The sequence below is a fragment of the Halovivax ruber XH-70 genome (genome assembly GCF_000328525.1).
Taxonomy (GTDB): domain Archaea; phylum Halobacteriota; class Halobacteria; order Halobacteriales; family Natrialbaceae; genus Halovivax; species Halovivax ruber.
The window spans coordinates 1,475,073-1,927,239 of record NC_019964.1; the positions used below are offsets into that span (position 1 = coordinate 1,475,073).

Here is a 452,167-nt window from a genome sequence, read left to right on the forward strand (position 1 = left end):
GGGCTTGCGGGACCGCTCTCGTCGGAATACGGTGCTCCCAGACCAGGATTGCGCCGATACCGAAGCTACAGAAGATGGCGATCGCCGTCCAGAAGTGCAAGTTGAGTATCGGGATCTCGTAGAGGATGACCGTCCCGGCCCCGAGTGCCACCTGCAGGGGGGTCAGGACCAGTCCGATCGTCAGCGCGATCGCGACGGACCGATCGGTGTCGGTTCGCCAGGCGACGATCGCCGACCCGAGGATGAACAGGCCGGCGATACCGGCGACGACCCGGTGGATCCACTCGAAGAAACTCGGGAACGTCGCCGGAAACAGGTTCAGGACGCCGCCGTCACAGAGCGGCCAGTTCGCGTCACAGGCCAGTCCGGCACCCGCGGCTTTCGTCGCAATCCCAAGGAGAATCGTCGCACTCACGAGTGCGAGGGTCGTCACCACCAGCTCCGGCACCCCGAATCGGCCAAATCGATCGGTTCCTCCGGTTGCGCCGGTGCGTGTATTCGAGACCACGGTCGTTCGCACGTCGATTGGTGCGACGGCTATTTCAATCGTCCGAGTCGGTCCCAGCGGACAGGAATGGACCGAACGGCCGCCAGCCGAGTCCCACGATGAGTGGAAGCCATACGCCGATTCGAACACGGACTGGAACCGCTCGAACGGATCCCGACTCTCTGCGTCGAACGGTGGCGAGTTCGGAGAGCGTGTTTCGTGTCGCGAGATCGCTCGGATGACGTCTTACGCTGTCTTGCTCGGTACGCAGCGGTCGGTCAATATGCAGCGAAGGGGGTAACCAGCTCAGATGCCGCTCAGGTCGTTTTCGTCGAGCATCAACGAGGCACACAGGGCGTCGACGCCCTCGTCTGCGAGGATATGTCGCTGCCGTTCGGCGCCACTATCGGTTTCGTAGACACGGCGGAGGCCGCCGACGTCGAGGCGCTCGCACTCCCGGTCGACGAGTTCGCCGAGGCCGATTTCGCCGCTCATGTCCCGCGTCATGAGCGTCGCGTCGTGACCGTGTCGAATAGCTCGCCACTTGTTCTCGTCTAGCAGTTCGCGTCGCTGGAGGTGTGCGTATCCACGCTCGCCATCTTCGTACGCGTCCGCGAGCTCGCAGACGAGTGCGTGACAGTACTCGACGAACGCGCTGATGACGGTTGGGTCGACCTGGCCGTCAGGAGTCCTGATCTCGACGGTGCCGTGGCCAGTGTGTGGGCGCACGTCGTACCAGAGTTCACCGCGGTCGTCGATCGCACCTCGTTCGACCATCCGCCGCTCGAACCGATCGAACGCCTCGTAGTCCTCGAAGAACGTCGGCATGCCGGTGTTCGGGAGCCCCTCGAAAATTTTCGCCCGGGCCGACGCGAGGCCGGTGTCGAACCCGTTCCAGATCGGCGAGTTCGCCGACAGCGCGAGGATGATCGGGACGTACCAGCGTAACTCGTTCGCGATCCAGATCGCCTTGTCCGGATCGTCGACGCCGACGTGAACGTGGACGCCGGCCGTTGTGTTGCGGTGCTGGGGATACTGGATCCGATCGAGTTGGGCCTGATATCGTGGTTTCTCGGCATGTTCGAGTTCACGCCACTTCGCGAGCGGATGCAATCCCGCCGCGGCGATGGCGAACCCGTGGTCGTTCGCGTGTTCACACAGTGCCGATCGAATCGATTCGAGCACGTCGGCCGTCCGGTCGGGGTCGTCGAAGGTCGGCGTCTGCGTTTCGATGACACACTTGAACAGTTCGTGATCGAGTCGCCCCTCTAGTACGGCTGGCGGGTCGGATTCGTACACGAGTTCGTCCGTCCCACTCGTCGGGCGTCCCTGCGCGTCGACGACGTAACACTCCTCCTCGACGCCGAGCGTACCCATCGTGTCGAACGTCGAAGGCGACCCGCGGTCCATCGGGCACATCTTACCGATGAGACGGTAAATAGGGTTTGGAACCAGCAGAAGAGTCAGCGCAGCGTGAACCTGGTCAACGGTCACTCGGGTGCTCGGGATTCGGTGATCGACCGTCGCTCAGTTCGGTGCGTGACTGGGAGGCGACGTTATCGAGGGCGTGCAATAATTCCGAGGTGGTCTGTGTGGAACTCGTCCAGCCGACGACTCTCCAGAATCTCGTACGTCTCGCTCAGCTCGTCACGGACGCGGTCGAAGACGTCCGTCGGCGCTGCGGTGACGTCTTCACTTCGTGCCTTCACGGCGAGTACGAGTCGCCCGTCGTCGGCGAGGAACGGGCGGTTCTCGATCGCGACGCGTGCCTGTCCGCGGGTCGCGACGTCCTGGACGATCACGTCCACGTCTGCTTCGACGACGTGGGCGTACTGTTCTGGCAGTCGCGCGTCGGCGAGGAGGGGAAAGAGTCTGGTTCGGTCCTCGGCGACCGACACGAGGTCGCGGGCCGGTCGCGGCGCGAACTCGACGGCGTACGTCGGACCCGCGAAGTCGGCGACGTGGCCGACGGTCGTCCCGCTCGCCGCCCCGAGGTAGAGTACGCGTTCGTCCGGCCCGCCGTCGAATCCGGTTTCGAACCCGAGTTCGAACATCGCGCCGAGTTTGGACCGATTGGGGTCCCAGGCGCGCCACGTCCCGTCGGTCGGTTCGCCGTAGACGGGTTCACCCTCCGTCGCGAGTCGTTCACGTCCGTCGAACTCGCGGCGTTCGACGCCACTCGGGAGGTCAGTCATCGGTGCCCGCCTCCGTGGACTCAGTTGCACCGTCGCGAGCCTGTATCGTCTCGATCCGCTCGGCCAGTTCGCGTTCGAGGTCGGGACGTCTGTCTCCAGCGTAGTGATCTACCCTGGCGGCGATCGCCAGCTTTCCGGCGACGGCCCGTGCCGCGGAGCCCCGGTTCGCCGGCGCCGTACCGCGGACGGCCTCGTGCGTGTAGATGACGCCGTGCTTTGGCGACGGCGCGTGGCCGCGAAGGTGTGCGAAGAGGGCGTCCTCCGCGCCGAGGACCTGGATTGTCCCACTCGGCTGTTTCGCGAGCGCCTCCAGGCTGCCGGCGAGTGAAATCAGTCGCGCGGCGAGGACCGGATCGGCGAGGGCGACGAGGTTCGGTGCGACAGTCGGAGCCACTCTGTCGAGGCGGTCTTCGAGCGCGAGTGCTTCGTCCTCGAGATCGACGACGCGTTCGGCCAGCGACGTGATCGTCTCGTCCTCGATCGCCGTTTCGCCGGCCACGATGCGACGGGCGTACGCGACACCTGTCCCCGGTTCGTCGTCGACAGTCCCGCCCCACTCGGCGAGTCGTTCGGCGAGTTCGTTCGCCGTTCGGCGACAGTCGTCCATCGCACGGACGGCGTGAACGAGTTGCCGATCGTCGGCTCGTTCGAGTTCCTGGGCGGCGTCTGCCGTGGCTGCCACGGTCGCGTCGTGGAGCCAGTCGTAGTAGTCGTCCTCGTCCGTCGCTGCCCCCGATTCGACGGCCAGTTCCGGCCAGGGGGCCGGTTCTGCGCGCGACCCCGATCGAATCGCGGTCGCACTCGCTGCCGTCTCGTGGCGCGTGACGTCCTCGAACCAGGCCCCTGTGCGGTCGCTCATACCGCTACGTGGTCGGCCCGTTCCTAAAGACGTTCGCGATTGGACACTCGATGCTCCCGGATGGAGGCGTTCGATCACGTAGCGAGTTACGTCACGTAGTCACGCACCGGTCCGATCGGAACCGCAAGAAGCGTACAAATCGACCGCTCCGATTTCGGTACCGCTCAGACGCCGAACGTGGCCCTGAGCATGTCTCGGGTCCCTGGACCGAGGCCGACGGCGACGACGGTCAGCATGAGCATGATCGTAAAGCGCGGACTCTCCTCGAAGACCTCCTCGTTGAACACCCAGATGATGAAGACGGCGGCGGCCACTTTCAGGAGGAGGAACGGCCAGACGTCGCCGATAACCGACGTGATGGATTCGGGGAGGAGCTGTCCCGTGTATCGCTGTATCGCGGCGTTGACGGGGTGCTTCGGGACGAGATTCGACGGGAGGCCGAATGCGGTCGCCCAGTCGAGGCCGATCACGTTCGCGGTTCCGTCGACGGCGTGCGCCCAGATGATCGGGATTCCCATGTACCCGGTCCCCTCGTTGAGTTGTGGTGCGAACTGAACGATCGTCCACCAGACGGCCCCGGTGATCACCGTCGAAACGACGAGAACGGTTACCGCGAGCCCCGGGAAAAAGCCGTATCCGCCAGTACTCGCCCACGAAGCGAGGATAGCGAGCGAGAGGACGAGTAACCCGGTTCCGATTCCCGCGAGCGGGTACTCGTAGCCGGAGACGTACTCGTTCCGTTCGAGCCAGACGGCGATCACGAGCGAGACGAGCGCGATGAGCGCCACGACGACGTAGATGAAGGGGCTGATGATGAGCGCTTGCCAGGGCAGGGATAGCGCAGCGTCGCCGGTCGCTTCGTGGACGGCGACGTTCGCGTCTTCGACGGTTCGAAGCGCCCCGCCGAAGAGCATGAACGGAAAGAGGCCCCAGAAGCCGGCCCGGTAGCGCTCGATATCGAGTCGCTCGATAGCGAAGATGAATCCCGTCAACAACAGAAGCAACGTCGGGATGTAGCCTGCGTAGGAGGTAAAGGTGTATCCCGGACTGGCAGTCGGGCCGGCGTCCGGTCCGGCGACGTCACACGATTGCACCTCGCCGCCGGCCCAGGCGACACAGTTCCAGTTGTTCGCGTCTGCGACCACTGGCCCCCAGAAGTACTCCCAGATGAACTCGACGTACACCTGCTGTGGGAACAGTGCCGCGAGGAGGGCGAGTCCGCCGAACACGACGACGACCGTCGCCGCCCAGATCCGCTCGGCCCCGTAGCGGTCGATGTACTGCTGCATACTCGGAGGCCTATCGTGCGGTCGGTTATCGGTTCCGGTTCGGGTCGTGGCGAGGCCCCTCCTGAATATCGGTGTCCTGTCCAGTCACGCGGGCTCGGCGACGTCGTCGACAGCGTTTGCTGCCTCGAGTAGTTCGCTGTGAATCTCCCCGTTCGACGCGACGAGTCCGTCGCTGTCGTGTCGCCACTGGTTCCCGTCCAGATCGGTCACCGTCCCACCGGCCGCTCTGACGAGCGAGACGCCGGCGACGGTGTCCCACGGGTGAGCGGATACGTTGGCGAACGTGCCATCCTGGGCGCCGCTTGCGACCATCGCGAGCTCGGCCTGCGCACACCGCACCCGGCGCAAGTCGGCAAAGCGATGCACGATTTCAGAACAGGCGCTGGCGTACTCGTCCCGACGATCTCGGCCCCACCACAGCGTCGGGCTCACGGTGCACACGTGCGGGTCCGCCCGATCGCTGACCGCGAGTTCGTCGTCGTTTAGCCACGCGTCGGTTCCATCGAACACGTACTGGTCCCCGGTAACGGGAAAATCGAGTGCCGCGGCGATCGCCTCCCCGTCGTCGACGGCTGCGACCGCCGTGCAGAACGTCGGGATCCCGGCGACGAAGTTCGCGGTCCCATCGATCGGATCGACGATCCAGGCGCGGCCGTCGTCCGGGATCGCACCCGACTGCTCGTCTTCCTCGCCGACGATCCGCTCGTTTGGGTACGCAGTTTCGATTCGTTCGATCACCGCGCGCTGGGCGTCGCGGTCGGCCTGTGTCACGACGTCCGTCTTCGATGATTTCGTCTCGACGGCGAGATCAGACCGGAACGCGTTCTGGGCGACAGCCGCGCCAGCCGACGCAGCATCGACGGCGACGTCGACCCGCGCGTCTGGATTCCCACTGGCGTTCAAGGTCGTCCCTCACTGGCTATCATGGTCGTACTCGGTTCCCGTATCGCCAAAGTGACTGCGGTCGAGCTGTCCGAGAGTCGGATACGTGGCTCACCCACCTGTTGTCCCGGTCACGTTCGACGATCTCGATGTGGACGAACCCGATCGATCGCACAATGCCCCATTCGCTATTAGTAATATCTTGTGAGTATTTTATTTTCGTGAGAGGGTGGGGTATGTGTTTACGATTGTCTCACACTGATGGGTGTGTGGTGGGAACCACACCGAAAACCATGGGCAACACTAATCACGCGGCTGGCGAGTCGAATTCGGTGTCCGAATCGGATCGATATACGCACAAAGAAGCGGCCGCCCTCGACGAAGGGACGTTCGACGGGTCGCCGATCGATCGACGCACGTTCATGCACGTCGCCGCAGCGACAGGGGCCGCACTGGCCCTGCCAGGTGCCGTCTCGGCGACGGTCGAGGACGACGCGCTCACGGAGCTGGCTTCCTTCGCCGTCAATGCAACCCCCGATGATCACCTAACGACGCTCGTCATCGAATTCGAGAACGTCGATGCGCTCGACGCGTTTTACGACCTGTACGGCGAACCCGACTGGGACATCGGCGAGGACGACCTTCCGCCGAAGGTGGCGACGCGAACGGAGCCAACCCCGGCCGCCCACGCGTCCCTCACTGCCGACGAGCTTTCGACGGCCCTCGCGGAGATCGACGGAATCACGTCTGTCGACTTCTCTCCAGGTGCGAATCCGTTCTGGAAGCTCGGCGACGCGTACGACGACCGGGTCTTTCCGCAGGTCGAAAACGCGCGTGATTACGTCTCTCACGGAGAACTCGCACAGGGTCTCGAATATCTGGAGTCGAATCATCCAGATCGGCTCCGCGTTCACGCGATCGGGAAGAGTCCGGGGTGGGAGAACCTGTTCACCGGTGACGAGCGTGACCCGACGGACGTCTACGTCGCCGAAGTGACGAAGAACGTCCGGGACGACGCGTCGTTCCAGGCCAAGGAGAAGGCCGTCTTCTCCCTCGCCATCCACGGCGACGAACCGGCCGGCCGGGTTGCAGGGACGCGGCTCATCGAGGAGATCACGAAGGGCGAAGCGGACGACTTCGAAAAACTGATCGAGGATATCGCGATCGTCTTCATCTTCACCAATCCGGATGGCTGGGTCGCTCGCAAGCCACAGTACGAATTCGAGTCGTGGAGCGGGACCGAGCGGGTCCGGTATCACCGCGGCAACGCGGCCATCGGCGACACGAACCGCCAGTACCCGACGATGGGATGGATCAATCCGAGCTACTGGCCCGCCGAACCGGAGGACGCGCCCGACGTCCGACCCGACGACCCAGCGGGTCGCGGGTACGAAGACGTGGTCCCGGACGCGCTTTCGGTCGTCGAGCAGCTGCGGGGGTACGACAACGTCGAGTACCTGTGCGATTACCACATGATGGATCTCTCGGCATCGATGGTGCTGAACCTGGAGTCCAACGCGCCGTACGATCACGCCGGCACGCACGACCTGGACGAGGTCAACCGCCGGATCGACGGGGCGATGACCGATCACTGGGGAAGCCCGGACGCAATCGCCGACGAGACGAGTCGGGCCGCCGACGCGATCTGGGGATACCCAGGATACGTCCCCGATCGATTGCTGGATTATGGGACCATCTACGACACGCTTTCCTACCAGGTTACCGGCGCACTGCTCGGCTGGGCTGGCCAACCCGAGGAGTTCGGGGGGCTCGGCGCCGTCACCGTGGCTCCCGAACTAATTTTGCGGGACGCCTACGACTTCAAACCCTTCATCGAACGCCACCTCGCGACGGCCTACCGGCTCTCGATGCGCGAGTACGCTGAGCTGACAGCCGTGTCCACTGACGCGACGGTAGCCACCGGCGGGAAGGACGTTGCATACGTCAGTTCCGATTCACTCACCCGTCGATCGGCGGACCTCCCGTTCACGGACGGCCATCCCGGCAAGGGGAAGGGATCAGACGGACGGCCCAGCACCAGCGTCCATCGGCGCCACGATTCTGTCCAGCCCGGGCCGGCGGGTCGGTCGACCGTTACCGCCAGCGGGTCGACGCGTTCGCTCGCCGTCCAGTTCGATGCCCCGGATCTCGACACGGGAACCGTTCGACTGGTCGATCCCGAGGGGAAGACGGTTCGGAAGGCAGACGTCGCGGATATCGAGGGTCGAGACGACGGGGCGTTCTACGTTCCACAGCCCGGCACCGGCGAGTGGTCGATCGAACACGACGGCGACGATGCCCTCGCAGTGGAGTTCGTCCAGCTTGACAGCGATACCGAGTATCCAGATCCAGAGGCGGTGCTAGGATACAGCCAGCGCGAGTACGTCGTCAATCCGATGCAGTACTTCACGGATCTCGAACCCTACCTCGAGGACGGCTCCATCGACGAACTTCGCGTCCACGACGTCAGAAATGGCCGGCTGATGCGGGGCAACTCGGGGAAATTCTGGTACGACACCGTCGTCATCTCGACGGACGACGGCATCGACAATCCGTGGTATCTGGCCGTCCTCGAGTTGTTCGTGGCAAACGGCGGTTCCCTCGTTCTCACCGACGCGGGTGTCGCCCTCCTCGGTGAGATCGACCTGGGTGACGCGGGCGCTATCGGCCCGGACCATCTCTCCAACGAGACGGTCCGCTTCCCCAATCTCGCTGACCGTGACTTTGACCATCCACTCTTGATGGATGTCCGACCCATCCAGCAGGAGATCTGGAAGATCTCACAGCTGGGATATACGACCGGGGAGGACTCGCCCGTCTGGACTGTCGATGCGGATGCCTTCGCCAACGCGGGTGGGTCCATCGCCGGCTCGCTCGGTAGTTCGGGAGACGTCGGTGCTGGGACGCTGTCCGTCGGAGACGGTCGAATAACCGTCCTCGGTTCGGTGCTCCCACCGGCCAACCAGCACGAGCTTCACCCCTTCGGACTGGCCGACTATACCCTCTCGTTCATGGGTCACACGCTGCTGTGTAACGCCCTCGGGTTCCAGCAGCGACGCTACGTCGACGGCGAACTCGTCGGGACGTGGGGTGAGATTCGGTAAGTGGGACTCTCGAACCGAGTGGATCCAGAGAAGTGTTGCGAGGGAAGATCGCTCCGTGTCGATCTTCCGCATCGCGTCTCGCCGCAGCAGTGCGGCGCGCTGCGATGCGAGGGGAGGGGATCGAACCCACGAACGTCTACACGAGCGGATCTTGAGTCCGCCGCCGTTGGCCGCTTGGCTACCCTCGCACGCACCTGTCGCTTCGACGGGGTCGTTTGAATACGCTACGGTTCTGCTGCCACGATTCGCGACGCCGCGTTCGTCCGCTGAGGGTGGCGCCGCTTTCGTCGTCACCGAACACGGTACCGATCACTCGTCCGTCGTCGCTCCTCGTTCCCGCAGTTGTAACAGCGATACCCGCCCGTCTGTTGCGTGTACATGCGCTCCCCACAGCGGTCACACCGGCCGCGTGGATACTCCATCGTGGTTGTTACGGATGCCGTACGGGTAAATCAGGGGGCACGTACTCGCAGGGTGTGGGCCGTCAGGACGCCGACTGTTGGTGATGATGGTGGGTGCGGTGGTGGCGGTGAAGCCTTTCCCGCGGGGGAGTAAACGAAACCATATGGACGAACACACGCAGGATCCGAGCGTCGGGCCACCAGATGGCAATCCGACGGGGTGGGATGCCCAGCTCGAACGTTGGGAACATCCCACTCTCAGGCGTGCCTGCGTCGATGGTTTACAGGCGTTCAACGCTGGCGACTACCACACTGCCCACGACGAGTTCGAGGATGAGTGGTACAACTACGCCAGCGGGTCCACGGAAAGCGCGTTTCTCCACGGGATGGTCCAGATCGCCGCCGGCGTCTACAAGCGAGTCGATTTCGAGAACGACGACGGATTACGCAACCTCTTCGAAACTGCGTGTCAGTACCTCCAGGACGTGCCGTCAGATTACTACGGGGTGGACGTCCACTCGGTCAGGACGGTCGCGACGCGTGCGCTAAACGATCCCTCGGTCGTCGACGACTGGAACCTCCAGCTCGATGGCAATCCTTTCCCGTCCGAGTGACGGTAACCCTGCACTCGACGCGGAGTGTCTCCTGCCTCGGTCCGAATCGCATAAGTTTCGCTGGGCCCCAATCAGAGATACATGCGTGTCGAGCAGCTCGGAACCGGGACGCCGTCTATCGCGATCGTGGGCGGCATTCACGGCGACGAACCCTGCGGTGTTCACGCCATCGAGCGGCTTATCTCGGAGCGGCCGTCCGTCTCGGAACCGGTCAAACTCGTCGTGGCTAACGAACGGGCGATCGAATCGGGACGTCGGTACGTCGACGAGGATCTGAACCGGGCGTTTCCCGGAGACGAAACGGCGGCGTCCCACGAAGGTCGTCTTGCGGCCAGACTAATGGACGAACTCGCGGGCACGCTCGTCATGTCGCTACACTCGACGCGGAGCCACGCTGATCCGTTCGCAGTCGTCGATCACGTGACCGAGACGAGTCGCCGTGTCGTTTCCCAGCTGTCGATCGGCGCACTCGTCGAAACCGGTGCGTTCGCCGATGGACGACTGCGGACTGGGGCAGAGACAATCGAAGTGGAGTGTGGCCTCCAGGGGACACAGCGGGCCGCAGAGAACGCCGTCCGCCTCGTCCGGGAGTTTTTGACCGCGGCTGGAGCCCTGCCGGGCGACACACTCACCCACCAACTGCCGCACTTCCGCCTCACCGACACGATTTCGAAAGATTCGGCCGACCGATACGAAGTCTTCGTCGACAATTTCGAGCGCGTCGAACCCGGCGACCAGTTCGCCGCTGCGGATGGTGAACCCCACGTCGCGTCGGATGCGTTCTACCCGGTCTTGCTCTCCGCGAACGGATACGAGGACGTCTTCGGCTACACCGCGACGAAACTCCCCGATATCGTTCCTGTCGGGTCGACGTAATCACGGGTCGGTACGGCCGTCTCCGCCGTGCCCGCCATAGACGCCATCGTGAACAGCGCGTGTTTCACCCTTCCGACCCTGTCTCAACTGCGACCCACCCCGAACAGAACACTTAATTACGTGTGCGGAGATACTCAGCCGAACGACTGATGGGGCCTCACACGTCGCCGTCCGACCAGGACCGGTCCACCGATTCGACGGTGGACTCGGGTTCGAATTCGGCCCACGAGACCGATCCGACTGACCACTGTCGGACGGACGGTGGCGTCTCCGATCGCACGGCGTCGTCGGTCTTCGCGGATCTCGCCGCTGACGACGAGCCGGTCGATACCGACGCGATTCTCGGAGACACCTCGCCAACTGACCTGATCGACGGGTCGGTAACGCCCGATCCGGCAATTCAGGCACCGGCGGATCTGTTCGACGAGGCAGCCTTCGACGATCTCCTGTTACCCGACCGACGGGAAGGCGACGAGTTTCTCTGGATCGAAACGCCGGATTCGACGTCCACGACCGAGCCGTCGTGGGGTCAGTCACCTGACGAGGGGACCGACCGATCGGCTGGATCGGACGCCGACGACGTTGCACGGACAGCTACTGGCTCCGACGAACCAGACTCGGTACCGGACCAACCCGGGAGTGCATTCGACGACAGTGATACCGGCTACGAAGAGATCGACCTGGGATCGATCTTCGCCGGTGCTGCGGAAGTAGGTGATGGCGGTGGTGGACGAGTACCGCCTCGAACCGATTCGCCGACGGAAAAACTGGACGACTCCAGCTCGAACGAACCAACTCCGGACGAACCGTCGGCCGAAGCGTCTCGGCTCGATTCCGAAGCATCTCAGGTCGAATCCGACGATTCGTCGTCGAACCCGACAGGCACCGAGGGGTCGTCGAACGAGTCCTCGTCACGAATACAGTCGATCCTCGCCAGCCTGCGATCGCTCGTCCCGGGTCTGTAACGCGGTGTGAAAAGACGGTTGTCTGGCCCAGCGCCGATCGAGTAAATCGAGGAGAACAGTGTAACGATTTGTGTGTGAGAGCCGCTAGTCCGTCCACTCGAGGCGGGCCCGCTCTAGAGGATCGACTCGACCGAATCGGCAACCTCTTCGGGCGTGTCGCCGACCGGGACGCCGGCGTCGTTGAGGGCGTCGATCTTGCTCTCTGCGGTGCCGGTGCCCGACCCGGAGACGATCGCGCCGGCGTGGCCCATTCGCTTGCCCGGCGGGGCCGTGCGGCCGGCGATGAAGCCGACGACGGGTGTGTCGACGTGATCGGCGATGTACTGGGCGGCTTCCTCTTCGTCCTCGCCGCCGATCTCGCCGCACATGACGATCGCTTCGGTGTCCGGATCGTCTTCGAACGCCGCGAGGGCGTCGACGAAGTCCGTCCCGATGATCGGGTCGCCACCGATCCCGATGGCCGTCGTCTGGCCGATACCACGGTTCGTGAGGCTGTCGACGACTTGGTAGGTGAGCGTGCCCGAGCGCGAGACGAGCCCGACGTCACCCGGCGCGAAGATGTTGCCGGGGAGGATACCGAGTTTCGACTCGCCGGGCGTGATGATGCCCGGACAGTTGGGACCGAGCAGTCGCGTGTCGGTTTCGGTGAGTCGCTTGTTCACGCGAGCCATGTCCTGCGTCGGGATTCCCTCCGTGATCGCGACGGCGAGGTCGAGGTCCGTGTCCAGCGCCTCGAAGATCGCGTCACCGGCGAACGCCGGCGGGACGAAGATGACCGAAGCATCTGCGTCCTCTTCGCGCACGGCCTGGTCGACCGTATCGTAGACGGGGACGCCGTCGACCTCCTGGCCGCCCTTGCCGGGGACGGCGCCGGCGACGACGTTCGTCCCGTATCCCATCATCTGACCGGCGTGGAACTTGCCTTCCCCGCCGGTAATGCCCTGTACGACGACGCGCGTGTCTTCGTCGACGAGTACACTCATGCTTCTCCCTCCTCGGCGTATTCGACCGAGCGTTGAACCGCGTCCTCGAGCGTCTGTTCGACGGTCACGAGGTCCTCGTTCAGAATCTCCATGCCTTCCTCCCAGTTCGTTCCCGCGAGTCGGACGACGACCGGTTTGGGAATCTCGTCGAACGCCTCGAGTGCTTCGTTGATCCCCTTGGCGACCTCGTCACCACGGGTGATGCCGCCGAAGATGTTGAAGACGACGCTGTCGACGTTGTCGTCGGAGAAGACCATATCGAGCGCGTTGGTGATCCGTTCGGCCTTCGCGCCGCCACCGACGTCGAGGAAGTTCGCGGGTGACCCGCCGTAGTAATCCACCAGGTCGAGCGTGGTCATCACGAGTCCTGCGCCGTTTCCGATGATGCCGACAGAGCCGTCGAGACGGACGTAGTCGAAGCCGTACTCGTCGGCTTTCTGCTCCAGTTCGTCGCCGCCTGCGGCCTCCTCACCCATCTCGGCGATCTCGGGTTGGCGGAACAGGGCGTCCTCGTCGATGTTCATGACGGCGTCGGCCGCGACGACCTCGTCGTCGGCCGTGACCATCAGCGGATTGATCTCGGCGTCGGAGCCGTCCTTGCTCGTCCAGAGATCGTACAGCGTCGACAGGACGCCCGCGACGTCGGTCGCGACGGCGCGGTCGACACCGGCGTCGAAGACGACTTTCCGAGCCTGGTACGGCTGCATGCCGAAGGACGGATCGATGTGTTCGCGAGCGATCGCGTCGGGGTCCTCCTCGGCGACCTCCTCGATGTTGACGCCGCCTTTCGTCGAGACCATCGCGACGGGCTTGCCCTCGCCGCGGTCCATGGTCACACCGACGTACAGTTCGTTCGTGAAGTCGACAGCTTCCTCGACGAGCACGCGCTCGACGCGGATTCCCTTGAGGTCCATCCCGATGATGCGTTCGGCTGCCTCGCGGGCCTCCTCGTCGGATTCGACGAGTTCGATCCCGCCGGCCTTGCCGCGGCCGCCTACCTGTACCTGCGCCTTGATCGCCACCGGGTAGCCGATGTCGGCGGCGGCCTCGAGGACGCCGTCGACGTCCGATGCCAGCGCCGAATCCGGCGTCGGAATCCCCGCATCGGCGAACACCTGCTTCGCCTGATACTCGTGCAGCTTCATTGTAAACTCGTCAGAAACTTCGGCCATCCCCGAGTTAGACCTGTCGAAAGCTCACGACTCGTCCAGACCGGTAATCGGTGGCCGTATCTGCGGATGGAGGCCCCTGCCAGTGGCGCTCGCCCGACCGCTCAGTTCCGAGCGTTCAAACGGATCGACCGTGTACGAGTCACTGGCAGATGAGCGATTCCGTGATGGACGCGTCACACGGACGATCCGACGTGGTCGATGGTATGCTCACCCTCGTCCACAGTAACGTCTTCATCGCTCTCGCGGCGACGAGCTGGGTCGTGACTACCGCCGTCCTCGCGGGACTCCCACTCGACCCGCTTCCACCGTTCATCGTCTTTGCCGTGACACTGTTCGTCTACAGCCTCAACCGATTCACCGACATCGACGAGGACGAGTACAACGTCCCGGGTCGAGCGGCGTTTACGAAACGGTACGGGCGCTTTCTCCTGATCATCGGCACACTCGCCTATCTTGGCGCTGTCGGGTTCGCACTCGCGTTCGACCTCCCCCGCGCCGAACTGTTACTCGCACCGATCGCCGTCATCACGCTCTACTCCGTGCTGGGCCTGAAGCGAATCTTCCTCGTGAAGAACCTGCTCGTCGGCATCGCCTGGGGTGGGATTCCCCTCGGCGTCGGCGTCTACTACGGCGTCCCGATGGACACCGAAATCCTCCTTCTGACCGCGTACGTGGTGGCAATGCTGACGATCGCCGCGGTTATCTTCGACCTCAAGGACATCGTCGGCGATCGTCACGAAGGGATCGTAACCGTCCCCCGCGTCATCGGCACGCGTCGCACGCGCCTGTACTCTGCAGGGGCGACGGTCGTCGTCACCTTCGGCGTCGTCGCCGCCATCTGGGCATCGCTCGTCCCCCCACGGTACCTCGTCCTCCTCGCGTTTAGCGCGTACGTGTTTTCGTACTGCCTGTCCGCCGACCCGGACGCGAGCCCGCTCTTCTACGGGCTGGTCGTCGACGGCGAGCACCTCTTTTTCGCCCTCCTCGTCGCCATCCTCGCTGCAATCGGTGTGCTGTGAGGGCTGGGAAGGCTATAGCTCGTGGCCTGGTATGCAGCAAAATGCTCCGTCTGGGATTTGAACGACGCCCAGACGTGCTCGCTTCGCTGCGCGCGACTGGTCTAATTCAAATCCAGGATCGCATTTACTGCTCACGAATAGTTCGCAGCAAAATGCTCCGTCTGGGATTTGAACCCAGGTCATCGGCTCGAAAGGCCGAAATGATTGGCCGGACTACACCAACGGAGCGCGCGTCGGGTGTGACGCGACAGTCATGGCTTGCCCGGGGCTAATAAAAAGCGTTCCGTTCCAGCGGGGCTGTGGGGAGAGTTGGCACGACGGTGAGTTACAACGTTTTTAGCCGTCGGTTGAGTGAGTGTTCGTATGAAATACGCACGATTCCGCGACCCGGCCGGGGCTGTTCGTCGTGGCACCGTCGACGGCGACACGATCTCGTTCGGGAGGAACGAGTACGATATGGACGCGGTGCAGCTTCTCCCCCCGTGTGAGCCCTCGAAGATCGTCTGTATCGGGCGCAACTACGCCGCCCACGCCGAAGAACTGGGGAACGAGGTCCCGGATCGGCCGCTGCTCTTCCTGAAGCCGCCGAATACGCTTGCTGCACAGGGGGATACGATCACGGCGCCAGCGGGAACGGAACGTCTCGAGGTCGAAGCAGAGCTTGGTGTCGTGATTGGCGAACAGTGTCGGGACGTCCCCGCCGAACGCGCGATGGACGTCGTCGCCGGATATACGTGCGTCGACGACGTCTCCAATCGAGACGATCAACGCCAGGAGCAAAACTGGGTTCGCGGGAAAGCGTTCGACGGTGCGGCCCCGATCGGTCCCGTCCTCGCCACGCCGGACGAAGTGCCCGACGACGCCGGTGTTCGGTCGTATATTAACGGCGAACAGGCCCAATCGGGTTCACTCTCGCAGCTTATCTTCGACGTTCCGACGCTCATCGCCGAAATCACGTCCTACCTGACGCTGGAGCCGGGCGACGTGATCGCAACCGGGACTCCTGAAGGCGTCACACCGCTGGCCGACGGCGACGAAGTCGCTATCGAGATCGACGGCGTTGGGCGACTGACTCACTCGGTTCGCTGGCCCTGACGATGACGGTCTCGCACGGCCCACTCGACATCGACTGGCTCGGGTACGCGACGATTCGCATCGCCGGCCGGACGGGGACGAGCGTCTACGTCGACCCCGGTCGGTACGACGTCCTCGCAGACCATCGCCCGCGTGACGGCGATCTCGTGCTGGTCAGTCACGCCCACCACTACGATCCAGACGGGATCGAGCGGGTGGCCCACGAGGATGCACTGGTCGTCTGTCACGACTCGATCGATGCGACCGAAATCGATCGCGTCTCTCGCCAACCTGAGTCACTCCCGTTCGACGTCGAACGCGTCCGCGCCGACGAATCGTTCGCGCTCGGCCCGCTCGATCTGTTCACCACGCCGGCGTACAACGAACCCGGCGGGGCGCACACCCGCGCGGACGGCACTCCCTTCCACCCGGAGGGGTCCGGTTGCGGGTTCGGGCTCACGATGGATGGCGTCACTGTCTTCTGGCCAGGTGATACGGACGTTCTCTCACTCCACGAAACACTGGCCGTCGACGTTTTCTGCCCCCCGATCGGCGGTCGGTTCACGATGAACCGCGACGAAGCGGCCGAGTTGGCGACGCAGATACGGCCGGACCTCGTCGTACCTGTCCACTACGATACGTTCGACGACATCGAAACTGACCAACGCGCGTTCGTCATCGACGTAGCGACGGCCGGTGTGCCGGTCGCCCTCGACGAATAAGCAGCGAGCTACGTTGAATCCGCTTCGAGCGTTTCGAAACTGAGCAGTTCCGCCGAGTCGCCATCGGTCCACCGGATAGCGAGTTCGTCGCCCGTCGAGACGCCGTCGAGTCTCACGGTATCTCCCTCGGAAACCTGGTCGGCTTCACCCTGTGATTGGGCCTTCCAGGTTCCGCGCCCGTCTCCGTTCAGCTCGAAGGTAATCGTACTCGCATTGACCGTCGGGCCACCGGCGTGGCGTACGACGACCGATTCGTTTTCGAGCGTCGTCTCGAACTCGATGTCGGGTGCCTCCGTGGTTCCGCCATCTCCGCCCCCGACGAAGACGCTCCCGACGAGATTCACCCCCATCGCGAGGATGAAGAAGACCACGACGAGAAGTACCGTGATTCCAAGGACGACCCCGATGGCCGTGAGGGCCGCTCGCATCTTCGCCGCTCGTGATGCCATACTGGGTATATGCCAACTTCCGTCAAAAGTGACCCGAACCAGACGCGCTCGGCGCTTCCTCTCGACGCCAGCTTAGAGAACGTTCATCTCTTCGAGCCGCGTTGGAAGGTACGTGTCGGTGACGAAGTCGAGCCCGCGGGCCGCCAGTGACTGCTGCTCTGACTTCTTCTCGATCTCGAGTTGTAGTTCGATCTGTTCCTCCCAGAATTCGGTCTGGAACCGGGGGTCCTCGAGTTCGCTTTCGAGCGCGTTGACGTCCGAATCCGACAGCGGATCGGTTGGCAGGTCGTACTCGACGATGTCTTCCGGCCGAATGCCGATGTACTGGGCGTCTGGCGTCGCGAGGTATTCCGAAAGGTGAGCCGATTTGATCGACCCGTAGGCGACGGAGCCGTAGATCCGGTAGGACCACGGGTCACCGTCGGCGAAGACGACCACGGGGAGGTCGAGCTCGTTTCGCATGCGCTTGATCAATCGGCGGGTCGCCCTCGCCGGCTGGCCGCCGAGGTGGACGACGATGCTGTTGTACTCGTCGTCGAATCCGTTCTCGACGAGTCGATCGCGCATACCACCGGTCTCGACGGCAAGGACGAAATCGGCATCGTTATCGAGGAACTCGATCGTATCCGGGTTGTTCGGGATCTGATAGCCGCCCTGTCCAACGTCTTTCTGACAGTGAATCTCGCGGTCACCGCGGCGGGTCTGCTCTCTGAGAAGGAGCGGCCCCATGACCTTCGCGCCCGACTCTTCCGGACGCATGTGGAAGTCTTCGCGTTTCACTTCGGAGACGATCTCTAAGTCCTCGATCAGATTGTTCGACTCGTCCTGCGTGTTGAACTGCGCCTCGTCTAGATCCCACGACTCGGAGAGGTAGTACAACTCACGCAGGGTCGACGAGCGATCTTCTTCGAGCTGGTTGGCGAGAAAGTCGATCGTGTACGTCGCCTTCAGCAGTTTCTGCGCGCCGGAGACGGTCTTCGCACTGCGGGTGCTGCTACGATCCCCGTAGACCCAGACGTCCTTCTCCTCGTCGTACTCGATGTTCGACTTCGTCCGTGTCGGAATCTGCATCCGCGGGACGTCTCCCTCGGCAAACTGGTCGTAGAACTCGGCGGCCAGTTCGAGTAACTGTTCGCGTGCTTCCTGCTCGTTTAGCGATGTGCTCGTGCTCATTGTTATGCGTTTACCGTCAGGAGTTCGTCTTCGATCCCCTCGACGGAGAGATCGAAGTCGGCATCGCCGTCGACGCTGTACTCGAGAGATGCTTCGTCTCCCGATCCCACGGACTCGGACCACTTGACGAACCACTCGCCGTCCATTTCGATCACCTGCGCCCCGTTGGTCTCCTGTGGTTCCACGGAGACGATGTCCGTCAGATCGACGTCGGCGATGGTGTCAGCGTTGTTCTCGACGGTGATCGTGACCGTCCCGTCCTCGACCGTCCGCTCGACGAGGACGTTGTTCATGATCCGGGCGATCGAATCGTCGATGACGAGCGGTTCACGGCCGGTGACGGCGGATAGTTTCTTGGCCATCTCCGGCAGGATGGTCCCCAGTTTGTTCCGTTTCTCCCGACGCTGTTGCATCGACCGGCGCTTGTTCAGATACCGTTTGAGTTCGCGTGACGCCTCGCGGATCGCCAGTTCGATCTCGTCTTCGATTTCGGGGACGTTCGCGACGGCGTCTTTCGACTCACTGGTGAACGGCACGTTGGTCGAGGCGACGTGGACCATGATGACGGCAGGTCCGTTCGGCAGTCCCGACCCGCCAGGCTGGTCCAGGCCGTAGTTGCGCCAGCCGATCGACTTCACGACGTCGGTCGTCGCACAGGCGCCTCGCTGGTAGACGAGCGGGACGCGATTGGCGAATCGCAGGACGTCAGCCGACCCCTCGGCCTCGAGTTCGCCGCCGTAGGCGATGCCGGCTTCGACGACGAACGGATCGCCACCGGAGACCTCCGCGTCGCGCGTCGCCGCCGCGTAGAAGTCGGCGTCGAACTCCTTCTTGAGTCCGGCTTCGATCAACTCGTCCGTGATCGGCGCGAGACATCGTGTCGGCGGGGCCATGATGTCGGTCGAGCGCATCGCTTCGACCAGATCACTCGCACCGTCACGGTCGTCTGCGAGTTCGCGCACGAGCGGCGGATCCGTCGGGACGGTCGCCATGAGTCCCCAGAGTTCCTCGGTGACGTTCTCACGTGCTGTATCACCGAAACTCGTGTCGTCTCGATCTTCGGTTAGCTCGGCGGCCCGGTCGACGTGTGAGCGAAGTGTCGCCCGCGTGAGTCGGTGGCGGTGGTCGTCCTCGTCTGCGAACTTGCCGGCCAATCGTGTGGCGAAGGCGTCCAGCACGGCGTCGTCCTTCCGAGAACTGGTCGCGTCGTTCACTCGCCGGTAGAGGTCGGCGGCCGTTCGCGTCTCGTCGATCGACAGGTCGTCGTCCGACGTGACGGGCGCTAGCTCCAGCCACGCCGCTTCGACGGCGTTCTCCCTGACGGTCGTCCCGAACGTCGTGCCGTGTGCCTCCTCGGCCGCTGTCGCCGCATCGTCGACGATTTCCTCGACATCGTGGTAGGCGACGCGTCCGGCGTCGTCGATTTCGGCGGCGATGGTCGTCGCGAATTCTTCGGTCGCGCTGGCACCCTTGTTCGCCGTTGCTTCTGTCACTGCAGCGACGACGTCGACGTCCTCACCGGAAACGGGTGCCGGCCATGTCATCCCGCGGCCGAAGTGTCGGTCGCGGAACGCTTCGATGACAGATTCTGCCGTCTTCTTGCCGACCCGGGTAAACTCGTTCTGGAGGAAACCGGAGATGGAGTGTGAGTCGGTCGCCTCGAGCATCTTCAGGACAGTTCCCAGCTCTACACCGTGTGGATGCGGTCGGATCTCCTCGGTCTCGTCGGGTAACTGGTCGGTCACGCGCTCGAATTTGAAGTGCTCGGACGGCTCCTTCAACTCGATCCGCGCGTGGGGATTGACGACAGCCGTGTGTTTGATGTAGTCGTGAAGCTGCTGGCGGGCGCGCATGTTGGCTTCCATCTCGATTTCGATGCGCGTCCCGTGAGGCCGATCCCACGTCGTCTGCTTGTCGACGCTGATCTCCGGTTCGTTCTCGTCGGTGTCGACGATGAGCTCGTAGTACTGTGCGTCTGCCGAACCCTGCGTGCGGCTCGTGATCTTGGCTGGCTTTCCGCTGGTCAACTGCGAGTAGAGGACGGCGGCAGAGATACCAATCCCCTGCTGGCCGCGACTCTGTTCTCTGGCGTGAAAGCGAGAGCCGTAGAGCAATTTCCCGAATACTTTCGGAAGGGAGTCCTTGGTGATCCCGGGACCGTTGTCCTCGACGATCAGTCGGTAGTACTGCCCGTTTTCCTGGATCTCGACGTAGATATCCGGGAGAATAGCGGCCTCTTCGGCGGCGTCCAGCGCGTTGTCGACGGCTTCTTTCACAGCCGTGACGAGGCCCCGGGCACCGCTGTCGAAGCCGAGCATGTGCTTGTTCTTCTCGAAGAACTCGGCGATCGAAATCGCCCGTTGACTCTCCGCGAGCTCCTGGGCGATTTCTGATTCGTCACCGAGTGACGACTGAAGCGACGTCATTACGGAATCGATTGCAGTGGTACCCTTAAAACGTTCCCGCTACCCTGGTGAAAGTGAAATCTCGCTGGGATCCAATGAGTCGGTGTGGTCTGACGACTGCTTAATCAGCTAGCGATACAGACCGGTCTGAGGGGCTGTCCGATGCATCTCGGGAGCGGTTCGAGAGGCAATTCCAGTTGTCTCTACGTTCGCGTCCTCCTAAAACTGCTCTGTGCGAGCAGGACACTCCGGAATGCGTCGGGCCCACTCCGGAATGCGTCGGGCGGCTGATTCGCGCTCGCGCGCGTACGTGAGTTTTATTACTACTCAGCCGCTACCCGAAGACAGGTTTTCCATGTCACAGGAACGCGAGTACGGCGCTGGCCAAATTCAGGTCCTCGAAGGACTTGAGGCCGTACGAAAACGGCCGGCGATGTACATCGGCTCTACTGACTCACGCGGACTCCATCATCTGGTCTACGAGGTCGTCGACAACTCTATCGACGAAGCACTCGCAGGCCACTGTGAAGATATCACCGTCACGATCCACGAAGACGGCTCCGTTAGCGTGGTCGACGACGGCCGCGGGATCCCCGTGGACACACACGAGGAGTACGACCGTCCCGCCCTGGAGGTTATCTTGACGGTGCTTCACGCCGGCGGGAAGTTCGACAGCAAATCCTACCAGGTCTCCGGCGGCCTCCACGGCGTCGGTGTCTCCGTCGTCAACGCACTCTCCGAACGGCTCGAGGTCACCGTCACGCGTGACGGTGGTATCTACGAACACGGCTTCGATCGCGGCGAACCCGACGGTGAGATGGAGCAAGTCGGTGAGCCCGACGCCTCGAACGAAACCGGAACGTCGATCCGGTTCTGGCCGGACGACCAGATCTTCGAGACGCTCGAGTTCTCGTACGCGACGCTTTCGAACCGTCTCCGCGAACTCGCGTTTCTCAATTCCGGCGTCGCGATCACGCTCAGAGACGAGCGCGAGGTCGACGACGAGGGCGTGATCGTCCAGGAGACGTTCGAGTACGACGGCGGCATTCGCGAGTTCGTCGAGTACATCAACGAAACCCGCTCGCCCCTGCACCGTGACGTCGTCTACTTCACGGACGAGGACCAGAGTATTCAGGTCGAGGTCGCCATGCAGGCCACCGAGGAGCTGCAGGGTTCGATCCACGCCTTCGCCAACAACATCAACACACGCGAAGGCGGGACCCACCTCACCGGGTTCAAGACTGCGCTCACGCGCGTCGTCAACGATTACGCAAACGAGAACGACCTCCTCTCCGATCTCGACGAGAACCTGAAGGGAGAGGATATCCGCGAGGGGCTCACCGCCGTCATCTCGGTCAAACATCCCGATCCGCAGTTCGAGGGCCAGACGAAGACCAAACTGGGCAACAGCGAGGTCCGCGGGATCGTCGAGGGAGCCATGCACGACGGCCTCGCGACGTACTTCGAAGAGAACCCCGACACGGCCCAGGCCATCGTTCTGAAAGCCGTCGAGGCGGCGAAAGCTCGCAAAGCCGCGAAACAGGCGGAAGAACTCACCCGCCGTAAATCTGCACTGGACTCGACCGCACTCCCTGGCAAACTCGCAGACTGTCAGACCCGAGATCCGGACGAAGCCGAACTCTTCATCGCGGAGGGTGACTCCGCAGGTGGCAGCGCGAAACAGGCTCGGAACCCGGATTACCAGGCGATCCTCCCCATCAAAGGGAAGATTCTAAACGTCGAGAAACACCGGCTCGATCGCATCCTCGAAAACGACGAGATTCGAAACCTGATCACCGCGATCGGCGCCGGGATCGGCGACGAGTTCGATCTCGACGAAGTCCGGTACAAGAAGATCATCATGGCCACGGACGCCGACGTCGACGGGGCCCACATCCGGACCCTGCTGTTGACGTTTTTCTACCGCCACATGCGGCCACTGATCGAACACGGGTACGTCTACGCAACCCAGCCGCCGCTGTACCGCATTCGCTACCGCGGTGAGACCTACGACGCGATGACCGACGCAGAACGTGACGAGATCGTTGCGGAGAAGTGCGACGGCAATCCCTCCCAGGTCCAGCGCTTCAAGGGCCTCGGGGAGATGAACCCCGAACAGCTCTGGGACACGACGATGAACCCGGAGAACCGCATCCTCAAACAGGTGTCCATCGAGGACGCAGCGGCCGCAGACCGGATGTTCTCGGTCCTGATGGGCGACGCCGTCGAACCTCGCAAACAGTTCATCAAAGAGAACGCCCCCGAGGCGGAGTGGGTGGATATCTAAAATGACCGACCTTTTGCGCTGCGGTCAATCGCGCTGGCGGCTTCGCCGCACAGCGCGATGTCCCTCGGCAAAATGTCGATCAAAAGCACTCCTCCCCCACCTCCGGTGGGGTCGTCGGCCCGCTCGCGCGTCCCCAAGAGGGACGCGCTCACGGTGGAACGCATTTGCGACTACCGCAGACGCTAGGCCAATCGCTACTGTAACCCTGGTAACTGAGACATGAGTTCTGAAGCCCCCGATCCGAGTGACGTCGAGGCGCGGACCGTCGAGACGGTTCGGATCGAAGACGAGATGGAGCAAAGTTACATCGACTACGCGATGAGCGTCATCGCGGGACGCGCCCTGCCGGACGTCCGTGACGGGTTGAAGCCCGTCCACCGGCGCATCCTCTATGCGATGCACGAGATGGGCGTCACCAGCGGGTCGAGTCACCGCAAGTCCTCGTCCGTCGTGGGCGAGACGATGGGTGACTACCACCCCCACGGCGACAGCCCGATCTACGACGCGCTGGTGCGGATGGCTCAGGATTTCTCGATGCGCTACCCGCTGGTCGACGGCCAGGGGAACTTCGGGTCGATGGACGGCGATCCGGCTGCAGCGGCCCGGTACACTGAGGCCCGGATGGCGCCCCTCGCGGAGGAGTTGCTGACCGACATCGAGAAGGACACCATCGACTTTCAGCCCAACTACGACGATCGCCTGCAGGAACCGACGGTCCTTCCGTCGGCGTTTCCCAATCTGCTCGTCAACGGGTCGTCCGGGATCGCGGTCGGCATGTCGACGAACATCCCGCCGCACAACCTGGGCGAGGTGATCGACGCGACGGTCGAACTCATCGAGAACCCCGAGGCCACCGTCGAGGACCTGATGGAGCACGTCAAGGGCCCCGACTTCCCGACGGGTGCCAACATCGTCGGTCGCGACGCCATCTACTCGGCGTACAAGACCGGCCGCGGACGCATTCGCGTCCGGGCCGAGTTCGAGGTCGAAGAGTGGAAGCCAGACCGTGATCGCATCGTCATCACCGAGATTCCCTACCAGCAGAACAAGGCGAAGCTAGTCGAGCGTATCGCCGAGGACGTCAACGAGGGCGAAATCGAGGGGATCTCCGACCTGCGAGACGAGTCCGACCGCAACGGCGTCCGCATCGTCGTCGAACTCAAACGCGGCGCGAACACCGAGATCGTCAAGAACCGTCTGCTCGAGAACCACCTGGAGCGGACCTTCGGCGTCATCAACCTCGCACTGGTCGACGGCCAGCCACAGGTGCTGACGCTGAAGGAGACGCTGGAGGAGTACATCTCCCACCGACGCGAAGTCGTCCGCCGCCGCTCCGAACACGACCTCGCCGAGGCCGAAGACCGTGCCCACATCCTCGAGGGACGGTTGAAGGCGCTCGACATCATCGACGACGTCGTCGACCTCATCCGTAACTCCGAGGATCGGGACGAGGCCCGTACCGGCCTCGAGAACGAGTTCGGCTTCTCCGAGGCGCAGGCAGCCCACATCGTCCGGATGCAACTCGGGAGCCTCACCAACATGGAGGCGGCCGAACTCGAAGCCGAGTACGAGGATGTACAGGACGAAATCGAGTATCTGACTTCCATTCTCGAAAACGAGTCGAAACTCCTCGGCGTCATCAAAGACGAACTCCGGGCGATCAAAGACGAGTACGACGACGACCGACGCACGTCGATCATCGAAGACGTCGGTACCGTCACACACGAGGACCTCATTCCGGAAGAAGAGGTTCTCATCGTCATGACCGAAGACGATTACGTCAAGCGCATGCCCGTCTCGAACTTCGACCCGCAGGGCCGTGGAGGCAAAGGTATCATCGGCTGTGACGTCAAGGAAGACGATCGGGTGACGACCGTCTTCCAGGCGAACACGCACGACTACCTGCTCTGTTTCACCAATCAGGGCCAGGTCTACCAGCTCAAAGCCTACGAGATCCCGGAGATGGGGCGGACGGCACGCGGTAAATCCGCCGTCAACATCCTCGATCTCGATCCCGGGGAGGAACTCACCGCCATCGTCGACACCGACGCGTTCGGCGACGACGAGTTCGTCACCATGGTCACTCGCCACGGCTACGTCAAGCGGACCCGTGGTGACGAGTTCGACAACATCCTCACTACCGGCATCATCGCCGCCTCGCTAGAAGATGGCGACGAACTGGTCGACGTCGAGGTCACCGACGGCACGAACGACCTCGTCATCGGCACGGAGCAGGGAATGACGATCCGCTTCGACGAGACCGAGGCCCGTGCGATGGGGCGCAACGCCCGTGGGGTCAACGGGATCAAACTCGAAGGAGACGACGCGGTGGCTGGGCTGGTCGCCACGACCGAAGCCGACGAGCGGGCCCTGCTCACCGTCACGGAGAACGGCTACGGCAAGCGGACGCTACTCTCCGAGTACCGCACTCAGTCACGGTACGGCAAGGGACTCATCGACATCAAGACCGAGGAGCGAAACGGGCCAGCCACCGCGCTGAAGGCGGTGGCACCCGACGACCAGCTCGTCATCATGAGCGAGCGTGGACAGATCATGCGGACGCGAGCCAGTGAAATCTCGACGGTCAGCCGAAACACGATGGGTGTGACGGTCATGGACGTCGAGGCCGGCGACGCGGTCGCGAGCGTCGACGTCCTGTCCGTCGACGTCGACACCGAGGAGTCTGACTGAGGCGTCCGTCGGATCCGTTTTGCTGCGATCGCTAATCGAAAACGAGGGTTCGAATCCTCTCATCCTCCGTAGCATCACTTCAGGGGGTGTGTCCGCTTCAAGATCGACGGGAAGCGGTGTACCGCAGACAGTGTCGAAAACCGTGTCCGTGAGCGTCGATAGTCGGACTGTTCAGTGAGCTGGTTCTTCCGCTGGGGCGATCATCTCCTCGATCTGGAGAATCAGTACGTTGTTGGTATCGTCTTTTCCGTCGAGCGTTCCCTCGACGACGAGTTTCGAGAGCGGTGTCGGCCCGACGCGTATCCGGTCCTCGTCACTGACGTCGAGTGAGCCCTGAATGTGGACTTCGGCCCGACACAGGTCGGGATGGTGAACGCTCGAGAGGTCGATCTCTTCGACGACGATGTCCTCGACTGGCTCACCGTCGACGGCGAGTGGCACCGGGGCTGGTTCGTCGAGTTGTTGTACGCCGAGGGCCTCGAAGGCTTTCGCCGTCGGTTTGTACCCGCCCTTGGGACCGGGCACACCTTCGACGAGCTGGAGGGCTTTCAGGCTCTGCATCTGATTCCGGATCGTCCCCGGGTTCCGGTCGACCTGTTCGGCGATGTCCTCGCCTTTGATCGCGTCCTCGGCTCCAGCGTGGAGGTTCGTCAGCGCCCGCAAGATCATTTTCTGGCTGGAGGTGAGCTCGATGGACGACATACCAGACGTTCGCAGCAGTTTTTCTTAAATCCGCGGGTCTCGGTATCGTCACGGGAGCCCGGTTGGGCGGCGAACTACTTTCGATCTCGACACTACAATCTCCCTCGCTCGGAGAAATAAACCGGCGAAGGTGATCGCAGACCGCGATTGGCGCGGCCCGCTGTCACTCTGACAGTTTCGTCTCGTTTCGTGATCGGGTTCGGCCGCACTGTCTGTCTGACTCAGTGTTCCGCGTCGACGGGACGTCGGACGCGCACGTGTGCGGCGACATCTTCTGGCAGCGAAATAGTTCGATCCGCGCCGGCAGCCTGGGCCGTGATCATCCCGAACGGGGCGCGTTCGATAATCTCGAGTTCGACGCCTGGTTCGACCCCACGGTCGGCCAGATAGGACAGGACGTCGGGGTCCTCGTCGGCGACTTCTTCGACGACGACGGTGTCATCCGGTTCGAACGCGCTCACCGACTCCCCTGGGCCTACGCGGGGAGCGTCGAGATCAGCGTTCGGGATCGGTGAGCCGTGTGGGTCCACGTCGGGATCGTCGAGGGCGGCGGCGAGGCGCGCCTCGAAGTTCTCGCTGATGTGGTGTTCGAGTCGGTCCGCTTCGTCGTGGACTTCCGCCCAGTCGTAATCTAGGTGTTCCGCCAGATAGGCTTCCAGCAGTCGGTGGTGCCTGATCACCTCGATCGCGACGGTCTCGCCCTCCTCGGTGAGCGTGACGCCGTTGTACTTCTCGCGATCGAGCAGGCCGCGATCGGCGAGGGTCTCTAACATACTCGTCACGGTCGGCGACGTCACGTCCAGCTCGTCAGCGATCTCGGAGGTCCGGATTCGATCGTCGCGACCCCGTTCTAGCTGGTAGATCACCTTGAGGTAATCTTCCATGACGTCGCTCAGCATCATTCGGGTGAACCGTCGAGCCATCGGACCCTAAACCTGTCGTCGCCCGGTCCATCGGCCATCGATCGTCGCCGGCCGTTCGAACGGCCAGCCATTCAGCAGCAATTTAAGGTCACGCCACGGAGACGAATGCATGAGTCGAACCGTACGCATTATCGGTGCCCCAGTCGATTACGGGGCGAATCGGCGCGGTGTGGATATGGGGCCGTCGGCGATCAGGTACGCGGGACTGGCTGAGACGCTGGCGGCTGCAGGGATCGAAGCGCGAGACGACGGCGACCTCTTCGTCCCCCGCGCGGAAGAACGGGATCCGGATGCTGGAACGCTGGATCACGAGAACGCAAAATTCATCGACGAGGTCCAACGTGCCTGCGAGCACCTCGGCGATCGCATCGAGGAAACACTTGCAGAAGGGGAGTTTCCGCTCGTTCTCGGCGGCGATCACTCGATTTCGATCGGGACGATGCACGGCGCGTCGCGGGACGCCGACCTGGGCGTGGTCTGGTTCGACGCCCACGCCGACCTGAATACACCGTCGACCTCGCCAAGTGGAAACGTCCACGGGATGCCGCTCGCAGCCGCCCTCGGCTACGACGAGTTCGCCGACTGGGACTGGGCGAACGCACCAAACGTCCGGGAAGAGTCGGTCGCGTACGTCGGCCTTCGGAGCGTCGACGAGAAAGAACGCGAGGCGATTCGCGACAGCGAGATGACGGCTTTCACTATGGCGGACATCGACGAACGAGGAATCACGGCGGTCGTCGAAGACGCGCTTGCCGCCGCGACCGAAGGGACCGACGGCCTGCACGTCAGCCTCGACCTCGACTGGCTCGACCCGTCGGCCGCACCTGGGGTCGGGACACCGGTCCGTGGCGGCGTCACGTACCGCGAGGCCCACTCGGCGCTCGAGGTTGTCGCCGAACACGCCGAGGCACACGACTCGTTGCGATCGATGGACGTCGTCGAAGTGAACCCGATCTTAGACGAGTCGAACGAGACCGCCTCGGTTGCGACGGAGATCGTCGCCAGTGCCTTCGGAAAGCGGACTATCTAACGCGTCGTTTGGGATATTTGGGCGCAGAAGCTACCCACTCGGTAGTCCTGGGGTACGTGAGTGATCCGCACACACGGAGCTGTGGCTTTCAACAGCTTTGTATTGGAGCTATCCCGAGTTCACAGTATGAGTACCGACGTCGTCGTACTCGGGTCCGGATACGCCGGAGCCGGTGCGGTCAAGTCACTGCAATCGTCACTCGGCTCGGACGCCGACCTGACCTGGATTTCCGACACAGACTATCACCTCGTGCTCCACGAGGTTCACCGCGTGATTCGTGATCCGGCAGTGCAGGCTGACATCACGATTCCGACCCGCGACATCGCCGACCGGTCCACGACGTTCGTCACCGACACCGTGGTCGCCGTCGATACGGACGATCAGACCGTCGAACTCGAGGACGCCGAGTCGGTCTCCTACGATTATCTCGTCGTCGCACTGGGAAGCCAGACGGCTTACTACGGCATTCCCGGCCTCGACGAGCACTCGCTCACGCTGAAGAGTCTCGACGACGCGCTCTCGATCCACGAGGCCGTCGACGCGGCTAGTGAGGAGGCCACCCGGAGCGAACCCGCCCAGATCGTCGTCGGCGGTGCCGGGTTGTCGGGCATTCAGACCGCGGGCGAACTCGCCGAGTTCAGAGACGATCGTCGGGCTCCGATCGAGATCCACCTCGTCGAAGCGATGGAGGAGATCTTCCCGGGTCACGATCCGTCGATCCAGGGTGCGCTTCGTGAGCGACTCGAGGACGCGGGCGTGACGATCCACACCGACGACCCGATTACCGAAGCGACCGAGGATGCAATCAGCTTCGACGAGGGCGACCCGCTCGAGTACGACGTGTTGATCTGGACCGGTGGCATCACCGGCCAGGACGCACTCGACGAGACGGCCCTCGACAACCAGCACAACCGGGTCGAGGTCGAGTCGAACTTCCAGACCTCGGACGAGAACGTCTTCGCGATCGGCGACTCGGCTATCGTCGACCAGGGAGATCAGCCCGCGCCGCCGACCGCCCAGGCGGCCTGGCAAGCGGCAGAAGTCGTCGGCCGAAACGTCGCCCGAGCGATCGAGGGCCGGCCGCTCGAAACGTGGGAGCACGAAGACAAGGGGACCGTCGTTTCGATCGGTGACCACGCCGTCGCTCACGAGGTCAAACCCGCGTTCGGCGTCGGACTGCCGGTCTCCACCTTCGGCGGCTTCCCGGCACGCAATCTGAAGAAACTGATCGCCGCCCGCTGGATCGCCGACCTCATCGGCTGGAACGCGGCCCGAAAGCGCTGGTCGTCGCTGTAGAACCGGTCATTTCTTTTCTCACCCGGATCGCTTGCCGGGTGGTACCGTGCTGTCCGATCAGTCGTCCGAATTCGCTGTGTCGTCCCCGTCGTCACGAACGTGCTCGGTGTCCTGTGTGGTCTCGCCGCCGTGGACGTCCCCGCTCGACATCGGGCGGGCGGGCACACCGGCGACGACGGCTCCTGCCGGAACGTCTCTGGTGACGAGCGAGTTCGCCGCGACGCTCGCCCCGGGACCGATTTCCACGCCCGGCAGGATGATCGCCCCTGCCCCGATCATCGCCTGTTCACCGACGACGACCTCTCCGGTCCGATACTCGTCCTGGAGAAACTCGTGACAGAGGATCGTGGCGTCGTACCCGACGAGTGCGTCGTCTTCGAGGGTGATGAGTTCCGGCCAGAAGACGTCTGGCGTCGCCTCCAGTCCCCAGGAGACGCGCTCCCCGACGGTTACGCCGAGTCGACGGAGGAGCCAGCGTTTCAGTTTCAGACTCGGTGAAAGCCGGACGAGCCAGACGACGGCGTAGGAGATGGCGACACGGAGTGGGTTGCGTTCGCCGGGCCAGCCGGACAGGGAGTTTCCGGGGCCCGGTGTCGGGTGTCGATCGATCCGGTCGTGACGTGAGGGATCGTCGGAAGGCACTGTCCCCGTGTTAGATTCGCGGGTACAAGAACGTATTCGACGGTGACCGCTTCAGCGTTTCACCACTGTCGAAAACCGGCGAGGTCGATCTGCGTTGGTCTCGCGTGACGAGCTTGATTCGCGCTGGCCTAGCGTGTCGAGTTTGATCCGCGTTGGTCTCGCGCGTCGGCTTACTCGTCGCGGAGTTCGGTCATGTGGTCGATCCGCCGCTGCACCAGCTCCTCGGTCCCGATGTCGTGGCGGATATGCAGCCCGTCCTCGCCGGCGACGGTAAGGGCGTCCTCGGCGATGGTCTCGGCGTGGGCGATCGAGTCGGCACGGCCGACGACGGCGAACGATCTGGAGGTCGTCGTGTAGATGCCGTCGTCGCGCTCGTCGACGCTTGCGTAGTATAGCAGGGCGTCGCCGGCACTCTCTCGCGGCTGCTCGCCGCTCGAGTTTTCCGTGGCGCGGGTCGCCCGCGCCACGCTCTCTTCGTCGAGTTTTACGCGCGCACCGGCTTCGGGGTCGGTGGGGTAGCCTTCTGGCACGGCGTACTTACAGACCGTCGCTCGCTCGTCGAAGGTAAGCTCGGGGAGGGAATCGCCGTTTCTGGCAGCGGTCAGTACGTCGAGGAAGTCGGTTTCGAGGACGGGAAGCGTGTTCATCGCCTCCGGGTCGCCGAAGCGAGCGTTGAACTCGACGACCTTCGGTCCGTCGGCGGTGAGCATGAACTGGCCGTAGAGGATGCCCTTGTAGTCGTCGAGGGCCTCGACCGTCGCCTCGACGATCTCGACGGCGCGGTCGTAGTCGCCCTCGCGCATGAACGGGAGAGCCACGCCGGGCGCCGAGTAGCTGCCCATACCGCCGGTGTTTGGTCCCTCGTCGCCCTCGTAGGCGCGCTTGTGATCTTGCACGGCGGGTGCCGTTCGCACGGAACCGTTGGCGACGAACGCCTGCACCGTAAACTCCTCGCCGACGAGGCGCTCTTCGAGGACAATCCGGTCGTAGTCGGACTCGCGGATGTAGTCCTTTCCCTCCTCGGCGGTGACCTGATCGCCGATGACCTTTACGCCCTTGCCACCCGTGAGCCCGGCCGGCTTGATCGCGAGGTCGCCGTCGTACTCGTCGATGTACTCGCAGGCGGCTTCCGAGTCGTCGAACGTCTCGAAGTCGGGGCAGCCGGGGATGTCGTGTTCGGCCATGAACCGACGCTGGAAGGCCTTGTCCGTCTCGATCCGGGCGTCGGCTTCGCGGGGGCCGAACGCGTAGACGCCAGCTGCCTCCAGCTCGTCGACGATTCCCTCGGCGAGCGGGCCCTCGGGCCCGACGACGGCGATCGTCGCCTCGATCTCCTCCGCATAGGCGACGACGGCGTCGGTGTCGCTGGTATCGAGCGTCACGAAGTCCGTCGCCAGGGCGGCGATTCCCGGATTACGATTTCCCGCACAGGCGTACAGGTCGACCTCGCTGTCGGCCAGACTGCGGGCGATGGCGTGTTCACGGCCACCACCGCCGATGAGGAGTACGATGTCGCGCATATTTGACCACGGGAGCGGCCGCCGTGTAAACGTTACCGTTTCGATCACTGAAATTTCGATCGTCGGCGGATGCCCGCGGCGTCGATTGCCGAGGCGGAATCCCTCAAGAGTAAAACAGGGTTGGCCGCCGCCCGCGTTCGTCTGCGACGTCGTCGGCCGACCCCACTGTCGTCGATTCCTGGTCGAGCAGTGCGTCGAGGACGTCGATCGCTGCCTCCCCGTGGAGCGGTCGGTTGTCGTTGCCACATTGGTCGTCCATGATGCATGCCGGACAGCCGTCGATCCGGCCGCAGTCACAGCCGGCGATCAGCGCCCGTGCTCGTTCGGCGATCGCCTCGAACTCGTCGTATATCGCCCGCGAAAACCCGAGCCCGCCCTCGACGCCGTCGTAGATGAACCAGCCGCTTGCTGGCGGGCGATCGAGGTCGTCGGCGCGTGAGCGAATCGTCGCCTCGGCCGCCGCGATCGACTCCGGCGCCCGGGTCGTCTCTCCGACGGCGTCGTCTGATTCCGCAGGATCGGCCGTCGACGCCGCCTGATGCGCGTCGAGCGAGAGCGTCGCGAGCCCGCCGAGATCTCGTTTGTCGACCATCAGTTCGAGCGGTGCGACGCCGATGGTGGCGTGTTCGGCGGCGTGCAGTCCCCCGGCGTAGCCGACGTGGACGCCCTCGCCGAATTCGCCGTCGAGTTCGGGCACCGCGAAGTCGCTGTAGCGGTCGACCAGTCGGGCTTCGACATCGGCTGGGACCTCGAGCCAGCACAGTTGTGTTTCCATCGGGAGCGCCGGGAGCCCGGTCGGGACGTTCTGGCGACGCTTCTGGCCGCCCTCGATTCGCACCTGGTCGAAGGAGCCGTAGTACGAGAGGACGGTTCCGGTGCCGTGGTGCAGGACGAAGTCGCCGATCTCCCGCGACCGTTCGGATTCGGCGTCGAGGACGGTCACCTCGCGGTTCGTCCGCGTGTAGTAGTCTACGTCGACCGGCTGGATCACGACGTGGGGCTTCGGTCCCTCGTGGACGACGTCCGTGACCTCGTACTGGTGGCCCTCGTGGAGACGGACGGCCCCTTCGTGGAAATCACGGAAGACACGTTCGCGAGCGAGCGGCTCCATCTCTGGGTCGTGGCGGGCGTCGACGCCGTCTGCGAGACGAACCTCGTACTCCTGACCCGCGGTGGCGTACATCGACACCGAGGATTGCGGTCGTGGCGGGCCGGTGTAGGAGACGCCGGTCTCCAGTTGCCCGGAGAGGTGACCCGCTCGCCGCCAGAGTTCCACGGCGGATTCGAGTCGCTCGCGGTCGGCGAAGTTCTCGGCGTCGGTCTCGTCGAGCGCGAGTTCGTCCGCCGCACAGCGAACGTGCGTCGCGAAGACCGCGTCGTTCTCCGTATCGACGACGGCGTCCTCCACGTCGGACTCGGTGAGGTAGGATGGATTGGAGACGACGTACTGGTCCAGGGTCCGGTGGTCGGCGACGAGCACCGAGAGTGCGCGCTCGGTCCCACGGCCCGCTCGGCCGATCTGCTGCCAGAATGCCTGGCGTTGACCGGGGTAGCCCAGCTGGACGGTCGCGTCCATCGCGCCGATGTTGAGCCCGAGTTCCAGCGCGTTCGTCGAGGCGACGCCGTCGAGCGATCCCCTCTTCAAGCCCTGTTCCGTCGCGTGTCGAGAGTTGCGCGCGTGCCCGGCGTGATAGGAACGGAGATCGCTGGCACGTTCTGGTTCCGCGTAGTAACCCGACCATCGCTCTCGGCCGCGCTCGGCGCGCTCGATCGAGAGCTCGGCGAGCTTTCGCGAGGGGGTAAACAGGAGCGTCTGGGCCCCGTGGTAGGTGAGGTGGCTGAAGAGCCGCGGTGCCTCGACGGAGGCCGGGAGGCGATCGGCGCGTGCTCCATCGGGGTCATCGGTTTCGTCCGGGTCGGGATGGAATGCATCACCATCCTCCTCGTCGGCTGTCGACGCGCGCGGCGGGTTCCAGAGAACCAGTTCGCGCGGGCCTCGGGGTGAACCGTCCTCGTCGACGACGGTGACGGGTTCGTCGATCAGGGCCTCGGAGTGGGCAGCCGGATTGCCGATCGTCGCGCTCGTCAGGACGAATCCCGGGTCGACGCCGTAGTAGGTGAGCACTCGTTTGAGGCGGCGAATCGTCCAGGCGACATGCATGCCGTGGACGCCGGTGTACGTGTGGGACTCGTCGATCACCACGAGATCGCACGCGCCGTAGAAACTGGCCCAGCGATCGTGGTCGTGGAGGTAGGTGTTCACGCCCGCGAAGTTGGTGACGATCACGTCGGCCGTCTCGCGAATCTCGCGGCGAGTCTCTCCGTGCTCGGTGTCGCCGTCGTAGACCCGGACGGTGACGTCGAGCCCGAGCGCCTCGTAGAGGTCGTTCAGCTCCCGTTCCTGGTCACGGGAGAGGGCCTTCGTCGGGTAGACGACGAGTGCGGTCGACCCTCGCTGACTGTGTTTCTCCCTGCTCGCGTCAGGTCCCGAGTCGCCAGCCTGGTAGTGTCTGGCGATCTGCAGGCCGTATACCAGTGTCTTCCCCGAGGCGGTACTCGTGGTGACGCAGACGTTCTCGTCGCGGGCGAGTGCCTCGAGTGCGTCGGCCTGGTGAGCATAGAGGTCGTGATCGAGCGGGCCGGCGAGCGCCGGTTGTAAAACGTCGCCCGCACGGATCGTCGTCGCTTCGCGTGCAGGTACGTCGACGACGGTCGCGTCGCCTGGCGTACCGGGATACGTCTCGATGACGCCCTCGCCCGTGATCGGGATGCCGTCGCAGTCGGTCGATTCGTCCGTCTCGGACGTCCACTCGTTTCGGGTCATCAGGCAAAATCACCCAGGCCGGTCTGGCCGGCTGGTGTTCGATCGCAATCGTGTGCTGCCATAGGGGCGTCCATCAGTGCGTCGTAGATTGCCCACAGCGCGCGGCAGTCGTCCTCGCAGTAGCGTTCGTGGCGATCCCAGTCGAGGGGTTCGCCCGTGCGGACGAACCGCGAGTAGGCGGCTGCCGTCGTCGCCCCGTCGAGGCCGGTCCCTGCGCGCTCGTACCCCAGAGCCTCGGCGACGGCCGTCAGTTTGTTCGTTCGCCCGGGAAGCACGGCGTTTCCGTCGGTGACCGCCCAGCGGTACAGATCACGTTTCCCGATCGATTCCCAGGGATCCCGATACGCCGGGACGTATCGCTCGACGAAGGCCCCGAGGTGTTTGTAATCGAACCGCCACCCGTTCCACGTGAGCAGGGTTCGATCCGACTGCGACCCAACCAGCCACTCGACGAACGTTTCCACGACGGCTCCCGGGTCCGAGGGATCGCGTCGTTCGACGAACGCGCGATAATTATCTGTTGCAGGATCGTAGACGCCGATCTGCCAGATGATCGACGGCGAGAGGCCGTCCGTCTCGATGTCGAGACACAGCGGCGGGTCAGCGTCTCCGCTTCCCGGGAGCGCTTCTTCCGTCACACGACGGGGTTCACCGGTTTCTATGACGCGGGCGTGCTGTCGCATGCGATCGGCAGCACTGGCGCCGATTCCCGGGAGGGCTGCCAGTTCGGAGACCGGAGTCTCGAGGAGGTCGGCCCTGCTTCGAACGTCGCGGTCGGCCAGCCCCTGCGCCGTCTTCGGACCGACGCCGTCGACCGCACGGATACCGAACGCGTCGCTTCCGATCGAGTCGACGGAACGGATCGGCCAGTGGTCGGCGACCCCGGTTCCGTCGGTTGCGTCATCGTCAGCATATTCTTGGGAGGCATCGTGCCCGAGACGCATCGTAACGACGGTCCCGCTATCGCCGTAGTCGTCGATCGACCCGACACCGCGGAGACGCAGCGAGACGGTCGCCGCCCCCTCGCGTTCCGACCGCTCGTCCAGTCGGTTCGCAGCCGGTTCGCGAACGTCGCGGACCGTGGCGTCTTCGCGGTCGAGGACCCAGCATCGATCGTATTCGGCGGGCAAGCGACCGGTCAGGATCGTCACGCGGGACCGACCGGCGGGAACGACGTCCGCGAGCGCGTCGGCGTGATCGAGCGATGCCTCGAGCGTCGTTTGATCGACCGAGACACCGACGTCGTCGCAGACGAGAATCACGGGTCTGTTGGGCGCATCGGCGTGGACCTCGGCCACCGTCGAGGCAGCTTTCGACAGTGCGGTGGCCCTCTGGACCGGGACGATCGAGGTTTCGCCGACGGCATGGTTCTGTACGGCGCCGTCCACGCGGCCAAGTGGCGGGTGGATGACCGGTCCCTCGAACACCTGTCGTGCGCGAGCGACGGCCTGTGGGCGTCGGTCGGGGCCGGGGAGCAAGACGAGGTCGGGCTCGACGTGCGCTCGAACGTCGGTCAGGGCGGTTGACTCGCGCGTCGCGGCCATCTCTGCGGGAATGGCGAGCACGGTCGACTCGACGGCGGCATCCATCGCACGGGGGAAGGTGGGCCCGTCTCAAGAGGGTTCCGAGACCGGGGCGAAAGTGAACAATGGGAGCGCCCAGTTTGCCGTGTAGTTGGAACGATGGCACGTTCCTCCCGGGCGTGGCCAGCTAACCTTCGATATTCTCGCCGAGCCAAAATAGTGCTTGATAGGTTCTCCCTGCTCTTTTCCAGGGTTACAGGGCCCGAAAGGACGTATCATCGGACTTTATGCTCTCCCACGCAGAGTACCGCACAATGCAACAGTATCTGGATCTGGTCGACGACGTCCTCGCCTCTGGGACGTACAAGCCCAACCGGACGGGCGTCGACACGATCTCACGCTTCAGTCGCCACTACGAGGTCGACTTACAGGAGGGGTATCCACTCCTGACGACCAAGCAGATGGATGGCTACCGCTGGAACTCGATGATCCACGAGGTCTGCTGGTACCTCTCCGGCGAGGAGCACATCCGGACGCTCCGTGAGGAGACCAGGATCTGGGACGCCTGGGCCGACGACGAGGGGCGGCTGGACACCGCGTACGGTCGCTTCTGGCGGCGCTTTCCGGTTCCGGAAGAGTCGGCGCAACTAGACGGCGAGTCCTGGCCCGACGACGCACAGCGCTGGGTGACCGAGGAGGCCGACGGGCGGACCACGTTCGACCAGTTGCAGTACGTGATCGACACGCTCTCGGACAGCCCGAACTCGCGTCGACTCGTCGTCAACGCCTGGCATCCGGCGAACGCGGCCGTCTCGACGCTTCCGCCGTGTCACTACACGTTCGTCTTCAACGTACAGGGCGACCGACTCAACTGCCACCTGACCCAGCGCTCGGGCGACGTCGCGCTCGGCGTTCCGTTCAACGTCGCCGCCTACTCCCTGCTCACGAAAGTGATCGCCAACCAGACCGGCTTCGAACCCGGCACGTTTGGTCACACCATCGTCGACGCACACGTCTACTGCGGGACGGGCGAGCGCGGCGAGTGGTACGCGGACAACCTGGACGCCTTGCAGGATCGACTGGCCGACGTCGACGATCGAGCGGCGTACCGAGACGTTCGTGACTGGATCGAGGCGACCGCACCGCCAGAAGCTGCCGGTGCGGAGAACATGGATCACGTTCCCGGATTGCTCGAACAGTGTGCCCGGGAACCACTCTCGCGACCGACGCTCTCGGTGGCCGACGTGTCGATCGACGACATCACCGCGGACGATGTCGAACTCCGCGACTACGAGAGCCACGACGGACTGACCTTCGGCGTGGCGGAGTGAGCATGCCTGGAACCGACGCTGGCGAGGTCGACAACGGGTTCGGGGACGCCGATAGATCCGATCCCGCCGAAACGGCGATCGAGACGGCCCTCGAACTCGTCGCGATCGTCGCCGTCGCCGAAAACGGCGTCATCGGTGTCGACGGGGAGATGCCCTGGCACATCCCCGAGGATCTGGCGCACTTCAAACGAGAGACGACCGGGCACCCGGTTATCATGGGTCGAGTCACCTACGAGAGCATCGTCGCGGGACTCGGCGAGCCGTTGCCCGATCGCACCTCGATCGTCCTCACCTCACGCGCGTTCGAGACGCCCGAGAACGTGCTGGTGGTCGACGGGATCGACGCAGCCGTTCGCGCGGCCGAACGGGCCGATCGCGAACGCCACGACGGATCGGGTCGCACCTACGTCGCCGGCGGTGCGTCCGTCTACGAGCAGTTGCTCCCGGCCGTCGACCGGCTCGTCGTCACCGAGGTCGGTCGGGCGCCGGAGGGCGACGCCTTCTTCCCGGAAATCGACCCTTCCGTCTGGCGCGAGGTCGCGAGAGACGAACGCGAATCGGTCACGTTTCTCGAGTACGAACGTATCGGCTCGAAAGCGTAGTATTGCGGGCTATCACGGCGTCGTCGCGGTCGTTCCAGTCCGTGTGAGGAACGTTTTTCAGCCCGCGAGTGTTCACTTAGGCTATGGACCCGTTCGAGGGCGAGATCTCGCCCGGTTCGATCGAGTACGAACCGGTCAGCGTGAAGGACGTCCTCGTCGAGATGAAGGATACCGCGGAACTGTTGATCGACCTCTCGTTTTCCGCCATCCTCCACCAGCACCACGATCTCGCCCGGGAGGTCCTACGCTTAGAAGAGCGGATGGACCTCCTCGAACTGCGCGCCCGGATGAGCCTCCTGATGGCCGCTCGAAACCCGGACGACGCCGAACGGCTCGCCCCGGTGCTCGGGATCGTCGCTGCGACCGACCAGATCAGCGACGCGGCCGGTGACATCGCGAAGATCCTCGTCGAAGACGCCGGGTTACCGGACGCGATGCGAACGACGCTCCCGGAGGCGATCGAATCGCTCGAACGCACCGACGTGACAGAGACGTCGACATACGCGGGGCGAACACTGGTCGACATCGATCTCGAATCGGAGACGGGCGTCCGTGTCATCACGCTTCGGCGAGGCGACGAGTGGATCCTGGACCCCGGTCCGGAGACGGTCATCGAGGCCGGCGACGTGGCGTTCCTTCGCGGGACAGAGACGGATCTCGGGCCGGTCGTCGAGACGCTCACCGGTGAGGCCTACGAACTCCCGGAGCCAGAACCACCTGCCATCGCCGACCTCGAACGAGCGATCGACACGATCGTGCTCATGAAGGATTTGAGCGAACTGGCCGTCGACCTGGCCTACAGCAGCGTCCTCTTCGACAGTCAGGATCTGGCAGAAGAGGTCCGTAATCTCGAGATCGAAGTCGACGCGTTACAGTCGCGCTTTTCGGCGTGGGCCCTGAAGGCCGCGAGCGAGGCTGACGACCCGGTTCGGATTCGGGGGTTGATGATCCTCGCGAGCGCCACCGAAGAGATCAGCGACGCGGCGATCGACATCAGCGAAGGGATCTTCCGGCAACTCGACGTCCATCCCGTCGTCCAGCTGGCCGTCCAGGAGTCCGACGAGATCATCACTCGTATCACGGTCGACCCCGACAGCGACCTGGTCGGTGTGGAGATTGTCGATGGTCGCCTGGCGACAGACGCCGGAATGAGTGCCATCGCGATCCGCCGCCCGGACGACGGCTGGCTGCTGATCGCTGACGACGACGCGCAATTGCGCGCCGGCGACGTCCTCATCGCGAAAGGGACGCGTAACGCGGAGGAGTCGGTCCAGTCCCTCTCGCAGGCCTAGTCGCCCGTTTGATGTCGACCGTTCCGTCCAGAATTCACTCTCACAGCCCAACGACGAGCGACGCCACCGCGAGGAAGATGACGACGCCGAAGACGTCGATCAGACTCGTGATGATCGGGATCGTCGTGTCGTCGGGATCGACGCCGAGTCGATACGAGCCGTAGGTCGCCGCGAAGCTGAACACGACGACGAGTATCGCGATGGCGGTGCCGCTGCCGATCGAGATGGCGAGTAATACCGGGAGCGAGAGTGTCGACCCGATCACGAGTCCGACGAGGAACGCCCCCACGCCGAGGAGAGTGAAGATGGTGAGCGCCAGCGCGACGATCGCGACGACGTTCGCCCAGAGGTCTGGATCGCGCACGTCGAGGTCGGTCATACCCAGGTGAAACCGGGTCGTGAGCCGCGAGCTCAAGATGGCGCCGAGATTGCCGCCAGTCCCGATGATCGTCGGGACCATCACGGCGAGCAGGCCGTACTCTGCGAGGAGTTCCTCGGCCTCTTCGAGGGTAAGACCGGCCCAGAGGACGATCGCCGAGAGGACGACGAGCAGCGGGAACATCGTGCGGACGATCGATCGCGTCGACCAGGTATCGAGCCCGCCGTCCGAACCCATCACGGGACGAGCACCTCCACGGCGACCACTGCGAAGAGGAGAAAGAGCATGCCGAAGATGTCGCCGAGAGTCGTCACGACCGGCCCGACGAGATTGTCGGGATCGTAACCGCGTTCGAAGCCGACGAAGATGACTCCCAGCAGCCCGGCGACGAGGACGACGGCGGTCAGCACACCCGAGATCAGCATGATCGCGACGAGTTCGAAGAGTGTGGCGACCTCTCGGCCCAGCCCGTGGAGGACGAGCCACGTGAGGACCGCGATGACGATCGAGACGCCGATCGCGTTGACGAGCGAGGCCACGACCGCGTTGACGAGTCGATCGTCACGGACGAACCGCGGCTCGATCACCCCCTGGTGGAGGCCGCTCGAGATTCGCCCGCCGAGGGCGCCGTAGACGTTCCCGCGCGTGGCGAGGAACACGGGGATCATCACGAGCAATCCCGGAAAGTCAGCGACTTTCGGCACCATCTCCTCTAAAACCAGTCCGGCGAAGAGGCCGCCGAGCAGCGAGACGAGCAGGATCGGGAGTGCCTGACGGTAGATCGTCCAGGCCTCCGACCGAACGGACATAGCGCATTCTCTCTCAGTCGGCTGTTAAACGTACCGGAGTCCAATGTCCGTGTGCCCGTGAACGTGACCGGCGAAACGGTTTCACACGATCGTCGTCCGGTGGTGCTGGCCGCGAGGCCACTCCTTTTGAACGCGCTGCGTGTAGGGAGGATATGAGCGATCCGCTAGCGCGTAATCGACTCGGCGAGGAGGCGAGTCCGTATCTCCGCCAACACGCCGACAACCCGGTCAACTGGCAGCCGTGGGACGAGCGAGCGCGTTCGGCGGCCCAGGAGCGCGATCGCCCCATCTTCCTCTCGATCGGGTATTCGGCGTGTCACTGGTGTCACGTGATGGAAGCAGAGAGTTTCGCCGACGAGACCGTCGCCGCGGTGCTGAACGAGGGATTCGTCCCGATCAAGGTCGATCGCGAGGAACGGCCCGACGTCGACAGCATCTACATGACTGTCTGCCAGGCGGTCACCGGTCGCGGTGGGTGGCCCCTCTCTGCCTGGCTCACGCCGGACGGTCGCCCGTTCTACGTCGGGACGTACTTTCCACGCGAGGCTCAGCGCGGCACACCGGGATTCGTAGAGCTCTGCAGGCAGATCCGTGTTTCGTGGAGCGAGAACCGTGACGAGATCGAGGCTCGCGCCAACGAGTGGGCGGCGATGGCGACAGACCGCCTCGATTCGGCGGACGGTGGCGGCGAATCGGCGTCGACTCCGGAACCGATCTCGGCCGATACAGACAGCCCGATCGATGTTGGACTCGACGCCGATGGGCCCGACGGACTGGAGCGAGTCGGCGAGGCAGCACTTCGGGCCAGCGACGACGAGCACGGTGGGTTCGGTCGTGGCGGACCCAAGTTCCCACAGCCACGTCGCGTCGAGGCGCTCTTCCGTCTCGACGCAACCCACGATCGGCCCACCGCCCACGAAACGGCGACGCGGGCACTCGACGCGATGTGTACCGGCGGCCTGTACGATCACGTCGGCGGCGGCTTCCATCGCTACTGCGTCGACGAAGACTGGACGGTGCCACACTTCGAGAAGATGCTGTACGACAACGCCGCGATCCCGCGCGTGCTTCTCGCCGGCTATCAGGTCACCGGCGACGACCGCTACGCGCGGACGGTTCGCGAGACTGTCGACTTCCTCGAACGGGAACTGCGCCATCCCGAGGGCGGCTTCTACAGCACGCTCGACGCCCAGAGCGAGACGGAGTCGGGTGAACGAGAAGAAGGCGCGTTCTACGTCTGGACACCAGCCGAAATCGAGTCGGCGGTAGCCGAGGCTGGACTGTCGGACGAAAGCGGGGCGCTGTTCTGTGATCGGTTCGGCGTCACTGACTCGGGAAACTTCGAGGGGTCGACGGTGTTGACCGTCGAGGCGTCCATCGAGGACCTGGCAACCGACTACGGGTTGGCGCCGTCGACGGTCGAGGACCGACTCGACGCCGCCCGGACGGCCGTTTTCGAGGCCAGAGCGACGCGACCGCGCCCACCGCGTGACGAGAAGATACTCGCCGGCTGGAACGGGCTGGCGATCGACATGCTCGCGGAGGCCTCGATCGTCCTCGGGACCAGCGGACGCGAAGCAGCTATCGACGCGGCGTCGGATGTCGCTTCATCGGACGAACCGTCGGGTGACGACCGATACGCGCAACTCGCGACCGATGCGCTGGCGTTCGTCCGCACGCACCTCTGGGACGACGACACCGGCCGGCTCGCCAGGCGCGTCCGGGATGGGGACGTGGGAATCGATGGCTATCTCGAAGACTACGCGTTCCTCGCTCGCGGTGCGTTGACGTGCTACGAGGCGACGGGCGAGGTCGAATTCCTCGCGTTCGCTCTCGATCTCGCCCGCGCGATTCGTCGGGACTTCTGGGACGAATCAGCCGAGACGCTGTATTTCACGCCGGAACGCGGCGAATCGTTGCTCGTCAGACCGCAGGAACTGGGCGACCAGTCGACGCCGTCACCGACCGGCGTCGCAGTCGAAATACTGGCGTTGCTCGATCCGTTCACAGCCGAACCTTTCGGCGAGATGGCCCACCGAGTCGTCTCGACCCACGCGACCGAGATCGAAGAATCTCCGTTCGAATACGTCTCGCTGTCGCTGGCACAGTCTCTCGTCACACACGGGCCACTCGAAGTGACGACCGTCGCGGACGGACGACCGATGGAATGGGAACGCACTCTCGGGCGGACGTACCTCCCTCGACGGCTACTCGCCCACCGACCGGCGTCGTCGGCGATGCTCGACGACTGGCTGGACGTGATCGGGGTCGACACGGTCCCACCGATCTGGGCCGACAGGGAACAGCGTGCGGACGAACCAACGGTCTACGTCTGTGCGGATCGGGTCTGTTCGCCGCCGGAGCACGATCTTTCGACCGCACTCACGTGGCACGACGGAGAGGAGTCCACGTCCGACGGGGCACCGTTCTAACTTCCACGTGCGACGAGGCACCGTCCTAACTTTCCCGTCCGACGGGGCACCGTTCTAACTTTCCCGTGCGACGGTACTCCGTTTTGAGCCAGTATCAGACTGTTTCGGCCCACTCCTCGATCGCGTCGGCGAGGTACGTCGCTGGGGGAACGGGTTCTGACTCGACGAAGCGGCCCACCTCGGTTCCGTCGTCCGTCTCGACGACGATCGTTGGAATGTACTCGATCCCGTACGCGTCGACCCCTTCCCCGGCTTTGTCCTGGTCGACGGGTCGTACGTCGATGCGGTCGTCGGGGATAGACGCGGCCTCGAGGGCTGCGCCGAAGTCGGGCAGGGTGGATCGGCAATCGCCGCACCAGTCGGCGCCCCAGATGCGGTAGGTCAGGTCGCCTCGGTGGGCTTCGATCGTCTCGACGACGTCCTCGTAGGAGGCGTCGTCCCACGCCGGATTCGGGCGAAGCGTTTCGAGTTGCACGCCAGGGACTACTGGACAGGCAGAGTTAACGCCCGCGGTTAGCGGAACTCGTTGCCGCGCATTGTGAGGTCGTCCACGGTGGACGCTCCGTGAAAACGTACGATCGTTCGTTCTGGTGTCGTCACCGGCGATATTCCCGTCCTCCAGCAGTGGTTTACGTCTCCCGTCCGTATTTCCGCCGATGAGAAACGGTATCCTGGACACCATCGGATCGCCGCTGGTGGCACTCGATAGCCCGCCGGGAGCGACGGTCGCGGCGAAACTCGAGTCGGCGAATCCGGGAGGGTCGGCCAAGGATCGGGCGGCGATGGGGATGATCCACGCGGCCGAACAGGCTGGCGAGATCGAGCCAGGGGATCGACTCGTCGAACCGACGAGCGGGAACACGGGGATCGGACTCGCACTCGTCTCCGCAGTTCGTGGCTACGATCTCACGATCGTGATGCCGGCGGGCAAATCCGCGGAGCGCCGGCAGGTGATGGCTGCCTACGGAGCCGAGATCGAACTGGTCGAAGGGGACATGTCCGACGCGCGCGACCGCGCAGACGAGATCGCCGCCGCGGGCGCCGTCCAGCTCGGCCAGTTCGAAAACGAGGCCAACCCCGATGCCCATTATCGAACGACTGGGGTCGAATTACTGGAGCAGATTGGCGACCGGTCGATCGACGCGTTCGTCGCCGGCGTGGGGACCGGCGGTACGATCACCGGCATCGGCCGCCGCGTTCGGGAGCGGTTCCCGGACGCCGAGATCGTGGCGGTCGAACCGGAGCGAAACCCGGTGCTCTCGACTGGCGAGTCCGGCGACGATGAGTTCCAGGGCATGGGCCCCGGATTCGTGAGCGATAACCTCGATCGGTCGCTGATCGACACGGTCGAAACCGTCGCGCTCGAGGACGCCGAGGGTGAGTGTCGACGACTCGCCCGAGAGGAGGGGATCCTCGTCGGCCAATCGAGCGGGGCCACCAGCCTCGTCTCGCGGGCCGTCGCCGACCGGATCGCGAACCCGGCCCAACCCTGCCCCGAGCTTCCGGATGCGCTCGATCGCCAGTTCGGCGACCCAGAGGACGGCCGAGCTGCTCGCACCGACGGCGGTGAAATGACGGACTGCCCGCTCGTCGTCACGGTCTTCTGGGACAGCGGCGAGCGCTACTTTTCGACGGGCATGTTCGAGTAAGCGCGGTGACGTGTCGTCGCTCCTGGCCCGAGTACGGCATGTCTGTCACACCGGAAGGGTGACGGTTTTGTTCGATGCCGCCGAACGACCGGGTAATGACTGACGAGCAGCTGGATGGCCCGCCCGTGGCCGTGCTTCCAGCCGTTGAGACCGGCGACGAACTCGATCTGTACTTCGATCGGTACAACGAGGGGTACGACGAAACCCCCCAATCGCCGGTCTCCTGCACGGCCCTATCGATCGAGACGAAGGAATTGACGCTAGAGAACGCGCTGCTTCCCGGGACGTTACGGTCGATCACGCTCACCGTCCCCGAGGACGACGACACAGCGAACGAATACTGGATCGAACACCGGACCGAGTACGACGAGGACGGCGAGCGCCAGTCTGTCAGCGCGTTGCTCTACGAGGCCGACCTGCTCGGCACGATGACGACGACCGGTGACGTCGGCCACATCGACCGCGTGGTCGTCCACCGCGAAGACGAATCCGAATCAGACGAGTAGTCTGTCGGGCATTTCTGGAGGTGGATGTTCACGTGCGCTGGCCGCGCTGGTGCGGTGAACGGGTTCTCTGTGTGGCGATCCTATCGGTCGAAACGGTGGACAGCCGTTCCTGAACAAAATTGGTGTCGGTCGGAGCGAAGAATACGTCGCCAGTCGGTCGTTATCGGCTCGGCGTCGCGCGACCGCCCTGTTCGGCGGCGTCTTTCCGGAAGCCGAAGATAACCAGGAGTGCGAGCAGGATGACGACGATCCCGGCGACGGAGTTGACGACTTCGAGCGTCGCCGAGTGGACGTCGGTGAGCTGTGGCAGTGCGACGACGAGGATTCCCATGACGGCAGCCAGGAGCGGAAGCCCGATCGCCGCGGCGGCGCCCTCACCGTGTTTCATCGCGGTGACGGAGCCGGCGATGGCGATGGTGAGGCCGAGGCCGAACTGCATCCACATGGTGAGGCCTGCCCCGGTGAACAGCACCGGGCCCCAGAAGAGGAAGACGCCGAGACCGGCGACCAGGCCAGCCGCGCGAACGGCGTTGCGCCCCGCGAACGTCGAGTCGGGGTCGGTCGTCGCGGCGTCCGAGTCGGAGGCCGTCTGTTCGACGGACGTCGATTCGAGCGTTCCCTCGTCGCTCGTCGTGGCGACGCTGTCCTCGTTGCTTGTCGAAGCAACGCTGTCCTCGTCGGTCGTCGAGTCAGCCGGCTGGTCACTCGATCCGCCGTCGGTGTCGAGCGTGCCGGTCGACGACGCCTCGTCTGTGACCGGGTCGCTGTTTTCGGATTCGCCCATACACGCTCGTTGGTACTGGGGGTATGTGAATTTGCCCACTTCGTCCCGGCGAGCGGGAGACAGGACGAAAAGCATCTCGCGCCCGCCAAAACGGGTTTCGACCGGCGGCTGAGCCGCTGAATCGACCACGGATCCCGACTGGTACGTACGAGATAATCCTGATGGACACGGGTACGTGTCTGGGTTCGCAGCGACGCTCTGGTGTAGGGATTTTCTACGCGATCGGACGCGCATCTTTCTCCCACGAGGTGATGAATAGAGACGCCGAATCAGTCAGCCTAAACAGCGATCGTAATAGAACTGCGATGCTTCCGTGGCGAGCACCCGGACGATACACCCCGTCACGACACCACCCTCGAATCGAAGACGTAACGAGTCGTTTGTCGGAACGGCTGCCTCCTCTATCTCCCTGAATGAACAGTGGCGACTCACTCGGTATAGAGGTTCACGCCTTCTCGATCCGCTTTGGAAAGTCGTGGTTGCCGTTGAAATGCTAGATCGTGCTGCTCACGCCGTTGTTCGCAGCAGAAGTATGGGGTCGGAGGGATTTGAACCCCCGATTGACTGATATCTCCGGACCCACCTCGGAACTCCAGAGGGTCATCACACGAGCGGTGATCAGCCACTCGATCAGTATATCAGCTGGAGTGTCGTCCCGGGCGGGTATGCCTCTGGAGTCAGTCGCCATGCCTGGCTTGGCCACGACCCCTCGAATTTGGGTAGGTGCAAGTGCCCTAAAGTGGTTTCGATTCAGGTGGCTACATCCACGGCGCGCGGCCGGCCGTGTCTGTCCCGTCGTCGCTGGGGTAGGGATCGTAGATCGCGGACTCCCCAACTGTGGAATCCTCTTCACCGGGTTCTGCTGCGTCGTCGTGCGAGCGACGAACGCCGCCGTCAGTGCGGTGTGCACGATCGGCTGCAGACTGTGTCGGCTGTTTCGCGGTCGCCTCGTCCCCTTCCTCGCCGTCGGGATCGAGAGCGAACAGCCCGGCGACCACCAGGACGGCCAGCGGTGCCTGCCCGAAGGCCATCCCCAGCAGGGACAACGGAAGGATCCCCAGGGCGAGGGCACAGCCGAAGCGGAAGCGATCCACGTCGACGTACCGCCGAAGCACCGGGCCGAAGACGGCCAGTGAGAGGGCGAAGCCGACGCCGATACCGGCCGCCAGGAGCGCGTTCGCGACCAGCATCGGATCCGCGAGGATCTCGAACGTCGCACCTTCGGGATCGAGGCTGGCCAACAGGCCCAGCGCGATGATCACGCCTGGGCCCGGCAGGTACTCGCCGATCCGAGCGCTGGCGGTCTTTGCAGCGATGGCCGCGATGACGAGGGCAGCGAAGCGCTCGAAGGTCACCAGATCGAGGACGCTCGCGATCGACGGGGCGATGGCCGCCTGGAGCGCCGCGACCAGGATCAGGGGGACGCCGACGACGAGGACCGTCCGCGCCTGTTCGCGCGGCGTGCCGTCCATCTCGCCGAGGACGACGGCAACCGTGGCGCTCCCGCCGAAGATCAACAGACCGATCTGGATCGCGTCGAGCGGGTTCTCCAGTGCACCGGCGAGAACGAGCGCCGGGAAAATACCGTCGATCAGGGGCAGGCCCATCACGAGCGCGAGTAACGAGCGATCGGACTCGCCGAGGCTGGACAGGCGCCTGGCGATCGGATGCGTGGACGCACTCATCGGTCAGGGACGATGGCCGTACCCCGTGGCCGATGGGTGGTGGGTGTCACGATCACGGACCCTCGAGAGCCGGCGGCAGAGCCAGTCTCGCCCGCGAATCGGTACCCGTGCTGTGAGTGGTTTCATCCGGAGAAAAGCGGCAGCGACGAAGTCGAAACTCGTCCAGCCAGCGTTTCCGGAATCTGAAGCCATCACAGCGTTCATGTGAATCAAGTTGGGTCGTGTTTTAGTAAGCGTTGCGTGAGAGAGGATTTCACGGCACACGTCCCCACCGACCGAATCGAGACGACCGAATCTCGCAACGTTTTTGGGTGGGCCAGTCGGACAGTTTACATGGCGAAGGATCTTCCATCGGACGAGTTCTTTACGGACAAACTACGGGTACCTGAGGCGCTGACATTCGACGACGTGTTGCTCCGGCCGAAAGAGAGCCGCGTCGAACCCGATCAAGCCGATCTCACCTCGCAAATTTCGACCAACGTCGAAGTGTCGACCCCGATCCTCTCGGCGGCGATGGACACCGTCACGGAGAGCGGACTTGCCATCGAGATGGCTCGGCAGGGTGGCCTCGGCGTCTTGCACCGCAACATGACGATCGATCGGATGGTCGAGGAGATCGATCGCGTCAAGCGCGCCGACGAGCTGATCATCCCCCTCGACGACGTCGTCACCGCCAACCCGGAGATGTCCGTCCGCGAGGTCGACGAACTGATGGCCCGGGAGGGTGTCGGCGGCGCCCCCGTGGTCAACACGCGCGGTGAGGTCCTCGGCATCATCTCGAGCACCGACATCCGCCCGCACCTGGAAGTCAACGAGGACGACCCCGTCACGGAGGCGATGACCGACGAGGTCATCACGGCCCACGAGGACGTCGACTCCCGCGACGCGTTCGACCTGATGTACGAACACAAGATCGAACGAGTGCCGGTCGTCGACGACGAGAACCTTCTCGTCGGACTCGTCACGATGCAGGGCATCCTCCAGCGACGTGAGTACAAAGAAGCCGTTCGCGACGAGAATGGCCGGCTGCGTGTCGGCGTCGCGGTCAGCCCGTTCGAACTCGATCGAGCCGAGGCCGCCGACGACGTCGACGCGGACGTCCTGTTTATCGACACCGCCCACGCGCACAACCGGAACGTCATCGACGGGGCGAAGGAGATCAAAGAGAGTGTCGACGCGGACGTCGTCGTCGGCAACGTCGGGACTCGCGAGGCCGCCGCGGAACTCGTCGACTTCGCCGACGGAATCAAGGTTGGCATCGGCCCGGGCTCGATTTGCACGACGCGCGTCGTCTCCGGTGCCGGCATGCCACAGATCACGGCGGTCGCGCAGGTCGCCGACGTCGCCGCGGAACACGACGTGCCCGTCATCGCCGACGGCGGCATTCGCTACTCCGGCGACGCGATCAAGGCCATCGCGGCCGGCGCAGACGCCGTCATGCTCGGGTCGTACTTCGCGGGCACGGACGAGGCACCAGGCCGCGTCGTCACGATGAACGGCAAGAAGTACAAGCAGTACCGCGGGATGGGCTCCGTCGGCGCGATGAAATCCGGCGACACGGAACGCTACCTTAAGGAGGACCCCGACGAGGAAGACGAGTACGTCCCCGAAGGAGTCGAGGCGGCGACACCCTACAAGGGAACGCTCAAATCCGAACTTCACCAACTCTCCGGAGGCATGCAGTCCGGGATGGGCTACGTCGGCGCCGAAACCGTCCCCGAATTCAAAGATCGCGCTGAGTTCGTTCGAGTCTCCAGCGCCGGCCAGGCAGAGGGCCACGCCCACGACGTCGTCATCACCGACGAAGCGCCGAACTACTCGCCGCAGTCTGAGTAACGCCACCGAAACGTGACCGACGACCCCCTCACCTGCGTTTCGATTCTTACCGTGGGCTGATTCCGGCGCCTGCCACCGGGGCCAAAATGGTAACACTAAGGGATTCTCGACGGCTAGACTCCTGTGTGAACCGACGTACGCTACTCGCCGGGGCCGGTGGGATCTCTGCGTTCGGGCTCGTAGGCTACTTCATCTACACGTTCTCGCTCAGCATGCCGATCCTGCTCAACGGGAAGAACGAAACCGACTCGCCGAAAGGTGTCGTCGTTACCGTGACCGAACTCGACTCGAACCGGAAGAACATCGACACGCCGGTGTCGATTCCAGTCGGAGCCACCACAGAGATCGGGCGTGTCCCGAACGCCGATTCGCAAGCTAGCGTCAAACTCGTCGAACTGGCTGCAGATGGCGAGGAGGGGCCGGACGAAGACGCGGTTATCGACGAAGCCACCGAACTACTGGGGCCCGAAACGAAACAGCTCACGATTACGGTCACCGACGATGGCCTGGATCTCGATCTCAGCCTCCGCGAGTGAACGGATCGGTACGATGGACGGAGAGAGTAGCAGCCGGAGCCGGGTGCAGTGAGTCAGGGATACGGATGTGGCGGCCCGTCGAGGCGAGGCCCGGCACCCAGCTTGTTCGGCACGGTATGCGCTCGTTCTCCGAAGTATGGGTTTGCCGTAAACAGCGGCTGTGCAGTGGGAACGATCACGCGCACGGCTTCGAAGCCGAGCGCCGCGACGTCGCGTGTGGTGAGACGGGCGGCGTACGGCGTGAGCCCCGCCTCCGTGAGCCGCTCGACGAGTGTCTCGACCGCTGACGCCCCTGCGGGAACCGATTCCGGTGACAGCGACGCCGCGTCGACGGTCCCCGACGTGTCGAGAAAGTCCCGGGCAGCATCGGGGAACGATCCGTAGTGGCCGATCCAGGCGCCCGCGTCGGCCGCCTCGTCCGGGCCGATCGAGCGAAGTTCCATCCAGTTCTGCGTCGCTTCGGCGAGGGCACTCCGTGCAGCGGCCGTGGCGTCGAGGTCTGCCGCCGACCCGACAGCGAACGCCGGCCAGTCACCGTCCTCACGGTGGACGGCGACGGTGACGACCGGCACGTCGACGTCCTGCGTAACGAGCATCGGCGTAACTGCCAGTCCCTCACTTTCGACCCGGCGTACAACGGTCTGGAATCGCTCGTCGCTCACCGAGAGTTCGACGGGATCGGCTGTCGAGTACCACGAGAGCATCGTCGCATCCCGTTCGACGATCTCGGTCAGGCCCGCCACGAGTGCGTCGGCGGTCGACGATCCGAGTCCGAGGCCGGTCGTGATCTGTGGGACGTAGCCCGGGCCGGGTTGGGGGAAGTGGACCGCATCCGCCGGGAGGGAGGTCTGCTTGCCGGTCGAGAGATCCACGCCGTCGACCCAGCGCGAGTCGGTCGACGGATCGAACGCGGGGGTGTCGTCCGGGCTGACGATCGCCGTCGGTTCAAGGGCGGCATCGAGTGATTCGGCGGCCGACACGACGAAATCCGCTTCGCGATAGACGCCGGCGCAGTACCGCTCTAACCCTTCCCCGATCGCCCTGACGAACGCCCGATTCCAATCGTGGTCGACGCCGGCCGCGTTCGTGGGTGCGGTGACGTCGCTATAGGCACCGGTATTCGCGAGCGTAGCAAGATAGTACGGCACCGGATAGGAGTCGATCTCACCGATCGATTTGAGCAAACCGATCCGCTCGTCGATCGCCCGATCCATCGCGTCGACGGTTTCGTCGAGCGTCAGCCCCGATTCGTCGGTTCGATCGAGGGTGCGGTCTCGGTCCCCCTGCTGACACGCACACCCCGGGACGGGAAGCAGCGGGCGTTCTGTGTAGGGCAGTTCGGTCACGGTCGCGAACGGTGCGTTCGTTCCCTGTTCTAAGGTTCGAACGCACTCGCTGCCGGCGATTGCGCCGGCCAGGCGGACCGTCCGACGGGAACCGCTCGCTTTCGACCCGCTATTGTCGCCCTCGTGTGTCGATCGGACACGATCCCGGAGGCACGCAAAGCAGGCCGTTTTCGGACCGAACACCGATACCGACGCATCGACGGTATCGATCGGTTGGCCGCCGACGCCACCCACTTCGACGGCGATCCAGGGCGTTTCGCCGCTCCGGGCGTGCCGATTCGCCGCTTCAAACGTCTCCGAACCGGTCACTCCGGCGACGACACCGACGGGCGCCTGGGCCAGTTCGTCGACGGTCGCCGATCGCACGTCGATATCCACGTCAGCCAGTGCTGCCCCCACTTCGTCTCGAACCGGATCGCCACCGACGACGGGTACGTCCATGTGCGCTCAATTCAATCGGTCGCGTCAAAAGTGCCGTGTTCGTAATCGGTTCACGGGAGCGGGGTGATTACGCCGGTAGCCCTGCGTCGACACCGATCCGATACCTCACTCGTTTTCGTCGAGGTCGGAGAGGATGTCACGGGCGTTCTCGATGGCGGCCTCTCTGGTCGCCGGGTACGCTTCCAGCTTCCCGCGGACGGTGATCCCGTCCCCACGTCGGACGGAACCGTTGAACGCAGCCTGTTTGTCGAGCGTGAGGAACAGTTCCGTGTTGTCGGTGACGCGATCGTCGAGTTCGTCGGTCACCTGGTCCAGTGCTGGGAGTGACGCCAGCTGGGTCAGGACGTGGCGAATCTCGTCCGCCCGCTCGACGCGAACGGAGTAGATCAGAATCCGATCCCCGTAGTGGCCCGTGGTCTCGACCCTATCGAGTTCGACGTCCTCGGGGAGGAACAGACGGAGGGCCTGTTCGACGCGCTTGTCGTCCTCGGTGGCGTAACAGAACGCACGCAAATCGACGTAGTGTAGTGGAATACTCGACATGGGTCGGTCGGTGGGAGTCGGTCGCAGTTGATCGCTGGCGGGCCCGGTCCCCTGCGGGCTGTACCGTCCGTCAGTGATCGTCGGTCGTCGTTACTCGTCGGCGTCGTCGGCAGCCTCGAGTGCGTCTTCCGGGACGCCGGATTCCTGGCCGTCTTCGAAGCTGATCGTGTAGGTGACGTCACCGAACATCGATTCCATCGTCTGTGTGACGGTCCCGGTTTCACCGTCGAACTCGCTGTGTTTGTCGGAGAGTACGACCTGATCGTCTTCCTCGAAGCTCATACCCGCACTTCCGCGTCTGTCTGTAAAAAGGAAGTGATTCGCCGCACGGCAAGACGCTCGCAGGGAAACACCCGTCGCTGGTACACCATTTGAATACCGTCACTGTGTCGACCTGCCACTCGAAGACCGTCACTGTGTTCGGCTTGCCACTCGACCACCATCACTCGGTCACGTTGGTGCCAGTCTGAGTGCCTCGAAGAATCTGTGTTCGATTCGAGGTGAGAGCATTGAAATGAGCGTCTCACAGTCGTCGTCGTCCGCGTAATCGCTGAAAATACCCAGATCGATGTGGCCTCCAGCCATATCGTGATGGCCGCCCGCTGTTCCCAGTGGATCGAACGCCTGATTGAGCGTCCGTCCGACGTTGACGCGAGGGTCGATCGATCTGGCGGAAAGCCGGATCGCCTCCCCGACGATCCCGTACGCGAGGACCGTGTTGACGCCTTCGACGTTCAACAAGTAGTCTGCGGCCTGCGGAAGCGCGTCCGTTTCCGGCGTTCGACCGACGTTGGCGACGAGTGCGGAGCCACGACGGCTGCGCGAGCGAATCGCTTCACCGATCGCGTCGATCGTCGCTGGCGTGAACGCACTCCCGTAAAGCTGCTCGAGCGAATCGAGATCCGCGTCGTCGTAGACGGCCAGTGCGGCTTCGTACTCGGCCCGCGTCGGTTCACGAACGAAGTCGAGTCGTTCGCGGTGAAGCGCGAACAGCAGCGCGGTGGCCAATCGCCTGGTGAGTTGGATCTCGAGTGCCTGGAGATACTCGACGAATATCGTCGCGGTCGCACCGTACGTCGGTCTGATGTCGACGAACGGCGCGTCCACGTCCGGTGCGGGGTGATGATCGACGATCGCGTCCGGTTCGATTCCCGCGTCGACGGTCGAGACGCTGTGACGTGCGTGATCGACGAAGACGACGAACCCGTCGGAGTCGACCTCGCCATCGTGATCGACGGTGATGTCGAGCATGTTGACGAAGGCCCGGTTTTGCTGATGGGAGATCTCACCGCCGTAGACGATTCGTGAGGAGGGGACGTCCCGGGAGCGAGCGATGTGTTCGAACGCGAGGGCGCTCGCGAGGCAATCGGGATCCGGATTGTCGTGACAGACGATCGTGACGGTCGACTCGTCGACGAGCATCGCAGCTAGCGTCTCCGCACGCGACATAGGCCGTATACGCGACCGATGGCAATGAAACCCGAGTTGGTCACTCACTCGGTGTGCTCGCGCTGCTCGCCCCCGACGACACCGCTATTGACCTCGTCATCATCTCTATCTGCAGGGTTGTCAGTCGAACGTGGGACCGGTTGACCGTCCTCAGTGACGAACTCCTGTTCGGGTGGCAGTTCCCGGGATACGACGATCGGGGCCGTCACCGATAGCCTGGCGAAGCCCGCCGCGATGAGTGCCGACAGGAAGCCGAGGAACGTCAGCGCCGAACCGATGTCGGGGTCGACGACGAGCGCCCCGAGTGGGATCGCGATCGTCGCGACCGCCGCACACCACATCGAAAAGATGAGACCCCGACCGCTTCGGAGGGAGACCGACCCGCGAATCACCTGCACCAGGGTTCCGAACGCGGCGACGGGTGCGACGATCCACAACAGCCCGATCGCGATCGGCCGAGTCCCGTCGATGAGCGAAAAGAGCACGACCATGAGGGCGAAGACGAGGAGCGCGAGGTGTCGAGACCCGATCGCTCGTCCGGCCGATTCGTCGTTCGCAGTCATATGGTGTGCAATTCACGGGGCCGACAAATACGCACTGGTCGGCAGTGGGTCCGATTTTCGCGACACGGGCAGTCACGCCGGCCCGGTGTCCGACAGATTGGGCGTTAGTGGCCGGTAAAGGTCGGTTCCTCGTCCTCGAAGAAAGTCCCGACGCCGGTGGCGTAATCGTCGGTCTCGGTGAGTCCGGTCACCCCGTCACGCTCGTGACGGAGGTGGTCGTCGAGCGATCGGTCCGCCCCTTCGAACAGCAGTTGGCGAATCGTTCCGAATGCCTTCGTCGGGCCCGACGCGAGCTCGGCGGCGACCTCGGCGAGCCGGTCGTCGAAGGAGTCGTCGGGAACCGCTTCGGTAACCAGCCCCGCGTCGACAGCCCCGGGTGCGTCGTACCCCTCGTTCAGTAACGCGAACCGCTGCGCTCGGCGCAGCCCGAGAAGTCGGGGCAGGAGCCAGGTGATTCCACCGTCCCCAGAGAGGCCGATAGACGGGTACGCGTACTGGATGCGGGCCTCCTTCGACATGATCGCGATGTCCGACGCGAGGGCCAGCCCGAGGCCACCGCCGGCGACGATGCCGTTGATGCCGGTGACGACGGGTTTCGGCGCGCTCGTCATGGTCCGGACGCTCGCGTGGAGCGGGTCCGCGACCGAGTCGATGACCGCCTCGTCCCGCTCGTCGCCTTCGAGGCCGGCCAGGTCGGCCCCGGTGTTGAACGTCCCGCCGGAGCCCGTCAGGACGAGACAGCGAACGTCGTCGTCTGCCGCGAGGTCCGCGAGGGCCGTCGCGATTGATTCGGCCATCTCCGGCGTCATCGCGTTGTGTTTCTCCGGACGATCCATCGTAACCCGGCCGATCTGGTCTGCGATCTCGACGGTCACGTGCGGTGAGTCGGTCATACTGCACGATCCGACCCGGTCCATAAAAAACGGCAGTGATTCGACGGTCCCGGAGACGATTTTGGAGATGAACCAGGTGCCTCACCGTTGGGACGTTTCAGACTGCTTATTAGGGGTGATTGTGTGGTCCGCCGTATGGAACGCGTAGACGTCGCGATCGTGGGTGGCGGCCCAGCGGGCGCATCAGCTGCGGAGCAGGCAGCTGCCCACGGTGCCGAGACGGTCTGTCTCGAACAGGGGGTTCCCCGGGAAGACCGCGAGGAACTTGGTCCCGATTCGACGGACGCAGCGGGAATGCTCGACTACTGGGTAGACATCATGGACGAGGACTATCAGGACATTCCCGACGACGTCGTCCTGCAGGAGCTGTCGGGAACGGATTTCGTCGGTCCCTCGACCACCGTCTCGCTCGATACGACGGGCATGGACTCGACCTATCCAGGATTTGGCTTTACCTTCCACCGGGCCCGGATGGACGACTGGCTCTACGAGCGAGCCCGCGACGCCGGGGCCGATATCCGCGTCGGCACGAGTGTCTCCACTCTCGAAACCGATCTGGCGGCGAGCGGCCCGACACACACGCTTACCCTCTCTGGCGGGGACGAATTGGAGGCCGACCGGGTCGTGCTGGCCGACGGTCCACAGCGTCGGATCACCATGGACGCGCTGGATCAGTTCACGCCTCCGGGATCGAGTATCGCCGACCAGCTCTCACCACCGACGGCCAATCACATCGCCTACCAGGAGTATCGTGAGTTCCCCGAGGAGATCTTCTCCGAAGACCGACTCAAATTCTGGTGGGGCTGGATGCCCGGCGAGACCGCCTACCCGTGGGTGTTCCCGAACGACGGAACGGTCGCCCGCGTCGGGTTGACGATGCCCATCGGCATGACGCTGGACGACGTCGCCCACCCCGTGTCCTATCGACTGCTTGACCCGTCGGACGACGGCATTCCGTCAGGAGCGACGTACGTCGATCGACTGCTCGAAGCCGTCTACGGCGACGAGTACGACGTCGAATCCGACATGCCGCGCGTCGAAGACCGTGGGAAGTCGAAAGGCACCGAAACGTACCCGATCTCCTCGACCCGACCGATCGACTCACCCGTCGACGCTGGGATCGCCGTGGCAGGCGGTGCGATGGGGACCACCTCGGCGTTCCACGAAGGTGGCTACCACGTCGCCGTTCGCACCGGCAAGATCGCCGGTCGACTCGCCGCGAGGAAGCAACTCGGCACCTACAACGACGTGTGGAAACGGGCGATCGGGAGCGAAGTGGCGCGAAACGTCTCCTTCGCCGACATCGTCGCCGACTACGAGCCCGACGACTGGGACCGCGTCTTCGCCGTCGCGAACGGCATGATCGGCGACGGTGACGACCGGAGTCTGCTACAGAGGGGTTACTCGGCCGGCATCGGCGCGAGTAAACTCCTCCTCGCGTACAAACGCCGGAAGTTCGGCTACCGCAACGGCGGCTACGTGCAGTTCGCCGAGGACGAGTACGTCTACTGACACAGCCACGAGGTGCTGTATCGTTTTCGTCGAGCCTGCAATCGACCAACGGGAAACGTTTTCAGCACGTACTTCGTAGCACGATTGCGTACCTTAGTCCCCAACAGAGCGTATCCACACGGCAGCGATGACGGTATTGGAGAACCCGGGTACGCGACACACTGCTGGCGGCTTACGCCGCCTACTCAACGTGATTCCTGACGGAATCACGCTACGCCCGGCACGAGGGTTAGCCAGCTAACACGGCACGCCGCCAGGGATGAGGCTGGACGTTAGTGTTCCGGGCGCACATTTGAATACCCAAACAGAATTGTATCTGAATAATATATTTTGAACCCATTTATTCAGGGATGGATCGGGTATTGAACAGCAAGCGTCGGCCCTCACTGGGTTTCCGGTGAAGGTGTCAAGAAGTGGGGAATTTGGAAAGGCTAAGTCTATGATGTCGGATGCAGTTTTGATGATGCTGTGAGCGTCAGCTGTATTTGGAGTCCGTTTGCAATCGGTAAAAAACGTTTTCGTGCGTCCCCATAATGCCCGCCTCGCCGATGGTGAATTCTCCACCCACTCGGTCGTCGTGAAGCGCGAATGACGGTGAGTCTTCGCCAGGGCTCACGGTCACATAGACAGCATCACCGGGTTCGAGTCTCGCATCCGTGGTAATGGTTCCCTCTGGATGCCCCGAGATGGGGGATCCCCACCTAGTCTCGTTGCTTATATAGACATTGAACGACGCGTTCGCTGGGAGGGCTCCTCCGCCAGTGTTACGGATTTCGAGCGCCTTTCCGCTTTCGACTGTCGAGATCGAGAGCTGGGCGACGTCAGCAACCCACGATGGCGGCCCGGACCATTCTACGTTGGTGGTAAGCGATATCGATTCTTCGACAGTTTCCGTCGTGTTGTCGGTGTTTTGAACGAAGGTCGAATCGATGTCGTAAATGACTCCCTCGGCTGTGACGAGCACCGTTCCCTCGTACGCCTCCCAGAACTCGTTCAGGGCTTGCGAAACGTCGGTGGCGGTGAGGCGGACGAACGTTTGGCCATCGCGTTCGACGGTGCCGTTGACGCTGTAGTTTCCGACGCCGAGGGGAGACCGCAGGGTTGACCGTGGCCCGAATGGGGAATCGTGGGTCCAGGCGGTGACACCGGCGGTGGAGTTCTGAAAGACGGAGTACCTCGTCTGCTCGTCAAAGGTGACCCGATAGTAGCCGTTCGATCCCACCCAGTAGAACTCCTCGGTTAGTTGATCTCCGTCGGTCGTCCGGTTGAACGAACTGTAGTACGGTTTCGGGCTCGCGCCGTGTACGTAGCGGTAGGTAACACTCTCGTTCTGGCCCGTCAACGTCTGTGTTAACGCGATTGATTCGTTCGCTGTCGCGTCGAAATGCGCGTCGAGGAGTGCAGTGCCGTTCGTAAGCGTGCCGTTCGACGCGACGCCCGGCGGGTACTGATCCACAGTGGTGGGCGCCTCCGTATCGGGCTGGGTCGTGTTGTCGGTGGGGGTTGGAACTATCCCGTCGGTACAGCCGGCGGAGACCATTAGGAGGGCGACGCAAACGGTGAGAGCGGCGCGTCGTAGTGGGGACTGCATAGAATATCCAACAAATGTGAAGTTTATAAAAGTAACGAGGGATAGAAACGGAATTCGCACTCCAATTCCCGAATCAATATGTTTGTGATGAGACCTTTGAGCATGGCCGACGAACGGGAGACTGACCTAAACAGACGAGATCCCTCTCCCTGTAGAAGACCGGTTTCACTCAACGGTAGGGATTCTCTTTTATTGCCCAGACCTGTGGCTGCATCTTGAACCCACGTATCGATAGCCCGTCCTGTATTCACGGAGACTCTGTGCATCAGCGGCCAGGTGCTGCAGCATGGGCAGTGATACTTGGAGGAAGCACGAAGAGCGACGGTCCAGTGGTATCCTTCTACCACGGCAACGAGTTTGGCAAGTAGTTGCGACGAACTGCTTCGGCAATCACCAGCAGGCCGCTGACAGCGAGCGCGATAGTTGCCATCCCAAATGGTGATCTCACGGGGAGACGGTTTCATCGATGAATATGTGTGTCGTTCCCCCTTCGCTTACTTGCAACTGTTTTGGTTGGGATGAATACTCGTAATTGCCGGGAATCGGTTCGCTGGTACCGAGCACGTATGTCTCCCCATTGATCGCACCGTCCACGACGCGTTGTTCCTCAGGAGCGAGATGCTCGTATTCTAGGACCGGCCCGGTGGTTATCTGCTGAACCTCTCCACGCTCTCCCTGTTGAAACTCGTACTGGAGCGCCGGGAAGAACAGAACTCCCGCAGCCACGAGAAAGAAAACGGCGAGCAAAAGCAATCCCCAGTAGAGGCGCTTTTGCTCGCCTTCTCTGGAGAATCGACAGTTCGAGCTATACATCAATGGTTTTACTCAATCGAGTAAACATTTTCGGTTGGCCCCGTTGCAGAAATTGGTCCTAGTGGTCTGATCCGCCAATCTACTGTGCGGTGATATTGGCCGGTGACGTGGTATGTGATATTGCCAAGGAGTTGCCCGGGCAGACGCGTTCTGCAGCTGGATACGCCGTTCTATTATCCGTTGACACTACTAGTAGGTTCACGGCCAGTAGTGTTCCGGGCGACACTTCCTACACGTAGAGAGTGGAGTCGCGAGTGTGTACTGACCGGTTCCTTCGACATCGATCAGTGGGTGGATTCACGACGTGATACCGGTACGGACCCAGGATGACCTACTCGACCGAGATTTCGCCGACCATCGTCGTCTGATGCGGTTGACACACGTACTGTGCCATCTCGTCGCTGGCTTCGAACTCCAGCCACTGGTCGTCGCCAGGTTCCGAGACGACCTCGGTAGAGAGATCGTTGATGACTTCGTCGTTCGAGTCTCGGATTTCGATGTTGTGGCCTGCGCCATCACCTTCGGACCAGCCGATCTCGTAGGTCTCGCCGCTCTGGAGTGTCAGCGGGGGATTCTCCTCGTCTGCGATCGAGTCAGGCGCGATACCGACCCAGGCCGTCGTTTGGCCATTGAATTCGATCGACGTTCCCGGTTCGATGGCCCCGCTCGCACCCTCGCCGCCAGTGTCGCTCTCGTTCCCCTCGGACTCGTTTCCGGCCGTTTCGTTGCCGTCCGTTTCGTTTTCGCCTCCATCAGATTCGTTGTCTCCGCCGCCAACTGTTTCGTTCTCGTCAGTGCCGGTATCACCGTTCGTGCCATCGCCGTTTCCGTCGTCTTCGGGCCCACCACCGTCCGAACAACCGGCCAGCCAGGCGATCCCCATCGCCGCGCCGATTCGTTTGAGTGTTTTTCGTCGTGACGACGGTGTTCGTGAAACCATGCCCGTTTCTATTTCACCGGTCCAGATAATGCCCTACTCAGGCCACGATACCAGTTATTGGAAGACTGTATTCGACTGGGACCGTTCCGCTGGTCAATCACTGGTTTCGAGTACATTTCCGCTCACTCACATCGCGGTGTCTGCCAGAACCGTACCTTCTTACTGAGAGCGTGCATCGATCCAGGTATGGACCGCGACGGGTTCGTCAAGACGGCCATACTGGCGTTCGGACTGGTCATCGCTAGTTTTTTCGTACGCGGATTCGGGCAACTGCTCGTCGGTCCCGACGTGGCCGATATCGCCCGGACACCGTTCTTGCTGGGAGGATTCTGTCTCGTTGTCTATCTGTTCGTTCGGGCGACGCTCGACTGGATCGGCCTCTGGTCGATCGACGACCCACAGTGAGCGCAGAGAGAAACCGTTTTTCCCGCCCTCGCCGAAGCACCGGCATGACCATCGACGTGCGGGAACTCGCCGATCTCGGGCCGACGGACCGGGCGGCACTGTTCGAACGGGACGCTGGAATCGACGCCGTCCGCGCTGACGTCAAGTCGATCGTCGATCGGGTCCGGGAGGAAGGCGACGTCGCCGTCCGCTCGTTCACCGAGGAGTTCGACGACATCACCGTCGGGAACATCGAGTGTACCGACCAGTGTGAACGCGCCTGGGAGTCGCTTCCAGCCGACGTCACAGACGCGATCCAGGAAGCGATCGAGAACGTCGAATCGTTTCACCGCGCGCAGGTACCGGCGGACTGGCGCGAGGCGTTCGACGACGGGCGCGAACTCGGCCGGCGGTTTCGACCGATCGATCGCGTCGGGGTCTACGTCCCCGGCGGCGCGGCCGCGTACCCCTCGAGCGCGATCATGGGCATCGTTCCGGCGGTCGTCGCCGGCGTCGATCACATCGCCGTCACGACGCCGCCCGCAGATGAACCGAACCCCGTCACGCTCGGGGCCATTTACGCGGCCGGTGCGGACGCGGTGTACAGCGTCGGTGGCGCACAGGGAATCGCCGCTCTCGCGTACGGAACGGAGTCCGTCGATCGGGTGCAGAAGGTCGTCGGGCCGGGCAATCGCTGGGTGACGGCGGCGAAAGCAGCCGTGCGCGGTGACGTGGAAATCGACCTTCTGGCGGGACCGAGCGAGGTGCTGGTGCTGGCCGATGAGACCGCTGACCCGGAACTGATCGCGAGTGAACTACTCGCCCAGGCCGAACACGACCCGAACGCGTCAGTCGTCGCGGTGACAGACGACGAAGAGACTGCAGCGGCCGTCACCGATGCCATCGACTCACAGCTCCCCGAGCGAAGCCGGTCCGACATCATCGAGGAAGCCCTCTCCAACGACGCCAGCGGGGTCCTGCTCGCCCGCTCGATGAGCGAGGCCATCCTCTTCGCCGAATCCTACGCCCCCGAGCACCTGGCCATCCTCGCGGCCGACGACGAGGCGATCCTCGACCGCATCGATAGCGCCGGGAGCGTCTTCCTCGGTCCGTACACGCCCGTGGCCGCGGGTGACTACGCCAGCGGCACGAACCACGTTCTGCCGACCAGCGGCGGGGCACGGGTGACCGGTGGCCTCTCGGTCGACACCTTTCTCAGGGCGACCACCGTCCAGCGACTGTCTCGAGACGGCCTGGACGACCTCTCGAAGACGATCACCACGCTCGCGGAGGCCGAGGGGCTCGAGGCACACGCCGAAAGTGTCCGTCGTCGAACCGACTGAGTCACCGGTCTGGTCTCGACCGACTCATTTTACTCTGCAACAGCGGTGAGCCCGTTGCATACCGTTTTTCGGGGCACTTTGACGACCACCCTCAGAGTGTATGGATTTGACACGCTGGCGAACCACCGGAGGCGTCACTGTTAACATCGTTGCCGCTGTACCCCCATCCATGAGTACCGAACCGGCCACGAGCGGGGAAGCCACGACCCGGATCGAGGTCACCGAGGAAGCGGCGTCGCAGGCGCTCGCACTGCTGGAAGACGAGGGCCTGGATACCGACATCGCGGGGCTTCGACTGTTCGTCCAGCAGGGTGGCTGTGCGGGGCTGTCCTACGGGATGCGGTTCGACGACGAACCGGACGAGGACGACACTGTCTACGAGCACCACGCCCTTCGCGTGTTCGTCGATCCGGCGAGCATGAAGTACATCGAAGGGAGCGTCCTCGACTACGAGGACGGATTACAGGCAGAAGGGTTCCACGTGGACAACCCGAACGTGGTCAGCGAGTGCGGTTGCGGCGAATCCTTCCGAACGTAGTTGGCCATCCTATTCTCCGTCGTTGGCAGTCCGCTTCTCCGTCGTTGACGGTCCTGTTCGCTATCGTTGGCAGTCCTATCCTCAATCGTACGGCCGGCGTCCTCACCCTTCGAGTTCGAACGCGACGGTGACTTCGGCCTGGTACTGCCGGTCGTCGACTGACGCGACTTCGACACCGAGCTCGTCGACTTCGACCCACTGGACGTTCTGCAACGTCGATTCGGCGCGATCGATCGCGTCGTCGGTCGCCGCCTCGAAGCTCTCGTCGCTCGTTCCGATCAGGGTAATCTTCTTGAAAACCATTGCGTCTCGGACTACCAGCACGAGCGACATAAATCCACACGACCGTTGTTAGTGCTCGAACCGACTGCGGAGCGCACTCACGACGTCCGACAGGTACACGCCGCCCCAGAGCGCGACGAGGAGGCCGCCGATCGAGTTGAAGACCAGATCGAGCATGGTGTCCTCGAGTCCGTACTGTGTGAGGACGGCCTCGATGCCGAATCGCTCGGCTGCCAGGGCGATCGTGAATTCGAGAACCTCCCAGAGTACGCCGAACGCGAGGACGAACAGGAGGATGAACACGGAGATGAACCTATCCGGGAAGTGGATGCCCTCGGCGTGTTCGTGGAGCGCCCGGACCGTCGCGTAGCCGACCGCGGCGACGACCGAGGCCGAGAGGGCGTGCGTGAGGTGGTCCCACCACCAGGTCTGACTGTAGAACGTCGCCGATCCGCCTGGTGGCCCGACCGTTCCGAGCGCGTGGAGGAAGACGGCCGAGGTGATCCACAACGTCAGGCGTGGATCCATGGGAATGTCGTAGTCCCGCCGCAGAATCGGCGGCAGTTGGGTGACGGCGATCGCAATTCCGGTGTTGATGAGAATGCCGACGTCACCGCGGTCGATACCGATGAAGAACATCCCAACGAGGGAGAGCTCCATCAGATAGGTGAGCTGGCGCTGTCGTCGCTGCGAGGTGAGCGCGTGGGGCAATTTACTCACGCCGATCACCTGCTAGACGGGACTCGTCCGCCGACCGGCCGTCGATGCGACCGAGTCGACGGAAGTACACCTCGAAGATCGCACCGGCGCCGAGTCCGGCACCGGTCGAGTAGACGAACTCCCACATCACCACGTCGTTATCGGCCGGAAACGGAACGCCGAGGAGACCCGCGAGCCACCACCGAAAGAGCGCCCAGAGCGCTGCGGCGGCCATCGTCGTGATCGCGACGAAGACGATCGCGAATCCGGTCGTCATCTCGACGCTGGTGAACGCCTGCAGTTCCACGGCCAGGACGAGCGCGACGGCTGCGACCGACAGATACGCGGTGAAGTGGCCAGTCGTTCGTGGACCCCCCAGTGCCAGTCCGAACATCGGCAACGCAGCCAGGAAGAGCACTTCCCAGGGAAGCATCACCCGCCAGGATCGAAAACTCACGGGCGGGATGACGGCGAGCACCAGCAACACGATGGCGAACGCGATCCAGAGCGGGCGGCCTGCCGCGAGGGCACCTCCCCCACCGACGCCGATCGCTCCAACGACGAGCCACGAGACGATCGCGTTCTCGCGTCCGTCAGCGAGCAACCGATCGAGGCCGATCTGAGACACGGACTGACCTCTCTCCCGTTCGCCTAAAAACGTATTCCTCGGCGGGTCGTCCGTTAGCCGACCAACAGGTACCCGAGCGTGTAGGTGACCAGGGCGGCGGAAATTCCGGCAACTGCGGTGAGGACCCCAGCGAGCACGTCGTCGAACGTCGGCGATTCGAGGTTTGTCGACATGGGTGGGGACAGGCGACGGCGAATGAAGCCGAGTCGTGACGAGCCGCTTTCGCCGTCCAGTCCCCGCGGCCACCACCCGAACGGTCCCGAACGCGATCCACCGAGGCCGAGCGAGAACGGGATCGTCCGTATCGTGCCGACGAGAACCCCGACGCCGAGGATGGAGAAGACGAAGTGATAGGAGACGTCGAGCGTGGGCGGGGTGAGGAAGAGGACCGAGACGCCGTAGAGTGCGCCGACGCTCCCTCGTACGTCGATGGCTTCGAATGGATCACGGTCCGTCAGGAAGAAGACGGTGAGTATGGCGAACACGATGGCACCGAGTTCGACTGCGAACGCGGACAGGAGGTGGAGCGTGGGGTCCGAAGAGACGATCACGCGTGCGTCGAAGAGCGTTCGATCGAGCGGGAACAGGAACGCGGGCGGATCACCGGTCAACAGGTCGCCCCACGGATGCGACCACAGCCCCCAGAGCGCGGCGATTCCGATCCAGGCAGGGGTGAGAGTCGTTTCACGCGTTGCGACGACGGTGACGAGCCCACCCGCGACGAGGAAGACTGTCAGAACCATCGCGGTGAGCGGGCCTGCAGCGACTGCGAGGACAACGAGGCCGCCACCGAGGACGACTGCCGCTCCGAGGGCGACTCGTCGGGACGTTCCGCTGATGGCGGCGGCGAGGAATCCGAACGCTGGCGCCGCGATCGTCGCGACGAGAAGCGAGTGGGTAATCGAGCGGTGTGTCGCCCGACTGGCGTCCCAGAACGCGGTCGGTGCCGAAACTGATCCCTCGGCGGTGACCCAATGGGCCAGTCCGACGAACGCGTACGCCACGTCGACGTCGGGAACGGCGGCGAACGCGCCGGCGACGATGCCGAACGCGAGCGCCGACCGGACGCTCCAGCCACGCCAGTCGGCGAACAGGGCGGCGACGGCGAACGCGAAGAGGGCGTGTCCAACGAACACTGGATGGGACGTACGTAGTCGAACGAGATAAGCGATTCGTGAATTGGTGGTAGGGTATGTCATACCTGCTTGTGGCCTCTCTCGTGCAGGTATTACTCGCGAGCAGAGTCCCTCGGGAGTACCCGTGGTCGGTGGTCCACTAGGAGTACTCGTGGTCGAGGTTCCAGCGGGAGTACCGGTGCCGACTCGCCGGGGTCGGTAGGCCTTTGGGCGTCCCCGCGGAGAATGTGCGCATGGATCACCACTCCGCTGGCGAGGTCACTGCGCCTGCCGTTTCCGAACTCGATCCGCCGAATCGAACGCTGATGGGCCCGGGTCCGAGCGACGTGCATCCGCGCGTCCGACGGGCCATGAGTACGCCACTCGTCGGCCACCTCGATCCGTCGTTCGTCGAGCTCATGGACGAGGTACAGGAACTCCTGCGGTACACTTTCCGCACGGAGAACGAGTGGACGATCCCCGTCTCAGGGACCGGTTCGGCCGCTATGGAGGCCGCTATCGGGAATCTGGTCGAACCCGGCGAGACGATGCTAGTGCCCACGAACGGCTACTTCGGCGGTCGGATGGCCGAGATGGCCAGACGGGCGGGCGGCGACGTCGTCGAGGTCGACGCGCCGTGGGGTGAACCGCTCGATCCGGCCGACGTCGAGTCGGCGCTGGCGGCACACGACCCCGACGTCTTCGGGTTCGTTCACGCGGAGACGAGCACTGGCGTGTTACAACCGGACGTGCCCGCACTCACCGACGCCGCGCACGACCACGACGCCCTCGTCGTCGCAGATACGGTCACCTCACTCGGGGGCGTCGAACTTCGGGTCGACGAGTGGGACATCGACGTCGCGTACGCCGGTCCGCAGAAGTGCCTCTCCTGCCCGCCGGGAGCGAGTCCGCTGACACTCTCCGACGAGGCGATGGAGAAGGTCCTCTCGCGTGAGGAGGCACCGCGATCGTGGTACCTCGATCTGTCGCTGCTCGAGGGGTACTGGGGCGACGAACGCGCCTACCACCACACGGCGCCGATCACCAACGTGTACGCGCTCCGCGAGGCACTTCGACTCGTCGCCGAAGAGGGGATCGAATCGCGCTGGCGGCGACACGAACGCCTGGCCGGGGCGCTGAAGGCTGGCGTCGTGGGGATGGGCCTCGAGATGAACGCCCCCGACGACTACTGGTTGCCGAGCCTGAACGCCGTTCGCGTCCCCGACGGCGTCGACGACGGGGAGATTTGCCAGACGGTTCTCGACGACTACGACCTCGAGATCGCCGGCGGTCTCGGCGACCTGGCCGGCGACATCTTCCGCATCGGCTGCATGGGTCACGCGGCGAGTCCAGCAAACGTCGTCCTCACGATCACGGCGCTCGGCGATGCTCTGGCCACCGCCGGCGCCGACGTCGATCCGGACGCTGGCATCGGGGCCGTGCGTGAGGCACTGCGATAGTCGGTCGCTTCCAGCCGTGTGACGACGGCAGGAGCGTTCACGATGCCGCTCACAGCTTTTCAATGGTTCACGAGCCCACAGTGGTCTCACTGAGAGGAGACATCACTCTTCATCACGCGCAGTCGATCTGCCCAGCAAACCTATGATCTGAAACCGAGGCTGTGAGCGACGAACCGGTGGAGGCGATCGAACCGTGGTCAGGTCAGGACGGGTGGTGCCCGTTCGACCTGATACTCGTCGCCGTCGGCCACGATGATCGCCCACTCGTAGGCCGGCTGCCGACGTTCGAGGCGCCGTTCGAGGGCGTCGACATCCGCTGGTTCGGCGACGAAACAGCGATACTCCGCTGTATCGCCGTCATCTACCGTCTGTGTCGTACTCACGTGGACGACCTTCCACGCACGTTCTGCACGAAACTCGGGTCCGTCCCCGTCGACGACGTACCCGAGGTCGGTGAAAATCGATCTGGCCTGTTCTGCGAGTGGCGTGGTACCAGAACCCATTCCGGTTGGTCGTACGGGCGCAAGTGTGATAAGCGTTTGCACGGTAACGAATCGCAGTGTAAATTGCCGTGTGCTCACTCGTGAGCGGCGTCCCACTCCGTCGGTTTGCGCTGATTACCACACTGATTGCACTGGATCCGTCCCATCGAGTCCATGGCCGTGTCCACTGAGTCACACGCACTACAGAACCAGCCGAATCTATCGTCGCCGGATCGGGTTTCGTAGACGACGAAGAACGGCCCCTTCGAGCCGCGGTCACCCTCCGATCGCGAGAGATACAGGGTACCGGCGAGCTCCGTATCGATCGGTTCCATGACCGGTCGAAGGTGTCCGGTGCGTAAAGTCGTGTCTTTCCATGTCGAATCCGTCGTGTTCGACAGGTGAAAGCGCCACGCAGTCGGCAGTTGCTGACGGTACTGAACGACCCCGACAACTGAAAGGTTTACCACGCACCGCGCCGTTTTTGTCGCTGATGACACTGATCGTGGCCCCGGTTCGTTACCCGCTCGACCATCGGTCGAAGGCCACACTCGCGCGAGCGATCCAGTTGATGGAGGACCGAGATGCCGATCTGACCGTCCTTCACGTCAATCTCTACCAGAACGGCCACCGCGTCACCCGTCGAGACCTGAAGGAGGCGGTCGAACGGGAGTTCGGTCGGGTCACCAACGGTCGATTCGTCGTTCGAACCGGGTTCCTGGTCGAAGAGAGCATTCTGGACGAAGTTGCTGCCGAAAACGCCGACGTCGTCGTCGTGGGTCGAGAGCAGTCGAGTCTGTGGCGTCGCCTCCTGCGTCGACTCACGAGCAATCCCAACATCGACGAGTACCTTCGTCGTAACCTCGATTGTGAGATCGTCACTGCCGAGGCGACTCCGTCCTGATCGAACTCTCCTGATCGAGCTCACTGACCGTATCCGTTCTCCACAAGCCGACCGATCGTTCCCGTTGCCACCCGCTACCGCTCGCTCTCTGCTCGATCTGCGTCCCTAGAATTGTCGGGGAGATTGGTTTGCATTGCCCCGTGTTCGACCGCATCGTTGAAGACGAGTTCGCGATGCGGATACGCGAATTGGACATCGGTGTCGGCGTAGCGTTCGCGGACGCGCTGGGCGACGATCGATCGGGCGCGCGTGAGTTTGTACGGCTCTTTCACCCAGAATCTGAGGACGAGTCTGACTCCGCTATCAGCGTAGGCCTTGACGTCACAGAGCGGCGAGGCCGTGTAGCGGGCGCTTCCGACCCGGACGTCCGGCCCACCACCGACGACTTCGTCGACCGACCGGGCCGCCCGTTCGGCATCGCGAATCGCCTGGTCGAGATCACTCTCGTAGGTGACGTCGTACTCGATCGAGACGCGTGTCCGTTCGTCCTCGGCGGAGTAGTTGAGCACGTCCCGTTCGTGCACGTCGCTGTTTGGGACGACGAGAATCGTGTTCTCTAGCGTGACGATCTTCGTATACCGGATCGTGATGTCCTCGACGAAACCGACGTGGTCCTGATCGACGATTTCGATCATGTCGCCGATCTCGAACGGCTTGTCGGTGAGGATGAACAGGCCGTGGATGAGACTGCCGATCAACGGGGCGAGAACGACGGCAACCACGGCCGATAACACACCGACCGAGAGGAGTATCTCGACGTTGCCGATGCCGAGCACCAGTGCCGCAGCGACGAGCGAGAGAAGCAGTACCGAGAGGCGGATCGTACGAAGCACGGACCGGGTTACGCTCGGTCGCTCGATCCGCTGGGCGACGGTCCGACCGGCGAGTCTGACCACGAGTTTCGATCCGTACCACCCACCGACGAGGATGACGAGGGCGATCGCGACGCTCCAGATCATCTCGTTGTCCCTCGACCAGTCTCGTATCGACGTGAGCAACGGCGAGGAGACGATGTCGGCGACGACCTGCTCGACGACTCGCATGACTTGCCCGTTGCCGTCTCGTGGGTTAAACGTTCTGACCGACCCGGCTGCTCACCCAGTAGCGCTGCAGCGACGAGCGATCGATGTGGTGAACGCGACTCTCGTCTCGTGCGATCGCCCACCGGTTCAAAGACGGTCGGGTGCGTATGTCCGTCTGACGTGCAGTCCATAGTGGAGCTACCATGACACGTGATCGCTCGTCTATCCGGACGGGAATCGTCGGCCTGGGGAACATCGGGCAGTACCACGGCCAGCGATTGCTGGATACGGGCGTTTCGCTCGTCGGCGGGGTCGATATCGACCCACGCGCTCGCGAGCAATTCGAACGTCGGTACGACGCACCGACGTACGACCGGGGCGACCCGCTCTACGAGTCGGTCGACGCGCTGGTGGTGACGACACCCAACGAGTATCACGAACCGTACGCGGTCGAGGCGCTCGAACGCGACATCCACGTCCTGATCGAGAAACCGCTTGCACACACCGTCGAGAGCGCAGAACGTATCGTCGAGGCTGCCGCCGACTCCGAGGCAGCCTGTATGGTCGGGTTCAACAACCGCTTTTCCAACACGGTCGCCGTCGTCAGGGATCGAATCGATCGTGGCGAACTCGGCGACGTGAGACACGTCGAAGCCAACTACGTCCGCCGACGCGGCGTTCCCGGGCGGGGAACGTGGTTTACCCACCGGGAACGTGCTGGTGGCGGCGCGTTGATCGACCTGGGGGTCCACGCCATCGACCTGGCGCTGTACGTCATCGATTTCCCGGCCCCGACGGTCGTTCTCGGGGAGACCAGATCTGACTTCGGACGGCGCGACGACTACGTCTACCTCGAGATGTGGGGCGAGGATGCGGGTCCGGAGTCGTTCGACGTGGAGGACTCGTCGAGTGCGTTCGCCCGGACCGATTCCGGCCAGACAGTCTCGCTGGAAGTTGCCTGGGCCACGAATCGACCGGCGACCCACGAGTTCGTCGTCCACGGCACCGAGGCCGCCGCCCGGTTCGACCTCATCGAACACGATCTCACGTTCCATCGCGCGCGGACGAACGGGCCAGCCGCGCTGGAAGATACGTCCGTCAGAACCCGCGACGTGGATACCCATCGCGAAGAACAGCAGGTGTTCTTCGACGCGATTCTCGACGGAGAAGATCCCTCGAACGTCGCCGAAGCGTTCACGGTCCAGCGCGTAATTCAGGCGATTTACCGGTCCAGTGAACGTGGCGAGGCGGTTTCGCTCTCCTGATCGGTCACGCTGGCTCCCCGGCGAGCACGTTCGGGTGTGGGTCGGCACTTTCGGGACTCGCGGGAGAGCCGCGCGCTACTCGGACCGTGTCCGGGTTTTATCGACGCGGCTGTGGTCGATGGGCCATGGATCTCGGTGTACACACGCCGTCTCTGGCAGATCGATCGTTCGAGGATGTCCTCGAATACCTGTCCGACCGCGGTGTCTCCGCCGTCGAACCCGGTGTCGGCGGCTTCCCCGGAGAGGACCACGTGGCGCGGGCGATGTACCTGAACGACGACGAAGCGCAGGCTGAACTTCGGGACGCACTCGATCATCACGGGATACGAATCAGTGCTCTCGCGACGCACAACAATCCGCTCCACCCGGACGAAGAACGTGCATCACGGGCCGACACCGAACTTCGGGAGGCGATCCGCCTGGCAGCCCAACTCGACGTCTCGACGGTGACGTGCTTCTCCGGGCTTCCGGCGGGGAGCCCGGACGACGAGACGCCGAACTGGATCACGGCGCCGTGGCCGCCCGAACACGAATCCGCGCTGGCCTACCAGTGGGACGTCGCGATCGAGTACTGGAGAGACGTTGCGTCGGTCGCCGACAGGCACGACGTCGACGTTGCGATCGAGATGCATCCGAACATGCTCGTATATGAACCGACGGGGCTGTTGCGACTGCGTGACGAAACGGGTCCGCGGATCGGTGCCAACTTCGATCCCTCGCACTTCTACTGGCAGGGTATCTCGATCACCGACGCGATCCGGGCGCTCGGGGAACACGACGCGATCCACCACGTCCACGCGAAGGATACGCGCCGGTACGACGCCAACGTGCGAGTGAAAGGGGTTCTCGACACGACGCCGTTCGACCGAGAACGCGACCGTTCGTGGCTGTTTCGTTCCGTCGGCTACGGCCATGGCGCTCGCCACTGGAAGGACGTCGTCTCGACGTTGCGCCTCGTCGGCTACGACGACGCCATCAGCATCGAGCACGAGGATTCGCTGACGAGTTCCGAAGACGGTCTCGAGAAGGCCATCGATTTTTTGGCGCCGATCGTCTTCGAGGGCGAACCCGACGCCCCGTTTTGGACCGAAGGCATCGACTGAGGGCGTCGGACGGAAGGTGGGAAATAGACTGGTTGCCGGCTGTGAATAATTGCTAACTGTCGCGTCGGCGAAGCGTCCGCATGGCACTCGACGTCGGCGTCCTCGGCTACCGGTTCATGGGTACCGCCCACGCCAACGCGTTCGCCCGGCTCCCGATGTTCTTTCCCGACACACCGGACGTCACGCGCGACGTCTTGATCGGCCGGGACGAAGACGCGCTCGGGGACGCGCGGACCCGACTCGGGTTCGATCGGACGGCGACCGACTGGCGATCGGTCGTCGACGAGGTCGACGTCTTCTACAACCTCGGACCGAACTTCCTGCACGCTGAACCGGCGATCGCGGCGCTCGAGGCTGGCGTTTCGGTCTTCTCGGAGAAACCCCTCGCAGCGACGCTCGACGGCGCCACTGAGATGGCAGCAGCCGCCCGTTCGGCCGGTGTACCGACGGCGTGTGGCTTCAACTACCGGTTCGTTCCGGCGATTCGATACGCGCGCGAGCTGATTCAGTCCGGCACGCTCGGCGACATTCGGACCTTCCGTGGACGCTACCTGCAGGACTGGCTCGTCGATCCGGAGGCACCGTGGTCCTGGCGGCTCGACGCGGAGCTGGCTGGTTCAGGTGCGCTCGGTGACCTCGGCGCACATACGGTCGATCTTGCACGATTTCTCGTCGGTGACGCGCCCGGTGGCGGCCGGATCGAACGCGTGAGCGGGCACCTGCGAACGGCCGTGACGGAACGGCCCGTGGAGGGGCCGGCTGGAGAAACGCGACCTGTGACCGTCGACGACGAGTACACCGCCCAGCTTGCGTTCGAAGACGGTGCGATCGGGCTTCTCGAAGGCTCTCGGATCGCTCCGGGTCACAAGAACGACCATACGATCGAGATTCACGGGAGCGAGGGAAGTCTGCGGTTCTCGCTCGAGCGACTCAACGAACTCGAAATGCTCGGTCCGGACGACCGAGGATACGAGACCGTTCTCGTCACCGACGAAACCGATCCCTACATCGATCACTGGTGGCCCCCGGGCCACGTCCTCGGGTGGGAACACACGTTCGTCCACGAAAACGCGTCGTTCTTGCGAGCCGTCGCCGAGGGAGATGCGTACGAGCCGTCGTTCGCCGACGGACTGGCTGCCCAGCACGTACTCGCCGCGATCGAAGCGAGTGACCAGTCGGGATCCTGGGAGCGGGTTACCGAGACGAGTGAGTCGTCGCAAGCCTGATGCTGTCCATCGCGAGGCCGTCGGCGAGCCACTCCGGTGACAGTTTTATGGGAGCCCCTCGATGGACCGACAATGAAAGTGATCAAAGACAGCGTCCACGATCACATCGCCGTCGACGGCGTGGCCAGGGCGCTGCTCGATACGCCGGAACTCCAGCGGTTGCGTCGCATCTCCCAGTTGGGGACCGTCTCACTCGTCTATCCGTCGGCGAATCACTCCCGGTTCGAACACAGCCTCGGCGTCTACCATCTCGCCTGTGAAGCACTCGAGCAACTTGGGATCGAGGGAATCCAGGCCGATCGAATCAAGGCTGCGGCAATGGTCCACGACGTCGGCCACGGGCCCTACAGCCACAACGTCGAGGAGCTCATCCAGCGACGGACTGGCCGGTACCACGACGACGTCCACGATCTGCTCGCCGACGGCGAGATTGCCGACGTCCTCTGTGACCACGGCCTCGAACCGGATCGAATCGCCGATCTCGTTGCGGGCGACGGGGAGTTCGGCCAGCTCGTCTCCGGGGAACTGGACGTCGATCGGATGGACTACCTCGTCCGCGACGCCCACCACACCGGTGTCCCCTACGGCGCGATCGACCACGGTCGGCTGGTTCGAGAACTGCGATACGTCGACGGGCAACTCGTCCTCGGTGAGGGCAACGTCCAGACGGCCGAGAGTCTGCTCGTCGCCCGGGCGCTGATGAACCCGACGGTCTACAGCCACAGCGTCGCCCGTATCAGCAAGGCCATGCTCAGACGGGCGACCGAAGCCCTCCTCGACGCCGGCGGAACCGACGCCCGGACGCTGGCCTGGATGGACGACGCGGAACTCGTCGTCGCCCTCCGCGAGTGCGAGGCGAGTCACCCGCTCGTCCGGCGACTCGACGAACGGCGACTCTACAAGCGGGCGATCTGGGCGGAGATCGACGACGTACCCGGCGGAATCATCGAAGCCACTCACGACGATCTCGTTCGATTCGAACACGAAATCGCCGACAGGGCCGACGTTCCCGTCGGTCACGTGATCCTCGACGTGCCGAGCCGCCCGTCGATGGCGGAATCCACCACACGCGTGCTGGTAAACGGGGAGGTTCGCCAGCTCGGTCACCAGTCACCACTCGTCGACGCACTCCGGTCTGCGCAGTACGCCCAGTGGCGCCTCGGCGTCTACAGCCCTGCCGACGAACGCGATCGGGTCGGTCGTGCAGCGGTCGACGTGCTCGGGCTGGACATCGACGGCCCGCTCGTGAGCGACGTCCGGGACGGGCTCTACACCACGCTCGATCACTTCGCCGAGTGAGCCCGCTCCGCCGCATCGGACTCTCGTCCGTTGCCGGGACGCCGAAAGGACTCTCGTCCGTCGCGAGAGCCTGGGTACGATCGAGATGACGAATTCCCGCCTTCGAACGCTTCAAGGAGCGACCGGTCGAATCACGACCATGGAACTTTCCGGAACGATCCTTCGCGGATCGGAATACGAGCCGATCGAGGGGCGGATCGTGATCGAAGACGGTCGAATCGAAGCGATCGAGGAGGCGACGAACGTTCCCGATCGCATCGTGTCGCCAGCGTTCGTCAACGCCCACACCCACCTCGGCGATTCGATCGCGAAAGAGGCCGGTCGCGGCCTCTCGCTCGCGGAACTTGTCGCGCCTCCCGACGGGCTGAAACACCGACTCCTCCGTGAGGCCGATCGTGACGAGATGGTTGACGGAATGAAGCGGTCGCTCGAATTCGCCCTGGCAACCGGGACGGTCGCGTGTCTCGACTTCCGCGAAGGCGGCGTCGAGGGTGTCTCACGACTGGAGGAGGCGGCGAGTGAGCTTCCGATCGACGCCTACGCGTTCGGACGCGAATCGGTCGAGGCGATGGAAGCAGGCGACGGGTTCGGCGCCAGTGGGGCGAACGACGCCGACTTCGAGCGAGAACGGCGCGCGACTGCGGCAGCGGACAAACCGTTCGGCATCCACGCCGGCGAGGCCGATCCGAGCGATCTCGACCCCGCGCTCGACCTTTCACCGGAGTTTCTGGTCCACGTCGTCCACCCCGAACCCCGCCACCTGGAGCGGATCGAATCGGACGAGATCCCGATCGCCGTCTGCCCACGCTCGAACCTGGTCACGGGCGTCGGCGTTCCCCCGGTCGACGAACTCGCTCGCCGGACGACGGTAGCGCTCGGCACCGACAACGTGATGCTTAACTCGCCGTCGATGTTCCGGGAGATGGAGTTCCTCGCGAAACACACCTCGCTCGAGGCCCCGGCGATCCTCCGGATGGGGACCAGAAACGGGGCCGCCCTCCTCGGCCGCGACGACGGTCTGATCGAGGAAGGACGGCCCGCGAATCTCCTCGTCCTCGACGCCGACACACCGAACCTCGCTGGCGTTCTCGACCCCGTCAGAGCTGTCGTCCGTCGAGCTGGGCAGGGTGACGTCGCCGACGTGATCGTCGACGGTCGGTCCGTCGAGATGAGTGACTGGTAATCCGCCCAGGCAGCTCCGCTCGCACCCGACATGCTTCGGTTCGAAACCGCGATACGCCTATTAGGATGGAGAGTTACGTGGTACCATACCACGATGTACGACCGTCTTCTCGTCCCGACCGATGGATCGTTCGCCGTCGAGCGAGCCATCTCGCACGCGATTGACCTCGCCGAGGTTCACGACGCGGCGATCGATGCGCTCTACGTCGTCAACGCAACCAGTTACGGCGGTCTCCCGATGGAGACCGCCTGGGACGGGATCGGACGCGCACTCGAGGACGAAGGAGCGGCGGCCGTCGAACGCGTTCGAGAACTGGCCGCCGAGCGGGAGGCAGACATTCCTGTACGAACCTGCGTCGTCAACGGTTCTCCCAGCCGATCGATCGTCGAGCACGCACGATCGAACGAGTGCGATCTGATCGTGATGGGGACCCACGGACGCGGCGGGATCGACCGACTCTTGCTCGGCAGCGTCGCCGAACGCGTCGTCAGATCTGCCCCGATCCCGGTGACGACGGTTCGCGTCGGTGACGACGAGCAGGACGAGGCGGAGGGGCGGTCCGAGGCGGTTGCAACCGCCGAGTGACACTGAGTCGGGCGTAAGTCAATTCGCTGAATGGACGTCCAGGAGAGGACGTAACGGGTTGGCTGCGAATCGGTGTGAACACTGATTGTACGTGAACGGGCATCTGGACCGGCCGGATCAGGTCTGATCGGACGCCGGCCTCAGGTGCTCGCAGTCGCCTGCCGTCACGGTGACCCTGTCGTCGTCCGTCTCGAGAACGAGCGCGCCCGACTCGGTGACGGCGACGGCCGTCCCCTCGATCGTCCGCTCCCGGTGGGTGACGCTCACCCGCTGACCCAGCGTCACGGCGAGTTCGCGCCAGCGGTCGAGGGTGGCCGACAGATCGTCGCGCCGCGCGTCGAAGCGTTCGAGCAATCGCTGGAGAAACGCCCGCCGGTCGACCGCACTCGCTTCCTGGACGATCGAGGTGGCGCCAGCCGGAAGGGCCGATGGGTCGACATTCGCGTTGACGCCGATGCCGCAGACGAGCCACGAGATACGGTCGGTCTCGCCTTCCATCTCGGTCAGGATACCTGCGAGTTTACGGTAGCCGCGATCGGTGTCGGCCGGGACGACGACGTCGTTGGGCCACTTGATCCCGGCGTCGACACCCGCCTCCCTGCTGGCCTCCGTCGTTGCCACGGCGGCGGCGAGCGTGTAGAGTGGCGCGCGAGCGGGCGGAATCGTCGGCCGGCAGACCAGACTCGTCCAGATGCCGCCAGCCGGAGAGTCCCAGCCGCGATCGAGTCGTCCCCTGCCACCCGACTGGGTGTTCGCGACGACAGCGACGTCATCGGCGCCGTCTGCAGCGAGTTCGCGCGCCCGCTCGTTCGTACTGGGGAGGGTGTCGTGGAAGTCGATCGAAAACGGTGCGTCCAGGCCGTACTCGACGAGCGGGCCACTGTACCCCGATACGTCGCCGAGCGCGTATCCCGACGGCGTCCCGTCGATTGCGAATCCTGCCTCGCGCAGCGCCTCCACGTGTTTCCAGACGGCCGCACGCGACATATTGAGCTCGTCGGCGAGCTCCGGTCCCGTTACTGGGCCGGCTTCCAGCCCCTCGATCACGGCCTGGCGCGTCTCGTCCATACTCTACCTCGCCACGGCATGCCCTTCAAAGAGCCGATACGGGCCAGGAAATTGGGGTTCGCCGACTCCTACCGAAATCAGCAGAACCGCACATTGCCGAGTTAAGCTCGCATCTCGGACAGCACGTCGCGTCCGGGTGCGATCAACTCGTCGAGGTAGCTCGCGAGCGCACCTTTTGCATCGGCTGGGTGGAGTTCGCCGGACTCCAGGTCGGTCGCTAGCATCTCGTAGGACTCGTAGGTCAGATCGCCGCCGTACTCGTCGGGTCGCTCGACGACGACTTCCTCGAAGCGGGGGAAGACGTGGTACTCGAAGAGTTCGAGGACGGGATTCTCGAGGTCTCCCTCGGGGTCACGCGTCGGCGGGCAGAACGCCGAGTTGACTTTCTCTTCGAGTTCCTCGGCGGAGTCCTCCATCGAGATGGTGACGCCCTCGGAAGAGGACATCTTCCCGTCACCAGTGGTGAGGTCTGCGACGATCGGCGTGTGGAGGACCGGGCGGGCCTCGTAGCCGATGTCGGGTAATTCCTCGCGCATGAGCATGTGGACTTTGCGCTGGTCCATTCCGCCGATCGCCAGGTCGAGATCGAGATACTCGATGTCCAGCGCCTGCATCAGCGGGTAGACGACGTGGCTCACCTTCGCCGTCTCGCCGGACTGGATCTCGGCCATCGCGCGCTGGGCCCGATTCAGCGTCGTCGAGAGCTCCAGTTCGTGTACGTCGAGGGTGTAGTCTTCTTCGAGCTGGTAGTCAGACCCGTAGACGAACTCCGTCCGTTCTTCGTCGAGGCCGTACGCGAGGAACTGCGCGCGCATTCGTTCGGCCGTCTCGCGGATCTCCTCGAAGGTGCCCTTGTCGTTCAGGTAGGCGTGGACGTCTGCAAGGAGGACGACGACCTCCATGCCCGCCTCTTGCAGGTCGATGAGTTTGTTCGCTGTCAACAGGTGCCCGAGGTGGAGCACGCCAGACGGCTCGTAGCCCACGTAGACCCGTTTGCCGTCGGGATCCTGGGCCAGTTCGCGAACCTCGTCCTCGACAACCACCTCGTCGGTGTTCCGGGTGAGCAACTCGTAGGTGTCCATGCGTGAGGTCAGTCGGTCGACCGATTTATGCGTTCGTTTCCGCGCCGGCGTTCCGAGCCATTGAAACCGTCTTGTCGGCTACGACTGGCCATGGAACCCGACGACTCCCGTGAACACGTCGTTCCCGGGACGGACGAGGAACTCGACGGGGCGGACGTCCGCGGCTACGACTTCCGCGACGGCGTCGATCTGGGATCGATTCTCGACAGCTACGCGACGACCGGCTTTCAGGCGACACACCTCGCGGAGGCGATCGACATCGCCGAGCGGATGCAAGACGAGGACGCCACGATCTACCTGACGCTCACCTCGAACGTGATCTCCTCCGGCCTTCGCGAGGTCGTCGCCGCGCTCGTCCGCGAAGGGCACGTCGACGTCATCATCACGACCTCCGGGTCGATCACCGAGGACGTCATCAAGACCGCGAAACCATTCAAGATGGGCGAGTGGGACGCCGACGAGGCCGCCCTGCGCGAACGGGGGATCAACCGCCTGGGCAACATCTTCGTTCCCTCCGACCGCTACGTCTGGCTGGAAGAGTACCTCTACGACTTCTTCGACGACTTCTTCGACGAGGAGGCGATCCGCACCCCCTCGGAGTTCGTTCGTGAACTCGGTGCGACGCTCGACGACGAGGATTCGGTGCTCTATCAGGCCGCCCGAAACGACGTTCCGGTCTACTGCCCGGCGCTCACCGACGCTGAGGTCGGCAACTTCCTGTACTACTACCGCCAGCGCCCCGACACGCCCGATGTCGGCATCGAGATCGTCGAGGACTACGACTCTCTGATCGGCGACAGCATGCTCCAGGATACGACGGGGCTCATCGCGGTCGGTGCCGGCGTCCCGAAACACCACGCGATCATGACCAACCTCTTCCGCGGCGGCGCCGAGTACGCCATCTACATCCAGACCGGGATGGAAGGTGACGGCTCGCTCTCGGGCGCCCCGCCGAACGAGGCCGTTTCCTGGGGCAAGATCAAGGCGACCGACGGGAGCAACTACACCGAGATCCAGGCGGAGGCGACGCTCGTCTTCCCGCTGCTGGTCGCTGGCGCATTCTTCTAAGACTTGCAGGACAACCCTGCACCACTTCTGGTGAACCGTGGTCAGTACTGGATCGGCGAGTCGTCGCCGCGATCGCGATCGGACTCCTGGCCGGGAAGCGAGACCGGCGCGCCCGTTAACTCGGCGACGTAGTCCGCAACTGGGTCCGGACAGTGGTCTCCCTCGAGTGACTCGCCTTCCATGAGGACTTCACAGCACTCTGTCTGCTCGTATTCGGTGGCCTCGTCCGGACTGTACCGGTGTGAGGCCCGGAGGACGAACTCGGCGCGACTGCCACGGCCCGCGAAGATCCACATCCTGAAATCGAGCGGATCCGGGTCGCGTGCGACGAGGTAGACGTCGGGGACGGACCGCGAACTCTCCGATTCGAACGTCCAGACGAGGAAGTCACCCGTCGAGGTGTCCGGCGGACCCTCGGGTTCGCGCGGGGCCTGATCCAGCGGCCCGATGTCGTTGGGATCGCCGTACGTGTCCAGATCGTCGATCAGGCTCATCGGCAGCAATTTCGGCGGGAACGCGAATATACCTTGGGTGTTCGGCCGCATCTGTCGGCGCCAGTGACAGGCAATTCACGGTCCTGGAAGCAAGCACTTTTGGGCGTTTCGAACCCACGATCTCTTCATGGGCTTTCACACGTTCCCGGTCGATCGCGCCGACGGCCTCCGCGATCCCGGCCGCTACCGATACTGCTCCCGTGAAGAACTGCTCTCCGCGCTCCCAACCGGCACCGACGCGACCGTCGCCGACCTCGGGTCCGGAACCGGATTCTACACCGACGACGTCGCCCCGTTCGTCGGGACGCTCTATGCCGTCGACGTCCAACAGGAGATGCACGAGAAGTACCGGGAACAGGGTGTTCCGGAGAACGTCGATCTGGTGACGGCCGGCGTCGATTCGCTGCCCTTCGCCGACGACGAACTCGACGGGGCCTTCTCCACGATGACCCACCACGAGTACGCGAGCGAGGAGGCATTCGCCGAACTCGCGCGCGTCGTTCGCCCGGACGGTCGACTCGTCACGGTCGACTGGGACGCCGACGGTGAGGGGGCCGACGGGCCGCCGACCGACGAACGGTTCTCCGCGGACACGGCGGCAGACCAGCTCCGAACGGCCGGGTTCTCGATCGAAGCCGTTCGAGAACGACCCGAGACGTTCTTCCTCGTCGCCAGTCGGTGAGGGTTCGGCCCCGGGGAGCCGTTCGTTCGAGTCCTCTAGAAGTCCGGTAAGTCCTCGGGCGGCTCGTACTCGGCCTCCCAATCGACGTACGACTCCTTGAGGTGCTCGCAGACGATCTGGCCGAACTCGGTGAGGCCCGCGTTGATCGCGGAGACCGTTCCCCAGGTATCGAGTTCCGGGTGATACGATCGCTCTTGCCAGTCTTCCGGAATACCTGGCGCGTGATAGCCGACCCGGTCGGCGAAGTCGTCCCAGAAGAAGTCGAACTGGGAGAAGAGATCCATGTCGGTCGCGATCGCGAACTCCCGTTCGGACAACGCCGCGTCCGCGCGCCAGCGGTCGAACGCCTCTTCCCAGCCGCCCGCTTCGAGGAATTCTTGCAGTTCCTGCCGACGGTAATCGACGTCCGGACCGTCAGCCACGGAGGCGTCGTCGTACTGGTTCGGGTCGACGTACTCGAGTTCCGGCGGGGCAGGTGGCTCGACGTCGAGGGGCATACGCGGTCGTATGGGCGGTCACCGGTTAAGAATTCCCACACGGAATTGAGCCTGGTTCGAGTACGAACTCGATCGTCACGAAATGGACCAGCCCGACCCAAACTTACGGACGGATGTACGCGTAGCCGTCGCTCTGGAGCCGCGTGAGTTCGCCGACGCCGGAGGGGGCAGTCTGAATGCCGTCGACGAGATCGGCTTCGGTGAGGTCGTGCATGTCCATCGTGTTCTGACAGGCGGTAATCGAGACACCGTCGTCAAGGAGGGACTCGACGTGCTCACTTACTGCTGCGTCGTTCCGCACGGCTTCGATCCCCGGGCCCTGGGCAACGACGGCGACGGCGTCCAGTTCGACCGAATCGTCCTCGGTGAGGTTCTTCGTGATCGCGAGTGCAGATTTTCGATCCTCGGCGTCGTCCTGAATCAGGTGTACGACGGTGCGCATAAGGTACCTCGCATCGACGACCGCGAAAATGGTGGTGCATGCAGACCGAAAACGGACGGTGATCGTGGATCGACAACCGATGGTGTATACTGATCGAAACCCGGTGGGGCCAACGACATCGAAACGGGGCAACAGGACGTACCTGTGCTGCTCTGGAGGAGCTACCTGCCCTGTCCGGATTCACCTTCGAGCGCCTCAGTGCGAAGTCGCTCGCCGTCTTCCGTCGCGACGGTCAGGTCGGGGATCGTCGTCGGATGCTCGTCTTCGTCGATGGCCACGTAGACGAAGTACGATTCGGTCGTCAGTTCGCTCTCACCCGTCCGGAGGTCCTCCCGCTCGACCGTCACGCGCGTCTTCACGCTCGTTGCTCCAGCGTCGTAGACGTAGGCGGTGACGAGTGCGGAGTCACCGAGCCGGATCGGCAGTTCGAAGTTCATTCGGTCGACGCGGGCCGTCACGCAGGTTTCGCCCGAAAAGCGCATCGCTGCCATCGCGCCCACCTCGTCCATCCACTTCATGACGTGCCCGCCGTGGGTCTTGCCCAGCATGTTGGTGTGATTCGGCTGGACGAGGGTTCGATTCTCGATATAGGTCTCCATGAGTTCGGTCATATGCTGGGCTGCGCGTCGGAGTGAAAAGATGGTGTCGCATCGATGTCACGCGTGGGAGACAGTGGTTAGCGCGGTGTATCGAAGCGTTCTCAGGCCGTGGTCGAAGGACATCAACGGGATCGTCGCGGTTGCCCAGCGCGTGGTTGCCGTAGGTCCCATGTTCGATACGCCTAAACGTCGTCGGCGTGTTGACCGACAGTAATGAGTGACGTACGCGAGGACGGTACGCCCCGTCCACCCGACCCACCCGACCGGGATCAGGGCGAGATCACGGTCGTCGGGACGGCACACGTCTCGCAGGCGAGCGTCGACGAAGTGAGGGAGACGATCGAGGAGGAGTCCCCCGATGTCGTCGCCGTCGAACTAGACGAAGGCAGGTACCGCCAGATGAAAGGCGGGACGCCGGACGACATCGAAGCCGCCGATCTCCTCTCCGGAAACACGGTCTTTCAGTTTCTGGCCTACTGGATGCTCTCGTACGTCCAGTCTCAGCTCGGCGACCGGTTCGACGTCGAACCTGGCGCGGACATGAAGGCCGCTATCGACACCGCCGAACGCAACGGCCTTGGTGTCGCTCTCGTCGACCGAGATATTCAGGTGACGATGCAACGATTCTGGTCGCGTCTTACCATCGGTGAGAAGGCCAAACTCGTCGGCGGGCTCGCATTCGGCGTGACGAAACCGACGACCGTCGGCCTCTCGCTCGGCGCCGGGTTCGGTGCCCTGTTCGGCCTCCTCTTCGCGATCGGTCTCGCCCCCATGCTCGGGATGACCGGTCTCCTCACGCTCGGCATCTCGAGTTCGACAATCTTGGGTACGGTGGGTGCGGTCGCGATCGGGCTGACCGCCGGAGCCCTCTTTGGGCTGCTGTTCGTCCCATCACTGGACAGTCTCGGGGACAGCGGATTATTCTCGGGCTTCTCGCTCAGGCTGCTCGCCGGTGTCGTTCTCGGGGTCGGGGCCATGATCGGTGTCGTCGCGACGAACACGTACGTCGGTCCGCTGTCGGCTGGTGCCGTCGAACACGCCGGCGCCTTGGCGATCCGAACGATCGTCGGGATCCTCGCTGGCGTCGGCATCTTCGGCGGCCTTGGAATCGTCCTCGGTGGCCTCTTCGCCCCGTCGAACGAGCAAGTCGAGGACTTCGACGACTTCGACATCGATCAGCTCACCGACGGTGACGTGGTCACGGCGATGATGGAGGAGTTCCGTCGATTCAGTCCCGGCGGTGCCGAAGCGTTGATCGACGAACGCGACGCGTTCATCGCGAATCGCCTACATGCGCTTCGCAACGAAGGCTATCACGTCGTGGCCGTCGTCGGTGCTGGCCACCGCGCGGGTATCGAACAGTATCTCGACAATCCAACCTCCCTCCCCCCGATCGAGTCGATAACCGGGACGGCATCGGGTCGGCGCTTTTCGATCGCCAAGGTCGTCGGCTACCTGATGATGATCGGTTTCGTGGCGTTCTTCGGTCTGCTCCTCATGGCCGGGGTGGAGAACGTCCTCCTCCTGAAGCTCTTTCTCGCCTGGTTCTTCGTCAACGGAATCTTCGCCTTCTCGCTCGCCCGTCTGGCCGGCGCCCGCCTCAGCAGTGCAGCGGTCGGCGGTGGCGTCGCCTGGTTGACGAGCATCAATCCGCTGCTCGCACCCGGCTGGTTCGCCGGCTACATGGAGCTTCGTCATCGCCCCGTCAACGTCAGCGACATCGGCGTGCTAAACGACCTGTTAGACGACACCGAACGCCCGATCGGTGAACTGTTCGACGAGATGCTTGACGTCGAACTGTTCCGGCTGATCGTCATCGTCGCACTGACGAACGTCGGCAGCATGATCGCCTCGGCGCTTTTCATCCTCGCCGTGATTCCGTGGTTCGGCGGGGAAATCGGCGGTGTCAGTGAACTACTCGCCCAGCTGATGGACGGCGCCGGCAACAGTCTCGAGACGATCGTGGGGCTGTTCGAATGAGTTACGCCCAGCGGTCGACCCTGTCGTTCAGCACACGGGAACTCCTGGATCTCGCCGCTGCGTGGATCGTCCTGAGCGTCGCGTTCGCCCTCTTGTTGTCCCGGGAACCGGCGATCGGTGGGATCGATCCGACCGAACTCGTCCGGATGACCGGTCTGAGCGTGGTAACGGTGGGGGTCGGCTTCCTGAGTCACGAACTGGCCCACAAGGTCGTCGCGATTCGGTTCGACCAGATCGCCGTCTTCAAAGCCGACTACAGCATGCTGTTCATCGCGTTATTGAGCGCGATGGTCGGCTTCCTGTTCGCCGCACCGGGTGCCGTCTATCACCGCGGGCGACTCACCGCCCGACAGAACGGCCTCATCGCCCTCGCCGGGCCGCTGACGAACCAGGCGCTCGCTGCGGTATTCTTCACCTTGATACTCGTCCACGACACGGTCGGCGCACCCGGGATCGTCCGCGAGATCGGCCAGCTCGGCCTCTGGATCAACCTCTTCCTCGCGGCGTTCAACATGATCCCGTGGGGACCCCTCGACGGCGCGACGGTGAAGCGATGGAACACGAGCGTGTTCGTCCTCGTCTTCGTTCCGAGCCTGCTCGCGGCGCTGTACGTCACCTTCGTCGTCGGCATCTAACCGGGACTTCGACAGCAGCCGTTCTCCGTCCGGGCCCCCATCTCGGCGCGGACCGGTGGTCTTTTGCCGCCACCCAGCACTCGATCCAGTATGAGCGACGACGAGACGGGACTCACCTACGCGGAGACGGGGGTGGACATCGAGGCGAGCGAGGACGCGACGGCAGCGCTCCTCGAGGCGTTCGGCAGCGACCTGACGACGGAGTACGCCGGACTGCTCGACATCGGTGATCGATACCTCGCACTGGCGACGGACGGCGTCGGGACGAAGTTGATGGTCGCGGAGGCCATCGACGACTACTCGACGATCGGGATCGACTGCATCGCGATGAACGCGAACGATCTCGTCGCGGCGGGGGTCGAACCGGTCGCGTTCGTCGACTATCTGGCGATCGAAGACCCCGACGAAGCCCTGACGAACGAGATCGGGGAAGGTCTCGCCGTTGGCCTCGAACGGGCTGATCTGACGCTACTGGGCGGCGAGACGGCGGTCATGCCGGAGGTCATCGACGGCTTCGACCTCGCCGGCACCTGCGCCGGCCTCGCCGGAAAGGACGACGTACTCGACGGCAGCGCCGAGGTCGGTGACGCCCTCGTCGGCTTTCCCTCCAACGGGATCCACTCGAACGGGCTCACGCTCGCCCGGGAGGCCGTCACGCGCAACCACGAGTACACCGACGACTTCCCGCCGATTCCCGACCGGACCATCGGCGAGGAGCTGCTTCGACCGACACGGATCTACACCGATCTGCTGGAGTATATCCACGATTACGACGTCTCCGCCGCCGCACACGTCACGGGCGGCGGATGGACGAACCTCCTTCGGATGGGCGATCGGCGGTACGTCGTCGACGATCCGCTGCCTGCACAGCCGGTCTTCGACTTCGTCCAGGCCGAAGGGTCCGTTTCCGACGCGGAGATGCACCGGACGTTCAACATGGGCACCGGATTCGTCCTCTCGCTCCCGCCCGAGCAGGCAACCGAGCTCGCCGCGGAGACGGACGGGGGCGTTATCGGGCGCGTCGAAGACGGCTCGTCGGTCGAAATCCGCAGTCTCTCGCTCGAGTGATCCGCGCACGTATCGCTTTGTCGTATCCGCAAGCCGCTTCACACACGATCCGGTACATTCCGTCTCAGATACGTCCCGTCTCACATCTCACTGATCCGGTATCACCGCCTGTACCGCCTCGTATTCGGCGTCGCTGTAGAAGATGAATCTGACGTCAGTCAGCGATTCGGGTTCGAACGACTGGATCTGGTCGACGATGAGAGTAGCTCCGTCAGCAAGGTCGTACCCCGCGACGCCACAGCCCAGTGCGGGGATCACGATCGACTCGCACTCGAGGACGTCGGCACGTTCGAGCGCGTTCCGGGTCGCCGAGCGAATACTCTCCTCGGTGGCTTGTCCGTCCCCGTAGTGGGGCATCGCCGCCGCGTGGATGACGTAGGTCGCGTCCAAATCGTACGCATCCGTGACGGCGACGGCACCGAGGTCGATCGGTCCCTTCTCCATCGCGGCGTCGTTGATGTCACCACCAGCACCACGACGTAACGCGCCCGCAACGCCGGATCCCATCCGTAAGCTTGTTCCGGCTGCATTGACCAGTGCGTCTGCGGATTGGTCGGCGATATCTCCCTGGACGACTGTGAACTCCATACCCGCCCTGTCGATCGCGGGGTCGAAAAGTCTCGTCCCAGCCAGAACGCACCGCCCCCGCACAACTTGCAAGGGCGGACGAACCTGTCACAGACGGCGGGTAGCGATGAAAACGGACACTCGACAGGTACAGTACCGAATCACCCGATGGGATGTCGGCCAATCAGGAACGCCTCACACTCACGTGTATACTCGGGGCCAACCGCTTCACAGGTTGGAGCAGCGGCCGCCGACCCGGTGGAACGCAACCCTTATGAATTTAGGCCGGCCTAATCGACTACACGACAATGGATGCCCCCGACTCACGACAGGCGACGGATACTCCTTCGACGGAGTCCGAAGTCGTCGTCTCCTGCCACGAAACGAAACCCGGCCGTCGCGTGTTCACCGAACGCGGCAATGCTGACGGCTGGATCTCCTCCGACCTCGTCGTCGAACTGTCCCGCTAGGCATGGACGGGCGGTTCGATCCACGTGCGACGGGCCACTTGATTGAGACTCGGCTCTGTCCGTTCTCGACTACTATTCGGAAATATTGGTAAACGGCGTGGTGTGACGTCGATCGATCGTCAGTGGGTCGCTTCTTCGAGGACGAGGGTGTCGTCTTCGAGGTAGTGTTCGACGTGGTGGGTGTCTTCCTCGACGGTCACCAGGATCTCTCGGAGAATCTCACCCGTCGCGAAGTCGCCGAGGTTCTCGGCGAGCTCGATGGAATCGCGCATCGACTCGATGATGTGACCGTACATCTCGAGGTCGTTCTCGAGCATCGTTCGAACGTCGTAGACGTCTTCCCCTTCGAACGAGACGGTCGCACGGTCGGCCTGCTCGGCGGGCCCGGAGACGGGAACCCCACCGAGTGCCTGTGCGCGTTCGGCGATCAGATCCGCCCCCTCCTCCGCGTGTTCGTAGGCCTCTTCCGTGAATTCGTGTATCGGCAGGAACTCTGCTCCCTCGACGACCCAGTGGTGCTTCTTCAGCTGGTGATAAAGGACGTACGTGTTCGCCAGTTCCGTGTTGAGCGCGTCGACGATCTGCTCTGACCGGTCAGTGTCCAGCCGGAGACTGTTCTCCACGATCGAGTCGGCTGGCTGTCGGACTGTCTTCTGGGTACTCATCTCACCTCGTAGTAGGCCCGCATTCCTCTTAATGGTTGCACAAGGGAAAGATATTTTAGAATCGTGGGAATGGACGGTTGGATAAAGAAATAGTATATTCAATATCGGTGAACTACGGCGTATTCGACCGACAAATCGGGAACCTCTCCAACGGGTCTCGCGCTGGCCACGATCACTCTTTGCGTCGTGATATTGGGCTTCAATTACGAGTTCCATATCCGGTCCTGGTGTGTGGGTCCTTTCACGCCGGCCAGCGTCGAAGTCACTTTGTAGCAGAGCGCTCCACGTATGGTCGTGACGCCATCGAACTGGGAGACCTACCTCGTAACCCAAGCGTCGATTTCCGGTGACCGATCGACACCGGAGGTCGTCTCGGCGGCCATCGAGGGTGGGATCGACGTGGTACAGCTTCGCGAGAAAGACACGACCGCCCGCTCACGGTACGAACTCGGGCGAGCGCTTCGCGAACGTACCGCCGCGGCTGATGTGCCACTCATCGTGAACGACCGGATCGATCTGGCGATGGCGATCGACGCTGACGGCGTTCACCTCGGGCAATCCGATCTACCGGTGGCAGTGGCACGCGAACTCCTCGGGGAGGACGCGATCGTCGGCTGTTCGGCCTGGCGCGTCGACGACGCCCGTGCAGCCGAGCGCGACGGCGCCGACTACCTCGGAACTGGCGCCGTCTACGGAACGTCGTCGAAAGACGTCGACGAGGCCAAAGACGGGATCGGGCCGGACGGGGTCGCTGCAGTCGCCGATGCCGTCTCGATTCCGGTCATCGGGATCGGTGGGATCACGCCGGCGAACGCGGCCGACGTCGTCGAGGCTGGAGCCACGGGCGTGGCCGTCATCAGTGCGATTACGGCCGCTGACGATCCAGCGGCAGCGACACAACAACTCGGCGAGGTGGTTGCCAATGTCTGACTCCGTCCCGATCGATTCGAACAGCCTGGCGAACGCGCTCCAGACCCTTTCCGACGGGTCCCCGCTCGTCCAGCACCTGACGAACCGAGTGACGATGAACGACGTCGCCCAGGTCACCCTCCACTGGGGCGGCCTGCCCGTGATGGCTGATACCCCGGGTGACGCCGAGGAGATGGTTCACGGCGCAAGTGCCGTCTTGCTGAACATCGGCACGGCATCGCCACAGGAGGTCGAGACGATGGTGGCGGTCGGTGAGGCGGCGAACGAACTGGACGTCCCGGTCGTGTTCGATCCTGTCGGCGTCGGCGCCACGCCGACGCGGGACGAGTACGCCGAAACGCTCCTCGAACGGGTCGACTTCGCCGCGATCAAGGGTAACTACGGCGAGGTGAGTGCACTAGCCGGCGTCGAAGCAGACGTCGCCGGCGTCGAATCCGTCGGCGAGTACGACGAGATCGCGGCGACCGCACGCGCACTCGCCGCCTCGGCGGACACGACCGTCGTCGCGTCGGGCGTGACGGATATCGTCGCGACCGGTGAGGCGGCATACGAACTCAGTGTCGGGCACGAACGCATGGGGTCGATCGTCGGGACCGGGTGCGTACTCGGGGCGACGCTCGCGACGTTCAACGGGGTCATCGACGACGCGTCCGAAGCCGCGTTGTGTGGAACGACAGCGTTCGGACACGCTGGCGAACGCGCAGCCGAGACGGAGCACGACGGCCCCGAGAGCTATCGTGTCGCCTTCCTCGATACGATCGCTGGGGTGACTCCGGAATCAGTGCGTGAGAAGACTATTGCAGACCGAATCGACCAGGTGCTGTAATCCCGGATCGATGGAGGACAGTCTCGAATCGGTTCGCTCACGACTCTGCTCGGCCCACGGAAACGTCCTCGCGATGATCGAGGCGAGTGCCGACGCGACCGTCGACACCTGGCCGGCCGACGCCGTCGCCGAGCGCCATCGCGTCGTCGATCCGTTTCGGACGGCGCTCGCCGAACGCGACGTCATAGAAGAACTCCCCGCGATCCTCGAAGACCTCGTCGCAACCGCTGGGGGCGACCTGTCGGTACCCCCTGTCGCGGCACCACCATACGTCGTCGTCACCAGTATGGGTGTCCTCTTGCGCGCTACACTACCCAGGGGGCGACTCGTCGTCGCAATACACCCGTTCGTCGTGGATCGGAAGCCATCACCGACGTACCATCGACGCGACGAACTCGCTATCGAGGTCAGCTGGGCCGAGTGAGGTCGATATCGATTCGTGCTGGTGTACTGCCTTGCTGGTGTATTGTCAGCTGAACTCGGGGCTCGCCGATACTATTAGGAGCACTGCGTTCGATTCCTCAGCGCATGCACGAACGCGCCGAGTCGTTTCGTGAGTGTGCGAGTCGGAACTACGACCTCGATCCGGACGTCGTCGAATTCCCCAACGGGACGAAGACGGCGGCCGACGCCGCAGCGGCGATCGGCTGTACCGAGGCACAGATCGCCAGTTCGCTCGTATTCGACGTCGACGGGGCTCTCGTCGTCTGCATTACGAGTGGGGCAAACCACGTCGACGAAACGGCGCTCGGTGACCACTTCGAATCTCCTGCTGATACGGTCGAGATGGCCGATCCGGACCGAATCCGTGAGGCGATTGGCTGGGTGATCGGGGGCGTTCCGCCGATCTGTCACGATACGACCGTACCGATCGTCATGGATCGAAGCCTCCTCGGCTACGAGACGGTGTGGGCCGCTGCAGGAACACCGTCGGCTGTCTTCTCGATCGATCCGAAGCGGCTTCGAACACTGACGGATGCTACACCGATCGACGTCACCGCTGGATCGTAGAGAGCCGCTCACAGTAGCGATTCGACTCGTGATCAGTTCCGGCGGTGATTTCTCCGCCGCCCCAGCTCAACGACACCACCTAGTCTTTCGCCCCAAATTAACAACCAGGGCGAAACAAATGGCTGGGATTATTAAATCCTGGCCGTAGAATAATAACACTTTTTACAAGGGCGGTCCACGGTGATGTATGGACCGTTCACGACGATCGATCCTCTCGATCGGTGCCGGATCGATAGCAACTGCCGTCGCGGGTTGTCTCTCCGAATCCGACTTACAGGGTTCGGAGGGGGGATACGCGGCGTTTTTCACCCTCCAGGACTGGGCGAATGCTGTCGGTGGCGACCACATCACGTTCGAAACGCCGATCGACGTCGGTGACATGGGGCACGGCTGGAGCCCGAGTTCGGACCTCATAACGGAGCTCGGAACCTCACGTGTGTTCATCTATCTCGATTCGCCGGCGTTCTCGTGGGCACAGGATGCGGCCGACGTAATCGAACGTGATTACGACGACGTGACCCTCGTAGACGCGCTCGACGGTCTCGATCTTCTAGCGACGGATCACGAGATCACTCACGACGACGGACACCACGAAGACGGCGAACACGATCACGATGAGGGAGACGATCACCACGAAGACGGCGAACAAGATCACGATGAGGGAGACGATCACCACGAAGACGGCGAACACGATCACGATGAGGGAGACGATCACCACGAAGACGGGGAACACGATCACGATGAGGGAGACGACCACGCCGACGAGCACGATCACGGCCAGTACGACCCCCACGCCTGGGTAGACCCCGTCAGGGCCACGCAAATGGTCGAAACGATTGCCGACGGACTCGCCAGGGTCGAACCCGATCACGAGGACTCGTTTCGGGAGAACGCCGCGGCATACACCGACCAGTTGGACGACCTCGATCGGCAGTTCCGGACGCTCGTGTCGGATATCGGCGGGCCGATCGGCGTCCTCGCAAGTCACGATTCGTTCCGGTATCTGCAGGACCGGTACGGGTTCGTCTTGCACACGCCGGCGGGAATCTCCCCCGACCAGTCACCAAGTCAGTCGGAGATCGCGGAGACCATCGACTTCGTCGATTCGAACGGGATCGAGACGGTCCTGTACGATCGATTCGAATCGGACAGACTGGCCCGGACGATCGTCGAGAACAGCGATGCGACGTCTACTGAGGCTATCTCGCCGGCTGCGGGAACGACCGAAACGTGGGCCGAAAACGGCTGGGGGTACGTCGAGCAGATGGCGGAAATAAACGTCCCAGCTCTCGAAGCGGCACTGGTGAGCCGTGACTGACGTCGTGCACCTGGAGAACGTGAGCTTCTCCTACGGCGAGCAGCCCGCGGTGGCGGACGTGACGCTGTCCGTCGGTGCCGGCGAGTTCCTCGGTTTGATCGGCCCGAACGGCTCCGGGAAGACGACGCTGTTACACCTGCTGCTCGGCCTCCTCGAACCCGATTCGGGCCGTGTCGAGCTGTTCGGCCAGCCAGTCTCGTCGTTCGACCAGGGGGAGCGAATCGGCTACGTATCCCAGGGGGCGACGGATCGGGCGGAGACGATGCCCGTCACCGTCCGGGAAGTGGTACGGATGGGACGGTTCGCCCACGCCGGCCACTCGCGGCTCGCTGAAGAGGACCGAGACGCGGTCGACGCCGCGCTCGCGACCGTCGACATCGAAAATCTTGCCGAGCGCCGGATCGGATCGCTCTCGGGCGGTCAGCGCCAGCGGGCGTACATCGCTCGCGCACTCGCCTCCGAGGCCGACTTGCTCGCGCTGGACGAACCGACGGTGGGCGTCGACGCAGAGTCCCGCGACGCGTTCTACCAACTGCTAGCATCGCTGAACGACCGTGGCATCACGATCGTCCTGATCGAACACGACATTGGCGTCGTCACGGATCGTGTGGATCACATCGCCTGTCTCAACACGCAGCTGTATCATCACGGAGATACCGAATCGTTCGTCGAGAGCGACGCACTCGCGGATGCCTACGGTGCGTCGGGGCGGATCGTCCAGCACCACCACTGACTATGAGTGAACGCACGGAAATCGAAACCGACGACGCGCCAATCGACGAACAGCGTGAATCGGGACGGGCTGACAGTGACCCGACGGCAGACAGTGACCCGACGAGCGGTCGCGACACTCACGCAACGGGAAACGAGCCGACGACGCGACGAGAACCGACAGCGGGGGCGTCCACCACGGGAATCGGGCTCGTCCAGCGGATCGGACTCGCGGCGACGGTGGTCCTCGCGATCGTCCTGACCGGGTTCGTCGTCGCGTACTGGCTCCGCTCGTATCCCCTGCTGGGAGACGTAGCCACACAGTACGTCTACGTTGGCCAGCACATGGACCAACTGCTGGGGACGAACGTCTTTCGACACCCGGTCATGTGGCAGTCGGTCGCCACGGCGGTCCTGATCGGAATCGTTGCCCCGCTCGTGGGCGTCTTTCTCGTCCACCGCGAGATGGCGCTCATCGGCGAAACTCTCGCGCACACGGCGTTCGCTGGCGTCGCGGTCGGCCTCTTGCTCGGCGCGACGACCGACTGGCAGGCGTCGCTGCTCCTGTCCGCGCTCGTCGTCGGAATCGGTGGTGCACTGGCAGTGCAGTGGCTGGCCGAACGGACGGATGCCTACGGCGACGTGCCGATCGCGATCATGCTCACCGGGAGCTTCGCCGTCGGCACGCTCGTCATCAGCTACGGACGCGGATTGACGGCCGTCAACGTCGAGGAGTACCTCTTCGGCAACCTCGCCTTCGTGACTGGCGAGGGTGCCCGACTGATGGTCGTGTTGACGATCTTCGTCGTCATCGGTGTCGCATCGACCTACAAACAACTCCTGTTCATCACCTTCGACGAACAGGCCGCCCGCGTGGCCAGGCTGAACGTCCGCGGCTACAATGCCTTGCTCGTCGTGATGACTGCAGTCGTCGTCGTCGGTGCGATGCAGGTCCTCGGCGTGATCCTCGTCGCGGGCATGCTCGTCATCCCGGTCGCCGCCGCGACGCAACTCGCCGAGAGCTTTCGGGAAACGCTCTCCCTGTCGATCCTGTTCGGCCAGGCGGCGGTTCTCGGAGGGTACGCCCTCGCGATCTCCCAGTCGCTGCCACCCGGTGGGTCGATCATCGTCGTCGGCATCGCGTGCTACCTCTTCGCGATCGGCTGGTCCGGGTCGTCACGTCGCGGGGTGCGGATGCACTAGGCCGGTTGCTGTCTTGGCGTCTTCCCGACGAACGCGTCGAACATACGTGGCAGACTGCCGACTTCACTGGCTGGGCCACCACCCGGTCACCGACAGCAGAATCGAACAGTTTCATGAGCACCCGGTCCGGAGCGTCGGTATGGGATCTACCGAGGAAACAGAAAATTATCCGCGGGACACGCCGGGGAAAGGTGTGACACCGACTGCGGAAGCGATCGAGCCCGCGGCGCCCGACGAGTTCGGCCTGGTCCAGGTCTGGTGGGGTGACGGTAAGGGCAAGACGACGGCCACGCTCGGCATGGGAATGCGCGCGGCCGGCCACGGCTACCGGGTCCACCTGCTTCAGTTTATGAAAGGCGGTGCCGAGAGCGTCGAGGCCGTCCGCGGCGAGTACAACGCTATCGCGGCTCTCCCGGGGATCAGTTTCGAGAATCTCGGTCACTACGGCTGGCACGGCATGGCCGACGGCAGCGACGAGGCCGACCACGAGGCACAGGCACAGGCCGGACTCGAACGGGCTCACGAACTGCTCGAGGGGGCTCACCAGGCCGATCTAACGGCACCGCTCTCCTTCGACGGTGACCCAGACGACGGCGTACACATGCTGATTCTAGACGAGGTACTCTACGCCGTCGCGATGGGCCTGATCGACGAGGATGACGTTCGCGAACTCGTCGAGTCGAAACCCGATGGGCTCGAACTCGTCCTCTCCGGCGGGCACGAACGGCCGGCGTACCTGGACGAGCTGGCCGATCTGATGACGAACGTCCGAAAGGAACACCACCCTATCGACGACGGACAGCGCGCCCGCAAGGGAACCGAGTACTGACGTGCCGCTTGGCATCGAGTGATTCGGTACGGGTCGCTCCGGGAGCTTGGTCCGATACTCGAATCGCCGGTGCCAGTACGATTATACGAGTGGTCTGAGAATTCATCCTGATCGATGAGTGCAATCCGAGTCAGGGATCTGACCAAGTCCTTCGCGGGTGTCGACGCCGTATCGGGGATGGGGTTCGACGTCGACCGTGGCGAACTGTTCGGCTTTCTGGGTCCCAACGGGGCGGGTAAGACGACCACGATCAAAATCCTGACGGGCCAACTCAGGCCGGACTCCGGTGCGGTCGAAGTGGACGGGACTGACCCGTCGGTCGATCCGATCGAAACGCGTCGCCGGGTCGGAATCGTTCCCGAGGGAGGGGTGCCGCCGAGTTTCTTCACGCCCCGAGAGTACTTTACGTACGTCTCCAGACTGCGCGGACTCGAGTCGGAAATCGTCGAGCGGCGGATCGACGAGTGGGCCGACCGGCTCGGCCTGCAGGACCGTCTCGAGACGATCCACACCGATCTCTCTCGCGGCCAGCAACAGAAGGTGATGATCGCACAGGCGTTCCTGCACGAACCCGACGTGGTCTTCATCGACGAACCACTCGCCAACCTCGACCCGCTCGTTCAGGAGCAGGTCAAACGGCAACTCGCCGATTACGTCGACGACGACAACACCGCGTTCCTCTCGACACACAACATCGACGTCGCCGAGGACCTGTGTACACGGGTTGGGATCGTCGCCGACGGGCAGATCGTTGCCGAACGAGATCTCGATACCGCGGACGAACCGCTCCTCGACGTCTTCCTCTCGACCGTCGACGAGGCACAGCCACGCGACGTCCCAATCGTCGACCGATGACGAGCTCATCCGAAGCCCCGGCCGACGGAGCGACTGAGCGCACCGGGCCGGGAGTCGGTACTGGCTACACCGAGACGCCACCGATCCGAACACAGCTCGCGGTGACGGCTCGTGCCCTGGCACGCGAAGAGTGGCGCGTGCACACGACGCTCTTCGGCGGGTACCGGTTCCTGACGATGCCGATCTTCATCACCCTCTTCGCCGGTGGGACGGCCTGGCTGCTCACCGAGACCGGGACTGCACCGGACGCCGTCCTGGTTGGCATCCACGTCTGTGCCCTCGCGTTCGGGCTCTACGCGGGGACTGCGGGGTTCGCCGGCTCGGCGATGCTCGAAGACGTGTTCGGTACGCACCAGTTTCTGCTCGGTGTCGCCGACACGTTGCCCCTTTCACGTCGGCTCTTTCTCGGGCTCTTCCTGGTGAAAGACGCCCTCTTCTACGGCTGTTTCTTCGTCCTGCCGATGGCGGTCGGGGCAGTGGGTGTCTCCGGCTTTTCGGACGCGACGCCGATCAGTCTGGGCGGTAAGTGGCTCTCGCTCTGGCTCGTCTTCGTCGGTGGCATGGCCCTGACCGTCGGGGCGATCTCGGCTCGGACGAACGGGGTGCCGACGTGGGCGATCGCCGTCGTCGCACTCCTGGCGGCTTTCGGCGCCTGGGCGAGCGGATGGCTCGATGGTGGGACCGTCCTCGTCACCGCTCACTCACCGGGTTCGATGGCGATACTCGCACTGTCGACCGTCCTCGTCGGCTCTCTCGCACTGGCTGCGTACAAGCCGACGCACGTCCCACCCTCTCGAACGGCCCCAGAGCGGTTCGACGGGATCCGACGGCTGCTCCCGACGGACGATCCGCTCGTCGCGAAGGTGTTGCTCGAACTCGGTCGAAGTAGCGGCGGATTCGCGAAACCGTTCGTCTCGGTCGGTCTCCTGTTCGGGCTCGTCGCCGGATCGCTGGGGATCGTCGAATCGATCACGGGTGTCGCCCCGGCGCCGGGCATCTTCTTCGGTGGCATCCTCGGCGTCAGTGCTTTCACCACGTACAACTGGCTGACGCAGTTCGACGACGTGTCCGACTACCTCGTGCTCCCCGTCTCGGTCGTCGACGTCTTCCGGGCGAAGCAACTCGCGTTCCTCTTCGTCGGCCTCCCGACAGCAGGACTGCCGTATTTACTTGCAGTCGTGTGGTTCGACGCAACGCTCCTCGACGCGATCGCGGGCGGCGCCGTGCTGGTCGGCTACTCCGGGTACTACTACGGACTGACGGTGGCGCTGGCCGGCTTCTCACCGAACGAGTTCCTCTTCGACGGCGGTCGGTTCGCGGCGTTCGGCGGGGGTGTCGCCATCGTGCTCGTCCCAACCTTACTCGCCGCGTTCGTCCTGACGCCACCGTCCGCACTCTCGACGGTGGTTCTCGTCTGTGCCAGCGCGCTGCTGGCCGGTGTCGGGTTCGTCCTCTCGACCAGGGCGGCGACGTACTGGGCCGATCGTTCGATGGCCGGTACCGCCTGAACAGCGCGGTCATTTCTCCGTTTCGCCCGACCGAGTCGGGTCGACCGATCGTTGCTCGTCTCGCTCGTCGCGATTATCACGAGAGTCGCGTGAGTCGAGACGATTGCGCGCCAGGGCGACTGTCACGGAAATCGGTACGACAAAGCGTCCGGGCGCCAGGGGATCAGGTGACGAATGACGGAAACGGTACTGGTGGCCGGAACGGCGAGCCACGTCGGGAAGTCGACGGTCGCGACCGGTCTCTGTCGACTGCTCGCGGACCGCGGGTACGCGGTCGCCCCGTTCAAGGCACAGAACATGAGCACCAACGCACGGGTGGTCCTTTCCGGGTCGGCTGTTGGCGACGACGCAGGCATTGATCGTGTCGATCACCACAGCGAGGGAACCGACGAGTCGTCGGTTACTGCAGCTCCCTCGTCCGCACAGTGGGGAGAGATCGGTGTTTCACAGTTGGTCCAGTCGAGAGCAGCGCGAACGACGCCGACGACCGACTCGAATCCGGTGCTGTTGAAACCGCGTGGAGACGGCGAGAGCCAGCTGGTGATCGATGGTCGGGCCGTCGGTCACTTCGAAGCGGGAACGTACTACGAGCGCCACTGGGAGACGGCCCGCGATGCGGCGATCGCCGCCCACCGCCGGCTGTCACGCGCGGCGGACGTGATCGTCGCGGAAGGCGCCGGCAGTATCGCGGAGATAAACTTACACGACCGGGACCTCGCGAACATCGAAACCGCCCGGTTCGCGGACGCGAAGATCGTGATCTGCGCCGATATCGAACGCGGTGGGGCGTTCGCGAGTATCTACGGAACGCTCGAACTCCTCCCGGAGGACGTTCGCGATCGTGTCGTGGGCGTCGTCATCACGAAATTTCGCGGCGATCAGTCGCTGCTCGAACCGGGAATCCGGACGATCGAAGCGCGCTGTGACGTGCCGGTGCTCGGGGTAATTCCGTACGAGGAGTTCGACCTGCCCGAAGAGGATAGTCTCGGGCTGCCCGACGAGACGACGGTGGCTGTCCGGGGAGCTGATGACAACGTGTCGGCCGACCACAGTGTCACCGTCGCCGTTCCGAGGTTGCCCCGACTCTCCAATGCCGCCGACGTCGACGCACTGGCGGCCGTCCCGGGCGTTCGGTGTGTGTTCGTCCCGCTCACCGACGCCGGCTGTGACCGACTGGCAGGCACCGACGCCGTGGTGATCCCGGGGACGAAAAACACCGTCGACGACACTGAGGCCCTCGTCTCCTGTGGGATGGGCGACGCAATCCGTGCGTTCGACGGACCCATCGTCGGGATCTGTGGCGGCTACCAGCTACTCGGGCGGCGGCTCGTCGACGCCCAGCACGAAGGAACCGGGTCGGACCGGCTCGTCGAGGGACTCGACGTCTTGCCGGTCGAAACCCGATTCGGACCCGACAAGCAGGTCCGTCGGCGCCGAGTCTCAGTCGATGGTGCCGGACCGATCGCGGCTGCAACTGGCACAGCGACGGGGTACGAGATTCACGCAGGCGAGACGAGTCACCTGCAGTCCATGGACGAACCGTTAGAACCCGGAAGCGCCGTCCGTGGATCGGTGCTCGGAACGTACCTCCACGGCCTGTTCGATACGGACCAGGTGAGATCGGCGTTCGTGGAGGCCGTGTATCGTGCGTCGGATACCCCACGGCCCAGCGGATCAACGGATCGTGCGTCACCGTCAGATCCGTACGATCGTGTTGCAACCGTCCTGGCCGAATCCATCTCACTCTCGCCCATCGTCGAGGAACTCTCACCGATACGGTGAGACCGACGTTCATCGACACCGTGAGACGAATCGATCGGTGACTACTGGGGCGACAGGCGCACGATTTACGAGATTCGAATCGGCGCTCGATACGGCAGGAAGGTTAATGCAGGTATCCCGACGATATCTCGTATCGGGCTCTGTATGATCGGGACTGCTCCTGCAGTAATTTTCGATAGCTTTCCCTGGTGGATCGCCAGACCGATCCTCTACGTACTCGTCCTCGGGACGGGGATGGCCCTGGACGAGACCTACGTCAACCGAACGACCGTCCTGGCCGGCGCCCTCGCACTCTCGATCCACAGTCTGACGACGGGCGGCGTCTGGGCACCATTGGGACTGTACCTCGACGTCGGCCTCGTGCTCGGGGTTTACGGGCTGTACGCGTACGTCGTCGATGCGTACGTCCCCGGCTGGTTTCGCGCCGCCGCGTTCATACTGTACTCGCCCCTGTCGATCGCGTTGATCCTGCTGTTTCCCGATATCATCTTCATCGTCTCGCTGTTGGTCGCGGGCTACGCGAATCTCCAGTTGCTCGCCACGCTCCATCCGGTCGAACCGTACTACTTCGGTCCCGAATCGCCGGACGCGTCCGCCCGTGCAGCATCGGCAGCCGGCGCTCCAGATCCGGTCGAGCGAGCTGACGGCTCCGTTGGCGGCGGCCTCGGAAGTATCGCGAGTGAACTGGGGAGCCTCACGGGGACCAGTTCCGAAGAGGAACCTGCCCAGTCGACGACTCAGTCGGCGAGTGACCGTGACGCCCGGCGAGACCCGGATCGATCCGGCGCTCCACCCGACGATCGAGGCGTTCTTCCCGCGTTCATGCGTCGACTGTAGCGCTCTACGGCTGGAATCGTGCTCCGTGAGCGGTACCGTCACCGCCGTGGAGAGTCAACTACCCCATAATTTATTATTTATGCGGCGGAAGTACCGCCTGCAATGGCAAACGAAGACGAACTCCGCGAGCAATTCACCGACGCCTTCGAAGGCGCATCGTACCCCGTCTCGAACCCAATGGACCTCGTCCCGGCACTGCCGGACGGTCCGGCCACGAAGTTCGAGTCCGGTGACTTCTCCATGACGGCGATGGAACTGAACTCGAAGACCGCGGGCGACGCCGACTTCCCCTACGATTCCGTCGACAATCTCGTCGACGACCTCATTCAGGGCCTCAAAGACGACGACTACCTGTAGATCGTCGACCTCGATTTTGGCTTCGCTGCGTAGCGCTCGCATCGAACTGATCGAGTGCAATAGACACGGTAGCGAAGCTCACCGCCCGTTCGCATCCTGGCCATCTCAGTGAGTCAGCCGAAGACGTCGCCTCGGCCGATCACGCCGTCGAGTGGACGACGATGTCCTCGCTCCCACACGCCGGGCACGACGTGGTCGTCGTCTCGACCGTCGTCCCACACCGTCGACACTCGTGGACGTCCTCACTGTCAGCCGGTGAACCGCCGAAGATCTCTCGCACAGTGTCGAGCATCCCAGTCCCATCGAGGCCTGCCATCCCGACAGCTAAGTATCTTTCTGGATGACTCACTTCGCGTGAGGATACTATTCGTCCCGGTACGATCGACTGTGTAATTGTTCGGTGCTCGAGAGAGGCTGCTACAGTGATGGTCGGCACATCCGCCCCGTGAGACGCTCCGTCCGGGGTCGTGAACCGAAGCCGGCCGCGTTAGTCGATGGACCAGTTGCGCACTTCAACGATTCGTATGTCCACCCGTCGGCAAACGTGAGTGTCGGTCGAACGTGACTCTCGTGAGAGCTGGACGACCGACACGACGTTCTCGCTCGAGTTCGAGCCAACTGGGGAGACCGTCACCGTGAGCGCACTACCGGAGTGCTTCGTGACCGAATCGGGTCGCTACCTGACTCGCTGGCAGCTCACGCGTTCGTTCGAAATCGGCATACTGACCGCTCGTCTCTCGGCCGACGACGAGCAGATACTACTCGCAGAACGAGCCGAGGGAACGGCCGTGACGATCGTTCGCTGTCCGTGGGAGGCGCTCCCGACCCACGTCGAGCTTCGCTCGGACGGAACCCGTGTCTGGATCGCCGACCGACGCCGCACACACCCGGCAAGCCAGGCTACCGTGTGGCCACCGGCGTCACCACGAGTCGGTGATAAGGTGTGAAGATATTCACCATCGGTGTTCAGTAGGATCGATCGAAACGTTCTCCCGTGAACCGTCGAACCGCTCTCGGGGCGCTGGGGACGGCCATATTCGTTCCCGTCGTCGGGTATTCGTCCGCTCGGGATGGATCGACCGTTTCGGTTCGATTCTGGCTCACTCCTGGTGCGGCCCGGTACACCGGCCTCGAGGGCTGCGTCCGACGACTGCTGCGTCGAGGGCTGGCGTTCGATCACTGGACAGTCGAGGTCACTGCTGGTGGTGTCGTCGATATCGGGACGGAGAGTGCAGCCGAGACGATGCGAAGCGGGCGGTGGCCAGGTGCCGTCGGTGCCGGGATCGCCGGCGTCCGTGACGTCGATCCCGTCTGGGACGTCAATCTCCTCGTTACCGACGGATCGCTGGCCGACTCGCCATCCGGATACGGTGTTCCACACGTCGCGGCAGTCGGCGGTGCGTCGGCCCTCACGACGGTCGAACTGGACGGGAGCTTCGACGAGCCGGTCCCTATCACGGATGCGACGTTCGCGTCACAACTGGTGTTGCACGAAGTTGGTCACGCGTTCGGGCTCTCTCACGAGGATGGCAGCCGATACGAGCGATCCGGTTCGAGCGTCGTAACGCCGATGCTGTCGCTTTACGGGTGGCGACGCGAGCAATTGCCCGAATCGACGTGCGGTGGGCCGGTCACTTCAGGTCCACCAGCGGAAGGTAAAGACCGGCAACTGGATCTCACGTTCAGTGACTGTGCTCGGCGCTCGTTGCGAACGTACGATGGAAACCACCTCGGCTAACCGCTATACGGATGAGCGGACGCTCTCGATCGGGGGGAGCGTCGGCCTGGACGAACGAGCGAGCGGCACTGCGCACAAGTCAGTGACCGGTGTCGGGCGACGAGTGCCGCCAGTACCGTTACGAGAGCGTCGGTAGTGACGCCAAGTTCTCAGGAGTCGTCGTCCGGCTTCTCTGACTCGCCGCGTGCGAAGCTGGCCTGTGGCGTCGCGTCGGTCGCGCTCGCACTGGGGCCCGAATCTGCACGCTCGAGGAGGGCTTCAAAGTCCTCGACTTCGTCGTACTCGTCCTGGTGCATCAGCGCGCGCTTCCCGAGGTTCGAGATCTCGTACAGGCCGGAGCGTTCGGCCGGACCGATCTTGTCGACGAGGCCGTAGTCTTCGAGGACGGGGAGTCTCGTGTTGATGTTCTTGCGGCTCTTTCCGGTGTGGGAGGCGAGGTTCGTGGCGACGTTCCGACCCCTGTCTGCGAGCGCCTCGAGGATCAGAAAGTCAGTTGGTTGACGGAGTTTCATGAGCGTGTTCTGTATCCTACCTAGCTTTCCGATGGTAATAAACTCTTTCGGCTAGTAGCCGCGCTATCGGACAATCGGGAGCGCCAGCGAAGAGCGACTCGATAAATTGCTATCGTGTTCGCACATTTTTGAACAGTCGTTTACTCCCGGTTCGCTTCGTGAAACTCGCCATCTCGTCGTCGATCAGTACCACAGTCCCGCCATGTGGTGACTCCATCTCCAGCGATTGACTGTCTTCACTATCCGGAGGCCACTGTTTTACTCGAGATGGACCCCGCGAGCCGATCGAGGAACGCTCGCACCGTGCTGGGTGATTCCGTTCGATACTGCGCCGCCGATCGCGTTCGTTCCCCCACTCGAACGCCGACGTCGGACCGTCGGAGGGATCGAAACGCGTCCTCGTCCGTCGTATCGTCACCGCAGACGAGGACACGCGTGCCGCTCGGCTGTTCGCTCCGAAGGAGTTCGACGGCGTCACCTTTCCCCCACTCGATGGCCGGGCCGAACTCCACGATCTCGTCGCCGTGGCTCAGCGACAGCCGTTCGTCACCGACCCGCTCGACGACGTCGACGGTTAGTCGCCGACAGAGCTGGGCGACTGGCGCTGGAGCGGTTCGGTAGTGGACCGTTCCGGTGAGGCGTTTCGACTCGACGCGGACGTTCGGAAGCGGAGCGAGAACCGTTTCGAGCGTCGCGGCGCAGGCCTCGATACGCGGAATGGCTGCCGCAGCGAGGGGATGGACGACCGGCCGGGAGGCACCGGCCACCGAATCCGTCGGTCCAGAGCGGTCCGATCCGCGCGTATCCGCCGAGGGACGATCGAGCCGTTCGAGTCCATGATTGCCCACGAGCGTGACTGGCAGTTCGACTCTGGATCGCAAATCCAGCACTGATCGGCCACTCACGATCGCGACCGTCACGTCCGGCGCTTCGTGCAGTCTGGCGAGGACCTGTTCGGTGCCAGGTGGGAGTGTTGCCTCGTCGGGATCGTCGACGATCGGCGCGAGCGTTCCGTCGAAATCGAGACAGCAGAGAAGATGTGGGCCACTACGGAGTGTCGAGATGACCTCGGCACGATCACGGTCCAGCGGGTCGGGATAGCCGACCGCCGTTCTGTCTCTCCCTCCTGTCATGGATCCGTCCGTCTCACGGGTCGCGTTTAGATCCCGTCTCCGGAATATTGGGTGGAGAGTACCGACCGATCGTCCGATCGCTCGGCGAAGGCGTCGAACTGAGCGGCCATCCACCACTCGAGCGGTCGTTCGAAGACGCGTGTCCGGAGGCGGCGCATACGGCGTCGCCGGTCAGCGTCCGGAGTCGTGAGGGCACGGTCCATCGTTCGCCAGATCGATTCGACGTCGGTCGGATCGATGGAGAACGCGTCGTCACCCAGTTCGTCGTGTGCGCCGGCACGTTCGCTCAGACAGAGCGCGCCGGATTCGTCCACGCTGGCTGCGAGGTACTCTTTCGAGACCAGATTCATGCCGTCACACCGTGAGGTGACCAGCATGAGATCCGCGTGGCGGTAGAGTGCCGACAGCTGGTCCCGCGTGAGGTACGCTTCGGAATAGACGATCGGCCGCCACGAATCGGTCGCGAATCGGTCGTTGATCCGCTCCACGCGCTCTCTGACCGCTTCCCCGTACGACGCGTACGCGGGAATGTCCGTCCGACTCGGCGTCGCCGTCTGGACGAACGTGAACGATTCCAGCCATCGGGGCTGATTTTCGAAGAGTGCTTCGATCGCATCGAGTCGCGCGACGATCCCCTTCGAGTAATCGAGTCTGTCGACGCCTAAACCGAGGTGTTCCGTCGTCGGGATGGAGAGTGTCTCGGTGACAGACTCGAATACCATCGCATCCGCTGCGTGCCCCCGTTCTTCGTGTTCACTTGCATCGATTCCCAGGGGGATGGCGCGGACGTGTGTCTCGGAACCTTCGTACGTGACGATGCCATCCTCGGCGTCGACACTGGCACCATCGACGAAGTACCGGACACAACGTAAGAACCGCTCGACGAACCGATCGACGTGAAACGCGAGGACGTCGTTCCCGAGCAGCCCTTCGAGTATCTCTCGCCCCTCTGGACATCGACTGAACAGTTCGGGTTTCGGCCACGGAATATGCCAGAACTGCCCGATCGTCGTCGAAGACGGGACGCGATCGCTGATCATCGCCGGTGCGAGTGCCAGGTGGTAGTCCTGTACCCAGACGAGCGTCTCGGGAGTGGCGTGGGCCGCCACTCGGTCGGCGAACCGTTCGTTCACCGCCCGGTACCCATCGTAATCGCCAGTTCGGATCGAGATCGCGTCACGAACGCCGTGACAGAGCGGCCAGAGTACTCGATTGCTATAGCCGTTGTAGTACGCTTCTTTCAGTTCGTCGTCGATCCAGACCCGTTCGACATCGTACGCCGGGTCCTCGGGCGGGACGGGCACACGATCGTTCTCGTCGACGACCGCCCGATCGGCCGAGCCATCTCCCCAGGCGATCCAGGTGCCGCCGACGCGCTGCAAGACGGGGTCCAGTGCCGCGGTGAGTCCGCCGGTCGGTCGGTCGACTTCGATATCGCCGTCTGGCCCGTACGTGTGTCGGTACGGTTGTCGATTCGACAGTACCACGAACGACTCGAACGAGTCCAGTGGCGCCGCCCACGCCGGCCTCGTCTCGTCCTCAGTTTCCTGCGTCGCTGTCGGTACCGGATCCGTTCCGTACGCGAAATTTCCCATTCGGGTGTGTCCACATCGCCACCGGTGGTTCTCTCCGCGCTTGCACATGCGTGGTCGACATACCATGGTGGGGAACGAACGCACAATTCGTCGCACTGTTCGACACCTTGCACGATACTGATCGACCGCTAATTCAGTAGAAGTAGAGTTCGAGTTCGTGCCCACAATTTCGACACGACATGTCGTGACCGCGAAGCGTCGCGTCGGACACGTCGTCGGTCGACTGGAGCCCGGGACCGTTCGGCACCGTCGCGGTGACGGGCGTCTCGCACGCTGGACAGCCGATGCGTAGTGGTGCGGCCATAGAACGTCACCGCTGACACCGCCATCCCACGTAGTTACTGTCCACCAACTACCAGTGGGAGTCTCGCAACGACTGCTAGCCGAATCACCAACTTCCAGGTAGTCGTTTCAGCGTCGGTTCGATGGTTCCCGACCCCGCTACGTTCGAGTTGGCCTGGCTCCGTCGATCGAATCACCCGAGAGTGAGAAAGCGTGAGTGAGCGAGGGATCGGGTCGAGTGGAGCGAAAGCGCAGGTATGGGGCACTTACCCTTCGAAACAGTCACGAGATGTTACGTTGCCGACCCGAAACCTAGCAGCGTGGACACGTCCGACTCGAGTGAACCGCGATGTCGACGGCCACTTGCTCGGACGTTCGGCGACCGAAGCCGACCGCAAGCTTCCGAATCCGGGTAACAGGGCGGTAATTGGGACGCTATGAACGATCTGCCAGACCAGGTACCGACGACGCGTATTCGGGCCGTCCTCGTCGGCGAGTCAGCCGACGTGGCCCAGCTCGGCCGAACCCTCTCTCGCGGGGAGACACTCGTCTCGGTCGCGGCCGTCCCGACCGCTGATGCCGCCATCGGGCAATCAGAACACGCAGATTGCCTGGTTACCGATCCTGAACACGTCGAGATCCTCGTCGCAGCTACGGACGTGCCGATCGTCTCGGTGTCGTCCGACGACGCAGCGCCACTCGAAGAGGGCGCGGCCGACGTCGTCTCGCCGAGGGCCCCGGTGAACGTCCTCGAGACCCGCATTCGAAACGTCGTCGACGCCCGAACGGGAGACCGTGACCGCAGCGCGCGGATTCACGGAATACTGGAGGCGAGTGGATCGGCGATCGTCCTTTCGGACGCAGATGGGACGATCGAGTGGGTGAGCGAGTCGGTTGATCGACTGTTCGGCTACACGCCCGCCGCACTCGCGGGCACCACTATCGAGTCGCTCGCCATCGAACCGGATCGGGAGACGCTGGGACAGCACCGAATCGCCGTTGCCGACGGCGACGCTGACGAATTCAGGCGGACTACCGCTCGTATACGTGACGGGACCGGTCGGCTGAGTGAGTGTACGGTCGAGGTGCGAAACCGGTTATCAGACCCCAGCCTGAATCGACTGGTCTGGACGATCGCCCCCATCGACGGACGACCGAGCTGGCGCGAAGGATTCAGTGCTGACGTCGACGCTATCGACGACCCGATCCTCACGCTCGACGACGAGTGGATCGTGCGACGGGCGAACGAGGCAGCGCGAGGAGCGTTCGCGGTGGCGGAGAACGGGTCGATCGGCGATGAGGGAAGTTCGATCGGTGACGAGCGGGAGCCGGTTGGCCACGAGTTCTGGACACTCCTGTCCCCGGCGACCGTCGATACGTGGTTCGAACGACTGGCCGAAGCCCGTGCCAGTGATTCGACGGTCTGGTTCGACGTCTCTCGACCCGACGACGGCGTCGATTCGGTCGTCGCCTATCCAGGAGACGGCTCGCTCACGGTCGTCGTCCACCGCCGGGACGCCTCGCCGATCGATCGGTATCGAGCAGAACTCGAGCGGACGACGGGGCTCTTAGACGAGATGGCCGACCCTGCCGTCCTCGTCGACGACGGACGAATCACCGCGGCGAACGCCGCCGTCTTCGAGTACACGAGTCACGCGACCGTCGTCGGTCGGCCGACCGAGACACTCGTCGGGGATCGAATCGCCTCGGAAATCACCGCTCGGGCTGGCGCACCGGTTCGACGGGTCGACCCGATCGAGTGGCGCCCGTCAGTGGACGGTCGCGAACACGTCGTCTTGCTCACCGTCGGCACGGTCGCGGACGACCAGACAGCCGTCGTCGGCCGGGACGTAACTGACGAAAGGCGGCTGCTCGACGGCACTCGCGAACTCGGCGAGACGATCGACGCCGTCGAATCAGTCTCGACCGTCGAAGCGACCCGCCGGACCCTTCTCGCGGGAATCGTCTCGGTGACGGGAGCGACAGTCGGCGGCTGGTATCGTCGAGACGGTGACCGACTGTCGCCACGAACGAGTATCGGCCCGACCCAGACAGAACGAGCACCGACGATCACCGTCGCGACGGAGCGAGTGAACGAGATGTTCTCGGATGGACCGACGAGACTTCCCCGATCCGTCCGCGTTCCCATTACCGCAGCGACGACGATGGCTGGACCGCTCGCGATTCCGGTCACCGACACGGACGTGATCCTCGTCGGGACGGTCGGTACGGACGGAGAGGCGATCGACACCGAATCAGCCTCGGCGGAATCGCCACAGAACGGACAGACAGCGTTCGACGCCGGATCCGAGGGCGAGGGTGGTGATCTCGTGGCCCGGTATTCGGCCGATGACTGGCTCACACCGACAGTCGGCCCCGGGCCGGAACGAACTGTCGAACGCGACGCGTTCGGCTCGTTGTTCCGATCCGTCGTTCACCTCTCGCTGGCCCGAGCCCGTTGTCTCGACAAGACGCGTGAACTGACGGCATCCGTCTCGCTCGGATCCGAATTGCGCGATCGGGTGGTCACACTCGCCGAGCACCGTGAATCCACGTACCGTAAACTGACGTCGGCACGGACTCGACAGGCAGTCGAACGGGCGTTGTGTGACTCGATGGCCGACCTCGATGCCGTCAGCGCGTGCTGGCTCGTGGCGGGGGACGCAGACGAGCGACACGTTCGCGAGGCTGCAGGGTCGGTCGCGCGATCCGAGAGCGGTGTCGATCCAGCCACCACCGATTCGTTCGACCTGCTCGTCGAACGAGCACTGACGGCGGGAGACCAACAGATCGAGCGGATCGATTTGGCACGAACCGACAGCGGTAGTCGGCCGTCAGCAGCCGAGGGGCCGGTACGCATCGCGACCCCGTTCGACGATCCGACCGGCCCGGCGACGGTTCTCGTCGTTCAAGCGTCGATCCACGACGAATCGGTGTTCCCGGAATACTGTACGGAACTCGTGACCGTCGTCGGTCTCGCGATCGATGCGATCACCGCCCAGCGTGCACTCCACGCCGACGACACGCTCGAAGTGGAATTGAGTTTCCCCACCGCGACCGACGACCCACTGACGCGACTGGTAGCCGAGATCGATCGATCGCTCACCGTCGATTCGGTCGTGCTCACAGACGATCACGTTACCTCCTATCTCACGGTAGCACAACTGGACGAAGCGTCGTTCGTCGCTGCCGTCGGTGACGTCTCGGCGACGACGCTCGTAAACAGCTACGTCGGGGAAAACGGGACGTTACACGCCGAAATTGCCGTCGAAGAGAGTGAGTTGTTCGAGCTCATCCGCGCGCACGATGGCGTCCTTTCTGGGCTGTCACCACGGGACGACCGACTGTCGCTCCGTCTCGAACTACCTGCGACGCGTGACGTCCGTGGACTCGTCGATTCGATTCGAGCCACATTTCCGAACGCGGAGCTCCGAGCGCGACGGCCGGTTTCCCCGCGAGGGCCGGATCAGCCCGTCGGGACACTACTCTCAACACTGACGGACCGTCAACGAGAGATCCTCCGGACCGCCTACGCGGCAGGCTATTTCGAATCGCCGCGCGAGCGCACCGGTGAAGAGATCGCCGAGACGCTGGGTATCTCACAGCCGACGTTCACTCGTCACTTCAGGGCGGCCGAGCGAACCATCTTCGGGACACTCTTCGATCAGAACTCGGGAGAACCCAGCGAAGAACGTGGGGTCGAGTGATGAACGAGAAAGTGTGTCCGTGTGGGCTGCCTGGATGCATGAATTGCTGTTTCCGCTGACTTGACCGGGTAGTGACACCGTAGACTCGTTCTCCGACGCCGTCGCCACGGTCTATAGCGCGGCTTTCTGCCCCTAATCGGGCATTATCACTGACGTCCGGGTGATAATGGTGGATTGCCGTTGCCCCCACTGCACCGTCGGCGGCCGGCAGATGAATACAACTAGCCCCATCCTGGTGGCACTGAATACACCTAGCGCTACCGAAGATGTGGACGGCGTGGGAAGGAAGGAGCGATGAAAGCCGGAACGGAAACGGAACCTTACCAGCCGCGGAGTGAGTGGTTACTGCGATCGACGTCGCGTCCCTATCAGGATCGGGGAATCGGTGCGATCGGGAGGTGGGAACGGTGAGTACCGACGCTCGGCAGTCCGGTCCCCGCCGAGAGACCGAGTCGGGGCCAGTCGAACGCACTCGGAGAGACCGTACCCCGGCGACCGCTGGTGACGGTGTCGTTGCCGAACTGCACCTCGATCACGATCGATTGCTCCTCCGACCGACGCTCCGTTCGATCGACGACGTTTCGGTCACACCCGAATATCGCGCGCGAAACGACGGCGTCTGTTACCAGTTCGTCACAGTCCGCGGTGGGCAACTATCGGATTTGCTGGCAGCGTTCGAGCGTGACCCAACAGTCGCGAACCCAGTCTGCGTCGATCGAACCGGCGATCGCGTCGCCTTCCGACTGGAAGTGACGGACCGGGCCGTTTCCCTGTCCGGCCCGATTGCGGAGCAAGGTGGGCGCGTGCTGGACGCAGACGGGACCACCGCGGCGTGGATCTTTCAGTTGCAGTTTCCCTCACGCGATGCGCTGGTCGCCTTCAACGACGCGTGCAAAGACCGGGACATCTCCGTCCAGGTAACGCAGTTGCGATCTAGTAGCGACGACGCCGAACCGGTGCTCGGGTTGACCGACAAACAACAGCACTTGCTCTCGGTCGCCTACGAACTGGGATACTTCGACGTCCCCAGAGGGATTTCCCAGGACGAGCTCGCCGCAAAGCTGGGCGTTTCAAAATCAGCAATCTCACAGCGACTCCGGCGCGCGATGACCGAACTGTGTGCGACTTCGCTCTCCTCACCCGGTGGGGCGGCGCCGAGCGGCGATTAAGACAGTCTCGCGGCGAGATCGGCTTCGGTGATGAGCCCAACCGTGCGTCCGGACTCGGTGATCATCACCGCCTTGTAGTGGTCCAGTAGATTGCTAATCTCGTCCAGCGTGGCGTCCTTCGAGACGGTGGGAAAACTCTCCGCCATGTGTTCGGAGACCGGTTCGTTCCGGGAATCTTCGTCTAAGTGGACGAGTTCGCTCTGGCTGATCGAGCCGACCGGAATCCCGTCCTGGATAACCGGGAGTTGCGAGTACGCTTCTGACTCCATCAACGTGGCGGCGTCGCTGACTGCGTCGTCCGGAGCGACACTGACGACATCCTCGTTCAACAGGTCCCCGGCCCGAATGATGTCTCCTTCCGCTTCGTCGAGTGCGGTGACGATTCGACGCAACGTCGAGAGTCGGGGATCGACGTCTCCGCCTTCGATTCGGGCGATCAGCGGCTGGGAAACGTCGGCCCGGTCCGCCAGCTCGCTCTGGGTCAGTTCCAGGTCGGTCCGGCGCTGTCGCAGGTCCGCAGGCGTCGGCAGATTCATGCAAATAGATTACCTGGGGTTATAGTTAGGTGTTTGGATCAGACCGAGTCCTCGCAGACACGGGACGGTACTGGACTGCTTGACGAACCAGTGAGAAACGGGAGCCGACTCAGGCTGCTTCTTCCTCGTCGGTCTCTTCGAAAATCTCGACGACGTCGAGCGGGACGTCTTTGAGCGCGCCACCGACTTCGCTCTTGGCGATGCGCTCAGCGTGTTCTTCCCCATCGGCGTTGAAGACCTCCATCTCGAGGGCCAGGCCGACGAGGGCGGTCTCGGCGGCGATGAACGCGGAGTCGAACGGTTCGCCACAGGCCGGACAGCCCGTCGCGCCGACTTCGACTTCGACGTACTGCATATCCGCGGCGTTCAGCCGTTTGCCGGCCTCGCTCACCGCGACACCGATCGCGTCGTCGACGCCATTCACATCACGAACCAACCAGGCAGCTTCCATCGCAACGAGATAGTTGCTCATACGGAACCCTCGTTTCCCGTGGCCACCTTCTTTGCGGTTTCCACTCGCGAAACGGACTACCCGTTCGGCGTACATCCGTGATCGATTGTCGTCCTTCCTTCGTGGACTGATGTTCATCCATGATGGATCGTCATCCGTCCGCATGTTGGATCGACGACAGCCTATGGCCAGAACGACGCGCGCCCGAGACGCAAATGATGACGATACGTTACGAGAATTCTCGGAGTACATGCCCGCCGCGTTATCCGTGGTTCGGCCGAAGGACAGTCGAATTGTCTCCGAGTAAACCTGAGTTTAATCGCACGACGTGACGGGGGTGGTCGCACATGATGAATCGGGACAAACCGTCTTCGGCAGGAAGACTTATGTACGCCCTGCGGCTGAGCACCGACCACGCGATGACAACCCGCGCCCACCGTGCGGCCATGTTCACCCTGTACCAGTTGACGATCCTGCTCGGGATCCTCCTGATGCCGATCGCACTGCTCACCAGGCAGGCTGGGGTCTCGTTCCCCATTCACCGAGTTATCGGCCGAATGGAGGCGGCCTACGAGCGTACCCAGCCCTGATTACAGCGATCACTCCCTCCGACTTCGGAAGCGACCACATTCTGCAGTGAGGCGATGGTCGTCGACGGTACCGTTCACCCTGCCCTGACATCGAACCACACGTCGATACAGGCCCGCTCCGTCACGAAGATTGTACTTCTCGGTCAGTAACAGGCAGAACGTTGCAGACGAGCGCTGGTCGTAGCAGCGCCAGTCGGCAGGTCCTCGGCTGGGCATCGAACCCAGCTAACGGGGTCCGTTACCGCCGATGTTTTATACCGTCCCGCCCGTTAGTCTCGATCAATGCGTCAACCGAGTGTCGACGACTTCTCGACGACCGCTGATCGACTCGCCGGTCACAGTGATCCGTACAGTCCGGAACTCGGCTCACTGCCCCAAAACGACATCGACGAGGCTGACCTCGACAACGTCAACAAAACTGGGACGACGACGATCGGCATCTCCACAGCCGACGGCGTCGTCATCGCGACCGACATGCGAGCGAGTCTGGGCGGCAGATTCGTCTCGAACAAGAACGTCCAGAAGGTCGAACAGATCCACCCGACGGCCGCCCTGACCCTCGTGGGGAGCGTCGGCGGCGCGCAGTCGTTCATCTCGAACCTTCGCGCGGAAGTCAACCTCTACGAGGCGCGAAACAGTGAGGATATGAGCATCGACGCGCTGGCGACGCTCGCCGGCAACTTCGCTCGCGGCGGCCCGTTCTTCGCGATCCACCCGATCCTGGGCGGCGTCGACGACGAGGGAAGCCACGTCTACAGCATCGACCCAGCCGGCGGCGTGATGGAAGACGATTACACCGTCACTGGCTCCGGGATGCAACTCGCCTACGGCCACCTAGAGCAGTCCTACGAGGACGGCCTCTCGAACGACGAGGCGATGACGATCGCCGCTCGCGGGATCAAGTCGGCAGTCGAACGTGACACCGGGTCCGGGAACGGCATCTTCCTCTGTGAAATCACCGACGACGGCGTCGATATCCACGGCCACCACGATTTCGACGAAGTCTTATAGAATCCTCCCAGCGAAGATCTTCTCCCGCCGGATTGTGAGCAGCCGACTTGATTTGTAGTACGACGTGATCGGTACACGTGGGAACGAAACTATTCGACTATTCGGAGTCGAGACACCGTTGGCCGCATATCGACGTCCGATTCTCTCAGCAGACGGTCTCCATCCGTCCGCTCCCTAACCGACTTCTCAGCTGCGGTCAGCGCAACACTTCTGCGATCACGTTCGTGCTTCGAGTAGCGCTTACTGTACTTCCGGAGCGGTCAGTTGCTCGTCCTGCATCTCTGCGCGCGGCGTCAACGCGACGCTTCGATTCGTCGCGGCCGATTCGTAGATCGCCTCGATCACGCGCTGGACCTGCAAGCCCTGCTCGACCGTGTTCGTCTCGGGCTCGCTGCCAGTGGCCGCACACTCGAGGAAGTGGCGGTCCTGAATTCGATAGCCGGGTTCGGCCGCTTCGGCCGATAGTTCGACGTCCTCGTAGTGGTCGACACCGGCGACACCCGCATCGAGCACGCGACAGGTGGAGTCACCGATTTCGAACCTCGCACCGGCGTCACTGCCGCGGACGTGGACGTCCATCGATGGCTCTCGATTCGTCGCCCAGGCTGCTTCGAGCGAAATCGTCCGTCCGTCAGCGGTTCGAACGAACGCCGAGACCGAATCGTCGACGTCGTACGTTTCGTCCGATCCGGGGCCGCCGAACGCGTCCGGATCGGCGACTGACCGCGAGTCACCGAACGCCGACCGCGTCTGGCCGGTGACCTCGACGATCTCCGGGAAGTTCATCGCGTACAGCGACAGATCGAGCGCGTGAACGCCGATATCGATGAGTGCACCGCCGCCGGATAACGACTCGTCCGTGAACCACGATCCGGTGCCGGGGATGCCCCGACGGCGAACGTAGTTCGTCTCGACGTGTCTGATCTCCCCGAATCGGTCTCGGTCACGCTGGGCATCGAAGAGTCGAACGGAGCCTGCGTGTCGGTTGTGGAACCCGACCATCGCACACCCAGGTGACGACGATGCGGCCTCCACAATGCGACGAGCGCTTTCGACCGTGTGGGCGAGCGGCTTTTCGATCAGGACAGACAATCCTGCTTCCAGTGCCGCGACCGCGATCGGTTCGTGAAACCGATTTGGGGTGGTGACGACGACCGCGTCGACGGCCTCGTCGGCGACGAGCGCGTCGTACCGTTCGTACGTGGTCGCGTCGAACGATGCCTCGAACTCGGCACGGGACTCGGCGGCGATGTCCGCTCCGGCGACGACCGTCGCGCCAAGTTCTTGCACGGTCGACGCGTGCAGATGACCCATCCCACCGAGGCCGACGATCCCCACGCCCAGACCGCTCACGCGATACCACCCGGTGCGATAGTGACGGTTGATCGTGGTGTCGGAGTAATCCCCACTTGCTCGGTGGAAACGAGCGGATACCGGGAGCCCATTGGCGGAGTCAGGGGTTGCCTCGAAATAACTTTTGTGACCCATTAATTGGCCATTTTTCGTGTATTTCCCCACACAGGTGATGATTGTATCGACAAGTGCGCGTTGAAACGCAAAAACAGCCTGTTCGATTACGGTTCGCATGCGGGCGAACCGCTTTCTCACCAGTCTGTCTCACCCACTTCGCTGCGTCTCGACGAGTTCGAGTGTGACACGCACATCCGTTCCAGTCGCCGCCTCCAGTCGCTCACGGACACGGTCTACAAGGTCCGGGTCCACCGAGTCATCGGGTGGATGTTCTGCCACGACCGTCACCGTCGGAGTCTGGCCGGTGTACACGTCGTGAAGGTCGTACGAGACGTCCACTTCGTGAAACACGCTGGAGGCGAACGCGGGATCGTCGCTCATCCGTTCGAGTTCTTCGTCGACGTCGTGAGTGACACTCGCGGTCTGATACGTGCCGAGTGTCACGCCAACCAGGACGACGGTGAGCAGGGCGATGGCCCCGATAACGATGACGGATCGAGTGAGCACCCGTCGGGCAGTCCGGTCCAGGCTCTCGATTCGTTGTGGTCGATAGCCGAGCAGCCACAGGAGGACCAGCGCGGTGAGGTTGATTGCCAGAACGTTGACCAACACCAGCGTCCCCGAGGTGAGGACGACCATGGGCTCACCCCAGGCGATGCCCAGCCCAGCGACGGCAGCCGGCGGAACGAGGGCAACGGCGATTGCGACACCCACGAGCACGGAGCCGACGTCGCGCGTGAGACTGACGACAGCAGCGCCACCGGAGCCGAGTGCGAGAATCAGGGACAGCAGTGTCGGGGTCACGCGCTCGTGCACCTGGGGAATCGTCGCAATATCGAGCCCTGGCGGGAGCAAGACCGTTCCACGGAGCGCCACCCCGAGGAGTGCTGCCGTCGCGACCGTCAGTAGCAGGCCGATTCCCTGTAGCGTCACGCCCCGAGAGGCGAGGTCGTCGTCGCCGACCACGACACCGACGCTCGCTGTCAATGCCGGTCCCATGAGCGGTGCAACGACCATCGCGCCGATGATCGTCGCTGCCGAATCGGTCAACAGTCCAGCCGTCGCAATGAGACTGCTGAGGACGAGCAGGACCGCAAAGGTCGAAAATCTCGGCGCGAGGTCGGCGGCTCGCGCGCGGAGTTCGTCTCGAGACAGGTGTCCGTCGTCGAGTTCATCTGCCGTCTCACCCCCCGATACGGCGGCCTCGACGCCGAGAACGACGATTCTGACGTCGTCGTGCAGACCGGCCGCTCGAAGCGACGAAAGCACCGAATCGACCGCCCCGACCGCCACCGGTATCGAGGCGATCGCCTCGTAGGCGCCCTCGCTCGTCTCCTCCATCACCCCGTATTCGACCGCCTCGGCGTCGAGCAACGCGAGTAACGACTCACGTTCACCGCGTGGAATGTACACCTGCACGAGTCGCATACGTCCGATACCACGGGTGAGCGGTTAGAACGAGGGGGAAGGGAGGGGAGACGTGTTACGGTTCCCACCAATGCCGTCGGATGTTGTCTTTGGCTGGTCGAAATGTTGCCACGGCGGAGTGTCTTCTTCAGGACCGAGGACCGTTCTCAGGGCGTTCGGGTCCCTTCGTCCGTGATGATCTGGTCGACGAGCTCGACCGGCGTTTCGTCGTACGCGGGGTTCGAGACCGAAAAGCCACTCGCGGGTTCGAGCATGACTTCGCTGTCGGCGCGGAACTCGTTCTCGAAGACGAACCCCTGCGTGATGAGCTTCGAGGCGGCGCCGAGGACGGTGACCGGAACGTCGAGTTGTGACGCCGTCGCTGCGAGTGGGAAGGTCCCGACGCGGTTGTAGAGGACGTCGTCGACGACACAGTCCATCCCGACGACGAGGCGATCGCACTCCCGCAGGTGATAGCCACCCGCAGCGTCGGTGATGAGCGTCACGTCCACGCCGTCGATCGTCGCGAACTCCCTGGCCGCTTTTCGACCGATGTACCGTGGCCGGGCCTCTGTCACGTACAGGTCGAACGTGGCTCCCGCATCCGTCGCGATCTCGAGCGCTTCGAGGACCGTCGAGGAGTAATCGTGCGTCATGAGCGTCGCCCCGCCCGACAGGACCGAGGCTGCGTTCTCGGCGGCCCGACGCTTCCCGGACTCGATCCGTGTTGCAACGTCTTCGATGATCGCCCGCGTGATGGACTTCGCCTCGGCGACCGTTTCGGCCTCGGAATCGACGCTTTCTGCGACGACTTTCCTCAGGGCGTTTTGCAACGAGGCGTGGGAGGGATTCGCCTGCCGGAGGATCGACGCGTTCTGTTCGAGTGCCGTCTCGAACGCGTCGATCGAGGCGAACTCGCGGTCGAGGATCGATTCGAGGGCCCGCGTCGCTCGGATAGCAACCGCCGAGGAACTGTGTGTTTGCATCTGGCGGATCTCCTCGGCCGTTTGATCGATCATGGTTCAGGGGTCGGCCGTCCGGGCAATAGCCGTTTCGGGTACTCTCACCGATGGACCCCGCGTGTCGGTGGGAGGATGGTGTTCGGTGCGTGTGGGTAACACAACGCTTTTCGAGCCAGGTGCCCGCGTGTCGGTATGGACGAGGAAGCCGTACGCGACCGACTCGCCGACATCGAGGACCCGGCCCTCGACGGCGATCTCGGCTCGCTCGGGCTGATCAACGACGTGACGGTGACCGACGAGACGATTCAGGTCGATCTCGCACTCGGCGCCCCGTACTCACCCGACGAGACAGCGCTTGCGGGTACTATTCGCGACCACCTGTCGGGGGAGGGCTACGAGGTCGACATCTCGGCGAGCGTCCCCGGTCGAGACGACTCCGGCGCCGAAGACGCCGTCTTGCCGAACGTCAAGAACGTCATCGCCGTCGCCTCCGGGAAAGGTGGTGTCGGAAAGTCGACCGTCGCGGTCAACCTCGCCGCCGGACTCGCCGATCGCGGCGCCCGGGTCGGGCTCTTCGACGCGGACGTCTACGGGCCGAACGTCCCCCGGATGATCGACGCCGACGAACCCCCTATGGCCACCGAGGACGAGACGCTCGTTCCGCCGGAAAAGTACGGCGTGAAATTGATGAGCATGGCATTCTTGGTCGGCGAGGACGATCCGGTCATCTGGCGCGGCCCGATGGTCCACAAGGTGATCACGCAACTGACCGAGGACGTCGAGTGGGGCCACCTCGACTACCTCGTCGTCGACCTGCCGCCGGGGACCGGCGACACACAACTGACGATGCTCCAGACGATGCCAGTCACGGGGGCCGTCATCGTCACCACCCCGCAAGACGTTGCACTGGACGACGCGCGCAAGGGCCTCGAGATGTTCGCCGAGCACGAGACGGTCGTCCTCGGTATCCTCGAGAATATGGCCACGTTCGCCTGCCCCGATTGCGGCAGCCAGCACGACATCTTCGGCTCCGGTGGCGGCGAGGCGTTCGCCGAGGTGCACGATCTCCCGTTCCTGGGATCGATCCCACTCGACCCAACCGTTCGAGAAGGCGGAGACGCAGGTGAACCGACTGTCCTCGGAGACGGCGAGACGGCCGACGCGTTCGCCGACGCGACGGCCGAGATCGCGGACAACGTCGGCATCGTCCACCGGCAGGCGATCGCCACCGAAACGCACCGCTCGACGCCACCGACGGAGCACTGACGACGGGACAACGCATGAGTGACGACGAATTCGACCCCGACCCGGAACGCGTCGAACTCCTCCGGACGGTCGCCGACGACATCCGCGGCGATTCGAGCGAACGCAAACAGTTGGCGAACATCCTCTATCGCACGAGCGACATCTACGATCCCGACGAACAGACAGATCCGGAGGACGTCGTTCGAAACGTCAAATTCATCCTCGAAGTCGTCGAACAGGGCGGTCTCGATCGGTAGTACGCGCTGGAATATCCCCCCAGAGATACGCCACCGCGGTGCTTTTTTGTCCGGCCACCCCAGCAACAGACGATGGCACAGGAGACCCGGTCGAATCCCTTCGGGATGGACGCGGACTGCCGGAACTGTCCGGCGCTCTGTGAGACGCGCGAGACGGTCGTCCACGGCTACGGTGACGTCACCGCGGACTTCTGTTTCGTGAGTGAAAGGCCGACCATTCGGGCAGACTCGACGGGGGTCCCCTTCGCCGGCGACGACGAGTTCACTCCCCTCCAACGAATCCTCGGCCGACTGGGCTTATGTGACCTGACGAGCGATCCGGCCGAACCGCGGCTGGAAAACGCCTACCTCACGTCACTGACACGGTGTCGCCACCCCGAACGTGGCCCGACCGACGACGAGATCACGAACTGTGAACCGTACCTCGACGCGGAGGTTCGAATGATCAATCCGCACCTGCTTGTTCCGATCGGGCAGCGAGCGCTCACCAGCCTGGGCGCCGAGTACACCACGCGAAACCCGGAGGAACTTCGCATCGAGGACCACCACGGTGAGTCGATTCGCGGACGTGGGTTCGAACTCGTTCCACTGATAAACCCGACGACGGCGACTGAGGACGAAATCGATGACTGGGTGCGTCGCTTCGCCGAGCTCATGGCGGCCGATTACCGACAGACGAAGGGCCGACGCAGCAGATAGCGGCTTTCCACCCGGGATACCCCCAACAGGGACGACCGGGGATTCGTGAATCAGGCTCGGACACCAGCGGAAACGTGAAAATCGATTCTCGCTCTCTTACCAGTACGGCGTTTCGAGCCAGCCGCCACCACGGGCGCCGACGGTCGCGGCGAGTGCGACGGCCACGAAGACGACCACGCCGCTCAGAGCCGTCGTGAGTGGACGAATCGTCGATGGATCGAGAACGGATCCACTGAGTACCCCGTAGACCCCGAGTGCGATGGTGCCTAACACGGTGAGCACGCCGAGTGCGCCTCCGATTCGTCTGGCTGTCGTCTGGGTTTGCATGGGCGATAGTGACCGCGTCGCGAGTTAATCGTGGTGGTTCATCGAGCGAACAGGTGGGCAGAAAACGGCGCGCTCTTGGGGGTGGACGCCGTCGGCGCACGTATGATCGTCGTCCTGCCGGTCTCACCGCCGTGGAGTGAGTGTATTTCGCGACGTTTCTCGATCGCGGCGCCGGACGCCTCGAACGCCTTCGAAACTCTGTACGAGGCGGCCGTCGCCGACGTCGCGGCGATCGCCGAGGCGAGCAGCGGCCAAGTTCTGGTCAACTACCGCGACGAGGAGACGCTTCCCGAGACGGACCGATCGGACGATCCCGCCGAGGTATGTCGTGCGCTGGTCGACGACGTGGTCAGTGACGACGTCCGATTCGAACGCCAGGTCGGCTCGACGCCTGCAGCCCGACTGGGAAATACGGTCACGCACTTGCTCGAACAGGAAGCGGCCGCGTCCGTCTGCGTTCTCGATCCACTCGCGCCACTGGTCCGCCGAGCGGACGTCGACGGGGTCCCGATGAAGGTCCGTCGCGACTCGGTCATCCTCGGCCCCGACGGAACGGGCGACGTTTACCTCGCGGCGTTTACGGACCCGATCGACTTCACCGATGCGTGCGAACCGCCAGTCCTCTCGACGCTCGCCGAACGGGCTCGCGAGGCCGATCGATCCATCGGATTCACGCCCACGGTTCCGCGTGTCACCACTGACACTGGAATTACCGCCACGGCGGCCGCGATCGACGCCCGTCGCGCTGCGAACGAACCAGTTCCAGACGCGACGGCCGCCGCCCTCGAGGACCTGGGGTTCGCAAATCGGGACCGAGACGAGCCCGACGCGTAGGTCGGACCGACAACGCTTTTTGACCGGGCAGAAAACGACCACCTGCGGTGGGGTGGCAGAGCGGCCTATTGCGCCTGCCTTGAAAGCAGGTGGCGTCAGCCTCATGGGTTCAAATCCCATCCCCACCGTCTTTTGCGAGGAACGGACGTGACGAGCAAAGCGTAGACATGGGATTTGAAGGAGACCAGTCGCGCGCAACGAAGTGAGCACGTCTGGGCGTTGTTCAAATCCCATCCCCACCGTCTTCTGCTCCGAACGAAGGTGAGGAGCGAAGCGGATACGGTGGGATTTGAATTATACCGAGGTTCTGTGAGCGGAGCGATCAGGTTCTCGGGGGTAGTTCAAATCCCAACCCCACCGCGTTCTCACGCACAATTTCGACGCGTAGCGGGGACTCCTATGGATACGAAATCGAAACGTTACCGGTGTTCGGCGGCGGCAGACTGCGGCGACGAGAGGAGCGAGGCGCCGGAAACGAGGTCGTCGTAGTGTTCGTCACAGAGGGCGAAGGGGTTTTCGTCGGCAGTGTATTCGACGCGTGATTCGACGACCCCGTCAGAGACCGTGGTCGTGGGCAGCCATCGCGGGAAGGAGACGGTCGCGTCTCGTTCACAGCCGGGACAGCCGCAGTCCCCGTCGATCGAGCCGCGTTCGAAGACATCCGTCGCTGGGAGGACATCGAGTTCGCAGTTGCGACAGAGTGCACCGACCGCGTCGTCCGAGACGAGATCGATGACGGCCCTGTTGTAGCCCGGTTCACGTCGACAGCGGACACATCGGCTGCGAGATTCCGTCGGCATTCGTGGGAGTCAACTCGGCGCCATGGTACTCAACTCACCATCGTAAAACTATCGACCGCGTCGTGGAAACGAGTCGCCGATCGGAACCCGAATCTGTGGGGCAAATTTCAGCAGTTGTCGGCATAGCTCGACGTCGGGATACGACGGCTGGGAGCCGGTGGGCGGGGAAAATCTACGGACTGGCGAGATCGATGTCTCGAGCGTGGGCGAGGAGTTCCTCGTCGTACCTGCTGGCCGTCTGCTGGGGCGCTCGGTCGTCTATCGCTCTGACGAGCGAGACCGTGTTGCGGAAGTTCTTGATCGTCGCCTCGTCGATCATCTGGCCGTCGATCGATACGGCCCCCGTTCCATCATCCAGAGCGGCCGTCGCGCGCTCGATTCGATCGAGGGCGCGTTCGAGTTCGTCGGGGAGCGGCATGTGGACGTGGTTGGCCTGGACCGTCTGCTTCGGGTGCAAGGACCAGGAGCCGTCGAGACCGAGGTGGGCCTCGAGTTCGACCTGTTCGGCGTACGCCTCGGCGCGATAGGCAGTGACGCCCGCGCGCGTCGTGAACAGTTCGTCGAAGGGGCCGCCGATCGCGAGGAGATCATTCGCGCTCGTCTCTATCGAGAGTGCTTCGAGCGTCCCATCCCATCGAGGGCGACCGGATCCGACGTCCCGCCCGCCGAGCTGGGCGGTGTAGTCGACGGGACCGAAGACGATGGCCGAAAGTGGTGTGTCAGCCGCGCGATGGGCGATCTCTCGAAGTGCTGATCGTGCCTGTGCGGTTTCGAGAATAATCGCGAGTCCGATCTCGTCCTGGGGAACGTCGTACGTCTCGCGCACGTCCGCGAGGGTCCGACACACGCGGTCGAAATCCTCGATCCCGCCGACTTTCGGGACGACGACACCGTCGACGTGCTCGTCGACCTCGCGTACCAGGGTCTCGATCTGATCGCGACCGCGTTCTCGCAGTTCGGCGCTCGTGTCGCTCCACTCGATTCGTGGCCAGCACTCACCGGCGAAATCGTGGGTTCCCAGCAGGTCGACCGTGTTCTCGAGCGCCTCGTCTTTCATCGAGGGTGCCGTGCCGTCCTCGAGGTCGGGGACGAGCCAGTCGGGTGCCTCGAACCCCTCGGCGGTGAGTCCCGAACGCAGGTACTTCGCCGTATCGGCCTTCGGGACGGCGGCCGGGGCGGTCTGGAAACTTCGACAGAGTCGTGTCGTGTCGGTGGTCGTCATGGTGGATTGGTGGTTGGATTGAACGCTTCTCGGCGCGTTGTCGTTCGAGTGGTGCGATAGTGGGCTACGGTCTGGTCTGGATTGCCGCGAGTCGTCGACCCGAGTAGACCGGTTCGTCTCGCTGATTGAACGCGATGTGCTGGAATCTGACGAGGCCAGCCCTATCTGCGGGTATCTCGCCGTCGAACGCGGAGAGAGGGCTCGGAGTCGATCCGTCCGTCGAGGACAGTTCGACCGTCTCGAGCACCCGGGTGAACCCGTAGATCGTGTCTCCCGGCGTGACGAAGGTGTGGAACCGTTCGTCGTCGAACCCGAGGTCGCGGTAGGTCGCCTCGTCCGACCGGGCGTGTCCGAGGGCGATCGATCTGGACACGTCGCCGTAGGCGACGATATCGCCCGACGGGGCGTCGGCCATCGCGTCCACGTTGTGGTGCTGCTTGGCGGTGTTGAGGGTCGAGAGTGGCAACGTCGCGACGGTCACGTCGTCGATCGTTCGCCCGCGTTCGTGTCGGTAGGCCGCGACGCCGTCGTGATCGGTGGCCGTTTCGAGTGTGGCGACGAAATCTTCGAAGTGAGGTCCCTCGGGAGCGACGAACGGGCCACTCGGGATATCCGCACCCTCCTCTTCCCTTTCGCCCTCTTTTTTCGCTTCTCCCTCTTCCGCCTCCGCTCCTCCTTCCGCTTCCTCCGCTCCGCTAGCCTCGTCGGCCGACGCTGGGCCGCCATCGGTGACGCGGGCGGGTTCTCGCCGCGGAATCATGTTGGTCCGGTCGTACGAACAGAGTGGTTCGCCCGTCTCCGCATCGAGCCCCGTCGTTCGCCAGGTGACGATCGCATACGACGGACGGGATCCCGACTCCTCGACCGACAGTACCTCGCTCTCGACCCGGAGTTCGGTACCTGGGTAGACGTCGCGATGGAATCGCCCGTTCGTCCGCCCGAGGAAGTACCCGCCCTTCTCACTCAGATCTTCGACGGTGATCCCCAGCGTCGCGGCGAGCAGGTAATCCGGATGGATCGGGCGCTCGTCAAAATCCGCGTCTGCGGCTCGGTCTGTCCGCCAGTACGTTGGATCGTGATTCAGCGTTTGACTCGTCCACAGTTCGGTGCCCCACTGTGAGAGGACGAGCCCAGGGTCGTGTTCGATGACGTCACCTTCGTCGAAGAACTCCGCGTAGTGGCCGGTTTCCAGCGTCTCACTGTGGTCGAGGACGTGACCGAACGTTTCCGGATCCGTCCAGTCAGTCATCGGCCGGCACCCCCGATTTCGCGTGACGGCGAACCGCGACGGTTCGACGCATCTCGTTCTCGACGAGCATGTAGCCCTCGTCGAACCCCATCCCGGGTTTGGCGAGGACCTGGGCGGCGTCGGTGGCGAGCGCGACGTGAGCTGTCGCGCGAGCCGAGGTCGCAGTCTCGTTGCACGTACCGCCGAGATAGGCGCGCGTGTCCGTCCCGTCGCAGTACGTCACGGCTGCTGCACTCCGCTGGAGCCCACCGAGATCTGGCGTCTTGACCTGCACCACGTCGGCGGCACCGGCGTCGACGAACGCCTTCACGTCCGCCAGAGTGTTACACCACTCGTCGGCGACGATGTCGACATCGACACCGGCGTCGGCGAGCCCCTCCCGGAGTTCGGCCATCGCCGAGAGTTGTGCCTCGCGACTGCCGGCGTCCATCGGCCCTTCGATCTGAATATCGGAGGGCGCAGCTGCGTCCTCGAGATCACCGAAGTACTCGATCACCCGATCACGATCGAACGGTGGTCCGAACAGGTCGCCGATCGTCCCGTAGACGTCGAGGTGGTACGTTGGTTCGTACCCCGACGGACCGAGCTCGTCAGTTCGGGCACGGAGCCACTCGACGTACTCGAGAAGTCCGTCACCGGACGGGCCGACTTTTTCGCGGGTGTTGAAGAGTCCGTGCGGGAGAACCGGAACGCCGGAGAGGAGCATCTTCTCCGCGTTCGCGTACCGGTCGTCGCCGGATTGTCCGAACACTGGAATCGGCTGGGTCGCCGGTGTCGTGTCGACCGCGTCCGCGACGACGTCCGTCATCGTCGTGCGCTCAGCGCGGGCTGCAGCGGCGAGCAGTGCCTGTGAGAGGCCATATCTCACTGCCGTATGGAGTCGGTCACCGTCGGGCGACAGTGATTCGATTGTCGCCGTGTTCGCGGCGAAGGCTGCGGCGTCCCTACCGCGAAGTTCGTCGGCGATCGGTCCCTCGACGAGGTCGACGTACTCCGCAGCCTGGAACAACGGATCGCGTCCGCCGGCGCCGCTGTACTGTACGGCAGCGCAATCGCCACGGACGGTCGAGCCGTCCGAGAGGGCGAGCGTCACGACGAGGGATTCACCCGGCTGGCGAACCCGATCGAAGCCTGCCGTGACGGGGTCGCCCTCGTAGACGAATCCGTCACGACTGGCGCCCTGGGCGATCGCTGCCTGGTCGTCGAAGTAGAATCCGGAGACGCCGGGCGTGGCGACGACTGATTCAATCTGCATCCGACACCCCACCAGACCGGCTGGACTCTGACGGACGCCCGATGAGGCGACCGTTACTGATCGCGTCGACGTCGTCGGCGACCATGTGGAACGAGGTCGATCGATCCTCGGTCTCGGCGCGTCGTTCGAGCCGTGCGGCGTGGATCTCCTTGATCTCGTCGTCGAAGGCCAGGTCGCCGAAGTCGAACAGTCGAACGCGACCGTCGTCGTCGCGCGCCGGGAGGCAGGCCCCTTTCGCGCTCTCGCTCGGCGCAAAGGGAACGTCGAGCGCACCTGTTTCGAACGCGCGCACGGCACCGCGGGCTACGTCGCCCTCGCCGTGTTCGAAGACCGCCTCGAGGAGCGATCGTGTCTCCCGTTCGATCAGGTCCTGTTCGGACTCGACGCCATCGATGTCGAGTCGTTGTTCCATCGCCATATCGAGTAGTTGTCGCGTCGTCCGCAGTCCCGCGGCGTTTGCCTCCTTCGTCGGCACGCCCTGGAACTCCTGGGGCGACTTGGTGATCACCTTGTCCGGACGTGCGATCGCCGCCGTGAGCGCTCCCAGCCCGATGACGCCGTTCGCCCGGGCCTCGTCGGGTGGGAATCCACCCATCCACTCGTGGAAGACAGTCGTCACGCACACTTCGTTCGGGAGGTACTCCTCGCCCAGCGCGCGCAGGGCCCGCAATGCGGCGACGTCCTGGACGACGTTTCCGACCTGTCCGTATCCCAGCGTCAGCGAGCGGACGCCCTGCGTCGCTGCGAGCAACCCCTCGACGATCATGATCGCGATCGCGATGGACGGGGGGACGAGCGTCCCGGTCAACGGTCCGAAGGGCTCGCGATTGATTCGGACCCCGCGTTCGGTGTACACGCCAGCGAGCCGATCGACGTACTGCCAGTGTTCGATCGTCGTCGCCAGGTCGCCGCGCTTGGTGTACGGAATGTTGTACGAAATCGGGCCCCCCTCGAAGCTCTGGAAGCCGCCAGCGAGTGTGACCGCCGCGAGCAAGCGCGCATCCGGTGTCCCGTGGCGGACTTCGATCGGCCCGTCGACGGACTCGACCAGCGTGCGACACCCGTCGACGCCGTGATTGACGGCCGGAAAGCCGTTCAACGCGTCGGCGTCGGATTCGCGTGTCTTCTCCAGTCCCGTCCGTGCCTTCCCGTACTCGTTATCGCGCGTGTAGGAGTCGATCGTCGTCGGCAAGAGATCGGCCTCACCGGTCTCTTCTAAGTACGTGAGAAGTTCGATCTGCTCGTCGAGCCTGGCCACCCCGGCCCGTGGTTGCAACAGCGGCTCGGTGGCGGACTCGAGAACGGTCGCGAACTCCTTCGAAGGGGGAAGCCCCTCGTGGAATGCGATGGCATCGTCGACGGTGGCCGCCTCGCCCGTTGGCCACTCGGCACGAACCGCCTCGTCTATCGTGGCGAGTCCGTCCGACGAAAGTTGCTCGTCGCGAACCATCTGGTCAGGAGGTCACCCGGAGGCGATCGGGTTCCGTCGTGAGGTTCAGGTCGCGCCGAAGGGCGTTGATCGCCTCCGTCGGATCCGTCTCCGGATCGAAGACGCGATCGAACCCGAGCGACTCGAATGTCGCACGCGTCTGAGCGAAGTCGTCCTGGCCGACGGCGAGGTTGCCACCGATGTAGGTGACCGCGTCGACGCCAGCGTTCTCGAGGTGGTCGTGGAACCCGGTGCAGTCCTGTTCGGCGTGCCCGTACAGCGACGAGACGAGGATCGCGTCCGCGTCGTGGTCTGTCGCGGCCGCCACGAACTCCGCCTGCTCGGTCTGGACGCCGAGGTTGACCACCTCGAACCCAGCTGCGTCGAGCGCTCGTTCGAGTATCGTGACGCCAACCACGTGCGCGTCGGAGCCGATCACCCCGAGGACGACTGTTGTCGGCATGGATGCAGAACCATGATAGATCGGGGCTTAAAGGTAATGATTTATCATGATAATAGTCCTTATACGCCTTTGTATGAGTCACGTTGACACGGCATGGCTGAGAGTAGCTCCGACGGGATCCGGTAGAAAACGTTAACCCCGTCTTCGAGTTACGCCGGAGCATGGGAGCACTCTCGGACGTGCGCGTGCTGGACCTGACGCAGGTGCTTGCAGGGCCGTACTGTACGATGTTACTCGCCGACATGGGTGCCGATGTCGTCAAGATCGAACGGCCGGGCGGCGATCTCATCCGATCCAATCCGCCGTACGTCGACGATCCGGACGCCGAACCCTACGGTGGCTACTTCCAGAGCGTCAATCGCGGCAAACGAAGTATCGAACTCGACCTCGCCGGGGACGACCGCGACACGTTCCTGGACCTCGTCGAATCGGCCGACGTCGTCGTCGAGAACTACCGCGCGGGCACGATGGAGTCGTTCGATCTGTCGTACGAACGACTCGCCGAACACAATCCCGAACTGATCTACGCGTCGATCCGTGGCTTCGGCGATCCGCGAACGGGCAAGACAGATCGCCAAGGGCAGCCAGCGTTCGACATCATCGCGCAGGCACTCGGCGGCGTGATGGAGATCACGGGCGAGGCCGACGGGCCACCGATGAAGGTCGGTCCCGGCATCGGGGACCTGTTCACGGCGACGCTCAACTGCATCGGCATCCTCGGCGCGCTCCACCACCGCGACCGGACCGGTGAGGGCCAATACGTCGACACGGCGATGTACGACTCGATGCTCAGTATGACCGAGCGCGCGATCTACCTCCAGTCCTACGAGGGCGAGGCGCCGACTCGCTGTGGCAACGCCCATCCGACACTCTTCCCGTACAATGCCTACGAGGTCGCGGACGGCTACGTCGTGGTCTCCGCGTTCGGCACCAACCACTGGCGGGCGTTCTGTGCGGCCATCGACAGGCCTGGCCTCGCCGAGGAGTATGCGACCCCAGCCGCTCGCCTGAAACACCGTGAGTCTCTCTACGACGAGATCGCCGCCTGGATGCGCGAGCACGAGACGGCCGACGTCATCGACCGGCTCGAGGGTGACGTTCCAGTCGCTCCCGTCCAGGACACCGAAGCCATCTTCGCCGACGACCACGTCCACGATCGAGACATGCTCTACGAGGTCGAACAACCCGGTGCAGACGAGTCCGTTCGCATCGCCGGCAGCGCGATCAAGATGAGCGAGACGAATCCCGAACCCCGGGGACGCGCCCCGATTCTCGACGAACACCGTGAGGAGATCCTGGCCGAACTCGCCGCACAGGAACAGGCTATCGACGAGTGACTCCCTGACGAAGAATTCGACTGTGCGACCGCTAGCACTGCACCAGAGTGTATCCCATCTGATAGATGTGGCGTGAGTAACGTTTTTGCACCCACCGACGAGAGCACCGGTATGGACTGGCCGCACGACCCCGACGGCGAGGACGGAAGCGAGGGCGGTCGCAAGTACGATATGGCCGTCATCGCCAAGAAAGTCGACGAAGACGAAGACTTCCCGCTCGACCGAGACGAGTTCGTTGCCGAACACGGTGACGAACCGATCCGAATCAACCACCGTCGTGTCGTCGCACTCGCCGACATCTTCGAGCACGTCGAACCCGACGAGTTCGAGACGATCGTCGATATGCACAAAGCCGTCGGCGACGCGATGCGTTCCGGTGACTTCTGGGAGTACCACCCGAAAGGAGCGAACCCGGAACACAATCCTGCGTAAACTCGGGGCGATCTCACTTTCCCGCGTAAACCCGCGACGACCCCGCTTCCCCGTAAATCGCAACGACCCCATTTTCCCGCGGCACTTACACTATCGTCGCCCATCTCAGCTCGGACCGCACCCCATCTCAGATCTGGATTGCGTATCACTTATCCGATGGTGGTGGTTTCGTTCAGGTATCGTGACGAACACGCAGGTGACACTCCTTCAGATCGACAACTACGGGCCGTGGACGGTCACGCCCGAACCGCGCCGCGAAGCGGATCTCCAGACCTTACAGTCCCGCCTCTACGCCGACGTCTCGCAGTTCGTCGGCGCCCGGGACGGCTACGTGTTCTTCACCCGCTTCGACAACATGGTCGGCGTGACGAACGGGCTCGACATCGACGACCACCGGTTGCTTCAGGAGTCGATAAACAACCGGTACCCGGTGACCGTCAGCCTCGGTATCGCAACCGGTCAGACGCCGATCCAGGCGCTCTCCGACGCGACAGCGCTCATTCAGGACGCCGGCAGTGCCCAAGACGCTGACCGTCGGAACGTGCTCGATGGGCGGATCGTCGACGACGCTCATCGAACCGAATCGGACGTCCAGATCGCCCACTTCGACGTCGTCGACGCCACCGGCGAGTACACGGACGAACTCAACGCCTTCGACAGCTTCATCGAGATCGAGCAGGGGTACGCCGAACTGATGCGATACATGCGCTCGGCCCACGACAGCCTCTCGTTCTTCGTCGGCGGCGACAACATCATCGCTGTCTGTCCAACGCTCGATCGAGCAGCCTACGAGGACGCCATCGACCACGTCGAGTCGGCAGTCGGCGTCGAGTTACGCGTCGGTGTCGGGCGGGGGAACACCGCACACGTCGCCGGAATGGACGCAAAACACGCGCTCGAACACTGTCGAGCAACTGGATCGATCCTCGATCTCGCGTGGGAATAGGTGCTGGACCAGTTCAGGTCGATGAGCTGAGACGTCGACAGCACTGATTCGAGTACTGTATCCGGGCCGGAATGGACGCAAAACACGCGCTCGAACACACTGCAATCATCGAGAGACTGCCACACTGGTTTCCGTCACGAAGCAGCGGTTTTTTCTCGCACAGAACGCCCAGATAGTGGCTCAGAAAAGTAGATGGCACGGCGGAATAAGCGTATCGGGGCTAGGTTTTAGGGGGACTGCGTGTTAACCCCTCACATGGAACCGGAGGTGTCGGTCAAAGACGTTCTGACGACGTCCTACGTGGGCGTCAGTGAGTCCGATAGCGTTCGCGGTGCTGTCGAACTCATGCGAACCGAGCGAGCGGGTTCGGTGCTGGTGGTCCGCGGATCGAGTGCGATCGGAATCATGACAGAGTGGGACGTCCTGGGCGTCGTCGAAGACGGAACCGATCCGTCGACCGTGACCGTCGGATCCGTAATGTCGTCACCGGTGATCTCGATCCCGCCGGATCACTCGCTCACCGACGCCGCGGACGTCATGGCGCGTGACGAGATCAGAAATCTGGTCGTCGAGGACGGCGACGGGATCGTCGGCGTGTTGACCCAGCGAGACGTCATCACCGCGGCGGGCTCGTTTACCGGTGCGACGGCCATCGACGAGGCCGAACTCCGAACGATGGCGACGCCCGAGTCGGGCGCGGTCCAGGCAGCAGCGAACGGCGGAACCGAGTACACCACCCAGAGTATCTGTGAAGTCTGTGGATCGCTTGCCGATTCACTCTGGGAACGAAACGGACAACTCGTCTGTACCGATTGCCGGTCGGTCTGAGCCGCCGCGAATGCGTCCGATAGAAAGACCTTTTGGGACGGTCAGTGGATCTCCGTGTAATGATTGCCACCCTCGACGATCTCGACGCGGCTGGGACCGTCGTCGGGCTCCGTGTCGACATCAACAGTCCGGTCGACGCGGACGGCCGTCTGCTCGACGATTCTCGCATCAGAGCCCACGTCGGTACGATCTCGTCTCTGCTCGAACGTAACGCCCGCGTCGCGCTCCTCGCACACCAGGGCCGCCCGGGCGGTGACTCGTTCACGACACTCGAACCGCACGCTGATCGACTGAACGAACTCCTCGACGCACCCGTCGAGTACGTCGACGAGACCCACGGCACGTCAGCCAGGGCTGCCATCGCCGATCTCACGGACGGTACGTGTGTCGTCCTCGAGAACACTCGGTTCTACAGCGAGGAGTACATGGAGTTCGACTCCGCCGACGCGGCAACGACGCATCTCGTCGAGCGACTCGCGCCGGTCCTCGACGTCTACGTCAACGACGCGTTCGCCGCAGCCCACCGATCCCAGCCCTCGATCGTTGGATTCCCGCACGTTCTTCCGAGCTACGCCGGTCAGGTCATGGAACGGGAACTCGCTGTCTTAGACGACATCGAATCGACGACATGCCCGCGAACCTACGTCCTCGGCGGCGCGAAAGTGTCGGGGTCGATCGACGCTGCCCGTGACGTACTCGAACGTGATCTCGCCGATACGGTCCTCACCGCCGGCGTGGTCGGCAACGTCTTTCTCGTCGCCGACGATCACGACGTCGGGAAGGCGAGTACCGACTTCATCTACGACCAGGGCTACTGGGACGAGATCGACCGCGCGGCCGCTCTCCTCGAGGAGTACGGCGATCGGATCGAGTACCCACGCGACGTGGCCGTCGAACGCAACGGCGACCGAGTCGAACTTCCCGTCGGCGAGATGCCGCCGGCTGACGACGAGCCAGCGATGGACGTCGGCACGGAGACCCTCGCAGCGTACGAGGAGATCCTCGAAGAATCGGAGACGGTCATCCTCAACGGGCCCGCTGGCGTCTACGAGAACGAGACGTTCGCCGAGGGAACCCAGTCACTGTACCGGGCCGCTGCCACTGTCGAGACGAGCATCGTCGGAGGCGGTGACACGGCCTCGGCGATGAACGCCCTCGGAATCGACGGGTTCACACACGTGAGTACCGGTGGCGGGGCGGCACTCGCGCTACTCACCGGCGACACCCTGCCCGCCGTCTGCGCCCTCGACAATGCCCCAGTATCCTGAGCCAGTCGTCGAATTTGCGTCTGGAACTGACGTCGATCAGGTCCTCGAGTGCTGGCTCCGACTGGCCGACGAACAACGCGCACACGGCTCTGCGGTCCACGTCGACGACAACCGAGAACCGATGCGACAGATTCTGTCGGCACAACAGGTCGCGAACGGCCTCCTCGTCGCGAGGGTGGGCGACGAGATCGTTGGCTTCGTGACCTTCACCGTCGAGACCGAGACGGTCGCCGTCGACCCAACGCGTGGCCTCCTCACGAATATCTGGGTCGACCCGGCCCACCGCAACGAAGGGATCGGCACAGCGTTACTCGATGCAGCCGAAACGGAACTCGCCGACCGGGGGGCCGACGTCTGCCGACTCGAAGTACTGGAGGACAACGAATCAGCTCGCCGATTCTATCGCGACCACGACTACGAATCGCGCCGCCGGATCATGGAACGGTCACTTCGAGCGCGAGAGAAAAACGATACACACTCAAAGGGTGACGGCTAAGGCCGGAGTGACGACCGAAAACGCGCCAGGGGAGCATGGGCGGTTCATGCACTCGACTTGTAATCGAGACTTCGTGGGTTCAAATCCCACCCCTGGCTTCGGACTTTACGTTCAAAGCTAGTCTCCCTGTAGTCAGCCAGTTGAACGGAGCGGCCCTTGAATCGACTGTCGAATCGAGACGGTTCATCAGCCGATACGGATGAAGAGCAGCTCCTACTTTAATCAGCTCCCAAGATAGTCCAGATATGGACTATTTAACGTATTATGGGATATAATTGGACAATCTCGGTAGCTTTATCAGTCGTGGCGGGTTGGATCGATGCAATGCTGGTTTCAGCGGATCGATCAGCGGGGGTGGAGGAGTCACTGAGCGTCTCGATCGTCAGTGCGATTGCGAACGCGGAAGGCGTGGACCCGACGGCCATCCGTCCGCCGGAGTACGAAGCGCTCTATCACGTGTGTAATCCCGATGCACTGGAGTCACTGTTCTCGTACGACGACGATGCAACGCCAGGATCGGTTCAATTCGAGTTCTGTGGGTACGACGTCACCGTCACCAGTGATGGATCGGTGTCCGTCTCTGACCCGGGGTCAGAGTAATCGAGTTCGACACGATCAGCTCTCGACTGACGACTAGTCCGTCGTCGAGTGAGCGTCGCGGAAGATCGTTTCGTCGAGTCGAGTCGTCACTTCGGTCGCGATGGGTTCGAGATTGATCGTGTCGGCCTGATTGTACTCGACGAGCGTCTCGAGGGCGGACTCACTCCCTCGTTCGTACTCGTGCCAGAGGCGAACGGCGTCGCGGCCGGAGATGTCCGGCCGATCCCGCTCGATACCGAGGGTGTGTTCGACGTCGGAGAGCCCACCGGTGAGTCCGACGGTCCGACACGCAGAGTAGAGGTCCATGTGCGGCAGTGTGAGATCGAGATCGAAATTGTACTCGAGAAATGGAACGTCGAACCGGCGCCCGTTGAAGGTCACTAGCAACGGAACGGAGTCGAGTCGGGCAGCGAGCCGGTCGGCTGTCAGGTCGTCGCCGCGAACGAGTGTTTCGGCGGTGCCGTTCTGATAGAGCGAGACGGTCGTGACCACGTTGCGTTCCCGACTCAACCCGGTCGTCTCGATGTCGAGATAGCACGCCTCGGACCCGGCGTTTTCGAACAGTCGCCAGTGGGAGTTCGCCGGCACGCACTCGGCAAAGAAGTCGTAGGCACCACGGTCGAGTCGATCCTGGGCAGTGTCGATGAACGACTCGATCCGATCTGCCAGTGTCTGCCCGACGACCGACCCGTCGAACTCCTCCCAGTGTCTGACGCCGGCCTCCCACAGTTTCCGTTCCGTCTTCTCGCCGACGCCACGAACTGGATTGAAACTGTTTTCGATACGCACAGCCGTTCTGGATCGGCAGCGGCAAAAAGGGACTCGCTTCGATTCGAAATGTTCTGGACGGAGCCGGACTTAGCTGTTGTCGGAGAGATACAACGTCCGATCGATCACTTCGACGATCGCCGCCTCCCACTGGGAGACGTCAGTTCCCTCGGCATCGGGGATATCGACGACGATCCGGTTGCCAGCAACGGACACGTCGACGTCAACGTCGCTCTCGTTGGCGAAACTCTGGAGTTGATACGTGAGCAGACGCTTCGTGGATTGGCCCGCGTCGGCCGTCTCGAGATCGTACACGAGGACGACACCGTCGTCGTCCTTCTCCGCACTGGACGTCACCCCGTGAGCGGACCGAGCGAGCGAGGGCTCCGACTCGTTGACCGCTTCGACGGCGTCGTCGACCGTGAGGGACGGTTCCGACGTGTCGTCCGGGGAAAACTCCTCGAACGTAAACTCCATATCTGGCGTCTCATCGATCTCCTCCGATTGGACATCACCGTTCCCGTCTCGGGCATCGTCATCTCCGTCTTGGGCCGTATCCACATCCTCGTCTGGGGGTGTATCCGCTTCCCCATCTGGGCTGGTATCCTCATCCACGACCGGACGGTCGTCCACCTCGTCCGCAACTGAATCGACAGCATCACTTTCGGAAGGAACCGGTTCCACGGCGGTCGGTGACTCCTCGGCCGCGGATTCGTCCTCCGACGGTTCGACCTCGTCAGTCGCTGCACGCGACTCATCGGTTCCAGTCGCGCCGAAGTCGTCCTCGCTGGCATCGTCTCCTCCAGCACCGATCACGTCCCCCTCACCGTCAGTCTCGGTTTCGGCTGTCCCCATCGTGATCGAATCAACCGTCTCCGTCCCCGAGTCGCTCGTTTCCATCGATTCCGCTTCGTCGGGACTGGGTGATTCGGCCGTCGACGACGGTGAATCGACACGTTCACCTGTATCGTCGGTTCTGGGGTCGGTATCGTCCCCGGGTGACGCTTCAGCGTCGTCTTCGGGTGCCGATGAATCGTCTGTTCTATCGCCTCCCCCTCCGATCGCGTCTGTACCGTCGGCCTCCTCGGATTCAGTATCGTCTCGTTCGTTCGCTTCCTGCGAGTCAGGAGCTGTCGTCTCCGTCGTGGCTGCTCCATCGGGATCGACGACGATCGGTTCGTCGGATGGACCCGTTTCGTCTCCGTCACCATCCGTCGGTGTCGGTTCGACGTCACCGGCCTCGAGTTCACCGGCGATGGGCGATCGACCGTCGGCGACGGCGTCCCAGTCGATGCGAGTCCGATACCAGGGCGTTCGATCCGGCGACGTGATGAATCGGCCCCAGTTCGGAGTGGAATCGCTTCCAGTAGGAGTGGCCTCGGCAGACCCAGTCGATCCTTCGTCGGCAGAATCCGTCTCCGCGTTCGCAACCTCTTCCGCATCCGACGCCGGCCACTCAGCGACCTCGGAAGCATTTCGAACGGGCGTCGGATCGGCACCGACCGATTGTCTCGATCGTCGTGGCTCGGGATCGGCGGTATTGTCCTGCGCCTCGGGGCCAGTCGTCTCGCTCGGTTCCGGTTGATCCCTCGCAGTCGCAGACGGATCGGTTCGAGCCGCGTCTGGTGGTTCTGTGCGGGCTCCCTCAGCGTGTGGAGAACGACGATCGGTTGCTGGGTCGCCAGTCGGACTGTCCGATCGGGGAGACGGGTGCGGTCCCGCCTGTGTCCGTGGCGAGCCACCGGACGTGATCGTTCCGCCGCCGCTCAGGTGGACCTGCGGTCCGCCGCCTCCGGGCGCACCGGAGACGGCTCGTTCCATGTCGGTGAGGTCGTCGTCGACCGTATCTTCCAGTTTGTCGAGCTTGTCCGCCACACCACGGATGGCGAGCGCGACATCCCAGAGGACGACCACACCGAAGAACAAGAGCGCGAGCAACACCGTTACCGCAACGCCGCCGAGAATTTGTGCGTCGACTGCGACCATCTGTATTCGATACTTGAATCGGCCGTTCGACGTATAGTGTTTGTTGCCGTATCGAGCCCTAAATCGACGCTCGAGGCGTCCGTATTCGAGCCGTTCGACAGGGTTCTCGCTGATATCCGTCTGCACCGCTTTACCTGTCAGTTTAGTATAACGGGAGAAAATGGGTGACCGCAATCGTCACACTGTCGCTCTGTTCTCGCTGTAGTCGGTGGAATCTCACCAGGACTGGACGTTCACAGCGGCAACCACTCCGTCGGCGTCTCGCTATCGCGAAGATGCCAGCGATGTTCGACGGTATCGTCGGTAGATCGGAGTGTTACGACGGCATCGAAGAGCGGTTCGAAGAGTCGAACGGCCTCGGACTCGCGTTCGATCGGGAGGTGGTAGTGGCCCATCCCTCGGCTTCGGCGCGTCCGGGTCGATAGTACGTGCAACAATCGAAAGACGACTTCCGAATCGTACGCAGCCAACAGATCGGCGACCGAATCGACGCAGACACGGAGTGACGCCGGTCCGAGATCGGTCCTGGATTCGAGTCGGTCGATTCGGTCGCCGAACTCCAGGCCGACCGTTCCGAGTGTCGGGAGAACTCTGATGTGGTCCTCCTCCGTCGGTTCGGCCGCCGTCCTATCCGGGTCGAGAAGGAAATACTGTGTCTGCGAGGGTCGATCTGCAGGAATCCGTGAGCGGTCGGTGGAAACGACGAGCCGGTGCGTGGTCGATTCACCGGCCCCCAGAAACCGAGAACAAACGTGCCCGTGGCTCGCCGCAGCCGGTTCGCCAACCAACAGGACGTTACTCCCGTTTCGCTTCAACGTTCCGAGTTCCTGGACGAAAGAGGAACGTTCCGGAACGCCGACCCCAAGCTCGCTTCCCATTCAATCAGTGTATTGCCACTACTACAAATAAGTATTGTGGCCATAAAATCATCCGATAGAATTAGCCAATGGCAATTTTCCCCCAACGAACTTCCTCTTTCACTTCAAGCGTGGTGCCAGTGAACCAGCATGCCGAAACCAGGAGGATGGATGTGGACCGCACGGATCACCTTTATTCACGTAGCGTCCGAGTCGATAGCCATGAGTCGAGACGACCGCGCGGCAGCACTCGAGGACCTTGCGGACGCGATCCGCGACCTGAGCGACGCTATCGACGAGCGTTCTCGTGATCGATCCATATCAGCGCCGTCCATGCGCGACGTGCTCCGAGTGGCTGGCGAACAGGCGATTCCGACGCTGATAACGCTCCTCGAAGCCCAGATTCGGGCTCTCAAGGCGATGCAACGTGGTTCACGACTCGTTCGTCGCGGGAACCGGGCGGAGGATCGAATACGCTCGTCGATCGGTGAGGGGCGCACTCGGCGTCCAGACGCCGACGGCATGGTCGACCAACTTGGAACGACCATCGACGCGATTCAGCGCCGGCTCGGGGACACCGACGAGGAGACACAGGCCCTGCTCGACCGGACCCGATCGATCTACGAGGAGATCGATCGAACGATTGCGCCACAGACTGACGACACCACCAGTCAAGACGACGGGTTCCGGATCGAGATAGACGAGGGAGACGGCGACACGACCGATAGCTCCGAAGAAGTTGGAGGACAATCGAATACGGGATCGACGAAATCTGCTGGCGATCACGTCGACGTGGATGCAGAACTCCGCACCCTCAAGGACCAGTACGGCACAGGGACCGATCCCGAACCTCGAGAGAGCACGGACGAGGCACACGATCGTGAACAGACCGGTCAGCCGGGCCAAACGGACGGCCCACCTGGCGATAGCGAAACGGGAACGAATGACAAACCGGCTGTCGATGACGAGTCGGGCACTGGAAGCGACTCGGACGACGAAGGCGATTCGAGCGACGACGGTTCGAACTCGCGCGAGCAACCGGCGCCCGGGCGCGGGGATTTTGACCCGGCCGACGACGATGATCCGACCGATTCCGATGGCTCCTACGCCGGTGAGCAAGATTCAGCAGAACAGCATTCCGAGAAATCAACCACCGAAACCGCCGAGGACGAGCCCGACGACGTCGATCAGTAAGTCCTCGGTCCAGGTCGATGTGACGCGTCGGGACGTGCGTCTCACTCCGAAACGGGCTCGAATCGATAGCCGTCCCAGTCCTGACTGTCCCGCGCTCGTATGCTGGGTTCGGGATCGCGCAGTTCGTCGACGTACACTGGTTGTACCGTCTGACCGATCGAGACGTCTCCGTCCACCTGCCCGATCGCTCTCACCGATTCGCCGTCGACGGTAAACTCGACGATAGCGAGTGTGTTCGGTTCGCGGACACCCGGCGGTGGAGCCGTACTCGTGGTCCAGGTGAGGACTTCGGCTGTATACTCGCTCAGATCGATCGATTCGATCGGATCGCCGCCGTCCGGCCCGACGGGATGGCCTGGATACGTGATCGTCCCATCGTCGTAGCGAACCGCTTCCATCGATGGCGTGTCGTCCGCGGGGTCGGATTCGGTCATGCGCCCACCTCCAGAATCGACGTCGTGACGCAGTTACCGAACCCGCCGACGTTACAGCACAGGCCGACGTCCGCCGAGACCTGTCGTGGCCCCGCGTCTCCGAGGAGCTGTTCGTACACTTCGACCGCCTGTGCGACGCCGCTGGCACCCAGTGGATGCCCTTTCGACTTGAGCCCGCCGGAGGTGTTGACCGGAAGTTCACCGCCGTCACGAGCCGTGTAACCCTCCTCGGCGAGTTGCCACGCCGTCCCGCGGTCAGCGAAGCCGAGCGCTTCCAGCTGGAGGAGTTCGAGAATCGTGAACATGTCGTGTAGTTCGGCGACGTCGACGTCGTCGGGTCCGTAGCCGCTCATGTCGAACGCGCCGCGTGCACTCTCGGCGACCGCCCCCATCCACGTCGGGTCCGGCCGTTCGTGAACGACGTGCGTGTCCGTCGCGCCGTCGACGCCGGCCACCACGACGTACTCGTCCGTGTACTCCCGAGCGACTGATTCCGGACAGAAAAGCAGCGCTGCAGAGCCGTCGGTGATCGGACAGAAATCGTACAGGCGGAGGGGATCGGCGACGATCGGTGACTCGAGAATCGTCTCTTTCGACACCGCCTTCTGAAACTGGGCCTTCGGATTGTCGACGCCGTTTCGATGGTTCTTGGCGGCGACCGACGCCAGTGATTCCCGCGGCGCCTCGTACCGGTCCAGGTAGCGTCTGGCGGTGAGCCCTGCGAACGACGGAAGCGTCAATCCGTGCTTGTACTCGACGGGATGCGTGAGCGAGGCGATGACGTCGGTCGCCTCTGACGTCGATCGATGGGTCATCTTCTCGCCGCCGACGAGCAGCGTCATGTCGCTCGCCCCGCTCGCGATCGACCGCCAGGCGGCGTAGATGCCAGCACCACCGCTCGCACTCGTCTGATCGACGCGTTCCGTATAGGCCGGAAGGGCACCCAGATCGTGAGCGAGGGCGTTCGATACCCCGGTCTGGCCCTCGAACTCGCCAGCAGCCATGTTCGACACGTAGAGGTGGTCGAGGGCGTTCGGATCGACGCCGGCCGACGCCAGGCACGAGTGTCCCGCCTCGGCCAGTAACTCCCTGATCCAGGCCGACCGGTTTCCGAACTGCGTCATGGACGTACCGATGATCGCCACGCGTTCCATGCTCGACCGGTCGGCCACAGAGAGGTTAAACGGTGGGGATGCTGGCCAGCGTGGCGGATGGACAGTGTAACCGATAGGGATGCCAGCCGATGTCGGAAAGGGGTCAGTACGCAGGAAGTACGTCCGCCGCGGCAACGTCCTCGTCGAGCAATCGATACTCCCCGTCCGACCGATCGACCACACCAGCTCGTTCCAGATGATCGAGGTGGGCGAACGCTTCACCTGGCCCGTGGAGGATGTGAATCGCCTCGAGCGACCCGAACAGGGTTGCACTCACTTCCCAGGCAGTCGCCGGCCCCTCGGATCGAAGCGCTTCCAGGACGTTGTCCGTTCGCTCGTGGTGGTGTTCGAGGATCGTCCGAGCCCGGTCTGCGGGGTCCTCGATGACGTCACGATGACCGGGCCAGACGCGATCGTAGTCGGCGTCGATGATGGCCGTGATGGACTCGACGTAGTGGGCGAGCGGGTTTTCGAGGCGAAGGTCCGCACCGCCGACGTTCGGGGTATACACAGGGAGAAGAACGTCGCCGACGAAGGCCTCACGGTCGCCATTGTGCTCGAACGCGAACGTACAGTGGCCGGCCGAGTGGCCCGGGGCGTGGGTGACGGTGAGCGAGACGTCGCCAACCTGTATCTCGTCGCCATCCGCGATCGTGGTCATCTCGTCGGGGCCGTCGATCGGAGGCACGGCGTCGAAGAAGGATCGTAGTTCCTCGCGTTTCGACACGGGCATTCCCCACTCCTCGAATCGTCGCTCCTGTAACTCGTCGTACGCTGCGTGGGCGTCCGGGTCGCGGGCGACCATCGGTGCGGCGTCGGCGTGGACGTAGATCGTCGCGCCGCTCTCGTCCGCGATGGGGCCGGCCAGGGCCGCGTGATCGATGTGATGGTGTGTGAGCAACACCGCATCGATATCCGCCACCGACCGCCCGTGCTCGGCGAGGCCCGACTCGAGCTGATCGCGGATGTCCGGCCGGTGAATGCCGGTGTCGATCAACACCGTCTCTCCGGCCGATTCGAGGAGGTAGGCGTTGTTCTTGCCCTCGAATTCGTGGTTTCCGAGCGAGATAGACTCCAGGTTCACGGGTAAAGAGACGGAACAGTCGTACGTATCCTTGTTGGATCCGGCACGGAAGGCAGTGAGAGCCGGAATGGGGGAATTCGAGAGACGAACGCTGAGCAGACGGCCGCAGCTGTCCCGAGAGACGAATGGAGTGGCTACGGACACAACCAGTCCAGGCGACGAACGTGGGTCTACGGACGTAGTTCGGGTTCGACGCGATCGGCGAACTGCTCGCGGACTTTCTCGAGTTTCGGCGCCGCGTGCATCTGGCAGTACGCGTCGTTCGGGTTCTTCTCGAAGTAGTTCTGGTGGTGCGCCTCGGCCTCGTAGAAGGTATCCAGTTGCTCGATTTCGGTGACGATCTCGTCGTCGTAGAGCTCTTGCTCCTCGAGTTCTGCGACGAACGCCCGCACGAACGAGTCCTGTCGGTCGTCGTGAGTCAGGACGATCGATCGGTACTGCGTGCCCACGTCGGGACCCTGTCGGTTCAGTTGTGTGGGGTCGTGCACCGTGAAGAAGACTTCCAGCAGGTCCTCGTAGCCGACGACGTCCGGGTCGTAGGCGACCTGGATCACTTCGGCGTGGCCAGTCTCGCCGGAGCAGACTTCCTGGTACGTCGGCTCCTCCGTGTGACCGCCGGCGTAGCCGGAGGTAACCGAGTCCACACCCGCGAGTTGCTCGAAGGCGCCCTCGATACACCAGAAACACCCGCCGCCGAAGGTTGCGCGTTCCATACTCACGCTAGTCGCCGAACGTGTATAGGGATGACGGGACCGGAAGGACGAGAGAGCTGGTCCCAAGAAAGACGGACAGAAGCGCCCCAGCCTAGCCGGGCCAGGCCGCGAAAGCGTGATCCCACGTTCGGTCAGACGATCGCCACGGCCCGCACCGGTGCGCCATCGGGAGCATCGACCGACAGCGGATAGGCATACACCTCGAACGTGTCGTCGGTCGGCAGTCGGTCGAGTCCGCGCAGGTTCTCGAGGATCACTCGATCCTGTTCGAACAATACGTGGTGAGCCGGGTAGCCGTCAGGTTCGTCATTGCCGCCTCGTTGGGGTGGCGTCGGGTCGATGTTTGGCGTATCGAGACCGAGGTGAACGCCCTCGTCCGCAAGTATCCTCGCCGCCTCGTCGGTCAGGTAGGGATGGTCGTGGTACGTCTCGGTTCCCCAGTGGCTGTCCCACCCCGTCCGAAGTAAGGCGAGGTCGATTGCGTCGAGTGTCCACGTTTCGGATGCTTTCTGCACCTGTGTCGTCTCTATCGGTGTTCGTGGATCGATCCCCGTACAGTCGATAACGGCCGCGGTGAATCGGAACGTTTCGAGGTCGTAGTCGTCGATCGATCGACCGTCCTCTAGCAAGTGTGCTGGCGCGTCGACGTGCGTTCCGGCGTGCGTCGACAGCGTCAGTTCGGTCGTCCGGTAGCCGTCCGCGGCGACCGTCGCCAGCGGGTGGCACTCGACGGCTGGATCGCCGGGGTACACCGGCATGGAGTCGTGAATTCGGTGGGAGAGGTCGTACGTGGGCATCGGTAGATAGTCGAGTGGAGGCGAGACGGACCAAAGGCCATTGCGTTCGCTCCCTGAACGCTCGTCGCCGAGACGGGGTATGCACTGTTCACAGCAGCGCTCTGAATCCGACGACGGCGACGAGACCCGCGAGGAGGGCGACGAGTAACCGATTCGTGCGCCAGGCCACGAACGCGACGACGCCGGCGGCCGCCCACTCGGCCGGGCCGCCGTCGACCAGCTCCGGGCCGAGGATCGAGACGACGATCGCCCCCGGGAGGACCGAGAGGCCGGCCTCGACGCGGTCGCTCACCTCGACTCGACTGAGTACCCAGAGCCCGCCGACTTTGGTCGCGAACGTGGCGACGGCCATCGCGAGGATGACTGCGGCGACGAACGGATCCAGCCCGAGATCAGCCATCGTGACGGAGCACCTCCACGATCGCGGCGGCTCCCCCGCCGGCGATAATGTACCACTGGCCGGACAGGGTTTCGGCGGCGACGACAGCGACGCCCAGCGCGACGGCCCACGGCAGGAGACTCGACCGTCCGTCCCAGAGGTCGACGGCGAGCGCGACGAACACGGCCGCGAGGACGAAATCGAGTCCATAGCGCTCGGGAGCCCCGATGGCTCCCCCGGCGACCACCCCCAGAATCGTCGCAGCGACCCACCAGAGCCACAGGACGACCCCGCTGCCGATCAGGAACGCACCCCGCCCGCTGCCAGACGTCAGGTCGCCCATCGTCAGCGCCCAGTTCTCGTCCGCCATGAAGAACAGGCTCCCGTAGGCCTGGCCTGGCGAGAGCGACCGGAACCACGGTTCCAGCGCGGCACCCATGATCGAATACCGGAGATTGATCGCGACCGTTGCGAGCATGATTGTCGCGACGGGGATCGGCTCCGCCCACAGTTCGACGGCCACCATCTGGGAGGCCCCGGCGAGCACCGTCGCACTCATCAGCGCCGCCTCACCGACGCTCAATCCCGCGCGATCGGCGAGCATCCCGAAGGCGACGCCGTACCCTGCGACACCGATCGCGACGGGGAGTCCTGTCGTGAATCCCCGACGGAAGCCAGCCCAGCCGAACGAGACAGGGCCGACCGATTCTGCCGGCGTCGGTTCCGATGGCGGGGTCGTATCGACCCCTGCTGAATCGGCCTCCGCACCCGTACCGGCTTCGTCCGACCACGTCGGCTTCGCTTCGTTTGATCCCGTAGCGTGGCTACTGGCTGGGTCCGACGAATCGACGTCCGCTTCGGTGTGCTCGCGTGTCATTCTTTCGAGTCTCCCACATCAGCCCCTCTCAGCGTACAGCGGTTTGCAGTGGATCGGGCTCCTGTCGCCAAAGCGCTCTCGGTCGCGGTGAAGCGTGCCGAGGAGACCAAGCGGTCGAGAGCCACGACGACTGTTACAATCGCTCCTACGCGTCACCCGAGCGTTCCTGTTCGAGGCGTTCGAGGAAGGTCTCGACGAACTCGTGGCGCTCGGCGGCGATAGCCCGACCAGCGTCGGTGTACATCCGCTCACGAAGCGTGAGGATCTTCTTCGAGATATGGTTTACCGACGTCGCTCCGCCGGACGTCTCGTCGGCCGCGAGTGGGTGGTCGGGGTCGTGCATGGGAAAGTCGTTCGTCCCACCGTGAGAGAACACCCGGGCGATACCCACCGCGCCGAGCGCGTCGAGATTGTCCGCATCGCAGAGCACCGTCGCTTCCGGAGATTCCGGCTCGACGTCGTTCGAGTACCGATGGGCGCGAATACAGTGACCGACCGCGTCGATCGTCTCCGGATCGACGCCAACCGATTCGAGGATCGTCGCGGCCTCCGACGCACCCCACTCGGCGTGATCGTCGATCACACCGTCGTCTTCGCGCTGGCGACCGATGTCGTGGAACCAGACGGCATACCGGAGGACTGTCTCGTCTACATCTGCTCGGTCCTGTGAGAGACGGGTGGCGAGCTGATGGACCCGTCGCACATGTTGCCAGTCGTGTGCCGGGGCTGCGTCCTCGAAGTACGAACGGGCTATGGCACGAAGGTCCGCTTCCATCGAGCCGAACGTGTCGGGTCGGCGTATTCAGTCGTTCGGAAATCGGTCACCACATCGGAACGGATGGGTGAACGACCCGGGGTGCCTTCGACAGGTCGATCGGCTCCGGTGACTGCCCTCCGTGATGAAATTGCTCCGTACTGAATACAGGTCACCGATCGACAGTCCAGGTCAACACGACGCCGTCGCCCACTTGCTCGACGTCCGACAGAGAGAGGGTGGGAAACGCCTCGACGAATCCTTCGCCGTCGGCCAGCGTCGGTGCCTCCCGACCGCCGACGATCTGGGGACCGACGAACACCGAGAGTTCGTCGACGAGGCCGGTGTCGAACAGCGAGAAGATGAGTTCGCCGCCACCTTCGACCATGACTGCTTCGAGACCTTCGTCCTGAAGGGTGGCGAACGCACGCAGGAGATCGACGCGTTCCTCGCCGGCCGTGACGAGGGTCGCCCCGCGTTCGGCGAGCGCCGATCGGCGTTCGACGGGAGCCGCCTCGCTCACGAGTACGTACGTCTCCGCCGCGTCGTCGAGGACTATGGCGTCGGCCGGCGTGCGCGCCCGGGAGTCGGCGACGATACGGGCCGGGTTCACCGCTCGTCCGGCATCGACGCGGTTGGCGCGCAGCGACGAGGACTTGACGGTGAGGCTGGGGTCGTCGGCAAGGACCGTCCCGACGCCGACGGCGACTGCGTCACTCTCCGCTCGCAGCCGGTCGACCCGCTCGAAATCCGGTTCGCCACTGATCGCCAGTTGCGTTCGCTCACGCGTCGAAAGTTTGCCGTCCGCACTCATCGCTGCATTGACGACGACGTGCATTGTCGATGCGGATATTCGGGGGACCTGGGTTAATCGTTGTCGACCTCGACCGCCGGGGAGTACCGGACCGTCTGGCCGCTGCATCGAGCAGTCACGATCGGCCGATGGGGAACGGGTCGTGATCCTTCGAATCCGGGGACGAGTCACGATCGGCGGAATCCGGGGACGGGTTCACTTTCACTCCGCGCTACGAACCCTTTTGTCGGGCGCGCGCTTACGCACCCGTGATGGAACTCGACAGCCACGCCGAGGAGCTCGCCTCCGACCTCGGTGTCGACAACGAGGAGGTCAAAGCGGACCTGCAGAACCTGGTGGAGTACAGCGTCCCCATCGACGAGGCCAAACAGAGCCTGCGCCGCAAATACGGCGACGGTTCGACCGGTTCGTCGGGACCGACCACCAAATCGATCGGGGAGATCACGCCGGAGGGGAGTAACGTCAGCGTCACCGCAGTCGTCCTCTCGGCAGGCGAACGGTCGATCAGGTACCAGGGCGACGATCACGTCATCGTGGAAGGCGAACTCGCCGACGAGACCGGGCGAATCGACTACACCGCTTGGGAGGACTTCGGGCTCGAACCGGGTGAGACGCTCACCATCGGCAACGCTGGCGTCCGTGAGTGGGACGGGCAACCGGAACTCAACCTCGGCGAGCACTCCGCGATCTCGGTCACGGACGACTCGCTCGACGTTCCATACGAGGTCGGCGGCGAGTCGACGCTCGCGGCCCTCGAAACGGGCGATCGAGCCAGGTCGGTGGAGGTGACCGTCCTCGAGTGCGAGACCCGAACGATCGACGGCCGCGACGGCGAGACCGAGATCCTGAGTGGCGTGTTCGGCGACGAGAGCGGTCGATTGCCTTTCACCTGCTGGGATCCCAGATCCGAGATCGAAACCGACGCCTCCGTTCGGCTGGAGAACGTCTACGTCCGCGAGTTCCGCGGCGTCCCGGAGGTCAACGTCTCCGAGTACTCGAGCGTCGAGACGCTCGACCGAGAGATCGACGTCGGGACCGACGCGCCCTCGCTCGGCATCGGCGAGGCGGTCGACAGCGGCGGCATCTACGACGTCGAACTGACCGGCACCGTCATCGAGGTACGCGATGGGTCCGGACTCATCCAGCGCTGTCCCGAGTGTCGCCGCGTGATTCAGAAAGGACAGTGTCGCACGCACGGCGAGGTCGACGGTGAGGACGACCTCCGCGTGAAGGCCATCCTCGACGACGGTACGGGTACCGTCACCGCCGTCCTCGACGACGAACTCACCGAAGCGGTCTACGGCGGCGATCTGGACGACGCGCGAGACGCTGCCCGGGAGGCGATGGACCAGTCCGTCGTCGCCGATACGATCCGGGAGCGCATCGTCGGACGGACCTACCGCGTTCGCGGCCACCTGTCCGTCGACGAGTACGGCGCCAATCTGGACGCCACCACGTTCGAAGAGGTGAGCGAGGATCCCACAGACCGTGCGTCCGCGTTCCTCGAGGAGGTGGACGCATGAGCACAAACGGATCCGACGACGAGAACCGGCCAGGACGCGAAGTCGCGTACCGACTCTTCGCGACGGAGTTCGACGACTCCGTCGTCTCCTACGCCGAGAGCGACGAAGAACGGGCGCCCAACTACGTCATTTCACCGACCGGCGCTCGACTCAATCGAATCTTCGTCGTCGGCACGCTCACCGAAGTGACCGACGTCAACGACGAGATGGTCCGGGCACGAGTGGTGGACCCGACCGGAGCGTTCGTCGTCTACGCCGGACAGTACCAGCCCGACGCCCTGGCGTTTCTCGAACGGGCCGAGCCACCGGCGTTCGTCGCCGTCTCGGGCAAGGCACGAACGTTCGAACCCGACGACGGCGACCAGGTCTACACCTCGATCAGACCCGAGAGCCTGGCGATCGTCGACGCCCCGACCCGCGACCGCTGGGTCGTCGACACGGCCGAGCACACGATCGATCGAATCGAGACGTACGCGGCCGCTGCCGACCTCGACGTCGACGACTCGACACTGTCCGAGGTCCTCCGCGCCAACGGACTCCCGGATGGCCCCGCCGAGGGCATCCCCCTCGCGACGCACCACTACGGGACGACGCCTGCGTACCTCGACGACCTACGGGAGGTCGCCATCGACGCCGTTCGCGTCGTCGCCGAAGACAAATCACAGGTCGAGGCGACAGCCGGCTCGCCGACGGAGACGGCGTCGGATGCCCCATCGTACGCGACACTGGCCGACGGCCGATCGCTTTCGATTCCGGACGACCTGACTACGGACGAAATCGGCGACGACACAGCTGTCGACGACGTCGCGACGTCGACCGACGCGTCGGCCGGTTCGGCAGTCGGCACGGCGTCGGCGAGCCCCACCGACTCGACAGACGACACGACCGCTTCGGACGCAGTCACGGACGACGTTTCGGATTCGTCCGAGACGGCAGCCGCCGCCGAGCCAACCGAGACCGAACCGGAAGCCGACGAGTCCGAGGGTGAATCAGCCAACACCCGCTCCGAAGACGAGGGAGAAGCGTCTGACAGTACCGAAGACGACGAAGAAACGACGGACAGTACCGGAGACGAACTCGGTGACTTCGAGACGGAACCGTCGACCGATGCAGACGACCCCATCGACGAGTCTGTCGACGAAGCTAGTGCGGACGATTCGACGGACGGTGAAGACGAAGAATTAGCGGCTGACGAAGCTGCGGAGCAAGCGAGCGATGGAGACGAGGACTCTCCGACGGACGAAGACGTCGGGCCGACCGACGACGAACCGGTCGTGGAACTCGACACGGATGCGGACGATCTCGATCCCGACGACTTCGAAGACGGGATGTACGAGCTCGACGAGGACGAACGGGCGGCCGTCGAGGAAGAGTACGGGACGGACTTCACCACCGGGACCGACGTCGGCGAACCCGGGGAAGCCGACATCGACGTTCCCGACGCAGCCGACGTCGCACCGGAGGGGGACGGACCGGCTGAGGACGCCGAGACTTCCACGTCGGGTCCGGAGACCGACTCCGCCGCGTCCGACGCGACCGACGAGGACGCGACCGGTGAGGACCTCGACTTGCAGACGCGCGTCGTCGAAGCCATGGGCGAACTCGACGACGGTGAGGGTGCCGAACGATCGGCGGTCGTGGAACTGGTCGCCGACGAGACGGACGCCGACGAAGCCGCCATCGACGACGCGATACAGGACGCGTTGATGGGCGGTGAGTGCTTCGAACCCGCCGAGGATCGACTGCAGGCCATCTGAGCATGAGTCACGTCGAACCGATCCCCGGGGAACCCGCTGCGGTCGGTTCGATCGACGGCGACCGGGCGCTGTTCGTCGCCGATTACCACGCCGGTATCGAGGCCGCGCTCCGGTACGAACGTGGCGTACAGGTACCGAGCCAGGCCGAGGACCGTCGCGAGCGGCTCTGTGCTCTCCTCGATCGTATCGATGCCGACCGATTGGTCGTTCTCGGCGATCTGATGCACTCGATCGGCGATCCCGGTGGGGCCGAACGTGGGGAGATCGAGGTGCTGTTCGAGTCGTTGCCGCCGATCCCCGTCACGCTCGTCAAGGGCAATCACGACGGCGCGATCGAAACGTGGCTGCAGGAGGCGATCGACGACGCGGGTCGCGGGCGACCTGGGTCGGCCACCGGCGCGACCGAGTTGACGGTGCTCGATGGCGATGGGGGCCGGCTCGGCGCTATCGGCGTCTGTCACGGTCATAGCTGGCCCGCACCAGCCGCCATCGAGGCCGACGTCCTCTGTTTCGGCCACGAACACCCGTGTGTCCGCCTCGAAGACGAAGTCGGCGGTAGTCGTGTCGAGTCCGTCTGGTTCCGCGGCGAACTCGAGCGGGCGAAACTGGGTCCTGGGGGACCGGCGGCTCAGGACGGCGACGATGCGACCGACGGGGCCGACCACGTCGATACCGACACGGAATCAGTCACTCCCAACGACGGACTCGAGTTCGTCGTGTTCCCGGCGTTCAACGAGCTCGCCGGTGGCACGTGGATCAACGTCGAGGGGCAATCGTTTCTCTCACCGATGCTTCCGGATGGGCTCCGGACGGGTGAAGCGTACCTGCTCGACGGAACGCGACTCGGTCCCTACGAGTCCATCTGAGAGACCCGTTCGGACGCGGTGACCGTGGGGCGCGGGCCGAGAACAACGGGCTTATGGAGCGTTCGTCCCTACGGACGGCGATGACTGACGGGGACGCGGCGGCGTTTACCCACCTGGGTCCGACCGTCCGCGAGGCCCTCTCCGATCGCGGCTTCTCGACGCCCACCGCGCCACAGCGACTGGCGATTCCACCGCTCGCCGACGGGGAAAACACGCTGGTGATCGCCCCGACCGGGAGCGGAAAGACCGAGACGGCGATGTTACCCGTCTTCGACGACATCGTCTCGGCGCGACGCGAAGCCCGACGAACTGGGGAACTGGGGGGTGACGACGGCGATTCCGGAACGTCGAGCGACGAGGAGACCGACGGCTTTCGCGCGCTATACGTGACGCCCCTTCGGGCACTCAACCGGGACATGCTCGACCGACTGGAGTGGTGGGGCGACGAACTCGACGTGTCCGTCGACGTCCGCCACGGCGATACCACACAGTACCAGCGGAGCAAGCAGGCCGAGAATCCCCCGGACGTCTTGATAACGACGCCCGAGACCATCCAGGCGATGCTCACCGGCGAGCGGCTGCGCGACGCGCTGGCCGATCTCTCGCACATCGTGGTCGACGAAGTGCACGAACTCGCGGCGTCGAAACGAGGCGCGCAGCTCTCGATCGCGATGGAGCGGCTGGTCGAACTAGCTGGCCCCGTCCAGCGAATCGGTCTCTCCGCGACGGTGGGAGATCCGGCGGCGGTTGGGCAGTTCCTCACCGGCGGACGACCCTGCGAGATTCGGGAGATCGACGTCGGAAGTAATGTCGACGTCACCGTTCGCGAACCGACCGTCACCGACGAGGATCGCGACCTCGCGGGGAAACTGATGACGGAGGTAACCACGGCGAGTCACGTCCGGCTCATCCGCGACATCGTCGCCGAGAACGAATCGACGCTCGTCTTCGTCAACACGCGCCAGACTGCGGAGGCCCTCGGCTCGCGGTTTCGCGAACTCGACCTCCCCATCGGCGTTCACCACGGTTCGCTGTCGAAGTCCGCCCGAATCGAGGTGGAAGACGACTTCAAGGCGGGCGAACTGGACGCGCTTTTGTGTACCTCCTCGATGGAACTCGGCATCGACGTGGGTCGCGTCGATCACGTCGTTCAGTACCAGAGTCCACGGCAGGTCGCCCGACTCCTCCAGCGCATCGGCCGGGCGGGCCACCGCATGGACGAGGTCTCCTCGGGGACGATCGTCACGACGCGGGCCGACGATACGTTCGAGGCGATCGCCATCGCCCGGCGAGCCCGTCAGGGGCAAGTCGAGGACGCCGGCATCCACGAGGGGAGTCTGGACGTCGTCGCGAACCAGGTCCCCGCGATCGTCCACAGCGCCGGCGATACGTTCGTCGACGACGCCTACGAGATCGTCTCCCGAGCGTACCCCTTCCGTGACCTGACCGAGGAGACGTTCCGCGATGTACTCTCGGAGCTTCACCGGAATCGGATCGTCTGGTTCGACGAAGCCGAGGATCGAATCGAGACCAGCGGCAGTACCTGGCAGTACGTCTACGCCAACCTCTCGATGATCCCGGACGAGGAGACCTACGAAGTTCACGACATCGCCTCCGGCGGCCAGATCGGGACGCTCGACGAACGGTTCGTCGTCAACTTCGCATCGCCGGGCGAAATCTTCATCCAGCGCGGCGAGATGTGGCGCATCGCCGAGGTGGACGACGACGAGGGTGTCGTGAAGGTGAGCCCCATCGAGGACCCCGCGGGTGAGGTACCCTCCTGGATCGGTCAGGAGATCCCAGTCCCCTACGACGTTGCCCAGGAGGTCGGTGAGATTCGGACCGTCGCCGAACCGCAATTCGCAGGCGGTGCGGACGAGGACGCGGTCGCTCGCGAACTCGAGACGCGATACCCGAGCGATCGGGAGACGCTTTCGTCGGCCCTTTCACAGCTCGAACGACAGATCGACGCCGAACATGCGATGCCGACGACGGATCGGATCGTGCTCGAACGACAGGGCCGAGACGTCGTCGTCAACGCCTGTCTCGGGCACAAGACCAACGAGACGCTCGGGCGCGTCCTCTCTGCCCTCCTCGGTCAGAAGTCCGGGTCGTCGATCGGGCTCGAGACCGACCCGTACCGGATCGAACTCGAAGTGCCGACGAGCATCGCGACCAGTGACGTCGTGGCGATTCTCGAGGAGACCGATCCCGGCCACGTCGAGACGATCGTCGAACTCGGGCTCAAAAACTCCGACGCGCTCGCCTTCCGCCTCGCGCAGGTCTCCGGCAAGTTCGGCGCGCTCAAGCGCTGGGACGGCTCGGCCAGACTGTCCAACGATCGGTTGTTGGCCGCACTCGAAGACACGCCCATGTACGCGGAGGCAGTCCGCGAAGTGTTCCACGAGGATCTCGATCCGGACGCGGCCGCAGGCGTCCTCGAATCGATTCAATCGGACGTGATTACTGTCGAGACCGTCCGTGGGCGGACGTCGATCGGTACCGGCGGCCACTCCTCCGGCAAGGAGTTGCTCGCCCCCGACAACGCAGACGCGAGTATTATTCAAACCGTGAGAGATCGGATCCGTGACGACCGCGTGATTCTATTGTGTACCCACTGCACCGAGTGGCTCTCGCGAACGAAGGTTCGCCGCGTCCCCGAGCAACCGGAGTGTCCGGAGTGTGGATCCACTCGCATCGCCTCGCTCAACCCGTGGGCCGACGAGGTGGTCGACGCGGTTCGGGCCGAAGAGAAATCCGACGAACAGCGCGAGCAGACCGAACGCGCGTTCCACGCGGCGAGTCTCGTGCAGAGCCACGGCAAACAGGCCGTGATCGCCATGGCCGCCCGCGGCGTCGGGCCGCACAACGCCGCCCGAATCATCAACAAGCTTCGCGAGGACGAAGACGAGTTCTACCGCGACATTCTCAGACAGGAACGGCAGTACGCACGTACCCAGTCGTTCTGGGATTAGCGTTCGAAGGTCGAGTCAGCCGCTACGACCGATGCAGTCACCCTCCCCATCCACCACCGCCGAGTGACGAAACGATCAAACGAGCCCGTGGCCTACGACCCGTATGAACGTCGCACCGGGGGCGTGGCGCTACGCGGCCGGACCGCTACTCGCCGCCCCGTTCGGCTTCTTCGTCCACCCCCTCGCCGGACTCGGCCTGCTCGCCCTGGGCGGGTTCGTGCTCTGGTTCTTCCGCGATCCGGAGCGCTCACCGCCGCCGTCAGGTGTCGTCGCGCCGGCGCACGGGAAGGTCTCTGTGCTCAGAGAGGAAGGCGAGACCGTCCGGCTCGGTATCTTCATGAACGTCTGGGACGTCCACGTCATCCGCTCACCCGTCGACGGACAGGTGACGGACGTAGAGCACACACCTGGTGCCCACCGCCCGGCGTTCTCGAAGGACTCGGACCGCAACGAGCGTGTGCACGTGCGGGTCACCGCCGATGTCGACGACCGCGCTCCGCCCATCCAGGAGGTGACCTTGATCGCCGGTGCCTTCGCCAGGCGAATCACGCCGTACACCGAGGCAAGCGACACGGTCTCTCGGGGCGAACGTATCGGCCACATCGCCTTCGGCAGTCGGGTGGACGTCATGTTCGCCCCGTCGGTATCGCTCGACGAGGTGCAGGTGTCGCCCGGAGACAAAACCACAGCCGGAGAGACGATTATCCTCGACGAAGCAAAACCCGACAGCCACGACGTGTAGGAGTGGCCGTGTGTGGATGTCTGGGACCCATTCAGGTCCACTCGACGATGCTCAGGGAGAAAGGCCCCCAACTCGTGTTACTCGACCGTCTCGCGGGCGCGCTCGATGTGTTCGCGTTGGATGACGACCTGGTCGGCCCGCTCGTTCGCCTCGTCGGGATCGTCGTAGCGATCGGCGACGTCGCGGATCGCATGCATCGACGCATCGCGGACGATGGCCTCGATGTCGGCGCCAGTCGTGCCCTCGAGTTCCGCCGCGAGTTCGCCAAGGTCTACGTCCTCGGCCAGCGGTTTGTCGTTCGCGTGGACCGCGAGAATCTTCTCGCGCGCCTTGCGGTCCGGCTCCGGGACCAGGACGTGTGTGTCGAGGCGCCCGGGGCGGAGTAGGGCTGGATCCAGATCGTCCATCCGGTTCGTCGCGGCCAGGACGACGAGATTGGGGTTCTCGCGCATGCCGTCGAGTTCCGTGAGCAGTTGCGAGACCACGCGCTCGGTGACCTCGTGGCTCTCGCCACGTCGGCCGACGAGGGCGTCGATCTCGTCGATGAAGATGATCGAGGGTGCCGACTGCCGGGCGCGCTCGAAGAGCTTTCGAATCGCCTTCTCGCTCTCGCCGACGTACCGGTCGAGCACCTCCGGACCGTCGACCTGAACGAAGTTGACGTCCGTCTCGCCGGCGAGCGCCCGGGCGAGGAGCGTCTTCCCGGTCCCGGGCGGCCCGTAGAGGAGAACGCCGGCTGGCGGATCGGTGTTCGTCTGTTCGAAGAGCTTGTCGTACGTGAGGGGCCACTCGACCGATTCGGTGAGCGTGCGTTTCGCCGAGTCGAGTCCGCCGACGTCGTCGAAGTCCGTGTCCGGCGACTCGGCGACGTACTCGCGCATCGCCGACGGTTCGACCGAGGCGAGTGCAGTGTCGAAGTCGGCCCGCGTGACGACCGGGTCAGCGTTCCACTCGGTGCGCGCAGCTTCGTCTGCGGGTCGGCGACGAATCGCTGCCATCGCCGCTTCGCTGGCGACCGAATCGAGATCTGCCCCGACGAACCCGTGCGTGCGTGAGGCGAGCGTCTCGATCGAGACGTCGTCCGAGAGCGGCATACCGCGCGTGTGAACTTCGAGGATTTCGTGACGACCGGCCTCGTCCGGCACGCCGATCTGTATCTCACGATCGAAGCGCCCGCCCCGACGGAGTGCCTGATCCAGGGCGTCCACCCGATTGGTCGCGCCGATCACGATGACGTCACCACGGCCGTCGAGACCGTCCATCAACGAGAGAAGTTGACCGACGATGCGGCTCTCGGCGTCGGCGTCGCCGTCGCGCGCGCTCGCAATGGAGTCGATCTCGTCGAAGAAGATGATCGTCGGCGACTCCTCGCGAGCGTGTTCGAACGCCTCCCGCAGTTTCTCCTCGGACTCGCCCTTGTACTTCGACATAATCTCTGGGCCGGAGATGGAGATGAAGTGGGCGTCCACCTCGTTCGCGACGGCCCGTGCGATCAGGGTCTTGCCCGTGCCGGGTGGTCCGTACAGGAGGACGCCGGATGGGGGCTCCACGCCAAGACGCTGGAAGAGTGCCGGCTCCGATAGCGGAAGCTCGATCATCTCGCGGACGAGTTCGAGTTCCTCGTCGAGCCCGCCGATGTCCTCGTACGTGGCTCCCGAAGCGGGCCGTGATCGGGCACCTGTCGCGGCCGGTTGGGCGGGTTGCTCGGCGCTCGCGTCTCCCCGGTCGCGAACGTCCGTCGCGTCCTGTCCATTGCTCACGACGATGTCCGTGTCGGTCGTGATGCGAACGTCACCGTCGGGAACGGTCGCGACGACCCGGAACGGTTCCCCGGCGACCCCCTCGATTCTGATCTGCTCGCCGGCCCGAACGGGTCGGTTTCTGAGTTTCTGGTTCGCGACCCGTTCGGTAAGGTTGGTCTCGGCTTCGTTGGCGACGGTGGGTGCGGCCAGAACGACTTCGTCTGCCGGCGAAATCGACGAGCCATCGAGCGGACGCACCGTGACGCTATCTCCGACGTGCACCCCTGCATTGGCGCGCGCGTCGGCATCGATCTGAACCACGGTGTCGTCCACCGTCGGATCGGCCGGCCACATCTTCGCGACGGTCGAGTCCGTCCCCTCGATAACCACCGAATCCCCGCTCAGCACACCGAGTGCGCGGCGGGCTGGTTCCGGTATTCTGGCCACGCCTCGCCCGGCATCTCGCTTCTCGGCTGCACGCACCGAGAGGCGTACTCCGTCAGTGTCCGACTCGCTCATGTGAGGTCTTACGTGGCTGTCACCTTGAGAATTATCCTCGTCGGCCGTGTGGTCAGGGGCCAGGAATCAGTGACTGGCTGTCCCCCATGTACCCCCAAGATGTATGGTGACACGACACAATGCCTTTCCGATCACGGCCCGTTGTCGCCGACATGGTCGCCGAAACCGAGCGGGACGGTGAGACGTGGTACGAGTGCGACAGTTGCGGCATGCTGTTCGACGACCGGGACGATGCGAAGACGCACGAAGCCAATTGCGACGAGGAAGATCCGACATACATCCAGTGAGAGCCTGATTCGGTAGCAGACAGAGTTACCGAGAGACGAGACTCGTCGGGACGCTATGGTGGCGACTCACGACCGTACTCGTTCGTCTCCGGTGTCGGGAGAGGCCGATCGACGTTCCGGGAGGAGTTCGATCGACTACGTCTCGGTGACGAGTTCGTACGCACGCTCGCTGAACTCGTCTTCGGCGAAGACGAAAACTCGGCCATCGACGACCGCCGGTTCGACGCTGACCGTGACGGAGTGGCCCTCGGCCGCTGCCGAGACGCCGGGGAAGAGCACGGATCGTTCTCCTTGCTCGATCAGCACCCGACCGACGCCGGTCGATTCGAGGATCTCTGCGTCCGTCTTCAGGTCGTTCACGTACGTCATCACACCCTCGACGCCGTCCTCGTCGGTGACGAGTACGTGCACCGTCTTGCCTGGTGGTGTCGTGAGCGACGACTCGATCGGCTCCGGCGGCCCGTGGTAAAACACCTCTCGCCCGTCCAGGTACCTGACGACGATCCCGCCGTCGACGAGATCCACTTCGAGCGTACTGGGGGCGACTTCCGAACGCGTGCTCATAGCCGTTCGTACGGCTGGGCGCGCCTAAAGACTGTGTTTCTCCCCGTCGACCGCCCCCTGGCAATCACTCCCGTCACCGTCAGCGGTAAGTAGCCCCTCGGCTCAGTGGCGATATGGACGGACGGGCCGTCGCCCCCGCTGCAGGCACCGTGGTCAACGCCATCGCGACCGGTCACGGCGCCGCGTTCGCGATCGATCTTGAGACCACCGCAACGGTCGAGCTCACGAGCGACGGCGACATCCGAGGTACGGTCGCCGACGCCCCGGACGCCGATACGGAACTCGTCGAGCAGTGCGTTCGACACGTCTTCGACGCAGTCGGAGACGAAGCCGGACTCGATCGATCAATCGCCGGTGCCCGGATCCGAACGGAGAGTGCCGTGCCGATGGCCGCCGGTCTGAAAAGTTCGAGCGCCGCCGCAAACGCGACGGTACTGGCGACGCTCGACGCACTCGACTGTGCCGACGCGATGGACCCGATCGACGCCTGCCGACTCGGCGTCGAGGCAGCGCGAGCGGCCGGGGTCACGATCACCGGTGCGTTCGACGACGCGTCGGCGAGCATGCTCGGCGGCGTCACCGTGACGAACAACACGACCGACGAACTGGGGAAACAGGAGACGGTCGACTGGGACGTCCTCGTCTACACGCCACCGGACCGGGCGTTCAGCGCGGCCGTCGATGTCACGGCCTGCGAACGCGTCGCGCCGATGGCCGAACTCGCGATCGAACTCGCGAGTGAGGGCCGATTCGTCGAGGCGATGACCGTCAACGGCTTCGTCTTCAGTGCGACGCTGGGGTACGATCCCGACCCGTTACTCGCGGCCCTCCCGGACGCAGCCGGCGCGTCGCTGTCCGGTACGGGCCCGAGTTTCGTCGCGGTCGGGGACGCCGAAGCACTCGACGCCGTCGAACGCGACTGGACCGAGCGGCCGGGGACGACGATTCGAACGACGACCAGAACGAAGGGAGCCACTATCGTATGACCGACACCGATCCAGACCACGACACCGGGGACGAACCGACACCGGACGAGATGACTCTCGACGAACTCAGATCGGAGATTCGAGAGATCGACTCCGAACTCGTCCGACTCATCGCGCGACGGACCTACGTCGCCGACTCCATCGCCCGCGTCAAAGACGCCGAGGGGTTGCCGACCGTCGACGAAACGCAAGAACAGCGCGTGATGGACCGCGCCGGCGAGAACGCAGACCGGTTCGACGTCGATTCGAACCTCGTCAAGGCCATCTTCCGCTTGCTCATCGAGTTGAACAAGGTCGAACAGCGCGAGCGCAGGTAAGCGGTCTCGAACCGACGCGATTCGAGCCAGCAGACAATTGCGTCGATGTCGATTCACATCGACTGAGGCGATCGTTGTAATCCGCTTTCGGAACCGACTGCACAACTCAGTCCAGCCCAAGACTCAGTCTCAACGTGTCGTCTACCGCTTCCATCGTCTTGGTGTCGAGAGCTCCAACAACAGAGTGAATCCGCTTTTCGATGGAGACGACTCGAATCTGATCGAGGCGGATCGAGGAATCTTTCTCGAACGGTGACTCCGCTGCGTCGACGAAAACCTCGAACGGATAGCCTCGATGCGTCCCCGTCGTAGGCGCAACGATAGTCGTACTGGCGTTTTCGTTCCCCACGTCGTTCTGGACGACGACTGCGGGACGAGTCTTTTTCATCTCGTGGCCTTCCGCAGGATCGAGTCGAACGATAACGACGTCACCGCGACGAACCGTTGACCCCTCGCTCATGTATCTAATCCGTCCCACGCCTCGTCCGACACGTCGGTCCACCCTTCTGCCAATTCTTCAGCACTCCCAGACGCCTCACGGTACGCGGCGGCCAGCTCGTCGGTATCCGGCTGATCGTTTTCTACCTCGACGACTGCGACGGTTACACGCTTGTTCGCGTACTCCGTCCCGAGATAGATCCGCCCTCGATCGTCGGTTTCGTTGGTTTGTAGATCCTGGGCATCCACTTTCGTCATACCTCCTGCTACGGTCCGCCGATTGATAAATGCTACCCACTATTACCCACGTTTACTCTCCGGGAAGCCTTTCAACAGGTTCAAACGACCTGAACAGGGTCGCACAGCGCGAGCACAGGTGAGCGGTCTCGAACCCAGAGACGATTCGGGGCGATCGATTGGGGCTTCTCGATACCCCACTCACGCATCCGCGTTGATCGAGGTTCGAAAAGCCGGGCAGAACAAACGAGTAACAAAATTCGAATCCGGTATGTGCCTCCGTCCGACCTCCCTGTGAACTACCACCGTGTGTTTCGAATCGATAACCGGTCGGCGCTGCCGGGTCGGGAACTACTTTTACCCCCCACGGGCTAGTGCCGGGAGATTCCAGTGTTGTCGTGGCTTCCGAACCCGATGCGGCTCACGATCCTGTGGATCGGTCTCGGCCTCGCTCGGTTGGGACTGATCGACCGTGAGCGTGCGGTTCGGACGGCCGATCTCGCCTGGCCACGCATCGTGACCGGCCTTGCGCGGATGTCGAAGAGCGCGGTCGACGTCGCGATGGTCGGCATCGCGGTCGGTGAGGCGGCGATCGCCGGCGTCGGGTTCGCGACGCCGTTCTGGGGACTCGCGTTCACCATCGGCGGCGGGGTCGCCGGCGGGACGATCGCGCTCGTCTCCCAGCGCTACGGTGCCGAACAGTTCGACGAACTCGGACAGGCGATTCGCTCGTCCGTCCTGCTCGTCCTGCTCATCAGCCTTCCGGTCACCGCCTTCTTCGCGGTGTTTTCGACCGAGCTCGTCTCGATCATCACGACGAAACCCGAGCCCCTGTCGCTGGGGGCGTCCTACCTCGCGGTCGTGGCGTTCGGCGTCCCGTTCGCCGGACTCAACCTGATCGGGAGTCGCACGTTCGTCGGCATGGACGACGCCTGGACACCGATGATCATCAGAGCGGGCGGTGCCATCGCCAACATCGGTTTCAGCGCGTTCTTCATCTTCGTGGCCGACCTCGGGGTGGCCGGGGCGGCCCTCGGGACCGTGCTGGCCAACGTCGTCGTCTCGGCCGGCTTCGCGACGCTCCTGATCCGCGGGTCGTTCCCCGGCGTCCCCGACATGGTCGTCACGATCGATCCGTTCGGGTCGTACGTCAATCGAGAGATCATCCGATCGCTCGTCGAGATCGGGACCCCGGTCTTCCTGCGGAACATGGTCTGGACCGTCGCCGAACTCCCGCTACTCGGGATCGTCGACATCTTCGGCACTGACACCGCGTCGGCGTTCGTCATCACGCGACGGATCTGGGGCCTGATGAACACGCCAGGCTGGGGATTCAGCCTCGCAGCCTCCAGTCTCGTCGGGCAGGAACTCGGGACCGGTGCAGAGGACACCGCCGCCGAGTACGGGAACGAGATCATCCGATACTCCGTTGCCGTCTACGCCGTGTCGGCGACGATCGTGTTCGTCTTCGCCGAGCCGATCGTCCAGGGGTTCGTCGACGAACCCGGCTCGCAGGTCGTCCCGATCGCCATCTCTCTCGTGTACGCAGCCTGTGTCGCGATCCTCTTCCGCGGCATCGTCGGCTCCGCCGAGGGCGCGTTGAACGCTGCGGGCGACACCCGCTGGCCGTTCTACGCCCAGTTGCTCGGTATGTTCGGCGGGGCGATTCCCCTCGCATACCTCGGCGCGACGACGTCGCTCGGTATCTGGGGGCTCTACCTCGCGTTCGTCGCCGAGACGGCCGTCCCGGCTGTCGTCAACTACTACCGGTTCGGTACCGGTCGGTGGCGCGCCATCAGCCGGAGCTACCGTCCCGGCGGCACAACCAGTGACGATTAGTCCGGACCCAGTGACTGACCGAGGAATCGCCGATCCAGGAGTCAGATTTACGGATGCGGACACGGAGTTTCGAACAATGGATGCATCGGACGTGAGCAACCGGCGACGACGGAGCCACGAGCGGATCGAAACGGTCAGTGGAGTGCCCATGCGATGATCCCGATCGCGGCCGGTGTCGACCGCTACCTCGATCGCAAGTCCGTCGGCGAGGGGGCTGGAACGTACGCGGCGAACGCGTCGTCGATCCTCACCCGGTGGACGGAGTGGCTCGAGGCGGAATACGACGTAGAGACGTTCGCTGACCTGGAGCGCGCTCACCTCGAAGCATACGCCAGATACCTCTCGCGGCGGACGACACGGGACGAGTACGCTGCATCGACGGCACGAACCTACTTCGCCGTCGTCAGGGCCTTCCTCTCCTGGTGTGTCGAGGAATCGATCCTGTCGGCGAATCCCGCGGAAGCGAGTCGGGCCACTGCAGCGCTCCCCACACCAGTCGAGTCCGAAGCAGGTGGCCGATCGGTCGAACGCGCGACGTACGAACTCGAGGCCGAGGTACGACGGCTGGCTAACGAGGCACCCGATGGCTCGACCGAACGACTGAATCGGTTACGTGAGTACGCGATGATCGCGTTGTTGGCTCACGCCGGGCTGCGTGGTGGAGAACTCTTTCGAGTCCCGGAAGACGACCGACGCGACGGTGCGACGTGGGACGACGTTGACTTCTACGCAGGAACCATCAGAGTCCTCGGGACGTCACAGGAACTGGAAGACGTCTCACTGCCGGCCGGCGCCAGGACCCCGCTTCGGCGATATCGCGTCGCACTCGAACCGCCGACGACCGACTGGCCGCTCTTTCCAACCCGCCACGCACCCTCCATCGCCGCGACTGTCAGAGAGGGACTCGCCGATCGCGGATTCGACCCCGACGAGATCGACGCCGCGTTCGAATCGGCGACCGCGAGCGACCTGGCTCGCGAGTATGGAATCAGTCCCCCGGCGATCACCACCGAAGGGGCACGGACCATCCTCAAGCGCCTGAGTCAGCGCGTCGAGATCGCCGTCGACGGCGACTACCTCACGCCGGGCGATGCGAGGCGGGCCCACGACGATCGCGGCGAACGAACGGCGGCGACGGGGCCCCAGGGTGGGATTCGAACCCGGGCGCTCGAAGAATCACTCGTCGCCGTCGACGAGTCGGCGGATCAGCGTCCCGACGATCCCAGCACATCCCACGACGCCGATCCGGAGGCTCACCGCGACGACGAGGAGTAAGCGACGTCGGCAGTTTGTGTCGGTCGAGTTCGGGCTTGTCGGGTGAGCAAGTCGACGATCAGGGTCGTTCCATCCTGCAAGTCGCCAACCACCGCGTCGCGTCGTCGTTTCCACCGGGCCGGTGTTTCCGGATCCGCACTCAGCTCGTCGGCGAGCGCGAGCGCGACCGATTCGTCGGCCGTCGAGCGGAGGAGATCGTACTCGGTCTCGAGGACGACGAAGTTACTCATGTCCGCGTCGAAGTCGGTCGCGAACGATTGGATTCGCACCGCTGGCGTCCCGAGGAGGGCGGCTTCGGTCGCCATCGTCGCCGAATCGCCGGCGTAACAGTCGGCGTAGTAGAGCAGATCGTGGACGGCCGTCGGCGGGATCGGCTGTCGATACGGTTCGAGATCCGGGGGAAGCGGATCCGAACTGGAGATGTAGACGGTGCCGCGGTCGTCGAAGCGTGAGACGAGGTCGCGCTTTCCGGCCGGTGAGAGCCCCCCTTCGCCGACGTCGTGAAACGCGTCCCACGTTCGGAACCGGCAGAAGAAGTACCGATCCGACGGGTCGACACCCGCCGCACGGAGTCGGTCCGGATCGGGTTCGAACCGGTTCGGATGGAGGTACGCGAGTTCCTGAAACCCTTGGTAGCGAACGTGACCGTCCCCGAAGTCGTCCTCGAACGACGCCGGCGTGGCGATCACGTCCGCAAACGGTGCCATCAGTCGATGAGACCAGACGCCCTCGTTATCGACGAACACTACACTACGAGCGTCGACCAGGGGCGCCACGTGGGAGACGGCCACGCCACCGATCGCGGTCATCACGTCCGGGTCGATCCGACGCGCCCGGGTGAACAGCCGCCACTCGTAGGTCGCCTGTACCCGTGCGAGCGACGCGAGAGAGCGCTGGGGCCCTGCGAGGACCTCGTGGTCGATACCGTAGGCCTCCAGCAGCGGGACGGCGAGATCGTTCTCGCGGGCGTACACGAAGACGTCGTGACCCTGCTCGTCTAGTTCATCGATCGCGTGTCGGTAGAAGTGGACGTGCGCCGGATGCTGGATCGTCACGACGATCTTCATTCTTCGACCACCACCGAGCCTTCGTTCGCGTCGTGATCGAACGCCATCGCGAGACAGAGGGCGATGGCCGAACACAGCGTCCACACCCCTGCGAGCCACCACCGGATCGAACGCGTCTCGTGACCGGTTTCGGGATCCGCAGCCGTGTGTCCGTCGTCACCGTCTCTCGTCGGTGTGCCTGCATCGGGCCCTGGAGACGACGGACGGGTCGGCCGCCTGTCCACGCGACTCGAAACGAGTGACCAGATTCCCACGGCGAGCCCACCGATCCCCAGCGCGTAGAGGGCGACGAGCGGGTGGAAATCTTGCACGACGAACCGGATCCCGAGCCGGTGGAGGAACCGACGCCAGAGCAACCACGACAGTCGCGGGACGAACGTCCGGTAACTGATGTGGCTGCGTTCGTCGCCGTAGACGGCCGGCATCGCCACGTCGGCGATGGCGAATCCCTCGGCGTTCAGCACGACGAGCAAATCGTTCGCGAAGCCGTACTCCGTGTACAGCGAGTCCAGGTCGATCGCCTCCAGTGCCTCCCCGGAGATCGCGGTATAGCCGTTCTGCGGATCGACCATTCCCCAGTACCCGCTCGCGATTTTGGTCAACAGCGAGAGCAAGACGTTTCCGCCGAATCGAAACGTCGACATCGAATTCCTCTGGGCCCGCCCACGCAGTCGATTCCCCTTCGCATACGCCGCCCGTCCCTCGACGATGGGATCTATGAGTCGTGGGAGCTGATCGGGATCCATCTGCCCATCGCCGGCCATCACGGCGGTGACGTCGATGCCCTCCCTCCGTGCACACCGATATCCAGTCGTGATCGCCGCCCCGACGCCGCGATTTTCCTCGAGGCGGATCGGCACGATCGTCGGCCCTGCAGGCGATCGCTGGTTCGATACGTCAGCTCCTGGCCCGCGTGACGGGTCCGTTCCGTCTCTGGTGGCGTTCCTCGAACCAGAATTGGCGGAGGGTGCAACGCCAGTTCGATCCCCGCCATCTGACCGGGCCGATGGTGTCGGTGACGTCGCGTGATCGGTTTCGTTCGTATCGATCCGGTCTGACACGAGCTCGGCTGCGTCGTCGATCGGGTCACACGTTGCGAATCGGCAGATTTCCGCCCACGTCCCGTCGGTCGAACAGTCGTCGACCGCGTAGACCCGATCGACGTATTCCGGCATCGACGTCAGTACGTCGCCGACGAACCCTGCCTCGTTGTACGCCGGAACCACGACGGCGACACTGTGGTCGCGATACATCTCAGACCCTCGCGTCCACACCGGTCGGTCGTTCAGGTTCGGCCGCCCAACGTCCGGTCTCTATCATCCAGTCATCGCTTTCGTCCTGGCGCCAATTGTTATTCGTCGCATTTGCGCCGCTATGGGCGACGTATCCCCGTAGCCGCTCAGTAACACCACACTGGAACAGAGAAATACTTCCAGCTCGCAGGATACCGTCGATACGGTGGGCTGGTCGCCGTGAAATCAGCACTTCGAACGAGCGTATCGCCGTTCGGGTCACCAGATGCAGTGTCCAGAAACGGACCCCGCAGTGTACGGGCGACGTTACGAACTGTTCGACGTCGATACTCCCCTAGTCGGTCGAGAAATTCGGAGCGGCGATTCTTACACGAACCCGAGCGCGAGGAGCAGGGTCGTCGCCAACAGGACGAGAATCACGGCGGCCCCAATTCCAGCCCGTCGGGTGAACGCCAGAGTGAGGCCACGTTCGACGAGGGTGAGCCCATCCCGGTGCGTTCGATCGGCTTCGGGTGACGACCGACTCGTGGCGACTGCTCCCAGTGAAATCGTCCCTAGCGCAGCACTCGTCGACGCTCGATCGAGCGTCCCGATAGCTCGGTTGACCGCCCGGAGCGAGCCACGACCGAGCCCGACCGAGAGCGGGTTGTACGCGAGGTCGATGTCCGGGATGCGACCGACACGGCTGAGCGGTCCCTTCACCAGCACGAACCCGAATAGGCCCGTCGCCGCCAAGACGAAGGATTCCAGGACCTGGAAGCTATCGAAGACGTGATAGTGGGCCGCCGCGCTCGCACGTGGCAGGATGGAGACGAGGGCGTCCGGATAGACGCCGTAGAAGACACACAGCGCTGCGACGGAGAGCATCGCGACCGACTGCCCGACGGAAGCGCGCTCCACGTCGTGGGTCTGTTCGCCGTAGAAGAACACGTAGTAGCCGAGCTTGATGAACGACATGAACGTCCCGACGCCGCCGAGCAGGAGGAGGTACCACAGCGCCTCGTACTCGGGATAGTGGTGGGCCTCGTAGAGCACCATCCCCTTGCTCACGAAGCCGTTGAAGCCGGGGAAGCCGGCGATCGAGAGCGCGGCGATCGTAAAGGCGAGGAACGTGATCGGCATCGCTCGACGCATGCCGTGAATCCTGTCGAGACTCTCCGCACCGGTCCGATAGATCACCACGCCGACGGTCATGAACAGCAGCGCCTTGTAGAGGATGTGGTTGAAGACGTGCCCGAACGCGCCGGCGGTCGCGAGCGCGGATCCGATACCGACACCGGCGACCATGTAGCCGACCTGCGACTGGATGTGATAGGAGAGGAGTCGGCGCATATCGCTCTGCAGGAGTGCGAACGTGGCGCCGAAGACGGCCATCGCCCCGCCCATGTAGGCGATGGCGAGGTTGCCCTCGGGGAACGCCCGAAAGAGCGCGTAGACGCCGGTCTTGGTCGTGTAGACACAGAGGAAGACGCTCGCGGCGATGTGCGGGCGCGGGTAGGTGTCGGGAAGCCACGCGTGGAATCCGACGAACGCGACGTTGATCCCGATGCCGAGTGCGGCCAGCACCTGTGGGATGCCGGTCGCGATACCGTCACCGGTCATGACGAACGTTCCAACGCCGGGGCTCTGATAGTGCCAGATGACGGCGGCCATCAACAGGCTGCCGCCGATGCCGTGCCAGACGGCGTACCTGAAGCCAGCCCTGACAGCGGCGCCGCCGTGGTGCCAGACGAGCAGCGTCGACGTAATCGCCATCACCTCCCAGAAGAACAACAGGAGGAGCCAGTCGCCGGCGAAGACCGCCCCCAGACTAGAGGCGACGTACGTCAACGCGTACGCCGTCTGGGTCGGCGGGGCGTCGGTCGACCAGGAGTAGAGCACGGCGACGAAGCCGATGAAGGCAAAGATCAGGCCCATCAATCGGCTGAACGGATCGACGGAGACGAACACGACGTCGAATCCGGCGAATCCGAACGTCCCACTGCCGAAGAGGGTGCCCGAAAGCTCGTAGTCGGCGGGGACGAGTGCGGCGTACGCGAGCGCGCCGGCGGTCACGACCAGCCCGGCGGGGTGGATCAGTCTCGGTCGCACCACGTAGGCGAGCAGTGCGAACAGGACGAGCAATACTGGCGGAACGACGTACGGTTCGAGTGCCATCAGTGCGTCACCTCCGTCGCAACATCGACGATGTGTTCGATGAGTTCCAGAAAGACCACGTGGCCCGGAACGAGCCCGAGGACGACCGCACCGACGGCCGCGAGCACGATCGGTCCGAGCATGAACCAGGTGCTCTCGGTGCGCCAGCTCCGGCGCTCCCAGCCCGAATCCGCCGTGTGGCCCCCACCGTGCGACGACGCGTGATCGTCGGCCACGTCGGTGTCGGCGACCGATTCCTCGTGATCGTGACCGGCGCCGTCGGACTGAACCGAGGCAGACTCGTCAGCGTCAGTGTCGACAGCGGCCCCGGTGGGTTCTACCGTGGCGGCCAGGTGTCGACCGCCGTTGGTCCGCGCCGCGCTCGCCTCCACGCCCGTCTCGGAACTCGTGAGTCCACCGGGCGGGAACTCGAGCAGCGGTTTCGGGTCCGGGTGGTGTTCGTCTTCGAAGAACGCCTGGTAGACGATCGGCCAGTAGTAGGCGACGTTGAGCACGCCCGAGACGAGCAGGACGACGGCGAAGATCGCCAGGTCGAGCTCGACTGCACCGACGAGCAGGTACCACTTACTCACGAACCCGGCGAGCAAGGGCATCCCCGCCATTCCAGCCGCCGCGACCGCGAACGCGGACATCGTCAACGGCATCCGCTTGCCGATGCCGGCCATGTCGCTGATGTCGTCGGTGTGCGTCTCGACGTGGATCGCCCCGGCACAGAAGAACAGGGTGATCTTCATGAACGCGTGGGCAGGGATGTGCAACAACGCCCCGACGAGCGCGGCCGGACTCGCGAGCCCGAGTCCGAGGACGATGTACGACAGCTGTGACACGGTCGAGTAGGCGAGCCGGCGCTTCAGGTTGTCCTGTTTCAACGCGATGATACTGGCCGTGACGAGTGTGATGGCAGCGACCGTGGCGAGCGCGATTCCGACGCCGAGATCCTGGATGGCGCCGGGGCCGTAGACTTCCAGGACGACCCGGGCGATCCCGAACACCCCGCTCTTGACGACCGCGACCGCGTGCAACAGCGCCGAGACGGGCGTCGGCGCGACCATCGCGTCCGGCAGCCACGAGTGAAACGGCATCAGCGCGGCCTTGACGCCGAACCCGCCCACGAGCAGGGCGAACGCGACACGTGCCATCATCGGATCTTCGGTGAGGGCAGCGATGCCGCCGGCCTGGAACGTCGTCGTGCCCGTCAACGCGTACACCATCACCGTGCCGGCCAGCACGGCGACACCGCCACCAAGCGTGTAGAGCAGGTACTTCCGGCCGGCCCAGATCGCCTCCTCGGACTCGTCGTGGGCCACGAGCGGATACGTCGCGATCGAGAGCACTTCGTAGAAGACGAACAGTGTGACGAGGTTCGCCCCGAACGCGACGCCCATCGCCGACGCGATACTCGCCGCGAACGCTGCGAAGAACCGCGTCTGATCGTGCTCGTCGAGCCCCCGCATGTAGCCGATCGAGTAGAAGCTCGTCGCGATCCAGAGGAAGGACGCGAGCAAGGCGAACAGCACGCCCAGGCGGTCTGCCTGGAGCGTGAACCCGATCGGGTCACCGAGCCCCGTCGAGAGGAAAGTCCCGAGATCGGTCTCGTAGGCCGCACCATCGAGCACGTCGGGGACCATACTGGCCACCGTCGCGAAGGTAGCGAAGGCAGCGGTCAGCGTGACGCCCTCGCGGACGTTCGGTCGTCGACCGAGCGCGAGGATCAACGGAATCGCGATCGCCGGAATCGCCACCGCGAGCAGCGGCAGAATCGAGTCGACCGGCATTAGACGAGCACCTCCACGGTGGCGGCGAGCGCCCCCTCGATGGCGCCACCGAGCACGCCAAGGACGAGCGTCGCGAGCGCTGCGACGATCACGACCGCAAGCAGTGGTCGGGAGATTCGCCCGGCCGCCGCGGTATCCGTCCGCGACACGTCATTCGAAGGCCCATCGTTCGAAGGCTCGTCGACAGTGTGGTCCCCGTCGGTCGCTGATTCATCGATTGGGTCCCCGCCGTCGGTCGATAGGTCGGCTGCAGGCGGCGAAGCTGGTGAGCTGTCGGGCGGATCGGCGAAGTACATCCGTTCGAGCAGGCGCATCACGTATCCCAGCGTGAGTACAGTACTGGCGACGATGACCGCCAGCAGCGTCCACGCCTCGGCCTCGAACGCGCCGATGGCGATGTAGAACTTGCCGACGAATCCGACCGTGGGCGGCATCCCGACGAGCGCCAGTGCGAGGACGGCGACGGCCGCGCTGGCGTACGGCGCTCGCTCGGCGAGGCCATCGTACTCCGAAACGGTCCGAACGCCGTAGGCAGTAGCGAACGCGGCGACACCGAGGAAGAGTCCCGCCTTGATGAGTGCGTGCCCGAGCAGGTGGATCACGGTTCCGGTGAGCGCCGTCCCGTTCAGCAGGTAGATCCCGAGGACGACGAGACCGAACTGGGCGACGGAGGAGTACGCGAGCATCCGTTTGACCTCCCGTTGCATCACGGCGAGGACACTCCCGGCGACGACACTCGCCCCGGCGAGGGCGAGCAGGAGGGTGTGGATCAACGCGTTCGCCTCGAAGAACGCCGGCGTGAACACGCCGAGCGAGACTCGGACGAGCGCGTAGGCAGCCGTCGTCGAGACGAGTGCGGCGACGAGCGCTGTGACCCGGTCGGGCGCCTCCGTGTAGGCGTCGGGCTGCCAGGTGTGCACCGGAAACAGCGCGATCTTGATCACGAGACCGGCCGCGATCAGCGCGAAGGCCGTCTGCACCAGTGGGTCCTGATGCCCGATCTCCGCGAACGCCCCCTCGAGCTGGACCATATTGAGGTAGCCCGTCGCAACGAAGGCGTAGCCGACTCCGAGCAAGTACAGCGAAGCCCCGACCGTCCCGACGAGGAGGTACTTGAGCGAAGCCAGCGCGGATCGACCGGTCCCGTCACTCGCGATCAGCGCATAGGTGGCCAGCCCGCTGATCTCGAGGAAGACGTAGAGGTTGAACAGGTCGTTGGTCACCACCATGCCGGACAGCCCGGCCATCAACAGCACGTACAGGGCGTAGAAGCTGTCCTGCCGGCGTCGGTCGAAGCTGGCGACGAGCACGCCGAGACTGACGAGGGCGATCAGGCCGAGGACGACGGCCGAGATGCCGTCGACGAAGAGTTCGATCCCCCCTTCTGCGGCCGGGAAGCCGGCGATTTCGGTCCGGATCGGGCGGCCGTCCTGGCCGAGCGCTTCCCCGGCGAGGACGAACGCGATCGCCGTGTTCGCGAGCGTGGCGACCAGTGCGAGTACCCGTCCAGCACCACCGACGAAACGCCCGACTGCGAGCAGGAAAGCCGCGGTGACGAGCGGGACGACGACGAGCAAGATCGGGAAGAGTGTGAGGTCACTCATCTTCTAACACCTCCACGACGACGTCTTCACGAATCGAGCCGTATTCCTCGTGAATGCGGACGACGAGCGCGAGTGCGAGCGCTGTCAGGCTCACCCCCACCACGATGGCGGTGAGGATGAGCACGTGTGGAAGCGGGTTGACGTACGCCGATTCCGACCCTTTTCCGACCGCTGGGAGGCCCCCATCGCGGACGGAGAGCGTGATGAAGAACAGGAAGATACCTGTCTGGAAGACGTTGAGACCGATCACTTTCTTCACCAGATTCTCGTCGTCGATGATCATGTACAGGCCGATCCCGAGCAGTACCGCGAAGACGACGTAGTTGTAGTGGGTCGTGAGTAGCTCCATCATCGTCGATCACCTCCTTCGTCAGCTGGTGACGACCGATCCGATCCGTCGTCGACTGATGTCGATGGATCCGAGTCCGTCTCTACCGAATCGGCGTCGGTCGGCGTATCGGTTCGATCCGCGGGATCGTTGGTCGCTTCGTATCCGGTCCCGTTCGCAGGTTCGTCGGTCGACTCGTGTCCGGTCTGGTCCGCTGTTTCCTCACCGGATTGATCCGCTGATGCAGTGCCGGTCTGTGCCGCTTCGTCACGCCGCCGATTGGGAACACGCTGTGCTGACGGTTTCGCGTACGGAGAGCCACCCGGTGGCATCGCGCCGCGGGCCAGCTGGAAGAACAGCACGATGACGACACCGGCGACGGTCATCGCGATCCCGACCTCGACGAGTTCGATGCCGTACTTCCAGGGGTGTGGAATCGCCGGGTACACTCCGAGTTCGAGGAAGTCGCTACGGGTTCCGAAAAGTACCGCCCCTAGCGCGATCGCCGCGAAGACGAGGATCCCGCCGCTCGTAATCCCGACGAGCACGCGCTTGTCGAGCCACTCCCACGTCGGGTCGATCCCGTAGGCGAACGAGAGCATGACGATCACGGAGGCGACGATGACGCCGCCCTGGAAGCCACCGCCAGGAGAACTGGCGCCGTGAAGCGTGATGAACAGCCCGTAGGTCAGGACGAACGGGGCGACGAGTCTGACTGTCGCCATGATGATCGGACTCTCGACGTAGGTACGTCCGTCGCTCATGCGTCCACCTCCCGTCTGAGGACGGTGAGGACGGCGACGCCGGCCGTAAAGACGACCGTTGCCTCGCCGAGCGTGTCGAACCCACGATAGGCGACGAGGATCGCCGTCACGACGTTCTCGACGTGGGTCTGTTCGTACGCCATGGTGACGTAGTGGTCGTAGATCTCACCGAAGACCGGATTACCCGCCGTTTCACCGATTTCGGGGAGTGCGGGAACCGTCGCGAGGATCGCGAGGACGAAGAGGCCACAGAGGGCGGCGACTCCCCAGTTGATCTCGACCGGTCTGAGTTCGATCCCGGTCAACCGGGTCGTCCGTGCGATCGAGACGAGCAGGAGGACCGTCATGATGCCGGCACCGACCGCGGCCTCCGTCAGGCCGACGTCGGGAGCACGAAGGACGATCCACAGAACGGCCATTCCGAGGCTGTACGCACCGAAGACGATGATCGCCGCGAGCACGTCTCGAAGGATGGCCGTCATCAGCGCCGAGAGGACGATGAAGACGAGCAGGCCAGCCTCGAGGAGCGTCATCATCGATCGTCACCTCGCGTCCAGGGTTCGATTCCTTGCTCGTGGGCCGCACGGGCGATAGCGTGAGCGGCGGTGGGCGACGTGATCAGCATGAGCGCGACCAGCATGGCTACCTTGATCGTGGCTACGTCGGCACCGAACGCGAGTGCGACCGCCGAAAGCGACAGGATCGAACCCAGGGTATCGCTCTTCGAAGCGGCGTGCGCTCGCGTGTAGAGGTCCGGAAGTCGGTAGAGCCCAACAGCCGAGACGAACGCGAAGAAGAGGCCACCGACGACCAGGACCGCGATGAGTCCCTGAATCACCATCAGAGGACACCTCCCTGTTCGACCGTAAACTTCGAGATGGCGATGCTCATGAGGAAGTTCAACAGTGCGTAGACGAGTGCGACGTCGAGAAACGCCGGGAGCTCCATCGCTGCGGCCAGTAAGGCGATGACGACCACGACGTTCGAGCCGACGACGTTGAGCGCGATGACACGATCTTGCATCGTTGGCCCGACGAGTATCCGTCCGAGAAGGACGACCGAAATCGTGACGAACCCGAGCGCACCGGCGAACAGGATCGTCGAGACGGGGCCCTCGATCACGAGGACTCACCCTCCGATTCGGCGCGGTCACGGGGCGACGGATACGGGAGTGCACTCCGCCCGTAGAAGACGAACCGAACCGCTCGTTCCAGGACCCCGTCCAACAGATCCTCTCGCGCACCTGCTGTCAGCGAGTGGACGACGAACGCCCGATCCTCGACGTCGACCGTCAGCGTCCCCGGTGTGAGCGTGATGCTGTTTGCCAGCGTCGCCATCGGGAGGCCGCCCCAGACGCCGGGTTCGAACCGCTCCATCGAGGGGTCGATCGGCAACGACGGATGCAAGACCACGTACGCGATCTGGAAGTTCGCAACCAGAATCTTGTAGCCGAGATACGGCACGTAGACCAGCCACCTGAACACGCTCGAGACCATTCGTGTCGGCCGTGGCGTGCGTTCGAACGTAACCCGCGACAGTACCCCGGCGACGAGAAGCGCGGAGATCGTCCCGGTCACCAGATCGAACGTGACGTCGGCGAAGCCACCGACGAGTACGTAAAAGCCGAGAGACATGCCGAATACCGACAGAAACTGGGCGAGACCACCTCGAATGACGATGGATGACGGTCGAGTCTGGCGGTCGACAGGCGCGACGTCGACGTCGAGGGTCGTCTGGTCGGCGAGTCGGTCGGCGAGAGACCCGGTCATCGGCCGCGTTCCCGGCGTCGCGTGGGATGGGTCGACGATGACAGAATCGATGTCGTGCTCGGTCGCGTAGGACTGGACCACGTCGGCGTACTCGTAGGGATCGAACGGATACCGATAGCGATAGATTCGCTCGGTTTCCACGTCGACTGCCCCTTCGGGATCGGTCAACGTCGTCGCTCGTTCGGCGACCTCGGTCGCCGTCTCGAGGAGTGCATCGAAATCCGGTGTCTCGGTCTGGGGGACGTCCTCGACGACCGGCGTTCCGATGGTGAGCGTGAGCCGACTGTCGGTCTCGGCCGCCAGTTCGCGGACCTTTCGCGCGGCGTACTCCACAGTCTCCTCGACTGTTGACGAGTCGGTGACGAGTACGAGGACGGAACCCGCAGTCGTCTCACCGCCGGCTTCGTCGGTCATTTTCCGGAGATTGCTATCGTACGGCCTTCAATGTTCTCGTTTGGCACGACGCGGGGGAGATACTTCCAATGATCAACCATATGCGACCCATATTTCCTACTATCTGCCCACAATGGGTGGAAAAACACTACGAACGTTGTGCCAGGTTGGGATTCGCCAGTGACTCGACTTCGATCGGCGGCGGACTTGGTCCTATCGTTCGGTTTTCGAACCCAGCGACAGACGGCTGGCGGCCGAGAGGGAGTGGGTGATGTGTGGTGGCACCCGCTGGTCGGGACCCGAGTCACTTACGTAGGTCCCCGGGCCACACGAGGACGATGGATCCGTACTCGCTACTCCGGCCGCTGTTTTTCAAGCTTCCTGCGGAGACGGCTCACGAGTACGTGACTGGTGGATTACGAGCGATCCAGTCGATCGGGCCCGCTCGACGCGCACTCCGGTCGCGGTACACGTACGAACACCCCGCGCTGGCGGTGGAGTGTTTCGATACGACGTTCGCGAACCCGATCGGTGTCGCGGCCGGGTTCGACAAGAACGCGCGGGTGTTTCCCGCCCTCTCCGATCTCGGCTTTGGATTCGTCGAGATCGGCACTGTCACACCGAACTCCCAGGCTGGCAACCCGCGGCCACGACTCTTCAGACTCCCCGGCGACAGGGCGCTCATCAACCGGATGGGGTTCAACGGAGACGGCGCCGACGCCGTTCACTCCCGTCTCGCAGCGAACACAGACGCCGCCGGTCCACTTGGCATCAACGTCGGAAAGATGAACGATTCCGACGCTGAGACGGCGATCGACGACTACCGTCGGGTCTTCGAGCGCCTGTACCCCTTCGGCGACTACTTCGTGGTCAACGTCTCCTGTCCCAACACGCCCGACGAGTTCGACGAAGCCGACCCCGACCACCTGCGACGAATCTTCGAGACGTTGCAGGCGGCGAACGAGGACGACGTTCCGCTCCTCGTCAAAATCGGCCCGGAGTCACCGCGAGAGTCGTTATACGAACTCGTCGACATCGTCGAAGCCTACGAGCTAGACGGGATCGTCGCGACGAACACGACGACGAGTCGGGACGGTGTCACCGACCCACCCGACGAACGCGGCGGGTTGAGTGGCAAGCCACTCGAAACACGCTCCACGGCGGTCATCGAAACGCTCGCCGGCTACACTGAGCTCCCAATCGTCGGCGTCGGTGGCGTCGACTCAGCTGAGAGTGCCTACGCGAAGATCCGCGCCGGGGCGTCGCTCGTTCAGCTCTACACCGGTTTCGTCTACAACGGCCCCTCGACAGCCCGGGAGATCAACCGGGGACTCGTCGAATTGCTCCACGAAGACGGCTACGATTCCATCGAAGAAGCAGTGGGTGCCGATATCGATTGAGCAATCCAGTCGGACGAGTTCGAATAGCCCGCAACCGAACGAGCCCGGCCAAAAATCTCGTCGAACCCGCTCACTCGATCTCGTCGACGTCGACGCGCGTCCCGTAGCCCGGCTCACCGGTCACCGTTCCGTCCTGGTAGACGACCTCGCCCCGAACGATCGTCGCCGTCGCTCGGCCGACGAACGATTCCCCTTCGAATGGGGTGACGGTGTTCTTCGAGTGGAGTGTCTCTCGATCGGTGAGGGTCCACTCGCGGTCGGGATCGACGATCGTGAGGTCGGCGTCCGTCCCGACTCGGAGCGATCCCTTCTGTGGGTACATTCCCCAGACCTGTGCCGGACGGGTCGAGTGCCGGTAGGCCCACTCGGTCAGTGAGAGGCGCCCGTCGTCGACGAACGAGAGCATCACTGGGACCTCGGTCTCCAGCCCGACGAACCCGGAGATGGCGTCCCACGTGTTGGCGAACGGATCGTCGACGAGCTTCTCCTCGTCAGTATGGGGTGCGTGATCGGTCGCGACACAGTCGATCACACCGGCGTCGAACGCCCGCCACAGTCGGTCTCGTTGCTCGGCGTCGCGAATCGGCGGCTGAATCCTGGCGACGTTGCCCTGTTCTCGAAGAACGTCCTCGGTGAACCAGAGATAATGTGGCGTCGTCTCGGCAGTGACGTCGACCCCTCGTTCACGGCCGCGAGCGACGGCTTCGGCACCCGACCCGGAGGAGACGTGGAACATGTGAATAGACGCGCCAGTCTCATCGGCGAACGTGATCATCCGTTCGATCGCTTCCTGCTCGGCGATGACGGGGCGAGAGTGAGCGTGATGGATCGGGTCGTTCTTGCCCGCCTCTCGATAGGCCGCCTCGTAGTGGTCGATTATCTCCCCGTTTTCCTCGTGGAAGCCGAGTCGTTTACCAGTCGATCGGATCCGCTCCATCGCGGCCAGAATCTCACCGTCCGTCGGGGCGGGGACGTCACCGACCGTCGACCCGAGAAAGATCTTGAACCCGATCGCACCCGCCTCGTCGAGCCCCGAAATTTGGTCGAGGTTCTCGGACGTGACGACGGCGTAACTCTGAAAGTCGACGTGGGCACCCCGCTCACCCGTCTCGAACTTCCGTTCGAGGTGGGCGGGCCGGTCGATGATCGGTTCCGTGTTCGGCATCCCAACGACCGTGGTAACGCCACCGGCTGCTGCTGCCCGGGTCGCCGATTCCCAGTCCTCCTTGTACTCGAGCCCCGGCTCTCGGTTGTGAATGTGACAGTCGACGACGCCGGGAGCGATCACGTCTCCATCGACGTCGAACGTGCGATCCCCCGTCGGGAGCTGGGCCGTTCGACCGGTGGCGACGATCGTCCCGTCGTCGATGGCGACACCCGCATCGGCGACGAGACCGTCGGGCGTGAGCAGTCGTCCGTTCCTGACGACGAGATCGACAGACATGGGTATCGCTTCCCGCCGATCCACAAAGTACCTTCTGAAGCAGGGACTCCGCCAGCCGACTGCGCGAGCGTCAAGCTGTCCGTTTCGGTGGGATTCTGTCACAAACCAGCACTGTGCTCATTCTGTTCGGCCCAGTGTCCCGTTGGGTGAAGTATCTCGTTCTTGCCTGAACGGTGTTAGCCACCGACGTATCGTGAAATTTCGTTACGGCGTGAGGCGTCGAAACCAGTATCGTGTACGTGATCGATAACTAACGACGGTGGTCGCGTCGTCGGTCCCATGACAGAATCACTCGTCGCCATCGATTCACTCATCGTCTTTGCCGTCAGCCTGTTGATCGGTGCGCTCGGGATCTACCTGGGTGCGAAAGTCGTCGTCGACGTCGAGGACTACACCTACGCGATCGTCACCGCATTGATCGGCGCGATCATCTGGGGCGTCGTTGGACTGTTCCTCGGTTGGATTCCCCTCCTCGGACCAGCCCTAGTCCTCCTGTCGTACCTGGCCGTGGTCAACTGGCGGTATCCCGGTGGCTGGATACAGGCGGCGGCGATCACGCTGCTGGCCTGGGTCTCCGTGCTCGTCGTGCTCTACGTCCTCGCCGTCATCGGCGTGACCGGTTTCGACGCCGTGGGCGTCCCAGGCGTGTAGCGAAGATGGACGACGCCGCACTCCGAACGCGGGCTCTCCCACGATCCGAGGCGATGCACAGGGTCGTACTCGTCGATAGGACCGGGGACACCAGCGGTACCGTGGCCATCGATCGTCTATCCGGTTCGAAACGAAAGCGATCGGATAACACACGACTCGCTGAACAAAGGCTTAGTGACCTGCTGGCGACTGACTATACCGTCGTCCCCTCGACACGTCGCTAGCCATGCTCGCTGGAACCGCACCCCCGCGTACGTGGGCGTTCACCGCCGGCCCCGATAGACTACTCACTCCCACCGAGGTCACCTGGGTCCGGGCGAACGCACCGATCGTCGACGAACTCGCCGTGGGCCCGCTCACCGGCGATCGTGTCGTCGTACTCATCGGCCTCGCGCTGGGCGTGGTCGGTCTCGCCCTGCTCGGTTCCGTCGTCCGGACACGCCTCACAGCATCCGGCAGCGATCAGCAGTCACCACCAGAACCAGAGCCGCCGCTGACTGACCACGAGTACGTCCTCAAACTCCTCGCCGAAAACGGCGGTCGGATCAAGCAGGCCGAGATTGTCGAATCGGTCGACTGGTCGAAGGCAAAAGTCAGCCGCGTCGTGGCAGACCTCGAAGCGGAACGTGAGATAACCAAGCTCCGACTTGGTCGCGAGAACCTGATCTGCCGACCGGGGTCAGAACCTGCCGCCTCGCGCTCGAAGGACGAGTGATCGTCGCCTCACCGCTCACGGAACGGGAGAGCTGGGAGCGAGCCGTCCGCCGCGACGGCGACGCCACCACCTACGGCGACGAGCGCCAGCGCAAGCGATGCCAGAGAGATCGGGGGAACGCGCGTAACGAGTGGTGCGCCGAGTACGCTCAACGTGACCAGCGCGAGACCACCCAGCGAGAGCGCGATCGTCGCGTGCAACGCCGTCGTTGCGAGCGCGTTCGATTCGTCGATGTGCATCCGAACGCGATCGAAGTGCGGGCCCGGCTGGATCGTCTTCGCGTCCGTGTCGTAGACGACGATACCGTCCGCTTCGAGTTGTGGGAGGTGGGTCTGCTGTAACGAGACGTAGACACTCTTGTAGAGATTGTTCGGAACGGAGTCGTCGGTTGCCGCCTCGCGGGCCGCGACTGTTTGCGCGATATCGGAGACGGCTAGCCGCCCCTCCTCCGCGGCGAGTACGGAGAGGATCTCGCGTCGACGATCGTTCCCCAGGATGTGAAAGATATCACTCTCGGCGAGGCCACCGTCCGGGTCAGCGTGCGTCGACACGTTCGACCCTCCCGACACCGTCTGTCGTCACCGTCCCTTTAGCGGCGGTCATTGATACTGATACCTACGGGAAACGGTCCCTTTAACGTAGTGAAATGTGTTTACCCCATTATATAATTCGATGAAACGGGGTTTGCTGCGGCGATAATCGCGCTTGGACGGGCGACAGACGGCCACCTGCTCCCGGTATCGAGATCGGGAGCCAACTCGATCAGCCCGATCTGCTACTCGGATCAGTCCGATCTGCTACTCGGATCAGTCCGAGCTGCTACTCGAACCAGTCCGCCGGGCTACGAGACCTAGCCTGCTCGGGTCGCAGAAACAGCCGTCATCGGTGTCGGAATGCAGTGATTGACCAGCTTCGAGCGAAGTCAGCGACGCTCACTTCCCGGGAGGTGGTGACCGGATTGCATCTCGCGGTAGGTAGTACAGGCCGGGCACCCGTGAACGACGTCACCGTTGTCGCCGAACACCCGGGCGAACTGTTGGGTGACGTGCGTTCCGCACTTTCGGCAGCGCGTTCCCGTTCCCGACGATTCCATCGGCGTCCAGTCTTGTTCCATTGAGTCCATGATGATCACCGTGAGACGGCGGCGAAGCCCCGTCTGGCCCTTTCGAAACGAGCGTGACCCGATGGACGCTCGCTCCGACGGTATCCTCACTCAGGAGACGGGACCTGATTAAAGTCGCCAGTCCGTTCACCCGATAATTCGGTCACTTGAGGGGTAAACCAGTCATTTACCCCCCAGGCCGGTCGAAATCGAGTCGCTTCGAGCGTGAGCGATGATCGCGACAGTCCACATAGTGAGACAGTTTGACCGACTTTATCGGGGTTTCGCACAGAAAGTTTCACCCATCCCTCGCGTAACCAATTGTTGCTCGCTCCGCTCTCGCTGATACCCGGTGATACGTCGTCGTAACGTGAGATTACCGGAACGAACGTTGATATTTATTGGTGTAACGTCGTCAGTTATCAAATACATCGATCCCGACAGTGTCTCGTAGATGGTCCGTCACCGACGCGACCCGTTCGGTAACCGTTCGGTCACGCCCCTATCGGCGTCGAAACGTCCCCGTTCCACACGAAGTGTCCGCTAACCATGTCGAGCGAAACGACTCGCCACAGCCAACAGACCGAGACCGACCACGTCACGCACGATGCCGAAACACAGCTCGAAGTGCTCGGTAATCAGTGCTCACGAACGATCCTCCTGGCCGTCCAGGAGGGACCGAAGACGGCAAAGGAGTTGACAGACCGAACCGATTGTTCCTCAGCGACCGTCTACCGACGGATCAATGACCTGCTAGAGAACGATCTGGTCGAGGAGTGTATTCGTTTCGAACGCGGCGGCTCACACACGACGGCCTACCGTGCACTGGTCGAAGGACTCGATATTCGTTTCGGCCCCGACGACATTCGGCTCGAACGCGTCGAGTCGGAGTGACGGGCTCCCCGTGTGCGGACGTGACGTGGCCTTTTGCACCCTCAGCGTTCACGTCCCGGGACAGATACGGTCGATAGGGACGGTTACAAATGCTACTTCCAGGCCGTTCGAAGGGCGACGTACAAGTGCTGATTCCTGCAGGGGGTATCCCAGGCATAACAAACCACGGACGAAGCGTTGGATCGGACAGACAATGGACCGAAGGGTTCGTACACGCCGGCAGTCGGTGGCGAGGAAAACGGATCATCACGGCCGCCGTGAGTGGGTCCAGTGAGCTCGCACACCGAAACGCCCGGGAGCGGAGTAAGCTTCGCTCGCCGGTATCCGATCGATCTGCTCGTCTGTACGGGACTCGTGATCTGCTGCTGGTACGTCGTGACGACCCTCCCGGCCGGGAGTCGGCTCAGGATGATCGTCTCACTTCCATTGCTCACCGTCCTGCCCGGGTACGCGCTCGGGGCCGTACTGTTTCCGGCCACTGCGAGGCCGGTCGGTGAGACGGGCACTGGTCGCGGTCGGGCCCGTGGGATCACCACCGCCGAACGACTCGGCCTCGCACTCGGGCTGTCAATCGTCGTGGTCGCGCTCACGATGCTCGGTCTCGGGATTCGCCCGGGTCCCTTCACCACCGTGCCGACGGCCACCGCCATCGCCACGATCACCGGTGTGAGTGCGATCGTCGGCATGTGGCGCCGGTTCAGGATTCCAGTATCGCAACGATTCGCACTTAGACCACACTACTGGATGGGACAGCTGCTCGATAGTGGGGACAGCAGGTACGTAACCGCCTCCGCCCTCGTGCTCGTCGCGGCGGTCGCGCTCGCGGGCGGCGCACTGACGTACGCCATCGTCACACCGGTCGCTGGTGGCTCGTACACCGAAATCGCGCTCTACGGCGAAGACGAGAACGGCTCGACGGAGATCGGGGCGGTTCCCGAGGCGGTCGAACCAGATAGTTCGATCCCGATCACCATCGAACTATCCAACGAACACCGCCAAGCACAGGAGTACACCGTCGTCGTCCAGGAACAGACGGTCACGACTGGGGAGCCGACGAATCGAACCGAGATCTCGCGATTGCAGTACGACGTCGGAGCAGGGGAACGCGAACGACGCACCACGACACTCGTACCAGGCGTCGGTCTCGACGAGACTGTCCGCGTTGTCGCGCTCCTGTACGAGACGGAGGACGGGACCGTTCCGGCGACCCCGACGATGGAGAACGCCGACGACTACGTGTACTTCCACACGCACGTCACCGACGATCCGGACGGCGACGACACCATCGTCGTCGGCTGAGACGACTCGTCCCAGTAGCGCGGTTGGGCCGAGACGAGAGACGATTCGTCGGGGGCTATCCACTGGGTGGGCCACGCAGACTGGACCGGTGAGTGGGTCAGTCGAACTGATTCGATGAGTCTACCTAACCTGTCGAACCCGGCCCTCGATCGGCAGCACAGCTCACTCACCAAGACGAATCTCGAGAAGACAGTGGCTCAGTAACGACGGGCCACTCGACGGCATACGTCCTGTCGCATCTGCACACCGTCCACAACCGGACGAGGCCGCATACCCGCCGTCGAGCGATGGTCCGGTAGGGAAGGTTGGATCAAACCTGTGGAGCCATAGCGACGGACAGAACGGCCGCTACGATGATTCTCGGGCTCGTTCCAGGCGATACGCGGATGGAGCGGTCTATCCAACAGCGCGCAGACAGGACGGGCCTGAGAACACAATCCGACAGTTCGGAAGCAGGTCGACGAGTCGCAGGCTCAGCACGAGCGCAGACGCCGTCCACCCACTGCTGATCGAGCGTGAACAGGGGCCTTCAAAAGATCCACCGCCGCGTTCATAGGACACGAACAGCCGCCAGCGACGCTTTCAGAAAAGTTCTGTCGAGCCGGGAGCCGTGCCTCATTCGGGCCGACTCGTTCCCGAAAGGGGGCGGCTGTCCCGTATTTTTTCAGCACTCGTCAGTGGAGTAGATGCTGAGTGAACACCAGTCGGACGACGTGTGAGGAAGGGGCGCCGGCGAGGGACCGTCGATCGAGTCGTCTGGAGTTACCGGCCAGTCGACGAGACAGCAATCGGGGAGCGACGACGAACGAGTGCGACGGCGAGGAACAGGACGCAGGTGACCATCGCGACGAGTGGGGCGATCCCGGTCGTCACGGGCCCGACAGACAACACGGCCAGGGAAAGTGCGGCTGCAGCACCGACGGCCACGAGCGCGTAGGGCCGTTGCCACGACGACCCGTCCGGTCGGCGTCCCAGGTACGGTGTAAACACGCGCCCGTCGTGACGGAGCGTGATACGATGCGCGTCGGGGTCCCAGTCGACGATGCCGTGGTCCTCGAGCATCGGCAAGTGCGTTTGATACAGGGAGATGTACACCCGCCGACGCTGAGCTCGGTCGACCTCTGTCCGGGAGAGCCCGTTCTCCCAGGCGGCGACCTGCTCGACGAGCGGTGTGAGGTCACACGAACCGTTACACTCCGTGAGGTACCTGACAGCCATCCGTCGGCGAGCGTTGCTGAACACGTCGAAGAGTTCCGCTTGCGTGAGTTCGTTCGTACTCATCCGTGACCTCCCTCGTCCGTCCCGGCAGCAGCCCTGACAGCGGGTATCGGATAGCTCACGGCCAGTAATGGGGCAGAAACGGGCTTTACTATCTCCCGGCTACCCCGTCGAAAGCCGATTGTACCGTTCGGGACCCGTGACGGACCGCGAATCCGAACGGTACAGCGCATGTGAGTGGAGATTACGCCAAAGACGACGGATTCACCGCTCCTGCGTGGAGTCGACAGCGAGTCGGCGAGGCAGGGGAATTCGACCGATGATCTTTCTGTAGATCTGGGCTACGTCGTGTGCAGGTTGGAGTTAACAAAGCCTCGATACCGGGTTCGTTCGGTCGATTGCAACCGAGTCGAGCAGTCGAGATACCCATGGAAGCACGACCATACCAGACTCGAGGTGACCAGACGTGACGCAGCGTATCCACGGCGAAAACTGTCGCATACACGACGACGCATCGATCGGCACCGGCGACGGCGAGCCACCGACGATCGGCGACGAGGCCACGATCAGAGCCGGAGCGATCGTCTACGACGACGTCTCGATCGGTGATCGGTTCGCGACCGGACACCACGTCCTGATCCGGGAGGAGACGTCGATCGGTGACGACGTTCTCGTTGGGACGCACACGACGATCGACGGCCGGACGGAGATCGGCTCCGACGTGAGCATTCAATCGGCGGTCTACGTGCCCACGGAGACGACGATCGGCTCGAACGTCTTCGTCGGTCCCGGGGCCGTGATGACCAACGACGAGTACCCCATCCGGCAGGACACCGACCTCGTCGGCCCGACGATCGGTGACGGCGCGTCGATCGGGGCGAACGCGACGATCCTCCCCGGTGTGACGATCGGCGAGGGTGCGTTCGTCGCCGCGGGTTCGGTCGTGACCGAAGACGTCCCTCCCGAGACACTCGCCATCGGCACGCCAGCGCGGACGGAACCGCTTCCTGAGCAGCTCGATCGGCCAAACCAGCTCGCCTGATCCACATGGCCGACATCCCACTCGCAGATCCCGATATCGGACCGGCCGCGTTCGATCGCGTCGAGACACTGCTCTCACGCGGAGAGCTAGCTGACGGTCCCGAAGTCCGACAGTTCGAAGACGAGTTCGCCGACTTCTGTGACGTCTCACACGGTGTGGCGACGTCGAACGGAACGACGGCGTTGTGTGCGACGCTCAGAGCGTTCGGGGTCGAACGCGGTGATGCGGTCGTCACGAGCCCGTTCTCGTTCGTCGCCAGCGCGAACGCAGTCCGGCTCGCAGGGGGCCAACCAGTGTTCGCCGACATCGACCCCGAGACTTACACGCTGGACCCTGACGCCGTCCGCCGATGCTGTGACGAACGCGACGACGTAGTCGGCATCCTCCCGGTTCACCTCTACGGCTGTCCCGCCCCGATGGACGAGTTGACCACGATCGCGGACGAGTACGACCTGTTCGTCGTCGAAGACGCCTGTCAGGCTCACGGCGCCTCACTGAACGGGGAGCCCGTCGGCTCGCTCGGCGACGCCGCGTGCTTCTCGTTCTACCCGACGAAGAACATGACGACCGGTGAAGGGGGCATGGTGACGACGGATTCGACCGCCGTGGCCGACCGGATCGCGCGCTACTGTAATCACGGTCGAGCAACCGGCGACCGTGCGTACGGTCACGTCGAACTCGGACACAACTTCCGAATGACGTCGATCGCGGCGGCGATCGGCCGGCGACAACTGGACCGCTTGCCGGCGCTCAACGACGCCCGTCGGTCACACGCTGCGTACTACGACGAACACCTGCCACGCGGTCCGATCGAACGTCCGATCGAACCTGCCGGGGCTCGCCACGTCTACCACCAGTACACGATTCGGACACCGGATCGAGACGCACTCGCCGAGTCCCTCGCAGCCGAGGGCATCGATACCGGGGTCTACTACGACACACCCATTCACGAACAACCGGCCTACGACGACGTTCACACGGCCGCTGGGACCTTCCCGCAGACGGAACTGGCTGCCGACGAAGTCCTGTCGATACCGGTCCACCCGTCACTCGACGACGACGCACGACGGGCCGTCGTCTCTGCCATCGCGACGCACTTCGAAGAGAGATGACCAATCAATTCACTCGCGCTCGCGCCCGCGGGCCGATCGGCGACGGCACGGCACGTGACGGACACGACGATACGACCGGCGACGAGCACCCAGACCATTCAACTCCCAATGACAACCACTGAACCGACGACGCCCGTTACGGAACCGCCACGAGCCGGCGTCATCGGCGTCGGCGCGATGGGCGAGAACCACGTGCGCGTCTACAGCGAATCGAGAGGTGTCGAACTCGCCGGTATCACCGACCTCGACGACGAACTGGCCACCTGCGTCGCAGACGAATACGGGACGACGGCCCGATCACTGTCGACACTCCTCGAAACGTGTGACCTCGTCTCGATCGCCGTGCCCACCGCGGCGCATTACGAGACCGTGCGTCGCTGCCTCGACGAAGACGTCCACGTACTCGTCGAGAAACCCCTCACTGCCAGAATCGATCGAGGTCGCGAACTGGCCCAGTTGGCCGACGAACGGGGGTTGATCCTCCAGGTCGGACACGTCGAACGGTTCAACCCGGCCGTTCGAACCGCAGCTTCGCTCGTCGAGGACCTCGACATCATCGCCATCGAGGCCCAGCGGCTCGGCCCGCCGATCGACCGCACGGCGACCGATCGGGTCACGCTCGACCTGATGATCCACGACGTCGACGTCGTCCAGTCCCTCCTCGACGACGAGCCGACGACGATCTCCGCGACGGGGACCGCCGATGGGCAACACGCCACGGCCACGCTCGAGTACGGCGACGTCGTCGCGACGATGACCGCGAGTCGAGTGAGCCAGCGCAAGGTGCGACGGCTGACGATCACGGCCGCCGACTGTCTGGTCGAAATCGACTACCTCGATCAATCGGTCCTCCTGTATCGCGACTCGTTCCCCGAATTCGTCAGCGGCGAGGTCGGGACACGCTATCGCCACGAGAGCGTGATCGAACGACCCGAGGTCAACAATCGGGAGCCGTTGCGCGTCGAACTCGAGTCGTTCGTCGAGGCGGCGACGACCGGCTCGCCACCAGACGTGACTGCCGCCGACGGATTGCGCGCCCTCGAGACGGTCCGCGAGATCGACCGACTCGTCACGGGCGAGGCAGACCTGGAGGTGACCACCCAGTGAGCGATTCGATGGTCTCGGGCCTCTACGACGACGCTTCAGAGGCGGACCGACGCAACGACAGTACGAAAGCGGACCGACGCGACGCACTCACCAGCGGCCGCCTCCCGGTCGCCGTCTACGGCCTTGGCAAGATGGGGCTCCCCCTCGCCGCCGTGTTCGCAGACACTGGGATGCGAGTGCTCGGCGTCGACGTCGACCCCGACGTGGTCGATTGCGTCGCGAATGGTGATTGTCACGTCGAGGAACCCGGCCTGGCCCCGCTGGTGGCCGAACTGGTCGAGACCGGCCGCTTGGACGCGACGACGGACGGGCCAGCCGCCGCTGCCGAGGCCGCGGTCCACGTCATCATCGTGCCGACACTCGTCCGCGATGGGGGTGAACCCGACCTGTCGACCGTCGAGGCCGTCGTGGCCGATATCTCGACTGGCCTGGCTCCCGGTGATCTCGTCGTCCTGGAATCGACAGTCCCGCCCCGGACGGCTCGCGACGTCGTGACGCCAACACTCGAGGCGGAGACGGGACTGGACCGGGGGGAATTCGGCGTCGCCGTCTGCCCGGAGCGAACGGCGTCGGGGAGAGCCCTCCGGGACATCCGCGGCTCCTACCCGAAGGTCGTCGGCGGGATCGACGCCGAAAGCACCAGGGCGGCCTTGCTCCTGTACGCGGACGTGACGTCCAATCGGGTCACGCCGGTCGCCGACGCCACCACCGCGGAAGCCGTCAAAGTCTTCGAGGGTATCTACCGCGACGTCAACATCGCGCTCGCGAACGAACTCGCGACGACGTGTGACGACCTCGGCATCTCCGTCAGGGAAGCGATCGAGACCGCGAATCAGTTACCGGTCTGTGACATTCACGACCCCGGCCCCGGCGTCGGGGGTCACTGCATTCCCAACTATCCGCACTTCCTCATGGACCGCGTGGAGACCGAAACGCCGCTCACGGCGACCGCACGAGCGGTCAACGAGAGGATGCCGATCGTGACTGTCGATCGGCTCGAACACGAACTCGAACGGACGGGCGGCGAGCTTCGGGACGCCTCGGTCGCCGTCCTCGGACTCACGTACCGTGCCGGCGTCCCCGAACTTCGCAACGCACCGGCGCTCGACGTGATTGCGGAGCTCGATCGGCGGGGTGCTTCGGTCGTCGCCGTCGATCCGTTCGTCGATCCGGAGTCGGTCGACATTCCTGGACTGCCGATCGACGACCTTCCTGAAACATCACTGGATGCGGTCGTCCTGACGACACCGCACACGGCGTTCGACCGGATCGACTGGGAGACGATCGACCCGCTCGTTCTCGTCGACGCGCGAGACGCACTCTCACTCGAGAATACCCACCATCGTGTCGTTACGCTCGGAGTGGGAACGCCACCGGACGAGTCCACAACCGCACAGGATCGCTCGATTCTCGGCCAGGTCGACGCACAGTAAGCCGCCACGCTGGAGCGCCCGAAAGACCCGTTCCGCCCGAAACACCCGGTCCGTCCAGAACACCCGGAACGCGCGGAACATCCGGAACACTCGAAAGCCGCGGGCACCCGGAACGCGCAGGACGCCCGGAACACCTGAACCCGCGGGCACGCGGAACGCGAGATGGCCTGGTTTTCACTTTTCGCGTAATCGCGTACAGACACTCGTACGCACAGCCAACGAGCATTCATTCGGAATCGCGTACGGACGTCCATCCGCCACTCACGCACCGGTACGTGGTCACGGCTCGACGGATGTCAGGTTCTCGTGGCGCTGTGCTCGCCGCGAAAGGGCGACCGTCGACGCCGCGGGGCGAGGAAGCCGATCGTCAGGAGACGGGGTACTCGGCGATCGTCCGGCGATCGCAGGACGGACAGCGAGTCGCCTCCGCACCGACGGTCGTTCCGCAGCGACGACACTCGTAGACGACTGGATCCCGGGGCTCGTCGTCGGCGGTCTCGGGCTGGCGGTGGGGTGAAACCGGCGCCGATCCACTGCCGATCGACGCATCGCCGTTGTGCGGGCCGCCCGGCGGGCCGGTGAGGAGGCCGGTGATGTATTCGACGAGTGTCATACCAGCGTCAAACGGCGCTTCACCGAACGGTGAAATAAGTGTTTCTTGGGTTGGCATCAAATGATAGGTGAATCGGACCCGCATTCGCCCCCGCCCGCCGCGGACTACGCAGTATCGTTCACAGGATGGCCGTTCAGAACGACTGGCCGCCCCCTGCTCACAACAAGTGCTCGCTAACAAACCGTCTCGAACGCGACGCTCCACCCGATGCGCGTATTGACGCTGACGACGAACGCGGAGGCGCCGTTTTTGACCCAGCAGATCGACGCCCTCCGCGACCGTGGCGTCGAATCCGTCGTGCGGTCGGTCCCGGGGGATCCGACCGGCGCGGACGGACGATCCCCGGTCGACTATCTGCGATTCGTCCCCATCGTTCGGGCAGCGATCGATCCCTCGATCGACCTGATTCACGCACACTACGGGTTGCTGGGTCCGATCGCGCTCGCCCAGCGTCGCTGTCCCGTCGTCCTCTCGCTGTGGGGATCGGACCTCAACGGATCCGTCGCGCCGATCAGCCGCCTCTCCGCCCGCTTCGCTGACGAAGTGATCGTCATGTCGGCGGCGATGGAATCAGCGCTCGCCACCGACGCACACGTGATTCCCGACGGAATCGACCTGTCGACGTTTCGGCCTGTGGATCAGGATCGGGCACGCCAGCGCGTCGGCTGGACGGACCCCGGGTCGAACGTCCTCTTTCCATACGCGAAGTCACGGTCGGTGAAGAACTACCCGCGTGCGAAACGCATCGTCGAGCGCGCGAATCGACTCGCCGACGAGCCGGTCCGCCTCCGAACGATCTCTGGCGTTCCCCACGACCGAATGCCGCAGTACATGGCCGCTGCAGACGCCCTGCTCCTCACCTCCGACAGTGAGGGATCGCCGAACGTCGTCAAGGAAGCCATGGCCTGTTCGCTCCCGGTCGTATCGACGCCAGTCGGTGACGTCCCACAGCGACTCGCCGACGTCGAGCCCACAGTCGTCAGCGATGACGATGACACGCTGGTCCATGGACTCGTCGACGTCCTGCGGTCGGGAGCTCGATCGAACGGACGCGAAGCCGTCTCGTCACTGTCCATCGACCGAACGACAGACGCTGTGGTCCAGGTCTACGAACGGGCGCTGGGCCGATCCGAACGTGCGATTGCGAGCGCGGAATCGCCGGTGCAACGAACCCGATAACATTACTGCAGCGTTACCAACGTCGACACCTCAGTATCGCTTCGTAACCCTCGTCGACTCTCAGTACCGTTGGGTGACGGACGCCGACGCTCCGTTACAGTTGGGTGACGGACGCCGACGCCTCAGTGGCGTCCGGCACGACAGGCGTATCCGCCGAGCGTGCCCGATCACCGACCTGCCGCATCGTCTCGACCTGGAGGTCCGAAGTCGATCGGCGACGGTCGACGTGCTCGACGATGCGCTCGAGCCGGTCGGCGTCCGCCGGTGTCGTTAGGTTGTTCGGGTGGAGCCACAGGTGAAAGAGGCCGTCCGACTCGGCCGCCTGATCGATTCCCCGCCGTGCGAGTTCGACCATCGGATCGTTCCAGAGGCGTTCCGCGGCGCGTCGAAGCGTCCCCTCGAAGCCGAAACAGAACACCGACGCCGGTACGTCGACCAGGCCGTGGGAATCGATCCGGGGTTCGACGAGGAGCGATTCGTTGCGCGCGAGCGTCGCCAGCACGGACGAGGCACCTTCGGGAAGCGACGTCCGCCCCCGATAGACGGAGAATCCCGTCTCTGCGAGCACTTCGAGGTGACCGACTTCGTTACGCGGGAAGACGAACGAATCGAGGGAGAGTCCCCACTCGGCAGCGACCGCTTTCGCTCGTCGACACTCCTCACGCGCGATCTCTGCAGACGTGTCGGGAGCACCGAACAACACGTGCGAGAACGAGTGCGACGCGATTTCGTGATCGACCGGCGAGTCGACCAGCCGTTCGACGAGTTCAGGCGCGAACCTGAGGTCGTCCCGATCCGCCCACCCATTGCGTTCGCGCTCAAACCAGTCGGGTGGTGTCGGGTGGTCGTCGTGACGGCCGTCACACTCCGACAACAGCAGGTGGCCGACGATCGCCCAGGTAGCCGGAACCTCGTACCGATCCAGGATCGTATGGGTCGACTCCCAGCCCCAGCGGGCGTTCTCGACCCGGTGACGTGGCAGACGGTCGAGGTCGTGGAACCCCCAGCCGAGCTCCGCATCGATGGAGATGACGACGCTACCCACGTCCGATCACCTCGAACCGAGTGAGCATACCTACCCACCGACGGGGAGTCGGTTTGTTATGGCCGTCGTGTGAACGGTAGGCCCGCCGAACGGGAAGCGGAGACCGGTTCAGGACAGTATCGAAGGCGAACGTCCTCGAGATCACTTGCAGGCCCGGTACGATGCCAGGTATCGGACCGACCGCCACGCTCGCCTCACGGTGGGCGTCTGCAGATACTCCTTAACAAAGCCGACCGGGTGCCAACGCAGGCGGTAGCAGGTGTCTCGAGGAACCATATGTCAGGATCGACAACAGGGGCCGAGCGCGCGTTCGTGCTCGGCCTCGACGGCGTCCCGTGGCGGTTTATCGAGCGATGGAGCGAGGACGGCACGCTCCCGAATTTCGCCAGACTCCGCGAGGAAGGTGCGTCGGGACCACTCGACAGTACCCGACCGCCGACGACGCCGCTGGCGTGGCCGTCGATCGCGACCGGCGTCTGGCCGGACAAACACGGCGTGTACGGGTTTCAAAAGCTCTCGTCCGAGTACACGCATCGGATGTACACGAGCCAGGACATCACGCAGCCCCGGCTCTGGCACCAGCTCTCTCCGTCGATCGTCGGCAACGTCCCGCTGACCTATCCGCCGGATGAACTCGACGGTAGCGTCGTCGGCGGCATGATGACGCCGTCGACCGAAACCGACTACACGCACCCCGACTCACTGGCCGACGAAATCGAGGACGCGATTCCCTCCTATCGGATCAGCCTCGAGTATCCGGAGTACGCAGACGACCTCGAGGCGTTCGAATCCGCCATCGACGATCTGCTCGCGGACAGGCGCGCGTTGCTCGATCTCTTGCTCGACCGAACACCGGACTGGCGGTTGTGCTTTTTCGTCTTCACGGCGCCGGACCGCTTTCAGCACCTCGTCTGGGACGAGGATCGCCTACGCGAGCACTACCGAAAACTCGACTCGATTCTCGGTGACGTGATGGCGTACACGGACGAACGCGACGCGAACCTCTTCGTCGTCTCGGATCACGGCTTCGGCGAGATCGAGACGCTCGTCTACGTCAACTATCTGTTAGAGGAGGCCGGGTACCTCACGCGACGCGACGACGAGGGAACCAGAGGGGCCCTCTCGAAACTCGGCATCACGCGCGATCGCGTGACGAACGTGCTCGCACGAGTCGGCCTCTCCGAGGAACGCCTCGCGACGACCCTTCCAAGGGGAATCGTCGACTCGGTCGCCGAGTCGATCCCCGGCGACCACGCGCTCTACGACGTCTCCTACCCCGAGACGACCGCGTTCGTCCACGACGCCGGGAACCTCTACGTCAACGACACCGAACGATTCGCCCACGGGACCGTCGATCCTCGCGACGTCCCCGGCCTCAAATCGGAGGTAACCGAGCTGTTCGAGTCCGTCACCGATCCAGTGACCGACGAGCGGGTCCTGTCCGTGTTCGACGGTGACGAGTTGTTTCCGACCGACGATCACTCCCCAGACCTCGTGGTCAACGGGAAGCCCGGATACGAGACCCGCAACGCCATCGTCGACGAACCGTTCGGCGACACCGGCTCGACGGCGGCCAGCCACGAACGCACCGGCATCATGTGCTGTCGCGGGCCGGACATCGAGGCTGGCGCGACGCTACGGGGCGCTCGTGTGGTCGACGTCGCCCCGACACTCTTGCACGGACTCGGGGAACCGGTCCCGGCGAGTGCCGACGGGCGTGTCCTCTTCGACGCGTTCGAGACCGATTCTCCGCCGGCGACCACGAAGGTGCGGCGACGTACCGTGAGCGTACGCGAACACGACGGCTCGGTCGACGACGATTTCTCGGACGTCGAGACCCGGCTCAAAGGGCTCGGGTACATGGAGTAACGAGGCCCGAACAGGGGTTGGACCGTCGAGTCGATCACACTGCCAACTGACCGTCTAGTGCGAGTGGTCTACAGAGAGGCGACCAGTGCCCGGTCAATTCCGTCCCTGCGCCAGCCGACGCCGAATCGTCGACGCCTCGCTCCAGAGTGGATACAGTCGACGGTAGACACCCGTCGGCATGGTTCTGGCGCCGGCCCTGAGCACGCGATGAGAGAGCGGTGGCCGAGACGAGTCGACGAGCTCGTCCAGGTCCACGGAATCGAGCCACGCGAAGAACGCACGTTCGGCCCGAGAACGCGGTGTCGTCTCTCGTGCTCGATCGCGAATGTCGGCCCACATGTGGCGCTCGTCAATCCCGAGGACCCAGTGGCCCCGCTCGAATGATTCCCTGACGGTCCGGTAATCGGCGTCGCTGAAGCGATAGCCGTGGTCGGTCGGATCGAGCCCGGCGAGTCGAAGACCGATCGCCGTTCTGTAGCACTTTTCGCAACGGCCACAGTTCCCGTCGAGTCGGTCGTTGCAAGTCTGCAGTTCGAGTTCGTGGGGCGACTCCACGGCGTACGCCGCGAGCAGATCGAGTCGCTCCTGACGCGTGAGTTCGTAGCCGTCGTGGTGGCACTCGGTCCCCGCCCAGCGAACGTGCCCGTCGATGTCGGGACGCGAACCCCAGGCGAGATCGATCCCCTCCCAGTGTGTCGCAGCGACGTAGAGGTCGCCGATCCCGCTCGCGTACGCGAGCGGTGCACACAAACCAGTGAGGCCCAGTCCGTGCCCGACCGAACTGTACCACGCACCGTCGACGTGGCGCTTGTAGTGGGCCAGTAACATCGGGTGATCCAGAAACCGGAGCATGTTCGACTCGACGAATGCCGTCTCCAGATCGCGCGGTTCGGCGAACGACTCGACCCGCGCGCGTAACACGTCCCACTTGTGATCGTCCGCCGCGTCGGGGGTGATGGTCCACCCACGAATGCTCACGAGCGTCGGCGCTTCGTCGCGATGGCGGACGTACGACGCCGTCGAGTCGACGCCGCCGGTGAAGAGCAGTCCGCTTCCATCGGTCCGCGCCGGTGGATCGGTCCGCCGCCGCGGTGCGCGGAGCTGCCCGCCCGCTATGAACGAGTGCATGTCGCCGAGTGCATCTCGAACGGCTGCGAGCGAGCGAGCGAAGCGCTGGTCGACGACGGGTGCCCGCACGTCGCCGCCGCGAGCCCACGCGACCGGACAGAGCTGGGAGAGAACGGGGATCACCAGCACCGATCGGGGAACGTCGTCAATCGGCCGGTCGTAGGACACCTGGAAGGGGTCGCCCGAAAGAAATCGAGAGAGTCCGCCGGTGGCGCTCACCGTACACTCTAAGTCGGTTCCGTCGGCCTGGATCGCGTCGACGCTGAAAGCTGGCATGTCGGGGAGAGTGACACGACAGCGACGCCAAAAACTCCGCTGGCGCGTCGCACACGGCGCGAATCCACAGACTGCCCGCCGAGAGTAGCGGCTGGATAACAAACGACCGAGGAGAAATCGTGCAGACCGATGACCAAGGCTGCCGACCGATCTCGCGTCGGTGCGCGAGCGCCGACTGCGATCAGCGGCAGGGGCCGAGACGGATGTGGACCGCAGGTGACGGCCGCTGTCGTCGATGCTCGCACAGTCGCTCCGATAGCCGCCCTCGAATGGTGCCCGACGGGGGAAACGATCGATGCGTAAGACGCTCGCCAACGGGTGGATCGCCGTCGGATTCGTCGCCGTAGCCATCGCCATCGTCGCCGGCCGACTGCAACCGGCGACCGGATACGAGCCCTCCCTGTACGCGGCGACGCCGGCACTCACCTGGCTCTGTCTCGGGCTGGCGTTCGTGGTCGCCGTCCCGACGGCGTTGACCCATCGGGGCATCCACCAGGCACTCGGGATCGGCCTCGGCGGCCTCGCGGTCACCACCATCGTCTGCCTGCCACTCATCCGCGGCTACACGTTCATCGGAATGGGTGACGGGCTGACGCATCTCGGCTGGACGCGCGACATCCAGACGGGAGCGATGGCCCCACACGACCTGTTCTATCCGGGGTTGCACAGTCTCGCGACGGGCCTGTCCACCGTGGGCGGGTTCGACCTCTCGCACGCCCTCTTGATCGCTGTCGTCGTGTTGTTCGTCCCGTTCGTCCTGTTCGTCCCGCTAACCGTCGACGCGATTACCGACCGGCCGCAGGCCGTCGGCGTCGCAGCGATCCTCTCGTGGTTCGTGCTCCCGGTGAACAACGTCGCGACACACATGGGCGCTCACAGCAACACGAATGCGCTCTTTCTCGTCCCCGTGTTCCTCTTCGCCGTCGTCGCGTACCTCTATCGTCGCGCACCGGTTTCCCTGCCAGTTCTCGGCTCCCCATACGGGGTGCTAGTCGTGTTCGTCGGACTCGGCCTCTTGCTCGTCCATCCACAACAGCTGGCCAGTGCGGTCGTCGTGCTCGCTTCCATCGCCGCGATTCAGCTCCTGGTCAGACGCCGTTCGAGTGACGATCAACCGATCCTCGAGCACCCGACGACGACCGCCCACACGGCCGTGCTGGTCGGCGCGTTTTCCGTCTGGGTGCTCGTGAACGAGCGGTTTCGCGACGCCGTCATCGGATTGGCGTACGGGCTCGCGACGACAGACATCGGCGGTGACGAAGCGGTCGGCCAGCGGCGAGCCTCGCTCACCGAGATCGGCGGGAGCATTCCCGAGTTGTTCGCGAAGTTGTTCCTGGTGAGTGCGCTGGTCGGCCTCGTGGTCGGGGGATACCTCCTGATCGTCTGGCTCGGTCGAAGTCACGCCAGGCCCAGAACACGCACGGCCGCGACGTACCTCGGTGGGGCGCTCGTTCCCCTCGGTGCGATGTTCGCCGTCTATTTCCTCGGCACGCCGACCATGGCCTTCAGGCAGGTGGGCTTCATCGCCGTCGTCCTGACGATACTCGGGGCGGTAGCGATCTCCGGGTTCGTCGGTTGGAGTGGTCAGTACGTTCCCCGTGGCCTCTCGACGGGCCTCGTCGCGATCGTTCTCGGGGCCTGTCTCGTCCTCGCGCTGGCGACGGTCTTCGCTTCACCGTTCATCTACAGTCCCACTCAGCACGTCTCCGAGGGAACCTACCACGGCTACGAGACGGCGATCACGAACGGAACCGACCAACCATACGCCGGGTACGGCTACACGACCTACCGGTTCAATCACGCCCTCTACGGCGTCGAAGGAGTCCCACCCGAACGGGCGGGCATCGTCGGGTCGGGAACCGGCGTGATCGACGCCGACGAGTTCAACGATGAGGACTATCAGTACGCCTACGCGGACGAAGATCCCTACTTCCTGGCCGTGAGTTCGTTCGACACCGTTCGCGAACACGACCTCTATCGTGGCCTCAACTACGACCCAGGTGCGTACGAGCGACTCGAGTCCTACGACGGGTCCTCACGGTACGTCTCGAACGGAGAGTTCGTCCTCTACGAAGTGGCGAGTGGCAGCGACCGGTTCCGGTGAGCTGGTCGATTTTCGCCCTCGGCAGAGTTCGGTCTCACCTCGATAGGTGACTGACCCACCAGTTGGTGACCGAACAGAGTGTCGGTCGCTCTCACTGTATCGCATCGATAGTCACGTCGTGACGGATCCCGGCCCGGTCCGCTCGCTGCTTCGGTTAGATCGGTGACTCGTCGAACGATGTGAGAACAAATCGGGAGTGAGTGAGTCGTGAGGCGGACACTCACCGGACCAGACATTAGTTGCATAGAAAAGTTTATGTATTAAACGTCCTGTTACGGGAGTGTATGACAGATTACCCCCGCTCTCACGAGTCCCCCAAACAGACCACCGACGCGAAATCACGACTTACCAGACGTAGTTTCGTGGGATCCGTCGCAGCCGGCGTAACCGCCGCCGCTACCGGTTTCGCCGGGGCAGCGGCCGCCGACGAAGGCGAGTACGAGACGGTTACCCTGGCGTCGGGAGAGCGGAAAACGGTCACTGTCGACGATGGAGAGACCCTGGAGAACGTCCTGTACGACTGCACCGCGCCGGATACGCACGTGACGATCAGCGCGACGGGCACCGACTGGACGGTTCGAAATATTGGCGTCAAAGGCCGCGTCGACAGAAAGGAAGCCGTCTTCGGCGTCGCCGATACCGGCGGGAACACCTCCACGATCGAGAACGTCTACCTCGGCGATGGTGCCAGCGACGGTCACCGGATCGGCCTGGGTATCTGGGTCGCGCCCGACCACTCGGGGCACCTCGACATCGACGGCGTGAACATCCAGGAGATGGGTGACAACTCGTTTTACTGCTCTGCGCCCGGGTCGAAGGGCGGCGGGACCGTCGACATTCGGAACAGTTACTCGGCGAACTCCTGGGTATCGCACTTCAGACTGGCCGAGGGGACGGTCGAGAACTGCGTCGCCGTGAACGACGAGCAGCACAAAGACGGCCGTGGCGTCTGGGCGTGGTCGCCCGGCTCCGTCGAGGTCCGCGACTGTAACCTCGTCATGAACGGCCGCCACTACGCCGTCGCATCCGGGGCGAACGGCTCCGGGTCTACCGTCGAACTGTCGAATACGGCCTTCTCGACCGACTACCACGGCGGCCTCAACGAGGTCGACGGCGGGACGATCGACGTCGTCGACGAAGCCGATCGGCGCCCCGAAGACGTCTGCCCCGAGTCTTGCCCCGAATCGCCGACCGAAGCCGCAGCTGGGCAGTAATCGTCCGAACAGCGCTCCCCCAGCGTCCAGTCGGTCGCCGTATTTCGAGAAGTTCGCGTGTCTTCGCTGCTGGTACATCCTCTCCTTAGCCGACGGCACGAGGCGAATCCACGATAACAGGCGATTACTCACCACGTCCCGGCGTAATGTACATCTATTTCAGAAATAGAATCTTTCCTGGTTATCTAGCGAACATTTGCCACGGTTCACACACTATCGATTGACTTTCACGGATATTTATGGGACAGATACGGGAAAGTTTATGGTAGTATTGTCTCGTTACCAGCCATGGCACGTGAACGTCAGACCGAGAACGAGAAGTCGAGACGACCAGATTCCGAACCCGACCCGCTTGGCCGACGACGGTATCTGCAAGGAATCGGTGCCGCTGGCGCCGCTGTCGTCGGCATCGGTGCGACCGGTGTCGCGAGCGCGACCGAGTACGAAACGATCACCGTCGGCGCCGGTGACCACCGCGTCGTGAGTCTCGGGGCTGGCGAGACGTTCGAGAACACGGTGATCGACGTCACGGCCGACGGGGCATCGGCGACGATCGACGCACACGCATCGAACACGACGATCCGCAACGTCGGGTTCGAGGGACGGATGGACAGCCCGCCGACGGGGATAATGGGCGTGACCGAACCCGGAAGTGGCACGTCGACGGTCGAGAACGTCTACCTCGGCGACGGTGCGAGTACTGGCCACCGGCACGGCCTCGGACTCTGGGTCGCGCCCGAGCACTCCGGCCACCTCGTCATCGACGGCGTCAATATCCAGGAGATGGGCGACAACTCGTTCTACTGCTCCGCACCGGGTGGAAACGGGACCGTCGAACTCCGAAACTGCTACTCGGCGAACTCCTGGGTGGCTCACTACCGTCTCGCGAAGGGCACCGTCGAGAACTGTGTCGCGCTCAACGACGAGCGCCACGAGGACGGTCGCGGTATCTGGGCCTGGGCGCCCGGCACCGTCGAAGTCCGCGACTGTGACCTCGCGATGAACGGCCGCCACTACGCCATCGCCGCCGGCGCGAACGGGGCGTCCACGACCGTCGAGGGAACCAATGTCCGGTTCGACACCGGTTTCCACGGCGGGTTGAAGCAGGCGAACGGCTCGACGATCTCGATAGACGGCGAGACCGACGACCCCGACGGGAGTCGAATCCCAGCTGGTTGCCCGACAAGTGCCGCCGAAGCGGCGTCTGGGCAGACAGCACAGGAAAACGAATTGGTCACGAGCGATACCGACGAGTCGAACACCGACTGCTGGCTGTCCGACTGGGAGTTCTGGACCGTCTAACCCTTTCCTTCGCTGGGTCACCGGTAACCGGGTGAACGCCAGCCGGCGCTGTCGCGTCCGGCCGTCACCTGAGCAGACCGATCGTCTCCTGAACGTCCATCAGGCCGCTGGCGACTGCCAGCGCCATCCAGACACAAACACCGAGTCCGACGACGCCGACGAGCCCGATCACGGTGGAGATGAACGGACGCATCGACACGACGGCGAGTCCCATCCCGACCGAAATACCACCGACGAGCACCAATCGTCGTCCGAGACGAGCGAAATCGAGCGAAAGTTCGCGGTGCATCACGTAGACGGAGACAGCCGTGTACGCACCGAACGTGACGACCGTGGCCGCGGCAGCGCCGACGACGCCGTAAATCGGGATCAGCACCACGTTCAAGAGCACGTTCGCGATCGAAGTGGTGCCCTTCGCGATCGCCCGGTGTTTCGCGCGGCCCAGATAGTCCAGTCCGTTCGTCGTGACGCTGGTTATCGCCTGGAAGACGACGTAGATCCCGAGCACCTGCAACACGGGGACGGCGCCGAGATACGCCGAGCCGAACACCATCCTGACGGCCGGTTCGGCGATCACGATCAAGCCGACGGCCGCGGGAACGTACAGCAGTAACACGACCTCGACGGTGGACTCGTAGATTCGGGCGGCGTGATCGAGTGCGTCGTTCGCCTTTTGCTCGCCGTAGGTCGGAGAGACGGAGAAGCCGAGTGAGCCGGCGGGGACCAGGACGAACTCGGTGATTTGCTTGCTCAGGACGTAGTAACTCACCGCCAGGGGATTGAGGAGTGCGCCGACGAGTACCGTGTCGATCCGCTTGTCCAGCACGTTCGCGCTGTGTGAGGCGGTCAGGGGAACGCTATACGCGAGAATGCTGTTCCGAAGGGCTCGACTGCCGCCAGTGTCTTCGAACGAGCGGTAGAGACGCCCGAACAGGTAACCGAGCCCGACGGCAGCGCCGAGGAAGGCGCCTGCCACGTAGCCGAGGAGCGCACCGGCGACCCCAAATCCAAGCCCCGTCAGGATCACCACCGCGACGAGGCGCGAGAGATTGTTCGTGAGTTTCACCACGGCGCTCAGTTCGAGCCGATTGAACCCCTGGAAGAGAATCTCGGCGTAGGCGGCGAGCGACTGCACTGCCAGGTAACAGGCGCCGAGACCCAGAACTCCGGCGACCGCTGGTGTGCCGAGAAGGGAAGCGACGACGTCTGCACCGAGGACGAGTCCCCCGGCGACGACGATAATCAGGAGCAGTTTGTACCGCAACGACGAGCGAACGACGAACGGGACGGACCCCGGATCAGTCTCCTTGCGCTCTGCGACGTACCTGGCAGCCGACCGGGAGAGGCCGAGATCCGCCACCAACTGGGCGACGCCGACGACGGCGAGGACGAAGAACAGCTGTCCGTACTCCGACGGGGAAAGCAATACGCGCGCGAGTAGCACCATGAGGAGCCCGTTCGCCAACGCATCGACCACTCGTGCGGCGAGCGTCGCCTTGAATCCCCGAACGATCCGGTCAGTGACCGACATCTATCGAAGCGGTGACCGACGTCGCCACGCTCGGATCGCCGGCTGTACAACGGGGGGTGACGGGAACGGAGCGATACGGCCGCCCGCAGGTCCCGTCACACCACGTCGCCGAGCGGAGCTATCTCGCCACCGATCGAAACTGGCTCTCATCGAGTAAACCGACCAGATCCGGTCCATTTGTTATCGCAGTCGTACCCGATTGCCGCAGGGATACCGGAGTGGCTGCTGGTCGCCTGGATCGCGGAATAGTCGCTGGTCGTCGGATACTGACGCAGTTACTTGGCGCCAATATTTCGGCGGACACGGTGGAGAAACTGCCACACGCCGGAGAACTCATCGGATACAGAGACACAGGTCGCGGCTAACAATTCACGCCCACACGGAGGCCGGTGTATGCGTATCGGGTTCTTCCACGACGGCGCTGGAACCCGCCAGGCTGGCGGGATCGCCGTCTATACCCGCCGGATGGCAATCGAACTTGCCAGGCTGTGTGACGTAACGGTCTGTACCACGGCCGGGCCGGCGACCGCACCGCTTTCGGACGCTGGGGTCGACATCGTCGAACTCCCACCAGTCGACTCGACGGTGGCGTCGTCGGCCGCCGCCATCCTCCCGCTTGGCCCGCAGGACGTCTCCAAACTCCGAATGGTCGCGAGTGCACACCGCAGCGGCGTGCTCGATCGACTCGAACGCCAGGTCGACGTGCTGGTTACGTTCCAGGCGCTGGACGACGTCATCCTGTCCCGGCTCGTCGACGTGCCCACGGTTCGTGGGTTCCACAGTGACTTCACTCAGGGCATCGGGAGTGCGATCTGGGAACGGTTCACCAAGACGACGACGCACGTGGCGAACTCGGCCTTCCTCGCCGAACGCGTCGCGACCGAGTTCGGCTGCGACGTCGACGCCATCATCCACCCGGGCGTCGACCCCGACCACTTCAATCCGGACAGACGCCCCGCATTCCGTCGCGACAGGGCGACGCTCCTGTTCGTGGGTCGACTGGTCGAACCAAAGGGAATCTACGATCTCGTCGACGCTGTCGCGCACGTCGAACGTCCACTCGAACTCTGCGTGGTCGGGGCCGGTGAGGCGGACGCCGTTCGACGATACGCCAGACGACGTGGCGTCGACGCCGCGGTACAGCTGGAGGGGGAGTTGCCACACGATCGGCTTCCTGGCTACTACGCGGCGGCAGACGTATTCTGCCTGCCGACTCACGCCGAGAGTTTCGGCATGGCCAATCTCGAGGCGATGGCCTGTGGCACCCCCGTCGTCACGACCACCGTCGGTGGCATCGAGACGTACTTCAGAGCGGGGACCGACGGAATCGCAGTCTCCCCGGGAGCGCCCAGCGAACTCGCCGACGCGATCGACACGCTCCTCGGCGACGACGACCGGCGCCAATCCGCCGCAATCCACGGGCGACGGCGTGCTCGCGAATTCGCGTGGCGTCGACAGGCCGAGCACTTCGCAGTGTTCTGTCGTGAGCTCTGCGACGGCGACCGCGAACCTGCCGCTGCTGACGAACGGCGTCCGAAGCGAGCGGGGACCGAGCCAGTGGCGACGGTCCCTGGCTCACAGGACTGACCGAGGCGCGTTCGATTCGCACGGCGGTGATTTCTCCACCTCCGTAACACCGCCAGTATACGGAACTGTACCGTGACGAGCCTCGCTTCGGACCGGTAGGCCTTTTCTCGAATCTGGGAGTCGAACCAGTCTCGCTCCCGATAAATACCAGCGCGTGCGCTGCAGCCAGTGGAGTCCACTCTGGCGGCGACATCGGCTCAATGCGCGGTCCGATGAACAGTCAGGATACCGTGAGACTCACGGTATTTTACAGACACAGATACGAGAAAGTTTATGCCGGTATCCTTTCGTTACCCGGCTATGGCACGCGAACCTCCGGAATTCGACGATGAGCAAGCGAACGCTGAAGCGGAGACGGCCGAATCGCCCGCTGGTAACACCGGCTTACTCCATCGCAGATCCTATCTGCAACTCGCAGGGGCCGCCGTCGGCGGGGCTGCGATCGCCAGCGCAGCCGGTCGCGCGAACGCCGCATCGTACGATGTCGTCGAGGTCGACGCCGGCTCGCACGAGGTCCTCCGCGTCGGCGCGGGCGAGACACTGGAAAACGTCCTCATCGACGTCACGGCCGACGGGGCATCGGCGACGATCGATTGTCACGCCCCCAATACGACGGTTCGCAACGTCGGATTCGAGGGTCGGATGGACAGCCCGCCGACGGGAATTATTGGGGCGTCCGACACCGGTGGCGGAACGTCGGTTATCGAGAACGTCTACCTCGGCGACGGCGCGAGCGCGGGACACCGCCACGGGCTGGGACTGTGGGTATCGCCCGAACACTCCGGCCACCTCGTTATCGACCGGGTGAACATCCAGGAGATGGGCGACAACTCGTTCTACTGCTCCGCACCGGGCAACAGCGGCACGGTCGAACTGCGAAACTGCTACTCGGCGAACTCCTGGGTGGCTCACTACCGCCTCGCGAAGGGCACCGTCGAGAACTGCGTCGCGCTCAACGACGAGCGCCACGAGGACGGTCGTGGTATCTGGGCCTGGGCACCCGGCACTGTCGAGGTTCGTGACTGCGATCTCGACATGAACGGTCGGCACTATGCCATCGCCGCCGGCGCGAACGGCAGCGGGACTCACGTCGCGGTGTCCGACACGCAGTACAGTACGGCGTTCCACGGTGGGATCCGCGAGGCCAACGGGTCCACCGTCGACCTGCAGCAAGGGAACGGAACGAATCCCGACGGGAGTCGAATTCCGGACGGGTGCCCCACTAGCGCCAGGGAAGCGGCCGCCGGTGGCCGAACGCAAGTACAGGCGACGAATCGGATCGAGTTGAGCGGCCAGTTCAGCTACCGGATCGAGGTCGACGGCGAGATCGAACCCGCCGCCGCCCACGCACAGTGGCTCACCGAAGGCGACGCCTACGGCGACGACTGGGCGGAGTGGTGGCTCTCCGGGTCCGACGAGGCACGCACCGTCTGGGAGTACACCGGGGACATCACCTCGCTGGAGGTGACCGAGTACGACGGCACCACGAGCGTTCGGACACTGGCGGTGAACGGCGACGAACTCGACCACGACAGGTACGTCACGCCGAGTTCACACACTCTCTCACTCGCTGGCCAGTTCAGCTACCGGATCGAGGTCGACGGCGAGATCGAACCGGCACCCGCCCACGCACAGTGGCTCACCGAGGGTGAGGCCTACGGCGACGACTGGGCGGAGTGGTGGCTCTCTGGATCCGACGAAGCACGCACCGTCTGGGAGTACACCGGTGACATCACCTCGCTGGACATCAGTCCACACCGGGACCGGACCGAAGTCCGAACGTTCGCCATCGACGGCGAATCCGTCGATCCCGAGCGCTTCGAGTAGTCACTCGGAAAGTCCTCGACAGCGTCTTCGCTTCGGCCGAAAAATCGGCGTCACCGATCACGAGCGGAATCGGCTCCCGCACCGGAACAGCAAGCTGGCACGCGAACTGGACCGGACCGATACCGTCGACGGGAGCCAGTTGCACGTAGGGTATCAGTGGACAAAAAGGTCCCGTCGGTCGGACTCGACAGATGGTAGGACCAGTCGCAAGCGGACTCGACAGGTGGAAGAGACAGTCGTGAGCGGACTCACTCGATGCGGGAAAGTTTGCCGTCGACGTGGCGCTGCAACCGCTGGTTGACGACGACGTGAAGTGCGGTGAGACAGCAGAACGCCCCGACGATCAGCGCAGAGAGCAGTGTCATGGAGATGGCGCCGACGAGCGGCAACTCGAGGAAGCCGGCGAGTAACACGACGAGCCCGACGACGCTCAGTACCGCGTACCACCGATCCCACCGGTCGTGTTTGTGTGACTCCGTATCGAGATACATCACCAGCAGATCCGCGTTGTCCGATAGTTCGATCAGCCCGCGATCCTGATCGTACTCGATGATACCGGCGTCGTCCATCTTCGGCAGGTGCGTCTGATAGAGGGCGACGTAAACGCGCTTTCGCTGGTCGGAGTTGAGCTGATTGACCGTCGTGTCGTTCTCCCAGGCGGCAATCTGTTCGGCCAGTTCCGAGAGCGTGACGGTCTCGTCACAGTCCAGGAGGTAGGTCAACACTTCCCGTCGGCGTCGGTTCTTCAGCAGTTCGAAAATGACGTCTTTCGAGAGGCCGTCGGCACTCGTATCTTCGGTAACCGACGTGATTTCCTCCGGCAACGATGTATCGACGGACGACATTACCTCCGACCCTCGTCTCGATGGCGGTCGTACTCGTTCGATGCTGTCGGTCCGGGGTCGGCCGGGGCAGAATAGCTGCACGTGTTGCTCGTCGATTCCCTCGGGCTACCGATCAGATTCACGTATGACACACCAACTGGTATCCCAACGGTGACACTCTTAAACACCCCCACGTTTTGCACCGTCTGCAAACGTCTATGGCCCGATTGATCGCGATCGATCGGGGTGTCAGGTGCCGATAACGTCGGTGGTGTCGGCGGCCGTCCCGTCCGTCCCGACGACGTCGCGAAGCCCATTCGACGCCGGAGGGAGACGATATCCGTCGCCAGAGATGGTAACGGCCGCGTATTCGGTACCCTCCCGAACCCAGTCGTCGACGGCGTTCCAGCGAGCAGACAGTTCCGAGGGGAAGGACGCATCGCGTCGAGCGGACGGGTTGGGTCCCCAAAAGCGTGCACAGAAACCGCTCACCGAAACCCGTCCTTACTCCAGCGCGCCGACGGACCGATCCCTCGAAACAGTTTCACAGTGGTGTTCGCTCGAGTGATGGCCAGCGAGTCGAACCCATCACAGTAGCGTTCGTCCCAGGCCGTCCCGATTTCCGGAACTGGCCAGTCGTTCGGTCGGGCTACATCCGGGCACGTTGGCCGTCGAGGGATGTTCTGCTCACCACCATGTCGATCGTCCGCTCGAGTTACATTCACCGCCGCCTCGCCCGTCTAAGGGGTGATTCGACCGGAGAGGAATCCGGAGTCCATCTGGCCCATAGATCGCCCAGTGGGCACCTGACTGATAAGTCAGCCAGTGGAGACCTGACCAGTGAGTCGCCCGGATACCTGACCGATACGTTCCCAGACGAGAGTTGCCAGCTGACGCAAGCAGCTGCGCTCACTTGCGAGGAAACCGGCCGGACCGTCCGAGCGGAACGGGACGAAGATCGGTTGCGATGGGTCGAATCAGCCGCAGTAAGTACGTATTTCCACTGAAACCATGGCAAGGCCTTACAGTGAGTGCCTGAGTCTGCCAATCCACTGATGACACGGTCCGTCACAACGAAGAACGTCCGAGAAGAGACCAGCGTCGGCGAGGGCCAGTGTCCGGACTGTGAGACGGAGACGGTCGTTCACGATCCGGACAGGCGGGAACTCGTCTGTGAAGAGTGTGGGCTCGTCCTGAGCGACGAACCGATCGACTACGGGCCCGAGTGGCGCGCGTTCGACGCCCGAGAGCACGAAGAACTGTCCCGGGTCGGCGCGCCGTTGACACAGTCGATGCACGACCGCGGCCTGACGACGACGATCGACTGGCGGAATCGGGACGCGAACGGCCACTCGATGGATGCCGGCAAGCACGGACAGCTCCACCGGCTCAGGGTCTGGCAAGAGCGAATCAGGACGAAGAACGCGGGCGAACGGAACCTGAAGTACGCGCTCTCGGAGATCGATCGCATGGTGAGCGCCCTCGGCGTGCCGAAACCGGTCAAGGAGACCGCGAGTGTCATCTACCGGCAGGCGCTCGATCGCGACCTGATCCGCGGGCGCTCGATCGAGGGTGTCGCGACGAGCGCGCTGTACATGTCCTGTCGAAAAGACGATATTCCTCGCAGTCTCGAGGAGGTGACCGCCGTCTCGCGTGTCGACCAGCGCGAGATCGGCCGCACCTACCGGTACATCGCCGACGAGCTCGACATCAACCTGGAGCCAACCAACCCCCGGCAGTTCGTCCCCAGATTCTGTTCGGAACTCGACGTCAGCAGCGAGGTCGAGACCACCGCGATCGACATCATCGACGAGACGACCGAGCTCGGCCTGCACTCGGGAAAATCACCGACCGGATTCGCCGCCGCGGCGATCTACGCCGCCGGCCTGCTGTGTGAGGAGACGATTCCACAGCGTGCGGTCGCCGAAACCGCTCAGACGACAGTCGTCACGGTCAGAAACCGCTACCGCGAACAGCTCGACGCGATCGACGAGCAGCCAGCCGCCTGATCGAGCGCGTCACCACGGCGCGACGGCGAGAAACCACAGGAGAACGGGATCGGCTCGAGGCGACGAAACCAGCCATCATCGGATCGGTATCCATCGAATGCGTCTGCATCCGTCGACCGTGTCTGCATCCATCGACCGAGTCGGTCACCAAACCCGCACGGGCGGGCCGTCCAGTGCGTACTCCGTTACATAATCGAACGTTCGTCCGACCCGTAGGCGTCCTCGTCGATCAGGGCGTTTAACGTCGAGTACGGAACGAACGCGACGAACTCGTCATCGTCGTCGTACAGTTCGATCCCTTCCTCTGCGTGTTCGTAGCGCTCACAGACGATCTGGCCTTCGGGAAGGATAGCCCGATACATAGGTCACCGTACGGACTGAAGCCGCTTAGCCGTTCCCACCAATCAGTCTTCAGTCACGTCGATCAGCGGTGAGATACAGCCATCCTGCCTGGACACGTAAAGCAGCGCACGGACACGATACCACGCGTTCGCCTCGTTCACGGCAGACACGTGAGGCGTCTGACCCGCGAGGCGTAACGGGTTTAGCCGCGAGCGCAATACCCGTTGGCGTGACCGACGAGACCGGGGAGCCCGCAGGTGGGAACCCATCAGAGCCGACGGCCGATACCGACGCCAATGACGTGGAGGAGACGACGAATTCGTTCTCACTCGCGTCGTTCTACGACATCTGCGAAACACAGGGTCGGCCGATCTTGACCGCCGGAACCGTGGCGACGGCGCTCGGAACGAGCCACGAGGCAGCGAACGCGGCGCTCGATCGGCTCGCCGACGACGGCGACGTTACGCGCCTGTCGGTCGAGGCCGATCCCGTCGTCTGGTACCCGAGCGAACTCGACGATCCCCGCGCTCGCGAACGCGTCGTCATCTTTCCGAAGCGCCGGGAGATCGTCGTCGACCAGCCCCAGCAGTTTACGCGCGCGCAGCTCTCGCAGTTCGCCCACCTCGCGGAGACGACCGGTGACGGTGGCTATCGGTACGTCGTCCGCCCCGAAGACGTCTGGCAAGCCCCTCACGATACCCTCGATGGCCTTCGACGGACCATCCGGCAGGCCCTCGGCGAGCGAAACGACACCCTCGAAGACTGGATCGAGAGCCAGTGGGATCGGGCACGGCAGTTCCGCCTCACGACGCATCCGGACGGCTACACCGTGCTCGAAGCGCAGTCGCCCGAAATCATGGGCAACGTCGCGCGACCGCTGCTCGACGAAGAGCAGGTTCACGCACCGATTTCGGAGACCGAAGACTGGGTCCGGGAGGGTTCCGAGGCGGCGATCAAGCGCGAACTCTACGAGGCCGGCTATCCCGTGCAGGACGATCGCGAACTGGACGGTGGCGACCCGCTCGACCTCGAGCTCACCGTCTCGTTGCGAGACTACCAGCGAACCTGGGTCGAACGGTTCGACGACCAGGGCGCTGGCGTGCTCGTCGGGCCACCGGGCAGCGGAAAGACGGTCGCCGCGATGGGCGCGATGGAACGGGTCGGTGGCGAAACGCTCGTCCTGGTTCCGAGTCGCGACCTGGCTCGCCAGTGGGCCGACGCGCTGGCGGCAGACACGACGCTCGATCCCGCCCAGATCGGGCAATATCACGGCGGCCAAAAAGAGATCCGGCCGGTGACGATCGCGACGTACCAGATCGCGGGCATGGACCGCCACCGAAGCCTCTTCGACGACCGCGAGTGGGGACTGACGATCTTCGACGAGGTCCACCACGTCCCGAGTGACGTCTACCGGCGCGCGACGCACTTACAGTCGCGCTACCGACTCGGACTCTCCGCCTCACCGATCCGTGAAGACGAGCGGCAGGCCGAGATCTTCACCCTCGTCGGCCCACCGATCGGCACTGACTGGGACGCCCTGTTCGACGCCGGCTTCGTCGCCGAACCCGAACTCGAGATCCGGTACGTTCCCTGGGCGGACGAAGCGGGCAACGCCCACGCCGCAGCCGACGGGCGTGAGCGGTATCGCATCGCCGCGGAGAATCCCGCGAAGATCCACGAGGTCCGAACATTGCTCGCCGCCCACCCGTCTGGCCAGGCGCTGATATTCGTCGAATACCTGGATCAGGGCCGCGAACTGTCCGACGCACTGTCGATTCCCTTCCTCAGCGGGGAGACGCCCCACCACGAACGCCAGCGACTCCTCGAGGCGTTCCGCGCCGGCGAGCGCCAACAGCTGATCGTCTCCCGGGTCGGCGACGAGGGACTCGACCTCCCGACGGCGGACCTCGCCATCATCGCCTCGGGCCTCGGGGGCTCACGCCGACAGGGAACCCAGCGCGCCGGGCGGACGATGCGCCCGGCGGGTGGCGCGCTCGTCTACGTGCTCGCGACGCGGGGCTCTCGCGAAGAGGACTTCGCCCGCCGCCAGCTCCAGCACCTCGGGCGCAAGGGCATCTCCGTCAGAGAACACACCGTCGACCGTCCCGACGAGGCGGACTCGGCGGAAGAATCTGGAGCGTAGTGGAGAATAGATCGCGGTCGGCGGCCTGACAGCGTTCTTGCGACGTGAATTTGACGTCCCGTCACCAACGACGGTCGTTCGTTGACCGAAGCGTGGCGCCCAGCGACGCGATTCGATCCGTGTCGACACCTCGATCGACCGGGAGCGCGAGTACGCTCGCGCCGAGTGCCTGCGCCGTCTCGTAGGTCGGATCGGCGACGACGTCGACGGGGAGTCTCGGCCAGGTGTGAACGTCCAGCCCGGCCGTCGCGAGCTGGGACTGGACGACGGCTGGTTGGGCCGCCTCGACCGGGACGCACTGCGGGCAGATGCCTTCGGGAAGCGTCTCGAAGAGTGGCGTCAGGCCGTCGATCTGGTGAAGTTCGTCGAGCCAGGCCCGATAGTGCGCTCTGCGCCGCGTGCGGATCGACGCTGGGTCGACACGGGCACAGACTGCTGCCGTGAGTTTCGAACACGGACGTTTCCCGGCTTCGTACCGGGCCTTCGGCCCTGGAACGTCGCCGGCCACGCCGTCGACGATCGGGTCGACCACGCGCCGGAGGTCCGGGACGGTCCCCAGTACGCGGTCGAGTCCACGCGCGCAGACGAAACCGACGTCTGCCATCGTGATCGTGTCGGCGACGCCAGCACAGGCCGAAGGGGCGATTCGATCACGTAGCCGATCGTTCGTGACGTAGAGGACGGCCCCGTTCGGCACCGTGAGCGTCTTCCAGAGGCTCGTGATGCCGACGTCGCCGAGCGTTCCCAGCAGTTGCCCGTTCGCAACGCTCAGGGCCCCATGAGCGTTGTCGTCGACGTGATAACAGTCGTGTTCGGCCGCGTGGGTCGCAACGAGATCGATGCCCGGCTGGGGGAACCCGAAGTAATCGATCGAAACGACTGCGAGCGTTCCCTCGTCGGTCCGTGCCGTGAGATCCGCTTCGTCCGGTTTCAGTTCCGGCGAGATGGCGTAGTACCGCGGTTCGACACCGAGTTCTCGAAGTGGTTCGGCGACCGCATCCGGGATGTACGCCGGCAGGAGGACGTTCCACGTCGTGTCTCGCGTTCGGTCGACAGGGTCGCCGCGAGCGGGCTGTCGACGGCCGGGTGAGTGGGACGGGTGGCTGCTGGCAGCCGTCTCGGGGAGCATCGCGGCGACGCCGTCCCTGAGCGCGACTTTCCCGGTTCCATAGAGGCGATGATCGGGTGCGTGTCGATCGAGAAACGACCTGATTCCCGTCGATCGACCGCCTGGGTCACTCCCGCCCGTTCTCCGCTGTCGCTGGCGATCAGACGCTACCATCGGTGATCACGGTCGAGGGCGTGGTCATCCCGACACTGGGCCATCGCCTTGGCACTAGCCAACGGCTGGCTTTAGCATCCGTATGCTACGGCGCTCGTCGGCCCCGTACGATCGGCGTACAGACCGAGCGGAATCGGTCGAGACCGCTGGTTGCCGTTGCAACGCGACCGTACGCGGTGAAGCGACGCGATAACAAAGCGACCCAGCGGGAACGGGCCTGCATGGACGGATCCGCGTCACCGTCGGGACCCGACCTGTTACTCGTCGGGCTCGACGCCGGCTGTCAGTCGGTGCTCGACGATCAGTTCGAGGCCGGTACTGCACCGACGATCGAACGACTGTTCTCGTCGGGAACGGTCGGCCCGCTCGAGTCCCAGATTCCGCCGTGGACGGCGAGTGCGTGGCCGTCACTGTACACGGGGACCAATCCGGGAAAACACGGCGTCTTCGATTTCCTCACGTTCGACGGTTACGACTGGGACGTCGTCAACGCGACGCACGTCCGGTCGCGGCCGATCTGGGAGTTGCTGGACGAACACGGCTACACGAGCGTGGTCGTCAACGTCCCGGTCACCCATCCGGCCCGGGAATTCGACGGGGCACTCGTCCCGGGGCTCACCGCGCCGGAAGTCCCGGCGTGTCACCCGGACGGGATCCTGAACGAAGTCGAAGACGCCATCGGCCCGTATCGGATCTACCCGCAGAGCTGGCAGGACGTCGACGACCAACTTGCCGCCTACGAGCGGACCATCCGCCAGCGAGGCCGTGCCTTCCGGTATCTCCTCGATCGATTCGCCCCGGAGTTCGCCTTCGTGCAGTTCCAGCTGACGGACTCCGTCTTTCACGAACGGCCAGGAGACGAGGAGGCCGTCGAGACGGTGTACGCGGCCGTCGATCGCGAACTCGAGCGAACGCTCGAAACGGTCGATCCGGGTGCAGTGATGCTCGTCAGCGACCACGGGATCGGCCCGGTCCGCGACGTGGAGGTCCGAGTGAACGAAGTCCTCTCCGAGCACGATCTCCTCGAACGAAAACAGGGCGGCGAGGGTATGCCCACGTGGTCCCGTGCGTTCGAGAACGACTTCGTCGAGGGTGCGGACGCGAGCGAGCACAGCCCCGGCGCGCTCGAACGGGCCATCGAGCTCGCGGCGAGGGTGGGTATCACCACTCAGCGCGTCGCGGGCGTCCTCGACCGGGTCGGGCTCGCCGAACCGATCGGCCATCACGTCCCGAACGACGTCATCAGGGCCGGGAGCGAGCAGGTCGATTTCCCGGCCTCGGCGGCCTACGTTCGATCGAAGAGCGAACTCGGTGTCAGACTCAACGTCGAGGGACGTGAGCCGAACGGACAGCTCCCCGCGGCGGAGTACGAACGCGTCCGGTCACAGGTCGTGGACCTGCTGGCCGCACTCGAGACGCCGGCGGGCGAGCCCGCGTTCGAACGCGTAGGGCCCCGCGAGGCGTTCTTCGAGGGCCCACATGTCGCGAACGGACCGGATATCGTGACGGTCCCGCGCGACTTCGACACCGCTCTCGTCGCCAGGCTCGCCGGCGAGACGTTCGGTGACCCGATCGAGCCGTGGAATCACAAACGAACGGGGGTGATCGCGGCGACGGGACCCACCGTCGCCGACGCCCCGCTCACCGACGCACACCTCTTCGACGTCGCGCCCACGATCTGTACGTACTTCGGCGTCCCGATCGACGAGGCGATGGACGGGCGCACGCTCCCGATCGTCGGGCCAGGAGAGGTCGATTCCTATCCAGCCTACGATCCCGGGCCAACGACGTCGACGAACGATAGCGCCGTCGAAGATCGCCTCTCCGACCTCGGCTACCTCTAACACCATGAGTGTCGACATCAGATCGTTCGACCTCGAAACCGAGCCCGAGGAGTGGAATCGCCTCGTCGATCGCGCCCATCGATCGAACCCGTTCTACCGGGCCGAAGCACTGGCACTGCAGGCGACCGAGACGGAGACGACTGTCCACGCCCTGGCCGGGTTCAAGGGCGAGGAGCCCGTCGGGCTCTTCCCCGCGTTCGAACTGACGAAGGGGCCGTTCGCGGCGGTGTTCTCGCCGGCGCCACAGTCCTGGTCGTGCTACCTGGGCCCGGTCGTTCACTCGATGAGTCACCTGAAGCAACGCAAGGCAGACAGACGCCTGCGATCGTTCGTCGACGGCTGTCTCGAGTGGCTCGAAGACGCTTGCTCACCGGTCTACTGGAAGGTGACGACGGCAGGCATCGACGATCTGCGGCCGTTCACCTGGAACGGCTTCGACGTCTCGCTCCAGTACACCTACGTCGTCGATCTCGAGGACTCACCCGAAGCCGTCAGAGATCGATTCAGTTCGGACGCGCGTCGCAACGTCCAGTCTGTCCCCGACGGCGTCTCCGTCACCGTCGAGGGACCGGACGCGATCGACTCGATCGTCGAACAGGTCGCGACGCGGTACGAGAAACAGGGGCGCCCGTTCCACCTCGAGCCATCCTACGTGCGCGCACTGTACGACGCGCTCCCGGCGGGCGCGATCAGACCCTACGTCTGCCGGGTCGACGGCGAGTTCTGTGGCGGCATCCTCGTCCTCGAATCGGACGACACGCGCTTCCGGTGGCAGGGTGGCGTGAAACTCGAAGACGTCGACGTGCCGGTCAACGATTTGCTCGATTGGCGAATCATCGCCGACGGGATCGACTCGGCGGCGACCAGATACGACCTCGTCGGCGCCGGTGTCCCGGCCATCAACCGCTACAAGGCGAAGTTCAACCCGCGTCTCGAGACCCACCACACGATCACGTCGGGCACGTTCGGTATCGACCACCTCGTCGAACGCTACGAGCAGGCCGTGTAACCGACCTGCTACGTGTCTGGACGTGCCTGACGTCGTCCGACGGACCTGACGCCGCCCCGCGTCAGCGGTGTGCCTTGGGGATGAAGTCGGACGTCTTCATCTCGCGGTAGGTCGAACACTCGGGACAGGCGTGGACGACGTCTCGATTGTCACCGAACACCCGGGCGAACTGCCGGGTGACGCGATTGCCACAGGACACGCAGTTCGGTGCGGCCGTCGACCGTTCTTCCTCGAGCGGGGTCCACTTCGTTTCGGATTTGGGAGCCATCGATCACGGATACCGACAGAACCGTCATTGGTATGGAGGGCGTACCGTATCAGGAACGACGAGCGTTCGTCACTGTGTGTCACGATAGGCCACGGCGAGAATTCGACCGTCTTCTTGCGATTATGCTCGTATTTACAGGTGGTAGCAAGGAATTTATCGCCAGATATGAGCGGATACTGGGCCCTCATTTCTCTCGAAGCGCTCCAGCCCGTGGACGGTGACTGCCCGGTCATCAACGACGGATGCTCAGACCCCGCGACAACTACCCCACCCGAAAACGGCGGCTCACCGATCGCCTCACTCGACGGTGACGCTCTTGGCCAGATTTCGAGGCTTGTCGATCTCTCGATCGAGTAAGTTCGCAGCGTGATACGACACCAGCTGGAGCTGGACGGTCGCGAGCAGGCCCGAAAGCATGGGGTGGACGTCCGGAATCGAGAGGTGGGCGTCGGCGATGGAGAGGGCGTCGTGGCCGTCCGGACAAACGGCGACGATCGGCGCGCCGCGGGTAGCCGCCTCCTCGGCGTTCTTGAGCGTCTTCTCGTCCTCCGTGCCGGTGAAGATCGCCACGACGGGCGTCTCCGGCGTCACGAGGGCGAGCGGGCCGTGCTTGAGTTCGCCCGCGGCGAAGCCCTCCGCGTGTTCGTACGTGATCTCCTTGAACTTGAGCGCACCTTCGAGCGCGACTGGGTAGCCCAGGCCTCGCCCGATGAAGAAGAACGCCCGCTCACCGCGATATCGCCGGGCGACCGACTCCGCCGCGGAGCCGTCCAGGAGCTCCTCCACGAGCGACGGGAGTCGGTCGACGTCCGCACAGATGTCGCCGATGGGAAGCGTCGAGGTTCCCGTCGACGCCGTCGCGATACGGTCGGCCAGCAGCGTGAGGACGATCGCCTGCGAGGAGAACGTCTTCGTCGCCGCGACCCCGATCTCGGGGCCCGCCCTGATGAACAGTTGCTCGTCGGCCTCACGGGCGGCGCTCGATCCGATCACGTTCGTGACGGCGAGCGTCGTCGCCCCGGCCCGGGACGCCGCCCGGAGCGCGCCGAGCGTATCGGCCGTCTCGCCGCTCTGGGTGACGGCCACGACGAGCGTTCGATCGTCGATGGGCGGAGCCGAGACACCGAACTCGTTGGCAAGGATGGCGTCGGCGTCGACCCCGGCCCGACGCAGCACGATCGCCCCGTACAGCGCAGCGTGATACGACGTCCCGCACGCCGCGAGGACGACCCGGTCGATGTCGGCGAAGGTCTCCGGCTCACAGGCGTCGAACGAGACCGAGCCGCGTCGCGGATCGTATCGGCCCTCTATCGTCTGGGCGATCGACGTCGGCTGCTCCGTGATCTCCTTTAGCATGTAGTGGTCGAACTCGCCCTTGCCCGTCTCCTCGGCGTCCCAGTCGACCGTCTCCCGACGGCGGCGAACCGGCGCTCCGTTCGCGTCCGTAATCGAGATTCCGTCCGGTTCGAGGACGACCACGTCGCCGTCCTCGATGTAGATCAGATCGTCGGTGTACTCGAGGAACGCTGGAACGTCGCTCGCGAGGTAATAGTCGTCGCCGTCGATCCCGACGACCAGCGGGGACCCGTCCCGGGCGGCGTACAGACAGTCGTCCCCGTCGCACATGGCCGCGATCGCGTAGCTACCGGCGAGTTCTTCTATCGCGTTCCGGAAGGCCGTCTCGCCGTCGTGCCCCCGGTCTATGTAGTACTGAATCAGGTGGGGCACGACTTCGGTGTCGGTGTCACTCGTAAATTCGTGTCCGGCCTCCTGTAGTCGCTCTTTCAACGCGCCGTAGTTCTCGATGATGCCGTTGTGGACGACGGCGACGTCGGCGGTCGAATCCGTGTGCGGGTGGGCGTTCTCGTCCGTCGGTGGCCCGTGTGTACTCCAGCGCGTGTGACCGATGCCGAGAGAACCGCCCAGGTGCGTTCCCTCGAGCGATTCGACCAGCTCATCGACGGTCCCGGATCGCTTCGCGATTTCGATACCCGCCCCGTTCTGGACGGCGATCCCCGCGGAGTCGTAGCCACGATACTCGAGATTCTCGAGGCCGGTGAGCAGGGGTTCGATCGCCTCACCGTCGCCAACGTGGCCGATGATCCCGCACATTATCGGCCACCCCGCACGACGGGTTGACCGGTACTCGGTCGGGTGGTAGCGGCCAGTGTCGGCTCCGACGGCCAAACGAGCAGTGATCGGTCGCTCATAACCCCAGCCAACTTCCCGGCAGGCATTACTATTGAGCGACTACGTCATTCGGTAGCCTCCGGGTACTGGCGCCGTCGTGGCGGTTCTACACGGGTCGGTTCCGCCTCGACGACGCAGAAGGGAATCGCTCTTCACGATGAGGACTCACGCCCTCGCAGGATTTTCGCTCGCTCGACAGCGATTTGCCTCTCGTTATTCCGTGGGGTACTCGATTGGACCGCGCCCGCCACCCCAGATAGCGGTTCACGCACGACCACCGGCTGTGGTTCCCTGAGGACCAACAATAGGAGGGTCGTCTCACAGAACAGAGCCACCAGCAGCCCCAGCCATCGTTCGCCTAGTCCCACCCTACGAGCCACTGGGCGAGTACGGTTCGCAACGGGCGGAACTGGCCGAACGACCGAGCAGCTGGCCGCGTCGTACGTCGTCAAGTCAGCTCGGTCGTCGAAAACACGAGTGGCGTGACCGGTTCCACGGTCCCGTTCGTTGGTCACACACACACACACACACACACACACACACGATCAGGAATCGATCACGTGTAGTGGCCCGGTCACGTGATCGATCGCATCGTCTGGAGGGTGTTCGCCCGCTCGATTCAGTCGTAGGCCGGACGCTGGGCCTGAATGATCGACGAGAGCTGGGCCTGTTCGTCGGCGAGCAGTTCCGTGAAATCGTCCGCGGTGATGATACCCGAGAGCTGGCCGTCGCCGTCGGTGACCGGCAGCCGTCTGACCCCTTCCTCGGCCATCCGTTCGGCCGCCGTGTAGAACCCGTCCGATTCGGACACCGTCGTGAGCTCCTCCGACATCACGTCCTCGGCCGTCGTCTCGTCCGGGTTCGACCCGTTTCCGAGGACGCGCGTCGCCAGATCGCGATCCGTGACGATCCCGACCGGCTCGTCGCCGTCCGTGATGACGACGCTCCCGACGTGTTCGTCGTCCATCATACTGGCGAGTTCGGCGACCGATTCGTCTGTGTCAGCGGTGACGACCCTGCTTCTGGCGAGGTTTTCGACTGGCATGGGCGTGGAAGGCTGCCCACGAGCACGGGCATAAATCCCGTGGCGGGCCGGCCAGCGACGACCGCCCGGCCCACCACGGTACCGTCACACTCAGCTATCGAACGCCGTCGATTACCCGAGTATGTATCGGAGCGCCGGATACCGTTCAATCAGCGGCTGTCCACCGACGTCGTAGGATTCGATGTAGGCGTCGAGGCCGAGGATGCGACCGGCGCCGAAGGCGGCGACCGAGAGGAAGACGAGCATGTACGCGAAGTCGCCGTTGATGTACCCATGGTCGACCGACCAGTTCCCGAGGTAGAACATGAGCATCATGAACGCGCCCCAGAACGCCGCGAGGCGGGTGAAGGCGCCGAACAGGAGGCCGAGTCCGATGAGGACCTCGCCCCAGGGGACGGCGACGTTGACGAACTCGACGAACCAGCCAACCTCGGCCATCGAGGTGAACAGGTCTGCGGCCGGCCCAGCCTGGCGACTGCCGAGGTACCCGCCGGCGCTAAAGTCCCCCGCGAGCACCTTTTCGATCCCGCTCTGGAAGAACGCCAGCCCCATCATCAGCCTGAGCGCGAGGATGAACCAGACCGACAGTGTGTGAAGTTGCCCGGTTGCGGTGAATCCGCCGATCGTACTCTCTAGATTTACTTCTTTGGTTGCCATACGGTACACAACCACATTCATCCCATATAGTAGTGACTGTCAGTTCATCTAGTGAGTTTCGGGGAGATCACACCTGCTGAAACCCGATCTGGCCACTGTACAGCGACGTGACGGGCCGATGCAGCCTTGCGAAACCACTACCCGCCGCCGCGAACGACGTGACCGTACTTGATCGACGCGACGAAGATCCCGCCACCGAGTGCGTTCCCAATCGTCGCAAGCACCAGAAAGACCACGTAGTCGCCGATCGTGATCGCGTCAGTCATGACGAGCCCGAAGAGCACTTCGACGTTGCCGGCGATCGAGTGAGGAAGGTGCAAGAGTCCGATCGTCGCCGCGACGATCCAGATGAGCAGCAGTCGACTCGTCGTGTCCTGAGCGGCGGTGAGCAGCCAGGCGAGCAATCCCATCAACCAGCCAGCGAAGATCCCGGCGACGAGCAGCCAGCGTGGGTCGTGCGTGATGAGCTTCGACGCGATTTCGACGAACGAAGCCGGATCGACGACGCCGAGTCCCGGCATCAGCACGACGGCCAGGATCGTGAACGTGGCGCCACCGAGTACGTTCCCCACGTAGACCAGTCCCCAGAGGCGCGCGAGTTGTGTCACCGTCGCCTCGCCGTCTAAGACCGGAACCACCGCGAGCGTAGTGTGTTCGGTGAACAGCTCCGAGCGGCCGATGATGACGAAGATAAACCCGACGGCGTAGGCACTCGCGACGAGAAGCTCGGTAGTGAGATCACCGAACCCACCGGTCGAGAGCGTCAGGATGACGGCCATCAGGAGCGGCCCGAATCCGATGTCGAGCCCCGCCGAGAACCCCGACAGCAAGAGGCCGCCGCGTTCGCGATTGAGTTCGTGGACGCCACTCTCCATGACGGAGTCGAGGACGTCTCGGGTCGGGCGCTGGTCCACTGTGGCCTGCCTCGACGACCCATCACTCGAGGAGGCCTCACCATCGGTGGCGTGGCCAGATTCACGATCGGACACGACTCTGTCTCAGTCGGGTCTCGACGCCCGCACGCAAAAGGACTGGTGGTCACGACGGATCGAGCCGGCCAGCTCCGGAGCCGGCAGGTTCGCACGTGCCTCTCGAAAGGACCGGCTGCGATCGAATTCGATCGTCCGGATCGCCTCGCCGTCGTTCGGGTTGCGTCGACATCATCCGGCCCGACTATCCGGGATGCCCCTCGACACTCCGCAGTCGCACCCAGTGTTCGGTGATAACATGCAAGGTTGCTTTCAACCCGCCGAGGACGATCGGCCCGTAGAACAGGCCCATCACGCCGAAGGCGTAGGCACCACCCAGGATACCGAGCAAGATGACGGCCGGATTGAGTTCCGCGTAGCGGTCGACTGCGAACGGCCGCAGATAGTCGTCGGTGACGCCGACCACGACGACGCAGTAGACGAACAGGGCACCGGCCAGTACCGGTTGCTCCAGTATCACGAGATAGAGCACGGCACCACCCCAGATGGGGATCGTTCCGACGAGGGGCACCATCGCGAAGACGACCATCACGATGGTCCAGAACGCGGTATTCGGGATTCCCACGAGGAGAAAGCCGAGGCCGGCGACGAGCCCCTGGACGACACCGACGAAGACGTGTCCGAAGAGCACCGCCCACAACAAGTCGGTAAATTCACTGTAGAGGTCCCGCTGGATGTCCTCGGGCAACGGCATCGTCCGATAGAGCCACGCGACCAGCGCCTCCGCATCTTTCAGCAGGTAGTACACGAGAAAGAGCGCGAGGACGATGCCGATCGCAAACGTCGTGAGCGAACTGAACGCAGCCGTCGATTGTTCGAGAACGGTCCGTCCGAGATCCTGCCCGGAGCCGACCAGCTGGCCGTCGATCGTCACGTCGTACCCCGTGAGTTCCCAAATCCTGGTTTCGATCACGTCGATCTGGAGGGTCTCGGCGTCGACGTTCGCGAGGATGTACTGCGCCTCGTCGAGGATCGCCGAAAGGACGAGGATGAACGGGACCACGACGGCGACGACGGCGAGGCTCACGAGCGTCAGTGCGGCCACCATCGGAGAGACGCGCCGTTCGAGCCGTCGCTGTAGCGGGTACAGGGCGAACGCGAGCAAGACGGCGCCCAGGACGTACTGGAGAAACGGCAAGACGAGTTGCACCGAGAGCGCGATGAACACCGCCGCGATCGCGAGGAGGGTCCCCCTGGCCAGTCGCATCCGGAATCAGGGCTCCGTGGACCCCGGTGGGCTGCGGAGCGATCCCGACGCGGCGTTGTCGACCGCGTTCATCGATCGATCTATCGTCATTGGTTGACAGTTTGGCGAGCGAGTAAATGAGTGTGTCGTGTTCGCACGAGGCGAGAGACGATCGGTCGCGATTTCTCCCGGGGCTCACGGCGTCGCGTTCGAGAGCGTCATGGCCACGAAAAAGAGCAGAACGAACTCGGAGACCAGCCACGAGTTGTCGTTCATCCAGGTGCGAATCTTCGGGAGGGCCTGTTCAGCACGCGCACCGCCCGCAATCAGCGCCAGCGACGGAAGTGCAAGGATCAGGAGTGTCGCACCCACGAACGGAGCCAGGTGCCAGAGCGGTGCGTCGCGCCCGGAGAGGTACGAACCGACCGCGATCGAGGTGAGGAGATCAGTCGGGAAGAAGCCCATCAGGAGAAAGCCGAGTCGGAACGCGGCGCGCGGCGACGCCGATTCGATCGATCCCATCCACCGCGGCGACTCGGCCGTCTCGCGCGTCCGGTACGTGTGAATCATCGCGAGGACGAGCGCCCCGAGGACGACACCGGTTCGTGCCATCGACGGTCGTCCCCGGCCGACGACGCCGACGTCAAGCACGTACGCGATCCCCACGACGAGCGAAATCGAGATGGCAGCGCCGGCGAGAAAGGCCGCCGAGTTCGTCCGCCAGCGCTGGCTCGTCGCGAGGAAGATGGCGCTCAAAATCTGCGGCCCGGAGACCATCACCACGACCAGCGGGAGTACCTCGAGGAACTGCACGATGGCACTTCGATCCGAGCGATCAATCCCGTACGCCCTGTGCGGGCAAGCCGCCCATATGGCTCGACGCGGCGTCGCGCTCGGCCCTACCCGCGGAACGGCCTGACCAGTCGGCGGGCGGCGGGGCCGACGATGGAACGAACGAACGCACCCGCACCCACCTTCGATTCGTCGAGCGCGTATCGGGTGGCGTCATCCGCGGCCGACTCCTCTAGCGGGTAAATCGTGCCGTCGTCGCCAACGACGTCGATAACCTCGCGGACGCGAGACTCGGTGAGGTCACACGCAGCGGCGAGTTCGGGGACCGTCTTCGGCCCCGATTCGAGTTCGGTACTGACGAGGTGGGCGTGACTCATGACGAGCATCGCTTCGCTCGAAGTCATGTCGTCCGCTGGCTGCGTGCCATCCCGTCGTCGGTCCTCGACGAAATCGCGACGAGCGTCCAGCAGGAACCAGACACCCACCCCAGCGGTGAGTGCCGGAAACCACAGGAGGCCGTCAGACGCCGGAACGACGTACTCGTAGGCGAACCAGACGAGGCTTATACCCGTGATGAAGAGCCCGATCCCGACACCGGCCCATCGGCCGTCGATCCCGGGTGCTTCGCGGACGACAGCCATCGCCTCGGTGATGACGAACGCGGTCGCGATACCGAGGACCAGGCTCGCGTTTTGTGAGATGCCGTAGACGATCGCGACTGCCGCGACGTACCCGAGAACGTGGCGTATCGTCAGCCGGTCGCGGGCGGTGCGAACGAGGGCGGAAATCACGGCTCAACTGTCGTGTTGACTGGCAATTATTCTTTCTATTGACAGACAGATCAGCGGGAATTGCAATGCCGAGACCAGACGGAACGAGCGTACCCCAACCGCCGAAGTGGACAGTGATTGGCGGTGCGTGAATAGAAAACACGGTTCGACCTGGCACCGAATCCAGGCGACCTCACCACCATACCGACACAGTGGACGCAACGAGCGCCAGCAATGGTCGACGTGGGGAGCGTGTCAGTCGAACGTCGCGCGGAACCGACCCGAGTCCGGTGAGACTCAACCGACGCTCCGAAGCCGATGGCTCAGATTCGGCCGCGTCCGGAACTACCCATCGCGCCGGTGAGTCCGCTCGAACTCGCCGTCGAGTCGTCGCCGCCGAGTCCGCCGAAGTCCATGTCCTCGAAGTACTCCGGGGCGGTGTCTTCCGTCGCGTAGAGGTACAGCGCGGTCTTCGCGATGCCCGAGAGCGTCTTCCCGATCAGGAAGGCGAGCAGGATCGCCGTCCCGCCGACGACCACGGTCGCGACGAGTCCGGCCGTCCCGAGGCCACCGAGGACGAGGTACGTGGCGCCGCCGAGCAGGCCCCCACCGAGCACCAGCACGAACGAGACGACGTCGATCGCCCCCATCGCGCCGATCGACTCGCCCCAGGTCTCTTTGAAGGTGCGCGCACTCTCCGTGAACATTTCGCGGACGGACGGGTCACGGAAGACGATCACGGGCACGATGAAGTACGTCATGAGACTCCAGGCGACGGCGAAGACGGCGGCCGCAATCTGGGCGACCAGGTTGTCCTCTCCCTCGATTCCCTTGATTATCACACCGACGGTCGCGGCGACGACCGACCACGCGAAGAGGGGCCACTTGTGCTGCCAGGCCGTCGCGAGCGCGCCGCGGATGGATGGCTCGTCACCCTGGAAGGCGGTCCGTGTCGCGGCGATCAGCGCCGCCGTGAAGAACGACGCGACGAACGTCTCGGCGAGGTAGGCGACGAACAGCGCCGCGTAGAGGGCAGGCCCCGGTTCTTGGAAGATCGGTCCCGTGGCGAAGAGGCTCCCGAAGAGTGTCAGGAAGAACGCGAGTCCCGACAGCGCACCAAGGAGCGGGAACGTGAGGAGCTTCGGGTGTGCTCGGAGCACTCGAAGGCTCCGACGGGCCATCCCGAATCCGATCTTGAGTCGAGTGAATATTCCCATATGCAGAGATATTAGCTCAGTGGCATTTAGCTTCTTTGTTTACTAGCAGTCGAGGACCGCCGTAGCAGCCCTTGGAGACTCATCACGGGTGCCGATGCGTGGCCCGTGGCGTACTCGGCACGTGCGGCAAGGGGGAGCGGATAGGAAGGCAATCCAGGGCAGTTACCCTGGCAGACCGACGGGATGCATCGAGTAGCTGTGGGCAGAATCGACGTGGCGGCCTCGTCCAACGACCGGAAGGGGTCCCGACTCTCGACTGGGTCGGGAGGGTGGCTGCAGTGCGAGGAGGGACGACACTCCGGAGGAATTGATCGACGTGGGTGTTCGGTCACTCCGTCAGCGGCAGTGCGATCCCAAAGAGCAGCGGTGAAACGAGCCCGACGAGGATCCCGACGCCTTCAGAGGCCGTGAACAGGGTATGCTCCCAGGCCGGAAGCGAACCGACGAACGCGTTTCCCAGTATCTCACCGCCAGCGCCGAACGCGAGCAGAGACAGACCCAGCAGGAACCCGCCCTTTGCCCACCGCTCGTACTCGATATCGCCGTATCGTGGCATGCACGTCACTGCTCACAGCAGGCCTATCGATGTTTCGATCCGACTGATTGTACGGGTACCCAGTAGTCAGTGAACGGGCTCGGTCACGCAGAGCGTGGGCGAGGTCGATTCGGAGTGTCGGCTCGACGACGACTCGGCGGTGAGCCGATTCGAAAACAGTCGACGCTGAAAGGTTGGTTATTCCTCGACGATCTCGGGTTTCAACGCGTTCACCTGGTCGAAGATGGTGTCTGCGTGGGCGTCGTCGACACCGTTCTCGACGAGCGCTTCGTGGAGGTACGTAGCCACACGATCGAACGCCTCGTCGGTGATTCCCATCCCTGCGTGGGCCGTGCGCATGTCGGCCCCATCGTACGAAACGGGACCACCGGCGACACTGCTGACGAACTGGACCTGATGGGCGTACAGGGCACCGCGGTCCGACTCTTCGAAGTAGGGTTCGAGGAGCGGGTCGTCGAACACACGGTCGTAGAAGTCAGAGACGACCGCCTCGACGGCCTCTCGTCCGCCAATTCGACGATAGACTGATTCGGATGTTGCCATCAACTAACCGTTCGTATCCGAGTATAAAATGAAATCGATAAAACACGTTCGGGGAAAGAATTTTGGTCACCGAATTTTGGATCACGGATCGGTCGACCGGAACGTCAGCGCAGTGAGTCGCAATCTCGACGTCCTGTTCGAAGCGGATCTGATCGAGTACGAACGCGACGGCCGATCGAAGCGCCCGCAGCTCGCCCACCAGACCGTCCTGATCGAACCGCTGGTGTTCGACGGCGAGGTGCAAGGATAGTTCTCTAATAGTGGCCATTGGTAGAACCGTTCACAGGACGCGGGTTCGGCCGCACAGTACTCGAGCGAGGGGGACGAGCACCTCGCCCACCCCACTTCATATATTGTATGAAGCGCTAGTGGATAGCGAAGCGATGTCCCGAACCACTGCCACGATCCCCGACGACCTCACCGACCTCATGGAGGGAGCCATCAGTGCCGGGGTCTTCGAGAACAAGAGCGACGCGATTCGACACGTGCTCCGGGAGTACTTCCAGGAGAATCAGGAGACTCGAATCGCCTCTGCAGTGTCGTTATACGACGATGGGGACGTGACCCTCAGGATGGCCGCACGACTCGCGGGCGTGAATCGATTCGAAATGCGCGACCTGCTGCTCGATGAGAACGTGGAGCTTCGGATCGGACCGGCGGACATGGCCGCCGCGCGGGAGGAAATCGACACCGCGCGAAACCTCGAGTGATAGAGCCACCAGCGCCGGGATCGGGGCTCCGTCGGGTACGTCCTAGGCACGGATCTCGGTTTTGGCCAGCCACTAACCGCCGTTCTCGCCGCCTGCTATCACGTGCAAAGCGGTACGCTTCCAAATCACGATAGTCCTGCAGCATCGGTTCAATTGCAAAATTGCCGTCCTCACAGGAAGCCAGCGTTCTGGTCCCACGGGCTGTCGTGCTCGCTGGCCAGGAAATGGCGGTCGTACATCGGCATCAATTGCTGTTTGATCATCGCGTCGTGCGTGCCGAGTCCCGGCGTCTGGAACACTTTCGGTGGATGCAGCCCCATGTCGAGGAATCGATCCCGAATCTGGTTGCCGAGGTGTGAAGCGAGTAGTTGTGCAAACGAGTCGAATGCGTCCGGATCGATCGCCAGCATCTCGATCCGAGCGTCGGGCTCTCGATCCAGTGGCTGGTCGGCCCACCGTTCCTCCCGCGATCGTCCGTCGCTATAGAGATAGTGAACGTCGGAGACGGCTTCGATCTCGTACGCTGGCAGTGAGTCTCGGGGATCGGGACCGTCGCCGAGTATCTCGCCGAGCGTCTGCCGCGGCGACTCGACGTACTCGCAGAACTGTTCGAGTAGTGGTGGTTCGGCCTCGGTTGGATCCGGTGTGACCCAGATATCCTGGCGATAGACGTAGAGCTCCGACGGATCGACGTCCTCGAACGGCAGGTGGTCGTAGGACCCGTTCTGGTAGCGGAGCAGTTCGGCTTCCAGATCGCCAAAGAAGTGCTCGACCTCGACAGCCGTCATATCGAGAATTGCCATGATCGCCGCGACGATCCGGTCAGGATTGGCGAAGGGCGTCACCGTATCGTAACCGCGCTCGCGGTAAACGTGCCACTCGGAGAGGCGACGGGCCTGGTTTCCGTGCTCAGTTTCCTCATTGGTTCGTTTGGAGGGATCATCCGCGTAGCCATCTTGTTCGTGGGCGTATATCACGCCACTATCTTTGTGCATCTCAATTTGATGCACAACTCCTTTGCTGTCTGTAACCTCCGTTCCGATATCGTCCGAATCTTCTCCGATTATATTCACTTCCATATTCTAGAATTTGGTATTCTCGCCAGGAGTCCAGGTGTGCACAGCCTCTTCCATCAGTTCCTCCCGAAGTTCGATCGCGCGTTCGACGATGTCGCCGTCGATGGTTCCCCAGTTCTCCTTTACCACCTTGTACCCCATCGAACCGAACGCACCGAAGACCGAGTCGAGCCGTTTGAGAATACCGAACGCGGTCTTCTCCGCGAGGTTCCCGACGAGCCCGTGTTCGACGCCCACGTCGAGCTTTTCGCGTTGTTTCTCAGTCAGTGCTACCTGCTCCAGTTCGGAAGCCAGTTCGTCTTCGATCTCCTGCTTTCGCTGGTGCAGTTCCGACTTGGACGGCAAATCCTTCGCCAGAATTGCCTTGGCCGTCCGGTGGTGGAAGTGCCCCTCGGTTACGTCTTTGGGGCCCTCGATTCGGCCATCGCTCGTCAACTCGGCGTCCGTCGCAGCCACTTCGTTCTCGATCAACTTCTGTAACGCGCGATCGTTTTGTCGCTCCTCCACCTCGTTCGTCTGCGCATTGAAGCGTTCGATCGCACTCCGGACGTGCTCGATTCGGTCCGCGTTCTGCTCGCGCTGGAAGGCCCCAATCTCGCTCCCCTCGTTTTCGAGTTCGAACACCGCCAGCGCGCTGAACATCTGGTCTTTGGGGACGCGCTGGACGTGGACCTCCGTCTGTCCCAGCCGCTGTATACCTAGTTCACCGCCCTCCATGACCCGCTGAGCGGTTGCCTCGGCCTCGCGTTCGAGCTGTGGGTCGGGATCGATCTCCAGCTCGACGCCCTCCTGGGGCATCATCGAGAGGGCACCGTCGGTTTGCTGGCGAACGTGGGCTAATTCGTGGGCGAGCAGGTGTTGGCCTTCGGAGCTTTCCGGATCGTACTCACCCGAATTGAACGCGATGTGGTTGCCGACGGTAAAGGCCCGTGCGCTGATGTCCTTGCAGGCGTTCGCCGCCTTCGGGCCGGTGTGAATCCGCACGTCGCCGAACGAATCACCCAGGAGGTCTTCGACGGCACGCTGGGTCGATGCATCGAGAGATCGCCCCGACGAAGAGATGACCTCGCGGACGCTCTCGGGAACACCAGCGTCACCCCCGGCCCCTGCTTCCTCGTGGACGTCCCAGTTGCGCTTTAACGACGCCAGATTACGCCGGTTGTTGTCGTCGGGGATCTCGTCGGGCCTGTTCTCGAACCGCGCACGGACTTCCTCAGCGCGGGCTATCGCCGCCGAGCCGAGCGTCGCCGGTTCGTCCATCGCCGGCTGGGGAGCGCCTGGGACAGAAACACCAGCGAGCAGTGGCGACTGCCGCCGCTCGTTTGCTGTCCGCTCGGCGCGATCCGACGACCGGTCTTTTTTCGACGAGCGCTTCGACCGCCGCCGTCGTCGCTTGTGCTTACCCATCGAGGCCCTCCACGGGACTGAGGGGCTGGGGTTGTCGTTGACGCCGTACGCACATTGAGTATAATTTTAATTGTCGATATAATAATTCTTTCCATCACTAGTGTGCTGTATCGAGCGGTTCGACGACGGAGTCGCCCGTTTCCGACGAGCACCCACATCCGCCGAAAATCGATCAGGTTTACAGCACTGTCTGTCCACCACCCAAACATGACGCAGTCCCCGGACACCTCTTCACCGGCGCCGTCGGTGACCCGCGCCACGCTCCAGAGTTACCTGATCGCTCTCGTCGGCGTCATCTTCGTCGTGGGGAACGCGGGAGCGGCCTTCGAGGACGGCTACCTCTCGTCCAGTACCGCCGGTATCGTCCTCGGCCTGCTCGCGACCGGGGCCGCCGTCGTCACCGCGCTCCAGCCCGAGCGAATTCATCGGGGCGAAGAGCCCGCGCCGACCCACCAGTACGTCCTGGCCGCCATCGCGACGGCCGCGACGATCGCCGTACTCCTCTCGTAACTTCTCGCGCGAAATCACCCAATCGCTCCCGAAGACGTAACTCCCATCCAGCACAACGGCCCCTCATGTCCGACGCCGACGCAACTGGGAACCCACCGACGGTCCTGATCACGGGGGCGACGGCTGGCATCGGCGCCAACGCCGCGAAACGCCTCGCCGCTCGCGGCTGGGACGTCCTCGTCAACGGCCGCAATCGCGAGCGCGGCGAAGCCCTCGTAGACGAGATTCGAGTTGCGGGAAACCAGGCCACCTTTTTCCGCGCCGACTTCGCCGATCCCGAAGGCGTCCACACACTGGCCGACGCAGTCCGTGACCACACCGACACGCTCGACACACTCGTGCTCAACGCGGCGCTCAGCAGTTCGGAGTGTGCCGAGGGCTGGGACGGCGTCGAACTCACCTTCGCGGTCAACCAGCTCGCCCCCTACCTCCTCGCACACGAACTGCTCGATCGCGTCCAGGCTGCGCCAGCCGGCCGGATCGTCATCACTTCCTCGGCGATCCACACCCGGGGAGAGCTCCCGATCGACCCCTCCGCGTCGACCGGCGAATCGGAGCCCACTGAATCGTCGACCACCGAAAAGTCCCCCACCGAGACGGCGACCGCCGACTCGACGCCAGCGCTCGACACGGCCCAACTCGCCTGCACCGACGACTACGATGCCTTCGGTGCGTACGCTCGCTCCAAACTCGCGAATCTCTGTTTCGCGGCCGAACTCGACGAGCGCCTCCCCGACGTGCCCGTCACCGCCTTCCACCCCGGGTTCGTCCCCGGAAGCGGCCTCTACCGCGACGTCGGCCTCCCGCTTCGGGCGTTCATCCGGCTCACGGACCTGCTCCCGTTCGTCGGCACCAGCGTCGCGGATGGCGCGGACCCGATCGTCCACCTGGTCGACGACGAAATCGACGTCGACGCCGGGATCTACTACGATAACACCGAGCCGAAAGACCCGGATCCGCGGGTCCACGACCGCACGCACCGACGCGCCCTCTGGAACACCTGCGCAGACCTCACCGAAATCGACCCAGACTGGACGTGACGGCCACTAGCGCGTCACATCGATCCCGCCGACCGCATCCCCGGCGACGCATCAGTACGTTCATACCGTCGGCGCGAGCGGACTCTCCGTATGACCGACCGGTTCGCTCTCGATATCGAGACGGTGAGTCCGACACTCGGCGCCTACGAAAAGCCGCCCGATTTCCGCGATTCGTCGTACTTCGAGTTGCTCGCCATCTGTCTCGCGTTCGAACCCGCCGATGGCGATCGGGAAGAGACGGTCCTCTTTCGCGATGGGACCGATCCAACCTCCGAACTCACCCTCGTCGAGCGAACCTGTGACTGGATCGAAGCCCGGGCAGACGACGCCACCAACCCTGCACCCTGCCTGACCTACGGCGGCGAAGGATTCGACCTGCCACACCTCCGCGGACGCGTCGCGGCCGCCAACGAGACCATCGACGACCGGACCGCCGAGTACGCTGCGACGGCCGATCGACTCGGCCGACTCTTCGACACGCTCCTCACCCACGTCGATTTGCAGCCGGCCGTCTGGGACGCCTTTGGCGAGTACACCACTCTCGAAGAGGCCTGCGAGTGCGTCGACATCGAGATCGAGGGGACCGACTGGGCGGCCTTCGAACACGGGATCGATCTCGACGCAGATCGACCGACGGCCATTCATGGCGTCGAACACCTCACCAATCGAGACGTGCCGGTCCTGGGCGAACGCTACCTGGAACTGGCCGCCGTCGGCGCGACGGAGACGGTCACCTGTCGCGCCCTCCGAGCGGCACTCGACGAATACGGTCGCGAAGACATCACCCACCTGTTCGACCTGGCCGACGCCCGGCCGTACGGTGATGACGGCGAGACTACCGCGCGAGAGCACCCGAATTCGCAGTGACGGGGCCGGCGACTGTGTTGACCGACAGCAGCGGATATGCGGCGTCCCCCGAACCTGAATTGGACCGTGACGAATCACCGGCGACGACTGAACCGTGGTGTCCGCCACCGCAGGACGGGAAACGCTGCCGTCCAACAATCGTGATCGGTGGGTACCAGCGACTGGCCCCGACTTACGATTCGATCACGATCGCGCCCTTCATTCCGACGGACAGGTGCGGCTCGCAGTGGTACAGAGCGAGACCCGCGTCGTCGAACGTCTGCTCGTAAGTCGTCCCGCCCTCGGCGGTCGGGCCGCCAGAGCTAAACTCGTAATCCGATTCGCCGATCTGCCCGTCCGGTTCGGCCTCGACGTTGTGTGCGCCACCCCGGCCGGTCCACTCCCAGCGGACGGTGGTGCCCGGAGAGATGGCGACGGCGACGGGATCGAACTCCCAGCCTCGACTGCCCGTGCCGACACCGATGGTAACGGTCTCTTGGTCTCGTTGATCGACGATCGTCTCGTCGTAATTCGGCGCGGCGGCGCCGACTGCGGTCTCCGTGAGCCACTCGTCGACAGCTGGGTAGTCATCGGGGGACACACCCGAGGCGTCGGCTCCGTTCGCAGCGTCCTCGTCGGTGTCTGGCGCAGCGATCGTCGTCTCGATCAGGTTCAGTTCGCCGTTCCGAAGCGACGCGTCCGTGCCGATGACGGCGCTATCCCCACTACCGAGTGACGCCTCGGACGTCATGAGGTGACCGAGTTCGGGTGCAGAGCCGCCAGTATCGAACGCGACGAGGGAGACGTCCCACTCCGACGCTGTGTCGAACTCGCCCGTCAGGCCCGCGGATTCGAACAATGTCTCCGTACCATCCGCACCCAGGCTCAGGAGGACGTCGAATGCGACGCCGGGACGATAGTCGCCGCCGAACAGCACGACGGTGGATTCGACGGCCTCCGCCTCGTCTTCTTCCGCTTCGTCGTCCTCCTCGTCCTGCGCCAGGGCCGTTCCGGTCGCTCCTGCGGCCCCGAGTGCCAGGGCGCTCGCCCCGAGCGTGGAGTGTTTCAGTACCGATCGTCGGGTCGCGTCCGTTGACCGAGTCGCTGGATCAGGTGTCATGACTCTCAACCCCAATTGGTGGGGTGCGTCGATTGCCCGAGTCGATCAATAATCCCGACCCATCGTTCCACTGACAACCGCAATTTATCGGTAGGAAACGGTCGGTTAGGAACCTGGCACCGGCCTTGAAACGCTTCCACCGGCGCACTACGGCCTGAATGGAGGGTGGCTAGCCGACCGGTATTGCTACCCGGCGTCGTCGACACTGGCGGGCACGACCCTCGTTCGAGCGCCGAGCCGGCGTCCGCACAAGACGGATCGACAAGTTGTACCCGGGGCGCGGTTGGACAGACGGCCGGCGGAGCGCGTGCAAATGCACGGCTATCGTCCGATGCGGACGACAAACTGCCCGTCGTGACACTCGCAGACGGACTGACGAGGAGTCGGTATATGGCAACGACGCTGACGATCGTGACTGAACGATAACGGTCAAACTTCGTGGATCGCGGCGGTCCCATGTCGAATTAAAAATGACAATACGCGCTGCACGTCTCGATTCATGGCAGGCGCCGAACCAGCACGGTTTTGGGTTCTCAGTACAATATTAATCCGATGACCAAGATACGCCCGGCGAAACTCGACGAGCGGTTGGACTCGGGAGGCCCGCCGTTCGTCCTCGACATCCGTCCGAGAACGGACTTCCAGCAAACGGCGATCGAGAACAGCCACAACGTTCCGGTCTACACCGATCTCCAGTCGGGGGACGAGACGACGTTACGCGACCGACTCGACGAAATTCCACGGGATCGGGACGTGGTCGTCGTCTGCAAGCTGGGAATGGTCGCCAAGCGAGCGACGGCAGTCCTCGACGAGGAGGGGTACGACGCAGCGACGCTGCTCGGCGGGATCAGCGGCTGGAACGGCTATCAGGCTGGGACGCTCGGGTACAAGCTCCGGTCGTTGCGCTGGAAATATCTCTAGCCTGACATCCAGGGCGCAATAGCATCGGATGGATCGGGGACTTTTTTAGGGAGATGTGGACTGGCCCTTGACTCGGAACAATTGCGGTTATTGCCCCCTCAATACGTGATACCGTTAGGAATCCCACTTAGTAAGTATGTATGGGGAAATCGGCCTTCCACTGAAGTGGAATAGCGAAACGAGAGACTGGATAACCTATACAGTTTACACAATAAAGAGAGGGGGCAGGGTTGAATCCAATGGTCACAAATTCCCAGGAAGACTCACTTCTCAATCTTGCTGCTAATTCTGAACTAATCGTCTTGGCGCTCTTCTAATTGTTCTGCAAAGCTTCGATCCCCCGTTTGCTGCGGGATAGAAGTAGCAGATTCCGCTTCATCCGATCCGAGTAGAAGAATAACAATTCCACCAATAATGGCAAATACACCCATACCAGTTGCCCAGCCAGATAATGGGTTTGCCGTGGTAGCGGAACTAGTGTAGCAATCTTGGCCCCCATATGGACCATCAACACATGTTTCAGCAGAGTGTGTTTGCGTAGAAGGGATACCAAGTCCAATTAAAAGGATAACGATACCTATAGCCACTATCACCCATCCAACCGAGTTAGTATTTTGATCGTTAGACATGGGTAGTCACGGCATCATCATAGCCATCATAAAAAATGTGAACAAAACAATGAAGACCATGACCACAATATAATTGATAGCAAACCCCTTCCCCATAGTTGCAGCGTCATTGCCAAACCCGTTCGAGCTACCAACCTCTTTCGAGTCGTTGGGTGACATCCGTTTACTCAGATTGTCCAATACGTCCTCCGGATCCTTTCTTCGCAAATTATTCACCACATTCAGGAAATCCGACTTTATATCTTCAGGGCTTGTGGCCATATCGATCGCCATATTCTTCTCTGCAGTCACCTCCACCACCGTTTCTGTATCACTTTCCTGCATCTCTGGGACTTCAACGATCAACCTTGCGCCGTTTCCACCGAAGACTGATGCGTTTTGTTTTCCGACAATGCGTTGACCATCATCAGTATACGCATCAATGGCATCAGTCAGTTCTAAACTGGCTTTTAAGATTGTTTTCGCGCCATTGCGAGAGTGTTCAAGTGATATTCTAGTCACATATGATTAGTGTGACGGATCATTTGTAAATATACCGGCAACATATTGAAAGTCAGATGTTTTTTCTACGTTTTCTCCAAGGCCTCTAACCACGTAATAGGGGTATGCCCGCTACCCTGATATTCGATATCAGATAGGAAGGACCACTGATGAATTGGTTGTTTCTATTTATGTTATTTATATGGTGAGTGGTGAAAGTTAGAAGATCTTCACAGTTACCGAATACACCAGGTATACCGGATCGCAAATGAGCAATGGAGCAAGTGCTACGATTCCGCAAAGGTTTGTGAAGCGCCTCAGTGAATTTTTGGAGGAGGCGAGACGAATTCACTGGCCTCTGTAATTTACCAGTTCACGCGGCATAAGGTGCGAAAGTGGGTTGGGGCAGATTCGAACCGGAGGAAGCCGGTCGCCTCACTCCGTTCGGCGCTGCGCCTTCCAGGGTCCGAATCGTTGTTAATCACTTCTCCGACGGAGACTCGTCACTCCGTTCCTCGTTGGTGCGTCGGAGAAGTGGGTTGGGGCAGATTCGAACTGCTGCAAGACGTGCTCGCTTCGCTGCGCGCGACTTGCGTAGTTCGAACTGTCCAACGGAACGGATTTGCTGCTCGCGAATTTGCTCGCAGCAAAATCAGTGGGTTGGGGCAGATTCGAACTGCCGACTTCCTCCGTGTGAAGGAGGTATCATAACCGGACTAGATCACCAACCCGGTACCCGATTGTACCGAACGGCCGCCCTTATACGTTCCGTTAGATCGCAGGGCAGATTCAGTACTGGGGCGCCTCCTCGACCTCCCCGTCGCGCTGATTCACGACGCGCGCGAGGGTGAACAGGCCGTCCGAGAGTCGATTCAGGTACTGGACGGCGTCGGCGTTGATCGACTCGTCTTCGTTCCAGAGGGCGACGGCACGCCGTTCCGCGCGGCGACTGACGGCTCGGGCGTGGTGTAACGCCGCGCCGCTGTCACTCCCAGTCGGGAGGATGAACGAGGTCAGCGGTTCGAGTTCCTCGTCGTACTCGTCGATCCACGTCTCGATCAGCTCGACGTGTTCGGGCCCCACCTGCGGATCATCGTCTTCGGGGTCCGGATTCGCGAGGTCGGCCTGGACGACGTGTAAGTGATTCTGTACGGTGGCGAGTTTGTCGTCGACATCCTCGTGGCCGGTCGGGCGGATCGTTCCCAGCAACGCGTTCAGTTCGTCGACGGTGCCGTAGGCCTCGATCCGCTCGCTCGCCTTGGAGACACGGGACATGTCCCGCAGATCCGTCTTCCCCTCGTCGCCGCGACCGGTGTAGATGGGCATACGCGAGCCATTGCGACGGCACACTATAAGTCCGGGTCACTACACCCATCTGGCTGGGACCGAGCGAAATCCTCAGGGTGCGTCACGTCGGTACTCGTCAGTGATCGGATCCCCAGGACTCGTCCCTGTCCGATCTGGATTCACGGTCGCCGTCGACGAGTCCCTCGGGCGACTCAGTTCCATCCTCGCCGCTCGTTTGCAGTCCGACGGTCGCATCGTCCAACGGAGCGACCCGCTTCATCGGGTACGGAGCGTGTCCGACGCGACTCCCTCGGAGATACTGGGACCGTTCGAACACGTAGACCTGCTCGCCGTCGTCGATCGCGAGAAGGTCGATATCCTCCTCGGAGAGATAGTCCAGAAACTCCTCCGCCAGCGGATACCCACCTTGTAGAGCCGAATAGTCCGTTTTGTCTCGTGGAACGTGTATCGCCTCTCGCCCATCAGCAAACACAAATCTAGACGTGCCGTCGGGCCCACCTCGATACGGTTGCGGCATACGTTCGGACATGAGCGCCGAACAATCATAGGCTCAAACTTTATCCTGTGAAGATTTGAAGTGGGGTCGACCACGCCAAAACAGACACCAGTAGGTATGGCGGACCCGAATTCGTCGTCACCGACTCACCGACGACCAATCCGCCGCTGGCCCAGTCAAATCGTCGTCACGGGTGACGAGGGGGGCGAGACGCCCGCCTCAGGAAAGCGCCGCAAGGATCGATTCGAGCTCGGTCTTGCGGAACGGTCGGTCGGCCTCGGCAGGATCGTCGGTATCCAGTTCGTCGATCGTCCACAAGATTCCCGCACGCATCTCCGACTTGGCGGGGCGGCCGTCACTCTTGGGTCGGTAGTCGACGGCCTCACAGATCGCAGCGAGGGCCTCCTTGGTGAAGGCCGTCGATTCGATCCGTTCGTGCCTCCCGACGGCCAGACGGATCTCGTTTCGCAGTTCGTGGACGGTGGTGCTCATATCCGTCCGAACGTCCCGACGGGTCGTCTAGATTCCGGCCCGCCGAAGAAACCAGTACACTCAATTTCGTCCGGATACGAACATCGTCCATGAGCCTCGAACTCGAGCACGAGTGTCCCGATTGTGGCGACGAGAAGGTATTCTACCGCGCCGCAAGCACGCTGGTGCACTTAGGCGAGAAGGTCAAGTGGCACTGTCCCGACTGCGACTACGGCTTCGTCCAGATCGACGGGATCGACTCCAGCGCGGCCTAAATTAGCCTGTTCCTCCACTCTGAGTGTCGGTGACCACCAGTTCGCACTTCACTACCGCCCGTTTTCCGGTACGCAACGGTCGAGTCACGAGTCCAGCGTGGAACCATCCACTGTGACCACGTAGCGAAATCATCCTTCCCAGGGTAGAACCCCACCGATAGCGTCCAGGTCGAATCGAGCACATCAGTGCACTCACGGATTCCACTCACAGGCCGCGCCGAACGTGAGCTGATTGTCCGCGATGTACGCCGAGAGACACGCGTAGTTACAGAACGCTTCGTGCTCGGCGGCTGTCGGGTTCTCGGTGACGTAGACGGGTTCGTGACGATCGACGTCACTGGCGCAGTACGCACAGGCCATTCCCATACGAACACGGATGGGCTCGATCGTCTCCGTTCTTACCCCTGATTAGCTCCGGCGCCATCCCGACCACGCTCACTCGACGGAGCTAACCGGCCACGTTCGCTGGAGAGATGCCTTCTCACGGTCGGTCCGAGGGGTCTGAGCGCCCCGCAGAGTCGGCGCCGGCCGCAGGTGTGTCGACGCGTGCGAGGGTGATCGACCGCGAAATCGTGTACATGAGGACGATAGCACCGCCGAGAACGAGCCAGAACTGCCCGGCGACGAGGAACAGAAATCCGAGCGCACCCATCGACCGGCTCATGAACAGCCCCCAGAGAGCCCGAAAACGAGGAAGAACCCCATCAACTTCGCGATCGGGATCGCCTCTGCCTTGAGCTACTCGAAGTCTACTCTCCCCCGTTCGCTCGTCGACAAAGAGCTGCGAACCGTTCATACGAGTGTGTCGAGTTGACCAGTCATTTACCTGTTGAGACTGTCCGTAATATAAACAGTCCCGGTGCCGGACAGGGACCGACCAGACGAACACCGCTGTCCGTTTCCCCCGACTGGTGGTATCAGCGGATCCCATCACTTCGGGACAAAGCGGTAGCCGCTCAGACTGATCGCTGTATCGACCGGGAGGGTGCGACAGGAATTTACCCATCACGGCCCATCCCTCGCACGATGCAGGGACGCAGGCTGGCGACGACGGACGAGGTAGTCGCGATCGTCAGTCCGGACGCCGGCGACGCGCTCGCGCGTCTGGAGGCGTGGTGTACCGACCGCGGACTGGGCCTCTCGACCGTCGACGTGGGCGACGACATCGAGGCCATCTACGACGAGAACCGGGCCACGCTGGGTGTCACGCTCGGCGGCGACGGCACCTTCCTCGAGGGGATCAAGACGTTCGCGCCGCGGAACGTGCCGATGCTCGGCATCGACCTGGGGACGCTCTCCTTCCTGGCGCGGGTGGATCCGTCCGATATGGAAGCCGCGCTGGACGAGGCGATCCGTGGGCGCGCCCGGGTCGACAGTCGACAGCAACTCGCGATCGAGGCGCCGGGAATCGACACCACGGGGATCAACGACGTCATGATCGAGCACGTCCCGCCCGAGAGCCCGATCGGCCGGAAGGTGACGACGCTCGACGTCACCATCGACGACGAGTACGTCGGGGAGTTCGAGGGGACCGGCCTCGCGGTGTCGACGCCGACAGGATCGACCGGCGTCTCCCTCTCCGCGAACGGACCGCTTCACTACCCGGCGAACAACTACGCGCTGCAGCTCATCCCGCTCCAGACCCACGCCCTCGGCGTCCGACCGATCGTCTGTTCGCCGACCAGCGAGATCCACGTCAGGCCCGACGGCGAGACCAGCCTCACCGTCGACGGCGGTCGCGTCCACACGGTCCTCGACCCGACCGACGACGTCCTGATCACCGGTGCAGACACTCGCGCCCACATCGTTCGAACCTCCTACGGCTACGGCTTTTTCACCGCGATCACGAAGAAACTCGGCTGGTCCATCCGCGAGGACGACGCCGAGCCGCCGGCCGGCTTCGAGGCACTCACCGAAGCCCGACCCGAGTCCATGATCGAACGCGCCCAGCGCATCGCCGTCGAAGCGGCCCACAGCGCGGCGGAACCCCTCCGGGAACTCCACGGCCGTGTCGAGGACGTCACCTACAAATCCGACAAGTCGGACCTCGTCACCGAGGCCGATCACCAGGCGGATCGGATAATCACGACGGTGATCGCGAACGAGTTCCCCACCCACGCCATCGTCTCCGAGGAGAGCGAGGGTCGGATCGCCGGCGGAGAACGGGCGTCGATGCGGCCCGCCGGCGACGCAGTCGTTCCCGACGAAGGGGATCCGATGGACGAACTCCAGCACGATACGGACTCGATGACTGACGAGGCCACCACCTACACCTGGGTCGTCGATCCGCTCGACGGAACGGGCAACTTCGCCCACGGCAATCCGAACTACGCCGTCTCGATCGCGCTCGTCGCCGACGCCGAGCCGATCCTCGGCGTGGTCCACGTCCCCGAGACCGACGAGACGTTCAGCGCGGTCGCCGGGAAGGGTGCCTACGTCGACGGCACCCCGCTCGGCACGACCGATCGGACCCGACTCGACGAGAGCATGCTCTTATCGGGCTACGATCCCGACGGCTCGTTTCTCACCCAGTTCTACCAGCAGGCCCGGGGTGTGCGCCGACTGGGCTGTGCCGCACTCCACCTCTGCTACCTCGCGAGTGGGAGCACCGACGCGATCTGGGAGTACGACACCTACCCGTGGGACGTCGCCGCCGGGATCGTCATCGCGCGCGAGGCGGGCGCGACGATCACCGACGACGCTGGCGACCCGTACCCCTTCGAACTCGAGCGAGACGGTCGAACCCCGCTTCTCGGCTCGAACGGCCCGCTCCACGAGCGACTGCTGGACCACCTCGGGGAGACTACCCCCGTGGACGACTAACGGCCAACCACTGCTATCACCAGTGCCGCACTCGTCGACGAACCCCCCTGGCAAGCCACAATCGACAGTGCCAGTTTCGATCGCTCGTCGAGAGCACCGGTTCGTATCCACCCGACCACCAGCGTGACGATCACGTCGAAAATACCAGTCCAGCTGACAGTACAGCCGATGCGCACGCTGTTTCAAACCCACTTATAAAACCCCCATGCATACGGGAGAATCACTTACGGGGTGGGACAAGTAGTCAGAGATAGCAATGGACGTCGAAACCGTCAAAGAGCGGGCAGGACCGCGGGAGTTCTCGCCCGCCGACGACATGCCCGAGAAGTACCGAAAGGCGGCGACACGGATGATCCAGTTCCACGCCAACAGCGAGATCATGGGGGCGTACCTCGAGAAGCCCTTCATCCGCCAGGCGCCGTCGATCGACCGTAAGCTGGCGTTCTCCGCGAAAGTGCAAGACGAGATCGGCCACGGTCAGTTGCTCTATCGCGCAGCCGAATCGCTAGGGATCAAGACTCGCGAGGAGATGTTAGACGAACTCGCGAACGGCGAGGGGAAGTTCCTCAACTGTTTCCACTACCCGATGGACTCGTGGGCCGAGGTGCCGATGATCGCCTTCTTCGTCGACGGTGCCGCGATGCGCCGACAGGCGACGCTCAAGTCCTCGAGCTGGGAACCGTATGCGCACGCGATGGACAAGGTGTGCTTCGAGGAGGGCTTCCACGTCAAGCACGGCGAGGACATCATGGCTCGGATGGCCACGGGCTCGCGCAAGGAACAACAGATGCTTCAGGACGCCTTCGACGAGTGGTGGCCGCGCATCATCCAGTTCTTCGGCCCGACCGACGACAAATCCACCCATCACGACTTCTCCGCGGAAGTCGGCCTCAAACAGAAGACCAACGACGAGCTCCGCAACGCCTTCCTCGACGCCTACGTCCCGAAGGCGAAGTCCTACGGCCTCGAGATTCCGGAGTACCCGCGCATCGAGGAGGTCGGCGACGGCCAGTACCACGTCGAGGAAGACGATCTGGACTGGGACGAGTTCTTCACCGTCTCGAAGAACGAGTACGAGCCCGGCAAGGGCCAGATCGACGCGCGCAAGGCCGCCCAGGAAGCCGTCGACTGGGTTCGTGACACGATCGAAGGCGACGCCAACCTACCCGGGAGCCAGGCCGCCCCGGCGGCCGACTGACCATGATCTGGGAAGTCTTCCGCCAGGAGAAACCTGGCGACTATCACACCCACTGTGGGAACGTCCACGCGCCCGACCGCGAGATGGCGAAACAGTTCGCCGTCGTCCAGCACGGTCGACGCAAACCGACGGAGAGCCTCTGGGTCGTCCCACAGGAGGAAGTCGGCGAAGTCGACGCCGACGAGGTCGCCTTCGGCGGCACGACCGACAAGTCCTACCGCTGGGCGATGGCCTACACCTCCAGTACGGAACACGCGAAGGAGGTCATCGCCTCCCAGCAAGAACAGGAACAGGCCGAAGCCGACCGCCAGCGAGGTGACGACTGATGGCAGCCACCGAAATCGAACTCACACCCGACCAGCGCCTCGCGCTCGAGACCGAACTGCGCACGCTCGCCGACGACGAGTTCGTCATAGCCGAGCGCTACACCGAGTGGCAGGTCCACGCGCCGACGCTCGAATCCGACCTCGCGCTCGCGAACATCGCCCAGGACGAACTCGGTCACGCCCGCCTCTGGTACGACCTGCTCGAGGAACTGGGCTACGACGAGACCGACCTCCTCTGGGAGCGCGATCCCGACACGTTCCGCCACGCGACGCTTTCGGAACTGCCGTTCCCCGAGGGCGAGTGGGCCGACGCGATCGTCCGCTCGTACCTGTTCGACGTGGCCGAGGGGCTTCGCCTCGAGGCCCTCGAGGATTCCGCCTACCCGGCCATCGCCGACCGCGTGGGCAAGATCCAGCGGGAGGAAGGCTACCACACTGAACACGCCGAAAACTGGCTCGAACGGCTGGCCACCGATGACGAAGGAGGCGACCACCTCCAGGCCGCCGTCGACCGGCTCTTCCCACACGCACTGGCCCTGTTCGTCCCGGCCGAGCCCGTCCCATTCGGTGCGGAGACCGTCAGCGGGGACGGAGCGGGGTCCCAGTACACCGACGCCGACGCGCTCCCCGACGCCGCGACCGTCGAGGAGACCATCGTCTCCGAAGGCTACCGGAGCGACTCGCTCGCGACACTCGGCGAACGGTGGCTCGACCGCGTCGTGCCGACGCTCGAATCCCACGGACTCCGCACGCCCGTCCCCGCCGACGGCGAGATTACGGACGAACTCGTCCCCGACGCGTGCGGTCGCAACGGGAATCACACCGACGACTGGGACACCCTCTACGCGGACTTCACGCACACCTACCGCGAGCTCGGGCGTGAGGACGCGACGATGATCATGGACCGCCCCGAGTGACTGACCGACCCGCAACGACCACCCGACACGACCAAAATCCCACCGGACACGATTCACATCACCGGACACGACCCACACACCACCACTGATGACATCCGAAACACAGCCCGAAACCGACGCCACGCCCTGCGGATACACCGAGTACCGTGAGGGCCCCGCCATCGACGACCTGCCCGCCACCGGTGTGGGCGCCACGGGGGTCGACGCCGCAGTCTGGGACGCCCTCTACGCGGTCGAAGATCCGGAGATGCCCGTCAGCATCGTCGATCTGGGACTTATCTACGACGTCGGAGTCGACGACGGGCTTGCACGCGTCGACATGACGCTGACCTACAGCGGCTGTCCGGCCCGAGACATGCTCCAGAACGACGTGCGCGAGGCCATCCAAGCCGTCGACGGCGTCGAGGACGTCGACATCAACCTCGTCTGGAGCCCGGAGTGGTCCGTCGAACTGGTTACCGAGGCGGGCAAAGAGAACCTGCGAGACTTCGGACTGAGCGTCTAAGATCATGAGAGGATTCGATCCCAGCGTGTCCACGAGCGGGGAAGAATCGGGCGCCGAGTGTCCCTACTGCGGCTCGACCGAGACCGAGCGCGAGCACCCGAAAGGACCGTCGCTCTGTCGCTCCATGCACTTCTGTACCGCCTGTGAACAGCCGTTCGAGAAGTTCGAGTGAACGGCAGCCGACAGCCCAGTGTGGCTCCCGCGGGCAACGGACGCAACCTCCCGTCCGCGACGGTCGCTCGGACCGTGTACGTGGTTTTATGAGGAATCCCTGGGTACCAGCAGGCATGGATCCGCAAGCGTTCTTCGAGGGCATGCCGTTCGCATCGATGCTCGGAATCGACGTCACGGCGTGTGCCGACGGACACGCCGAGGGCGAACTCGAAATGACCGAGGACCTCTCCTGGAACGAGGATCGACTGATGGCCCACGGAGGGGTCACGTTCACGCTCGCCGACACCGTCGGTGGTGCGGCGCTGGTCTCACTGGTCGACCAGCCGGTCCCGACCATCGACATGCGTATCGACTACCTGAGCGCCGGGACGGGCGACCTCTACGCCGAGGCGGACGTCGTCAGACAGGGCGGCGACGTCGGTGTCGTGGACGTCGACGTCTACGCCGCGGACGACGACACGCACGTCGCCGACGCTCGTGGCGTCTACAAGACCGGGTAACGGGTACACAAATAGACCGACTGTTGCATGCGCAGCTGGCTGGCCAGCTATCGTCGATACCACGGCGTGGCCACCGGCCCGAAAACGCGCGAGAGCGCCGGCTGCCGTCGTTCTATTCTCGCCAGTACAGTCTGTCTCGCGAGGTCACTCGACTTTGGAAGAACGGGCTCAGTGACTCTCGTGAACGACGACGTTTGCCGTCGGATCGTAGGTAACGACGCCGAGGTCGTCGAGCATCGGCAAGTGCGTGTGATGGAGCGAGATAGTCACCTCACGGTGTGTCTCGTCGGTTGCTTCGTTCCCGCCCATCTCTGCGACGAGCATCGTAGCGAGTTCGTCACACGAGACGGGACCGGGGCGATTCGCGAGGATCGCCAGGACTCGGCGCCGTCGCTCCGACGAGAGCAGGCGGTACCGTTCGCTGTCGGTCAGGTCTCTCTGGTCGGTCAGTTCGATCGTGGGGTGCGGGTATGCCTGTGTCATGGGTATCGCGCGTCGTCCAGTGATCGACTGTCGAGTTGTCCCACCGCAGACGGGACAGCGCCGACAGCCGATCTCCTGCGTCGGCGGATGCGGGTGTGACGAACGTCGAATTCGTGAGTCGACGGCCGTCGTCACCCGGATCACCACCGACGTATCTCACCCAACGAACCGGACGATCCTAAGCGGCGAGCGCCAACGATTAGGGTCGGCTCCCCGATATCGGGTCACGAGCGGTGTTCTGTTCGGCAGATCGGTTCAGGAGGGAACGACAGTCAGCGTCGCCGAGGATCCCGGCATCCGCCGGCGGAGGGTTGACGGCGGTACGGTCCATTCGCCGGGTAATGACCACACAGGGGCTGACAGATGCACTCCGGGAGACGCTCTCCGCGTTCGACAGCCGTGGCGAACCGCTCTCCACGTCTGAGGTCGCGACCCGGCTCGATCTCGGCCGTCGATCGACCTACGAGCGCCTCGAACGACTCGCCGATCGAGACCTCGTCCAGACGAAGAAGGTGGGCGCGAGCGCCCGAGTCTGGTGGCGCGAGCAAGACGTCGTGGGCAGGTCACCGACCCCCGATACCGATCGGAACAGTCAGGCGAACAGCCATGGCATGTCGATGCAGTTCGACAGGTTCGTCGACGCAGTCTCCGAGTACGCCATCTTCGTCCTCGATCCCGACGGACACGTCGAAAGCTGGAACGACGGCGCAGAACGAATCAAGGGCTACGAGGCCGACGACATCGTCGGCACGCATTTCGAGACGTTCTACACCGACGAAGATGTCGCGAACGACGTCCCGGAGCGAAATCTGCAGGCGGCGATGCGGCTCGGTTCGATCGAAGACGAGGGATGGCGCCGCCGTGCCGACGGCTCGCGGTTCTGGGCGAACGTCACGATCACGGCGATCCGGGACGACGGTGGACGACTCAGCGGGTTTACGAAAGTAACACGTGACATGACCGATCGACGCGCGTACGAACGTCGACTCGAGGATCACGCCGCGCTCGTCGAACGCCAACGTGACGAACTGGAGCGAGAGCTCGACGCCGTCTTCGACCGGCTCTCCGACGGCATCTACGGTCTCGACGACGACAATCGACTCACGTACGTGAACGACCACGCGAAGACGATTCTCGACGTCGACGACGACGCCATCGGGGGCCCGCTCGACGCAGTGACCGAAACGTCACACCAGTTCGAATCGGCGATAGAACGGGCCAGATGCACGCAAGAACCCGTCGTCGACGAAGAACGCCAGGACGCCACCGGCAACTGGTACGAGTACACCATCTACCCGTCCGAATCGGGACTCTCGGTGTACACCCGGGACGTAACCGCACGCAAAGAACGGGAGCGCCGGTTGCGAAAACGGGTCGCACAACAAGACGTGCTGGCAACGATCGGGCAGCGGGCGCTCGAAACTCGCGACGTCGACGACCTACTCGCCGACGCGACGGCGCTCGTCGCGGACACGCTCGACACCGAGTACTCCAAGGTCCTGGACCTCCAGGCCGGTGACGAAGAACTCGAAGTACGCCAGGGCGTCGGGTGGGACGACGGGATCGTCGGCGAGGCGGCGGTCTCGGCGACCGAGGACGACTCGCAGGCGGCCTACACGCTCCGAACCGACGAGCCGGTCGTCGTCGAAAACCTGAGCAAGGAGACCCGGTTCGGCGGACCGGACTTGCTCACCGACCACGATGTCGCGAGCGGGATCAGCGTCGTCATCGGGCCGACGAGCGATCCGTGGGGGATCTTCGGCGTCCACGACACCGAGATGCGATCGATCGACCGAACCGACGCGAACTTCGTCCAGGCGGTCGCGGCCATCCTGGCGTCGGCAATCGACCGGGACGAACGCGAACGCGAACTCGTCGATCAGCGCGAACGGCTCGAGGCGGTAAACGGGCTGAACGAAGTCGTCAGAGACCTCACCGACGCGGTGATCGACCAGTCGACGCGCCAGGAGATCGAGCAGACCGTCGTCGAACGCCTTGCAGCCGCCGAGAGCTACGAGTTCGCCTGGGTGGGGACGGCCGACCTCGACTCGAAAACCGTCTCGATGCGTGCTGAGGCTGGCGTCGAGGGCTACCTGGACAACAACACCATCTCGATCGACCCGGCCGACGAACGAAGTCAGGGGCCGACCGGGCGCGCGTTCCGAACCGGCGAGATCCAGGTAACGCGGAATGCGCGGGCCGACGATCGATACGATCCCTGGCGAGACACCGCCAAGGCCTACGACTTCCAGGCCTCCGCGGCCATCCCGATCGTCCACGAAGACACCGTCTACGGGGTTCTCAACGTCTACACGGGTCGCGAGAACGCCTTCACCGCCGAAGAACGAGGCGTCATCGCCCAGCTCGGCGAGGTGATCGGCCACTCGATCGCCGCCACGGAACGCAAACAGGCGCTCGTGAGCGACGAGGTCGTCGAGATCGAGTTCCACTTGCCGGACGCGTTCGGCCAGGTGGACGCGGACATCGAGATGGGCGGCAGCGCCCGGATCGACCACGTCACACAGATATCCGAAGAAACTTTTCAGGTCTACGGGTCGGCGACACCGTGCGTCGTCGACGGTCTCGAGCGGTTAACCGACGCCACTGACGTCTGGTCAGACCTGACGATTCGAGAGGTCGGCGATTCGATTCGGTTTTCCGCACGACTCACGGAACCGACCATTCTCACACTGATCGCCTCCCGGGGTGGGTACGTCGACGAAGCAGTCCTCGAAGATGACGACGTCTTTCTAACAGTTCAGCTCTCTCCCCACACCGATATCAGAGCGTTCGTCGACGCGATGACGGACGGCTACCCACAGATCGACTTGCTCTCGCGAACGCAATTCTCGCGAGAAACGCCGTTCGCCGGTGACGGTGAACAGCCGCTCGATACCCTCACCGACCAGCAACGGTCGAGCGTCGAGGCCGCCTACTTCCGCGGGTTCTTCGAGTGGCCGCGGCTGGCCTCCGGCGAGGACGTCGCCGACTCGCTCGATATTGCCCCGTCGACGTTCCACCAGCATCTGCGTAAGGCCGAGTCGAAACTCATCGAGGCAGCGCTCACCGGGCCACAGTGAGAGACGGGGTCGCCGAGGAACGAACCCGTTCCTCGTGATCCCAATTTGCTTCGCAAAAGTGGGACCAGCGAGATCGGATCTGCCGACGCACAAAATCGGCACCGCCCAGGCGCCAACCAGCTGTGGTCGCTACCAGCATCCCACGATCGATCAATCGACACGGGAGCAGAGGCGTTTGTCCATCTTGTACCGACGGACGCTGTACTCGCGTGCGTCGTACACCGCCTGTGCGGTCTCGTTCCGTTCGTTGACCGACAACGTGGCGAACTCACAGCCGCGGTCCTCGGCCCACGATTCGGCACGATCGAGGAGTGCCGTCGCGAGACTGGCGCCACGGTGAGACGGCGCGACGTATACTTCCCCGATGGTTGCTTCGGGCCCGCGGGCGAACACGGGCGGAGACTGGTCAGCCGTCACCCGCACGTATCCGGCCAGCTCGTCATCGACCGCCGCGACGAAGGTGACGGTCGACTCATCCGACAGTTGCGCCTGCCGGTACGACCGCGCGTCCGCCCTGACGTCTTCGGCGAGTTCGTTGTACGCGTCGAGATCGGCCATCTCGCGGGCGAACGGCAGCCAGAGGTCGTCGATCAGTCGATCGATCTCGTCGGCACGGAGCGGGCGAACGTTCATGAACCACGATAGCCGCGACCGAGGCAAAAGCTGTCCTATCGCAGCTGCGGTGCGACCTCCTCACCCAGGCGGGTCACGCACTCCGTCATTGCCTCGGTATCGGTTCCAGGGTGGTACGTCCGGAAGATGAAGTGAATGTCGTCGCCGAGGGCCTCCCGGTAGGCTTCCAGTTCCTCGGTCACCTGCTCGGGCGTCCCGAAGATGGCCTGTTCCTTGAGTTCCTGAATTCGTTCTTCGTCGAGCGAGTCGACGGGTTCACCGGAGAAAATTTCCGCGTAGCGACGCTGGATGAACAGGTAGCCGTCGCGCATCGCCTCCCACGCCTCCTCGCGGGAGTCGCCGACCCACCCGTGCTGGAGCACGTAGATCGTGAACTCGCCGTCGATATCCTCGGCCTCGCGGACGTTCCGGATGTCCTCGACGCGCTTGCGAACGCCCTCGATCGACAGCGAGGACGGGGCACACCAGCCCTCGGCAGTTCTGGCCGCCCGGCGAACGGCGGGTTTTGCCGCCCCACCGAGCATCAGGGGGACGTGCCCGTCGTCGGGTTTGGGCGTGATCGAGACGTCGGCGGGTACGTCGTGGAACTCGGAGTCGTAGCCGAGGTCGCCCTCGCTCCAGGCGCCGTTCAGGAAGGAAACGAGGTCGGCCAGCCGATCGGCGCGTTCCTCCAGGGGAACGCCGAAGACGTCGAACTCCGTGGGGTTCGAGCCGATCGCGAGGCCGAGCGTACTCCGGCCAGCCGAGAGGAGATCGACCGTCGCCGCGTCCTCGGCGAGGTGGATCGGATCGTACAGCGGCCCGAGTGCCACGCAGGAGCCAATTTCGATCTCGTCGGTCACTGCCGCCATCGCGCCCAGCGTCGGTAGCGTGCCGGAGAGGTACTCGTCTTCGAGGAAGTGATGTTCGGAGACCCAGGCGCTGTCGAGCCCGGCGTCCTCGATCGTCCGCGTGAGGTCCAGAATTTCGTCGTACAGCTCGCTCGTCGGTCGGTCGTCGTCCGGTCGGCGCTGGCCGGTGAAGAGGCCGGTCCCGAGTTGCATACGGGAGGGTTTCTCAGAGACCACTATACATCTCCCGACTCCGGTCAGCCCAGACGGGAACCCGTCGATGGCGGAAGAACGAATACGGCTCGCGGTCTCGAAGGTGGTTTCGGATCGCGAACTCAGTAGTCGATCGTCGTGATCTCCTCGACGGGCCACTGGCTCAGAATCTCGACGCCGTTCTCGCGAACGACGACCATCTCCTCGACGCGGACGCCCTGCCGGTCGGCGGGCTCCTGCGTCTCGACGGCCATCGTCATGCCCTCCTCGATCTCGATCGGGTGGTCGGGCGAGAGGCCGCGCCAGATGAGCGGGACCTCGTAGAGCTGGAGGCCGAGGCCGTGAGCCCAGTGGTTGGTGGTCATCTGCCAGTGGTCGTCGGCGTCGTAGAAGTCGGCGTGCTCGCCGTCCATATCGGGGAAGCCCTGCGCGATCTCGTCGGTCGTCGCGCCGGGTTCGATCCGTTCGAGGACGTCGTAGAGGTTGTCGCGCGCGGTCTCGTAGGCGTCTTGCTGGGCCTGGGTCGGCTCGCCCATGGCAAACGTGCGGTAGTAACACGAGCGGTAGCCCAGATAGCCGATGTTGTACATGTCGGCGTAGACCAGGTCGCCGGGCCGGATCATTCGATCCGTGGTGTTCGCCTGGTGCTTCGGCCAGGTGTTCGGGCCGGAGGTGAGGTAACCGCCGCCGACGAACGCGCCGTGGCGCCAGAGTTCGCCCACGGCCTCGCCCCACACCTCGTTCTCGCGCATGCCGGGTTTGGCTGTCTCCGTAATCTTCTGAAAGCCGGCCTCACAGATCGCGGCGACCATCCGAAGACACTCGATCTCGTCTTCGGTCTTGATCTTGCGGGCGTCCTCCATCACGGCGTTGCAGGTCGACACGTCGACCTCGACGCCGGCGCCTTCGAACCCGGAGACCAGACCCGAATTGCCCACGTCGAGGCCGAGTTTCTCGTCCGCGACGCCGTACTCGTCCATAGCCGTCGTCACCGTCTCGACCATCGTCGAGATCAGGAAGCGACGCGCGGAGTCACTGCCCGACGCGCGCGGGACGTTCCCCAGGCCGGGACAGGCGTACCGGATGTCCTGCAGCCACGGACAGTTCGCGCGCTGATTGCTCGTGTGGTCGGCCGTGTCCCAGTGGACGACGTCGCCCTCCTCGGTCAGCAGGGTGTAGTGGTCGGCGCCACTGCCGCCGGTCATCGCGAGGCCGGTGACGTAGCGGATGTTCGGATCCGAGAGCAAGAGCATCGCGCCGAGGTCGGTCTCCTGCAGGCGCTCCAGCGCGCGCTGTTTTCGCTCCTCGCGCAACCGCTGGGTGTCGATGCGGCCCTCCCAGTCGACCGCCTGCGTTCCCAGCGTTCCCTCCATGAAGTCGCGTTCGTGGAACGTCATTGCCATTCTACCCCCTCGCGGGATCGGACAAAAAGGCTCCCGTTCACGACCCACGCGCCGGCGCGGCCGATGACGGACGCGGCCCACCGGCGGCGACGTGTGTCTCCGGCATCAATAAAGCAAAGAGTCAGGGCTGTGCACGCTATGGCATGCACGACACTGGGGACCGATCCCGAGACCAGTGCGCGTCGTCGAACCCGATCGTCGGGGGCCACCGTTCGACTGCCACCCGCCGGACCGAACCGACGGGGCACACCTCCCGAGTCCAACCAACAGAGCGCACCCGCCAGATCGAGGTGATCCACCGATGACCAACACCACGAAGGCGCTCGTCGAAACCCTGGACGATCTCGGCGTCGAGTACATCTTCGGCTATCCGGGCGGCCGGGTCATCGAAGTGTTAGACGAGGTTCCGGATTCCCCGATCACGCTCGTCCGGCCGCGTGACGAGCGCGAGGCCAGTGTCATGGCCGAAGTACACGGACGCCTCACCCAGACACCGGGCGTGTTGGCCGGACAAGGGCCGTGGATCGGCAGCCTCGGGGCGATCGGCCAGATGGAGGGGCGACTATCCTCGTCGCCGATGGTAGCCATCACGGAAGCCTCCGAACGGGGCGAATACTCAACGCTTGCGCCCTACCAGCAATCGCGCGGCGACTACGGGGGGCTCGACCTGCCGAACATTCTCGACTCGATCACCAAGGAACACTGGTTCCCCCGAACGCCGACGGAGACGATCCGCAGCCTCCAGCTCGCGTTCAAGCACGCGGTGGCCGGCCGTCCGGGCCCGACCGCCGTCATCCTGGACGGCGACGCCGTCCACGAGGAGGTTCCCGAAGACCCCACGCCGCCCGTCTGGAACGCCGACGAGCAAGTGCGGACCTGGAAAGCGGCCCCCGCCGCGGACGATCTCGACGACGCGGCCGACGCACTGGCGAGCGCCGAGCGCCCGGTCATCGTCGCGGGCAACGGCGTCCACGCGGCCCAGGCCTACGACGAACTACAGGCGGCTGCCGAAGCCTACGACGCCGTCGTCGTCACCTCCTACCTGGGCAAGTCGACGATTCCCGAGACCCACGAACTCGCGGGCGGCGTCATCGGCTCGTTCAGCCACGAGGGGGCGAACCAGCTGGTCAGCAACGCCGACGTCCTCTGCGTCGTCGGCTGTCGGCTCAACCCGATGGACACCAACTGGCAGGCGCCCGGCTTCATCCGCCCGGACGAGCAGAGGATCATCCACGCCGACATCGACGCGCGCAACGCCGGCTGGGTCTACCCCGCGGACGTCGGCCTGATCGGTGACGCGACCCACGCACTCACCGGGCTCGAAGCGCGCGCCGGTGAGGACGCCGGCGCCGAACCCGAGGCGGCTCGCGATCGGGCCGCCCAGGCGCGCGAAGACTTCCACGCCCCTGCCTGCGAGTCCGACGCCTCTCCGATCAAACCCCAGCGCGCGATCAAGGAGATCGAGGCCGTCGTCGACGCCGGCACGATCGTCACCGCCGATTCGGGGAACAACCGGTTCTGGCTGCTCAACTACCTGCAGACGCCCGGCGTGCGCACCTACTTCGGCAGTGGCGGCGTCGGTGGGATGGGCTGGTCCGTCCCCGCCGGCGTCAGTGCCGCGCTAACCACCGACCGCGATGTCGTCTCCGTGGCCGGCGACGGCGGCTTCGCCATGACGATGAACTCCGTCGAGACCGCCGTCGAGTACGGCGTGGCCCCCACGTTCGTCGTCCTGAACGACACGAGCCTGGGCATGGTCCGCCAGATGCAGGAGGCAGACGGCGACATCGCCGGCGTCGAGTTCCACGACACCGACTTCGTGGCCGTGGCCGAAGCCTTCGGCGCCGTCGGGGAGCGGGTGACCGCGCCCGACGAGTTCGCATCCGCGCTCGTCGCGGGGAAAGAACGGAACGACCGACCGACGGTGATCGACGTCCGCATCGATCGCGACGAAGAGATGGAAGCGGAACTCACCTCGTCGTTCTACGACGCCGTCGGGGGACTGCACGAGTAAATCGGCGCTTCGGTCCCGCCCAGCACCGCGACGATCCGTTTGGTGGCGAACTGTGGGCAAAACGAACCGATCTGAATACACTTTTTACGGTGGAACGGATCGAGTCGAACGAATGTCTGACGAAACCGTACTCGTAACCGGCGGCACCGGCTTCATCGGCTCGTTCATCTGCGCCGACCTGATCGAGCACGGCCACGACGTGGTCGCGTACGACCTCTCGACGGACACCAGCATCCTGGCAGCGCTCGACGTCGCCGACGACGTCGAGGTCGTTCGCGGTGACGTCACCGATCCGACCGACGTGATCCGAACCGTTCGTGAGACGGGGACGACACGAATCGTCCACCTGGCTGCACTCCTGACGACGACGGCCCGCGAGAATCCGCGCGCGGCGATCGACGTCAACGTCATGGGGACGAACAACATCTTCGAGGCCGCACGCACGCTCGACGATCAAGTGGAGCGCGTCGCGTGGGCCTCCTCCGCGGCTGTCTTCGCGCCGCCGACGAACTACGAAGACGACTGGGTCACCGAGGACGACCTCGTCTACCCCGACACGCTCTACGGCGCGACCAAGGAGTACAACGAGCACCAGGCCCGCATCTACCACGAAGACTACGGGCTCGACCACGTCGCCCTGCGACCGACGGTCGCGTACGGTCCCTACCGCGAGACGGGTGGCTCGGCATTCCTCGCGAACATCATCGAGAAGCCAGCACTCGGGGAATCCTTCAGCGTCGAGTACGGCGACCAGGTCATCGACTGGCAGTACGTCGAGGACATCGCCCAGGCGTTCCGCCTGGCCGCCTTCGCCGACGAATCAGCCCTCTCCCAGCGGGTGTACAACGTTCGCGGCGAGGTCGCGACCATCCGCGAGGCCGCAGAGACCGTCGAGAAGATCATGCCCGACGCCGACATCACCGTCAGCGACGAGGGCGAACTACCCTGGACGCAGCAACTCGAGATGAGTGCGATCCAGGACGATCTCGGGTACGACCCCGAGTACGATCTCGAAACCGGCTTCCGGAAATACATCAACACGCTCCGCCGCGACGCCGGGCTCGAAGCGGTCTAATCGCAAGCCAGCGTCGCCGGTCGATCCGGATCGCTCGCACGACGCGGCCATTTTTCGCAGCCGGATTTTCGACAAAAGTAAAACGGCATTGCCTCTCGTCCCCTTCGTGGCGACGCTGCGCCCAGGTTCCGATCGGCAGGGAATCGGTCGCTGATGGCCCGTACACACGGATATGGATGCTGTGAAGCCTGTGGTCGTAATCTATCATTCAACGCGTTCGCACTCGTCGCACCGAGACTGTTTCACAGACGACTTTTTTGTAGCCCCACAATTACGAAAGCTGTCTCCGCCCTCCCCATTGCTATGGGAGACATGCAACTGGTCGTCCAGCAAGTACAGGTCCCTGATTACCTGCAAGACCCGATCGCGGACATCGCGGTCTTCGTACCACGACTACTCGGCGCCGTCGTCATCCTGCTCATCGGCTGGGTCGTGGGCCGCGTCGTGGCCGGTGTCGTTCGCCGCCTCGCCGACGGGATCGAACTCGATCGAATGGTCCTCGAAACGCCGCTCGGGCGGGTCCTCGGCGGCACCGAGCGGGCGGTCTCGGGCGCGTTCGGCAAGCTCGGCAAGTGGTTCGTCTACGCGCTGGCCATCCTCGCGGCGGCCAACGTGCTTGCCATTCCGATGCTGTCCGAGTGGATCTCGACGGCCGTCTCGTACTTGCCGGCGTTCATCGCTGGCTTGCTCGTCATCACGATCGGGTTCGTCGTGGCCGACTTCATCGGCGACGTGATCGAGCGCACGCGAGCGGCCACGGAGACGTCCTACACGAACTGGTTCGCTAACGGCGCGCGTATCTTCCTCTACGCCACGGCGCTGGTCATCGGCTTGGAGACGATGGGGATCGACGTCGGCATCCTCTACGTGTTCGCTCGCGCGCTCGCGTGGGGACTCGCCGCCGCCGTCGCCATCGGTGCCGGTGTCGCCTTCGGCTGGGGCGGAAAGGATTACGTCGCCGAGAACATCGACAGCTGGATGGGGCGAACCGACGCGATTACGCCAGAAGAGTCGGCTGGTGGACCCCGATCGAGCGAGCGACGCGGACCTGACCGCGAAACCGGACCCGGAGCCGAAGACGACTGAGGAAGGGCATCGTCGAAGACAATCGGGCGCACGTCGGCCCCGACTCACTCGGCGGGCGCCGGGGCGGGCTGTCTGGGCTCCGAATCCGTCTCGGCCGGTGGGAAGAGCGGTTTGACCGGGACGACGACGAACGATTTCACGAGCGCACCGTCGACGGTCCGCCACTTCTCGAGTGACGTAAGCGAGTGCGTGGAGGCGTAGGTCGCTTCGATCCGGCCCATGAGGTCACGGAATCGAGGCAGGTCGAACCGGTCCGCGGAGACGGGATCGGAGACGACGGCCAGCCCGGACGATCTGGCGTAGACGTCGATCCACCCCTCGAAGAGGTGTTCCAGTTCGGTGACGTGCTCGGCAACCGGCCCCGTTCGGGAATGGCGTTCGTCAGTGGGAAAGGAGACGTACACCTGATACCGATCCGGTTGACCACGAACGTCCCGCTTCCAGCGCGTTCGCAAGAGGCGCCAGAGGCGAGCGCGCAAACTCATCGGGCACCCCCGGACTCGGTTTCGAAGAGCGGCGGGACCGCAACAGCGGAGTGCGAGCAGAAACTACGGGTTGGGTACGTCGGTCCCCGTCGTGTATCGCCGTCGAACGAGAGGGCGGTCGACGGCCGGTCGAAATCGATTCGGCGAGGCACGGATGGGGTTCGGAACGGACCGGTAATACGTCCTTTGTTTGCCCATCCTCAGGAACTCTGAACAGTCACGAAACGGCCTGTATCTGCGGTTCGCGGGAGTTATGTGTAATCGTTCACTACCAGCGTCTATGCCTTCCAGCGCTGGCTCGCCAGACGTGTCCACAGGACTGGGACCACTGGCGCAGTTCGTCGGCTCGATTTCGCTTACGGCCGCCGGGGTCGCGATCGCGGACGGACTCGCCCCCTCGCCGCGAACCCTCCTCGCGCTGGGCTTGCTCGCCGTCGGAGCCGCCGGGATTTCACGCCTGGCCGCCGATGCCTCGGTCCGCGAACTGCACCGGGCCGCGTGGCGTCGGTGGCTGCTCGCGGTCGTCGGATTCGTCCCGTACGGACTCGCCACCGCACCGCAGACGGACGCCGCCGCGGCGCTCGGGAGCCAATTCGGTGCCACGGTCGGCGGCGTCGTACTCGAAGCCATCGCTGGCGCGCTCTTTCTCACGGCGGTCACGACGACGGTGATGGCCGCACTCGCCCAGTACGGCCTCCACCCTGGTGCGCCGACGCCGGAAGAACGAGTACTCGACGAATCGCTCGACGACTGACGGCGTTTGCGTCAGACAGGGGTACTTCCGGCCGTAGGCGGCGGTGCACTCACGTCAGGACGTCTGTGAATACTCCTCGACCCACTCCTGCAACGTGATACCCATCGAGGCCTGCGTGATCGCGTTCGACGACGCGGAGTTCGCACTCTTGACGAGTTCAGCTTCGAGCGTGCGCGTCGGGACCTCGCCGAGGAAGTGCGGGATCGCCCGCTGTACGGCGAGTGGACAGCCGACTTCGTGGGCGAGCGCGTACCCCGATATCGAGTGGGGAATCTCCTCGCTGACGTAGGTTGGGTTCGGCTCGTCGAGGAGATCGTCGTCGACGAAGTCGGGATACTCGTAGCACTTGCCGACGTCGTGAAGCAAACAGGCGGCGACGATGACGTCGAGATCGGGGTCGGCGCCGTGGAACTCGCGTTGTTCGCGGGCGGACTCGATGGCGATCCTGGTCACGCCGCGGACGTGCTCGACGTTGGTCACCTCGTGGATGTTCCAGGCGTAGGGAATGTCCTCGAGATCCTGCCAGCCACCGCGTTCGAGTCCGAGGGCCCAGGCCTCGACGACCTGGTCGCGGAGGTCGTCGTCCTCGATCTCTGCGAGTTCCGGGAACGCCTCGCGGACCTGCGCATCGAAATCGGACACGGGGATCACCGCCCGCTGACGAGGTGTTCCTGGCCGATGAAGCGCGGGCGCTCGTCGATCGCGAGGAAGTTGTTCACGTCCTCGCGGGCTTTCTCGGCCATCTCGCCGACCGCCTCGTAGTCACGCGAGCCCTCGCTGCCGAGGGCGTCGTAGAGTGCGTCGATGTCCGCGAAGTACAGTTCCGCGATGCCGTCGAACGGCTGGGCGTCGGGATCCGTGGGGACGACGGTGTCGTACTTGACGACGCCGGTGATCTCGCGGGCGATCGGCGTGTGGTTGTTCTGCCAGTGGTCGACGAACGCGTCGTGGGTCATGTCTTCCTGCCGGACGAGGAACGCCGAGTGCTTGTACAGCTCGTCGGAGTCGCCGTCGACCTCGTCGCGCTGGACGATCGGATCGCCAGCCATTCCGCGCTCGTCCGCGACGGCCTCGGCGAACTCGCCGCCCGTGGCCGAGACGAGCGAGTCGGGATCGTCGACTGCGTCCTCGTAAGCCGCCTCGTCCTCGAAGAAGAACTCGGCCAGCCCGTCGAACTCCGCGTGCTCCGGCATCGTCGGAAGCACCTCGTGATAGCGAACGACGCCGTCGATCTCGTCGTCCAGCTCCGCCGCCTCCCACCGATCGACGAACTCGTCGTGCGAGACACCATCTGCGCGCGTCAGCAGTGCAACGTGCTTGTGCATAGACAGGGGTTCGCAACGGGCCCAATAAATCGTACCGGTCGCGGACGGTGTTGTGGACGGAGTGTCTCGGCGTAGAGTTGGGTGGTAGGAACCGGCTGCATTCCCCCATTTCCGGCAGCGTATGCACCCAACCCTCGCCACTCCCGCAACGAATCGATCACTACTTCCTGTTCGTCGTGGTGTGAATCCGTGACTATGGAGACAATACTCACTGTCGTCGGTGTCGCATTCGTCGTCGGAGTGGTGTACGCGCTGATTCGGGTGTTGCTGGGCGGCGACATGCCAAACTTGATCGGCTGAATCGACCAGTCGCATTGTCACGGACGATACCAGCTGATCGGTGTGAACGGAGCCACGCCGAGCCGCTGTAGATGGGGACGGCCCCGGTTCTAAATTTCTTGCCTCGCCCCGCTCAGCACCACAGGGGCACGGACATTTTACCGGCGTCTATGATGGATCGTACGGCCGCGACCGTCAAAAAACGAAAATGATAGTCCATCTTTACTATCATAACCTGCGTATGGTATCTGGAATCACACCATCTCTTGTGTGAACTTCCCGACGTCTCTGAAATGGGCTATAAGTGCCTGATACTGGTACCTGTGGATCCGAGTCCGGGGAAACGGTTCATCGTCGGACTCAGCCATCAGTTCAATCCATGTCAAACGAGAAGTACGACATCGAGACGGCCACGGAACTAAGCGACAACACACCACCGAACCCGTCTACGTCGCGGCGTCGCGTCCTCGCTGCGTCGGCGATCCTCGGTACCGCTACGGCAGGAATCGTGCCGATGACCTCGGCTACCGGCGAAGACCACGGGGACGACGAAGCGGACCAAGAGATGGATGCGCAGCCGCCGGAAGCTGTCGAGAACGATTTCGAGGACGATATCGACCTACTCAATTACGCCCGAACGCTCGAACTCCTCGAAGCGGTGTTCTACCAGCGTGGAATCGAGAACATCGGCGACGAGGGATTCAGACAACATTTCGATGGATGGGGGCCGATTCAAGATCGCGTCGCCGACCGGATCCGCGTGGTACGCAATCACGAAGTCACCCACGCGGAGGTACTCGGGCAGACGGTATCACAACTCGGCGGTGATCCAGTTCCGAGTCCCGAGTTCGATTTCGGATCGGCCGTCCAGGACCCCGGCGAGTTCATCGCCACGGCCGCCCTGCTCGAAGACATTGGCGTCTCCGCGTACGCCGGGGCCGCACCGTATATCCAGAACGCAGCACTCGTCCCGCCGGCGCTAAGCATTCACAGTGTCGAGGCGCGACACGCATCGTTCCTCCGGGAACTCAACGACGAACTGGGATTCCCGACGCCGTTCGACCAGCCGCGGTCCCGCGCTGAGGTGCTGGAACTGGCGAGCGGGTTCATCGTCGACTAACCACCCGCTACCGCGGCCCTCTATAGTTCTATCAGTATCGGACTATATCACGGATTCGAACACGTAGCAGTGTCGCGTGGTTCTGTGTGTCGCCGGAACAGGTTTTGTCGTGGATGGCCCAAAGTGTCCGTCAGAGACCGAATGATCGGGCGTGCGGGAACGGTGACGGCAAGAACACGAGACGATCAGTACTAGACCTAAACAGTTGGAAGCCAATGGGACGAACGATGGCTACCGAGGCGACGTTCACGGTTCCGTCGGACCAGTTCCCCCTGGGAACGGTGTTCGCCCAGTTGCCGAACGTACGGATAACGCTCGAGCGACTCATCCCCGCACAGGACGTGGTCATCCCCTACTTCTGGGTGCGTGGAACCGAAGTCGACGATATCGAGGGAGCTTTCACCGAGCATCCGGGCGTAACGGAGATTCAGCTCGTCGACTCTGTCGAGGACGAGTACCTGTTACGTGTCGAGTGGGCGCTGAACTACGACGATGTACTAACGGTACTGGGAGAGACGGAGGTACCACTGATCGAGGTCACCGGGACGGACCAGCAGTGGACGTTCGAGATCCGCGGTGATGATCGGGACGATCTCGCTGCCTTTCAACAACGGTGTCGAGAGTTGGACATCCCGATCACGTTGACAGAGTTGCACGCACTCACGCCGGTCGAAACGGCGACCGAAGCCGCCCTCACCGACACCCAGCAAGAGGCACTGGTACTCGCCCACAAACGCGGGTACTTCGAGTCTCCTCGCGAGGTCACGCTTGAAGCCCTCGGCGAGGAACTCGGCATCTCACAACAGGCCGTCGGCTCCCGCCTCCGAGGAGGGATCAAACACATCCTGGGGAGCACGCTCTCGGCCCTTGCAGTTCGCCCTCAGTCGGATGCATAAAAGTGGTTTGTACACGAAAAAGTCACCGCGATTGCCGTGGGTCGGCTGCATTCGTGTCATGAGCGAGGAGCCGGTCACAATCGGTACCATACTCGACCTCTGTCGTGACCAGTACTGCCGAATCGCCATTCGGACGCTCGCAGAAGAACAGCGGTCGATGACGATCGACGAGCTTTCGAAGGTCATCTTCAGGGACATTTATCAAACCCCCATCACGGAGGCATCTGAGGACGTACTTACGGATATTCGCACTTCGTTGTACCACGCTCACCTGCCGAAGTTGGCCGCGAAGGGCCACGTGACCTACGACGCCGAGCGCCAACTCGTGGAACCGACCGAGCAATTGACTGGAGTGCACTCGACCCTGTCGACGTTCCTTGCTGGTGATTCTCCGGCCGGAATCGCCGATTGAACTGTAGTGACGATCGACTTCGCTCTGCAGGATCGTTTCACTGAGAGAACGATTTCGACGACCGATCCGAACTCGTTCAAGACGGCTTCGGTCGCACGAATCTCGTACCGGCCTCCTACTCGTCGTCCGCGTCGAGCGCCTGCCAGGACAGCCGCGGGTTCCGCGCGGCGCTCGTCTGATCGATACGCTTGGCCGTCGTTCGGTTCGGCGCGGCCTCGATCGTCGCGTCGTCCTCCTCGGCTACCGCGTTGAACGCGGCGGCGAGCTGGTCCAGCGTGGACTTGGTCTCGACCTCCGTCGGTTCGGTCATGAGCGCCTGCGAGACGATCTCGGGCCACTTCGTCGTCGGCGGGTGAACGCCGTAATCGAGCATCCGCTTGGCGACGTCGGCGGCGTCCTGCTCGCCCGCACTCGCGACGAACTCGTGGTGGAAGGGACCGTAGGGGATCTCGTAGTCGATCTGGCTACCCAGATAGTTCGCGTTGAGCACCGCCTTGGCGCTCGCGTCCGCGAGTCCCTCGTCGCCGAGCCGGGCGATGTAGGCGAAGGCTTTCACCAGGACGAGCCAGTTGCCCTGGAAGCCGTGGACGTGCCCGATGGTGTGCTCGGGGTCGAACAGTTCGTAGGTCGTGCCGGTGCTGTCGGTCGTCGGGTCGGGGGAATCGGCTTCCTGCGGTTCGGCAGCCGATTCCGCGTCGGCTTCGCGCACGCGCGGTGCGGGCAAGAACGGCGCCAGTTCGGCGACGACGCCGACAGGGCCGGCGCCGGGACCGCCGCCGCCGTGGGGCGTCGCGAACGTCTTGTGGACGTTGTAGTGCATCACGTCGAAGCCCATGTCACCGGGGCGGGCTCGCCCGAGGAGGGCGTTTAAGTTCGCCCCATCGTAGTAGAGCAGTCCGCCGACGTCGTGGACCATCTCGGCGATCGTCTCGATGTCGCGCTCGAAGAGTCCGAGCGTGTTCGGGTTCGTGAGCATGAGCGCGGCAGTGTTCTCCGAGAGAGCAGCCTCCAGCGCGTCGAGATCGACGCGGCCGTGCTCGTCGCTCGGCAGCGAGACGACGTCGTACCCGCCCAGCGCCGCCGTCGCGAAGTTCGTCCCGTGGGCGCTCTCGGGAACGATGACCTCGTCGCGGTGGCCCTCGCCGTTGTGCTCGTGGTAGGCCGCGGCGACGCGAATGCCGACGAACTCGCCGGCCGCCCCCGCGGGTGGCTGGAGGGTCACGGCGTCCATCCCGCCGATGCGAGCGAGGTAGCCCTGCAGCCGGTACAGGAGTTCCAGCGTCCCCTGGGTGGACCCCTCCGAACGGTCGGGGTGTACCGCCGCGCCCGGCAGCGCCGCGACGTCCTCGGTGAACGTCGGGTTGTACTTCATGGTACAGGACCCGAGCGGGTACGGCCCGCTGGTGATGCCGTAGGTCTGCTGGGAGAGTCTCGTGTAGTGACGCGAGAGCTCCGATTCGGACAGGTTCGGCAGTTCGACCGAGTCGCGAGTCAGTTCGTCGGGAAGACCCGCCGTGTCGGCGTCCACCGCGATCTCGGTCGAGTCCTTCTCCGAGAGCAGGGGTTCGTACGTCCCGTTCGTCGACCAGCGAGCCTGGTCGTGGCGAATCTCGGCCGACCCGCCATCGTCACTCATCGAACCACCTCCGAGAGGGTGTCGACGAACCCGTCGAGTTGGTCGTCCGTCGCGCCCGCGACGCAAATCTGGAGTTCGTCTTCGCCGAGGGCGTGCACCGCGTACCCGTGGTCCTCGAGGTCGGCGGCGATCGTCGATGCGGCCCCGTCGACACGGGCGACGAACTCCCGCATGTGATGGCGGTCGTGAACCGGCGCCGTGACGCCGGGGAGGTCGTCGACCCGGTCGGCCAGTTCGCGCGCCCTGGTGACGTCGCGCGTCGCCAGATCGACCAGGCCGTCCGGACCGAGCGCCGCGGCGTGGATCGCCGTGCGCAGCGCCACCCAGGCCTGGTTCGTGCAGATGTTGCTCGTCGCCCGTTCGCGACGGATGTGCTGTTCGCGCGTCTGGAGTGTGAGCGTGTAGGCTCGACGGTCGTCGCCGTCTTCGCTCGCACCCACCAGTCTGCCGGGAACCTGACGCAGGTAGTCCTCGCGCGTGGCGAAGAGACCGAGGCCCATTCCGTAGGCGGTCGGCAGCCCGAGGACGCTCGCGTCACCGATCACGACGTCGGCGCCGACGTCGGCCGGTCGTTCGAGCAGCGAGAGGGCAACGGGGTCGGAGCCGAGGACGAATAGCGAATCCGAGTCGGTCGCGAGATCGCCGAGTGTCGAGAGTCCGGGTTCGATCGTCCCGCGAACGGTCGGGTTCTCGACGTATAGCATGACGACGTCCTCGTCCAGCCGATCGGCGATCGCGTCGAGGTCGGCCGCGCCGTCGGCCATCTGGAACGTCTCGACGACGAGATCCGTGCCCGCAACGTAGTTGCCGAGCGTCGAGCGCTTGTTCTCCGAGAGCAGTTCCGGAACGAGGACGACCGAGCCCGAAACAGCGCGAATTCGGTCCGCGAGCGTCGCCGCTTCGCCGAGCGCCGTCGCGGCGTCGTACATCGAGCAGTTAGCGACCTCGAGGCCAGTCAACTCGACGAGCATCGACTGGTACTCGAAGAGCGCCTGCAGGAAGCCCTGCGAGACCTCCGGCTGGTACTGCGTGTACGAGGTGAGAAACTCGGAGCGGTCCGAGAGGTGGTCGACCAGCGAGGGAATGTAGTAGCCGTAGTGGCCGCGACCGAGTAGTTCGACAAGGTCGTCGTTTCGTTCGAAAATCGATTCGACCAGCTGGCGTGTTGCTCGTTCCGAGCGGGCGTCGATTCCGAAGTCACCGTCGAACTCCACCGGTGCCGGAATGTCGAAGAGCGCCTCCTCCGAGTCGACCCCCACCGCATCGAGCATGGCCGCCGTCTCCGTGTCCGTGTGAGGAGCGTACGGACTCCCCGTCGTGCGTGATCCGTACATTGTTACGTTCGGTGCCGCCAGTTCGCCGTCGGTTCGAACCCGCCGCCAGACACTGCGTCGGCGATGTGACGGTACACAGTACTCGTGACTTGCCACGGGGGGATAATGAACGCACCTCTTTCGATGTCCGTCTCGGTCGCTCGTCCGGGACTCAACCGGTTCGATCCGTCGATTCCTGGGAATCGGGGTCAGTGCCATCCACCGGTTCGTCCCCAGCCGAATCGTCAGACGGAGTGGCGCCCGAGCCCGGTTTCGGTCCCTCAGCATCGTCGCCGACCGCACCCGGCGGTTCCGTCCCCGTCCGGACCCGGGCGAAACTGTCGAGGACGAGCTTCGTCGCCCCGAGAACGACAGGGCCGAGGAAGAGGCCGACCGCGCCGAATGCGACGAGGCCGCCGAAGATGCCGACGATGACGATGAGGGCGTTGTAGCCGCCGGTCTGGCCGATGATGGCCGGACGGTAGTACGAGTCCGAGAGGGTGACGAACAGGCCGTAAACCACCATCGCCAGCCCAGCCGTCGTACTACCGGTCGCGAGGAGGTAAATTGCCGCGGGAATCCAGACCCCGAAGGCGCCGATGAGCGGCAGGAGCGTTAGGACGAACGTCGCGACGGTGAGGAAGATCACGGCGGGAACACCCGCGACCCAGAGGCCGACGCCGAGCATGACGGCCTGGATCACCGCGACCGCCACGTTGCCGATCACCGAGGCCCACATGAGTTCGTCGATCCCCTCCTGCAGGTCGGCCAGGATCTCGTCGTCGACGGGGATGACCCACTGGATCCACGCGACGAAGCGGCCGCCGTCACGAAGCAAGCCGAACAGGACGAACGTCGTGATCGTCAGCCCGATAAACATATTCGGGAGGCCACCTGCGAGGTCGATCGCGCCGTCGGTCAGTTGCTGGATCGCCGAGGCGATCCGGTCCTGATTGGCCTCGTACAGTTCCACGAGGTCGACAGCGTAGCCGTTACTCTCTAGCAGTTGTTCGATCGTCTCGACGTTGATCTGTTCGTCTCTGATCCACTCGACGACGAGGACACCCTGTCTGAACGCGACCGTCAGCAGATACACGAGCGGGAGCAACAGGACGACGACCGTGAGGACCACGACGACGAGCGCCGCGATCGTCGGTCGAACGTACCGCTCCATGCGTTGCTGAACCGGGTGAGCGATGTACGCGAGGACGACGCCGAAGAGAACGTACTGGAGATACGGGACGATCACCAGCAGTGCGAGAAAGACGCTGACCAGCGCAAGCGCGGTCAACCCGGGTTGTTCGGTGAACCACTCCGGCGGGTCGCGGGTCGCAGCCATGCCACCACGTGCACGCGCCCCTCACATTAGTCTATTGATAGATTGTGGCCGTGACGTAACACGTTAGCAATCGAGAAAAGCGGGGACGGATTACTCGACGAACCGGTAGGTACGCTCTCCCATCCGACCCCAGCCATCGAAGACGAACTCGTTTTCGGGGGTGGTGAGTTCGACCGGTTCGACGTCTTTGTCGTGGTTGTGGGCGTCGTGGATCGATTCGTACTCTTCGAAGGTAATCGACCGACGATCGTCGAGTTGGTCGTCGATGTCGATCGCCGCCACCTCGTCGCGCCAGCCCTCGACGACGATCTCGCCGTGGACTTCTGCCTGTGCGCCGCTGCCGTAGGATCCGACACCGAGTGTCTCACCGACGAGGTCGATATCGTTCTCCAGCGCGTGTATGAGCGCGGACGTACGAGCGACGTGGACCGAACCCGTGTACCAGTTGCCGACCTCGCGCGAAATCGTGAGCGTCGGCTCGATCGTGGTGGCGTACCACTCCTGATAGTGCTCGGTCTCTTTCAGCGCGTCCATGTACTCGCGGACGGCTTCCTCGTAGGCCTCTTCGTCGTCGAACGCCTCGCGGCGGGGCTGACGGCCGATCTCCTCGGCGAGTTCGTCCTCGATCGGCGTGTTTCGGATGGAGTGGCGATACGCGAGGACGGCGGCCTTTCGAACCATGCCGGGGAACGGCGTGTGGAACGGGACGTACGCGAAGTTGTCCGGGTGACTGTCGCCAGCGACGCGTTCGTAATCCTCCAGTGCTTCGCGCATGCGTGCGAGGTAGACTTGCATCGAGCGCTTGCCGTCGACGCTCGGGAACTGCTGCTGGGGTTTGAGGAAGTCCGTCTCGTCGGCGCTGCCGTAGCCCTGTTCGGTCGTCAACTCGACGATTGCCGGATCCTCGTCGATCAACATCGCCACGGCGCCGGCGCCCTGGGTCGCCTCACCGGGATCGTCGCGCTCGTACAGCGCCGTGTCCGTCGCGATGACGAGCGCTGCGCGCCCGCGATTGCGTCCCGCGCGGATCCAGTTGTAGGCGTCGTCGAGACACTGGGTCCCGGCGATACAGGCGAACTTGCGCTCGCCCTTGTTCGCGTGGTGGAAGTCCCCGTCGTAGACCTGTTCGAGACAGCCCGCGACGTACGTCGAAATCGGCTTGGACTTGTCGAACGAGCTCTCGGTCGCCACGTCGATACGGCCGATGTCGGCCGGTTCGAGGCCTTTGCGTTCCATCAGCCGATAGGCCGCGTTGGCCCCCATCGTGACGATGTCCTCGTAGGTGTCCGGGAAGGAACTCGCGTTGAGACCGATACCCTTCGTGTAGTACTCCGGATCTTTCCCCTGCGCAGGGGCGAACGTATTGGGGAGGTCCAGTTCGAGGTTCCCCGTCCAGATCTCGATCGCGTCGATACCGACACTGGTCATAGAGAGAGTGTGTCCGAGGAGCTATATCATATTGTCGTTCGTGATTTCGACAGTCGTCGAACCCCGGGACCGGTCAGGAACACTGATTGAAGTCCGACCGGGTTATCGTCCCCCCAACGTCGACAGTTCCCTGCAGACAGCGGTCGCCAGCGGGTGATTCGAGGACAATTTCGACATCGACCGACTCCAACTGAGACGAGTCGAGCGAGACCGTAAAGGGACTCGCCGGGGAGGCCTGTTGCCGCGAACCGATCGGGGAACCGGAACTGTCGTAGATAGTCGTCGTGACTCCAGAGACTGAACCAGGGGCGTCGATAGTGTAGTCGACCGTGACCGAGTTAGTGTATGGCCAGATCCACAGTTGTCCATCGACGTTCGCCGTCGCTTCGAGCGACTCGAACGAAGGAATGCCCTGTTCAATCGTAACAGTGTCCGTATCACTGGTGCCGAGGGTGTCACTGTAGCCGATCGAGGCCGATTGGCCGGCATCACCCACCACGTCGATGTCAGTCACTTCGATCGTCAACGGTCCCCCACTGTTGCCCTGTGGAGACAGCCGAATCTCGTCGGTCGACGGATCGTACGTCACGTATTCCACGTTCTGTCCACTCGTCACGGATACCGTCGCGCCGGTGTAATCGATTATCGTACCCTGCGCACTCGAGAGATCGATCGTCACCTCGTCCTTGTTACCGATCGCATCCGAATTGAACGTAATCGTCTGCGTGGTACTGTCGGTTGAGACGTCGCTCACGTCAAAGTCGACCGGTGAGTCGGCCACCTGGACGGCAAACGTGTCAGACACCTCTACCGGAGCCGCATTGTCTGCGTCGGCCGTGACGGTCGCCGTGTACGGACTGCCAGCTTCGAACGGACCAAGCTGCGACGTCCCGCCGTCTTCACCAAACGTGACGCTCGTCGTCTCGCCCGTGATATCGGCGACAGGCATCGATTCGTCGTAGACGATCGTTCCGTTTGGTGCTTCGACAGTCAATCCTGCCGACAGTCCCTCGGTCTCGACTCCGTTCATCTCCTCCACGGTCACGTCGACGGGGAACTGGGTCTCGCTGTCAGTATCCGAGATCGTCACCGGTTGGACATCGAGGCTCGGCCCCGACGGTGGGGCCTCATCACCGTCACCGATGGAGAGGCTGCTCTGGACGGAAGACGTCCCGACGGCTGCGTACAAACTCGCTGTGCCTGTGTCCGCCCCATCCGTTTTCACGGTGACGTCGACACTGCCGTCTTCGCTCGTCCGATTGGCCGCCGTAACGGTGAGACCGCCGGTGTGGGACGCGTAGATGTCGATCGGAGTCGACGCAACCGGAGCACCGGTTCGGCTGTCGGTGACCGTGACCTCGAAGTGTTCGGTATCGTCCGACGTATCCATCTGTACGTCCGTCTTGTTCCAGATGAGGTCGTACTGGCCAGTCCCGTCGCTAATGCCATCTAGCTGGCCCGTCGATTCACCGTCCGATCCGACACCGACACGAGAGATCGAGAGGGTGATCGGGTCGGTTTCGTTGTCGTTGTAATCGACGGAGACCGACGACGAACCGACCGTGATATCGGCATACTCGTCGACACCGTTATCGCGCAACGTCTTCGCCCAGTGAGCTGGGTTCTGCGTCGGGATAGTCACGTTCAGGTCACTGCGATCCCGAATGGTGCGCTGAATTTGACCATCCAACTGTGTCACGTCGATCGACTCGGCAGCACGACCATGTTTGCTCCACTCACCGTCGAGAGCGATGAGCGAGACGGAGTTTCTGGAAAACAGCCGCTGGTCAGCGATCGTCACGTTTCCATCGGCGAACTCGTTGTAGACGAGGGAGTGTTCGATCGTGGTGACTGGGGCAGACTCGTACTCGTAGTACCCCGGTTCGTATCTGAGGGAACTCGTCTGGAGCGAGGTCGGGTTTGCGCCGTCAATCTCGTCTAACGCCCCAACGCCGTCGATCGTGATCGGCGAGTCGGCTTCGACTGCTGACAGCCTCCCCGCTGCAGGTGGCGGGTTGATGGCGAACGTCCGAGGTTCGTACGACGTGCCGAGGGTGACGGACATCGTGCGTGCGTCGGATCCACCGTTCGCGTTCTGGATCGCGTTCCGCACGTCCACGAGCTCGGCCTCGACGTCGTTCTGGTGGTCCCACTCAGTCTGTTCGTTCTCTGTCGGAACGACGTTGGCCTGATAGAGGGCGAGGGCCGACACGAGCAGGCCGAACATGAGCACCGCTCCGATGACGACGGTGACGGCGCGCTCCCGACCCTCGGCGGGCATGCACGGAAGAAAGTCCCGATCAGTTAAACGTGTGGCGGCCGGCTCCCCCTACTCGTCCTCCTCGACGACCTCAGGATCGCTCATGGCACTCTGGAGACTGTCGAGCCCGTTGACCCACTCGGTGACGAGGCCGTACTCGATGTCCTCCGCGACGGAGATGTCGACGTCTTCGTCGTCGAAGACGAGCGTTCCCGCCTGTGCGGCGTAGCCGAGCGCCGCGTCGAGTTCTTCCTCGGCTTCGGCGTCCGCGGCGGCCCGGATGTACTCGTCGACGCTCGCGTCGTCAGCGGGTCCGCCGGCGACGTACTCCTCGGCGGCGTAGAAGACACAGACCAGACTCGTCTGGACGCCGTCGACCAGCATGAGCGTCTCCTCGTCGTCGATGTCGACCTCGGAGAGGACGATCTCTCTGACTTCGCCGAGTTTTTCGAGCGTCGTCTCCTCGTCGAGTTCGCCATCGTCGTAGGCGGCGACGATCTTGGCGACGGCGATCGCCGTATCGTCCTGTAAATTGAGCAGCAGTCTGGCCGAAGACTCGTCTTCGGGGTCGATCTCTTCGTCGTCGAGTCGGTCGATCCAGTTCTGCCAGCGTTCCGCCGAGTAGAACTCGGTCGGGGGATTGCTCATACCCGAACCTACACCGGCCGGGTAAAATGCCTTTCTCTACGGGCATCAGCCCGAGTGAGTGTTTCCCGTGGAAACACGTGCAGGGTGTTTACGACGCTGGTACCCAGCCCGACTCGGTCCACGGCTGCGCTGTCCGCCCGGCTTCAGTCCACCGGCTTCGGCGGTGTGGCCTCACGTCTGATCCCTCACGAGAGCGTCGCTTCCGTGTCGATTCCGTACACCTGACGGGGCGTTTCGACGTGTGCAGTGTGTATCGCATCGTCGTATCCATTTTCCGCGAGCCAGCGAACGCGACGCGGGACCGTCTTTGGGCCCAGGACAGCGCCCGGACGCTCCGGGTCGTCGACGAAATCGGTCTCCATGAGAAACGGGTCGCCCCCCTCGGCCGCTCGTTCGAGGCGGTCTTTTTCGCTCATCACGCTCGGCGTGACGCCCTCGAGGCGACCGGCCGCGTAGTGTTTCACGACGCGAGTCGGATCCTGACCGACATCACGCGCCCACGTGGCCACGTCGGTCAATTCCTCGGTTGCTTCAGTGTGCAACTGAAGTGCGCAGTCTGCGTCGCTCGCGAGTTCGAGTGCGTGTCGCAGACAGGCGTTCGATTCGTCCCAGATCTCGTCCGAGACGTCGTAGTGAGGCCGGCCGGACTTCAGGGCGAGCGCCCGGCCGTCGTCGACGAACGCACTGGCCCGATCGAGTCCCATCCTGATCCGCTCGCCGGCTTCCGTGGGGGAGCAGCCGTCGTCGACGAGTCGCGAGATGAGCGTCGGGTGGACACCCAGCACGGGCCACGCGTGGCCGGGAAGGATTTCCGAGGCGCGATCGGCGATCTCGACCGTCGTCTCGAAAACGGCGTCGAAATCGGCCGGATCCTCGGGAAGTGGACCGAGATGCCACGACGGTTTGTTGACGATCAACAGGTGTGTTCCACCAACTCGCTCGAAGTCACGAACGGCATCCATCCCGGCCCCAGCTGCCGGATCCAGATGCAGGTGGTTGTCGAGAACCGGAGCATCGATGCTGGTCATATCGGGACGTTTGGCGCCGCCTGCAAAAACAGTCGGGTCGGCGTCGACTGTCACAGGAACGACGGCAGCGGTCGGTCAGTCACGGTCTGTCGGACGCAGGCGGTCAGCGCGAGAAAGAGCCGACAACCAGCCGGGGTCGGACGCTGACTCGAGATGATGTTCTGTTCACCACACCCCCATAGGTAGTAAACTTAGATTCCGTTGGTTATATCCTATACATGAACTTTGTTTTCGGTTTGGACAGTGGCTCCCGACAAACAGTGCAAATACGCTGCATTATCCGCCGAAACGGTTCAGTGTATTACACACCACGTTACTATTATTTGTTTCTCAATAAAATACACATAGTTTACGAACGGTTTTATAGTGAGCTACGAAAGGATGGGTTGGAATGACACACGAGCATTCCGGTCAGACGAGTAGACGAACAGTTCTCAAGTCGACTGCAGCTACCGGGGCGTTCCTGGGACTGGGGAGCGTCGTTTCGGCGACGCCCGGTCGCGATCCCGGCCCGAAGGAAGACGAGATCCTGGTGGGCAAGAGCGACACCGTCGGTCTCGCGAGCGCACGCTCGACGGTCGAGTCGGCAATTCCGTCGGAAGCCTCGGTCGTTCACGAGAACGACGCGCTCGGCTACATGGCCGTCAAGGTACCCGACGACGGCCCGAGCACACAGGATTCGGTAATCGAGCGCCTCGAACGCCAGCCGGGCATCGAGTACGCAGAACGGAACGTGACGCTGGAGGCGTTCTACGAGCCAAACGACCCGCAGTTTGGCAACCAGTACGCGCCACAGCTGGTCAACGCCCCGGAGGCCTGGGACACGACGACGGGCTCGTCGGATGTTACCATCGCGGTCGTCGACACGGGCGCCCAGTACGACCACGAGGACCTCGCGGCCCAGTACCGGGACGACCCCGGCTACGACTTCGCCGACGACGATAGCGACCCGTATCCGCCGTCAGGCGAACAGCACGGGACCCACGTCTCCGGGTGTGCGGCCGCGACGATCGACAACGGCACCGGCACGGCCGGCATCAGCGACAGTACCCTCATCAACGCTCGCGTCCTCGGCGGCGGAAGCGGATCGCTGTCGGACATCGCCGACGGGATCCAGTGGGCGGCCGACGAAGGGGCGGACATCATCAACCTCTCGCTCGGTGGCGGCGGCGCCAACGAGACGGGTCGTAGCGCGATCAACTACGCGTTCGAAAACGGCGCGCTCCCGATCGCGGCGGCCGGTAACGACTCCGGCTCGCCGGTGAGCTACCCGGCGGCCTACGACAACTGCGTGGCCGTCTCCGCGATCGACGAAAACGAGAACATCGCGAACTTCTCGAACGTCGGACCGAACGTCGACGTCTGTGCGCCGGGCGTCGACGTGCTCGCACCGGTCCCGACCGACGACTACGCCGGCTTCGACGGCACGTCGATGGCGTCGCCCGTCGCGGCCGGCGTGGCCGCGCTCGGCAAAGCGACTCATCCGAACCACTCCCCGAGCGAACTCCGCCAGCTCCTCGAAGAGTCGGCCGTCGACATCGGCCTCTCCTCGGACGAGCAGGGTAACGGTCGCGTCGACGCGGCGAACATCGTCGAAGACGGCTCCGAGGGACCGTCCGCGATCTTCAGTGTCACTCCGTCCAACCCCGATGTCGACGAGACCGCGGAATTCGACGCGAGAGATTCCACGCCGCCGGAAGGTGGCTCGCTCACCGGTTACGAGTGGAGTATCGACGGTGTCACGAAGACCGGCGAGACAGTCGATCACCGGTTCGGTTCCGAGGGCGACTACTCGGTCGAACTGACCGTGACCGCCGCCAACGGCGACACGGACACGACCACGCAGACGGTCACCGTCGGAGACGAAGACGGTGGCGATCAGTGTGGTGCCGAGACGAGCTCCGACACGGTGGCGGGCTACCTGAGCGGCGGCTGGTGGAGCAGCGGCAGCGACAACTACACCTACACGCTGGACACGGCGAACCCGTGCCAGGCGACGGTGACGCTGTCGGGCCCCTCGTCGGCCGACTTCGACCTCTACCTCACGTACGACGGTCGCACGCCGACGACCTCGGACTACGACGAGGCGTCCTACACGCCCGACAGCCAGGAAGAGCTCATGGTCGACCTCTCCGGTGACGAAGAACTCGGCCTGCTCGTCGACGCCTACTCCGGCAGTGGGTCCTACACGCTGACCGTCGACGAACTCGGCAAGTAATCACGAGCTGAGATCCGGTCTCGCGTCGACGAACCACGAGCGAAACGTTGCACCGATAGCGGACCCCCTACTCCTCCCATCGCAATACCAGACAGAGCCACTGCAACGCACCGACAGATTTCGGGGCTCGCTGAGCGTATATCCCAGTACTTCTGCCGTCCGCCGTCGAACCCGCTGTCCCCGGTTTGTTCCTACCCGTCCGTCTCGTCGGACGTGTCCAGCGTAATCGCCCGATCGGCCGCGTTTTGAAGCGCGTCGGAGCGACCGTACGTCCCAGGGGCGACTGCAAGGGTTTCGATGCCGTCGACTCTGGCCCGTTCGAGGACGGGCTTGAAATCCGTGTCCCGCGAGACGACGACGAGCGTCCCGATCCGTTCACTGGTAACGAGTGCCGTCGCGTCGACGGCGAGTCGCACGTCGACGTCACCACTGGTCACGACGACCTCGAACCCACGAGCCTCCGCAGCCTGGATGAGCCCCGGCGTCGCGTGCTCGTTCACGTACAGTCGTGAGGCGACGAGCGGGCCCTCCGCGCGGCCGAGGCCCCTGAGCTCGTCCAGATCGACGTCGAACTCCTCGCGAAAGACGTTCGGTCCGTCGACGACGAGGGCCACACCGGTCGGCGGGGACCGAACGCGCTCCAGCAACGACTCGAACATGCCCTCCCCTTCGACTCCCGAACGAAAAACGTGCCGTCACGTGACCGACGGACGGCCGGGAACCGGCAATTCCTGTGGCCGTTCGTCCGACGAAAAGACATTACTACGCACGTCGCAATCGTCCGCGTATGTCGCTCAACGCGCCGCCGTTGCGGGACGTACACGACGAACGGGGAGCCAGTTTCACCGAGTTCGGTGGCTGGGAGATGCCCGTCGAGTTCGATTCGATCCGCACGGAACACGAGGCCGTCCGCGAGGACGCCGGCATCTTCGACGTCTCACACATGGGCCAGCTCGAAGTGACCGGCCCCGACAGCTGTTCGCTCCTGAATCGACTGACCTCGAACGACGTCAGCCGGCTCGACCCCGGCGACTCGCAGTACAGCACGATTCTTGCCGAGGACGGCTCGATTATCGACGACACGGTCATCTACCGCCTCCCCGATCGCGACGGCGACGAAGCCTACCTGTTCGTCCCGAACGCGGGGACGGACGACGCGATGACCGATCGGTTCCAGCGCCACCGTGACGAGTGGGATCTCGACGCCGACGTCTCCAACGAGACGACGGCCTACGGCATGGTCGCCGTGCAGGGCCCGCGGGCACCCGAGCTCGTGGGCAAACGGTCCGACGACGCCGACGCGATCGACGACATCGGCCGGTTCGAGGCGACGTACGTCTCCTTCGACGGCGTCGAGTGCTGGACCGCCCGGACCGGCTACACCGGAGAGGACGGCTTCGAACTCGTGTTCCCCGCCGACGACTCGGAGACGATCTGGACGGCGTTCGCGGACGACTGCCAGCCCTGCGGCCTGGGGTCCAGAGACACCCTTCGTCTCGAAGCGGGCCTCCTGCTGTCGGGACAGGATTTCGATCAGGACGAGAACCCACGGACGCCCTACGAGGCCGGAATCGGGTTCACCGTCTCGCTCGATACCGACTTCGTCGGGCGTGACGCCCTCGCCGAGCAGCAGGAGACGGGCGTCGAGGAGGAACTCGTCGGCTTCGTCGTCGAGGGGCGCGGGATCGCACGCCACGGCCACGACGTGGTCGTCGACGGCGAAATCGTCGGCACGGTCACCAGCGGAACGATGAGTCCGACGCTCTCGGAGGCCATCGGCCTCGCGTACGTCCCCGTCGAGTACGCGGAGCCAGGGACCGAGATCGGTGTCAGTGTTCGTGATCGAACGAAAAAGGCAAAGGTCGCACCCATCCCATTCATCGATACGGAATAATGAGCTTCGAGATCCCAGCGGACCGGCGTTACCGAGAATCGCACGAGTGGGCGGCAGAAAGCGACGGCGTGGTCACGATCGGCATCTCCGATTTCGCACAGGACGAACTCGGCGACGTCGTCTTCGTCGAGTTGCCCGACGTCGGTGAGACGATCGACCAGGACGACAACTTCGGCGTCGTCGAGTCTATCAAGGCCGTCTCCGACCTCTACGCGCCGGTCGGCGGCGAAGTCACGGCCGTCAACGAGGAACTGTTCGACGCCCCCGAACTCGTCAACGACGATCCCTACGGCGACGGCTGGATGCTCGAACTCGATCTCGAAGCCGACGCGGAACTCGACTCGTTGCTCGACGCCGACGCGTACGAAGACCAGATCGCCTGAGTCGACGCGGGTCGACCCGATAGAGCCGAGTAGCTCTTCTCACAGAGCCGAGCAGTCCTACTCAGTCGAGAGAACCATCATCAGTCGATCGTCGCGAGCGTCTCGAGCATCGATTCGAGCGGTACGTCCGTGACCGCGAGCGAGTAGCCGTCGATGCGGGCCAGGTCGGCCGCGTGGTCCCACAGGGCCGATTCGTCGATACCGTGGAGGATGACCGCGTTCGGGGACGGTGTGACGACGCGAAGCGCGACGAGCGGTGATTCGCCGCGGGTGACGCCGGTAAACACGAGCGCGCGATTCGTCGACTGGCCATAGAGGCGGATAAACTCCTCGCTCGAGAGCCGGGTGATCGCACTGATACTGTCGATCACGGTGTGGCCGCTGATACGATCGGACGTACCCGCGGCGATCTCTGACGCGTCGAGGGCGTCGTATAGCGTGGCGAGCGAGCGCGTCGTCGCGTACTCGCGGAGGTCGTAGACGACGTCGCTCTCGAATCCCGCCGAGAGGACGCGACCGTACTGTCTGATCCGCTCGCCACCACGCCGCTCGTCGATGGCGAGCAAACCCCCGACGAGCCGGCTCACGACGCCGATACCGGGATTCTCCCGCCGACCACTCTCGTAATCGGAGACCACCGAAGCGGAGACGTCGAGTTCGTCGGCCAGCGCCGTCTGGGAGATGCCGAAATCCGTCCGCCACTTGCGAATCGTCGCGCCGGGATCACCGGAGAGGGTGATCTCACCGGCGATCTTCTCCGCGAGTGCCGTCTTGACCCCGTCATCGCCCATAGCCGGCTATTCGGGCCGTCGCGCAAGAACGTATCGGAGCCGGGGCGCCGGAGCGGAGTCGTCGGAACCGTGCCTTCGGAGCCGGGTCGTCGGAACCGTGCCTTCGGAGCCGGATCCTCGAAGCCGAGCCGTCGAAGCAGGGTCGACTCGGTGAACAGCAATCACGTCTCCCGTGGGGAAAACGTACAAGCGATCCGACGCGTAGGGGTCGACATGCCCTCGACCGTCGTCCACGTCGGTCTGGCAGGACTGCTCGGCGTCGCGCTGCTCGGCGATCGCTTCGACGCGAAAGCGATTCTGGTGGTGCTCGCCGCAACTGCGGCGCTCGACCTGGACACGCTGATCGGCATGGGCTGGACGGGGACGCATCGGGCGGCGCTGCACAATCTCTTCGTCGTCGCCGTTCCGGCCGCACTGCTGTACTGGGACGTCCGCCGACGCGAGGAGTCCATCGTCCGAGCGCGGTTTGGAGTGGACGCACCGCGGGTGCTCTGGGTGACGCTCGCCTGTCTGCTCGTGGCTCACATCATGCTCGACGCCTTCTTCAACGGGGTCAACCTCTTCTGGCCGCTGCACGATCAGTTCTACGACCTCTCGGGGAAGCTCTACCTCTCTAACCACGACGGATTCGTCCAGACGTTCGTCGAGTTCACCACGGCGGACGACGGCTCGCAGACCGTCTCGGAGTCGACGGCCGCTGGGACGACCGAGACCACCCACTACGAGACCGGCTTCGACCCGGGGCCCGACCCCGAACCGGATCCGGAACGGATCTTCCCGATCGCGTACAACGGCGAACGGTTCGTCGTCGCCCTCGCTGGCTACCTCGCAGTCTCCGTTCGACTCTGGGAGGAACGTCGGTCGAATACCGCCGACCACTGACGGCGATGGATACAAGCGCTCGGGGATCTCGTTCTGGGGCCGTAACCAGTCCGACCGACATCCTCGCCGACACCGGTACGACGAAGGCACCCGGCGAGCAACAGCCGTCGATGACAGTCGAGGTTCGACCGTACGATCCGGAACGCGATCGGGAGGCGCTGTGGAAACACAAACGAGCGTTCGAACGCGAGCTCGGGAGCGAAACCGGCGGCGCGGACAAGCAGGCCGCGTACGAGGACAAGCTCACGACCGAGTACCGGGATCGGTATCTGGCGTGGGTCGAGCGGTGTCTCACCGACGAGCCCAGGGCAGTGACGGTGGCGACCGTCGGTGACGACCCCGCAGGCTACGTGTTCGTCCTCCCGGACTCGCTCGCGCTGATCTGGGACGCCGCGGTGCTCAACGAAATCTACGTCGATCCCGACCACCGCGGCGAGGGCGTCTCGGACGCACTGATGGACGCCGCCGTCGACGTGGCTCGGAAACAGGACCTCCCCATCGACCGACTCGTCCTCGACGTCGACGCGGACAACGAGCGCGCAGCCGGCTTCTACGACCGCCACGGCTTCGACCACTGGGGCGAGATGGTCGCTCGGCCGCTCTGAACGGCGACCGACTGAATCTCGAAGGGGGACGTTTTTGGTGTCAGCCACGTAGGTGTGCGGTATGAATCGACGTCACGCCCTCGCCGGTATCGCCAGCGCATCGACCCTCTCCGTCGCGGGGTGCCTCGGCGGCCTGCTGGGAAGCGGTGGCGTCCAGGATCTTCCAGACCCCACGCTCGGTCAGGACGACGCGCCGGTCACCGTCGAGGTCTGGGAGGACTTCAGCTGTGGTCACTGCAAGACGTTCGATCAGGAGGTCTACCCACAACTGGTCGAAAACTACGTCGATCCGGGCGACATCCGGTACGTTTTCCACGACTTCCCGATCCCCGTCCACGATCGATGGTCGTGGGACGTCTCCGAGGCGGCCCGCGTCGTACAGGACAACGCAGACGACTCCGACGCCTTCTGGACGTTCAAGGATCGCATGTTCGAGAACCAGGGAGCGTACAGCGAAGACGTGCTCTCGTCGGCTGCCGGAGAGGTCGGCGTGGACGGCGACTCGCTCCTCTCAGACGTCTCGGACGATCGCTACAGGCCGGTGGTCGAGACCGCGAAGGAAGACGGGACGGACATGGGTGTTCGGGGAACGCCCGCCATCTTCGTCGAGGGAGAAGGAGTCGACTCGCCGACCTACAACGCGGTTGCAAACGCAATCGAACGGAACCTGTGATCGGGCGACCCGAGGACCCACTCCGGAATCACTAAACTTGACGCAACCTAATCGCCGTCAATGACCGACTGGACCGAGAAGTACCGCCCGGATACGTTGTCGGCGGTACGGGGAAACGACAAGGCCCGCGACGCGCTCCGCGAGTGGGCCCAGAACTGGGACGACCACCGGAAAGCGGCGATCGTCCACGGAAGCCCCGGTGTCGGAAAGACCTCGGCCGCACACGCGCTGGCCGCCGACATGAACTGGCCCGTGATGGAACTGAACGCGAGCGACCACCGCGGGAAAGACATCATCGACCGCGTCGCGGGTGAGGCCTCGAAGTCGGGCACGCTGACGGGCGGCACGAGCGGCCGCCGGCTCGTGATCCTGGACGAAGCCGACAACTTCCACGGGAACGCCGACTACGGCGGCTCGCGGGCGGTCACGGACGTCGTCAAATCGGCCAGCCAGCCCATCGTCCTCGTCGCCAACGAGTTCTACGACATGAGTAACTCGTTGCGCAACGCCTGCGAGACCATCGAATTCCGCGATGTCTCCACGCGCTCGATCGTTCCCGTCCTCCGAGACATCTGCCGCAAGGAAGGCATCGAGTTCGAGGCGGACGCCTTGCGCGCGATCGCCGAGAACACGAGCGGTGATCTGCGATCGGCGGTCAACGACCTGCAGGCGATCGCCGAATCGACGGAGCGACTCACCGAGGAAGACGTCGTCACCGGCTCGCGAGATACCACGGAAGGCATCTTCGATTACCTCGACGAACTCATCAAGGAGAAAGACGCCGAGGGAGCGCTGAAAGCCTCCTACGACGTCGACGAGACGCCGGACGATCTGATCAACTGGATCGAGGACAACGTGCCGAAGGACTACGCCGGCGCCGAACTTGCCGACGCGTACGGCTACCTGTCGAACGCCGACCGCTGGCTCGGGCGGGTCCGCGCGACCCAGGAGTACAGCTACTGGCGCTACGCGACAGACAACATGACCGCTGGCGTCGCCGCCTCCCGCCGGGAGCCGAAGGGCGGCTGGACCCGCTACGGCCCGCCGAGTTACTGGTCCAAACTCGGGCGGAGCCGAGGGAGCCGGAACACGCGCGACGCGATCGCCAGCCGAATCGCCGACCGTGAGGGGGCGAGCATCGCGACCGCCCGCAACGACATCCTCCCGTATCTGGCATCGATGACCCACCACTGCCGCAATCGTGATCTCACCGTCCAGATGGCGGCCGCCTACGAGCTAGACGAGGCCGAAGTCTCGTTCGTCACCGGCAGCGGCAAGGACACGAACAAGGTCGAATCGATCGTCGAAGACGCCGAAGCGCGCCGTGAGGCAGCAGCGGTCGAACACTCCGGTGACGCCTTCCTCGACGCCGTTCGGTCGGACGGCGACCACGACGAGACGAGCGAGTCGACGCCCGACAGCGAACCGGCGAACCAGCAGACGCTCGCTGACGATGGGCAGTCCGGAGACGACGGGAGCGCAAACTCGGATGCAGACGCCGCGGGCGGGGGGAGTACCGACGCAGCTGACAGCGATGCAGGCGACGGAGACGACGGACAATCCGGCCTCGGCGACTTCGTGTAGCGCACGGATTCGTCGCCACGGCCTTCCCCGCCTCTGCTGGAGCCGGATAGCTGATCCGGGGCGTTGCGGACTTCTTAAGAGTCGCCGGTGAGGAGTAGCGCACATGCAGCCACGAGATCTCTCGACCCACGCGACGTACGAGGCGGGTCGGGGCATCGAGGAGGTCGCCCGCGAACAGGGGCGCGATCCGGACGAGTTCGTCACCCTCTCCTCGAACGAAAACCCACACGGGCCCGCCCCGGCAGCAGTCGAGGCGATACGGGCGGCCGCGTCATCGGCACACGCCTATCCCAAGGCAGCCCACGCCGACCTGACCGATCGACTGGCCGAGGAGTGGCACGTCGATTCCGCCCAGATCTGGCTCGGGAACGGCGGCGACGGCGCGATCGATTACCTCTCCCGGGCGATGGTCGATCCGGACGATACCGTCCTCGTCCCGGAGCCGGGCTTTGCCTACTACGCAATGAGCGCGCGCTTTCACCACGGCCGCGTCAGGACCTACGAGCTCTCGAAGGACGACGATTTCGAGCAAGAGCCGGAGACCATCCTCGCAGCTGCCGAGCACGATCGGCTCCTCTATCTCACCTCGCCGCACAACCCATCCGGTTCGACGGCCTCGCTCGAAACCATCGAACGAATCGCCCGCGAGACGGCCGACGAGACGCTCGTCGTCGTCGACGAGGCCTACGGCGAGTTCGCCGAAACCGACAGCGCCGTCGCCCTGATCGAGGGACGCGACGGGTTCGACGCACGAGACGACGTCGCCGTGATCAGGACCTTCTCGAAGGCCTACGGCCTGGCCGGCGTTCGCCTCGGCTACGCCATCGTTCCCGGGACGTGGGCGGACGCCTACGCACGCGTGAACACGCCCTTCGCCGCGAGCGAACCCGCTTGCCGAGCCGGGCTGGCCGCGCTCGACGACACCGATCACGTCGAGCAAGCGGTCGACTCCGCACGCTGGGCTCGCGAGTACCTCGCGTCCACCGTCGACGCACCCGCCTGGCCGAGCGACGGGAACTTCGTCCTCTTCGACGTCGGAGACGGCACCGCCGTCGCGGCGGCGCTCCAGGACCGCGGCGTCATCGTCCGCGACTGTACGAGTTTCGGCCTGCCCGGGTGTATCCGGGTGAGCTGTGGCACGGAGTCGGAGACGAAGCGCGCCGCCGACGCCATCGGCGACGTCCTCGCGACGCGCGACGGGCGGCCCACGGCTGACGAGGAGGTGAGTCGCTCGTGAGAGTCGCCGTCACCGGCACGCCGGGGACGGGCAAGACAACGGCGACGGCAGCCCTCGTCGACCGGTTCGACGCCAACGTGGAAGCCGACACGTCGACATCCGCCGTGACGGTCGATGGGAAAGAGACGGTCGACGAACTCACCGCAGACGATATCTGTCACCTGAACGACCTCATCGAGTCCGAGTCGCTGTACACGGACGTCGACGAGGACCGGGACAGCGTCATCGCCGATATGGACGCCCTCGAATCGGTCGTCGACGACCGTGCGCCGGTCGTGGTCGACTCCCACCTCGCACACCACCTGCCGGCCGACCGCGTCGTCGTCCTCCGGTGTGAACCGAACGAGCTGGCCCGTCGCCTGCGCGAGCGGGGAGAAGCTGCCGAGAAAGCACACGAAAACGCGGAGAGCGAGGCGCTCGACGTGATCCTCGCCGAGGCGGTCGAATCCCACGGCCTGGAGTCCGTCTACGAGATCGACACGACGGAACGCACTCCCGACGACGTGGCCGACCGCATCGTCGATGTCCTGACGGGCGAACGGGAACCGAGTGCCGGGACCGTCGACTTCGTGGGGTACCTGCAATGACGCTCGATCAATTCCGTCCCTACATCTCGGGGGTCCTCAGGCCGTTCGTGAACGGGTTCGATCGACTCGGAATGACGCCCAACGGCGTGAGCGTGGTCGCGTTCGTGACGGCACTCGGCGCCGCTGGTGCCTTCTACCTCGGCGGGGCGTCAGCCCAGTGGTGGTACGCAGCCGCCTCGCTGCTCGTGCTGCTAAACGGCTGGCTCGACGTCGTCGATGGCGCACTCGCCAGAAAACAGTCGGTGGCGTCGCGTGCCGGCGACATGCTCGACCACGTGCTCGATCGCTACGCCGACGTCGTCATCATCGTCGGACTCGCCGCAGGGATCGAAGCCTACCCGCTGGGCATCGCCGCCGTCACCGGCGTCCTCCTCACCTCCTACCTCGGCACGCAAGCCCAAGCGGTCGGGCTGGACCGCGTCTACGGCGGCCTCGTCGGTCGAGCCGACCGGCTCGCACTGATCGGACTGGTCGGCTTCCTGGCCGTGCCCCTGTCGGGTGCGTACGGCGGCCACGGACTGGTCTGGTGGCTGCTCGCGTTCCTCGCCGTCGTCGGTCATCTGACGGCGATCCAGCGATTCTACTACGCCTGGCTCGCGCTCAAGTAGGCCAGGTGACGATTGGAAGCGGGAGACGTCTCGTCCGCATCCGGCGGACGAATCGATTCGCAAGACGGTCACCGGGGCGCATCCTTTATGACTCGGCGTCTCATACCCACCGCCATGGTTCAGTGTGAGATGTGTGGCGCCGAGACGCAGGCCCCGAAGACGATCAAAGTCGAGGGCGCGAAGCTGGACGTCTGCTCGAACTGTACCGACTTCGGGACGGAGGTCAAGACGCCAGGCTCCACCTCGAGCACGTCGACGAAGTACTCCACCGACAGTTCGGGGTCGAGCAGTGGGAGTGGGTCCACGAGTCGGTCGAGCAGTGGTGGGAGCAGTGGCGGCGGTGGCGGCCGATCGTCGGATATGTTCGACGAGATGGACGAAATCGCGCCGGATTACGACGACGCCATTCGCCAGGCCCGTGAGGAAGCCGGGCTGAGCCAGTCAGAACTGGCGAACGAACTCAACGAGAAGGCGAGTCTCATCCGCAAACTCGAACGCGGTGAGACGTTGCCGAGTGACGAGGTCCAGTCGGAACTGGAACAATTCTTCGACCTGTCACTCTCCGCGAGCACTGGAGGGAGCGACGACACCGAGTGGAGTGGTGGCTCGTCCTCGGGAAGTTACACCCTCGGCGACGTCGTGAAACGGAAGGACTGAGATCGGCGACTACCGCCGGCTGGCCCTGCTGGCACCGGACTCGCAAGGTTTTTCCTGCCGCCCGGAAGCCGTTCGGGTATGTTCGTCCTCGTCAACACCAAGACGTATCCGTGTGACCCAGTCGCCGTCGCCGAGGCGGCGAGGGCCGTCGAACCGTCGACCGACGCCAGACTCGCCGTCGCACCGGAGCCGACCGCACTGGCCGCAGTCGCCGAGACGGGAATCGAGACCTGGGCCCAGCACGTCGACCCGATCGAGCCGGGAAGCAACACCGGCTCGATCCTCGCCGAGTCGGTCGCCGACGCCGGAGCCGCAGGAACGCTGCTCAATCACTCGGAGCGTCGCCAACGGCTCGACCAACTGGACGAGAGCCTCACGGCGAGCGGGCGAGCCGGCCTCGAGACGATCGTCTGTGCGAACACGCCCGCCCAGGCCGGGGCCGCAGCCGCGCTCGGCCCCGATGCAGTCGCGATCGAGCCCCCGGCACTGATCGGCGGCGACACGCCGGTCAGTCAGGCGGACCCGAACATCGTCGAGGACGCTGTCGACGCCGTCGGTGCGGTCGACTCCGCCGTGTCGGTCCTCTGTGGCGCCGGCATCTCGACCGGCGACGACGTCCTTGCCGCCCGTGAATTGGGCGCCGACGGCGTCTTACTCGCGAGCGGCGTCGCGAAAGCCGACGACCCTGCCGGCGCGCTCGAGTCACTCGTCGACCCGCTTTAGGGCGACGTCAGCCCGACCGGATTACTAATCGATCGACGGGGTAGACACGGTTGTCGATAGTCAGAGACAGCAAAAGACGACGAATCGGCCCGATCAAATCTTTTATTTCTAAATCTGTGGCGTGTCCATACCACATTTCCGTACCTGGCAACGGGATGTAGATACATTAATAACGATGTACCGTCGTGGTAGACTAACCGATAATGTCCGGAGAACAGGTGTTCGTCTCGCACGATCCAGCCGACCTGTCTGTCGTTCAGGAGCTGTTCTCGACGGTGAAGAACTTCCCGTTCGGGGTGCATCTGGCGCTCGAAGCCGTCGAGTCCGGCCGGAGCCGTGAACGACTGGAAGGCCGGCTGGCGAACAGCGACGTCGTCGTCGCGGTCCTGACGGAATCGTCCGCGGACAGCAAGTGGATCAACCAGGAAGTCGGCTACGCCATCGCGAAAGGGATCCCGGTGGTGGCGCTGTACACCGACCCGTCGCTAGGCGGTGGGTTCCTCGACGGCGTCGAGGGCGTCACACTCGATCGGGATAACTTGACCGAGACCGTCTTCAATCTTCTCAGCCGACTCCGGGCCGAGCTCGCACCCCTCGGCGCGCTCTCGGTACCGAACTGGTACATCAGGTTCCCCTGCACGCTCGCAGACTGTGGCCACCCGGTAACGCTCGAACTCGAGGAGGGGCAGACGAAACTCTGGAAACTCCACAAACACGGCCAGTTGCTCGAAACGAGCTGTGACGTCTGTAAGACGAGTTATTACTTCGACCCGGCGACCATCGGCTTCGTCAGGCGAGAAGAAGCGACGATCAACTGACGGGGCCAGTCAACCGACGACGCAGGTGCGTGAACCGCCAGAACTCACTTCAGTCGTTCGTACGCACCCCTGACGAGTCGGAACGCCTCTCGGGTCCCCGTCGGTCGGTCCGGGTGAGCGTGTTTGACCTGTTCCTGAAATGCCGCACGGATCTCCTCGGCCGAGGCGTCTTCGTCCACGTCTAAGATCTCTCTGGCATCGACACGCCGCATCGCCACGTCGACGACGATCCCCTCGTCGACGGCAGTCTCTTTGCAGGTCGGGCAGAGTGATTCGACCCGGTCATCGACGAGCGTGACGCGATACGGTTCCGCACGGATCCACTCACGACAGTGACCGCACAGTCGCTTACTGGGAGCGATTTCGGTCGAGGAGGTCACCCCGGCGTCGGGGGCCGAACGGGCGTCGGAAGCGGTGGGAGACGAACCGGTCCCCTCGCTACCCGCGTTGGGCTGGTGCGCCCGACACGCCGAACACAGCGACAGGACGGTGCCGTCCGTCAGGACGACGTCCTCGACGTCGGCCGTCTCGACGGTCGACCGACAGCCTTCGCAGGTCGCGCTCGCCGTCTCGAGTTCTGCCCGCTCAGCGGCTGCACGGGCGTGTGGCGTACAGGTCGGACAACAGGCAACCTGTGTGCCGTCGGGCATCGAGACGGTCGTCAACCGTCCGAGCACGACGGACCGGTCGCAGCCGTCACAGCCTTCCCGTCTGTTGTCGGCGACACCCATCTACGCGGGAATATGTGTTCGTGATATATTAGTTCTGCTCTCCCACACCCGGCCGGTTCACGGAAATCGAGACACCGATACCGTTCGAGCGAGCATCCCCGATATGAACGTGGCTACCGACAATCGCTGGCCGCCGGTTCGACGCGCCGATCAGTGGCCGCTCGCACTGGACAGTCTCGCCATCGTCGTCCTCACGATGGTCGGTCAACTGAGACACGGCTATACGCCCCTCGAGTGGCCGATTCGCACCGTCGAGACCATCACACCGTTCGTCCTCGGCTGGCTCGTCTGTGCCGCCCTGCTCGGGCTGTATCGAAACAGACGACGACTCACCCTCCTGACGCACGCTCGGGCCGTCCTGGTCTGCTGGCTGGCCGCCACGAACGTGGCGTTCTTGATCCGCGGCCTGCCCATTACCCCCGGCAACGTGCCCTGGTCGTTCATGGTCGTCATGGTCGGGCTTGGCGCCATCGCTATCCTCACGAGCCGACTGGGCTACGAGTACGTCGTCCGAACGAACGAGAACCGACTCTAGCCCATCGAGTGTATCGTGGTACGTCCCCACTGATTCACGCAGCCATCTGACAGCCCGCCACAGAACTGACTGACCGCACGAAAGAGCTTATTATGGCCGGCTCACACCCGGTCGTGTCGATCCAGGTTGGAGTCGACTGGCCCCACAACCACCCCATAACTTATCGAAAACCCATTCACAACCAGACCGTCATGACCGAGTCAAGTACGATTAGAATATGGCGAATCTTTATATAGCCATTTCACGTAGTACTGAATAGCTATGGCCCGGTACTACGACATCATTCTGGCCCTTATCCCCCTCTCGCTGCTGGGTATCGCAGCGGTCCTGATCGTCGCCGGTCTCCCGACGGTCACGGCGATTCCGGGCGGGGCACTCGTGGCGACGGCGCTGATCGGTCACGCACTATTCGTCAACGGCCCGCAGGACGACGTCGAGTACACTGCGGTCGAAGCAACGAGTAACTCACCCGTCGTCAACGCTGACTGATCGACTGGCGAATCACTCACGCCGTTTCTCAGAAAGCTCCTGCGCCACGTCCCCAAGCAGCGGACGTGTCATCGTCGTCAGCGCCCTTCCCACTCCGGCTCTCGATCCTCGAAGAAGGCGTCGATCCCCTCGTTCTTGTCGGCCGTCGCGAACAGTTGGACGAACAGTTCCGACTCGTAGTCGATGCCTCGATCGAGCGGCATCCGGGCGCTGGCCTGGAGTGCCGATTTGGCGTACTCGAGGGCGAGCGGACTGTTCGCGGCCATCGACCCGGCGAGATCGTAGACGACTTCGTCGAGCGTGTCGGGCGAACACACGTCTTCGACGAGGCCGATGTCACGCGCCTCGTCGGCGCCGATCACGTCGCCGGAGAGGATCAGTCGCTTCGCCTGACCGGGTCCGACGAGTCGCGGGAGCCGCTGGGTTCCGCCACCGCCGGGGATCAACCCGAGCGTAATCTCGGGCTGGCCGAGTTTCGCCCGTTCGTCGGCGATTCGAACGTCACAGGCGGTTGCCAATTCGAGCCCGCCACCGAGCGCGTGGCCGTTCACGCGGGCAATTACCGGCATATCGAGGTCGTCGACGACCTCGTAGACTCGCGGGCGCTTGCTCTTTTCGCGTTGTGCGACGAGGTCGCGCTCGCGCAACTCGCCGACGTCCGCGCCGGCGACGAACGCCTTCGCCTCGCTCGAGCCCGTGAGCACGACGACGCGGACCCGGTTGTCCGATTCGAGTGTCGGCAGCGCCGTTTTCAGTTCCTCGCGAACGGTCCCGTTCAGGGCGTTTCGGGCGTCGGGTCGGTCGATCGTCACGGTCGCGACGTGATCGGTTCGCTCACCGATCTCGACGTCGATCGTCTCGAACGATCGTTCCGAGAGATCGGACCCCACGGTGGACTGGTCGTCGCTTCCCGCTTCGTCGTCGCTCATTGGCCAGCCCCCACGGAGCTCGTCGTATCGCCGCTCACGCCCACGACCTCGCCGTCCTCCCAGACGTAGAACCCTTCACCCGTCTTGCGACCGAGCTTTCCGGCGCGCACCTTCTGCTTGAGCAATTGCGGCGGCTTGAAGCGTTCGCCGAGTTCCTCGCGGAGGTGTTCGAGGATGTCCAGGCGCACGTCGAGCCCGACGACGTCGGTGAGTTCGATCGGGCCCATCGGGTGGTTGTATCCGAGTGTCATCGCCTGGTCGACGTCACGCGGGGACGCCACACCCGTTTCGAGCATGCGGATGGCCTCGACGCCGAGGGCGACGCCGAGTCGCGAGGACGCGAAGCCGGGCGAATCGCGAACCGTGATCGGTGTCTTCTCGATTCCCTCGACGAACTCGCGGGCCGTTCCGACCGTCTCGTCGGTCGCCTGCTCGGGGACGACGATCTCGACGAGCGCCATGAGATGAACCGGGTTGAAAAAGTGGAGCCCGATCGCCCGCTCGGGCCGCTCCAGGACGCTCGCGATTTCGGTCAGCGACAGAGCCGACGTGTTCGACGCGATGAGCGTCTCCGAACCCGCCACGTCCTCGACGGACGCGAACGTCTCCTGTTTGAGCTCGACGTCTTCGGGCACGGCCTCGACGACGATATCGGCGTCTTCGACTGCCATTTCGAGGTCGGTCGTTCCGGACAGTCGATCGAGTGTCGCCGACTTTGCGTCGGGCGTCACCTTCTCGCGTTCGACGCCGGCTGCGAGCGTCGATTCGATCTCGTCTATGCCGTCGTCGACGTATTCGGACTCGATGTCTCTGACGACCACGTCGTGGCCGGCCTGGGCGGCGACCTGGGCGATCCCCTGTCCCATCGTTCCGGCACCGAGTACGGCTACGTGCATACGAGTGACTGTCACGCCGGAGCGATTAAGCCGTTCGGAACGCGGACAGGCTCGCGAGGAAGCTGGTATCGACGCCACCGACGGCGATCCGGTACGGCTCAGACGTAGCCGCGCTCGACGAGCAGCTCGCCGTTGAGAACGCTCGCCCCGGCAGCACCGCGAATCGTGTTGTGTGCGAGGCAATTGTATTGGATGCCGCCGGTGGTCGTCGAGTCGAGTCCGCCGACGGAGATGGCCATGCCGTCGCCGCGACGACGGTCGAGGCGCGGCTGGGGTCGGTCAGGATCGGCCAGGACCTCGATGAACGGATCGGGGGCTGTGGGCAGGTCGATCCCAGGATACGTGGTCATCGCGTCGGCAACGATATCTGGTGAAATGGATTCGGCCGTCTCGACCCAGACGTTCTCCAAGTGGCCATCGAGCGTCGGGATCCGATTGACCGACGCCGAGACGGTCACGTCGTGGTGACTGATCCGGTCGCCGTCGATCGATCCCAGCAACTTGCGCGACTCGGTCTCGAGTTTCTCGGCCTCACCGCCGATGTGTGGCACCGCGTTGTCGAGTATCTCCATCGAGGTGACGCCGTCGTACCCGGCCCCCGAGACGGCCTGCAACGTCGCAACGTGGACACGTTCGAGGCCGTAGTCCGTCAGTGGCGCCAGCGTCGGGACGAACGTGATCGTCGAGCAGTTGGGATTCTTGACGAGGGCACCGTCCCACCCGCGCTCCGCGCGCTGAACCTCGAGTAGTTCGAGGTGATCGGCGTTGAGTTCGGGGATAACGAGCGGGACGTCCGTCGCCATGCGCTCGTTCGAAGCGTTCGACGAGACGACGTAGCCCGCCTCGCAAAAAGCCGGTTCGACCTGGGCGCCGACGTCGGACGGGAGTGCCGAGAACAGCAATGACACGTCTTCGGGGAGCGCCGACGGGTCGGTTTCGACGACGGTCTGGGCAGCGATCCCATCCGGAATGGGAGCGTCCAACCGCCACGTGGCCGCCTCGCGGTATGGGTGTCCGGCGCTCGATTCGCTCGCCGTCAGGACGGCGACCTCGAACTGGGGATGCGGTGCGAGTAACTCGACGAGGCGCTGCCCGACGGCACCGGTCGCGCCGAGAATTCCGACTCTAATACTCATTGTGGTAGCGTCGCGGACGGGGACCAAAAGCCGTTGTGTTGTGTGCAAAGGAGACCGGTCGAGTCGAATAGCCATCTCCGACCGGATTCCAGCCGTGCAGATAGAAGAGATTAAGCGACCGGAGCGAAATCGTCCGACCAACGACCGCACTGGCATCGGGATCATCCGGCCAGCGCGCACTCACCGACCATGTACGAGAAAGTCACCGACCCGATCGTCGACACGCTGCTCGAGGGATCGCTCGTCAATCGAATCGTGCTGATCGCCGGCATTTGCCTGATTATCTACGGCGCCTTCGAGATTCTGGGCGTCTACGCGAATATCTGGAACCAGCTCATTCCGGGCCCCGGTGAAACCGATCGACTTCGACCCATCCTCACCGCGTTTATCTCGGTGATCGCGGGGCTGTTCGCCGTCGTCATGGGCGCGGTAATGGACCTCTCCTGGAGCCCGGAACAGACCCACTGAGACGGCCCGTCACTTTTCGACAATCGATACGTCCGTCGGTACCCAACTACCTATCGGGTACGGACTGCTCCGAAGATTACACTCTCCGTGCCGACACCAGCTGCTTGCGGGCCTCGATTCGATGTACGAAGACGTGAAAAAGCGACGTCAGGCCGACGCCGGGACGCTCTGCTTGCGCGTGACGTAGCCGGCAATTCGGTTCCGGACGCCCTTCGAGTCGATGTTCGTCAGCTTCTCGACGCTCTCTTTGTTCTGCTCGAAATCGTCCGTGAAGGCCTGCGGGTAGCGCTCCAGCAGGAGCGTCGCGGTCTTCTTCACGTAGGCGGGTTTGATGGCCATGCGTGTGCCTCCGACCCCCGGCCCTTAATAAACACCGTTTTCCGATCGTCGAGAGGCCGACGATCTCACTCACTCGAGTTCGAGGGCAGCATCGACGTGCGCCACCAGCCGGTCGAACGCCTCCCGTTCGCGGGGACTGCCCGCCCGCTCGACGACGTCGTTCGCGTGGGCGATCGTCCGTCGACACGCAGCGTCGTCGTATCCCGGGACGTCGAGGCGAGAGGCGGCGACGCTGGCCTCGACGACGGCCCCGAGCCCGCGCGACAGCGTCGGGACGCCGCTGGAGACGACCACAGATTCGACGGGCGTGAGTTTCCAGCGGACCCACTCGGTCCCGTCCTCGGTACCGGACGCGGTCCGTTCGAATTCCACGCGCGCCCACGCGTGTGCCCGCTCCAGGATCGGATCGTCCACCTCGACGATCGAGAGCGCCGCGTCGACGAACGTGACCGGGTCGGTGACGAACTGGACGTACCCCTCGCCGGTCCGCTCGACGTTCCGCCGGGTTCGCGTCCGGCCCCACGTGGTGGCCGTCACCGGATCGTCCGCGAAGAGACCCAGTGGAGCGACGTTCCACCGTCCGTTCGGCCCCAGCGTCGTCACGAGAGACTCGGTGACGCCAGCGAGTTCGACCGGCCAATCGCCGGGGACGTCATCGGTGGGCACCTTAGCAGACTCGCCCGGGGCGTCCGGCTCGTCAGTCCCCGTCATACGGTGATCGATCCTCGCTCCAGGGCGATGAACAGCCCGGCCGCGGTGAGATCTGCCGTCGTTCCCGGATTGATCCCAGCCGCGACGAGGTCGTCGGCGAAGTCGGCGACCGCGGTTAGGTCACGTTCGAACGCGTTCCGATCGGCCAATGTCGCCGCTCGCTCGTGGACGTCCGCCGCGACGGACTCACCGTGGCGCGTTGCCACCAGCGTATCGGGTCGCTCGGCGAGCAACGACAGATAGACGCTCCCGGCTCGGTCGGCGATCGGACCGTCCCGATCGGCGAGTCGATCGGCCGCGGCGAACGACCGTTCGAACCCCGTCACCCACTCGCGCGCGACGTCGTCGTCTGGAACGCCGAGTTCGAGTACCGACTGGAGATCGAGCCCGCGTTCGCGAACGGCGGGAATCGCGTCCGCGCCGCGTCGCACGTCGAGCGCGGGCGCGTCAGGTGGCGGGTCGTCGACCGCGACGTCGACGTGGTCGAACGCACGGTAGAACGACGCCGCGTCCGAGACGGACGTCTCGGCGACGACGGATTCACACTGCGATCGTGTCATCCCCTGGGCGGCCGCGCACACGAGTGGGACGAGCAAGAGCAAGGCACCGAACTGCGTGTTGCCGCCGCGCTGGGTTGCCATCCCTTCGACGGCCCGTTCGAAAGCGACCCCCACCGGTTCGCCGGCTTCGGCCAGTTCGAGGCCCGCTCTGGCACCGATCGCACCGGCGAGAAAGTGCTCGAACCGGAGGTCCGGAAGGTCACGATCACGGTCGACGTTCCCGGGTTTCGGTGTCCCGGCAACCTCGAGTAACAACGCGAGCTGGGCGCGATCCGCCGGCCCGTTCATACCGGATGTGAGCGAGGAGCGTCCTTAGCTATTGTCCACTGACTCGATCGAGGGAGCAGATTCGTCGCCGTCCGGTCCAGACCTATTCGAGCTGAATCGAACCATCTCACCGCCCCCGGTCCTCTCATCGGGTTGCAACAATCGATCGACGGCGTCACGAACGCGTTCGCGAACGCGTGGATCGGTACTTGGTCGACCGATGCTCACTGCATCGGCCCCCATGGACGCGTACTCCGCAACGGTCGCCTCGTCCCGGACACCGTTGTTCGCGACGACGAACAGCTCGGTGGCATCGACGACGTCGGCCACGACCAATTCCGAATCCATCGCATCTACGTGTACGAACGAGCCACCCGCGGCCTCGATGGTGCGGGCGACTGACGGCAAGTCGACGCCCGGAACTTCGGCCCGGACTTTCACCCCGACCGTGGCACCAGTGTCGGCCGCGGTCGCGACGTACTCGCCGAGCCGGTCGGAATCCGCGAGGAGCGTCTCGCCACACCCGACGGCACGGAGTTCGTCCTGACGGCAGTGGGCGTTGAGTTCGAGCACGGCATCGTGGCGTCGGCACACGTGGGCAACGGCCCGGATCGGTCCGAGAGTGGTGGACCTGACGTTGATTCCCGGTCTAATCGGTACCGACGACAGGGCCCCGAGTTGGTCGTCGACGAACTGGATCGGATCGGGTGGAAGGAACTCGGATCGGCCACGAGCGACGAGGTCGCGAGCGGCCGCTCGTGCCGCCTCGTCGAGGGCGATCCCACCCATGAACGCGACGCCGGCTTCCTCGGCACCCTCACGGGCCCACGTGGCGTCGGACTCACCGCTCAGGCTCGCAAGGGCGAGTCGTGGCTCGAAGAGCGCATCAGAACTCGGTGCCATCAGTGGTCGATCGTCACTCGACACGGTCGATCGCCTGGGAGACCGCATCGACGACACGACGGGCGTCCGCGGGCGAATCGATCCGAATGTCTGTCTCGATCGTCGGCCGATCGAACGAACGTGACTCGGCGTCGTCGACGACGAACGCATCGGCGAAGGGATAGACCGACGGGAGGCCGGCCGTTCCCGGTGGGGCACCGACGGCATCCATCAGTTTCGCAGCTGGGCCGGAGAAGGCGTCGTCGCCGAGGAACGGAGAGACCGCGACGACGGTCGTCGAGGCGAGCGCGTCTCCAATCCCGGCAACCGAGAGCATCGGCCCGATACTCGTGACCGGGTTCGACGGACCAACGACAACGACGTCGTCGAGTGCGTCGATCACGCCCGGCGCCGGCGAGGCGTTCGCCGATCCCCTGAACTCGACGTTCTCGATCGCCGGCTCACCGTTCTCGGCCACCCAGAACTCCTGGAAGTGCATGAGTCCGTCCTCGGTGTGGACGAGCGTCGCGACCGGGTCGTCGCTCATCGGCAAGATGTCGATGGTGATGCCGAACGCGTCGGCGATCGCGGCGGTTGCCTCCGAGAGCGACTTGCCCTCGTCGAGCAAGCTCGTTCGCGTGATGTGGGCCGCCCTGTCGCGGTCGCCGATCGTCATGAACTCCCCCACGCCGGAGAAGCGCCGCCAGTTGGCGAGGTCGCGACCAGCCGTCTGTTCGTCGTCAGGGAGGTACGTCGGGGTCGACGACCGACCCATCGACGACGCGAGATCGGTGAGCGCGTCGTGCGTACGGTGCGTATCGCCGTCGATGCCCCACCACGTCTCACGATCCAGCACGCCGCCACCCTGAAAGAGAAGGGTATCGATGTCGGGAGAGACGAAGAGACCACCGAGCTCGACGTCGTCGCCCGTGTTGGCGACGACCGTCGTCTCCGCCGGCGTGAACGCCGCCGTCGCCCCGTCGAGGAGCTTCGGTGTCCCGGTCCCACCGGAGAGGAACGTAACCATGAACGGACGTTTCGAGAGGGATGGCTAAGGTGTTGCGGCCCCGATGCGGCCCTGCCGTCCTCGCGAAACGTTACAGCCACTCCGCGAACGAGCCGTCCAGAATCGTCTCGCGCTGGGCGTCGACGTACGCCCGTTGCATCTCGGTGATCGCGTCGGCGAGATCGGCGCCGGCATCGGCGTGCTCGCGAACGCGGTCGCGTTTCCATCCCGCCGGCGTCGTTCGTTGCTTGACTCGTTTCCGAAGGGGGTCGACGTACGCGGCGGCCTCGGCGCTCGAGAGTCCCCGGCTCGTCAGCCCGTCGGTCGCGTACGCGAGGATATCTGCGTATATTCGGTCGACGTCGGTCGTCTCCTGTCCGTCGTTGGTGATCCAGAACAGATCAGCGTCTAAGCCGTCTCGCATCGCGTCGTAGAAGTTCTCGCGGGCGTACTCCCACTCGAGGTCGGCGACCGGGTGTTCGAGCCGCGGGAGACTCTCCATCAATCCGGCGAACGTGGCCTGGAACGCGATCGAATCGCGGACCGTCGGCTGGGCCGGGATCGGACGGAACTCGATGCGGGCGTTGGCCGCCGATCGGGAGGCACCGTCGAAGACGGGCCGAACCCAGCGCCAGTACGTGCCGTGAGTCTGGCGGAGGTGGGCAAATCGATCGTCGTATCGGCCGAGCTTCTCGACGGGCATCGGGACGACGGTGTCGTCGTTGGCGATTCGGTCGACGGCCTCGTCGGTCGAGACCAGATCTGCCGGGAACCGAACCTTTCCCGGGGCCTCCCGACTCGCGTTCAACACCGTCTCGAAGACGCTGATCCGATGTTCCATCCAGCCGTCCGCGAGGGCGTCTTCGACGGTCGTGACGTCGTCGTAGCAATCCGGCGGGAAGAACGGCGAGTTGGCCCCGAGGGCGACCAGCGGACCGGCAATGCGCAGCGCGTAGTTGAAGTACGCCGGCAGGTCGGGTGCGTGCGGGACCTGGTAGTGGGGCTGGATCGAGGTGATCAAACTCTCCGGCATCACGGTATCAGCGTCGAGCGAGACGTGCGGTGCTTCGATCCGCATCCCCGCAGCCGACGCACGGTCCGTATTCGCCATCGCGTGATACCGTGCCGAGTCGCTCATGTTGGCCGCGATCTGCAGCGTCCGTTCCTCGCCGTCGACCTCGACCGTCCGCTCGACACTCTCGGTGAGGTACGCCCGGGCCGTCTCCCCCTCCGGCGGGATCGTCCACATCGAATCGCTCACCAGGCGCATATCCTCCGTGCTCGTCTCCGACAGCGCCGTCTCGAGTCTGGCCTTGACCTCAGACTCCTGTGCTTGCAAACCGTGGGCCGACAGCGGCTGCGGACTGGTCGTCATCTCCGCATTGTGCAACCCGAGTTCCTTCTCGAACCCGATGAGGTCGAGCAGTCGCCGCGGCACCCGAACGAGGGCGGCGTCGTCGGCGTCGACGGCGTAGAACTCGTACTCCAGGCCGACGATGGCCTGGGGGTTGTCGAAGACACCCTCCGCCAGTGCGGCCTTCAGTTCCGTCGCCTCGTCGTCGACCGCAGTCCGGTAAGACTCCGGATCGACCGCGAGTACGTCCGCCGTCCGCGAGAGTAGATCCGACTCGACCATGGACGGCCATGCGCGGGGCAGGGGCTAAAAAGGTGGTCCTCCAGTATCGCTCCACACAGCGTCGCCACTCACTGCGAGATGCGAACGGGCAACGGAGAACGAGCCACGTCAGGAAAACACCAGGTACAACCCGACGAACATGAGGAACGTCAGCACTGCCGTTTCAAACGGAACGAAGCCGACTCCGCCAGCGACGTACGTTACGACGAATGCCGGGAGAAACAGTCGGTCGCGTGCTGGAAGTCCCCCACAGCGCCGGAACCGTCTACAGACATACGAGTTCGGTAGTCGGACAGTTCAATTAAATGGTTCGACAGACACGTCGAACGGAGATGCTCGACGTCGGTGTCTCCGACGAGTTCGAACAGATCGAGGGAATTGTCGAGTCTCGGCCGCCACAGCCGATCGCACGGTACATTCACCGGACAGTGAGTACCGAGGTCGGCGTTATCGAGCTCGTTTGACGAGTTCCCGGAGATCGAGGTGGCCGGCACCGTGGTACGTCTCGCCGTCGGCCGGCATGGCCGCCGTCTCCTGAATGAGCTCCTCGACCTCGGCGGCACTCGCATCGGGCCGGAGGGATCGAACGAGGGCGACGGCGCCGGCTACCTGCGGTGCCGCCATCGAAGTGCCCGCCTTCCAGCCGTACCCCGGGACCAGAGAACCGTCCTCGCCCTGGATGGAGATCGTCGACAGGACGAGATCCCGGTAGTACGTCTCCGGCCCATCCGTGTCAGCGTTCCCGCCTCCCGCGCTCACGTCGACGGCACTGCCGTAGTTCGTGTAGAACGCGGGCGTCGTCGTCGGTTCCTGCAGTCGGTTCCCTGACAGCCACTTCTCCTCGTTGTCCGCGTGCTTGTGACCCCAGCCGAATCCGATCGGGCCAGTTGCCGAGACACCAAAGATACCCTCGACCTCCGTCGGAAGCGAGATGATCCCCTCCTCGTCCATGTCCTGGCCGTCGTTACCTGCCGAGTTGACGATCACCATTCCCTCCGAGCGTGCGTACTCCGCAACGGCCTCGTAGGCCGCCTTGAGTGCCGGGACGCCGGGAGTCGTCTCGGGGAGCGGTGGATACCCGAGGCTGATATTCGCCGCATCACAGCCCTTGTTCGCCGCATCAACGAGCGCCGCGAGCACGTCACCGGTGACGCCCTCGACGCCCGAGAACACACGCAGGGCAACGATTTCGCTGTCCGGTGCCGTCCCGAGGGCTCCGCCGTTCGGCCCATCGTTGGCGTTCGTCGCGGCGATCGTCCCGGCGACGTGCGTCCCGTGATCGCCGGCGCCATTCGGCCGCCAGTCGTACTGATCCGTCGTGAAGTTTGCAGAGAGATCCGCGTTGACCACACCCTGCAGATCCGGATGGCCGTCGTACACACCCGAGTCCACGACCGCGATCCGCGATCCCTTCCCCCGTGTCGTCTCGTGGACGGTCCGGCCCTCGCCCGGTTTGTCGGTCAGGTCCGCCACGTCCTGGACTCGCTTGTCCCACTGAAGTTCCGTGATCGTCGCCGGACCATCGTGATTGTGACTTGCCGCGTGCGGGCCCGGAGCCTCCATCGCCAAATCAGCGACCTCGTCCTGATACACTGCCACGTCGGGGATCGTAGACGCAGCACCGGGTACACTGTCTGGATCACCACGCGCAGCGAGCAATCCGACCTCACTGATATCGTGAACGATCTCGACGTCGGCCGGCACATCGCTCCGAGACACATAAGACAGATCGATCAGAAATCGATCGGTCCGGCCCTCTGAATCCGCCGCCGCGATTGTCCCAGTCCCCAGTACCCCAGCCCCGATACCGGTCCCAAGTACCGTGAGGAACCGCCGCCTGTCATGTGAAGACATTGCAATCAATGGCTTGCGTGATACTCATAAAGAAGTTACTGTTCAGGCCATTTGGAGTCGCAACTCACGGGACGGTAGCAATCGATCACCGTTACGCGTGGCCTGCCGCGAAGCACTCCACCAACGAACGATCCCAGAACCACACTGCGAGCTGGCCAGCGGGACAAACTCGTCGAGCGGGGACAGCATGACCACTCACCCAGAGTGAACCAGGGCCCGCCAGCAGCGAGCCCGAAATGCAAAAAACCCCACACAGCAGGTGCTGTGTGAGGCTGAATATGAGTGGAGGCGGCGAATCGGGGGTCCCAGCGGGTCTCCCACGCCAGTACTTGCCGATACGCAGGTGGGCTTAACTTCCGTGTTCGGAATGGGTACGGGTGTTGCCCCACCGCTCTGGCCGCCTTAACGCCGACTCGTGGAATCGAACCACGACCTACCTCCGAGATCGGTGGCAAAACCGTATGATACGTGTAGTCCAGTTCGCGCCTGGACCCGAACTCCGGGTCCGATCCATGCGAATTATGAATGGTGGCTCGACCGATTAGTGCTCGCGGGCTCAACACCTCGTTGCCTCGGTGCGTACACCCCGAGTCTATCGAACTCGTCTTCTACGAGTGGTCTCGGTGGCTCCTCTTTTCCAGGTGGGTTTCGAGCTTAGATGCGTTCAGCTCTTACCCCGTGGTGCGTGGCTGCCCGGCACGTGCTCTCTCGAACAACCGGTACACCAGTGGCACCCATTCGTAGTTCCTCTCGTACTATACGAACGTTCCCGTCAGGAACCGTAACACCCCCAATAGATAGCAACCGACCTGTCTCACGACGGTCTAAACCCAGCTCACGACCTCCTTTAATAGGCGAACAACCTCACCCTTGCCCGCTTCTGCACGGGCAGGATGGAGGGAACCGACATCGAGGTAGCAAGCCACTCGGTCGATATGTGCTCTTGCGAGTGACGACTCTGTTATCCCTAAGGTAGCTTTTCTGTCAGCAATTGCCCGCATCAAGCAGGCTAATTGGTTCGCTAGACCACGCTTTCGCGTCAGCGTCCGTCGTTGTGCCGGACACTGTCAGGCTTCCGTATGCTCTTGCGCTCTGTCTCGGGTCTCCGACCCGAGTGAGGAAACCTTGGTGCGCGCTCGATATCTTTTCAAGCGCGTACCGCCCCAGTCAAACTGCCCGGCTACCGGTGTCCTCCGCCAGGAGTGAGAGTCGCAGTCACTACCGGGTAGTATTTCAATGATGCCTGGGTGGCCCGCTAGCGCGGGTACCTCTGTAATGGCTCCTACCTATGCTGCACAGTAGCGACCACGTCTCAGCGACAGCCTGCAGTAAAGCTCTATAGGGTCTTCGCTTCCCCTTGGGGGTCTCCAGACTCCGCACTGGAACGTACAGTTCACCGGGCCCAACGTTGGGACAGTGGCGCTCTCGTTGATCCATTCATGCAAGCCGCTACTGAAGCGGCAAGGTACTACGCTACCTTAAGAGGGTCATAGTTACCCCCGCCGTTAACAGGTCCTTCGTCCCCTTGTACGGGGTGTTCAGATACCTGCACTGGGCAGGATTCAGTGACCGTACGAGTCCTTGCGGATTTGCGGTCACCTATGTTGTTACTAGACAGTCGGAGCGCCCGAGTCACTGCGACCTGCCCCATTGCGGGGCAGGCATCCCTTATTGCGAACGTACGGGACTAACTTGCCGAATTCCCTAACGTCGGTTGATCCCGACAGGCCTTGGCTTTCGCCGCCACGAGTACCTGTGTCGGATCTCGGTACGGACAGTGTGCTCGTCTTTTCACGGGCTCTAGGTTGACTCAACTTGCGCTATCCTGCCGTTCGTTCGCTTCGTGCCATTACGGCTTCCACGAACTTTGACAGTTCGACCGGGCGAAAGCCCGGCTTGAGCGACCCCAAAGCGTCGACTTTTGATGCACACCGGCACAGAAATATTAATCTGTTTCCCTTTCGACTCACTCGAGTTGCGGTGAGACTTAGGACCGGCTAACCCTCAGCTGATTAGCATTGCTGAGGAACCCTTACTCGTTCGGCCGTCGGGGTTCTAACCCGACTAACGCTGCTACTATGACCAGGATTTTCGTTACCGCACGGTCCACACGAGATCTCTCCCGTGCTTCCGCCCGAACGGAATGCCAACCTACAGGATCACCACTATGGGTGGTGCCGCCAGGTCTCGGTGGTGGACTTGAGCCCCGATCATTTTCGGCGCCGCAAACCTCGGCCGGTAAGCTATTACGCTTTTCTTAGAGGGTAGCTGCTTCTAAGCTCACCTCCCGGCTGTCTAGGGCTTGCGACCACCTTCGATCGCACTTAGTCCACACTTGGGGACCTTAACCCAGCTCTGGGTTGTCTCCCTCACGGTACACAGGCTTACCCCGCATACCGGACTCCCTGCGTCAACGGCGTTCGTAGGTTCGGAGTTGGACAGGGTGGCGAACTCCTCTCGGAGGCCGGTCACCCAATCCGTGGCTCTACCCCACGAACTACCTCAGCAGAGGTCATGCTTCGACATGTTTCGGTTGGAACCAGCTGTTTCCGGACTCGATGGGCCTTTCACCCCTAGACATAGGTCACGCGAGGGTGTTGTAGGACACCAACGCTAACAGGCCTCCACGTGCCTTTCGGCACGCTTCACCTTGCCCACGCCTAGATCGTCCGGTTTCGGGTCGTGCCCGTCTGACTCCCCGCGCTTGAACACGGTGGCCCTCACGCAAAGCGCTGCGGCCGTATCGGTTTCCCTACGCCTTCCCCGATGATCGGGTTAGACTCGTCAAACAGGCACACTCCCTGGTTCGTTTTTCAAAACGTACGACGGAACACCGGCTTCCTGACCGACCTACTGGAGACTCGCGTCTCGGTCGTTTGGGTCAGGACCTTTCGTGCCCCGTCGCTCTATCGCCAACTGATTTCACGCCCTATTGCACCTCCCTTTGTGGGGTGCTTTTCAGCGTTCGCTCACGCTACTTGTTCGCTATCGGTCTCGAGGAGTGTTTAGTCTTCGCGGTCGATGCCCGCGATCTTCACGAGGGATATCCAACCCCCGATACTCTGGAGCTGACGCACAACGTACTACACTACAGTACGGGACTGTCACCCTGTTTCGTACTCCATTCCAGGAGATTTCTTGTAGTAGGTCCGATGCTGAAAGTCAGTCCGAACACCACATTGCCCGAAGGCTTCGGTTTGGACTGTGTCGGGTTCACTCGCCGTTACTAACGACATCGCGACTTGCTTTCTCTTCCTGTCGATACTGAGATGTTTCAGTTCTCGACGTTCCCTATTGCGCAAAGCAATTGCAAAGAGGATTCCTATTCGGAGATCCCAAGTTCTTCCCCTCCGTGCGGGTCCCTTGGGCTTATCGCAGCTTGGCACGTCCGTCATCGGCTCTCGAGCCGAGCGATCCACCAGCTGGCACAGTAGCCACGTTCGTCGGATCGGAAATCACGCTGTCCGAAGACAGCGATCAGTAACCCGGAGAACGGGTCCAGTGGACGCCTGGACTACACGTACACACGGTCTCATCTGCAAACGCCTGTGACTGCAGGCGTGCATTAACCCTTCCCACTCACGCTTGCGCGGAGTGGTGCATCGGTTCTTCGGATTCGATCATCGGGCCGTCCCCCACTTAAGGGGCACGATCCGCGATCGTCCGAGTCATGGACCCACTGGGATTCGAACCCAGGGCATCCTCCTTGCAAAGGAGGCACTCTCCCACTGAGCTATGGGCCCACCCCTCGATCACGAGGGGCTCTAGCCTCGACAGTTCTAAGGTGCCCGATCGGCCGAGAACGGCGATCGCGCGAAAGCGGACCAAGTGGGCTGGGGCGTCGCCCCAGTCCCGGTCTGTGGAGGTGATCCAGCCGCAGATTCCCCTACGGCTACCTTGTTACGACTTAAGCCCCCTTGCGAAGCCCAGATTCGACTGCCATACCGGCAGCCTCATCCGGACCTCACTCGGGTGCTTTGACGGGCGGTGTGTGCAAGGAGCAGGGACGTATTCACCGCGCTCTTCTGAAGCGCGATTACTACCGAATCCAGCTTCATGCGGACGAGTTTCAGTCCGCAATCCGAACTACGATCGAGTTTCGGAGATTAGCGCCCCCTCTCGGGGTGGCATCCCACTGTCTCGACCATTGTAGCCCGCGTGTCGCCCAGCACATTCGGGGCATACTGACCTACCGTTGCCCGTTCCTTCCTCCAGTTTGGCACTGGCAGTCCGCCTAATGTACCCAACCACCTCAAGGGTGTTGCTGGCAATTAGGCGTGCGGGTCTCGCTCGTTGCCTGACTTAACAGGACGCCTCACGGTACGAGCTGACGGCGGCCATGCACCTCCTCTCAGTAGCTCTAGTAAGCTCATCACACTGACCGTCACAGCTACTGTCGATGCTGGTGAGATGTCCGGCGTTGAGTCCAATTAAACCGCAGGCTCCTCCGGTTGTAGTGCTCCCCCGCCAATTCCTTTAAGTTTCATCCTTGCAGACGTACTTCCCAGGCGGTCTGCTTCACGGCTTCCCTACGGCACAGCACAGGCTCGTAGCCTGTGCCACACCTAGCAGACATCGTTTACAGCTTGGACTACCCGGGTATCTAATCCGGTTCGTGACCCAAGCTTTCGTCCCTCACCGTCGGATCCGTCTTTCCAGAGCGCTTTCGCCACCGGTGGTCCGTCCAGGATTACAGGATTTCACTCCTACCCCAGACGTACCCTCTGGATCTTCCGGTCCCAAGCCGAACAGTTTCCACCGGACGCCCGCACGTTAGGCGTGCGGATTTCCCGATGGACTTGCCCAGCCGGCTACGGACGCTTTAGGCCCAATAATAGCGGTCATCACTCGTGCTGCCGGTATTACCGCGGCGGCTGGCACCGGTCTTGCCCAGCACTTATTCTACCACCTCCTTACGGTGGTGAAAAGCGAGGACTGTATGCCCTCGCACTTGGAGTCCCCCTATCGCACTCGCGTGCAGTGTAAAGGTTTCGCGCCTGCTGCGCCCCGTAGGGCCCGGAATCTTGTCTCAGATTCCGTCTCCGGGCTCTTGCTTTCACAACCCGTACCGATTATCGGCACGGTGGGCCGTTACCCCACCGTCTACCTAATCGGCCGCAGCCACATCCTGTCGCGCCTGAACGTTTCGGGCTCGCGCCAACTCCAGGCAGCGAGCCGTATCCGGGATTAGCCTCAGTTTCCCGAGGGTGTCCCGATCGACAGGGTAGTTTGGCCACGTGTTACTGAGCTATCTGCCACGAGTCTGAACTCGTGCGACTAGCATGGCTAAATCGGACTCCAATAGCAATGACCTCCGGCAGGATCAACCGGAATGCTATTCCCCGACAAAACTGTCGGGGTCTGGCGGTGAATGGTATCGCACACTCACACATTGCGTGGTCCGTTCGGCGACCAGATCGGAACCGACCGATCGAGCGTCACCGAACTGTCGAGGCTAACATCAGATCCCATCTTAACGGCGGACCGCAGGGGTGGAATCCTCATCTCCTTCGGACGTATTCGTAATCCGTGAGAGGTACTTAACCCCTTCGGACCCGAGCCGTCCAATCACCGGCACATCCAACGCGCCGGCGATCATCCGTTTGCATTCCATCCGAGCCCTCTCGAACACTTAAGGGCAACGGATCGAGGCGCGCCGGATTTCGCAGCCGGCGACGCCATCGTGGATCCGATCCTTGACCCCGGTTGCATATAAGGGGATCGATGCCCGGTCGCCGTGACCGGGTCGGACTCCGTTACCGAGCGACGGCCGAGCCGTCGATCGAGGGCGGATGGTTCCTGCCTCCGTGCCGGGATACGGCCGGAGGGAGTGGCGCGGTGCGCCACGTCCTTCGCATTCATTTGGAAGCCCGGGCGCCTATATAAGGCCGTCGAACGAATCGCGCTCCGGGTCCCGCTACCGTGGTACGGTTGGACACGAAAACAGACCGACTCGACAGTATTTGAATATCGGTGCGACGGAAAACGACTGGCCGGCCAGAGCACGAATGGCGAGGTTGCCAGCAGATAACCACGCCGATACCCCGGTCAGCTATCTCTCTCACTGAATTGCAGGCACCGACGATCACTCGTGGTGAGGTTCGTGAGCGAATTCGATAGATCGGCGTGCATGCGAGCCAGGTCGATCACACACCCGCTCACGCACTAGCCCATCGGACCCTTTCCCGTGTGCGGTGATCACCGCCGATGAACGACTACTGCGGATCGATGGTGAGAAAGATAGCCACTTGCTGTGGCTGGACATTCAACCATCGAGTGGAGTGCTGGTGCCCACTGGATCAATGTGGCCGAGCATCCACTGGCACGTGCCTCGAGCTCCAAGTGGGGCGCCGGACCAACCGTACCCCACAACAACGGGTACACCGGAGGTGGCCGATCATGGCTTCGTCGATGGATGGAGGGCAGTGTTCGAGCGAAAATCGATGCGGGTACCGTTCCAGAACGTTCTGCTGGTGGGGAATCGCCTATTCGACGAGCCGGCACACGGGCGCGGGTTCGACCGAGTAGCACTCCCGAATGAACCAGGGCCTACCGCGTTCGGTACGCTGGACCGACTGGCATCGGATCCAAAATCGACTACGCTCTTCGCGTCAAGACGTTCCGAGAAGTGCTCCGTCAGGGATTCGAACCCTGGTCCTTGCCGTGAGAGGGCAAGATGATTGGCCGGACTACACCAACGGAGCCAACCACACGTCGAACCCGTCGTCGGGGTCTCCGTGTCTACTACATCCTTGCGGAGAAGCCAGTTTAAGCGTTCCGTTTCTGGGCGCTCACTGTGACTCGGTTTCGTGGGGCGAACGGGCGGCTTCCGGTTCGAAGCCATCGAGGCTGATGATGTTCTCCCGACCGACTCGGAGTTTGCTGATCGTTCCCTCGGACTCCATCTCGGAGAGGAGCATACTTACCTTGGACTTCGACCAGTCGGTCCGTTCGACGATCTGGACCTGCTTCATCCGGCCCCCGTTCTCGGAGAGCAACGAGACGACGCGGTCCTCGTCCGTCATGAGTTCGGCGTCGGAGATGGCACTCACCGATTCCTCGTTCGTGTCCTCGGGTGCGTGTGTCTCGGTTCCGACGGTCGTGGATGATGGCCGACCCCCGTCGTCGGCAGTCGAACTGTCACCGAAGGGATGAGGCAGCGATGCGAGCGCATCGGGGAACCAGCCCCGCCTGGAGGCAACGAGAGCGAGCCCCACCATCAGGCCGATGCCGACGACGGCACCACCGATCGCAATTGGAGAGAAGAGGGAGTCTTGCCCGCTCGTAGCCCCCGCACTTCCCTCCGGAACGAGAACGACGTACGGTCGACCGCTGACGAACTCCCGTTCCCCACGCCAGACGACACGATCTCGTTCTTGCAGTTCCGGGAACTGGGCTTCCGGATCCGGATACACCTGATCGAACGCGAGGTTTTCACCGGCACGGATCGTCAACGTCTGATCGGCCATGATGTAGAACCCACCCTCGAAGACGTCGGAGACGACGACACGTTCGGACTCCGTCGCCGCGAATCCCTCCCACGTAAACGACATTCGGACGACGCCGGCCGTATTGACCGACCGCTCGACGCGTGCCGTTCGATTGAAGTCCGTCGCCGTCATCTCGCGATCGGTGTAGCGTTCACCGTCCGTGATGAGCGCAGACGCTTGCTCCGTGAACTTCGTGTAGAGGTCGGTCTCTTCGGACTCGAACCGATCCGCGTACGCTTCGAAGTTGTCCTCCTCCTCCGTCGACTCCAGCGTCCGTTCGTACTCGAAGGTCCACCTCGCCGACCCGTCCTCCTGGACGGTGATGTCGAACGTCGTTCGATCGAACTCCTGCGCTGTCGTCCCGACCGAAGAGTTGACCGCCGTCGGAGACGGACCCGCCTCGGGTGCAGGCGGTTGAGTTGATTCCTCGTCTAGCGAGACGAACGCCACGCTCACCACCAGGCCTGCTACCAGCAGCGAGGCGACGATTGCCACAGCGACCGACCGTTGCATTCGTCCGGAGTTCGCCGGGACCCCCCATAGAAGTTGTGAATCACCACACTGCAACCCGTTCACTTCGAAAAACTGAAGCGAATCACCGAGGTTGGCCGACACAATTGGGACAGCGATCGGTGAGACGACACGCACAAGCGGCTGACTCGCCAACACGCCGGCATGATCACGAACCTCGCCGCCGGAGAGTCGGTCTTTACGAGCAACGCGTTCCTCGTCGACGGTGACCGTCGCGTCCTCGTCGATACGGGTTCGAACTTCGACGTCGTTGCCAAGATCGAAGCACGGGTGGACGACCTCGACGCGGTCGTCCTGACCCACACGCATCCCGATCACGTCGGGAACCTGGCCGCCGTGACGGATCACTTCGACGTCGACGTCTGGGGGTACGATCCGTCGGCCAGGGGTGTCGACACCGAACTCGACGACGGTGCAACGCTTCCGATCGGCGATCACCAGTACACGGCCGTCCACACACCGGGTCACAAGGACGACCACCTCTGTCTGTACGCGAACGAGCCCGAGATTCTCTTCGCCGGCGACCTCGTCTTCGCGAACGGCGGGTTCGGTCGAACGGACTTACCAGAGGGTGACCGAACGGCGTTGATCGAGAGTATCGACAAGATCGAGTCGCTCGTCGACGAGTCGCTTCGAGCGCTCCACTCTGGACACGGAGCCAGCGTGACCGACGACCCCGCCGACCACGTTACACTCGCCGGACGGATGGCCCGACAGCACTGACCAGCCCGGTAGCGTCGCGACGAACACTTCCTGGCGTCGAACGAACATCGCAGAAGCTATTCGGCAGCCAATCCGTAGTAGCCGGGTTCGTCTTCGGTTCGCGGTTCGGCGACGACGAGGTCGTCGGCGTTGATCATGATCCACGGAATCGCCCAGTCCAGCAGGATATCTTCGGTCTCCCTGTCGAGTTCGGCCTCCGGTTCGAGCTCCTGGAGGAGTCTGGCGATCTCGTAGACGGTGTACATCTGCCCGGCCTCGAGGAGGTCGGACGGTTCGTAGAAATCACAGGGGTAGGTCGATTCGAACGCAGATTTCGGTCGTGGCATGCGAGTGGCTACGAACGGCCGGGTCCTAAAACTCCCGGCGGATTCTGGAGCCGGATTGGTAGTTTACCTGTCGCTGTGGGATCGGGGATCAGTGACACAGCGCGGACGGCAAAAATGCAGGTTCGAGAGCGGCGAGGCAGCGTTACTCGAAGTGGTCGAGGCACTTCTGGTACTCCTCGGCGACGGAGTCCCAGTTGATCACGTCGAAGAAGCTGTCGATGAAGTCGCCGCGGTCCGGGCCGTAGTCGTAGTAGTACGAGTGTTCCCAGACGTCGAGTGCGAGAATCGGGTGGGAGCCCCAGAGTGCACCCTGGTCGTGTTTGTCGACGACGATGTTACGGAGCTGCTTCGCAACGGGATCGTAGACGAGGAGCGCCCAGCCACCGGCGGCGCCGGCCGCGGCCTCGAATTCGCCCTTCCAGCCCTCGTAGGAGCCGAAATCCTCCTCGATACGGTCGGCGAGGTCGCCCTCGGGTTCGCCGCCGCCGTTGGGGGACATGTTCTCCCAGAACATCGTGTGGAGGTAGTGGCCACAGCCGTTGTGGGTCACGTTCCCGATGGCACCAGGCGAACTGCCGAAGTCACCGCTCTCACGGTTCTCGGCGAGGGTCTCTTCGGCCGCGTTCAGCCCGTTGACGTAGCCCTGATGGTGTGTGTCGTGATGCCAGGTGACGACTTGTTCGGAAATCGATGGCTCGAGTGCGTCGTAATCGTACGGTAGTGGTGGAAGTTCGTGTTCGGTCATTGTGGACACCCGGAGAGGTGTTCGTTCGCGCGAGTGTTAAACGTTGAGGAGTGAAACGATACCACGGCGCAACGGATCCGGCGATCGGATTCCCGCGAGCTCCTCACCAGGACCCACGACGGACCACGTGTTAACGGTTACACCGGCAACGGAGACGCGACGCTATCGAATCGGTTAGTTCGCACACCCAATAAGGGGCCGCAGTAATTCGAGGGCGACTACTCGTAGAGCCACGAGGCGTCGTGCTGATCGTACTCGATCAGCTCGTCCTCGTCGAAGTGGATCGCGATCTCGCGCTCGTTCGCGCCCTCGTCTTCGTTGTCCGCCGCGTGAACGACGTTCCGACCGAGGTCGAGTGCGTAGTCACCGCGGATCGTTCCGGGTGCCGCCTCGAGCGGGTCGGTCTCGCCGATCATCTGGCGAACCTGTCGCGTCGCATCCTGTCCTTCCCAGACCATGGGGACGACCGGGCCCGACGTGATGAAGTCGACCAGATCGTCGTAGAAGGGTTTGTCCTCGTGTTCCGCGTAGTGCTCTTCGGCCCGTTCGCGGGGCATGTTCTCGACGTTTATGCCGACGAGTTTGAGCCCGCGGTCTTCGAGTCGAGAGACGACCTCGCCCACGAGTCCGCGCGCGAAGGCGTCGGGCTTGACCATCACGAAGGTCCGCTCGTGGTCACTCATTCCTCGTCCTCCTCGGACTCGTCCGTGTCGGTTTCGGCAGCGTCGGTCTCGCCGTCTTCGACGTCGTCGGACTCGTCGCTTTCAGTGTCGTCGGACTCGGCGTCCTCGGCCTCGTCACCTTCAGCGTCGTCGCCCTCAGCGTCGGGAGTTTCGTCGTCAGCCGACTCGTCTTCGGTGACGGGTTCGGCCTCGGATTCCGAGGTATCAGCATCCTCCTCGACTGACTCCTCGGAAGCGGAATCAGGTGTCGACTCCTTGCCCCGACGGCCCTCTTCGGTCCACTCCAGATCGCGCGGTTCGCGACCGAGACGGTAGTTCTTCTCCGCCTTGGAGTCGACGAAGTGGAGCACGGTCCCGTCGGTCCGGACGTACATGATGCCCGTCCCGGGTTCGATCTCCTCTCCCGTGTAGTCACACGTGCGTTTCTCGACCATCGTTACTGTCCTCCGATCGAATCGGCCTCGCGGGCGGTCTCGCGCAGCTGGAGGACGTCCCCCTCGCGGACCGGCCCGAGGCAATTGCGAGTGATGATGCGACCCTGATTCTCGCCCTCCTGGATCCGACACTTGACCTGCATGGCTTCACCGTGCATGCCGGTCTTGCCGACGATCTCGATAACTTCGGCGGGCGTGGAGCCGCTTTCATCCTCTTCAGCGCTCATCCTCTCTCACCTCACTCGAGGTCCTCGATCTTGCCAGCGATGTCCTCGACATCGTCGTCGGCATCGCCGGTGTCGACGATTGCCGCGGCAGCGGAGCCGACTTCGAGGCCGGCGGCGTGGCCGACGTCGTCCTGGGTCTCGACGAAGACGACCGGAATACCCTTCTCGTCGGCGAGTTCCGGGAGGTGCATGACGATCTCCTCGGGGCTGACGTCTTCGGCGACGAAAACGAGGTCGGCGTTGCCGCGCTCGATCGCTTTGGTGGTTTCGTTCGTTCCTTTCTTTACGCGTCCTGTGTCTCGGGCAACCTCGAGGGCCTCTAAGGCATCCTCTTGAAGGTCGACCGGGACGTCGATCGTGACGTAGACTGACATTGGTTGTTCACCTCTCCTACGCGCGGGCTCGCACTCCCCTGCCGTCGGGGCGCGTGGTGTCCCCGTGCCAGACCGAGTCGATCCCGACTCCGGCGGAGTTCCTGTGCGGCTAGGAGCATCATCAACCCCGCGTAGGGTGTACTGCTCAGTAACGGTGCCCCCCATAAAAGCGTGTTCAAACATTCTTCGGGGTGACACGGATGCGCACGTCAGAAAGATACCCGACGGCGCGACGATTGCCGAACCGGACAGACCGGGAGACCCGGACAGACCGGAAGCGGTGGAATTACCGTCGGGCGGGCGCAATCGCGTGGTATGAACTCGGTGGCGCTCGCGGCGGACCTCGTGGCGGAAGCGGCGACCGTCGACGAGCGTCGCCTCCTCGTTCTCGCAGGCGACAGGGAGGTCGGCTACAGCCACCTCGAAGGGATCCTCGACACTCTCGACGTCCCGATCAGCCAGACCACGCTCGTCGGTCCCGACGATCGGCTTCGCTGTGAGCACCTGACCCAGTCGACGGCAGGCCGGCTCCTGGGAACGACCAGGGACGTCGTCGCCGTCGACGCACATCGGGCGTGCCGACCGAACGCACTCGGACGCGTCGTCGGCGCGGTCGACGGTGGTGGACTCGTGATCTTGCTCACACCCTCGCTCGAGACGTGGCCCGATCGCCGAGACGCGTTCGACGAGACGCTCGCGTCGCCACCGTACACCGTCGACGACGTCACCGGTCACTTCCGGAGACGGCTCGTCGAGACTCTCGAGACACATCCCGGAATCGGGATCGTCGACGTCGACGACGACCGCGTCATCCGAAGCGGGCGGACCGATCCAGCCCCTCAGCTGGCGTCGCAGTCGGATGAGCAGGGCGTTCCAGCCGACGCTGTCTTCCCCGATGAGGCGTTCGAGGCCTGTCTGACCGCCGACCAACGAGATACCGTCGCGGCCTTCGAGCCGTTCCTCGCGACGCCCAACCAGCAAACCGCGGTCGTCGTCGAGGCGGACCGTGGTCGCGGAAAGTCCAGTGCGGCGGGACTGGCAGCCGGTGCGCTCGCGGCGGCAGGGCTAGACGTCGCCGTTACCGCACCGTCGCCGGACGGTTGTCTCGAAGTGTTCGCCCGCGCTCGCGAACTCGCCGCCGATCTCGACTCGATTTCAGAGTCGGAAGACCCCCAGGAGGACGATCGTATCCATTCCACCATCACGACTGCTTCCGGGGGGCGAGTCCGGTTCGCGACCGCGACCGAGGTCGACTCGTGGATCGACGAACCCGATGTCGTCATCGTCGACGAAGCGGCCGCACTGCCCGTCTCGATACTCGAGACGACGCTCGCTGCGGAGCGAGTCGCCTACGCGACGACCGTCCACGGCTACGAGGGGACCGGTCGCGGATTCGACGTCAGGTTCCGCGATCGACTCGACGAGGGGGTCCACGACGTGCTCACGCGGTCGCTCGTCGAGCCGATTCGCTACGCTGCCGGCGATCCGATCGAGACGTGGGCCTTTCGCGTCCTCGCGCTGGACGCCCGGCCACCGGTCGAACCGCTGATCGCCGACGCGACCGTCTCGAACGTCAGCTACGAACACCCGGATCCCGCGGCGCTCGTCGCCGACGAACACCGCCTTCGAGAGACGTTCGGATTGCTCGTGCTCGCCCACTACCGGACCGAGCCGACCGACCTGGCCCGATTGCTCGATGCGCCGAACGTGACCGTCCGAACCCTGGAGCGAGACGGGCACGTCGTCGCCGTCGCGCTGCTCGCCCGCGAAGGGGGACTCGACGCGGACTGGCGCGCCGACATGTACGAGGGGGTGCGCATCCGCGGGAACATGATTCCCGACGTACTGACGAGCCAGCTCAGGGACGAATCGGCTGGCGCCCCGGTGGGCTACCGTGTGATTCGGATCGCGACACACCACGCCGTTCGGTCATGCGGCCTCGGCTCGCACCTGCTCTCGAAGATTCGGGAGGAAGTTGGGTCCGAAGCGGACTGGCTGGGTTCCGGATTCGGTGCGACGCCCGAACTCCTGCGATTCTGGCACCGAAACGGGTACGAGACGATCCACGCGTCGACGACGCGAAACGACCGCAGCGGTGAGTACTCCGCGATCGTCGTCCATCCGACGAGCGAACGTGGTGAAGCCCTCCGTGATCGCCACACGACCTGGTTCGCCCGCCGCCTTCCTGCGGTACTCGCCGACGCACTCGAGGACCTCGCGGTCGATACCGCCCGGGCGCTGCTGCGATCGATACCGGCAGCGGCCGTACCCGCACTCCCACGGGACCCCCACAGCTGGCGCGTCGTCGCCGGGGCCGCCTACGGACCCGGCCTGTTCGACGTCGATCCCGGTCCGTTCCGGCCGCTGATCGTCCGCGCGATAATCGAACAACCAGCGCTGCCCGGAGACGGGCTATCGACTCGCGAGGAGCGATTGCTCGTCCGTCGGGGCCTCCAGGCACGAGCCTGGTCGTCGGTGGCCGACGAACTCGGCTACCACTCGACGGGCCAGTGTATGCGATCGTTCGGTGACGCCCTCACACCACTCGTCGATCACTACGGGACGGACGCCCGATCGGTCGGCGACGACGCCGCCGAAACGGTTCGTGCGCTCCGAACGCGATTCGACGGCGAATAGGCGTCCGTCAGGAGAGCAGTCGTCGGGCGATCGACTCCGGGAGCAGCCAGAACAGCAGCGCGATCAGTCGCCATCGGCGGGTGACGTAGGCGTGCGTTCGACGAGATTCGATCGCGCGATGAATCTGTGCGGCGGCCGTCTCCGGCGAGCACACCCAGAACAGCTCCTCCCCCAGCGCCATGTCGGTGTCCACGAATCCGGGCTCGATGGTCGTGATAGTGACGTCGGCCGCGTTAGCAGCCTGTCGGTGACGAAGCCCCTCCAGGTACCGGCTGACGAACGCTTTCGAAGCGTTGTACGCCGGCGCATCGGGACTACCGAACCCGGCCGCGACCGACGAGATGCCGACGAGGTGCCCGTCGATGGGCGCGTCCGGGGTCGGTCGTCGGTCGGTCGATGCAGACTCGGACGTGGCCTCGATACCGGCGCGTTCGAAGTACTCGATCGCGGCCGTCGCGAGGGCCGTAAAGCCGGTAACGTTCACGTCGATCGTCTCCCGTTCCGTCTCCCAGGAGAGGTCACGATTGATCGAACCGGCACCGGCCGAGAGCACGACGAGTTCGACCCGGTCCATCGCCGCCGTAAGTTCGAAAAACGCCTCGCGAGCGGCGTCGGGTTCCGTGACGTCCATCGTCGCGACGGCCGCCTTCGTTGGGAGCGCTTCGCCGATCTCGACCATGCGATCGGTCCGGCGAGCGGCGAGCCCGATTTCGTACCCGTCCGACGCGAGACGGCGAGCGAGTGCCTCGCCGATCCCCGACGACGCACCGACGATGATCGCCCCACGTGTCATGGCGAGTCGTTCCGGGTCCACGGCCAAAGCTGGTTTGGCTACCTGTATCGAGGGCCGCACGCCACTGCTCGGGGCCATAACCGACCTCACGCCAGAATCAGTCCGACCGAAACCTCTGACTGTGACGGCCACGTACGCTTGCGCATGGACTGTGCCGAAGACGACTGCGATCGGCCCGCAGTCGTCGAGCTTCACGTGCCGTGGGCAGAGAACCGCCTCGTCTGTGCGGCCCACGCGCGTGTGCTCGGCCGTCAGGATGGCGTCGTCGCCGATCCGAAGCCGGACGCCGACGACGAATTACTCGGCTGAGCGTCGAAAACCGCAGAGATGCGTGCCCTACGGGTGAGAAAAGTACGCGACCGTCTCCTCGTCGTCGTGGCGGTCGATTCGAGCGAACCCGACGCGGACGAACTGGACGGTGTCGTCGGGATCGAGTGCGGCGACACCCGGTTCCGCGTGACCGAAGACGTCCCCGCCCATCGTCCGGAGCTGGAGCGAGACGTTCTCGTCGGCCGGAGCCCAGTGGATCACGTCGACGTCTCCCTCGCGAACCACGTCGATCGATTCATCCGTATACTGGAGTGTATCACGGGTGTACTGGAAACAGCCGAGCCCTTTCAGCCAGACGCTGGCTTCGCGATCCGGCACGTCCGCGGGTTCGACGAGGACGGCGTCACCGACGGGGATCGCCCGGTCGCCGCGGTCCTCGTGATCGGGGTGCAGCGGCGGATTCGCCTCCGCAGGTGGGCTCCCGCCGAGTGGGATTTCGGTGCCGTCGCGGACGAAGAAGTAGCGGTCACTCCCGTCGTCGATGAGTTCCCGGTTGTTCGCGTAGATGGTGCTCATCGCGAGGTCGACATTCGACGTCGACGTGCCGAGGCCGATCATCGCGTCGGTGATCGCGTCGCCGCGGATGCCCCGCCGTCGCAGACTCGCGAGCGTGGGTGCCCGCGGGTCGTCCCAGCCGTCTAAGTCGCCGGCGTCGATCAGCTCCTTGATCGAGGAGGTACTCATCGGGACGTCGTAGGCGTCTAACTGGACGTGGCCCCAGTGGACGACCTCGGGATACTCCCAGTCGAAGTAGTCGTAGACGAAGCGTTGTTTCTTCGCGGAGTCCTGCAGATCGATCCCGCGGATGATGTGGGTAACGCCGACCAGCTGGTCGTCGATACCGGACTGGAAGTCGAGCATCGGCCAGCAGCGATACTCGCTGGCCACGTCGCGTGGATGGGGCGTGTCGATCATCCGGAACGCGACGAAATCGCGCAGCGCCGGGTTCTTGTGGTCGATGTCGGTCTTGACCCGCAAGACCATCTCACCGCTGTCGTACTCGCCCGCGACCATCGCCTCGAACTCCTCCTGGACGGTTGCGACGTCCTTCTCGCGGTGGGGACAGGCCTCGCCGTCGTTTTTGAGGTCGCTGAACGTCTCGCCGGAACACGAACAGGTGTACGCGCCGCCCAGCTCGATCAGCTCACGGGCGTGCTCGTAGTAGGTTTCGACCCGGTCGCTGGCGCGGTAGACGGCGTCGGGCTCGAATCCGAGGTACTCGACATCGTCGAGAATATCGTCGTAGGCGTCGAGGTCCGGACGCTTCGTCTCCGGATCGGTGTCGTCGAACCTGACACAGAACCAGCCATCGTAGCGTTCGCGGTAGGTCCCGATCACCGCCGGCATGCGAGCGTGGCCCACGTGCCACGGCCCGTTCGGATTCGGCGCACAGCGCATCCGGACCTCCTCGACGCCCTCGGCGTTCGGGAGGGCCGGCAGGTCCCACTCGTCTTCTTCGTCCTCGGCTTCGATCTCGGCCAGTTCGTCGGGTGCCAGCTCCGCAATGCGGTCGCGGCGCGCCTCGTGGGACAGCGCGTTCACCTCACTGACGATCGGCCCGGCGACGCCTGGAATCTCGCCCCCGTGGGGCCGAAAGTCCGGGTTCTCGCCCATGAGCGGGCCCATGATGGCGCCTACGTCCGCGTCGCTCTCGTGCTTAACGGCGTTCAAGAGCGCGTGTTTCTCGACCTCGCGTTCGACGCGCTCGCGTACCTCGTCGTCCATTACCGGGTGCTTCTCGGGGCTCCGTCAAAACAACCGCGGATCCGATCGCGAGCGGTCGCTGCACACGGGGACATCGCCAGTTACGTGACTCGCTCGAAGCAACAGTACGAGAAACCGCCACTGGCGTCTGACCGGTTCCCGTCGCCCGTGGCGGGTCAGTAGCCGCGTTCGACGAGGTAATCCGCGATGTCCTCTAAGAGATCGTGGGCCTCGTTCTCCGGGAGGACGTTCAGTCGATCGGTCCCGTTCGAGACGAGTTCGCGGGCTTTCGATCGAGCGTACTCGATACTGCCCGCGTCTTCGAGCGTGGCGACGGCGTCGTCGATCTCTGCCTCGGTGACGGCGTCGACGTCGTCGGTGTCGACGAGCGAGTCGACGTCGACGCCCTGTCCGCGAGCGTGAACCGTGATCAGGGTCTGTTTGTTCTCGACGAGATCGCTCCCGCGCTGTTTGCCGAGCGTCTCGCTCGGGACCGTCAGATCGAGGACGTCGTCGTGGATCTGGAACCCGCGCCCGATGTCGAGGCCGTAGCCGTAGAGCGCGTCGACAGTCTCCTCGTCCGCTCCGAGGAGGACGGCGGGCAGCGCGGCCGATGCCGCGTAGAGGACGGCGGTTTTCTGTTCGACCATCCCCAGATACTCGTCGGTCGTGACTTCGTCACGCTCTTCGAACTGGACGTCGAGCGACTGTCCCTCACAGATCTGTGTACAGGTGTTCGCGAGAACGTCGAGCGCACGGACCATCCGATCCGTCTCGGCGCCCGTATCGAGCATGATCTCGAACGCCTTCGAGTACAGCGTATCGCCCGCCAGAATCGCCGTCTCAACGTCGTACTCGCGATGGACGGCCGGGACGCCGCGTCGGAGATCGTCGTCGTCCATGATGTCGTCGTGAATCAACGTGAACGACTGGATCACTTCGACGCTGACGGCTGCCGCCAGCATGTCGACCGGGTCCGAGTCGTCGAGCGGCTCGAACGACCGATACGACTGCGAGAGTGGCTCCACGTCGGTCAGCGCTTCTGCTGTCGCGAGCAGTACCGACGGTCGGAGCCGCTTGCCACCCGCGTCGAGCAGGTAGCGCGACGCTTCGTAGAGCCGTTCCGGTCGGCGAACCGGGAGTTCCTCGGGAATCGCCTCGTTGACCAGTTCGCGACGCTTCCGGACCGCTTCGAGCACCGTCTGTTCGCGTGCCTCAGGGCTCGTCATCTCACTCGACCAGTTGGATCAGGTTGCCGTTCGATGTGACGTGAAGGTCCCGACCGAGTTTGTATCCTTCACTCTTGCAGAGGTCGACGTAACTGGAGAAGCCTTTCATGTCCTGGTGAGCCGGGATGACGTGCTGGGGCTGGAGCGCCTGCAGCATCTCGTAGTGGCCCTCCTGGTTGAGGTGCCCGGAAACGTGGATGTCGGAGTAGATGCGCGCACCCTGCATGCCGAGCAGTTTCTCGGCCTGGTAGCGCTGACCCTCGTTCGTCGGTTCCGGAATCACGCGGGCGGAGAAGACGACCTTGTCGCCGTCGTCCAGTTCGTACGGCGTCTCACCGCGGGCCATCCGGGTGAGCATCGCACGTGGCTCGCCCTGGTGGCCGGTGACGACCGGGAGGAAGTTCTCCTTGCCTTCGTTCATGATCCGTTTGAACGTTCGATCGACCGACTTGCGGTGGCCGAACATCCCGAGATCGTCGGGGAAGTCGACGAAGTCGAGTCGTTCGGCGGTGCCCGAGTACTTCTCCATCGAGCGGCCCAGCAAGACCGGCTGGCGGCCGATATCCTTGGCGAACTCCACGAGCGAAGTGACGCGGGAGATGTGGCTCGAAAACGTCGTCGCGACGATGCCGCCGTCGTAGTCCTCGAGACTGTAGATGACGTCTTTCAGGTGGCGCCGCGCGACCGATTCACTCGGTGTGCGACCCTGCTTGCCCGCGTTCGTACAGTCCTCGATGTAACAGAGGACGCCCTCGCCTTCGCGACCGATCTCGCGGAACCGCTCCATGTCGATCGGATCGCCGATGACCGGTGTGTGGTCCATCCGTTTGTCCAGTCCGTAGACGACGGCTCCCTCGGGGGTGTGCAAGACCGGGTTGATGGCGTCGATGATCGAGTGCGTGACGTTGACGAACTCGAGTTCGACCTGACCGGTGTCGCCGATCGACATCGTCTCGCCGGGATCCATCTTGATCAGGTCGTTCTCGACGCCGAACTTCTGTTCGCTCTCGATCTGCTGTTTGACCAGTTCGATGGTAAACGGCGTGGCGACGACCGGTGCGTTGTACCGATGCGCCAGCTTCGAGATCGCGCCGATGTGGTCCAGGTGGCCGTGGGTCGGAACGATCGCCTGGACGTCGCCCTCGAGGTCGGACATGACCCGGTCGTCCGGAATCGCGCCCATGTCGATCAGATCGAGACTGTGCATGCGCTCGGTCTCGACGTTGTCGTGGATCAGAACCTGCGAGAGGTTCAGTCCCATGTCGAAGATGACGACGTCGTTACCAGCGCGGACGGCAGTCATCTGCCGGCCGACTTCCTCGTAACCGCCGATCGTTGCAATTTCAATTTCCATTGGTAGACACCGAGCGCCTCGTTGATGGGCGCTCGTGGTAACGGTCCGCGGACTCCCGGTTCCTACGGCCTCGACGTGACTGCGCGTCGGCCATCCCGCTATGCGATCGAATCGGTGGCTCCGGCCGACCCGACCTCGATCGCACTTGCCCGCGGGTCTCGCTACCCCGACATACACACCCATCCCGTATAAAGACCGCGGGTCGATCCGTCGGCTTCACGCCGACCAGACGGCCCATGGCCTGCCTCTAGCAGGTAAACCGACAACCGGTTACAGTCAGTGCCAGCCGTCTATCGCGACCGTGACCAGTCACTGCCGACGATTGACACAATGGTTAAGTAGTAAGTATTGGTAACAACATTCATGCCACAACAGGGCACGGAAGAGGCAACTCGATCGGCGTCCAGACGACGAGTACTCCGCGGACTGGCGACGACCGGACTCGCCGGGAGCGCCATCCTCGCGGGATCGGGAACTGCGAGCGCCGGTAGCAAGGGCGGCTGTGACGACCCACCGACGGCGTTTCCGCGAGTGACGACACGCGGTCACTTCGACACGACGTGGTACGGAAGCGTCTACCTCACAGACGGCAACGACGCGACCAACTACGAGTACGCTGGCGACGGGATTCCCGGCATCCACAGCGCCCCGGGCGACGAACTACTCGTGTTCGTCCACGGCTGGAACAACGACGCCGAGGGCGGGGTCTGTACGTTCGGCGACGCCGACGAGACGTTTTCCGCCGAGGGATACGCACAGCCGTTCGTCGGGTTCTCGTGGGACGCCGACTTCGGCTGGTACAACGCCACCGAGATCGCCGAGGAAAACGGCCCGAAACTCGCGGCGTTCACCCACGCCTACAAGGCGGCCAACCCGGGCGTCACCGTTCGGTACGTCGCCCACTCACTCGGCGCTCGCGTCGCTTTGTCGGCGGTCGAGCAACTCTCGGAGTGGGGCCATCACGACGATCTCGCGTCACTCTCACTCCTCGGCGGCGCCGCGGACGACGAATCCGTCTCGATGGAGGGCACCTACGGCCCCGACATCGAAGCCGCCGTGGGCGACGTACACAACTACTGGATGGAAGACGACGAGATTCTGAACTGGGCGTACGGGACCGCCGAACTGGGAGACGCAGTCGGAAACGACGGCTGCGACGGAACGCCGCCGTCGAACTACACGGACCACAACGTCGCGTACGTCCCGAGTCACTTCGATTACGCGGCCGCCGACGGCTGTATCCACGAGGTCGTCTCGACGTTCTAACCCGCGACTCCACCGGCGACGACTAGTCGATCGTCGTTCCCGGATCGTCCCCCTCGAGAAACGCTGACAGTCCGTCGCGTCCAAAAATTGTCGCGTTCGAGTCGAGGTCGAGCAACGCCCGCACCTTCGCCGCCATCCCGCCGCTCACGTCCGTCGCCTCGCTCTCGCCCAGCACGTCGGCGACGTCATCGTACTCGTCGATCCGATCGATGACCGCATCGGCATCGTCGAGAACGCCGGGGACTGCCGAACAGAGCCCGACGCGGTCGGCTCCGAGACTCGCTGCCAACTCGACGACGAGTTCGTCCCCACTCACGACGGTGACGCCCTCACCCGCGTGCGCGACGAGATCCCCGTGGAGCACGGGAACGAACCCCTCCGAAAGCAGCGTCTCGATCTGGCCAAACGGAAACGTGAGTTCACCACGTTCGGACCGATGGCCGGCCGAAAACGGCTGTATCGGAACGGCGGGGACGTCCCGGTCGAGCAGGCGCCGGAGGACGAACTGATTGAGCGTCGTCATCGCCCCGTGAATCGCGTGGACGGCGTCTACGTCGTGACTTCCGTCGGTCGTACTCACGCCGAACTCGCTCGCGTGGTGGTGGCCGAAACTCCCGCCACCGTGGACGACGACCAGGTCGTCGACATCGCCAACCGAGATCGCGTCGGCGATCGCGTCCGCCGTGTGATCGAGCGCCGCACCGTCGATCGTCTCCGCCCGATCTTTCTCCGTGACGACGCTCCCGCCGAGTTTCAGGACGACCGTCATTCGAGCTGGCGCACCCCCTCGTCGGCCAGTTCCGCAGGGAACACGTCCTCACAACCGGGTAAGTACCGCAACGCCGTCTCCGTCTCCGGCGTCGGGTCCAGTGCAACGATGCAGCCACCACCGCCGGCACCCGTCAATTTCGCGCCCAGTGCACCGGCTTCGCGTGCCGCCCACACCATCGAATCGAGCGAGCGGCCGGAGACGCCCAGCGCCGACAGCAGTCCGTGGTTGAAATCCATCAACCGCCCGAGTTCCGCGACGTCACCGTCGGCCAGCGCCGTCTCACCCTGCCGTACGATGTCGCCGATCGATGCGACCGTGTCCGCCGCGAACGAGTACTCGTCGCGAAGCTGTCGAACACCCGCGACGAGTGCACCAGTATCTCCAGCCCCACCGTCGAATCCGATCACGAGCGGAAGATCGGGCGCGTCGATCGCCCGACAGTCCGATCCTTCCACGCGAACGGCACCGCCGGTCGCGGAACAGAACGTGTCCGCTCGCGAGGCCTGCCCGTCCTGCACTGCAAGTTCGGTCTGATACGCTCGCTCGGCGAGTTCCGCCGTGGAGAGTTCGACCCCGAGCGCGCGGGTTGCGGCGTCGATCGCGGCGACGACGACCGCCGCGGACGACCCCAGACCCGCCCCCAGCGGGATGTCGCTCTCGATCGTCACCTCGAATCCGGCGTCGGGCTCGCCAGTTACCTCACGCACCTGCGCGATCGCCTCGTCGACGTATCCCATCGCGGCGTCGACGAGCGACTCGGCGACGTCGATATCTGGTTTCCCGTCGGTCGAGCCCGCGTACTCGACGGTGAACCCATCCAGGCTGAGATCATCGGAATGAACGCGCAATGTCGCATCGTCGCGCGGCTCGACACCCACCCGGGCCCGACGCTCGATCGCGCACGGGACCGCCGGTTCGCCGTAAACGACCGCGTGCTCACCGAAGAGGTAGACCTTCCCGGGAGCGCTCGAACGAGTCATTGGCGGTGGATTAGCCCGACCCGGCTTAATTGCTGTCTTCTCGAGCGGCGATCGACACCACATCGGGCACGCCGATTCGCGCCCAACTGCTACAGGACGACGACGGTGAGGAGCTTGTACACGAACCCGAGCGCGAAGACACCAGCCAGTGCAGCCGCCGCCAGGGCGACGACCGGTGGGATCGCTTCCTCTTCGAACTCGTACAGGAGATCGGTCATACGATCGAATCACGCCGTTCGACAGGTAACTCTTTCTGTCTGTCGAGCTCGATCGCATCGAGGACGGCAGGCGGCCGTCGTCGCAGGTAGCTGTCGCTCGCGGGCGTGAAAACGGCTGAAAGGACAATACCGAACCTACACCATGCTCTCGAAGTCCTCGAGCGCGTAGGACGGCTCCGCGCCGCGGCGGTCGAGGACCTCGTTCGCGAGCAACCAGTAGACGACCGAGAGAGCCTTGCGACCCTTGTTGTTCGTCGGGACGACGAGGTCGACGTTACCGGTCTGGTTGTTGGAGTCACACATCGCGATGACCGGAATCCCGACCGTGATAGCCTCCTTGACGGCCTGGGCGTCGCCGATCGGGTCCGTGACGACGAGCACGTCGGGTTCGATGTAGCCGTCGTACTTCGGATTGGTCAGCGTCCCGGGAATGAACCGACCCGTCCGGGCACGTGCACCGACGGCCTCGGCGAACTTCTCGGCCGGGAATCGGCCGTACTGACGGGACGAGGTGACCAGGATCTGCTCCGGATCGTAGTTCTCGAGGAAGTCCGCAGCCGTGCGAATCCGGCCGTCGGTCATCGAGACGTCGAGGACGTACAGACCGTCGGTTCGGACGCGGTGGATGAACCGCTCCATGTCCGACGTCTTCTGCTGGGTACCGATGTGAACACCGGCGCCCAGGTAGTCCTCGACCGGGATGAGCAGATCGACGTCCTCGTCGCTCATGACGTCGTCGTCGAGCGTGGGGCCGTCGTCTGCCTCCTCGGTAGCGGGTTCGTCCGCAGCGTCGTCTGCGGCGGGCTGTGCGTCGTCGGCCTCGGTGACCTCCTCGGATTCGGCGGCGGGGCCAGCCCCCTCGGCTGGCTCCTCGTCGATCTCCTCCTCGGCGGCGTCGAGGCCCTCCTGTGATGTGTCGTTCTCTGTCATATCGCGTCGTCCTCGATTCGGATGAGTTCGTTCAGCTTGGCAGTTCGCTCGCCGCCGACGGCGCCAGTCTTGATGAAGGCGGCGTCGGTCGCGACGGCGAGGTGTGCGATGGTCGTGTCTTCGGTCTCGCCCGAACGGTGGGAGACGACGGCTTCGTAGCCGTGTTCGGTCGCGAGTTCGATCGCGTCGAACGCGTCCGAGAGCGTGCCGATCTGATTCGGCTTGATCAGGATGGAGTTGGCCGCATCCCGATCGATTCCCTCGCGCAGGCGATCGACGTTCGTCACGAAGAGGTCGTCGCCGCAGACGAGCGTCTCGTCACCAACACGATCCGTCAACTCCGTGTAGGCCTCGTAGTCGTCCTCGTCGAGCGGGTCCTCGACGTAGACGAGGTCGTACTCGGAGACGAGGTCGGCGACGTACGCGATCTGCTCGTCGGTCGAGCGCGTTCGGTCGCTGTAGACGTACTCGCCTGCGTCGGCGTCGTAGAGTTCCGCAGCAGCGACGTCGAGGCCGATGCCGACTTCGAAGCCGACCTCGTTCTCGACGCGGTTCACTGCCTCGTCGACGACCTCGAACGCCTCGGCGTCCGTGATCGACGGCGCCCACGCACCCTCGTCGCCCTTCCCCGCAGGCTCGTCGCGTTCGTCCAGAATGTCCGCCACCGCGGCGTGGACCGCCGCGTTTGCGAACACTGCGTCCTGAACGCTCGGTGCGCCGACGGGTGCGGCGAGGAACTCCTGAATGTCGGTCGCGTCGGCGGCGTGTTCGCCACCGCCGACGACGTTCCCGAGCGGCGTGGGGAACGTCTCCCCGCGGAACGTTCCGCCCAGGTGCTGGAACAGCGGTGCACCCAGCACGTCCGCTCCGGCCTTCGCAGCCGCCATCGAGATGGCGACCGCGCTGTTGGCGCCGAGCTCGGAGAAGGTATCGGTGCCGTCTGCCGCGCGCAAGATCGCGTCGACCTCACGCTGGTTGCCGGCGTAGGCCTCACCGACGAGCCGGGGGACGGCCCGCTCACGAGCCGCCGCGATGGCTTCTCCGGTGGGTCGCTCGACGGCCTCGTACTCGCCCGTACTCGCGCCGGACGGGGCCGCAGCGCGACCGAACCCACCGCTTTCCGTGACGACGTCAGCCTCGACCGTCGGGTTGCCCCGTGAGTCGAGTATCTCGCGCAGCCGGACGTCGGTGATCAGCGTCATGACGATGCTTGCCCTCGATTGACCGTGAACGGGAGCACACCTTCGTCGTACTCCTCGGCCGCGATGAGGATCGGCTCCGTTCGGTCGGTCTCGATCAGCACGGGGGCGCCGTAGGATACCTGCAGCGCTCGCGCGCCGAGGATCCGGGCCTTCTCGTACCGGTTGTAGCGTTCCTGTTGCATGGTTACTGGTACGGCGAGACGACGTCCACGAGGTCGGTGTGCGAAACGAGCATCCGCCGGCAGCAGAACCGGTCGACGCCGAGGTCGTCCAGGACTTCGGCGGGATCCTCGTCACCCTCGCGGGCGCGTTCTTCGAATTCTTCCCAGTGTTCGGCGACGACCGTGCCGCACGTGAAACACCGGACCGGGACCATCATACTTGTCTCACCTCAGCGGTAGGATTTCTGGTAGCGAGCCCGCGCACCGGGGCCGCCCCACTTCTTCGATTCGGACTGGCGAACGTCGTTGACCAGCAGCGAGCGATCGAACGACATGAACGCATCGCGCAGTTCGGCGTCGTTCGTGTGCTGGACGATCCCGCGAGCGATGGCGGTGCGGACGGCGTCTGCCTGGCCGCTAATTCCACCGCCTTCGACCCGAACGTCGATGTCGACGCCGTCGCGGAATTCGTCACCCGCGATGCGGAACGGCTCCAGCATCTTGAGACGGGACATCTCCGGTTCGACCAGTTCGACTGGCTGTGCGTTGACCCTGACACGACCCTCACCGTCGCTGACGGTAGCTCGTGCCACGGCCGTCTTCTTCTTCCCACTCGTGTTCGTTACCATGTGACGGAAGCACCCAGTTGTTCGGCGATCTCGCCCAGATGGACGAAGCGGATGTTCGACAGGCGATCCAGCGACGTGTCCTCGAGGACCGTCGCCTCGTGGTCGTCGTCACCCTCGTAGGGATTACCGACGTAGATGCGGACGTTCGAGAACGCCTCACGCCCACGTGACTTCTTGTACGGGAGCATGCCACGGACGGACCGCTTGAAGATCATGTCCGGCCGTTTCGGGTAGTTCGGACCGCGGTCGGAGCCGAGCTGCGCTCGGGTCCGGTAGGTCTCGAACACGTCTTCTTTGTCGCCCGTGATGACGGCATCTTCGGCGTTGACGACGGCGATCCGTTCGCCATCGAGTGCGCGCTGGGCAACCTCGCTCGCGACGCGACCGAGAATGCAATCCCGGGCGTCGACGACGATGTCGGCGTCGAATTCGGCGAGACTCATGCGATCACCCGCACGTTCGATCCCTCTGGATTCTCTTCGAGCAGTTGCTCGATCGGTACGTACTCGCCGACCTGATCGATCTTCGTCGCAGCCGACGACGACGCGTCGACGGCGGCAACGGTGACGTTCTTTCGCAGTCGACCGCTTCCCAGCACCTTGCCGGGAACGATGACTGTCTCTTCTTCACGCGCGTATCGCTCGATACGGCCCAGATTCACCTCTGCGTGGTTCGAACGGGGCTTCTCGAGCCGATCGGCGATGTCGCGCCAGACGTCGGCGTCTCGCGAACGAGACGTCGACTTCAGCTCGGCGATGAGGTCTGTAAGCCTCGGATTGGTCTTCGTACTCATTGATATCCTCCGATAATCGGTGTCAGTCGCTGACGAGCGTAACTCGCCCAGAAGTGATGCAGGGAGCAGGATTTGAACCTGCGGACTCCTACGAGACAGCGCCCTGAACGCTGCGCCGTTGGCCTGACTTGGCTATCCCTGCGTGCACTTCCGTCTACCCGCCGCCCCTTCAAACCGCTTTCGATCCGGTCGGATCCGTCGCCGGCCTCGTAGCTCGTGGCGCCGGCCTGTCTCGCGTTCGAAGGGTGGTGACGGGTCATTGGTCTCTCTTATAGCTGTACGGCGTCTTCCAGTTCGGCTGCGCGATCGTCGATCGAGCCGACGGCGCGCGTCACGAGCTCCTCCACGGCAAACGATCCGTCCGTCTCCACGTGGAAGACGAAGGCGTTCGGGACGTCTTCGACGGTAACGTCTTTCCCCGGATACCGCTCGGTCAGATCGTGTCCGAACTCGCTGGTCGGGATCAACTCGCCATCGTCTTCGATGACGCCGCGAACGATCTGGGTCTCCTCGTCTTCGAATTCGGGGAGATCTCCGTCGACGGTCACGCGCTGGAGGTGACGGTACCCGACGGCAACGCCGCCCTGGTGTTTGGCGTGCTTCTTGCCGTGGTCGTAAACCGCGTCGGCCTCGGCTTCGAGGCGCTGGTCGTCCTTCAGCTGGATGATCGGGACGTTCTCGTCGGCCGGCTTCACCAGGTCGGGTTCGCTCGAGACGAGATCGCCCGAGTAGGCGGTGGCCGGCCCCTCGACGTCGATCGAGAGCGTGACCACGTCGTCATCGCCGAACTCCTCTGGCGTCGGCGTCGTCAGGGGGACGAGTCCGAGGCGAAGCCCCAGTTGCTCGTCGAACATGACCGAGGAGTTCTCGATGAACCGGACGGTGTCGATCGCCAGAGTCGGCACGTCGGCGACCATCGCGCGGCGGATGCCGTTGGCGAACGCGGGTGTAATCCCACGGACCAGGATCCGCGCCTCCCGTTCGGTGCGTTCGACGAACTCGACGTCGTAGTCGGATGCCATGGATCTAGAATCCGCCCTTGCCTTTCGGTGCGCGCGATCCGTCGTGCGGGATCGGCGTGACGTCCTCGATGCGACCGATCTCGATACCGGAGCGGGCGAGCGCGCGGATCGTCGCCTGCGCACCGGGACCGGGCGACTTCTGCAGGTTGCCGCCAGGTCCGCGAACACGGACGTGGAGACCGGTGATGCCCGCAGCCTTGACCTCCTCGGCGACGCCCTCGGCCATCTGCATGGCCGCGTAGGGCGACGCCTCGTCGCGGTTCTGCTTGACCGCAGTCCCACCGGAGGACTTCGCGATCGTCTCCGCGCCCGTGAGGTCGGTCACGGTCATGATGGTGTTGTTGAACGATGCGTGCACGTGGGCGACTCCCCACTTATCGTCGTCCTGACTCATATTATTGACCCTCCGCACGTTCCGGGTGCAGTTCGTCCGCCAGCGGGCTGGTCTCGTCGAACGCCACGTCGTCCTCCTCGTCGACGTCGACGACGTACGACGGGACGCGTGTGCGCCGGTCACCGATCCGGACGTGGCCGTGGATAATGAACTGGCGCGCCTGCTGTGGCGTGTTCGCCAGTCCCTTGCGGTAGACGACCGTCTGGAGTCGGCGTTCGAGGACGTCCTCGATCTCGAGACCGAGGACGTCACCGAGGCCTTCCGCTTCGTCGAGAATGCCAACTCGCTTGAGTCGGCCGAGGAACTCTTCGGAGCGTCGCTGGACCGTCGCGTCGCCCTGGGCCTGTCCGAGCAGGTCCCGGGACTCGCGTCGGTACGAACGAAGTTCCGACTGCGCTCGCCAGAGTTCTTCCTTGTTAGCGAGGCCGTAGCGGTCGAGCAGCGAGTGCTCGTTCGCGATGCGCTCGCCCTGGTAGGGATGGTTCGGCGTCTCGTACTGCTTGGTATCGGTGCCAAGCGGCATTATTCGTCATCCTCCTCGGCGGCCTCTTCGGCCTGCTCTTCGCGGATCTCCTCGACGTTGACGCCGATGGTCCCTTCGGTACGACCGGTGGACTTCGTCCGCTGTCCGCGGACCTTCTGGCCGCGCTTGTGGCGGGCGCCCTTGTAGGAGTCGATCATCTTCATCCGGTTGATGTCCTGCTGGCGGGTGAGACCGAGATCGTTGCCGACGATGTGTTTCGTCTCGCCCGTGTAGAAGTCGCCCGGACGGTTGTTCAACCAGTCGGGGAGGTCGTCTCCGAGTGATTCGACGAGTGAAACGATGTCGTCGATCGTGTCTTGCTCGAGTGCACCGAACGTCGCCGTTCGGTCGACAGCAGCTTCGCTCGCGACGAGTCGGGCCGTCCGTCGGCCGATCCCATCGAGCCCGGTCAGCGCACGTTCGACGGACTTCGTGCCGTCTAAGTCTGTCTGACCGATTCGAACGAAGTACTGGATGTCTTCGTCGTCTTCGGGTTCTTGCGGTGTTTCCTCGCTCATGTATCGTGTGTCTGTGTCTGGCTGAGAGGACCGTCTGCCGGTCTCCCAGAGCGTTCTGTGGTACGGACGTCGTGGCGGGGATTCGAACCCCGGAGGCTTGACGCCACATGGTTAGCAACCATGCGCCTTGGGCCTGCTTGGCTACCACGACCCGGTATCTATCGTCGCCCGTTTGGACTCGGGGGCCGTCCCCCTGCAGCGTATCGTACCCGGAGATACATCCCGTCGGGTACATAAGGGCAACGAAAGACCGCGGGCGGAACGGGCCCGTCGAGCGATCATCTGGGGAGGACTCGCGGCCGGATATGGAGGGGTAACTCAGCCACGAGCGGTGTTCACCGGTCGATTCCGGAACCAGTCCGGCGTCGGAACCAGTTCGGTGTGTATGCTGGACTTGAACCAGGCTACCTGTTCCCATCGCAACAAAAATAAGTGTGCGCTGAGGAGGAGAAATCGACGCCGTCATACATGCGTACGGACATCCCACTGCGACGACTACTCGCTGCCGTCATCGCGATCGTGGCGATCGCCGCCGTCGCGGCCAGTATCCAGTTCGTTCCGGAATCAGCCGTGACACCTGGAGACAGTGGCGGGGGCGGATCACCAGCGGCGATGGAAGAACCGGAACTCGATGAGACCGACAGTAGCGGCCCCGGTCTCCTGTTCAAGGCGATACTATTCGCGGGCATCGTCGGGTTGTTGATCGCCCTGATCGTCTTCGCCTTTTACGACAGACGCGACTTGCTCCGGAAACTCGCCAAACTGTCGGTCATCGTCGTAATACTCTCACTTTTCTTCTATCTTGTAATGAAGGGCTTCGATGGCTTCTCCGGCGGTGGCATGAACCGCACGGCCGGCGAACCACAAGACGCACTCCCAGGCCCACCCATGGATGGTGGCGGGGACGAAGGTGGTCAATCGAGTTCATCGGCCCTAATCGAAGCCTCACAGCTGTTCGGTCTCGTCGTCGGTGGGATCGTGCTCGTCGCCATCGGCCTGTTCGTCAAGTCTCGACTCGCGACGGACGACGAATCCACTGGGGGGATGGCGGCGACCGCGAAAGCCGAGGTCGGAAACGTCGCCGGTGATACCGCGGATCGGATCGAAGACGCGTCCGCCGACCAGGTAGAGAACGCGATTTACGACGCCTGGTATCGCATGACGACGATCCTCGACGTCGAAAACCCGAATACGAGTACGCCCAGGGAGTTTGCAGCCGCCGCCGTCGACGCGGGGTTCGATCGTGAAGACGTCGAGGAACTCACGTCGCTGTTCGAAGCGGTCAGATACGGCCCCGAATCACCGACAGCGGTGACGGAGCGACGTGCCGTAGAGATCCTCCGGCGCATCGAAGCGACGTACGGGGAAGCGGACGAAGCGACGACGGAAATCGGTTCGGCCGATGGAGGTGACCGGCAGTGACCGCCCCCATCAATCGGTACGCCTACGCAGCGGCACTGTTCGGGGCCATCGCCGCGCTCGCTAGCCTCGGCGATATCGTCGCGTTCAGTTCCTCACCGGCACTCCTCACGATACTCGGGCTAGCCGCCATTGTCGGATCGATGCTGGGCCTCGGGCGTGCCTGGAACCGACCGGAGTCCACTCAGACACCGGAACCGGAACGACGCGTCGACGCCACCGTCCCCCGGCAGACCGCGGAGGAGGCCCTCAGAGAGTTTGGCCAGACGGACGTTCGAAAGGGAACAAAAGCATCTGACCGACTGGGCTATCGGGCCATCGCTCGGGAGACGCTCGTCAGGTACACCGGAATCGACGAAGACGCCGCCGAACAGGTACTCGACGAGGGGACGTGGACGGACGACGAGCTCGTCGCTCGGTACATCTCCGGAGGTCGCATCCAGGTGGCCGACCGCGGGTTCGGGCTCCTCCGTCGGGTCCGGAGGAACGAGGAAACACCCGATGTACATGCACGCGTTGTCCACGAAATATCGACGATTTCGGCCCGTCACTACGGCGACGCCACGAGCGAGGCCTCCAAACCGAGACCGGACACAACCACCACCAGCGATGGGGCGGGGCAGCGGACGACGGATCGGCTGCTCGCTGGAACGGAGTCGCTCCAGCCGACCGAGACCGGTCACTGGTGGGGTGTTGGGTCGGTCGCACTCGGGCTGATCGGGGCAGGAGCGTTGCTCGAAGTACCCGGCTTACTGCTGGCCGGAACCGCTGCAATCGGGTACGCCGGTTACGCCAGATCGACCACTGCAGGTGAGCCGACGATAGACGTCGACCGAACGGTCGAGCCAACCGACCCCGAGCCGGGCGAATCCGTCTCCGTGGCGACGACGATCACGAACGGCGGCGCTCGTCCGCTCGTCGACGTGCGTGTGATCGACGGTGTTCCCGGGGCGTTGCAGGTCACCGATGGGTCGATTCGGACCGGGACGACGCTCTTTCCCGAAGAGTCAGTCACCGTCGAGTACACCGTCGAGGCGCGGCCGGGAACGCACGACTTCGATCCGGTGGCGGTCCTCGTCGGCGACGTTTCCCGCTCGGCCGAGCGCACCATCTACGTGCCAGCACCGACGACGCTCACCTGTACCCCTTCGCTGGATCGTGCGAGTGCCACCGTTCCCCAGCGCCACGCAACGCTCCAGCGGACTGGCCACGTCCGGACGCCTGATGGGGGACCCGGCACCGAGTTTCACTCCATCCGCGAGTACCGAGCGGGCGACCCCATCAACCGAGTCGACTGGAATCGCCACGCTCGAACGGGCGAACTTGCGACGATACAGTTCCACGAGATGCACTCGAGTCGAGTCGTGTTATTGATCGATGCTAGACGGTCTGCGTACGCTGCACCGAGCGAAACGGCGGTTCACGCCGTCGACCGGGCCGTCGAGGCTGCCGGACGGATCGCTGCCGACCTCCTCGCGTCCGGAAACTCGGTCGGGCTCGCGGGCATCGGAGCCGCCACGACGGCGACCGATCGAGCGTCGTCGTTCGAAAGCGGACCGTGCTGGCTCCCACCTGGATCGAGCAATGCGCATCGGCTCCGAATCCAGCGGGCACTCACGCGCCATCCGCAGTTCTCGACCGTTCCTCCAGCGACGAAACACAACCACTGGCCCACACAGCTCGGTAAACTCGTCGACCAGTTGGCGCCGGACACGGAACTCATCTTCCTGTCACCCCTCGCTGATTTTGGCGCACGGATAATCGCCCAGCGACTGATCGCCAGAGGTCACGCCACGACTGTCGTAAGTCCTGATCCGACGACCACCGAGACGCCGGAAACTGCACTCGCGGCACACTGCCGGGCCCTTCGAATAAGTACCCTTCACGGGCGGGGAGTACCGGTGCTGGACTGGACGAACGACGATTCGCTCGACGCGATCATCGAGCGAGAAGCGAAACGAGGTTCCCCACGATGACCGAACTCACCCGACGTCCAACGCAACTCGCTCGCACGGCCTCACTCGTCACGTCAGTAGGCGCCGTCGCCACGACCGTCAGCAACCCGATTCCGGCAGGGATGGTCGCCGGGGTCGGTGCCCTGGTGCTCGCCCGCGCGCTGGTGATCGGCAATCGTCGGCTGCTCGATCTCGGGGCTCTCGGGATGATCGTGGGAATCGCGATCAGTGCCACCACGACGACGCCGGCCTGGCCACTCGTCGGGACGATCGCTGCCATCGTCGCCTGGGACGTCGGTGGCGTCGCGATCAGACTCGGCGTACAACTGGGACGAAGCGCATCCACAGGTCGGTTGGAACTGTGGTACATTGTCTCCAGCACGGCCGTCGGGGCGGCGGCTGGCGGGCTCGCCTACGGGGTGTTCTTGCTCACGCACGCCATTACACTCGATGCACTCGCTATCCTCCTCTTTGCCGGGATCTGCGCGACGCTCGCTCTCGGGGCACGATTCGGCTGGAACGAGTCGGTCGACAGACGGTGATCCAGTACTTCGACGGACCCGTCAGCCCGGCCGAGACCGATCACGGCGAACCGGGTGGAGACTCCACGTATGCGTCGTTTATCTCCCACTCACCCGATTCGGTTTCGATCATGTACTCGCCGTAGAAAGGGACTCGATTCGCGACCACGTCGCGATATGCCGCCCGGATCTCCGATTTCGTCAACTCCCCCATCGAGCAGAAATCGTCGGTGCGATTGAGACACCCAGTGAACCGGCCGTCGTGGGTCACCCGGACCCGATGACAGTTCGCACAGAACGTCGGATTCTCGACCGGGTCGACGATCTCGACCATCCCCAGCTGCTCGTCGGGGTCAGTATCGCTCGCCTCCGGATCCCTCTCAGAGGGTGACGGATCGTCCGCAGCCTCGGGTGCGACCCAGTACCGGGCCCGATCGTGCATCTCGCGCTGGGTGTGCTCGACGGCTCGATCGGCCAGCCACTCGTGAACGCGCTGGATGTCGATCCCCCACTCCGGATTGCCCGTCAGTTCGGGCATGTACTCGATGAGCTGGAGTCGCAGTCCCGGATTCCGCGCGACGTAGTCGACCATCTCCGGGACGTACGGCGCCGTCTCGTCGAACACGACGACGTTGAGTTTGACGGGACCGAGACCGGCATCGAGGGCGGCATCGACGCCGTCCATCACCGCGTCGTAGGCACCGCTTCCGGTCACCTTCGTGAACACCTCCCGGTCCAGGGCGTCCTGGGAGATGTTTACCCGCTCCAGTCCGGCCTCGGCGAGTGCCGTCGCTCTGCCGGGAAGGAAGGTCCCGTTCGTCGTCATCGACAGCGAGAGTTCCTCAGGTGCCCGGGCGACGATCGATTCGAGGTCCTCACGCAACAGCGGCTCGCCTCCGGTAAACTTGACCGAGTCGACGTCGAACTCCGTAAGCACCTCGAGAATCCGGACGACGTCGTCGGCACCCATCTCGTGGTCCTGAGCCGCCATAGGCCCGCGTGTATCACCGAGCCCTTCGTTGTGACAGTAGACGCAGTCGAAGTTACACCGATCGGTCAACGACACCCGAACGCCGGTCACCTCGCGTCCGAACGAATCGGTGAGCACGCACCGGCGTAGTCGGCCGACCGGCATAAATGCGTCCACGGATAGTTCGGTTCCATCGACCCGCCGAGACGGGCCGGCAGATTTCGTTCGAGGAGCTGATCGACTGGCGGACAGGGACGAACGGCGGGAGGAACAGAGAACAGTCGGAACGACGAACCATCTTCCGTCGCTGAAGACAACTCATTTGGCTGGAGGTGGTGGCCACCCTATGGGCACGACAGCCGAGCTCGTGATACCGGCTCGCGAGTTCGCTCTCGCTCGATCACTGGATCGCGTGCCGTCACTCGAGGTTCGGATCGAGCCGGTCGTCGCGTCGGGTACCGACTCGATCATGCCACACGTCGGCTTTCGTGCAGATCGGGAGTCACTCGCAACACTCGACGACCACCTCGAGGCAGACCCGACGGTCGTCGGATCCAAACAACTCGCAAACGGTGACGACGAACGCCGGTATCTGATCCAGTGGGCCGATTCGGTGATCGAGACGGTGAACCGGCTCACGTCGACCAGTTCGACGATCCTCGATGCCTTCGGCACCGGCGCGCAGTGGCACCTGCGTGTACTCGTCCCAGAACGCGACGTGCTGTCGGCAACCTACGACGCGGCGACCGAAGCCGGCCTCACCATCGATGTCGCCAGAGTGCACGAACTCGAACTGACCGAACGCAGTCGATACGGGTTGACGGACGCCCAGTACGAAACACTCGTCACGGCCCTCGCCGCCGGCTACTACGAGATCCCGCGAAACGTCGACATGGAAGGGCTCGCCGCCGAACTCGATATCTCCCACCAGGCCCTCTCCGAGCGGCTCCGTCGAGCGCACCGACGGCTCGTCACCGAATCGCTCGACGTCGATCGGTCGCCAAGCGAGTGACGTGTTGGGGTGTTTTCAGGCACGCCACGATGGTCCCACCACAGCTTACAGACACGGCACGGTGGTCCCACCACAGCCACCAGTTCGGCACAACACCTACACGGGCGGACGGCGGTGCTAGCCTATGGAAGACGAGATGCTCACAGACGGCCGGACGCTCGTCGAGTTGATCGAATCTGAGGGCTGGGAAGTGACCGACCTCGAGCTCACCGCATACGAGAGCCCCTGGGCGGACGAAGACGATCCCGAAGCGTCGGTGACGATCTCCGCCAGAAAGCCGTACGCCGAGGAGAACGTCGACGGCGAAGATGGCACCTCGAGCGATGACGACAGTCCGTTCAAGATCGGGTGATGGGGCGGATGGTCGATCCGACCGTCAGCGGCCGACTCGTCGTAATCGGCCGACTCACCCCTTGATGTTACAGACGGGGAACGTTCGAGCGACCTTGTCGCCGATGCCGAGCGCGTCGGAGACGCGGACGACCTCGTCGACGTCCTTGTAAACGCCCGGCGCTTCCTCGGCGACCGTGGCGCCGGACTGGGCCTTGACGTAGATCTGGTGGTCGGACTCGAGTTCCTCCTGGACGTCACCGCCCCAGTACTCGTCTTTGGCCTGCGTCCGACTCATGAGACGGCCAGCCCCGTGCGCCGTCGAGCCGAACGTGAGGTCCATCGACGCCTCGCCGCCACGGAGAACGTAACTGCCCGCGCCCATGCTCCCCGGGATGATGACGGGCTGACCGACGTCCCGGTAGGCCGCTGGCACCTCGGGATGGCCCGCCGGGAAGGCTCGTGTGGCTCCCTTCCGGTGGACGTAGAGTTCGCGCTCGGTCTCATCGGCTCGCGGTTCGGCGCCGCTCGCGGCGTCTGCGGAGTGCGACGCCGCGCCGACTGTGTGCGTCTCCTTCTTCGCGATGTTGTGTGCGACGTCGTACAACAGCTCCATCTCCATGTCCTGCCACGAGCGGTCGAACACCCGCTCGAAGACTTCTCGGGTGCGGTGCATGATCAGTTGCCGGTTGACCCACGCGAAGTTGATCGCCGCGTTCATCGCCGCGTAGTACTCCTCGGCGAGCTGTGAGCCGGCCGGCGCCGCCGCGAGTTCCTTGTCCGGGAGTTGATCGAGCAGTCCCTGGTGGTGTTGTTCGATCTTCCGGAGGTAGTCGTTGCACGTCTGGTGGCCCAGTCCGCGCGAGCCGCAGTGGATGAGGACGACGATCTGATCCGCCGTCAGTCCGAACGCCGCACCCACCTCGTCGTCGAAGACGTCGGTGACCCGCTGGACCTCGAGGAAGTGGTTCCCCGACCCGAGCGAACCGATCTGGTTCTTCCCGCGGTCCTTCGCCTTCTGCGAAACCATCGCCGGGTCGGCTTCCTCGCGGACGCCCTCGTCTTCACAGTGGCGCAGATCGTCTTCGACGGCGTAGCCGTGCTCCAGTGCCCAGTCGACGCCGCGCGCGAGGATCTCGTCGATGGTGTCGATCCCCGCCTCGACGATCCCGCCACCGCCGAGGCCGGACGGCACGTTCGCGAACAGCGAATCGACGAGTTCGCGTTCGTGGCCCCGAACGTCGTCGTAGGTGAGGTTCGTCGTCATCATTCGGACGCCACAGTTGATGTCGTAGCCGACCGCCCCGGGCGAAATACAGCCGTTTTCGGCGTCCATCGCGCCCACACCGCCCACCGGGAAGCCGTAGCCCTGATGCCCGTCAGGCATGCAGATCGCGTAGTCGGTGATCCCCGGCAGGTGCGTCGTATTTTGCAGTTGTTCTAGCGTCTTGTCGTCGCTGATCTCGTCGAGGAGCGACTCGCTCGCGAGCACACGCGCGGGAACCCGCATCTCACCGTCCTGCGGGATCTCCCAGACGTACTCGCGGACCTGTTCCAGGGTCACGCCGTTCGCGTCGTACGTAGTCATACCCGAACGTCCGTTTGCACCCCTAAAAGGCGTTGGCACCTGGATGCCGAGTTCCGATGCCGGCGACGGAAGAGGTAGTTACTGACACATCACACGTCGAAGACGACGTAGGCCTCCCAACCGGCTGCCGTCTCCTCTATGCGCATATCGGCGTAGGTAACCGCCTTGACCTCTCTGGCATCGATTTCGTCGAGAGGGATTCCTCGGGCACGGCCCTCGAGTTCCCACCCACCAGCTCGCTCGGCAATCGAAACCTCGTGGTCGACCGGAAGGACGAGTTCGACGTCGCGCACGTAGATGAGTTCGTCGAGGTACTCGAAGAGTAGGGCCTCCAGCGACTCGGCCGAGGCGGTGATATCGAGTTGCTCGCCCGAATCGATCAGTTCGTCACAACTCGCGGCCGCGAGCCCGTCGGCCGTCGCTTCGAAGACAGCCGACAGCGTCCGTCCGGTCGCCGCGACGGCGATGTCGGCCGTGTGGGGCCGAAGCTCGTAGGGCATAGCCGTTCTTTCTGGGCCCGCCACGGTATGTGCATCGATTCGCAATACCCGCTGCCGGCAGAATTATATTGACGACGCTGGTATCCCGTGACAGTGAGCGTCAACGTCGATAGCCGTGTCGTCCCCGCGGGCAGCGACGAGTACGTCGAAGACGCCTGGGAACTCAAAGAGCGGATTCGCGAGCGCGAAAACGTACTGAAACAACGCTGGGACTTTTTCTCCGACGCCTACCGTCGATCGACCGTCCACTGCATCGTCCACGAACACGACGACGAATCGCTCGTCGGGTTCGTGACGGTCCGACGCGACGGCTACATCCTCTTTCTCGGCGTCGATCCCGACTGTCAGGGACGAGGGATCGGCAAACGGCTCGTCTCGGCGGTCGCGACAGACCACCGGTCGGTGACGTGTCACGCCCGGACGACCAACGAGAACGCTCTGCAATTTTACGAGCACCTCGGCTTCGAGATCACCCGGCGCATCGAGAATTACTACGAAGACGGCGGCGACGCCTACTATCTCAAACTCACGTCCGACGCGGGACTGACTGACCGACTCTCCGAGTTCGTACCGCGCTGAACGGAGAAGTAGGGCGGCGGAGATTCGAGTGTGGATCGTCTGTCGAGCACGCCGAATCGACGGTAGCCGACCGAGACAGGCCAAGACTACCCGAATCTTGATTACTCCCGTCGTTCCTTCGTCGACGTCGCCTCCAATACAGTTATACGCCACCGCGAGCGAGTCAGTGGCGAATGGAGGAGCGAACGCGAGCGTACCTTCGTGGCCGGTTCAGGGATTACTACCGGCGGGCCCAGATTACGCCACCGCCCGCACCGGAATCCCGCGAGTGGGGGTACATTCCCTGGACGAGCGGCCCCGACACGCGGATGATTCGACATCGATCCGTCCTCGACATCGGCGACATCGAGACCTTCTTAGAGCGCGAGCGTCCGCGCCACGTCTACTACTCCGCCGGACTGTACGAGGACCCGGGCGCCAATTCCATGGACGAGAAGGGATGGCAACGATCGGACCTCGTCTTCGATCTGGACGCCGACCACCTCCCGGGGGTCACCCTCGGTGAGGACTCCTACGCCGAAATGCTCGCCACGTGCAAGGACGCCCTCCGTCGCCTCCTCGACTTCCTCGAAGACGACTTCGGGTTCGAGGACATGGAGATCGTCTTCTCCGGCGGTCGCGGGTATCACGTCCACGTCAGAGACGAGCGGATCCGCCACCTCGAACGCGAACACCGTCGCGAAATCGTCGATTACGTCCGCGGTATCGGCCTCGAGTTCGACCACCTCATCGAGACGGAGACCGTCGCAGGAATGGGGCGAGAAACACCGACCGAGCGTCGCATCCTGCGAACCAGCGGTGGCTGGGGAGAACGACTGCACGATCGCTTCGTTTCCTTCCTCGACGACCTGTTGGCGATGGACGAGGAAGCTGCTCTCGAACGACTCCAGTCGTTCGACGGGATCGGGGAAGGAAAGGCGACGGCCGCGCTGAACGCGGCGACGAACAACCGGGCGGCGATCGAGGCCGGGAACGTCACCGTCCACACCGCAATCGCCCAGCTCGCCCAGCGCTTCGCCGAGCGAACGGTCGAGGCGGAGAACGCACCCATCGACGAGCCGGTGACGACGGACACCAACCGGCTCATCAGGCTCCCCGGGAGCCTCCACGGCGGCAGCTCGCTCGCGGTTCGGCGAATCGACCGCGCGGACCTCACCGACTTCGACCCGCTCGTCGACGCCGTCCCCGAGACGTTCACCGGACACGAGATCCGGGTGACGGTCGACCGCGGCGGCCCCGTCGAACTCGGTGGCGACACCTTTACAGTCACGGAGGGTGAGCAGTCAGTACCAGAGCACGTTGCCATGTTCCTCATGGCGCGTGGCCGCGCAGAGAAAGAGAAAGAGACCGGCGCCTGATCGGCCGCCGGCCACACCCACCGCAGTATGAATCTGGAGGAACTCCGGTCAGTCCGGAACACGGAACGCCAGAAAGACAGCCTTCAGGAGCTGCGGCCATCGTTCTACCAGGAAGTCGGTGAGTACATCGAGGCGTTAGAACACGAACGGGATCAGGTCGCCGCCGAACACGAGAACCCGTTCGCCGCACCTGAAGTGACTCGACTCACGGACGAGATCGAGACGTCGAAAGACGTCGCCGAAGCTATCTACGAGCGCCGAATGGGGAAACTCGTCAAACAGGCGAGCCTCGCCGCCGCCGGGATGACGGCCGACTCGGACGGGCTAACGAGCGAGGAAGCGACGCTGTTCGACGACCTGGTCGAGCGGATCGAGACGAACAAAGAAGAGATACTCTCCGTTCTCGAAGGAGCCGAGACGACCGTCGCGGACAACCCCGCCATCGATGCCAGCGAGCGCGACACCACGTCACAGACAGAGCAGACGATGTCGGATCCAGATTCGGCGAATCCGCCGGTGGCGCCGGCCGACGAACCGCACACCGATTCCGGTCCGGATGGTGGGACGGCAGACGACGCGTTCGACGCCGCCGAGGCGATGGGGGCGGCCTCGTCGAGTACCGAATCGACGCCAGCCGAGCCCAGTGATCGATCGACAGACGAGGCGACGGACGACTCGGACACCGATGCGTCCGCGCCATCCACCCCGGAGACCAACGACGAACCGGCCGAAGACTCGGCCGTCGCCAGAGTAACGGTCCAGATCACGGCTGACGTCGGCTCCATCCTCGGCGTCGACGACCGGGAGTACACCCTCGCGAGCGACGACGTCGTGACCCTCCCCGAAGCGAACGCGGATCCGCTGATCGAGCGCGATGCGGCGAAGCCCCTCGAGTAATCGAGTGGGCCGCCGTCACGAGAGTCTGACCGCGATTTTTCGCTGTGGTGGCGACCGACACCGTCGGAACCGCCGGGACCGACACCACTACGTCGGGGCCGACCAAACGCCCATTTATGCTCGACGTTGGCACCGACGCACCCACGTTCGAACTCGAGAATCAACGCGGCGAAACGGTCTCGCTCGATTCCTTCGCCGGACAGCCGGTCGTGGTCTACTTCTACCCGCGCGCGAACACCGAGGGCTGTACGGTCGAAGCCTGCGAGTTCCGCGACGCACGACCGCAGCTCGACGATCACGACGCAGTAGTCCTCGGGATCAGTGACGATCCGGTCGCCGACCTGGCCGAGTTCGCCGACGACTACGACCTGAACTTCCACCTCCTCTCGGACGAGGATGGCAGCGTTTCCGCGGCCTACGACTCCTACGGCGAGAAGAACATGTTCGGGAACACGTTCGACGGCGTCTTCCGAAATACCTACGTCCTGGACGGCGACGGCACGATCGTCGCCGCGTACGAGGGCGTCGATCCCGAGGGCCACGCGGACGACGTTCTCGCCGAGCTGTAACGGGCCGGTTCGCTCGCGATCGGAGACGTATCGTCGGAAATGGCGACGAACGGTGCAGGCGGACTCGGCAGAAATCTGTGTGTGTACCGACGCGGAGCACCCACGCGGTGCGGTATTTTTGGTGGAGATTTTACCGGGTTCGATGCGACCCGTGGGAGCGAGAACCCGGTAAAAGGTCCTACTGGAAGGTTCGACCGAGCTGATCTTCTTCTGCCGCAGCTGGTTCGGCCGAGTCGAACTGCTCTTCGATCTCGTCGTAGCGCTCTCGAGTCTCGGCGGTCACGCTCGGCGAGACCTCCGCGAGTGCGTGTTCGAAGTGTTCCTTCGAGATACGGACGTTTCCGAGCGTGTCGTCCATCTCGTCGGGGTCGACCGAGTTGATGAACTCGCGAGTCGCCGCCATCGACGCCTCTCGCGTGACGGCCTCGATGTCGGCACCGACGTAGCCCTCGGTTTCGGCCGCGAGCCAGTCGAGATCGATCGCGTCGGCGAGCGGTTTGTGTTCCGTGTGGACCGCGAAGATCTTCCGACGGGCCGCCTCGTCCGGAACGGGGACGTGGATGTGGCGGTCGAGTCGCCCGGGGCGGAGCAACGCCGAGTCGATGAGGTCCGGCCGGTTGGTCGTCGCGATGACGACGACGTCCTCTAGCTCTTCGAGGCCGTCGAGTTCGGTCAGCAACTGGCTGACCATCCGCTCGGAGACGCCCGAGTCACCGGAGTTGCGCCCGCGTTCGCCCGCGATCGAGTCGATCTCGTCGAAGAAGATCACGGTCGGGGCGTTCGAGCGGGCCTTCTCGAAGACCTCGCGGATGCCCTTCTCGGACTCGCCGACGAACTTGTTCAACAGTTCGGGTCCCTTGATCGAGATGAAGTTCGACTGGGATTCGTTGGCGACGGCCTTCGCGAGCAGGGTCTTCCCGGTCCCCGGTGGGCCGTACATGAGGACGCCCTTCGGCGCCTGCATGTCCATCTCGTCGTACACTTCGGGGTAGTCGAGTGGCCACTGGATCGTCTCGCGAAGCCGCTCTTCGGTTGCTTCGAGTCCACCGACGTCGTCCCAGGTGACGTCCGGCACCTCGACGAACACCTCGCGGAGGGCGGAGGGCTGGATGCCCTTGAGTGCCTCCTTGAAGTCGACTTCCTTCACCTGGAGCGTTTCGAGGACCTCGGCGTCGATCTCCTCTTCCTCCAGATCGAGTTCGGGCCGGATACGTCGCAGGGCGTTCATCGCCGCCTCGCGGGCGAGCGTCGCCAGGTCGGCACCGACGAAACCGTGCGTGTTCTCGGCGTACTGGTCGAGGTCGATCGAATCGACCAGCGGCATGCCACGCGTGTGGACCTGCAAGATCTCGGTGCGGCCTTCCTTGTCCGGGACGCCGATCTCGATCTCGCGGTCGAAGCGGCCACCGCGTCGAAGTGCGGGATCGATGGCGTCGACGCGGTTCGTCGCGGCGATGACGGTGACCCGGCCGCGCTCTTCGAGGCCGTCCATCAGCGAGAGGAGCTGGGCGACGACGCGGCGTTCGACGTCCCCACTCGTCTCCTCACGCTTCGAGGCGATCGAGTCGATCTCGTCGATGAAGACGATCGCCGGCGCGTTCTCCTCGGCCTCCTCGAACACCTCGCGCAGTTGCTCTTCGGATTCGCCGTAGTACTTGGACATGATCTCCGGACCGGAGATCGTCTCGAAGTGGGCGTCGATCTCGTTGGCGACGGCCTTCGCCATCAGCGTCTTGCCCGTGCCCGGCGGTCCGTGTAAGAGGACGCCTTTCGGCGGCTCGATGCCGAGTTGCTGGAACAGTTCGGGGTGGCGCATCGGCAGTTCGATCATCTCCCGGACCTGATCCAGTTCGCCCTCGAGACCGCCGATGTCCTCGTAGGTCACGTCGGGGAGGCCTTCGGTTCCCTCACCGCGACTCGAGATCTGCTCGGCCGGTTTCTCCGAGATCTGAATCGAGGTCGAGTCGGTGATCACGACCGTCCCGGACGGCGCCGTCTCGGCGATCTTCAGCGGGACCGACTGGCCGGAACCGGCCATGGGGCCGAACGAGAACGAAAACGGCACGGTCTGTCCCTCGGTGACCGCCTGGCCGCTCAGTTTGTCCCGGACGAGCGGGCCGATGTCGCCGCGGATCCGGAGATTCTGCGGCAGGGCGACGGTAACCGACGTCGCCGGGTTGACGTCGGCCGCCTCGACGGCGATGCTGTCGTCGATCCCGACACCCGCTTCCTGGCGAAGCCGGCCGTCGATACGGATGATCCCCTTCCCTTCGTCTTCGGGGTAGCCGGGCCAGACGCGGGCGACGGATCGCCCCTCGCCGTTGCCCTGGATGAGGATGTAGTCGCCGTTCTCCAGGCCGATCTCGCGCATCGACGCGCGATCGATCGCAGCGAGTCCGCGACCGGCGTCCTTCTGCTTTAATGGTTTGACGGTAAGTTTCATCGGGTACCCTCCAGTTCGATGCTGAGCACGCCGTTTTTCATAAACGTGTCCGCTACCGTTCCCTCCTGGGGCAGGTCGATCTCGTGTTGGCGGCCATCGAGAACCACGATAGCCGTGCCGTCGACGACGTCGACGGCGGGTTCGGCCGACGCGTCGGCGAGGTCCGCGACCACGACCGACGAGTCGTCGTACTCGTACGTCCGCACCATGGCCGACTGTGCGTCGGCGGTGTCTGCGATAGTCATGTGTTACTAACCCCAAGTAAGCATTGCTACTATATAAATCTATCTCCAACACCCCCACCACATCCCCCGAAATCGAAATAGAACGCTGTTCGCGGTTCACAATCCAACAGGCACCGGCACTTATAGGTCCGGTCGTGGAAGGATGGGTATGGAAACGGTCACTCACCACGACCGGGTGACGGCCTACCGTCACGTCGATCGCCGGGATGACCCCGATCGATCCGACGCAGCCGGGTGCTGTTTCGTCCACGGCAGTGGCGCGACGGGTCGCGTCTGGAACGGCCAACTCCCCCTCGCCAGGGACCGCCCCATCACCACGCTGGACCTGAGCGGTCACGGCGACTCCGAGGATATCGACGCGCGGGCGGGCTACCAGACGCTTACGGCCTACGCAGACGACGTCCTCGCCGTCCTCGAATCGACCGGCGACCGCGTCCTGGTCGGTAACTCCCTGGGCGGAGCAGTTGCCCAGCACCTGTTGATAGAGCGGGACGTCGACGTCGATGCGGCCGTCCTGACCGGTACCGGAGCGCGACTGGGAGTGTTAGAAGACCTGCTCGACTGGCTCGACAACGACTTCGAGCGGGCGAACGAGTTCCTCCACGAACCGGGCCGACTCTTCCTCGACCCCGATCCGGACGTCCGGGAGCGCTCGAGTGAAACCATGGCCGAAACCGGCTCCGCCGTCACCCATCGGGACTTCCTCACCTCCCACCGGTTCGACGTGCGCGATCGGCTCGGTGAAATTTCCGTCCCCACACTGGTCGTGTACGGAAGCGGAGACCAGTTGACGCCACCCTGGTTCCACGAGTACCTCGCCGACGAGATTCCGGAGACGACCCTGGTCGAGATCGAAGACGCGGCACACCTGGCGATGGTCGAGCAACCAACTGCGTTCAACGAAGCGCTCACCTCGTTTCTCACGGACGAAATCGACGGGTAGCGAGCGCGAATAGAATATGGCCGCCAGGAGCAAAAATCGGCCTGGACTATCGGCGTGTCAGTACAGTTCGTCGAGGTCGGCCTGTTCGTGACTGTGTTCCTCGGCCGGGAACGACTCGGATTCGACCGCCTCGACGTAGTCGGACACTGCCGACTCCATCTCCCCTTTGACGTCGCCGAACTGTTTCGCGAACGACGGAGACCACTCGCTCATACCGACCGCATCGTGGAAGACGAGTACTTGACCGTCACAGTCCGGACCGGCGCCGATCCCGATCGTCGGGATGTCGATGGCGTCGGTCACCTCGGCCGCGACGTTCGAGGGGACGTGTTCCAGAACGAGCGAGAACGCGCCAGCGTCCTCGTGTTCCCGCGCGAGTTCGAGAATGCGCTCTGCGCTCTCTTGATCCGTTCCCTGGCGCGGATAGCCACCGTACTGGTTGACGTGCTGGGGCGTCAACCCGAGGTGGGCCATCACCGGAATACCGAGTTCGACGAGTCGCCGGGTGAGGTCGACCGTGTGCGGACCACACTCCAGCTTGACCGCGTCCGCGTCCTCTTGCTGAAGCATCCGACCGGCGTTCTCGATCCCCGTCGCTTCGTCCGCGCCGTAGGAGAGGAAGGGCATGTCCGCGACGACCATCGCCTCCTCGGTCGCCCGGGTGACGGCCCCGACGTGATGGGCCATGACGTCGACGTCGACGGGAACGGTCGTCTCGTAGCCCAGCGCCGCATTGGCGACGCTGTCGCCGACGAGGATCACGTCGACGCCGGCATCGTCGACGATCGCTGCCGTCGGGGCGTCGTAGGCCGTCAACATGGTAATCGGCTCGGTCCCCGCTTTCGCTTGCAGGTCGCGGACGGACGTCATAGCTGATCCTTCGACTCGACCGGGTAAATTCCACCGATTGGGGGCCATCGTGCCGGTTTCCCTCCGCCGCCGACGACCGCACAGCACCGTGTGACGTCGACTTTAAGACCGCTGACCAGAGAGAGTGACTCGTGCCAGAACCCGTCGAAACGAGTACACCCGACGGCCTCGATTACGGCTGGGTGATGCAGATGACGTTCGTCCTGACGATCGTCGTCGGTGCCCCGATCGTCGCGATCCTCTCGCTCCCTGCCGACCTGCCGACGTGGGGCGACCGCGTCGAGTTCGCCATCCGCGTCGGTGCTGTCGTCTGGCTCGTCACGTCGCTCCTCGTCTTCGCGTACGCGAAACGGACCACCGACACGTCCGGTTCGTGAGGCGATCGCCGTGACTACCGAATTCACGCGTCCGACGAGGAGAAATTGCGGCGGGATCAGTCGAGCAGGTGACGCGCGATGACGGTCTTTTGAATCTCGGTCGTCCCCTCGTAGATCTCGGTGATCTTGGCGTCGCGGTAGAGACGTTCGACCTCGCCCTCGGTGACGTAGCCGTAGCCGCCGTGGAGCTGGACGGCGTCGTTCGTCACGTCCATCGCCGCCTCGCTGGCGGTGTACTTCGCCATACTGGCAGCCATCGGGGCGTCAGCGGTGCCCGCTGCGCGCTGGCGAGCGGCGTGGCGAGTGAGCTGGCGCGCGGCCTCCGTACTGGTCGCCATCTCGGCGAGCGTGTGCCGGACCGACTGGATGTCGGCGATCGGGCCGTCGAACTGTTCGCGCTCCTGGCTGTAGGAGACGGCCTCTTCTAGGGCGTGGTCGGCCAGTCCGACCGCCTGCGAGGCGATCGCGACGCGACCACCGGTGAGGATCTCGAACGCGGCCGAGAGGCCCTTTCCCTCCTCGGTAAGTCGATTTTCGGCCGGGATCCGCACGTCGTCGAAGGTGAGCGACGTGGTGTCGCTCGCCCGAAGGCCGAGTTTGTCCTCCTTCTCGCCGACCGTGAGACCGTCGACGTCCTTCGGGACGAGGAACTGAGTGACGGTGTTGGGGTCCTCGCGATCCGTCTTGGCGAAGAGGATGATGACGCCGGAACGGGCGCCGTTCGTGATCCACTGTTTCTCGCCGTTGATCACGTACTCGTCTCCGTCACGGCGCGCCTCGGTCGACATGTCGGCGGGGTTCGACCCCGCGTGCGGTTCGGAGAGCGCGAACGCCCCGACCGGTCGCCCGTCGGCCATCTCCGGGAGCCAGCGCTCTTGCTGGGCGTCGGACCCGAACGTCCGAAGACACGACGTGGCGAGGCCGTGGACGGATAGCGCCGTCGCGACGGCGAGTGAGCCGTACGCGACCGACTCGTAGACCACGCTCGCGGTCACCGGGTCCGCGTCGTAGCCGCCGTACTCGGCGGGGACCGTGAGGCCTGTCAGGTCGAGCTCCGCGAGGCCGTCCCAGATCTCCTCCGGGAACGTCTGGGTAACGTCTGCCTCGCGCGCGATCGGCCGGATCTCTTCGCGCGCGAACTCGCGTACCACGTCCCGAACCGCGCGCTGTTCGTCCGTGAGTGTCATACCTACCCGTTCGGAGAGCCAGATGAAAAGAACCCCGAATCAATCCGCGCATCCGGTCGAAAATTGGCCACACCTCACTCCCTTACTCACTCACCAGTGCGAACTCGTTCATCGCCGCGATCGTCTGGAGGACGTCCGCGCTCTTGCCCCGATCGAAGACCAGTTCGTCGGTCGACAGAACGTGATCGAGGACCGCCGTCGAGGCGTGGTTCGGGGCCGCGACGATACCAGCACTGTTCTCGGCTACCCACTCCATCACCCGCAGATCGCTCTTCGAGTCGCCCATCACCAGCGCGAACGGGTCCGTTACGCCGAGGACGTCGAGTGCACGCTGGACGCCCACCACCTTGTTGAGTTCGAGACTGCCGATCTCGGCCGCGTCGGCCTCATAGTACGCGACGTCGATGCGCTCCAGCACGTCAACATGGTCGTCAGAGAGTTCACCCGCATCGGTCCCCGGATAGGTGCCGTCCCGTTCGAGCACGCGTCGGATCTCGGGGTCCGCATCGGCGTAGAATGCCCGCGTTTGTTGTCGGAGATCGGGAGCGCCGCGCCCGTCCGCGGCGTCCGGCCCAGTCGCCGATAGTTGCCGGTAAACGGCGTCGGCGAGCAGGTCGAGCAGGTAGCCGAGTGCCTCGTCGATCAACTCGCGAGCATCGGGCGAGCCGATCTCGTAGTTCGGCTTCAGTGTCACGTTGAACTCGTTCCCTTGCAGGTGACAGCCGCGACGCAGGTCCGCCGGCGCTTCGGTCAGGACCCGCCCCCGGACGTCCTCGAAGATCGCTCTGATGGGTTCGTCGAGGGCCTCGTACAGCAACTGCTTCGTCTCGGCACCGTGGCCGGGCGCGAACACGCCGGTTCCCGACTCGTAGACGATCGCGAGGTCGCCCGAGTGGACGAGTTCGCTGCCGAGCCCCTGAATCGCGAACCCCTTGACGTTCTCCAGCGTCTGTCCGGTACAGATCACGATCGGGACACCCGCCTCGTGAAATCGGGTGAGGACGTGGAGTGTCTCTCGCGGAATCTCGTTGTCCGTCCCGCCGGCCGACCGCAGCGTCTCGTCGACGTCCAGTACGAGGACGTTGACTGGCCGTCCGTGCGAGGTGGACAGGTCGAGTGCGGTGAACGCCTGATCGCGCGTGGCCGTGGCGGCAACGCCGGCGAGCGTCTCACCCTCGTCGAAGGCCGAGCGGATCCGTTCTTTCCGTCGGTCGAGTTCGGCGTTCGCTCGGTCCCAGTACTCGAGGACGACACGAGAATCCATCGGCGGCAGCAGATCGACGAACGTCTGGTACGCCCGTACCGAGTCCGTATCGTAGGACTCGTACAGTTCGTAGAGGGTATCGTGCGTGACCATACCCCATCGCCACCGAACGGCGGGAAAACGGTTTCCGTCGGGTGCGCTGGGACTGGGAGTCGAGACACCTCAGGCGGACTCGGCAGCGGCCTCTCGCAGGTCGCCCGCCCGCGTTCGCGCCCTGGCGACGATCTCGGGGCGGGCCTCGAACGAGACGTGGACGTCCGCGTCGCCGTAGGTGACGTCCTCGACGTGAGCGTTGTCGTGGATCCAGGAGACGACACTCATGGTGTCGTCGGTCATGGGAAGGACGAGCCGTTCGTGCTCCCAGTCGGGAAGTTCCGCGTCGATACGACCGAGCAATCGGTCGACGCCCTCGCCTTCGCGGGCGCTCACCGCGACCGGGTTCGGTGCGAGCCCGGAGAGGGCGCGTCGTTTTTCGGCGAGTTCCTCGTCGCTCACCCGGTCGATCTTGTTGAAGACCGTCACGATCGGCGCCTCGTTGCGCTCGTAGAGCGTGTCGTGACTGGTGACGAGTTTCTCGTGAATCTCGTCGATCGGTTCACTGACGTCGACGACGAGCAACACAAGGTCGGCCCGGTAGACCGAGTCCAGCGTCGACTTGAAGGACTCGACGAGCCAGTGAGGCAGATCCGAGATGAACCCGACGGTGTCGGTGACCAGCACGTCGCGAGGCTCGATGTCGGCTCGGCGGGTCGTCGTCCCGAGCGTCGTGAACAGCCGATCCTCGGATTCGGCGGTCGCGTCGAGGTCGGGATGGAGATCGGCATTCTCGTCGACGTCCAGATCGCTCGCGAGGCGTCGAAGCAGCGTCGACTTGCCGGCGTTCGTGTAGCCCGCCAGCGCGACGAGATCGAACCCCGAGTCCCGGCGTCGCGCCCGGCGCTGCTCTTCGGTCTGTTCGATTTGGGCGAGTTCGTCACGGATACGACTGATCTGCGCTTTGATGTCCTCTTCGCGACTCTCGTCGTACTCGCCGAGGCCCATGAACCCGGGATGTTCGTCCCGGCGGGCGAGACTCGCCTTCGCCTCCGCACGCGGCAACTCGTAGCGCAACTCCGCGAGTTCGACCTGCAGTTGGGCCTTTCGCGTCTGCGCACGCTGGCCGAAGATCTCGAGGATGAGTGTGAACCGATCGATCACCTCGGCGCCCTCCGGCAGGCGCTGGCCGAGGTTGTACGTCTGATAGGGGCCGAGCCGATTGTCGAAGATGACCGTCGTGGCGTCGGTCTCTGCGACCAGTGTCGCGAGTTCGCCGACTTTCCCCTCGCCGAGCTGTAACGCAGCGTCTGCCGTGCGCGTCTGCGTACACTCGCCGACGACGGTGTAGCCCGCGGCCTCGGCGAGGTCGGTGATCTCACTGGTGTCCGGAACACCCGAATCCACACGCTTTGCGATCACTGCTCTCATCTGTGGCTCTCCTCCCGGGCGAGCGAGTTCCGGACACTCGTCACTGTTCGAACAGCCCCTCCAGCAACTGATCGAGTCGCATCGGAACGCCCGCACCGTACCGATAGCGCTAACTCAGCGATGACTGATCGTCACCCCGTTTCGCGTTTCCCGCGTTCGCGTTGGCCGCGCCATACTGGAATCGACGTCACCGACCGCCTTGAATCCCGCGGCGGCTACCGCGTGTTCAGGTCGTCTTTGTCCTTGACGACCCGCGTCTCGGCTTCGCCACTCGTGTGTTCGTTCACCAGGTCGTAGAAGTCGTTCTGGAGGCCAGCGGGGAAGGTGAGGACACCCACCCACGAGCCATCCGCCTGCCACTCCTCGCGCTCTAGATCACCGAACTGACGGACCTTCGCCTGAGCGCTCCCGGCGTACTCCGCCGGGAGGGACACCGCGAGCGTCACCTCTTCGAACCGAATCGGAATAACCGGCCGCAACTCGTCGAGAGCGTCGTCGACCTGCCCCTCGACGGGTTCCATCGGATCGACCTGGAACCCCGCCTCCTCGAGGGCGCTCTCGATACGCTCCGGAGGGTGGGGCGCGTTGTCCATCTGTGGATTGACCGCGTTGCGCGTGATGCGCGTGATCAGGTTCTTTCGCTTCTGTTCTTGCATCTCGCGGCGCTGTTCGGCCGTGATCTGAATCTCCCCGCGTTCGATCACTTCGGGGATGATCTCGAGCGGGTCCGTCGTCTCGAAGACCTCTTCCAGTGCCGACTCTGCGGGCCGGTCGCCTCGCGATGCGTTCTCGAAGACGTCCTCCGCGGCGATCACGTCCTCCAGTTCGCCGTCGAACTCGCCACGTTTGATGGCGAGTGCCGCGTCCGGGTCGACCAGGACCTCGAAGCGCTCCCCGTGTGTCTCGAGTTGCGCCGTCACTGCCTCGTCGAGTGATATCATACCGATGGCTTTCCCGGGAGGTTACAAGAGTGTTTCCCGACGACACAACTGGATACAGTAACTGACTCTCGACAGCCGACGATATCATCGAACCGCGGCCGACGATGCTATTCGGGACGACTACCCGGCGAAAATCGACCGAACGCGCGAGTCGCTACTCGTCGTCGTCTTCGGCGTCAGGATCGGCGAGGAGATCCGTATCCTCGAGTTTGTCCGCGATACGATCCTGGTCGAAGACGTCGAACGTTTCGGTCTCGACGTCGACCGTCGCGAGGCCGACTTCCGAGGGAAGCAAGGAACCGTCGTTGACCGACGCCAGTGCGTCGAGTGCGAGGCTGATGCCGTCGTCGAGTTCGGCCTCGTCGTCGTAATGTTCCTCTAGGTAGTCCTGCAGTTCGCCGCGATCGGCACCGACCGCGAGTGCCTTCCACTCGTAGGGCGTGCCGGACGGGTCCGTTTCGAAGAGTCGCGGCTCGCCGTTCTCGATCCCGCCGACGATCAGCGCGACGCCGAACGGTCGAGCGCCGCCGACCTGCGTGTACTGCTGGATGTGGTCGGTGATCTCCTTCGTCAGCCCCTCGACACCGATGGGTTCGCCGTAGCGCAGCTGGTTGACCTGGGCCTGGCGGCGGGCGAAGTCGATCAGTTGGCGGGCGTCGGCCACGTGGCCGGCGCTCGCGATGCCGACGTGGTCGTCGGCCTTGTGGATCTTCTCGACGGAGGAGTCCTCGAGAAGCGGCGACGGAATGCGCTTGTCGACGGCGAGAACGACGCCGTCGCTCGTTCTGATGCCGATACTCGCCGTTCCGCGCTTGACGGCCTCACGGGCGTACTCGACCTGATACAGTCGACCATCAGGTGAGAAGATCGTGATGCCACGGTCGTAGGCCTGCTGTTGGGCTTGTCCCTGCATAGTATCACGCTAGATCGAGGTCTGTCGTGTCGTCGGCGATCTGACCGTCAGCTGATGGAGGCAACGACGGCACTGACGCACAGTCGGTTCCGGACACGACGTTTCTCTCGGTAAACCGTTGCCCATCGCGTCCTAAATAGTTTTCTTACCAGGGTGACGTCGCCGCGGACGACACCGCCGCACCGGCGAGTGATCGACATCGATCCCGTCGCCACACGTCGGAAAACAGGACCGTTCTCGGCTCGGGTCGGTCACGCCAGTTCGAGGAACGAATTCCGGGCGGCTCGAATCGTCCCGCTGACGCCCCTGACGTGGACGCCGACGGGGACGTCGTCGATACTGTCGATACAGGCCAGTGCCGCTCTGGCCGGGTCCGTCTCACCACGCCTGACGCGAACCAGCGCTTCGCCGAACTCGCCTTTGGCCCCTGTCTCCTCGGTCGAACCAGAGGTTCCCCCGTCGGAACCACCGAACTCGAACGCGACGACCGTGAGATCGGCGGCGGCGCTCCCCGGATCGCCGAGTAAGTTCTGCGCGGCGTACCAGCACTCGCGCTGGAAACTTCGGCGTGCAACCGATTCACCGGGTGGCGTTTCCAGGCCGACGGACAGGTAGCGCCAACGTGGTCGGAGGTGTTTGGGAAGGTGCTTCATGCAACGGTCTCGTCGGACCATGGGCGTTCGGCGACGAGGACGCCGACCTGGTCGTGAACCCGTTCGGCGGCCGTCACCACGAACCCGACGTCCGTCAGGACGTCGACGAGGTGGCCGACGGTCGCCGGATCGTCGACTTCGGGCGCGTAGAACGGTTCCTCCGGGTCCGGCTCGCCGAAGAACATCACGTCACCGAGAACGAATCGATCGGGATCGGACGCCGCGATCCGTTCGATCGCCTCGCGCTTTTCGGCGTCGTTCAGGTGGTGCATCGCAAAGTTCGAGACGACGATCGACGCCGGCCCCTCGTAGGCCGGGTCACGGAAGGTGCCGTGACCGAACGACGTGTTCTCGATCCCGGCGTCGGCAGCTTTCGATCGAGCTTCGTCCATCATCCCCTCGCTAACGTCTCGTCCGACGACACGTTTCGCCTCCCCCGCGAGCGCCAGTGCGATCGCTCCCGTTCCGGTGCCGAGGTCGAGAACGACGTCGTCGGACGAGGGGGCAGCGTGTTCGACGACGAGGTCGGCACAGGCGCGGTACTCGGGCGTCTTCGAGTCGTCGTACTCGCCGGCTACCTCGTCGAATCTGGCGGCGTGTTCGTCAACGGTCCGTTTCATATCGACCCCGTTCGACCCCCGGCTCAATGAAAGACTCGGACCGGACGTGACGATTTCGCGACGCGAGTCGGCCCCACTCGGCAAGCCCCTCACTGACCCACCCACTGGGAAGACCGAGTTGTTCCCCGACGGCACACAGCTCCCGTGGCGCTCGAAGCTCCAGGTGAGAAGACGCCCCGGCACTCACCACGTACGGGGCGTCGTAGTACTCGACGAGTTCGTAGAGCTTGCGAAGCGACTGGATCGCCCTGACGCGCCGCCCGCCGGTGCGTCGAAGGATACCACCGAGATTGCACTCCAGTCGGACACCGTTCGTCGCCGCCGCCTTCGCCATCACGTGATTGACGTCACCATCCCGACTCATTGGTCGGGTGAGCACGTCGACCTTCTCGGCTTCGACGGCGAACCGGTTCATCTCCGGCGACCCACCCTCGAGGAGCACGAGCGTGTGATCCGATCGGGCGTTACCGACGGCACCACTGGCCGCCTGCGGGTCAGCAGTCCGAATCGTCGTCGCGTCGACGGCGTCGATCGCCCGATCGTCGAGTGCACCCTCCGGCAGCGAGTCCGCGTTCCGGACGACGACCCCGTCGTATTCGAACGTCGCCGCACGATCGACGACGAGATCGAACGACGCGCCGTCGGAGTCGATCGTGACGGCTTCGTACATGATCCGATCGAGGTGGGCCGGTAACTTGGGGATTGCGTTCGCCCCGACGTCACCAATCACGTACCGGTGGCTCGACGTTCACGTTATCTGATCCGAAGAAAACGATCGATTCGCGGCGATCGCGCGATCGTGGCTGCGCACGCGAGTGGAACACTCGCGGACGGGCACTGGAATACCCGATTCGTGGGGTGCCTGCGTTCGGTTCTACGTGAGCATGCTCTGGGCGACCGTCGCCAGCTGCCCGTTGTCGGCTTCGGCGAGGCGGTCGTCGCCGATCTTGAGGCGCAGGCGTGGGCGACCGACGTCGATCGGAACCTTCTCCGTGTCGATTAGACCCATGTCCTCGAGCTTCGTCTTCGTGCGGCTGAACGTCGCCTTCGAGGCGATGCCGACGTCCTCGCCCCACTTGCTGATGTCGTAGAGCAGCGCTTCGTTTCGCGCCGCGACGAGCAGCGAGATCGTCACTTCGTCGAGGCCGTCGCCGTCGCCGCGGGCCGTCTCGAGCGAGTCGAGGATCGAACTGAAGTCTTCCTCGGCCTCGGGACTGATCTCGTCCGAGAGCGTCTCTCGGACGCGCGTGATCGGCGGCGTGCGGAGGTTGAAGTCCTCGGCGTCGTCCCAGCGGTCGGCGTAGGTCTCGGTCGTCGCCGCGACGAACTCGTCGTCGTTCGAGACGAGCCCACCGACGCGGTCGGCGGCGTGGACGATCGCGATGACGGCGTCTTCTGTCACGAGAAGCGAGTTTTCAGGTGTCTCCTCGAGCGTTCGGAGCGCGAGGGCGTCCTCGTCGATGAGGTCCGCCGCGTTACTCGCGACGATGAAGTCGTCCATGACGTCCTTCAGCGTCCGCTCGTCGGCGAGCATGTGGACCATCGGGAGGTCACCGTCGTACTCCGTAGCGACCGAGACGAAATCCTCGATCGCGTCCCACGACGGGTTGACCATGTAGACGTCTCCACTAGTTTCTGACAGTACCGTTTCGACGATATCGTCAATCTGACGATTCAGTAAATTCGAATCCATGCCTATTGAGAAGTAAGCGGCCCGTGAGTACTTAATTTTGATGGCCCCTCTCAGGCGGTAAGTTTCACACGAGCCCCAATGAAACGTCCTCGACCGTTGAATTCTGTGATGGCATCTGGAATCAGAGGTAGAAATTAGATGGTAGATGGCCTGATACGGGTAACGAACCCACGTTCTCAGTACAAGTCAAAAATACATACTGTAACGATGAAGACATCTTCAGGTATCTTTAAATAACTAACGGCCAAACAGCCGAATCCCTATGGGTGGCACTCACAGTCCTTGCCACGAACGGCGAATTACGTCCCCGACGACCGTGTTCACCGCTGAACGCGGTGACCGACTCCGAAAACTGCCGCGACTGTCCCGGTGGCTGACGGACGACGCCCTCGATTCACTGCTAGCAATTTCGATGAAACGCGTCAGTTCCTACGGCGGCCCGTAACATCCTCGACGGCCCGAAGGCCGAGGGAACCTTCTCCCTCTACCCTCGAACTCACCACAGCCGCCGACTTACGGAGACCGCTCGTCGGTCGAGAGCTGTCGGGCCAGTCCCTGTGACCAGTACAGGTCTCCGTCGTATATCACGGGCGCGGCCGATTCTGCGAGAAACGTCGCGACCGTCGGTCGATCGAGGATGAAATCGGTCTGATTCCCACAGAGCGACGCGTACTCGTTGTCGTCGACGTGGGGAACGTAGTACGAGCCGGTCACGTGCGTCGCGTAGCACTCGAGGGTGACGTGGTACTGTCCATCGGCGAGCGATTCGAGCGTGATCGTGGTCGGCGTTCGGTGCTCACCCTGTGTGAGCGTGTGTGTGCCGTCGCCGACGACCGCGTAATCTTTCCCCATCATGATCCGCCGTCGTGCGAGGGCGAGTGCTCGTTCGATACTGAAGCCGTTGACGAGCAGTTTGGCGAACATCGAGCCAACCTTCACGGCGTGGTCGTTCAGCACCTGTCTGAACGTGACCGCTCCAGCGACGCTCCCGCGCTCGAGGAGGGTTCGCCCCTCGTAATACGAGCCGCAGGCGTTCAGGAAGAACGTCTCGACCGAACACTGGTCCAGGCTCGCCGCCGAGAAATACCCGTCCGAACACCGGAGCCCGTCGTCTTCACAGTGCCCGATGTAGTGGACGAAGTCCGTCGACGACTCGAAAATATCCGTCAGCGTCGACACTGTACAGCCCTCGCGGACGGTGACGTCGATCGCGAGATCCTCGGATCGGTCGCGGTAGATGTCAGCGACGTCGGCGTGTTCTCCCTCCATAGAGGGATCGTTCAGGACGACACAGATACTCGTTCGTTCCGCCGGTTCGTCGAGGTACTCGAGTCGGTTGTAGTACGCCTCCGGCGCCGATTTGAAGACGTCGATCGGAACGCCGTCGGCGAGCCAGCCGTGAACGCTTCCCGTCCGTAACTCGGGTTTGACGATATCGACAGAAGCGACTTCGCCGGCCCCCGACCGCGTCTCTCTCCTCTCCAGCCCCACCGTGTCGAACCGTCCCTCGCCGTTATCAAGCTGCGCCACGCCAGTCTCTGACCGCTCAGTGCTACGGCCGCGGTAAAAATCGTCGAGCGACCGCTCGACCAATTCCGTCCCTTCGAGTTCGGTCGTCCGTGGCTGATAGCACAGGCTCATGCGGTCCAGCAAGAACGGTAAGACGTTCAGCAGTTCGGGATCGGGGTCGACGTACATCGACAGATGCCACTCCGGCAGGCGATGCTCGATCGCCTCGTAGGGCACGCGAAGATACGCCGCGAGTCGTTCTGCAGGCGAGGCATCGTACAGTTCCGTCGCGTCGAGATCCAGGACGTCGAGCAGTCGAGCCTCGGTGAGGAGCGTGCCGTACGGGCCGGCGTTGCGAACGAGACAATCGAGGAAGAACACCTTCCGGAGCAAGCGTTCCACCTCGCGTTCGAAGGCAGGGAACGGCGAAAACGACGCCTCGATCCCCGCATCGGGAATCCGCAACACCGGTTGGTCGATCGGGGCCGTCTCGACCGTCGCCTGGAGGTAGTACGACAGCGGCGCGACGACGAACAGCCACTCGTATGCGGGCGGAACCCGAATCTCGATTCCCGTCTCCTTTCGGCGAGAGCTGACCTGATCCGGGATCTCGAGTTCGTCACCGACCGAGAGTAACGGCGGGTGACCGCGAAGCGTCGGATAGGATCGATCCGGACCCGTAGTCTTGAGCGAGGTCGATAGATACGAAAGCGCCGTTGCGAGGGCGTCCGGTGATTCGGGAACGGTGATCGTCCCGATCGGAAACTCCTGGCGACTCCGGAAGCCCAGGAGGACCCGACGGCGGTCCGGGAACGAGATAACGACCGACTCGAAGTCGTCGGTTCGGCCGATTCGCACTCGACCGGTCGCTCTCACGTAGGTCTTGATCTCCGTGTCGACGTCGATCACGTACTCGCCGGCGGGGAGCGACAGTGCCTCACCAGTCGGGTGCAGTTCGTGCTGCGTTCCCGTTCCGAGTGACCGGGCGTAGACGACGGCGTGCGGGAAGCGCAGCTCCGTCGCCGTCCCCGAGAGTACCTCGTCCACCGGGCGAGAGATATCCGCATCGGACCGCGCGACGTCAAGCAGGTCCCCGGAGACGAGAAGTTCGGTCGTATCAGAGTCCACAACCCGAAGGTGGTCACCCCCCACCTCCCACTCGATCATTCGGCTTAGCGAATGCGCACGAAGCTAATTAGTTGTATCGGACGAAGTTCAGACAGATAACACGTTCCACGGGACGCATAGGTGGGTACTCACACCAGTCCGTTCGATGACGAGAGAGGTACACTTATGGCCTGGCCGGGCCGCCTATCGCGTATGGACCACGAGGCTGTCCGGGCCGTCGATCCGGCCGTGGCGGACGCACTGGAGGCAGAAGTCGAACGCCAGCGGAACTCGCTGCAGATGATCGCCAGCGAGAACCACGTCAGCGAGGCGGTACTCGGCGCGCAGGGAAGCGCCCTGACGAACAAGTACGCCGAAGGCTACCCAGGGGCACGCTACTACGGTGGCTGTGAACACGCAGACACCGTCGAGAACCTCGCCATCGAGCGGGCGAAAGAGCTCTTCGGCGCCGAGCACGTCAACGTCCAGCCCCACTCGGGGACACAGGCCAACCAGGCCGTCTACTACGCCATGCTGGACCCCGGCGACAAGATCCTCTCACTCGATCTGAATCACGGCGGGCACCTGAGCCACGGTCACCCGGCGAACTTCACCGGTCAGCTCTACGAGGTCGAACAGTACGAGGTCGATGCGGAGACGGGCTACATCGATTACGACGGGCTCGCCGAGCAGGCCGAGGCGTTCGAGCCCGACATCATCGTCTCGGGGTACTCCGCGTACCCGCGCGAGATCGAGTGGGAGACGATCCAGTCCGTCGCCGACACGGTCGACGCCTTGCACCTGGCCGACATCGCCCACATCACGGGCCTCGTCGCCGCAGGGGTCCACGACTCGCCCGTCGGTGTCGCCGACTTCGTCACCGGGAGCACCCACAAGACGATCCGGGCGGGCCGGGGCGGCATCGTCATGACGAGCGAGGCGTACGCCGACGACATCGATTCGGCGGTCTTCCCCGGCGGTCAGGGCGGTCCGCTCATGCACAACGTCGCGGGGAAAGCCGTCGGGTTCGGCGAGGCGCTCGAACCCGCGTTCGAGGAGTACGCCGCCCAGACGGTAGCGAACGCGAACGCACTCGGGGAGACGCTCGTCGACCACGGCTTCTCGCTCGTCTCGGGCGGCACCGACAACCACCTCGTCCTCGTCGACCTGCGAGAGTCCCACCCCGACACCTCCGGTGGCGACGCCGAGGACGCACTGGAAGCCGCGGACATCGTCCTCAACGCCAACACGGTCCCCGACGAGACGCGCAGCCCGTTCGATCCGAGCGGGATCCGTGCCGGCACGCCGGCGCTGACGACGCGTGGCTTCGACGAAGACGACGTCCGACTCGTCGGTGAGTTGATCGCGCGCGTCGTCGATGCGCCCGAAGACGAGACCGTCCGCGAGTCTGTCCGTGAAGACGTCGCCGACCTCTGTGCGGCAAACCCGCTCTACGAGTAGCGACTGGCTGCAATCGACCCTTCGTCGCAGACGGCGTTTCTTCTCACGATTTCGAGAACAGATCGACCGGTTCGTCTTCGGACACGGGTATGTCACTCGACGTCGGCCGACGTCTCTTCCGCCGTGGGCCCTCCATCTTCGTTCAGGCTTGCTGTCGCGTCGCCGTCGTCCGAGTCGAGAGCGTCGAGAATGGCGTCGGTCGTCTCCCTGAGTTCCACGGCGAGGGTTGCGTCGACCGAAACCAGCACGCCGGCAGTCTCGGAGGTCGCCACGTTCATCTCAGTCGCACCATCGAACACCCGGTAGGTACATCGGAGTTCGTCATGCACGAACAGCGACTCCTGCGTGGGCCGATCCATCGCCTCCAGGCGTAGCGTCCGGAACACCCGACCGTGGTCCTCCGCGTCGTACAGCGACTCGACGTCGTCGCGCATGTAGCGGATCTCGATCCCGTCTTCGCCGTAGGCGGCGACACTTCGGAGTCCGTCGCCGAACCGGTCTGTCACGACGGCATACAGTTCGTCCACCCGACGATCGCTCATAGCGAAGGGTACGGGCGGAGCACCGTAAACCTAGACGTCGGCGGTAACCGTTGCCGATCATGATAGGCGACTGGTAGGGATCGTCCGGCACTGGGCCGGCGATCGACTCCGTCTGCGATCGTCGAGTGCCGCTCCCGAACACAAAGCCGAGGCTTCTTTACGGTCGCCTGCGGCGGTTCCAGTATGGCCGAACACATCGACGGGAACGCGGTCGCCGCGGAGATCCGGAGCGAACTGGAAGGCGCGATCGAAACGCTGGCCGACGCGGGCGCTCGCCCGGGACTTGCAACGGTACTGATGGGAGACGATCCCGCGAGCCAGACCTACGTGAACATGAAGCAACGCGACTGCGAGGAGGTCGGTATCGAGGGTCACCACATCGACGTCGACGGCGACGCCGATCCGGAGACGCTCTACGAGACGATCGACTCGCTGAACGCCGACGACGACGTCCACGGCTACCTTGTGCAGGATCCCGTTCCGGACCACGTCGACTATCGCGAAGTGATCCGCCGGATCGCACCCGAAAAGGACGTCGACGGCTTCCACCCGGAGAACGTCGGCCGACTCGTCGCCGGCGACGCCCGATTCCGGCCCTGTACGCCCCACGGTGTCCAGAAGTTGCTCGAGGCGTCCGACGTCGAGACCGAGGGCGCCGACGTGACGATCGTCGGCCGATCGCGCATCGTGGGCAAGCCGCTTGCCAACCTCCTCGTACAGAAAGCAGACGACGGCAACGCGACCGTGACGGTCTGTCACTCCCGGACCGAGGACCTCGCGGCGAAGACACGCCAGGCCGACATCCTCGTGGCGGCCGTCGGCGTTCCCAACATGATCGACGAATCGATGGTGAGCGACGGAACCGTCGTAATCGACGTCGGGATCAACCGCGTGGACGCCGACACCGAGAAGGGCTACGAACTGGTCGGCGACGTCGACTTCGATGCCGTCGAACCGAAGGCGAGCAAGATCACGCCCGTCCCCGGCGGCGTCGGTCCGATGACCCGCGCGATGTTGCTCTACAACACCGTCAAGGCGGCCAGCATTCAGGAAGGCGTCGAGGTCGACCTGCCCTAGCTCGGCCACGTTCGCCCGAGCAAGCGTACTGACAGCTTCTTCATTCTTCGCCCGAACAACCGGCCGGACTGATACCTCGTTCTGTGGACCGGAAGCAAGTTTCGCCACCCGGACAGTGCCGCGAGACACAGCTATTTCCCGTCGAAGAGCCACTAGTCACCCATGAGCGACGAATCCATTCCCGTGAGCGCGGACCGACCTGACAGCCCGATGCGGACCACCGGGACCGACCACGTCACCATCTGGGGGTCGAACGCCGAGGACACGATCGCGTTCTACCGCGACGTACTCGGGATGCGCCTCGTGCTTCGCCAGCCGAACCTCGACGATCCCTCACAGACCCACCTGTTCTTCGACACCGGCGATGGGCGAATCGTCACCTTCTTCGTCGGCGACCGGCCGTCGAACCCGAACCCACAGCGCGGCGGCGTCGGCTCCGTCCACCACCTCGCCTTTCGCTTCGCCCCGGAACGGTTCGAAGAGGTCATGGAAGCCCTCGACGAGGGGGGGCGGGGCTACAACGTCTTCGATCGCGGCATCTTCCAGTCACTGTACACGCACGACCAGGACGGGCTCGTGATCGAACTCACGACGGACAAGTACGACATCCCCGACGACGAGCGCGCGGAGGTCCTCGCGACGACCCAGCGCATCCGTGAGGAAGATGGCGCCGAGTACGCGAAAGACGAACACATGCGGGCGGCGCTCGACGAACTCGGGATCGACGCCGAGGCCCACGACCTGCCCGACGCGGCGAGCGGTGTCGGCGGGATCGACTGAGCAAAAAAAGGAGACTCAGTCGCGGTAATCCAGGTCGTCCAGCTGGGCGACGATCTCGGCTGCATCAGTTTTCCCCTCACCCCGAAGTGCGTCGCCGAGCGATCGGGTGGCCGACAGGATGGTGCCTGCAGTCACGGGATCGACGTCGCCGTCGAGCCCGTCGAGTCGCGTCGCGTGGTCGCCTAGCGCTTCGATCGCTGTCGTCGTCTCCGAATCGAGCGAGCGGTCAGCAGCCCAGTCGGTGATGGCCCGTCGATAGTCCGTGACAGCACGGGCGACCGCGATTCCTCGGGCCGCTCGCAGCGAGGGCGGCACGTCGGCTGCGGGCGGTCGCGTTCCGTCGTCGGCGTCTCGCAACAGGCTGAGAACGTACAGTTGCTCGTCGTCCCCCAGCGAGCGGTGCCCGACGAGCAAGCCGTGAACGGATCGCAACTCGAGGGCCGCGACGTAGGTTTCGTCCAGGGGGCGCAGGTCGCCACCGGCGATGAACCCGCGGCGGGCGACGTACGTTCGGCACCGATCCGTCGCGTCCCCGACGACGTCGACGAGCGGTCGATCGTTCACGTCCGCCCGGACGTCGGTGAGGTCTAGCGTGACGGCCGCGTCCGTGTGCTCGCGGCGGTCGCCAGAACCCACACTACGGAGACTGCCACAGCCGGGACACGAGACCGAGCCCGTCTCGAAGTACGACCAGCGCGTCCCACACTCGGTGCACTCGCGCTCGCCCCGTACCTTCATACGCGACGGTTCACTCGCCAGACGCAAATGCGCATCGACAGTGGCCCGAGGGGAACGCTTACGTGGGTCCGAGAAAAATCCTCACGCGATGACACGGAGTACCCACGCTCCTGATCGAGAAATTCGCCGGTGATGGAATCGCCGTTCGACGAACCAGGTCGTCGATGATCGTCGACGATCGGTCTTCCACGCTGGAGGTTCGCGTCACCGGCTCTGTCTTCGAACTGTCCGAGTCGACAGCCAGAGCACTCTACCGGGCGCTCGACGACGCACTGCCGAACGAGCACGAATTCTGCAAAACGATCGGGATCCATCGCGACGATGGCCGATACGTCGTCGAACGCCGCGGCGCGACCTCGAGTGGCCACAGAAAGGTGTTCGACTCGTTCGATGCATTGGGTGACCGTTACGCGTCACTCCCGAAGACGATTACTGCCAGTGACCTCGACGGACCGGGACTGTCAGGCAGTCGGCGACACGCCGTTCTCTGGCACCTGATCGAACACCCCGCGTTCGACTGTGAACTCGATCGCAAGCAGCCGCTTACCGCGGTAAAGCGCGACGTGTAGCGATCAACGAACTGGCACACGCTGGCCGTTTTGGGTCCGACTCGACACAGCGGACAGGTTGAAGGCCACGCACCCGGGACTACCCTGTGTCTATGCGAGACGAATCCGAAATCCGCGACCAGTACGACTTCCTGACCGAAGAACTGGAGAGCGAGGAGATGCGTCACGAGGGCGTCAAGCAGATGTTCACGTACTACAAGCGAGCACTCGGCTGGGTCCTCGAAGAGGAACACATGTGACGAGGGTGAGCCAGTGGACCCAGCCGAGTGCCCGCTTGCGGCGGTTCGTCGGCTGCACAGGAGCGAGACATCGATCGGACGCGTATTGTCAGTTAAAGACGGAATGAACGCGGAGCCCGAACCAGAACTCGCCGGTGCATTGAGCTGCACGTCTCGTCGAGGTGCTCGCCGTCCGGTCCTGACCCGTCACACTGGGGCAATCCCGACGATGGTCACCATCTCGAACTGTTCGGACCTGCGGAACGCGTGTCGATACATTTAAGTACGAAGGTACGCTGGATTCAGCTGACGCTTCGCTTGGAGGGCCGAAGCGTCAGCGGGGACCAATTCAGGGCGGCAAGCGCGCTCGCGACCCTTTTCAGGTCGCGAGTGTCGCTTTCCTGTTTCGAGACAAGTAAGCGAGCGACAGCGCTCGGTGTGCCGTGCTTGGACCGCCGAACGACGGATCGTCTCGTGTGAGCGACGCTGACGGGACGATTTCAGTCGCGGTGGGAGCAGCCGTTACCGTCTATCAGTAACCGACGTTACAGCCGCCAGACGAATGGTTGTGAAAGTGTGGGGGTCCTACGCACTGAACAGCTGCCGCGAGACGAAAAGTTTCGACCATTGGGAACGGTAACTCGGAATATTTATAAAATTCCGAGAATAAGGACCGGTAGTACTTACCCATGTACGACCTGACTGGATTCCAGCGCGACCTGCTCTACGTCATCGCGGGGAAAGACGAACCGCACGGGCTCGCGATCAAAGAAGAACTCGAAGCCTACTACGAGAAGGAGATCCACCACGGTCGACTGTACCCGAATCTCGACACGCTCGTCGATAAAGGGCTCGTCGAAAAAGGGAAACGAGACCGCCGGACGAACTTCTATACACTGACACGTCGTGGCAAGCGGGAACTCGATGCCAGAGCGGAGTGGGAGAGCCAGTACGTCGCCCACTCGTCCCCCGTGCAGTAACGGCAGGTCCGTCTCCCCGCCGTTACAGTACCGGTAGTTCCGTCTATTCCCCGGCCTACACCACCGTTGCCGCTCCTCGGATCTCAGGCTGTACGGGTCCACGCGCACAACGAATATTTTTTAGCGTGGTCGCTCCCAGCGGTTACATGGACCGAGATACTGTCGAGCCGTCGGTCGAGACGATGCCCGGCCCACGGGCCGAGAAGTGGGCAGACTACCACCACCAGTTCTCCGCGCCGAGTACGTACGTCTACGACTTCGTCTGGGACACGTCGGCCCCCGCGACGGGGCCGTTCTGTACGGACGTCGACGGGAACGTCCTGCTCGATTTCACCAGTCACGTCGCCGCCGCCCCACTCGGGTACAACAACCCGACCCTCCGCAAGAAACTCGACGAATTCGACCTGCCCGACCCGACCAAGATTGCCGGACAGGACTTCTACGTCAGCAGCGACTGGCCGCCGGAAGACAGCGACCAGCCCGGCCCGACGGAACTCATGGATCGGCTCACCGACCTGACGAGCCACTACGACATGGACACCGTCTTCCTCTCGAACTCCGGCGCGGAGGCGGTCGAGAACGCCATCAAGATCTGTTACACCCGCGGCGGCCACCGCGGTGTGACGACCGAGGGGGCCTTCCACGGGCGGACACTGGGCGCGCTCTCGCTCAACCGCTCGAAGACGGTCCAGCGAAAGGGCTATCCCGAAATTCCGGGCGTCATCTCGATCCCGTACCCGTCGACCGACGAGGCGTACGAACAGCGCTGGCAGACCGACGGCCCTGGCGGCAACGTACTCGCCGACAAACTCCACCCCAAACAGGGCGTCATCGACGCCGACGAACTCGCCTACGTCATCTTAGAGCCAGTCCAGGGAGAGGGCGGCTACCGGCCCGCCCACCCCGAGTTCGCTCGCGACCTGCAGGCGCTGCGCGAGCGCTACGACGTCGCCGTCATCGCCGACGAGATCCAGTCGGGCATGGGTCGAACCGGCAAGATGTGGGGCGTCGACCACCTCGATCTCACGCCCGACGTGATCACCAGCGCGAAGGGACTGCGCGTCGGTGCGACGATCTCCCGGTCTGACGTCTTCCCCGAAGAGACCGGCCGCATCTCCTCGACCTGGGGCGCGGGCGACCTGCTCGCGAGCTTCCAGGGGGCGCTCACGATCGACATCATCCAGGAACAGAACCTCCTCGAGAACGTCCAGGCTCGTGGCCGACAGCTCCGCGAGACGGTCGTCGACGCGAACCTTCCCGGTGTCACGGACGTGCGTGGTCCGGGCCTCATGATCGGCGTCGAGTTCGACGAGAAAGAACGCCGCGAAGCCGTCGTGAAGGCCGCACTCGAACGCGGACTGCTCACGCTCGGCTGTGGTCACCGGACCGTCAGACTCCTCCCGCCACTCGACGTCACCGAGCGCGAGATCGACATCGCCGCCGACCTGTTCGAAGCAGCCGCCGAAGCCGCCGATCGCAGCGTCACTCCCGCGGCGACCGACGGCGGACAGTAAGTACGGAGAGCCGGTCTAGACTTTTCGTTCGTGGGCCTGAACTGGGTGTAATTTCAGGTACTCAATCATCGAGCACGCCGTCCGCGTTCGTTACCTGCCGGCTCAGAACTGGTAGCGGCGCTCGTCGTCGAGTTGTGGGTACTGATCGGCACCAGTCATTTCGTCGTAGGTCATCCCCGAGAGGTACTCGTCGTAGGTGACGTCGTAACCCGACCGGAGGTGGAAGTCGAGTCGACCCGTGTCGACGGTCGTCTGGAACAGTCCGTGGATGGCTCGCCGGACGAGTTCGTCCGTCTCCTCCGGCCCTAATGCGGCGGTCAGGAGAGCGAGTTCGGTTCGGGTCTCGCGGTCGAGTTCGACCGGCAGCGACTCGCCGAGGTCGGCGGCGGTGGATTCGATGTCGTCTGTAAGCATCTCGAGGCTCATACACGGGCACTCTATCGCGGCCGGCAAAGGGATTTCGCGATGTGCCCCGACCGTCACCCCTAAACGAGCCACGCACCAACCCCGCTCGATGAGCGACGGAGAGCCGGACGAGACCGCCTACGGGTTGCCAGCGGACGCCGATGCCGTCAGGAAGGCGTTGGTCGCGTGGTACGAAGCCGACCACCGGTCGTTCCCCTGGCGCGAAACCGACGATGCGTACGCGATCCTCGTCTGTGAAGTGATGAGCCAACAGACGCAGCTCGAACGCGTCGTCGACGCCTGGAACGCGTTTCTCGATCGGTGGCCGACCGCCCAGTCGCTCGCGGCAGCCGACCGGGCCGATGTCGTCGGGTTCTGGAGCGATCACAGCCTCGGTTACAACAATCGCGCCCGTTATCTCCACGAAGCCGCGACCCAGATCACCGAGGAGTACGACGGTTCGTTCCCGGAAACGCCGACCGAACTACAGGAGCTCATGGGCGTCGGTCCGTACACGGCGAACGCAGTGGCCAGCTTCGCGTTCAACGCGGGTGACGCCGTCGTCGACACGAACGTCAAACGCGTGCTCTACCGGGCGTTCGACGTGCCGGACGACGACGAAGCGTTCGAATCCGTCGCACGCGAACTCATGCCGGCCGGAGCGTCGCGCGTCTGGAACAACGCGATCATGGAACTCGGCGGCGTCGCCTGCGGGAAACGACCCCGGTGCGACGAGGCTGGCTGTCCGTGGCGCCAGTGGTGTCACGCCTACCAGACCGGCGATTTCACCGCTCCCGACGTTCCCACGCAACCGAGCTTCGAGGGGAGCCGACGGCAGTTCCGCGGTCGGGTCGTCTCGGTATTGAGCGAGTACGACGAACTCACACTGGACGAACTCGGCCCGCGCGTTCGCGTCGACTACTCGCCGGATGGCGAGTACGGCCGCGACTGGCTCCGCGAACTCTGCCTCGACCTCGCCGACGACGAACTCCTCACGATCAGCGACGATCCTGGATCCAGTGAGCCGGCGGAGACAGAGACGGCAGCATCCTCCACCCAATCGATTTTCGTCAGCCTCAAGCAGTGAAGACGGTGAGACAGAGAACTGGCTGGTGACTGCGACGTCACTTCAGGATCGAATCCTCGATAGCAACCGGTGCGTTCCAACGAACGAACAACACGCCAGGACGGACCCACCGTGAACCAGTGCGTGGAGTTCGACGACGATCGTCCGGCCGGCGATCGCGGCGGTCGTCGTGTACGTCGCCGGCTCGGCGAGCCAGCCGATCCCGAGCAAGGTCGTCGCCCCGACTGCGAGCGAGAGTGCCGGCGTCAGCGTGAGCACTTGCACGGACAACCGACGGACACTGAACGGCTCCGTCGGTCTCGCGAGGACAGTACTGATCCCGAAGTGAAGGAGGAGAGCGACGACGAGCCCACACCCCGAGAGCAAGACACCAACGCGGCCACCGAGAGCCTCGGCGGTCAGCAACCAGAAGACCCAGATCGCCGCGTAGAGGGCGGAAACGAAGAGCCACAGTGGATCTGTCGGGTCACAGCGTCGACTCGCCGACGACGCCACGAATCCGGTCCTGAGTACCGCACCGAAGCACAGGACGGCGAGTCCTGCAAGCGCGGTGTAGAGCGTTCGCGATTCCAGAACCAGGAGGGTGAACCAGCCACCGATCGTTGCCGCGTCGACGACGGCCACCCAGAACGCGGTGGTGAGCCGACCCGTCCGCCGACCAGTCCGTCGGACGTATTCGGTGCCGCGATGCACGCTCATATCGATTCCAAGGACGCAATACGTATCGTTACTCGATCGGTACCATCTCGAAACCCGACATGAAGGTCCGACTCACGCCGAGTCCGACAGTGACCAGTACTCCGTCGTGGCGCCGGTCAGAACACGTTCCACCGTCGCGTCTTCACTGGGTAGGACCCGCCTACGTCGGGGTCGAGACGAGTAACGGCCAGTTACCACCGGAAGAGATCCGTCGCCCGCCTGAAACGCTGCACAAAACTATGTACGGTGGTCGTGAGGGGCGGGTATGGCCGCCGAACAACGTTTGCCGGAGCTGATCGTGAAGGAAGCCATCGGAGCGGGACTCGACTCTCCGATGCGCGAGTCGATACTGGAAGCCGTCGAGGACGCGGAAGGACCCCGAGGCGGGGTCTCGGTTCCCATCGCCGTCGGTGCAGTCGCAGTCGGGACGGCGATCGGGTACGTACTTGGGTCCGCCGATTCGACGACCGTCCCGACCGAAGCGGAGTCGCTTCCGATCGAAACGCCTGACTCGACCGCGGACGAGACTGACGACGATGACACCGAAACGGGTGGGTCACGGCTGGCCAAACTGCTAACGCTCGGGGCCATCGCTGGCGCTGGCGCGTACCTCTGGCGTCGACGGGGAGGCGACGACTGGGAACCGATCGACGATCTCGAAGAGCCGGTCGAGGACGCCACGGAGGCCGTCGAGACGATCGCGAGTGAATCGATCGACACGGAGTCGGCCGGCGATCGCATCACGGACGCGGAGTCGACGGACGAGATGAGTGACGATGCCGAAACGGATCACGAGGAAGGATCCTCGGACGGTGACACCAACAGGGAGTCCGAGACGGACACCTCCGAGTCCGATTCATCGTAAGGGACCGGCAAGTTGTATCGTCGTCGAGTAACTCGAACCTGCGTGTCGTCGGGTGGGTCACGATTCAGTGTCGGATATATCGAGCCAGACGATTTCGCGGTGTATGGAACGGCTGCTTTCGACCAGCTTCCGTTGCTGCGCAGCAGTAGCAGATTCCAGTTCGGCGGTACCGTTCCAATCGGCCGGGTCGTCCGCTCTGGGTAGGGCCGGTCACCCTGCGCCGTCGTGGCGACAGAGATAAGGGACCCTCGCCGACAGATTCGACCGATGGAGACGACCCACCGCGTCGTCGTCGGCGATGCTCGGTCGCTCGCGTCGATCGACGACGAGAGCGTGGAGCTGGTGATCACCTCGCCCCCCTACCCGATGATCGAGATGTGGGACGAGTTGTTCGCCGAACTGGATCCGGCGATCGAGACGGCGCTCGAGGCGGGCGACGGCGACGAAGCGTTTTCGTTGATGCACGATCAGTTGGCTCGCGTCTGGGACGAGGTTAGCCGGGTGCTGGTCGACGGCGGCATCGCCTGCGTCAACGTGGGCGATGCGACGCGGTCGATCGGCGACCGATTTCGCGTCTACCAGAATCACGCGCGGGTCGCGACCGACTTCGAATCGCGCGGGTTCGACCCGCTCCCCGACGTCCTCTGGCGAAAACCGACCAACAGCGCGGCAAAGTTCATGGGAAGCGGGATGCTGGCACCGAACGCCTACGTCACGCTCGAACACGAACACGTGCTCATCTTCAGGAAAGCCGGCGGCTCCCGGTCGTTCGAACCCGGAGCGAACCGACGGTACGAAGCTGCGTACTTCTGGGAGGAACGAAACCGCTGGTTCTCGGACCTCTGGAGCGACGTGACCGGAGAGCTCCAGCAACTGGGAGCCGACGGCGCTCGCGACCGATCTGCGGCGTTCCCGTTCGAGATCCCCTATCGACTGTGCTGTATGTACAGCGTCTACGGTGACACCGTCCTCGATCCGTTCTGGGGAACCGGGACGACCTCGCTCGCGGCGATGTGTGCCGGGCGATCGTCGATCGGTGTCGAACTGGACGAGGGACTGGTGTCGGTGTTCGACGAGCGCGTCGGCGAGGTGCAGTCGATGGCGACCGACGTCGGTCGACGCCGACTCGCGCGCCACCGTGACTTCGTCGCCAGCCGCCGCGACGAGGGAGCGTCCCTCTCTTACGAGTCGTCTCACTACGACTTCCCGGTCACGACTAGCCAGGAGCGCGATTTGCGACTCTACTCGGTGGAGTCCGTCGAGCGCGAACGTCTCCCCTCCGGCCGTCGGTATCGACTCGATCACACGCCGCTCGCGGCGGAGTGAGTTTTCGCGACCCTGCAACCGTTTCGCGACCGTGCACCCACTCTTCCATCGGAGGCGTCGTTCCCATCGAAACCGCGTTCACCGTCCACAGCCACCGCCGTGGCAACCACCGTCGAACGCCAGCATGGCTGGCACGGCCAACAGTTAAGTAATGGGATGGGTTATCGAATGCCATGTCACTAAACAGCACGCTCGAGTTCGGTCACGACGACCGCCGCGCCATCTACCAGTACGTCGAACGCCACGGGACGGCCACGATGGCGGAGTTAGAAGACGCAATTCCGGTCGATCCAAGCGGGCTCAGACACCACGTCGCGATCCTGAAACGGGACGGGCACCTCGAGATGGACGACGACCACTATCACGTCTCCCTCGAAGCGGGGGCCGAGGAGGAACACGCTACCGGTGACGTCACGTTCCACATTCGGCCGGCCCGGCAGGAAGACCTCGCCGGGATCGTCGGTGCGATTCGACAGGTCGCCACGGAGGGCACGTACATCGAAGCAGAGAGCGTCGCCGACGAGGTCGACCACCAGGAGGCTCTGCTCCGGCACAACGAACTCGAATCGCGGATGTTCTTCGTCGCGACCATCGGCGACGACGTCGTCGGCTGGGTTCACCTCCACGCGCCAGAGCTCGAAAAACTGAGCCACACCGCAGAGCTCACCGTCGGCGTCATCGAGGACTATCGAGGCCACGGGATCGGATCACAGCTCCTCGCACGCGGACTCGAGTGGGCCGGCGCGAACGGCTACGAGAAGGTCTACAACAGCGCCCCGTCGACGAACGAACGGGCGATCGGATTCCTCGAAGACTACGGCTGGGAGACCGAGGCGGTCCGCGAGGGACACTACAAGATCGACGGCGAGTACGTCGACGAGGTGATGATGGCCGTCTCCCTGTGAGCGACGGACCGACAGCGAACGGACGCTGACCGATCGATCGGCCCCCAACGCCGACAGGCCGACTCGCAGTCGAAGGACCGAACGCCGAAGGGATCGACGACAGTCGAGTGGTGACTACCAGCCGTTCGAGTGGTCACGAATACCGAAAGACAGTTCTCTCCGATCCGGTAACGAGCCAGTATGCTTTCGATCGCGCTTGCCGGCAAGCCCAACGCCGGCAAGTCGACGTTCTACACGGCGTCGACGATGGCCGACGTGGACGTGGCCAACTACCCGTTCACGACGATCGACGCCAACCGCGGGGTGAGCTACGTCCGCACCGAGTGTCCCTGTCTCGAACGGGACGAACGCTGCAACGCCGACAACTGCAAGGACGGCAAGCGGTACGTCCCGATCGAGTTGATCGACGTGGCCGGCCTCGTTCCCGGTGCCCACGAAGGGAAAGGCCTCGGCAACCAGTTCCTCGACGCACTGACCAACGCTGACGCCATCGTCAACGTCGTCGACGCCTCCGGCGGGACGAACGAGAAAGGCGAACCCGTCGACGTCGGCTCGCACGATCCCCTCGAAGACATCGACTTCGTCGAAGAGGAGATGGACCTCTGGCTGGCCGGCATCGTCGATCGCAACTGGGAGGGCGTCGAACGCGCCTCGCGATCGCCCGACTTCGATCTCGACGACGAACTCACCGAGATGCTCTCCGGGTTCGGCGCCGGCCCGACCGAGATCGCGACGATCCTGCGCGACCTGGAGTACCCCGACGACCCGATCCAGTGGGACGACGACCACCGCGAGAGTCTGGCCCGTGAGGTCCGCGCGACGACCAAACCCATCGTCGTCGCCGCGAACAAGATCGACGTCGCCCCCGACGAGAACGTCGAGCGCCTGCTCGACCTCGACAAACCGGTGATCCCGACGACGGCGGAGGGTGAACTCGCGCTCAGGCGGGCCGCCGAGAACGACCTCGTGGCGTACGATCCAGGCGACGAGTCCCTCGAGATCGGCGCCGACGTGAGCGACGCCCAGCGAGAGGCGCTCGACGACCTCGCCGACACGATGGCCGAGTGGGGCGGCACGGGCGTCCAGGACGCGCTCGACCACGCCGTCTACGAGTTGCTCGACCACCTCACGGCGTATCCGGTCGAGGACGCGGCGAAGTGGTCCGACGGCAGCGGCAACGTCCTCCCCGACGCGTTCTTGCTCCCACACGGATCGACGCCAGTCGACCTCGCCTACACGGTCCACTCCGACATCGGCGACGGCTACCTCCACGCCGTGGACGCGCGCTCCTCGCGGGAAATCTCCGACGAGTACGAACTCGAAGAAGGCGACGTAATCAAGATCGTCAGTACCAGTTGACACCACGGATGACACGTCGTCTGCCCCTGCCGGACGTGCGACCAACGCAACTGTACATCTCGAGCGAGAAACTCGAGGGGGTCCTCGACTGGTTCGATTTCGACGAGCCGAACGGCGACCCGCTGCCGGCGTTCGAACACGAGGGAACGTGGTACCTCTCAGACGGGCACACGCGAGCCGTCGCGGCGGTACTCGCCGGGGCGGAGACACTGCAGATCAGACGCGACGAACACGTCCGCGAGGAGTACGACTTCGATGCCTACCTGACCTGTATCGAGTGGTGTGACGATGCCGGCGTGGAAACGGTTCGGGACCTGATCGGACGGGTCGTCGAGCCGGAGACCTTCGAAGAACGGTGGAGCGAACGTTGTCAGTCGATTCACGAGTAACGGCGAACTGGCTACGGGCACCGTCTCCCAGCAATTCTTCGAGGGGGCGCGATCGCATCAGGTTCACACGACGTTTCTGGGCACCTCAACGTACAGCAGAAACCGCCTCGACGAGTATGAACTGAAGGAAGGTGGCGAAATCAAGATCGTCTCGAATGTACGGGTCGAGAAGGATTTCGAAGGACACCCGTCGCGAGGTAACAGGCACCCGGCTCGAGGAGGATCCACCAGGGCCGGTCGGAGCTCAGTTCGAGTTTCGTGCGATCAGCGTCTCGGCAGCGTGTCGGTGTGGTTCTCCACCCGAATTATCCTCGAAAACGAACCGTTCGGCGCGGACTGTCTCCCAGTCCTCGTAATATCCCGCCAACTCTCCCCGCTCGTAGAAGTGCTCGTTGTCGGTCCAGTCCGGTGGCGTCGGAATTTCGGGGTGGTCGACGAACGCGAACATCGTGTGGATCCCGCCGTCAGTGGTTCGTTCTTTAAATCGATCGAACTGGCGCTCCCGATTCTCCGGACGGATGTACTGGATCGTCCCGGCCGAGTAGACGACGTCCACCGACTCGGGGAGGGTGGTATCGTTCGCATCGGCCTCGATCGTTTCCAGCGTCACACCGCGTCTCGCAGCGAGTCGCTCGGCCTTCGCCAGCCCGTTCGGAGAAACGTCCATCGCGTACACGTTCCACCCTCGTTCGGCGAAGAACACCGCATCTCGTCCCTCCCCGGCCCCAATATCTATCGCCGTGACTGTCCCCGTCGTGTCCGGAACCGCGTCGACCGTCTCCTCGGCCATCTCGTTCGGTTCGGTCCCCCAGTAGTACTCGTCACGGCCGTAGATTCGCTCCAGCTCATCGTACTGCATTTCGTACGGAAAGACAGTCCAGCCACTAATGAGATTCGGAGATTCACGGGACAGCCGCCCGTCGTGGCACCGGTGCGACTGCCACACACAATTTGATGTGAATACGCACCAGACGGTAGTCCATGACAGCGACTACCGGCGCCGACCTCTTCGTCGACGCCCTCGAGCGCTACGGCGTCGAGTACGTCTTCGGCAACCCGGGAACGACGGAGTTGCCGATCGTCAACGCGATCGGCAAGAGCGACCTCGAGTACGTTCTCGGACTCCACGAGGACGTTGCGGTCGGGATGGCCGGCGGCTACGCTCAGACGCGACGCTATCACGCACACCACGACCCCGACGTCATGCCCGTCGGCGTCGTCAACCTCCACATCACACCGGGGCTCGCACACGGGCTCGGGAACCTCTACGCGGCGAAGATGGTGGGCGCGCCGCTGGTCGTCACGGCCGGCAACCACAGCACCGACTTCCGCCACGAGGAGCCGATCCTCTCGGGTGAACTCGCCTCGATGGCAGACCAGTTCTGCAAGTGGTCGGACGAGGTGTTAGACGTGGACGCGCTGCCGACGATGCTCCGACGGGCGTTCCGCGTCGCACTCGAACCGCCGACGGGCCCCGTCTTCCTCGGTCTCCCGCTCGACGTGACGATGGCCGAGACCGACGCCGAACCGGAGCGACTCGGCGCAATCCCGACCGCGGGGCCCGGCGACCCGGACGCGATCGAGGCGGCTGCGGACGCGCTGGTCGAGGCCGACAACCCGATCATCGTCGTCGGCGATCACGTCGCCCGCGCGGGCGCCGACGCCGTCCAGGCTGCGGTCGACCTCGCCGAGGCATCGGGTGCGCGCGTTCACGGCGAGATCCTCTCTTGCGAGGTGAACTTCCCGACCGAACATCCCCAGTGGATCTCGCACGTCCCGCCGGACGAAGAGTTGGCCTCGACGCTGCTGTCGGCCGAGACGATCCTGTTCGCGGGCTGTTCGACCAACACCACGCTCACCCGCCACGAAGAGCCGCTCGTCCCGGATCACGCGACCTGTCTGCACGTGAGCGACGCCGTCTGGGAGGTCGGCAAGAACCAGCCGGCCGACGTCGCCGTCGTCGGCGATCCGGGGCAGGCGCTCGCGGCCGTCGCCGATCGCGTTGCGGAGCGACTCCCCGACGAGGTTCGCGAGGAACGCCTCGAGTACGTCGACGCCGTCTCCGAGATGGTCGAGGCACAGATGGCGACGATGACGAGCGACGAACGGCCCGACGACCCTCGCGCTTCGAAGGCCCAACTCGTCGACGCGATGGAACGGGTCGCCGGCGACGCGTTCGTCGTCGACGAGGGCGTCACCTCGAAGTACGCGATGCTCACGCGCTGGTCGTTCGAACCGGAGCAGTACATCTCGAACAAGGGAGGTGGGCTCGGCTACGGCCTCTCGGCCGCCGTCGGCGCCGCTCTCGCCGAAGGAGATCGAGACGATCCCCGGGACGTCGTCGGCTTCGTCGGCGACGGCTCGTACCTCTACTATCCCCACGCGATGTACAGCGCCGCCCGGTACGACCTCGATCTGACCGTCGTCGTTTCGGACAACCGCAACTACCGCATCCTGAAGAACAACACGCTCGATCTCATGGGCGGCGAGGAAGCTGACTACGAGTTCCCAGGGATGGACTTCGATCCGCCGGTCGACCTCGTTGCCAACGCCGAAAGCCACGGCGCGCGTGGGACGCTCGTCGAGACGCCCGAGGAGATCGAACCCGCACTCGAGGAAGCGCTCGTTCGGGACGGTCCGGACGTCCTCGACGTGCTCGTCCACGACTGATCGGAGCACCGGCCCTGTACCAACTCGACCACACCGCTCACCCTTCACTCACCGGATCACGAACGCGCTCCCCGCTTTCCGTCTCCGGAAATATTTTTCCAGGGTTCAGTGTGCCAGTCGGGTCCAGTGCACGCTTGATCGACCGCATGGCGTCGACGGCACCGTCACCGTGCTCCGGTTCCAGGTACTCGCGCTTTCCCTGTCCGATTCCGTGTTCGCCCGTAGCCGTCCCGCCCAGCTCGATCGCACGCTCGACGACCGCGGCGTACAGTTCCTCGCCACGCTCGACCATCGGGGGATCGGAGCGGTCGACGAGGACGCTGTAGTGGAGGTTGCCGTCGCCGGCGTGGCCGAAACAGGGGACGAGCAAGTCAGCCTCGTCGGCCAGACGCTTCGTCTCACGGACGATCTCTGGGTAGGCGCTGATGGGGACCGTCACGTCGCCGGGGTGGAGCGGATCCAGATCGGCGTCGTAGCTCGCGACGGCGTATGCGAGGTCGCGCCGTGCCGCCCAGAGATCGGCCATCTCGGTCCCGTCATCGTCCGTCTCGAAGCGCTCGAGGGCGTACTCTTCGAAGATGGACCGACAGAGGGCGACCTCCTCGTCGACGCCGTGGTTCGCGTGAAACTCGAGGAAGACCATGGGCGCGTCCGGAAGGTCGCTCCCCTGGTACGCGTTCGCCATCCGGGCACTGAGTCCGTCGACGACTTCGATGCGGGCGACGTCGACACCGGAGCGGACGGTATCGGAGACGGCCGCGGTCGCCGCGTCGAGCGTCTCGAAGATGGCACGCACACCGCGTTTCTGCGCGGGTCGACCGGCCAGCTCGAGCGTCACCTCGGTGACGACGGCGAGGGTCCCCTCGCTGCCGATCAGCAATTCGGTGAGATTGTACCCGCTCGAGGTCTTCACCGCCCGCGAGCCGGTCCGGATCACCGTTCCGTCGGCCAGTACGGCCTCCAGGCCGAGTACCCAGTCGGCCACCTCGCCGTACTTCACCGTCTGCATCCCGCTCGCGTCCGTGGCGATCATCCCGCCGATCGTCGAGATGTTGCCCGACGACGGCAAGGGTGGAAAGAAGCGCCCGTCGTCCGCCACGTGCTCGTCGACCGCCGAGCCGAGAAGCCCTGGCTGCACGTCGATCTGAAAGTCGTCCGGCCGGTAGTCGACGACCGCATTCAGCCGCATCAGATCGAGACTGATGCCGCCGTGAGCCGGCACTGCATTTCCCTCCAGCCCGGTTCCCGCCGCGTACGGCGTTACGGGCACGCCGTGGTCTGTCGCCGCAGCGAGGAGGGCTGAAACGTCGGCCGTCGACTCCGGCCAGACTACGACGTCCGGGACGACGCCCTCGTCGAGCTGAGAGGCACCCCAGTCTGCCGCGTGGGATTCACGTCGCCCCTCGGAGACCGAGATCTGGTCGTCAGCAAGTCCGAGCTCGAAGCAGAACTCGATGTCGTATGTCATACGGGAGCGTTACTCACACACCGTCTAAACGTTTCCCCGACGCTGTCGGCCGAACGACTGTCGACCCGGGTCCGTCACATCGATCGAAAGCGATCGGGTTCAATCGATCGCCCGAACGGCGCCATCGCTGGCAGGTGTGAGTAGAAAACAGCAAAAGACCGGCCTGTTCAGCCGAAATCGATCAGTCGATGTGTCCTTCGCGTCGAAGCTGGTTGGCGTCCTGGCTGGTGTAGCGCCACTCGATCGTCGCTTTCTCGTCCTGCCAGTCCCATGGTTCGGCGACGACGACGTCGTCCTCTTCGATCCAGGTGCGGTACTTCATGCGACCGGGAATGCGACCGAGACGTTCGACGCCGTCGGCACACTGCAGTTGCACGTGGTTGCCGCCGAGGTGATCGGTGACGACGGCGAACACTTCGTCGTTCGAGGGCATACGGAGGTTCCGTCGCCCGGATTCTTCGCTCATATGTTATGTACGAGACCACGCCGTATAAGTTGGCGGGAGGACCGGTATCATGGGACGCGGTAACGGCCACCGCCAATTATACCAATATTCTGATCGGTTCGAACCAGACAGCCGCGACGAGAACCGCGAGGAAGACGTAGCACCCCCGAATCAGGAGCATCGTCGCGAGCTTCGGCGGCGCACGACGCGCGATGACCGCGACCAGTGCCAGGGCAGCCACTGCGAGAACGCATCCAGGCGGGAACAGCCCGACGAGCACGAACGCCAGACAGCTCACGAGACCGACGCCGATCAGCCCGTACGCCAGGAAGATGGCTCGATCGGGCCCCAGGACGACCGCGACCGTCCGCTTCCGGATAGTGCGATCGTAGGCCACGTCGGTCGTGTCGTCGACGACTTTGATCCCGGTGAGGACCACCAGGAAGACGAGCGCGAACGCGAGCGCGAGCGGCGAGAGTGTCCCGGTCTGGGCGGCGTACCCGCCCAGAATTGCCAGCCCGATCCCCGCGGGGTAGCCCATCGTCGCGCCGATCGGATGCACGTCCAGTTGTGGTGCGTGGAGGTACGCGATCACCCAGGTAGGCACCGTCAGCGCAGCGGCGAGCAAATCGACGCCGACGGCAAGGATCAGTGTGGCAACTGCAAACAGCGCCGTCGCACCGTAGAGTCCCGCGAGGCAACCCGTGACCGTGAGCGGGTGATCGTCGTCCTCGTCGCGGACGTGAAAGTCGACGTAGCCGTCCTTGACGTGCGCCGTGTAGACCGCCGCGAAGATCGCGACGGCGTGGACTGCGGCCGGAACGAGTGCGAAATCGGTCGTGAGAACGGCCCCGAACAGCGACGCAGCAACCGGCGGCAGCATGAATACGGGGTGGACCTGCGAGGCGTACGCTCGAAGGTCGGCGCGGAGGCCCGAACCGTGACGGGAGACGGCCATAGTCCGTCCCACCACGGACGCGGACAAAACCGTCAGGGGTCGACCGACGCGGTGAGAATGCGTGGTCAGTCCCGATGGCTTCGTCGCCGGGCCCGTCTTCACACGGTGCGTACTGGATCGCGGTACTTACTGGACCGCTGCCGTCGCCGCGTCGATGATCTCCAGCGCCTCTTTCAGTTCCTCGGTTCCCGTCGCGTAGGAGAGGCGAGCGTAGCCCGCGCCGTTCTCGCCGAACGCCTCACCGGGGACGACCACGACGCCACGATCCAGCACTTCGTCACACCAGCCGTCGGGGACCTCCGGCATCGCGTAGAATGCACCCTCCGGCGTCGGAACGGTGAGGCCAGCATCTTCGAGTCCGTCGAGGACGAGATCACGTCGGTCTTCGAAAGTGGCGACCATCTCGTCGACGGGATCCTGCGGCCCAGTGAGGGCCGCCTCGGCCGCGTACTGGGCGGGCGCCGAGGCACAGGCCTGGACGTACTGGTGGACGCGCAGCATTCGCTCGATGCGGCGGTTCGAACCCGTGACCCAGCCCAGTCGCCAGCCGGTCATCGAGTAGGTCTTCGAGCAGGCGCTGACGGTGACGACGTTGTCCGTCTCCGCGTACGCCATCGGCGAGTGGTGCTCGCCGTCGAAGACGATGTGTTCGTACACCTCGTCGGAAATACAGAGCACGTCGTGTTCGTCGGCGATACGGGCGAACTCGCGTACGTCGTCCTCGGAGGCGACGGCCCCCGTCGGGTTGCCTGGACTGTTGACGATGAACGCCGCCGTGTCGTCGGTGATCGCGTCCTCGACGGCCGCAGGGTCGAGCGTCAGGTCGTCGCGCACCGCGACTGGCTTCGGGACTCCCCCGGCAATGGTCGTCAGTGCATCGTAGGCCACGAAGCCGGGATCGGGAAAGATGACCTCCTCGCCGGTCCCGACGTGCGCCTCGAGCGCCAAATGCAGCGCTTCGCTGCCGCCAGCCGTCGCGATGACGTCGTTCGGGTCGATCGAGAGCCCGTACTCGCGGTCGTAGGCGCCAGAGATCGCTTCACGCAACGGGAGAATACCCTTGTTCCCCGTGTAGGGATCCGCCTCGTGTGATTCGATCGCCTCGATCGCGGCCTGTGAGGCGTGTTCGGGCGTCGGGAAGTCCGGCTGGCCGAGCCCGAGGTTGATGTCGTCCTCGCCGGCCGCTTCGAACACCTCGCGGATGCCACTGATCGAGACGTTTTCGACTCGCGTCGAGAAGTCCGTCATACGTGACAGGGTGGACCGAACCCTCATAACCCTTGCTGGTACCTGCGACGAATAGAACGGCTCCCGGCGAGCCCACTGCCGGACGGCTACCACCGGGCTGAGGGCCAGCCCCAGTCTGAGGTGGTCTCGAGCCTATCACTCGTCGAGATCGACGATCCGCGTCGCACCGGACCGCGGATCGATGTGGACTCGCACCCGACCGGCAGCCGTCGTCGCCGGGACGATCCACGTCGATCGGGTTCGGTGGGGGAGCGAGACGTCGATTGCCTCGTACCCGGCCGATTCTAACGCGTCGGCCGCGTGCCTCGTCGCCGCGTCGACGGACGGTACCCCCTGCGTCGGTACGCGGGATTTCGTGGTTGTCATCGTCCCTCTATGTAGGCCTATGCTACCAACACACATGAACGAGGCCACCAGTTCCCACTCGCTGGGAGACGGATGCGAGAAACCACAAACCGAGCCAGGTCGGAACCCGGCTCGATCAATCCTGCGTCGACAAAATCCGTGACTGAAACCGACTCAGTAGAACTCGCGAACGAGGTCCATCGCGTCCTCGGGGGCGCCGTCGGGGATCTCGGACATGTTCGCGCCGAGGTTCTGGTGTTGGCCGTACGGCACCGACTCGTCGTCCTGATAGATGACGCCCTGATACTCTTTGTCGGAGTCGAGGATGACGTCCTTGGCGTCGTCGTAGTCGTTCGGGTCGTGACCCTCTTCCTGGAGGTCGACCAGCGTATCGCGGAAGTAGTCGTAGGTGTCGACGTCGTTGAACGTGACACACGGGCTGAAGACGTTGACGAAGCCGAAGCCGTCGTGCTCGATGGCTGCTTCGACGATCTCGGTGTGACGCATCGCGTCGGAGGCGAACGACTGGGCGATGAACGTCGCGCCGGAGGCGAGTGCGAGCGCGAGCGGGTTGACCGGCGGCTGCTTCGGCCCCTCGGGAGTCGTCGAGGTCTCGAAGTCCGATCGCGAGGTCGGCGACGCCTGGCCCTTGGTCAGGCCGTAGATGCGGTTGTCCATGACCACGTAGGACATGTCGACGTTCCGGCGAACGGCGTGGATGAAGTGGCCGGACCCGATCGAGTAGCCGTCACCGTCGCCGCCGGCGACCATGACCTCGATGTCGGGGCGGGCCATCTTGACGCCGGCCCCGACGGGCAGCGCGCGGCCGTGGACACCGTGAAGCGCGTAGCTGTGCATGTAGGTCCCGATCTTGCCGGAACAGCCGATGCCGGCCACGACGAACGTGTTGTCGGGATCGTTGCCCGTGTTCGCCAGGGCCTTCATCATGCCGTTCATGGTCCCGAAGTCACCGCAGCCGGGACACCAGGTCGGTTGCTTGTCGGACTTGAAGTCGGTGAATCGAACGTCTGAGCTCATTATGCTGGCACCTCCGTGGAGAGTTCCGCTTCGATGTCGTCCGCGAGTTCGTCCGCCTTGAAGCGGATACCGGTGTACTTGTTGATCCGTTTGACTCGCGTCAGCGTGTCGTGTTCGATCACGTCGGCGAACTGCCCCGTGGCGTTACACTCGACGACGATCACGTTGTCGGCTGCCTCGACGTCCTCGGTGAGGTCGGGCCGCGGGAACAGGTACGGAACCGACAGGACGCGGACCGAGATGTCGCGTTCCTCGAGGAGGTCGAGCGCCTCGATGAGGGCTCCCTCGTTCGAGCCCCACGAGATGACGAGGTCGTCGGCATCCGGGTCGCCGAACTCGCGGTAGTCCCAGTCCTCTTCGGCCTTTGCGGTTTCGACCTTGCGATTTCGTTTATCGACCTGCTGGACACGGACGTCGGTGTCCTCCGTCCGGCGGCCGAGTTCGTCGTGTTCCAGGCCGGTGCTCATGTGGGCGCCGTCGAGCGTTCCCGGAAGGGCGCGCGGGCTGACCCCGTCGTCGGTCGCGGCGTGCGCACGGAAGCGACCCTCCTCGTCGAGCCACTCCTCGACGTCGTCTTCCGCGACGATCTTGCCCCGATCGATCTCGACGTCGTCCATGTCGAACGCCTCCGGCGGGAACGTCTGCTCGGTGACCGACGTCGCCAGGTCGGAGACGAGGAAGACCGGCGTCTGGTACTTCTCGGCCAAGTTGAACGCCTCGATCGTCTTCCAGAAGCACTCGGTGATCGAGGTGGGGGCGACGACGAACCGCGGCACTTCGCCGTGGCCGCCGTACAGGAGCATGTTCAGGTCGCCCTGTTCCTGCTTCGTCGGCATCCCCGTCGACGGACCGGATCGCTGCACGTCCGCGATGACCAGCGGCGTCTCGCTCGTCGCGACGAGGCCGAACGTCTCGGTCATGAGGTCGATCCCGGCACCCGAGGTCGCCGTCATCGAACGGGCACCGCCGCGTGCCGCGCCGAGCGCCATGTTGATCGCCGAGAGTTCGTCCTCCGCCTGGACGACGTGCCCGCCGTAGTCGTCGACACGGCCGGTGAGGTACTCCATGATGGAGGTCGCGGGCGTGATCGGGTAGCCGGCGTAGAAGCGACAGCCGGCCGCGATGGCGCCCATGCCGATCGCCTCGTTGCCGTTCAGGAGGACGTAGTCCTCGTCGGTCGTCTCCAGATCGTAGCCCAGGTGGTCCAGATCGAACTCCTCGCGGACGTAATCTCGACCGAGTCGGGCGGCCTCCTTGTTGTTCTCGACGATCTGGGAGCCCTTCCCGCCGAAGCGCTTCTCCAGCGCCTCGTCGAGGTAGGCGACGTCGAAGCCGGTGATCTCGCAGGCGGCACCGAGGGCGACGACGTTTCGCATGATAGCGCCGCCGGCCTCTTCTGCGAGGGACTTGAGCGGCACGTCGACGCCGGTCGCCTCGTCGGGGAGTTCGGCGTCCCACGAGCGCTCGCCGTCGTAGATGATCGCGCTGCCGTCGTGCATTTCGTCGACGTTCTCGTCGATGGTTCGCTGGGTGAGCGCCACGAGGATGTCGAGTCGATCGACGACGCTCTGCACGTCCTCGACCGAGGTTCGAATCTTGTAGGCGGTGTACCCGCCCCGGATCCGTGAGGCGAAGTCCTTCGAGGTGAACACCTGCCGTCCAGCTCTGGCGAGAGCCTGGGCGAAGATCTTGCCGGTGGAGTCGATACCGTCCCCGGCTTCCCCGCCGATGGCCCAGTTGAGATCCGCTGGCATATTCTAGCGGCCCTTGCCCGGGGGAGAGGAAAAGGCTTCTGAAACCCCCGGTGACTGACCGCACGAGGTAACGGTTACGCCACCGTTCTGTTTGTTTGAGTGGAGAACTGACGACGGGCCGATCGGATCGTGACGAAATCACACGCCACCGTTCGAAAAAGAACCACCCGGTCCCGAGATCACTGGCTCCGGGAATCCGTTCGCTCCCAGAACCCATTTGGCTCCCTCCCACAAAGCGTGCGTATGAACGCGACAGTCGCAGTAACCGCGGTCGACCGAGTTGGACCGGAGACGGTTGCACTCGAGCTGGAGACGCCCGACGGATTCGACGCCGCTCCAGGACAGTTCGTTCTCGTCCGCGCAACGCCGGACGACGAGGAGATCGCACGCCACTACACGCTCTCCTCGCCCACGATGGACGAGACGTTCGAGATTACCGTCGGCGTGGATCCCGAGGGCGACCTCTCGCCGTGGCTCGCCGACCGGGAGCCGGGCGACGAGATCGAGATCGAGGGCCCGTTCGGCGAGATCGCCTACGAGCGCGACAGTCACGTGGTCGCGATCGCTGGCGGCCCCGGCGTCGGACCGGCCGTCGCGATCGCGGAAGCCGCCCAGGACAGCGACTACGACGCCGCCGTGGTGTACCTGGACGACGAGCCAGCTCATATGGACCGCCTCGACGCGCTGTCAGCGGACGACGTGCCGGTGACGATCGTCGCGGACGGCGACGAGGAGCGCCTCCGCGGGGCGATCGCCGACCACGTCACGGACGGCCAACTCTTCGCGTTTGGCTTCACGGAATTCGTCACTACCGTCGCCGACGCGATCGAGGATGCCGGCGGCGATCCCGACGACGCGCTGATCGAGAACTTCGGCTAATTCTTGGCCGTCACGAAAGCGATTAACGGTATTGACGGCCGGCAGGATCAATGTTCGACGAACTCGACGAGAATCCCGCCAGTGTCTCGCGGGTGGAGGAAGGCGACGTCGTGGCCCCACGCGCCGGGACGTGGCTCCTCGTCGATGGGCGTGATGTCAAGTTCGCGCGCCCGCTCGATCGCCCCAGCGACGTCGTCCGTCTCGAACGCGAGGTGGTGGATGCCAGGCCCGTTGTCCTCGAGATAGCTCGCAATCGTTCCGCCCTCCGTCGGTTCTAAGAGTTCGAGGTAGCCGTTCCCGAAGTCGAGAAAGACGACCTGCATGCCGTCGAACGTCTCCTCGTGGGCCACGTCGACCCCGCAGAGGTCGACGAACAACTCGGCGAGCGCTGTGGCGTCCTCGGTCGCGATACCCGCGTGATCGAACTGCATTAGCCGGGTGTTCGACGGGGCGTGGCCTCACTCTTGTGATTCGGACCATTGAGACGACGCGCTGAACAGAATCAGGCCGCTACACCGCGCCGCCGCCCTGGTACTCGCCGAACTCGTCGCGGAGCACGTCACAGATTTCGCCGACCGTCGCGTAGGCTTTGACCGCGTCGATGATATGGGGCATGAGGTTCTCGTCGCCGCGCGCCGCGTCTCGAACCGCTGCCAACGCCGCCTCCGCCGCCTCGTCGTCCCGGGCCGCTTTCGTCTCCTCCAGACTGTCGATCTGGCGCTGCTGGTCCTCGGCGGTGACCTCCTGGACATCCATCTCCTGTTCTTCCTCGACTTCGAACTCGTTGACGCCGACGATGATGCGCTCGCTGTCTTCGATCTCGCGCTGGCGGTCGAACGCCGTGTCCTGAATCTGGCGCTGGACCCACTGCGATTCGACGGCGTCTAACATCCCGCCCCGGTCGGCGACCTCGTCGAGCAGGTCGTAGGCGTCGGCTTCCACCTCGTCGGTGAGGCTCTCGACGTAGTAGCTTCCGGCCAGTGGGTCGATGGTGTCTGCCGCGCCGGACTCGTGCGCGAGGATCTGCTGGGTCCGAAGCGCGGTGCGGACCGACTCCTCCGTGGGGAGCGCGAGCGCCTCGTCCTTCCCGTTCGTGTGGAGGCTCTGCGTACCGCCGAGGACGGCCGCGAGCGCCTGGTAGGCCACGCGGACGACGTTGTTCTCGATCTGCTGGGCGGTGAGCATCGAGCCCGCCGTCTGGGTGTGGAACTTGAGTTGCTTCGACTTGGGGTTCTGCGCGTCGAAGCGCTCCTCCATGATGTCGTGCCACATCCGACGGGCGGCGCGGAACTTCGCGACCTCCTCGAAGATGTTGTTGTGGCCGTTGAAGAAGAACGAGAGTTGCGGGGCGAACTCGTCGACGTCGAGTCCGGCGTTGACGGCCGCCTCGACGTACTCGATCCCGTTGCCGAGGGTGAAGGCGAGTTCCTGCGCCGCCGTCGAACCGGCTTCGCGAATGTGGTAGCCGGAGATGGAGATGGTGTTGAAGTTCGGCGTCTCGTCCGCACAGAACTCGAAGATGTCAGTGATGATCCGCATCGAGGGTTCCGGCGGGTAGATGTAGGTGTTGCGCGCGATGTACTCCTTCAGGAGGTCGTTCTGGATCGTCCCGCGCAGCTGCTCGCGGTCGACGCCCTGGCGGTCGCCGACGGCGATGTACATCGCCAGGAGCACGCTCGCGGGCGCGTTGATCGTCATCGAGGTCGAGACCTCGTCTAGCGGAATACCGTCGAAGACGGTGAGCATGTCGTCTAACGAGTCGATGGCGACGCCAGCTTTCCCGACCTCGCCGGCAGCCATCTCGGCGTCGGAGTCGTAGCCCATCTGCGTCGGCAGGTCGAACGCCATCGAGAGGCCGGTCTGACCCTGGTCGAGGAGATAGTGGTACCGCTCGTTGGTGTCCTCGGGGGTCGAGAATCCGGCGTACTGGCGCATCGTCCACAGTCGGCCACGATAGCCGGTCGAGTAGACCCCGCGCGTGTACGGCGGTTCGCCCGGGAACCCGAGATCGTCCTCGTAGTCGAGATCGGCCACGTCCGCCGGCGTGTAGACGCGATCGACTTCCTGGCCGTTCGTGTCCGTCGTGAACGTCTCTTTGCGTTCGCCGAACCGATCGACGACGGGGTCGACGGTCTCCTCGTTCCACGCCGCGTGCCCCTCGCGGATGGACTCGAGGTCGTCCGAATCGAACATTATCCCCACCAACGCGGTCACGCGGCTTGAAAGTTGAGAAACGAACCGATCGGACTGTGAAGGGGCGAGTTCGCGGTATTCACCCGAAAACGTTCGACTCCGCGTACGTCAACGGTCGGCCTCGAACGACGCTACCGCAGCCACGACTCAACGGTGCGAGGACGGTCACTCGATCGCGTCCTTGCAAAAAAACATCTTCGTGCGAGAAGCGCAACCTCACTTGGCAAACGTGACCGAGACGTACGTGACACCGGCCGAGACGATGGCACCGACCACGCCGAAGACGAGGCTGTTGATGAGCAACTGCGTCGTCTCGAGGGACGTCCCTATCACGATTCCCGATGGGGATCCCGAACTGATTTCAGGGATCTGCGTGGACCCGAGGAAGGTAGTCACGAACACGAACAGCGCTAACCCAGCGAATGCGCCGATCGCACTCACTTTGAACTTCTCACCGTCGGGCTTCGATAAGTGTGTTCCGACGAGCAGTCCGAACCCACCGACAACGAGAAGTCCGAGATACGGGAGGAACCCGAGTGCGTTCTGGACGATGCTGAAGACCCAGAAGTCGTGAACTTGCCCCTGTTCTTGACTGGTCAGGTCCTCTTCGACCGTCAGCGCCGGATCCCCGAACGCATCCACCAGCAGGAACATGAGGAAGATCGCCACCGAGAGGACGGCGAACGTTCCGAGTAGTCCCTTGAGAAATCGCTGCGTTTCGTGATCGGACAACAGATCACCGAGATCCGTGCCGGGCTGCGATCGGTCGAAGCCGCCGGGGTGCTGGCGGCCGGCCTGTCCTCCCGATTCGGGCTCGGTGTACGTCGCCTGTGCCCCACCACTTTCGTTCGATTCATCAACTCCATCACCTGTCTCGGAACCTGACATCAGATCCAAATATAAAATCCCACACCCATATGTGTACCTTATATATTCAGTAATCCCTCCAATAATGTTAGAACCGAGAATTACCGGCGGCGGTAATCGGTTGGGGTGTGAGCGTCCAGCCGCCGGTGAACGAGGCGGGTTCCGGTACGACGATTGATCTGGAACGCCACGCACGTGAGCGAGATTACAGAGTGAAAGTCAGGGCGGCGGTCGTCGTTCAAATTCACAGCAGGTGGCGCTGGTCACCGGCCAGTGTCGTACTTGTACGTGGCCGTGTCCGGGTCGATCCCGAACTCCTCGGCCGTCGTCTCGTCGTCACCGGCGGCCTCCTCCTTGCTGGCCGCCTTGAACGCCCCGCGCAGTCGGTCGGGGACCTGAAATTGGTCGACGGCGACCCGAAGCGGGCTGGCGTCGGGATCGATACCATCTCGCTTCGCTTCGAGACGGGTCTGAAGCGGTCCCGGCAGGGCGTCGACGTCGATCGACTCGAAGCCGAACTGCGCGAGGTAGGGGCCCTCGCCCGTCAACGCGTAGACCGTCTCGAAGTCCTGATCACCGGCGTACTCGACGAGTCGTTCGACGACGTGGGCGCCGACTCCCTGTCCGCGCCAGTCCTGGAGGACGCCGATGCTCGTCAGTTCACAGGCAGGCTCGCCGTCGTCCGGCCGATGGATACGAATGCGCCCGAAGCCGGCCTTCTCGTTCGAGACTTCGTCGATGGCGATAACGTAGTCGCGCGAACGGAACGCCGTCGCATCGAGACCGAGTTCCTCGATCCGGTCTAACAGCCACACCTCCTCTCGGTTCTTCGCGTCCCGTACGTACATACGGATAACTTGGCGGTGTGGCGCAAAAGTGTTTGCGGGCACGCCGAACGGTGGTGCGGACGGTCGGTGCGACGTAACGGCCGAACGATGGTGACTGCGGCCAGTCAGCGGACCAACTAGCGAACGCAGCACCTGTCAGCGGGCGTGGCAACGGATGGCAAATTTCTTCGGGGTGTATGCGAAACCCCCCGACGAGCACAATGACCGGCGAGTACATCGACGAGGTGGCCTACGAACCGTCCCAGGAGTTCGTCGAGTCGACGAACGTCTGGGAGTTCATGCAAACGTACGACATCGACGACTACGACGAACTCATCGAACGGACGACGACCGAGATTGACGGCGTCGAGGACAGCGGCGTTGACTGGTTCTGGGACGAGCTCGTCGACTACCTCGACATCGAGTTCTACGAGGACCACGATCGGGTTCGAGATGACGAACGGGGACCACAATTCGCCGACTGGTATCCGGAAGGTGAGCTCAACATCGCCCACAACACGGTCGACCGCTGGGCCGACGTCGACGAGCCGACTCGCAACAGCGTCGCCTGCATCTGGGAGGGCGAAGACGGCGATGTCCGCGAGATCACGTATCACGAATTGGCTCGCCAGTCGAACAAGGTCGCGAACTACCTCGAATCGGTCGGCATCGAGACCGGCGACACCGTCTGCCTGTACATGCCGATGGTTCCCGAAGTCATCTCGATCCTCTACGGCTGTTTCAAAGTCGGCGCCATCGCCGTCCCCATCTTCTCCGGGTTCGGCGTGGACGCGACCGCGACCCGGATCGCCGACGCCGAGTGTTCGGTGCTGTTCACCGGCGACGGCTTCTACCGCCGTGGCGGCGAGATCACGCTCAAGGGGGCTGCCGACGAGGCCATCGACGAAGCCGGTCACGTCGAACACACCGTTACGTACCAGCGACTTGGTCACGAGCCCGATGCCGACATGCCCTGGGACGACGCCCGCGACGAGACGTGGGCCGACGCCGTCGCGACACAGGACGACGAGTACGAGACGAAATCGCTCGACGCCAGCCAGGAGTCCATGCTGCTCTACTCCTCGGGGACGACTGGGAAGCCGAAGGGGATCGTCCACACCCACGCTGGCGTCCAGTTGCAGTGTGCAAAAGAGCTCTACTTCGGGTTCGACCTGAAACCCGCAGACCGATTCTTCTGGGTCTCGGACATCGGCTGGATGATGGGCCCGTGGACGCTCATCGGCGTCCACTCGTTCGGCGGGACGATGTTCATGTACGAGGGCGCCCCGGACCACCCCGAGCCGGACCGGTTCTGGGAAATGATCGACCGCCACGAACTCACGCAGTTCGGCATCTCGCCAACAGCGATTCGCGCGCTCCGCAAGCACGGTGACGAGTGGCTCGACGGCCACGACCTCTCCTCGTTGCGGATCCTCGGATCGACCGGCGAACCCTGGGACCCCGAGTCCTGGCAGTGGTTCTTAGAGAACGTCGGTCGCGGCGAAGCGCCAATCATCAACATCTCCGGCGGGACCGAGATCTGCGGCTGTTTCCTCATGCCGATGCCGATCACGGAACTCAAACCCTGCACGCTCGGCGGCCCGGGACTCGGGATGGACATCGACATCGTCGACTCGGCGGGCGAGTCCGTCGCCGACGACAACGAACGCGGCTTCCTCGTCGCGCGCGACTCCTGCCCCTCGATGACCAAATCGCTCTGGTCCGGAGACGAGCGCTACCTCGAAGAGTACTGGTCGAGCTGGGACGACCTCTGGGACCACGGCGACTGGGCCCAGCAGGACGAGGACGGCTTCTGGTTCCTCCACGGCCGCGCCGACGACGCCCTCAACGTCGCGGGGCGCAAGGTCGGCCCCGCCGAGGTCGAAGGCGCACTGATCGACCACCCCGCCGTGAACCAGGCCGCCGCCGTCGGCGCGCCGGACGAGACGACCGGCACCGCCGTCGTCGCCTACGTGATCTTGGAGGACGGAGAAACCGAGTCAGACGACCTTCGCGACGAACTGCGTGCGCAGGTCGGCGAGGAACACGGCAAGCCCTTCCGCCCGCGAGAGATCCTCTTCGTCGACGAGTTCCCGAAGACCCAGTCGGGCAAGATCATCCGCCGCGCCATCGAGGCCACCTACACTGGCGAGGATCTCGGCGACATGAGCAGCATCGAGAACCCTGGAGCACTCGAAGCGCTCGACGAAGCGCGATAGAACGCTCCTGTCGATTCCGCCGGCGTATCCGTCGACGAGGAGACCGCAACGCGTACTCAGAAGCCGACGAGCGCGGGCGACGCTTCCGCCGAAATCCCGCGGATCGTCCGGTCGAACGCCAGGACGATCACGTTGTTGAACACGAAGAAGAGGTACATCGAAACGACCGTCACGAGGAACGCGAGGTCGATCGGGTGTGAGAGATAGTGACCGACGGCGACGACGATCCCCGCGTAGGTAGCGGCGGCAAGCGCAACTCCCGCAAATCCGAACACATCGTAGAAAAAGACCGTGACAGGATTCAGTTCCTTCGCGTACGGGGCGAAGATCAACAGCACCGCCGTCGTCACGTCGACGAGCCACAACAGGTGAAAGGAGCGCCGAAGCCATCGGGAGTTGGGTGGGTCGAGATAGTGACGAGCCAGCCGTGTGACGATCATTCGTCGGTCGTTGGGGAGGACCGGCGATAGCGCCTGTGCCTGCACATGTCCGCCCCAGGACCGACGAGGAGGACGTTCCGATCGCCGGAGCCCGATGTTCGGCAGACGAATCAGCCAGCAGCGAGCGCCGCCTCGATCCGCGATTCGATGTCCGTGAGTTCGTCCCGCAGTGCGTCGCCTTCTTTCCCTTCGAGTTCGGTGAGTCGGTCGCGGATACCAGCGAGGAGTTCGTACTTCTCGTCCTCGTCGACGCCGGTCTTCTGGACGTAGACAGACTCGGATCGGTCGTAGACCTCGTCGGGTTCGAGGTCGGTCACCGACAGCACGACGTCGACCTTCGTCGGATCGATGCCGCGGACCCACTCGTGTGGGATGTCGTGGGCATCGAGGGCGTCGAAGACGGTCGCCTCGTCGCGGAGTGATCGACGTTCCCGGGTCGCCCGCGTGATCGTCCCGAACCGGCCGTGCAATCGCTGGTCGGGACCGAGGCGGTCGAGGAGTTCGTCGCGAAACGTCGTTCGGAGGCGGTCCGAGCCGCGTTGAACGTCGGAACTGATGACGTAGCAATCGGTCAGGTCCGTCGTCGACAGTTCGTCCGGTTCCGACACGTCGAACCGATGGAGGTGTTCGGCGAGCAAGAGCGCGTCGTCGTGGAGCCGGTCCGGCGCCGTTCGCGCCTCGGCAGGGCTGACGAGAAACGGACTCTCACCGGCCGTTTCCGCCGCCAGGTTGAACACGACGTCGTCGCCGTCGATCACGATGTCGGACGTGAGTGTGAGCACGGTGACGTAGGGCTCGACACCCGGTTGCAGCGTCTGGATGCCGATCGGGTTCGATTCGAGCCGATCGACGAGCACGTCGAACTGCTCGCGCCGGAGTGTCCGATCCTCGCCGCTGTCGAAAAATTCGATCACGAGTCGGTCGTCCTCGATCGACCGGGTGGTGAACCGACGGGCCGAGACGGGCGTCTCCAGCGCCGCGCCGTCGTCGAGCGCCGCGAGCTGCGTTCGAAGGTCGTCCCAGCGCGCTGCTGCGTCCATAGTCACACACCGACGGCCGGACGGGAAAATCGATGCCCGGCATCGCACGGCTCCGGGCCCATTGGCCGATCGAGATGGCAGTTCGGTCCATCCGTGCAGGCCTGGTCAGACAGGGTGCGCTGTCAGGACACGGGACGCCGTTCGGTTCAAGACGGCGTGATCCGGTCCCAGAACGACTTCATCTCGGAGGACTCCGACATCGCCTCGAGCTCCCTGAACGCCGACGTTTCCTCCTCTCTGTTGGCCGACAACGGATCCATCACCTCGCTTCCGTACCCGATCCGATCCGCCATCAGTTCGAGTCCCTCGTAGGCCGTCATCTCGACGCGTTCGGTCATCATCCCGGCCGTCATATAGCCCATGTCGCGCATCCCGGCGTCGTCGATCGACTCGTCCAGTTCGATACGTTCCTCGTGGAGGCCGTCGACGACGGCATCCTCGATCGGGGCCGGTGTCGACCCGATCTCGTCGAAAACCGTTTCGAGCCGGGAGACGTGGTCTCTGGTCTCGTCGCGGTGCTCGGCCATCCCGTCGCTCAGCTGCTCGTTGTCGGCCATCCGAGCCATGTGGTCGAGTTCGTCGACCAGCTGTGTCTCGGCGTAGTACTGCTGACGGAGCTTGTGTTCGAACATGTCTTCGAGTGCATTCATGGACATCACCCGGTCCGACCTGCATCGAGAGTGGGCTTAGTCACGGCACCCGAGCGTGCAAGCGGCGGAGCCGACGAGCGGCCGTCGACTCACTGCCACGTCGCGCCCATCCGTCGCTACGAGACGTCCAGTTCGACCGCGGAGAGTGGGAGTCGCCGCTCGGGTACGGACGTCGCGTCGGCGTCGGTGACGAAGAGAGCTCCCTCGGGCTCGGTCGACTCGGCACCGTCCTCACCATCGTCGAGAGACGCTTCAGGCGTCTGGGACTGCGTTCGTCCACCCGTCCCGCCAGTGAGAACGGTAACCCCGTCCGCGACGAGCGGTGCGAGCACCCCGGCGACGACGGTTCGAGGGTCGTCGAACGCCCGGTCGACCACGACGCGCGTCCCGGCCTCGATGTCGAACGCCTCGGCGATTCGCCGGGCTTCCGCGAGCGCCGTGGCGTGACTGACCGATCCACATCGTGTCCCATCGCCATCGTCTACCGCGAGCAGCGGCGTCTCGGGATCGATATCGACCGGCGGGAAGGACGGGTTCTCACTCCAGAGCCCCGCGTCGAGGTGGTGAACCGCTGGCGCAGGTGGCTCACCGCCGTAACAGACGAGCTGAGTCGACGGACCGGCTTCGACGCCCTCGAGCTGGGTCGCCGGCGCGACGATCGTCCGGAGCGATTCGGCGTCGCTTTGCGTGTGTGATTCGGCGTCACTCGCCGCGGATGAGGCGGCGTCGATCGCCGTCGACGGCGGGTCGAACCAGGTCCGCCCCGAAAGTAACGCGGTCCCGAGAAACGAAAGGACGGCGAGCGGTCCATCACCGACGACGCCGACGGTGACCCCACGACGGACGCCGGTGTGCCTGAGGAAGTTTCCCGCCTTCCAGGCCGAGGTACACACCCAGTGTGCGTCGTAGGTGCGCCCGGTCGAATCGACGAGCGCCGGCCGATCGCCCCGTCGATCACGCGTGAGATAGTCGGCGACGGTCTCCATACGTGGCCGTCGGTCCGGTGGGCGCAAAAACGCGGTGATCCACGTCGACTGTGACCCCGCCCGTTGTCATCGAGCGGGTACGAACGTACGAACGGACTTTCACAGTCGAGCCGCCGTGAGAATATGACGAGCGCTCAGAACGCGCGCTTGATCCGATCGAAGAAGCCGTCTGCGATCTCGATCTCGTCGCCGCCGGCCTCGGCGAACGCCTCCAGCGCATCGCGTTGTTCCTCGTTTACCGACTCGGGGGTGACGATCTGGACGGTGACGAAGAGGTCGCCGTGGCCGCGGCCGCGGAGGCGCGGCATGCCCTTCCCGCCGAGACGCATCGTCTCGCCGCTCTGGGTACCGGCGGGCACGTCGAACGAGACCGAGCCGTCGAGCGTCGGGATGGTCACCTCGTCGCCGAAGACGGCCTGCGGGAACGAAACCGGGAGACGGTAGTGTAGATCGTGACCGTCACGCTCGAACTCCTCGTGTTCGGCGATCGAGACGTCTATCAACAGGTCGCCAGCGGGACCGCCCTCGGGACTCGGCGCTCCTTCGCGCTCCATCCGGAGGGTCTGGCCGTCCTCGATGCCGGCCGGCACGTCCACCGTCAACGTCACCTCGTCACGGACGTAGCCCTCGCCGCGACAGTCACTGCAGGTTTCCGAGTAGAGCGTCCCTTCTCCCTCACAGCGCCGGCAGGTCGTCGTCTGCTGGACACGCCCGAGCGGCGTCTGCTGGACCTGCGTCACCTGCCCGCGGCCCTGGCACTCTGGACACTGCTCTGCGTCGGCCGACGGCGGGTGCCCCGATCCCTCACACGTCTCGCACTCGGTCGGTCGCTCGAACGAGAACTGTCGTTCGACGCCCTCGTAGGCGTCTTCGAGGGAGATATCGAGTTCCGTTCGGAGGTCGCTTCCGGACCGCGGTCGGCGACGGCCGCGACCGCCACCGCCGCCGAACACCTGTTCGAAGATGTCGCCGATGCCACCGCCGCCCATGCCGCCACCGCCGAACGGGTTGCCACCCATCCCGGCTCCGCCGCCGAAGGGGCCAGCACCAGCGTCGCTGGCGTCGAACCCGTGTTTCTCGGCTTGCTCGTAGCGGTCGTGACCCATCCGGTCGTAGGCCTCACGTTTTTCGTCGTCGGTCAGTACCTGCTTTGCCTTCTGTATCTTCTTGAACTTCTCCTCGGCGTCGGGTTCGTCCGAGACGTCCGGGTGGTACTCCGTCGCCTTCTCCCGGTAGGCCCGTTTGATCTCTTCGGCGGACGCGTCGGCACTCACGCCGAGCACGTCGTAGAAGTCCTCGCTCATTCGTTACCACCCGATAATGGGTTGAAACACTTCAAGGGACCGTTCGGGCCTCGCGGCGAGGCGGTCCGTCGAAGCGGCGCTCGAGGCCGGAAACTGAAGTCGATTAGCAACGAGTGGATGTGGCGAACGCCCGGCCGACCGAGGACCGTCAGTCGGCCCGCTCGGAGCCGTCCAGTTTCTCGGTTCCCTTCAACTGCACCTGATCGTCCGTGACGCGCGCCACCTGCTCGACCTCGACTGGATACTCGTCCTCGCCCGCATCTCCCCACTCGAGGGCGGCCTTAATCCGGTCAGTGAGACCCGGGTGCGCGTCGATCTGCATCACCTCGCCGTTCTCCTCGACGGCCGCGACCATCCCAACTTCTTCGCCGGTCGCGTCGACGACGGTCTTTCCGACCTCGTCGTCCGTGAGTGTCACCCGGCCGGCGCCCGATTCCCGGTCGTCGGCGTCGATCGACTCGCCGCCGGTCAGCCCGGTCGAAGTCCCGGCGTCGCCCGACACGGCCTCGTCGGTGATCTCGGACGAGACGTCCCGACTGCTCGTGACTTCCATCGATTCGACGGTGCCGTCGGTCACGTCCGCCTGAAGCAGCTTTCGATCCACCACATCGTCCTCGACGACGCGCTCGCGATCGAAGTGCGTACGGATGCGATCGTCCTCAGCGAACTCCGTCTGGATTTCACACTGGCTCAGCACCTCGTCGGCGGAGAGGTCGACGTCGAGCAACTCGCTCGTCGCGATCGATCGGTGGAGTCCTTCGACGTCGATATCGCGACCCTCCACCGTATCGGTCCCGGCGACGTCGGTCTCTGCGACCCGGCTCTCGATCGTGAAGCGCTCGACGAAGCCACGCGTCACCGACCACATCTCCTCGACGTCGAACTCCGCCGCGTACGGCGCGTCCGAGAGGTCGATCCGCGGTGTGGTGTCGTCGGCCAGTCCCTCACCACTCGTGCCGGTCTCATCTACGTCCATTTCCGTCGCTTGCTCGTGGTCCGGGTCCAGTGTGCCTGCGCCCCCGCCGGCCGTCTGCCCGGACGCTGCCGTCCCATCGGCCGGCATTCGGGCATCGAGCGACCCGACGTACCGGCCCTCGTCGAACCAGTCGCGGTGGCTGGCTTCGTGCTCCCCGTCCCCGACGAGACGACAACCGGTACACTCGCGGGAGACGAGTTCTACGTCGAGCACCTCCTGATCGACCAGGTCGGTGTCGACGAGTTCGCTCTCGATGGTGGCCTCCTCGACGACGACGCTCTCGACCACCGTCGTCTCCCGCACCTCGCTCGTCACCACCTCGCCCTCGATGAGGCGCTCTTCGAGCTCCGCCTCCGACAGGTCGCCCCGGGTGATCGCCTCCGTTCGGTCGATCACCTCGAACGGTTGGTCCGTCTCCGCACCCCGGTAGACGACGACCTGATCGCCCTCGTCCAGATGGTCGAAGAACTCGTCCCAGTCGGCTCGTTCGTGCGAGTCGCCGACGGTCGACTCGCCGACTACTCGATACCGCGGCGCCTCGTCCGTCGATCGGTCGTCGTCCCTGATCGGGATCGCCCGGTGTTCGTCCGCCCAGCCGCGGATCGTCTTTCGGTCCGCGGACATTCGCCGCTCGTCAGCATCGGTCGAATCTCGACTCATAGCGTTCGGCGGTTCCGGCGTCTGACTCCTAAACGCGGAGAATCGTTTCACCGATAGTTCCGGATTTCCGGCGACGGGCGAACCGGGCTTCGACGCGGAACCGGCGACGGTCCGAGGCCCCATCGTTCAAGGGTGCGTTACCGGCAACTCGGCTGTCGTCCGCCGCTTCGACAGCGGACGGCGGGTTCGCCCGCGGGCGACACCGCGTGGTATTCGATCGTAACCATCGATAAAACGCGCTCTGCACGACGAAACGAGAAACGTTGTCGGACGAACTGCGTTGCACAATCAGTGGACCGGTTCACAGACATCGCGGGCCGGGTACGGAACCCGTCACGATGCAAGTTATTCGTCGAAACTGGGCCGTCGGTGCCGTCTAGTCGTCTTCGTCCTCGTCCTCGTCGACTTCTTCGAAGTCGGCGTCGACGTACTCCTCTTCGGTTCCGTCACCGGCAGCGCCGCCCGGGCCGGGGTTCGGTCCGGCACCTGCGCCGCCCATGCCAGCACCGCCCGCGGCGCCACCCATGTCGGCACCAGCGCCCTCGGCGCCGGCAGCAGCCTCCTGGTAGATCTGCTTGCCGATCTCCTGGAGCTCCTTGCTCAGGTCTTCGGTCGCGGCTTCGATGTCGTCGGCGTCGGCGTCGGTATCGTCGATCGTCGCCTCGAGGTCGTCGACGGCGTCCTCGATGGAGTCGCGCAGGTCGTCGTCGACCTCGTCGTTCTCCTCTAACAGCGTCTCGGCGCGCTGGATCGTCGCCTCGGCGGCGTTCCGAGCCTCGATCCGCTCACGGCGCTGCTCGTCCTCTTCGGCGTGCTCTTCGGCCTCGCGCTGCATGCGGTCGATCTCGTCGTCGGAGAGACCCGCACCGCCCTCGATCGTGATCTCCTCGGATTCGCCAGTTCCCTGGTCCTCGGCAGTCACGTTGACGATCCCGTTCTCGTCGATGGAGAACGCGACCTCGATCTTCGGCTGGCCGGCCGGGGCCGGTGGGATACCGGTGAGGTGGAACTCGCCGAGTTGTTCGTTCTTCTCGGCGATCTCTCGCTCACCCTGGAAGACCCGCACCTGCACGGACGTCTGGTTGTCCGCCGCGGTGGTGAAGATCTTCGACTCCTCGGTCGGGATCGTCGTGTTCTTCTCGATGAGTCGCTCGAAGAGCCCGCCCTTGACCTCGATACCGAGGCTGAGTGGAGTCACGTCGAGCAGGACGATGTCGTCGACCTCGCCGCCGAGCACGCCACCCTGGATCGCCGCGCCCAGTGCGACGGCCTCGTCGGGGTTGACGTTCTTCTGGGGCTCTTTGCCGGTGAGGTCCTCGACCTGGTCTGCGACCTGGGGCATCCGGGTCGACCCGCCGACGAGCAGCACCTCGTCGATGTCGTCCTTGTCGTAGCCGGCGTCCTCGAGAGCTTGCTCGGTCGGCTCGACCGTCCGCTCGATCAGGTCCGCGGTGAGCGACTCGAACTTCGCACGCGTGAGCGACGCTTCCAGGTGGATCGGACCGTCGTCGGTCGCCGTGATGAACGGCAGGTTGATCTCGGTCTCCTTGCGCGAGGAGAGTTCGATCTTGGCCTCCTCGGCTGCGTCCTTGAGCCGCTGGAGAGCCTGGCGATCGTCGCGCAGGTCGATACCGTGGTCGTCCTCGAAGTCGTCGGCGAGCCAGTCGATGATTGCGTGGTCCCAGTCGTCACCACCGAGGTCGTTGTCACCGTTGGTCGCGACGACTTCGTAGACGCCGCCACCGAGGTCGAGAATGGAGACGTCGAACGTCCCGCCACCGAGGTCGTAGACGAGCACCGTCTGGTCGGACTCGTCGTCTAGCCCGTAGGCCATCGCCGCCGCGGTCGGCTCGTTGATGATGCGCTCGACCTCGAACCCGGCGATCTCGCCGGCGTCCTTGGTGGCCTGGCGCTGGCGGTCAGAGAAGTACGCCGGGACCGTGATGACCGCCTTCTCGACCTCGTCACCGAGATACTCCTCGGCGTCGCGTTTGATCTTCTGGAGGGTCATCGCCGAGATCTCCTCGGGCGTGTACGCCTCGTCGTCGATGTCGACGGTGTACTCTTCCTCGCCCATGTGGCGCTTGATCGAGGAGATCGTGTGTTCGGGGTTCTGGATCGCCTGGTTCTTCGCCGGTTTCCCGACGAGTCGTTCGTCGTCGTCCGTGAACGCGACGACCGACGGCGTCGTCCGGTCGCCCTCTGCGTTGACGATGATCTCCGGGTCGCCCCCTTCCATCACCGCGAACGCGCTGTTTGTCGTCCCCAGGTCGATCCCGAGAATCTTGTTGCTCGTCATCATCACCTCCTTGTGCGCACTTTGGTTTAAATGTTGGTGGACGAGACCAAGTTTACTTGGTATTATAGAATGAAGGGGCGCTGGCGGGCAGAAGCACACTCAGGCTGGCCGATTGTAACGAGTCGAGAAGGCAGCACGACAGCCATCGGACACTCGAGGATCTCTCAGTGAAGGGCGATTGTGTGCCACGCAGAGACTTCTCACCGGCGGGCGGGCAGACCGGGCTGTAAAAGGACTATGAGAGCTGACAGTCAACCTGACAGCGACTACACGCAAGAACCACTCCACCTGTACCCGCTCGCCGAGAGTGCTGCGACCGAGAAAGGAAGGGCGTCTCCCAGACAGGCCGGTGCGCCGCTCCGGCGTACAGTTACGCCGCGTCGTCGGTCGAGGATTCGTCTCCGTCCGCAACGTCACCGCCGAGTTCGATCGTCTCGTCGTCAGTGTCGCCGTCGCCCTCGTCGGGAGCACCGGCATCGTCGCTCGAATCGACTTCGCCGCCGAGTTCGATCGCGTCCTCACCCGCGGCAGTGGACGCCTCGCTACCCGTGTCAGCGTCGTCAGCGTCCGATTCGCTCGCCGCTTCGGCAGCGTCGTCGGACTGCTCGGCGTCCTGCGTCGTAGCGTCGCCAGTGTCAGCACCGTCAGCGTCGGCGTCCTCGGCGTTCGACACCCCAGCCTGGTCGTGGGAACCCGTCGCTTCGGCTTCGTCGTCTGGCGCATCGATCGATTGGTCGCCCGCCTCGCTTGGTTCGTCCTCAGCCGAATCCGGTTCCGCGTCAGTCTCCGATCTGCCTTCCCCGTCGGCTTCGGCGTCCACGTCGTCGGCGAGCGCACCGTTACTGACCGTGACCTGCGCTGACTGGATGACCTTCTCGCCCATCTCGTAGCCGGGCGTGAAGACCTCCGCGATCGTCCCTTCGGGCTGGTCGCTGTCGATCTGGACCATCACCTCGTGGCGTTGGGGATCGACATCGCTTCCCGGTTCTGGGTCGATCTCCTCGACGTTCTCGTCGGCCAGGACGCGGTCGAACTCTCGCAGCGTCATGTCGACGCCCTCGCGCAGGGAGCCGGCGTCGTCGCTCTCCTCGTCGAGTGCGCGCTTGAGATTGTCCCGAACGCCGACGAGTCGGCCGACGAGATCCTCCGTCGCCCTCGTCTTGAGCTGTTCCTGGCGCTTTTTGGCTCGTTTCTTGTAGTTCTGGAAGTCGGCCTGCTTGCGTTTCAGCGCCTCTTCCAGTTCGTCGACGCGGTCGGTCGTCTCCGCGAGCTCGGTTTCGAGTTCCTCGATGCGATCGTCGCGCTCGGCCAGTTCCGCTTCGAGCGTCTCGATCCGCGCTGCGCTATCGCCGAGTTCGTCGTGGAGACCGTCGATCGTCTCCGCCTGTTCGTCGTTTCGCCCGCGGAGGTCGGCGAGTTCCGTGCGCTGGTGTTCGACGGTCTCGTTGACCTCGCGTGCGGTGTCGACGACGCTCGCGACCTCCTGCGAGAGGGCTTCGTCGTACTGGGCGACGTCGTCCAGGAGCGCCTGCAGTTCCGCAGCGGTTTCCGGACCCTGCCTCGATCGATCACCCATCGACTCGTCTGTCGCTTCGTCCGTTTCGAGGTCGTGAGCGGGCTCACCCGCTGGTTCGTTCGGATCCGCCGCGGTGACCGTATCGTCAGCGCGGTCGGCTGCGTCGGTATCGGTCGGTTCGTCGCTCGATCCGTCGTCCGTGCCCCCCGATTCGGACGCGGCGGGCGGGGCCGACTCGTCCCCCGGGGGCTCGTCGTCCGGCCGGATCCCGCGGGCCGTCGGTTCCGTGCCCTCGTCTTCGCTCATGTCGGGGCAAAGGAAGACGGGAAATAAAAGGATTGAGGTACGGGCCCGTCAGGCGTGGCGGCGGCCGCGGCGCCGTTCGGGAGCCGACGCCACCGAACGGACGACTGTCACAATGTCAGTCAGAAGTAGTCACGAGACCATGAGATACTGATATCCCCGTCCTCGGTGGCAGGGCTACACATGGACGCGACACGACACCGTTTCGACCGACGAACGGTCCTCGCCGCGACCGGCGCCGGCATCGTCGGCCTGGCTGGGTGTCAGGGCGGCCCGAGCGGCGGCAGCGACAGTGATCTGACCGTAACCGGCGTCTGGACCGGTGGCGAAGAAGAGAGTTTCCTCGAAGTCGTCGACCACGTCCAGGACGAACTGGATATCGACATCGCCTACGACCCGCGCGACACGGAAGCGATCCTCACCGGGACGCTGATGGACTACGAAGCCGGGGTCGCGACGGCCGACATCGTCGTGATGCCATCACCGGCGCGAGTGCAGTCCGACGCTCAATCGGGGCACCTGGAGCCGGTGACCAGCGTCTGGGAGGGCGGAAACTTCGCCCCGGACTCCCAACAGGTGACCGTCGACGGCGACCAGTACGGCGCACCCTTCAAAATGGACCTCAAGCCCGGGTTCTGGTATCGCCAGTCGTTCTTCGACGACAATGACCTCGAAGAGCCGGGCGACTACGACGAGTTCATGAGTCTGCTCGACGAGATCCAGGGAATCGACGGCGTCGACGCACCGCTAGCGTCGGGCAACGGCACCGGCTGGCCACTCTCGGACGTCACCGAGGCGTTCATCCAGCGCCAGGAAGACGGCGCACAGCTCCAGCGCGATCTCATCGCTGGTGAGGCGTCGATGACCGACGATCGCGTCGTCACCGCCATAGAAGAGATCCAGGAGCTGATCGCGGACGGCTACTTCAGCGAGGTGCGCGACTTCGGGATTCAGTTCGAGTACCTCTGGGAGAACCAGATCCCGCTGTACTTCCAGGGATCGTTCACGACCGGCTTCGACGCCATCCAGGAGCCCTCGGATCTGGGCGTGTTCAGGCTGCCCGGGACGGAGTCGATGGTCGCGGCGGAGAACTGGTTCACCGTCCCGTCGTACGTCGACGACGCCGATCAGGCGACGAGTGCCGTCGAAGCGTTCGTCAGCCCCGACGCCCAGCAGATCTGGGCCGAGCAGGGCGGCTTCATCGCCTCGAGTACGGATGTCCCGACGGACGCGTATAGCCTGGAAGTCATGCAGACACTCGCCCAGCAGGCAGAGGAGGTCGATCTCGTCCCCGATCTCGACGACACGCTCGGCGACCCCTTCCAGTCCGAGTTCTGGTCACAGCTCACCGGCCTCTGGGCCGATCCCAACCAGGACGTCTCGTCGATGGCCGAGTCGCTCGCCGAGGTCCAGCAGGAGAGCGCGGGCGGCGATGGCGGATGAGCGACGCTGCCGCCGACGGCGAACGGCAGTCACGCTCGTCGACACTCGCAATTACGGTCGAAGAACTCCGACGCCGGAACGCGAACGCACTCGTCATCGACGTCCTCTTCCTGTTCACGACGGGATTCCTGACGATTCTCGCGCTGCAGGGAGCCTGGCCGGCGGCGATCGCAGCGATCCCCCTCGTGACGTTTCTGCTGTTCGCCTGGCGCTCGTCGATGGCGTTTCTCGTCGCGAACCTCTTCACCATCGTCGTCGCTGCGGTCGCGACGGTAACGGGCTACGTGCCGTTTTGAGCGAGTGGTCAGGATTGGCTTAGCGCCGGGGCCGTTCGGGTCGACGAATCGACCGCCATCCGAGGAACCGACAGTGTGTTAGTCGCAGTCGACGACCGCGGGCTGTCCCAGTGACGATCGCGGGTTGTCTCAGTCGACGACGTCGAGCTGGTCACCGTCGACGATCTCTGATTGGCCTCAGTCGACGACCGCTGCCACCATTCCGCGCGTGTAGTACCGTTCGAGCAGGAGGAACAGGACGATCGGGACGACCATCGTCATAATGGAGCCAGCGGCGACGAGGCCCCAGTCCACCTGCAGTCGGCCACGCATCAGCGGGAGTACCTGGGGAGCGAGGTAGAGATCGGGTGAGCGCATGAAGACGAGCGGGAAGAAGAAGGCGTTCCAGACCCAGGTGAACTGGATGACGGCGACGGAGACAAGCGCCGGGACCGACAGGGGCAGGATGATCGTCCGAAAGATCTGGAAGCGCGAGGCGCCGTCGATGCGGGCGGCCTCCTCCAACTCCTCCGGGATGCCGAGCAGGTAGTTCCGCAAGAAGAGGACGACCCAGCCCAGTCCCCAGCCGATGTGGACCAGAATGAGCCCCATATAGGTGTCGAACATCCCGGTGTTCCGGAGCGTGTTGTAGTTGCCCATCGCCACCAGTTCGGGCGGCGCGGCCATCACCAGCAAGATCGCGAAGAAGATCACCGTCTTCAGCGGGAACTCGAACCGGGCGAACGGATACGCGGCCATCGCACCGAGGAGCATCACGACCAGCACGGACGGGAGCGTCACGATCATCGTGTTGATCAGCGCCCGGCCGAGCGGCGCCGTCTGGTACTCCCACGCGCGTTGGTAATTCTCGAGCGTGAGCGTCATCCCCTCCAGCTGCCACCAGCCGCCGATGATCTCGGAGAGCGGGCGGAGCGAGGCCATGAACAGGCCGATGAACGGGACGATCCACAGGATCGCCACCCCGATCGCGACGGCGTAGGTCAGCGTGCGCCGGAGCGACGGCGCATGGTCGCGAAGCCAGACGGCCCAGTCGCGGTCGCGCGCGGGTCTGCTATCGGGAATATCCGCGGCCGGAATGTACTGTTCACGGGCACCGGCCGGAGTCGACGCACCGCCGTCTGGATGGGCGACCGGCTCCGGTTCGGTGCCATCGCCGCCGTCGGTCTCGTCGCTCGTGCCGGAGGCGGAGGGTTCGTCGATGCCGTCGTCGGTGGGATCCTCGATGCTGTCGTCGGTGGTGTCGTCTTCGGTCATCTGTTACCTCATACGGGCGATGTACAGCGCCAGGGGTGCGACGATGAGCAACTCGACCAGTGCTACGACCATCGCGTTGCCGTACTGTATCGGCGGTTCGAACGCCGCGCGGTACACCTCGATCCCGAGGACGGAGTAGACGTGGTTCGGGCCGCCCGCGGAGCCGCCAGCCGCGTAGACGATGTCGAACATCCGGAGCACCCAGATGATGCCCATGATCACGACCACGGCGGTGACGGGTCTGACCTGGGGCCAGATGACGTCGCGGAATCGCCTGATTCGGCCCGCCCCATCGATCTTCGCCGACTCGATGAGCGACGGGTCGACCGCGGCCAGCGCCGAACTGTACAGCAACATCGAGAATCCGGTCTGGACCCAGACACCACCGACGATCAGGGCGTAGATCGCGACCTGTGGCGATTGCGTCCAGTTTCTGACCTGGGCTTCGAGGCCGATCACGCGCAGCAGTTCGTTGAAGATCCCGGCCTGCGGATCGTAGATGAACAGCATGATGAGTCCGATGATGATCGTGGGCGTCGTGAAGCCGAGAAAGACCATCGAGCGGAGGATGCGCCGACCCCTGAGATCGGCAAACAGCAGCGCCAGGCCCAGTCCCAACAACGTGCTCAGCGGGACGTGAATCACGACCCAGAGGAGGTTCTGCGGCAGGGCACCCATCGGGAATCGGAACTCACGCAGGTTCTCCCAGTTGATGATCAGCGGGTCCCGAAACGTCGCGATCCAGTTTTCGAACGCGACGAACTCACCGATGGTGAACGCGTCCCACGAGAAGAAACTCCCGACCGCCGAATACGCGATCGGCCCGATCGAGAAGATCGCGAACAGCGTCATGCCGGGCAAGAGAAAGATGGCCAGTGCGGTCGCCTTCTCGTGATCGATCCCCAGTCGCCGGCTTACCCGGCGTGAGAACCCGCCGCCCGACGCGCTCGGTGGGCCGGGATCGGAGTGGACGGTCGAGCCGCCGTCCGTCTGGGCTGGGTCGTTCGTTTCGTTGGCGGCTGCGCCATTTTCGTCCTCGCTCGTCCCGTTGCCGGCTGTGGCATCTTCGTCCTCGCTCGTCCCGTTGCCGGCTGTGGCATCTCCGTCCCCGCTCGTCGAGAGCGGCCACAGCCGGTCGAGTCCGACGGCGTCGAGGTGGGATCGAAGGTCCATAATCCTGAGTCAGGCCACCAGCTCCCCGTTCGCGTCGTACAGGTAGGCGTCGCTGTCTTCGAACGTGAGGGAGACCCGGTCGTCCCGCTGTAGCCGGGTATCAGCGACCTTCACGTTGACCAGCTGGTCGTTCGCCGCGACGTTGACGAGCGTGTACTCGCCGAGCGGTTCGATCGTGTCGACCTCCCCGACGATGGCATTTCCACTCGGTGGCGGATCTGTCGAGAGGGAGAAGTCCTCGGGACGGACGCCCAGCAAGACGGCGTTCGCCCCGCCACTGGTCGATTTGGCCGCCGGTACTACTTCCATCTCCTCCGTCGCGTCACCGCTCGATCCCGTCCCGGTCCCCGGCTCTCCGCCGCCGGCGACGACGGCGCCCGAGGCCTCTGTCGCCTGTGGCTCGGGAGTGGGGCTCGACTCGCTATCGGCGACGGCCGCCGATCTGTCGGCGTCGATCGCGTCCACGTGGACGGTGCCAGCGTCTCCGAAGTCGATCGCACCGTCCGTTCGAACGCCCTCCAGGAGGTTCATCGGCGGGGAGCCGATGAAGCGTGCGACCCAGGCGGTCCGTGGCCGGTCGTAGAGTTCGCCCGGGGGAGCGATCTGCCGGATCGTCCCCCGATTCATCACGACGACCCGGTCGGCCATGCTCATCGCTTCCTCCTGGTTGTGAGTGACGTAGATCGTCGTGACGTCGAGTTCGTCCTGCAATCGTTTCAGCTCGATGCGCATCTCCTGGCGCAGCTTCGCGTCTAAGTTCGAGAGCGGTTCGTCGAGCAGGAAGACAGACGGTTCGCGAACGATCGCGCGCGCCAGCGAGACGCGCTGGCGCTGGCCCCCGCTCAGATCGGACGGCGGCTTGTTCACCTGCTCCTCGATGTGGAGGAGCGAAACGACGTCCTCGATCCGCCGGTCGCGCTCGTCCGGTTCGAACCCGCGGACCTTCAGGGGGTACTCGATGTTCTCCCAGACGCTCATGTGCGGATACAGCGCGTAGTTCTGGAACACCATCGCGACGTTGCGCGCACTCGGCGACCAGCCGTCGACCCGCTCGTCGTCGAAGTAGATCGCCCCCTCGGAGGGCGTTTCGAGTCCAGCGATCAGCCGCAGCGCCGTCGTCTTGCCACAGCCCGACGGGCCGAGAAACACGACGAACTCACCGTCTTCGATCTCGAGATTCAGCCGATAGTTCGCGACGGTCTCGCCGCCGTCGAAGTACTTGCTGACCGACTCCATCGAAACCCGGGTCATCGATGGCTAGACAACACCACTCACAGTCATTAATACTAGCAAACTGCCACGTTCGGGAGACCATCAGTTCCGGCGACCGGTTCGGACGGGTGACAGTGGTACCCGACCGTAGCCGGTCATTACTCGGTCGATCCACCGACGGGGTGAGCGGTCACGAAGATGGACGACAGGCTCCGTCAGTAGGAACCGGATACAACAACCAGGATAGCCTGTATTACAGTATACTATGCCAATAGATTGTTTTCCATGCCGGACCGGTCGGGACTCTACCGCCACCACCACCACCACCACCACCACCATCACTACCATTACTACCATCACCACCGTCACCCCACCACACCACAATCACCACCACCTCTCCCACACTACAATCACCACCACTACCACCATCACCGCTATTACGACGACAACCACTCGTACTCACCGTCCCACGCGAGAAACCGCGACAGCCACTATACAACCCAAAATAATTGTATTCCTGAAGACAACTTTTTTCTATTGTGGGTTCGTCGGCATCGACGAATGACGGACCGAACCGACGGTGGAGTCGATCGATACGTCGTCCTCGGCGACGTGGTCGATTCCCGGGAGATCGCCGATCGAGACGGGTTTCGAGAGACGTTTACCGAGGCGCGCGAGACGGTGGCGGCGCGGTACGAATCGTCGTTCGTCGCCGGGCCGTCGGTTCTGAAGGGCATCGACGAACTGGGAGCGGTACTGTCCTCGCTCGACTCGCTCTACGACGTCGCCATCACGCTCCAGAACGTCCTGTACCCGCACGCGATCAGGCTCGCCGTCGCCAGCGGCGAGATCTCGGTCGGCGAGACCGATGCAGTCGCACACATGGACGGCGAGGCGTTTCACCGGGCGACGGAGCTGCTGGAAGCCGTCGAACGCGACGGGCTTCGCTTCGGGCTCGACACCGACACCCACCCGCTCGACACCGCAGTCGCCGACGAGGTCAACCTCCTCCTCTCACTGCGCGAGTCCTGGACCGATCGCCAGCGCGAGGTCGTGACCCGCTACGAGCGGGCGCCGACCCAGCGAGCCGTCGCCGACGAGCTGGGCATCAGCCAGCAGGCCGTCTCGAACACCCTCCAGAGTGCCTCCTGGCCACTGATCGAGACGATCGAGGGACGACTCCGCGAGACGCTGTCGGCCGGGTGGCCGGCCGGCGCGGCCGATAGCCGCGACGAGGAGGTGCGTTCGGCGTGATGGCGCTGCAAGCGGTCGGCATCGACGTCGCCCCGTTCGACGAGTCGATCGTCTTCGCTCTGGGCGGCTACGCGCTGCTCCTCGGGACCAGCGGCTGGGTCGTGACGAACGCGCTCGCCTGGGCCGACGATGGCTACGCCACGTCCGTCACCGATACCGACCGCGACATCGGCACCATCGTCGGCAAGACGGAGAACGTCCTCCTGCTCACCTTCGTCCTCGCGGGTGCCTACGCCGCGCTCGCCATCGTCTTCGCCGCCAAGAGCATCGTCCGCAGCGACGACATGAAGAACAACAGCCTGTTCTACCTCGCGGGCACGCTCGTCAACGTCACGTACTCCCTCGTCGTCGGCGTTGTCGTCCGCGTCCTCCTCGGCGCCGGCCTGTAGAGACTCGGTGTGTCGACGGCAAGCCGTGTGAACGACGACAAAACTAGTGATCGACGGCGCCACAGCGACCCACTACAGGTCGCGCCGGCGACCCTTCGGAATCAGCGAGCGGAGTTCGTCGTAGACGTAGAGTCCGATCCCGAGTGGCTCCCGCTCGCCCGCCATCTCGTGAGCGGCAATCAGGTACCCCCAGTCGCCGTCCCAGTCGAGTTCCTGGTCCTCGCCCGCGACGAACCGGGCGGCTTCGTCCGGATCGAGATCGATCACGCACTCGGTCGCGTGCTGGCCGAATCGCTGGACGAAATCCGTCGTCGGCTTCCAGTGTTCCTGGCGGGTTCGGAGACACAGCATGCCGAGGGACTCGACGGCCGTCGGTGATGGAGCCTCCCCCGCGTAGACCCAGATCTTGCCGGCTCCCTTCTCCCAGAAGGTGTAGTCCGCGAAGGTCTCGGGTGGAATACCGAACCGCTCGTCGTAGTACTCGAGCACCTCCCGTCGGGAGACCCGCCCCGCCACGGTCCGTTCGGCGGGCGTCGCTGGCAAGCGATCGAATCGCTCCCCCTCGTTGGTGGCGAGTTCGCCGTCGGCGTTCGTCGAACTGGCCGTCTCCTCGTCCCCGTCATCGTCGGGCATTTCGGCCGTTTCCTCGTCGTCCGCCATCAGCCGGTCACCTCCAGTTTCGCGACGAAGAAGCCGCCGGTGTCGTTCTGGTGGGGGTAGATCCGGGCCGCCTCGGCGAGCGACGGATCGTAGGTCTCCTCGTCCCACTCGGTGAGACCGGAGTCGTGCTCGAGCGCGAGGTCGAACGGAACGACCTCACAGTCTTCGCGTGCGAGCACGCGGTCGACGACCGCCTCGTTCTCCTCGGGGGCGAAGGTGCACGTCGAGTACACGACCGTCCCGCCGGTGCGGGTCGCCTGCACGGCCCGCCGGAGGATGCCGGTCTGGATCCCGGCGATCGAGCGGACGTGGCCCATCGACCACTCGTCTAACGCGTCCGGGTTCTTCCGAATCGTCCCCTCACAGGAGCAGGGAACGTCGACGAGGGCCCGGTCGAACTCGTCGAAGTCGAACGGCTGCAGGGAGTAGTTCCGCGCATCGTCGTTCGTGACCGCGAGCGACGTCGCACCGAGGCGCTCGGCGTTGAATCGGAGCGCAGAGAGGCGTCCGAGGTTGTTGTCGTTGGCCACGACGGTTCCGCGGTCGTCGATCAGCGCGGCGAGCTGTGTCGCCTTGCTCCCGGGCGCGGCACAGGCGTCCCAGACGCGCTCGCCCGGCTCCGGGTCCAGAACGAGCGGCGGGATCACGGACACCTCCTCCTGGCCGTGCGTGAACCCGTGGAACGACGCCCACGTCGAACCAGGTGAATCGGTCTCGAGACGGAGTACGCGCGGGTCCCAGTCGGCTTGCTCGTAGCCCACGGATTCGACATCGAGCGCCGCCATCGCCTGCTCGGGTGTCGCCTTGATCGTGTTGACCCTGACAGCGCTGCCGAGCGGTCGCTCACACGCCGCGAGGAACGCCTCGAAGTCGTCGATGATCGGCCGGTACCGCTCGAACGGCTCCATTTGTCGGTCGTTCGACCGGCCGTCGCTTGTGGGTTTCGAAGTCATCGCTCGAAGCGGGCCGCGCGTTGCCCAGCCCTACGACGTTCCCATCCACCGGCCTGTAACTGAGTCGATCGGTTTCGGTACACGAGTCGCTCGCCGGAAGGGGAACCCATTACGGTCATCGCGTCCAAAGGGGCGTGTATGACAACCGACCCAACTGACATCGAGCCGACGGACTGTCCGACGACAGACGGAATGCCCCGCCTCGGACTCGGTACCTGGGAGAACACGGACCCTGACGAGTGTGCAACCAGCGTCGAAACGGCGCTCAACATGGGCTACCGCCACATCGACACGGCCCAGGCCTACGGCAACGAGTCGGCCGTCGGTGACGGCATCGAGCGAGCCAACGTCGATCGGGACGAGATCTTCCTCGCGACGAAGGTCTGGATCGACAACCTGGCTCCAGAAGACGTGAAACGGACGGCTCGCGAAAGTCTCGACGATCTCGGCGTCGATACCGTCGACCTGCTGTACATTCACTGGCCAGCCCGCGAGTACGACCCCGAGGCGACGCTGGCCGCGTTCGACGAACTCGTCGACGACGGCGTGACACGACACGTCGGCGTCAGTAACTTCCTTCCCCACCAGCTAGAGGAGGCAGCCGAATTGCTCGACGCGCCCATCTTCGCCCACCAGTACGAGATGCACCCGTTCCTCCAACAACAGGAGGTGCTCGACACCTGCGACGAACTCGACATCAACGTCGTCGCCTACTCGCCGCTCGCCCGCGGACACGTCTTCGACGAGGACGAACTCACCAATATCGCCGACGACCACGGCGTGTCGGCCGCACAGGTGAGCCTCGCCTGGCTCCGCGAGACGGGCGTGACCGCGATCCCGAAAGCGACCGGGCGCGACCACATCGCCGACAACTGGGCGTCGCTCGACCTGTCGCTCTCGGCGGACGAGGTCGCTCGCATCGACGAACTCGATCGCGGTGAGCGCGAAGTCGATCCAGGTTTCGGTCCCTGGAACCAGCACTGACGGCTGCATCACACCCGGTAGACAGATTCTCGGTAAAAGCCGCATGAGTAATCTCGAGCGAGCGATTTTCAGGCGTTTCTGAGTGATCAACGCCGAAGAATACACAGGAAAGTTTACGGTCCACCGGTCGCAGGGACTGGATATGGCAACCCGCACGCAGGCCCGAAACCGTACCGGCGTCATCGGTGCGATCCGGGTCGACCTCGCGACGCTTCACGGAGCGTGGATGGAGGTGATCTTTCCGCGACAGCGCGGCCGCGGTCACTCGGTGATGGGCAAGTGGAAACCAGAGACCCTCCCGCAGGCAGTCAGCTACTACAGCTGGTACCTCATCGGAGCACTCGGACTCCTCTGTCTGTATCCACTGGCCGTCGTCGGACTCGGCACTCGATTCTACGCCTCGAAACTGGATTCGACCGTCACCCGACTGGGTATCGTCGGCATCACCCTCGTCGCCGTCGTCATCTGGGGGCTCTTGAGCGCGCTCGCGTACCTCCAGCTCGAGTGGGAACCGTTCGTCGCCATCGCGGCGGCGAGTTCCGTCGCCGTCGTCTCGACGGCCATCGCCGCCACGACCTCGAAGTACGGCGGCCGCTGGCTGTCGGTGCTGATCGCCTACCCGTTCGCGATGACGGCGATCTTCCTCCCGCCGGTCGCCGCCGCACTGGTGACGCCGTCGCTCGAGCCCTACGTCCTCGAACCCAGCTACGACTTCGCCGCCTGGCTCCTCAACAACGTCCTCTACGTCGGTGGGATCAGCGACTACTTCCGCGACAACTTCGAACTCGAGGGCGCCGCCTACGCCGGCATGTGGTTCGGCTTCGCCGTCACCTCCGGCTGGCTCTTCGGCATCCTCGTCTCGCTCGCCAACCTCGTCCGCCCGTCGCCGGACGACGGCGACGACGAAAACTGAACGCGAACACCGTAGAGCGCTTCGATCGACGCCGTATTTTTCTACACCGAGTTACTCCGAGAGGCGATCACGTCCAGGCCCGGACTGTAATAGTGTGAGGGCTCTACCTCGGGCGTCTCGAACCCGTGCGCCGAAAACAGCGTGTTCCAGTCGATAGTGGCCTCGGCCGGGTAGAGCGTCCAGGGCTCGTGTTCGACGTCCGTGTAGCGGAGTGACTCGTCCTGGGCCTCGGTGTAGAAACGGTAGCGCTCGACCAGAAAGTCGGCGAACGGCTCCTCGGGTGCCGAGAACGGATCACCCGTCGGCCGGTACGTTCCCGCGTATCGGGCAGGGCGAGCCCCGGGATGGTGCCGGCGACTCCGGAACCTGATTCGATCGTCGTTCCGGTCCAGCGAAATGCGCGCGTAAAAGTACGGCAGGTGATGGAAGATGCGTGCTCCGAGGACGCTCGCGATGCCCTGTGCGTCGAGGCTGAAGAAGTAGACGCTCGGAACGCGGGCGTGCGTGACGTACGTCCTGACGTTTATCTCCGGCAATCGGATCCCGAGCGACTCGGGAACGCCCCTAGGGCGCACGGCGACGTTGGTGAACGGCACGATCGAGAGCCACGCCGAGCCATCGTACACGTCGGGTGCCAAACCGTCGGGGAGATGGGCGTCCATCACGGCCGGTTCGATCGGCCAGTTCTCGAACAGCAAGTGGCGCCACCCCATCGCCAGCGGAACGACCATGGAGAGACTCAGTCGTTCAGATAAAAATCAATTTGCCACGAACGAGCAGGTCACAGCGACCGACGTCTCGCAGGTGGGCAGAAACGAAGAGTTCGAAACAGGGGACGGAAAACGCACGAATGGTGAACGGGAAATCTTCGGGGGTGAGCGAAGCGAACCGTAGTCCAGCGCGTTGTACCGCCGGAGCGGACGGAGTCCGCGGAGGCGGCCTTTTTCATCGAAGTTTTTCGAGAAGTGGTTCGCGCTCTGCGCGAACCCGACGAAGAAAAAGTTCGCTACATGTACCCGAGGTCACGCAGGCGCTCCATCAGGTCCTCTTTGTCCTGGGCGCGGCCCGCGCGCTCGGTCGTGTTGGCCATGTCCTGCAGCCAGGCGGGTTCTTCGTCGGATTTCTCGGTACTGACTTCGCTGCCGAGTGAGCGGAAGCCGGCGAAGTACTTGGGCGAGACGGGGATGTCGTCCTGGGTGAGGCCGTTGGGCAGGTCGTCACCGCTCTGGGGGACGTAGCCGTCGTCGGGGAAGCCGGCCACGGTGTCGGGGACGACGTAGTGCCAGAAGGCGTCCCAGACGGCGGGTTCGTCGAACTGCAGGATGGGCTGGATGCGGTCGTGTGGTGGGTAGATGTCGGGGTCGTGACGCGGCGAGAAGAACGTCTCGTCGGCGCGGGCTTCCTGTTCGTCCCAGCGGACGCCGGAGATGACGCCGTCGATGTCGTGGGATTCGAGGGCGTCATTGAGCGCGACCGTCTTTAGCAGGTGGTTGCCCACGTAGGTGTCGAGCAGGAAGGGGAAGGTGTCCTCCTCGTACTCCAGGATGTCGCGGACGTGGTGGCGGTTGTGCTCCGAGAGATCGGCGATCGGAATGTCGTCGCCAGGTTCGAAATCGTGTTCCTCGACGTACGCACCGACGTCCTCGTTGCGCGCGTAGATGACCTCGAGGTCCCACTCGTCGGCCCAGTGGTCGACGAAGTCGTGGATGGCGTCGAAGTGCTGGTAGTGGTCGATGAAGACCGCCGCCGGCAGGTCGAGGTCGTACTTCTCGGCGACCTCCTTGATGAAGTACAGCGTGAGCGTCGAGTCTTTGCCGCCGGTCCACATCACGGCGGGGTTGTCGTACTGTTCGAGGCCCTCACGAGTGACGTCGATCGCCTTCTCGATCTTGTCCTGCAGGTCGGGATAGCTCTCGGGCGATTCGTCCGTGCCGTCTTCGTAGTCGACGTCGACTGTGATCTGGGAGTCGCTGGCCATGTGGGTAATTAGATGTAATTAACGGATGTAAATCCTCGGGTTTGCACGTCGCAGGGCCACCTTCTCACCCTACGGAGAAAACCCTGTGGTCCCGTTGCACCAGCTGTGAGACGGCGACGTTCCCCCCAGAATTGGGCGGTTCGCATGGTGTGGACGCGTAGGCGGTGTCGTCACCGGAATCGAGAACTGGCGGCTATCGGACGGCAATGATAGCCAGCCTGACTGGTAGGCGAGAGAGACAGTCAGGCGCAAAGTACTTGCCGCTGTGAGCGAACGTCTCCGTCATGCTCGACCCACTGGTCGTCGCGCCGATCGGGATCGGGATCGTCCTCCTGTTCGCCGGCGCGACGCTCGCACGATACGGCGTCGCCCTCATGGGTGCCTTGCTCGGTGCCGGCGGTGGCTACCTCGTCGCACCGTCGATCGCCGGGGCAGCCGGTGTCGGGACCCCCGCGGCAGCCGCAGTCGGTATCGCACTCGGCATCGTCGTCGGCGTCCTCGTCGCCCACATGCTGCTCTCGCTCGCGATCGGGGCGATCGGCTTCATCGTCGGGACGTACTTCGGCCTGACCGCCCTCGCGCCGATCCTCGTCGACGGCGCGTGGTACGTCGAGATCGGAATTGGCATCGCCATCGGGGCTGGCGTCGCCCTCGCCGGCATGACGCTCACCAACGTGACGATGATCGCCATCACGTCGTTCATCGGCGCCGCCCTGGCCAGCCGGTCGCTCACGTTCGAAGCGATCGCGGAGGCCCAGTCCTCGACGAGCGTCGATCCGCTGCTGTTCGAGACCACCGAGCCGGTCTTCCTGGCACTGTTCGTCGTGGGGATCGCCCTCCAGATCGGCCTGCTCAAACTCGGCTACGCCCGGAAGTTCGTCGGCGTGCTCCCCGGTGCCGGCGGACGCAGCAGTCGCGGCGAGTCGAGCACCGACGGATAACGTCGGCCCACGACGCTGACATCGTTTTTCGCCGATCGACGCTTGTCGTCAACCCGCCATCGAGATCGATCTGGCGGGACGCAGCCGAGCGATCGAGATCGTGTACAGACGCGACCGAGTAACTCCACAGGAAGCCGTCCCGACCGCCGGAACGCGTACGTTTTTGCGTCGGTCGGCCTATGCTCGAACAACGAATGCACGACGAAGAACCCGCCGGGACGGACCTGCTCACACCGCAGGCCCGGTCGACACTCGAGAGTTCCGGATACGGGAGCTGGCGCGAGATCGCCAAGGCCGATGCGGTCTCGCTCGCGTTTGGCTTTCCGTTCCCAGAATCGTTTCCGACCGACGAGCTGGCCCACTCCGTCGAAGTGGTCTTCGACGCCGAAGGCCCACAGGCACTCCAGTACGGCGGTGGCGAGTACGCGACGCGATTGGAATCGTTCGTTCGCGAACGCGAAGCGGCGCGCGGGATCGACCCCGTGGAGACGAGCGTCCTCCTGACCAACGGCGCCACCCACGCTATCGACAGCATCTGCCGGGCGTTCCTCGAACCGGGTGACGTCGTCGCCGTCGAACGCCCCACGTTCATGGGGTCGATCAGCGTCTTCGAAAACTTCGGCGTCGAGATCGACGGGCTCGCCGTCGACGATGAGGGGATCGACGTCGACGCCCTCGCGGATCGACTGGAAACCAGACGGGCGGCGGGCGAGCCCACACCCACACTCCTCTACACGATTTCCGACTTCCAGAACCCGACCGGCGCGACGCTCTCACTCGATCGCCGGAAGCGCCTGCTCGCCCTCGCCGACGAGTACGACTTCGTCATCGTCGAGGACGGCGCGTACACCGACCTCAGATTCGACGGCGAGTCGGTCCCGCCGCTGGCCGCACTCGACGACTCGGGGCGGGTGATCCGCGTCGGCTCGTTCGCGAAGACGATCGCCCCGGGCGTCCGCCTCGGCTGGCTCGTCGCCCCCGAGCCGATCCGCGACGCGATCGACGCCCTCGCCGCCGGCGGGACGAACACCTTCACCCGGAGCGTCGTCGGCCACTACTGCGACGCCGGCCACTTCGACGACTTGCTCCCCGCGCTGCGCGAAGCGTACGCCACGCGTCGCGACCGATTGCTCGACGCGCTCGAACGCCACCTACCGCCCGAAGCCACCTGGACCGAACCCGACGGCGGCTTCTTCGTCTGGATCGAACTCGCCGACACCGTCGACACCGACGAGTTGCTCGACGACGCGATCGACGCCGGCGTGACCTACCTCCCGGGATCGATGTTCTACCCCGACGACGGCGGGACGAACGCCCTCCGACTCTCCTTTTCCTACGCCGATCCGGACGACTTCGACGGGGCCATCGCCTCGCTCGCGGACGTCGCGGCAGATCAGTCGTAGCGCGTGTCGAGGTTGTGGGATCAGGGGACGAAATGGGTTCACGTGGGATGACTGTGCGAAGCTACTCTCAGAGAAGGGCGGTTGCACTACTAGATCGGCTGGGGAGCGCTTCGATACGTCGATAGAGACGGATCCGACGGGTGTATCGACGAGGAGCGACCACGAACCTCGAAAGAGTAGACGGACGCACACTGTTGACTCATTGCGGAGATGTTGGCCGACGACACGTGGCCGAATCGAGTCTCAAGTTCCACAATAAGATTGCCTACGTCGTCTCGGTTGTTAGCCAGTGGGCGCGTTTGAGCGATTACTCGGAAACCGCCATCATCGTCATATATACACTCGTACATCCAGAGAGTGCGTAGAAAATCCAATAATATATTGCACAGAAAACACAAAGCATAATTCATGACCTCCAGACATTGGGTTCGGCAGCTCACATATTCAACTCTCCCACTTGGCGGACTGATGCTCCTACTCGCTGTACTAGTGGGCGATCCTGTCGATATCGGCGTCAGCGCTCTCATAGTGATTTTAGCCGTGACGCTCTCGCTATACGTTCGTCACCTTCCGGCTGAGAGGATTGGGAATATGGAACCGACAATCGGTTTTGCAGCGATCCGGATCTTCACCATGGGAGGTCTCTTTGTGCTCGTCGCGTTCGTCGTTAGCGGATTTAGCGCGGCCGAATTCGCGGACCTCGCTCGGCGTCCATCAGCTGTCGTCGCAGCCGGCGAGATCGCTGTCGGCGCGTTCGTTGGTATCACGTTTCCGTACTCGATCGATAAAGTGGCTCATCCCAGGGCTGTGCACACCGTCGAAAACGTGCTCGTCGTCTGCCTCTTTGCGGGGTTGTTCGTCACTCACCAGGGATCTGGACTCCTGTTCGGCGGAGCATATCTCGTCGCACGTAGCACCGTAATGTCCTACAAAATATTAATGAAAGTATAGCCCCATATATATGGAAATATAGTTGTATCATACCCACCAACCAACCATAAGAACTATAAAGACAGAGAGTAATTTTTTTTCATATGGGAGTTAATAAACGAGATCTCCTAAAAGGCATTGGGGAAGGAACAGCTGCAATAAGTTCAATTCCAATCATATCAGCAAAATCTTATAAATCGGACGAGCAACTTGAGAAGTTAGCAGTCAGTCAAGCCAGAAACAAAACCAATAACTTGCTCGCATTTAATGCTTTAGAGGATAGAACACTTTGTCTATTTCTTGCAACAGGAACCTCTAGTGCAGATGATTCTGGTGAAAAGATCATCCAGTTAACTGAACCAAGTGACGGTTCAATTTGGGATATTCACTGGGAAAACCCCTCAACACTCAGCATTTGGAAAAATGGAAGAATTATTCACCTCACGGTTACGCCTGACGGAAAAGTGCAAAATGAAAAATACATAAAAGATCAGGTAGCTCCATCTGAGATAACAACTACTCCAAGCCATAGAGATGGACCATCTACGGACATGATAAAGAAACCCCCAACCAGTGGCGGGGACGGATATCCAGATTGGTTTTACGATCCGGAATATGAATCTGACCCCCTCCAAAAGTGTGAATCTCCCACCAATCTCGGTTTTGATATGGTAGAATTATGTATTGAATCAAATAGTATAAGTCCAAAAGTATACACCAAGTCATGTACTGGGGTGGAACAACCACTTGTTGGTTTTAGTATGATATATGTATCAATTACGACGCCCACTGGTGGAGGCTCAGCTAGCCTTGATATTTGGACAGGCATGGATCCTGATACAGGATGTATCTATATTGGATCGGAATCTGGCGACTTTTGCGTTTCAGATTGCTTCCCGCTTGACCCACTCCCAACTATTGCAGATTTAGAAGAAGCGTTCTCAGATGACATTATAAATATGCTCGAATTTTCCGAAGATGAACTTAAAGACATTGCCGATATACCATGGGGACAGCACGGGCAAAAGGTAGTTGAAATTGGAGGCGCCGTTCTGATTGCTATTCTTTTAGCAGTACTTGGAGCGCTATCCCCAATCGCATCATAACGCCACACACGCAGACATATATGAGCCTTAGTGATTATCACTAAATCCTTATAATACTAGCCATTATTACCAAGCCTTCACAAAATTATATAAAATACAATCTATAGAAATTAATTATCGAGACGTTAATCGTAACATTAAAAAGTGACCGCAAAACAAACTCAGAGAGCCATAATAATTTGCGGGGCATAAACTGTTTCCCATATTATGTCCCCACATACCTTGACTGATTGGTGAAATCATGGAATATCCCTCCATATTTTTATCAAAATATATTTATTAATCAAACACGCAAACACACTCATGACAGAAACGGCGCAGCGTCTGAAATACTGGTTCGGGCAGTTTGCAACGCTATTCGTGTTGGGATTTACGCTCATGTTCATCCCCACCGGCTTCGATCTGTGGCAGTCAGAGCCGGCATTCGTCGATTACGATCCCTCGTCAACCATGTACGACGTCTCGTTCGTCACGGCCATCCTCATCGGACTCATTGTCGGCCTCTACGTGACGCGGAACATTTACCGCTGGTCAAAGACGCAACGAGCGTAACCAAGCGGCCGTGGGCAGACCGTCCAGACCGATTTGCAACTCACCGCGATGGGGGGAAACGGGACCATCAGCCTCGTATTCGATTGGAAGCCGACGTTAGCGGTGAAGCGTCTCCAGAATGAGAGCAGCCCGTAGAACTCGTCCGTTCGTAGTCCAAACTGCTGGTGCAGCAATCCCGGGTAAAAGGACCGATAGTAGCTTTCGCAGAGCCCGCGGAATCGAGGTGATCGAGTTCGTCGAACAAGAATAAGTCGTCAGAGGTCAATCGTAACACGACTCGCATTCGCCGCCGGAGTCGTCGGGACGACGGGCAACCAGCTACCGAGAGACGCAGATTCGATGCGCGACGGCGAGGGGAGTTATCAATCTGACCCGTCTAACTGACACTATGGAGTTCGTCGTGCGTGAGGCGGTCGATGACGATGCGCCGAACATTCGGGACGTTCACCGCGCATCGATCGAAGGGTTGGCTGCGCAGGCGTATACCGACGCACAGATAGCGGCGTGGGCACACGACCGTGATCCGGAACAGTACCCGATCGACGCAGCGGAAACCTACTTTCTCGTCGCCGAACGCGAAGCCCAGGTCGTCGGCTTCGGCTGGATGAAACCCGATGCGGACGACTACTTTCAGACAGCAATCAACGGGGAGATCACGGCGATCTACGTCCACCCGACCGTGGCTCGTCACGGCGTCGGATCGCGCATTTACGACGAACTGGAAGCGCAGGCTGTGAGAGATGGAGTCGCTTCGCTCGGGTTGTGGGCATCACGTAACGCTGTCCCCTTCTACGAGGCGCAGGGATACACCCGGTTGACGGACCACGTCCACGAGTATCGCGGTGAGACGCTCACGCTCGTCGAAATGGAGAAACGACCACTGCGGTGACTCCGCAGACGACGGTTCCGAATTGCTCGGTGAAGCTTCGATCCGAGTCGGTCTCGAGGACTCACCTGTGAATGGCGTTCGACGCCATAGCGTCGAGTCCTTTCACACAGAGGGGATGCCATTTTTCGTCCGTCCGTGGTGCGACCGGTGATGAGCGACGCAGCCACACCGCTGGACGGCCGGACGGTCGGCATCTTCCTCGCACCCGCGGGTTCGGAGGAGATCGAGTTCGTCGAGCCCAGAGACGCCATCACCGACGCCGGTGCGACGGTCGACGTCCTGGGGATCAAGTCGGGCGAGGGCCAGACCGTAAACAAGGACCTGGAAGAGAGCGAGTCCTACGCGATCGATACCACGTTCGACGACGCCGACCCCGACGACTACGACGGACTGGTGGTCCCCGGCGGCACCGTCGGAGTGGACAAACTCCGGGCGGACGAGGGTGCGGTCGGGTTCCTCCGCGAACACGTCGAGGGCGGCAAGCCTGCAGGCGTGATCTGCCACGGCCCGTGGGTGCTCGTCGAGGCCGGCGTCGTCGACGGGCGGCGACTCACCTCCTACCCCAGCCTGCAGACGGACGTCCGCAACGCCGGTGGCGAATGGGTCGACGAGGCGGTCGTCGTGGACGACGGGCTCGTGACCAGCCGCGGGCCGGACGACATCGAGGCCTTCTGCGAGACGATCGTCGAGGAGTTCGGCGAGTGAGCGGCCAAAATGCAGATCGCGAGTGAACGGATCAGTGGTCAAGTGGCGTCGTCACTCGTCCCCCGACCCGACACCCCGTCGCGGTCGCGTTTTCATCCAGTCCGAGAACTCGGAGAGGTTTATCGCGGCCGCACAGTCCGGACAGCAGTACCGCATCGAGGGTCGATACTCACGAGCCAGCGCGTCCGGCGGCTCAATGTCGACCCGGAACAACTGTGATGGTGCCACGTCCCGATCACACCGGTAGCACTCCCGATCGCGAGCGCCGTCGCCGGTCCCGTCGCACGCTCGCTCAACGGATTTCATCCGAGCACCTCCCGGTCCAGCAGTTCGAACCGATCGAAGGGACTCGGCCCCCCATCCCAAGAAGCTGAAGTGAACGACGGATAGCGATACGACTCTCTAGGCAACGGGCGTGCGAGACCTTTTTGTCTCGATGGTGTCTTTCGGAACATGGCTGACAAAATCCCGGCTTGGGGATTTGGAAGCCACGTCTCGGGTGTTACAGCACCCGGGGCACTTTCGTACCCTTCGGACGGGATTCCGTCTGGATAGTTGACGTGAAAGATAATATAGTTACTGGTTAGATAGCGGAATTAATGGGCAGATCACGAGTGCATCAGTCGCACTCCATCTAGTGCAATTCGCGATGGGACACAACGGTGGGCCGATATGAAGAAGCCATCTAGTGATGAGGCAGCGAACAATGCTAGCCCCAAGGCCACGCTAGGTTCAGGCGACGGCCCACTAACCGCCATATAGAATTGGGTAATGATCGTACCGTTCTCTCAAATAGTGGCCGTAGCGAACGAGGGGCATCTACTTATTCGTATAACACAAGTACTTGATATGGACGAATGGGTGTTGCGTGGCTTTCTTTCGGTTTTCGCGGTACAACTGCTGGGTGCGGTTCTCGTCTATTTTGATGCGCACAGGCAAAATGTGAAACAACCAGTGGTTTACATGTCGTTTGTGTTAACACCCATCATCGGCCTGATAATTGGGTTTGGATACCTGTTTGGACGAAAATCGCTCCCTCGATGGCCTGAAAATGAAACGCCTGCCCAGTCGGAAAACCGAACGCAGATGAAGACAGAGATTGCCTATTTTTTAGGAATACTGGTCCTGTTCGCTAGTATTGGAATTGTACGGACTGTATACCTCTCATAGAAGGTCTGAGCGATATGTGTGTTTCCTGTACAGACCGTTCGACTGTCCGAGTTGATTGCTCCGCAGTCCATGTCACATTCGAACATAGAAGAGATAGATTGAACTGAAGGAGAAAAGTACGGGACCGGTCCAAATCGCTACGAGACCCTTCTAAGTCAGTGATGAACTTGCTTCCAGATGGCAGGGAATACCAATTGTATACCAGCGGTGCCTCTCTTAAATTCCTCAACTTGTGACAAGCGTCTGCGGTGTGCGTTTTATGGCACATTGGATGGTCGATTTCATATGGGTCACGATAACACACCTGAGGACGAGTCCGAAAGATTAGATACTGCCAATAAGGGCACCAATCGACGACAGTATCTAACTGCAATCGCAATTATTGGATCAAGTAGATTAGTACCTAGCGTCGTTGCCGGTGGACAAAATGCAGATGGTGAGCTCTTTCGCGAAACGGTCAATGACGGAGGCGGTACAGCTGCTGTTTCAGACTCAGGAGAGGTTGTCGCCTTCGGCGTGTATGGAGGAACAATTCGAGCCTATATTGCAGATAATGAGTACGAACCGACTGAATTTGCATTGCCTGAAATCTCCCCAGGTTTCACCGTATCGCACGTTGTGGTGGACGAAGTATCGAATCGACTCGTTGCCGCAGCAATGGACGACGACACGTTCGGTGGCGGCAACCTGAACGATGCAAGCGGATCGCCTGGGACAGCTGCTGAGTGGGATTCGAACTGCCGGGATTATGGGATATTGGCACCTCAAACGATCTTTCTACTGTCGCTGCCGTCTCCTACCCAATTGAAGGACCAGGCAGAGTAGGCGTTATTCAAAATGGAGAGCCTGCATGGGAGCAACCGTTAGAGAACGCCGCAGCCTGGTCGGTCGATGTTTCAGAGGATGGCCAGTACATTGTGGTGGGCTGCATACACGTTGATGACGGGTTAGAGAGAACTGGCCAACCAGGGGTGCGAGTCTTCTCGGCTGCTGGTGAACTGCTCTGGAGTCACGAAACCGAGGAAGACGTACTGAGTACAGGTGTCAACGAAGACTCGGATGTGGTCGTAGCTAGCACAGACGATTTATCCACGTTTGCCTTCGATCTAGAAGGCAATTCACGGTGGGAACACAACGACACACCAACGATGGAACAGTTATCTGACGATGGGTCAACTATCATCGCCAGCCCACCAGTAACCACGCTCGGTTCGGGTGACGGAGCAACAATCTGGGAGAGCAATATAGGGAATGCTGCTGGACTCGGCGATCCCTTTTCCAGTTCTGCTGATGGCAGTCGAGTAGCCATTTCGACGATCGATTTTGAACTAGTAGTACTCGAAGAAGGTGACTCAATTTGGGAGCAACAAAACGAAGCAGGCCCGTACTATTCGGCACTCTCCGAAGATGGATCGACGCTGGCAGCAATGGAGATAGATAATGACGCTCAATCAGCCGATCTCGTTGGGTATCGGATTTGAATCGAGGATTTAGATAAATACCTTCTAAGAAGAGCCTCTGTTAAACCCATATTGATTCGACACCTTCTCCGATGAAACAGCCGCTAGATAGAACTGCGTATTAATCGCTGAAATTGCACCGACAAAGATATTTGAAGGACGGTTTGAGAATCAACCTCACTTGCTGAGCGTTTTGTTGATGCTCCCCACGATTCGATATGGTTGACTTATTCGATACGAATGTCGCTGTTCTGGTCGCAGCACAATAATCATTGGACCCATATATTGATTACTGTATCTAAATCATTAGATTATAGACCCGAGAAACCACGCTGCAGTACCGAGAATTGTGAGTAAAACGTAGGCTTCAGCCTCAATAGAGACAATAAGGAATCCTGCTGCTAACATATAGTTGTAGAGGCCAATCACTTGTATAGTCTTACCCAGCGAGATCTCCCTCGCTCTCTCGATAAAATTGGTGTCGTTTGGGCGTGTGCTCATATCGGATCATCACTAGCGAAGAACTTAACTGAAATTGAGTAGAATCTAAACTAGAATGGTTTATTCGCCAGAGATCGACGAAATGGATCGTCCACGAGGTATTCTATCACAAGCGGATCGAGAATACTTGATCAGCGATAAGAGCGGATATTCTCATCAGGCTCAGCACAAAAGGAAAAAGGCGATCAAAGAACGCATCACAAACGCATTACTGGACATTGCACTCATTGAGAACCATCTTGACAAGGAACTCCGGGAAGAGGTCTTCACTCCGTTCGACACCACGAATGTATTCAACGAAAATATCGAATTATATTCTTCTGAGGAGCATTACACGAGTGTATTCTCAAACATGATTGCGTTTCTGTACAGGGAAACTAAAGAGGAAACTGGTTTCAACCCCTCATTTTCCACGAGTCTCGAAAATGGGATTGTGAGTGGGGAATTTGAGCCCGGGACGGCGTATTATGGGCCGCACAACGTCGATATTGATATTACATTTGATAAACTACCAGAACGGCGGATAAATGTTAAATCAATAACTGAGAGGGCAAAGAGAGACGGACCGAAGACACTGAACGAGGGAGAGATGACATCTGTAATCGGGATCCTTGCCCGAAGCGATTCAGTAAATCCGGAAGAATTGCAGGACGAATTTCAGGAATGGGTAGAAGAATTTGAAGAGGAAAACGAGCGATCTCCAGCGAGCATGGCAGAGATATTTTCACAGTTAGACCATGGAACCCCCTTTAGTTACAACTTCGGTCCAACCGAAGAAGAAACTGAATAATGCATATATGATGTACCCCTGAGAATGTATGGTGGAAGCCTCTGAGATGATTCATCAACTTCGGTGTTAGACAAACGGTGTTGTCGTGATGAATAGATCCTCTATACGGGCCACATGTAGTTTGTGAATGGGTCTCAATCTCCTGCGCTAAGTCGATCACCTGGATGTCGAAAAACAACGACGGTATCAGGGATGTGATTCTGTGGGTTCTCAGAAGTCCTGTGTGGTGTCAGGAGACGGTCACGAGGTCGATGACTCCTCACGGTAATCATCAATCACACTCCATTGATTGTGGAGGACGTGGGCGACCACCGCGGCGAGGATACCACCGACGACGAACACGGAACCAAAGATGATACCCATAATCGACGTATAAAGTATTTTTCCTATCCCGCCGTCAAAGTGAAGAAGGCCGAACAACACTGCGACTGGAACCACGAAGGCCCAGGCAGACACTGAGAACAGTGCCGCTGGCGCGCCGACAAGGGCAGCACGAAAGTACACTTCCTCGGCAGATGCCTGGACCGTGATTGCTCCGAGCATCCAGCCGAGTCCAGAAAGCGTCTTCACGCCCAAGACTTCCGAACTGTTCCCTGAGGACTCCTGCCCGAGGTACTTGAGAAACGTTCCCAGAGCCTCTGCGAACACCACTATTACAGGAGCGACGACCAGACCAATCGCGAATTCACGAACCGGATTCCCATAGAGACCCACGGTTTCGAGCGAAAGACCCCACACAAGCACGCCGACAATCGTCCCAAGTACGATTAGGATCAACGGTCCGCTAAAGGCAACCACTATTTTGACACATCTCTCCTGCGGTGTCTTGGCCCCAAATTCCGCAATGCGGTCATCCTGTTCAGTCTCATCACTGGAACGAAAATAGGCATGCAACACAACGAAAGCAACACTCAGTAGCGCAGCAGCAATCACAGGTGCGGCAGCGACAGTCATCCGTCATCCACCTCAACGTTGAGTGTCGGCGACTCGTCGACGTACAGCGCCGGGAGGACGTACGCTTCGATTCCCCACACGAACGGTGCTGGTGAGCCATCGTGACTGGCCCGGACCTCTGCCCCCTCTATCAGTCCTGCCAGCGTCCAGGCGGTTCGCTCGGGCGCTTCTGTGTCGAAGACACCAGACTCGACACCGTCCCGGATGGTCGCCGTAAGTTCCGCAACGTAGGCTTCGAAGAGTGTGTCGAGAGCCTGGCGAAGTGCATCGTCACTCCCACCTGTCGCTGCTAACAACTGGATGCTCGGCGGCGGTATTTCGAGTTGTTGAATTGTCTTGGCGCCCCGAATTCTGAATTCGAGCAGCTTGGGAAGTTGCTTTTCTGGTGGTCCGTCAAACGCCACCTTTGCTTCGAGTTGGTCGGTCAGGTACTCCTCTATCAACGCAATCAGCAAATCGTCTTTCGTCTCGAAATGATAGTGCACCCCGGAGTGCGATATCTCTAATCGGTCTGCAATTGCCTCCGTCGTCAACGCATCGTACCCTGATTCGATGAGTATGTCAACCGCTGCTTCCAGTATCTCCACCCGTGTGTCGCCCATACTGAGTGAGTACTTACTCAGATAGTATAATAGTATTCATTTCTGTGCTGCGTAGTGAGTCGTCGATTTGTGGAGATGTGCGTTATAAAACTCATCTGCAGTTGGTCGGTTGCAAATCGCTCACTCCACGCCCTGTATTGACCGTACATGGGTCAAAAGCTATCACTTGCGGAGGATTTCAACAGAGCCGATAAAGAGATAGAGTGAACTGAAGGAAGAATACGAGATCGGACCAAAATAGCTACGAGGCTACCCTCAGTCGCTGATGAACTTGTTGTCGCGCCAGTTGACGCCGCCGGACTGACCCGTGCTGTCGCGGGGGCCTTCGACGACTTCGACGTCCGCCGGGCGGACCTCGCTGTCGACGATCCGGGTGGCCTCGAGATCTCCGTCGTGGTCGGAGATGGCCGTCAGGGTGCCCTTCTCGGACTGCTGGGCGATGTCACAGAGGACCTGGAACATCTCGTACTGGAGGAGGGAGTTCTGGAGGACGGTCTCGCGATCGCCCTTGAACGCCGCGTACTCGACGAGTTCGGACTCGATCTCCTCTTCCTCGTCGTCCTCCCAGCGGAAGGCGTTCCGGCGCTCTTCGGGATCCTCCTCGTAGACCCGGTTCTCTACCACGCTGGCTTTGAGCTGGGCCGACGGCGTGTACTTGCTCACGCTCTCGTCCTCGGCGTCCGCCTTGAGGATGAGCGTGTTGTTACGCCGCGTGAGTTCGACGTCGGCGATCCCGTCGGGGTAGGTTGCTTCGTCGAGGTGATCGTGCAGCTCCTCGAGGGGCAATTCGAGCGTCGAGTGGAGACGATAGACGTGGCCGGATTCCTCTGTTGACATGGTGAAGGTTCGTGAGTGCTCGCTTGCGGGATACTACGAGGGCCGCGCTTAAATGACCTGCTGTTCGATACCGGCTCGTGCAGATCGGATGAATCACGACGACGGCAGCGTGTTCACCCGGCAAACGCCGGGATGTGAACATCGCCGATCGTTGGTGATCGGACGATCGGCAATAGAGCGACCGGCGCCGATCGAACGACTGGTGCGATCGACCCGGATGACTGTGCCCAGCAGGGCTACGCCGCGTTGACCGTCTCGGCCAGCTCGCCGCGTTCGTGCAGTTCCTCCAGGATGTCGCTCCCGCCGACGAACTCGCCATCGACGTACGTCTGCGGGATCGTCTCCCAGCCGCTGTGGGCTTCGAGCGCCTGTCGGTACTCGTCTAACGACTGGAGCACGTCGACGGTCTCGATGTCGTCGCAGTGCTCCGAGAGAAGTCCCAGTGCCTTCCGGGAGTACCCACACTGGGGCATGAGTTCCGTCCCCTTCATGAAGAGGACGACCTCGTTCTCCGCGAGCACCGTCTCGACCTGTTCCGTGACCTCGTCCTGATCGAGTCCCTGATTCGGTGGGAAGTCCATACCCTATCTAAGGGCACTCAGCCGCATAGGGCTTGCGACCCGAACTTTTGCGCTGCGGGCCGGCTCCGCCGGCCCTCGGCAAAATCTTCAAAAGAGCCGTACGGCTCTTTTGGACCTCGCGGAAGCGAAGCTTCCGCTTAGCTTTGATGAAAAGCCTCCTCCCTCCGTTCCGTGACGCTTCGCGTCACTCCACATCGGTCGTCGACCCGCTCGCTCCCGCCGGTCGCTCGCGGTGGGTGCTTTCGGCAATCCTCTTCACACCAGACCAGTGGCCGGTCTATCACACCCAGTTCCCCCACACCCCACATATGACAGCAATGGTAGCTGTGTCGGTCAGCACGGAAGTGAGCCAGCCGTTACAGTTCCAAAATGAGTCATCTCACTGGTGTCGACCGGTCGCGATCCAGTTATCCACACAGAGCGGACGAAGTTGTGGAACTGGGAGGTCCTGTTGAAAACCCATGGAACATGATATGTCTGGCACTTCCGCGGTCAGTACAGAGTGTAGTCTTGCACCCGGAATATTACCTCTACAAGCATTGTAGTGCGCTCTTCGGACAGAACATTGGCGATTCATCAAGGAGGTACCGAAGGATCCGAATGTGGCCAGACCCGATGACGAGGAGAATTCGGTCACCGTCTGACTGAACCGCTCGCCAGAGGTTGTGTACTATTCGTAGATTCCGGTCGAACCACGTTGTAAGCATCTTCGGCCCGCCAAAGTTATCGCCGGTACCGAACGGGATAAGCTGTTCAAACATTCCCTCGTGATTGAACCGGAGTTGGTTTTCCTGATTTATCCAGCGGTGGTATTCGACAAGCGTCGATTCGGCCAACCGCTCAGTCTGTTCTCTCTCGACGGTTTCGGAGTCGGGGACGGTGGATGTTGTCTTTCGGCCGGGTTCGAAGCCCTGTTGTTCGAGTTCCGCTGCATCGTCGTTTGCCAGCCTCATCGGGTAATCGACCGGATGAATGCGATCGAGGCCTAACAGCTCAGCGAGTCGAAACCCGATTTGGACGACTTCGCTTCGGCATTCCGTATCCAATCCATCGCGGTATGGGTGTGGAGGGTCGAAATTTTCTACTTCCGAATATGAACGGTCCCCTGAACGATACTCTCGATACAACGCATTTACGTCATCGCTCCGGTCATATGGACGCTCGACAGCGACTCTGGTGGGGTTCCACTCCGCTAGTCTCTCGGTGAGGTCAGACAGTTCTGACTGGCGCTGGTCCGAAAGCACGTCATCAGCCTCAACGTTTGCTTCGTCCAATCCCGGATTGTCCATGTGATATGTTCCGAGGAGGAGGACAGGGATTTGCTCTGACGTACAGTCGGGCCATGCGTGGTTCCGTGGTTCTGGAGGAGTAGCCGCCATTGGACTCCGCTTCTCGTTCAGTTGTTATAAATTCTATCAGTATCCGAACTGATAGACACGCACGCATAGAGAACGTCAGTTTCGCGCTACGATGTGACTGGAGAAGAGGATTTCAACGGATCTAATCGGAACTGAATCAGAATCCCTACTCCCCGCGAGCGTCCGCGACTTCGGCGACGAATTTCTCGGCGCGCCGTTCCAGCGCATCGAAGTCGCCGGAGTCGATCGCGTTCCCGTCTACCAGATCACCCCCGACACCGATCGCACACGCGCCAGCGTCGATGTAGTCAGCCGTGTTCTGCAACGTAACGCCGCCGGTGGGGATCAACTTCACATCGCCGAGCGGGCCGGCGAGCGCGGAGAGGTGGCCAAGTCCCACGCTGCTGGCGGGAAAGACTTTCAGGACGTCCGCACCGGCCTCCATCGCCGTCACGGCCTCCGTCGGCGTCATGACGCCGCACATCGAGAGCACGTCGCGACGGTTGCACGTCCGCACGACCTCGGGCGCGGTATGGGGCGTGACGACGAACGAGGCCCCGGCGTCGACGACGGCGCTTGCCGTCGCCGCGTCGAGAACTGTCCCCGCACCGATCACCGCCTCCGTCTCGGCCAGTTCCGCACGGAGCCGTGTGACCTTCTCGGCCGCACCGGGGTCGTCGGCCGTAATCTCGATCCCCAGCACGCCGCCAGCCACGAGCGCCTTCGCGACCGGAACGACGGACTCACGATCGACCCCGCGGAGCACGGCGACGACGCCGCTGCCGACGATGGTGGCGAGCGGTTCGTCCCCGCTGTGATCCCCAGATACATCAACAGTCATTCGAATCAGGCCTCGTCGAAGAGTTCCTCGCCCTCGACTGTGTGTTCGGACACGACGTCCAGATCGAGCGTGACGCCCAGCCCCGGCTTTTCGGGGATTTCGATGTACCCCTCTTTGATGACGGACTCCTCGACCAGGTCCCCCCACCAGTCGAGCTCGTAGGAGTGGAACTCGACGGCCAGCGTGTTCGGAATCGCCGCACCGACCTGGGCGCTGGCCATCGTCGCGACCGGCGAGGAGACGTTGTGCATCGCGACGGGCACGTAGTGGAGATCGGCCAGATTCGCGATCTTCACCGTCTCGCGCATCCCGCCGACCTTGGGCAGGTCCGGCGCGACGATATCCACGCCGCCCTCCTGGAGGAGTCGACGCTGCCCGTGCGTGCGATAGACGTTCTCCCCGGCGGCGATCGGCGTCGTCGTCGACCGCGTCACGTCGCGCTGGACGTCGTGGTTCTCCGGGGGGACGGGATCTTCGAGCCACCAGACGTCGTAGGGTTCGAGCGCGCTCGCCAGCCGCTTCGCGCTCCCGGCAGTGAACGACCAGTGACAGTCGAACGCGACGTCCGCCCGGTGGCCGACCGCCTCGGTGACGGCCTCGACGATCGAGCGCTTGTGCTCGATCTCGACGTCCCGTAGATGGCGGTTCGCCCGGTCCTTTTCGTGACCCGAGGGCACGTCGAGGTCGAACTTCAGCGCGTCGTATCCCAGTTCCGAGACGACCCGTTCGGCCTCCTCGGCCTGTGCCAGCGGCTCGGCGGGTTGGGGCTGTTCGTCCGTCGCCGCCTGCGTCGGTGGGCCGTCCGTCGCCCCACCCTCGTCGGCCGACTGTTCGACGTGACAGTCACAGTAGACGCGGACCTCGTCACGGTACTTGCCGCCGAGCAGCTGGTAGGCCGGCACCTCGAGAATCTTGCCAGCCAGATCGTGCAGCGCCACCTCGATGCCCGAGATCGCGGTCACTGTCACACCGCCGATCGATCCCTCGCCCGACATCCGCTGGAGCAAGTGCTCGGTCAGCCGATCGACGTCGAGCGGGTTCTCCCCACGGAGAAACGGCGCCATTCGTTCGATCAACTCGGGCGCTCCCGCCCCCCAGTACGCCTCGCCCGTCCCGACGATGCCGGCGTCCGTGTAGACCCGAACGAGCGTCCAGGGAAAGTTGCCGTCGACCATCGTCGTCTGGACGTCGGTGATTGCGACGTCGCGACCGCCGCCGCGCTTCGCGGTGATCCCCATCGACTCGGCCGCCAGATCGCGCATCGTGTACTCGGCGTTCGGATCGTGGAGCCCGCGATACTCGATGCCCATACCACCCGCACCACTCGGACGGTTGTAGCCTTTGGTTCAGTGCCCGTGATCGGTTCCCCGGCGAGAGTTTCAGAATCGAAAGGGTGTACGAGCGTGAGTGTGAGGAAGTGGGCGAGAGTGGAATGAGAGCGAACGTCTCAGTCGGTTTCGTCTCGGCCGACGCTGATCACCTGCAACAGCGAGTAGACCGGCACCCCTTCGAGTTGGTCGACCCCCTGTTTGTCCGCCAGCACGACGCACGAGAGGGGCTCGCCACCTTCCTCCCGAATCGCCTCGATCGTCTCGGTCATCGTGGTGCCGCTCGTGATCGTGTCGTCGACGACGTAGCACTCTCGATCCCTGATCCCGGCGAAGTTGTGGCTGAACGTGCCGTGGAGCTCGGCGATGTCGCCTTCTTCCCACTGGTGTTTCGCCGGCGTGTAGGTCGCCAGATCGGTCTCGAGTTCGCGAGCAACGAGCGCCGCGATCGGCCCACCGGCCTTCTCGATGCCGACCGTCAGGTCGACGTCCTCCCCGTGTTTCGCGAGGAGATCGGCCATGGCGATCGCGATGGCATCCAGTCGGCGCGAATCGCGCCCGATGGCCGACCAGTCGACGTGGATGTCCTGCGGTCGACCGGCGTCCGCCCGCCCGCTCGCCGCGTCGGTCTCGGCCGTCTCCTTCCCGCTTCGCTCGACCAGCCAGCTGGCCGTCTCGCGAGAGACGTTGAGTTCGTCCGCGATTTCCCCGCGCGAGAGTCCCTGTTCGGCGAGTTCGGCCGCCCCCTCGATGAGGTCGTCGACGTTTTTCATGCAACCGGCTACATCGCGCACGCTCAAAGGGCTAACACGGGTGCCACCTGAGGTCGGCCGCCAGAGTGAATCGGAGAGGAAGCTCCGATCGAGCTTTACCGGTCGAGCTCGTCCCAGACGGACCCCATCCGGTCATACAGCCAGGGAACGATCTCCTGAGAGAGAACACCAAAGAGTGTTGGTGGATACGATCGATCGGTACCATCCTCGTGGTGTGCATCCGGCGGGCCGTGAAAGTGATCGCGGGCGTAGTCGTCACTCTCGTGCCTATCCCAACGTACCATCCACTCCGTCTCGTGACGAGCTTCGACGTACGTCACGTGGAAATCGCCGTTCGTGTACGACTGAATCTCGAGGTAGGTTCTCGAGACGAACTGTCGGGGATAATACTGCTCCTGAACGGTACAGACCACGGAATCCGGCCGGTTCGACGGAAAGACGGCCGTCTGAGAAACCCATCGTTCGTCGCCGAGGGTCGCCGCTACCTCCCGAAGCAGCGCTCGGTTCGGATCGCGTTTGGTTCGTCCACCCGTCACGGTCACGCGATACCTTCGTCGACCGAACGCTCCTCTTTCGCACGTCGTAGGTCACGGATTTCGGTCCGAACGGCTTTCCAGCCTTCCAGTTCGAGCCAGATCGTCTCGGAATCGTCGTACTCGAGCGGGTCCACGTCCGCCGGTTCGTCGACCTCGAATTCGTCCCGGTAATCAGCGTGTTCTGCGAGCAGAGAACGCAGTCTCTCGTTGGACTCTTCCTCGGAGAGGGAGGCAAGTCTGTCGAAACGGCGCCACTCGAAGTACGACTCGTTTCGTCGGTACGCCGCAGGGCCGTCCATCACCCGCGTAAGTAAGCCTATATCGGCGAGACGATCCAGATGTCGGCGGGCAGCCGTTTTCGAACAATCGGCCCGATCCGCGACTGTCGCGACGCGCGTTGGCTCGACCAGTTCCAGTGCCACTCGATAGACTCGATCGTCGGTTGGCGCATCATCGAGTCGCTCAGCTAGCTCCGTGGAAAAGTCCGTTTCAGGCGGGCCACGTTTGTCTGCCGGCGGAGACATGGTCAGATATACGTCCGACCAAGTAATATAATTACTGCCCTACTTAGCCCCAATCGGAGTTGCGTATTCGGAGAACACACACACACACACACACACACACACACCGAATCAATAACAGTTCACAGGGCCGAGAAGCGTAGTAATAACAAAAAAAAAAAGCGGCTCCAGCCAAATCCGGGTGCCCGTACCAGAGCGCTTACTCCAGGACGACCAGCGTGTCGCCCATGTCGACGCTGTCGCCCTCGGCGATCGGCACCTGGCTTACGGTGCCGCCGATGGAGGCGACGATGTCGTTTTCCATCTTCATCGCTTCGAGCACGACGACCACGTCGCCGGCCGTGACCTCGTCACCTTCGCCGACCTCGACGGAGAGGACGGTCCCCTGCATCTCGGCGGTGACCGACTCGCCGTCACCAGCGACTGCGGCGGCGTCCCCGCCGGACGAGCCGTCACTCCCCGTCTGCTGGGGCGGGCGCTGTGCCTTCCCGCCGCTTCCACCACCGTTCGCTAGCGGCGCCGCACCGCGTTCCTCCAGATCGACCTCGAAACGCTTGCCGTTGACCTCGACCGTGAACTCGCGCTCGACGACATCGACGTCGTCGGCGGACGCGGACGGCTCGTCCGGCCCCCAGCGCTCCTGGGCGTCTTCGAAGCGGCTGCGGTCTGCCTCCTCGTCTAAGTACTTCGTCGTGTGCGTGCCCTCGACGAAGCGCTCGTCGGTGCACATCAGCCGGTGGAAGGGGACGATCGTCGTCACGCCCTCGATGTCGTACTCCGCGAGCGCGCGCTGGGAACGGGCGAGACACTCCTCGCGGTCGGCGCCCCAGACGATGAGTTTCGCGATCATCGAGTCGTAGTCGGTGACGAGCTCGTCACCCTGGCGCATCGCGTCGTCGACGCGAACGCCGACACCGCCCGGCGGGTCGTAAGTGGTGAGGGTCCCACCGGATGCGGGCTGGAAGTCGTTCGCCGCGTTCTCGGCGTTGATCCGGAACTCGATCGCGTGGCCGTCGATCTCGACGTCGTCCTGCGCAAAGGACAATTCCTCGCCGGCGGCGATCCGGAGTTGCCACTTGAGGATGTCGATACCCGTGATCTCCTCGGTGACACAGTGTTCGACCTGGATCCGCGTGTTGACCTCGAGGAAGTAAAAGTTCGCGTCGGGGCCGAGCAGGCCGTCGCGGCCGGGCTCTTCCTCGACGAGGAACTCGACGGTGCCGGCGTTGGTGTAGTCTGCGGCGGCGACACCGCGACGGGCGGCCTCGCCGATCTGTTCGCGCAGTTCGTCGGAGAGCGCCGGCGACGGCCCCTCTTCGACGACCTTCTGGTGGCGGCGCTGGAGCGAGCAGTCACGTTCACCGAGGTGGCGGACGTTGCCGTGGTGGTCGGCGACGATCTGGACCTCGATATGTCGTGGGTTCTCGAGGTAGCGCTCGAGGTAGACCGAGTCGTTGTCGAAGTAGGCCTCACCCTCACGCTTGGCACTCTCGAACTGGTCTGCGGCCTCGTCTGCGCTCTCGACGACCTTCATCCCGCGACCGCCACCGCCACCTTCGGCCTTGATCGCGACGGGGAAGCCGTGTTCCTCGCCGAATTCCTCGACTTCCTCGGCCGACTCGACGGGATCGGTCGTCCCCGGGACGATCGGGACGTCCGCGTCGCTCATGATCGTCCGCGCCTTGGTCTTCTCGCCGAGCGACTCCATCGCGTCGCTGGACGGCCCCACCCAGGTGATCCCCTCCTCGGCTTGCACCTTGGCGGCGAACTCGGCGTTCTCCGCGAGGAAGCCGTAGCCGGGGTGGATCGCGTCCGCGTCAGCCTTGTGCGCGGCCTCGATGACGGCCTCGTGATCGAGATAGGAGTCCGCCGCGCGCGCCGGACCCACATTGTACGCCTCGTCGGCGTAGCGGACGTGGCCCCCGTTCTTGTCCGCCTCGGAGTAGACTGCGACTGTCTCGACGCCCAATTCCTCGCAGGCCCGCATGACCCGCACCGCGATCTCGCCGCGGTTCGCGACTAGAACCTTCCGGAACATTCCTGCTCGAACGGTCGGAAGGGTCGTACCTTACTTTTTCGCAACGGAGTCGGACCGAACCAACGACGAGGTGTCGCCGAGATGGGACTAAAATCGATCCGTCCGGCCAGCGGCCGACCAGGGATCGGTCGGCGCCCCAGCCGGGACGCGGGCGGACCGTTCGCCGAGCGCATCCAACCGTCCAGCGAACGCCCAGCGCTCACCGTCCCACGTCTCGTCTTCGGCACCCGCCGCCGCTGCCGCGGCTTCCTGGTCGCGCAGGTGGGCGCCGATAACGGCTGCGATAGCCGCCGTCTCGGCCGGCGTGGCCGACGGCGGAATGGAGAGTGAGACGTCACCGTCGGCGGGTAGGTCGATGGTGGCCGCCGTGTCCCCCGCATCGCGACGGTCGTCCGTCGACGCGTCCGCCGATTCGTCCGTTCCGTCGCCGGACACCGGGGATTCGTTCTGACTCATCGTTCGATCCCCATCACAGCGGGATGTTCCCGTGTTTTTTGTCGGGCGTGTCCTCGCGCTTGGACTGGAGCATCTCGAGGTCCGAGATCAGTCGCGGCCGGGTCTCGGTGGGGCGGATGACGTCGTCGAGGAAGCCCTTGTCGGTCGCCGTGTAGGGGTTGGCGAACTCCTCACGGTACTCCTCGATGAGTTCCTCGCGGAGCGCGTCGGGATCGTCGGCCTCGGCGAGTTCCTCCCGGTAGAGGATGTTGACCGCACCCTTCGGGCCCATAACGGCGATCTCGGCGGTCGGCCAGGCGTAGTTGACGTCCGCGCCCAGGTTCTTCGAGGCCATCACGCAGTAGGCGCCGCCGTAGGCCTTGCGCGTGATGACGGTCAGAAGCGGGACGGTCGCCTCGGAGAAGGCATAGAGCAACTTCGCGCCGTGGCGGATGATCCCGCGGTGTTCCTGGTCGGTACCCGGCATGTAGCCGGGGACGTCGACGAAAGTGACGATCGGGATGTTGAACGAATCACAGAAGCGCACGAAGCGCGAGCCCTTCATCGAGGCGTCGACGGTGAGGGTCCCGGCGTTGACTCGCGGCTGGTTGGCCACGAGGCCCACCGATCGGCCGTCGAGCCGGCCGAAGCCGACCACGAGGTTCTTCGCGTAGTTCTCCGCCACTTCGAAGAACGAACCCTCGTCGACGGTCGTCTCGATGACGTCCGTCATGTCGTAGGGCTTCTGGGGATTGTCGGGGACGATCGATTCGAGTGCATCGTCGCGTCGTTCCGGGTCGTCCCAGGGCTCGACCCGCGGTGGGTCTTCGACGTTGTTCTGCGGAAGATACGAGAGAAGCCGACGGATCTTGTCGAGTGCGTCCTCCTCGGATTCGCAGGCGAACTGGGCGACGCCGGTCTCACCGGCGTGGGTCATCGCCCCGCCGAGCTCTTCGTGCGTGACGTCCTCACCGGTGACGGTCTTCGTGACGCCAGGGCCGGTGATGTACATGTGGCTCGTGTCCTTCACCATGAAGATGAAGTCCGTAATGGCGGGGGAGTACACCGCACCGCCGGCGCAGGGCCCCATCGTCGCGGAGATCTGGGGGATGACGCCGCTTGCCTGCTGGTTCCGGCGGAAGATTTCGGTGTAACCTGCGAGGCTCTTGACGCCCTCCTGAATCCGCGCGCCCGCAGAGTCGTTGAGCCCGATGACGGGTGCACCGACTTCCATCGCCATGTCCATGACCTTGCAGACCTTCTCGGCGAAGACCTCGCCGAGCGAGCCGCCGAAGACGGTGAAGTCGTGAGCGAAGACGAAGACGTTCCGGCCGTCGACCTCGCCGTAGCCAGTCACGACGCCGTCGCCTTTGATCTGTTTCTCGTCCATCCCGAAGTTCGTCTCGTCGTGCGTGCGAAGCTGATCGAACTCGGTGAACGTCTCGTCGTCGAGGAAGTACTCGATTCGTTCGCGGGCAGTCATCTTGCCCTTCTCGTGCTGGCGTTCGATTCGGTCCTCGCCGCCGCCGACGAGCGCCTCCTCGCGCAGGCGTTCGAGTGCTTCGATTCGCTCCTCCATCGTCATCGTCGGCCCCTCCCTGCGATAATCATTGTCGGGTCGAACGGCCAGCCACACAAAAAGCGTTCTGCAATGCGAACGGTATGTGACGTCGTCGGTATCGGTGCTGTCGACGACGTGCGGTTGGCCACACGTCTCAGTTCAGACCTGTCCATCGTCGATGCGCCGCCCGCTGCCGATCGTCGGAACGTGGCCAGACAGGATGTCACCGTCGGAGTAATACAAGATAGAAACACGGACGCTTACCGGTCACAAGCCGAGGAAGTCGGCGAAGTCGCCCGTGAGGAAGGACCAGTAGTCACCGACCGCGAGGGCGAGGGTGACGAGCAACACGACGATGACGGGAATTCGGACGAGCCAGATCCACACCCGGGGGAGGATCCCAGGAGAGTGTATGCCACGACGGAGTTCCGCCATCGCTCGGTCGGCCCCGATCCAGGCGACCAGGATCATCAGGACGATCCCGCCGGAGACGAGGAGAATCTGGGCGGCGAGGGTGTCGTACAGCGTTACGAAAATCGGCTGGCGCTGGGAGGACAGGAGTGCGACTGGCGTGCCGAGGAGAAACATGGCCACCCCGGTCACGGCCGCCGTTCGTCGCCGAACGGCGCCGAACTCGTCGATGCCGAACGAGACGACGACCTCCATGATACTGATCGCCGACGAGAGCGCCGCGATGGCGAACATCCCGAAGAAGACGACCCCGACGACCGAGCCCGCCGGAATGTCGGCGAATGCACCAGCAAGCGCGACGAAGATGGCGCCGGGTCCCGGATCCGCGGGCCCGACGCCGGCCGTGAACAGGATCGGGAAGACGAACAGTCCGGTCAGGAAGGCGACGGCCGTATCGATCGCGACGATGATTCCGGTGTCGACGAGCAGATTCCGTTCCTCGTCCAGGTAGGAGGCGAACGTAATCATGACACCCATCCCGATCGAGAGGCTGAAAAATGCCTGCCCGGCCGCCGCGGGGACGATCGACCGCCAGTCCGAAGCCAGGAGGGAGAAATCCGGCGAGAGATAGTACTCGTAGGCGACGCCGGCATCCGGGAGCGTCCACGCGTAGACGACGAGGGCGAGGACGACGAACACGACCGCCGGGACCATCACGGTGACGGCCAGTTCGATACCCCGCCTGACCCCGAGTGCGACGATCGCGACCGTCAGCGCCATGAAGATCGCGTGAAAGGCCAGCGCATCGAACCCGGTCGCGATGTCGAGGAAGTACGTCTCCGATTGGCCGGCGTATCCGCCAGTCACGCTGCCGACGACGTACCGAAGCACCCAGCCGGCAACGACGCTGTAGTACGACAGGATGAGAAACCCGATGAGGATGAACAGCCCACCGAGGTACCGCCACGCACCGCCGCCGAACTCGGCCAGTGCACCGACCGGGCCTCGCCCGGTGCGCCGTCCGACCGTGAACTCGACCAGCATCGCGGGGACGCCGATCAACAGGACGAAACAGAGATACAGGAGAACGAAGACGGCACCCCCTTCCTGTCCAGCCTGAAACGGAAACCGCCAGACGTTCCCCAGTCCGACGGCGCTTCCCACGGCCGCGAGGATGAATCCCGCCCGCCTGGTCCACGAACTCCGGTCGGTCGGACTGCGGGACATTCGACGGACACGCGACCCGACGACCCAATGGTACTGGGTGCCTACACCGGGGAAGTACGAGTCGATTACCTCACAAGCGACTCACAGCTGTGTCACCGGTCGGGTGCATATCCGAGCGAGTCCGGACACGGTTCGTGCCGGCCCGAACCGCTAAAATATTAGCCCAAACTGCCCCATACTAGATAAATTGTGTAATGAAACAAATACATAAGTACTATATAATGGACCGCTATACGATAACCTATGGCACGAAAGCTGAATCGACGACGGGTGCTGGGGGGAATCGGTGCCGCAGGAACGCTCTCGATCGCAGGTTGTCTCAACGCACTCAGCGGAGACGACGATTCCGGAAGCGGCGATATCGAACCACGGCTCGGGATTTTGCAACCTGAGTCCGGCCAGCTGGGCTCCCTCGGGACCCCGATCGCGGACGGTGCCGAGTTGCCCGCATTACAGCTCGAATCCGACACTGACCTCACCATCGACGTCGGTCGCCGTGACACCGAGACGAGACCGGAGGTCGGCGTGAGTCAGGCCCAGACGCTCGTCGACTCGGGCTATCCGGCGATCACCGGGGCGGCGTCTTCAGCCGTCACGATCAACGTCGCAAACGACATCCTCTTTCCGAACGAAGTGGTCGGAATCTCGCCTGCGAGTACCAGTCCCGACATTACGGCGATGGACGGGAACTACTTGCTTCGGACCTGTCCCAGCGACGCCTGGCAGGGCGACGCGATGGCGGACATCGCCGTCAACGACCAGGGAGCCAGTTCGGTCGCCACGCTCTACCTGAACAACGACTACGGACAGGGTCTCAACGACGAATTCGTCGCCGGCTGTGAGGACCGAGACGCCGAAGTCCTCGCCGAAGTCTCCTTCGACTCGGCCAATACGTCGTTCACGTCGCAACTGGAGAACTCGGCCGGGACCGATCCCGATCTGTTGATGATCGTTGGCTACCCCGAGGCCGGACAAGTCATCTTCCGTGAATTCTACGAGAATTTCGACAACGATATGCCGATTCTCGTTCCGGACGGACTCATCGACCAGAACCTCCCCAACAACGTCTCGAACCCGATGGAGAACGTCTTGGGAACGGCTCCCGGGGCCGACGGCGATGGGATCGACGACTTCACCAGCCTCTACGAATCCGAGTACGGCAACGCACCGGCCGTCTTCAACGCACAGGCGTACGACGCGAGCGCCGTCCTCATCCTCGCCACGCTGTACGGTGGCGAGGTAGACGGTCCCACGATCGCAGAGAACGTCCGCGAGGTCGCCAACCCGGACGGCGAAGAGGTCGGCCCCGGTAACCTCGACGAGGCAGTCGAGATGGCTCAGAACGGCGACGCCATCAACTATCAGGGCGCGTCCGGTCCCGTCGACTTCCTCGATAACGGGAACCCCTCCGCCGTGACCTACCAGATCGGCAGCTACAGTTCGGACGGCTACTCCGTCGACCGCAGCGTCACCTACGAAGCCTGAGATCGCCTCGTAACCCGACTACTTTTTGCGGATGTGATCGCTCGTCTGAGCAGATGTGTCCGTCCGACCGATCGGACGAGACCGAGAGCACCACTCCACGAGTAGCGCCACGGAACCACGGTCGATACGACCCCACAGCTGAGTACAGGCATCTCGTCCCAGCAACTTTTGAGGCGGGTATCACCACATATCGCGAACGCACTGCCCAGCTGCTCGCGGAGTGTGTCTGGCCCTCAGGCAGACGAGTGATTGATCGTCTCATCCGTGACGGCACACACCGGCATTACAGAAGAACCGTCTCACTGCGTCGGTCTCGGTGTCTGCCTGCCCCCAGAAAATCTGACGAGGTGCGTTATCCGCCGAGGAAGTCCTGACGGACCTGTTCGTCCGCGAGTAGCGCGTCTCCGGTGTCTTCGTAGCGGTTTTGGCCCTGAACGAGGACGTAGCCGCGGTCACACCGACGCAGCGCCTCTTTCGCGTTCTGTTCGACCAGTAGAACGCCCGTTCCATCGTCGTTGATGCGATCGATTCGGTCGAACATGTCCTGGACGAGATCTGGCGCGAGGCCCGCGCTCGGTTCGTCGAGCAAGAGGAGGTCCGGGTCGAGCATGAGAGCCCGGCCCATCGCGAGCATCTGTTGCTGACCACCGCTCAGGTCACCGGCGTTTTGCGTGCGGCGTTCTTCCAGGATTGGGAACCGGTCGAAGATCCGATCGATCCGGTCCTGTGGCACCTCGTCTAGGATGTACGCGCCCATCTCCAGGTTCTCCATCACCGACATCGAGGGGAAGACGTTGTCGCTCTGTGGGACGTACCCGATACCGGTCGAGATGATCTCTTCCGGGCGATAGCCACTGATCTCGGTCCCTTCGAACTCGATCGAGCCACCCATGTACGTGGTGAGCCCGAAGACCGTTTTCATGACGGTCGACTTCCCGGCACCGTTCGGGCCGACGATGGTGACGTACTCCCCGTCACCGACCCGCATATCGACGCCGTTGATGATCTGCAAGTCGCCGTACCCGGAATCGAGGTCTGAGACGTCGAGCAGCGTCATCAGACCTCACCTCCGAGGTACGCCTCGATAACCTGTTCGTTCGACTGAATCGCTTCCGGCGTCCCCTCGTCGAGGACACCTCCCTGATGCATCACGATCACGTGTTCGCAGTGTTCCATAATCAAGTCCATATCGTGTTCGACGATGAGGAAGGTGTAGCCGTCCTCCCGAAGGGCGTGAATCCGGTCCAGGATCTTCTCTTCGAGCGTCGGATTGACGCCGGCCATCGGTTCGTCGAGCATGAGCATCTCCGGGTCCGTCTGGAGTGCGCGTGCCAGATCGAGGAGTTTTCGCTGGCCGCCAGAGAGGTTCATCGCGTACTCTTCGGCGAGGTGATCGATCTCGAAGAACTCGAGCGTCTCCCAGGCTTGCTCTCTGAGTTCTCGTTCTTGCTCGACGACGGCACCGCGTGCACCGGGAAGCACCGACCGCCAGAGATGTTCGCCCAGCTGGTCCTTCGGGGCGAGCATCATGTTTTCGAGGACGGTCATCTCCGGGAGTTCGCGTGCGATCTGGAACGTCCGAACGAGTCCCTGGTTCGCAACCTGATGGGGTTCCCAGCCGGTGATGTCCGTTCCATCGAACGTAACCGATCCCTCCTCCGGTTCGTAGACCCCGGTAATACAGTTGAAGGTGGTCGATTTACCGGCCCCGTTCGGACCGATCAGTCCGGTGATCGACCCCCGTTCGACGGAGAAACTCGTATCGTCGACCGCGACGATCCCGCCGAAGTGCTTGTGGAGATTCGATACGTTCAGCACCGCATCGTCGACCGAACGGACCGATGCGTCCTCGTCCACCGATTCCGCATCGCCACGCTGCGCTTCCACATCGGGGGAATCGGCGCTACTCATCCGACTCACCTCCAGATGATCCAGTCGTACCAGATTCATCAGTCGTATTCGCTCCGCCACGGGAGGTGTCGTGCCGGCTGAGATCGACCGCTGCGGCGATTTCCTTGCGGTGACCGAGCAGTCCCTGCGGTCGCTTGATCATCAGGACGATCAAGACCACACCGAGGATGATGTACCTGATTTCGTCCATCGAATTGACGAGGTAGTCGATCACGGCCATCGGATTCGACGACACGAACGCATCGGCGATCGTCGGCGGTGCTTGCACCTCGTAGAAGGACTCGATGACTCGCTGCAGGTAGCGCGGGCCGTCGTAGACGAAGGCTGCGAAGACGAAGCCCCCGATAACGCTGCCCGTGTTCGAGCCTGCGCCACCGACGATCAGTGCGACGAAGATGTAGAACGTCCAGATCGGTCTGACGTTGTTCGGGTTGACGAGCGTTCGCCGACCGAGCCACAGCATGCCGGCGAGGCCCATCAGTCCGCAACCGAGGACGAACACCACGACCTTCGCCCGGTCCGTCCGTTTGCCGAGCGATCTCGCGGCCAGTTCGTCCTCACGAATCGCTTTCAGCACCCGCCCGAACGGAGAGTAGGCGATCCGCGTCAGTAGCAAGAAGATCAGGATAACGACCCCGATCAGAATCCCCGTGTAAATGTAATTCTCCATGACGGAGTCCGGAACGCCGCCGAGGTTGATTCCGGCCCAGATGATCGAATCGACGATCTCTCCGGTGACCGGTTTCGACTGGAGCCAGGGGACCACGCTGTCAGTCCGCGGCGCACTGATCCCACTCCCGCCGCCCGTCCCGTAGCCACCGGGTAACGTCCGTAACGATCCCGATAGCACGAGTAAGCGGACGATCTCAGAGAACCCCAGGGTAATGATCGCGAAGTAGTCCGCACGAACGCGAAGGGCGGGGAGTGCGATTACCAGTCCCGCGAGGCAGGCTGCCAGGAAGCCGACGAGGATTCCCACCGGAATGGGAAGGCCGAGACCGGCCGGCGACGCGTCCGGCGAGGCGGTGACGAACGACATCGCGTACACGCCGACGCCCATGAAGCCGATCACGCCGATGTTGAACATACCCGTATAGCCCCAGTGAAGGTTCAGGGCGAGTGCACCCATCGCGAAGACGGCCCCGTAGAACGTGATCCGTTCCAGGAAGCTCATCATGTAGTTGACGTTCAGTCCAGCGAGAAGTCCGAGGATGATGAAGAACGCGTAGGTCACGGCGACGACCGCGGCGATTCGGCCGATATCGGCGAACCAGCTCGGTCGAACCATCGGGGCTGGGGCATTGTCTTCGCCATCCGAGCCGACAGTATCGGTACTCATGCTGTCTCCACCCCGCCGAGCAGGCCGTTCGGTTTGAATACCAGTATCAGGATCATGAGGATGAACGCGGAAACGTTCGCAAGGTCAGACGGTAACCAGATCAACGACACGTTGACAGTCATTCCGATGACGAGCGAACCGACGAGGGCACCGTAGATGGAGCCGATGCCGCCGAGGATGACTGCGGCGAATATCAACAGCAGCAGGAACCAGCCGAGGTTGATGGAGACCGAGCCCCGGTCGAGGACGATGAGGTAACCGGAAATTCCGGCGAACGCCGCACCGATGATCCACGTCGCCGTGATGACGCGTTCGGTCGGAATACCTGTGATCAACGCGAGATCCTTGTTATCTGCCATCGCCCGCATGGACTTTCCAAGTTTCGTGCGCTGTAACAGCAGGTGCAAGCCAACGATGAGGGCGAACGCGATGAGGACGAGCGTCAACTCGTGTGCCGTAAACGGCCCCACATCGGGTGCGCTCGCGGTCACCCCACGCTTTCTGTTCGTGAAGATGACGGCGAGGGAGTATCGAAGGGCGAGTGCGACACCGACGCTCGCGATGAGCATCGAAATTCCGCCCTGATCCCGCATGCGCTTGTACACGAGCTGATCGATCGCGAGGGCGACGAGTACTGTCACCGCTCCGGCGACCACCATCCCGATGAGAATCGCCACGGGAGACGCGAATACCTGTAACCCAACCTCTCCCGGTGAGACGCCGCCCGAGGTTGCACGAACCAACACCAGTTCGCCGACACTGGCTATCCCCCACCCACCGACGAGATACGCGGCGGCCCAGCCACCGAACGCGCCGGTTGTGATCAGATCGCCGTGTGAAAAGTTCGCGAATCGAAGGATGCTGTAGGTCATCGAGAGCCCGACTGCAGCGAGTGCGATGTACATGGCATCCCGAAGCCCCCACCATAGATACTCCAGTATCGATGTGAACGTGATTTCGCCCGTCACCAGCTGACGGACGATATCGAGCACCAGCAGTACCATGAGAAGGGCGACGAAGAGCCCCACGATATCTGCGCCAGACGTCGGTGAGAGGCGGTCTCGCACAGCGGATGCACTGTCCGAAATCCGTCCCCCACTGAGATTCTCACCCATGCCTATCTGCGATTCTCTGCTCATGGGTAATATACTTCACGCTACTAGCCAACATACCGAACGGATTACCCGCAGCCTGCTGGCGATTCTGACGTTCGGTGACAGGTGACGGTTTGGGCAGTTACCCAGGACTCCTTAACACGTACTCGTGGCCGTCAACGGGGCAGACAGACCAGGTTTACGCCTCCCCGTACACCGGTACCGCTGCACCGCTCGTCACCGACGAGGCATCACTACAGAGGAAGGCGACGACGTCAGCGATCTCCCCGGGAGCAACCCACGAGTCGTGATCGGCATCGGGCATCGTCTCCCGGTTCATCGGTGTGTCGATCACGCTCGGCATCACGCTATTGGCCCGAACGGTCCCTCGATTCTCCGCGGCGACGGTCTCGGTCAGCAGTCGAATGCCCGCCTTCGAGATGCGGTACGGGCCGTCGCCCTCACCCCCTTCGAGCGAGGAACGCGAGCTCACGTTGACGATGGCGCCTTCGGTCGCCTGTAATGCGGGCAACGCGTGTTTGCTCGTCAGGAACGCCGTCTTCAGGTTGACGTCCATGAGGAGATCGAACTCGTCGACGCTCGTCGCCTCGATTGGCTGCCCGCCGCGCCAGGTCCCGGCGATGTTCAGCACGTAGTCGATGCGACCGTGCTCGTCGCTGATCTCCGCAATAACTCGCTCGACGTCGGATTCGTCGGTGAGATCGGCCTGGTAGAAGTGAACGCGGTCCGCCCCCGTGAACGGGCCGTCGTCCGCATCAGCGTCGGCTGGTTCGGGTTCGGCCAGGTCGACCCCACAGATCGTCGACCCCGCCTGTACGAACCGGTCGACGACGGCCGTGCCGAGTGAACCAGTTGCGCCGGTGACGATCGTCACCGTCTCGTCGAACGCGAAGGTTGCCGTTCGTGGCATGGTGCCATCTGACACTCCAGACAGGTTCAATGCTCGGGTGGCGCGTGCGACCGGAGACAGAACATTCATTATATTGACCAGAAATGCTTACACAATGAGCGGGTTCGACACGACTGTCCGGCGACGAGAACTGCTCGGGGTCGCCGGCAGCGCTACACTCGCCGGGCTGGCCGGCTGTACGGCACTGGTCGACTGGATCGGCGACAAAGTACTGGGGGACGTGAACATCTTCAACGAGACGACCGAACGGGTGACAGGGACGATCGTCGTGACCGATTCCGACGGAACGGACGTGCTCGACGCCTCGTTCGACGCCCCACCCGCTGACGAGGACGAGGGGGACGATTCTCAACCTGACGAGGGTAACACGTCCACAGAGGCCAGTGAGGACACCCAGGTGTTCGAGGACGTGTGGGACGGGCCGGGAAGGTACGAGGTGCGCGTGGAACTCGACGAGGACCAGACCGTCGGGGACGACGCGACGGCGAGTACGTCGGTCGAGATCAGTGATCCGGACGAGGAGATGCTCGCCGTCGTGCTCGGCGCGAGCGATTTCGACGCCGGGATCGGGTTTGCGACCGGAGATGCGCTGAGCGAGTTTCAAGACAATCCCATCGAACGAACGGACAACGAAAGCGAATCGGGACGCTGACGAACTGCGGGACGGCGGCGTGATCTGCGAAGCCGCGACACCGCGTCCACGACGTAGACGCCGATCGGTTACCGTGGAAATCGTTCAGGCGAGCCACTCGTCGGGTTTCGTGTCGTAATCGACGTCGTCGGCAGCCAGGTGTTCGACGACGGTCCAGTCGACGCGTTCGACCGTCGTCTCCGTCCCGTCGTGCCGGAGACGGACGCCGCGCTCCTCGGGCGTCGGTTCCCGGTTCCGACGTTTGGCCACCTCGACGTCGTGGTCGTCGAGTTCCTTCCTGATCGTCAGCAGGTTCACCGGTCGCCCCCAGAGTTCGAACGCGCGTTCGAGGACGGCTTTGGCCTGCTCGAAGTCGAGTTCGATGCCGTTGTACCCGTGTTCGAGCAACAACTCGCCGGCGTTGTCGTAGTTGCCGTCAGCGACTGAAACGGTGGGCTTGCCGAAGTTGGTGAACTGCAAGAGGAGTTTGCGTTTGACGTCCTCGGGATCCGTGCTGGCGACGTGGAACTGGCCGGTCGCCTGGGAGTACTCGTAGGTGAAGTAGTCGTTCTCCCGGACGAACTCCGCGGTCAGGAACTCGTCCAGGAACGTCACATCGTTGTGACTCTCGCGGACATCGAACAGTCGATCCCAACCGGCCGTGAAGTCGACGGCCGCGATCGCCTCGTCGACGGAGTCGTAGCGATCCCCGTCGAAGATGTATCGACCGAGTTCCTCGAGGCGGTCGCGACCGATCCGTTCGAGGACGCCCCGGTTGGCCGGTTTCACGAGCGAATAGTGTCTGCGAGCCAGTCCCTCGTAGGAGAGGACACGCCACGGATACCGGTCGACGTCGATCCGACCCGCCCGGGCTGCCTCGAGTGCGTCCGCATCGACCCACGCGTCGGGGACCGTGTCGAGCGCCGAGAGCGACGCAGCATCGATCGAATCGAGCGCCGCGGGCGGTTCGAGCCGTTCGAGGACGGCATCGAAGTCGATATCTTCAGTGAACGTCCGCCACGTGATCCCGTCGACGCGGAGCAGGTGTTCGACGACTTCCCGCCGATTGGTCACGTTCTCGATGTACTGCCAGAGCGAGAGGCCCAGGCTGTAGGGATTCAACCCGGGCGAGGCCAGGACGCTTGCCATGTGATCGGCGTACTCGACCACCTCGTCGTCGCCGGCGAAGGCCTCGTCGGCCATCATGCGCGACTCCCAGAGGGCGGCCCATCCCTCGTTCATCACCTTCGTCATCTGCTGGGGCGCGAAGTAGTAGGCTTCCTCCCGGAGCATCTCCAGCACGTCTCGCTGCCAGTCGGTCAGTTCGACGGCGCGTTCCTCCTCGTGATCGTAGGCCTTGCCGTACTCGCGGAGGAAGCCGAGGACGTCCGTCTCGGGCGTCGACGGGTCACCGTCCCCATCGTCCGCCGCGCGGGCCTCCAGCCACTCGTCGTCGAAGACTTCCGAGGTCACCTCCGGGGAGAGGTCCAGGTTCTCGAGCGTCTCCTGCAGATCGTCGTCGAGATCCGGCGGCTCCACGTCACGTTCGAGGCGCCCACGGTAGGGTCGGTGCTGGTCGATCGTGTCCTCGAGCGAGAGCACGTGATCGATCCAGCGCTCGACGTCGCTTCGGTCGATCTCCGGATCGGCCATGTACCCCTCGATGGCCCGCGAGTGGCGCTCGAGCATCGCCGCGGCGTCGACGTCACCCGAGTCGGAGCGTCGATCGGTGAACAGGCCGAACCAGTCGTTGTTCGCGAAGAAGTCGGCGTGGGCCTCGACGTGGGTGATGACCGCCTTCTGATCGGCCAGCGAGTTCGACTCTTGCAAGAACGCGTGGGACGGATTGTCGTTGTTGACGATCTCGAACGCCCGCGCACCGGTGTAGCGGTCCTGCTTTCGCTGACGATCGTACTGCATCCCCCAGCGCCAGTGCGGGTAGCGACGCTGGAAGCCCCCGTAGGCGATGAGTTCGTTCATCTCGTCGTGGTCGACGATCCAGTAGCGGACTGGGTACGGCTCCAGCCCGAGTTTTGCCGCGAGCTCACGGGCCGCCGTAACCGGTTCTTCGAGGTCGGTCGCGATCGCGCGTTTGCGACGGTGGTCGGGCTCACGCATCGGACTCACCGCCAGGCGGCTGTGTACTGTTACTCATCTGGCTCACTCTCCGTGCTGAGGATGTCGTAGATCGCGTCGGCGACGTCGTCGGCGGAGTTGACGTACGTGACGGCGACGTCCTCGGCGTCCGGTCCGAAGTATTTCTCGAGTTCTTCGGCGTGGGTCGCGTTGATCGCGTTTCCGCTCGGCTGCGTCTCGACGTAGGCGTGAAGGTTCGCCGGGATCTCCTCCATCAGCGGGATGACCCGCTCCGACGTGTCGTTGGAGGAGTTCTCCGAGTCGCCGGCGGCGAAGACGTAACGGTTCCAGTCGCTCCAGGGGTAGGCCTCGAGCAGTTCGGCGGCGAGTTCGTACGCGCTCGAGATCTTGGTCCCGCCGCCCGAGCGGATGCCGAAGAAGTCCTCGCGCTCGACCGCCCAGGCCTCGGCGTCGTGGGCGATGTAGACGAACTCCGCCGTGTCGTACTTGCCCGTGAGATACCAGTCGAGCGGGGTGAACACGCGCTCGACGAGTTCGCGCTTGGTCTCTCGCATCGACCCGGAGACGTCCCGGATATTCACCACGACGACGTTTCGCTCGCGCTCCTCGACGATCTCCGGGTGACGGTAGCGCTCGTCGTCGCGGCGGAGCGGCACGTGATCGATGCCGTCGCGCCGGATTCGTTGCTGGACGGGCTGGCGATCGACGTTCGCTTCGACCTCCTCGATCGAGGCCCACGTCCCGCGCTCGTCGGCGACCGACTCGTGGGCGCGCTCGATCCACGACATCGACACGGGCAACCGCTCGGCCCGGGCCCACTCGAAGACCTCGCGCGGCGTGATTCCCTCGACCTTGCAGATTTCGCGGACGAAGTCCTCGTCGAACGCCATCGCGACCTTCCGTTTCAATCCTTCGCGGAACATGCGCTCGACGTCGAGCGTACTGTTCGGCCCGGACCGAGTGAGGTCCGTGAAGGGGCCCTCGTGCTCCTCGACGACCGTCTTGCCCTTCGGGTCGAGATCGAGGCCGAGTTCCTCGTCGAGTTCCTGGGCGAACTCCTCGGGGTTCATCTCGTAATACTCGTGTTCGCCACCCTCCTCGCCGGGGTCACCCTCCTCGTCACCGTCGCCAGGCTGGGGCTGTGGCTGACCAACCGGTTGCCCCACGTCGGGCGTGTCGCCGTCACCCTGGCCGACTCCCCCGCTGTCACGACGGTCGTACGCGAACTCGGGCAGGGAGACGATCTTGATCGGGACGTTGATCTCGTCCGCGCCGCTGTGGCCCAGGTCGCCGTACTGGATGAAGTCCGCGAGGTCCTCCCGGCGGTCTTCGCCGACCGCCCGGAATCGCTCCAGGTCGTCTCTCAGCCCCATTCGCGAGTCACCTCATCGGGTGTGACGACGGGTACCGACCGGCCTCCCTCATCGTACGGGATGCGTTGCAGGCGCACTCGGCTCTCGACGCTCACTCCCACTGGTAACTCACCTGGCTCATGACGTGTCGACTCGTCAGTTCGGCCGAGGCGACGGAGTAGCCGAAGTCGTCGACCAGCCGGTCGATCGTCGTCGACTTGACGCGCTCGGTCTCCGTATTGCTCGGCGGGTCGTCCCACGCGTGCGGGTCGAGGTCCTCGTAGTGGCGACGAACGTCGTCCCAGTCGTGTTCTTCGAGGACGTCCGTCAGGACCGGAATCGCGGTCAGGTCAGCGTCCGCCGCGGAGAACGCCTCGTCACGGTGCTCCCAGGCGTACCGGTTCAGTGCGGTGATGACGTTCTCCTGGCGGAACTCGCGGACGTCCTCGGTTGGCCGATTTCCGTCGTAGTCGAGTTCGTGGAACCGACCGAGCTCCTCGACCTCGAACAGCTTCATCTTCAGCGGGTCGGGGTCGACCGGATCGTTCCGGTCGTCGGTGAGTTGCTCGCCGGTCTCCCAGGCGTAGACGTGCTCGACGTATTCCGCGACCGTCTCCTCGTCCACGCGGCGGTCGGCCATGATCGCCTCGATCACGTCCGACTCCTGTCGGCCGAAGACGTGCTCGCGAACCGGCGTGACGCGAGACTCGAACTCCGACTGCTCCCCCGTGGAGAAGATCGGCGCCTCGAAGAGCCCGTCGGCCATCGCGTCCAGCACGTCTCGCGGCATGACCACGTCTTCGACGGGAAGCTCGGGGTGGTGACGATCGCTCCCCTCCTGCAGGAGGTCGGCGATCACGTCGCGCGTGTACGTCACCGGGATGCCGTGTGTGCCGTCCGGCGCGTCATCCTCGAACGCGAAGTCGTCGAGTTCGCGGCGAACGTCTCCCTGTTGCAGATACCCCTGGTCGAAGAGCACCGCCTTCTCGACCAGGTCGAGGTCCGTCGGCAGATCCTCCGTAACGAGTCGGGTGACGACGGCGTAAAGCGCAGCCGCCTCGACGGCGTGTGGGGCCAGTTCTCGCGCTCGCGTGCGACCGGCCTCCGTGGTGACCGACACGGAAAGCGGCTGGCGAACCTTCTCGTCTCGCTGGTCGGGATCGGTCGCCGTCCAGACGGTCGTCTCGTCGGTCAGCTCGCGTCTGATGAGTTCGGCTTCCATGGAGCGGTTCGTCAGGTACTGGAAGCGGCGCTTGTTCAGCCGGCGCTTCAGCGCCTTCAGCGGGTCCATTCCGTTCTTGTCGGCGTGCTGATCGAGCTGGGCCTCCAGGTCGGGGTTGGAGATGATGACCAGTTGCGTGTCGACGTCCATCCCGATCCCCTTGTCTAGCTTGACCGTCCCCTCGTCGGGGACGTTGAGCAGTTTCCGTAAGAGGTCGGCGTGCTGGGCGGCGTCTTCGACGATCGTCAGGACGCCGTTGCCCTGCGAGAGTACGCCGTCGTAGGAGAAGGCCTGCGGGTTCTTCCGCCCGCGTGAGTCGAGTTCCTGCAGCATGCCGTGCATCCAGGAGCCGACCAGCCGTTCTTTGGGCGTTCCGTCGTCCTCTGCGTGGAGGACGCCGATCCCCTGGCCGACGTCGACGACGTAGTTGCGTACGCGCAGATGCCGGTCGTCCGTGATCGCCGAAAACAGCGAATCGACGCCCTGGTTCCGGTAGCGCTCTTCTAAGTACTCGAACGCCTCACGGGAGAACGGGTCGAGATCCGTCTCCAGCCGGATCGGGACGGATTCGTCGGACGTCTCGTTGAGCGTCGAGAGGAGGTCGTCGCGGACGTCCTCGGGGAAGACCGAGAGCGGGTGTGTCTGGACGGGGCTCGCGAACCAGTGTTCGTCGTCGGCCGCGGTCGGATCGACGCCGTAACTCAGACTGCGGTCCTCCGCCGTCGCCGACCGGACGTTCCACTCGACCGTGTAGCGCCGACCTTCGGGCGTCTTCGAGTACTCTCGGAGGCCGTTGATCAGACAGCGCTTGAGTTCCGACTTCCCCGTCGCCGTGGGTCCCTCGAACCAGATGAGTTTCTCGCCCTTGCCCCGACCCGCAGCGATCGAGCGCAGGTCGTCGACGAACGCGTTCAGCATCTCCGTGTTGCCGAGGACAGCGTGCTCGCCGTCGTTGTGCGGGTCGTCGAAGAAGCGATAGCGCGTCCGATACTCGCCCTCTTCGAGCACGGTTCGCGTCCCCGCAGCCTCGATGGCGTCGAGGAGGTACTTCGAGGCGTGGGCCGCGAGCGTCGGCTGCTCGAAGAGGCGATCGACGAACGCGTCCAGGCGCTGGGGCTCCTCGTACGTCTCCGCCAGGGTGCGGTCGGCGTCGGAGACGTAGTCGGTTCCGTGCGTCATTGCTCTTCGATCTCCGAGCGGGCGACTTCGGCGCCCGCGAACTCGAGCACCTCCTTCGCCCCGTTCTTCGAGTAGCCCTGTTCGACCAGCGCGTCGATCCACGCCGACCGCTCCTCGTCGTCGATCTCGCCGGCGCTGACCAGCGCGGAGAAGTTGATGTTGTGCTTCTTGTCCTCCCAGAGTTTGCGTTCTAAGGCACGACGAAGGCGTTCGTTGTCCGTCGGGTCGAACGCCTCGCCCTCGCGTGCGCGCCGTGACACCCAGTTCGAGACCTCCTGTCGGAAGTCGTCCTTGCGGTCGGAGGGGATGTCGAGTTCCTCCTCGACGGCTCGAAGGAAGGTCTCGTCGGGTTCTTGCTCGCGGCCGGTGAGTTCGTCCTCGATCGTCGCGTCGTCGATGTGAGCCATCACGTGATCCATGTACTTCTCGCCCTGGCGCTGGATCTCCTCGACGTCGTACGCGAGCGCGTTGCGGACGTCCTCGATCGCGCGCTCGCGGTACTCCTCGCGGACGCGCTCCAGATAGCGGTAGTACCGCTCGAACTCCGCTTCCGGGATCGAGCCGTGGTGCTCCAGGTTCTCTTCGAAGAACGAGAACACGGTCAGCGGCGAGAGATACTCCCGGTCACGATGCTTCGAATCCATGATCGCCTCTGCGATCTCGTCGCCGATGAACCGCGGAGAGATCCCGACCATTCCCTCACCGATTTCGGCGGTCTGATCGGCCTCCTCGCGGAGTTTCTTCACGTCGACGTCCGTCGCCTCGTCGATCTCGCCGTTGTAGGCTTTCGCTTTCGAGAGGAGGTCGACACGGTCCGAGTCCGGCTCCTCGACGCGGGTGAGGACGCCGAAGAGGCCGGCCATCTCCAGCGTGTGGGGCTCGACGTGGATATCCGGAACGTCGGCGTTGTCGAGCATCTTCTGATAGATGCGCGCCTCGTCCTCGTAGGACAGGACGTACGGGAAGTCGATCCGCTTCGTGCGGTCGTTGAACGCCTCCATCTTCTCGTCGCCCTTCTTGTCCTTGTACTCGGGCATGTTCGTCCGGCCGACGATCACCTGGTCGATGTCGATCCGCGGGTTGTTCTTCGGCTTGATCGTCTGCTCCTGGGTCGCGTGCAGGAAGTCGTAGAGGAACTCGCGCTGGAGTTTGAGCAACTCCTCGCCGGAGAAGATGCCGCGGTTCGCGTTACAGAACGCGCCGGAGTAGTCGAACGCGCGCGGGTCGGACTCGCCGTAGACGGCGATCTTCGAGTAGTTGACGTCCCCCGTCAGCTCCGTCTCGTCCTGATTCTTCTTGTCCTTCGGTTCGAACGTCTCCAGCCCCTGGCGTTTGTTCTCGTCGGCGACGAATCGGACGATCTCGACGTGATTCTCCAGTACGGCCTGGAGGTCGTCCTCGTAGTGCGCCAGCAGCCGGTCCATGTAGAACTCGCTCTCCGGATCCAGCGCCTGCTCGTTCTGGATCGTGTACGGCGCGTCGAGACCGTCGTTCATCGCGTCGATGACGTCGCGTCGCTGTTCGATCGGCAAGAGGACGAGCGGGTCCTGGTTCATCGGCGAGCGGACGACGTCGTCCGACGGGTCCTGATCCCGGATGACGTCACAGAGGTTTGTCCACCGGAACGTGTACATTCGACCGTCCTCCGTCAGCGTGTAGTCTTCGAAGTATCGGCGGAGCTGGCGGTCGAAGTGTGACTTCCCGGAGCCGACGGGACCCAGCAGAAGTTTGATCCGGCGTTCGGGCCCCAGCCGGCGCGAGCCCGACTTGACCTTGTTGACGAACTCGTGGATCGCCTGGTGGACGACACGACCGTAGAACGTGTTCTCGCCGTCGTTGAGTGGGTCCAACGACGCCAGATGGTACTCGACGACGCCGCGTTCGTCGTCGTAGGTCGTACCGTAGTGATCGAACATGTCCGCGACGCGCTGGTGGGCGTTGCGAGCGATCTTCGGATCGGCGGTGACTTCGTCTAGGTACCAGCCGAACGATTTCGCCTCGCGCAGATCGGCGGGCATCGATTGCTGGTAGGCGGTACTGAGTCGTTCGAGCGTGTCGGTTTCACTGGTCATGGTATCACTGGAATCGCGTATCGGCCGCCCGAAACGGCGTCCATCCGTTCACCGCGGGACCACCACGTTCGGTTCGAGGCCGATCCCGCTGGCAGGTGGGTCCACCGAACGCTGTGGTCGCGTGATCGGCGACACTGGGGACGGACGGACCAGCGCTGACGGAGAGGCTGACACACCATACTGTTCCTCGTGGTACCCGGGACGATCGAACCCGGATACCGCAAGCACCGATCGTTGGACAGATATCGGTGGTATTTAATATGGTTGTAATCCACACACATAAGCTTGCCCCCAAGGTGTTTATATGAGCTCTCGATTCGCCCCCTCGCTCCGGGGAATCAAGTTCGCAGGGGCAGCGTACCCGGACAACAAGAAGCGATGGCTAAAGCGGCGTGCCTGCACCTGCCACGTCTCGGGCCGGACGACTGGCGCGCGTCAACTTCCCCCATCCCCACTGGGTCGAATGTACCCGACCGGCGAGTCGGACGCACAGCTGATACCCCGAAGCAACCGCCGGGGCTATACGAGTGCACGGAGAAGGGGCCGATATGACGCCGTCCACCGAACTTCCGCCCGGGTGGGTCGTCTGGGACGACGAGTCGGACGGACGAACGGTCTACGCCTACCGACCGGACGTCTTCGACGGCAGCGAGTACCCCGCCCCCTGCCTTCCGGTGTGTTATCTGACCCACGGCGCCCGGACGCGCCGGCCCGGGCAGAACCCCACCGACCGGACCGTCGACGACGACTGGTTCGTTACCCTCTATCTCGAACCCGAGGTGTACGTCGGGGACGTCGAGCGAGTCGGGTCGCAGGCCGACGCCGAGTCGACCGCCATCGACTTGCTGACGCGCTTCGCTGCCGGCGAGATCGACTACCGGGCCGCCTATCAGGTCCCCCGGGACCGCTACCTCGATCGGCTCGACGAGTTGACCGGCCGATCGTCGACCCGATAGCCGGGAACGGCGATCGACGAGGCGGTCGCCCCGTCGGGCTTAACCCGCCGCGGCGACTACGAGGATTCATGTCGACGATCACACTGCTCGGCGATCTACTGGCCGAGCCTGGCACGGAGTTCGTCTACGAAGGCGAAGCCGATGCCTGTGCCGGCTGTCCGTATCGGAGTCAATGTCTCACGCTGGAGTCCGGACGGCGGTATCGGGTAACCGACGTCAGAGAGAACGGCCAGTTACTCGAGTGTGCGATCCACGATCGCGGGGTCCGCGCCGTCGAAGTCGAGCCGACGACCGTCAGAGCGAACGTCCCCGAAGACGGCTCCTTCGCCGGAAGTACGGCTAGCCTCGCCGGACCGTGTCCCTACGTCGAGTGCCCGAGTCACGAATTGTGCGAGCCCGACGGCATCGAGCACGGAGCGTCGGCTCGCATCGCGACGGTCCACGGCGACCCACCCCACGACGTCTGTCACCTCGATCGCTCGCTCACCACGGTCGAGCTCGACCCCGACGGGTGAGTGCTCGGCGCCCGACCACCGATCGTCGGACAGCGACCCGTATTTAACTGCGCGATCTGGACACCCTGAGGCGTTTTGCAGTCGACTTCCCAGCCTCTGCTGCGAGACACAGTTCGTGGACACCCGCTCTCGTGGGCCCACCAGCCCGCTGTCGTGGGCTCACCGCTGTGGCTCGCGCGCATGGTTCCGGAGATCACCCTGCTCGGCGCGTCGCTCGCTCTCGGCGTGAGTTCCGGCCTCCTCGCCCACGAAGGAACCCACGCCCTCGCCCTCCACCTGAGCGGCATTCCGTACCGTGTGAAGATCCTCCCTCACCGCGATGGCCACCCAATCAGGTGGCTCGCGCGGACGCCCTGGGCAGTGGTGTTGCCCGCTCCCCGACCCGCCACGCCCACCTGGGCGATCCAACTTGGTGCTCTCGCCCCACTGCTCCTCGCTGTCCCACTCTTCACACTGGCTGCGCTCGGCCACACGCCGACGGCAACCTCCCCCGTCCAGCTGTCGTTCGCGCTCGGCTGGTTCGCCTGTGCGATCCCGAGTCCACAGGACTTCTCGGTCGCGTTCTACGCCGACCAGGCGCTCGAATCCGTCGCGCTCGATGACGCCGAGAGCGGTACCGGGACACACCGATGATCACCGCAGTCGCGTCGTGTGTTCACGCGACAACGGCACCCACGCAAGTCTTATCCGTGGCCCGGCGTTGTGTTTAGAAGCAATGGCAGAAGGCAACGTTGATTTCTTCAACGACACAGGCGGCTACGGTTTCATCGAGACTGACGACGCGGACGATGACGTTTTCTTCCACATGGAAGACGTTGGCGGTCCGGACCTCGAAGAAGGCACAGAGATCGAATTCGACATCGAACAGGCCCCCAAGGGCCCCCGGGCGACCAACGTCACCCGCCTGTAACACGGCGAGCGTTTTCCCGGCCAAATTTCTTCACGACGCAGAATGGGACGAGCGACGGCTACGCACGCTCCGCGTTGCGATGCACACACCTCTCGAACTGTAGCGGTACGCTTACTCCGGGTTGCGACGTTGCACACGCTCCGAACGGCGATCGGTGTCGTCGATAAGCAAGGTGGCCACGTCGTGGATATTCCGCGTCTCCAGGAGTAACTCGGCCGCCGTCCGCAAGGTGAATGAGGCGTCGAGCTCGACACCGCTGGCCCGCGCGTAACACGCGAGCCAGTCGTTCATCGCTCCCTCCAGGGCATCGTACTCGGCTGAGGAAAACTGAACGAACCGACCACCCGTTCGACCTTCTACGTAGAGCCAGATGGCCTGTCCGGCACCCTCACGGAGGTATCGTTGTTCCGGATCAGATGCCGACCAGTCGTCGAGCTCAAAGCGCCGGCGATCCCGCTCGGCCTGCCGGGCCAGCGCCAAAATGCGTGCGCCACAATGTTTCATGAGTTCGTGTCCAGTGTCCCATCGGTTCGTATCCAGTGTCCCATCGGTTCGTCTCCAGCCGTGATTGCACGGAATCGACGCTGTGGACTATCCCTGTTTAAACTCGACTCCTTTGTTGCCGCTCGGGTGTTCCCACTCGGTGTCGGCGACGACGGCGCAGGTTCCACACTCGACACAGGGTTGCGTGTCGAGACTGACGAGCCGTTCTGTCGAGCCGTTCGTCTCGACGACTTCGGAGCGATAACAGCCGCCGCCGAAGTCCTCGGCGCTGACCGGACAGGCCGCGACCGCCGCGCCGCTTGCCTCGTAGGATTCGTCCAGCAACCGAATGTGCGGGTTACCGACGTCCGTATCGTACGTGAGGTCGCCGATTCGCTCGGCGAGTGCCGGGGGTTCGACCGGGGAGTCCCAGTGAACCGTCCGGCCGAGTTCCTCGCCGAGGACCGTCGGCAGGGTCACGTACCCGGTGCTGGTATCGGGGAGCATACCGACGAGGAACGGGGAGTTGTACGCCTTCTCGAGTAGCTTCGCCGAGAGCCGATTCGTCGCGGCGACGCGACCAACTTTCGATTTGAGAAGGCCGTTCGTCACGCGCTCGACGAGATCGTGTTCGCCGAGTTTGCTCGCGAGGCGATAGCGCCGGGGACGGAGCTTGTCCATCGTGCCGGATTTTTCCAGCATGTCGACGTAGCTGCGCCCAGCCGCGTCCGGCGCCGACTCGGTGCGGGTGCTCGCGAACGCGTCGGCGGCGAGCGCACCCGCGGAGACAGCGTGGTTCATCCCCTTGATGATCGGGCCCTGGGCCTGCATCTGCCCGGCGGCGTCGCCGACCAGGAGGAGCCGTCCGCGGTAGGGTGACGGGTGGGCCACCTTCTTCGAGTCGGGCACCAGTTTCGCGCTGTACTCACGCTCGTGGTACTCGTCGCCGAGCCACTGTGCGAGCAGCGGGTGAGTGAGCAAGGCGTCGAGTAACTCGTGTGGATTGGCCTCCTGGGCCACCAGGCTGTCTAAGTGGAACACGGTCCCGATGGACAGGGACTCCTCGTTGGTGTAGAGGAAGCCGCCGCCGCGAACCCCCTCGAAGAGGTCGCCCGAGAAGAGGTGAGCCGCGCCTTCGTTCTCGCCGACATCGAAGCGATCGGCGATCGCGTCGGGATCCATCTCGACGACTGCTTTGACACCCTGGAACCACTCGTCGGGTTCGTCCCAGTCCATCAGGCCTGCGTCGCGCGCGAGTTCGGAGTTGACGCCGTCCGCCGCGACGATCACGTCTGCGGTGATCGGATCGAGTTCGTCGAAGGTGACACCGACGATCTCGCCGTTCTCGCGTAGCAACCCGTTGGCGCGAACGCCCGTCAAGACGCCGCCGCCCGTCTCGCTCGTCTTCTCGTGGACACGATCTTCGAGCCACGAGTCCATCTTGCGTCGGAGGACGGCGTCACACCAGTCGGTGTCGTGTTCGTGGAGGTCCTCGAGCGAGATCGACTTCACCTTGTTTCCGGCGACGTTGTGGATCTCGTAGTCGGTCACGGGGCGTTCGGCCGCGTGCTCGCGGAAGCCGTCGAAGAGGTCGTCCATCGTGTACGGCGCGGACTGCTCCGCGTAGACCAGTCCGCCGGAGACGTTCTTCGATCCCGACTCCACCCCGCGTTCCAGCACCAGTGTCTCTACCCCGTGATCCGCCAGTCGCGCCGCGGCTGCGGCCCCGCCCGGCCCACAGCCGACGACGATCGCCTCGTAGTGTTCGTACTCGTCAGTGTCAGTCATCAGTCCTCACCTCCGTCCGCGACGGCCTCGACGTTCAACTCGCCACTCTCGACCGCCTCGATCAGGTGCGGAAGGACCTCGAAGAGGTCGCCCTCGACGAAGTAGTCCGAAAAGTCCCGGATCCGCGCATCCGGGTTGGTGTTGATCGCGACGATCGTGTCCGACTCGTCCATCCCGACCTTGTGCTGGACGGCGCCCGAGACGCCGGCCGCAACGTAGAGGTCGGGGGCGACCTCCTGACCGGTCTCGCCGATCTGACGATCCTCACCAGTGTACTGCTCGACGTGCCCGTCGAACTGGTAGGACGACGTCACGATACCGCGCGTGATGCCGAACGCCGCGTCCTCGAACGCGTCGGCGAGGTCGAGGCCGAGTTCGATGCCCTCCGTCGGCGCGTCGCCGATCCCGCGACCGAGACAAACGACCACGTCGTGACCGGTGAGGTCGACGCCCTCGTCGAGTTCGTCGGACTCCTCGACCGTGACGGCGAACCACTCGTCGGCCAGATCCATGTCGTGTTCGACGACCAGCCCCTCGCGGTCGGGGTCGGGCTCCGGAACGTCGAACGTTCCCGGAATGACCGACGCTCCCTGCGGGTGAAAGTCCCGGTCGGGATTGTCGAGACAGAGGATCGTCGAGTACTCGAACCCGGAGAAGTCCGGGCGCTTCATGTGGAGTACCTTCTCGAACACTTTCTTCTCGCCGGGTTCGCCCGTCTTGACGGGATTCGAGATCTTCTCTTCCTCGATGAAGAGGTCGGAACAGTCCGAGGCCAGCCCGGAGTCGAGTTCGGCCTGGACCGTCGCCGAGAGGTCGCGGCCGTTGTTCGTCGCCGGGAAGAGCGCGTAGCGCGGTTTGTCGTAGTCGTACCAGCTGTCGTCGTCGAACGTCCCCTCACCGCGTGCCATGTGCGACGCAATGTGCGTGTACGGCGTGTTGAGGAAGCGCCCGAGTCGGTCGTCGTCGTGGAAGACGGCGACGTCCGCGCCGTACTGGATCGCCTCCTCGGCGTGGGTTCGACAGTCGTCGCCCATCAGATACGCGACGACCTGTTCGTCGTCGCCGTAGTCCGCGGCGTACTCGTCCATCAACTCGCGGGCTTTGCCGAGCATCTCCTTCGAGACGTCGAGCAACTCGCCCTGCTGGGTCTCACAGAAGACCCACATGTCCTCGTAGTGGCCACCCTGGAGCGCCCGAATGTGCTTCTTGTCCCGGGTCGGGTGGCTGAGGCCGTCGTCTTCGTCCTCGTCGTCGGCAGCGTCGTCAGTTTCATCTTCGTCAGCCGATTCGTCCGTTTCCGCTTCGTCGGCCGATTCCCCTTCATCGGCCGATTCGTCGGCCGCGTCGGACTCGTCGCCGGGTTCCTCGTCTGCCGCCGTTTCGTCGGCATCGTCGGGCTCCTCGTACTCGCCCTCCGTCTCTGGTTCGTCGACCTCGCCTGCCTCGCGGAGTTCGTCCATCCGCGCCTCGATGGCCTCGCGCGCCGTCTTTCGATCCTGGCTCTCGCGTTCGTCTTCGAGGGCGGCGCTCAGCGTTTCGAGATCGTCGACGTCGGCCAGTACCTCTCGCAGTGCAGCCACCGTGTGTTCGTCGGGGTTCACCATGGTCACTCACCCCCCGCGGCGAACGGTTGCATCTCCTCTAGCACCGAAGCCATCCCCGCTTCGTCGGCGGGATCGACCATCGTCGCCTCGCGCTCCGACGGCGCCTTCGGAATCGGATCGACCGACGAGACGATCGTCGGCGAGCCGTCGAGACCGATGCTTTCCGGATCGAGGTTCAGATCCTGGTGATCCCAGACGGTGACGTGGTCCTCGTAGTCTTCGGCGCGCTCTCGCGTCTCGCGACGCAGCTGTTTGTGTTCGAGGCGGTGAGCGGCCTTCCGGTAGGACGGTTCGAACTCCGGATCCGCGACGACGAAACTCGGCACCGGCGCGTCGACCGTCTCGATCTCGTCGACGTCGCCCTCGACGAGCCGTTTGGCTCGCAAGCGACCCGCCTCCGGTTCGATGTCGAGTGCGAGTGCGTGCGTGATCATCGGCCACTCCATCGCCCAGGCCGTCTGCGGACCGGTGTGGCCGGTCTCGCCGTCTGCCGTCTTGAAGCCCGCGAACACCAGGTCGATGTCGCCGACTTCCTCCTGGTACTTCTCGAGACCGGCACTAAGCGTGATCGCCGTCGCCCAGGTGTCCGCAGCCGCGCATTCACGATCGGACAGCAGGTACAGATCGTCGGCATAGACCGACTCCATCGCCTCGCCCAGCACCTCCTTGTAGCCGGGCGGCCCCATACTCATGACCGAGACGTGGCCCCCGTGACGGACGCGCGTCTGCAGCGCTGCCTGCAGTGCGAACGCGTCGTTCGGGTTCATCACCGTCGGCGTCTTGCCACGTTCGAGGTGCCCCTCCTCGTTGAAGGAGACGGCTCCCTCGCTGAAGTCCGGGACACCTTTGGTCAGGACTACCGACCGCACGGTACACCTCGCATTCGTTCCACGGTCACTCGTCCCATGCTCGTGTTTCCCTATCGAAGGAATCGGTAATAAGATGCGGGGGTGACAATCGGCATCCAAGACAGGTTCTGGCGGAAAACGTACCAGTTCCTTGGCTATTTTCGGAGCGGGTTGCAACCGTTCTCTCGAGCGGCACGTGCGAAAACGTGACCAGAAAAGCCAGCAACCAGACCCGATTCAGCCACGAATTGTGGAACAGGACTCGGAGCCGCCGCTATCGATGGCCTCGTCACCACTCGGTAACCGCTCGACTGCAGAGAAGACCGCCGTCTCGGAGGCTGCGACGCGTGCATTCAATCCGCTTCGGGACGCGGATCGTTCTGCATCGTGATCTGGCCCGCCGCGCGCATGACGCCGTCGACGACGGTGTCACTCCCGAGTTCGAGTTCGCCACAGGAGATGTCACCGAGGACTCTCACTCCCTCGTCGAGTGTGATCGAGCCGTCTCGAGTCGTCACGTCACCGTGGACGATCGTGTTCCGGTCGATTTGGATGTCACCCCTGGCACGAAGACTCCCGTAGAGTTCCGTCTCGCTGCCGACGTCGATCGATTCGGCTCGAATGTTGCCGTGTAAGCGACAGTCGTCGCCGATCCGTGCAGGCGTCGAAACCCGCCAGGCGTCGTCGCTGACGGTCCCGTTCGCCGGGACGACGAGCGGTTCCGCCTCCGGGTCGTCCGCAGCGTCCTCGTCGATCAGTTCGTCGATCAATCGCTGGGCGGCGTCCTCGTCACCGACCACGAGCAGGTGTTTGAGGTAGACGAACAGGAACACGATCGTCGGCATCGGGTTCCGGATGACGATCCAGCCGTTGGCTTCGAATCCCTCCTCGATGTCGACGTCATCGCCGATGTCTAAGTCCCCCGCGACCATGAGTTCGCCGCCGATGTGGACGCGCTCACCGAGGTAGGCGTCCCCGCCGACGAGCACGCTCTCGGCGACGTCGCTCCACATGTCCAGGCGGCAATCGCCGTCCGCTTCGATGGCGCCACCGAATCTGACTCCCTCGCTCGCGACGACGTTTCGGCCACGGACGCCGAACTCGACCGACGACCGCGTCCCGAGGAGGACGTCCCCGTCGGTGACCAGGTCGCGTTCCTGGGCTTCGGTTCCATCTGGAACGACGAGTTCGTCGAGTGGCGCTCCGTGTCCCGGCACAACCGAAACCCGCGTGCCGAACCCTAATAAACGGCCGTCAGACGGGCGGCAGACGAGAACTGGGACCCAGTCGACTCGTTTTTGTGCCGACCGTGCGTAGCGCCACTGATGACTTCACTCGCGTTCGACGAGGACGGCGTCGACGTCGTTTACGAAGGGACGGAGTTCCGACTCGAAAAGGTACTCATCGAGGAGGCTACGGACAAACGATACTACGACGTGACCGACCACGAAGTATTACAGATCGTCGCCGAGCACCCAGAACTCACCGGGGAACCGAGACGTATCGGGGATATCGTCGGCTGAACCCCGTCGATCGCGACGGCCGTACCCCCGTCGCGAATCGGTCACTCGATATCGTACCGGTCCGCCGCCGATTCGAACGCGAGTTCCGCCTGTTCGCGGCTTCGGCGCTCCTCTCGCGCTGCGAGTGCCTCAGGATCAGGATTGACGTCGTCGGCCACCCGGGCCCACGAATTGTGAATTTTCGCGTGACACCACCGGCAGAGATAGATCGTAATCTCGTGAGAGAGCTGATCCGCTGTCGGGTCAGCCTTCGACGCAGGGTGAGCCGACTCTGACGCGTAGGAGAGGTGGTGTTCTTCGAGCAACGGCCGCGAATCGGCGTGTGCCTCCCGTCGTTCCTCGAGACCACATCGACTGCACTCGCGATCGCGGTTCCGACACCGAAAGTGCGGACAGGAACGCCACTCGATCGCGTCCGAGTTCGCGTCAGATTCAGACGGCGGGACGGCGAGACACCGATACTCCTCGGCCCGGCGTTCGCGAGCGAACGACGGATCGCGAGCTGCGTGTTCGATCGCGTAGCGACACCGACCGTCGTCGGTGAGATGATCACAACGGTCGACGTGGTCGTACGGATCCGCGACGCCGACATCGGTTCCATTTGGCGTCTTCGCCATTTAATCAGTGTTCGGGACGCGACCTAAAGAGTATCTCGCTCGATACGGACACAGAGGGGAAATCAGCGGAGCAGTCCAACGGCCCACCGACAACACAACAGCCCATCGTGTGGACTGGAAGTGAAGGGTTGAGAACCAATCAGTTGGCCACAACACTTTCCTACCGGAACTTCCTCCGTATCAAACATACGGGGGGACGAAATGAGCCCAACAATACGAAATTTAGTGCCTAACGTTATACGAGAAAGTTACGTTTATAAATTCGGAATCGCCCTACTCATCCTCGGGTTGTCCGTCGGATTGATAGGATTCCTCGGAACGACGATGATCACCGATAGCGTCGAAGACCGGACGCTAGAAACCCAGGAGGATATCGCTGCACAGGAAGCAGCGAAACTCAACGAATGGGACGCAGAAAACACCCAGGTCGCAAACGACGTCGCGAGGTCGTCTGCACTCCAGTGGGGTGACGACGGGGAAATCGAAAGTTATCTTCAGGAACTGTCGTTCGCGTTCGAGGAAGCCCACTACGTGAACGTCGAAACCGGTGAAATCGATGCATCCACCGCTTCCGGCCCAGATACCATCGAAGACGTGAATTTTCCCGATGGTGAGGCCTTGACCGACGTCACGCAAAACGACGTACTCCGAACCGAACCGTACACCAACGTCAACTATGGCTCGGGGTCCGACCAACCCGTCGTCGCGTACTACACCAAAGTACCCGTCTCGGATCACGCGTTGATCGTGACGATGAATTTGGCTGATTACGGAAGCGACACCAGCGACAACACCATCATCACCGTCCTCGACAACGAGAACCGGATCGCCACCGACGGTCGCTATCCAAGTTTCCAGGACGAGGCAACGAGCGAGAGCGGCGAGTATCCGTCCTTCCTCAGGAGTTACGACGACCCCGATGGATTCCTCTCGGTAGCGACGGAATCTTCAGTTGCAGACCGCTCAGGTGCGGCTGTTTACGATGGCTCCGGGAGTCAAGCGATTCAGGACGGGCCGTACAATTTCGAGGCGGATGGCTACGTCGGCGCCTACCACGGGACCGACATGGGCTGGACTGTGCTGACCCACACTTCCACCGAAGACGCCTACGGTTTCGTTGCGACGGTAAACCAGTGGGGGATCTACGCAACGATAGCCGGTGTCGTCCTCATCGGGCTCATCGGCGCCATAATCGGCCGCAATACGGCGACGTCGATCGACAAACTGACTGGAAAGGTCGCCGAGATGGAGGACGGGAATTTGGACGTCGAGTTCGAAACCAAGCGAATCGACAACATCGGCCGCCTGTACGACGGGTTCGCGGAGATGCGTGACGAGCTCAAGACACAGATTACGGAGGCCGAAAACGCCAGGGCCGACGCCGAACAGGAACGCGAGCGCGTCCAGCAGCTCAACGACGAGCTCCAGACCGCGGCCGATTCCTACTGCGACGTGATGGAGGAAGCCGCCGACGGCGATCTTACCGTCCGCATGGATCCGTCCGCGACGGACAACGAGACCATGCAGGAGATCGGCGAGGACTTCAACGACATGCTGACCGAGATCGAGGCGACCGTCGAGAGCCTGAACCAGTTCGCGACCGAGGTCGCGACGGCCAGCGAACAGGTGACGGCCTCGAGCGAGGAAGTCCGTTCGGCCAGCGAACAGGTCAGCGAATCCGTCCAGGAGATCTCCGACGGCGCGAACCAGCAATACGAGTCGCTCCGATCGGTCGACAACGAGATGAGCAACCTCTCGACGACGACCGAGGAGATTGCCGCCTCCTCGAACGAGGTCGCAGACGTCGCCGAACGGACCGCCCGGACGGGACGCGACGGGAGAGAGGCTGCACGAGAGGCGATCGATGCGGTCGAGACGCTCGAAGACGAACGCGAATCGGTCGTCGACGAGTTCGCGCAATTGCGCGACGACGTCGCCGAGATCGACCACCTCGTCGAACGAGTCGGCGAGATCGCAGAGCAGACCAATATGCTCGCGCTGAACGCGAACATCGAAGCCTCCCGCTCCGCGGGCGGCGACGACGACGGCGGCTTCGCGGCCGTCGCAGCGGAAGTCAAGGAACTCTCCCAGGACGTCAAGGAGGCCACCGAAGAGATCGACAACCAACTCGAAGGCATCCAGACCCAGACCGAACGCTCCGCCGACGAAGTCGAACGAACCAGCGACGAGATCGAGCGTGTCGGCGAACTGGTGACCGAAACCGTCGACGCACTCGAGGAGATCGCCGAGTACGCCCAGGAGACCAACGACGGCGTGCAGGAGATCTCGGCGGCGACGGAAGAACAGGCGGCCTCCACCGAGGAAGTCGTCGCGATGATCGACGACGTCGCATCGATCGCCGAACAGACGACGACCGAGGCCGAAGGCGTCGCCGCCGCGGCCGAAGAGCAGACCACGGCGATGTCCGAGGTCTCGAACTCCGCGAACGACCTGACCGAGCAGGCGATGGCGCTCTCCGAAGCACTCGACCGCTTCGAAACTGACGCCCCTTCGGAGGCATCCGTCGTCGATCTCGACTACGATAGATCCGACGACGATGACGACGGGGCCGATGGCGGCCAGGACGCTGGCGAGTCGTTCTCGTTCGGCGAACCGACGGACGACGAGGCGGACACGACCGACGGTGAAGCCGACGAGTCAACGTCGATAACGTCCGACAAGCCGAGCGACGACGAGACGGAGGCGACGGAATCCGAGGCTGGCGTGACCGACGATGACGCCACCTGGGGCGACAAAGAAGACGAAACGTTCTCCCTGGACGGGTAGTCCCCCACCACACTCGAGAACCCGCTCGATTCTTCGTTTTCCGCGGGTCGATTGATCCGTGCATTCTTTCGGGAGGTCGATTGTTCGTTGTCAAATGCCGGCCCACACCGGTAATACCGAAACACGAGGACGCAACGGGCAGAGTACTTATTGTTCGGCCATCCCCACCGGATAGCGTGCAGCTCGTCCACGAACCGCCGACTGGCTCGCAATCGATCGTCGCTTCGTCCGTCCGAACGGCGGACTCGTTCCTCGCGAAGGCGTTTGGACTCATGTTCCGACGGTCCCTCCCAGCAGAATACGGCCTCGCCTTCCGGTTCGACGACCGACGGACACGCACCA

Annotated in this window: 446 protein-coding genes, 10 tRNA genes, 3 rRNA genes and 1 pseudogene (2 of these 460 only partly in view); 195 read left to right on the top strand and 265 right to left on the bottom strand. The window is 63.6% G+C overall.

The genetic code is table 11. The features are described 5' to 3' along the window. The 6 genes from HALRU_RS06910 to HALRU_RS06935 form a co-directional block, all read right to left on the bottom strand. Positions 1–433 carry the 5' portion of a COX15/CtaA family protein gene (locus HALRU_RS06910; protein WP_245547796.1) on the bottom strand. Its footprint begins 344 nt before the window's first position, so the window shows 433 of its 777 coding nt (coding positions 1–433); the start codon lies at positions 431–433; its stop codon lies beyond the left edge, outside the window. A gap of 360 nt (positions 434–793) precedes the next feature. Beyond that, positions 794–1,897 carry a glutamate--cysteine ligase gene (locus HALRU_RS06915; protein WP_015300683.1) on the bottom strand — a complete coding sequence of 368 codons (1,104 nt, stop codon included), beginning with the start codon at positions 1,895–1,897 and terminating at the stop codon, positions 794–796. Between the two features lie 146 nt (positions 1,898–2,043). Then, entirely contained in the window at positions 2,044–2,682 is a 639-nt protein-coding gene (locus tag HALRU_RS06920) for a fibrillarin-like rRNA/tRNA 2'-O-methyltransferase (protein ID WP_015300684.1), read from the bottom strand. Further along, a complete protein-coding gene (locus HALRU_RS06925; RefSeq protein ID WP_015300685.1) occupies positions 2,675–3,541 on the bottom strand; it encodes an NOP5/NOP56 family protein in 867 nt (288 codons plus the stop codon). The genes HALRU_RS06920 and HALRU_RS06925 overlap by 8 nt, the downstream gene beginning before the upstream one ends. Before the next feature lie 164 nt (positions 3,542–3,705). Further along, positions 3,706–4,830: a DUF63 family protein gene (locus HALRU_RS06930; RefSeq protein ID WP_015300686.1), complete on the bottom strand. Its 1,125-nt coding sequence runs from the start codon at positions 4,828–4,830 to the stop codon at positions 3,706–3,708. Between the two features lie 84 nt (positions 4,831–4,914). After that, the gene (locus HALRU_RS06935) at positions 4,915–5,733 is read right to left on the bottom strand and encodes an inositol monophosphatase family protein (protein WP_015300687.1); all 819 of its coding nucleotides are present in this window, start codon (positions 5,731–5,733) and stop codon (positions 4,915–4,917) included. Positions 5,734–6,005: 272 nt separating this feature from the next. Here HALRU_RS06935 and HALRU_RS06940 point away from each other — a divergent pair, with 272 nt between their 5' ends. Next, positions 6,006–8,816 carry a M14 family zinc carboxypeptidase gene (locus HALRU_RS06940; RefSeq protein ID WP_015300688.1) on the top strand — a complete coding sequence of 937 codons (2,811 nt, stop codon included), beginning with the start codon at positions 6,006–6,008 and terminating at the stop codon, positions 8,814–8,816. A 105-nt stretch (positions 8,817–8,921) separates the two neighbouring features. Here the strand turns inward: HALRU_RS06940 and HALRU_RS06945 are convergent. Continuing rightward, positions 8,922–9,004 (bottom strand) — tRNA-Leu (locus HALRU_RS06945). Positions 9,005–9,106: 102 nt separating this feature from the next. Continuing rightward, positions 9,107–9,238: a hypothetical protein gene (locus tag HALRU_RS16110; protein WP_281098712.1), complete on the bottom strand. Its 132-nt coding sequence runs from the start codon at positions 9,236–9,238 to the stop codon at positions 9,107–9,109. A 143-nt stretch (positions 9,239–9,381) separates the two neighbouring features. Here HALRU_RS16110 and HALRU_RS06950 point away from each other — a divergent pair, with 143 nt between their 5' ends. The 3 genes from HALRU_RS06950 (at position 9,382) to HALRU_RS06960 (ending at position 11,672) form a co-directional block, all read left to right on the top strand. After that, complete coding sequence (locus HALRU_RS06950) at positions 9,382–9,831, top strand: DUF309 domain-containing protein (RefSeq protein ID WP_148680461.1); 450 nt, start codon at positions 9,382–9,384, stop codon at positions 9,829–9,831. An 81-nt stretch (positions 9,832–9,912) separates the two neighbouring features. After that, positions 9,913–10,707 carry a succinylglutamate desuccinylase/aspartoacylase domain-containing protein gene (locus HALRU_RS06955; RefSeq protein ID WP_015300690.1) on the top strand — a complete coding sequence of 265 codons (795 nt, stop codon included), beginning with the start codon at positions 9,913–9,915 and terminating at the stop codon, positions 10,705–10,707. 149 nt (positions 10,708–10,856) lie between these two features. After that, a complete protein-coding gene (locus tag HALRU_RS06960; protein WP_015300691.1) occupies positions 10,857–11,672 on the top strand; it encodes a hypothetical protein in 816 nt (271 codons plus the stop codon). A 113-nt stretch (positions 11,673–11,785) separates the two neighbouring features. Here HALRU_RS06960 and sucD read toward each other — a convergent pair whose 3' ends face one another. Both sucD and sucC read right to left on the bottom strand, forming a co-directional pair. Next, on the bottom strand, positions 11,786–12,655 hold the full coding sequence (gene sucD / locus HALRU_RS06965) for a succinate--CoA ligase subunit alpha (RefSeq protein ID WP_015300692.1): 870 nt from the start codon (positions 12,653–12,655) through the stop codon (positions 11,786–11,788). Next, a complete protein-coding gene (gene sucC, locus HALRU_RS06970; RefSeq protein ID WP_148680462.1) occupies positions 12,652–13,800 on the bottom strand; it encodes an ADP-forming succinate--CoA ligase subunit beta in 1,149 nt (382 codons plus the stop codon). Before sucC ends, sucD begins: the two co-directional genes overlap by 4 nt. Before the next feature lie 176 nt (positions 13,801–13,976). Here sucC and HALRU_RS06975 point away from each other — a divergent pair, with 176 nt between their 5' ends. Next, on the top strand, positions 13,977–14,846 hold the full coding sequence (locus HALRU_RS06975) for a UbiA family prenyltransferase (RefSeq protein ID WP_015300694.1): 870 nt from the start codon (positions 13,977–13,979) through the stop codon (positions 14,844–14,846). 153 nt (positions 14,847–14,999) lie between these two features. Here HALRU_RS06975 and HALRU_RS06980 read toward each other — a convergent pair. Beyond that, positions 15,000–15,074, bottom strand: a tRNA-Glu gene (locus HALRU_RS06980). A gap of 135 nt (positions 15,075–15,209) precedes the next feature. On the opposite strand from HALRU_RS06980, the gene HALRU_RS06985 reads away from it, so the two are divergent. Both HALRU_RS06985 and HALRU_RS06990 read left to right on the top strand, forming a co-directional pair. Then, positions 15,210–15,941 (top strand): fumarylacetoacetate hydrolase family protein, encoded by a 732-nt coding sequence (locus tag HALRU_RS06985; protein ID WP_015300695.1) that lies wholly within the window; start codon positions 15,210–15,212, stop codon positions 15,939–15,941. Positions 15,942–15,943: 2 nt separating this feature from the next. After that, positions 15,944–16,642, top strand: coding sequence for an MBL fold metallo-hydrolase (locus HALRU_RS06990; RefSeq protein ID WP_015300696.1), 699 nt, complete (start codon positions 15,944–15,946; stop codon positions 16,640–16,642). Between the two features lie 8 nt (positions 16,643–16,650). Here the strand turns inward: HALRU_RS06990 and HALRU_RS06995 are convergent, their stop codons facing one another. The 3 genes from HALRU_RS06995 to HALRU_RS07005 all read right to left on the bottom strand — a co-directional run bounded on the left by HALRU_RS06995 (position 16,651) and on the right by HALRU_RS07005 (position 20,690). Next, a complete protein-coding gene (locus tag HALRU_RS06995; protein WP_015300697.1) occupies positions 16,651–17,091 on the bottom strand; it encodes a hypothetical protein in 441 nt (146 codons plus the stop codon). Between the two features lie 72 nt (positions 17,092–17,163). After that, the gene (locus tag HALRU_RS07000) at positions 17,164–18,264 is read right to left on the bottom strand and encodes a DNA topoisomerase IV subunit A (RefSeq protein WP_015300698.1); all 1,101 of its coding nucleotides are present in this window, start codon (positions 18,262–18,264) and stop codon (positions 17,164–17,166) included. Positions 18,265–18,266: 2 nt separating this feature from the next. Beyond that, on the bottom strand, positions 18,267–20,690 hold the full coding sequence (locus tag HALRU_RS07005; RefSeq protein WP_015300699.1) for a DNA topoisomerase VI subunit B: 2,424 nt from the start codon (positions 20,688–20,690) through the stop codon (positions 18,267–18,269). A 334-nt stretch (positions 20,691–21,024) separates the two neighbouring features. On the opposite strand from HALRU_RS07005, the gene gyrB reads away from it, so the two are divergent. Both gyrB and gyrA read left to right on the top strand, forming a co-directional pair. Beyond that, complete coding sequence (gyrB, locus tag HALRU_RS07010) at positions 21,025–22,956, top strand: DNA topoisomerase (ATP-hydrolyzing) subunit B (protein ID WP_015300700.1); 1,932 nt, start codon at positions 21,025–21,027, stop codon at positions 22,954–22,956. A gap of 219 nt (positions 22,957–23,175) precedes the next feature. After that, positions 23,176–25,647 (top strand): DNA gyrase subunit A, encoded by a 2,472-nt coding sequence (gyrA, locus tag HALRU_RS07015; protein WP_015300702.1) that lies wholly within the window; start codon positions 23,176–23,178, stop codon positions 25,645–25,647. A gap of 171 nt (positions 25,648–25,818) precedes the next feature. Here gyrA and HALRU_RS07020 read toward each other — a convergent pair whose 3' ends face one another. Continuing rightward, a complete protein-coding gene (locus HALRU_RS07020; RefSeq protein WP_015300703.1) occupies positions 25,819–26,349 on the bottom strand; it encodes an Rrf2 family transcriptional regulator in 531 nt (176 codons plus the stop codon). A 221-nt stretch (positions 26,350–26,570) separates the two neighbouring features. Beyond that, positions 26,571–27,251 (bottom strand): metal-dependent transcriptional regulator, encoded by a 681-nt coding sequence (locus tag HALRU_RS07025; protein ID WP_015300704.1) that lies wholly within the window; start codon positions 27,249–27,251, stop codon positions 26,571–26,573. Between the two features lie 130 nt (positions 27,252–27,381). Between HALRU_RS07025 and rocF the strand changes: the two genes are divergently transcribed. Together rocF and HALRU_RS07035 are read left to right on the top strand one after the other, a co-directional pair. After that, positions 27,382–28,302: an arginase gene (rocF, locus tag HALRU_RS07030; RefSeq protein WP_015300705.1), complete on the top strand. Its 921-nt coding sequence runs from the start codon at positions 27,382–27,384 to the stop codon at positions 28,300–28,302. Between the two features lie 126 nt (positions 28,303–28,428). Further along, positions 28,429–29,598, top strand: coding sequence for an NAD(P)/FAD-dependent oxidoreductase (locus tag HALRU_RS07035; protein WP_015300706.1), 1,170 nt, complete (start codon positions 28,429–28,431; stop codon positions 29,596–29,598). A gap of 57 nt (positions 29,599–29,655) precedes the next feature. Here HALRU_RS07035 and HALRU_RS07040 read toward each other — a convergent pair whose 3' ends face one another. From HALRU_RS07040 to HALRU_RS07055, 4 genes are all read right to left on the bottom strand, one after another. Continuing rightward, positions 29,656–30,240, bottom strand: a complete 585-nt coding sequence (locus HALRU_RS07040; RefSeq protein WP_015300707.1) for an acyltransferase — start codon at positions 30,238–30,240, stop codon at positions 29,656–29,658. 170 nt (positions 30,241–30,410) lie between these two features. Further along, the gene (purD, locus tag HALRU_RS07045; protein WP_015300708.1) at positions 30,411–31,760 is read right to left on the bottom strand and encodes a phosphoribosylamine--glycine ligase; all 1,350 of its coding nucleotides are present in this window, start codon (positions 31,758–31,760) and stop codon (positions 30,411–30,413) included. A 103-nt stretch (positions 31,761–31,863) separates the two neighbouring features. Next, positions 31,864–34,584 (bottom strand): DEAD/DEAH box helicase, encoded by a 2,721-nt coding sequence (locus tag HALRU_RS07050; RefSeq protein WP_015300709.1) that lies wholly within the window; start codon positions 34,582–34,584, stop codon positions 31,864–31,866. Then, on the bottom strand, positions 34,584–36,173 hold the full coding sequence (locus tag HALRU_RS07055; RefSeq protein ID WP_015300710.1) for a ribonuclease H-like domain-containing protein: 1,590 nt from the start codon (positions 36,171–36,173) through the stop codon (positions 34,584–34,586). Before HALRU_RS07055 ends, HALRU_RS07050 begins: the two co-directional genes overlap by 1 nt. A 248-nt stretch (positions 36,174–36,421) precedes the next feature. On the opposite strand from HALRU_RS07055, the gene thyA reads away from it, so the two are divergent. The 3 genes from thyA (at position 36,422) to HALRU_RS07070 (ending at position 39,332) form a co-directional block, all read left to right on the top strand. Then, on the top strand, positions 36,422–37,438 hold the full coding sequence (gene thyA / locus HALRU_RS07060) for a thymidylate synthase (protein WP_148680463.1): 1,017 nt from the start codon (positions 36,422–36,424) through the stop codon (positions 37,436–37,438). A gap of 2 nt (positions 37,439–37,440) precedes the next feature. After that, complete coding sequence (locus tag HALRU_RS07065; protein ID WP_015300712.1) at positions 37,441–38,040, top strand: dihydrofolate reductase; 600 nt, start codon at positions 37,441–37,443, stop codon at positions 38,038–38,040. A gap of 83 nt (positions 38,041–38,123) precedes the next feature. After that, on the top strand, positions 38,124–39,332 hold the full coding sequence (locus tag HALRU_RS07070; RefSeq protein ID WP_015300713.1) for a potassium channel family protein: 1,209 nt from the start codon (positions 38,124–38,126) through the stop codon (positions 39,330–39,332). A gap of 40 nt (positions 39,333–39,372) precedes the next feature. On the opposite strand, the gene HALRU_RS07075 is transcribed toward HALRU_RS07070, so the two are convergent. Then, the gene (locus HALRU_RS07075) at positions 39,373–39,948 is read right to left on the bottom strand and encodes a magnesium transporter (protein ID WP_015300714.1); all 576 of its coding nucleotides are present in this window, start codon (positions 39,946–39,948) and stop codon (positions 39,373–39,375) included. Next, positions 39,948–40,520 (bottom strand): magnesium transporter, encoded by a 573-nt coding sequence (locus HALRU_RS07080; protein ID WP_015300715.1) that lies wholly within the window; start codon positions 40,518–40,520, stop codon positions 39,948–39,950. Before HALRU_RS07080 ends, HALRU_RS07075 begins: the two co-directional genes overlap by 1 nt. Before the next feature lie 152 nt (positions 40,521–40,672). On the opposite strand from HALRU_RS07080, the gene HALRU_RS07085 reads away from it, so the two are divergent. Next, positions 40,673–42,952 (top strand): thioredoxin domain-containing protein, encoded by a 2,280-nt coding sequence (locus HALRU_RS07085; protein WP_015300716.1) that lies wholly within the window; start codon positions 40,673–40,675, stop codon positions 42,950–42,952. Positions 42,953–43,046: 94 nt separating this feature from the next. Here the strand turns inward: HALRU_RS07085 and HALRU_RS07090 are convergent, their stop codons facing one another. Next, positions 43,047–43,427 (bottom strand): TlpA family protein disulfide reductase, encoded by a 381-nt coding sequence (locus HALRU_RS07090; RefSeq protein WP_015300717.1) that lies wholly within the window; start codon positions 43,425–43,427, stop codon positions 43,047–43,049. 181 nt (positions 43,428–43,608) lie between these two features. On the opposite strand from HALRU_RS07090, the gene HALRU_RS07095 reads away from it, so the two are divergent. Beyond that, positions 43,609–44,601, top strand: coding sequence for a PLP-dependent cysteine synthase family protein (locus HALRU_RS07095; RefSeq protein ID WP_015300718.1), 993 nt, complete (start codon positions 43,609–43,611; stop codon positions 44,599–44,601). Positions 44,602–44,696: 95 nt separating this feature from the next. Further along, complete coding sequence (locus HALRU_RS07100; protein ID WP_015300719.1) at positions 44,697–45,107, top strand: hypothetical protein; 411 nt, start codon at positions 44,697–44,699, stop codon at positions 45,105–45,107. A 160-nt stretch (positions 45,108–45,267) separates the two neighbouring features. Here the strand turns inward: HALRU_RS07100 and HALRU_RS07105 are convergent, their stop codons facing one another. The 3 genes from HALRU_RS07105 to HALRU_RS07115 all read right to left on the bottom strand — a co-directional run bounded on the left by HALRU_RS07105 (position 45,268) and on the right by HALRU_RS07115 (position 47,576). After that, positions 45,268–45,891, bottom strand: a complete 624-nt coding sequence (locus tag HALRU_RS07105) for a hypothetical protein (RefSeq protein ID WP_015300720.1) — start codon at positions 45,889–45,891, stop codon at positions 45,268–45,270. 533 nt (positions 45,892–46,424) lie between these two features. Further along, positions 46,425–46,600: transfer RNA gene (locus HALRU_RS07110), tRNA-Trp, on the bottom strand. 49 nt (positions 46,601–46,649) lie between these two features. Beyond that, positions 46,650–47,576 (bottom strand): DUF5794 domain-containing protein, encoded by a 927-nt coding sequence (locus HALRU_RS07115; protein ID WP_015300721.1) that lies wholly within the window; start codon positions 47,574–47,576, stop codon positions 46,650–46,652. 333 nt (positions 47,577–47,909) lie between these two features. Here HALRU_RS07115 and guaB point away from each other — a divergent pair, with 333 nt between their 5' ends. Both guaB and HALRU_RS07125 read left to right on the top strand, forming a co-directional pair. After that, positions 47,910–49,412, top strand: a complete 1,503-nt coding sequence (gene guaB / locus HALRU_RS07120) for an IMP dehydrogenase (RefSeq protein ID WP_015300722.1) — start codon at positions 47,910–47,912, stop codon at positions 49,410–49,412. A gap of 125 nt (positions 49,413–49,537) precedes the next feature. Continuing rightward, positions 49,538–49,948 (top strand): hypothetical protein, encoded by a 411-nt coding sequence (locus HALRU_RS07125; RefSeq protein WP_148680466.1) that lies wholly within the window; start codon positions 49,538–49,540, stop codon positions 49,946–49,948. A 53-nt stretch (positions 49,949–50,001) separates the two neighbouring features. Here the strand turns inward: HALRU_RS07125 and HALRU_RS07130 are convergent, their stop codons facing one another. The 6 genes from HALRU_RS07130 to HALRU_RS07155 all read right to left on the bottom strand — a co-directional run bounded on the left by HALRU_RS07130 (position 50,002) and on the right by HALRU_RS07155 (position 55,183). Then, on the bottom strand, positions 50,002–51,735 hold the full coding sequence (locus HALRU_RS07130) for a YcaO-like family protein (protein ID WP_015300724.1): 1,734 nt from the start codon (positions 51,733–51,735) through the stop codon (positions 50,002–50,004). A 105-nt stretch (positions 51,736–51,840) separates the two neighbouring features. Further along, positions 51,841–52,278, bottom strand: coding sequence for an RNA-binding protein (locus tag HALRU_RS07135; protein WP_015300725.1), 438 nt, complete (start codon positions 52,276–52,278; stop codon positions 51,841–51,843). 90 nt (positions 52,279–52,368) lie between these two features. After that, a complete protein-coding gene (locus tag HALRU_RS07140) occupies positions 52,369–52,560 on the bottom strand; it encodes a hypothetical protein (protein ID WP_007696633.1) in 192 nt (63 codons plus the stop codon). A gap of 168 nt (positions 52,561–52,728) precedes the next feature. After that, positions 52,729–53,727, bottom strand: a complete 999-nt coding sequence (locus tag HALRU_RS07145; RefSeq protein WP_015300726.1) for a DHH family phosphoesterase — start codon at positions 53,725–53,727, stop codon at positions 52,729–52,731. A gap of 44 nt (positions 53,728–53,771) precedes the next feature. Further along, positions 53,772–54,290 (bottom strand): hypothetical protein, encoded by a 519-nt coding sequence (locus HALRU_RS07150; protein ID WP_015300727.1) that lies wholly within the window; start codon positions 54,288–54,290, stop codon positions 53,772–53,774. 104 nt (positions 54,291–54,394) lie between these two features. Further along, complete coding sequence (locus HALRU_RS07155) at positions 54,395–55,183, bottom strand: enoyl-CoA hydratase/isomerase family protein (RefSeq protein WP_015300728.1); 789 nt, start codon at positions 55,181–55,183, stop codon at positions 54,395–54,397. Between the two features lie 135 nt (positions 55,184–55,318). Between HALRU_RS07155 and HALRU_RS07160 the strand changes: the two genes are divergently transcribed. Further along, a complete protein-coding gene (locus HALRU_RS07160; protein WP_015300729.1) occupies positions 55,319–56,695 on the top strand; it encodes an NAD(P)/FAD-dependent oxidoreductase in 1,377 nt (458 codons plus the stop codon). Positions 56,696–57,170: 475 nt separating this feature from the next. Here HALRU_RS07160 and HALRU_RS07165 read toward each other — a convergent pair whose 3' ends face one another. From HALRU_RS07165 to HALRU_RS07175, 3 genes are all read right to left on the bottom strand, one after another. Beyond that, positions 57,171–58,286, bottom strand: a complete 1,116-nt coding sequence (locus tag HALRU_RS07165) for a DUF7537 family lipoprotein (protein ID WP_015300730.1) — start codon at positions 58,284–58,286, stop codon at positions 57,171–57,173. Positions 58,287–58,730: 444 nt separating this feature from the next. Then, the gene (locus HALRU_RS07170) at positions 58,731–59,099 is read right to left on the bottom strand and encodes a hypothetical protein (RefSeq protein ID WP_015300731.1); all 369 of its coding nucleotides are present in this window, start codon (positions 59,097–59,099) and stop codon (positions 58,731–58,733) included. A gap of 331 nt (positions 59,100–59,430) precedes the next feature. Next, a complete protein-coding gene (locus HALRU_RS07175) occupies positions 59,431–60,039 on the bottom strand; it encodes a plastocyanin/azurin family copper-binding protein (RefSeq protein ID WP_148680468.1) in 609 nt (202 codons plus the stop codon). A gap of 186 nt (positions 60,040–60,225) precedes the next feature. On the opposite strand from HALRU_RS07175, the gene HALRU_RS07180 reads away from it, so the two are divergent. The 3 genes from HALRU_RS07180 to HALRU_RS07190 all read left to right on the top strand — a co-directional run bounded on the left by HALRU_RS07180 (position 60,226) and on the right by HALRU_RS07190 (position 62,304). Further along, positions 60,226–60,444 (top strand): hypothetical protein, encoded by a 219-nt coding sequence (locus tag HALRU_RS07180; protein ID WP_015300733.1) that lies wholly within the window; start codon positions 60,226–60,228, stop codon positions 60,442–60,444. Positions 60,445–60,488: 44 nt separating this feature from the next. Next, the gene (hisD, locus tag HALRU_RS07185) at positions 60,489–61,766 is read left to right on the top strand and encodes a histidinol dehydrogenase (protein WP_015300734.1); all 1,278 of its coding nucleotides are present in this window, start codon (positions 60,489–60,491) and stop codon (positions 61,764–61,766) included. Between the two features lie 169 nt (positions 61,767–61,935). Then, positions 61,936–62,304, top strand: coding sequence for a HesB/IscA family protein (locus HALRU_RS07190; protein WP_015300735.1), 369 nt, complete (start codon positions 61,936–61,938; stop codon positions 62,302–62,304). A gap of 102 nt (positions 62,305–62,406) precedes the next feature. On the opposite strand, the gene HALRU_RS07195 is transcribed toward HALRU_RS07190, so the two are convergent. The 4 genes from HALRU_RS07195 to HALRU_RS07210 are packed head-to-tail and all read right to left on the bottom strand — an operon-like array spanning position 62,407 to position 65,049. Further along, positions 62,407–62,607 carry a dodecin gene (locus tag HALRU_RS07195; RefSeq protein WP_148680469.1) on the bottom strand — a complete coding sequence of 67 codons (201 nt, stop codon included), beginning with the start codon at positions 62,605–62,607 and terminating at the stop codon, positions 62,407–62,409. Between the two features lie 48 nt (positions 62,608–62,655). Further along, positions 62,656–63,246 (bottom strand): hypothetical protein, encoded by a 591-nt coding sequence (locus HALRU_RS07200; protein WP_148680644.1) that lies wholly within the window; start codon positions 63,244–63,246, stop codon positions 62,656–62,658. Between the two features lie 52 nt (positions 63,247–63,298). Further along, complete coding sequence (locus HALRU_RS07205) at positions 63,299–63,913, bottom strand: hypothetical protein (RefSeq protein ID WP_015300738.1); 615 nt, start codon at positions 63,911–63,913, stop codon at positions 63,299–63,301. Between the two features lie 53 nt (positions 63,914–63,966). Next, positions 63,967–65,049, bottom strand: a complete 1,083-nt coding sequence (locus tag HALRU_RS07210) for a metal-dependent hydrolase (RefSeq protein WP_015300739.1) — start codon at positions 65,047–65,049, stop codon at positions 63,967–63,969. A 233-nt stretch (positions 65,050–65,282) separates the two neighbouring features. Here HALRU_RS07210 and HALRU_RS07215 point away from each other — a divergent pair, with 233 nt between their 5' ends. Next, on the top strand, positions 65,283–66,488 hold the full coding sequence (locus HALRU_RS07215) for a pyridoxal-phosphate-dependent aminotransferase family protein (protein ID WP_015300740.1): 1,206 nt from the start codon (positions 65,283–65,285) through the stop codon (positions 66,486–66,488). A 197-nt stretch (positions 66,489–66,685) separates the two neighbouring features. Here the strand turns inward: HALRU_RS07215 and HALRU_RS07220 are convergent, their stop codons facing one another. Together HALRU_RS07220 and HALRU_RS07225 are read right to left on the bottom strand one after the other, a co-directional pair. Further along, complete coding sequence (locus HALRU_RS07220) at positions 66,686–66,991, bottom strand: DUF7116 family protein (protein WP_015300741.1); 306 nt, start codon at positions 66,989–66,991, stop codon at positions 66,686–66,688. Positions 66,992–67,065: 74 nt separating this feature from the next. Then, a complete protein-coding gene (locus HALRU_RS07225; protein WP_015300742.1) occupies positions 67,066–67,305 on the bottom strand; it encodes a DUF5816 domain-containing protein in 240 nt (79 codons plus the stop codon). 158 nt (positions 67,306–67,463) lie between these two features. Between HALRU_RS07225 and HALRU_RS07230 the strand changes: the two genes are divergently transcribed. Continuing rightward, positions 67,464–67,874, top strand: coding sequence for a universal stress protein (locus HALRU_RS07230; RefSeq protein WP_015300743.1), 411 nt, complete (start codon positions 67,464–67,466; stop codon positions 67,872–67,874). A 74-nt stretch (positions 67,875–67,948) separates the two neighbouring features. On the opposite strand, the gene HALRU_RS07235 is transcribed toward HALRU_RS07230, so the two are convergent. After that, positions 67,949–68,917 carry a mechanosensitive ion channel family protein gene (locus HALRU_RS07235; RefSeq protein WP_015300744.1) on the bottom strand — a complete coding sequence of 323 codons (969 nt, stop codon included), beginning with the start codon at positions 68,915–68,917 and terminating at the stop codon, positions 67,949–67,951. Between the two features lie 182 nt (positions 68,918–69,099). On the opposite strand from HALRU_RS07235, the gene HALRU_RS07240 reads away from it, so the two are divergent. The 6 genes from HALRU_RS07240 to HALRU_RS07265 all read left to right on the top strand — a co-directional run bounded on the left by HALRU_RS07240 (position 69,100) and on the right by HALRU_RS07265 (position 75,557). Continuing rightward, entirely contained in the window at positions 69,100–70,161 is a 1,062-nt protein-coding gene (locus tag HALRU_RS07240) for a Gfo/Idh/MocA family protein (RefSeq protein WP_015300745.1), read from the top strand. Positions 70,162–70,286: 125 nt separating this feature from the next. Further along, positions 70,287–71,264: a sugar phosphate isomerase/epimerase family protein gene (locus HALRU_RS07245; protein WP_015300746.1), complete on the top strand. Its 978-nt coding sequence runs from the start codon at positions 70,287–70,289 to the stop codon at positions 71,262–71,264. Between the two features lie 80 nt (positions 71,265–71,344). Continuing rightward, a complete protein-coding gene (locus tag HALRU_RS07250) occupies positions 71,345–72,490 on the top strand; it encodes a Gfo/Idh/MocA family protein (protein ID WP_015300747.1) in 1,146 nt (381 codons plus the stop codon). Between the two features lie 72 nt (positions 72,491–72,562). Continuing rightward, positions 72,563–73,789, top strand: coding sequence for an HD domain-containing protein (locus tag HALRU_RS07255; protein ID WP_015300748.1), 1,227 nt, complete (start codon positions 72,563–72,565; stop codon positions 73,787–73,789). 139 nt (positions 73,790–73,928) lie between these two features. Further along, positions 73,929–74,972, top strand: coding sequence for an amidohydrolase family protein (locus tag HALRU_RS07260; RefSeq protein WP_015300749.1), 1,044 nt, complete (start codon positions 73,929–73,931; stop codon positions 74,970–74,972). 93 nt (positions 74,973–75,065) lie between these two features. Continuing rightward, positions 75,066–75,557 (top strand): universal stress protein, encoded by a 492-nt coding sequence (locus HALRU_RS07265; RefSeq protein WP_015300750.1) that lies wholly within the window; start codon positions 75,066–75,068, stop codon positions 75,555–75,557. Between the two features lie 117 nt (positions 75,558–75,674). Here the strand turns inward: HALRU_RS07265 and HALRU_RS07270 are convergent, their stop codons facing one another. Beyond that, positions 75,675–76,625 (bottom strand): biotin--[acetyl-CoA-carboxylase] ligase, encoded by a 951-nt coding sequence (locus HALRU_RS07270; protein ID WP_015300751.1) that lies wholly within the window; start codon positions 76,623–76,625, stop codon positions 75,675–75,677. A gap of 101 nt (positions 76,626–76,726) precedes the next feature. After that, positions 76,727–77,707, bottom strand: coding sequence for a tyrosine--tRNA ligase (locus HALRU_RS07275; protein WP_015300752.1), 981 nt, complete (start codon positions 77,705–77,707; stop codon positions 76,727–76,729). Between the two features lie 90 nt (positions 77,708–77,797). On the opposite strand from HALRU_RS07275, the gene HALRU_RS07280 reads away from it, so the two are divergent. After that, positions 77,798–78,775 carry a deoxyhypusine synthase gene (locus HALRU_RS07280; RefSeq protein WP_015300753.1) on the top strand — a complete coding sequence of 326 codons (978 nt, stop codon included), beginning with the start codon at positions 77,798–77,800 and terminating at the stop codon, positions 78,773–78,775. A gap of 41 nt (positions 78,776–78,816) precedes the next feature. Here HALRU_RS07280 and HALRU_RS07285 read toward each other — a convergent pair whose 3' ends face one another. Next, the gene (locus tag HALRU_RS07285; RefSeq protein WP_015300754.1) at positions 78,817–79,269 is read right to left on the bottom strand and encodes a hypothetical protein; all 453 of its coding nucleotides are present in this window, start codon (positions 79,267–79,269) and stop codon (positions 78,817–78,819) included. 127 nt (positions 79,270–79,396) lie between these two features. Here HALRU_RS07285 and HALRU_RS07290 point away from each other — a divergent pair, with 127 nt between their 5' ends. Next, positions 79,397–79,951: a class I SAM-dependent methyltransferase gene (locus HALRU_RS07290; RefSeq protein WP_015300755.1), complete on the top strand. Its 555-nt coding sequence runs from the start codon at positions 79,397–79,399 to the stop codon at positions 79,949–79,951. Positions 79,952–79,986: 35 nt separating this feature from the next. Here HALRU_RS07290 and HALRU_RS07295 read toward each other — a convergent pair whose 3' ends face one another. The 3 genes from HALRU_RS07295 to HALRU_RS07305 form a co-directional block, all read right to left on the bottom strand. Next, positions 79,987–80,448 carry a hypothetical protein gene (locus HALRU_RS07295; protein ID WP_015300756.1) on the bottom strand — a complete coding sequence of 154 codons (462 nt, stop codon included), beginning with the start codon at positions 80,446–80,448 and terminating at the stop codon, positions 79,987–79,989. A 103-nt stretch (positions 80,449–80,551) separates the two neighbouring features. Continuing rightward, positions 80,552–80,890 (bottom strand): DsrE family protein, encoded by a 339-nt coding sequence (locus HALRU_RS07300; RefSeq protein ID WP_015300757.1) that lies wholly within the window; start codon positions 80,888–80,890, stop codon positions 80,552–80,554. 161 nt (positions 80,891–81,051) lie between these two features. Beyond that, complete coding sequence (locus tag HALRU_RS07305; protein WP_015300758.1) at positions 81,052–81,501, bottom strand: acyl-CoA thioesterase; 450 nt, start codon at positions 81,499–81,501, stop codon at positions 81,052–81,054. 201 nt (positions 81,502–81,702) lie between these two features. On the opposite strand from HALRU_RS07305, the gene HALRU_RS07310 reads away from it, so the two are divergent. From HALRU_RS07310 to purM, 3 genes are all read left to right on the top strand, one after another. Then, a complete protein-coding gene (locus HALRU_RS07310; RefSeq protein ID WP_015300759.1) occupies positions 81,703–83,469 on the top strand; it encodes a TraB/GumN family protein in 1,767 nt (588 codons plus the stop codon). Further along, positions 83,466–84,104 carry a Zn-dependent protease gene (locus HALRU_RS07315; RefSeq protein WP_015300760.1) on the top strand — a complete coding sequence of 213 codons (639 nt, stop codon included), beginning with the start codon at positions 83,466–83,468 and terminating at the stop codon, positions 84,102–84,104. The genes HALRU_RS07310 and HALRU_RS07315 overlap by 4 nt, the downstream gene beginning before the upstream one ends. 90 nt (positions 84,105–84,194) lie before the next feature. Beyond that, a complete protein-coding gene (gene purM, locus HALRU_RS07320; protein WP_015300761.1) occupies positions 84,195–85,172 on the top strand; it encodes a phosphoribosylformylglycinamidine cyclo-ligase in 978 nt (325 codons plus the stop codon). Between the two features lie 87 nt (positions 85,173–85,259). Here the strand turns inward: purM and HALRU_RS07325 are convergent, their stop codons facing one another. After that, positions 85,260–85,760 (bottom strand): macro domain-containing protein, encoded by a 501-nt coding sequence (locus tag HALRU_RS07325; RefSeq protein ID WP_015300762.1) that lies wholly within the window; start codon positions 85,758–85,760, stop codon positions 85,260–85,262. A 287-nt stretch (positions 85,761–86,047) separates the two neighbouring features. Between HALRU_RS07325 and HALRU_RS15635 the strand changes: the two genes are divergently transcribed. Continuing rightward, positions 86,048–86,209 carry a hypothetical protein gene (locus HALRU_RS15635; protein ID WP_007696537.1) on the top strand — a complete coding sequence of 54 codons (162 nt, stop codon included), beginning with the start codon at positions 86,048–86,050 and terminating at the stop codon, positions 86,207–86,209. 119 nt (positions 86,210–86,328) lie between these two features. Here HALRU_RS15635 and dpsA read toward each other — a convergent pair whose 3' ends face one another. After that, positions 86,329–86,874, bottom strand: coding sequence for a DNA starvation/stationary phase protection protein DpsA (gene dpsA / locus HALRU_RS07330; RefSeq protein ID WP_015300763.1), 546 nt, complete (start codon positions 86,872–86,874; stop codon positions 86,329–86,331). 294 nt (positions 86,875–87,168) lie between these two features. Here dpsA and thiE point away from each other — a divergent pair, with 294 nt between their 5' ends. The 13 genes from thiE (at position 87,169) to HALRU_RS07395 (ending at position 99,041) form a co-directional block, all read left to right on the top strand. Next, positions 87,169–87,804, top strand: a complete 636-nt coding sequence (thiE, locus tag HALRU_RS07335) for a thiamine phosphate synthase (RefSeq protein ID WP_148680645.1) — start codon at positions 87,169–87,171, stop codon at positions 87,802–87,804. Beyond that, complete coding sequence (gene thiM, locus HALRU_RS07340) at positions 87,797–88,630, top strand: hydroxyethylthiazole kinase (RefSeq protein ID WP_015300765.1); 834 nt, start codon at positions 87,797–87,799, stop codon at positions 88,628–88,630. Before thiE ends, thiM begins: the two co-directional genes overlap by 8 nt. 10 nt (positions 88,631–88,640) lie before the next feature. Beyond that, positions 88,641–89,054 (top strand): hypothetical protein, encoded by a 414-nt coding sequence (locus HALRU_RS07345; RefSeq protein ID WP_015300766.1) that lies wholly within the window; start codon positions 88,641–88,643, stop codon positions 89,052–89,054. Between the two features lie 104 nt (positions 89,055–89,158). Continuing rightward, positions 89,159–89,641, top strand: coding sequence for a YbaK/EbsC family protein (locus HALRU_RS07350; protein ID WP_015300767.1), 483 nt, complete (start codon positions 89,159–89,161; stop codon positions 89,639–89,641). A gap of 187 nt (positions 89,642–89,828) precedes the next feature. Then, positions 89,829–90,959 (top strand): metal ABC transporter substrate-binding protein, encoded by a 1,131-nt coding sequence (locus HALRU_RS07355; protein ID WP_015300768.1) that lies wholly within the window; start codon positions 89,829–89,831, stop codon positions 90,957–90,959. Then, positions 90,952–91,692: a metal ABC transporter ATP-binding protein gene (locus tag HALRU_RS07360; RefSeq protein ID WP_015300769.1), complete on the top strand. Its 741-nt coding sequence runs from the start codon at positions 90,952–90,954 to the stop codon at positions 91,690–91,692. Before HALRU_RS07355 ends, HALRU_RS07360 begins: the two co-directional genes overlap by 8 nt. A gap of 2 nt (positions 91,693–91,694) precedes the next feature. Next, complete coding sequence (locus tag HALRU_RS07365) at positions 91,695–92,873, top strand: metal ABC transporter permease (protein ID WP_015300770.1); 1,179 nt, start codon at positions 91,695–91,697, stop codon at positions 92,871–92,873. A 139-nt stretch (positions 92,874–93,012) separates the two neighbouring features. Next, positions 93,013–93,702 carry a cob(I)yrinic acid a,c-diamide adenosyltransferase gene (locus HALRU_RS07370; RefSeq protein ID WP_015300771.1) on the top strand — a complete coding sequence of 230 codons (690 nt, stop codon included), beginning with the start codon at positions 93,013–93,015 and terminating at the stop codon, positions 93,700–93,702. Between the two features lie 114 nt (positions 93,703–93,816). Then, positions 93,817–94,557: an ABC transporter ATP-binding protein gene (locus HALRU_RS07375; RefSeq protein ID WP_015300772.1), complete on the top strand. Its 741-nt coding sequence runs from the start codon at positions 93,817–93,819 to the stop codon at positions 94,555–94,557. After that, positions 94,554–96,065: a hypothetical protein gene (locus tag HALRU_RS15640; protein ID WP_015300773.1), complete on the top strand. Its 1,512-nt coding sequence runs from the start codon at positions 94,554–94,556 to the stop codon at positions 96,063–96,065. The genes HALRU_RS07375 and HALRU_RS15640 overlap by 4 nt, the downstream gene beginning before the upstream one ends. Before the next feature lie 174 nt (positions 96,066–96,239). After that, a complete protein-coding gene (locus HALRU_RS07385) occupies positions 96,240–97,847 on the top strand; it encodes a cobyric acid synthase (protein WP_015300774.1) in 1,608 nt (535 codons plus the stop codon). 144 nt (positions 97,848–97,991) lie between these two features. Further along, a complete protein-coding gene (locus HALRU_RS07390) occupies positions 97,992–98,684 on the top strand; it encodes a hypothetical protein (protein ID WP_015300775.1) in 693 nt (230 codons plus the stop codon). 102 nt (positions 98,685–98,786) lie between these two features. Next, positions 98,787–99,041: an MTH865 family protein gene (locus HALRU_RS07395; protein ID WP_015300776.1), complete on the top strand. Its 255-nt coding sequence runs from the start codon at positions 98,787–98,789 to the stop codon at positions 99,039–99,041. A 139-nt stretch (positions 99,042–99,180) separates the two neighbouring features. On the opposite strand, the gene HALRU_RS15645 is transcribed toward HALRU_RS07395, so the two are convergent. Beyond that, a complete protein-coding gene (locus HALRU_RS15645; RefSeq protein ID WP_015300777.1) occupies positions 99,181–99,357 on the bottom strand; it encodes a hypothetical protein in 177 nt (58 codons plus the stop codon). 232 nt (positions 99,358–99,589) lie between these two features. On the opposite strand from HALRU_RS15645, the gene HALRU_RS07400 reads away from it, so the two are divergent. After that, positions 99,590–99,988: a hypothetical protein gene (locus HALRU_RS07400; RefSeq protein ID WP_015300778.1), complete on the top strand. Its 399-nt coding sequence runs from the start codon at positions 99,590–99,592 to the stop codon at positions 99,986–99,988. A gap of 47 nt (positions 99,989–100,035) precedes the next feature. Further along, positions 100,036–100,779: a hypothetical protein gene (locus HALRU_RS07405; RefSeq protein WP_015300779.1), complete on the top strand. Its 744-nt coding sequence runs from the start codon at positions 100,036–100,038 to the stop codon at positions 100,777–100,779. 149 nt (positions 100,780–100,928) lie between these two features. Here the strand turns inward: HALRU_RS07405 and HALRU_RS07410 are convergent, their stop codons facing one another. The 4 genes from HALRU_RS07410 to HALRU_RS15650 form a co-directional block, all read right to left on the bottom strand. Then, the gene (locus HALRU_RS07410; protein ID WP_015300780.1) at positions 100,929–101,291 is read right to left on the bottom strand and encodes a winged helix-turn-helix domain-containing protein; all 363 of its coding nucleotides are present in this window, start codon (positions 101,289–101,291) and stop codon (positions 100,929–100,931) included. 239 nt (positions 101,292–101,530) lie between these two features. Beyond that, entirely contained in the window at positions 101,531–102,424 is an 894-nt protein-coding gene (gene otsB, locus HALRU_RS07415) for a trehalose-phosphatase (protein ID WP_015300781.1), read from the bottom strand. Between the two features lie 26 nt (positions 102,425–102,450). Further along, positions 102,451–104,019 (bottom strand): alpha,alpha-trehalose-phosphate synthase (UDP-forming), encoded by a 1,569-nt coding sequence (locus HALRU_RS07420; RefSeq protein ID WP_015300782.1) that lies wholly within the window; start codon positions 104,017–104,019, stop codon positions 102,451–102,453. A 133-nt stretch (positions 104,020–104,152) separates the two neighbouring features. Continuing rightward, on the bottom strand, positions 104,153–104,323 hold the full coding sequence (locus HALRU_RS15650) for a hypothetical protein (protein ID WP_015300783.1): 171 nt from the start codon (positions 104,321–104,323) through the stop codon (positions 104,153–104,155). 415 nt (positions 104,324–104,738) lie between these two features. Here HALRU_RS15650 and HALRU_RS07425 point away from each other — a divergent pair, with 415 nt between their 5' ends. Both HALRU_RS07425 and HALRU_RS07430 read left to right on the top strand, forming a co-directional pair. Beyond that, complete coding sequence (locus HALRU_RS07425; protein ID WP_015300784.1) at positions 104,739–108,008, top strand: helix-turn-helix domain-containing protein; 3,270 nt, start codon at positions 104,739–104,741, stop codon at positions 108,006–108,008. 407 nt (positions 108,009–108,415) lie between these two features. Next, positions 108,416–109,177, top strand: coding sequence for a helix-turn-helix domain-containing protein (locus HALRU_RS07430; RefSeq protein WP_015300785.1), 762 nt, complete (start codon positions 108,416–108,418; stop codon positions 109,175–109,177). Here HALRU_RS07430 and HALRU_RS07435 read toward each other — a convergent pair. Further along, a complete protein-coding gene (locus HALRU_RS07435; RefSeq protein WP_015300786.1) occupies positions 109,174–109,713 on the bottom strand; it encodes a CBS domain-containing protein in 540 nt (179 codons plus the stop codon). The two genes, HALRU_RS07430 and HALRU_RS07435, sit on opposite strands and share 4 nt — an antisense overlap. A gap of 109 nt (positions 109,714–109,822) precedes the next feature. Next, positions 109,823–110,185 (bottom strand): DUF555 domain-containing protein, encoded by a 363-nt coding sequence (locus tag HALRU_RS07440; protein ID WP_148680470.1) that lies wholly within the window; start codon positions 110,183–110,185, stop codon positions 109,823–109,825. Between the two features lie 398 nt (positions 110,186–110,583). On the opposite strand from HALRU_RS07440, the gene HALRU_RS15655 reads away from it, so the two are divergent. Continuing rightward, on the top strand, positions 110,584–110,754 hold the full coding sequence (locus HALRU_RS15655; protein ID WP_171814984.1) for a hypothetical protein: 171 nt from the start codon (positions 110,584–110,586) through the stop codon (positions 110,752–110,754). 282 nt (positions 110,755–111,036) lie between these two features. Further along, positions 111,037–111,765, top strand: coding sequence for an archaeal proteasome endopeptidase complex subunit beta (gene psmB / locus HALRU_RS07445; protein ID WP_015300789.1), 729 nt, complete (start codon positions 111,037–111,039; stop codon positions 111,763–111,765). Between the two features lie 240 nt (positions 111,766–112,005). On the opposite strand, the gene HALRU_RS07450 is transcribed toward psmB, so the two are convergent. The 3 genes from HALRU_RS07450 to HALRU_RS07460 form a co-directional block, all read right to left on the bottom strand. Continuing rightward, complete coding sequence (locus HALRU_RS07450) at positions 112,006–113,352, bottom strand: Gfo/Idh/MocA family protein (protein WP_015300790.1); 1,347 nt, start codon at positions 113,350–113,352, stop codon at positions 112,006–112,008. A gap of 30 nt (positions 113,353–113,382) precedes the next feature. After that, complete coding sequence (locus tag HALRU_RS07455; RefSeq protein ID WP_015300791.1) at positions 113,383–114,663, bottom strand: TIGR00341 family protein; 1,281 nt, start codon at positions 114,661–114,663, stop codon at positions 113,383–113,385. A 146-nt stretch (positions 114,664–114,809) separates the two neighbouring features. Continuing rightward, positions 114,810–115,661, bottom strand: a complete 852-nt coding sequence (locus HALRU_RS07460) for a translation initiation factor eIF-2B (RefSeq protein WP_015300792.1) — start codon at positions 115,659–115,661, stop codon at positions 114,810–114,812. Positions 115,662–115,796: 135 nt separating this feature from the next. Between HALRU_RS07460 and HALRU_RS07465 the strand changes: the two genes are divergently transcribed. The 3 genes from HALRU_RS07465 to HALRU_RS07475 all read left to right on the top strand — a co-directional run bounded on the left by HALRU_RS07465 (position 115,797) and on the right by HALRU_RS07475 (position 117,805). Beyond that, complete coding sequence (locus HALRU_RS07465) at positions 115,797–116,870, top strand: Mrp/NBP35 family ATP-binding protein (RefSeq protein WP_015300793.1); 1,074 nt, start codon at positions 115,797–115,799, stop codon at positions 116,868–116,870. A 14-nt stretch (positions 116,871–116,884) separates the two neighbouring features. Then, entirely contained in the window at positions 116,885–117,106 is a 222-nt protein-coding gene (locus HALRU_RS07470) for a hypothetical protein (RefSeq protein WP_007696470.1), read from the top strand. A gap of 72 nt (positions 117,107–117,178) precedes the next feature. Further along, positions 117,179–117,805: a uracil-DNA glycosylase gene (locus tag HALRU_RS07475; RefSeq protein ID WP_015300794.1), complete on the top strand. Its 627-nt coding sequence runs from the start codon at positions 117,179–117,181 to the stop codon at positions 117,803–117,805. Positions 117,806–117,901: 96 nt separating this feature from the next. Here HALRU_RS07475 and HALRU_RS07480 read toward each other — a convergent pair whose 3' ends face one another. Continuing rightward, a complete protein-coding gene (locus tag HALRU_RS07480; protein WP_015300795.1) occupies positions 117,902–118,132 on the bottom strand; it encodes a hypothetical protein in 231 nt (76 codons plus the stop codon). A 102-nt stretch (positions 118,133–118,234) separates the two neighbouring features. Between HALRU_RS07480 and HALRU_RS07485 the strand changes: the two genes are divergently transcribed. Both HALRU_RS07485 and HALRU_RS07490 read left to right on the top strand, forming a co-directional pair. Further along, positions 118,235–118,966 (top strand): hypothetical protein, encoded by a 732-nt coding sequence (locus HALRU_RS07485; protein ID WP_015300796.1) that lies wholly within the window; start codon positions 118,235–118,237, stop codon positions 118,964–118,966. Between the two features lie 46 nt (positions 118,967–119,012). Next, positions 119,013–119,094, top strand: a tRNA-Ser gene (locus HALRU_RS07490). Positions 119,095–119,385: 291 nt separating this feature from the next. On the opposite strand, the gene HALRU_RS07495 is transcribed toward HALRU_RS07490, so the two are convergent. From HALRU_RS07495 to glmS (HALRU_RS07520), 6 genes are all read right to left on the bottom strand, one after another. Continuing rightward, positions 119,386–119,766 (bottom strand): hypothetical protein, encoded by a 381-nt coding sequence (locus HALRU_RS07495; protein WP_007696463.1) that lies wholly within the window; start codon positions 119,764–119,766, stop codon positions 119,386–119,388. A 172-nt stretch (positions 119,767–119,938) separates the two neighbouring features. Further along, positions 119,939–120,988: an L-malyl-CoA/beta-methylmalyl-CoA lyase gene (citE, locus tag HALRU_RS07500; RefSeq protein ID WP_015300797.1), complete on the bottom strand. Its 1,050-nt coding sequence runs from the start codon at positions 120,986–120,988 to the stop codon at positions 119,939–119,941. Positions 120,989–121,052: 64 nt separating this feature from the next. After that, the gene (mch, locus tag HALRU_RS07505) at positions 121,053–122,237 is read right to left on the bottom strand and encodes a 2-methylfumaryl-CoA hydratase (RefSeq protein WP_015300798.1); all 1,185 of its coding nucleotides are present in this window, start codon (positions 122,235–122,237) and stop codon (positions 121,053–121,055) included. Beyond that, entirely contained in the window at positions 122,230–123,492 is a 1,263-nt protein-coding gene (locus tag HALRU_RS07510; protein ID WP_015300799.1) for a methylaspartate ammonia-lyase, read from the bottom strand. Before HALRU_RS07510 ends, mch begins: the two co-directional genes overlap by 8 nt. Beyond that, positions 123,482–124,942 carry a methylaspartate mutase subunit E gene (locus HALRU_RS07515; RefSeq protein ID WP_015300800.1) on the bottom strand — a complete coding sequence of 487 codons (1,461 nt, stop codon included), beginning with the start codon at positions 124,940–124,942 and terminating at the stop codon, positions 123,482–123,484. The genes HALRU_RS07510 and HALRU_RS07515 overlap by 11 nt, the downstream gene beginning before the upstream one ends. A gap of 4 nt (positions 124,943–124,946) precedes the next feature. Beyond that, complete coding sequence (glmS, locus tag HALRU_RS07520) at positions 124,947–125,384, bottom strand: methylaspartate mutase subunit S (protein WP_015300801.1); 438 nt, start codon at positions 125,382–125,384, stop codon at positions 124,947–124,949. A 161-nt stretch (positions 125,385–125,545) separates the two neighbouring features. Here glmS (HALRU_RS07520) and mct point away from each other — a divergent pair, with 161 nt between their 5' ends. The 8 genes from mct to HALRU_RS07560 all read left to right on the top strand — a co-directional run bounded on the left by mct (position 125,546) and on the right by HALRU_RS07560 (position 131,291). Continuing rightward, positions 125,546–126,721, top strand: a complete 1,176-nt coding sequence (mct, locus tag HALRU_RS07525; protein WP_015300802.1) for a succinyl-CoA:mesaconate CoA-transferase — start codon at positions 125,546–125,548, stop codon at positions 126,719–126,721. A 111-nt stretch (positions 126,722–126,832) separates the two neighbouring features. Next, entirely contained in the window at positions 126,833–127,153 is a 321-nt protein-coding gene (locus HALRU_RS07530) for a DUF5785 family protein (RefSeq protein WP_007696438.1), read from the top strand. A gap of 181 nt (positions 127,154–127,334) precedes the next feature. Further along, entirely contained in the window at positions 127,335–128,099 is a 765-nt protein-coding gene (locus HALRU_RS07535; RefSeq protein ID WP_015300803.1) for a GTP cyclohydrolase III, read from the top strand. A 255-nt stretch (positions 128,100–128,354) separates the two neighbouring features. Then, a complete protein-coding gene (locus tag HALRU_RS07540; protein ID WP_015300804.1) occupies positions 128,355–128,927 on the top strand; it encodes a CBS domain-containing protein in 573 nt (190 codons plus the stop codon). Positions 128,928–128,986: 59 nt separating this feature from the next. Then, on the top strand, positions 128,987–130,195 hold the full coding sequence (locus HALRU_RS07545) for a phosphoglycerate kinase (protein WP_015300805.1): 1,209 nt from the start codon (positions 128,987–128,989) through the stop codon (positions 130,193–130,195). Then, entirely contained in the window at positions 130,179–130,691 is a 513-nt protein-coding gene (locus HALRU_RS07550; protein WP_015300806.1) for a GNAT family N-acetyltransferase, read from the top strand. Before HALRU_RS07545 ends, HALRU_RS07550 begins: the two co-directional genes overlap by 17 nt. Before the next feature lie 24 nt (positions 130,692–130,715). Further along, positions 130,716–130,789, top strand: a tRNA-Thr gene (locus tag HALRU_RS07555). Between the two features lie 226 nt (positions 130,790–131,015). After that, entirely contained in the window at positions 131,016–131,291 is a 276-nt protein-coding gene (locus HALRU_RS07560) for a HalOD1 output domain-containing protein (protein ID WP_015300807.1), read from the top strand. 33 nt (positions 131,292–131,324) lie between these two features. On the opposite strand, the gene HALRU_RS07565 is transcribed toward HALRU_RS07560, so the two are convergent. The 3 genes from HALRU_RS07565 to HALRU_RS07575 form a co-directional block, all read right to left on the bottom strand. Then, positions 131,325–132,080 (bottom strand): ribonuclease H-like domain-containing protein, encoded by a 756-nt coding sequence (locus HALRU_RS07565; RefSeq protein WP_015300808.1) that lies wholly within the window; start codon positions 132,078–132,080, stop codon positions 131,325–131,327. A 69-nt stretch (positions 132,081–132,149) separates the two neighbouring features. Continuing rightward, entirely contained in the window at positions 132,150–134,045 is a 1,896-nt protein-coding gene (locus tag HALRU_RS07570; protein WP_015300809.1) for a hypothetical protein, read from the bottom strand. 233 nt (positions 134,046–134,278) lie between these two features. After that, on the bottom strand, positions 134,279–134,923 hold the full coding sequence (locus tag HALRU_RS07575; protein WP_015300810.1) for a DUF7504 family protein: 645 nt from the start codon (positions 134,921–134,923) through the stop codon (positions 134,279–134,281). A 201-nt stretch (positions 134,924–135,124) separates the two neighbouring features. Here HALRU_RS07575 and HALRU_RS07580 point away from each other — a divergent pair, with 201 nt between their 5' ends. Continuing rightward, positions 135,125–136,096 (top strand): DUF7547 family protein, encoded by a 972-nt coding sequence (locus tag HALRU_RS07580; RefSeq protein ID WP_015300811.1) that lies wholly within the window; start codon positions 135,125–135,127, stop codon positions 136,094–136,096. 41 nt (positions 136,097–136,137) lie between these two features. Here HALRU_RS07580 and HALRU_RS07585 read toward each other — a convergent pair whose 3' ends face one another. The 9 genes from HALRU_RS07585 to HALRU_RS07625 form a co-directional block, all read right to left on the bottom strand. Continuing rightward, positions 136,138–136,530, bottom strand: coding sequence for a nucleic acid-binding protein (locus HALRU_RS07585; RefSeq protein WP_015300812.1), 393 nt, complete (start codon positions 136,528–136,530; stop codon positions 136,138–136,140). Beyond that, entirely contained in the window at positions 136,527–137,684 is a 1,158-nt protein-coding gene (locus HALRU_RS07590; protein WP_015300813.1) for a thiolase family protein, read from the bottom strand. Before HALRU_RS07590 ends, HALRU_RS07585 begins: the two co-directional genes overlap by 4 nt. Before the next feature lie 103 nt (positions 137,685–137,787). Next, the gene (locus HALRU_RS07595) at positions 137,788–138,762 is read right to left on the bottom strand and encodes an MBL fold metallo-hydrolase (RefSeq protein WP_171815006.1); all 975 of its coding nucleotides are present in this window, start codon (positions 138,760–138,762) and stop codon (positions 137,788–137,790) included. Between the two features lie 176 nt (positions 138,763–138,938). Then, entirely contained in the window at positions 138,939–139,481 is a 543-nt protein-coding gene (msrA, locus tag HALRU_RS07600) for a peptide-methionine (S)-S-oxide reductase MsrA (RefSeq protein WP_015300815.1), read from the bottom strand. 131 nt (positions 139,482–139,612) lie between these two features. Continuing rightward, the gene (locus HALRU_RS07605; protein ID WP_015300816.1) at positions 139,613–140,278 is read right to left on the bottom strand and encodes a cyclase family protein; all 666 of its coding nucleotides are present in this window, start codon (positions 140,276–140,278) and stop codon (positions 139,613–139,615) included. An 88-nt stretch (positions 140,279–140,366) separates the two neighbouring features. Next, the gene (locus HALRU_RS07610; protein ID WP_015300817.1) at positions 140,367–140,678 is read right to left on the bottom strand and encodes an AzlD family protein; all 312 of its coding nucleotides are present in this window, start codon (positions 140,676–140,678) and stop codon (positions 140,367–140,369) included. Beyond that, positions 140,671–141,534, bottom strand: a complete 864-nt coding sequence (locus HALRU_RS07615; RefSeq protein ID WP_015300818.1) for an AzlC family ABC transporter permease — start codon at positions 141,532–141,534, stop codon at positions 140,671–140,673. The genes HALRU_RS07610 and HALRU_RS07615 overlap by 8 nt, the downstream gene beginning before the upstream one ends. 145 nt (positions 141,535–141,679) lie before the next feature. Continuing rightward, complete coding sequence (locus tag HALRU_RS07620; protein ID WP_015300819.1) at positions 141,680–142,309, bottom strand: HD domain-containing protein; 630 nt, start codon at positions 142,307–142,309, stop codon at positions 141,680–141,682. A 151-nt stretch (positions 142,310–142,460) separates the two neighbouring features. Beyond that, positions 142,461–143,126, bottom strand: a complete 666-nt coding sequence (locus tag HALRU_RS07625) for a 2,5-diamino-6-(ribosylamino)-4(3H)-pyrimidinone 5'-phosphate reductase (RefSeq protein ID WP_015300820.1) — start codon at positions 143,124–143,126, stop codon at positions 142,461–142,463. Between the two features lie 227 nt (positions 143,127–143,353). Between HALRU_RS07625 and HALRU_RS07630 the strand changes: the two genes are divergently transcribed. From HALRU_RS07630 to HALRU_RS07650, 5 genes are all read left to right on the top strand, one after another. Continuing rightward, positions 143,354–144,625, top strand: a complete 1,272-nt coding sequence (locus HALRU_RS07630; protein ID WP_015300821.1) for a Single-stranded DNA binding protein — start codon at positions 143,354–143,356, stop codon at positions 144,623–144,625. Next, positions 144,622–146,382: a hypothetical protein gene (locus HALRU_RS07635; protein WP_015300822.1), complete on the top strand. Its 1,761-nt coding sequence runs from the start codon at positions 144,622–144,624 to the stop codon at positions 146,380–146,382. Before HALRU_RS07630 ends, HALRU_RS07635 begins: the two co-directional genes overlap by 4 nt. 2 nt (positions 146,383–146,384) lie before the next feature. Further along, positions 146,385–147,248 carry a metallophosphoesterase gene (locus HALRU_RS07640; protein WP_015300823.1) on the top strand — a complete coding sequence of 288 codons (864 nt, stop codon included), beginning with the start codon at positions 146,385–146,387 and terminating at the stop codon, positions 147,246–147,248. Positions 147,249–147,328: 80 nt separating this feature from the next. Continuing rightward, on the top strand, positions 147,329–150,223 hold the full coding sequence (locus tag HALRU_RS07645; protein ID WP_015300824.1) for a DEAD/DEAH box helicase: 2,895 nt from the start codon (positions 147,329–147,331) through the stop codon (positions 150,221–150,223). 103 nt (positions 150,224–150,326) lie between these two features. Continuing rightward, entirely contained in the window at positions 150,327–150,965 is a 639-nt protein-coding gene (locus HALRU_RS07650; RefSeq protein ID WP_015300825.1) for a protein sorting system archaetidylserine decarboxylase, read from the top strand. Positions 150,966–151,042: 77 nt separating this feature from the next. Here the strand turns inward: HALRU_RS07650 and HALRU_RS07655 are convergent, their stop codons facing one another. Further along, complete coding sequence (locus HALRU_RS07655) at positions 151,043–153,226, bottom strand: AAA family ATPase (RefSeq protein WP_015300826.1); 2,184 nt, start codon at positions 153,224–153,226, stop codon at positions 151,043–151,045. 152 nt (positions 153,227–153,378) lie between these two features. On the opposite strand from HALRU_RS07655, the gene HALRU_RS16115 reads away from it, so the two are divergent. Then, positions 153,379–153,513 carry a DUF7128 family protein gene (locus tag HALRU_RS16115; RefSeq protein ID WP_015300827.1) on the top strand — a complete coding sequence of 45 codons (135 nt, stop codon included), beginning with the start codon at positions 153,379–153,381 and terminating at the stop codon, positions 153,511–153,513. Between the two features lie 135 nt (positions 153,514–153,648). Here the strand turns inward: HALRU_RS16115 and HALRU_RS07660 are convergent, their stop codons facing one another. Continuing rightward, a complete protein-coding gene (locus tag HALRU_RS07660; protein WP_015300828.1) occupies positions 153,649–154,077 on the bottom strand; it encodes a DUF5796 family protein in 429 nt (142 codons plus the stop codon). Positions 154,078–154,190: 113 nt separating this feature from the next. On the opposite strand from HALRU_RS07660, the gene HALRU_RS07665 reads away from it, so the two are divergent. Further along, positions 154,191–155,063, top strand: coding sequence for a shikimate kinase (locus tag HALRU_RS07665; RefSeq protein WP_015300829.1), 873 nt, complete (start codon positions 154,191–154,193; stop codon positions 155,061–155,063). Then, positions 155,060–155,380: a chorismate mutase gene (locus HALRU_RS07670; RefSeq protein WP_015300830.1), complete on the top strand. Its 321-nt coding sequence runs from the start codon at positions 155,060–155,062 to the stop codon at positions 155,378–155,380. Before HALRU_RS07665 ends, HALRU_RS07670 begins: the two co-directional genes overlap by 4 nt. Positions 155,381–155,486: 106 nt before the next feature. On the opposite strand, the gene HALRU_RS07675 is transcribed toward HALRU_RS07670, so the two are convergent. Both HALRU_RS07675 and HALRU_RS07680 read right to left on the bottom strand, forming a co-directional pair. Further along, positions 155,487–155,840, bottom strand: a complete 354-nt coding sequence (locus HALRU_RS07675) for a type II toxin-antitoxin system PemK/MazF family toxin (protein WP_015300831.1) — start codon at positions 155,838–155,840, stop codon at positions 155,487–155,489. After that, positions 155,837–156,076 carry a hypothetical protein gene (locus tag HALRU_RS07680; RefSeq protein WP_007696392.1) on the bottom strand — a complete coding sequence of 80 codons (240 nt, stop codon included), beginning with the start codon at positions 156,074–156,076 and terminating at the stop codon, positions 155,837–155,839. The genes HALRU_RS07675 and HALRU_RS07680 overlap by 4 nt, the downstream gene beginning before the upstream one ends. Positions 156,077–156,469: 393 nt before the next feature. Between HALRU_RS07680 and HALRU_RS07685 the strand changes: the two genes are divergently transcribed. Together HALRU_RS07685 and HALRU_RS15660 are read left to right on the top strand one after the other, a co-directional pair. Continuing rightward, positions 156,470–157,894, top strand: coding sequence for an MATE family efflux transporter (locus HALRU_RS07685; protein WP_015300832.1), 1,425 nt, complete (start codon positions 156,470–156,472; stop codon positions 157,892–157,894). Positions 157,895–158,047: 153 nt separating this feature from the next. Next, on the top strand, positions 158,048–159,169 hold the full coding sequence (locus HALRU_RS15660; protein ID WP_015300833.1) for a tyrosine-type recombinase/integrase: 1,122 nt from the start codon (positions 158,048–158,050) through the stop codon (positions 159,167–159,169). On the opposite strand, the gene HALRU_RS07695 is transcribed toward HALRU_RS15660, so the two are convergent. From HALRU_RS07695 to HALRU_RS07745, 11 genes are all read right to left on the bottom strand, one after another. Then, a complete protein-coding gene (locus tag HALRU_RS07695) occupies positions 159,148–160,236 on the bottom strand; it encodes a DUF354 domain-containing protein (protein ID WP_015300834.1) in 1,089 nt (362 codons plus the stop codon). The two genes, HALRU_RS15660 and HALRU_RS07695, sit on opposite strands and share 22 nt — an antisense overlap. Continuing rightward, complete coding sequence (locus tag HALRU_RS07700) at positions 160,233–161,489, bottom strand: glycosyltransferase family 2 protein (RefSeq protein WP_015300835.1); 1,257 nt, start codon at positions 161,487–161,489, stop codon at positions 160,233–160,235. The genes HALRU_RS07695 and HALRU_RS07700 overlap by 4 nt, the downstream gene beginning before the upstream one ends. Positions 161,490–161,855: 366 nt before the next feature. After that, positions 161,856–163,646, bottom strand: coding sequence for a Na(+)/H(+) antiporter subunit D (locus HALRU_RS07705; protein WP_015300836.1), 1,791 nt, complete (start codon positions 163,644–163,646; stop codon positions 161,856–161,858). Further along, positions 163,646–165,421 carry a monovalent cation/H+ antiporter subunit D family protein gene (locus tag HALRU_RS07710; protein ID WP_015300837.1) on the bottom strand — a complete coding sequence of 592 codons (1,776 nt, stop codon included), beginning with the start codon at positions 165,419–165,421 and terminating at the stop codon, positions 163,646–163,648. Before HALRU_RS07710 ends, HALRU_RS07705 begins: the two co-directional genes overlap by 1 nt. Then, positions 165,421–167,025, bottom strand: coding sequence for a proton-conducting transporter transmembrane domain-containing protein (locus HALRU_RS07715; RefSeq protein WP_015300838.1), 1,605 nt, complete (start codon positions 167,023–167,025; stop codon positions 165,421–165,423). The genes HALRU_RS07710 and HALRU_RS07715 overlap by 1 nt, the downstream gene beginning before the upstream one ends. Beyond that, complete coding sequence (locus HALRU_RS07720) at positions 167,018–167,377, bottom strand: cation:proton antiporter subunit C (protein ID WP_015300839.1); 360 nt, start codon at positions 167,375–167,377, stop codon at positions 167,018–167,020. Before HALRU_RS07720 ends, HALRU_RS07715 begins: the two co-directional genes overlap by 8 nt. Continuing rightward, positions 167,374–168,117, bottom strand: coding sequence for an MnhB domain-containing protein (locus HALRU_RS07725; protein ID WP_015300840.1), 744 nt, complete (start codon positions 168,115–168,117; stop codon positions 167,374–167,376). Before HALRU_RS07725 ends, HALRU_RS07720 begins: the two co-directional genes overlap by 4 nt. After that, complete coding sequence (locus HALRU_RS07730) at positions 168,114–168,653, bottom strand: DUF4040 domain-containing protein (RefSeq protein ID WP_015300841.1); 540 nt, start codon at positions 168,651–168,653, stop codon at positions 168,114–168,116. The genes HALRU_RS07725 and HALRU_RS07730 overlap by 4 nt, the downstream gene beginning before the upstream one ends. Then, positions 168,650–168,958 carry a monovalent cation/H(+) antiporter subunit G gene (mnhG, locus tag HALRU_RS07735; RefSeq protein ID WP_015300842.1) on the bottom strand — a complete coding sequence of 103 codons (309 nt, stop codon included), beginning with the start codon at positions 168,956–168,958 and terminating at the stop codon, positions 168,650–168,652. The genes HALRU_RS07730 and mnhG overlap by 4 nt, the downstream gene beginning before the upstream one ends. Further along, complete coding sequence (locus HALRU_RS07740; RefSeq protein WP_015300843.1) at positions 168,958–169,239, bottom strand: monovalent cation/H+ antiporter complex subunit F; 282 nt, start codon at positions 169,237–169,239, stop codon at positions 168,958–168,960. The genes mnhG and HALRU_RS07740 overlap by 1 nt, the downstream gene beginning before the upstream one ends. Further along, positions 169,236–170,300 carry a monovalent cation/H+ antiporter subunit E gene (locus tag HALRU_RS07745; protein WP_015300844.1) on the bottom strand — a complete coding sequence of 355 codons (1,065 nt, stop codon included), beginning with the start codon at positions 170,298–170,300 and terminating at the stop codon, positions 169,236–169,238. Before HALRU_RS07745 ends, HALRU_RS07740 begins: the two co-directional genes overlap by 4 nt. A 317-nt stretch (positions 170,301–170,617) precedes the next feature. On the opposite strand from HALRU_RS07745, the gene HALRU_RS07750 reads away from it, so the two are divergent. Then, positions 170,618–171,679 carry a quinone-dependent dihydroorotate dehydrogenase gene (locus HALRU_RS07750; RefSeq protein WP_015300845.1) on the top strand — a complete coding sequence of 354 codons (1,062 nt, stop codon included), beginning with the start codon at positions 170,618–170,620 and terminating at the stop codon, positions 171,677–171,679. A gap of 70 nt (positions 171,680–171,749) precedes the next feature. On the opposite strand, the gene allB is transcribed toward HALRU_RS07750, so the two are convergent. Then, positions 171,750–173,123 carry an allantoinase AllB gene (allB, locus tag HALRU_RS07755; protein ID WP_015300846.1) on the bottom strand — a complete coding sequence of 458 codons (1,374 nt, stop codon included), beginning with the start codon at positions 173,121–173,123 and terminating at the stop codon, positions 171,750–171,752. 279 nt (positions 173,124–173,402) lie between these two features. On the opposite strand from allB, the gene HALRU_RS07760 reads away from it, so the two are divergent. Both HALRU_RS07760 and HALRU_RS07765 read left to right on the top strand, forming a co-directional pair. Then, complete coding sequence (locus HALRU_RS07760) at positions 173,403–173,774, top strand: hypothetical protein (protein ID WP_015300847.1); 372 nt, start codon at positions 173,403–173,405, stop codon at positions 173,772–173,774. Positions 173,775–174,000: 226 nt separating this feature from the next. Beyond that, entirely contained in the window at positions 174,001–174,489 is a 489-nt protein-coding gene (locus HALRU_RS07765; RefSeq protein ID WP_015300848.1) for a helix-turn-helix transcriptional regulator, read from the top strand. A gap of 8 nt (positions 174,490–174,497) precedes the next feature. On the opposite strand, the gene HALRU_RS07770 is transcribed toward HALRU_RS07765, so the two are convergent. Together HALRU_RS07770 and HALRU_RS07775 are read right to left on the bottom strand one after the other, a co-directional pair. Continuing rightward, positions 174,498–175,040, bottom strand: coding sequence for a DUF7344 domain-containing protein (locus HALRU_RS07770; protein ID WP_015300849.1), 543 nt, complete (start codon positions 175,038–175,040; stop codon positions 174,498–174,500). A 371-nt stretch (positions 175,041–175,411) separates the two neighbouring features. Then, entirely contained in the window at positions 175,412–175,612 is a 201-nt protein-coding gene (locus HALRU_RS07775; RefSeq protein ID WP_015300850.1) for a DUF7563 family protein, read from the bottom strand. Positions 175,613–176,140: 528 nt separating this feature from the next. On the opposite strand from HALRU_RS07775, the gene HALRU_RS07780 reads away from it, so the two are divergent. Both HALRU_RS07780 and HALRU_RS07785 read left to right on the top strand, forming a co-directional pair. After that, a complete protein-coding gene (locus HALRU_RS07780; protein WP_015300851.1) occupies positions 176,141–176,485 on the top strand; it encodes a helix-turn-helix domain-containing protein in 345 nt (114 codons plus the stop codon). A gap of 270 nt (positions 176,486–176,755) precedes the next feature. Continuing rightward, the gene (locus HALRU_RS07785; RefSeq protein ID WP_015300852.1) at positions 176,756–177,784 is read left to right on the top strand and encodes a DUF1616 domain-containing protein; all 1,029 of its coding nucleotides are present in this window, start codon (positions 176,756–176,758) and stop codon (positions 177,782–177,784) included. 762 nt (positions 177,785–178,546) lie between these two features. Here HALRU_RS07785 and HALRU_RS07790 read toward each other — a convergent pair. Next, positions 178,547–179,065 (bottom strand): DUF7344 domain-containing protein, encoded by a 519-nt coding sequence (locus tag HALRU_RS07790; protein ID WP_015300853.1) that lies wholly within the window; start codon positions 179,063–179,065, stop codon positions 178,547–178,549. A gap of 403 nt (positions 179,066–179,468) precedes the next feature. On the opposite strand from HALRU_RS07790, the gene HALRU_RS07795 reads away from it, so the two are divergent. The 4 genes from HALRU_RS07795 to HALRU_RS07810 all read left to right on the top strand — a co-directional run bounded on the left by HALRU_RS07795 (position 179,469) and on the right by HALRU_RS07810 (position 183,696). Beyond that, positions 179,469–180,044, top strand: coding sequence for an acyltransferase (locus HALRU_RS07795; RefSeq protein ID WP_015300854.1), 576 nt, complete (start codon positions 179,469–179,471; stop codon positions 180,042–180,044). Between the two features lie 5 nt (positions 180,045–180,049). Further along, on the top strand, positions 180,050–181,156 hold the full coding sequence (locus HALRU_RS07800) for a DegT/DnrJ/EryC1/StrS family aminotransferase (RefSeq protein WP_015300855.1): 1,107 nt from the start codon (positions 180,050–180,052) through the stop codon (positions 181,154–181,156). A gap of 108 nt (positions 181,157–181,264) precedes the next feature. Next, a complete protein-coding gene (locus HALRU_RS07805) occupies positions 181,265–182,263 on the top strand; it encodes a Gfo/Idh/MocA family protein (RefSeq protein ID WP_015300856.1) in 999 nt (332 codons plus the stop codon). Next, positions 182,260–183,696, top strand: coding sequence for a nucleotide sugar dehydrogenase (locus tag HALRU_RS07810; protein WP_449271804.1), 1,437 nt, complete (start codon positions 182,260–182,262; stop codon positions 183,694–183,696). Before HALRU_RS07805 ends, HALRU_RS07810 begins: the two co-directional genes overlap by 4 nt. Before the next feature lie 367 nt (positions 183,697–184,063). Here HALRU_RS07810 and HALRU_RS07815 read toward each other — a convergent pair whose 3' ends face one another. Further along, complete coding sequence (locus HALRU_RS07815; protein WP_148680471.1) at positions 184,064–184,309, bottom strand: hypothetical protein; 246 nt, start codon at positions 184,307–184,309, stop codon at positions 184,064–184,066. Between the two features lie 207 nt (positions 184,310–184,516). On the opposite strand from HALRU_RS07815, the gene HALRU_RS07820 reads away from it, so the two are divergent. After that, positions 184,517–185,488, top strand: coding sequence for a glycosyltransferase family 4 protein (locus HALRU_RS07820; protein ID WP_015300859.1), 972 nt, complete (start codon positions 184,517–184,519; stop codon positions 185,486–185,488). A 94-nt stretch (positions 185,489–185,582) separates the two neighbouring features. On the opposite strand, the gene HALRU_RS07825 is transcribed toward HALRU_RS07820, so the two are convergent. Next, positions 185,583–186,533, bottom strand: coding sequence for a polysaccharide deacetylase family protein (locus HALRU_RS07825; protein ID WP_015300860.1), 951 nt, complete (start codon positions 186,531–186,533; stop codon positions 185,583–185,585). 276 nt (positions 186,534–186,809) lie between these two features. Between HALRU_RS07825 and HALRU_RS07830 the strand changes: the two genes are divergently transcribed. Beyond that, the gene (locus HALRU_RS07830; protein WP_015300861.1) at positions 186,810–188,402 is read left to right on the top strand and encodes an alkaline phosphatase family protein; all 1,593 of its coding nucleotides are present in this window, start codon (positions 186,810–186,812) and stop codon (positions 188,400–188,402) included. A 93-nt stretch (positions 188,403–188,495) separates the two neighbouring features. On the opposite strand, the gene HALRU_RS07835 is transcribed toward HALRU_RS07830, so the two are convergent. After that, the gene (locus HALRU_RS07835; protein ID WP_015300862.1) at positions 188,496–189,806 is read right to left on the bottom strand and encodes a hypothetical protein; all 1,311 of its coding nucleotides are present in this window, start codon (positions 189,804–189,806) and stop codon (positions 188,496–188,498) included. Positions 189,807–190,101: 295 nt separating this feature from the next. Between HALRU_RS07835 and HALRU_RS07840 the strand changes: the two genes are divergently transcribed. From HALRU_RS07840 to HALRU_RS07850, 3 genes are all read left to right on the top strand, one after another. Then, a complete protein-coding gene (locus tag HALRU_RS07840) occupies positions 190,102–191,910 on the top strand; it encodes a hypothetical protein (protein WP_015300863.1) in 1,809 nt (602 codons plus the stop codon). Positions 191,911–192,194: 284 nt separating this feature from the next. Then, positions 192,195–193,124: a hypothetical protein gene (locus HALRU_RS07845; protein ID WP_015300864.1), complete on the top strand. Its 930-nt coding sequence runs from the start codon at positions 192,195–192,197 to the stop codon at positions 193,122–193,124. 288 nt (positions 193,125–193,412) lie between these two features. Beyond that, positions 193,413–194,426, top strand: a complete 1,014-nt coding sequence (locus HALRU_RS07850) for a hypothetical protein (RefSeq protein WP_015300865.1) — start codon at positions 193,413–193,415, stop codon at positions 194,424–194,426. Positions 194,427–194,490: 64 nt separating this feature from the next. On the opposite strand, the gene HALRU_RS07855 is transcribed toward HALRU_RS07850, so the two are convergent. Further along, on the bottom strand, positions 194,491–195,957 hold the full coding sequence (locus tag HALRU_RS07855; RefSeq protein ID WP_015300866.1) for an oligosaccharide flippase family protein: 1,467 nt from the start codon (positions 195,955–195,957) through the stop codon (positions 194,491–194,493). A gap of 393 nt (positions 195,958–196,350) precedes the next feature. Between HALRU_RS07855 and HALRU_RS07860 the strand changes: the two genes are divergently transcribed. Together HALRU_RS07860 and HALRU_RS07865 are read left to right on the top strand one after the other, a co-directional pair. Then, the gene (locus tag HALRU_RS07860) at positions 196,351–197,544 is read left to right on the top strand and encodes a glycosyltransferase family 4 protein (protein ID WP_015300867.1); all 1,194 of its coding nucleotides are present in this window, start codon (positions 196,351–196,353) and stop codon (positions 197,542–197,544) included. Positions 197,545–197,844: 300 nt separating this feature from the next. Continuing rightward, positions 197,845–199,371 (top strand): hypothetical protein, encoded by a 1,527-nt coding sequence (locus HALRU_RS07865; RefSeq protein ID WP_015300868.1) that lies wholly within the window; start codon positions 197,845–197,847, stop codon positions 199,369–199,371. A 248-nt stretch (positions 199,372–199,619) separates the two neighbouring features. On the opposite strand, the gene HALRU_RS07870 is transcribed toward HALRU_RS07865, so the two are convergent. After that, on the bottom strand, positions 199,620–200,216 hold the full coding sequence (locus HALRU_RS07870) for a DUF7344 domain-containing protein (protein WP_015300869.1): 597 nt from the start codon (positions 200,214–200,216) through the stop codon (positions 199,620–199,622). A 228-nt stretch (positions 200,217–200,444) separates the two neighbouring features. After that, a complete protein-coding gene (locus tag HALRU_RS07875; RefSeq protein WP_148680472.1) occupies positions 200,445–200,687 on the bottom strand; it encodes a hypothetical protein in 243 nt (80 codons plus the stop codon). Between the two features lie 563 nt (positions 200,688–201,250). Here HALRU_RS07875 and HALRU_RS07880 point away from each other — a divergent pair. After that, the gene (locus HALRU_RS07880) at positions 201,251–202,204 is read left to right on the top strand and encodes a transcription initiation factor IIB (protein WP_007696320.1); all 954 of its coding nucleotides are present in this window, start codon (positions 201,251–201,253) and stop codon (positions 202,202–202,204) included. A gap of 185 nt (positions 202,205–202,389) precedes the next feature. Here the strand turns inward: HALRU_RS07880 and HALRU_RS15665 are convergent, their stop codons facing one another. Continuing rightward, a complete protein-coding gene (locus HALRU_RS15665) occupies positions 202,390–202,566 on the bottom strand; it encodes a hypothetical protein (RefSeq protein ID WP_015300870.1) in 177 nt (58 codons plus the stop codon). A 209-nt stretch (positions 202,567–202,775) separates the two neighbouring features. Here HALRU_RS15665 and HALRU_RS07885 point away from each other — a divergent pair, with 209 nt between their 5' ends. Next, positions 202,776–204,689 carry a DEAD/DEAH box helicase gene (locus tag HALRU_RS07885; RefSeq protein ID WP_015300871.1) on the top strand — a complete coding sequence of 638 codons (1,914 nt, stop codon included), beginning with the start codon at positions 202,776–202,778 and terminating at the stop codon, positions 204,687–204,689. 61 nt (positions 204,690–204,750) lie between these two features. On the opposite strand, the gene HALRU_RS07890 is transcribed toward HALRU_RS07885, so the two are convergent. Beyond that, the gene (locus HALRU_RS07890) at positions 204,751–205,971 is read right to left on the bottom strand and encodes a DegT/DnrJ/EryC1/StrS family aminotransferase (protein ID WP_148680473.1); all 1,221 of its coding nucleotides are present in this window, start codon (positions 205,969–205,971) and stop codon (positions 204,751–204,753) included. Between the two features lie 221 nt (positions 205,972–206,192). Between HALRU_RS07890 and HALRU_RS07895 the strand changes: the two genes are divergently transcribed. Next, positions 206,193–207,815, top strand: coding sequence for an alkaline phosphatase family protein (locus HALRU_RS07895; protein ID WP_015300873.1), 1,623 nt, complete (start codon positions 206,193–206,195; stop codon positions 207,813–207,815). Between the two features lie 4 nt (positions 207,816–207,819). Then, positions 207,820–208,824 (top strand): lipid II:glycine glycyltransferase FemX, encoded by a 1,005-nt coding sequence (locus HALRU_RS07900; protein WP_015300874.1) that lies wholly within the window; start codon positions 207,820–207,822, stop codon positions 208,822–208,824. 61 nt (positions 208,825–208,885) lie between these two features. Here the strand turns inward: HALRU_RS07900 and HALRU_RS07905 are convergent, their stop codons facing one another. The 11 genes from HALRU_RS07905 to HALRU_RS07955 form a co-directional block, all read right to left on the bottom strand. Further along, positions 208,886–209,092, bottom strand: a complete 207-nt coding sequence (locus HALRU_RS07905) for a DUF7563 family protein (RefSeq protein WP_015300875.1) — start codon at positions 209,090–209,092, stop codon at positions 208,886–208,888. Between the two features lie 297 nt (positions 209,093–209,389). Continuing rightward, positions 209,390–211,204: a glutamine--fructose-6-phosphate transaminase (isomerizing) gene (glmS, locus tag HALRU_RS07910; protein ID WP_015300877.1), complete on the bottom strand. Its 1,815-nt coding sequence runs from the start codon at positions 211,202–211,204 to the stop codon at positions 209,390–209,392. 697 nt (positions 211,205–211,901) lie between these two features. Beyond that, complete coding sequence (locus HALRU_RS07915; protein ID WP_015300878.1) at positions 211,902–212,327, bottom strand: CBS domain-containing protein; 426 nt, start codon at positions 212,325–212,327, stop codon at positions 211,902–211,904. A 111-nt stretch (positions 212,328–212,438) separates the two neighbouring features. Next, positions 212,439–212,984, bottom strand: a complete 546-nt coding sequence (locus HALRU_RS07920; RefSeq protein ID WP_015300879.1) for a DoxX family protein — start codon at positions 212,982–212,984, stop codon at positions 212,439–212,441. 137 nt (positions 212,985–213,121) lie between these two features. Further along, the gene (locus tag HALRU_RS07925) at positions 213,122–213,898 is read right to left on the bottom strand and encodes a formate/nitrite transporter family protein (RefSeq protein WP_148680474.1); all 777 of its coding nucleotides are present in this window, start codon (positions 213,896–213,898) and stop codon (positions 213,122–213,124) included. A 259-nt stretch (positions 213,899–214,157) separates the two neighbouring features. After that, positions 214,158–215,180, bottom strand: a complete 1,023-nt coding sequence (locus HALRU_RS07930; protein ID WP_015300881.1) for an AI-2E family transporter — start codon at positions 215,178–215,180, stop codon at positions 214,158–214,160. Positions 215,181–215,354: 174 nt separating this feature from the next. Then, on the bottom strand, positions 215,355–215,972 hold the full coding sequence (locus tag HALRU_RS07935; RefSeq protein ID WP_015300882.1) for a GAP family protein: 618 nt from the start codon (positions 215,970–215,972) through the stop codon (positions 215,355–215,357). Between the two features lie 86 nt (positions 215,973–216,058). After that, positions 216,059–216,742: a hypothetical protein gene (locus HALRU_RS07940; RefSeq protein WP_015300883.1), complete on the bottom strand. Its 684-nt coding sequence runs from the start codon at positions 216,740–216,742 to the stop codon at positions 216,059–216,061. A 302-nt stretch (positions 216,743–217,044) separates the two neighbouring features. Further along, positions 217,045–217,938, bottom strand: a complete 894-nt coding sequence (locus HALRU_RS07945; RefSeq protein ID WP_015300884.1) for a DUF6159 family protein — start codon at positions 217,936–217,938, stop codon at positions 217,045–217,047. Positions 217,939–218,266: 328 nt separating this feature from the next. Then, positions 218,267–218,494, bottom strand: a complete 228-nt coding sequence (locus tag HALRU_RS07950; RefSeq protein ID WP_015300885.1) for a DUF7860 family protein — start codon at positions 218,492–218,494, stop codon at positions 218,267–218,269. Positions 218,495–218,671: 177 nt separating this feature from the next. Next, positions 218,672–219,037, bottom strand: coding sequence for a group I truncated hemoglobin (locus HALRU_RS07955; RefSeq protein WP_015300886.1), 366 nt, complete (start codon positions 219,035–219,037; stop codon positions 218,672–218,674). Positions 219,038–219,113: 76 nt separating this feature from the next. Here HALRU_RS07955 and HALRU_RS15670 point away from each other — a divergent pair, with 76 nt between their 5' ends. Together HALRU_RS15670 and HALRU_RS07960 are read left to right on the top strand one after the other, a co-directional pair. Further along, positions 219,114–219,287: an HVO_A0114 family putative DNA-binding protein gene (locus tag HALRU_RS15670; protein WP_171814985.1), complete on the top strand. Its 174-nt coding sequence runs from the start codon at positions 219,114–219,116 to the stop codon at positions 219,285–219,287. A 133-nt stretch (positions 219,288–219,420) separates the two neighbouring features. Next, positions 219,421–219,747, top strand: coding sequence for a UPF0175 family protein (locus tag HALRU_RS07960; RefSeq protein WP_015300888.1), 327 nt, complete (start codon positions 219,421–219,423; stop codon positions 219,745–219,747). A gap of 170 nt (positions 219,748–219,917) precedes the next feature. On the opposite strand, the gene HALRU_RS07965 is transcribed toward HALRU_RS07960, so the two are convergent. After that, positions 219,918–220,742, bottom strand: a complete 825-nt coding sequence (locus tag HALRU_RS07965; protein ID WP_245547730.1) for a hypothetical protein — start codon at positions 220,740–220,742, stop codon at positions 219,918–219,920. An 87-nt stretch (positions 220,743–220,829) separates the two neighbouring features. Then, positions 220,830–222,083, bottom strand: coding sequence for an eCIS core domain-containing protein (locus HALRU_RS07970; protein WP_015300890.1), 1,254 nt, complete (start codon positions 222,081–222,083; stop codon positions 220,830–220,832). Between the two features lie 354 nt (positions 222,084–222,437). Here HALRU_RS07970 and HALRU_RS07975 point away from each other — a divergent pair, with 354 nt between their 5' ends. The 3 genes from HALRU_RS07975 (at position 222,438) to HALRU_RS07985 (ending at position 224,647) form a co-directional block, all read left to right on the top strand. Further along, positions 222,438–222,740: a hypothetical protein gene (locus HALRU_RS07975; RefSeq protein WP_015300891.1), complete on the top strand. Its 303-nt coding sequence runs from the start codon at positions 222,438–222,440 to the stop codon at positions 222,738–222,740. A gap of 65 nt (positions 222,741–222,805) precedes the next feature. Further along, complete coding sequence (locus tag HALRU_RS07980; RefSeq protein ID WP_015300892.1) at positions 222,806–223,780, top strand: SDR family NAD(P)-dependent oxidoreductase; 975 nt, start codon at positions 222,806–222,808, stop codon at positions 223,778–223,780. A 90-nt stretch (positions 223,781–223,870) separates the two neighbouring features. Continuing rightward, positions 223,871–224,647: a hypothetical protein gene (locus HALRU_RS07985; RefSeq protein WP_015300893.1), complete on the top strand. Its 777-nt coding sequence runs from the start codon at positions 223,871–223,873 to the stop codon at positions 224,645–224,647. Between the two features lie 172 nt (positions 224,648–224,819). Here HALRU_RS07985 and HALRU_RS15865 read toward each other — a convergent pair whose 3' ends face one another. Further along, positions 224,820–225,746 carry a halocyanin domain-containing protein gene (locus tag HALRU_RS15865; protein ID WP_015300894.1) on the bottom strand — a complete coding sequence of 309 codons (927 nt, stop codon included), beginning with the start codon at positions 225,744–225,746 and terminating at the stop codon, positions 224,820–224,822. A 552-nt stretch (positions 225,747–226,298) separates the two neighbouring features. On the opposite strand from HALRU_RS15865, the gene HALRU_RS07995 reads away from it, so the two are divergent. Then, positions 226,299–226,667 (top strand): rhodanese-like domain-containing protein, encoded by a 369-nt coding sequence (locus HALRU_RS07995; protein WP_015300895.1) that lies wholly within the window; start codon positions 226,299–226,301, stop codon positions 226,665–226,667. 293 nt (positions 226,668–226,960) lie between these two features. Here the strand turns inward: HALRU_RS07995 and HALRU_RS08000 are convergent, their stop codons facing one another. The 6 genes from HALRU_RS08000 to HALRU_RS08025 all read right to left on the bottom strand — a co-directional run bounded on the left by HALRU_RS08000 (position 226,961) and on the right by HALRU_RS08025 (position 230,072). Next, on the bottom strand, positions 226,961–227,296 hold the full coding sequence (locus HALRU_RS08000) for a hypothetical protein (RefSeq protein WP_148680475.1): 336 nt from the start codon (positions 227,294–227,296) through the stop codon (positions 226,961–226,963). Between the two features lie 6 nt (positions 227,297–227,302). Beyond that, positions 227,303–227,797, bottom strand: coding sequence for a hypothetical protein (locus HALRU_RS15970; protein WP_245547731.1), 495 nt, complete (start codon positions 227,795–227,797; stop codon positions 227,303–227,305). A 635-nt stretch (positions 227,798–228,432) separates the two neighbouring features. Next, positions 228,433–228,507 (bottom strand) — tRNA-Val (locus HALRU_RS08010). A 58-nt stretch (positions 228,508–228,565) separates the two neighbouring features. Then, positions 228,566–229,102, bottom strand: coding sequence for a cob(I)yrinic acid a,c-diamide adenosyltransferase (locus HALRU_RS08015; protein WP_015300897.1), 537 nt, complete (start codon positions 229,100–229,102; stop codon positions 228,566–228,568). Between the two features lie 97 nt (positions 229,103–229,199). After that, entirely contained in the window at positions 229,200–229,556 is a 357-nt protein-coding gene (locus HALRU_RS08020; RefSeq protein ID WP_148680476.1) for a hypothetical protein, read from the bottom strand. A 243-nt stretch (positions 229,557–229,799) separates the two neighbouring features. Then, positions 229,800–230,072: a hypothetical protein gene (locus tag HALRU_RS08025; protein WP_015300899.1), complete on the bottom strand. Its 273-nt coding sequence runs from the start codon at positions 230,070–230,072 to the stop codon at positions 229,800–229,802. Between the two features lie 89 nt (positions 230,073–230,161). Between HALRU_RS08025 and HALRU_RS15675 the strand changes: the two genes are divergently transcribed. Continuing rightward, positions 230,162–230,326 carry a DUF7838 family putative zinc beta-ribbon protein gene (locus HALRU_RS15675; RefSeq protein WP_015300900.1) on the top strand — a complete coding sequence of 55 codons (165 nt, stop codon included), beginning with the start codon at positions 230,162–230,164 and terminating at the stop codon, positions 230,324–230,326. 192 nt (positions 230,327–230,518) lie between these two features. Here HALRU_RS15675 and HALRU_RS15680 read toward each other — a convergent pair whose 3' ends face one another. Next, on the bottom strand, positions 230,519–230,692 hold the full coding sequence (locus HALRU_RS15680) for a hypothetical protein (protein ID WP_015300901.1): 174 nt from the start codon (positions 230,690–230,692) through the stop codon (positions 230,519–230,521). 115 nt (positions 230,693–230,807) lie between these two features. Next, positions 230,808–230,990: a hypothetical protein gene (locus HALRU_RS08030; RefSeq protein WP_015300902.1), complete on the bottom strand. Its 183-nt coding sequence runs from the start codon at positions 230,988–230,990 to the stop codon at positions 230,808–230,810. A 362-nt stretch (positions 230,991–231,352) separates the two neighbouring features. On the opposite strand from HALRU_RS08030, the gene HALRU_RS08035 reads away from it, so the two are divergent. The 7 genes from HALRU_RS08035 (at position 231,353) to HALRU_RS08060 (ending at position 236,769) form a co-directional block, all read left to right on the top strand. Beyond that, positions 231,353–233,149 (top strand): NAD(+)/NADH kinase, encoded by a 1,797-nt coding sequence (locus tag HALRU_RS08035; protein WP_015300903.1) that lies wholly within the window; start codon positions 231,353–231,355, stop codon positions 233,147–233,149. Between the two features lie 256 nt (positions 233,150–233,405). Then, positions 233,406–234,347 (top strand): 1,2-phenylacetyl-CoA epoxidase subunit PaaA, encoded by a 942-nt coding sequence (gene paaA / locus HALRU_RS08040; RefSeq protein WP_015300904.1) that lies wholly within the window; start codon positions 233,406–233,408, stop codon positions 234,345–234,347. Positions 234,348–234,349: 2 nt separating this feature from the next. Further along, positions 234,350–234,673 carry a 1,2-phenylacetyl-CoA epoxidase subunit PaaB gene (paaB, locus tag HALRU_RS08045; RefSeq protein ID WP_015300905.1) on the top strand — a complete coding sequence of 108 codons (324 nt, stop codon included), beginning with the start codon at positions 234,350–234,352 and terminating at the stop codon, positions 234,671–234,673. Then, the gene (gene paaC / locus HALRU_RS08050; protein ID WP_015300906.1) at positions 234,673–235,590 is read left to right on the top strand and encodes a 1,2-phenylacetyl-CoA epoxidase subunit PaaC; all 918 of its coding nucleotides are present in this window, start codon (positions 234,673–234,675) and stop codon (positions 235,588–235,590) included. Before paaB ends, paaC begins: the two co-directional genes overlap by 1 nt. A gap of 88 nt (positions 235,591–235,678) precedes the next feature. Continuing rightward, a complete protein-coding gene (gene paaD, locus HALRU_RS08055) occupies positions 235,679–236,095 on the top strand; it encodes a 1,2-phenylacetyl-CoA epoxidase subunit PaaD (protein ID WP_015300907.1) in 417 nt (138 codons plus the stop codon). A 4-nt stretch (positions 236,096–236,099) separates the two neighbouring features. Further along, on the top strand, positions 236,100–236,267 hold the full coding sequence (gene paaE / locus HALRU_RS15685; RefSeq protein ID WP_015300908.1) for a 1,2-phenylacetyl-CoA epoxidase subunit PaaE: 168 nt from the start codon (positions 236,100–236,102) through the stop codon (positions 236,265–236,267). Positions 236,268–236,382: 115 nt separating this feature from the next. Next, positions 236,383–236,769: a PaaI family thioesterase gene (locus HALRU_RS08060; RefSeq protein ID WP_007696217.1), complete on the top strand. Its 387-nt coding sequence runs from the start codon at positions 236,383–236,385 to the stop codon at positions 236,767–236,769. 168 nt (positions 236,770–236,937) lie between these two features. On the opposite strand, the gene HALRU_RS08065 is transcribed toward HALRU_RS08060, so the two are convergent. Beyond that, entirely contained in the window at positions 236,938–237,252 is a 315-nt protein-coding gene (locus HALRU_RS08065) for a DUF7344 domain-containing protein (protein WP_015300909.1), read from the bottom strand. A gap of 341 nt (positions 237,253–237,593) precedes the next feature. Here HALRU_RS08065 and HALRU_RS08070 point away from each other — a divergent pair, with 341 nt between their 5' ends. After that, complete coding sequence (locus tag HALRU_RS08070) at positions 237,594–240,332, top strand: bacterio-opsin activator domain-containing protein (RefSeq protein ID WP_015300910.1); 2,739 nt, start codon at positions 237,594–237,596, stop codon at positions 240,330–240,332. 150 nt (positions 240,333–240,482) lie between these two features. On the opposite strand, the gene HALRU_RS08075 is transcribed toward HALRU_RS08070, so the two are convergent. The 3 genes from HALRU_RS08075 to HALRU_RS08085 all read right to left on the bottom strand — a co-directional run bounded on the left by HALRU_RS08075 (position 240,483) and on the right by HALRU_RS08085 (position 243,405). Next, a complete protein-coding gene (locus HALRU_RS08075) occupies positions 240,483–240,965 on the bottom strand; it encodes a GNAT family N-acetyltransferase (protein ID WP_015300911.1) in 483 nt (160 codons plus the stop codon). A 35-nt stretch (positions 240,966–241,000) separates the two neighbouring features. Further along, on the bottom strand, positions 241,001–242,008 hold the full coding sequence (locus HALRU_RS08080; RefSeq protein WP_015300912.1) for an LLM class flavin-dependent oxidoreductase: 1,008 nt from the start codon (positions 242,006–242,008) through the stop codon (positions 241,001–241,003). A gap of 122 nt (positions 242,009–242,130) precedes the next feature. Next, positions 242,131–243,405, bottom strand: a complete 1,275-nt coding sequence (locus HALRU_RS08085) for a M24 family metallopeptidase (RefSeq protein ID WP_148680477.1) — start codon at positions 243,403–243,405, stop codon at positions 242,131–242,133. Between the two features lie 307 nt (positions 243,406–243,712). Here HALRU_RS08085 and HALRU_RS08090 point away from each other — a divergent pair, with 307 nt between their 5' ends. From HALRU_RS08090 to HALRU_RS08100, 3 genes are all read left to right on the top strand, one after another. Next, on the top strand, positions 243,713–245,425 hold the full coding sequence (locus HALRU_RS08090) for a thiamine pyrophosphate-binding protein (RefSeq protein WP_015300914.1): 1,713 nt from the start codon (positions 243,713–243,715) through the stop codon (positions 245,423–245,425). A gap of 112 nt (positions 245,426–245,537) precedes the next feature. Next, positions 245,538–246,500 (top strand): NAD-dependent epimerase/dehydratase family protein, encoded by a 963-nt coding sequence (locus HALRU_RS08095; protein ID WP_015300915.1) that lies wholly within the window; start codon positions 245,538–245,540, stop codon positions 246,498–246,500. A gap of 303 nt (positions 246,501–246,803) precedes the next feature. Next, on the top strand, positions 246,804–247,586 hold the full coding sequence (locus HALRU_RS08100; RefSeq protein ID WP_015300916.1) for a mechanosensitive ion channel family protein: 783 nt from the start codon (positions 246,804–246,806) through the stop codon (positions 247,584–247,586). A 44-nt stretch (positions 247,587–247,630) separates the two neighbouring features. Here HALRU_RS08100 and HALRU_RS08105 read toward each other — a convergent pair whose 3' ends face one another. Beyond that, on the bottom strand, positions 247,631–248,071 hold the full coding sequence (locus HALRU_RS08105) for a hypothetical protein (RefSeq protein ID WP_015300917.1): 441 nt from the start codon (positions 248,069–248,071) through the stop codon (positions 247,631–247,633). Between the two features lie 307 nt (positions 248,072–248,378). Between HALRU_RS08105 and HALRU_RS08110 the strand changes: the two genes are divergently transcribed. Beyond that, positions 248,379–248,825: a hypothetical protein gene (locus HALRU_RS08110; protein WP_245547732.1), complete on the top strand. Its 447-nt coding sequence runs from the start codon at positions 248,379–248,381 to the stop codon at positions 248,823–248,825. A 54-nt stretch (positions 248,826–248,879) separates the two neighbouring features. Here HALRU_RS08110 and HALRU_RS08115 read toward each other — a convergent pair whose 3' ends face one another. Continuing rightward, positions 248,880–249,467, bottom strand: a complete 588-nt coding sequence (locus HALRU_RS08115; RefSeq protein ID WP_148680478.1) for an HD domain-containing protein — start codon at positions 249,465–249,467, stop codon at positions 248,880–248,882. A gap of 5 nt (positions 249,468–249,472) precedes the next feature. Continuing rightward, positions 249,473–250,150, bottom strand: a complete 678-nt coding sequence (locus tag HALRU_RS08120) for an EthD domain-containing protein (protein ID WP_015300920.1) — start codon at positions 250,148–250,150, stop codon at positions 249,473–249,475. A 658-nt stretch (positions 250,151–250,808) separates the two neighbouring features. Here HALRU_RS08120 and HALRU_RS08125 point away from each other — a divergent pair. The 3 genes from HALRU_RS08125 to HALRU_RS08135 all read left to right on the top strand — a co-directional run bounded on the left by HALRU_RS08125 (position 250,809) and on the right by HALRU_RS08135 (position 252,857). Beyond that, the gene (locus HALRU_RS08125) at positions 250,809–251,549 is read left to right on the top strand and encodes a ferritin-like domain-containing protein (protein WP_015300922.1); all 741 of its coding nucleotides are present in this window, start codon (positions 250,809–250,811) and stop codon (positions 251,547–251,549) included. A 227-nt stretch (positions 251,550–251,776) separates the two neighbouring features. After that, a complete protein-coding gene (locus HALRU_RS08130; RefSeq protein ID WP_015300923.1) occupies positions 251,777–252,445 on the top strand; it encodes a helix-turn-helix domain-containing protein in 669 nt (222 codons plus the stop codon). A 58-nt stretch (positions 252,446–252,503) separates the two neighbouring features. Then, positions 252,504–252,857 carry a DUF7344 domain-containing protein gene (locus HALRU_RS08135; RefSeq protein WP_015300924.1) on the top strand — a complete coding sequence of 118 codons (354 nt, stop codon included), beginning with the start codon at positions 252,504–252,506 and terminating at the stop codon, positions 252,855–252,857. Positions 252,858–252,972: 115 nt separating this feature from the next. On the opposite strand, the gene gcvPB is transcribed toward HALRU_RS08135, so the two are convergent. The 7 genes from gcvPB to HALRU_RS08170 all read right to left on the bottom strand — a co-directional run bounded on the left by gcvPB (position 252,973) and on the right by HALRU_RS08170 (position 262,509). Beyond that, positions 252,973–254,493 (bottom strand): aminomethyl-transferring glycine dehydrogenase subunit GcvPB, encoded by a 1,521-nt coding sequence (gene gcvPB, locus HALRU_RS08140; protein WP_015300925.1) that lies wholly within the window; start codon positions 254,491–254,493, stop codon positions 252,973–252,975. Continuing rightward, positions 254,490–255,827: an aminomethyl-transferring glycine dehydrogenase subunit GcvPA gene (gene gcvPA, locus HALRU_RS08145; RefSeq protein ID WP_015300926.1), complete on the bottom strand. Its 1,338-nt coding sequence runs from the start codon at positions 255,825–255,827 to the stop codon at positions 254,490–254,492. Before gcvPA ends, gcvPB begins: the two co-directional genes overlap by 4 nt. A 151-nt stretch (positions 255,828–255,978) precedes the next feature. Next, positions 255,979–257,145: an AI-2E family transporter gene (locus HALRU_RS08150; protein WP_015300927.1), complete on the bottom strand. Its 1,167-nt coding sequence runs from the start codon at positions 257,143–257,145 to the stop codon at positions 255,979–255,981. Positions 257,146–257,235: 90 nt separating this feature from the next. Further along, a complete protein-coding gene (gene hmgB, locus HALRU_RS08155; protein ID WP_015300928.1) occupies positions 257,236–258,573 on the bottom strand; it encodes a hydroxymethylglutaryl-CoA synthase in 1,338 nt (445 codons plus the stop codon). 73 nt (positions 258,574–258,646) lie between these two features. Beyond that, the gene (locus HALRU_RS08160) at positions 258,647–260,854 is read right to left on the bottom strand and encodes a hypothetical protein (RefSeq protein ID WP_015300929.1); all 2,208 of its coding nucleotides are present in this window, start codon (positions 260,852–260,854) and stop codon (positions 258,647–258,649) included. 48 nt (positions 260,855–260,902) lie between these two features. Next, complete coding sequence (locus HALRU_RS08165; protein ID WP_015300930.1) at positions 260,903–261,481, bottom strand: DUF2150 family protein; 579 nt, start codon at positions 261,479–261,481, stop codon at positions 260,903–260,905. Between the two features lie 185 nt (positions 261,482–261,666). Then, entirely contained in the window at positions 261,667–262,509 is an 843-nt protein-coding gene (locus HALRU_RS08170; protein ID WP_015300931.1) for a TatD family hydrolase, read from the bottom strand. Between the two features lie 391 nt (positions 262,510–262,900). Here HALRU_RS08170 and HALRU_RS08175 point away from each other — a divergent pair, with 391 nt between their 5' ends. Further along, on the top strand, positions 262,901–264,727 hold the full coding sequence (locus HALRU_RS08175; protein ID WP_015300932.1) for a S8 family serine peptidase: 1,827 nt from the start codon (positions 262,901–262,903) through the stop codon (positions 264,725–264,727). A 191-nt stretch (positions 264,728–264,918) separates the two neighbouring features. Here HALRU_RS08175 and HALRU_RS08180 read toward each other — a convergent pair whose 3' ends face one another. Next, a complete protein-coding gene (locus HALRU_RS08180; RefSeq protein WP_015300933.1) occupies positions 264,919–265,386 on the bottom strand; it encodes an NYN domain-containing protein in 468 nt (155 codons plus the stop codon). A gap of 128 nt (positions 265,387–265,514) precedes the next feature. On the opposite strand from HALRU_RS08180, the gene gcvT reads away from it, so the two are divergent. Both gcvT and gcvH read left to right on the top strand, forming a co-directional pair. Beyond that, positions 265,515–266,621, top strand: coding sequence for a glycine cleavage system aminomethyltransferase GcvT (gene gcvT, locus HALRU_RS08185; protein ID WP_015300934.1), 1,107 nt, complete (start codon positions 265,515–265,517; stop codon positions 266,619–266,621). Further along, positions 266,621–267,004, top strand: a complete 384-nt coding sequence (gene gcvH, locus HALRU_RS08190; protein WP_015300935.1) for a glycine cleavage system protein GcvH — start codon at positions 266,621–266,623, stop codon at positions 267,002–267,004. Before gcvT ends, gcvH begins: the two co-directional genes overlap by 1 nt. Before the next feature lie 80 nt (positions 267,005–267,084). Here the strand turns inward: gcvH and HALRU_RS08195 are convergent, their stop codons facing one another. After that, complete coding sequence (locus HALRU_RS08195; protein ID WP_015300936.1) at positions 267,085–267,795, bottom strand: helix-turn-helix domain-containing protein; 711 nt, start codon at positions 267,793–267,795, stop codon at positions 267,085–267,087. 213 nt (positions 267,796–268,008) lie between these two features. Here HALRU_RS08195 and HALRU_RS08200 point away from each other — a divergent pair, with 213 nt between their 5' ends. The 10 genes from HALRU_RS08200 to HALRU_RS08245 all read left to right on the top strand — a co-directional run bounded on the left by HALRU_RS08200 (position 268,009) and on the right by HALRU_RS08245 (position 276,169). Continuing rightward, entirely contained in the window at positions 268,009–268,677 is a 669-nt protein-coding gene (locus HALRU_RS08200; protein WP_015300937.1) for a metal-dependent hydrolase, read from the top strand. 110 nt (positions 268,678–268,787) lie between these two features. Beyond that, positions 268,788–269,282 (top strand): GNAT family N-acetyltransferase, encoded by a 495-nt coding sequence (locus HALRU_RS08205; protein ID WP_148680654.1) that lies wholly within the window; start codon positions 268,788–268,790, stop codon positions 269,280–269,282. A gap of 61 nt (positions 269,283–269,343) precedes the next feature. Continuing rightward, complete coding sequence (locus HALRU_RS08210) at positions 269,344–269,955, top strand: DsbA family protein (protein ID WP_015300939.1); 612 nt, start codon at positions 269,344–269,346, stop codon at positions 269,953–269,955. Between the two features lie 60 nt (positions 269,956–270,015). Beyond that, positions 270,016–271,539 carry a replication factor C large subunit gene (locus tag HALRU_RS08215; protein ID WP_015300940.1) on the top strand — a complete coding sequence of 508 codons (1,524 nt, stop codon included), beginning with the start codon at positions 270,016–270,018 and terminating at the stop codon, positions 271,537–271,539. Positions 271,540–271,642: 103 nt separating this feature from the next. Next, on the top strand, positions 271,643–272,776 hold the full coding sequence (gene hisC, locus HALRU_RS08220) for a histidinol-phosphate transaminase (protein WP_015300941.1): 1,134 nt from the start codon (positions 271,643–271,645) through the stop codon (positions 272,774–272,776). Next, complete coding sequence (locus tag HALRU_RS08225) at positions 272,773–273,363, top strand: adenylate kinase family protein (protein ID WP_015300942.1); 591 nt, start codon at positions 272,773–272,775, stop codon at positions 273,361–273,363. Before hisC ends, HALRU_RS08225 begins: the two co-directional genes overlap by 4 nt. After that, complete coding sequence (locus HALRU_RS08230) at positions 273,360–273,971, top strand: CDP-alcohol phosphatidyltransferase family protein (protein WP_015300943.1); 612 nt, start codon at positions 273,360–273,362, stop codon at positions 273,969–273,971. Before HALRU_RS08225 ends, HALRU_RS08230 begins: the two co-directional genes overlap by 4 nt. Before the next feature lie 114 nt (positions 273,972–274,085). Further along, positions 274,086–274,628, top strand: coding sequence for a multiprotein bridging factor aMBF1 (locus HALRU_RS15975; RefSeq protein WP_015300944.1), 543 nt, complete (start codon positions 274,086–274,088; stop codon positions 274,626–274,628). 78 nt (positions 274,629–274,706) lie between these two features. Further along, complete coding sequence (gene tpiA, locus HALRU_RS08240; protein WP_015300945.1) at positions 274,707–275,351, top strand: triose-phosphate isomerase; 645 nt, start codon at positions 274,707–274,709, stop codon at positions 275,349–275,351. Between the two features lie 203 nt (positions 275,352–275,554). After that, a complete protein-coding gene (locus HALRU_RS08245) occupies positions 275,555–276,169 on the top strand; it encodes a toll/interleukin-1 receptor domain-containing protein (protein WP_015300946.1) in 615 nt (204 codons plus the stop codon). A 44-nt stretch (positions 276,170–276,213) separates the two neighbouring features. On the opposite strand, the gene HALRU_RS08250 is transcribed toward HALRU_RS08245, so the two are convergent. Next, positions 276,214–276,900 (bottom strand): J domain-containing protein, encoded by a 687-nt coding sequence (locus HALRU_RS08250; protein ID WP_015300947.1) that lies wholly within the window; start codon positions 276,898–276,900, stop codon positions 276,214–276,216. A gap of 103 nt (positions 276,901–277,003) precedes the next feature. On the opposite strand from HALRU_RS08250, the gene HALRU_RS08255 reads away from it, so the two are divergent. Together HALRU_RS08255 and HALRU_RS08260 are read left to right on the top strand one after the other, a co-directional pair. Continuing rightward, positions 277,004–277,435, top strand: a complete 432-nt coding sequence (locus HALRU_RS08255) for a DUF3054 domain-containing protein (RefSeq protein ID WP_015300948.1) — start codon at positions 277,004–277,006, stop codon at positions 277,433–277,435. A 261-nt stretch (positions 277,436–277,696) separates the two neighbouring features. After that, the gene (locus HALRU_RS08260; protein WP_015300950.1) at positions 277,697–277,924 is read left to right on the top strand and encodes a hypothetical protein; all 228 of its coding nucleotides are present in this window, start codon (positions 277,697–277,699) and stop codon (positions 277,922–277,924) included. Positions 277,925–278,001: 77 nt separating this feature from the next. On the opposite strand, the gene HALRU_RS08265 is transcribed toward HALRU_RS08260, so the two are convergent. The 3 genes from HALRU_RS08265 to asd form a co-directional block, all read right to left on the bottom strand. Then, complete coding sequence (locus HALRU_RS08265) at positions 278,002–278,853, bottom strand: enoyl-CoA hydratase/isomerase family protein (RefSeq protein WP_015300951.1); 852 nt, start codon at positions 278,851–278,853, stop codon at positions 278,002–278,004. Beyond that, a complete protein-coding gene (locus HALRU_RS08270) occupies positions 278,850–279,749 on the bottom strand; it encodes a 3-hydroxyacyl-CoA dehydrogenase family protein (RefSeq protein ID WP_015300952.1) in 900 nt (299 codons plus the stop codon). The genes HALRU_RS08265 and HALRU_RS08270 overlap by 4 nt, the downstream gene beginning before the upstream one ends. Positions 279,750–279,847: 98 nt before the next feature. Further along, positions 279,848–280,885, bottom strand: a complete 1,038-nt coding sequence (gene asd, locus HALRU_RS08275; protein WP_015300953.1) for an aspartate-semialdehyde dehydrogenase — start codon at positions 280,883–280,885, stop codon at positions 279,848–279,850. A gap of 189 nt (positions 280,886–281,074) precedes the next feature. Between asd and HALRU_RS08280 the strand changes: the two genes are divergently transcribed. Continuing rightward, the gene (locus HALRU_RS08280; RefSeq protein WP_015300954.1) at positions 281,075–281,353 is read left to right on the top strand and encodes a hypothetical protein; all 279 of its coding nucleotides are present in this window, start codon (positions 281,075–281,077) and stop codon (positions 281,351–281,353) included. Positions 281,354–281,500: 147 nt separating this feature from the next. Here HALRU_RS08280 and HALRU_RS08285 read toward each other — a convergent pair whose 3' ends face one another. From HALRU_RS08285 to HALRU_RS08310, 6 genes are all read right to left on the bottom strand, one after another. Then, a complete protein-coding gene (locus tag HALRU_RS08285) occupies positions 281,501–281,692 on the bottom strand; it encodes a 30S ribosomal protein S17e (RefSeq protein ID WP_015300955.1) in 192 nt (63 codons plus the stop codon). Positions 281,693–281,761: 69 nt separating this feature from the next. Further along, on the bottom strand, positions 281,762–282,403 hold the full coding sequence (locus tag HALRU_RS08290; protein ID WP_015300956.1) for a DUF447 domain-containing protein: 642 nt from the start codon (positions 282,401–282,403) through the stop codon (positions 281,762–281,764). Beyond that, a complete protein-coding gene (locus HALRU_RS08295) occupies positions 282,400–283,251 on the bottom strand; it encodes a triphosphoribosyl-dephospho-CoA synthase (protein ID WP_015300957.1) in 852 nt (283 codons plus the stop codon). The genes HALRU_RS08290 and HALRU_RS08295 overlap by 4 nt, the downstream gene beginning before the upstream one ends. 24 nt (positions 283,252–283,275) lie before the next feature. Beyond that, positions 283,276–284,133 (bottom strand): hypothetical protein, encoded by an 858-nt coding sequence (locus HALRU_RS08300; protein WP_015300958.1) that lies wholly within the window; start codon positions 284,131–284,133, stop codon positions 283,276–283,278. Between the two features lie 13 nt (positions 284,134–284,146). After that, on the bottom strand, positions 284,147–285,139 hold the full coding sequence (gene cofD, locus HALRU_RS08305; RefSeq protein WP_015300959.1) for a 2-phospho-L-lactate transferase: 993 nt from the start codon (positions 285,137–285,139) through the stop codon (positions 284,147–284,149). Positions 285,140–285,209: 70 nt separating this feature from the next. Then, positions 285,210–286,754 carry a hypothetical protein gene (locus tag HALRU_RS08310; RefSeq protein ID WP_015300960.1) on the bottom strand — a complete coding sequence of 515 codons (1,545 nt, stop codon included), beginning with the start codon at positions 286,752–286,754 and terminating at the stop codon, positions 285,210–285,212. A 305-nt stretch (positions 286,755–287,059) separates the two neighbouring features. Here HALRU_RS08310 and HALRU_RS15690 point away from each other — a divergent pair, with 305 nt between their 5' ends. Then, entirely contained in the window at positions 287,060–287,218 is a 159-nt protein-coding gene (locus HALRU_RS15690; protein ID WP_171814986.1) for a hypothetical protein, read from the top strand. Here HALRU_RS15690 and HALRU_RS08315 read toward each other — a convergent pair. The 7 genes from HALRU_RS08315 to HALRU_RS08345 all read right to left on the bottom strand — a co-directional run bounded on the left by HALRU_RS08315 (position 287,202) and on the right by HALRU_RS08345 (position 296,611). Beyond that, on the bottom strand, positions 287,202–288,608 hold the full coding sequence (locus tag HALRU_RS08315; RefSeq protein ID WP_015300962.1) for a S8 family peptidase: 1,407 nt from the start codon (positions 288,606–288,608) through the stop codon (positions 287,202–287,204). The two genes, HALRU_RS15690 and HALRU_RS08315, sit on opposite strands and share 17 nt — an antisense overlap. Positions 288,609–288,891: 283 nt before the next feature. Then, positions 288,892–289,013, bottom strand: a 5S ribosomal RNA gene (gene rrf / locus HALRU_RS08320). A gap of 118 nt (positions 289,014–289,131) precedes the next feature. Then, positions 289,132–292,051: ribosomal RNA gene (locus HALRU_RS08325) — 23S ribosomal RNA — on the bottom strand. A gap of 228 nt (positions 292,052–292,279) precedes the next feature. Continuing rightward, positions 292,280–292,351: transfer RNA gene (locus HALRU_RS08330), tRNA-Ala, on the bottom strand. A 117-nt stretch (positions 292,352–292,468) separates the two neighbouring features. Continuing rightward, a 16S ribosomal RNA gene (locus HALRU_RS08335) occupies positions 292,469–293,942 on the bottom strand. The 16S, 23S and 5S rRNA genes sit together here with 1 tRNA gene alongside, the layout of an rRNA operon. 1,295 nt (positions 293,943–295,237) lie before the next feature. Beyond that, positions 295,238–295,312, bottom strand: a tRNA-Glu gene (locus HALRU_RS08340). 87 nt (positions 295,313–295,399) lie between these two features. Continuing rightward, complete coding sequence (locus HALRU_RS08345) at positions 295,400–296,611, bottom strand: cell envelope integrity protein TolA (protein ID WP_015300963.1); 1,212 nt, start codon at positions 296,609–296,611, stop codon at positions 295,400–295,402. A gap of 162 nt (positions 296,612–296,773) precedes the next feature. On the opposite strand from HALRU_RS08345, the gene HALRU_RS08350 reads away from it, so the two are divergent. Next, positions 296,774–297,352 (top strand): MBL fold metallo-hydrolase, encoded by a 579-nt coding sequence (locus HALRU_RS08350; RefSeq protein WP_015300964.1) that lies wholly within the window; start codon positions 296,774–296,776, stop codon positions 297,350–297,352. Positions 297,353–297,408: 56 nt separating this feature from the next. Here HALRU_RS08350 and HALRU_RS08355 read toward each other — a convergent pair whose 3' ends face one another. The 6 genes from HALRU_RS08355 to rpl7ae all read right to left on the bottom strand — a co-directional run bounded on the left by HALRU_RS08355 (position 297,409) and on the right by rpl7ae (position 300,141). Beyond that, positions 297,409–297,678, bottom strand: a complete 270-nt coding sequence (locus tag HALRU_RS08355) for a DUF5827 family protein (protein ID WP_007704825.1) — start codon at positions 297,676–297,678, stop codon at positions 297,409–297,411. Between the two features lie 142 nt (positions 297,679–297,820). Continuing rightward, on the bottom strand, positions 297,821–298,423 hold the full coding sequence (gene sod, locus HALRU_RS08360) for a superoxide dismutase (RefSeq protein ID WP_015300965.1): 603 nt from the start codon (positions 298,421–298,423) through the stop codon (positions 297,821–297,823). 218 nt (positions 298,424–298,641) lie between these two features. Beyond that, entirely contained in the window at positions 298,642–299,106 is a 465-nt protein-coding gene (gene ndk / locus HALRU_RS08365; RefSeq protein ID WP_015300966.1) for a nucleoside-diphosphate kinase, read from the bottom strand. After that, the gene (locus tag HALRU_RS08370) at positions 299,103–299,540 is read right to left on the bottom strand and encodes a 50S ribosomal protein L24e (protein ID WP_015300967.1); all 438 of its coding nucleotides are present in this window, start codon (positions 299,538–299,540) and stop codon (positions 299,103–299,105) included. The genes ndk and HALRU_RS08370 overlap by 4 nt, the downstream gene beginning before the upstream one ends. A gap of 2 nt (positions 299,541–299,542) precedes the next feature. Continuing rightward, positions 299,543–299,767, bottom strand: coding sequence for a 30S ribosomal protein S28e (locus HALRU_RS08375; RefSeq protein WP_007704793.1), 225 nt, complete (start codon positions 299,765–299,767; stop codon positions 299,543–299,545). A gap of 11 nt (positions 299,768–299,778) precedes the next feature. Continuing rightward, positions 299,779–300,141, bottom strand: a complete 363-nt coding sequence (rpl7ae, locus tag HALRU_RS08380) for a 50S ribosomal protein L7Ae (protein WP_007704790.1) — start codon at positions 300,139–300,141, stop codon at positions 299,779–299,781. Between the two features lie 315 nt (positions 300,142–300,456). On the opposite strand from rpl7ae, the gene tmcA reads away from it, so the two are divergent. Further along, complete coding sequence (tmcA, locus tag HALRU_RS08390) at positions 300,457–302,778, top strand: tRNA(Met) cytidine acetyltransferase TmcA (protein ID WP_015300968.1); 2,322 nt, start codon at positions 300,457–300,459, stop codon at positions 302,776–302,778. 7 nt (positions 302,779–302,785) lie between these two features. Here the strand turns inward: tmcA and HALRU_RS08395 are convergent, their stop codons facing one another. After that, positions 302,786–303,571 (bottom strand): SDR family NAD(P)-dependent oxidoreductase, encoded by a 786-nt coding sequence (locus HALRU_RS08395; protein ID WP_015300969.1) that lies wholly within the window; start codon positions 303,569–303,571, stop codon positions 302,786–302,788. 144 nt (positions 303,572–303,715) lie between these two features. Between HALRU_RS08395 and HALRU_RS15695 the strand changes: the two genes are divergently transcribed. Further along, the gene (locus HALRU_RS15695) at positions 303,716–303,880 is read left to right on the top strand and encodes a hypothetical protein (RefSeq protein ID WP_015300970.1); all 165 of its coding nucleotides are present in this window, start codon (positions 303,716–303,718) and stop codon (positions 303,878–303,880) included. A 27-nt stretch (positions 303,881–303,907) separates the two neighbouring features. On the opposite strand, the gene HALRU_RS08400 is transcribed toward HALRU_RS15695, so the two are convergent. The 3 genes from HALRU_RS08400 to HALRU_RS08410 form a co-directional block, all read right to left on the bottom strand. Then, the gene (locus HALRU_RS08400) at positions 303,908–305,626 is read right to left on the bottom strand and encodes a glutamate--tRNA ligase (protein WP_015300971.1); all 1,719 of its coding nucleotides are present in this window, start codon (positions 305,624–305,626) and stop codon (positions 303,908–303,910) included. A 155-nt stretch (positions 305,627–305,781) separates the two neighbouring features. Beyond that, on the bottom strand, positions 305,782–306,834 hold the full coding sequence (idsA3, locus tag HALRU_RS08405) for a geranylfarnesyl diphosphate synthase (RefSeq protein WP_015300972.1): 1,053 nt from the start codon (positions 306,832–306,834) through the stop codon (positions 305,782–305,784). Between the two features lies 1 nt (position 306,835). Beyond that, a complete protein-coding gene (locus HALRU_RS08410; protein ID WP_015300973.1) occupies positions 306,836–308,188 on the bottom strand; it encodes a ribonuclease J in 1,353 nt (450 codons plus the stop codon). Between the two features lie 363 nt (positions 308,189–308,551). Between HALRU_RS08410 and HALRU_RS08415 the strand changes: the two genes are divergently transcribed. After that, entirely contained in the window at positions 308,552–309,454 is a 903-nt protein-coding gene (locus HALRU_RS08415) for an alpha/beta hydrolase (RefSeq protein WP_015300974.1), read from the top strand. Between the two features lie 22 nt (positions 309,455–309,476). Here HALRU_RS08415 and HALRU_RS08420 read toward each other — a convergent pair whose 3' ends face one another. The 16 genes from HALRU_RS08420 to HALRU_RS08490 form a co-directional block, all read right to left on the bottom strand. Beyond that, positions 309,477–310,223 carry an isopentenyl phosphate kinase gene (locus tag HALRU_RS08420; RefSeq protein ID WP_015300975.1) on the bottom strand — a complete coding sequence of 249 codons (747 nt, stop codon included), beginning with the start codon at positions 310,221–310,223 and terminating at the stop codon, positions 309,477–309,479. Continuing rightward, the gene (mvk, locus tag HALRU_RS08425; protein WP_015300976.1) at positions 310,220–311,206 is read right to left on the bottom strand and encodes a mevalonate kinase; all 987 of its coding nucleotides are present in this window, start codon (positions 311,204–311,206) and stop codon (positions 310,220–310,222) included. The genes HALRU_RS08420 and mvk overlap by 4 nt, the downstream gene beginning before the upstream one ends. An 89-nt stretch (positions 311,207–311,295) precedes the next feature. Next, the gene (locus tag HALRU_RS16120; RefSeq protein ID WP_015300977.1) at positions 311,296–311,424 is read right to left on the bottom strand and encodes a hypothetical protein; all 129 of its coding nucleotides are present in this window, start codon (positions 311,422–311,424) and stop codon (positions 311,296–311,298) included. A gap of 135 nt (positions 311,425–311,559) precedes the next feature. Continuing rightward, positions 311,560–312,354, bottom strand: coding sequence for a 30S ribosomal protein S2 (gene rpsB, locus HALRU_RS08430; RefSeq protein WP_015300978.1), 795 nt, complete (start codon positions 312,352–312,354; stop codon positions 311,560–311,562). After that, on the bottom strand, positions 312,351–313,556 hold the full coding sequence (gene eno, locus HALRU_RS08435; RefSeq protein ID WP_015300979.1) for a phosphopyruvate hydratase: 1,206 nt from the start codon (positions 313,554–313,556) through the stop codon (positions 312,351–312,353). The genes rpsB and eno overlap by 4 nt, the downstream gene beginning before the upstream one ends. Continuing rightward, positions 313,553–313,738, bottom strand: coding sequence for a DNA-directed RNA polymerase subunit K (locus HALRU_RS08440; protein WP_007704762.1), 186 nt, complete (start codon positions 313,736–313,738; stop codon positions 313,553–313,555). Before HALRU_RS08440 ends, eno begins: the two co-directional genes overlap by 4 nt. Before the next feature lie 2 nt (positions 313,739–313,740). After that, complete coding sequence (locus tag HALRU_RS08445) at positions 313,741–313,935, bottom strand: DNA-directed RNA polymerase subunit N (RefSeq protein WP_007704759.1); 195 nt, start codon at positions 313,933–313,935, stop codon at positions 313,741–313,743. 12 nt (positions 313,936–313,947) lie between these two features. Continuing rightward, positions 313,948–314,346 (bottom strand): 30S ribosomal protein S9, encoded by a 399-nt coding sequence (locus HALRU_RS08450; RefSeq protein WP_015300980.1) that lies wholly within the window; start codon positions 314,344–314,346, stop codon positions 313,948–313,950. Continuing rightward, positions 314,340–314,789, bottom strand: coding sequence for a 50S ribosomal protein L13 (locus tag HALRU_RS08455; RefSeq protein ID WP_015300981.1), 450 nt, complete (start codon positions 314,787–314,789; stop codon positions 314,340–314,342). Before HALRU_RS08455 ends, HALRU_RS08450 begins: the two co-directional genes overlap by 7 nt. Beyond that, entirely contained in the window at positions 314,786–315,139 is a 354-nt protein-coding gene (locus HALRU_RS08460) for a 50S ribosomal protein L18e (protein ID WP_007704745.1), read from the bottom strand. Before HALRU_RS08460 ends, HALRU_RS08455 begins: the two co-directional genes overlap by 4 nt. 57 nt (positions 315,140–315,196) lie before the next feature. Continuing rightward, positions 315,197–315,281 (bottom strand) — tRNA-Leu (locus HALRU_RS08465). A gap of 127 nt (positions 315,282–315,408) precedes the next feature. Then, on the bottom strand, positions 315,409–316,161 hold the full coding sequence (locus HALRU_RS08470) for a DNA-directed RNA polymerase subunit D (RefSeq protein ID WP_015300982.1): 753 nt from the start codon (positions 316,159–316,161) through the stop codon (positions 315,409–315,411). Positions 316,162–316,165: 4 nt separating this feature from the next. Beyond that, a complete protein-coding gene (locus HALRU_RS08475; RefSeq protein ID WP_007704742.1) occupies positions 316,166–316,555 on the bottom strand; it encodes a 30S ribosomal protein S11 in 390 nt (129 codons plus the stop codon). Between the two features lies 1 nt (position 316,556). Beyond that, complete coding sequence (locus HALRU_RS08480) at positions 316,557–317,078, bottom strand: 30S ribosomal protein S4 (protein WP_007704739.1); 522 nt, start codon at positions 317,076–317,078, stop codon at positions 316,557–316,559. Beyond that, on the bottom strand, positions 317,078–317,596 hold the full coding sequence (locus HALRU_RS08485) for a 30S ribosomal protein S13 (protein WP_015300983.1): 519 nt from the start codon (positions 317,594–317,596) through the stop codon (positions 317,078–317,080). Before HALRU_RS08485 ends, HALRU_RS08480 begins: the two co-directional genes overlap by 1 nt. 67 nt (positions 317,597–317,663) lie before the next feature. Next, positions 317,664–317,747, bottom strand: a tRNA-Ser gene (locus tag HALRU_RS08490). A 317-nt stretch (positions 317,748–318,064) separates the two neighbouring features. Between HALRU_RS08490 and HALRU_RS08495 the strand changes: the two genes are divergently transcribed. From HALRU_RS08495 to HALRU_RS08505, 3 genes are read left to right on the top strand one after another with little or no spacing between them, the layout of a single operon-like run. Beyond that, positions 318,065–319,018 carry a DUF4129 domain-containing protein gene (locus HALRU_RS08495; protein WP_015300984.1) on the top strand — a complete coding sequence of 318 codons (954 nt, stop codon included), beginning with the start codon at positions 318,065–318,067 and terminating at the stop codon, positions 319,016–319,018. After that, complete coding sequence (locus HALRU_RS08500; RefSeq protein WP_015300985.1) at positions 319,015–320,991, top strand: DUF58 domain-containing protein; 1,977 nt, start codon at positions 319,015–319,017, stop codon at positions 320,989–320,991. The genes HALRU_RS08495 and HALRU_RS08500 overlap by 4 nt, the downstream gene beginning before the upstream one ends. Then, complete coding sequence (locus HALRU_RS08505) at positions 320,988–321,512, top strand: DUF7519 family protein (protein ID WP_015300986.1); 525 nt, start codon at positions 320,988–320,990, stop codon at positions 321,510–321,512. Before HALRU_RS08500 ends, HALRU_RS08505 begins: the two co-directional genes overlap by 4 nt. Positions 321,513–321,552: 40 nt before the next feature. Here the strand turns inward: HALRU_RS08505 and moaA are convergent, their stop codons facing one another. Further along, positions 321,553–322,599: a GTP 3',8-cyclase MoaA gene (gene moaA / locus HALRU_RS08510; protein ID WP_015300987.1), complete on the bottom strand. Its 1,047-nt coding sequence runs from the start codon at positions 322,597–322,599 to the stop codon at positions 321,553–321,555. 208 nt (positions 322,600–322,807) lie between these two features. On the opposite strand from moaA, the gene HALRU_RS08515 reads away from it, so the two are divergent. Together HALRU_RS08515 and HALRU_RS08520 are read left to right on the top strand one after the other, a co-directional pair. Continuing rightward, positions 322,808–323,473 carry a helix-turn-helix domain-containing protein gene (locus HALRU_RS08515; RefSeq protein ID WP_015300988.1) on the top strand — a complete coding sequence of 222 codons (666 nt, stop codon included), beginning with the start codon at positions 322,808–322,810 and terminating at the stop codon, positions 323,471–323,473. A gap of 124 nt (positions 323,474–323,597) precedes the next feature. Continuing rightward, positions 323,598–323,825, top strand: a complete 228-nt coding sequence (locus tag HALRU_RS08520; protein WP_015300989.1) for a hypothetical protein — start codon at positions 323,598–323,600, stop codon at positions 323,823–323,825. Between the two features lie 54 nt (positions 323,826–323,879). On the opposite strand, the gene HALRU_RS08525 is transcribed toward HALRU_RS08520, so the two are convergent. Both HALRU_RS08525 and HALRU_RS08530 read right to left on the bottom strand, forming a co-directional pair. Further along, complete coding sequence (locus HALRU_RS08525) at positions 323,880–325,391, bottom strand: RtcB family protein (protein ID WP_015300990.1); 1,512 nt, start codon at positions 325,389–325,391, stop codon at positions 323,880–323,882. An 89-nt stretch (positions 325,392–325,480) separates the two neighbouring features. Beyond that, on the bottom strand, positions 325,481–325,891 hold the full coding sequence (locus tag HALRU_RS08530; RefSeq protein WP_015300991.1) for an archease: 411 nt from the start codon (positions 325,889–325,891) through the stop codon (positions 325,481–325,483). A 93-nt stretch (positions 325,892–325,984) separates the two neighbouring features. On the opposite strand from HALRU_RS08530, the gene HALRU_RS08535 reads away from it, so the two are divergent. The 4 genes from HALRU_RS08535 to bcp all read left to right on the top strand — a co-directional run bounded on the left by HALRU_RS08535 (position 325,985) and on the right by bcp (position 329,294). Continuing rightward, positions 325,985–326,470: a GNAT family N-acetyltransferase gene (locus HALRU_RS08535; RefSeq protein ID WP_015300992.1), complete on the top strand. Its 486-nt coding sequence runs from the start codon at positions 325,985–325,987 to the stop codon at positions 326,468–326,470. 173 nt (positions 326,471–326,643) lie between these two features. Continuing rightward, a complete protein-coding gene (gene priS, locus HALRU_RS08540; RefSeq protein ID WP_015300993.1) occupies positions 326,644–327,828 on the top strand; it encodes a DNA primase small subunit PriS in 1,185 nt (394 codons plus the stop codon). Between the two features lie 27 nt (positions 327,829–327,855). Further along, on the top strand, positions 327,856–328,725 hold the full coding sequence (locus HALRU_RS08545; RefSeq protein ID WP_015300994.1) for a hypothetical protein: 870 nt from the start codon (positions 327,856–327,858) through the stop codon (positions 328,723–328,725). Positions 328,726–328,841: 116 nt separating this feature from the next. Beyond that, the gene (gene bcp, locus HALRU_RS08550; RefSeq protein WP_015300995.1) at positions 328,842–329,294 is read left to right on the top strand and encodes a thioredoxin-dependent thiol peroxidase; all 453 of its coding nucleotides are present in this window, start codon (positions 328,842–328,844) and stop codon (positions 329,292–329,294) included. A gap of 178 nt (positions 329,295–329,472) precedes the next feature. Here the strand turns inward: bcp and HALRU_RS08555 are convergent, their stop codons facing one another. Together HALRU_RS08555 and HALRU_RS08560 are read right to left on the bottom strand one after the other, a co-directional pair. Then, positions 329,473–331,737: a CDC48 family AAA ATPase gene (locus tag HALRU_RS08555; RefSeq protein WP_015300996.1), complete on the bottom strand. Its 2,265-nt coding sequence runs from the start codon at positions 331,735–331,737 to the stop codon at positions 329,473–329,475. After that, on the bottom strand, positions 331,734–331,982 hold the full coding sequence (locus HALRU_RS08560) for a DUF7127 family protein (RefSeq protein WP_015300997.1): 249 nt from the start codon (positions 331,980–331,982) through the stop codon (positions 331,734–331,736). Before HALRU_RS08560 ends, HALRU_RS08555 begins: the two co-directional genes overlap by 4 nt. Before the next feature lie 148 nt (positions 331,983–332,130). Between HALRU_RS08560 and HALRU_RS08565 the strand changes: the two genes are divergently transcribed. Further along, entirely contained in the window at positions 332,131–332,925 is a 795-nt protein-coding gene (locus HALRU_RS08565) for an alpha/beta fold hydrolase (protein ID WP_015300998.1), read from the top strand. A 57-nt stretch (positions 332,926–332,982) separates the two neighbouring features. Here the strand turns inward: HALRU_RS08565 and panB are convergent, their stop codons facing one another. Next, a complete protein-coding gene (gene panB, locus HALRU_RS08570) occupies positions 332,983–333,795 on the bottom strand; it encodes a 3-methyl-2-oxobutanoate hydroxymethyltransferase (protein WP_015300999.1) in 813 nt (270 codons plus the stop codon). Between the two features lie 131 nt (positions 333,796–333,926). Between panB and HALRU_RS08575 the strand changes: the two genes are divergently transcribed. Next, on the top strand, positions 333,927–334,172 hold the full coding sequence (locus HALRU_RS08575; RefSeq protein ID WP_015301000.1) for a DUF5822 domain-containing protein: 246 nt from the start codon (positions 333,927–333,929) through the stop codon (positions 334,170–334,172). 56 nt (positions 334,173–334,228) lie between these two features. Here the strand turns inward: HALRU_RS08575 and HALRU_RS08580 are convergent, their stop codons facing one another. The 10 genes and pseudogenes from HALRU_RS08580 to HALRU_RS08625 all read right to left on the bottom strand — a co-directional run bounded on the left by HALRU_RS08580 (position 334,229) and on the right by HALRU_RS08625 (position 345,583). Continuing rightward, a complete protein-coding gene (locus tag HALRU_RS08580) occupies positions 334,229–335,359 on the bottom strand; it encodes an acyl-CoA dehydrogenase family protein (protein ID WP_015301001.1) in 1,131 nt (376 codons plus the stop codon). An 82-nt stretch (positions 335,360–335,441) separates the two neighbouring features. After that, positions 335,442–336,716 (bottom strand): HAD family hydrolase, encoded by a 1,275-nt coding sequence (locus HALRU_RS08585; protein ID WP_015301002.1) that lies wholly within the window; start codon positions 336,714–336,716, stop codon positions 335,442–335,444. Positions 336,717–336,785: 69 nt separating this feature from the next. Further along, the gene (gene hflX / locus HALRU_RS08590; RefSeq protein ID WP_015301003.1) at positions 336,786–338,087 is read right to left on the bottom strand and encodes a GTPase HflX; all 1,302 of its coding nucleotides are present in this window, start codon (positions 338,085–338,087) and stop codon (positions 336,786–336,788) included. A gap of 215 nt (positions 338,088–338,302) precedes the next feature. Continuing rightward, positions 338,303–339,028 carry a ribosome assembly factor SBDS gene (locus HALRU_RS08595; protein WP_015301004.1) on the bottom strand — a complete coding sequence of 242 codons (726 nt, stop codon included), beginning with the start codon at positions 339,026–339,028 and terminating at the stop codon, positions 338,303–338,305. Positions 339,029–339,182: 154 nt separating this feature from the next. Further along, positions 339,183–339,941, bottom strand: a complete 759-nt coding sequence (psmA, locus tag HALRU_RS08600; protein WP_015301005.1) for an archaeal proteasome endopeptidase complex subunit alpha — start codon at positions 339,939–339,941, stop codon at positions 339,183–339,185. Between the two features lie 145 nt (positions 339,942–340,086). Beyond that, positions 340,087–340,594: pseudogene (locus tag HALRU_RS08605) on the bottom strand (Rpp14/Pop5 family protein). Continuing rightward, positions 340,591–341,214: a class I SAM-dependent methyltransferase gene (locus HALRU_RS08610; protein ID WP_015301007.1), complete on the bottom strand. Its 624-nt coding sequence runs from the start codon at positions 341,212–341,214 to the stop codon at positions 340,591–340,593. Before HALRU_RS08610 ends, HALRU_RS08605 begins: the two are co-directional and overlap by 4 nt. After that, positions 341,198–341,884 (bottom strand): RNase P subunit p30 family protein, encoded by a 687-nt coding sequence (locus HALRU_RS08615; RefSeq protein ID WP_148680480.1) that lies wholly within the window; start codon positions 341,882–341,884, stop codon positions 341,198–341,200. Before HALRU_RS08615 ends, HALRU_RS08610 begins: the two co-directional genes overlap by 17 nt. A 204-nt stretch (positions 341,885–342,088) precedes the next feature. Continuing rightward, a complete protein-coding gene (gene tbsP, locus HALRU_RS08620; protein WP_015301009.1) occupies positions 342,089–342,907 on the bottom strand; it encodes a transcriptional regulator TbsP in 819 nt (272 codons plus the stop codon). Between the two features lie 513 nt (positions 342,908–343,420). Continuing rightward, positions 343,421–345,583 carry a hypothetical protein gene (locus HALRU_RS08625; RefSeq protein ID WP_015301011.1) on the bottom strand — a complete coding sequence of 721 codons (2,163 nt, stop codon included), beginning with the start codon at positions 345,581–345,583 and terminating at the stop codon, positions 343,421–343,423. A gap of 153 nt (positions 345,584–345,736) precedes the next feature. On the opposite strand from HALRU_RS08625, the gene glyA reads away from it, so the two are divergent. Next, the gene (gene glyA / locus HALRU_RS08630; protein WP_015301012.1) at positions 345,737–346,984 is read left to right on the top strand and encodes a serine hydroxymethyltransferase; all 1,248 of its coding nucleotides are present in this window, start codon (positions 345,737–345,739) and stop codon (positions 346,982–346,984) included. Between the two features lie 92 nt (positions 346,985–347,076). Here the strand turns inward: glyA and HALRU_RS08635 are convergent, their stop codons facing one another. Further along, on the bottom strand, positions 347,077–347,526 hold the full coding sequence (locus HALRU_RS08635; protein ID WP_015301013.1) for a hypothetical protein: 450 nt from the start codon (positions 347,524–347,526) through the stop codon (positions 347,077–347,079). A gap of 183 nt (positions 347,527–347,709) precedes the next feature. On the opposite strand from HALRU_RS08635, the gene folD reads away from it, so the two are divergent. Next, complete coding sequence (gene folD / locus HALRU_RS08640) at positions 347,710–348,603, top strand: bifunctional methylenetetrahydrofolate dehydrogenase/methenyltetrahydrofolate cyclohydrolase FolD (protein WP_015301014.1); 894 nt, start codon at positions 347,710–347,712, stop codon at positions 348,601–348,603. A 162-nt stretch (positions 348,604–348,765) separates the two neighbouring features. Then, on the top strand, positions 348,766–349,383 hold the full coding sequence (locus tag HALRU_RS08645; protein WP_015301015.1) for a VOC family protein: 618 nt from the start codon (positions 348,766–348,768) through the stop codon (positions 349,381–349,383). Positions 349,384–349,398: 15 nt separating this feature from the next. Here HALRU_RS08645 and HALRU_RS08650 read toward each other — a convergent pair whose 3' ends face one another. Continuing rightward, on the bottom strand, positions 349,399–350,121 hold the full coding sequence (locus HALRU_RS08650; protein ID WP_015301016.1) for a DUF7117 family protein: 723 nt from the start codon (positions 350,119–350,121) through the stop codon (positions 349,399–349,401). 164 nt (positions 350,122–350,285) lie between these two features. Between HALRU_RS08650 and HALRU_RS08655 the strand changes: the two genes are divergently transcribed. The 4 genes from HALRU_RS08655 (at position 350,286) to HALRU_RS08665 (ending at position 353,402) form a co-directional block, all read left to right on the top strand. Beyond that, entirely contained in the window at positions 350,286–350,690 is a 405-nt protein-coding gene (locus HALRU_RS08655) for a DUF7528 family protein (protein ID WP_015301017.1), read from the top strand. Positions 350,691–350,782: 92 nt separating this feature from the next. Then, entirely contained in the window at positions 350,783–350,929 is a 147-nt protein-coding gene (locus HALRU_RS15700; protein WP_015301018.1) for a hypothetical protein, read from the top strand. Between the two features lie 668 nt (positions 350,930–351,597). Then, positions 351,598–351,888: a PadR family transcriptional regulator gene (locus HALRU_RS08660; protein WP_007704648.1), complete on the top strand. Its 291-nt coding sequence runs from the start codon at positions 351,598–351,600 to the stop codon at positions 351,886–351,888. Between the two features lie 146 nt (positions 351,889–352,034). Further along, positions 352,035–353,402 carry an aminotransferase class III-fold pyridoxal phosphate-dependent enzyme gene (locus HALRU_RS08665; protein ID WP_015301019.1) on the top strand — a complete coding sequence of 456 codons (1,368 nt, stop codon included), beginning with the start codon at positions 352,035–352,037 and terminating at the stop codon, positions 353,400–353,402. A gap of 102 nt (positions 353,403–353,504) precedes the next feature. On the opposite strand, the gene HALRU_RS08670 is transcribed toward HALRU_RS08665, so the two are convergent. Then, entirely contained in the window at positions 353,505–353,828 is a 324-nt protein-coding gene (locus HALRU_RS08670; protein WP_007704641.1) for a hypothetical protein, read from the bottom strand. Positions 353,829–353,916: 88 nt separating this feature from the next. Here HALRU_RS08670 and HALRU_RS08675 point away from each other — a divergent pair, with 88 nt between their 5' ends. After that, on the top strand, positions 353,917–354,894 hold the full coding sequence (locus HALRU_RS08675; protein WP_015301020.1) for an A/G-specific adenine glycosylase: 978 nt from the start codon (positions 353,917–353,919) through the stop codon (positions 354,892–354,894). A gap of 42 nt (positions 354,895–354,936) precedes the next feature. On the opposite strand, the gene HALRU_RS08680 is transcribed toward HALRU_RS08675, so the two are convergent. Next, positions 354,937–355,593, bottom strand: coding sequence for a hypothetical protein (locus HALRU_RS08680; RefSeq protein ID WP_015301021.1), 657 nt, complete (start codon positions 355,591–355,593; stop codon positions 354,937–354,939). 265 nt (positions 355,594–355,858) lie between these two features. Here HALRU_RS08680 and HALRU_RS08685 point away from each other — a divergent pair, with 265 nt between their 5' ends. The 5 genes from HALRU_RS08685 (at position 355,859) to HALRU_RS08705 (ending at position 360,437) form a co-directional block, all read left to right on the top strand. After that, on the top strand, positions 355,859–356,458 hold the full coding sequence (locus tag HALRU_RS08685; protein ID WP_015301022.1) for a hypothetical protein: 600 nt from the start codon (positions 355,859–355,861) through the stop codon (positions 356,456–356,458). A gap of 267 nt (positions 356,459–356,725) precedes the next feature. Beyond that, positions 356,726–357,784 carry a DNA-methyltransferase gene (locus tag HALRU_RS08690; RefSeq protein ID WP_015301023.1) on the top strand — a complete coding sequence of 353 codons (1,059 nt, stop codon included), beginning with the start codon at positions 356,726–356,728 and terminating at the stop codon, positions 357,782–357,784. 173 nt (positions 357,785–357,957) lie between these two features. Then, positions 357,958–358,689: a GNAT family N-acetyltransferase gene (locus tag HALRU_RS08695; protein WP_015301024.1), complete on the top strand. Its 732-nt coding sequence runs from the start codon at positions 357,958–357,960 to the stop codon at positions 358,687–358,689. Positions 358,690–358,869: 180 nt separating this feature from the next. Then, entirely contained in the window at positions 358,870–360,048 is a 1,179-nt protein-coding gene (locus HALRU_RS08700; RefSeq protein WP_015301025.1) for a redox-regulated ATPase YchF, read from the top strand. Positions 360,049–360,056: 8 nt separating this feature from the next. After that, entirely contained in the window at positions 360,057–360,437 is a 381-nt protein-coding gene (locus HALRU_RS08705) for a hypothetical protein (RefSeq protein ID WP_015301026.1), read from the top strand. Positions 360,438–360,681: 244 nt separating this feature from the next. On the opposite strand, the gene HALRU_RS08710 is transcribed toward HALRU_RS08705, so the two are convergent. After that, positions 360,682–361,296 carry a class I SAM-dependent methyltransferase gene (locus HALRU_RS08710; protein ID WP_015301027.1) on the bottom strand — a complete coding sequence of 205 codons (615 nt, stop codon included), beginning with the start codon at positions 361,294–361,296 and terminating at the stop codon, positions 360,682–360,684. A 122-nt stretch (positions 361,297–361,418) separates the two neighbouring features. On the opposite strand from HALRU_RS08710, the gene HALRU_RS08715 reads away from it, so the two are divergent. Then, positions 361,419–363,107, top strand: coding sequence for a thiamine pyrophosphate-binding protein (locus tag HALRU_RS08715; RefSeq protein WP_015301028.1), 1,689 nt, complete (start codon positions 361,419–361,421; stop codon positions 363,105–363,107). Positions 363,108–363,144: 37 nt separating this feature from the next. On the opposite strand, the gene HALRU_RS08720 is transcribed toward HALRU_RS08715, so the two are convergent. From HALRU_RS08720 to HALRU_RS08750, 7 genes are all read right to left on the bottom strand, one after another. Further along, positions 363,145–364,575, bottom strand: coding sequence for an FAD-binding oxidoreductase (locus HALRU_RS08720; protein ID WP_015301029.1), 1,431 nt, complete (start codon positions 364,573–364,575; stop codon positions 363,145–363,147). Between the two features lie 181 nt (positions 364,576–364,756). Continuing rightward, a complete protein-coding gene (locus HALRU_RS08725; RefSeq protein ID WP_007704624.1) occupies positions 364,757–365,041 on the bottom strand; it encodes a translation initiation factor eIF-1A in 285 nt (94 codons plus the stop codon). A 76-nt stretch (positions 365,042–365,117) separates the two neighbouring features. Next, positions 365,118–365,978, bottom strand: coding sequence for a UbiA family prenyltransferase (locus HALRU_RS08730; RefSeq protein ID WP_015301030.1), 861 nt, complete (start codon positions 365,976–365,978; stop codon positions 365,118–365,120). A gap of 126 nt (positions 365,979–366,104) precedes the next feature. Next, on the bottom strand, positions 366,105–367,226 hold the full coding sequence (locus HALRU_RS08735; protein WP_015301031.1) for a pyridoxal phosphate-dependent aminotransferase: 1,122 nt from the start codon (positions 367,224–367,226) through the stop codon (positions 366,105–366,107). A 135-nt stretch (positions 367,227–367,361) separates the two neighbouring features. After that, positions 367,362–367,592 carry a hypothetical protein gene (locus HALRU_RS08740; protein WP_015301032.1) on the bottom strand — a complete coding sequence of 77 codons (231 nt, stop codon included), beginning with the start codon at positions 367,590–367,592 and terminating at the stop codon, positions 367,362–367,364. A gap of 153 nt (positions 367,593–367,745) precedes the next feature. Further along, positions 367,746–368,609, bottom strand: a complete 864-nt coding sequence (locus HALRU_RS08745; RefSeq protein ID WP_007704616.1) for a 2-oxoacid:ferredoxin oxidoreductase subunit beta — start codon at positions 368,607–368,609, stop codon at positions 367,746–367,748. Then, positions 368,609–370,363 (bottom strand): 2-oxoacid:acceptor oxidoreductase subunit alpha, encoded by a 1,755-nt coding sequence (locus tag HALRU_RS08750; RefSeq protein WP_015301033.1) that lies wholly within the window; start codon positions 370,361–370,363, stop codon positions 368,609–368,611. Before HALRU_RS08750 ends, HALRU_RS08745 begins: the two co-directional genes overlap by 1 nt. A 243-nt stretch (positions 370,364–370,606) precedes the next feature. Between HALRU_RS08750 and HALRU_RS08755 the strand changes: the two genes are divergently transcribed. Continuing rightward, entirely contained in the window at positions 370,607–371,242 is a 636-nt protein-coding gene (locus HALRU_RS08755; RefSeq protein ID WP_015301034.1) for a ferredoxin--NADP reductase, read from the top strand. A 47-nt stretch (positions 371,243–371,289) separates the two neighbouring features. On the opposite strand, the gene mce is transcribed toward HALRU_RS08755, so the two are convergent. The 4 genes from mce to HALRU_RS08775 form a co-directional block, all read right to left on the bottom strand. Beyond that, the gene (mce, locus tag HALRU_RS08760) at positions 371,290–371,673 is read right to left on the bottom strand and encodes a methylmalonyl-CoA epimerase (protein WP_015301035.1); all 384 of its coding nucleotides are present in this window, start codon (positions 371,671–371,673) and stop codon (positions 371,290–371,292) included. Between the two features lie 79 nt (positions 371,674–371,752). Next, the gene (locus tag HALRU_RS08765) at positions 371,753–373,435 is read right to left on the bottom strand and encodes an acyl-CoA mutase large subunit family protein (RefSeq protein WP_015301036.1); all 1,683 of its coding nucleotides are present in this window, start codon (positions 373,433–373,435) and stop codon (positions 371,753–371,755) included. 216 nt (positions 373,436–373,651) lie between these two features. Beyond that, entirely contained in the window at positions 373,652–374,323 is a 672-nt protein-coding gene (locus tag HALRU_RS08770; protein WP_015301037.1) for a hypothetical protein, read from the bottom strand. Positions 374,324–374,565: 242 nt separating this feature from the next. Further along, on the bottom strand, positions 374,566–375,150 hold the full coding sequence (locus HALRU_RS08775) for a GNAT family N-acetyltransferase (RefSeq protein WP_015301038.1): 585 nt from the start codon (positions 375,148–375,150) through the stop codon (positions 374,566–374,568). Between the two features lie 200 nt (positions 375,151–375,350). Between HALRU_RS08775 and HALRU_RS08780 the strand changes: the two genes are divergently transcribed. Further along, entirely contained in the window at positions 375,351–377,348 is a 1,998-nt protein-coding gene (locus HALRU_RS08780; RefSeq protein WP_171814987.1) for an AMP-binding protein, read from the top strand. Between the two features lie 56 nt (positions 377,349–377,404). On the opposite strand, the gene HALRU_RS08785 is transcribed toward HALRU_RS08780, so the two are convergent. The 8 genes from HALRU_RS08785 to grpE form a co-directional block, all read right to left on the bottom strand. After that, positions 377,405–377,788, bottom strand: a complete 384-nt coding sequence (locus HALRU_RS08785) for a hypothetical protein (RefSeq protein ID WP_015301040.1) — start codon at positions 377,786–377,788, stop codon at positions 377,405–377,407. 110 nt (positions 377,789–377,898) lie between these two features. Then, positions 377,899–378,828, bottom strand: a complete 930-nt coding sequence (locus HALRU_RS08790) for a hypothetical protein (RefSeq protein WP_015301041.1) — start codon at positions 378,826–378,828, stop codon at positions 377,899–377,901. 146 nt (positions 378,829–378,974) lie between these two features. Beyond that, positions 378,975–379,484 (bottom strand): YciE/YciF ferroxidase family protein, encoded by a 510-nt coding sequence (locus HALRU_RS08795; protein ID WP_171814988.1) that lies wholly within the window; start codon positions 379,482–379,484, stop codon positions 378,975–378,977. 110 nt (positions 379,485–379,594) lie between these two features. Next, complete coding sequence (locus HALRU_RS08800; RefSeq protein WP_015301043.1) at positions 379,595–380,464, bottom strand: hypothetical protein; 870 nt, start codon at positions 380,462–380,464, stop codon at positions 379,595–379,597. Between the two features lie 134 nt (positions 380,465–380,598). Then, entirely contained in the window at positions 380,599–381,768 is a 1,170-nt protein-coding gene (dnaJ, locus tag HALRU_RS08805; protein ID WP_015301044.1) for a molecular chaperone DnaJ, read from the bottom strand. A gap of 148 nt (positions 381,769–381,916) precedes the next feature. Then, a complete protein-coding gene (locus HALRU_RS08810) occupies positions 381,917–383,404 on the bottom strand; it encodes a hypothetical protein (protein ID WP_148680481.1) in 1,488 nt (495 codons plus the stop codon). A 376-nt stretch (positions 383,405–383,780) separates the two neighbouring features. Continuing rightward, the gene (gene dnaK, locus HALRU_RS08815; protein ID WP_148680482.1) at positions 383,781–385,703 is read right to left on the bottom strand and encodes a molecular chaperone DnaK; all 1,923 of its coding nucleotides are present in this window, start codon (positions 385,701–385,703) and stop codon (positions 383,781–383,783) included. 370 nt (positions 385,704–386,073) lie between these two features. After that, entirely contained in the window at positions 386,074–387,525 is a 1,452-nt protein-coding gene (grpE, locus tag HALRU_RS08820; protein WP_015301047.1) for a nucleotide exchange factor GrpE, read from the bottom strand. Between the two features lie 180 nt (positions 387,526–387,705). On the opposite strand from grpE, the gene HALRU_RS08825 reads away from it, so the two are divergent. Next, complete coding sequence (locus HALRU_RS08825; RefSeq protein ID WP_015301048.1) at positions 387,706–388,965, top strand: ABC transporter substrate-binding protein; 1,260 nt, start codon at positions 387,706–387,708, stop codon at positions 388,963–388,965. Then, positions 388,962–389,261, top strand: a complete 300-nt coding sequence (locus HALRU_RS08830) for a hypothetical protein (RefSeq protein WP_015301049.1) — start codon at positions 388,962–388,964, stop codon at positions 389,259–389,261. The genes HALRU_RS08825 and HALRU_RS08830 overlap by 4 nt, the downstream gene beginning before the upstream one ends. Before the next feature lie 177 nt (positions 389,262–389,438). Here HALRU_RS08830 and HALRU_RS08835 read toward each other — a convergent pair whose 3' ends face one another. Genes HALRU_RS08835 through HALRU_RS08845 form a run of 3 tightly spaced genes read right to left on the bottom strand, consistent with a single transcriptional unit; the run spans position 389,439 to position 392,939 of the window. Further along, complete coding sequence (locus HALRU_RS08835; protein WP_015301050.1) at positions 389,439–390,515, bottom strand: carbohydrate ABC transporter permease; 1,077 nt, start codon at positions 390,513–390,515, stop codon at positions 389,439–389,441. 3 nt (positions 390,516–390,518) lie between these two features. Next, positions 390,519–391,688 (bottom strand): carbohydrate ABC transporter permease, encoded by a 1,170-nt coding sequence (locus tag HALRU_RS08840; protein WP_015301051.1) that lies wholly within the window; start codon positions 391,686–391,688, stop codon positions 390,519–390,521. A gap of 9 nt (positions 391,689–391,697) precedes the next feature. Then, positions 391,698–392,939: an ABC transporter ATP-binding protein gene (locus tag HALRU_RS08845; RefSeq protein WP_015301052.1), complete on the bottom strand. Its 1,242-nt coding sequence runs from the start codon at positions 392,937–392,939 to the stop codon at positions 391,698–391,700. Between the two features lie 522 nt (positions 392,940–393,461). Here HALRU_RS08845 and HALRU_RS08850 point away from each other — a divergent pair. Next, entirely contained in the window at positions 393,462–394,154 is a 693-nt protein-coding gene (locus tag HALRU_RS08850) for a SatD family protein (protein ID WP_015301053.1), read from the top strand. Then, positions 394,154–394,543, top strand: a complete 390-nt coding sequence (locus tag HALRU_RS08855; protein WP_015301054.1) for a hypothetical protein — start codon at positions 394,154–394,156, stop codon at positions 394,541–394,543. Before HALRU_RS08850 ends, HALRU_RS08855 begins: the two co-directional genes overlap by 1 nt. A gap of 72 nt (positions 394,544–394,615) precedes the next feature. Here HALRU_RS08855 and HALRU_RS08860 read toward each other — a convergent pair whose 3' ends face one another. Continuing rightward, positions 394,616–395,203 (bottom strand): DUF7122 family protein, encoded by a 588-nt coding sequence (locus HALRU_RS08860; RefSeq protein ID WP_015301055.1) that lies wholly within the window; start codon positions 395,201–395,203, stop codon positions 394,616–394,618. Then, entirely contained in the window at positions 395,203–396,111 is a 909-nt protein-coding gene (locus HALRU_RS08865) for an RsmB/NOP family class I SAM-dependent RNA methyltransferase (RefSeq protein WP_015301056.1), read from the bottom strand. The genes HALRU_RS08860 and HALRU_RS08865 overlap by 1 nt, the downstream gene beginning before the upstream one ends. Positions 396,112–396,294: 183 nt before the next feature. On the opposite strand from HALRU_RS08865, the gene HALRU_RS08870 reads away from it, so the two are divergent. Together HALRU_RS08870 and HALRU_RS08875 are read left to right on the top strand one after the other, a co-directional pair. Beyond that, positions 396,295–397,140, top strand: a complete 846-nt coding sequence (locus HALRU_RS08870; protein WP_015301057.1) for an aldo/keto reductase — start codon at positions 396,295–396,297, stop codon at positions 397,138–397,140. A gap of 142 nt (positions 397,141–397,282) precedes the next feature. Further along, positions 397,283–398,053, top strand: coding sequence for a hypothetical protein (locus HALRU_RS08875; protein WP_015301058.1), 771 nt, complete (start codon positions 397,283–397,285; stop codon positions 398,051–398,053). Between the two features lie 41 nt (positions 398,054–398,094). On the opposite strand, the gene HALRU_RS08880 is transcribed toward HALRU_RS08875, so the two are convergent. Together HALRU_RS08880 and HALRU_RS08885 are read right to left on the bottom strand one after the other, a co-directional pair. Then, on the bottom strand, positions 398,095–398,784 hold the full coding sequence (locus HALRU_RS08880) for a YqjF family protein (RefSeq protein ID WP_015301059.1): 690 nt from the start codon (positions 398,782–398,784) through the stop codon (positions 398,095–398,097). Positions 398,785–399,059: 275 nt separating this feature from the next. Next, positions 399,060–400,031, bottom strand: coding sequence for a phosphoadenosine phosphosulfate reductase family protein (locus HALRU_RS08885; protein WP_015301060.1), 972 nt, complete (start codon positions 400,029–400,031; stop codon positions 399,060–399,062). A 284-nt stretch (positions 400,032–400,315) separates the two neighbouring features. Here HALRU_RS08885 and HALRU_RS08890 point away from each other — a divergent pair, with 284 nt between their 5' ends. From HALRU_RS08890 to HALRU_RS08920, 7 genes are all read left to right on the top strand, one after another. Further along, positions 400,316–400,972, top strand: coding sequence for a hypothetical protein (locus HALRU_RS08890; protein ID WP_015301061.1), 657 nt, complete (start codon positions 400,316–400,318; stop codon positions 400,970–400,972). Positions 400,973–401,166: 194 nt separating this feature from the next. Next, positions 401,167–402,375 (top strand): aminotransferase-like domain-containing protein, encoded by a 1,209-nt coding sequence (locus HALRU_RS08895; protein ID WP_015301062.1) that lies wholly within the window; start codon positions 401,167–401,169, stop codon positions 402,373–402,375. A gap of 468 nt (positions 402,376–402,843) precedes the next feature. Beyond that, complete coding sequence (locus HALRU_RS08900) at positions 402,844–403,326, top strand: hypothetical protein (RefSeq protein WP_148680483.1); 483 nt, start codon at positions 402,844–402,846, stop codon at positions 403,324–403,326. Positions 403,327–403,409: 83 nt separating this feature from the next. Further along, positions 403,410–404,411 carry a hypothetical protein gene (locus tag HALRU_RS08905; RefSeq protein ID WP_015301064.1) on the top strand — a complete coding sequence of 334 codons (1,002 nt, stop codon included), beginning with the start codon at positions 403,410–403,412 and terminating at the stop codon, positions 404,409–404,411. Between the two features lie 303 nt (positions 404,412–404,714). Then, positions 404,715–404,963, top strand: a complete 249-nt coding sequence (locus HALRU_RS08910; protein ID WP_015301065.1) for a hypothetical protein — start codon at positions 404,715–404,717, stop codon at positions 404,961–404,963. Between the two features lie 388 nt (positions 404,964–405,351). After that, positions 405,352–405,852, top strand: coding sequence for a GNAT family N-acetyltransferase (locus HALRU_RS08915; protein ID WP_015301066.1), 501 nt, complete (start codon positions 405,352–405,354; stop codon positions 405,850–405,852). Positions 405,853–406,002: 150 nt separating this feature from the next. Beyond that, a complete protein-coding gene (locus HALRU_RS08920; protein WP_015301067.1) occupies positions 406,003–406,557 on the top strand; it encodes a DJ-1/PfpI/YhbO family deglycase/protease in 555 nt (184 codons plus the stop codon). Positions 406,558–406,608: 51 nt separating this feature from the next. On the opposite strand, the gene HALRU_RS08925 is transcribed toward HALRU_RS08920, so the two are convergent. After that, positions 406,609–406,863 carry a hypothetical protein gene (locus HALRU_RS08925; protein WP_015301068.1) on the bottom strand — a complete coding sequence of 85 codons (255 nt, stop codon included), beginning with the start codon at positions 406,861–406,863 and terminating at the stop codon, positions 406,609–406,611. Between the two features lie 1,149 nt (positions 406,864–408,012). Between HALRU_RS08925 and HALRU_RS08930 the strand changes: the two genes are divergently transcribed. Together HALRU_RS08930 and HALRU_RS08935 are read left to right on the top strand one after the other, a co-directional pair. After that, positions 408,013–408,552 carry a hypothetical protein gene (locus HALRU_RS08930; protein WP_148680484.1) on the top strand — a complete coding sequence of 180 codons (540 nt, stop codon included), beginning with the start codon at positions 408,013–408,015 and terminating at the stop codon, positions 408,550–408,552. After that, entirely contained in the window at positions 408,453–409,208 is a 756-nt protein-coding gene (locus HALRU_RS08935) for an outer membrane protein assembly factor BamB family protein (RefSeq protein ID WP_148680485.1), read from the top strand. Before HALRU_RS08930 ends, HALRU_RS08935 begins: the two co-directional genes overlap by 100 nt. A gap of 285 nt (positions 409,209–409,493) precedes the next feature. On the opposite strand, the gene HALRU_RS08940 is transcribed toward HALRU_RS08935, so the two are convergent. Then, entirely contained in the window at positions 409,494–409,688 is a 195-nt protein-coding gene (locus tag HALRU_RS08940) for a hypothetical protein (protein ID WP_015301071.1), read from the bottom strand. 55 nt (positions 409,689–409,743) lie between these two features. Here HALRU_RS08940 and HALRU_RS08945 point away from each other — a divergent pair, with 55 nt between their 5' ends. Beyond that, complete coding sequence (locus HALRU_RS08945; RefSeq protein WP_015301072.1) at positions 409,744–410,478, top strand: hypothetical protein; 735 nt, start codon at positions 409,744–409,746, stop codon at positions 410,476–410,478. Between the two features lie 240 nt (positions 410,479–410,718). Here HALRU_RS08945 and HALRU_RS08950 read toward each other — a convergent pair whose 3' ends face one another. The 14 genes from HALRU_RS08950 to HALRU_RS09015 all read right to left on the bottom strand — a co-directional run bounded on the left by HALRU_RS08950 (position 410,719) and on the right by HALRU_RS09015 (position 424,481). Beyond that, positions 410,719–411,432, bottom strand: a complete 714-nt coding sequence (locus tag HALRU_RS08950; RefSeq protein ID WP_015301073.1) for a CPBP family intramembrane glutamic endopeptidase — start codon at positions 411,430–411,432, stop codon at positions 410,719–410,721. After that, entirely contained in the window at positions 411,429–412,034 is a 606-nt protein-coding gene (locus HALRU_RS08955; RefSeq protein ID WP_015301074.1) for a TetR/AcrR family transcriptional regulator, read from the bottom strand. Before HALRU_RS08955 ends, HALRU_RS08950 begins: the two co-directional genes overlap by 4 nt. Before the next feature lie 255 nt (positions 412,035–412,289). After that, on the bottom strand, positions 412,290–412,871 hold the full coding sequence (locus HALRU_RS08960; RefSeq protein ID WP_007704526.1) for a DUF7110 family protein: 582 nt from the start codon (positions 412,869–412,871) through the stop codon (positions 412,290–412,292). 236 nt (positions 412,872–413,107) lie between these two features. After that, positions 413,108–413,452 carry a glutaredoxin family protein gene (locus HALRU_RS08965; protein WP_015301075.1) on the bottom strand — a complete coding sequence of 115 codons (345 nt, stop codon included), beginning with the start codon at positions 413,450–413,452 and terminating at the stop codon, positions 413,108–413,110. A gap of 530 nt (positions 413,453–413,982) precedes the next feature. Then, positions 413,983–414,831: a DUF5694 domain-containing protein gene (locus tag HALRU_RS08970; RefSeq protein WP_015301076.1), complete on the bottom strand. Its 849-nt coding sequence runs from the start codon at positions 414,829–414,831 to the stop codon at positions 413,983–413,985. Positions 414,832–414,976: 145 nt separating this feature from the next. Then, positions 414,977–415,651 (bottom strand): bifunctional 4-hydroxy-2-oxoglutarate aldolase/2-dehydro-3-deoxy-phosphogluconate aldolase, encoded by a 675-nt coding sequence (locus HALRU_RS08975; RefSeq protein WP_015301077.1) that lies wholly within the window; start codon positions 415,649–415,651, stop codon positions 414,977–414,979. Positions 415,652–415,656: 5 nt separating this feature from the next. After that, positions 415,657–416,961 carry a mandelate racemase/muconate lactonizing enzyme family protein gene (locus HALRU_RS08980; protein ID WP_015301078.1) on the bottom strand — a complete coding sequence of 435 codons (1,305 nt, stop codon included), beginning with the start codon at positions 416,959–416,961 and terminating at the stop codon, positions 415,657–415,659. A gap of 137 nt (positions 416,962–417,098) precedes the next feature. After that, entirely contained in the window at positions 417,099–417,752 is a 654-nt protein-coding gene (gfcR, locus tag HALRU_RS08985) for a transcriptional regulator GfcR (protein ID WP_015301079.1), read from the bottom strand. A gap of 95 nt (positions 417,753–417,847) precedes the next feature. Further along, positions 417,848–418,288 carry a hypothetical protein gene (locus HALRU_RS08990; protein ID WP_148680486.1) on the bottom strand — a complete coding sequence of 147 codons (441 nt, stop codon included), beginning with the start codon at positions 418,286–418,288 and terminating at the stop codon, positions 417,848–417,850. Positions 418,289–418,290: 2 nt separating this feature from the next. Then, positions 418,291–418,812 carry a DUF7342 family protein gene (locus HALRU_RS08995; RefSeq protein WP_015301081.1) on the bottom strand — a complete coding sequence of 174 codons (522 nt, stop codon included), beginning with the start codon at positions 418,810–418,812 and terminating at the stop codon, positions 418,291–418,293. Positions 418,813–419,008: 196 nt separating this feature from the next. Further along, a complete protein-coding gene (locus HALRU_RS09000; RefSeq protein WP_015301082.1) occupies positions 419,009–420,847 on the bottom strand; it encodes an acetyl-CoA carboxylase biotin carboxylase subunit in 1,839 nt (612 codons plus the stop codon). 87 nt (positions 420,848–420,934) lie between these two features. Continuing rightward, positions 420,935–421,303: a hypothetical protein gene (locus HALRU_RS09005; protein ID WP_015301083.1), complete on the bottom strand. Its 369-nt coding sequence runs from the start codon at positions 421,301–421,303 to the stop codon at positions 420,935–420,937. Positions 421,304–421,316: 13 nt separating this feature from the next. After that, positions 421,317–422,861, bottom strand: coding sequence for an acyl-CoA carboxylase subunit beta (locus HALRU_RS09010; RefSeq protein ID WP_015301084.1), 1,545 nt, complete (start codon positions 422,859–422,861; stop codon positions 421,317–421,319). 249 nt (positions 422,862–423,110) lie between these two features. Continuing rightward, on the bottom strand, positions 423,111–424,481 hold the full coding sequence (locus tag HALRU_RS09015; protein ID WP_015301085.1) for a sodium-dependent transporter: 1,371 nt from the start codon (positions 424,479–424,481) through the stop codon (positions 423,111–423,113). Between the two features lie 243 nt (positions 424,482–424,724). Between HALRU_RS09015 and HALRU_RS09020 the strand changes: the two genes are divergently transcribed. Next, positions 424,725–425,966, top strand: coding sequence for an ABC transporter substrate-binding protein (locus HALRU_RS09020; RefSeq protein ID WP_015301086.1), 1,242 nt, complete (start codon positions 424,725–424,727; stop codon positions 425,964–425,966). Positions 425,967–426,318: 352 nt separating this feature from the next. Here the strand turns inward: HALRU_RS09020 and HALRU_RS09025 are convergent, their stop codons facing one another. From HALRU_RS09025 to HALRU_RS09045, 5 genes are all read right to left on the bottom strand, one after another. Continuing rightward, a complete protein-coding gene (locus HALRU_RS09025) occupies positions 426,319–427,023 on the bottom strand; it encodes an ABC transporter ATP-binding protein (protein WP_015301087.1) in 705 nt (234 codons plus the stop codon). Continuing rightward, positions 427,023–427,877: an ABC transporter ATP-binding protein gene (locus HALRU_RS09030; protein ID WP_015301088.1), complete on the bottom strand. Its 855-nt coding sequence runs from the start codon at positions 427,875–427,877 to the stop codon at positions 427,023–427,025. Before HALRU_RS09030 ends, HALRU_RS09025 begins: the two co-directional genes overlap by 1 nt. Beyond that, positions 427,870–429,216: a branched-chain amino acid ABC transporter permease gene (locus tag HALRU_RS09035; RefSeq protein ID WP_015301089.1), complete on the bottom strand. Its 1,347-nt coding sequence runs from the start codon at positions 429,214–429,216 to the stop codon at positions 427,870–427,872. Before HALRU_RS09035 ends, HALRU_RS09030 begins: the two co-directional genes overlap by 8 nt. After that, on the bottom strand, positions 429,213–430,331 hold the full coding sequence (locus tag HALRU_RS09040) for a branched-chain amino acid ABC transporter permease (protein ID WP_015301090.1): 1,119 nt from the start codon (positions 430,329–430,331) through the stop codon (positions 429,213–429,215). Before HALRU_RS09040 ends, HALRU_RS09035 begins: the two co-directional genes overlap by 4 nt. Positions 430,332–430,509: 178 nt before the next feature. Beyond that, positions 430,510–431,241 carry an SDR family oxidoreductase gene (locus HALRU_RS09045; protein WP_015301091.1) on the bottom strand — a complete coding sequence of 244 codons (732 nt, stop codon included), beginning with the start codon at positions 431,239–431,241 and terminating at the stop codon, positions 430,510–430,512. 94 nt (positions 431,242–431,335) lie between these two features. Here HALRU_RS09045 and HALRU_RS09050 point away from each other — a divergent pair, with 94 nt between their 5' ends. Continuing rightward, a complete protein-coding gene (locus HALRU_RS09050; protein ID WP_015301092.1) occupies positions 431,336–431,893 on the top strand; it encodes a hypothetical protein in 558 nt (185 codons plus the stop codon). Between the two features lie 84 nt (positions 431,894–431,977). Here the strand turns inward: HALRU_RS09050 and HALRU_RS09055 are convergent, their stop codons facing one another. From HALRU_RS09055 to HALRU_RS09070, 4 genes are all read right to left on the bottom strand, one after another. Then, positions 431,978–433,990 carry a SpoVR family protein gene (locus HALRU_RS09055; RefSeq protein WP_015301093.1) on the bottom strand — a complete coding sequence of 671 codons (2,013 nt, stop codon included), beginning with the start codon at positions 433,988–433,990 and terminating at the stop codon, positions 431,978–431,980. A 29-nt stretch (positions 433,991–434,019) separates the two neighbouring features. After that, positions 434,020–435,342, bottom strand: a complete 1,323-nt coding sequence (locus HALRU_RS09060) for a YeaH/YhbH family protein (RefSeq protein ID WP_015301094.1) — start codon at positions 435,340–435,342, stop codon at positions 434,020–434,022. Positions 435,343–435,433: 91 nt separating this feature from the next. Beyond that, the gene (locus HALRU_RS09065) at positions 435,434–437,722 is read right to left on the bottom strand and encodes a PrkA family serine protein kinase (RefSeq protein ID WP_015301095.1); all 2,289 of its coding nucleotides are present in this window, start codon (positions 437,720–437,722) and stop codon (positions 435,434–435,436) included. Then, positions 437,719–439,794, bottom strand: coding sequence for a PrkA family serine protein kinase (locus HALRU_RS09070; RefSeq protein ID WP_015301096.1), 2,076 nt, complete (start codon positions 439,792–439,794; stop codon positions 437,719–437,721). The genes HALRU_RS09065 and HALRU_RS09070 overlap by 4 nt, the downstream gene beginning before the upstream one ends. A gap of 548 nt (positions 439,795–440,342) precedes the next feature. Here HALRU_RS09070 and HALRU_RS09075 point away from each other — a divergent pair. The 4 genes from HALRU_RS09075 (at position 440,343) to HALRU_RS09090 (ending at position 442,175) form a co-directional block, all read left to right on the top strand. Next, entirely contained in the window at positions 440,343–440,750 is a 408-nt protein-coding gene (locus HALRU_RS09075; RefSeq protein ID WP_015301097.1) for a DUF5820 family protein, read from the top strand. Between the two features lie 68 nt (positions 440,751–440,818). After that, positions 440,819–441,265, top strand: a complete 447-nt coding sequence (locus HALRU_RS09080; RefSeq protein WP_015301098.1) for a UPF0179 family protein — start codon at positions 440,819–440,821, stop codon at positions 441,263–441,265. A gap of 180 nt (positions 441,266–441,445) precedes the next feature. Beyond that, the gene (locus HALRU_RS09085) at positions 441,446–441,898 is read left to right on the top strand and encodes a hypothetical protein (RefSeq protein ID WP_015301099.1); all 453 of its coding nucleotides are present in this window, start codon (positions 441,446–441,448) and stop codon (positions 441,896–441,898) included. Between the two features lie 82 nt (positions 441,899–441,980). Continuing rightward, positions 441,981–442,175, top strand: coding sequence for a cold-shock protein (locus tag HALRU_RS09090; RefSeq protein WP_007704472.1), 195 nt, complete (start codon positions 441,981–441,983; stop codon positions 442,173–442,175). A gap of 111 nt (positions 442,176–442,286) precedes the next feature. On the opposite strand, the gene HALRU_RS09095 is transcribed toward HALRU_RS09090, so the two are convergent. From HALRU_RS09095 to HALRU_RS09115, 5 genes are all read right to left on the bottom strand, one after another. Continuing rightward, positions 442,287–442,679 (bottom strand): hypothetical protein, encoded by a 393-nt coding sequence (locus HALRU_RS09095; protein WP_015301100.1) that lies wholly within the window; start codon positions 442,677–442,679, stop codon positions 442,287–442,289. 87 nt (positions 442,680–442,766) lie between these two features. Then, positions 442,767–444,446: an FAD-dependent monooxygenase gene (locus HALRU_RS09100; RefSeq protein ID WP_015301101.1), complete on the bottom strand. Its 1,680-nt coding sequence runs from the start codon at positions 444,444–444,446 to the stop codon at positions 442,767–442,769. Next, the gene (locus tag HALRU_RS09105) at positions 444,446–446,050 is read right to left on the bottom strand and encodes an electron transfer flavoprotein subunit alpha/FixB family protein (protein WP_015301102.1); all 1,605 of its coding nucleotides are present in this window, start codon (positions 446,048–446,050) and stop codon (positions 444,446–444,448) included. Before HALRU_RS09105 ends, HALRU_RS09100 begins: the two co-directional genes overlap by 1 nt. A gap of 2 nt (positions 446,051–446,052) precedes the next feature. Next, the gene (locus tag HALRU_RS09110) at positions 446,053–446,919 is read right to left on the bottom strand and encodes an electron transfer flavoprotein subunit beta/FixA family protein (protein WP_015301103.1); all 867 of its coding nucleotides are present in this window, start codon (positions 446,917–446,919) and stop codon (positions 446,053–446,055) included. Positions 446,920–447,251: 332 nt separating this feature from the next. After that, positions 447,252–448,115 (bottom strand): acyltransferase, encoded by an 864-nt coding sequence (locus HALRU_RS09115; RefSeq protein WP_015301104.1) that lies wholly within the window; start codon positions 448,113–448,115, stop codon positions 447,252–447,254. A 108-nt stretch (positions 448,116–448,223) separates the two neighbouring features. On the opposite strand from HALRU_RS09115, the gene HALRU_RS09120 reads away from it, so the two are divergent. Then, positions 448,224–448,421, top strand: a complete 198-nt coding sequence (locus HALRU_RS09120; protein ID WP_015301105.1) for a DUF5800 family protein — start codon at positions 448,224–448,226, stop codon at positions 448,419–448,421. A gap of 41 nt (positions 448,422–448,462) precedes the next feature. On the opposite strand, the gene HALRU_RS09125 is transcribed toward HALRU_RS09120, so the two are convergent. Further along, positions 448,463–449,038 (bottom strand): DUF7097 family protein, encoded by a 576-nt coding sequence (locus tag HALRU_RS09125; RefSeq protein WP_015301106.1) that lies wholly within the window; start codon positions 449,036–449,038, stop codon positions 448,463–448,465. Positions 449,039–449,239: 201 nt separating this feature from the next. Here HALRU_RS09125 and HALRU_RS09130 point away from each other — a divergent pair, with 201 nt between their 5' ends. Together HALRU_RS09130 and HALRU_RS09135 are read left to right on the top strand one after the other, a co-directional pair. Continuing rightward, a complete protein-coding gene (locus HALRU_RS09130) occupies positions 449,240–451,825 on the top strand; it encodes a methyl-accepting chemotaxis protein (RefSeq protein ID WP_015301107.1) in 2,586 nt (861 codons plus the stop codon). Between the two features lie 176 nt (positions 451,826–452,001). After that, positions 452,002–452,167, top strand: partial view of a DUF192 domain-containing protein gene (locus tag HALRU_RS09135; protein WP_015301108.1) — the beginning only. It continues 188 nt past the right edge of the window; the window shows 166 of its 354 coding nt (coding positions 1–166); it begins with the start codon at positions 452,002–452,004; its stop codon lies beyond the right edge, outside the window.

What these genes read in the sequence shown, in the direction of transcription:
- HALRU_RS08785 (WP_015301040.1), bottom strand. Translation starts at nt 377,788, where the DNA reads ATGATCGTCACACGGCTGGCTCGTCACTATCTCGACCCACCCAACTCC.
- gcvT (WP_015300934.1), top strand. Translation starts at nt 265,515, where the DNA reads ATGTCGCTCAACGCGCCGCCGTTGCGGGACGTACACGACGAACGGGGA.
- HALRU_RS08180 (WP_015300933.1), bottom strand. Translation starts at nt 265,386, where the DNA reads ATGTTCGAGTCGTTGCTGGAGCGCGTTCGGTCCCCGCCGACCGGTGTG.
- HALRU_RS07800 (WP_015300855.1), top strand. Translation starts at nt 180,050, where the DNA reads ATGGCCGACATCCCACTCGCAGATCCCGATATCGGACCGGCCGCGTTC.
- HALRU_RS08645 (WP_015301015.1), top strand. Translation starts at nt 348,766, where the DNA reads ATGAGCGACGAATCCATTCCCGTGAGCGCGGACCGACCTGACAGCCCG.
- HALRU_RS07025 (WP_015300704.1), bottom strand. Translation starts at nt 27,251, where the DNA reads ATGATGCTGAGCGACGTCATGGAAGATTACCTCAAGGTGATCTACCAG.
- HALRU_RS09040 (WP_015301090.1), bottom strand. Translation starts at nt 430,331, where the DNA reads ATGGGTGAGAATCTCAGTGGGGGACGGATTTCGGACAGTGCATCCGCT.
- HALRU_RS07080 (WP_015300715.1), bottom strand. Translation starts at nt 40,520, where the DNA reads ATGTCCGTTCGGTCGGAGGCCTGGACGATCTACCGTCAGGCACTCCCG.
- HALRU_RS06990 (WP_015300696.1), top strand. Translation starts at nt 15,944, where the DNA reads ATGACGGTCTCGCACGGCCCACTCGACATCGACTGGCTCGGGTACGCG.
- HALRU_RS06995 (WP_015300697.1), bottom strand. Translation starts at nt 17,091, where the DNA reads ATGGCATCACGAGCGGCGAAGATGCGAGCGGCCCTCACGGCCATCGGG.
- gyrA (WP_015300702.1), top strand. Translation starts at nt 23,176, where the DNA reads ATGAGTTCTGAAGCCCCCGATCCGAGTGACGTCGAGGCGCGGACCGTC.
- HALRU_RS08295 (WP_015300957.1), bottom strand. Translation starts at nt 283,251, where the DNA reads ATGAACGGGCCGGCGGATCGCGCCCAGCTCGCGTTGTTACTCGAGGTT.
- rocF (WP_015300705.1), top strand. Translation starts at nt 27,382, where the DNA reads ATGAGTCGAACCGTACGCATTATCGGTGCCCCAGTCGATTACGGGGCG.
- HALRU_RS08675 (WP_015301020.1), top strand. Translation starts at nt 353,917, where the DNA reads ATGAGCGACGGAGAGCCGGACGAGACCGCCTACGGGTTGCCAGCGGAC.
- HALRU_RS08265 (WP_015300951.1), bottom strand. Translation starts at nt 278,853, where the DNA reads ATGAGCGACGACGAAGCGGGAAGCGACGACCAGTCCACCGTGGGGTCC.
- HALRU_RS08975 (WP_015301077.1), bottom strand. Translation starts at nt 415,651, where the DNA reads ATGACTGTTGATGTATCTGGGGATCACAGCGGGGACGAACCGCTCGCC.
- HALRU_RS07285 (WP_015300754.1), bottom strand. Translation starts at nt 79,269, where the DNA reads ATGAGCCTGATCGACGATCTGGACACGTACGGCGATCCCAACGACATC.
- HALRU_RS08285 (WP_015300955.1), bottom strand. Translation starts at nt 281,692, where the DNA reads ATGGCCATCAAACCCGCCTACGTGAAGAAGACCGCGACGCTCCTGCTG.
- thiM (WP_015300765.1), top strand. Translation starts at nt 87,797, where the DNA reads ATGTCTGACTCCGTCCCGATCGATTCGAACAGCCTGGCGAACGCGCTC.
- HALRU_RS08750 (WP_015301033.1), bottom strand. Translation starts at nt 370,363, where the DNA reads ATGCCAGCGGATCTCAACTGGGCCATCGGCGGGGAAGCCGGGGACGGT.
- HALRU_RS07465 (WP_015300793.1), top strand. Translation starts at nt 115,797, where the DNA reads ATGGACGAGGAAGCCGTACGCGACCGACTCGCCGACATCGAGGACCCG.
- HALRU_RS08945 (WP_015301072.1), top strand. Translation starts at nt 409,744, where the DNA reads ATGGTTTATTCGCCAGAGATCGACGAAATGGATCGTCCACGAGGTATT.
- HALRU_RS07665 (WP_015300829.1), top strand. Translation starts at nt 154,191, where the DNA reads ATGGACGGACGGGCCGTCGCCCCCGCTGCAGGCACCGTGGTCAACGCC.
- HALRU_RS08480 (WP_007704739.1), bottom strand. Translation starts at nt 317,078, where the DNA reads ATGCCGCTTGGCACCGATACCAAGCAGTACGAGACGCCGAACCATCCC.
- HALRU_RS07315 (WP_015300760.1), top strand. Translation starts at nt 83,466, where the DNA reads ATGAGTTACGCCCAGCGGTCGACCCTGTCGTTCAGCACACGGGAACTC.
- HALRU_RS06920 (WP_015300684.1), bottom strand. Translation starts at nt 2,682, where the DNA reads ATGACTGACCTCCCGAGTGGCGTCGAACGCCGCGAGTTCGACGGACGT.
- HALRU_RS08290 (WP_015300956.1), bottom strand. Translation starts at nt 282,403, where the DNA reads ATGACGGGGACTGACGAGCCGGACGCCCCGGGCGAGTCTGCTAAGGTG.
- HALRU_RS08030 (WP_015300902.1), bottom strand. Translation starts at nt 230,990, where the DNA reads ATGAGCCGGTCGATGGGTGCGCTCGGATTTCTGTTCCTCGTCGCCGGG.
- HALRU_RS07680 (WP_007696392.1), bottom strand. Translation starts at nt 156,076, where the DNA reads ATGACGAAAGTGGATGCCCAGGATCTACAAACCAACGAAACCGACGAT.
- HALRU_RS06930 (WP_015300686.1), bottom strand. Translation starts at nt 4,830, where the DNA reads ATGCAGCAGTACATCGACCGCTACGGGGCCGAGCGGATCTGGGCGGCG.
- bcp (WP_015300995.1), top strand. Translation starts at nt 328,842, where the DNA reads ATGCTCGACGTTGGCACCGACGCACCCACGTTCGAACTCGAGAATCAA.
- HALRU_RS08875 (WP_015301058.1), top strand. Translation starts at nt 397,283, where the DNA reads ATGGCAACCCGCACGCAGGCCCGAAACCGTACCGGCGTCATCGGTGCG.
- mce (WP_015301035.1), bottom strand. Translation starts at nt 371,673, where the DNA reads ATGCAGTTCGATCACGCGGGTATCGCGACCGAGGACGCCACAGCGCTC.
- HALRU_RS07140 (WP_007696633.1), bottom strand. Translation starts at nt 52,560, where the DNA reads ATGAGCTTCGAGGAAGACGATCAGGTCGTACTCTCCGACAAACACAGC.
- HALRU_RS07685 (WP_015300832.1), top strand. Translation starts at nt 156,470, where the DNA reads ATGCGGCTCACGATCCTGTGGATCGGTCTCGGCCTCGCTCGGTTGGGA.
- HALRU_RS07440 (WP_148680470.1), bottom strand. Translation starts at nt 110,185, where the DNA reads ATGAGCAACTATCTCGTTGCGATGGAAGCTGCCTGGTTGGTTCGTGAT.
- HALRU_RS07160 (WP_015300729.1), top strand. Translation starts at nt 55,319, where the DNA reads ATGGAACGCGTAGACGTCGCGATCGTGGGTGGCGGCCCAGCGGGCGCA.
- HALRU_RS08075 (WP_015300911.1), bottom strand. Translation starts at nt 240,965, where the DNA reads ATGAACGTTCGCCCGCTCCGTGCCGACGAGATCGATCGACTGATCGAC.
- HALRU_RS08065 (WP_015300909.1), bottom strand. Translation starts at nt 237,252, where the DNA reads ATGACACAGGCATACCCGCACCCCACGATCGAACTGACCGACCAGAGA.
- ndk (WP_015300966.1), bottom strand. Translation starts at nt 299,106, where the DNA reads ATGAGTGACCACGAGCGGACCTTCGTGATGGTCAAGCCCGACGCCTTC.
- HALRU_RS08410 (WP_015300973.1), bottom strand. Translation starts at nt 308,188, where the DNA reads ATGGAAATTGAAATTGCAACGATCGGCGGTTACGAGGAAGTCGGCCGG.
- HALRU_RS07260 (WP_015300749.1), top strand. Translation starts at nt 73,929, where the DNA reads ATGGAACTTTCCGGAACGATCCTTCGCGGATCGGAATACGAGCCGATC.
- HALRU_RS15675 (WP_015300900.1), top strand. Translation starts at nt 230,162, where the DNA reads ATGAGCCTCGAACTCGAGCACGAGTGTCCCGATTGTGGCGACGAGAAG.
- HALRU_RS08905 (WP_015301064.1), top strand. Translation starts at nt 403,410, where the DNA reads ATGGGAGTTAATAAACGAGATCTCCTAAAAGGCATTGGGGAAGGAACA.
- HALRU_RS08610 (WP_015301007.1), bottom strand. Translation starts at nt 341,214, where the DNA reads ATGAAACGGACCGTTGACGAACACGCCGCCAGATTCGACGAGGTAGCC.
- mnhG (WP_015300842.1), bottom strand. Translation starts at nt 168,958, where the DNA reads ATGGTGATTCAGGGACTCATCGCGGTCCTGGTCGTCGGTGGCCTCTTC.
- HALRU_RS07900 (WP_015300874.1), top strand. Translation starts at nt 207,820, where the DNA reads ATGAGTGTCGACATCAGATCGTTCGACCTCGAAACCGAGCCCGAGGAG.
- HALRU_RS08635 (WP_015301013.1), bottom strand. Translation starts at nt 347,526, where the DNA reads ATGAGCGATCGTCGGGTGGACGAACTGTATGCCGTCGTGACAGACCGG.
- HALRU_RS07930 (WP_015300881.1), bottom strand. Translation starts at nt 215,180, where the DNA reads ATGCGACTGGCCAGGGGGACCCTCCTCGCGATCGCGGCGGTGTTCATC.
- gyrB (WP_015300700.1), top strand. Translation starts at nt 21,025, where the DNA reads ATGTCACAGGAACGCGAGTACGGCGCTGGCCAAATTCAGGTCCTCGAA.
- HALRU_RS07575 (WP_015300810.1), bottom strand. Translation starts at nt 134,923, where the DNA reads ATGGGAAGCGAGCTTGGGGTCGGCGTTCCGGAACGTTCCTCTTTCGTC.
- HALRU_RS07730 (WP_015300841.1), bottom strand. Translation starts at nt 168,653, where the DNA reads ATGATGACGCTCCTCGAGGCTGGCCTGCTCGTCTTCATCGTCCTCTCG.
- HALRU_RS07980 (WP_015300892.1), top strand. Translation starts at nt 222,806, where the DNA reads ATGTCCGACGCCGACGCAACTGGGAACCCACCGACGGTCCTGATCACG.
- HALRU_RS08840 (WP_015301051.1), bottom strand. Translation starts at nt 391,688, where the DNA reads ATGGACCTTCGATCCCACCTCGACGCCGTCGGACTCGACCGGCTGTGG.
- HALRU_RS08120 (WP_015300920.1), bottom strand. Translation starts at nt 250,150, where the DNA reads ATGCACAAGCACGTTGCACTGCTGACGCGCGCAGATGGTGTCTCGCAC.
- HALRU_RS08310 (WP_015300960.1), bottom strand. Translation starts at nt 286,754, where the DNA reads ATGGTCGAGTCGGATCTACTCTCGCGGACGGCGGACGTACTCGCGGTC.
- HALRU_RS08475 (WP_007704742.1), bottom strand. Translation starts at nt 316,555, where the DNA reads ATGAGTCAGGACGACGATAAGTGGGGAGTCGCCCACGTGCACGCATCG.
- HALRU_RS09015 (WP_015301085.1), bottom strand. Translation starts at nt 424,481, where the DNA reads ATGTCCCGCAGTCCGACCGACCGGAGTTCGTGGACCAGGCGGGCGGGA.
- HALRU_RS07610 (WP_015300817.1), bottom strand. Translation starts at nt 140,678, where the DNA reads ATGGCTGATCTCGGGCTGGATCCGTTCGTCGCCGCAGTCATCCTCGCG.
- HALRU_RS07225 (WP_015300742.1), bottom strand. Translation starts at nt 67,305, where the DNA reads ATGGAACCGATCGATACGGAGCTCGCCGGTACCCTGTATCTCTCGCGA.
- HALRU_RS08740 (WP_015301032.1), bottom strand. Translation starts at nt 367,592, where the DNA reads ATGACAACCACGAAATCCCGCGTACCGACGCAGGGGGTACCGTCCGTC.
- HALRU_RS08530 (WP_015300991.1), bottom strand. Translation starts at nt 325,891, where the DNA reads ATGCCCTACGAGCTTCGGCCCCACACGGCCGACATCGCCGTCGCGGCG.
- HALRU_RS06915 (WP_015300683.1), bottom strand. Translation starts at nt 1,897, where the DNA reads ATGGACCGCGGGTCGCCTTCGACGTTCGACACGATGGGTACGCTCGGC.
- HALRU_RS08400 (WP_015300971.1), bottom strand. Translation starts at nt 305,626, where the DNA reads ATGGACGACGAGGTACGCGAGCGCGTCGAACGCGAGGTCGAGAAACAC.
- HALRU_RS07820 (WP_015300859.1), top strand. Translation starts at nt 184,517, where the DNA reads ATGCGCGTATTGACGCTGACGACGAACGCGGAGGCGCCGTTTTTGACC.
- HALRU_RS08525 (WP_015300990.1), bottom strand. Translation starts at nt 325,391, where the DNA reads ATGACTACGTACGACGCGAACGGCGTGACCCTGGAACAGGTCCGCGAG.
- HALRU_RS07950 (WP_015300885.1), bottom strand. Translation starts at nt 218,494, where the DNA reads ATGCCACGATACGGCGATATCGAGTACGAGCGGTGGGCAAAGGGCGGG.
- HALRU_RS07870 (WP_015300869.1), bottom strand. Translation starts at nt 200,216, where the DNA reads ATGTCGTCCGTCGATACATCGTTGCCGGAGGAAATCACGTCGGTTACC.
- HALRU_RS07480 (WP_015300795.1), bottom strand. Translation starts at nt 118,132, where the DNA reads ATGCAAACCCAGACGACAGCCAGACGAATCGGAGGCGCACTCGGCGTG.
- HALRU_RS08060 (WP_007696217.1), top strand. Translation starts at nt 236,383, where the DNA reads ATGGATCCGCAAGCGTTCTTCGAGGGCATGCCGTTCGCATCGATGCTC.
- HALRU_RS07745 (WP_015300844.1), bottom strand. Translation starts at nt 170,300, where the DNA reads ATGACCGACGAAGCCGGCGGTGAGACGACTGCGGGTTCCGTCCTCGTA.
- HALRU_RS08515 (WP_015300988.1), top strand. Translation starts at nt 322,808, where the DNA reads ATGGGCACGACAGCCGAGCTCGTGATACCGGCTCGCGAGTTCGCTCTC.
- HALRU_RS06975 (WP_015300694.1), top strand. Translation starts at nt 13,977, where the DNA reads ATGAGCGATTCCGTGATGGACGCGTCACACGGACGATCCGACGTGGTC.
- eno (WP_015300979.1), bottom strand. Translation starts at nt 313,556, where the DNA reads ATGACGCTGATCACCGACGTCCGGCTGCGCGAGATACTCGACTCACGG.
- HALRU_RS06950 (WP_148680461.1), top strand. Translation starts at nt 9,382, where the DNA reads ATGGACGAACACACGCAGGATCCGAGCGTCGGGCCACCAGATGGCAAT.
- HALRU_RS08890 (WP_015301061.1), top strand. Translation starts at nt 400,316, where the DNA reads ATGCTCGACCCACTGGTCGTCGCGCCGATCGGGATCGGGATCGTCCTC.
- HALRU_RS07625 (WP_015300820.1), bottom strand. Translation starts at nt 143,126, where the DNA reads ATGCACGTCGTCGTCAATGCAGCGATGAGTGCGGACGGCAAACTTTCG.
- HALRU_RS08690 (WP_015301023.1), top strand. Translation starts at nt 356,726, where the DNA reads ATGGAGACGACCCACCGCGTCGTCGTCGGCGATGCTCGGTCGCTCGCG.
- HALRU_RS08250 (WP_015300947.1), bottom strand. Translation starts at nt 276,900, where the DNA reads ATGGGTGTCGCCGACAACAGACGGGAAGGCTGTGACGGCTGCGACCGG.
- HALRU_RS08870 (WP_015301057.1), top strand. Translation starts at nt 396,295, where the DNA reads ATGACAACCGACCCAACTGACATCGAGCCGACGGACTGTCCGACGACA.
- sucD (WP_015300692.1), bottom strand. Translation starts at nt 12,655, where the DNA reads ATGAGTGTACTCGTCGACGAAGACACGCGCGTCGTCGTACAGGGCATT.
- HALRU_RS07710 (WP_015300837.1), bottom strand. Translation starts at nt 165,421, where the DNA reads ATGCCGGTCGACTCGATTCTGCCGCTGCTCGCGGTGGCGATTCCGGCG.
- HALRU_RS07620 (WP_015300819.1), bottom strand. Translation starts at nt 142,309, where the DNA reads ATGGAAGCGGACCTTCGTGCCATAGCCCGTTCGTACTTCGAGGACGCA.
- gcvPB (WP_015300925.1), bottom strand. Translation starts at nt 254,493, where the DNA reads ATGAGTGACGATGGCGGGTCGGCCGAGATTCGCCACGACCAGGCTCGC.
- HALRU_RS08615 (WP_148680480.1), bottom strand. Translation starts at nt 341,884, where the DNA reads ATGTACGAAGCCGTCACGATCGACTCCGACGGCGCGTCGTTCGATCTC.
- HALRU_RS08960 (WP_007704526.1), bottom strand. Translation starts at nt 412,871, where the DNA reads ATGTCAACAGAGGAATCCGGCCACGTCTATCGTCTCCACTCGACGCTC.
- HALRU_RS08170 (WP_015300931.1), bottom strand. Translation starts at nt 262,509, where the DNA reads ATGACCAGCATCGATGCTCCGGTTCTCGACAACCACCTGCATCTGGAT.
- HALRU_RS15645 (WP_015300777.1), bottom strand. Translation starts at nt 99,357, where the DNA reads ATGGCAGGCCTCGATGGGACTGGGATGCTCGACACTGTGCGAGAGATC.
- HALRU_RS08735 (WP_015301031.1), bottom strand. Translation starts at nt 367,226, where the DNA reads ATGACGGACTTCTCGACGCGAGTCGAAAACGTCTCGATCAGTGGCATC.
- HALRU_RS07860 (WP_015300867.1), top strand. Translation starts at nt 196,351, where the DNA reads ATGCGTATCGGGTTCTTCCACGACGGCGCTGGAACCCGCCAGGCTGGC.
- hmgB (WP_015300928.1), bottom strand. Translation starts at nt 258,573, where the DNA reads ATGACCAGTGTCGGTATCGACGCGATCGAGATCTGGACGGGGAACCTC.
- dnaJ (WP_015301044.1), bottom strand. Translation starts at nt 381,768, where the DNA reads ATGAGCGAGGACTTCTACGACGTGCTCGGCGTGAGTGCCGACGCGTCC.
- HALRU_RS08445 (WP_007704759.1), bottom strand. Translation starts at nt 313,935, where the DNA reads ATGATGGTCCCGGTCCGGTGTTTCACGTGCGGCACGGTCGTCGCCGAA.
- HALRU_RS15680 (WP_015300901.1), bottom strand. Translation starts at nt 230,692, where the DNA reads ATGGGAATGGCCTGTGCGTACTGCGCCAGTGACGTCGATCGTCACGAA.
- HALRU_RS07880 (WP_007696320.1), top strand. Translation starts at nt 201,251, where the DNA reads ATGACACGGTCCGTCACAACGAAGAACGTCCGAGAAGAGACCAGCGTC.
- HALRU_RS07295 (WP_015300756.1), bottom strand. Translation starts at nt 80,448, where the DNA reads ATGCCCCTCGACGTCGAGCCACCTGCCCCGCCGGAACTCGAGTACGTC.
- HALRU_RS07510 (WP_015300799.1), bottom strand. Translation starts at nt 123,492, where the DNA reads ATGCAGATTGAATCAGTCGTCGCCACGCCCGGCGTCTCCGGATTCTAC.
- HALRU_RS08800 (WP_015301043.1), bottom strand. Translation starts at nt 380,464, where the DNA reads ATGGAGACCGTCGCCGACTATCTCACGCGTGATCGACGGGGCGATCGG.
- HALRU_RS07325 (WP_015300762.1), bottom strand. Translation starts at nt 85,760, where the DNA reads ATGGAGTTCACAGTCGTCCAGGGAGATATCGCCGACCAATCCGCAGAC.
- HALRU_RS06985 (WP_015300695.1), top strand. Translation starts at nt 15,210, where the DNA reads ATGAAATACGCACGATTCCGCGACCCGGCCGGGGCTGTTCGTCGTGGC.
- HALRU_RS08035 (WP_015300903.1), top strand. Translation starts at nt 231,353, where the DNA reads ATGCAGGGACGCAGGCTGGCGACGACGGACGAGGTAGTCGCGATCGTC.
- sucC (WP_148680462.1), bottom strand. Translation starts at nt 13,800, where the DNA reads ATGAAGCTGCACGAGTATCAGGCGAAGCAGGTGTTCGCCGATGCGGGG.
- HALRU_RS08105 (WP_015300917.1), bottom strand. Translation starts at nt 248,071, where the DNA reads ATGAGTTTGCGCGCTCGCCTCTGGCGCCTCTTGCGAACGCGCTGGAAG.
- HALRU_RS07995 (WP_015300895.1), top strand. Translation starts at nt 226,299, where the DNA reads ATGACCAAGATACGCCCGGCGAAACTCGACGAGCGGTTGGACTCGGGA.
- HALRU_RS07915 (WP_015300878.1), bottom strand. Translation starts at nt 212,327, where the DNA reads ATGCCAGTCGAAAACCTCGCCAGAAGCAGGGTCGTCACCGCTGACACA.
- HALRU_RS07345 (WP_015300766.1), top strand. Translation starts at nt 88,641, where the DNA reads ATGGAGGACAGTCTCGAATCGGTTCGCTCACGACTCTGCTCGGCCCAC.
- HALRU_RS07635 (WP_015300822.1), top strand. Translation starts at nt 144,622, where the DNA reads ATGAGCACAAACGGATCCGACGACGAGAACCGGCCAGGACGCGAAGTC.
- HALRU_RS07970 (WP_015300890.1), bottom strand. Translation starts at nt 222,083, where the DNA reads ATGGACGAACCGGCGACGCTCGGCTCGGCGGCGATAGCCCGCGCTGAG.
- HALRU_RS07230 (WP_015300743.1), top strand. Translation starts at nt 67,464, where the DNA reads ATGACACTGATCGTGGCCCCGGTTCGTTACCCGCTCGACCATCGGTCG.
- HALRU_RS07310 (WP_015300759.1), top strand. Translation starts at nt 81,703, where the DNA reads ATGAGTGACGTACGCGAGGACGGTACGCCCCGTCCACCCGACCCACCC.
- paaD (WP_015300907.1), top strand. Translation starts at nt 235,679, where the DNA reads ATGACATCCGAAACACAGCCCGAAACCGACGCCACGCCCTGCGGATAC.
- HALRU_RS07580 (WP_015300811.1), top strand. Translation starts at nt 135,125, where the DNA reads ATGAGTCGAGACGACCGCGCGGCAGCACTCGAGGACCTTGCGGACGCG.
- HALRU_RS08595 (WP_015301004.1), bottom strand. Translation starts at nt 339,028, where the DNA reads ATGATATCACTCGACGAGGCAGTGACGGCGCAACTCGAGACACACGGG.
- HALRU_RS08350 (WP_015300964.1), top strand. Translation starts at nt 296,774, where the DNA reads ATGATCACGAACCTCGCCGCCGGAGAGTCGGTCTTTACGAGCAACGCG.
- HALRU_RS07725 (WP_015300840.1), bottom strand. Translation starts at nt 168,117, where the DNA reads ATGAGCGACGGACGTACCTACGTCGAGAGTCCGATCATCATGGCGACA.
- HALRU_RS08755 (WP_015301034.1), top strand. Translation starts at nt 370,607, where the DNA reads ATGAACGCGACAGTCGCAGTAACCGCGGTCGACCGAGTTGGACCGGAG.
- HALRU_RS07775 (WP_015300850.1), bottom strand. Translation starts at nt 175,612, where the DNA reads ATGGACTCAATGGAACAAGACTGGACGCCGATGGAATCGTCGGGAACG.
- HALRU_RS07250 (WP_015300747.1), top strand. Translation starts at nt 71,345, where the DNA reads ATGGCACTCGACGTCGGCGTCCTCGGCTACCGGTTCATGGGTACCGCC.
- HALRU_RS07895 (WP_015300873.1), top strand. Translation starts at nt 206,193, where the DNA reads ATGGACGGATCCGCGTCACCGTCGGGACCCGACCTGTTACTCGTCGGG.
- HALRU_RS07845 (WP_015300864.1), top strand. Translation starts at nt 192,195, where the DNA reads ATGACAGATTACCCCCGCTCTCACGAGTCCCCCAAACAGACCACCGAC.
- HALRU_RS09080 (WP_015301098.1), top strand. Translation starts at nt 440,819, where the DNA reads ATGTCGACGATCACACTGCTCGGCGATCTACTGGCCGAGCCTGGCACG.
- HALRU_RS09120 (WP_015301105.1), top strand. Translation starts at nt 448,224, where the DNA reads ATGACTTCACTCGCGTTCGACGAGGACGGCGTCGACGTCGTTTACGAA.
- HALRU_RS08885 (WP_015301060.1), bottom strand. Translation starts at nt 400,031, where the DNA reads ATGGCCAGCGACTCCCAGATCACAGTCGACGTCGACTACGAAGACGGC.
- mch (WP_015300798.1), bottom strand. Translation starts at nt 122,237, where the DNA reads ATGACTGACTGGACGGATCCGGAAACGTTCGGTCACGTCCTCGACCAC.
- HALRU_RS06925 (WP_015300685.1), bottom strand. Translation starts at nt 3,541, where the DNA reads ATGAGCGACCGCACAGGGGCCTGGTTCGAGGACGTCACGCGCCACGAG.
- HALRU_RS08070 (WP_015300910.1), top strand. Translation starts at nt 237,594, where the DNA reads ATGACCACACAGGGGCTGACAGATGCACTCCGGGAGACGCTCTCCGCG.
- HALRU_RS09075 (WP_015301097.1), top strand. Translation starts at nt 440,343, where the DNA reads ATGACGCCGTCCACCGAACTTCCGCCCGGGTGGGTCGTCTGGGACGAC.
- HALRU_RS08825 (WP_015301048.1), top strand. Translation starts at nt 387,706, where the DNA reads ATGGACGCGACACGACACCGTTTCGACCGACGAACGGTCCTCGCCGCG.
- tbsP (WP_015301009.1), bottom strand. Translation starts at nt 342,907, where the DNA reads ATGGATTCGAATTTACTGAATCGTCAGATTGACGATATCGTCGAAACG.
- HALRU_RS07660 (WP_015300828.1), bottom strand. Translation starts at nt 154,077, where the DNA reads ATGAGCACGCGTTCGGAAGTCGCCCCCAGTACGCTCGAAGTGGATCTC.
- HALRU_RS09030 (WP_015301088.1), bottom strand. Translation starts at nt 427,877, where the DNA reads ATGAGTAGCGCCGATTCCCCCGATGTGGAAGCGCAGCGTGGCGATGCG.
- HALRU_RS08315 (WP_015300962.1), bottom strand. Translation starts at nt 288,608, where the DNA reads ATGTCTTCACATGACAGGCGGCGGTTCCTCACGGTACTTGGGACCGGT.
- HALRU_RS07130 (WP_015300724.1), bottom strand. Translation starts at nt 51,735, where the DNA reads ATGGACGTACCCGTCGTCGGTGGCGATCCGGTTCGAGACGAAGTGGGG.
- HALRU_RS08470 (WP_015300982.1), bottom strand. Translation starts at nt 316,161, where the DNA reads ATGGCATCCGACTACGACGTCGAGTTCGTCGAACGCACCGAACGGGAG.
- HALRU_RS07450 (WP_015300790.1), bottom strand. Translation starts at nt 113,352, where the DNA reads ATGCGAACCGTAATCGAACAGGCTGTTTTTGCGTTTCAACGCGCACTT.
- HALRU_RS08900 (WP_148680483.1), top strand. Translation starts at nt 402,844, where the DNA reads ATGCTCCTACTCGCTGTACTAGTGGGCGATCCTGTCGATATCGGCGTC.
- HALRU_RS08565 (WP_015300998.1), top strand. Translation starts at nt 332,131, where the DNA reads ATGGAAACGGTCACTCACCACGACCGGGTGACGGCCTACCGTCACGTC.
- HALRU_RS15660 (WP_015300833.1), top strand. Translation starts at nt 158,048, where the DNA reads ATGATCCCGATCGCGGCCGGTGTCGACCGCTACCTCGATCGCAAGTCC.
- HALRU_RS09025 (WP_015301087.1), bottom strand. Translation starts at nt 427,023, where the DNA reads ATGACGCTGCTCGACGTCTCAGACCTCGATTCCGGGTACGGCGACTTG.
- HALRU_RS08920 (WP_015301067.1), top strand. Translation starts at nt 406,003, where the DNA reads ATGAGCGACGCAGCCACACCGCTGGACGGCCGGACGGTCGGCATCTTC.
- purD (WP_015300708.1), bottom strand. Translation starts at nt 31,760, where the DNA reads ATGCGCGACATCGTACTCCTCATCGGCGGTGGTGGCCGTGAACACGCC.
- HALRU_RS07640 (WP_015300823.1), top strand. Translation starts at nt 146,385, where the DNA reads ATGAGTCACGTCGAACCGATCCCCGGGGAACCCGCTGCGGTCGGTTCG.
- HALRU_RS08910 (WP_015301065.1), top strand. Translation starts at nt 404,715, where the DNA reads ATGACAGAAACGGCGCAGCGTCTGAAATACTGGTTCGGGCAGTTTGCA.
- HALRU_RS07235 (WP_015300744.1), bottom strand. Translation starts at nt 68,917, where the DNA reads ATGCGAGTCGTCGAGCAGGTCGTCGCCGACATCGTCTCCTCGCCGTTG.
- HALRU_RS08520 (WP_015300989.1), top strand. Translation starts at nt 323,598, where the DNA reads ATGGAAGACGAGATGCTCACAGACGGCCGGACGCTCGTCGAGTTGATC.
- HALRU_RS07020 (WP_015300703.1), bottom strand. Translation starts at nt 26,349, where the DNA reads ATGTCGTCCATCGAGCTCACCTCCAGCCAGAAAATGATCTTGCGGGCG.
- HALRU_RS07460 (WP_015300792.1), bottom strand. Translation starts at nt 115,661, where the DNA reads ATGATCGATCAAACGGCCGAGGAGATCCGCCAGATGCAAACACACAGT.
- HALRU_RS08980 (WP_015301078.1), bottom strand. Translation starts at nt 416,961, where the DNA reads ATGGGCATCGAGTATCGCGGGCTCCACGATCCGAACGCCGAGTACACG.
- HALRU_RS07115 (WP_015300721.1), bottom strand. Translation starts at nt 47,576, where the DNA reads ATGAGTGCGTCCACGCATCCGATCGCCAGGCGCCTGTCCAGCCTCGGC.
- HALRU_RS07630 (WP_015300821.1), top strand. Translation starts at nt 143,354, where the DNA reads ATGGAACTCGACAGCCACGCCGAGGAGCTCGCCTCCGACCTCGGTGTC.
- HALRU_RS07570 (WP_015300809.1), bottom strand. Translation starts at nt 134,045, where the DNA reads ATGGTCGCAGTCGACGCACAAATTCTCGGCGGCGTTGCGGTAACGGTG.
- HALRU_RS07850 (WP_015300865.1), top strand. Translation starts at nt 193,413, where the DNA reads ATGGCACGTGAACGTCAGACCGAGAACGAGAAGTCGAGACGACCAGAT.
- HALRU_RS15695 (WP_015300970.1), top strand. Translation starts at nt 303,716, where the DNA reads ATGGACTGTGCCGAAGACGACTGCGATCGGCCCGCAGTCGTCGAGCTT.
- HALRU_RS08835 (WP_015301050.1), bottom strand. Translation starts at nt 390,515, where the DNA reads ATGACCGAAGACGACACCACCGACGACAGCATCGAGGATCCCACCGAC.
- guaB (WP_015300722.1), top strand. Translation starts at nt 47,910, where the DNA reads ATGGCGAAGGATCTTCCATCGGACGAGTTCTTTACGGACAAACTACGG.
- HALRU_RS08370 (WP_015300967.1), bottom strand. Translation starts at nt 299,540, where the DNA reads ATGGTCGAGAAACGCACGTGTGACTACACGGGAGAGGAGATCGAACCC.
- HALRU_RS08165 (WP_015300930.1), bottom strand. Translation starts at nt 261,481, where the DNA reads ATGAGCAATCCCCCGACCGAGTTCTACTCGGCGGAACGCTGGCAGAAC.
- HALRU_RS08450 (WP_015300980.1), bottom strand. Translation starts at nt 314,346, where the DNA reads ATGGTAACGAACACGAGTGGGAAGAAGAAGACGGCCGTGGCACGAGCT.
- HALRU_RS07095 (WP_015300718.1), top strand. Translation starts at nt 43,609, where the DNA reads ATGAGAAACGGTATCCTGGACACCATCGGATCGCCGCTGGTGGCACTC.
- HALRU_RS07700 (WP_015300835.1), bottom strand. Translation starts at nt 161,489, where the DNA reads ATGTATCGCGACCACAGTGTCGCCGTCGTGGTTCCGGCGTACAACGAG.
- HALRU_RS07300 (WP_015300757.1), bottom strand. Translation starts at nt 80,890, where the DNA reads ATGCGCACCGTCGTACACCTGATTCAGGACGACGCCGAGGATCGAAAA.
- HALRU_RS07560 (WP_015300807.1), top strand. Translation starts at nt 131,016, where the DNA reads ATGCTGGTTTCAGCGGATCGATCAGCGGGGGTGGAGGAGTCACTGAGC.
- HALRU_RS08015 (WP_015300897.1), bottom strand. Translation starts at nt 229,102, where the DNA reads ATGCCCATCTACACCGGTCGCGGCGACGAGGGGAAGACGGATCTGCGG.
- HALRU_RS07175 (WP_148680468.1), bottom strand. Translation starts at nt 60,039, where the DNA reads ATGGTTTCACGAACACCGTCGTCACGACGAAAAACACTCAAACGAATC.
- HALRU_RS08680 (WP_015301021.1), bottom strand. Translation starts at nt 355,593, where the DNA reads ATGAGCGTGCATCGCGGCACCGAATACGTCCGACGGACTGGTCGGCGG.
- hisC (WP_015300941.1), top strand. Translation starts at nt 271,643, where the DNA reads ATGCAGCCACGAGATCTCTCGACCCACGCGACGTACGAGGCGGGTCGG.
- HALRU_RS08705 (WP_015301026.1), top strand. Translation starts at nt 360,057, where the DNA reads ATGACACGTCGTCTGCCCCTGCCGGACGTGCGACCAACGCAACTGTAC.
- mvk (WP_015300976.1), bottom strand. Translation starts at nt 311,206, where the DNA reads ATGACTCGTTCGAGCGCTCCCGGGAAGGTCTACCTCTTCGGTGAGCAC.
- folD (WP_015301014.1), top strand. Translation starts at nt 347,710, where the DNA reads ATGGCCGAACACATCGACGGGAACGCGGTCGCCGCGGAGATCCGGAGC.
- rpsB (WP_015300978.1), bottom strand. Translation starts at nt 312,354, where the DNA reads ATGACAGAGAACGACACATCACAGGAGGGCCTCGACGCCGCCGAGGAG.
- HALRU_RS06960 (WP_015300691.1), top strand. Translation starts at nt 10,857, where the DNA reads ATGGGGCCTCACACGTCGCCGTCCGACCAGGACCGGTCCACCGATTCG.
- HALRU_RS07215 (WP_015300740.1), top strand. Translation starts at nt 65,283, where the DNA reads ATGGATCACCACTCCGCTGGCGAGGTCACTGCGCCTGCCGTTTCCGAA.
- HALRU_RS08670 (WP_007704641.1), bottom strand. Translation starts at nt 353,828, where the DNA reads ATGAGCCTCGAGATGCTTACAGACGACATCGAATCCACCGCCGCCGAC.
- HALRU_RS08995 (WP_015301081.1), bottom strand. Translation starts at nt 418,812, where the DNA reads ATGTCTCCGCCGGCAGACAAACGTGGCCCGCCTGAAACGGACTTTTCC.
- HALRU_RS07155 (WP_015300728.1), bottom strand. Translation starts at nt 55,183, where the DNA reads ATGACCGACTCACCGCACGTGACCGTCGAGATCGCAGACCAGATCGGC.
- HALRU_RS07390 (WP_015300775.1), top strand. Translation starts at nt 97,992, where the DNA reads ATGATCGGGACTGCTCCTGCAGTAATTTTCGATAGCTTTCCCTGGTGG.
- HALRU_RS08655 (WP_015301017.1), top strand. Translation starts at nt 350,286, where the DNA reads ATGATCGTCGACGATCGGTCTTCCACGCTGGAGGTTCGCGTCACCGGC.
- HALRU_RS08420 (WP_015300975.1), bottom strand. Translation starts at nt 310,223, where the DNA reads ATGACGGTCGTCCTGAAACTCGGCGGGAGCGTCGTCACGGAGAAAGAT.
- HALRU_RS07385 (WP_015300774.1), top strand. Translation starts at nt 96,240, where the DNA reads ATGACGGAAACGGTACTGGTGGCCGGAACGGCGAGCCACGTCGGGAAG.
- HALRU_RS07475 (WP_015300794.1), top strand. Translation starts at nt 117,179, where the DNA reads ATGGCACAGGAGACCCGGTCGAATCCCTTCGGGATGGACGCGGACTGC.
- HALRU_RS07495 (WP_007696463.1), bottom strand. Translation starts at nt 119,766, where the DNA reads ATGCCGACGGAATCTCGCAGCCGATGTGTCCGCTGTCGACGTGAACCG.
- HALRU_RS08495 (WP_015300984.1), top strand. Translation starts at nt 318,065, where the DNA reads ATGCGTACGGACATCCCACTGCGACGACTACTCGCTGCCGTCATCGCG.
- HALRU_RS16115 (WP_015300827.1), top strand. Translation starts at nt 153,379, where the DNA reads ATGGTCGCCGAAACCGAGCGGGACGGTGAGACGTGGTACGAGTGCGAC.
- gcvH (WP_015300935.1), top strand. Translation starts at nt 266,621, where the DNA reads ATGAGCTTCGAGATCCCAGCGGACCGGCGTTACCGAGAATCGCACGAG.
- HALRU_RS09090 (WP_007704472.1), top strand. Translation starts at nt 441,981, where the DNA reads ATGGCAGAAGGCAACGTTGATTTCTTCAACGACACAGGCGGCTACGGT.
- HALRU_RS15665 (WP_015300870.1), bottom strand. Translation starts at nt 202,566, where the DNA reads ATGTATCGGGCTATCCTTCCCGAAGGCCAGATCGTCTGTGAGCGCTAC.
- psmA (WP_015301005.1), bottom strand. Translation starts at nt 339,941, where the DNA reads ATGCAGGGACAAGCCCAACAGCAGGCCTACGACCGTGGCATCACGATC.
- HALRU_RS07200 (WP_148680644.1), bottom strand. Translation starts at nt 63,246, where the DNA reads ATGGAGCTCTCCCTCGTTGGGATGTTCTTCATCGGTATCGACCGCGGT.
- HALRU_RS08685 (WP_015301022.1), top strand. Translation starts at nt 355,859, where the DNA reads ATGGCCGCCGAACAACGTTTGCCGGAGCTGATCGTGAAGGAAGCCATC.
- HALRU_RS08710 (WP_015301027.1), bottom strand. Translation starts at nt 361,296, where the DNA reads ATGCAGTACGATGAGCTGGAGCGAATCTACGGCCGTGACGAGTACTAC.
- HALRU_RS07195 (WP_148680469.1), bottom strand. Translation starts at nt 62,607, where the DNA reads ATGGTTTTCAAGAAGATTACCCTGATCGGAACGAGCGACGAGAGCTTC.
- HALRU_RS09035 (WP_015301089.1), bottom strand. Translation starts at nt 429,216, where the DNA reads ATGAGTACCGATACTGTCGGCTCGGATGGCGAAGACAATGCCCCAGCC.
- HALRU_RS07655 (WP_015300826.1), bottom strand. Translation starts at nt 153,226, where the DNA reads ATGAGCGAGTCGGACACTGACGGAGTACGCCTCTCGGTGCGTGCAGCC.
- glmS (WP_015300877.1), bottom strand. Translation starts at nt 211,204, where the DNA reads ATGTGCGGGATCATCGGCCACGTTGGCGACGGTGAGGCGATCGAACCC.
- HALRU_RS08085 (WP_148680477.1), bottom strand. Translation starts at nt 243,405, where the DNA reads ATGACGTTCCACGAACGCGACTTCATGGAGGGAACGCTGGGAACGCAG.
- HALRU_RS07830 (WP_015300861.1), top strand. Translation starts at nt 186,810, where the DNA reads ATGTCAGGATCGACAACAGGGGCCGAGCGCGCGTTCGTGCTCGGCCTC.
- HALRU_RS08455 (WP_015300981.1), bottom strand. Translation starts at nt 314,789, where the DNA reads ATGAGTCTCGCCGAATTCGACGCCGACATCGTCGTCGACGCCCGGGAT.
- HALRU_RS06955 (WP_015300690.1), top strand. Translation starts at nt 9,913, where the DNA reads ATGCGTGTCGAGCAGCTCGGAACCGGGACGCCGTCTATCGCGATCGTG.
- HALRU_RS07890 (WP_148680473.1), bottom strand. Translation starts at nt 205,971, where the DNA reads ATGGTAGCGTCTGATCGCCAGCGACAGCGGAGAACGGGCGGGAGTGAC.
- HALRU_RS07975 (WP_015300891.1), top strand. Translation starts at nt 222,438, where the DNA reads ATGACGCAGTCCCCGGACACCTCTTCACCGGCGCCGTCGGTGACCCGC.
- HALRU_RS07065 (WP_015300712.1), top strand. Translation starts at nt 37,441, where the DNA reads ATGCCTGGAACCGACGCTGGCGAGGTCGACAACGGGTTCGGGGACGCC.
- HALRU_RS07760 (WP_015300847.1), top strand. Translation starts at nt 173,403, where the DNA reads ATGACAGAATCACTCGTCGCCATCGATTCACTCATCGTCTTTGCCGTC.
- HALRU_RS08125 (WP_015300922.1), top strand. Translation starts at nt 250,809, where the DNA reads ATGTCAAACGAGAAGTACGACATCGAGACGGCCACGGAACTAAGCGAC.
- HALRU_RS08810 (WP_148680481.1), bottom strand. Translation starts at nt 383,404, where the DNA reads ATGAGTCGAGATTCGACCGATGCTGACGAGCGGCGAATGTCCGCGGAC.
- HALRU_RS08940 (WP_015301071.1), bottom strand. Translation starts at nt 409,688, where the DNA reads ATGAGCACACGCCCAAACGACACCAATTTTATCGAGAGAGCGAGGGAG.
- HALRU_RS08930 (WP_148680484.1), top strand. Translation starts at nt 408,013, where the DNA reads ATGGGTCACGATAACACACCTGAGGACGAGTCCGAAAGATTAGATACT.
- paaC (WP_015300906.1), top strand. Translation starts at nt 234,673, where the DNA reads ATGGCAGCCACCGAAATCGAACTCACACCCGACCAGCGCCTCGCGCTC.
- HALRU_RS07275 (WP_015300752.1), bottom strand. Translation starts at nt 77,707, where the DNA reads ATGGACACCTACGAGTTGCTCACCCGGAACACCGACGAGGTGGTTGTC.
- HALRU_RS07425 (WP_015300784.1), top strand. Translation starts at nt 104,739, where the DNA reads ATGAACGATCTGCCAGACCAGGTACCGACGACGCGTATTCGGGCCGTC.
- HALRU_RS09010 (WP_015301084.1), bottom strand. Translation starts at nt 422,861, where the DNA reads ATGGAGGAGCGAATCGAAGCACTCGAACGCCTGCGCGAGGAGGCGCTC.
- HALRU_RS08715 (WP_015301028.1), top strand. Translation starts at nt 361,419, where the DNA reads ATGACAGCGACTACCGGCGCCGACCTCTTCGTCGACGCCCTCGAGCGC.
- tmcA (WP_015300968.1), top strand. Translation starts at nt 300,457, where the DNA reads ATGAACTCGGTGGCGCTCGCGGCGGACCTCGTGGCGGAAGCGGCGACC.
- HALRU_RS07670 (WP_015300830.1), top strand. Translation starts at nt 155,060, where the DNA reads ATGACCGACACCGATCCAGACCACGACACCGGGGACGAACCGACACCG.
- HALRU_RS07780 (WP_015300851.1), top strand. Translation starts at nt 176,141, where the DNA reads ATGTCGAGCGAAACGACTCGCCACAGCCAACAGACCGAGACCGACCAC.
- HALRU_RS09095 (WP_015301100.1), bottom strand. Translation starts at nt 442,679, where the DNA reads ATGAAACATTGTGGCGCACGCATTTTGGCGCTGGCCCGGCAGGCCGAG.
- HALRU_RS08415 (WP_015300974.1), top strand. Translation starts at nt 308,552, where the DNA reads ATGCCACAACAGGGCACGGAAGAGGCAACTCGATCGGCGTCCAGACGA.
- HALRU_RS08695 (WP_015301024.1), top strand. Translation starts at nt 357,958, where the DNA reads ATGTCACTAAACAGCACGCTCGAGTTCGGTCACGACGACCGCCGCGCC.
- panB (WP_015300999.1), bottom strand. Translation starts at nt 333,795, where the DNA reads ATGACGTCCGTCCGCGACCTGCAAGCGAAAGCGGGGACCGAGCCGATT.
- HALRU_RS08880 (WP_015301059.1), bottom strand. Translation starts at nt 398,784, where the DNA reads ATGGTCGTTCCGCTGGCGATGGGGTGGCGCCACTTGCTGTTCGAGAAC.
- HALRU_RS07605 (WP_015300816.1), bottom strand. Translation starts at nt 140,278, where the DNA reads ATGCCCACGTACGACCTCTCCCACCGAATTCACGACTCCATGCCGGTG.
- HALRU_RS08080 (WP_015300912.1), bottom strand. Translation starts at nt 242,008, where the DNA reads ATGCAACTCGGGACCGGCCTCTTCACCGGCCAGCGCCGACCGGACGAC.
- HALRU_RS08215 (WP_015300940.1), top strand. Translation starts at nt 270,016, where the DNA reads ATGACCGACTGGACCGAGAAGTACCGCCCGGATACGTTGTCGGCGGTA.
- HALRU_RS15650 (WP_015300783.1), bottom strand. Translation starts at nt 104,323, where the DNA reads ATGGCCGCACCACTACGCATCGGCTGTCCAGCGTGCGAGACGCCCGTC.
- HALRU_RS07590 (WP_015300813.1), bottom strand. Translation starts at nt 137,684, where the DNA reads ATGGAACGCGTGGCGATCATCGGTACGTCCATGACGCAGTTCGGAAAC.
- HALRU_RS07000 (WP_015300698.1), bottom strand. Translation starts at nt 18,264, where the DNA reads ATGAGCACGAGCACATCGCTAAACGAGCAGGAAGCACGCGAACAGTTA.
- tpiA (WP_015300945.1), top strand. Translation starts at nt 274,707, where the DNA reads ATGTTCGTCCTCGTCAACACCAAGACGTATCCGTGTGACCCAGTCGCC.
- HALRU_RS08720 (WP_015301029.1), bottom strand. Translation starts at nt 364,575, where the DNA reads ATGACATACGACATCGAGTTCTGCTTCGAGCTCGGACTTGCTGACGAC.
- HALRU_RS07190 (WP_015300735.1), top strand. Translation starts at nt 61,936, where the DNA reads ATGAGTACCGAACCGGCCACGAGCGGGGAAGCCACGACCCGGATCGAG.
- allB (WP_015300846.1), bottom strand. Translation starts at nt 173,123, where the DNA reads ATGTCTGTCGATCTCGTCGTCAGGAACGGACGACTGCTCACGCCCGAC.
- HALRU_RS08555 (WP_015300996.1), bottom strand. Translation starts at nt 331,737, where the DNA reads ATGAAACTTACCGTCAAACCATTAAAGCAGAAGGACGCCGGTCGCGGA.
- HALRU_RS07645 (WP_015300824.1), top strand. Translation starts at nt 147,329, where the DNA reads ATGACTGACGGGGACGCGGCGGCGTTTACCCACCTGGGTCCGACCGTC.
- HALRU_RS07585 (WP_015300812.1), bottom strand. Translation starts at nt 136,530, where the DNA reads ATGACCGAATCCGACCCCGCGGACGACACGCCATCGATGGAAGCGGTT.
- HALRU_RS07515 (WP_015300800.1), bottom strand. Translation starts at nt 124,942, where the DNA reads ATGGTTCGCGACGAGCAACTTTCGTCGGACGGACTCGCCACGATAGAC.
- HALRU_RS07150 (WP_015300727.1), bottom strand. Translation starts at nt 54,290, where the DNA reads ATGACTGCGAACGACGAATCGGCCGGACGAGCGATCGGGTCTCGACAC.
- HALRU_RS07705 (WP_015300836.1), bottom strand. Translation starts at nt 163,646, where the DNA reads ATGGCACTCGAACCGTACGTCGTTCCGCCAGTATTGCTCGTCCTGTTC.
- HALRU_RS08725 (WP_007704624.1), bottom strand. Translation starts at nt 365,041, where the DNA reads ATGAGCGAAGAATCCGGGCGACGGAACCTCCGTATGCCCTCGAACGAC.
- gcvPA (WP_015300926.1), bottom strand. Translation starts at nt 255,827, where the DNA reads ATGTACGGATCACGCACGACGGGGAGTCCGTACGCTCCTCACACGGAC.
- HALRU_RS07365 (WP_015300770.1), top strand. Translation starts at nt 91,695, where the DNA reads ATGAGTGAACGCACGGAAATCGAAACCGACGACGCGCCAATCGACGAA.
- citE (WP_015300797.1), bottom strand. Translation starts at nt 120,988, where the DNA reads ATGACGACCACCGACACGACACGACTCTGTCGAAGTTTCCAGACCGCC.
- HALRU_RS08100 (WP_015300916.1), top strand. Translation starts at nt 246,804, where the DNA reads ATGGGAGACATGCAACTGGTCGTCCAGCAAGTACAGGTCCCTGATTAC.
- HALRU_RS07050 (WP_015300709.1), bottom strand. Translation starts at nt 34,584, where the DNA reads ATGACCCGAAACGAGTGGACGTCCGAGACGGACGAATCGACCGACTGC.
- HALRU_RS08505 (WP_015300986.1), top strand. Translation starts at nt 320,988, where the DNA reads ATGACCGAACTCACCCGACGTCCAACGCAACTCGCTCGCACGGCCTCA.
- HALRU_RS09085 (WP_015301099.1), top strand. Translation starts at nt 441,446, where the DNA reads ATGGTTCCGGAGATCACCCTGCTCGGCGCGTCGCTCGCTCTCGGCGTG.
- HALRU_RS07255 (WP_015300748.1), top strand. Translation starts at nt 72,563, where the DNA reads ATGAAAGTGATCAAAGACAGCGTCCACGATCACATCGCCGTCGACGGC.
- HALRU_RS08665 (WP_015301019.1), top strand. Translation starts at nt 352,035, where the DNA reads ATGGACCGAGATACTGTCGAGCCGTCGGTCGAGACGATGCCCGGCCCA.
- HALRU_RS08970 (WP_015301076.1), bottom strand. Translation starts at nt 414,831, where the DNA reads ATGGCGGCTACTCCTCCAGAACCACGGAACCACGCATGGCCCGACTGT.
- HALRU_RS09050 (WP_015301092.1), top strand. Translation starts at nt 431,336, where the DNA reads ATGAGCGGGTTCGACACGACTGTCCGGCGACGAGAACTGCTCGGGGTC.
- HALRU_RS07135 (WP_015300725.1), bottom strand. Translation starts at nt 52,278, where the DNA reads ATGTCGAGTATTCCACTACACTACGTCGATTTGCGTGCGTTCTGTTAC.
- paaA (WP_015300904.1), top strand. Translation starts at nt 233,406, where the DNA reads ATGGACGTCGAAACCGTCAAAGAGCGGGCAGGACCGCGGGAGTTCTCG.
- HALRU_RS08280 (WP_015300954.1), top strand. Translation starts at nt 281,075, where the DNA reads ATGTACGAGAAAGTCACCGACCCGATCGTCGACACGCTGCTCGAGGGA.
- HALRU_RS08270 (WP_015300952.1), bottom strand. Translation starts at nt 279,749, where the DNA reads ATGCACGTAGCCGTACTCGGTGCCGGAACGATGGGACAGGGGATCGCC.
- HALRU_RS07790 (WP_015300853.1), bottom strand. Translation starts at nt 179,065, where the DNA reads ATGAGTACGAACGAACTCACGCAAGCGGAACTCTTCGACGTGTTCAGC.
- HALRU_RS08130 (WP_015300923.1), top strand. Translation starts at nt 251,777, where the DNA reads ATGGCTACCGAGGCGACGTTCACGGTTCCGTCGGACCAGTTCCCCCTG.
- HALRU_RS09000 (WP_015301082.1), bottom strand. Translation starts at nt 420,847, where the DNA reads ATGTTCCGGAAGGTTCTAGTCGCGAACCGCGGCGAGATCGCGGTGCGG.
- HALRU_RS07955 (WP_015300886.1), bottom strand. Translation starts at nt 219,037, where the DNA reads ATGGCAACATCCGAATCAGTCTATCGTCGAATTGGCGGACGAGAGGCC.
- HALRU_RS15635 (WP_007696537.1), top strand. Translation starts at nt 86,048, where the DNA reads ATGGATGCCCCCGACTCACGACAGGCGACGGATACTCCTTCGACGGAG.
- HALRU_RS07805 (WP_015300856.1), top strand. Translation starts at nt 181,265, where the DNA reads ATGACAACCACTGAACCGACGACGCCCGTTACGGAACCGCCACGAGCC.
- HALRU_RS15865 (WP_015300894.1), bottom strand. Translation starts at nt 225,746, where the DNA reads ATGACACCTGATCCAGCGACTCGGTCAACGGACGCGACCCGACGATCG.
- HALRU_RS08845 (WP_015301052.1), bottom strand. Translation starts at nt 392,939, where the DNA reads ATGACCCGGGTTTCGATGGAGTCGGTCAGCAAGTACTTCGACGGCGGC.
- HALRU_RS08865 (WP_015301056.1), bottom strand. Translation starts at nt 396,111, where the DNA reads ATGGAGCCGTTCGAGCGGTACCGGCCGATCATCGACGACTTCGAGGCG.
- HALRU_RS07165 (WP_015300730.1), bottom strand. Translation starts at nt 58,286, where the DNA reads ATGCAGTCCCCACTACGACGCGCCGCTCTCACCGTTTGCGTCGCCCTC.
- HALRU_RS07765 (WP_015300848.1), top strand. Translation starts at nt 174,001, where the DNA reads ATGCTCGCTGGAACCGCACCCCCGCGTACGTGGGCGTTCACCGCCGGC.
- HALRU_RS07085 (WP_015300716.1), top strand. Translation starts at nt 40,673, where the DNA reads ATGAGCGATCCGCTAGCGCGTAATCGACTCGGCGAGGAGGCGAGTCCG.
- HALRU_RS07170 (WP_015300731.1), bottom strand. Translation starts at nt 59,099, where the DNA reads ATGTATAGCTCGAACTGTCGATTCTCCAGAGAAGGCGAGCAAAAGCGC.
- HALRU_RS07835 (WP_015300862.1), bottom strand. Translation starts at nt 189,806, where the DNA reads ATGCCAGCTTTCAGCGTCGACGCGATCCAGGCCGACGGAACCGACTTA.
- HALRU_RS08205 (WP_148680654.1), top strand. Translation starts at nt 268,788, where the DNA reads ATGACAGTCGAGGTTCGACCGTACGATCCGGAACGCGATCGGGAGGCG.
- HALRU_RS15700 (WP_015301018.1), top strand. Translation starts at nt 350,783, where the DNA reads ATGCGAGACGAATCCGAAATCCGCGACCAGTACGACTTCCTGACCGAA.
- HALRU_RS08780 (WP_171814987.1), top strand. Translation starts at nt 375,351, where the DNA reads ATGACCGGCGAGTACATCGACGAGGTGGCCTACGAACCGTCCCAGGAG.
- HALRU_RS09045 (WP_015301091.1), bottom strand. Translation starts at nt 431,241, where the DNA reads ATGCCACGAACGGCAACCTTCGCGTTCGACGAGACGGTGACGATCGTC.
- HALRU_RS07100 (WP_015300719.1), top strand. Translation starts at nt 44,697, where the DNA reads ATGACTGACGAGCAGCTGGATGGCCCGCCCGTGGCCGTGCTTCCAGCC.
- HALRU_RS08585 (WP_015301002.1), bottom strand. Translation starts at nt 336,716, where the DNA reads ATGGTCACGCACGATACCCTCTACGAACTGTACGAGTCCTACGATACG.
- priS (WP_015300993.1), top strand. Translation starts at nt 326,644, where the DNA reads ATGGAGGAGCGAACGCGAGCGTACCTTCGTGGCCGGTTCAGGGATTAC.
- HALRU_RS08345 (WP_015300963.1), bottom strand. Translation starts at nt 296,611, where the DNA reads ATGCAACGGTCGGTCGCTGTGGCAATCGTCGCCTCGCTGCTGGTAGCA.
- HALRU_RS15975 (WP_015300944.1), top strand. Translation starts at nt 274,086, where the DNA reads ATGGTTCAGTGTGAGATGTGTGGCGCCGAGACGCAGGCCCCGAAGACG.
- HALRU_RS07410 (WP_015300780.1), bottom strand. Translation starts at nt 101,291, where the DNA reads ATGAAACTCCGTCAACCAACTGACTTTCTGATCCTCGAGGCGCTCGCA.
- HALRU_RS08580 (WP_015301001.1), bottom strand. Translation starts at nt 335,359, where the DNA reads ATGACACTCACGGACGAACAGCGCGCGGTTCGGGACGTGGTACGCGAG.
- HALRU_RS08230 (WP_015300943.1), top strand. Translation starts at nt 273,360, where the DNA reads ATGACGCTCGATCAATTCCGTCCCTACATCTCGGGGGTCCTCAGGCCG.
- HALRU_RS07720 (WP_015300839.1), bottom strand. Translation starts at nt 167,377, where the DNA reads ATGATGGAGCTACTCACGACCCACTACAACTACGTCGTCTTCGCGGTA.
- HALRU_RS08700 (WP_015301025.1), top strand. Translation starts at nt 358,870, where the DNA reads ATGCTTTCGATCGCGCTTGCCGGCAAGCCCAACGCCGGCAAGTCGACG.
- HALRU_RS07470 (WP_007696470.1), top strand. Translation starts at nt 116,885, where the DNA reads ATGAGTGACGACGAATTCGACCCCGACCCGGAACGCGTCGAACTCCTC.
- HALRU_RS08135 (WP_015300924.1), top strand. Translation starts at nt 252,504, where the DNA reads ATGAGCGAGGAGCCGGTCACAATCGGTACCATACTCGACCTCTGTCGT.
- HALRU_RS09105 (WP_015301102.1), bottom strand. Translation starts at nt 446,050, where the DNA reads ATGGTGAACCCCGACGAACACACGGTGGCTGCACTGCGAGAGGTACTG.
- HALRU_RS15640 (WP_015300773.1), top strand. Translation starts at nt 94,554, where the DNA reads ATGACGAGCTCATCCGAAGCCCCGGCCGACGGAGCGACTGAGCGCACC.
- HALRU_RS08460 (WP_007704745.1), bottom strand. Translation starts at nt 315,139, where the DNA reads ATGAGTACGAAGACCAATCCGAGGCTTACAGACCTCATCGCCGAGCTG.
- HALRU_RS07485 (WP_015300796.1), top strand. Translation starts at nt 118,235, where the DNA reads ATGATCGTCGTCCTGCCGGTCTCACCGCCGTGGAGTGAGTGTATTTCG.
- HALRU_RS08955 (WP_015301074.1), bottom strand. Translation starts at nt 412,034, where the DNA reads ATGGGCGACACACGGGTGGAGATACTGGAAGCAGCGGTTGACATACTC.
- HALRU_RS07675 (WP_015300831.1), bottom strand. Translation starts at nt 155,840, where the DNA reads ATGAGCGAGGGGTCAACGGTTCGTCGCGGTGACGTCGTTATCGTTCGA.
- HALRU_RS07375 (WP_015300772.1), top strand. Translation starts at nt 93,817, where the DNA reads ATGAGTGCAATCCGAGTCAGGGATCTGACCAAGTCCTTCGCGGGTGTC.
- HALRU_RS07395 (WP_015300776.1), top strand. Translation starts at nt 98,787, where the DNA reads ATGGCAAACGAAGACGAACTCCGCGAGCAATTCACCGACGCCTTCGAA.
- HALRU_RS07815 (WP_148680471.1), bottom strand. Translation starts at nt 184,309, where the DNA reads ATGACACTCGTCGAATACATCACCGGCCTCCTCACCGGCCCGCCGGGC.
- HALRU_RS08775 (WP_015301038.1), bottom strand. Translation starts at nt 375,150, where the DNA reads ATGTACGTACGGGACGCGAAGAACCGAGAGGAGGTGTGGCTGTTAGAC.
- HALRU_RS07145 (WP_015300726.1), bottom strand. Translation starts at nt 53,727, where the DNA reads ATGTCGCGTGCGGAGACGCTAGCTGCGATGCTCGTCGACGAGTCGACC.
- HALRU_RS07370 (WP_015300771.1), top strand. Translation starts at nt 93,013, where the DNA reads ATGGGATCTACCGAGGAAACAGAAAATTATCCGCGGGACACGCCGGGG.
- HALRU_RS08485 (WP_015300983.1), bottom strand. Translation starts at nt 317,596, where the DNA reads ATGAGCGAGGAAACACCGCAAGAACCCGAAGACGACGAAGACATCCAG.
- HALRU_RS08255 (WP_015300948.1), top strand. Translation starts at nt 277,004, where the DNA reads ATGAACGTGGCTACCGACAATCGCTGGCCGCCGGTTCGACGCGCCGAT.
- paaB (WP_015300905.1), top strand. Translation starts at nt 234,350, where the DNA reads ATGATCTGGGAAGTCTTCCGCCAGGAGAAACCTGGCGACTATCACACC.
- HALRU_RS09060 (WP_015301094.1), bottom strand. Translation starts at nt 435,342, where the DNA reads ATGGGGCTGAGAGACGACCTGGAGCGATTCCGGGCGGTCGGCGAAGAC.
- HALRU_RS07290 (WP_015300755.1), top strand. Translation starts at nt 79,397, where the DNA reads ATGGGCTTTCACACGTTCCCGGTCGATCGCGCCGACGGCCTCCGCGAT.
- HALRU_RS09055 (WP_015301093.1), bottom strand. Translation starts at nt 433,990, where the DNA reads ATGCGTGAGCCCGACCACCGTCGCAAACGCGCGATCGCGACCGACCTC.
- HALRU_RS07420 (WP_015300782.1), bottom strand. Translation starts at nt 104,019, where the DNA reads ATGGGAAATTTCGCGTACGGAACGGATCCGGTACCGACAGCGACGCAG.
- HALRU_RS07650 (WP_015300825.1), top strand. Translation starts at nt 150,327, where the DNA reads ATGAACGTCGCACCGGGGGCGTGGCGCTACGCGGCCGGACCGCTACTC.
- HALRU_RS07840 (WP_015300863.1), top strand. Translation starts at nt 190,102, where the DNA reads ATGCGTAAGACGCTCGCCAACGGGTGGATCGCCGTCGGATTCGTCGCC.
- HALRU_RS07005 (WP_015300699.1), bottom strand. Translation starts at nt 20,690, where the DNA reads ATGACGTCGCTTCAGTCGTCACTCGGTGACGAATCAGAAATCGCCCAG.
- HALRU_RS07265 (WP_015300750.1), top strand. Translation starts at nt 75,066, where the DNA reads ATGTACGACCGTCTTCTCGTCCCGACCGATGGATCGTTCGCCGTCGAG.
- glyA (WP_015301012.1), top strand. Translation starts at nt 345,737, where the DNA reads ATGGACCACGAGGCTGTCCGGGCCGTCGATCCGGCCGTGGCGGACGCA.
- HALRU_RS08375 (WP_007704793.1), bottom strand. Translation starts at nt 299,767, where the DNA reads ATGAGCGCTGAAGAGGATGAAAGCGGCTCCACGCCCGCCGAAGTTATC.
- HALRU_RS08660 (WP_007704648.1), top strand. Translation starts at nt 351,598, where the DNA reads ATGTACGACCTGACTGGATTCCAGCGCGACCTGCTCTACGTCATCGCG.
- HALRU_RS08860 (WP_015301055.1), bottom strand. Translation starts at nt 395,203, where the DNA reads ATGGCGGACGACGAGGAAACGGCCGAAATGCCCGACGATGACGGGGAC.
- HALRU_RS16120 (WP_015300977.1), bottom strand. Translation starts at nt 311,424, where the DNA reads ATGACCGATCTCCTGTACGAGTTCGAAGAGGAAGCGATCCCACCGGTC.
- HALRU_RS08200 (WP_015300937.1), top strand. Translation starts at nt 268,009, where the DNA reads ATGCCCTCGACCGTCGTCCACGTCGGTCTGGCAGGACTGCTCGGCGTC.
- HALRU_RS09100 (WP_015301101.1), bottom strand. Translation starts at nt 444,446, where the DNA reads ATGACTGACACTGACGAGTACGAACACTACGAGGCGATCGTCGTCGGC.
- cofD (WP_015300959.1), bottom strand. Translation starts at nt 285,139, where the DNA reads ATGGTTACGTTCCTCTCCGGTGGGACCGGGACACCGAAGCTCCTCGAC.
- HALRU_RS08965 (WP_015301075.1), bottom strand. Translation starts at nt 413,452, where the DNA reads ATGGACTTCCCACCGAATCAGGGACTCGATCAGGACGAGGTCACGGAA.
- HALRU_RS08545 (WP_015300994.1), top strand. Translation starts at nt 327,856, where the DNA reads ATGAATCTGGAGGAACTCCGGTCAGTCCGGAACACGGAACGCCAGAAA.
- HALRU_RS15690 (WP_171814986.1), top strand. Translation starts at nt 287,060, where the DNA reads ATGGTTCGACAGACACGTCGAACGGAGATGCTCGACGTCGGTGTCTCC.
- HALRU_RS07355 (WP_015300768.1), top strand. Translation starts at nt 89,829, where the DNA reads ATGGACCGTTCACGACGATCGATCCTCTCGATCGGTGCCGGATCGATA.
- asd (WP_015300953.1), bottom strand. Translation starts at nt 280,885, where the DNA reads ATGAGTATTAGAGTCGGAATTCTCGGCGCGACCGGTGCCGTCGGGCAG.
- HALRU_RS08560 (WP_015300997.1), bottom strand. Translation starts at nt 331,982, where the DNA reads ATGACTATCGCAGACACCGCCGACGCACAGTCGGCCATGGTGCGGACG.
- HALRU_RS08925 (WP_015301068.1), bottom strand. Translation starts at nt 406,863, where the DNA reads ATGAAATCCGTTGAGCGAGCGTGCGACGGGACCGGCGACGGCGCTCGC.
- HALRU_RS08025 (WP_015300899.1), bottom strand. Translation starts at nt 230,072, where the DNA reads ATGAGCACCACCGTCCACGAACTGCGAAACGAGATCCGTCTGGCCGTC.
- mct (WP_015300802.1), top strand. Translation starts at nt 125,546, where the DNA reads ATGGGAGCACTCTCGGACGTGCGCGTGCTGGACCTGACGCAGGTGCTT.
- paaE (WP_015300908.1), top strand. Translation starts at nt 236,100, where the DNA reads ATGAGAGGATTCGATCCCAGCGTGTCCACGAGCGGGGAAGAATCGGGC.
- HALRU_RS07180 (WP_015300733.1), top strand. Translation starts at nt 60,226, where the DNA reads ATGGACCGCGACGGGTTCGTCAAGACGGCCATACTGGCGTTCGGACTG.
- HALRU_RS08195 (WP_015300936.1), bottom strand. Translation starts at nt 267,795, where the DNA reads ATGGGCGATGACGGGGTCAAGACGGCACTCGCGGAGAAGATCGCCGGT.
- HALRU_RS16110 (WP_281098712.1), bottom strand. Translation starts at nt 9,238, where the DNA reads ATGGAGTATCCACGCGGCCGGTGTGACCGCTGTGGGGAGCGCATGTAC.
- HALRU_RS08395 (WP_015300969.1), bottom strand. Translation starts at nt 303,571, where the DNA reads ATGACACGTGGGGCGATCATCGTCGGTGCGTCGTCGGGGATCGGCGAG.
- HALRU_RS07245 (WP_015300746.1), top strand. Translation starts at nt 70,287, where the DNA reads ATGGATCTCGGTGTACACACGCCGTCTCTGGCAGATCGATCGTTCGAG.
- HALRU_RS08830 (WP_015301049.1), top strand. Translation starts at nt 388,962, where the DNA reads ATGAGCGACGCTGCCGCCGACGGCGAACGGCAGTCACGCTCGTCGACA.
- HALRU_RS09125 (WP_015301106.1), bottom strand. Translation starts at nt 449,038, where the DNA reads ATGGCGAAGACGCCAAATGGAACCGATGTCGGCGTCGCGGATCCGTAC.
- HALRU_RS07615 (WP_015300818.1), bottom strand. Translation starts at nt 141,534, where the DNA reads ATGACACGCGAGCACACCGAAGCGGACGTCGATTCGTCGGACCCAGCC.
- gfcR (WP_015301079.1), bottom strand. Translation starts at nt 417,752, where the DNA reads ATGAAAAACGTCGACGACCTCATCGAGGGGGCGGCCGAACTCGCCGAA.
- HALRU_RS08855 (WP_015301054.1), top strand. Translation starts at nt 394,154, where the DNA reads ATGGCGCTGCAAGCGGTCGGCATCGACGTCGCCCCGTTCGACGAGTCG.
- HALRU_RS07105 (WP_015300720.1), bottom strand. Translation starts at nt 45,891, where the DNA reads ATGGGCGAATCCGAAAACAGCGACCCGGTCACAGACGAGGCGTCGTCG.
- HALRU_RS08625 (WP_015301011.1), bottom strand. Translation starts at nt 345,583, where the DNA reads ATGATCGAGTGGGAGGTGGGGGGTGACCACCTTCGGGTTGTGGACTCT.
- HALRU_RS06940 (WP_015300688.1), top strand. Translation starts at nt 6,006, where the DNA reads ATGGGCAACACTAATCACGCGGCTGGCGAGTCGAATTCGGTGTCCGAA.
- HALRU_RS08300 (WP_015300958.1), bottom strand. Translation starts at nt 284,133, where the DNA reads ATGGCACCGAGTTCTGATGCGCTCTTCGAGCCACGACTCGCCCTTGCG.
- HALRU_RS09070 (WP_015301096.1), bottom strand. Translation starts at nt 439,794, where the DNA reads ATGACCAGTGAAACCGACACGCTCGAACGACTCAGTACCGCCTACCAG.
- HALRU_RS07280 (WP_015300753.1), top strand. Translation starts at nt 77,798, where the DNA reads ATGGAACCCGACGACTCCCGTGAACACGTCGTTCCCGGGACGGACGAG.
- HALRU_RS07530 (WP_007696438.1), top strand. Translation starts at nt 126,833, where the DNA reads ATGGACTGGCCGCACGACCCCGACGGCGAGGACGGAAGCGAGGGCGGT.
- HALRU_RS07750 (WP_015300845.1), top strand. Translation starts at nt 170,618, where the DNA reads ATGGATCCGTACTCGCTACTCCGGCCGCTGTTTTTCAAGCTTCCTGCG.
- HALRU_RS07220 (WP_015300741.1), bottom strand. Translation starts at nt 66,991, where the DNA reads ATGGGTTCTGGTACCACGCCACTCGCAGAACAGGCCAGATCGATTTTC.
- HALRU_RS08090 (WP_015300914.1), top strand. Translation starts at nt 243,713, where the DNA reads ATGACCAACACCACGAAGGCGCTCGTCGAAACCCTGGACGATCTCGGC.
- HALRU_RS07695 (WP_015300834.1), bottom strand. Translation starts at nt 160,236, where the DNA reads ATGAAGATCGTCGTGACGATCCAGCATCCGGCGCACGTCCACTTCTAC.
- purM (WP_015300761.1), top strand. Translation starts at nt 84,195, where the DNA reads ATGAGCGACGACGAGACGGGACTCACCTACGCGGAGACGGGGGTGGAC.
- HALRU_RS08000 (WP_148680475.1), bottom strand. Translation starts at nt 227,296, where the DNA reads ATGTCTAACGATCAAAATACTAACTCGGTTGGATGGGTGATAGTGGCT.
- grpE (WP_015301047.1), bottom strand. Translation starts at nt 387,525, where the DNA reads ATGAGCGAAGACGAGGGCACGGAACCGACGGCCCGCGGGATCCGGCCG.
- HALRU_RS07350 (WP_015300767.1), top strand. Translation starts at nt 89,159, where the DNA reads ATGCACGAACGCGCCGAGTCGTTTCGTGAGTGTGCGAGTCGGAACTAC.
- HALRU_RS08175 (WP_015300932.1), top strand. Translation starts at nt 262,901, where the DNA reads ATGACACACGAGCATTCCGGTCAGACGAGTAGACGAACAGTTCTCAAG.
- HALRU_RS07070 (WP_015300713.1), top strand. Translation starts at nt 38,124, where the DNA reads ATGGACCCGTTCGAGGGCGAGATCTCGCCCGGTTCGATCGAGTACGAA.
- HALRU_RS07270 (WP_015300751.1), bottom strand. Translation starts at nt 76,625, where the DNA reads ATGGACGAGACGCGCCAGGCCGTGATCGAGGGGCTGGAAGCCGGCCCA.
- HALRU_RS08355 (WP_007704825.1), bottom strand. Translation starts at nt 297,678, where the DNA reads ATGCCACGACCGAAATCTGCGTTCGAATCGACCTACCCCTGTGATTTC.
- HALRU_RS08770 (WP_015301037.1), bottom strand. Translation starts at nt 374,323, where the DNA reads ATGTCAGGTTCCGAGACAGGTGATGGAGTTGATGAATCGAACGAAAGT.
- HALRU_RS07855 (WP_015300866.1), bottom strand. Translation starts at nt 195,957, where the DNA reads ATGTCGGTCACTGACCGGATCGTTCGGGGATTCAAGGCGACGCTCGCC.
- HALRU_RS08150 (WP_015300927.1), bottom strand. Translation starts at nt 257,145, where the DNA reads ATGGCTGCGACCCGCGACCCGCCGGAGTGGTTCACCGAACAACCCGGG.
- HALRU_RS07905 (WP_015300875.1), bottom strand. Translation starts at nt 209,092, where the DNA reads ATGGCTCCCAAATCCGAAACGAAGTGGACCCCGCTCGAGGAAGAACGG.
- HALRU_RS08260 (WP_015300950.1), top strand. Translation starts at nt 277,697, where the DNA reads ATGGCCCGGTACTACGACATCATTCTGGCCCTTATCCCCCTCTCGCTG.
- dpsA (WP_015300763.1), bottom strand. Translation starts at nt 86,874, where the DNA reads ATGAGTACCCAGAAGACAGTCCGACAGCCAGCCGACTCGATCGTGGAG.
- HALRU_RS09020 (WP_015301086.1), top strand. Translation starts at nt 424,725, where the DNA reads ATGGCACGAAAGCTGAATCGACGACGGGTGCTGGGGGGAATCGGTGCC.
- HALRU_RS07055 (WP_015300710.1), bottom strand. Translation starts at nt 36,173, where the DNA reads ATGGATGCCGCCGTCGAGTCGACCGTGCTCGCCATTCCCGCAGAGATG.
- HALRU_RS08650 (WP_015301016.1), bottom strand. Translation starts at nt 350,121, where the DNA reads ATGAAGGTACGGGGCGAGCGCGAGTGCACCGAGTGTGGGACGCGCTGG.
- HALRU_RS08895 (WP_015301062.1), top strand. Translation starts at nt 401,167, where the DNA reads ATGCACGACGAAGAACCCGCCGGGACGGACCTGCTCACACCGCAGGCC.
- HALRU_RS07550 (WP_015300806.1), top strand. Translation starts at nt 130,179, where the DNA reads ATGCCCCAGTATCCTGAGCCAGTCGTCGAATTTGCGTCTGGAACTGAC.
- HALRU_RS08765 (WP_015301036.1), bottom strand. Translation starts at nt 373,435, where the DNA reads ATGTTCGATTCGGACGACCTCGAGTCCATCCGCGAGGGGCACGCGGCG.
- HALRU_RS08790 (WP_015301041.1), bottom strand. Translation starts at nt 378,828, where the DNA reads ATGGACGCAGCAGCGCGCTGGGACGACCTTCGAACGCAGCTCGCGGCG.
- HALRU_RS07035 (WP_015300706.1), top strand. Translation starts at nt 28,429, where the DNA reads ATGAGTACCGACGTCGTCGTACTCGGGTCCGGATACGCCGGAGCCGGT.
- HALRU_RS07945 (WP_015300884.1), bottom strand. Translation starts at nt 217,938, where the DNA reads ATGGGAATATTCACTCGACTCAAGATCGGATTCGGGATGGCCCGTCGG.
- HALRU_RS08915 (WP_015301066.1), top strand. Translation starts at nt 405,352, where the DNA reads ATGGAGTTCGTCGTGCGTGAGGCGGTCGATGACGATGCGCCGAACATT.
- HALRU_RS08210 (WP_015300939.1), top strand. Translation starts at nt 269,344, where the DNA reads ATGAATCGACGTCACGCCCTCGCCGGTATCGCCAGCGCATCGACCCTC.
- hisD (WP_015300734.1), top strand. Translation starts at nt 60,489, where the DNA reads ATGACCATCGACGTGCGGGAACTCGCCGATCTCGGGCCGACGGACCGG.
- thyA (WP_148680463.1), top strand. Translation starts at nt 36,422, where the DNA reads ATGCAACAGTATCTGGATCTGGTCGACGACGTCCTCGCCTCTGGGACG.
- HALRU_RS09130 (WP_015301107.1), top strand. Translation starts at nt 449,240, where the DNA reads ATGAGCCCAACAATACGAAATTTAGTGCCTAACGTTATACGAGAAAGT.
- HALRU_RS15655 (WP_171814984.1), top strand. Translation starts at nt 110,584, where the DNA reads ATGACAACCCGCGCCCACCGTGCGGCCATGTTCACCCTGTACCAGTTG.
- HALRU_RS08245 (WP_015300946.1), top strand. Translation starts at nt 275,555, where the DNA reads ATGTCCGGAGAACAGGTGTTCGTCTCGCACGATCCAGCCGACCTGTCT.
- HALRU_RS07960 (WP_015300888.1), top strand. Translation starts at nt 219,421, where the DNA reads ATGTCCCGAACCACTGCCACGATCCCCGACGACCTCACCGACCTCATG.
- psmB (WP_015300789.1), top strand. Translation starts at nt 111,037, where the DNA reads ATGCGTCAACCGAGTGTCGACGACTTCTCGACGACCGCTGATCGACTC.
- HALRU_RS07305 (WP_015300758.1), bottom strand. Translation starts at nt 81,501, where the DNA reads ATGACCGAACTCATGGAGACCTATATCGAGAATCGAACCCTCGTCCAG.
- HALRU_RS08795 (WP_171814988.1), bottom strand. Translation starts at nt 379,484, where the DNA reads ATGTCCATGAATGCACTCGAAGACATGTTCGAACACAAGCTCCGTCAG.
- glmS (WP_015300801.1), bottom strand. Translation starts at nt 125,384, where the DNA reads ATGCCGACAACAGTCGTCCTCGGGGTGATCGGCTCCGACGCGCACGTG.
- sod (WP_015300965.1), bottom strand. Translation starts at nt 298,423, where the DNA reads ATGACCGAACACGAACTTCCACCACTACCGTACGATTACGACGCACTC.
- HALRU_RS07545 (WP_015300805.1), top strand. Translation starts at nt 128,987, where the DNA reads ATGATTGCCACCCTCGACGATCTCGACGCGGCTGGGACCGTCGTCGGG.
- HALRU_RS07920 (WP_015300879.1), bottom strand. Translation starts at nt 212,984, where the DNA reads ATGGCAACCAAAGAAGTAAATCTAGAGAGTACGATCGGCGGATTCACC.
- HALRU_RS07965 (WP_245547730.1), bottom strand. Translation starts at nt 220,742, where the DNA reads ATGCACAAAGATAGTGGCGTGATATACGCCCACGAACAAGATGGCTAC.
- HALRU_RS08850 (WP_015301053.1), top strand. Translation starts at nt 393,462, where the DNA reads ATGACGGACCGAACCGACGGTGGAGTCGATCGATACGTCGTCCTCGGC.
- HALRU_RS07240 (WP_015300745.1), top strand. Translation starts at nt 69,100, where the DNA reads ATGACACGTGATCGCTCGTCTATCCGGACGGGAATCGTCGGCCTGGGG.
- rpl7ae (WP_007704790.1), bottom strand. Translation starts at nt 300,141, where the DNA reads ATGTCAGTCTACGTCACGATCGACGTCCCGGTCGACCTTCAAGAGGAT.
- dnaK (WP_148680482.1), bottom strand. Translation starts at nt 385,703, where the DNA reads ATGACGAGCAACAAGATTCTCGGGATCGACCTGGGGACGACAAACAGC.
- HALRU_RS07540 (WP_015300804.1), top strand. Translation starts at nt 128,355, where the DNA reads ATGGAACCGGAGGTGTCGGTCAAAGACGTTCTGACGACGTCCTACGTG.
- hflX (WP_015301003.1), bottom strand. Translation starts at nt 338,087, where the DNA reads ATGAGAGCAGTGATCGCAAAGCGTGTGGATTCGGGTGTTCCGGACACC.
- HALRU_RS08745 (WP_007704616.1), bottom strand. Translation starts at nt 368,609, where the DNA reads ATGAGCTCAGACGTTCGATTCACCGACTTCAAGTCCGACAAGCAACCG.
- HALRU_RS07985 (WP_015300893.1), top strand. Translation starts at nt 223,871, where the DNA reads ATGACCGACCGGTTCGCTCTCGATATCGAGACGGTGAGTCCGACACTC.
- HALRU_RS07715 (WP_015300838.1), bottom strand. Translation starts at nt 167,025, where the DNA reads ATGAGTGACCTCACACTCTTCCCGATCTTGCTCGTCGTCGTCCCGCTC.
- HALRU_RS08440 (WP_007704762.1), bottom strand. Translation starts at nt 313,738, where the DNA reads ATGCAACAGGAACGCTACAACCGGTACGAGAAGGCCCGGATCCTCGGC.
- idsA3 (WP_015300972.1), bottom strand. Translation starts at nt 306,834, where the DNA reads ATGACGAGCCCTGAGGCACGCGAACAGACGGTGCTCGAAGCGGTCCGG.
- msrA (WP_015300815.1), bottom strand. Translation starts at nt 139,481, where the DNA reads ATGGAACGCGCAACCTTCGGCGGCGGGTGTTTCTGGTGTATCGAGGGC.
- HALRU_RS07455 (WP_015300791.1), bottom strand. Translation starts at nt 114,663, where the DNA reads ATGCGACTCGTGCAGGTGTACATTCCACGCGGTGAACGTGAGTCGTTA.
- HALRU_RS09005 (WP_015301083.1), bottom strand. Translation starts at nt 421,303, where the DNA reads ATGAGTCAGAACGAATCCCCGGTGTCCGGCGACGGAACGGACGAATCG.
- HALRU_RS07435 (WP_015300786.1), bottom strand. Translation starts at nt 109,713, where the DNA reads ATGAATCTGCCGACGCCTGCGGACCTGCGACAGCGCCGGACCGACCTG.
- HALRU_RS08730 (WP_015301030.1), bottom strand. Translation starts at nt 365,978, where the DNA reads ATGGCCGTCTCCCGTCACGGTTCGGGCCTCCGCGCCGACCTTCGAGCG.
- HALRU_RS07865 (WP_015300868.1), top strand. Translation starts at nt 197,845, where the DNA reads ATGGCACGCGAACCTCCGGAATTCGACGATGAGCAAGCGAACGCTGAA.
- HALRU_RS08950 (WP_015301073.1), bottom strand. Translation starts at nt 411,432, where the DNA reads ATGACTGTCGCTGCCGCACCTGTGATTGCTGCTGCGCTACTGAGTGTT.
- otsB (WP_015300781.1), bottom strand. Translation starts at nt 102,424, where the DNA reads ATGACAGGAGGGAGAGACAGAACGGCGGTCGGCTATCCCGACCCGCTG.
- HALRU_RS08160 (WP_015300929.1), bottom strand. Translation starts at nt 260,854, where the DNA reads ATGCCCGCCGAGGGTCGGGAGCGCGCCGTCACCGTCGTCATCGGAGCG.
- HALRU_RS07075 (WP_015300714.1), bottom strand. Translation starts at nt 39,948, where the DNA reads ATGGGTTCGGACGGCGGGCTCGATACCTGGTCGACGCGATCGATCGTC.
- HALRU_RS08095 (WP_015300915.1), top strand. Translation starts at nt 245,538, where the DNA reads ATGTCTGACGAAACCGTACTCGTAACCGGCGGCACCGGCTTCATCGGC.
- HALRU_RS09065 (WP_015301095.1), bottom strand. Translation starts at nt 437,722, where the DNA reads ATGACGCACGGAACCGACTACGTCTCCGACGCCGACCGCACCCTGGCG.